Consider the following 461373-nt stretch of genomic DNA (forward strand, 5'->3'; position numbering starts at 1 on the left):
GCAGATGATAGAAAGATAATCTCATTACCGGAAGAGCTATTTCTCTATCCAATTCTGGAAAATGTGCATTAACTCCTATATGAAACAGTAATATTTCTTTGTGTCATTTATAATTAAGCTAACCATACTCTGCCTATTGATGGGGTTTAGAGGTTTTTCCATATCTCTATTACGTTCTGATAATTTACGCTCGTTGAGGATTTGCTTTTTCTCAAGTTACGCAGCCATTCGCTCGCGACTGTCCCACGATTGAAGAGAGAAGAAAACTCATGGACAGAATAATTCGCGGGACAGAAAATCGTCGCTCGCTCATAGACGGTTGCGGAATGTTACACGGGCTATGCCCTCGTTCCGCTTCTTCGCTCCGCGAACGGTGCGGAACATCGAGAAGTCCGCAATGCGTGCGATCGAATCGTGAGCAAAAAAAGCTCACGTTCGCCCTCACTGCGGACTTCCCGCGCAACAAAATGTGATATTTTTCTACACCTAGCTACCCTCTAAAAGAATAGTTATACTAGTAGAATTGTCTTTTGGTCCCGAGCTATTGTCCATAAAAAGATCTGCCCGTTGATATCGATCTTCCTACCGCATAAAAAACAACAGGAAATATTTCTTCCGGCTTCTTCGATTTTATTAAAAAATTTAATGTCTTTGTTCTCTTGCATTTCCCCTTTTGATGTGTTATATCAACGGCACATAAACGCTATTAGTGCCATTAATATATTTGGGATATTGAAATTTGAATCCAGTTTTTCACAATCCTACTTGCTTTCTTCTCTAATACCTCGTATATTTGTACGATAATATTGAGTAATTAGCAAGTGAATACTTGTAGATTACCTGTAAATCTCAGCAATTTTTACGATATTTACGAGATAATGGCAATAGACGAAAAAGACATACGAGTATTTTTTGAATCTCATCCTGTTTTCACTATAGACGAACTCCGAGAATTTTATTCGCTTTCGGATAACAGTCGAGAAGCTTCCGATATAATCCTCTACAATAAGAGGATGGAACGAATAGGAAGGATAAGGGATGGTTTATACTTTTCCGTTCGACCAGGTCAAAACACTCAGCACACATCGGTCGATCCATATTTAGTTGCATCAAAGCTTGCACCCGACGCAGTGCTTGCCTTTCACACAGCGCTTGACCTTTTGGGTTTTGGCCACAGCATCTTCAACACTTATTACTATTTCTCAAATCGGTTCCGTCCGGCATTTCGGTTCCAGAATGGACATTTCCGTGCTGTCGTAACTCCCGAGAAACTGCAAAAGAAATCACAGGTAAACTTCGGTACAGAAAAAGTTGAACGCCTTGGTATGAAGTTTCTTGTCACAGGGAAAGAGCGAACACTCGTGGAAGCTCTTGAGCGGCCGCAGTGTTGTGGTGGCTTTGAGGAAATGTACCGCTCGTTAGAAAAAATACCATATCTGCAACCGGATGTCATCCTCGGCTATCTTCAACTCCGTGAGCAAAAAAATCTATACGCTCGAGTGGGATTCTTTCTAGAACAACACCGAAACGATTTTCATGTTGAAGAATCATTCCTTGAGAAGTTACGCCGAAATGTTTCTACACAACCTGTGTACTGGGTTACAACTCGTAAGGGAGGTGTTCTTGCGAAAAGGTGGAATTTGATCGTACCCGAAGCGGTTATGCATCGCAAGTGGGAGGAGTTCTGATGTTTTCTAAGGAGTATCTTACAAAGCTTTCTAATAAGTCCGGGTTTCGCCCTGATAGTTTACAAAAACAAATGACGCTTCTTGATCTATTGCGAGAAATAAACAGACATCCGCTTCTCAGTAAACAATTTGCCCTGAAAGGTGGTACCGCCATAAATCTTTTCTGGTTTCAGTTGCCGCGTCTCTCGGTGGATATTGATCTTAATTATGTTGGCAGTCCGGATCGGGAAACGATGCTTAGGGATCGTACCCAATTAGAAAAGGAAGTTAAAAAACTCATTCAATCACGCGGTATCTCAGTTGAGAATGCTCCTGCAGAACATGCTGGTGCCAAATGGCGTCTGCGAGCGCCCAATGCTTTCGGTAGCAATTTTACACTCGAAGTTGATCTCAATTTCATTATGCGAGTTCCAGTGTGGGGTTTGGAGATGATGAAGCCGTATCCCTTAGATGAAGATTATCTGTTCAATTGTAACATTGTATCGTTTGAAGAGTTATTCGCTGGTAAAATCAAGGCATTGTTTGATCGTTCAGCATCAAGGGATTTGTATGATGTGTATAAATTGTCCCAAAGTTCGATAACATACGATGCGGATAAGTTAAGAAAAAATTTGATCCTGTTTGGTGTCACATGTAATGATGATTGGAGAAAGAAAGATTTTCGGACTATTGATGATGTGAATCAGAAAATGATAGATGAGCTACTTAGCCCGCTTCTCAGAGCCACCGAGTTGGTTGATCTTGATAATATAAAGAAAGTCTCGAAAGTATTTCTTTCCACTCTTATGGATTATAATAAGAGCGAACATCTCTTCATGAACCGTTTCTTGGATGAAGGAATATATGAACCCGAACTCCTTTTTACTGATGTTAATCAATCCGAACGATTGAAGAATCATCCTGCTGTCTTGTGGAAATTACAGAATCATCGAAAACATTTGGGTCTTGATAGGAAATAACGAATATCATCTAACTTTTTATGTCTGAACGTCATACACGAAAAACCCTGATTGACCCACTTCTCGAAGAAGCCGGATGGAGTGTTGTGGCTTCGAAGGATGGTTTGGATTATCGTAAATATTCGAACCATGCTCTCGAAGAATTCCCGACTGCCAACGGTCCTGCTGATTATGCTCTCGTTCAAAATGGTGAGATCGTGGGTATAGTGGAAGCAAAGAAAGAGGAACTCAGTCCACAGAATGTTTTAAACCAAGCAAAACGCTATGCACTCGGTGTTGAACAGAGTTCGTTTGATTTCAATGGCTATCGTGTGCCGTTTCTCTATTCCACTAATGGTCGTCAAATATGGTTCGAAGATATTAGAAGAATTGGTAGCCGTTCGAGAGAGATTAAAAATTTTCACACACCTGATGCCTTGCAAGAATTATTGCAGAAGGATGATCAGGGTGCTCGTGTGTGGCTTCAAGGTAATCATATTCCTGATGATTTCTTGAGACCATATCAAATAAAAGCCATCCAAAAAATTGAAGAAGCACTTCTTGTAAACAGACGCCGTATGCTCGTGGCAATGGCAACTGGTACAGGGAAGACACTCACGACAATATCTCTTCTTTATCAACTATTGAAATCTGGATACGCTAAGCGCATCTTATTCCTTGTTGATCGCCGCGCCTTGGCTGCGCAAGCTGTAAGTGCAATGGCAGCATTCGAAGCAGAACCCGGAATCAAGTTCGATAGAGCATATGAAGTGTACAGCCAGCGGTTTCAAAGAGAAGATCTTGACGAAGACGTTAAATTCGATCCAAAAGTTTTGCCGAATCATTATCTCACTGACCCCGATCCCGGCCATGCGTTCATTTATGTTTGTACAGTACAGCGCATGCAAATCAATCTGTTTGGTAAAAGTTCTGTTTTCGGTTCCGGCGATATTGATGTGGATGAAGAAGCTGAAAAACTCCATATCCCGATCCATGCATTCGATTGTATCATTGCCGATGAATGTCATCGGGGATATACATCGGCGGAAGAAAGTAGATGGCGCGAGGTGCTCGATCATTTCGATGCTGTTAAAATCGGGCTTACTGCTACACCGGCTGCTCACACAAAAGCGTATTTCACAGATGTTGTTTATCGCTACGATTATGAGCAAGCTGTGCGGGAGGGATTTCTTGTAGACTATGATTCTGTACGCATCCATTCCGATGTCCGTATAAAAGGAATCTTTCTACAGGAAGGGGAAGAAGTAAAACTAAAGGATCCTCAAACTGGTCAAATGTCGCTTGATATCCTTGAGGATGAGCGAGAATTTGATCCTACTGATATTGAAAAGAAAATTACATCAACCGATTCTAATCGTAAGATTGTGAACGAGTTTGCAAAATACGCTCATGAGCAGGAACAGAAACTTGGAAGATTTCCGAAAACATTAATCTTTGCTCAAAACGATTTACCGCATACTTCACACGCCGACCAGCTTGTTTCAATGCTCCGTGATGAATTTAATCGTGGCGATGATTTTGTCCAGAAGATCACTGGCTCTCCTACTGTTGATAGACCTCTGCAGTTGCTCAGAAAGTTTCGGAACCGCCCAGAGCCGGGGATCGTTGTCACGGTCGATATGCTTTCTACTGGTGTTGATGTTCCGAAGATTGAAAACATTGTCTTTATTCGTCCGGTGAAATCTCGTATACTCTTCGAGCAAATGATGGGGAGAGGAACACGTAAATGCGACGAGATCAACAAATCTAATTTCACTGTGTTCGATACGCTTGGTGTATTGGAATACTTTGCGAAAGCAAGTGCCTTTACAATTGATCCACCAGAGAAACCAACCCGCACTCTCCGTGAGATCATCGATGATATTTATAACAACAAAGACTCAGATTATAATGTCAAAGTTCTTATCAGGCGATTCCAGCGGATTCATAAAAACGTCACCTCCGAGGGTCGCCGGGAACTTGCCAAGTTTATTCCGAATGGTGATATCGGTGCTTTCGCCAAAGATTTGCCGCGCAAGTTAAAGCATGAGTGGACAAATACAATGAACTTTCTGAAAAATAGTGAGTTTATCGAACTGTTGGAGAACTATCCTCGTGCAAAACCTGTCTTCATCATTGATGATGTTACTGAGGATACTGTCACATCTGAAGTATTAATAAGAGGCAAGTACAAACCTGTGGATTATATTCAAGCTTTTACCAAGTTTGTGAAAGAGAATGTTGCCACGTATGAGGCGCTCGGTATCTTGCTTAACCGTCCAAAGGATTTCAAAACGGAGCTGCTATACCAGATACGAAAGACACTTGAAACTCAGCCGGAACAGTTCACCGAGAAAAATCTTCGTAAAGCGTATCAACACGAATTGGCTGATATCATCTCGATCATCAAACACGCCGCGAAAAATGAACCTCTGTTGTCTGCTCAAGAGCGTGTTGACCAAGCAATTACAAAGATTAAACACCGACACCAATTCACGCCTGAGCAGGAGGGCTGGCTAAAACTGATTCGTGACCATCTTGCTCAAAATCTCTTGATTGATGAAAGGGATTTCAAAGTGATTCCCTTCTCTCGACGTGGTTCATGGAAAGTTGCTGATAAGGTATTTGAAGGGAAACTCAAAGAGTTATTGAAAGAAATTAATGAAGCGATGGTAGCATAAGAATCTGCATACATTAACAAAATAAGGACTGTTAAAATGACAGAATTACAATCAGATTATGTTCTAGTTCCACCTGGAAAAGAACCAAGTGAAAGAATTATAACTTTAATTAAAGATTTTAGAACACAGATAGAAATTCTCGAGGTTAAGAACGCACAACAAATCCAATTGTTCCAGGATGGAAAGAACGATGCCTATTATATTGACACGCACATTCTTTCAAGTGTGGTTGGAGATTTTCTAGATTACGCCGCTTCTCTTGATCCAGAAGAACAAGAAGAAATTAAAGCCAATAGAAATCTACAATCAATCCACAAAGCATTCTTGAGGATGCAGGATGATGCTAAAAAAGGTCGTCAGTTCAATGACATAATTGTTGAGTTCCTTCCTACAGGAACCAAAGCTGATAAACCATTGAAGATTTTTGGAGGACAACATAGATCTAAATCTATCGAGGAAGCAGTAAAAAGTGGAATCGAACGTTATCATGGTTTTCGAGTTTATTTTGGATTGACGGTTCACCAGCGAAGTGACATTGCTCAGGTATCTAATACCAACATAAGCGTACCGATCGATCTTTTTGATAGGATGCAAGAAACACTAATTGGACCGGAATTACGAAATTGGTGTCGAAAAATTGGTTTGTTAGGTACTAAAGATGATTTCGCTGAAAGAAAAAATTCAGAAGGTATAATTACTGCAAGGATGGCTAGAACCTTTGTTGTCAACTATATCATTGGGAAAGAAATCAAAGGTGTTTCAATGAACAAACCCTTTGAGAATCTAGTAGGTAATGATGCAAATGAAAAATATATTTCTCTTTCCCAAGATCAAAGACAGCAATATTTTAACGATCCTGATTTACTGGCCGCTGGCAAGCAATTTGCTTTATTACATAAGACTCAAATGGAACGTGTGAAGAGTGACACGGAGCTATCTAAAATTAACGAATTCAAGACAAAGGCACTTACTCCTAGTGTTTTATCTGCCTGGTTTTTTTGTTCGGGTTTACTTCAAAGAGATAAGAAGAAATTGGAAAAATTATATCAACTTCCCTTGAAATCAAAGGGAAAGAATCCACTTGCTGTGAAGGAAATGTCTGAATATAAACATCAATCGGATCCCAAAACCTATCGAGGATTAGGTACTCGAACTGAAAAGAAGGAGAGAGGAAAGTTGATTGAATTATTTTTACTCTATTCTGATAAGCAAGAACCTAAAATAACAACTCCTCTTATCGATGCTGCAGTCACAAACTATTTGTCGTACATACTGATTGAAGAGCGAAAGAAAAAAGCGGCTAAAATAAAATGAAAGCTAAAAAGATGAGTATCGTAAAATTAGTTTTCGACCTTATTGAAGATAGTAATTATTTTCTCAAAGAAGCTGAAAAGTTAGAGAATAATTCTTCGGTCCAGCAACGATTCCTAAGAGCATCCCTCCTGAGTGTTTGGTCTGGATTTGAAGGTTGGATTAATAAGACTTGTTCTGATTTAGCAAAAACGATTACTGATATTACCGTGCATGAAAAAGGTTTCTTAGTCGAAAAAAGGATTGAGATGAAGAACGGTTTATTCGTGTTGACAAACTCTGATAAATATGAAACCATAGAGAATAAGGTCGATTATTTGCTTAGGAATTTTGGAAACCGTAGGCTCGATAAGTCAAATAAACATTGGCAAAACTTTAAATTTGTCAAAGAATTACGTGATTCCATTGTTCATCCTAAGAAAATTAATCCACCGCATTTATCGATTTCAAACGTACGTTTAGCTATAGAAACTATTAAATATTATTTACAGTTGCTCTCGATAAGGATTTACAAAACTAAACTTGAGATATAATAATTATGCCTGACGTCGTCCAAAAACTCTGGGGATTCTGTAATACGCTCCGTCATGATGGAATCGGTTATGGCGATTACATCGAACAGCTTACGTATCTCCTTTTTCTAAAACTCGCTGACGAAAAAGGTGTCGGCGTTCCAAAAAATTATTCATGGCAGCACCTCAAGAGCTTGTCAGGTACAACACTCACCGATCATTACATCGAGATGCTGAGAAAACTCGGTAAAGAGAAGGGTATTCTCGGCGACATCTTCGCCGGTGCGCTATCCAAGTTCCGTGAACCGGTCAACCTCAAGCGACTTATCTCACTTATAGATGAAACAGAGTGGTCGGAGCTTGATGTCGATCTCAAGGCGGATGCATACGAGGGACTTCTACAAAAGTACGCCGCCGAGCAAAAGGGTGCTGGACAATACTTCACACCTCGTGAAGCGATTCGCTCAATCGTTCGCTGCATGAAACCGGATATCCGTGAGAATCCTGAGTTCAATATCCATGATCCCGCTGCAGGTACAGCCGGATTTCTCATCGGTGCATTCGAGTGGATGATGAAACAAACCAATCAAGGTGCATCATTCACACGTGAAGATCGTATGCGCCTTCTCAAGCGAACATTCTCCGGTATGGATATCGTTCTCGAAACTCGCCGCCTTGCCCTGATGAACCTTTACATTCATGAAGTCGAAGCGCAAATTTATTATGGCGATTCGCTGGCAGAAGGTCCGCATACAAGCAAGAGGTACAATTGTGTTCTCACCAATCCTCCATTCGGCACAAAGGGTGGAGGTGAATCACCCAACAGGGACGACTTCACTGTGAAAACATCCAATAAGCAGCTCAACTTCATACAACATGTGATGCAAATCTTGAAAACCGGTGGACGTGCAGCAATGGTTTTACCTGATAACGTCTTGTTTGAAGATCACGCCGGCAAAGAAGTCAGGCAAATCTGGATGAAAGATTGCGATCTTCATACGATTCTCCGTCTTCCCATCGGTACGTTCACGCCATACTCACCGGGAGTGAAAGCCAATGTTGCCTTCTTCCGAAAAGGATTACTAACCGAAGAAGTGTGGATGTACGATTCACGAACGAATACTGAAAAAATCGCCAAACGTAAGCCGCTCACGGCTGTGTACTTCGAGGATTTCGAGAAGTGCTACGGTAACGATCCAAACGGACATCCCAAATCCAAACGTAAAGAGACGGACCGATTCAAACGCTTTACTCGTAAAGAAATTGAAAAACGAGATGACAACCTCGATATCTTCTGGCTTAGAGATGAGAGTCGCGAAGATAACGAGAACCTCCCTGAGCCTGAAGACCTGATTACAACAGCCATTGACGAGCTTCAATCCGCTGTGGATGAACTGAACGATGTTATGTTAATACTCCAGAACGGCAATGGCAAAAAGAAAGTCTAATACCATTCTGAATCCATCGAAGGCGCGTAAAGAATCTGATTTTACACCACCTAACGGTTTACCACCAGGATGGGCCAATGTTGTTCTCGAAGAGGTCTTGCTTTCAATCGAGAATGGGAATCGTCCAAAAGGTGGGGTTCGAGCATACACTAGCGGTGTACCTAGTATTGGAGGTGAACACTTAAATGATGATGGCGGTTTCAAATTTGATAATATTCGCTACGTTCCGGAGGATTTCTACCAGAAACTTAATAGAGGCAAAATTAAACTTCAGGATGTGCTTATCGTAAAAGATGGAGCAACCACAGGTAAAGCATCTTTCATTAACAGTGATTTCCCTTACAAAAGTGCAGCTGTCAATGAACACGTGTTCATCATTCGTGGATGTCCTCAAGTGATCGACCAACGATATCTGTTTAGGTACCTTTTCTCTAAAGCAGGCCAAGAACAAATCGACAGTAACTTTAAAGGTTCAGCTCAAGGAGGTATAAATTCGACTTTCATATTAAATTTCTTCCTTCCTCTTCCACCTCTCCCGGAGCAAGATCGCATTATTGAGAAGCTTGAGAAGCTGTTAGAGCGAGTCGAACGAGCCAAGGCATCCATCGAGAACGTTCCGAAGATTATCAAACAATTCCGTCAGGCAGTTCTTGCTGCTGCCTGCTCAGGTAAGTTAGTCGAGCAGGATTCTTCTGATGAACCAGCATCTGAGCTGCTCAAGCGCATCCGCATCGAGCGAAGAAAGAAATGGGAAGAAGATCTACATGCTCGCCGAAGCTCAAAGAGCGTAGGCGAGATTATCAAAGGCAAAGATCCGAAGAAATACAAGTACGAAGAGCCAGTGGAACCGGATACATCAGAGTTGCCAGAGTTACCGAATGGGTGGGTGTGGGCATTTCTTGATGATGTTTGTCCATCAATCCAAGACGGAACACATTATTCACCAAAAGTTCAATACAAAGAGCCGGGGAAAGATCGATATCTTTATATCACATCGAAGAACATAAAGGATGAAGGGATTGATCTTACGGATGTTACTTATATAGATACCAAAATTCATGCAGATATATTCAAAAGATGTAATCCGGAGAACGGTGATGTCCTGCTCATAAAAGATGGTGCTATAACTGGTCGAGCGACTATCAACAACTTAGATGAAGAATTCAGCTTGCTTTCAAGTGTTGCATTGCTGAAGACAAATCACCAAATACTAACTCCTAAATATTTACGAAATTACTTGGTGAGCCCGTTAGGATTTAAAATTATAACAGGGCAAGTTACAGGGTCTGCAATTACACGTATTGTTCTCCATAAGATAAAGAGTTCGCCAATATCGATACCACCATTAGCTGAACAGAAGCGCATCGTTGCCAAAGTTGAAGAACTCTTCACCCTTGCCGATACTATCGAAGCATCAGTCAAAAAAGCCCAAGCCAACGCTGAGAGAATTAAACAGTCACTCCTTACAAAAGCATTTCGTGGTGAGTTAGTCGAGCAGGATCCGAATGATGAATCGGCAAGTGTGCTGCTTGAAAGGATACAAGAAGAAAAGAAGAAACAGCAGTAAAATAATCACATAAAGAAGCGAAAAGGTTCACATAATGCCATTTGATGATGAAACCATAGAATTAGTGTTCGAAAAAGCAAATGGAAAATGCCACTACTGTGGTAAGCAGCTATCATGGGCAAATTACGGTCGCCGAGACGCGCGAGGTGGCTGGGAAATTGATCACAGTTTTCCTCGTTCTCGCGGAGGAACTGATCATCTTAATAATCTTGTACCATCGTGCTGGACATGTAACCTGGATAAGAGTAATACTTCGAGTAAACAATTCAAACGATATGCTGAACCATTGAAACGAGATCGCAAAAAGAAAAGAATAGAAAAAACGGTAACCGAGATCCTTGGTATAGCTGCTATCGGAGCGCTTCTCATAATAGGAGCTAAGATGCTCTCCAACTGGCTCGACAAGAGCAATCAGTCTGATAACCCTCCGAATCCATAAATAGATTTGTACCTACTCACACCCCTGTTCCGAAGTATTTCGGGAAAGATATTCATTATTTTTCTCTCCCTTTTTTGAATATAGTTGCGCACACTTGTCTTTTTCGGCACGTCTTTGTTCAGTTGACAAAATGTAATATTTTTCGTATATTGTCAACCAGAGAAATGGAGAATTTATGATTGGTATTCGAATTAAACAAGCTCGGTTAGCAGCGGGCTTTTCCTTACGAGAATTGGCAGAAAAGACGGATAATTATATAAGTGCACAAGTTATACATAAGTATGAACTTGGTAAATCTATGCCCGGCTCCGATGTGTTGCTTAAATTAACAAAAGCGTTAGGAGTAAAGATGGAATTTTTCTTTCGTCCTTTAACTCAAAATGTATCACTTAGTTTACCTGCATATCGAAAACGTGCAACGGCTTCGGTTAAACATCTTCAATCCGTTCAATCCCATGCAAAAGATTGGGTCGAAAAATACCTAGAAGTTGAATCACTCTTCTCCGATCATCGGGTTTTAAAAGTATCTTTACCCAAAGAACAAGATCGATTTATATCTAAGTTGGTGGATGTAGAACATTTAACTAAAGAACTGAGAAAACATTGGAAACTTGGGATTGATCCTATCGAACATCTAACTGAAGTTCTTGAAGATAGAGGAGTGAAGGTTGTCATGCTGGAAGGCGAGGATGATTTTGACGGTCTATCTTGCTGGGCAAATGACGAAATCCCCGTAATTGTTGTGAAGAAAAATCAAACTTCCGATAGATTACGTTTCAGTATCGCTCACGAACTTGGCCATCTGCTTATGAAATTATCATCGTCTGTTAATCCGGAGAAAGCTTCAGACCGTTTTGCAGGTTCCTTTCTTGTCCCCGAAGAAGCCGTCCGGCTTGAACTTGGGGAATCGAGAAATAAACTCAGTGTTTTTGAACTAAGGTCGATTAGAAAAAAGTATGGTATGAGCATTCAGGCATGGATATACAGAGCAAAGGATGTAGGTGTCATCACTGAAAATTATGCGACGTCAATTTTTCGATTATTTAAAAAATTAGGTATCCATACCAAGGAACTTGGAGATCAGCTTCCTTCCGAGCAACCAAAACGTTATGAACGTTTAGTCATTCAGGCTGTTGAAGAAGGATTGTTATCCCCAGCCCGTGCAGCTGAGTTGCTTGGCATATCACTTAACGAATTCCGAAAAAATCTTAAGGGTGGCTTTGAAAGATCCGACACTAGTTCTTGACACAAGTATATGTGTCGATCTTTCCAATGGGAAGCTGCTCGAAATTGCATTGCAGCTACACTATACATTTCTTTTACCAGATGTCATCGCTGGTGAGTTAATGGATCCACAGGGAGAAGACTTGCTGAAGATAGGTTATAAGGTAATTAATCTTGCACCCGAACAAATCGGTTACATCGAAATATTAAATCAAAAATACAGTCAGCCTTCGAGAGCCGATTTATTTGCGCTTGCATCAGCAAAATATCTCTCGTGTATTTTGCTGACAGGAGATCAATCACTTCGTAAAGCTGCAGACACAGAATCAGTAGAAGTTCATGGAATATTATGGTTGTTAGACAAACTTGTATTTGGCAAGCTAATCACTGCGGATTTTGCTTCCCATTCACTTAATAATATAATCGAAAGCGGAAGCTGGTTACCCAAAAAAGAAATCGAAACGCGATTGAAGAAATGGAAAAAATAATGCTGTTAAAATTCTCGCTTGAAATTAATCAAGTTAAATTATTATTAATAGATTTTGAGATCAAACATCGTGCGTGACGATTTTTCACAATCAGTGAAGGAATTACTTGCTAAGCGAGTTAATTATCTTTGCTCAAATCCGAAGTGTTTGAGACAAACTTTAGGACCACATTCCGATCAATCAAAATTTGTTAGTGTTGGAGTAGCGGCTCACATTACTGCAGCAGCACCAGGTGGAAAAAGATATGATCGGTCGCTCTCTAAAAAAGAGAGAATGAGTTCGAGGAATGGTATCTGGCTCTGCACAGATTGCGCAAAAATAATTGACACTGATGAGGTTGCATACCCAGTGGATCTCTTGCAAACATGGAAAAGAAGCGCAGAGACTTTAGCATCGAAGGCTTTCCAAAGCGGGTTTTCAATTGCGAGTGAGGGGTCGTCATTGTCGCTATTGTACTCAATTAATGCTGATAACCAAGAATTAGTATCCCAAATTAATACGATTACTGAAAAAGAATTGGAAGATCAACGTCAATCTTGGCGTGAAGGAAAAAGAGAAGACGCTCAACTATGGATATCTTCAGTTAAAACAAACGATACAATATGGTTAGCTCTGCCAGGCGAAACTAAAGGCAAAATTCTGAATTTTGAAGCAGCTATCGGTCTTGATAGTATGAGTGACATCAATCATGTCCAAATATTAATCAACCAAGCAGGACAAATCGCACCTTCTGTAAATCAAGTCCGTCTACGAGCGATGCTTACATACAAAATGTCCGGTCCAATTGATGCAATCAAACTTCTTGACGAACAGACGGACATCGATGGACTTAATCTAAAAGCAGCTTTATATCTTGAAACTGGAGAAATACAAAAGTGCGAAGAAATATTCGTCTGCGATGGTGGATTGGATGCACTTACAAAGCAAAAACCCAACGCAGAGGTGTTCAGAATTCGTGCGCTTCTACATCTTGTAAAACGTGAGATTGATCTATCTCGACTCGCGATTCGAAAAGCATTGGAGCTTCAACCCAAGTGGGAAAGTATCAGAATTACTGCAGCTCTGATAAACTATTTCTGTGTTATTGTTCCTGCCGCACTTCCTGCACGACTCATGCCTTGGCCTGAGCCTGTCGATTGGCGAGCTCTTAAACGTGATAACGATAGCGTTAGATATCTCCGCGAGGCAACAGAGACCTTCAAAGAGCTCATTGAATCTCATAGGAACAATCTCGAAATACGCCAAACATTCGAATCATGGTTTATTGCTTGTCTATTAAATGATGCTATGCGGCAAGACGAAGCGATAGCGTGCTGCCAGAATTTCTTAAAAGATGATCCTGCTCACTATCGAATAGTTGCTTGGGTAACTTCTCGTAACTTGGATATAGACCTTCGACCGTCGATACATACTCTTGAGAATCTTATTAGAAGAAAGAATGCTACAGCCATTCATGTTGTTATTCTCGTTAGTTGCTATTTGATAAAAAAACGTTCGACCAAGGCTATTAAATTGCTTCAACAGCAAAAGAATATCTTTCTCCAACAGAAAGGTAAAGAGCTTTGGCACTTCTGGAACGTTCAATCTTATGTAGTTGGAGAAGATATCAAAGGTGCCGCACGTGCCATAAAGGAGTGCTCGACAGAGATCAATACACAATCGCTGGAAGAGATGATTCTGCATGCCCAATTCATAAAGGATGGAAAGCCGGAACCATTAATCGAATATCTCGAATCAATTCACAGGAAAACTAACGATCCAATATATTTGCTTGAAGCGTGTGAAGTAATGGCTCAGGGGGGCAATTGGAAATATGTATCCGAGCGCGCTGACATACTAATTAAGGAAGTTCAAAGTATTCAAGCGGTGAGGTTAACAGCTATATCGACACTAAATAATGGTGACCCAGGAACTTGTCTGAAGATCATTGATGATCACATCCATATTTTCCCCGACCGTCAACTCCCAAGTGATCTCCGTCGAGTCAGAATCCAAGCGACACGAGCTCTCGGTTTGTTGCCAGATGCCTTAGCCGAAGCTGAAAAACTTGCTCACGATGATTCATCTACAACAAATATTCTCAATTGTGCTCAATTGTATTTCGAAACTGGTGACTTGAAAGGTCTCGCGACTAATGCGAGACTGCTTATTGATCGTACAGATGTCACTTCTGAACAATTATTGAATTTGGTACGGTTAGTTAATTTGGGGGACCATAATTTAGCATGTGCACTATGGCGAAAAGCTATGAATAATGGAATCCCTGATTCTACTGTTTCTCTGGCTTTTGGGCTTGCATTTCAGCTTGGGCTCGAAAAGGAAATTGGTTCACTTCATAAGCGAATGGCTGACCTCAGTCATTCTAGTCGTCATGGTGTTAAAATGTTTTCTCTCGATGATTTAATTTCCCTTATAAAGAATCAGCGAGAGCATACTGAAAAAATAGAAGACGCTTACAATAATGGGATTGCACCAATACACCTTATTGTTGAGCTAGCCAATAAGACACTTGTGGAGCTTTATCATTGGTCTTTGACTAAGCGTGAACAAGCACGCGATCCTCAATATCAATCATATCTCTTAGCGCGTCATGGAGGCAAACTACTAATGAATTGTTTCCCCCAGGAAGCTCCTTCATGGAACCTCCACTTAGACATTACAAGTATTCTACTCGCAGAGCACTTGGGTATATTTGATTTCATTGAAAAATCATTTACTCCAATTATGATTCCAATGGAAACGATACCTGCACTTCTTTATATGCAAGAGCGGATGAAATACCATCAACCTAGTCGATTGGAGGAATTTCGAGCTATCCTTAATATGATTGAGATGCAAAAGATTTTTGTAATTGAGGATCGACTTAAAGAAGAATATGAGAATCATTCTCTTATAGAAGAGATGGGTATGGACTGGGTCTCCCTGCTTGAGAACGCACGGATAAAGAATGGTTATCTCGTCGATTTTCTTCCACTTATAAAAAATGATCGGAGTGGTCCTCCCAGTGCTCTTTCCCGTGAAATGAGTCAATTGATCCTTGATAAACGTGCCGTTATAGAATCACTATACAAATTTGGTCCTTTGACAAGCGACAATTATAAGCATGCACTCGAAGCAAATGGCTATTCGAAAGATAATGAGTGTAACGGTCAAGTGCCCACGCAGGGAAAGAATCTACTTTTCCATTTCAATACAATTGAAGGATTTTCTAGCTCTGGAATGCTTGATGCTCTATGTGAACGATTCACTGTCTACATTGAAAAGAATGAACTAGACCATATTAAAGCAGAGCTAGATTCTAATCAACAAACAACAGAGGTATTCCACTGGTTGGGTGTTTTGATTGACCGACTTCGAAGTGGTGTAGATAAGAATGTCTATTCAATTCTTCCTGCTGTTCAATCAGATAAGAAAAGTGAAGATATCGGTAATGATCTTGAGAGTAAGTGTCTCAGATCCTTATTTCAATACAAGGTTGCACCAGGGGACGTGATATGGTCAGATGATCGTTTCATGAACAGTTATGCCCATCGTGATGGGGCACCAATAGTCGGAGTAAACGAAATATTAAAAGGACTTGTCGCAGCCGGGTCTATCAATGAGGATGTTTACTATGAGAAGATAAGTCGGCTACGTGCTGGAAATGTCCTATTTGTTCCAGTACTAACCGAAGAAATTCTATATCATATACGACACGCACATGTTCATGAGGGAACCCTTGTCGAGACCGATGATCTCATAATACTTCGACGTTACATCTCCTACTGTTTATCAAAAGGTCACCTTCTCCAGCGTCAGCCAATGCAGGAAAATGCACCGAACAGAGACGGTGAGATTGCTTTTATCATAAGTCTAGGTCGTGCCTTAAATGAAGCGCTTGTTGAGATTTGGTGGGACGAAAATGAAGAAGAGAGAATTCTGCTTGCAAGGTCAGAATGGGTTCTGAACAATCTACTTATGAATCACCTCGCCATTTTTGAACAGACGGGCTTACATAAACCTGAGCACGATGACCTCTTCATTACGGCACTTAGTCTTTCAATTCTCTTGACCCACGCCATCCAGTTCAAAATTAAGTCTTCATCGCTAAAAGAAACTCCGCGTCAAAAGTACTTTCGGTGGTTATACCACCGCGTTCTTCGGATGCGATTCGAAGCCGATCCGCACCTTCCAGAAATTGTTGCAAATCAAATCAACAAGACACTGCAATCAATGCCTATCAAAAGCGCTGATCCGCAGACTATCAGTGCAGAATTGTTCATCCTGCAATCCTATTTTCATGATCTCCCCGAACCAATTCGTGAAGCACTTTCGAAGGATCATGACTTCATGGAGAGTATTGGATTGAAATATGGTCCACTTGTAACAGTAGCAGAACATTCATTTGAAGCCCAGACATTTTACAGTGCTGTTTTGGAGGCAATTAATGGGAGAGAAGTAATAGCATCAACGACTCATCCTGAAAAGAGAGATATTACCTTTATGCCAATGTTGGAGGGCAGATCTGATGGTTTTTGCATCATAAACCCTTCTACAAATGAAAGACTTCAGGTTGTAGAGGAGACAATTGGAATACTCCGAGATTCTATAAACGAACAACAGACTTTTCTAAAACAACATCGATCTTGGTTCGATGTTGATGAAGAAACATACACAAAAATCTCTACTGAGATTCTTTCAATTCGAGATGCTCGAGGAAGGATGGATGAGATCCAATCATGGCGTGATAGAAGTATGAGCGTTCATTACCAAACCATCACATCAAAAATAAGAAAGACTTCTCAGATCAATTTACAGCAACTAGATCCACCAACAGCTGAAGGTATTCTTGGGTATCTACGTATTCCTTTGTCCGCAGGACCAGGGGCAGAGTTCAAACGTGCATTAGAGATTGCTGCAACATTGTTGATCGCAGAAGAAGGCCTTTCTGAGGCGATAAAGCGACTTTTTGCTTTGCCTGTTCCATTACCAGATGCTCTTTTAGATGCTGTCACACAACTTTCCCGGGAAAAACGTCGATCTCTAATCAAAAGAATATTGAGAACTTCACCATCACCCGTGTCGAGAATTCATTTAATTCGTATTATCTCGGATTGTCTTACGGATTCACCATCTTATCTATATCTGTTACGTCGAATTGTCAGAGGGTTGCTAAGTGATGAGGGAAAAGAATGCTTTGGAGCGTTTTCAAGTGTTCTGAAATACTTCAATGAAGAATTTACTCATTCAAATAAATTTACGAAAATACCTTATCATATTCGGTTGGCAGCTTGCTGGGCGCACTCGAACCAAATTTTTTCGATATTCGTTTTCGAGGGAACACCGATAAAATGGATAGAAGAAACCTTTTCAATCTCGCGGCAACGGTTGCCTTCTGATGTCTTCAAGCGAGATCCTGAGTATTGGTTCAATATTATCCACCCCCGACGAATCAATAGGCTAGGATTCCTACTTTCAGGTATTGGATATTCGTTCGGACAAAATGCTTTACACATAGTCAATGAGCATATACTAGGTATAATTACTGAGGTAGCCTTTCCTGTTATCAATGGTAAACCATTCCCGTCTCATGAGATTTTGCTTGATCCTTCTCTCTTTAATGATTCGGTGAATTCATTTCTTAGCGGCGATCGCGGTGAGAAACTGGCGCCATTGCTTGGCAACGACTTGGCCGACATGCTCAGCAAAGCATCACTTGAAACCTCGACTCTTGATGTGGTCAAGTCTCTTATCGAGCGACAAACCGATTTCTCACTTTGGGCATTATTACACGCGTTGATCGGTGAGTTGCCTCCCCCGAAGGAGGTCGCGGAACATTTGAAATCCTTGATGCGAAAAAGTGACTTGCTCGAGATCTACCATTCTAATGTCGAAGCTGGACAGTTCGCAGTGCTTATGTTAACCCAACAGTTGATCAATCTTAAGGATGAAGGATTGCGTCAGAGGTTTCGCAGTCAACTGATTGCGTTGACAAAATATCTTGCAGACAATCTTTCTACTACCAAGATATCAAGGCAAGACGAATACCCAAACAAAATACAATATGTTCTTGTTAAGTCTGCATTCAATATTTCGGTTGCAGTAGAGCCACCCAGAGATTCGGTAGAAGGGTTTCAGGCTTTACTGACTGACCTCGTGAAAGCATGGCCAGCAATGATCCCTGCATGCAGTACTCTCGTTAATCGGTTTTGTGAGGAATTACCTATCGTCGAGGCAAAAAAGCTTTATCACTTGCTTGTTCGAATTCGATTGCACTGATGAGAATTTGGTTTTACGGAATCAAACAGAGTTGATTTGAGCTAACTAATTCACTCCTTCGGTTACGTTTCATATTCAAGCCGCGCAGCATTTTATATTATAACATTTGATGTGTACTACCCGGGCAGGATGAAACGTAAAGTCTAAACCGCAAACTAAGAGCACACCCATGCTTCAGGCTTTTATTCCCAATTAATTTTTTCAATATAGTTGTGCACACTTGTCTTTTTCGGCTGACGCCTCAAAAGAACAAGAGAGCACTTTATCATAGTCGTCCCGCATCGAAGCGGGACTAATTAACATGAGCGCAAATCCTGCGGTTTTAAAATTTATTATAATATTTTTAGGTTTTTAAAACGCAGGAATTGCTCACTAACTCTTACTAATCCCCATTTCTATTGACTTAATCCTACCACAACCAAGCCTCCGCAATCATACTGTTATTCAATAAGCCAAAACTAAAATCGGCTTCGCGATTCCATTTCTGAAAGTTTCTCGATAGGGATGGAATCGCTCTTTATTTTGCCTGCATTCACTCGCAACCGTTTATGATTGCGGAAAGTTCTCTTTGGTTACTTTCTCTTCAAAGAGAAAGTAACAACTCCAACTCTTATTTTCTGAGCTCCTACATTCTAACTTAACAAACGCATTGTTGCTAACTTCATCATTTGATCAGGCATCCCGACTCGATTGCCATCTAGACGGGATCTGTTCTTTCCCCAGCATAAACACAAAGTCCCACAACCGGGTGGTGAGCGCCGTGGGAGGGCCGGTCACTCACGTGGGATCCCGGAAGTGGGACAAAACCGCATCCAATCTAACACATTCCTAATTATTTTTCAAATCTCAAAACCTACTATTCAACTCATTTAATTGACCGCTTTAAATTGAAATATATCCCCGATAAAATCCCACTCCCTCGTCAAGGGCAAGTCTCCCGCCACAAGAGAAGTGGCGGGATTTAAATCGTGAACGCTCACAATCATATCGCTCCACTCCTTCATAAACCCTGTCCTGAGCGATCCCGCTCCTTGAGCGGGAGAGCCGAAGGATCAGTCCGTTCTGCTCTATCATTGCTCGCTAAAAAATTTTGGTTCCCTCTCACGTCACCGCAGGATTGTATTCACAAACCTGTGGTGTGTGGGGAAAGAAGAAGTGGCAACATCCACGCCATTCCGTTTTACGGAAGTGTCATGTATGTCGCATATTCACTTCTTCTCTCCCCCAAAATTTTATTTCACGACCCTTGACTTCGGTCGTCCCTTTGAAATGATGATCTCTACAAGCGGTCAATCAGTTTTTGAGAAGTTTTTCGAGAAAACTGCCCTGAGCGAAGGCGAAGGGTCTGACTGCATTTAATCACAAATACAAGAGGTCATTATGTCACATCAACAACTCAACCAAATCTTTTCACAATACATTTCAACTTTGTATAACGCTGCAAAACGAATGATCGACAAACGGCATCCACAGTATGATGATAAAGTTCAAGACCTTGTCATTCTTGCGTACGAGGAATTTATCCGTAAAGTTAATGAAGGGAAAATAATGGAGCTTGCGCTTCTAATTCATTACATGAAACTTCGCAAGAAAGAAGTGCAGATAGAAATGAGAGGGTATTCCCGGACAAATAAAACTGACGTGTTCAATAAGCGGAATTATTATGAAGGGAAGTTAGAGCTTCATTCAATCGACAATTCTATCTTCAATGGTGAAGGAGACACATACGCAGATATTATTCAAGATGAATCCAATCTTGAAGATTATCTTCATTATAAAATAGATCTTGATACCCGTTTATCAAAACTATCAGAAAAGGAGAGAATTATTTTTATGATGAAAGAAGAAGGTTACAACGATGACGAAATCGCTCAAGCAGTGTCGGTTAACATTCAAACAGTCAAAAGTTTTATAGACCGACTTTTATTGGAATTCTCCAATAAACACTCGAATCAATTTACACTTCAACTTTAACTTACCTATAATTCCCACCGAAAAGGATTCCGTCTCAGCCAAATGAGACGGAATTCCACTTCCTATATGTTTTTCCCCTCCGCAATCACACTGTTTTACAATAGCCCTTAACAAAATGAGCTTTGCGATTCCGTCATTCATAGCCATGATCAGGCTAAGGAATCGCTTTTTAATCATGCTGCTATTTCGAAAGCAACCGTTTGTGATTGCGGAAAGTTCTCTTTGGTTACTTTCTCTCCAAAGAGAAAGTAACAATTAATCAATTTCTTTCTTGACGACTGAATGAAAATCCATCCACAATAACTTTGGTATAAGAAGTATGCAATCAACAATAATCCAAAACAATTAAAAGGAGATTTTACAATGAACACACAAAGAGAATTTGTGCAACTCAAAGAGCACTACATCGCAGACGTCACGCTGAAATTTGCCACCGGTCTTAAGAAGGAAGGTCAATTCGGTCCGTATTTACTTTATTCCGTTCAACACGAAGGGAAAGAGAAGTTCTTGAAAGTTACGGATCGGTTGGAGAAGCAGTTCCGTAAGTTCGACGTGAAAGCCGGTCAAGTAGTAAGCTTGTTAAAAGAAACCATCACACCGAAAAATGGTGAGCCGTTTACGGTGATAAATGTACTCGAATGCAAGGATGCACCTCACGAAGTGATGGATTCCCAAAAACCCGAGAAAAAGGAGGAGTTGATTCCACAAAAAGTGGAAAGTGCTCAACCCATCCCACAAACACCAGAAGGTTTTTCCGGTGATACATTAACAATGTATCAATCCTTACATGATGCAGTCGACATCACAAAAACCATTGATGGAGTGGAGTGGAGAAATACCGACATCGAAAAAATCGGTGTTTGTTTGTTTCTCTCACGCACCGGACAGCTTACAGTCGATAAGGTTCTTTCCAATGGTAATGGAAACGGTAAGCGCTTACATCGTTCTGCACCAAAGGCGCATCAGCCTCTGGCTGATAAGAAAGTTGAAGATGTGAAACCAGCTACAGTCCCTGAAAAGGTTCAAGAAATGGTTCCGGTACCAGCTGAGGTAGCCGTTGAAAAAGACGACTTGCCATTCTAGCAGTTCAGAAAATAAATCGAAGGCACGGTTCAAACCGTGCCTATTTTAAAATCACATTTTATATGAAAGGCATCTATCATGACCGAAACATTATACGAAATCACAAAAGACCTGATCATTCTCAATAATCTTGACGAAGTCGATTCGACTAATGGACAGGAGGGAAACGATAAACTCGAACAACTTCAACAAGCTCTCGATAATCTCAATATGAAATTTATTGATAAGGTTTGTAACATCGTGAAATTTGTTAAGAATCTTGAGGCACACCGGGATGCTTTGGCTGCCGAAGCTAAACGGCTTGCTGAACGAAAACGATCATTCGATTCTCGAATTGACTGGCTTAAGAAATATGTTAAAAACGCTATGGAAGTAACTCAATCAAATAAAATCAAATATGCGTTTTTTACAATTTATGTTGCACCAAGCCAACCGAGTGTCGAGGTTAGAAATATCGATGAAGTTGAGGAGGAGTTCCTCAAGGTGAAAAAGGAGGTCGATAAAACAAAAATCATGGAACAGGTGAAATCTACCGGAGTTATTCCCAGTGGAGTAGAAATCGTTCAAGGTACGCACCTTGTGATTCGATAAAAAACGATGATACCGTCTCTCCATTTCCGAGACGGTATCGCTTACTTACACATGGAAAAGAAAATTCAAAAGTTCAGCAAGGAAGGCGACCTTGTCTTAGTCGAGGTATGCGGAGAACTCCATTTCGGAGTTGTTGCGTTTGCTTCCCGACGCTGCATCTGGACAAGCGCACCGTTGGAGCGCGGTACAATTCTCGGTGTGAAAGTCGCCGCTTTACCAGAGAAGCAAAGAATCTACACTTATGAACCTTTCGAAGATTCAGGATTGTAATGCTACGATTCTGCCTGCCGATACGTGCTTGGTTTGAGTTCGCTCTCGTGGGTTCTGCAAGATACAGCCCCGTTCTCGCCACACAAGCCTTTCGCCTTCGACTTCATTCACTTCGTTCATTCCGCTCAGGCTCAACCCTCGTTTGTGCAGCTCTGCTCCTCACTCGTTTGCAAAAGGATGCGCCTTTGAATGTCACACCTTTTGCATAAAACTTCGTTGCGGTGCTCGCTTCCGCACTCGGGCTGACGGGCATTGCGTGGCTGCGCATGCGGGGCTGTGCGCTTATGAGTGTTTTTTCGCTTCGCCTCGCTCAGTTGCGTGGCGGGCGTCAGTCGGTTGCTTCGGCTTGGGCTGGCTGGCGTTGGCGTTTCGCCTGCGTGTTCGCCCTCTTGGTTTCGTTATGTTTTCTTCTTTTGCTTCCGTTGGCTTCTGTGGTTCTCGGTCGCTTCCTGCGTCCGCTCAGTCGCTGGTTTCCTCTGTTGTCGGTGCTGTGTGTTCTGGTTCTTCCGCTTCGCTTGCTGTTGGCTGTTCGGTGGGCGCTGATGCTTTCGTGCTCTCTTCCGTTCCGTGTTCCGTTGTGTCTCGTCTCTCTGTGTTTGCCGCTTTCGGTTTCGGTGGTTTCGGTTCGTGTTCTCTCTCTGCTGTTTCTGCTGTGCTTGCTGCTGCTCGTTGTGGTGCTCGTGTTCGCTGGTGGGCTGGCGGTTTGCCTTCCGTTCCGTTGCGTCAGCGCCTTGCTTTGCGTTCTGTTGCTCTCGTCCGTTTCCTTGCCCGTCGTCCGCCGTCTGTTCTTGTTTGCTTTCTCTCGTCTCCTCGTTCTCGTGGTTCGCTGCTGGCGTGTCGTCTCGCTGTTCGCTCTGGTGTCGCTGTGTTTGTCTTTTGTGTCGGTTTCTCTCCAGTTCGTCTTCCTCGTGTCGGTCGTGGCTCTTGGTTGCCCGTTCAGGTTGCTGGTCTTTCTGCTTTTCGCTGGCAGCAGGCATCATAGGTGTGGTTAAAGAATAGGTGTTCAATTCATTTGTGTATTTGGTATAACATTAACAAGAAAGGATTCAATATGAAAACGAAATCATTTTTCATTTCAACAATACTCGTCATTATCTGTGAGATTATTTTTCAAGGACAAATCATAGCTGATGTCAAGAAGGCAATTCAAAATCTTCAGGAAGGTCTTGATGAGGCAATCCTTACAATAATTCCGGATGAAAGAAAATTTGTTCGATTCGACAAACGTGAAGATGGAATATTAATCTACAAAGTATCGATGCAAAAAGTTGATGAAAAGACCGTTCGAATTCGTGTCACCGGATACAGTGGAATGGATGTCATCTCTATCATAACGTATCGAATCATTGATGGAGAAAGTTATAAAACGATTGAAGAGTACAAACATCAGAAACAAGCCACCGACATTGGTATAACAAAAACAAAGAAAGGAGTCAAACAATGATTGACATTCAACTTACTGAAGATGAAGATCACTCTATTATCCAAGCCCTCGAATCAGAGCGAGACATATTTATCAAGGATTTAAACACAAGTTCCTTAAGCATTGTACGTGAAGTGTCGAACAGAGTAATCGACCATAATAATTCGTTGATCAGAAAGCTCGAAGAACAAGTTGGAGTTAGTATTGGAATTATTTAGAGTTTTCGGCTGTTTACATAATTAACATAAAACTTTTGATAGGAACCGTAGCCATGTTTCAAAGAAAACACAATTTTGATTACTCAAAATCACTTTATATCTTTGCGTTATTCTACATAACGCTGACAATTCCGACATTTGCTCAACATCATTATAATAACTGGATTCATCGGAATGCAACCGACACAACAATTGCCCGTTGCTGGGACGACTCGCTTACCTTTGCTATGTTTCCCCCCGGTTCTATGATGGGAATGATGTTCCCAGATTCAATTTACTGTCGTATCGATCGAATGCATCTTGATAGTTTGGACCATCCGCACGATTCAACATTTATGGGTTGGCATCGGATCGAAATTGGGCGCGATAGCACCCGCTTTGATATGATGGACGATTCCATGATGAGCGTAAACCATATGATGCAGTTTATGACAGGGTTACAGTGTCAGTTGCGTTGGGATAGTCTTTACACCGATTCTCTCCATAGGCGATGGAAGCCGACCGGTGTGCGCGGTTGGAATGGTACACAATGGGTAAATTTATCAGACGTTTCATTTATTGGTACTACTGCCACAGTGAAGACCTCCCAAGTATATGCAGCAATCGCATTTGTGGGGACACCGTCTGAGGTCACAGGAATTTCCCCAACGGTAACAACACCATCGCAATACAAATTGGAGCAAAACTATCCAAATCCATTTAATCCCTCTACCGAGATCCTCTTCAACATCCCGTTGACTGAGAATGTAACGTTGGAAGTTTACAACGTGCTTGGTAAGGTTGTTGCAACACTTTTTGACAATCAACCATTGAGCGCCGGAGAACATTCTGTGCTATTCGATGCAAACAACTTAGCAAGCGGAATTTACTTCTATAGCATGAGAGCCGGTCAATATAAATCGACTCAAAAAATGATTTTATTAAGGTAAGAAAATACTTTAATTGAGAAATTTCTGAGGGATTGATCCGAGGGTCTTTACTGTCATTCCAGCATGTTTTAAGCTGCCTGCCAATGGCACAAAGGCATGCCGAAAGAAGCGTTTGGGAATGAAAACACTAAATTTACTTAATAGCAATCCATAGATTGGATAATTTGAAATAATAAATATTTAAAATTGAGTAATAACAAGCAAAATAAGAAATATTTTAAATAATATGATCTTGGTATTTTGTGTTTCATGAAAATTATTGTATCTTTTTAAGGAACGGATCGTACAAAAGTAGTGTTACAATTAATAACATGGTAAGCTCATTTAAATATCGCTCGGTTGCTATACTCCTTGCTGGAATCTTTTCGGTTTTCAACATAGGGTTGCCGATTGCTTTGCATTATTGCAAGATGATGGAAACAGTATCAAGCAATTCATGCGAGATGTGCACTACACATAAAAAAGAGAGCAAAGATATCCAAATTTCTAAACCGGAATCCTCTTGCTGCAAAACAATACTTGGGGTAGATCGCAATCAAACAGAGTTTCTGCAAACACAAAACGATGTAGTAACTCAAACACAAAATTACTCAACTACTGCGATAATCTACGATTCAAACATTTTTGAATCGACGACTTTTTCAAAATCAATTTTTAACGATACACACTCTCCTCCTCTCACCGAAGATATACCTATATTTATCTCTTCTCTCCTTATTTAATTCTCGTAATAGTTCAATAAAACTACATTATTGACTTTTGTCAATGATGTTGTTACATTTTGCCGTCATTCCGGACTCATTCTGGAATGGCAATATAAGCATTGAATTTATTACGAGGAATTATGAACAAAATATTTTTATTATTGGTTACGGTTCTATTAGCTGCGCAAATTTATAGTCAACCAGTAACTCGGCCAGTGCAATTGGACAGTCTAATCTCTGAAGCGATGAAGAACAATCCTGAAATCCAAGCGGCTCTCGCACAGGTTGATGTAATGCGAGCTAAAGTATCTCAAGCTGGTACTCTTGATGATCCTGAGTTGAAATTCATGCAGGAAGGTATGCCCGATTTCAAATTCAATGAGGCGATGTTCTCGCGTCTTGAGCTGATGCAAATGGTTCCATTTCCGACAAAACTTGGGACACAAAAGGATCTATCTGTTATCCAGAAACGGTTTTCCCAAAGTGACCAGCTTGAAAAAGTGAACGAGGTTTTGGCGAAACTGAAATCTACATACGTAGAGTTATGGTTCATCCAGCAAAACATCGCAATTGCTCAAGAAAACTCCCGACTCATGAAGCAATTTTTATCCATTGCACAGACGAAATACACAGCCGGTCAGGTGCCGCAGCAGGATATACTGAAAGCGCAAATCGAGATATCAATGATCGGTAATGAACAGATTTCATTTCGACAAAAAGAATTAAGTATGAAGGCAATGATGATGTCGCTGCTAAATCGGGATACCAAAGACACTATCTCTATAGCGGTGATACCTTCTGAGGTTTCATTTTCAATGGACCTAGACTCAGTTTTGAGTTTTGCATTGCACAACCGTCCAATGATCATTAAAGACTCGTTGATGATTGATGAGAGCAAAACAATGCTTTCCATGGCGAAGCAGGAATATCTTCCCGATTTCAAATTTGGAATCGAGAGAATGACGGAACCGATGGGTTCATTCACGGGCTGGAGTGTTAGTGCGGGAATCACACTTCCTTTTGCACCCTGGACACTCGGAAAAGCGAGCACTCGTGTAGATGAAGCGAATGCCGCAATAATCAAGTCGAACGCATCTTACACTTCAACTCGAAATATGGTCGCAAGCAACGTCAAAGATTTATATTACAAGGCAAGTGGAGCAAAGAAACAACTCGATATTTTCAACTCGGAAATTCTTCCTCAAGCAAAGCAATCAGTGCAGGCAAGCTTAACAGCATATCAAACAGGAACGACAGATTTTTTGATGTTGATCGATGCATACCGGACACTCGTCAATCTTTCAAAGGAATATTTCATGACACGGATGCAATTCGAGCAAGCAATTGCAGAGTTGGAACGTGAAGCCGGTACCCAGTATTTATCAGATTTAAAGTAAGGAAAGGATTTTAATATGAAAAAGAATATTATCATCAGCGCAATTATCATTGTCATTGTAGGTTTAGCAGGATTATATTTTTATCCGAAACTATTTCCATCTAAACCTGAACGAAAAATTCTCTACTGGACCGATTCTATGATTCCCGGTGATAGAAGCGATCATCCCGGTAAATCGCCAATGGGAATGGATAGAACTCCTGTCTATGCAGACGAGTCACAACCGGAAACAGCGAACCAAAAAACATCTGCTGATGAGAGTTACTACACTTGCCCGATGCATCCATCTGTTAAGAGTGACCATCCGGGGGCATGCCCGGTATGCGGAATGAATTTGGTTAAACGTACCGATCAAGTTGAGCTGACGAAAGAAGAACATCAGTCGCTCGGGCAAGTGACATTATCGCCAACGAAGCAAGTACTTGCAAATGTTTCAACTTCAACTGCAATGAAGATGTCGTTGGAAAAAGAAATCCGCGCTGTGGGTAAAATCGCTTATGCTGAACAGAACTTCAGACAAATAAGCACACGGTTCCCGGGACGGATTGATAAACTTTACCTCACTTACGAGGGGCAACAGGTAAAAAAAGACGATCCTGTTGCTGATGTTTACAGTCCGGAAGCTATATCCGCTCAACAGGAATACTTACTCGCTAAGCAATCTAATTCCTCGGAGCTTCTTCAACAGTCAAAACAGAAACTTCTTCTGTGGGGATTTACTGAATCGCAATTGAATGAACTTGATTACTTAAAGATTGTCAGGAATACATTCACGCTCCACTCTCCTATTAGCGGAACAGTGTTGAAGAAAAATATCCAGCAACAGCAATATGTATCTACCGGTGAAAATCTTTTTGATGTTGCCGATCTTTCCACAGTCTGGATGTATGCAGACATTTACGAGTACGAAATTCAGGGTGTAAAAGTCGGGCAAATAGTTGAAGCCAAGAGTGATGCATATTCCGATAAAACATTTACGGGTAAGATAACATTCATAAGTCCCACTGTTGATCCTTCATCAAGGACAGTGCGTATTCGTGCAGAAATTGCGAATGAATCTGCTGACCTTAGATTAGATATGTTCGTTAATGCTACAGTTAAAGTAAAGCTATCAGAAAGCATTGTCGTTCCAATAACCGCAGTTCTCTCGACTGGAGCAAAGCAAGTTGTATGGGTTCAAAAGGTTGCAGGTGTCTTTGAACCAAGGCTGGTAAAAATCGGTGGACGTTCAAATGAATATGTACAAATTATAGAAGGAATCAACGAAGGTGAAACAATTGTAAGCTCAGGTGGCTACCTAATTGATTCAGAGAGTCAGATGCAAACACCTGCAAGCTCAAAATCAACCGAACATGCTGGTATGAAAATGGATAAAAAATAAAGGAGAGACAACTATGAGTTACTATTTCAGTAAAATAAAAAAAGATATATCATTCGATAAAGTAATTGAAGCTGTAATCGGAAATCTAAAAAATGAGGGTTTCGGCATTCTGACTGAAATTGATGTAAAGGAAACCTTAAAGAAAAAACTTGACGTCAATTTCAGGAAATATAAAATTTTGGGCGCATGCAACCCGCCGTTTGCTTATCGGGCACTGCAAGCTGAGGATAAGATTGGAATAATGCTACCATGCAATGTGATTATTCAAGAAATCTCTAAAGGTACTGTCGAGATCGCAACGGTCGATCCTGTTGCATCGATGCAATCTGTGAACAATCCTCAATTGGCAGACGTTGCAAATGAAATTCAGAACAAGTTGCGCCGAGTCATTGAAAATCTATAAACAGAAAAGGAAATTATATGCAAAACATACATCCGTATTTTGTTCACTTTCCGATTGCGATTCTTTCAGTCGGATTGCTTTGGGACTTGCTTGGTATTTTGTTAAAGAAAGAATCATTCAAGAATGCCGGCTGGTGGGCACAAGTTTTCGGAGTTATCGCGATTGTCATAACGGTCACCACCGGACTAATTGCTGCCAACACCGTTCCACATAATGAAGCTTCTCATGAAATTATGGAAACTCATGAAACTATTGGATTGATAGTCGCAGGCGCTTTTATTCTACTGTTGATCTGGAGAAGTTTCTTGAAGACCTCTTTACCATTGAGAAAGTCATATCAAACCATCTATTTAGCTATTGGGATTCTTGCCGTAGTTACAATGCTTTATGGTGCGCATCTTGGCGGAAAATTAGTGTACGAATTTGGCGTTGGTGGAAGTGCCGTGCAACAGTCGGCACACACCCATCAGCATACTGAAACAAATGAGGAACATGGGCATGAAAGTGATCCTGATTCCTCAGGCGAATCGGAACATCAACATTAACTCATAACTATTAATTATAAGGAACAACACAATGAAACGATCCACATTTTATTTGGCAACTATTATTCTGAGCACCTTTATCGTAGCTGCGAACAGCCACGCTCAATGCTCGATGGGTTCAAGTGGACATCAACATGGCGCAAATAATCCAGAGTCACATTCTGTGCATAAAGTCGTAGCTCAATCAAAAGGTTATGCGTTCATTAACGATGATGGTATGCAGCAAGCTAATATAACAATAAGAGATGGCTATCATCCGAACACTATCATAGTGAAAAGGGGAATCCCTCTTCGTCTTAATTTTGATCTTCAGGAAGAAGGATGCACTGCTACAGTTATTATCAGGGAGTTCGATATTAAGAAATTGTTGACTCCTTTTGAGATCGCATCTGTGGAATTTACACCAGATATTTCCGGGTCGTTCACTTTTGCCTGCCCAATGAACATGATTGAAGGTTCGATCGTGGTAAAGGAATAACAATGATTGGCATAAAAACAATAGTGAAACAGATGTTGATACAAAACAGGACTATCACTATTATAAATCTAATTTTGATATCCTCGTCTTTGCTGTCTTCCGGATGCATGATGTCGGGGATGATGATGGATCATTCTTCTCATGAACAAAATGCTGATCGGGAACAGAATCTTCATGATAATTTTATTAAAGAGATTGTCACCGATGATTATAGAGTTGTTGCTGAGATTCCGACCGCAATAATTGATAGAGAATCATTTGTGTTTCTTCGGATTTATCCGTTGAACGACTCTACTCTTCTACAAGCGGAAGGTATGGTTACGCTTTTAGATGTTCGTAATAATACTGATGTAGTCTCTAGTCAAAAGTTTATTGTTCCGAACAATCAGGAGTATGCATATAAATTCAGCTTGCAACATCCATCCGATTATCGAATAATCTTTGAGATCGAATCAATAAACGAAAATAAACTTATTAAGCCAATCATTGCCGATGCTTTGGTGAAATCTCAACTGTTAAGCGAACATTCAAATGAAAATGGCGGTTTTAAAATATCAACCCCGGTCATCATTGGAAGTGTGATCATGGCTTCGATGATGATAATTATGATAATGGCGAAAACATTTTAGTTACAAGACAATATATTAAATCAAACAATAAATATAAGGAGAATTATCAATGAAAAACATCCAATTTGCAATAGCAATTATCGTGGTGGGCTTGTTAGGCATGCGGTACACCATTGTAGCACGAGAACACGACCACAAACAACATCAAATGAAGACAACTCAATCAAAAGAACAGACAAAGGAAGTTTACACCTGTCCGATGCACCCGGAAGTAACTTCTGATAAAGCAGGTAAATGCCCGAAATGTGGAATGGCGTTGAAAAAAAAGGCAATGTCAAAAGGGGAAACTAAATCTGAGAAAAAAACAGAAATGTATGCGTGTCCAATGCATCCGGATGAAAAGTCTGACAAGACTGGTAATTGTTCTAAATGTGGGATGAAGTTAGAAAAAATTAAAAAATAAAGTATTAAGAAAACATAAACAATTAAAAACAATATTGAAAGGAAGTAGAATGAATATCAAACTAATTATCACAACATTATTAATCGCACTTGGCATTATAGGTTGCTCAAAAGAAGCGACATCACCCACAAGTTCGAACCAAACGCCAATTTTTTCAATAAGCCCAAAGGATGGAGAAGCTAATGTACGCTTAGATGCGACTATCACATTAAACTTTGCACAGCCCGTTGTGCGTGGCATAGTAGAAAATAATTTATATCTCATGAGTGCTCGCGGCATGGATGATTCTCTCCACCCTGCGGGAGATTCAATGGGATATGGAATGATGAATGAAACGATGATGGATTCTATGAAAATGCTCCATATGATGAATCAGCACCGCGCAAAGGGAAAATATCTTTGGAATGGAGATAGTACACGATGCATATTCACACCCGATTCAATGATGATCTCCGGAATGCAATACATGGTACGCATGGGCACCGACATGGTTAAAATGATGGAGAACCGATTAGGCGACATGAATATGATGGGTAACCATGGAAATGGTGTGATGAAAAATGAAATGTATTATCATTTTACAACAATGGACACCTCAAAAGTTGGATCAGGACACAATGGGCACCATTAAAATGAAAGTAGTAAAATATATTTAATGAAAGCTAAGCAGTTGAACGTAAATCCTTTCCCCATCCCCGCTCACCGATTGTGAGAGGGGAGTTCAGAATAATCTGGACAGGGTAAAGAAATATGAATAGTAACAGAGGTCATCATGATAGAAAAAATAATTGAGTACTCGGCACGAAATAAATTTGTTATCATCCTTATTTATTCCATCCTAATCGGATGGGGTATCTGGTCGGTGTATAACACACCAGTTGATGCGATTCCAGATCTTTCAGATAATCAGGTTATTGTGTTCACATCGTGGATGGGACGATCACCAAAAATTATGGAGGATCAAATTACTTATCCTCTGGTGAGCAACCTTCAGGGACTTCCGAAAGTCAAAGCAGTTCGGGCGCAATCAATGTTCGGTATGTCGTTCATCTACATCATCTTCGAAGACAACGTCGATATTTATTGGGCACGAAGCCGCGTGCTTGAGAAACTCAATTATGCCTCCTCTTTCCTTCCGTCCGGTGTCATCCCAACGCTTGGTCCTGATGGAACAGGAGTCGGTCACGTTTACTGGTACACAGTTGAGGGAAAAGATTATGATCTTGCCGAACTTCGTGCAATTCAAGATTGGTATATCCGCTACCAACTTAACTCTGTTCCCGGTGTTGCAGAAGTTGCAAGTGTCGGTGGCTTTGTAAAGCAATATCAGGTTGATCTCGACCCAAACAAGCTTGTAGCTTACGATGTAAACTTTAATTCGATTGTCGATGCAATTAAAAACACTAACCGTGATGTAGGTGGGAAGATTATCGAATCGAATTCTCTTCAGATGTTCGTTCGCGGACAAGGATATGTCAAATCAGTGAAAGAGATTGAAAGAATTCCGATAGGCACCGGCAAAGATGGTGTTCCGATTTATATAAAAAATGTTGGGACAGTCCAGCTTGGTAACGACTTCCGGCTTGGAATGATGGACAAAAACGGACAAGGTGAGGTTGTCGGCGGTATTATCGTAATGCGTTATGGCGAGAATGCAAAAGATGTAATTGAGCGGGTGAAGGAAAAAATCGTCGAGGTTCAAAAAGGATTGCCAAAAGGTGTTGAAATAAAAACAGCATACGACCGCTCCGATTTAATTGAACGATCTATTAACACTTTACGAAGCGCTCTTATTGAAGAAGCGCTTATTGTGAGTCTCGTTGTTATGGTTTTCATCTTCCACTTCAGAAGTGCACTTCGCATTTTAATTGAGTTACCTGTTTCGGTGCTGATGGCATTCATCCTGATGAAACAGTTTGGTATAACATCAAACATCATGAGTCTAGGAGGATTAGCTATTGCGATTGGCGTGCTGGTAGATTCATCGATTGTGCTTGTGGAAAATGCTTATCGCAACATCGCACACGCACAACATGAAGGCGGCGTCATTGATTATACAGAAATCTCTATCCGTTCCGCTCAACAGGTTGGCAGGGCAATATTTTTCTCGCTTGCAATCATCGTTGTTTCATTCCTTCCTGTATTTTTATTGGAAGGACAAGAGGGTAAACTCTTCCACCCTCTCGCATTCACAAAAACATTTGCGCTTGCTGCATCGGCGATTATCTCGATTACACTTGTGCCGATGCTGATGACGATGTTGATGCGCGGAAAATTCAAACCTGAAGAAAAGAATCCTATCTCACGCTTTGTAATGAAGATATATGAACCGATTCTCAAGAGAGCGTTAAAATTTCGTAAGACAACGCTTGCGCTCAACTTGTTAGCTCTTTTAATTACGATCCCGATGATTCTCAGCATCGGTTCTGAATTCATGCCTCCGCTTGATGAAGGAAGTTTGCTCTTTATGCCGGTAACTCTGCCGAATGTTTCAATCACCGAAGCGAAAAGAATTCTTCAGGTTCAGGATAAAATTATTGCTGACTTTCCAGAAGTTGATCAAGTTCTCGGAAAAGTTGGACGTGCTGAAACTTCAACCGATCCCGCTCCAATCAGCATGATTGAGTCAATTATTCTCCTCAAACCAAAATCTCAATGGCGAAAAGGAATGACGAAGGATGATATTATTTCTCAGCTTGATCAGAAATTACAAATCCCCGGAGTTCGAAACGGATGGACACAGCCGATCATCAACCGCATAAACATGCTTTCGACAGGCGTAAGAACCGATTTAGGTGTGAAAGTTTTCGGTGATGATCTTGACACTCTCGAAAGATTGGCTATTGAAGCCGAGAACATTTTAAAAACTGTCCCTGGCGCGGCTGATCTTTACGCAGAGAGAGTTATTGGCGGAGAATTTCTAGACATTAATGTTAAACCCGAGGCAGTTGCACGATATGGCATCAATGTTGGAGATGTTTTAAATGTAATTGAAACTGCAATAGGCGGAGAAAATATTTCAACAACAGTTGAAGGCAGACGCCGCTTCCCAATCCGTGTCCGCTTTGCAAAAGATTATCGCGATAATATCGATGCACTAAAGCGATTGCTTGTACCTGTTCCTCGGATGAGTAGCTCATCAATGGAATCTTCACAACCAATAGGATCTTCGTCAGGTGGTATGGGTTCGATGAATACATCTTCCTTATTTGCGAAGCCAATTGTCAATTCACAATTATCAATTGACAATTCCAAATTTACCTTTATACCGTTAGCACAATTAGCAGATATCAAACAATCTCCCGGTCCACCGATGATCAACAGTGAAAATAGTCTCCTCCGCTCTATTGTGTTTCTTAATGTACGTGGAAGAGATATGGGTGGATTTGTTAACGACGCTAAAGTTGCTCTCGACAAAAATCTAAAACTCCCTCCAGGATATTATGTATCATGGAGCGGTCAATATGAAAATCAAATCAGAGCAAAGAAGCGGTTGGAAATTGTTTTGCCAATTGTATTCTCTATAATTTTTATAATGCTTTATTTTACATTCAAATCAGCCCTCGAAGCATCGATGGTAATGCTCTCAGTTCCGTTTGCACTGATAGGTGGAGTATATCTGATTTATTTTTTAGGATACAACTTCAGTGTTGCTGTTTGGGTTGGATTCATTGCCTTGTATGGTGTAGCTGTAGAGACTGGCGTTGTTATGGTGATTTATCTCCACGAAGCACTTAACAAATATTTGCAAAAAGGAACAATCACAAATGCGGATATCACTCAGGCAACTCTCGAAGGTGCAGTTCTTCGACTCCGCCCAAAACTAATGACTGTCGCAACTAATCTGATTGGCTTATTGCCGATTATGTGGAGCACCGGCACCGGTTCTGATGTTATGAAACCAATTGCTGCACCAATGATTGGCGGGATTATTACTTCGGCAATTCACGTCCTATTTGTAACTCCGGTAATCTTTTCTATGATGAAAGAAGCGGCATTGAAGCGAGGTACATTGAAGATGAGTGAGATGAAACATTAACTAAACACTCTCAACAATTCAACATGATAAAAATCAACCTGAACATGTTAAAGAAACCTCGATTGAGAATTACATCCCCACTTATATAGTGGCGAGATTTGATAGTTGATTTGAATGTTATCAAAAATATTTTTAAATTATAACCAATGATATTAAAATTCTCAAAATATTACCTGCAAACGACAAATCTGGTCGTGGTTTTGTGCCTCACAATTTCCATGTTTTGGTGTGGTGATATTAACTGCTTTAACGATAACAATACTGAACAATGTTCAACTTTGGTTTGTGAGTTTATCGGCAGTCATCAGAATTCACCCTCTAATCCCGATGACAATCATTCCGATAACTGTACCTGCATCTGTCACATACCGGCAATCGCAAGTGTTTTATCCATTGTATCATCTTCATTTCAGCCGGAGAATAACACAGTAGTTATCTCATTCTCCATTCCAACAGCTCCAGTCCAAAACATTTACCACCCTCCAAAAGCGTAACTCTCTAACGCTGCTGCCCGATTATTCCGGGTTTTTATAATTCATAAATTTAAAAAATCTTATAAGCGAGGTTCGCTTTGTTACGTTTATTTATTCAAATGGGACTGTTATTTCTATTAAGCTGGATTACTTCATTCTCCCAGATTGTGGAACAACTCTCCATTCACGATGCAATCTCTATTGCACTAAAAAATAATCCACAATCAATCTCTTCATTAAATCAAATTGATGCTGAGCGAGGACGATTTTGGCGGGGTGTTTCACCGTCGTCTCCTTCCGTCGCGGTCAACTATCAATACATTCCAAAAGGAAACAGTATAAAACAATTCGGAGAACGAACGGTAGAAATAAGTCAATCGTTGGAATTTCCTACAAATATTTTATTTCGTGGTATGCAATTATCTTCCAAAGTTACGATTGCTGAGGCAGAATATTCTTCGACCTCAATTGCAATTACGTCACGAGTCAAGATTGCATATTACGACGTGCTCGCCAAACAGAAAAAAATAGAACTTGCCGAAGAAAATCTTGCTATTGCCGACGACTTCGCTCGCAAAGCGGAAATCCGTTATAACGTCGGTGAAGCCACAAACCTGGAACGATTGACTGCTAATGTGCAACGCACACAGGCACGAAACGGTTTAGATGTGGCTGAGAATGATCTTAAAATTTCCCTCGGTGAATTGTACTACACACTCGGACGTGGAAAGGAAGCTCAACCGAATGAAATCATTCTAACAGATAGTTTAATCTATCAACCGATCAAAGAGACATTGGAGCAATTAACAGAAAGGGCTTTTGCCATTAATCCACAAATTAAGGCAGCATCCGGCAGAGTATCAGTTGCTTCAATGGATCGAACTTTGGCATGGTCGAGTTTTCTGCCAAACCTGAACGCATCTTATTATCGTCAGACTGTAGATGGTAACTCGGATTTCTACGGTGTGTCTTTTGGAATTTCCCTGCCTCTCTGGTTTTTATTCGATCAGCGTGGTCAGATTCAGGAAGCATCGGCAAACTTAAATATTGCTGAATCTGATTTACGATCTCTAAATAATTTCATTAGTGTGAATGTAAAAAACGCATTTTTAGATATGAAAAACGATGAGCGGCAAATCATACTGCATCAGACAAATATTCTTCCTCAGGCAGAAGAAGTGTACCGTACCGCTCTTGCAAGTTATGAAGCAGGCGAAATCACTTACATAGAATTTTTACAAGCCCGACAAACACTAATTTCATCGCGGAACGAATATGTTGAAGAACTGTCTCGCTACAGCACATCGCTGGCGAAGTTAGAATTTGCCGTCGGCGCTTCAATCAATCAATAATATTTTATTATAGTAAGGTATATATCATGAATTCAAGAATTTATTTCCCAATTTTAGTATTAATCATCGGTAGTCTCATGGCGCCCGGTTGCGGCGACAAATCTAAAGATGATAACACAACAGAACAACATGAAACGGAACATGAGGTCGTCACTTTAGCAAAAAAGAGCGCATCCGATATTGGTCTCACTCTTTTTACCGCAAAGATGATTCCATTAACAGGAGTATTAACCGCTCCAGCTAAAGTTTTACCAAATCAGGATCTTGAAGCACAGGTCGGTTCACTGATGCAAGGAAGAGTGCATCAAGTATTTGTGCAAGTCGGCGATTATGTAAAAGCAGGGCAAACTTTATTGACGGTTGAAGGTCTCGACGTCGGCACGATTAAAGCCGGATTCTTAAAAGCAAAGGCAACTCTCGATTATGAAAAAACAAATTATGAAAGACAGAAGAAATTATTCGATGAAAAAATAGGATCGCAAAAAGCTTTATTAGAAAGCCAAGCTGAATATGAAAAGGCGCTCGCGGAATACAAGGCGGAAGATAAAAGAATTCACTCAGTCGGTCTTAGTGATGAAGACGTAACAAATGAAAAGATCGGCGAAGAACATACTTCCGGCACATTGCCTATTAAATCGCACATTGACGGCATTGTTGTTGAAAGAAATGTTGTTATCGGGCAATTTGTCGACGCGACAACAAACGCTTTCAAAGTAATCAACACAAATTCTGTTTGGGTAGATGGACAAATTTATGAAAAGGATTTAGCAAAGATAAGCCAAAAAACAAATGCTGTATTCACTACGACAACTTTTCCGAACGAGAAATTTAACGGACGGATAATATACATTGGTCAAACGGTTGACGAGCAGTCAAGAACAATTACCGTACGCGTGGAGTTCAGCAATCCAAACAATAAACTGAAACCGCAAATGTTCGGTGAATTGAGAATCCCAATCGGTGCGAAGGCAGAAGCAATAATGATCCCGGATGAAGCTGTGGTGAAAGAAACCGGACAGGAATATGTGTTCGTTCAAACGAGCGATACAACCTTTGAGAAAAGAAATGTCATCACCGGAACGATTGCTGATACTAAGATAGAAATCAAGAATGGATTAAAAGAAGGTGAAACAGTCGCATCCAAAGGTGTGTTTTATTTAAAGAGCGAACTGAAAAAAGATGAATTAACAGGAGATGAACACTGATGTTAGAAAAAATAATTTCTTTGACGCTGAACCAGAAAGGAACTATCATTTTTCTTTCTCTTCTTATTGTCGCATTCGGATTGTATTCATATTTAACTTTACCAATTGATGCTTTCCCGGATGTAACAAACATTCAAGTTGAAGTAGTAAGCCATGCGGATGGACTGTCGGCTATCGAGATTGAAAGAAACGTTACGTATCCTATAGAGATGGCGATGCGCGGATTGCCGGATGTTGAACAAATGCGTTCGGTTACAAAGTTCGGACTTTCAATCGTGACTATAATTTTCAAAGACGACGTCGATATTTATTTTGCCCGCCAGTTGGTTTTTGAACGGTTAGCTGAGGCAAGGGAAAATGTTCCCAAAGGCGTTGAAGTCGCTTTGGGACCAATGGCAACGGTAATGGGAGAAATTTATCAGTACACACTCGAGGGTGAGATGCCGAAGGATTCTCTTCAAAAAATATCTTACTTAACAAACTTGAGAACAATTCAAGAGTGGATCATCACACCGCAATTTAAAAACGTTGCCGGAGTAAATGAAATCAATTCTTTCGGCGGTTACTTTAAGCAGTATCAAGTTATAGTATCACCCGAAAAATTACTGAAGTACGCAATAACAGCAGATGAGGTTTATTCCGCTATTGAGAATAACAATCAAAATGTTGGCGGAAATATTCTGGAAAGAAATTCCGATCAATATATCGTCCGCGGTGTTGGATTGATAAAAGATGTAAGCGATATAGAAAACATTGTGCTGAAATCCCACGAAGGAACACCGACTTACATAAGAGATGTTGCACAAGTTCAGATTGGCGAAGCAGTTCGGATGGGCGCAGCAATGATCAACGGTAATAATGAATGTGTCGGTGGTATAGTGATGATGCTTCGCGGTGAGAACAGCCGCGAAGTTGTTAAGCGAGTAGAAGATAAGGTTAGAGAAATAAATGAGAACAATATCCTTCCTGATGGAATTAAAATAGTGCCTTATTATGATAGAAGTGATATAGTTAACGCAAGCGTGAATACGGTAAACAAAGCGTTGATTGAGGGCGCTATTCTTGTGCTGATAGTATTGTATTTATTGCTAAGAAGTTTTAGAGGAAGCTTTGTTGTGTTGATTGCCCTGCCTCTTTCCCTCCTTGTTACATTTATCGTTATGAGGATTGTCGGATTGAGCGCGAACTTAATGTCGCTCGGCGGACTTGCGATCTCCATCGGGATGATCATAGATGCAACGATCATTCAAGTCGAAAATGTGCAGAGGCACCTCAGTGATGGCGGCAATAAACATCCAAAATTATTGACAGTTCTTAGAGCGGTGCTGGAAGTGAGAAAACCGAGTATCTTCGGAGAGCTTATCATTGCTATCACGTTCATTCCGATTCTTTCGTTGGAGGGAATTGAAGGAAAGATGTTCGGACCGCTTGCTGAAACAGTTGCGATAGCGCTTCTCTCATCATTGTTCCTTTCCATTTTTGTCATACCGGTTCTCTGCGCCATCTTTCTGAAACCTCAGCAGGAAAAAGAAAGCATCATCATGAAGTATGCAACAAAATATTATCTTCCGCTTTTAGAATATACCATGAAGAAAAAGATGCTGATCTTAACTATTTCCGGATTATTTTTAATTGCCACATTGTTCCTCTTCACAAGATTGGGAACCGAATTCATACCAATAATGGACGAGGGTGCGTTCGATATGGATGTTGCGTTGCTTCCGGGAGTTTCACTTTCGAAAGCTATGGAAGTAAATCAGCTTGCTGGTCAGAAAATGAAAGAATTTGACGAATTGGATATCGTCGTATCGCGAACCGGTCAAACGGGAGTTGCACTTGATACCCGCGGTGTAGATAAAACCGGTTACGTTGGAATCTTAAAACCAAAGGGCGATTGGAAGCGGGATATTTCCAGAGAAGAACTGACAAATGAGATGCGTGAATCTTTGGAATCGATACCGGGACTCGGTTTCGGATTCAGCCAGCCGATCCAGTGCAGAATTGACGAGTTGGTCGCCGGAACGCGCGCTCAATTGATTCTAAAACTGTTCGGTGAAGATATTGATATACTCAAAAATAAATCGGATGAAATTTCTAAAGTTCTGTCTTCAATCGAAGGAGGAACCGATTTGTTGACTGAAAAGGTTTCGGGACAGCCATACTTAACTGTAAACATTGACCGTTCGAAAATAGCTCGGTATGGATTGAACATAAGCGATGTTCAGAATGTCATAGAAATAGCTGTCGCCGGAAAATCTGCCTCCAAGTTTTATGAAGAGAACAGAAACTTTGATATCACCGTCCGTTTACCGGAAGAAAAAAGAAATTCGATTGAAGCGATAGAAAACATATTAGTTCCTACAAAAACGGGAATGAATATTCCTCTTGCGCAATTAGCCGACGTAAAAATGATCGAGGGACCGGTTCAGATAAGCAGGCAAGATGGAATAAGAAGAATCGGCATCGAGATGAACATCAGCGGAAGGGATATCGGAAGTTTTGTTGCCGAGGCAAAAGAAAAAATAAAAGCTAATGTTCAACTACCGGCAGGTTATTTTTTGACCTGGGGCGGACAGTTTGAAAATCAGCAGAGAGCAATGAACAAGCTCATGATCATCGGACCCGTTGCCGTCGGATTAATACTGCTTCTCTTATTTGTAACATTCAGGTCAGTTCGATTAGCGCTGTTAGTAATCTCGAACTTGCCCTTCGCTCTTATTGGTGGAGTTTTCTCTCTCTACATTTCCGGATTGTATTTATCTGTTCCGGCTTCAGTCGGATTTATTGTTTTGTTCGGCGTGGCTGTGCTAAACGGTGTTGTCTTGGTCTCACACATTTCACAATTGCGTGAAGAAGGAATTATTCTGCAAGACGCAATCAGAAAAGGTAGTCTTGACAGATTGCGGCCTGTGTTAATGACGGCATCAATTGCAATTTTCAGTCTTATGCCGATGCTCTTTGCAAGCGGAGCCGGATCGGAAATTCAAAAACCGCTTGCAACAGTAGTTGTTGGCGGATTGATTACTTCGACTTTGTTGACATTGTTAATCATTCCATCTGTTTACAGTTGGTTTGAGAAGAAACAAGTTGAAGCGGAAATGTAAATGAAGTATACCGAGGTTGTTTAAAAAAAATATTACTGGTAGCCGCAGACTTTTGAGCCGAAGGCTCATCCGCCTTTGGCGGAATGTCTGCGAAAACATGGCATAAACGCAACCTGAAGGTTGCGGCTACCGCCCAAAATCTAATTTTTAGTCAACCCCGTATTTTATAAATTATAAGGAGAATAAAATGAAAGAGATTAAAGCAATAATAAGACCGTTCAAATTGGATGATGTAATCACTGCTCTTCATAGAATTGAAGGGTTACCGGGTGTTACTATTTCTAAGATTAAGGGATTTGGTAAATCAAAAGCGAAAGATTCGAAAGATGCAATCAGAGAAGGACTACACGATTATGTGGAAAAAATAAAAATAGAACTTGTTGTGCATGATGAAATGGTTGATGAGGTTGTAAGCGTGATACAGAAATATTCGCACACAGGAAATACGGGGGATGGAAAAATATTCATCATCAACATAGAAGACGTGATCAAGATCCGAACAAACGAGCGGGGTGAGAAAGCGATTTAGGTAACGAAAGGAGTGATAAAAAAGTACCATGACTATCGTAATTAGTTTGTATCGAATTACAGCATTAGTATTCTTGCTATGGTTCCTAATCCCAACCAATGTGATTGGGCAACAGCGTAATACCGACAGTAAGAAAGTGATGGCGCAGGCTGAGGAATATCTAAATGCCGGAAAGTTCACGTCGGCAGTTTCTCTGCTTGATGAAATCATTGCAACTGATTCACTAAATGCGAAGGCGTTTAATCTTCTCGGTCGTGCATACCTTTCCACAAAGCAATTTCAGGAAGCAGAGCGATTCTTTAAACTTGCGCTCAAAATTGATGAACGGTATGTCGATGCGAATCTTGGCTTAGCTATTGCTCTTCTGTCCGATGGAAAGGCAAACGAGGCGAAAAGGTATGCCCTTCTTGCATTACCCGATGATTCAACGAAAATGGATGCGCTCAATATCCTCGGCGAAATAACAGCAGGAGAAGAAGATATTGATGGTGCACGCCGTTATTACGAACAAATCCTAAAGATAGATAGCACTCATTATGATGCTCTCACAAACCTCGGTGTGCTGTACCAGAAAGCCGGAAGTGAGGTGCAGGCGCTACAGTATTTTCAGAAAGCCGTAAAATTTCATCCGATGAGACCATCTGCTTTTCATAATCTTGGTGTGTTATACAGCGTCATGGGACGGTTACATGAAGCCATAGTAACTTTGAATACTGCTGCCTCCATTGATTCCGCAAATCCAAAGTCTGTTCGCACATTAGGGATAGTTTATTTGCAGCAAGGTCTATTCGGAGAAGCCATAAGAACGTTTCAAAGAGCTCTCGAACGAGACTTTTTCGATATCGAAAGCCGTGTTGGCAATGCGCTCGGATATTGGTTGCAGCAAGAGTACGACAGTGCGTTAAGGGAGATAAACGACCTTGCCTCGCTGGGAATTCGTTTCAACCGGATGGAATTGTTCCTTGCAAATATCTATTTTCAGAAAAAGGATTATGATCGGGCGATCGAGTTTGCCCTTGAGGATCACAAGCAGAATCCATCACAGGCTGAAGGACATTATTTGCTTTTCGTTCTCTATAGGCTGAAGGGTGAAGAGGAAAGAGCCATTGATGAGTTTAAGGAAGCCTCTACAATTATGGAGGAAAATCCTAAGGCTTCATTATTTTTCAGTATAAATAGTTACTTTCCTACTGAAGAGAGAAAGTGAAGCGGCCGATAAAATCATATTATCAGATCTTCGAGAGTGCCCCTGACCGTTGGATTGTTCTTATTGCTGTGGGGGTATTTATTTTTATTATTTACCTTCTGCTAAAGGTATAGCCGATGTTGAATCGTTTGAAATTGATAACTCGAAATGTAAATTGAGCACGTGAACGAACCACGTTGCTATCATAATTAACTGAAACATTAAACACATTCAAAGAAAGTGAGGGTATTTACATGAACACAACACGAAGTTTGGGGACAGTTCTCAGCGTGTTTGCGCTGTTGACCCTTATACTCTCCGGCTGCTACACCCAAATGGAGACCACACGAGACGGGCAGTACTCCGATGAGTATTACTCATCGGAATCTGGCACGACCGCTGTGGATAGTAGTAAGAGCGAAATAGTCATTGATAACTATTACAATGACGGTTATGGCTACGGCTGGTATCCTAGCTATCGTTTTGGTTTATCCTACTACTATCCATACAGTCACTGGCCGTCGTACGGCTTTTTATCGGCATACTATAATCCGTGGTACAATAATCATCATTGGGATTATCCCTACTTTGGGTATTATTCAGGGCACTACTATTATCCATATTATGATGACTACGGTTATGGCTACACGAACACTGACCGCCCCAGCGTGCGTCGTGGTATTCGAGATTATGGCTTAACTCGTGAGCGTGGCGAAAAGAGGCGCTCGGTCAACACGGACAGAAACAACGAGTCGATCTCAGGTAGAAAATCCATGTCTTCACGCAAGATCAAAGTCTCACAGAGAACAATTGACCGACAACACCTTCGCAACGGCTCACATGCTGAGCGAAGTGACAAACCATCCTCATCATATCAGCCGAACCGGCGTATGTCTAGATCTTCTTCGTCTGGCTCGATAAGATCCAATAGCAATGGAGGTCGGCTGGATAGATCGTTCCAAAACCATGGTCGATCTTATGTGCCAACAACTCGACCTTCTCGATCAAGCTTCTCAGCACCACGCAGTAGCAGTGGATTCCGTGGTGGCGGTTTCGGAGGAGGGTCAAGAAGCAGTGGCGGCGGTTCTCGTGGCGTTGGATCAAGAGGAGGTCGTCGATGATCTCGCTGTTACATCAGTCGGTAGTAGTATGGCAATTATGCGTTGTAAAATTAATTGCAGTATAGCTGCGTTACATTATTGGTGTGGGCTTGGCACCCACGTTAGTCAAGACCCTCCCACTTGGCTGGCAAGCTGAGCCCACACTCCATTTATCATTAATGTTGAAGATCCGATGTAAATACGAACGGGGTAAGGAAACAATATGAGTACAACAAATAAAGGATTATCGGTAAAATGGTAAAAAAGAAAATAGAGAAAACGCTCTCTGTACCGGAGAGTCGGACAAGAAAACCGCTACCGTTACTAATCCTTTTGGTAATTGTGGTAGGATTTCTCGGGTACGCTGGCGTGACTCTCGTGAATAGTCTGAAAGCGCCAGACCACGTACATTCAAGAGACGACAATCCGGACCAGGTGAAGCAAGCAAACCAGACCGAGATCATGAGGTTGCAAAAGTTAATTGAGACTGGACCGAACAATGTACCCGCTTTGGCGCAACTCGGAGATTTGTATCTTCAACAGGAAGAATATACTACCGCAGTAAAATGGTTTAATAAAGCTCTTACTGTTGATGAAAACAATGTACGTGTCTTGACTGGCTTGGGTAATGCTTACCGTCTGTCTGGAAAATCGGATGAAGGTATAGCATTACTACGTAAATCAATCGCTATTGACTCTTCTTATGCAGAATCATGGTTGCTCCTTGGCGTTGTGTACCGCTTCGAGAAGAACAAGCCCGACAGCGCACGATGGGCATGGGAGAAATTTCTCAGACTTGAATCAACAGGTGAGAATACAGAACGAGTGAAGAAAGAATTAAAGACAATCATTGCAGAACAACCGAATCGTAAAATTCTTTCTCAATGAGTGGTAGTATTTATTATTTTGTGTAAGCAGTGGAAAAGTGTAAATTAATAAACAGTGAGGAAACACAATGAGTCAAACAAAAAGTCAAATAAAAAGTCAAATAATCGAATGGCGAGTCGCCAACCTTGATTGTGAGAATGAAGCTGCACAAATTCGACGCGGCTTGGAACACCTTCCGGGAATCAAAGAACTTCGCGTGTTTCCCAAATCGGCAAAGGTTATGATTTCCATAGATGAGGCTATACTCAAATCCGACGCCGTAAAGTCAGCCTTAACACAAATGGGTTTTCCGGTTCTCCCGTCAAGGTCTGTTGCCGAAGCGCCCAAGCCGTGGAAAAATCCAAAAGTCATTACCTCGGTACTCTCTGGAGTGATTCTCGGTCTTACATATCTTTTGGAGAATGTTGCCGGACTCGGTCTGCTACCCTCATCCATACTCTACGCCGCGGGAATGCTGATCGGTGGATACTACTTTGGAAGAGAAGCGCTCGAAGAATTGTTCAAAGAGTGGGAGGTTGGCATCGAGTTGTTGATGAGCGTTGCTGCCATTGCTTCATTCGCATTAGGTCAGCCAGCTGAAGCATTGACTCTCGTATTTCTTTATTCAATTTCGGAAGCGCTTGAGAGTTACACTGAAGCAAAGACAAGAAATGCCATCCGTGCGCTTATGGACTTGTCTCCAAAGTTTGCAACAGTGAAACGGAACGGTCAGGAGTTGGAAATCCCTGTGGAAGAGATTGCTCTTGGTGATGTCTTTCTTGTGCGACCCGGACAGTCCATGCCGACCGATGGAAAGGTGATGCGAGGTTCGTCGAGTGTAAATCAAGCGCCTGTCACGGGCGAGTCCGTTCCGGTTGAAAAAGGCATTGGCGACATGGTGTTTGCTGGGACAATCAACGAAGAAGGCGCTCTCGAAGTCGAAGCAACAAAGACGTTTGAGAACAATACACTTGCCCGCATCATTCATCTCGTTGAAGAAGCTCAGGAAGAAAAGGGAAAATCGGAACGATTCATTCGGCGATTCGGAAAATGGTATAGCCCCGCCGTGCTACTTGTTGGAATACTTGTCGGTCTCATTCCTGCCATTTTTGATGGAGCATGGTGGGAGTGGGCTGTGCGCGCAACCGTATTCGTCGTTGCCGCATCTCCTTGCGCTCTCGTGATTTCAATTCCAATCACAATGGTGTCTGCACTCGGCACTGGCGCTCGTAAGGGTGTTCTAATCAAAGGTGGTGTCTATTTGGAAGAACTTGCAAAAGTCAAGGTCGTAGCTCTCGATAAAACAGGAACGCTCACACTCGGTAAGCCGCAAGTGTCGGATGTCGTTTCTCTCAATCAGCGAACGGAAAGCGAAGTACTAAAGCTTGCCGCATCAGTTGAACGCTATTCTCAACACCCTCTTGCAAAAGCGATAGTTGAAGAAACGGAAAAGAGAATGATTGTGTTTCCCAGCGCCGAAGAATTTCAATCGCTCACCAGTCAAGGTGTGGCGGCTTTGGTTGAGGGAAAAAAGATTTTTGTTGGAAGCCCGGTATTCTATACACAAGCCCTTGCACTGGACATCACTGCCTTCAAGAATCGTATTGACACACTGCAACGGGAAGGCAAGACAGTTGTGTTAGTCGGAAACGAAAGAGAGATTTACGGGACAATAGCCATCAGAGATGGCATCAGACCCAATGCGAAGGAAACATTGAACGCATTGCGGAAGCAAGGTATTCAACGGATTGTGATGCTCACTGGTGATAACGCCGCAACTGCATCAGCTATTGCTCATGAGACGGGCGTTGACGAATTCTTTGCTGACTTAAAGCCGGAAGACAAATGCGTCAAGATTAAACTTCTTGAAGAGAAATATGGAAGAGTCATGATGGTGGGTGACGGCGTTAATGATGCACCTGCCTTGGCGCTTGCCACAGTAGGAATTGCAATGGGTGCTGCCGGAACAGACGTAGCAATGGAAACAGCAGATGTAGCACTAATGGGAGATGATCTCTCAAAACTTCCGTATGCTCTGTACCTTGCGCATCGCACGAAGCATGTAGTCCGACAGAATCTTGCTTTATCGATGGTTGTCATTGGTTCATTGGTCGTCGGCTCGCTTTCAGGCGGATTTACGCTGCCGATTGCTGTGATCGGACATGAACTAAGTGAGTTGGCTGTTATTGCGAGCGGACTGCGGTTGCTTAAAGGATAATTTTACTTTATTTTTAGTTATGCGTTAGCATAACAATTTGAACCCTTATGCGTCTTTATATTTGGCATACATAATGAAAAAAACACACCAGGACTTAGATGAAGATAAACTCCTTATATTGTTGGAGGAATCTAAAGAAGGTAATCCTAAAGCCTTGGGTAAAATTTGTGAACATTTTTACCCAAAGATATATCGTTTTCTTTTCTACCGTGTTAATGGTATTGAAAATGCAGAAGATCTAACTGGAGAAGTGTGTGCGAGAGTAATTCAATCTATGAATGAACAAAAAGGATCATTTACATCATGGATTTACACTATTGCTTCTAACATGGTTACAGATCATTATCGTCGTAGATCAGTACGATCAATAGTTGAAATGAAAGAAGATTTAGCCGAAACCGTTGGCTACAATGACAATTCTATGGAAAACTCGTTGACACAGAATGAATTAAAAGATGCAATACTTCAACTAACGGAAGAACAACAAAAAGTGATAACCCTTAAATTCATTGAAGGATATGAGACGGAAGAGATTGCGAATATGCTTAGTAAATCAGCAGGAGCGGTTCGGGCTATCCAATTCAGAGCATTAACAGCGCTGCGAACACTGTTCGGCGCTTATGAGAAGTTGGGAAAGGAGAAGATAGACTGAATGGAAAGAGATATTGAATTGCTTTTGGATAATTGCATCAAGGAATTGAGAAATGGGAAAAGCATTGAGGAGTGCTTGGCTGGATATCCTGATCTTGTCGGCCAATTGAAGCCGTTATTGATGCTGGTTGAAAAGATTCAAGCAGTACCACAACCGGAACCAGCACCTGAAGCAATATCAGCGGCATTGATAACTATAGGTCAGCAATTAGCAAATCGTACTATAGATCAGAAAGCGTCCAATACCTATCGGAAGAAACACAAAATAATTTCTTTTCTAAATATTTTTCAGCGACCTAAATTACTATGGGCGCTCAATGCTACGTTTGTATTACTCATTATTGTTTTCGGAATCACCACAATATCCGCCAATAGCCTCCCCGGCGATATACTGTATCCGATAAAACTCGTTACTGAAAAGGTAAAGTTTCTGCTCACATTCGATTCCGAGAAGAAAGCAGAACTTCGCTTGACCTTCTCCGACAAGCGTCTAGAGGAAATGATAAAAACTTTTCAGCGATCCAATGCTCTTGACACGATGTTACTAAAGGCAATGCTTGATGAAGCAAAATTGGCACTCGAGGAAAATAAACAACCGACTCAAACAGCATCTCTTTTTCTTACTAAGCTCAGTCACACGAATGCACTACAGAAAGATGTGTTAAAAAGAATTCGTTCGCAAGCTGATCCATCAAGCCGCCCCATTGTGGATAAGGCAATAGGTATGTGTGATATGCGTGACCGTTGGATGCGGGGTATGATGGATGATCAGAATGATAACCATTCAATAAATTCCGATTCGGTATATTCAACATCCCCCGGGTCTCAGAGAAAGGAACAGTCAAAGAAGTGCGAATGGGGTCCCGGTTGTGATTGGATGCGATAAAAATGCTACCGATCGGGTAATAGGATAACAATTTTTATTATTGTGCGTCTTATTATGTGAACTCACAATTGTATAACGATAAATAAAAGGATTAAAATAATGTTCACAAAAACCAGATATTTCAAAGCATTAATTGCTATCTTTGGGATAGTAGCAACATTTGCGATAATATCAAGCTTTGCTTCTGCGCAAGGTTGGGGTTGCTGCAGGGGTAATAATGAATCACGGTGGTCGAATGCTAATGTTCCTGAGAAGTATTGGCTCACAACAGATCAAAGATCCCAAATACGGGATATATGGTCTGAATACGAGAGCAAAATATTACCCATAGAGAAAGAATTGAACTCCATGAGGATAGAAGCACAAGGTTATACCTCTCGTTCTGGTGCTGATGTCGGAAAAATCAAGTCTTATAGAACAGAGATTAGAAATCTGGAAGACAAGATTCAAGACCTCCGCTTAGATAACAGAGGTGAAATCAATAAGATTCTGACCAAAGAGCAGAGAGTGTACTTCGGCGATAATTACGATTGGTGGAACATGGATCATGACAGGATGGGCAATATGGGAGATAGTATGGGCACGCATGATGACTGCTCAATGATGTCAGACCGGTGGGGTTGGTAGTTGTATAATCAAACGAGAGGGTGGAAACAAATTGATCTGCCCTCTCATTTTCAAACTAAACATTTTATTAAGGAAAAAGCAATGATGTGGAATTCAGGTTGTTCATGGTGGTGGGGACCCGGATATTTTTTCGGCGGACCGTTCGGTATGATAATTGGCATCGTTTTCTGGGCGTTAGTTGCTTATGCCATATTCCGGTTAATTCTTAACGTAGTGAATCGATCCTTTGTAGCGACCAAGTCCGAAAAACCCTTGAGCAAAGAAGAAACTGCCATGGAAATACTTAAACGAAGATATGCGAAAGGTGAGATAGACGGTGAGGAATTTACACGGAGGAAGAAAGATTTAGCAGAATGACTCTGTCCAAACAGAGCTATTTTTTAATTTGCTTTCATAGAAAGGAAATAGACAATGGAAACGACAAAATACGCATTTAAAACAACGGTGAACCTCTCGTACAATGAGGCAATCCAAAAAGTCACCGAAGAACTAAAGAAAGAAGGGTTTGGCGTTTTAACAGAGATTGACGTGAAGGAAACACTGAAGAAAAAGTTAGATGTCGACTTTCGAAAATACAAAATCTTAGGCGCTTGCAATCCGCCAAACGCCTTCAAAGCCCTGCAGGCTGAGACCGACATCGGACTTATGCTTCCGTGCAACGTTGTTGTATACGAAGGTAATGACGGAAAAACAATCGTCGCTGCCGTTGATCCGGTTGCTTCGATGATGGCAATCGAAAACGCTTCACTCGGTCAGGTTGCCAATGACGTGAGATCAAAGCTTCAACGAGCGATTAAGGCATTAGAGCAGTAAAAAAGGATTAAGCATTAAGAAACTTACCAGAATCTTGACTGTTGATCCCACAACCCTAGCTAGGTGGGACAAAGGCAAGAGCAAACCAATGCCAACATTAAGAAATCAGTTGAATAAACTCATTAATGGCGCAGACTCAGGTATTTTAGAAAATGTTGACCTTGATGTAACAATTCATTTGCAAAGGACAGTCCCTTATCGTATATTATCGATAAACGATTATAAGATTATTATGGCATTTAGCAAGAAGAGCAGTTTTGACAAGCGACAGTCGAGAGTTTCTGGGTATGCAAATGCTCTATCGCATCCGGCGCGCGTCGCGATTCTTGAAACTCTTGCCAAACGCAAGAGTTGTATTTGTGGTGAAATCGTAGAAGTTCTACCCCTCGCACAATCAACTGTTTCCCAACATCTAAAGGAACTACGCGAGATAGGATTGATCAAGGGTGAAATTGAAGGACTGCGCTCGTGTTACTGCATCAATACAGAAAAGTGGCGCGAGATGGTCGATGAAATCCGAAAATTCTTTGATGAAATCAATAGTAGTCTGCCAAATCAAAAATGTTGCTAAAGGCATTGGAGAATAGATTATGAACAAACCGGATAATGTTAAGAAAATGGTCAAAGATAAATATGCTCACATCGCCGAGCAGACGACTGAAGAAAATGCGAAGTCTTGTTGTGGTGTGGGAGGATGTTGCACTGTAGATTACGCTGTCTTTGCCGAGGACTATTCCAAGATGCAGGGCTATGTTGCAGATGCGGACTTAGGCCTTGGATGTGGAATCCCAACGGAATTCGCGCAGATGAAACCTGGTGATATCGTCATCGATTTAGGATCGGGAGCCGGGAATGATGTCTTCGTATCTCGTGCGATCGTGGGAGAGAAAGGAAAGGTTATCGGAGTTGATATGACGGAAGCAATGATAGTCAAGGCCCGAGCAAATTGTGAAAAGCTCGGTTTCAAGAATGTTGAGTTCCGTCTTGGCGAAATTGAAAAACTTCCTATAGCTTCAGGTATCGCCGATGTCGTGATCAGTAATTGCGTGCTCAATCTCGTTCCTAATAAAGAGAAAGCATTTCAAGAAATCTTCCGTGTATTAAAGACGGGGGGCCGGTTTAGCATTTCTGACGTCGTGACTTCTGGGCTCTTACCTGAAAAAATATTAGGGGCAGCGGAGTTGTATGTGGGATGTGTAGCAGGCGCTCTCAAAAAGTCCGATTATCTTGCTACCATTCAAAAGGCAGGATTTGAAAATATCCGTGTCGTAAAGGAGAAGCCGGTTACCATCCCAGATGAGATTCTCTTGCAATATTTGGGCAGGGATGATCTCGACAACAGATATCATGCCTCCAATAACGCAATTCTAAGCATTACTGTCTACGCAGAAAAGCAAGCATGTTGTGCACCCGGTTGTTGCGGCAAAACGGCATCGTAAATAGTTAATGAGGTGACATCAATGGAAAATACAACAAAGAACAACAGCCCACACGGCTGTGATTGTGAACCGGGGTGTTGCGAAACTAAAAAACCTGCGGGTTGGAAAATAATCGCATCTGTGGTCATCATTCTTGCCGCAACCATCATTGTTATTATCAAACTTTCTGATCATGGAAAAGCAAGAAACAGCGGTGGTATGATTCATACAGAAGATACTTCTTCTTGCAGTACAGGAACCGTTGACACCAATAAATGTGACACCACTAAATCAAAATGTTGTCCCTGATGGAAGAATGGATTAGAAATATCGCCAATGCAGATATCACTTCTGCGTCAATGCTTCCCGCCGCATTCCTGCTGGGGATGTTGGGAGCATTTAGTTCCTGCTGTAATTTTGCAGTGATAGGAGCAATTGCAGGATATTCTGGAAAACTTGGAAATGAGCAAAAGAAGAAAACGATTATGTTTAGCAGCATTTCGTTCTTGATCGGAACAGTCATATCTCTAGGGTTAATCGGAGCCCTTTCTGGTTATATAAGCCATTATCTCATTCAATCAATAGGAAATTACTGGAAAATAGCAGCGGGAATATTATCAATTCTATTCGGCCTTGCAACATTAAATTGGTTTCAATTTAAATTACCATCCGTCAAAACAGAAACTACTCAAATAAGAGAAGGAATATTGCCTGCATTAATTTTCGGTCTTGCCATTGGTGGCTTATCTACTGCTTGTAACACTGGTTGCAATCCTCTGTTCCCGATTGTAATTGGCGCTTCTTTTTTAAAAGGTGGCGCATTCTGGGGCGCATTAATGCTGGTATTATTTGCATTGGGATATGGTCTGCCTTTGACTGCAGCGATGATCGGTATTGGATGGGGTTCCGGGAAAATTTCATTGTTCATCGATAAATTCAATATTGTGCTGCAGTACGCTTCAGGTTTTCTCCTTATCACAATAGGGTTCTATTTAATAGTCACTTTGTAGCGATTGTGTCGGATGGATAATTATATCTCTGGAAGTATTCATACGCATGCAGGCGATGTTTTGAGGGTCACCGAAACATTAAGTTTGACCGATCATATCGGTGCAGTGAAGGTGCGTTGGGGAATTAACAGAAATAATTATCGAGTGAATCCCGGTATATACATAATTGGATCTCCCGATGATAAATCTGATGTATTCATTTCTGCGAATTATAAGTTAAGCTTCGATACATTACGGAAGAATCTCACCGGACTGAACGCTTGGATATTAGTATTAGATACTGAGGGCATTAATGTATGGTGTGCAGCGGGTAAGGGAACTTTCGGGACGAAAGAACTTGTACGTCGGATCGGACTGACAAACATCGAAAAAATCATTTCACATAAATACTTGATTGCCCCTCAACTTGGGGCATCGGGAATTTCAGCCCACAGAGTCGAGGAACAGACAGGGTTCAAGATCAGATTTGGTCCGGTCAGATGCTCTGATATAAAAAAATATATTTCGGCGGGCTATAAGGCAACACCGGAAATGCGAAAAGTGAATTTTCGGTTTACTGACCGTCTGAAATTAATTCCTGTAGAATTGGTTTTTGGGAGATATTACCTTCTCACAGTCCTTGCAATATTCTTTATCCTAGCGGATCTTAACAAGGGTGGGTATTCAGTAGATCTTGCTTGGACCACGGGTGGCCGCGCTGTCGTGAATATTCTCGTTGCCTATTTTTCGGGAACAACTTTAACACCAATGTTTTTGTCAATGATTCCAGGAAGAAGTTTCGCATTCAAAGGTTTTTTAACCGGCATGCTGGTATCAATTATGTTGAGTATTCTTGGCTGTACGGGATCTTCATTAATAGAAAGAATAAGCTGGATTTTAATTGTCACAGCAATATCTTCATTCCTGTCGATGAATTTTACGGGCGCTTCTACGTTTACATCTTTGTCAGGAGTAAAAAAAGAAATGAAAATTGCCATGCCACTGCAGATCATAAGTGCGGGCTTGGGATGTATCATGTGGATGTTATCTCTGTTCTATATGCCATGAGCAAACTCGTCTATTTAAAAAATGTAGTCACATTAAAGCTCGACTCCGAGAGATGCAATGGATGTAGAATGTGCATTGAAGTATGTCCCCACGATGTTTTTGGGATTGCGAATAAGAGAGCATTTATTAAGAACAAAGATTATTGCATGGAATGCGGAGCGTGTGCAAACAATTGTTGTGAAGGGGCAATTTATGTCAAATCGGGTGTTGGTTGCGCGACGGGTATTCTTAATGGATTTCTCCGAGGTGGAGAACCAACATGTGATTGCTCCTCCGATGCTTCATGTTGTTGAATTTGGTTGATGAAGTTGTAAACGTGATGGGAAAATATTTGTTAGTAATGTGGAAGATGTGATAAAGAGTAGAACAAACGAACGCGGACAGAGTGCAATTTGAAATATAAACCTCCGCATACTTTGATTTATTCTTCCAATAGTTTACATAGAAGATCGTTATGAAGATACAACATACATTTAACGATGAACACAACCACGATTTCCATGAATCGAAGCGACACATAGAGAAGAGAACATTAATTGTCGTTTTATTAACTATCGCGACTATGGCGACAGAGATTACGGCGGGAATGATGTTTCACTCGATGGCTCTCCTCGCCGATGGTTGGCATATGGGCACACACGCAACGGCATTAGGAATTTCACTACTGGCATACGTGCTGGCACGACGCCATTCTTTGGATAAACGTTACGCCTTTGGAACGTGGAAGATAGAAATCCTTGGCGCATATACAAGCGCGCTCATTCTCGGGATCGTTGGGCTCTCGTTAGTTGTCGCATCTGTCGACCGCTTAATGAATCCTCAAGCTATCGATTACACTTTAGCAATTATTGTTGCTGTTGCCGGTTTGCTGGTTAATATCTTCAGTGCGTTCATTATGAGTACAGGTAGTACACATAAACATTCCTCTCACTCTGAAGCTTCACATTCTTCTCACACTCATCACGACTTAAATCTTCGGTCAGCGTATCTCCACGTCCTTGCCGATGCCGCAACATCGGTGCTTGCAATTGCCGCTCTTATTGGAGGGCAAATGTTTGGATGGATTTGGCTCGATCCTATGGCAGGATTAGTCGGCGCAGCCATGATTGCCCGATGGACTGTTTCTCTCTTGCGTGACAGCTCAGCAATTCTGTTGGACAGAGAAATGGATTCGCCGTTGGTGGAACGAATAAGAACTGCTATTGAAGTTGATGGCAGCAGCAAGGTGAATGATCTTCATCTGTGGCGGGTCAGCGACGCGCGCTACGCATGCATTGTGTCGGTATGTTCAACTGTGCCGCATTCAGTCGAACGCTACCGGAAAACATTAAGTGGTTTTAAAGAGATTACACACCTAACTATAGAAACACATTGGCACGAAGAATATGCCAAATGAATTTTTTGTGTTTGAAGTGATAATATAACAATTTCAACACCACAAGTCTTTTTCCCCTGAACCTAAATCTGCTGTGTTTGCTCACAGAGTCTTGAAGAACAATCCGGACTATAGCTCACTGGCAACATTTGTCATGTTTTTCTGAATTCAAGTAATTTATTTTGATCTGTACAATATCCACACTGCAAATCAAACAATGGCATTCTAGGTTCTGGATTTGACTTTTCCTTTTTCATCTATTATATTCTAGCTGTGTGAACCGCCTCCCGAGCAATAGCTTCGACTTTTATATAGCCGAAACTATATAATTAACAAATCCGCGTAATTTCTGATTACACATAAAGAGCCAATTAACGAAGAACTGTATTCATTGTTATTCAATGACTATGTTAGTATATTTTATTTATTGCAAATAACTATTTAATTCAAAGAGTCCAATAGACCTTCGAGTCACAGAGACCTAACCGCGCTTTTCGGATCGCATTTCCGATGAGCGGGTTCAGGTCTTTTTATTTTCTATTTATATTAGAAAGGTACTCGATGGATCCATTGAAAGATTATAAACGTACTCGCCTTCCATTTAACAAGCTGCTGAATATATCTCCCGATACAAAAGAGGTACTGCTAAATAACTATGGCAATGTGCGAGCGATACTCGACGATGGTATTGTTATCATCCAAACAAAAAAGCTAAAAGGTCAGCAAAGAGAACTTATTCAAATCGATACAAATGTTCAACCACCTACACTCAAGTTTATAATTGAGGATTGAAGAAAGAATATTAATCTCTGTGTGATCGATTGAATAATTGAAGCACGAGTAGATGTAGATAAGGATAAATATCAATTTCTAATATTTATACAATCAAAGCAACTCGATTTCATTGACGGTGATCGAGACTCTGGGAAAAAATACTCAAGCCCGCAGTAATATCAATTTAATTGGTGCAGTAAGAAGAAGAGAACTAAGGAAAACCTCTATCTTCGCGGGTAGGAGTTGTGCTCGAAGAATTCATCGGAGGCAGTCACGCAATCTGTAAATTGCGAAAATCGCTTCCTACATTTTCAAATGACGTAACACCTTTAGTGATTATAGGTGAGGCGGGAGTAGGCAAACATCTGTTTGCATCGCATATCCATGCTTATTCCCCGAGATCCAACTTAGAACAAATTTCACTCAACTTTTCTCTTCTTTCCGATCGTGATCAACGAATAGCACTTTTCGGTTGCGGACCTCCCGAACTCTCATCAACACGAAAAAGTGTTCTTGAACACCCCACCACGGTAATACTCAAACATATAGATAAAGCTAATCATTTTATTCAGAATCAACTTGCTACCTCAATGGCAGCTAACCTTGTTACTCGTCCAGGATTGAATGAATCATTCCGAATTACTGCTCGTCTTATATTCACCTTCCAAAAACCAATTCCAATCTTATTAAAGAAAAATCAAATCTCATTACAGTTAGCAGAGATTATCCAACCTTTCAAATCCATTTCTATCCCGCCTCTTCAAGAACGTCAAGAAGATATCATATTGCTCGCAAAGTACTATCACCTAAAATATCGTTATCAATATCCCCGATCCACAATTCGCTGTTTAACTTCAGATAATAAGATTGATCCCGATCTTTTACATTTGATAACCACTCATCGCTGGAAGGAAAATGTTCGTGATCTCACTGCATACCTTCGCTCAATTATTGTCTTCCCTTATGATGAAGAGCTTAACCATCCTGAGAAACTTGAGGTTATGAAAATGTTGACAATGATCGATGCTGGAAATGAATTTTCATTACCGGAGTTTCTTTCTAAGATCGAGCGAGGTTTTGTCGAAAGAGCCATCAATAAATATCAAGGGAAAATGACAAAAGTTGCCCAAAAGTTAGGGTTAACCGAAGGAGCAATTCGAAAGAAACACAAGCCAAACAGATCAATTTGATTAGCTGATATGGATTGACTTTTCATAGAAACCATCATGTTTTCGAGGAATTACCTTTATGAACGGTTTCTACATTTTTTTGAATAACAATGATTTTCGTTTGTTTTACGGGAAGAATTTTTGAAATAATCGTACAAAAATCCTGCTTGTCTCACCGTCATTCTCTTTGTTAATTACTACCGAAAAATTAAGTGCTGCTGTATAACTAACTTTTTTAAAAGTGCTGTTATAGCATAACACGAATTTATAAAACTGCTGTTATGGTCATTTTAGTAGCTATATAGAAAAAATATTTTGGAGAAATGTCAGTGATAAATGAATCAAATCAATCGTTGGATGATCAAATCAAACTCCCCCTGCTTGCTGAATTCATAGAGAAGCTAAGGTTAAAGAAACATACTCAGGGGACATTGCAGGCGTACCAATCTGACTTAATTAAATTTTCACATTACCTTTCCGGAATAGATATCGGTTCAAGCGAAGAAAGTGCTTTGAATGTCACTCCCCAGCATATCGAATCGTACATCCAAAAATTTATTCAAACTGGCTCTAAATTCTCAACGATACGAAGGACTTTAATAGTTATCAAAACGTACTTCGATTACCTACTCGGAAAAAAGGTCGTTATCTCGAATCCGGCTGCTTCCATCAAGTTTTTTCCTGTGTATAACGATATCCTTGATGAAGAAAAAATTCTTTCTATGCTTCAGTATCTCATCGCTCACCAGCAAACCGATAACCAATCCCTTTTGATTCGCTACAAACGAGATGAGCTCATCCTGATGTTCATGCTGCTCTATGGTGTCAGGCAATACCATATTCCGATATTGAGATTGTCTTCAATTCAGCAGAACGGTCAGTCGGTAATCATCAATGTCAATGACAATTTTAGTTTCAAGCTGAGCGGTGCCATGCTTCTCCAGCTTCATGACTATCTTTCATCTCGGAATACAAATGCTGATAGAATATTCCACGATCCGTTAAGCGGGAAACCGATATCAATTTCTTGCAATAGAATTCTATTGCAGGAACTAAACTACGCTTTGCATCTTGATTGCACTCCGCTGGTACTTCATCATACACACCTCTATCTGAAAAATAGACATGGTTTGATGAATGAACTTCTACAAAAAATCAGTTATCTGCATTCGCAAGCCACGGATCATTCAAAATATTTGATTCAAGGGGTATCGACTTATGCGTAATGCGTTTCCGATATCCCTATTTTTCATTCTGAGCTTTGTGCAATGCAATATGCCAAATGTTACAGACGATCCGGCTCTTGTGAGTAATCTCCGTTTTTCACCAAGCGCGTTCGACTCATTCAGAAGAAATACAGAGCTGAAATACACTCTAAAAAATCCATCTGAAGTTAGCATTTATATCATGAAGAAAGACTCTTTGCAAAATGACGTACTTGTCAAAACTCTTGTTGAGAATGCCGTCGAAACGAAAGGCACTCATTCAACTACCTGGCTTGGTGAAACTAATCAACGATACTTTGCTCCGGTCGGTATCTATTTCGGCGTCCTCAAAATCGGTTCACGCCGCTTTGAAACATCAGTCCAAGTCTTTCACTTTTAAATAATCATGAACAAAAGAAGCATAACTAATAAAAATCAATAATTAACAATTAATCATTAACTATTCACAATTCACAACTCATAATTCATCCTTTATCCTTCATAATTATAAAGAGGTTCTTATGTGCACACACTATTTTTCCCGAAGCATGAATCGCCGACTTGCCTCTGCAACAAGTCCGGTTCTCCTTCTAATTTTCCTCGTGCTCGGTGCAATTCTCTGGATTGCCGGTTGCAACAAAGATACACCGATCGCAGTTACGACAAAACCACCATTGGAAGTCCAATCTGGAACAACCGGCGAAGAATTTCTCATCAGTGTTCTCGATGAAATCGATAACATTACTGAGTACGTTCTGCGAAACGGAAATACATCTCAGCAAAAGATGACACTGAATGAGCTAAGTTCGGCTCTGCCAACCAAACAACGTAAAATGGTGGTATCATCCACGACAATCGACACCACTTATATTTATGGTGAAGTCACTAAGGATGGATATTGTGCCGTAGTCACTGAAAAGCACGCCTATCCCAAGGGCATACTCCTTATCACAGTCCGTAAAACCTATGGTAAACCACCAATTGCGATTGTTTCGGAAACGAAAAAGTTCATTTCCGAACAGGATTTTCTAAATGATACGACTCAACAGTCAACAATCTCCGAAGTTTACGGTCTCTCAATCGATACGATCGTCACTCATGTCCAGAGAAATGGTGTAGTGGAGACATACACTTTCCGTTTACCCGTTATTACAAGCATTCTTAATCCGCAAGACGGAACCGTCCGGGTTACAAAACGTTACGGAGGTTCAGGCGCGGTTTATTCTGAAGTGAGAGACGGTTACAATAACCTGATTCAGGTACGGATCACTAGTTGCGGTCCGGAAGGGGAAGTCATCACATATACAGAATATCCCGATGCATCATGGCGGAATGTCAAAGTGTTCGGACAATCTGACGGCTCAATCCTCCGGGAAATTACCTCCGGTCCATAATAGGAGTAGAGTGTGATTCCCCGGAGGGGATTCCCTCGGAACGTAATCGCACCATCTCCCGGCTCGAATATCTCCCCCTTCTCTTCAAGGCTTGTCCTGAGCTAAGTCGAAGGGGGGAGATTACAGAGGGGGTCAAAAAAACTATGATAAAAAGACATACATACAATCTCTCTTCTCCGACAAGGCTTGTCCTGAGCGATCCCGCTAGAAGAGCGGGAGAGTCGAAGGAGGGAGATTATAACTTGTCCCGCACGAATGTGCGGGAGTAGGGGTCATAAAACGTGAAACAAAAAATAATATCAATTCTATTTCTTTTACTTGAATTATCTAGTGCTGGTTATGCTCAATCATCAGCCATAATAAGCGCGGTTGATTCTCTTGATATGAAATTACTTGAAATCGAAATCTCCAAAGCGGACCTTCAAGTTCGCCAAACAAATTTCTGGCATCGGATTGTTCCACAAATACATGTCTCAGCAAGTCTCGGCATGAAGGATATAATCTTTGTTAATCCAACGAACTTTGTTCCCTATATCCTGCCCAAAGATGCATACCGGTTATCAATTAGTATTTCCATTAATGAAATTCTCGACTTCGATAAGCACACAAACGTTGAGCTCGAATTGGAACAACTTCATACGCGTTATAATCGGTTAAAGAAACAACAAAGCAATGAACGATCTATTTTAATTCTACAATCAATTGAACTTGATTCACTCTGTGCGATGGCAAAAGATGAGCTGAAGCTGAAGGAAGATATTCTCAAGTTCAAGACCTTATGCTTTCAACAGGGGAAAATTGAATTCGATGAATTTCTCAAATCGCAGTTGGATCTTTTGAGCGTTAGAAAATCACTAATCGGGATCAATAAACAAAGAAAAGAACTCTCTTGGATACTATATGGAGGAAATATCAAATGAAATATTGTTTACCGTTTGTCTTATTCATTCTTTTTAATTCAAACATCATTGGTGGAACCGTCCCCCGGCATTGTCCCATCCACCACACATCGGGAAGGGGGAGTGATTCGCTAAACAATGAATCAGTCACTCTTACCCTCCCGACTCCTTTATACCGGAATGATCAAATCTCACTCACTCTTGAATGCGATACTTATATCGAGCTTCGTCTTTATAATATTCTTGGTCAACTTGTTACGGTATTCGCAGATGGAAATTATTCGACTGGAATATATCATTTCTATCTAAGTGATGGAGATTATTCTTCTGGTGTCTATTTTCTTGCTTTAAAGACCATGGATGCAAGAGATATAAAGAAAATCATTTATCTCAGGTAATATTCGAAATGATAAACGGTGCCGAAGAAATAATCGGTGGTGTTCCGGGGCAACATCTTGATCCGATGCTTCTTGCGCAATCTCAAACCAAAGAGTCTATCGGTTTCATTATGATTTCATATTCTCTGGATCAGGATTCCGTGCAGAATCGAAAATTCTATGATCTTCTTTTTCTTAAAGGACCAACAATTTACGAGTGTGCGCGTCTCAATCAGGATCTACGATTCAAGCTAAACATCGATACTGCACTTCAAACATTTAAAGAGAAACGTGAAGGAAATAATACTCAAGTCTATTTGTATCGTGCACCGGAAGAAATAATTCACCGCTTTCGCTCAACATTTTATTACGAACCCTGTCTGAAGGTGCATATCGAAGCGCTAACAAAAAAACAGATTATCGGCTTGTTAAAAACTAGTCGCTGTCAGCAAGGAATCATTGAATGTAACGAGTTCACACGGCCTAAACCCGATATTCATCTCGTAGAAATACATTCATCGGATGAGTTATTAAATTTTCAGCCAACACTCAAACATGGCAGATTGTTGCTATATGATATTGAGAAGAATAAGGAAATTATTCGAGAGCGATATAGCACCTCTCATGTAGTCCCGAATGTTATTGATGTAACGCCGAATGCCATTCGGCGTGTCGAAAATCTAACGCCTATTTCTCTCACCAAACCGGTTCAGCAAATTCATCATCCTGCTGTTCAAATCCAAATGATTAATCAGGCAAGTTCACAAGAGTGCGAATTGCCATCGGATGATCAGCATACAATTGAAGCGGATGAATTCACAAAGTTCATTCAACAGATTCTCAATTCTCCTATGTCCAAAGACGAAAAGAACGAGGATAAGAAAGCAATTCCAAAAGACTATTTCATTAGTTTAGATAAAACGGAAAATAAAGTTCGACCTGTACAATCCAACGAAGCAACTATTCCCAAACCTTCTTTACCAAATAAAAAACAGGCCAGAAAAAAGATCAAAGTTCCAACACTCAATAAACATAATCAATCATCACCATTTATATCTCATCCTTCATCCACCGGTGATTCATCATCCGTCACCCTTCACCCTGCATCTTTTCAATCATCTGAATATGTTCACTTATTCGAGGTATTGTTTCGCTCATTCCGACAGCAGGTCTTTGAATGTTTTGGCTCCAAATGTGAAGAGGTTATTTCACAAGCAGAACATAAAGTAAGATTCCTTGTACCTGAATTTGATTGTCATGCTTTAAAAGATGAAACGGTTCTGACCCTCTTGGACTTGATTGAGGAGATTATTAAGCAATCATCATTATTCAAGCGCTCAAAACTTCGTCAAGCTGCTGTAACGTTGGTTTCTGATCTCTACAATAAACAGTATGAACTTCTCGAGAAGCATAATGGCATCGATGCGATAGAACAAACTTATTATCGACTCAGGAAGTGATATGAAATGGTTCCATCACGAATGCGCTGCTCGACACGATCCCAAGCTTCAGGTTCTCGGTTCAACCTACGGAGCGGAAGGGATCGGTATCTATTGGGGATTACTTGAAGATATCGGTCAGCATTCGGATACATTTCATCTCAAACTCACCGGAATTTCTCCCGAAATCGATCAAAAGTTTTCCAACACCGCATCTGGTTCCCAATTTCTATTGAGGAATCCTCAGAGCATACCTCGTCTCCCTCTCAAGATTCTTTCAAAAAACTTATTCACATCACCCAAAAAGTTAAAGAATGTTATTGAACTTTGTGTTGAGGTCGGATTGTTCGATTCCGATAAGTGGCTGAATTATAATCTATTGTATAGTCCCTCGTTCGAACAACGTGCGGATGATTATACAAGGCGTGTACAGAGACAAGCAAACAATATCCGAACAGAGCTTGGACAAACTACAGCTGAAGTTCGAAGCATACCTGTCCTGAGCAGAGTCGAAGGATCCGAAGATTCTCAGAATAATATCCGAACTAAGTCTGACAAAGTTCTCCCAGAAACAGATACAGAACAGAAAAAGAATATATGCAATACATCTGCTGTGAATAATTTATCAACAGATGAGTCATTCTTAATCGAATTATCGGATGAACTCTTCGATCAGTATTGTTTGAAATTTCATTCAGCGCTTCAATTGTGGAATCGTCAGCATGGAAGTACCATCGATTGGAATCCTAAATTGAAGGAGCTAAAAAAACTTTTTTCCGGTGGTGAGTATCAACATAAACTCGATATGTGTTTTCATGCCTACAAGATACTCGGAAATAAAATCAATTATCCGGAACTCGTGATGCGGGCACTGCATCTTTTCTTGGAGAAGTATGAAAAATCAAAGATTGATAATCCATTTGGTTGGTTATGGACATGTTTACACGGCAATGGCAACGGAAAAACACCATGGGTTCAACTTATGACAGCTGAGGAAGAACAAAGTTTAACTATCTCCCCATTATCAAGGGGGAGATTAATGCCTGTCCCGAACGAACGTGCGGGAAGGGGGTCATAATCGAAGTATGGTATTAAATTCTTAGGAGTTTATATGATGTGTAGAAACAGATCAAATAAAGTCGAATTAACTTGTACTGAGCGAACGGAGTGAGTCAAAGTATGTTTTCAAATAATTTTGCAACAGAAATAGCAGCCGACATTATTGAAAAACTTAAAGATGATTGCGAAAAAATTCAGATTGTCGGTTCACTTAGGAGAGGAAAGCTCTCGGTAAATGACCTTGATATAATTGCCATTCCCAAGTTCAGAGAAATAAAAGATGATACTCTCTTTGGTGAACCGGTGAAAGAAAATCTTCTCGATCGCAAACTTTCAGAGCTTTGCCTCGATGCGTACCTTATCCTTGAAGCAAATGGGAGTAAGATAAAACGATTCTTCCGTCCAATTCAAAAAGTGAATGTACCGATTGATCTCTACATCGCAACAGAAACAACATGGTGGAATTTGCTTTTGATTCGAACCGGAAGCCGTGAACACAATATTAAACTCGCTTCTCGGGCTCTCGAGCTCCACATGCAACTCAAGGCAGATGGAAGCGGATTACTGACACCCGGTGGGAACATCATTAAAATCCACAGCGAAGAAGAAATCTTTCAACATTTAAAATTACCATTTCGATTACCAGAAGAAAGGGAGTAGAACAATGACACTCAAAGAATTACAACCTTGTACTCACATAAAGCGTAGCGACCGCATTATTGAATTTGAGAAGCGTATGAAGCGGTACAATGCCTTGTGTCCGCTTTGTGCAAAACCAATGGTGTGGGAAAACTGGACAAAACTCCACGAACCGCTCCGTGCAAAGTGTAACGATTGTGGTCTTACTTTGCCAAGCACAGAAATCAGTCTAGAAATCAAAACAGGAAAGGAGATCAACCATGAATCGTCAATACATCATTCGACAAATTCTTTATAACTGGACTCGCACACTTCAAATTGAAGAACAGAGTGGAGAATCATTTATTACTTCAGAAGATATTGATCGGTTGAACGATGAATTAATATCAATCGTAGAACCTCCTCGCATAAGCTTACTTGTGAATAGCGTTCTGGAACGCATTCGTAATCTTAAAGCTCGAATAACTGGAATAAAAATCTCTGCTAATTTATTTCATCCGTTATGATTGCTCCAACACATATAACGTTCGCAGAATTCATCTATCTTCTTATTCTTACGACAACCGGGATTTCGTTAAGTGCCATTAATTTTGTTACGATCGTTTTTGCCTCGATATTAGCAGATGTCGATACCGCTGCGAGTACCGTTGGCAAAGTTATACCTTTTCTCTCCACGAGAATCGAGAGGAGATTTGGTCATCGTACACTCACTCATTCTGCTTTATTTGTCGTGGCTCTCTCCATTGTAACTCTACCGCTCTTCGCTCTAAGCTCTGATCTCTACATTTGTTTTATCATCGGTTATGCTTCCCATCCTTTGCTCGACACCATGACTGTTACCGGTGTGAAATTATTCTATCCGCTATCTCCGGTGAAGTGCGTATTTCCATTTGAAGTCAATAACCCGCACCGCTACCGTGTGCAAACTGGTGGCAAGATTGATAAAATGCTTGCAATTCTCTTTTTCATTGGCTGTATCCCAACGTTTCTTATAGCTTATCAGGGTTATGAGAGGTTTATCAGAACAACACAAAGAAATATCGAAGCAGCTGTCCGGGATTACAATCAGTTTTCAAAAGATCATCTCGTCTTTGCAAATGTAACTGGTTATACGATGCTAACCAAAGAACCATTGAACGGCCGATTCGAAGTTGTCGGTGCACTGAATCCTCGTACACTTATTTTCAAGGGCACTGATGGATTGCTGCATACGCTGGGGAAAGATTTTCAGGCTGATTATGTCGCAGAGGAAATCGTTTGCGAGAAAGGTACACTTGCTTATTCTAAAGTGAACAATATAGATTTGAGTAATCAACTGCTCTCCCAAATAACATCCTACATCGATACCTCGATTGAAAATTATTTTTTCGGTGATCTCTCCACATCGGATAAGATATCACTCCCGGAAAACATCAAACTCTTCAGCCCTGTTTCCGGTAGCAGTGCTACAATCAAGTTCAACTATGCAACATTCAATGATATCCGTGAATATAATCTCGAATACGTATTCATAACAAAAGGGATCATTACTGTAAAATCGATTATTCGAAAGGGACCAGAAACATATCAGAGTAGTGAAACGCCATCGCATCACGAAAATTATGCCCAGTTTTCTTTGACAATTAATGCTAAGGAGACAATCACATTCCTCAAAGAAAAAGGTGATACAGTCAGAGAGAAAGAAGTAATTGCCAGAAGAGATCTTGCTCAGTTTTTCGAGGAACAAATAAATCTAAATGACGATAAGATTCAAATATTAGTGAACCAGGAATCTGCCTCGCTAATGGATATTAATCAAAAGATATCGGCTGCCGAACAATCGGTCAGAATAGATTCTATTGACCATGGTAATAATCTTGATCTCACTAAAAGCAGTTTTGTTACTAAAGCAGTTCTCGATATTAGCAGATTAAAACTTCAAAAAGATAAACGCATCCTATCTGAACTGATTTCCTCACGAAGCACCATAGTAGAAAAGACATCTCACGAGATTCGTAAGTTACGATTATCGAATCAACAACTGAGAGCAAAGCAAAAGGCAGCCGAGATGCAGGTGGATATCCGATCAACCGCAACCGGAATTCTTGTGGATGTTCGCCAGCATCAACAAAACAATAAACTTCAAATCACATTTATAATTAAGCGAATCCCATGACCTATATTTGCTCAAAATGTGATCGCTCGTTCCCGACATTTCATCTTTCGTGTCCTGATTGCGGCACTTGGAATTCTCTCAAACAGAATGCAAAGCATTTTTCACACGAGGATGCGCATCCGATAGCATTACCTAACATCGATTCTTTTGTTGTGCCCCGGAATAAAACAAGAATTGAACAACTTGATATGTTGCTTGGCGATGGTTTCGTTCCCGGAAGCTGTGTGCTTCTCATTGGCCCACCGGGTGCTGGAAAATCCACTTTAGTTATGCAAATACTCAAAAAGATGAATGTCCCGTCTCTCTATGTTACCGGTGAAGAATCGGTTCAGCAATTAAAGCTCAGGGCAGACCGATTAAGGATTAACTCGAAGTGCGTTTTCCTCCTTTTTGAAACGAATGTTAACAATATCGTTTTACATGTCAATGAAACATCAGCAAAGGTATTGGTTATCGATTCCATTCAAACGATGTATACCGATGTGTCTGATGCTCTACCGGGAAGTTCGACTCAGATTCGTAAGTGTGCTTATATCCTTCGTCGACTTGCGCAACAGCAGAATATAGTTCTCATGATTGTCGGGCAAGTAACAAAGGATAAAAAGGTTGCCGGTCCGAAACTTCTTGAACATGCAGTCGATGTTGTACTATATATAGAAGTGGAGGAAGACAAACATCATCACCGCATTTTGTTCACTACAAAAAATCGGTTTGGCTCGACCGTTCCTCGTTGCCTCCTTTATATGCGAAAAACCGGTTTAGTTTTTTCACGAAGTGATGCCCTCGGCACACAAGATTGAAATATGAACGATCAACAAACAATGGATCTCCGTCAGGATACAACATTCTTTGGAAGGACTGAAGAACTGTATCAGCTCGTAAGAAGTCTTCAACGAGGTCGTCATGCGCTAATTGTCGGCGATAAAGGAATCGGCAAAACCCGACTCATGACGGAAGCAAAATGGATCCTTTCGGGTCGGACGAAAAGGATCGACTTCTCTGCTAACATTATAACCCAGATCAGAGGCCAGCTTGGAGTTCGTATTAATCCAAACCAATACAAGATTCTTTTCATAGAGCATTCCAGCCCGCTCGGTGATTGCATGAAAGAAATGACAGAAAAACTATTTTATAACGGTGATCTTCATATCGATCTTGATGAGGAGCGAGCAGATTGGCAAACAATGAAAAAACACCTTTCTGGTTTTGGTAGTATCAAGCTTCAGTCGATCATCTTCGAAGGTATTTCTCAGTCCGATAAATCATACCTCATTTTCTTCGATGAGCTTGATAGAATATCTCCGAGTCAACAGAAATTCATAGAGACCTTACTCAACATTGCTGTCATTTGTACTGCAGTCGTACAGATGAAAGAGAATTTCCTTTTCAAACGAATCTGGGCATCATTCTCGCGAATCAACTTAGAACCGTTGCCAGAACAAGTAAGCATCCAGCTTATCAATTACTTTCTTCAGAATTATCCTTTACATATTATCGATTCAGAGCTATATCGGCGAGAAATATTGAAAGCTTCTAATGGAAATCCATTCCACATTAAAAATATGCTCTGGCATGGATCAAGGGAAAAGTATGTTGATGCTGAAGAAATTCGAAAACTCAGACAAGTAGATGAAGGACACTATTTCAATATGGGACCGATCTATATCTTTGGAATTGCCATGTTTACCTTATTCAAAATCTTTTCCATCGGTACCGATAATCAGGAATTCTATATTTACTTCTCCGCACTCGGTTTCTTCGCATACTTGGTCTTTCGGGTATTCAGAGCTTTCTTCCTCTTCCGCCCACAGAAATACTAATAGAATTGACTCAAATGGATAGAAGAAAAAAATACGAAGAGGACGTCAAAATCGAGATCATTGAAGAAGAAGAAATGACAGCTAAGGAAGTTGATTTAGCATTAGAACATATGGCCGAAAGGTTGATTGATGATTGGCTGAAGAAGAATAATGTTGGCACTATAACTAAAAGAGAGCAAACAATTTGATTTTTATCGAAATATTATGGAGTTTAATAGAAATGATTGTTTATAAAGCAACAGCTTTAAGGTGATTAAATGAATCTTGCTGTAGGTTATGTTCGCTGTTCTACTGACATGCAAGATGATTCTGTTCCACAACAGAAACGTGCGATTCAGGATTGGGCGGACAAAAACGATTACAAAATAGTTGATTGGTATATTGATGAGGGGAAAAGCGGTACCTCATTTGAGAAACGTCCCGGTTTCATGAAACTTGTACGTGATGTCGAATCATATCCTTTATTTAATTCTGTACTTGTCTATGATGAAAGCAGATGGGGTCGACCGAATAATCCAAGAGAGAATACATATTGGAAGGTTCATTTTGAACGGTATAATGTTCGGGTTAAAGTGATTAATAGTCAATCACGAAATGAAAATGATATCGGCAGCTTTGTAGTTGAAGTAGTTGAAAGTGCCGAGGCAAGTGAATATTCAAAGAAACTTTCACGCGCTACGCTCCGAGGTGCATTTGCAAATACTGAAAGAGGATTTAGTAGTGGTGGTTTTGCTCCATACGGTTACAAGCGTGTAGCTATCGACAAATATACAGGTCATCAGAGAGTATTAGGAGCTATCAGAGATGAAAATGGTAAAGAACGAACCGAGCCATCTAACAAAAAGCAAGAAAAAGTAATCTGGGAATTGGGCGATCCCTTTGAAGTCGAAACCGTGAAGCGGATCTTCGATCTCCGATTAAAGGGTTACGGTTATGTTGCAATTGCAGATATACTCAATGAAGATAGAATTCCTTGTGCAAAGAAAGGTCGCTGGCGTAACAAAGATATGAAATGGAGCGGTGGCACAATACGCTATATTCTGACTAATCGAACTTACGCTGGTGTGAGAATTTATAACCGCCATCCACTAAGTCATCAAAGAATGCCTGTCAAGGCAAAATGGGAAAATGATATAAAAGATTTCGTTATTAAGGAGAACGCTCATCCAGCTATTATATCGAAGGAGATTTTTGAGAAAGCGAATTTGATAGGTGTCGGTAAATGGGCAAAGGGTGCAAAAAACATTGTAAAAAGCGAATATCTTTTAAGTGGACTCATCAAGTGCGGTAAATGCGGTTTCAATTTTCAGGGCTGGACTCATTCATCACATGCTGGTAAAACGAGGATTGGTTATTACGTTGATGGTGGATATGCAAACAAAGGCAAATCGGTGTGCTCGCAGTTCTTGATTAGAAGGGATAAACTTGAAAGTTTTGTTATCAATCATATCAAAAAGTACTTTCTTACACCAAACATTTTCGATAGACTTCATCAAGTTATTGAACGCAAAATCGCTCGTTTGGGATTGAACAAGCAGTCAAGGTTAGAACAGCTCAAAACTCAACGAATAGATCTCGATGGTCGAATTGACAATCTTGTGAGAGTCATAGAAACTGGTGTTGATATTGAGAATCTTGTTAAGCGAATTAAGGTTTTGGAAGAAGAGCGTAAATGTATTGATGAAGAAATAACGAAATGCTCAGAAGCTAATATTAATCGCGGAGATATTCAGGATCTTGCAAGTCAGATTGCAGAAGGTTTGAAGGACTTAGAGATTGATCTTGAAAGCGATAATATATTTGAGAAGAAGCAACTCATCCGGCGGTTCGTACGACAAATAATTGTCGACAGGGTAAACATGAAAGCTGTCTGCTACATAAAGAAAATTCCGACAGTAACCCACAAATTAGCGGATTTATTTGCACCGTCGGAATCTTCGGTCATTATTGTAGCGGGGGCAGGACTTGAACCTGCAGCCTTTGGGTTATGAGCCCAACGAGCTACCAATTGCTCCACCCCGCGATCATTTGCACATCAATATACAAAAATATGGCTGGTAAAGCAAACAATTGATAAAACTACTTCAGCCAACCGTGTTTGCGATACCAATCTACTGTGTCGGTAATTCCTTCTTCAATCGATAACAATTCTCTGAATCCTAATTCACGTTTCGCTTTTTCAACACTGAATATCCACGCATCTTGAACCATATCTTTAGCTTTTTCAAAATTAATAAGCGCAGGTTTGCTGCTGAATAAAGATGTAAATTCAGCAATGGTTGCAATAACATAAATAAATGATTTTGGAATTCGAAGACGAAGAACTTTCTTGTTCATAATTCGGGATGTTAACAGACCAAGTTCTTTCCAGTTATAATATCTCTCACTCGAAATGAAATATGTTTGTCCCGCTGATTGGTAATGCTCGCCGGCGAGGATTATACCATTTACCAAATCTTTAACATGTATCAGACTTACATAAGTATCTTTGAAACCAACCATCGGTTGCAAACCTTTGTTGATCGTGTTAAAAAATTCAAAAACGTCTTTGTCGCGCGGACCGTAGACTGCAGGCGGTCGCACAATCGTTATCGGTATTTTATCCATAAGTCGAAGGCATTCTTTTTCCGCTTCCATCTTACTAATACCATAAGTGGTAATCGGATGAAGCGGGGCATCTTCTTTAATTGGATTTCCATCGATGCTCGGTCCCGTTGCCGTTCCGCTGCTGATCTGAATAAAACGTTTCAAATTTTTATTCGATGTTAAAACTGCTTGCAGTAAATTCCGTGTGGAGATATGATTTCCGTTGAAGTAACCTTCTTTGGTTTTCGATTTTGTGACTCCTGCCGAGTGATATATCTGATCAACACCTGCAACCGCCTTTTTCAATGAATCGATATCTGAGTAATCTCCTTCAACATATTCAATTGGCAGATGATTAATCGATTCATGATTCGAGTTTTTTCGAATCAGGCATCGAATGGTGTGTCCTCGTCGCTGCAGTTCCTCGGTCAGGTGGCTTCCAATGAAACCTGTTGCACCGGTTATTAAAATTTTCATAAAAATAGCATAATGAATGAAATTGAAGATAAATTGCTTTTTAAACGGCAATCAAGTATATTAAAAAAAATTTAGGATAGCAATTTCATTATTCATACCGATTTTATTCAATTCTTTAATATTTTATGAGTCAATCCATTGAAAATCAAATAACCGAAACAAAAGTAACAGTCGATCTATTCCAGAAATGTTTGGATTTCACACGCGCAGATGAGGTGAAAGCCGCTGGTTTTTATCCTTACTTCAGAGCTATAGAAGAAAACGAGGGTCCCGTAGTTCAGATTGAAGGACGAAAAATAATTATGGCCGGCTCGAATAATTATCTGGGCTTAACCGCTCACCCGAAAGTGAAAGAAGCAGCCATAAGGGCTGTCCAGCATTATGGAACCGGATGTTCAGGGTCCAGATATCTTACCGGAACGCTCGATCTTCATTATCAGCTCGAAGCCCGGCTTGCTAAATTCATGAACAAGGAAGCATGCTTGCTGTTCAGTACCGGGTATCAGACGGGGCAGGGAATTATTCCAACGCTTGTTCAAAGGGGTGAGTATGTCATAACCGATAAAGATAATCACGCGAGCATCGTAGCAGGATATATGATGGCAAAAGGATTGTTCGCTGAATTTGTCCGGTACAAACATAACGACATGCAGGATTTAGAGCGTGTAATTTCGCGGCTACCTTTAGAAGCCGGGAAACTGATTGTAACCGATGGTGTATTCAGCACCACCGGAGATATTGCCGATCTTCCCGCGTTGATCGCGGTCGCAAAGAAATTTAATGCGCGTGTTTTAGTAGACGATGCACACTCGATCGGTGTGATAGGAAAGGGCGGACGCGGCACTGCGAGCCATTTTGGATTGGAAAATGAAGTGGATCTTACTTTCGGTACATTCAGCAAGACTTTCGCGTCGCTCGGCGGATTTGTTGTCGGTGATGAAAGAATAATAAATTATCTTAAGCATCATTCGCCCGCACTTATTTTCAGCGCGAGTCCAACTCCCGCCTCAGTCGCATCAGCACTTGCTGCCTTAGAAATTGTTGAACAAGAACCGGAACGAATTATTAATCTTATTAAAAACGCGGATAAGATGCGTAAAGGTTTCAAAGCGTTGGGATTCAAAATCATCGAAGGTCAATCGGCGGTTGTACCCGTTATAGTTGGTGATGATATTCTCGCATTTCGTTTTTGGCGCGAACTGTTTGATAACGGAGTGTTTGTGAATGCTTTCATCAGTCCAGGTGTGCCACCCGGTTTGCAAATGATGCGTACAAGTTACATGGCTACTCACGAAGATCATCATCTCGAAAAGATTTTAGAGGTATTCAAAACGGCCGGTAAAAAACTTGGTATCATTTAATCGGTGAAATAAACTATGGCATCCGTAGAAGTTAAACCGGTATCGACTTCCAAAGATCTAAATCATTTTATCAAGTTTCCATGGAAGATTTACAAGGATGATCCATATTGGGTGGCGCCCCTTCTTATGGATAGGAGGAAACTTGTCGACCGTAAAAATAATCCATTCTACAAACACGCAGATGTTGAATTCTTCCTCGCATATAAAAACAATGAGATTGTTGGAAGAATCGCTGCCATAATCAATCATAATCATAATAAAGAACATAAAGATAAGATAGGTTTCTTCGGTTTCTTTGAAAGCATTAATGACCAACAGGTGGCAGACGTGCTCATTCGAACATCGAAAGAATGGCTCAAAGCACGCGGTATGACCGGGATGCGGGGACCTGCTAATCCATCCGTCAACGATGAGTATGGTATGCTAATAGATGGCTTCGATAAACAACCGGTCATATTGATGCCGTATAACCCGCCTTACTATAATTCATTGATTGAAAAAGCAGGCGTTCCGAAAATCAAAGATCTTTACGCGTATCATGTTTCTAAAGAACGGTCGCTCAACGAACGGCTAACCAACATTGCGAGCAGGGTTGCACAGCGAGAAGGATTGAAGTTCAGATCCATCGACATGAAAAATTTCGATAAAGAAGTTGATGCCATTAAACAGCTATATAATAGAGCGTGGCAATATAACTGGGGAGCAGTGCAGATGACGAACGAAGAGTTCGATTATCTCGCGAAAGATCTTAAACAAATTATTGTACCGGAGCTTGTTATCATTGCTGAATTCAACGGTGAACCGATTGGATTTTCTTTGTCGATACCCGATTTGAATATCGCTCTTAAGCATAACAAAAATGGTTATCTGTTGCCGGGAATATTCCGGCTCTTCTGGCATAAAAAGAAAATCAACTGGGTGAGAGTTCTTGTGCTTGGAGTTGTGCCTGAACGATTGAAAACCGGCGCAGCCAGCGTTTTGTTCTACGAAACCGCTAAGCGTTGCACCGAAAATGGTTATCCCGATGGAGAAGCGGGCTGGGTGCTTGAAGATAATACAATGATGAACCGCGCCGCGGAATTTTTAAATGCGGAGCGGTCAAAAACATACCGACTATATGAAACATCTCTCTAACTAAAAGTGAAGTTATGCCTGTAAAACCCGTTGAAAAAATCTGGATGAATGGAAAACTCGTAAACTGGAACGATGCTACGATTCATGTTTTATCTCATGTGATTCATTACGGCTCAAGCTGGTTCGAAGGCATCAGGTGTTACAACACGAAAAAAGGTTCGGCAATTTTCCGTCTCGATAAACATCTTGAAAGATTATTCGATTCGGCAAAAATGTACTATACCGAAATTCGTTATTCCATTAAAGATTTAGAAAAAGGATGTATTGATACAGTTCATGCCAACAAAATGAAGGCGTGTTATATTCGTCCGGTTGTTTATAGAGGTTATGGCGATGTCGGTGTCTATCCGCTGAATAATCCGGTTGATGTGGCGATTGCAGTTTGGGAATGGGCTACATATTTGGGAGCAGACGCGCTTGAAAACGGCATTGATGTTTGCGTTTCATCGTGGAAACGCCCCGCGCCGAACACTCTTCCCACAATGGCGAAGACTGGTTCCAATTATGCAAATTCACAATTAATAAAAGTTGAAGCGTTAAAAATGGGATTCGTGGAAGGAATCGCGCTTGATGCGAACGGTTATGTGAGTGAAGGCAGCGGTGAAAATATTTTCATTGTAAAAGATAATGTTGTTTATACTCCCCCTTTGTCATCCGGAATTTTACCCGGCATCACGCGGTCAAGCGTGATTACAATGCTTGGTGAAAATGGGTTTGATATAAGAGAAGTTCAGGTGCCAAGAGAGCTTTTATCAATTGCCGATGAAATATTCTTCACAGGCACTGCGGCAGAAATAACACCCGTGCGTTCTGTTAATCATATTAAGATCGGAACCGGAAAACCGGGACCGATTACGATGAAAATGCAGGAATTGTTTTTCGATATTATCCAGAACGGAAACGATAAACACGGCTGGTTGAAATTTATATAAGGAGAATTCAAATTGTTAAAAGACAATCATAACCCCTGAATCATTCGATTGGTTTAGGGTTTTTTATTTGTTGAATTTGTAACAGGAGAAATTTTATGAAACTCAAAAACAAATCGAAGAAAGAAAAACCGGTTCAGAAAAAACAGTTCATCACAAGCGGCACATTGAGTATCCGTAAAATTCTTGTGCCGATAGATTTTTCAGAGCATTCTAAAAACGCTCTCCAATATGCAATCTCTTTCGCAAAGCAATACAACGCTGGTTTGGTGCTTGTATATGTTGTAGAGCCGACGATTTATCCGGCAGATTTCAGCTTCGGACAGGTTGCCGTGCCGAGCATGGAAAAAGAGCTGCGCGAACGCGGCGAGATTGAGTTGAAACAACTTGCCGAAAAGATGGTAGCCGGAATACTTCCCGCGAAAACATTCGTGCGTACGGGCAAACCATTCCTTGAAATAATAAATGCAGCGACTGAAGAAGAAGTGGATATGATCATCATTGCCACGCACGGACATACCGGTGTTGAGCATATCTTATTCGGCGGAACTGCAGAGAAAGTTGTCCGCAAAGCGCCATGCCCGGTGCTGGTTGTAAGACCGGTGGAATGATTTGCGTTGAAAAATAAAAAGGTTGGGATTGTAAGACCATTTTTCATTACAGCACTGATATCAAAGAAGATTTTAAAAAATAAATGTAAATTATGCATTGGAGTTGGAAGTGTTTGGTAATAATGTTTGTTCTGACAATAGTACTTATTACTATAATAATGGGGATAAGGTTTTCATGTAATAAAATGCTTGAGAATAGTTACCATGAAATTGGGAGATTATCGTCACCTGATTCTTTACATGATGTTATTATTTTTAAAGATACAACAAGTACAGAGCCGCGATTAGTGAGATTGTACATCTCAAAAACAGGAAGTTCATTTAAAAATTTTGATGCAGTGACACTTTTAGCAGATCATCTATATGGATTATCAATAATTTGGAGGAATCCAAAACTATTAGAAATTCATTATAGAAAAGCACGGATATTCAAATTTTATAACATATGGGGAAGCGATTTACTATTAAATAATGGACATCCCATGCTTAATACAATTGAGATCAAATTGATAAAAGATGGGGATGAAAAGTTAGATGTTTTACGGGACTAATGCAGGCATAAAAAGAAGTAGTAAGCTTTAGCGCTACTCTCAATATTTTATCTTCCTGAACAAAAACCGCGCGTTCAAGTATTCTTGCAAATTACACAGATGAATTCTATTGTGGATGGTAAAATGATTTTGGTGATGTAAAGTTAGGAAGGTTCACTCCAGCTCGACCACTTATCGAGGTTGTCTAAAAAGGTTCTCTCGATACTCCATAATGAAACTATGAACTCGAGAACCAACATGTTTAGCCGGTTTTCGAGTGTTCTTCGACGACAAGTCGAAGAATGTAACGAGAAAACAAACTTATTGGTCAGCCACAAAAACATTGGAACCACAGATTAAACATGGCGATACTTTTCCCCTTGTGAAGGGGGAAATACAAAAGGGGTCAAAATAACAGCCGCATTTTTTCCTCTTGATAAGGGAGTAACTCGCAAGCGAATTAAAAAGCGGCAAGCTTAAGCGCCGCATTCAGAATATCATCTTCCTGAACAAGTACTGCCCGTTCAAGAATTCTTGAAAACGGTACCGGTGAATTTTTAGAGGCAACCCGCATAACCGGCGCGTCTAAATATTGAAATGCTTGTTCCGATACTATCGATACGATCTCGCCACCGAAGCCGCCGAACAATTGATGTTCATGCACCACAAGCAGCCGTCCCGTCTTCTTTACTGATCGCAATATCGAATCAACATCGAGGGGATTTATGGAACGGAGATCAATAACTTCAGCATCAATTTTATGTTCGGTCTCTAACTTCCTTGCAACTCGCAGCGAAAAATGAAGCGGAGTTCCCCACGATACAATTGTTAAATCATTGCCGGTTTTTCTAATACGGGCTTTACCGAAAGGTGTCAGATGATTTTCGCTTGGTCGCTGAGTTTTTGTGAAGAACTGGTTGTACAGAAATTTGTTTTCGATGTAAATTGTTACACCACGACTGCGCATTGCGGATCTCATCAAACCAACGGCATCATCTGCGAACGATGGCATAACAATTCTTAAACCCGGAATAGTCGCGAATGTTCCATCAAGACTTTGCGAGTGATATAATCCGCCGCCGATATAACCGCCGGATGCAAGCCGTATAACTATGTTTGGAGTAAATTTTCCGTTTGTTCTGTAATAATCGTGTGCGCATTCTATTAATTGCTCCATCGCGGGCCAGAAGTAGTCGGCAAATTGTGCTCCTTCAATCACCACGCAAATATCATCGCGGTAACGACAAAATCCGTTTGCGGTTCCGACAATAAAATCTTCTGCAATCGGTGCATTGAATATTCTTTCGTTGCCGAATTCCTGAAGCATCCCTTTGGTTACATTGAAAACGCCACCTTTATCTTTCGATGCAACATCCTGTCCCCATAAAAACGTATTCTTATTTCGTCTGAATTCTTCTTTCAGTGTTTCGTTGATCGCTTCTCTTAAAGTAATCGATGGAACGTTGGGGTTAGGATGAATAGAATCGGGATCTTCCGTTATGTTTTCTATAGAAGATGGAATTACAAAGCTTGTCGCTGTTTCCGGATCGGTATCTGGTTCATTCTCAACTTTTGTTCCGGCATCTTCCACTTTTTTTAAATTTTCATTTTCAATCGATGACAATTCTTCGTCAGAAAATAATTTTTTAACGATCAAATATTTACGGAATCTCTTCACCGGGTCAAATCGCTGCGCGTTTGCGATTTCTTCTGGTGATCTGTATAGTTCCTGCTTGTCGGAATTGCTGTGAGAATTCATTCTAACACAATCGGCGTGAAGAATTGCGGGACCTTTCCCGTTCTTTACATATTCAATCGCCTCCTGTGTGCCTTTCCATGAATCGAAAACATTTGTTCCGTCAATATTTACTATCTTAACGTTTTTAAATCCGACAAAATTTTCTGAAACGATTATGTTAGCGGCTTGATCTTTATTAGGGACTGAAATTCCATATTTATTATTTTGAATGACAAATATAACCGGCAGCATCTCTCTCGCGGCTCCGCTTATGGCTTCGTAAACATAACCTTCCGACACCGAAGAATCACCAAAGCTTGCAAATGTAATTTCATCTCCTTTGTATCTCTTTATTGCCCGTGCGACACCAACTGCATGAAGTGCGTGGTTGCCTGTTGCAGATGAAACATTTTGAATTCTGATTTCGGGCTTTGCAAAATGATTGCTCATATGTCTTCCGCCGCTCGCAACATCACTCGGTTTCGATAATCCGTTTTCAATTATTTCCTCAATGGATAAGCCCGCGGCGAGTGATGTCATGAGATCGCGGTAATATGGAAACAGAAAATCTTTTCCCTGCCGAAACGATAAGCCAAGTGCGAGTTGAATTCCTTCGTGTCCCGCGCATGAGGAATGGTACGACCAACCTTTAGCCATCCGAACATAGGTTGCAGCTTTTAAATCTAATGCCCGGCCGAGATGAATCAACGCGTACCATTGTTTAAGTTTGTTTTTCTGAATCTTTATTTGAACATCTTTCAAAGGTTCAAGTTCAATATTTTTTATTTCTGTGTTTAAAGTAGTATTCACAATTATATTCAAATTTGATAATACATAACAATTTTATAGCTCCAAGATATAACAATTTTTTGTTAAGACAAATTTCATTATATTCTTGCCATGAATCAGAAAACAATAAATATCTTATTTATCGGCGATATAATCGGAAAACCGGGTTTAGAAATCACCGAAACACTTCTCAAAAATTATATTCAAAAATACAACGCCGATATATGTATTGCAAACGGTGAAAATCTTGTTGAAGGAAAAGGAATTGATGAAAAATCTGCCGAAAAGGTTTTCTCACTTGGAGTTAATGTCATAACCGGCGGTAACCATCTTTGGGATAATTGGAATGCACGGAAACTTCTCTCAGGCAACCGTAATGTTCTCCGTCCCTTAAACTATCCTTCCGAAAATCCTGGAAACGGTTTCGTAATTTACGATCTTGGTGAAAAGGGGAAAGTGGGTGTTCTCAACTTACAGGGACGTGTTTATATGCAGCCGATAGATTGTCCTTTTAAAAAAGGAGATTGGGCGGTTGAAAAAATCAGGGAGCAAACAAAAGTGATTTTTGTTGATTTCCACGCGGAAGCCACAGCGGAGAAAATGGCACTCGGCTGGTATTTAGACGGGCGGGTGAGCGCGGTAATTGGAACGCATACCCATGTGCAGACATCTGATGCCAGAATATTACCGCAGGGCACAGCATATATAACTGATACAGGTATGACAGGTCCTTACGATTCGATAATAGGAATGAAAAAAGAAATTGGATTGAAGCGGTTTATCCTTCAAACAACTTTTAAATACGAAGTTGCTGCTTTTGATGTGAGATTATGCGGCGTGTTTGTACAGGTAGATGCGGAGACAGGCAAAGCGATAAAGATGGAAAGATTCTGCTTTCCGGAATTTTGAATCGATATGAGATATTCGATGTGCGATATGAGTTCTGATACTGCAATCAGTAATTTTCGGAGATTTGGATTGTGTCGGCAGTGATTATTGACGGTAAGAAAATTGCGGAGGATATCAGGCATGAAATTAAACTCGAAACTGAAAAACTTAAAATCGAGAAAGGAATCATTCCGGGTTTAGCTTTTATTTTAGTCGGGGAAAATCCTTCATCTCAATCATATGTTAAGATGAAAGGGAAGGGATGTGATGAGATGGGATTTTACTCCATCACCGAAAAATTACCCACCGATGTTTCCGAAGAAAATGTTCTACAGCTTATCAACCAATTTAATCACGACCCGAAAATTCATGGAATATTAGTTCAGCTTCCGCTGCCGAAGCATATCAGCGAAGAAAAAATAGTTGCCGCTATCGATTATAGAAAAGATGTCGATGGCTTTCATCCTTTAAATTTAGGCCGCTTGATGATCGGACTGCCGTGTTTTAAACCATGTACACCGGCGGGCATTCAGGAATTGCTCATCAGGAGCGGAACCGATCCGGCAGGAAAGCATGTGGTTGTGGTTGGACGAAGCAATATTGTAGGCAAGCCTGTTGCAAATATTTTCCTTCAAAAACAAATAGGTGCAAATGCTGTTGTAACAATCACCCACACAGGTGCAAAAGACATTTCTTTATTTACAAAGCAGGCAGATATCTTGATTGCGGCAATCGGGAAAGCCGAATCAATAACCGGAGATATGGTGAAACGGGGAGCGGTTATTATTGATGTTGGAATAAATCGAATTGAAGATAATTCAGTTAAATCCGGTTACCGCATTGTGGGCGATGTTCATTTTGAATCAGCAGCAAAAGTTGCCGGTGCAATTACACCTGTTCCGGGAGGAGTAGGACCAATGACGATAGCGATGGTCTTAAGAAACACACTCTTTTCTGCTCAGAATAAAATCTATAAATTGTAACAAGATATTATTGCTTGTTTTTTGAATTACCTTTTTCATCAGCGTGATGTTTCACTATTTTTGCCTGTGCAATAAATATCACTTCTTCGGCAATGTTTGTAGCAAGATCGGCAATTCGTTCTAAATTCCTGCTTACACGGATCAAATGCATTCCCGCTTCTATTGATCGTTGATTGTTCTTCATACGTTCAATCACGCGGGTGAAAATATCTTTGTTGAAATTATCTATTGTGTCATCCATCTCCAAAACAACCATTCCTAATTTTGTGTCGGAATGAATAAAACTATCTAAAGCGTTGTGGAGCATTTGTTCCGCAATCTCTGCCATCTTCGGTAGATAGATGTACGAATCCTTTTCACACTTTGCCAACGAAAAAACCGATTCCGCAATATTCACGGCATGATCGCCTATGCGTTCAAGATCGTTATTGATTTTCAATGCCGAAAGAATCATCCGAAGATCGACTGCAACCGGTTGTTGAAGTGCCAGAATGTCTACTATAGAATTATCAATCTCGATTTCGAGAGAATTAATTCTTTCCTCACCGTCGATTACCCGTTGTGCAATGTTTGTATCGTCGTTAAGAAGCGCCTGCAGTGAATCGTGCACCGCTTTCTCTGCCAGACTGCCCATCTTGATTAAATTGATTTTAAGACCGTCGAGTTCTTGTTCAAAATGTCGTTGCATAATCTCTTTCAATAAAAAGTATTGCTAGTTATTCCCAAAGTCGGAAAATCTTCTTTCAATTATTTCCATCCATTTAGGAAAATTCTTCATGGTAAAATATGTTAAGGCAAGTGCCGATATCGTGATGATAACATTTATAATGAGCATAACTTTTGTTCCTTGTTTTTATCCGAATCTGCCTGTGATATAATCTTCGGTCTGTTTTTGTTTTGGTGTCGTGAAAATCTTTTTCGTCTCGTCATATTCAATTAAACTGCCTATGTAAAAGAAAGCGGTGTAATCGCTCACGCGTGCGGCTTGCTGCATGTTGTGTGTAACAATGACGATTGTATAGTTCTCTTTCAACTCGTAAATAAGTTCTTCAATTTTTGCAGTAGCAATCGGATCCAGTGCGCTCGCAGGTTCATCCATCAAAAGAACGTCAGGATTAACTGCTAATGCACGTGCGATGCAAAGCCGTTGCTGCTGACCGCCGGAAAGCGCAAGTCCGCTTTTTTTCAGATCGTCTTTGACTTCATTCCATAGCGCCGAACGTTGTAAACTCTGTTCTACAATTTCATCGAGAACTTTTTTATCGTGCAATCCATTAATTCGGGGACCATACGCTACGTTATCGTAAATAGATTTTGGGAATGGATTAGATTTTTGGAAAATCATTCCAACCTTTTTCCTTAACTCAACAACATCAATGCCGTTATGGTATATATCGGTTCCGTCAATTAAAACCGAACCATCTATTTTTGCGTTATCAATAAGGTCGTTCATCCGGTTAAGAGAGCGGAGGAAAGTGGATTTACCGCAACCCGATGGACCGATCAACGCGGTAACACGGTTTACCGAAATATCGAGCGAGATATTCTTTAGCGCGTGTTTTTCTCCGTAATGGAGATTGAGATTCTTTGTTATAATTTTTGTTTCAGTCGTCATACTTATATCGCTTTTGCCCGCAATCTGTATCGTAAAAATACAGTCGAAAAATTTAAAAGAAACGTTAACGCAAGCAAAACAAGAGCCGTTGCGTATTGGATACCAATTGTCGCTTCAACATCTGTGGATTGAGTCGACATCACATAAAGGTGGTAGCCGAGCTGCATGAATTGATCTGATAGCGACGACGGAAGATGAGGCAGAAAATATGCAACTCCGGTAAATAGAATCGGTGCTACCTCGCCCGCGCCACGACCCACTGCCAATATTGCACCTGTTAGAATTCCGGTGTATGCGTTAGGTAGAACTACTTTTATAATCGTTTGAAATTTTGTAGCGCCAAGCGCGAGACTTCCTTCCCGTAAATCTCTCGGAACTGCCCGCAGCGATTCTTCAACAGAAACAATCACAACTGGAAGTGTTAAGAGTGCCATGGTAAGACTTGCCCAGAGAATATTCGGCTGACCCCAATGCAACTGCGCGTCTCCTGAAATAAATTTGTCGATACCACCACCCACGAATTGTACAAAGAATCCAAGTCCGAAAAGTCCGAAAACAATTGCAGGAACTCCCGCGAGAGTGTTCACCGCAAAGCGTATCAGCTTTGTGAAGATTGAATTACGGTTTGCATATTCACTGAGATATATTGCGGTGATCGTCCCGATTGGAACTGCCGCTACCGACATAATGAGAACAAGCAACACAGTACCGATAATGGCGGGGAATATTCCGCCCGCCGTCATACCTTCAGCAGGTGCGCCGGTAAGAAATTCCCAGGATATCTTTCCCCACCCGCCTCTGATGATTTCAAACAACATGAAACCAATAACTGAAACGATCAGCAGGGTTGCCGCGGCAGTTGAAAAGACAAACATCCATCCGATAATTTTCTTTTTCATGCGGTTCCCTGAAATTTCTTCTGGAGTTTATTTCGGACATAAAACTCGGCGACTGCATTCAATATAAATGTAAAGACGAAGAGGATAGAACCGATGAAAAATAAAACGTTGTAATGTGTATCGCCGAAGACAACCTCCGCCATCTCTGCGCCGATAGTTGCCGACATTGTGCGAATTGGTTCAAAGAAATCGATCGACATCAAAGCGGCATTGCCAGTTGCCATCAGAACGATCATAGTCTCGCCGAATGCGCGTCCAACACCAAGTAGAAGCGCAGCGAACACGCCCGGAGTTGCCGCAGGTAAAACGACGAAAAGCGCTGTTTGCCACTTGGTTGCACCCAGCGCCAGACTCGCTTCGGTCATAAATTTTGGAACAGCCGAAAGAGCATCCTCCGTCACACTGTAAATAATCGGTATGGCGGCAAGAGAGAGAGCAATACCTCCGACGAACGCGTTAAGTCGGTACTGGTATCCGAAAAGATTTTGGAATAAACTTGCCAACGTAACAAGCGCGAAAAATCCGATTACAACGGATGGGAAGCCGGAGAGAAATTCAATCGCCGGTTTAAGGAATTCCCTTAGTTTTCTCGGAGCGAAGAACGATGTGTACAAAGCGGCAAGTATCGCTATCGGTGCGCCTATAAGAACTGCAATAAATGTTACTTTAAAACTTCCGACAATTAACGGAAGCAATCCATATTTTGGATTTTCTGAAACGGGCTGCCACTCATTGCCGAGCAAATTCTTGGCAGTCGCATCACCTTCGGAGCCGGATGATTCCACCGATTTATTTTTCTGCTCGGTAACAGTCTCGCTTGCGGCAGATGATTCTTCGCCGTAGGTTTCCTGAACTAATTCAGTGTTAGTGGTAGATGTTTGTTTGGTGGGTGAAAATATCGGCGCCGCTTCACGGAAGACAAATATAAAAATCAAAACTATGACTGCAAATGAAATGAACGATACGCCTTTGATTATTTTCTCAGCAATAAATTCACCGAAACGAAAACGTTTTTTCAGATTTATATTTCCGCCGACAATTTTGGATGCGGTATAATGATGGGCGGATGATCGTGTGTTTCGATCAGTTGAGATACCGTTCGTTTGTGTTCTGTTTAGAAGCAATTTGTTTTTTTACGACATGATGTTATGATGTATACTATTATCCTGCATAACAATCTATATAATAAAGATTACCGGCAGGTTATTGCAATGTTAAGAAATTGTTAAGAAATGAGGGGTTTATTGGGAAATTGAAGAGGTAGTCGCGGGACTGAAATCTGTGGCTACCGCTTAATCCTTTTATTTCACCGGAAAATATCCAACCTTTGTTACAATCTCTTGTCCTTCTTTGCTCAATATCCAATCGATGTATTCTTTCATAACGCCGGTTGGTCTGCTGCGTGTGTACATGTAAAGGTAGCGGGAGATAGGATAATCACCCGACTTCACATTTTCTTCTGTAGGTGGATACGCAGTTGAGTTGGCGTCTTTTTTGACTTTGAGAATGTTAATTCCTTTTGCGTATGCCTCACCACCGTATCCAATACCGTATTTGTCTTTCGAAACTGCATTCACCACCGCGGCTGTACCGGGAAGCGTTTGGACCGATGGAGCAAAATCTTCGCTATCCAAAACGTTGTCTTTGAAATAAACATAAGTGCCGGAACTGTTTTCCCGTCCGTACACAATTATTTTTGCATCAGGTCCGCCAACTTGTTTCCAGTTTGTTATATTACCTGTGTAAATATCTTTAAGTTGTTGAAGAGTTAATTCAGTCACTGGATTATTTTCTCGCACATAAATAGCAAGACCATCTTTTGCCACTTTTATTTCAACACCGAGGGTATTGAACCGCTGCTTTAGTTTCTCTTTTTCAGATTTTTTCATCGGTCGCGAGGCATTGCAAATATCCGTTGTGCCGTTGATGAGCGCCGAGATACCGACACCCGATCCACCGCCCGTTACCTGCACGGTAACATCGGGATGTTTCGACATATACAACTCAGCCCACCTCTGAGCAATAATCACCATCGTATCGGATCCCTTTACTGTGATCGTTTCATTTTTTTGCGAGAAACCAAATGCAATTATACCTGTCAATAAGATTAATATGTTTTTTATCATTTTATATGTCTCCTATAAGTTTATTAAATATCAAATTCTAATATCGAAACTCTAAACAAATCCGAATTATCAAATTCTAAGCATTCGTTGTTCTTTGAAGAATTAGGATTTAGAATTTGTTTAGGATTTCGAATTTCGTGTTTCGGATTTTTTCTGCTCATTGTTCTCTCTATAAACAAATCAATTCTTAAAATTTGTACTGCATTCTTAAAGTTAAAACATTATCTTTCAAATCGTTTTTGAACGGTGCCAATGTGCTTGTTGCAAGCGGATTAACTTTCTCGTTCTTCACCCAATCGTAGTAAAGAACAAATTTCACATTCGAATCCCAATGATATATCCAGCCCAAACCGAGTGTGCTGAATTTGATATCACCTGCATTCAAGTTACTGCCAACTGCGCCTATATCGTTCGCGGTGACGTCCTTATTCGGAATGTAAACATCATATTTCGCAATAAACTGGTTTTTCAATCCGATGTTTTGGACATAATTAATATACCACCCGTTGAAATTTCTCAGATAAAGATCGGTAACTTTCTTTCCGTCAATTATCGATTTTACATCTGACAAACCTGCCGCATCCGGATTGTAGAAAGAACTTGATTTATCTGTGCCGGGCTGTGTTCCCCAAAGATATTCGCCGTGTAGTGTAGCACCGCCGATTACAGGCACATCGTAGTAAAGCTGTAAATCGAATCCGTAATAATTTCTGTCGAAGCCATCACCCAGATTCGTTATAGTGGAGTCAACTTTATACTTTTTGTTCGAACTTGAATTATCAATCTCATTTATTTTTTTTGAATTTGCAGTGACCGCTCCTGCATAAACCGAGAAACCGCCGTCGATAGCAAGTCCTTCTTCATCGAACGGAAGCTGAAAGCCCGCCCTTCCGATAAAATCTTTGTGGCGGTCGGTTTCATTCGCATTATTTAAAACACCGTTAAAAACTCCGGCTTTGAGGTTGAAATAACTCAGAGGTCCGTTCTCAGGTGCAAGCTCGATTTTTGCGCCAAGCTCTCGCTCGCCGGGAAACAAAGTTTGAAACAATCGCGATCGCTCCGGAGTTTCGCGATTACTTGAAGAGTATGAAATCTCAAATCCAAACGGACGGTCGAACACACCTGCGGTAAAAGTTGCCACCTTTAACCATGGTTCTTTAATGGAAGCATACGCATCCTTAATTCCCACTCCACTTTGTGTAACATCCAACTGAATAACGTATTGTGTGAGATCGTTATCGTAATTGATTTTGAATCTTCCACGTCTGACTTGAAAACGTGATTTTACATTCTGAGGAAAATTACCACCTGCATAAGAGCCAATACTTGCCGATTCGGCAACTTGATATTGTGCCTGTATATAGCCGCTGATTTTAATTTTCTTCAGCACGTCTAAAGCTGATTTCATCTCAAGAACTGTTTCATTTATTCCATCGACTGCACCCTTTACTTCTGCAACTTCGTCTTTGGTCGCAACCGAAGAGCTATCCTGCGATTTAGCTTTTAGGTAAACTGCAATAAGAAGTGAAATGATAAAGATTATTCGTTTCATTAAATCTCCGATAATTTGTAATAGATGTTGATTAGCATCGATACAAATATAGAGAATGGATATTACGCGGAGGTTACGACGAGGTTATGAAATTGTTAAGAGTTTTGAGGAAAAATGTTGAAAATCTCTATCAAGAATCAAGTTTTAAGAACAAAGCTAAACGTGCTGCCTTTTCCTACCTCGCTTTGCACTTCAACTTTACTCCCGTGAGCTTCAATGATATGTTTCACGATTGCAAGTCCAAGTCCGGTGCCGCCTGCCTCGCGGGAACGTTCTTTATCAACGCGATAAAACCGTTCGAATATGCGGGGAAGATTTTCTTTTGGAATTCCGACACCCGAATCTTCAACAATTATTCGGACAGCAGAAGCGAGGTTTTCGTACCTGACTTTTACCCATCCACCTGTAACATTATATTTCAGTGCGTTATCTATCAAATTAATCAGTGCCTGTCTTAATCTTTCCTTGTCGCCATAAACTTCTGTAGGATGAGATGGTAAATCAAGATTGATTGGAATCTGAGGATGGTGCAAAGAAGAATTAAATTCTGCGACGATCGATTTTAAGAAATCGTTTATCTCAAAATATCGGAAACTCATTTTCATTTCACCCGATTCTATTCTGGATATTTCGATTAGATCTGCAAGAAGTGTATTGAGCCGAAGGGTGTTCTGGAGTGCCCGATCAATAAAATCGCGGTTGACTGTCTTATCGTCGATTGCTCCGTTGAGCAGCGTTTCCAGCATCCCCTGGATTGCAAATATAGGAGTTCGTAATTCGTGGGAAACATTTCCCAGAAATTCGTTTCTAACACGCTCTAATTTTTTTAATTGAGCTATATCTTGCTTCAGTTTTTCAACCATCCCGTTTATTGTCTCGGCAAGTTTACTGAATTCTTTTGTGGAGGAGTGTGGTAAACTTATTTCATAATTTCCGTTTTTAATCTGTTCCGAATAGAATGCCATCTGCTCGATTGGTCGGGAAGTTTGTCGTGAGATAATGAATGCTATTCCTCCCACAAATAACAGAATCACTAGACCAACGAGAATAATTTTACCGTGAATGTCGCTCATTACTTCTTGAACACTGGTCAATGGCATACCCAGTCGGATATACATAACTTCAACATATCCGGTTTGAGCGGGGAATGGTGCCACTAATTTCCTTGCCAAGTATAACATATCCGTGTTCAGGGTCGAACTGTGCCGTGTGCTCACACCTACCGATTTATCGTTCGCCTCTTTGATTTCAGGCCGGTCTGAATGATTCTCCACAGCCGCTAACTGATTTTGACTGAGCTCTGATTCAAAAACAACCAATCCTTTTTCAGTAATCAACGTCAATCTAAGATGTGCTGATAATGCGAATTGTTGAAGAGTAGAATAAGCCGATTCATCGGTTGTAATAGAACTTCTGATGAAATATTCAATTTCTTCCGATTGAATTTTCATTTCAGTAACCAAACGCTCCCGGAAATAATTATCCAGGGAGAATGAGGAGAATACCCCCATTGAAATAATGATTGCAGTCGATAAAATCAGAAGAAGTAAAATAAGTTTTATTCTAATAGTCATAATCAATCACGTAAACGGTAACCGACGCCCTTGATTGTTTCGATAATATCTGCATGAGCATCCAATTTTTCACGGATCTTCCTTATGTGAACGTCGACCGTGCGTTCTACAACACGCACATCATCTCCCCAAATCACGGAAAGCAGGGTTTCACGTCTCACTACCTGATTCGGGTGAGACGCAAGATAACGCAATACTTCAAATTCTTTTTTAGGGAAAAATATTTCAACGCCGTTAATTTTTATAGTGTGTTCTAATGGAGATATTTCTACCGCTCCGATTTTAATTGTTGTAAGCTTCGATTCTTTTTCCTCATATTTTCTGAAAACATTTCTGATGCGGGCAAGCAGTTTTGGAATACTTATCGGTTTTACAATGTAATCATCTGCTCCAAGCTCCAATCCGAGAACTTCATCGGCTTCGGCACCTTTAGCAGTAAGAAATATTATCGGAATCTTCGATGTCTGGCTTTTTTTCTTCAACTGCCTGGCAATTTCCCAGCCGTCTAATCCCGGCATCATCACATCAAGAATGATCAAATCGGTTTTTTGATTTGCTTTTGCAATCGCTTCGTTTCCATTGCGGGCAACCATAATATCGAATCCGTCTTTTTGAAGATTATACTTCAATAGCTCAAGTATATCTTTTTCATCATCTACTATTAAAATTGTTTTTGGCATAAATGCGCAAATCTACTGATTGAAAAGAGTCGCCAGTTAGGCGCTCGTTATTTTATTAGATTGAATTGCTCGAGCAAGCAATTCCGGTTCATCTGTACCTATGCGAAACTTTTTACCGTTTTTCAATGTCAGTTCCACAGCTTGTAAGCCCGACACATTCCATAACATATATTTCCCGGGTATCCACCGAATTCCCCATCCGGCGAGCCAGGAATTAGTCACAGATCGAACCTCAGTTATATCCGATAGCTTGATCTCTTTTCTGATAAGTCCGGGTCCGAAATAACATGTAACATTTCCATGGTTGATTTCTACGGTGAGTGACGCGAAGAGGAATACCATAATCAGGAGTAAGATCGCGACTCCCGCTTCGATGGGGTGAATCAATCCACCGATCAGGGAATGAACCAGAATTGCCAGGATGACAATTCCAACGGCTACGATTATTACAGCGCCAAATTGTGTATGACGGTATTCCATAGTTTGTCCTTTTCAGTATGCACCCTTGCGTACAAGTTAGTAAATGTCCTGTTTAAGTTCAAATATCTATGTTAAAAATCGTATAAGCACCATCTCCCAAATCAGATTCGTCACAACCTTCTTGCAAATAACATCCTTTTTATATACTTTTACACAAATAAAAATTGTTATGAAATCGTGCGAAAAGAACAATAAATCCGATGGGTGAGTTGAGAAAATATGTAATCGGCATCGACGGCGGCGGGACTAAAACCAACGCATTGCTTGTAAATTTTGACGGGACTGTTGTTTCGGAAGCATCGACCGGCTCAACTCAATTGCAAACCATAGGAATTAAAGAATCATCTCAAATTCTATTTGATCTGATCTTCCAGTGTTGTCAACAAGCCGCTTGCACAGCCGATTCTGTTCACAATGTTGTAATGGGAATCGCGGGTGCAGGCAGAGCATCCGACAGATCCAATTTGGTTTCTTCGCTTCAATCCATTGCCGTAAAGAAAAAATTTCCTCTCAACAACATCACAGTTGAGACAGATGCCCGGATAGCACTTGAGGCCGCATTTGCCGGAGGTCCCGGTATAATAATAATCGCAGGGACGGGATCAATCGCGCTTTATCGTACGGAAGATGGAAAACTATTACGCACGGGCGGTTGGGGAAAAATTCTGGGTGACGAAGGAAGCGGATTCTCGGTTGGCAGAGGCGCGTTGAATGCGGTTATGCGTCAGCACGATAATCGGGGAGACAAAACTGAGCTAACTAAAAAAGCCCTGGATCATTTTCAGGTTTCTACAATTGACGATCTTATTCAGAAAATATATCACGGTTCTGCGGATGTCGCATCGTTCGCGCCGCGAGTTTGTGAAGCGGCATCCGCTTTCGATCATGTTGCACGCTCTGTTCTGGTAAAGAATGCCAACGAGTTGATGGATCATGTCAGAGTTCTTATAATGCAATCACGTCCGAAGAAAAAAATTCCTGTCGCACTTATGGGTGGAATGCTTGAAACAGATACACCATATTCAAAAATGGTAAGAGAAAAAATCATAAGTTCTCTTCCGAATGTTGTCGTCCAAAAACCGAAATTTCCTGCCGCTTTCGGAGCTGCAATAATGGGATTGAACGCGTTCAAGTAATATTTTTTCACTCTGAGATTACCGGGAATTATTCGAGATTTATCGGTAAGGTATTTTTGCTTTCCACTTCTTTTTTGATTAAAATTGGGTGTCAATTTATCATAATTGCAGATGAAAATTTCCCCTAATTTATTCCCGATCTTTATTTTTTTCTTTTTATTATTGATTCTTATCCAGGGATGCGCTCCTGTATCAAGTGTCAAACCGATGAGTGAGAATGAATGGATCGGATCGACTTTGAATCGTTTAACGTTAAGAGAAAAAATTTCTCAGATGATCATGTCTCGTGCTTATGGTTACTATTACAGCGACCGGAGTGACGAGTTCAAACGTATCGAACGATTGGTGAAGGAGCAAAAAGTGGGGGGATTGATTTTTTTTCAGGGCGATGTTTATGAAACTGCTACTCTTATCAACCGATTTCAGGAAATGTCGCATGTGCCGTTGTTGATCGGTGCGGATTTCGAATGGGGGAGCGCGATGCGTATTCGGAGAGGAACAAGATTCCCCGAAGCAATGGCGATTGGAGTGACTCAGGATGGGGCTCTGGCTTTTAAAGTAGGTGAAGCAATAGGCAAAGAATCACGAGCGCTCGGTGTGCACCAGGTTTTTGCGCCGGTTGCCGATGTAAATAATAATCCGAACAATCCTGTAATTAACACCCGCTCGTTCGGTGAAAATCAATATCTCGTTGCCGATATGGCGTCTGCATTTGCAAAAGGACTGGAATCGGGCGGAGTTATAGCTACAGCGAAACATTTCCCCGGGCACGGCGATACGCAAACCGATTCGCATCTCGATCTTCCCTTTATCGATAAGACCGAAACAAGGTTAGACAGCATAGAATTATTTCCATTCCGTCAATTGATCAATCAAGGAATATCGTCTATAATGGTTGCGCATCTCGAAGTTCCTTCTCTTGAATCGAAAAAAATTCCGGCAACATTATCTTCATCAATTATCACAGGACATTTAAAAAAGGAATTGGGATTTCAGGGACTTGTAGTAACAGATGCGCTTGATATGGGCGCTATAGTGAATAGATTCACACCCGATTCCGCCGCTGTTAAAGCCGTCGAAGCAGGTGTGGATATCCTTCTTGTTCTTCCCGATGAAGAAAAAGCGATAGATGCGATTGAAAACGCTGTTAAGAAAGGAACGATTTCCGAAGCGCGTATAAATGAATCCGCACGAAAGATTTTAAAATACAAATGGTCGATGGGATTATCCGTGAACCGTTTGGTTGATTTGAAAAAAATTCCCGAAATTATTGCCACCCCCGATCATCTCGCGCTATCGAGCCAGGTTGCGAGAAATTCGATAACTGTTTTAAAGAACGATTCAATTCTTCCGCTCGAGCGTTTTGGTGAAAAACGTATACTCGAAGTTGTACTTTCCGATGCAGATAATTACCGGACAGAGATTCATCGCAGTTCAACTACTTCACCGAACGAAGCAGTCGGTGATTATTTCACAGCGCAACTAAAGAAGCGATATTCAAATTTACAAACTGTCAAAATTAATCCGTCGGGTGACTCACTAGATTATAATTCAGTCTTCAAAAAAGCAAATGATGCCGATTTGATTATTTGTCCGGTATTTTCCAAGGCGCGTTCCGGTTCCGGTTCGTTTGGATTTTCTCCGGATCTGATTGGCGTTGTCGATTCACTCAATAAGCTTGGTAAGCCGTTGGTGCTGATCGCGTTAGGAAGTCCGTATGTTGTCGGTGCATTCCCGAATGCAGACGCTATTATTTGTACATATTCTGATTGCGAAGTTTCAACAGAAGCAGTTAACGAAGCGTTATTCGGAGAAATCCCGACGAAAGGGAAATTACCCGTGACAATTCCCGATTTGTTTTCATACGGAAGCGGAATTAATTTATCCCAATCTATATTGAGGAAAGATATTCCGGAGAATGTTGGAATGATTCGTGATAGTCTTGCCCGGCTCGATTCGATCATGACTGATGCGATTCAAAATCATGCTTTCCCTGGCGGGCAGCTTCTGGTGGCGAAAGACGGCGCGGTGGTTTATAATAAATCGTTCGGGTCATTCGAGTTTAATTCTAAAAGCGCTAAGGTGAGTGCCTCCACTGTCTACGATATCGCATCGGTAACTAAAGTTATTGCAACCACATCGGCAATCATGAGATTGTATGATGAAGAAAAGATTCGACTTGATGATTTGGTGATGAAATATATCCCTGAATTCGGAAATAATGGTAAAGAAAAAATAACAATCAGAAATTTACTTCTGCACAACGGTGGACTGCCCGCTTTTAAAAGATTGTTCCTGACATGTAAATCGCCTGAGGAAGTTTTGGATTCCGTTTATCAGACAGAAACGATTTATCCAACTGGTGATTCAACCATTTACAGCGATTTCGATTTCATACTGCTTGGAAAGATTGTTGAAAAGATTTCCGGTGTAACGCTGGATAAATATGTCGATTCAGTTTTCTTCAAACCTTTAGGTATGACATCAACAATATACAACCCCCCATCATCCATTTGGAGAAAGATCACACCGACTGAATACGATTCTGTTTACAGAAAACGATTGATCCAGGGTGAGGTTCACGATGAAAATGCGTTCGCGCTGGGCGGTATATCCGGTCACTCAGGATTGTTCTCAACTGCAACCGACCTATCAATATTTTTGCAGATGATAATGAACGGTGGAAATTACGGTGGCAAGCAACTCTTAAAACCTGAGACAATAAAACTTTTTACAGCACGGCACGGTAAACAAAGCACACGCGCGCTTGGCTGGGATACCAAAACAATGAACGGTTATAGTTCGGCAGGTACTTTATTTGGAGAGAAATCTTTCGGGCATACCGGTTTTACCGGAACATCTGTTTGGGTTGAGCCGGAGAAAAATATTTTTGTTATATTACTGACCAATCGTGTTTATCCGACGCGAAATAATCCCAAAATCATGCAAATTCGACCGAAAGTGCATGATACTGTTATGAAATCAATTTATTAACAAAATTCTTATTTATCTGCATCTTAAATCTTGAAACGTTTTACTTAGGAGTAACTTATGTCAATCCCAAAATTTAAAAATGAACCATATATCGATTGGTCGAAACCGGCTAACCGGAAAAAACAAGAACAAGCAATAGCAAAACTTGAATCGCAGTTCGGTAAAGAATATCCGAACATAATCGGTGGTGAGAAAGTGTTTACAACTACAAAACTTAATTCTCTCAATCCATCCGATCCGAATCAGATTGTAGGTGTGTTCCAGAAAGGAACTGCGGATGACGCGCTCAAGGCGCTCGATATCGCACTCAAGAAATTTGAAGAGTGGCGATGGGTTCCGCCAGTGAAACGTGCACAATATCTTTTTAAAGCGGCGAAGGTAATGCGCAAGCGTAGATTTGAAATTAATGCCGCGATGATTCTTGAAGTCGGCAAAACCTGGCCCGAAGCGGATGGCGATACCGCCGAGGCGATTGACTTCCTCGAATTCTACGCCCGGGAAATGTTACGCTATGCAAATGCAAAAACAGCAGTTCAACTCCCCGGTGAGAAGGACGAACTTCAGTATATCCCGCTCGGTGTCGGTTTGGTTGTGCCACCATGGAATTTTCCGATGGCTATTCTCGCGGGTATGACGACTGCCGCAGTTGTTTCGGGAAATACGGTTGTGCTAAAACCATCAAGTGATTCTCCGCTTATCGGTTATAAATTTATGGAAGTGATGGAGGAAACCGGAATACCTGCCGGTGTTATTAATTTTGTCGCCGGTCCCGGAGGTGCTGTCGGTGATACTTTAGTGAAACATCCTAAAGTTCGCTTTGTTTCATTCACCGGATCAAAGGAAGTCGGAATTCATATTTATCAGGAAGCAGCGAAGGTTCAACCCGGACAAATCTGGCTGAAGCGTGTTGTCGCAGAGATGGGCGGCAAGGACGCAATTATAATTGACAGCGAGGCGAATCTTGAAGAAGCCGCCGCAGGTGTTATAGTTGCGGCGTACGGATTCCAGGGACAAAAATGTTCCGCATGTTCACGTGCCATCGTTGATGAGAAAGTTTATGATAAATTTGTACAAATGTTGAAGCCGAAAGCTGAGTCAATCACAGTCGGTCCATCAAAAATCTTGAGCAACTTTATGGGTCCCGTCATTAATAAAGGATCATTGGAAAAAATGTTGGAATATATCCAGATTGCTCAGAAAGAAGGGGGACGTTTAATAGCAGGTGGCGATCGTGCATCCGGCGAGGGGTATTTCCTCCGCCCAACAATAATAGCAGATGTTGAACCGACCGCGACTATAGCGCAGGAAGAAATTTTCGGACCTGTGCTTGCAGTTATTAAAGCGAAGAATTTCGATCACGCGCTCGAGATTGCGAATAATACCGAGTTCGGTTTAACCGGCGCGGTTTATTCGAAAAATAAAAAGAAAATTGAGCGTGCAAAAAAGGAATTCCATTGCGGTAATCTGTATCTCAATCGCAAATGCACGGGCGCAATGGTTGGCGCACATCCTTTTGGCGGATTCAATATGAGTGGAACAGATTCAAAAGCAGGCGGACAAGATTATTTGGGGTTGTTCACACAAGCAAAATCGATTGCGACAAAAATTAAATAAACTCTTCATGATTCACGATTCAAAGTTACGCAACTTGAATCGTGAATCATACGACTTGAATCCAATATAGTATAACGGAGAAAAAATGAAAATACACGAATATCAAGGAAAAGAAATTTTAAAGAAATTTGGTGTGGTTGTTCCACAAGGTGGAGTTGCTTTCTCTGTGGAGGAGGCGGTGAAAGTCGCTCAAAGTATCGGCGGAAATGTGTGGGTAGTAAAAGCGCAAATCCATGCTGGCGGCCGTGGCAAAGGCGGTGGTGTGAAAATTGCAAAAAGTTTGGATGAGGTACAACAACTTGCTTCACAAATTCTTGGTATGAGATTGATTACTCATCAGACAGGACCGGAAGGGAAAATTGTAAAACGACTTCTCATCGAGCAAGGAATTTCGATTGCGAAAGAGTTGTATGTTGGAATCACTCTCGATCGCGCGAAATCTCAAAATGTAGTTATGGCATCGACGGAAGGTGGAGTTGAAATTGAAAAAGTTGCAGCGGAAATGCCCGAAAAAATATTGAAGGAGACGATCAATCCTTCTATCGGTTTCAAAGATTTTCAAGCGCGTAAGCTGTCATTCGGATTGGGATTATCGGGTGACGCGCTAAAAAATGCAGTTAAATTCCTGATGTCACTTTATCGTGCTTATGAAGAAACAGATGCGTCGTTAGCGGAAATAAATCCGTTAGTCATTACTACCGATGGAAACGTGTTAGCGTTAGATGCGAAAATGAACTTTGATGATAACGCACTTTTTCGCCATCCCGATATTCTCGCGATGCGCGACCTTGACGAAGAGGAACCGTTAGAAATCGAAGCATCGAAATATAATCTTAATTACATCAAGCTTGACGGTAATGTGGGATGCATGGTTAACGGTGCCGGGCTTGCCATGGCAACTATGGATATTATCAAGCTCGCAGGCGGTGAACCGGCAAATTTCCTGGATGTCGGAGGTGGCGCCAATGTTGAAACAGTTTCGAACGGTTTTAAAATTATTCTTTCGGATAAAAATGTCAAAGCAGTTCTAATAAACATATTCGGTGGAATTGTACGCTGTGACCGCGTGGCAAATGGTGTCATTGAGGCGGCGAAGCAGGTGAATATTACTTTACCTGTTGTTGTTCGTCTTGACGGAACGAACGCCGAAGAAGCAAGAGAAATACTTGCAAATTCAGGATTGAACTTTGCCGTGGCTACGAGTTTCGAGGATGCGGCACGAAAAGTTACACAAGCAATTCAAAATTAAAAAGGAAAAATTAAAAATGAAAAAGATTAATAAAGCATCGCTTAAGAATAATCCATACGCCAAACAATTGACACTTTATGTGGTCGATAAAACACCGCTGCAGGTATTCGAGGCGACCCCGAAAGAGATATCAAAAACTATTCGCGGCTTAACAAAAAGTCAATTGCAAAAATCTATTAAGAAAGGCAAATGGTCGATAGCGCAGATTGTAGCTCATCTGACTGACGGTGAAATAGTTCTGAGTTATCGCTTCAGAAAAGTTATTTCCGAACCGGGATCAAAAATAGATTTCTACAACCAAAATAAATGGTCGAAGAATCTTCATTATGAAAAAGCGGATTGCATGAAAAAACTTGCATTGTTTACTGCTATTCGAAAAGAAAACGTAGAACTATTGAAATCTCTCTCTTCGAAAGAATGGAAACGTTTCGGGATGCATTCGGAACGCGGTAAAGAAACAATCGAGAAAATGCTTTTGCTTTATGCCGGTCACGATATGAATCACTTGAAACAGATTGAAAACATCAAGCAATTATTGACTTCAAAATAAAAACAGTTGAGCGCGAAGAGGAAATAATGCGAAAAAAAATAATTGCCGGCAATTGGAAGATGAACAAAGACATCCATGAAACCGCATCCTTGATTGCAGAATTACGGGAACGGATGAAAGATTACAAGAATGAAGTTGATGTTGTAATCTGTCCGCCTTACACATCTTTGGTCGTGGCGAAATCATTGATCAAAGATTCTCCGATCAAGCTTGGTGCTCAAAACATGTCGCAATATGATGATGGGGCTTACACGGGTGAGACATCGGCGAAAATGCTGACCGTTATCGGTTGTCAATATGTTATACTCGGTCATTCTGAAAGAAGACAATATTTTAAGGAAACCGATGAGATCGTGAATGCCAAAATCAAAAAAGCGCTTGGTGCCGGGCTAACTCCCATTGTCTGCATAGGAGAGACGCTCGAAGAACGAGAAACCGGTATAACCGATAAAATTATTACAACTCAAGTTCAAGGTGTGTTAAAAGAGTTGGCGTCATCCGAAGTGGAGAAAATAATAATTGCTTATGAACCTGTGTGGGCAATCGGCACAGGTAAAAACGCAACACCTGAACAGGCTAATCAGGTTCATAAACTAATCCGAAAACAGATCGGACAAATCTATTCATGGACTGTAGCGGAGAAACTCATTATCCAATATGGTGGAAGTATGAATGCACAAAACGCGTCTGCACTTTTAGCGCAATCCGACATAGATGGCGGATTAATTGGGGGAGCAAGCTTAAAAGCCGATGCGTTTATGGCGATCATTCAGGCTGGTGTTGAATCTTCCCTATAGCATATTGCTTGGTTCAATCCTAATCCGATAAATATTCTTTAAATTCCATCTTTATTAATGAATTTGATTGCTTTCGCCTTCATTTTTTATTATATTTCAATGAATTTTCATTAAAGAACGGCGTTTTTTTATCTTTTTCGTACTTTCTGAAGGTAGATTCCTTTAGAATGTAACTTGTTCATTCACAGACGGGCGAGAAACCCATAACTAAAATATCTAAAGCACATACGAATGGTTGGAGCGTTTTCATATTGGAGCTCCTTTTTGTTGTTCTTCCACTTGTCGGATATTCCCAAATCACACCGGCATATTCCAACATCCCTTTTTATATCAACGGTAAACCCACAACTACGGGTGCAGACGCTGCATTATTCCCTGATACCCCTTCCAGATTTAAAATCGACTTAGCAGGAACGTGGGAGTATAGCATCGATAAAAAAACCTGGAGCAAAATTGAAGTCCCCAGTTGTTATGATTATTCCGGTAAGATGATTTTTCAACGATCCTTTGACATTAAGTCGGAGTATCTGGATAAGTATACCTTCCTTCTGGTAGCATATGGCATAAATTATCAGAGCGAAGTTACTATCAACGGGAATTTTATTGGAAGACACATTGGCGGCGCGAATTCTTTTATATTTCCAATCCCGAATAATACTCTTCAGGTAGGAGCCAATAACTCGATAAACATTTCCGTTAACAGCGAGCTTACTCCGCGCACAACTCTCCCATTGAAGCAACATGTTGGCGGATGGAAAACTTATGGCGGTATATTCCGCGATATATATATACTCGCTGTTCCAAAACTTTTCATCGAAGATGCATCCATAACCTCAGCACTTTCTCCCGATTTTAAAACCGCAAAATTGAACCTGAAAATTGATATAGCGGATCGATGGTCGGGGTTGAAATCGGAAACAGGGAACATGCTTGCTTGTCAGGTCGAAGTTTTTGATAAGCTTACGACTGAATTGGTTGGGCGGAGCGGATTGTTGCAGATTATGCCGAAGATAAACAAAACAATTTTTTCTTCCGCCGAAGTTCAAGTGACATCCCCGAAGTTATGGTCGCCCGAAACCCCCGATCTCTACACTGTTAAATGTCAGCTTGTTAGTGTAATCGGAAAAGAAATTTCCGTCATTGATGAATTTATTTTCGATCACGGATTCAGAGAAATAAAATGGAAAGATGGCAAGTTAAGCATCAACGATAAGATGGTACCGTTTAAAGGTATTTTGTGGCGCGAAGATCACGAATCATTCGGAGCGTCGATATCATACGACATGCTGGAACGCGATGTAGCTTCGATGAAGACGCTCGGAACAAATCTTGTCAGGTTTTTATATCCTCCGCATCCTTATATTCTTAACCTGTGTGATAGATACGGAATATTCGTGTTGGAGGAAATTCCCGTTGATAATGTTCCCGCAGAAATACTATCGAAAGATTACTTCCAGGAGATAGCCACGAATTATGCGAAAGAAATGGTATCGCGCGACCGTCGGCATGTATCGATACTCGGATGGGGTATCGGTAATGAGTTCGAGGCGGCAAATAATTCAGTTTGTGAATTTGTGAACGGACTGAGAAACGTTATCAAATCACTCGATAAGCGCAGCGTTTATTTTGCATCTAAATCTCTGCAAAATCCATGCTTTGAATATGTTGATCTGATCGCCCTCAACAATTTTGGAGAAGATCCGAAATCTTTTAAACAGTCTTTAATTTCATGCGTCGCGCGATATCCCGAAAAACCAATTATTGTTGCTAGGTACGGCATCGATGTTGAACACGGCAACCATAACGGCTACAGCGATCCTTATTCCATGGAAGCACATGCGCGCTACGCAATGTTATTCTTCAACATGATGAAAGATGTAAAGATTGCCGGGTCTATTTTTTGGTCTTATAACGATTGGCGTACCGACCGCCCATCATTAGTAACGCGAGCCACCGATCCGTTTGTTGTCTCGATGGGACTGGTTGATTTAAGCCGCGAGAAGCGAACTGCGTTCGATGTTATACGCGCGCTTTTCAACGACGAGAAAGTTCAGGCGCTACCCGTTGGCAATTATTCTTCGAACACACCGATCATTTATGTCATCTCCGGCTTTTTGATGCTGATTCTTTTCGCTTTTATGTATAATGCGAATCGTCGGTTTCGCGACAGCGTTAATAGATCTCTCTTCAGAACATACAATTTTTTTGCCGACGTGCGCGATCAACGTATCATCAGTAATTTCCATTCAATTATTTTAGCTGTTGTCATTGCCATTACATTGGCAACAGTTTCATCAAGTATTATCACTCATTATCGTTCAAATTTATTATTTGATAATATAATGAGTCAGTTTCTTCCCGATTTCATAAAAGAATGGCTTATACGATTAGTATGGAATCCTGCAAAATTTATATTATTGTTTTCGGGCATCATTCTGGTAAAATTATTACTTATTGCTCTGGTAATTAAATTGTTTTCGATGATTGTAAAAACACGCGTAATGTTCTATCATGCTTTTTCGGTATCGATCTGGTCTTCTCTTCCTTATATCATTTTAATTCCGATAGGGATGATTCTTTTTCGACTTATGGAAACTGAATTTTATATTCTCCCCGTCTTCATCATTCTCGGAGTTATAACATTATGGGTTTTCGTTAGATTGTTGAAAGGAATTTCAATTATTTACGATATCTATCCGGGAAGAGTATACGCTGTCGGAATAATGATATTGATTTTAATCGGTGTTATTTTTTACGGTTATCTTGATTACACGCAATCGACTTCGCTATATCTAAAATATTTTTTGGAGGCGACGAAGTAATAATGTATTTATCGAAGATTGAAGTTATCGGGTTCAAATCGTTCGCACAAAGAATCAATGTTAATTTTGATACCGGAGTGACGGCGATAGTCGGACCTAACGGTTGCGGGAAAACGAACATTGTTGATGCTATCCGCTGGGCGCTTGGCGAACAAAAGTACAGCACGCTGCGAAGCGATAAAATGGAAGATGTAATTTTTAACGGAACTAAAACAAGGAAACCGCTGGGTCTTGCGGAAGTATCTCTGACAATCGAGAATACAAAGGGGATTCTTCCTACCGATTATTCCGAGGTTACAATCACACGACGCGTTTTCAGATCGGGTGAGAGCGAATATCTGTTGAACAAAGTTCCGTGCCGTTTGAAAGATATCGTAGACCTTTTCATGGATACCGGAATGGGAAGTGATGCGTATTCTGTCATCGAACTGAAAATGGTTGAAACAATTCTCTCCGATAAAACAGACGAACGACGAAAATTGTTCGAAGAAGCCGCCGGTGTAACGAAATATAAAGTGCGCCGTAAGGCAGCTCTGCGCCGTCTGGATGACGTGCAGCAAGATCTCGCTCGTGTCAATGACATCGTAAAAGAAGTTCAAAAAACGGTGAACTCGCTTGAGCGTCAGGCAAAAAAAGCCGAGCAGTTCAACGAAGTTACGGGAAGATTAAAAGCGCTTGAAGTCGATTTGCTGGAGCGGGAGTATTCTCATCTGCACGGCAAGCTTAATCCGCTTGAATCGAAATTCAAAATCGCCACAGCCGATAAAACCGAAATAGATACAGCTTTGCGTGCGGAAGAAAATCGTGTTGAATTGATGCAGCAAGAATTGAACGAGTGTGAAAAAGAACTTGCATCGGCACAAAAATCATCTGCATCGAAGTTTGATGAAATTCACCGAATCGAGGAACGTGCTCTCGTTGCAAAAGAACGGCGCAGCTCGCTTGAAGTGAATATCGAAAGATATCAAAACGAAAAAGTCGATCTGATTCAGCAGCAGGAAACACTTTCAATAGAACATTCCGCGTATCAACAGCGAAAAACAGAGCAAAGCCGTCACCATTCCGAAGTGGAAAATATTTTCGATCATGAAAAGCAACTATACGCCGAGATCACAAGAGAATATGATGAGGTGCAATCGAAAGTAACTTCACTGAAAGATAAAATTTTAAAAGCAGCTCATGAAAATGTTGAGAAGCGTGGTGAGATGGAGCGTATCAAAACGCGCATCGATAATTTAAAGGGGAGAATAGATAGAGCTGCCGAAGAAAGTGCATTATACGATTCAGATATCCTGCGGGTTGAAGAACAGATAAAAGAATTATCAGCCAAGGATCGCGATTTACGGAAACAATTTGCAGAGGCAGAGGTGCATCTGTTCACACATCAGCAAACGAAAGAGCAGCACCGCCGCGATATCGACCTGATCAGAAAGAATGGGAACGATATTTCATATGAAATTGAAAGAAAAAAATCGAAGATTGAATTTCTCCTCCGCATGCTCGAAGGTTATGAAGGATCATCAGAGGGAACACGATTTCTTTTAACGGATGAGGTTTGGAAGAAGAAAAATTTTGCAACTGTCGGAGATTTGATTCAAGTCGATGAAAAATACCGGGAGCCAATTGAGGCGGCGCTCGGAGATTTTGCTCAGGCAGTTGTGGTAGATACCATTCAGGATGGTTATTCCGCAATTAATGAATTAAGACGCTTAAGTAAAGGCAAGGCGAGTTTCATCAGTTTGGATTCGTTGCCTATCAAGAGGAAGCGCGGAAGGATAGCGCTGCCGAATTCATGCGTCAGTGCTGTTGAAGTTGTAAAATGCGAATCTAAATATAAACCTTTGATTGAATTTTTACTGGATGATGTTATCATATTAACGGAAGAATCGAATCAATCGGAATTATTAAATCGGGTAACCGGTAAAAGATTTATTACGCTCGAAGGTTCTTTGCAATCCAGTTCCGGTTTTCTGCGCGGTGGCAGTAAGAAACCGGGTGAAGGCGGATTCATCAACAAGAAATCCCAAATCTCTGATCTTGAGAGAGAAATCTCGATTCTTCAGTCCGAACTTAAAGAGATTGAAGATCAGCACAATCAAAAGCTGCAGGAATTAAATCTCATAAATCTGGATGATGACCGTAAGGTTGTAAAGTCGGTAGAAAAAGAGATGACTTCAATCGAGATGCGGATTGCGCAGTTGGAATTCGAGAAGAAGCGCGCCAACGACGGTCTTGAACGAAATCGTCTTGAAATTAACACCGTGCAGGATGAAATCATCACGATGGAAGATCAATACCAGAAATTAGGTGATGAACTCACGCTGCTCGAAGACCGTAAATCTCAAAATGATACAGAACTTGAAAGTGCCGAACGATTGCTTGAACAAACAGAATCGGCATGGACAGCTAAAGCCAAGCATGTTAACGAGCTCGAAATCAAAGTGGTAACATTACAGGGCGAGATAAAAAATCTCTCCCGCGACATTGAAAGAGCCGAAGAACGACGAAAAGATATCGAATTGACTCTGGAACGTCGCGATTCTGAAATTAAACACGCGCAAACTGAAATATCCCGCTTGGAAAATGAAAGCAATGAGATCGATAAACAAATAGCTATTTTGCAAAATGAGTACAGTCTTCTTCTTGATCAGAAAAATGATATTGAACAAAAATACGTGGCATTGCGGACAGATATTCATAAAATCGAATTAAAAATAAAAGACGAGCGGAGGTTGCACGATGATTCTGTGGCTGCCGCCCACGATCTTGAAATGAAGCTGGCGGAAATACGCTCAAGTATTGAACATGTAAAATTGCGTGCTCAGGAAGAATTCGAATTGGAGCTTGAGATAAAAAGTTATCCCGATGACGAATGGGTTAATTTTGCTCACCTCCGTGAAGAGGTGAAAATATTGAAAGATCGCATCAAAATTCTTGGCGCCATCAATTTTGCTGCTTTTGATGAGTTTAACAGCGAGAGTGAGCGCCTCAATTTTCTCACTCAGCAACGCGACGATCTGTTGGAAGCCGAGAAAACACTCCTCAGCACCATCGAGGAAATAAACAATACCGCGCAGAGAAAATTTCTTGAAACATTCGGTGCTATTCGTACTAACTTTATTGCAACATTCAAGGAATTGTTCATGGAGGGTGATGAGTGCGATCTGAAGTTAGAAGAGGGTGTAGATCCGCTTGAAGCGAGTATCGAAATAATCGCAAAACCGCGTGGTAAAAGACCGACTTCGATAGATTTACTATCCGGCGGAGAAAAAACGTTGACTGCAATTGCACTTCTCTTTGCAATATATCTGGTCAAGCCGAGTCCGTTCTGCATTTTAGACGAAGTTGACGCGCCGTTAGACGATTCAAACATCGATCGGTACACGCGGATTTTGAAAAAATTTTCCGGCAACACACAATTTATTGTAGTAACACATAACAAGAGAACAATGGAATCGGCGCAAGCCCTTTACGGCGTTACGATGGAAGAGGAGGGCGTGTCGAAAATAGTTACGGTAAGGTTCAACGAAGAAGCGCGCGTTCGTTCTGCCACTGTCACAAATTGATTGAAGAGCGGAACCATCTCACACAAATTTATTATTATTGCACCTCGATGATAAAAATCTTTATCGATTTTGACGGAACTATAACAACCCGGGATGTGGGTGATGCTATGTTCATTTCATTCGGTGGAGATATTTGCAGAGAGTATATCCGGAAATATCGGGCTGGAGATTTAACTGCCGAGGAATGCTTCAATCTTGAATGCCGGTCTTGTAACGGAATATCAAAAACCGATCTGGATCTTTTTCTTGATAGTCAAAGTATCGATTCCACGTTCATAGATTTTCACCGGTATTGTAAAGAGCAGGAGATTCCGCATTTTATTCTGAGTGACGGAATGGATTATTATATTAAAAGAATTTTAGAGAATAACGGAATCGCTGATATTCCTTTTTTTACCAATCATCTGGAGGTCATTTCTCTTGGTTATGAAAGAGGGATTTTACTCGAACCTTCATTTCCTTTTCTTGATGAAAATTGCGATCGTTGTGCATGCTGTAAAAGAAATCATATGCTTGCACAAACGGCGGATGACGATATTATAGTCTATATCGGAGAAGGTTTCTCGGACCGGTGCCCTGTTCGTTATGCCGATATTGTTTTTGCTAAGGACGAACTTTTAACATACTGTCAGCAAGAAAATATTTCATACTTCGAATACCGCACATTTTCAGATGTTAAAGCACGCCTCCAGATGTTGGTGTCAAAAAAGCAATCGAAGAAAAATTATGGGTTACACAAGCGCCGTCAGGCGCAACTTGCAACCCGCGATGTTTATTTAGGTGGATAATGGATATACGACAAACTCTTTTTAAATACAGAAGCTACACACCTATTCCTTTTTTATTAGTGTTGCTTTTGTTGGCTCAGCCGACAATCATCAGTTTTGTTGCCGGATTTTGCTTTGTTCTGGTTGGCGAGTTTTTTCGTTTATGGGGTGTCTCCTTCGCCGGGAGTGAAACAAGAACAACCGGACCTGTTGGGGCTTCATCATTAATAACGAGCGGTCCATTCAGCTATGTTCGAAATCCGCTCTATCTCGGTAACCTGCTGATGTATACAGGTTTCGGGGTGATGGCAAATTTACCGGCTCTAGCTTTAGCAGGATTTCTTTATTTCTTTTTGCAGTATACGCTTATCGTCAGCTTAGAAGAGGAACAGTTAACCAAGAAATTTCTTGATGAGTATGTTCGGTATTTTGAATCCGTTCCACGTTTTATTCCGGTATGTAAAAAATATGAAGGAGCAAAAGATCCTCAACCTAAAATCGATTGGGGAAAAGGATTGAGATCGGAGCGAAGAACTCTTCAAGCAACGATATTGGTAATCATTTTAATCGTGATTATCTGGATTGTCAGGGGGCAACAATAGTGCGGGTAATGATGATAGCCGGTGAGGCATCGGGTGATTTGCATGGAGCCGGAGTTGTGAAAGAGATTATGAAACGAGAACCCGACAGTGTAATCTTCGGTATCGGCGGAGATAAAATGCGAGCGGCCGGAATGGAACTCGTTTATCATTTAAAAGAAATTTCGGTGATGGGATTCTTGGAAGTTCTTCAACATCTTCCTCTTTTACGATCGGTTGAACATACGATGCGCGTCTTGCTGAAATTAAAAAAACCGGATGTAGTTGTGTTGATCGATTATCCCGGCTTCAATCTCCGCTTCGCTAAAATCGCGCGTGAAGCGGGGATGAAAATAGTTTATTATATCAGCCCTCAAGTGTGGGCTTGGCATCCGGGCAGAGTTAAAAAAATGAAATCGATAATTGATAAGATGCTGGTTGTATTTCCATTCGAACCAGAAATTTATCAACGGGAAGGTATCGACGCGGAGTTCGTCGGGCATCCGCTGCTCGAAGCATTTACCGAACCGCAGGGGCATTCGGAGTTTTGCAAGAGAAATAACTTTGATCCGGAAAAACCTATACTCGGATTGTTCCCAGGCAGTCGCAGGCAGGAATTAGAACGCATCTTCCCGGCAATGCTTGGCGCAGCGCGGATTTTAAACAGAATGCACGGTATACAGATTGCAGTTGGAGTTTCTTCCATACTCGATTATGAATATGTTAAATCGTTTGTTCGGGATGAAAACGAAGTTCACCTGATTCAACACGCTACATACGATTTGATGAAAAATTCGGATCTTGCTATCGTTACTTCGGGTACCGCGACGCTCGAAACGGCATTTTATCAAACACCGATGATAGTTGTATATAAAACTTCCTGGCTCACATACTTAATAGGCAGGATATTTGTTCAGATCAAAAATATAAGTCTGGCAAACATAGTGGCGGGAGAACAAATTGTTCCCGAAATATTGCAATCGAAAGTTAATCCGGAAAATCTTGCATTTCACGCATCTAAATTATTAACGAATCCTGACGAACGAAAAAAAATGTCGGAGAAGATGTCGGTAATTAAGGAACGGCTAGGCACTAAAGGGGCATCGGCTCGGGTTGCAAATAGAATATTATCGATGAAACAAGTATGACAGATCATTCGAATAAGATTATGCTTTTACCATTATCCTGGGTGTATGGATGGATAATGAGTTTACGCAACATATTGTTCGATTTTAAAATATTTCGGACTCGATATTTTAGCATACCAATCATCTCTGTGGGTAATATCACTGCGGGCGGAACAGGGAAAACACCGTTTGTTGAATACCTCGTCCGTTATTATCTGGAATTTGGTGTCAAGGTATGTGTAATAAGCCGCGGGTACAAGCGATCAACGATCGGGATGCGTGTTGTTTCGGACGGGAATAAAATATTTGGCGACGCTCATTCAAACGGTGATGAACCGCAGCAGATTTCAGAAAAATTCATCGGTGTCATCGTGATTGTGGATGAAAAACGTGTTCGCGCTGTTGAGTATGCAATAAAAAGATTTCAACCGAGCATAATCATTTTAGATGATGCGTTTCAACATCGTTCGCTCGGGAGAAATATCGATATAGTGATGATTGACGGGAAAATTAATCTCCGGAAAACAAAAATGATACCGGCAGGTAACAGACGTGAATCACTCGGTGGTTTAAGACGTGCGGATTTATTGGTGTTCTCAAATGTTTCGGCAACTTCGCAAAATGTGTTAAATAGTCTCAAGCCGTATTCATCTGCGTCATCAGTTGGTATAAAATATAATATAAAAACAATTAGATCCTTATCTACAAATCAAACAATATCAGTTAACGATTTGGTTGGAGCCTCTTGTATTGTTTTTTGTGGAATCGGAGCCCCTGCCGCGTTTCGTCAAACGCTGGCAGAGTTGAAAGTGAATGTTGTTGAGTTCATGGTTTATCCCGATCATCACTATTACACAATCGACGAAATTCAGAATATCAAAAGGTATTTCGATATTAGAAAAGCAAAATATATTATTACGACTGAAAAAGATGCAATGCGTTTACGTAATCAGGGTGAACAATTCCCGCTCCAATCTTGTTACTTTATTGAAGTGGAAGTCTCTTTTATAGCAGGGGAAACATTGCTTCATTTTGCTTTGAAAGAGAAAATTGACAAACTTTTTTTATGAAAATAGCAATCACGGACACGATAACATCGGAAGATAAATTCAGATTGTATGCAGATTGGATAGATTCTGCTAATACCGAATCGCGGTGGATTAAACTTTCGTATTTGCTTGATAATCTGGAGGAGATAGAAAAATCGGATGGGTTACTGATAACAGGAGGCGGTGATGTTAATCCTGCTCTTTACGGTGGCGTAGACAACCATCCTACTGTAAAAGGTATTGATGAACGAAGAGATGCATTCGAACGAAATCTTCTCGATTGCGCGATGAAAAAAGATATTCCTATACTAGCGATATGCCGTGGTATGCAGTTGGTAAATGTTCATTTTGGAGGAACGTTATTGATCGATATTGAAGAAGCCGGATATCAATTGCATCGTAGCGATACAAAAATTGAAAAATATCATCCGGTTAAAATTATTGATGAGTCGAAGCTTAAGGAGATCCTCGGTACTGAAAGTGGTGAAATAAACTCGGTTCATCATCAGGCAGTTAATAGACCGGCAACCGATTTTGATATCACCGCCATGGCTGATGACGGAATCATTGAAGCCATGGAACATAAAAATAGATCACATTTTTTTCATCTTCTTCAATGGCATCCTGAGCGGATGAATGGAGAATCAATTTTTTCAAAAAATATATTAAAAGAATTTTTAACAGAAGCATTTTATTATTCAACATCTAAAAAGTAAAGGTTACAAAAATGGCAAATAAATATGTTTATTTTTTTGGCGGCGGAAAAGCCGACGGAAATGAAAGTATGAAAGAACTACTCGGCGGAAAGGGAGCCAATCTTGCAGAGATGGCAGGGCATAAAAATTTGAAACTTCCCGTTCCACCCGGATTTACAATTACAACGGAAGTTTGCGGACATTATTATAAGAATAAAAAACAATACCCGAAAGGTTTGAAAGAAGACGTTGAAAAAAGTTTGAAGCGTGTGGAAAAATTGATGTCGAAAAAATTCGGCGATGTGGAAAACCCTCTTCTTGTTTCGGTCAGATCGGGAGCGCGCAAATCGATGCCCGGCATGATGGAGACCGTTCTGAATGTCGGATTAACCGAAAAAACGATTCCCGGATTGATTAAAAAGACAGGCGGGAATGCGAGATTTGTTTACGACGCGTATCGCCGGCTGATCATGATGTATTCTGATGTAGTGATGGAGAAAGCCGCGGGCATAGAACCGAAGGATGATGAAAGCGGAATCCGCAAGCAGTTGGAAAAAATAATGTCGAAGATGAAATCGGAAAAAGGATATAAAACCGATACCGATATGGAAGTTGAAGATCTGATTTCGTTATGTGCCGATTTTAAAACACGCGTCAAAGAAGTTTTAGGAAAACCGTTCCCCGACGATCCTTACGAACAGCTTTGGGGTGGAATAGGTGCTGTATTCTCTTCATGGAACGGAAAGCGTGCTATCAGTTATCGCCGGATCGAAGGAATACCGGATGAGTGGGGTACGGCGGTAAATGTTCAATCGATGGTCTTTGGAAATATGGGCGAGGATTCCGCAACGGGTGTTGCCTTCACACGAAATCCCGGAAACGGCGCGCCGCAATTTTACGGTGAATATTTAATCAACGCGCAGGGTGAAGATGTTGTTTCCGGAATTCGAACTCCGGCTCCGATAAATGAATCTTCAAAATCGGAACACAACAAAAATCTTGTATCGCTTGAAAAAGCAATGCCGAAATTATACAAAGAGTTATTCCAGTATCAAAAGAGACTGGAAAAGCATTACAAAGATATGCAAGATCTCGAATTCACGATTGAAAAAGATCGACTCTTCATGCTTCAATGCCGTGTTGGGAAAAGAAACGGTCCGGCCGCGGTTCAAATAGCCATGGACATGCTGAAGGAGAAATTGATCACCAAGGAGACGGCAGTTTTGCGTGTTACTCCCGCGCAGTTGGATGAATTGCTTCATCCGATTATCGATCCGAAAGTTGAAGCGGGTCAAAAAATTCTAGCCAAAGGTTTACCCGCCGGACCCGGTGGTGCAACCGGACAAATTGTATTCCTCGCTCAAGATGCAGTTGCGTGGGCTAAGCTTGGTAAGAAAGTGATACTCGTTCGCGAAGAAACAAATCCCGAAGATGTCGAAGGCATGCGTGCCGCTCAGGCAATTTTAACGGCGCGCGGTGGCATGACTTCACACGCGGCGCTTGTCGCACGTGGATGGGGAAAATGTTGTATTGTTGGATGTGGTAGCCTTCATATCGATTCGATGAAAAAAGAAATGATTGCCGACGGGAAAAGTTATAAAGAAGGCGATTGGATTACGCTGAACGGCACAAAAGGAAATGTATATGAAGGTCAGCTTTCAATGATTGATGCTTCGGAAGAAAATAAAGTATTCAACGATTTTCTCAAGATGTGCGATTCAATACGGCGTCTTGGAATAAGAACGAATGCCGATACACCTGAAGATGCGAGAAAAGGCAGACAGTTCGGAGCGCAGGGTATAGGTCTGTTCCGTACAGAGCATATGTTCTACGGTAAAGGATCGGAAGAACCGTTATTCCGTCTTCGCAAGATGATCATGTCGAAAACAGAAGAAGAACGGCGTAAAGCGTTGGACGAATTATTCCCTTACGTGAAAAAAGATATTAAAGGAACATTAGAAGCGATGGATCCGTATCCGGTAGTTGTCCGTCTTCTTGATCCGCCGCTACACGAATTTGTTCCCCGCGATGAAGAAAAACTTCGCCAGTTAGCGAACGATTTAAATATTTCTATGCAAGAATTATCGAAACGTGCTGAAAATCTTCATGAAACAAATCCGATGATGGGTCATCGCGGTGTCCGGCTTGGTATTACCTATCCCGAAGTCAGTGAGATGCAGATAAGGGCGATCTTTGAGGGTACCGCTGAATTGCTGAAAGAAGGAAAGAAGCCGTATCCTGAAATAATGATTCCTGTTCTCGGTGATGTGAAAGAATTGATTCATCAATTCGAGATCGCCAAAAAAGTTTATGAAGATGTTTTGGCAAAATACAATCTCAAAAAGATCAAACATATGTTCGGAACGATGATCGAAATACCGAGAGCCGCGCTTGTATCGAATAAGATAGCGCAGGTAGCGGAATTTTTCTCATTCGGAACAAACGATCTTACGCAAATGGGATTCGGTTTTTCACGCGATGATTTCGGCGGTTTCTTGCCGGATTATCTGAAGAAGGGAATTCTACCCGAAGATCCATTCCAGAGTATAGATCAGGAAGGAATCGGAGAGTTGATAAAAATTAGCATAGAGCGCGGGCGCGGCGCAAATAAAAATCTTGAAATCGGGATTTGCGGCGAACATGGCGGCGATCCACGATCAGTGGAATTCTGCCATCGGGTTGGAATGGATTACGTAAGTTGTTCTCCGTTCCGTGTTCCTATTGCCCGACTTGCCGCGGCTCAATCGGTTTTGAAATTCGATAAATCAGGAAAGAGGAAATAGAACAATGAAATTAATCAACAACATCAATCATCAATACAGAGGGACGAGTTATGAAACTCTCTGATTTTAAATATCCGTTACCACGTAATCTCATCGCGAAACACCCGGCCAAACCGCGTGATTCATCACGCCTTATGGTTTTAAACCGTGAAGATGATTCTATAATTGAACGGAAGTTCAGTGATATAGTGGATTACTTCAAGAAGGGCGATTGTTTGATAGTGAATCAGACGAAGGTATTCCCGGCACGGCTTTTCGGTAAAAAGGAAAAAACAAATGCCAAGATCGAAGTGTTTCTTCTTCGTGAATTAAATCATGAAGACGCTATATGGGATGTCATCGTCGATCCTGCGCGAAAAGTCCGGATCGGGAATAAAATATATTTCGATGACGGAAAAATCTGGTGCGAGGTAATCGATAATACCACATCACGCGGCAGAACGGTCAGGTTTAATTACAAGAACGATTTGTACAAAGTAATTGAACGCATCGGTGTGACTCCGTTGCCGTACTATATCAAACGCGATGCAGTTGAAGACGATAAAGAATCGTACCAAACGGTTTACGCGAAAAATATCGGTTCGGTTGCGGCGCCAACTGCAGGTTTGCATTTCACAAAACGTTTAATCGCAGCACTCGAGAAGAAAGGTGTGAAGATCGCGCCTGTTACACTTCATCTGGGATTGGGTTCGTTCAGGCCTGTTGAAGTGGAAGATCTCTCGAAGCATAAAATGGATTCTGAGTTTTATGAGATAACTCAACCGACGGTCGATATCGTGAATAAAACTATAGATAGCCGCGGTACCGTGTTCGTTGTCGGTACAAGCGTTGCGCGGGCAGTTGAATCGAGCGTAATGACAACCGGACACCTGAAGGCATTCCGGGGGTGGACAGATAAATTTATCTTTCCGCCTTACGATTTTAAAATCGTAGATAAGTTGATTACCAATTTTCATATGCCGGAATCTACTTTACTGATGCTTGCGTCGGCTTTCGGCGGAAGAGATTTAGTGATGAAAGGTTATAAGAAAGCCATTAAAGAAAAATGGCGTTTCTTCAGTTATGGCGACGGGATGTTGATTCTCTAAGCTGTATTATGTTTGAAGGAAAGAAAATCGGCGTTGTAATCGCTGCTGCCGGACAAGGCATAAGAATGGGCGGCAGCCTGAGCAAACAATTTCTCATACTTGGCGGAAAACCGATTGTAGCTCATACAATCGGAAATTTCCAACAATCAACAGAAGTTGACTTTATTGTTCTGGCTGCTCACCATGATTACGAATCGGAATTGCGTTCGTTGGTGACTGGATATAATTTTTCAAAAGTGATGCAAGTTGTTCAGGGGGGCAAAGAACGGCAAGATTCTGTGTGGAACGGATTGCTCGCTTTACAAGAATATAATCCTGATATTGTTTTGATACACGATGCAGTTCGTCCGTTTATCAATAATCGGCTAATACGTGAATCGATTGAAGCGGCGCTCGTTTTTAAAGCTGCCATTGTAGCAGTCAAACCGAAAGACACGGTGAAGATGTCTGCCCAAAATGGATTTATAAATCAAACACCCGATAGAGATAATTTATGGCTGGCACAAACACCGCAGGCGTTCCATTACTCTTTGATAATAGAAGCGTTCAAAAAAGCGATTGATGATGGTTTCTATGGGACGGATGATGCCGCTCTTGTAGAACGTCTGGGTAAACATGTTAAGATTGTCGAAGGAACATACGACAATATCAAAATAACCACACCGGATGATTTATCCCTATCCGAGATTATTTATAAAAAGAGATAAATAGAGCACATGGGGTATTGAATCTTTTACAATTTTATACTATCTTATTAATAGTAAATTACATTAAAACATTGAAATAATATGGATTCTTTAGCGATTGTCGTAATTCTGAGCTATATAGTCGGCTCAATTCCAACTGCCATTATCGTTACAAAGCTTGCGAAAGGGATAGATATCCGCAAGTATGGAAGCGGAAATGCCGGCGGTACAAATGTAATCCGCGTGCTCGGTTGGAAAATTGGAGCCGGCGTGATCGCATTCGATATCTTCAAAGGATACGTTGCAACCATGCTCGTCACCAAGTTGATGTTCGGACCTGTACCTTTCACAAACATCACACCGTTCGATGATATTACTGTTATTAGAATTATTGCCGGATGCGCGGCGATACTCGGACATATATGGACTCTCTTCGGTAGTTTCAAAGGTGGAAAAGGAATAGCGACTGCAGGCGGTGTTCTACTGGGCTTAGCTACGATAGAATTTCTCGTTGCGATGGCTATTTTTACAATCGTATTTGCATTGTTCCGTTACGTTTCCCTCGGTTCGATCTTGAGCGCGTTGTCTTTTCCTGTAACTATGTTCTTCAGGCATAATATTTTTAACGCTTATCTTGAAGGATATAACACGCTAATCTTCTTCAGTATCGGAATCGCCATGCTGATCGTCTATACGCACCGTGAAAATATCAAAAGACTCAGAGACGGAACTGAAAATCGTCTGGCGCGAATTCATTTATTCCATAAAAAATAATTTAAACAGGTTATGCGCATCTCTGTCCTCGGAGCGGGAAGTTGGGGAACAACACTCGCAATCTTGCTTCATTATAATGCGCATCATGTAACTCTCTGGACGTACGATCCGAGCCACTCCCGCAGGATGAACGAGATGCGGGAGAATAAAGATTTCCTCCCCGGTTTCAATATCCCAACCGATATAAAGATTACGGACGATCTTTTTGCCGCTATTCACGATTGCGAAATTATCGTAACGGCAGTGCCCACACAGTTTTTACGTTCCGCAATTAAACCTCTCGCATCCCGGCAATTCACAAACACTGTTTTCGTAAATGTTGCCAAGGGTATCGAGAACCAAACTCTTCTCACCGTCTCCGAAATTTTAACAGACGTCCTTCCTTCTTTGAAGCTGGAAAATATTGCCACTCTTTCCGGTCCAAGCTTTGCAGAGGAAGTCAGCAGGCAAATTCCAACGGCTGTTGTTGCCGCATCGGTAAATCTAAATTTAGCCAAGCAGGTACAGCAGGCATTTATGACGCCGTATTTCCGCGTTTATTCAAGCGACGATATACGCGGTGTTGAATTAGCGGGTTCGCTAAAAAATGTTATCGCGGTTGGTGCTGGTATCGCCGACGGAGCGGGATTCGGAGATAACACCAAAGCTGCCATCATGACTCGCGCGACTGCAGAAATTGCGCGGCTCGGTAAAGTGATGGGTGCGCGGCAAGAAACTTTTGCCGGACTTTCAGGCATCGGCGATTTGATTGTTACCTGCATGAGCAAACACAGCCGCAACCGGCATGTCGGTGAAGAAATCGGGAGAGGAAGAAAATTAAGCGACGTTTTGGGAGAAATGAAAATGGTAGCAGAGGGCGTTCCCACAACGCGCTCCGTTCACGATCTCGCGATTAAACACAACGTGGAGCTTCCGATCTGCAACGAAGTGTATGAAGTCCTTTTCGAATATAAAGACCCCATCATTGCAACATCCGATTTGATGACACGCGACGCAAAGGGTGAGCATTAATTAAAATCAATACTTATTAAACCTCCGGTATCTCAAGTGCGACTCACGTCAAACATTGAGTCATACCTGAACGTGAGTCGCACATTTAGAAAATACATAGGGTTTTTCTTTGTAGATTTGATTTCCAATGAATAAAATCTTACATTTTTAACATGGAAGAGCAATATTACAGAAAAGAAAAACCAAAGTTTAAATCGTGGCTCACCAAGACACTCAGGAAAAAAAGTGTTCTTATCGGGTTATTGATTGGTTTGCCGTTGTTATCGTTCATGCTGTTCAGTAATAAAGGAGTTTTACAACGAATCAGCTTGGAATCGGAAAAGAAAGCCGCGCAGGAGAAAGTCAATCTCATCAAGATCGAACAGCAAAAGTTACTGAAGGAATCGAAAGCGCTCGATAACGATCCGAAAGCGATCGAGCGTGTGGCACGCGAGAAATACGGAATGATTAAGCCGGACGAAACGGTTTATAAAGTCAAACGGAAGCAGGAATAAACACGCGAAACGCGGTTCAATAAAAAAACAGATTTCACAGTTTATCGATCATATGATCATATACCGCGATGGAATTATTTGAAAAAACTCCCCCGATAAAAAACTCCGGATCTCAAAATGCTTTCGCTCCGCTTGCCGAGCGGATGAGACCTTCTTCGCTTCACGAATTTGTTGGACAAAGCCATCTTGTTGGAGACGATAAACCGCTTCGGTTGTTGATCGAACGGGATGAAACACCATCGATGATTTTCTGGGGTCCGCCCGGTTGCGGTAAAACAACACTTGCCAGAATTATTGCCGCTCAAACCAAAGCCGAGTTTCATCAATTGAATGCGGTATCTTCGGGCGTTCAGGATGTGCGAAAAGTTATTGAGCGGGCGACAATAAACAAAAACCGTTTGAATAAAAAAACAATTTTGTTCATCGATGAAATACACCGGTTCAATAAAGCACAGCAAGACGCGTTACTGCACAGTGTTGAAGACGGAGTGCTGGTTTTAATCGGTGCCACAACCGAGAATCCTTCTTTCGAAGTCATATCTCCGCTTTTATCGCGCTGTCTTGTTTATCTTCTTAATCCGTTAAGCGCAGAAGATCTCAATTCATTGATCGATTCTGCTCTTAAATCGGATGATAAGTTGAAAACATTAAAAATTGAAATAGGAAAAGATGAGAGATCGCAATTAATGCTTCTTGGCGGCGGAGACGCGCGGATTGTATTGAACGGTTTAGAAACTTCGATCAGGTTGGTGAAACCGGAGCCGGATGGCAGACGTATATTAACAACACGGCATATAGAAGAGGCGTTTCAGCGGCGGAATTTAAAATACGATAAGAAGGGTGAAGAGCATTACAATATTATTTCCGCGTTCATCAAGAGCATGCGCGGATGCGATCCGGATGGCGCCGTATACTGGTTGGCAAGGATGCTTGAAAGCGGAGAAGATCCAAAATTTATTGCCCGGCGTATGATAGTGCTCGCCTCCGAAGATATCGGTAATGCCGATCCGCACGCATTGCCGCTTGCGACAAGTTGTTTTACGGCAGTGGATTATATCGGAATGCCCGAAGCGAGAATAATTTTGTCTCAAACCGCGATTTATCTCGCAAGCGCTATCAAGAGCAACGCGTCGTATCAGGCGATAGAGTCTGCGCTTGAAGATGTGAGAAAAGGTGTCCATGGAGATGTGCCGCTTCATTTAAGAAACGCCCCGACTGAATTGATGAAGAATCTCAATTACGGGAAGAATTACAAGTACGGTCATTCGTTCGAGAATCATTTTACCGAACAACAATATCTACCCGATGAATTGAAAGATAAAAAATATTACATTCCATCGGATGAAGGGGAAGAGAAGCAGATAAAAAAACGGCTTAACGAATTATGGAGTAAAAAACAACGATGAGTGTACCGAAAAAATTTTCGATAGGCGTTGATCTGGGAGCCACAACCGTTAAAGCAGGGATTGTTGCGCTGAATGGAACGATCCCCGATCAGATTTCTGCCGACGCGAAGGCAAAAGACGGACCACGAGCAGTTATACAACAAATTTCTTTCGTGATTCAGGAATTGCTTGGGAAACGAAAAATATCCGAGTGTATCGGAATCGGAATAGGCGCGCCGGGTATAATTTCTGCTATCGATGGGACGGTGAATCATCCCCCGAACTTCAGCGACTGGATACAGGTTGATGTTGCAAAAGAGATCAGAAAAAAATTCAAGATTCCTGTCGCTATAGAAAACGACGCGAATTGTGCGGCGATAGCCGAAGCGCGATACGGAGCCGGTATTGAGTTTAAAGATTTTTTATTCGTTATCTGGGGAACAGGTGTGGGCGGTGGAATTATCATTAACCGGAAAATTTACCGCGGACCAAAAGGCGGAGCGGGGGAAATAGGTCACGTTTCCATCGATTATAACGGACGGTTGTGTAATTGCGGCAATCGAGGTTGCATAGAAAGTTATATCGGGCAGAAATATCTTTCTCAACGAACGAAAGAAATAATACACGGATCCGAGAAGAGCAACAATATTAACCATCTCGAAAAATTAATCGGCGGAGATTTTAGCAAACTTGAACCTGCCATAATATCACAGGCGGCAGAAATGGGCGATCAGATTGCCATAGATGTTATGGAAGAAGCAGGCGAGCTGCTCGGGTGCGCATTGGCATCGGTAATGAATGTGCTCGATCTCGATGTTGCTGTGATCGGCGGCGGGATATCGGCGGCACCGGCGTTCGTTTACGAAGCTATTATTAAGAGTGTTCGCGCAAGGGTGTTAAAACCGCACAAAGGAAATGTCCGAGTGATTCGCGCGAAATTAGAAAACACAGCCGGCATTGTTGGCGCGGCAAGTTTGGTGATGTAACAAAAATGCGATTTATCTTTCTTTTGATATTTTTTCTTTCTTTTGTCTTCCCTTTGCGCGGAGAAAATTTTGCATGGCTCGATTCCGTGATAGTTAAGTCCGACTCGGTTAAAGCCGATACAACAACCACACGTGACACAACATCGACATCCGGCATCGATACTGTCGTGATATATTCGGCAGTTGATTCCATAGTTTATACACCCGATTCGAAGACGATGACATTATATTCGAAGTCGGATATCAAATATAAAGATATGGATTTAGCTGCGGAGATTATCGACATTGATTGGGACACGTCGACGTTAACAGCGAACGGAGTTGTTGACAGCGCCGATACGAGCGGAAGGATGCTGGGCGGCGCTCCTGTTATGAAAGACCGCGGCGAAGCTTATGAGGGTAAAGAGATCGGTTATAATTTTAAAACCAAACGCGGAAGAATTGTTGTCGCTGATACCAAAATGGCCGAGGGATTTTATCACGGTGAGAAAATAAAGAAATTAGGGAAAGATGTTCTATTCGTCGAAGACGGCAGATACACTACATGCGATAGGAAAGATCCCGATTATTATTTTTATTCTCAAAAAATGAAAGTTACGATGCAGGATAAAGTTATAGCCGAACCGATATACATGTATATTGAAGACGTTCCGGTGTTCTGGTTTCCTGTGGCGGTTTTTCCGAATAAAGGCGGACGCAGGTCGGGCATTATTCCGCCGGCAATCGCAGAAGACGCGACGCACGGACGGTTATTAAGAGGCCTCGGATATTATTGGGCGATGAACGATTATATGGACTTAAGCGCCACATCCGATCTTTACTCAAAAGGCAGTTGGGCTTTATTCTCAAATTTTTCTTACAACCTCCGATATCAATTTTCAGGCGGACTTTCGGGTGAATACCGTAAGATGTTAGAAGGTGAATCGAGCGATCCGAATCGTAAAAAAGTTACATCATATAATTTTCGCATCACTCACCACCAGGAGATTGATCCAACATCCCGATTTGATGTCAATTTTACATTCGCCAGCAATAATTCGTATCGTAACACTATCGATTTGAATCAGGCGCTCAACCAGGAAATAACTTCGAACGCAACAATATCAAAATCGTGGGAAGGAACACCGAACAGCATCAGCATCAATGCCTCGCGCAGGCAAAATCTTTTAAACGGTAACATCAATGAGACTCTTCCATCGATGAGTTTCAATCACAGTCAAAGTTATCCGTTCAGATCATCGAAGAAAAAATCCGCGTCAGCCGATCTTTCCTGGTACGAGATGATTGGAGTAAATTACCACTCGAATTTTTCCAACTTTCGATCAAAAACAAAACAAAGTGTGAAAGGTATTCTGCAATCTGTTGGCGGCATTGACACGTTAACGAGTGTTGATAGTTACCGACTCGATCACAATTACCGATTGTCTCAGGGTGCGAGTGTCAGCATTGCACCGAAGTTAGGTTACTTCACAATTTCACCGTCGTTCAATTACAGTGATGAACGATCTTTGATTAAAAATAGAATCCCGGATAGTTCTCAAGGTACTCTCATTAATCGCACAGAAGAGCAATGGCTCAGGCGTGGAGTGTTATCGACAGGTGTTTCTATAAACACAAAGCTGTACGGAATAATACAACCGCAGATGCTGGGTGTGGAGGCATTTCGGCATACGATGACTCCCAGTTTGAGTATCAGCTACTCCAAAGAAATAGTGGGAGATAAAAATCAGCCGAAGCAGATGACTGCAAATTTTGGTCTGGGAAATAATTTTGAAATGAAAACAATTCCGGAATCGGAAGGTAAGGAAGCTGAAAAAATTCAGTTGTTGAATTTAAGCACCGGTATCTCATACAATTTTTCTGCCGATTCTTTGAACTTTTCTCCATTCAGTTTGAATTACAGAACGAGTATCGGAACACTCTTAGACGTTGGCGGTTCAGCCGGTTTCGATTTATATAAGTTAGAACAGGTGCGTCCGGGTGTTTATAACAAGGTGAATAAATACCTCATCGCGGAAGAAGGGCGGCTTGCGAGGATGACAAATTTCTCGATCAGTTTATCCACATCTCTTTCGGGCGAGCGATTAAAGGGAAGCTCCGAGCAAACAGATACAACTCCGCCTGTCGTATCCACTGCAGCGTACCGAGGTCTGAAACGAGATTTGGAAGATCCGGATTTCAGTATTCCGTGGAATCTTTCTTTATCGTGGGATTATTCGGAAAACAAAATTCCTCCGGGGCATTCGCGTTCATCTAACCTGCGCGGCAATCTTGATTTCAATCTAACGAAGAACTGGAAATTTTCGGTGAGCGGCGGTTACGATATTGTGAACAAAGAGATCGTAGTCCCGCAAATTAATGTAAGCAGAGATCTGCATTGCTGGAGTTTGAATTTTAGCTGGGTACCTATCGGAATGTACAGGTATTATTCGTTCGAACTGAGATTAAAGGCGCCTCAACTGGAAGATATCAAGATAACGAAATCAGGAAGCGCCAGCGGAATATATTAATCGCTGTGTCAGTTATTAATGTTTACCTGTAAAATATCGAAATACTAAATTCGAATTTCTAAACATGCACGAATTTTCAAATGAAAATTCGGTCGCCTCAGCCGGGTAATGATTGGAAAATAATTAAGCCGATGCTTTTCGCTCTTTGAATTGGTAGATCGGTTCTTTCTTTTTAAGAACAGTATCTTTCGTGATCCTGCATTTCGATAAATTCTGGCGTGATGGAAGGTGAAACATAATATCGAGCATCATATCTTCCATGATAGATCTCAACGCACGCGCGCCCGTAGAGCGTTCAATTGCCCTGCCCACAACAGCTTTCAACGCGTCATCCTCAAACTCTAACTCCACTCCTTCAAGTCGGAATAATTTTTGATATTGCTTCACCAAAGCATTCTTTGGAACGGTTAAAATATTGAGAAGCGCCTTTTCGTCTAACGAATGAAGCGAAGCTACAACGTGCAGCCGCCCGATAAATTCAGGGATTAAACCGAATTTCAACAAATCATCCGGCTCAACCATCGGGAGGTAATCATCGCTGGAATGGTCTTTTTTACCTTTAATGACCGCGCCAAATCCGATGGGGTTGGTGCTGACGCGCCTGGCAATAATTTTTTCAATCCCTTCGAAAGCCCCGCCGCAGATGAACAGAATATTTTTTGTGTTCACCGAAATTAATGCCTGCTCAGGATGTTTTCTCCCGCCTTTTGGGGGAACACCCGCCACCGTTCCTTCTAAAATTTTCAATAATGCCTGCTGCACACCTTCGCCCGACACATCACGCGTGATGGAAGTGCTTTCACTTTTTCGCGCAATTTTATCTATCTCGTCGATGTACACAATTCCACGTTCAACACGGTCAACATCGTAATCGGCTTTTTGCAGAAGATGAACGAGAACAGTCTCCACGTCATCGCCGACGTATCCCGCTTCAGTCAGAGTCGTGGCATCGGCAATCGCGAACGGAACATCGAGGATACGTGCCAGAGTTTGCGCTAATAATGTTTTACCGGTTCCTGTTGGTCCTAATAACAGTATGTTGCTCTTTTCTATTTCGACATCGTCGATGTGATTTTGATTCTTCGCGTCGATACGTTTGTAATGATTGTAGACGGCGACGGCGAGAGTTTTCTTCGCGACTTCCTGACCGATTACATAATTATCTAACGACTTTTTAATTTCACTCGGCGTGAGCAATCCTTTTTGATTCGCTTTTTTAGATGTGGCAGCCAAATTTTTGCGCAGAATGTCTACTGAACTTGAAACGCACGAATCGCAAATGTACGCTTCAGGTCCCGCTATTAAGCTAATAACCTGATCGGCGTTTCTGCCGCAAAATGAACAATGAATCTGACCTTCCGGCTTCTGTCGTTGTGCCATTATCTTACCTGTCTTTTTTCTCGACTTTTGGTTTTTTGATAAGCATGTTATCTACAAGTCCGTATGTCTTGGCTTCTTCCGAAGACAAATAATAATCGCGGTCGGTGTCTTTTTCAACCTGCTCAATCGGCTTGCCGGAATGATGCGCCAGGATTTCATTGATCCTTTTTTTCATGCGAAGAATTTCTTCTGCCTGTATGCTTATGTCGGTAGCAGTTCCCTGAACGCCACCCCACGGCTGATGAATCATGATGCGTGAGTTCGGAAGGGTTTGACGTTTCCCTTTCGTCCCGCCCGCCAGCAGTACAGCCGCCATGCTCGCCGCCATACCGATGCAGATAGTGGATATATCGGGACGGATATATTGCATGGTATCGTAAATTGCCAATCCTGCTGAAACAGAACCACCCGGACTGTTTATGTAAATATTTATATCTTTATCCGGATCTTCTGATTCTAAAAAGAGAAGTTGCGCGATAATTAAACTCGCTATCATATCGTCTATCGGTGTGCCGATAAAAACGATTCGTTCTTTCAGCAAGCGGGAATATATATCGTACGCCCGTTCGCCCCTGCCGGTTGATTCAACAACTATCGGCACCAACTGATTCATTATTTTTTGACTCATTTATTTTCCCTTTAAATTAATTTCTTGAAAAATTTAATCAACGATCTTATCTGTTACGACTGCCGAATTTCTAAGTGTCGTCATCAATTTATCGGTAAGGATTCGCTCCTGAACCGAATTCGATGTTTTGTAGAATTCAATTAATCGCGCTTTGTCGATCCCGACCTTTCCAGCTTCTTTCTCCGCTTGCTGAGTTAAATCGGTATCTTCAACCTTTAGTTGTTCTTTCTCAATAATTTGTTCGCGGATTAAAAACCATTTCGCTTGAAAGAGGGCGTAGTCCCGGTTCTCGTCGCGGTATTTCTTTTCATCGAACGATTGCGGCAATGTTTTGTTGGGATATTGATATTTTAACTCTTCCACAAACGAATCGAGAATGCTTTTCACCAGCGATTCGGGAACATCGAATGTATGCTTTTTGACGAGTTCGTTTATCAGATCATCCGCGAATTTACGGTCGGAATTTTCTATCCAGTAATTTTCAATATCTTTTTTGATTTGTGCAGTGAAATCCTGAACGGTGGTAACTTTATCTTTGGTTAATTTTTTCACCAACTCGTCGGTTAAATCGGCAGGAACGATCTGATCTATTTTCTTTACGGTGATCTCAAGATTCTCTGTATGCTTATGACCATCGTGCTCACGCTCGATTTTCACTTTCTTCGTTTCTCCAACCGAACAGCCGATAAGCGCGTCGTGAATTTCGGGATATAACGATTCGCTCGCAAGGTAAATTTTTGTATCGGTTGTATTCTTGCCGCTGACCGGTGCTCCGTTTTCATCGAACGGTTGAATATCAGTAATCAGGATATGTTCCGAGTCGGTTGCTTTTTGAGCTTCGATAGTTGTGTGGTTTGCCTTTCGGATGCGCGTTACTTCTTCATCGATTTCTTTTTGCGAAACGGTGTGCTTGATTTTTTCGATCGGAATTCCTTTATAATCGTGCAGTTCAAAGACAGGTTTAATTTCGTATTTTACTTTGAACGATAGATTCTCGCCCGGTTTATAATCAACATCGATGAGTGCCGGCTCGCCAATAGGGTGTATACCGCGGTCTTTGATCACTTGCCGGTATATATCGCTCGCTATCGTATCGAGTTCGCTGTATTCTATCGATATCCCGTGCATGCTTTTTATCAAATGCAGAGGTGCCTTACCTTTTCGAAATCCTTTTATCTCAATCTTCGGTTGGTATCGTTTGTATGCTTCTTCAATGTGGGGTGCAAGTTCGGATTTATCGGCGATGATATGAATTTCTTTTTCAACGCTTGTTTTATCCGTGATATTTATTTCCATTCTTCCTAAAAAATCCTTTCGTGTCACCGGTCGTTATCGGTCTGTTTAGAATTCCGTGTGAATCCTTTGTGGGTAAGGGGGGACTTGAACCCCCACCCTTATTCAGGACTAGATCCTAAGTCTAGCGCGTATGCCAATTCCGCCACTTACCCGAATTCAGGCGATCGATATTACAACCGATTGTATAGGTTAAAAAATAAATTTGAAAGCTTTGATAGAGTGACTTATCAAAGCTCTAAAATTCTTTAAATTTATAAAAATTTCAATTATAACAGTATCAATATACTGCTTTTTCAGGGGAACTACAACCGTCGAGATAACTGGTTGTGAACGATAGGAGGGACGATTTACTCCTTAATAACACGCTCCATGCAGGCGAGAAGAGTTTTAAATTCGTACGGTTTTGTGAGGAAATCGTTCGCGCCTAAATCTAGAGTGTCGCGAGCGATTTTCAATTCGTTCACTCCCGTTAGCATTATTACTTTGTCGGCGAGGTTTTGTTCGCGGATTAAGCGTAGCACTTCAAGTCCGTCTTTACCCGGCATTTTTATGTCGAGAATGATCAGTGTGTAGCGCATATCTTTCATTTTCTCGAGAGCTTCGTCACCGTCGCAAGCTTCATCAACATAGAAGCCGCGTTCTTCTAATTCGGCGCGGACAAGAGTTCTGAGTGTATCTTCATCGTCAACGATCAATATTTTTTGAGGATCCGGCATTTATTCACCTTTTAAATTTTGATAAATATACAATTACGATATCGTAAAAGCAAACAGGGAGGCGGGCAGATCACATTGTTTGCTCGAAAGGAAGAAAAATGGTATATTTTTTCAGTCTGATAAATTATCCCTTTAAAAAACGGGGCCCGTAGCTCAACTGGATAGAGCAACAGCCTTCTAAGCTGTAGGTTACGCGTTCGATTCGCGTCGGGCCTACTCAAGAATCCACAAACGCGGTATCATAGCTGCGTTTTTTTATTGTTTTAAAACGGATTCTATGGATTTCCTTACGGACTCCTCCTAAAAAGGTTCTCTCGTTACACTGGATAAAGCTTATTGACTCGAGAACCATCTTTAATATCCTTTGGCTGAGGCAGTTATTGCAGAGGGCCGAATGGAGGTTGACTAACAAATAAGAAAAGGAGTCATTCCGAACTTGTTTCGGAATCTGAATATCGCAAAACGGTTTGCTCTTGTATAGATGCTGAAATAAATTCAGCATGACCCTGAATTTTTTGGTCAATCCCCAAACGAGAAAACCATCTTAAGTGACAACCACACACACTCTTTCTTGTTTAAACAACTTTCCCTTTTGTACAAATTGTAACAAAAATTGTTTTTCTTAGCCAGTTTTGTACAGAAAAGAAAACCCCAACCGGAATAGCTGGGGCTCATATTTCATACAAGAACTTTACTAACGCATTAATATCATTTTCTTGGTTTGGATAAAATCTCCCGCTGATAATTTATAAAAATATACACCGCTTGGAACGTTATTAGCACTCCATGTTACAGTATATTCACCTTGTTGTTTTTTGTCTTGAACAAGCGTTGCTACTTCTCTGCCAAGCACATCATAGACTTTAAGTGTGATGAAACTTTCTTTTGGTACTGAGAATGATATTTTTGTTTGTGGGTTGAAGGGGTTGGGATAATTTTGAAACAATTGAAAATTATATAGTTGACTAACTATGTTGGGGGCATAGACTAATGTTCCGAATTCCTTCCCATTTATTTTTGCATAAATAAGTGTAGACCGATATGGCCAACCACCACCATAATTTTCCTGAGAAATTATACCGAATCCGAATGCAAAACCACAAACACCATCCGTGGGTCCAGCATATAGAACACAGGTTGGAATACCAAGTATCGTATCAAATTTGGATGAATTTGAATGTGATAGGTCATATATGATTGATTCATGTCCTGGGTCTACCCAAGCGCAAACATATCCACTTGATGTATCTATCCGCTGATAATAGACAGATGGGTATATGTTACTTGTGAATGCATAATATCTGATTCCGTTTGACATAATAGAATCATGCAATATTTCCCACTTCTCGTAATACATATGAGAAGGTGGATTGCTAATCCCATTTCTCCAATCAAATTGCCACACATTTCCAACTTGGAGAGGATAGAAAGATGTCAACGAATTTTTTAATTGAGAAATGGCTTTCGAAGAAAGGAGAGTCAATGTACAAAATAAAATGTAGGCTGAAATATATAGTTTCATTGAAATCTCTTGATCCTTTATAGCGCAACTGTCTAACTACTAATTATCTTGCGCAGTTGTATATCTATGTAATCGCAATAATGTAATTGAATGTTTTGTAAAAGTCAACCAACATTCGCCCCGACTGATGACATTCTTATTTCATCAAAACCATTTTTTAGTTTGGATAAATTTTCGAACTATCGATGGGCAAGATTCTCGATATTGTAACGCAAGGTTTCCAAATCGTATGGTTTTGTCATGAACTCGTCGGCGCCGCCATCGTGCGACATGATCTTATGTTTTAAATCGGCGTATGCCGTGAGCATGATTGTTTTTGTGGCAGGATATTCTTTTTTTATGAACGATAACACGCCGAAGCCGTCAACCTTCGGCATTCTGATATCAAGTACAGCAATATCGTATTTACCTTTTTGCAATAATGAAATAGCATCGGCGCCGTTTTCAACAAAGTCGACTGAAAATCCAAATGTACGAAGCTCCTTCGTTAGAATGCCGCCAAGTGTAGAATCATCGTCTGCTAATAGAACGTTAATTACCGACATAAATCCCCGCTTTATTTATTAATATCAATGTTTAAAACGTCTTATCCGCTTTATAATGAGGTTATTGTAAGAAATTACTGAATCAAAGTCAACATTATTCCGGTAAATGGGTCCATCCTGCCACTAAAAATAAAAAACCCTCAACATTTTCGTTGAGGGTACACCTAATCCACAATATGAAATACTTAACTCCCATATATATCTCTAACGGCATCAGATAATAAAAGTTTCATGCGGTAATTCCTCTAGAAAATTAGAATATCATCTCATCAAAATAATTTTCTTAATTTCTACAAACTCAGTTGCAAAACTGCCGATTAAACACTGATCCTACAGAAAAAATCCATATTCCAAAATTTATTCTTGATTATCTTACGGTTTTTGAGTATCTTTATAAGCGCCAAACCATGGTGTCCATAGTTCAGTTGGTTAGAACGCCAGGTTGTGGCCCTGGAGGTCGTGGGTTCAAATCCCACTGGACACCCAAAAATATTTCCAATTTTCAATTGTAAATCGACAATTGTCAATTGACAATTATTCCGCCCCCATCGTCTAGAGGCCTAGGACACGAGCTTTTCAAGCTTGTAACACCGGTTCGAATCCGGTTGGGGGCACTTAAAGTGCACAGCAATTATAAACCATTCGGATGAGAGCTATTATTCCCGTTGCCGGTTTCGGTACCCGGTTGCGGCCACATACATATACGCTTCCTAAAGTCCTGCTGAATGTTGCAGGCAAGCCGATCATAGGCCATATCCTCGATAAAATTGTAGAAGATGGTTTTGATGAAGCCACCATAATCGTTGGAAACATGGGAGAAAAAATCCGCGACTTCGCCACATCAAACTACAAAATCAACTTCGATTTTGTTGAACAATCGGAACCGAAAGGATTGGCTCACGCAATTTCATTAGCGAGGAAAACTTTTACAACCGAACCGATATTAATAATTTTGGGCGACACGATTTTTGATGTTAATTTAAAACCGATATTAAAAGAGCCACTCTCTTCTTTGGGTGTTAAAAAAGTTCAAGACCCTCGCAGGTTCGGTGTTGTTGAGATGAAAAATGGATTGGTTGCGAAGCTGATTGAAAAACCGGAGAACCCAACCAGCAATCTGGCTTTGGTGGGATTGTACTGGATACGTAATCCGTTCTTGCTCGATCAATGTATTGAAGAGTTGTTCAAAAATAATAAGAAGACAAAAGGCGAGTATCAATTGACCGACGCGCTGCAATCGATGGTTGAAAAAGGTGAAAAAGTAAAAACGTTCAACGTAGAGGGATGGTACGATTGCGGCAAACCCGAAACATTGCTTGCCACTAACCGGCATTTGTTGGATAAACTTCCTCACCGCAAAAATCGCGACGGCGTTGTAATAAATCCACCAGTATTCATTGCCGAAGATGCGAAAATCAGCCGGTCAATCATCGGACCTTATGCTACAATCGCATCGGGTGCAACTATTGAAGATTCCATCATTCGAAATTCAATTGTGAGTGATGATTCGCAGGTGCATTGCGCCCTTCTTGAAGATTCACTTGTCGGTGATAACTCGATAGTTCGGGGGAATTTTCAAAAAATCAATATAGGCGATTCATCAGAAATCGAATTTCATTAACCTTAGGAAAATCTATGTCATATCTTTTTACTTCTGAGTCCGTATCCGAAGGACATCCTGATAAAGTCTGCGATCAGATTTCGGATGGAGTGTTAGATTCATTACTTCATCAGGATCCTCTGTCGCGTGTTGCGTGCGAATGTTTTGTAACCACCGGTTTGGTTCTTGTTGGCGGTGAGGTTACCACCAAGGGATATGTTGATGTTCAGAAAATTGTCCGCGATGTTGTTAAAGATATCGGTTACACCGAAGCAGGGGTAGGATTCGATGCCGATTCTTGCGCTGTGCTTTCCACTTTGCATTCTCAATCTCCCGATATCGCTCAGGGTGTTGATACAGGCGGAGCGGGTGATCAGGGTATGATGTTCGGATATGCGTGCAGTGAAACCCCAGAATTAATGCCGATGCCGATAATGTTCTCGCACAAACTTGTTAAGAGGTTGGCAGATATACGGAAAAAAGAAAATGGTTTGATGCCGTATATCCGCCCCGATTCAAAATCGCAAGTGACAATCGAATATGAAGGTAAGAAACCGATTAGAGTTCATACGGTAGTAGTATCAACCCAACACGCGCCCAATGTTACACAAAAGAAGATCAAGAGCGATATCATAGAAAATGTCGTAAAAAAAGTCATCCCCAAAAATCTATTAGATAAAAACACGAAATATTTTGTCAACCCAACAGGCATGTTTGAAATCGGCGGACCTCACGGCGACAGCGGATTAACGGGAAGAAAAATTGTCGTTGATACATACGGCGGACGCGCGCCTCATGGCGGCGGAGCGTTTTCGGGAAAAGATCCGACAAAAGTTGATCGAAGTGCCGCTTATGCCGCACGGCATCTTGCCAAGAATATCGTCGCATCAGGTTTGGCAAGCGAATGCCAAATTCAGGTTGCCTACGCAATCGGAGTGAAACATCCTGTTTCAATTCATGTGCAAACATACGGAACAGGCATTATCCCGGATTACGAACTTGAGCAATTCATTAAAAAGAATATTGTTGAAGGCGGACCTATTGATATGACACCGCGTGGAATAATAAAACGTTTGAATCTTCGCCGGCCTATCTACAGGAAATCTGCAGCGTATGGACACTTTGGACGAACCGAGAAAGAATTCTCATGGGAGAAGTTGGACCTAGTTAAACTGTTCAATAAGCTTTAAGAGCCGGAATTTGATTTAAGATTCACGTATCACGATACAAGGTTCATGGTATGAGATCTAATTTAATGTCAACCATGAATTAACAAAAATTCATAACTCATAACTCATAATTTATAACTAATCACTATCACTCAACCATTCACAAAGCTATGGATCACAAAAAAGGAAAATACAAAGTTAAAGATATTAAGCTCGCGGCGGAAGGCAAACAATTAATCGCCTGGGCAGAATCGAGAATGCCGGTTTTAATGGCATTACGCGAAAAATATAAAAGAACAAAACCGTTAAAAGGATACCGCATTGCCGGTTGCCTGCATGTAACAAAAGAAACCGCAGTGCTTGTAAAGACATTTGTTGAAGCCGGAGCCGAAGTTTGCTGGAGCGGCTGCAATCCTCTTTCTACTAACGATGCGGTGGCATCTGCCCTTGCGGCTGATGGAGTTTCGATCTTCGCGTGGCATGGTATGTCTGTAAAAGAATTTTACTGGTGCATAGAAGAAACTTTAAAGATTCATCCCAATCTTACTCTTGATGATGGTGCCGATTTGATATTCACCATCCATAATAAACATCCCGAGTTTGCAGAAAAATATGTTATAGGCGGAACTGAAGAGACTACAACCGGAGTTCACCGGCTGCGTGCAATGGCGGCAGACGGCGCATTGAAATATCCGGTTATCGCTGTGAACGATGCCGAAACGAAATGGGATTTCGATAACGTTTACGGTACAGGTCAATCTACATTGGATGGAATTCTCCGCGCGACAAGTATCTTGTTAGCCGGAAAGAATGTTGTTGTTGCAGGTTACGGACATTGCGGTAAAGGTGTGGCAATGAGGGCTAAAGGACTTGGCGCCAACGTGATTGTTACCGAAGTGAAACCGACAGCCGCACTCAAAGCGACGCTTGAAGGTATGCGCGTGATGAAGATGGATGATGCCGCAAAAATCGGTGATGTATTCATTACAGCAACAGGCGTTAAGGATGTTATAGTGGATCGCCATTTCAAAATGATGAAAGAAGGCGCTATCGTTTGCAACACAGGCCATTATGATTGCGAAATTAATCTTAATCATCTCGGTAAACTTGCAAAAGGAATAAAAGAGATGCGTGCTAATAACGAGCAATATTCTTTGAAGAATGGAAACCGGATTTATGTTCTTGCCAAAGGCAGATTGGTGAATCTTGCCGCGGCAGAAGGGCATCCGTCGGAAGTTATGGATATGTCGTTTGCGAATCAGTTCATGTCTCAGCTAAAACTTGCCGAGCTTCATAAAAAAGGTAAGCGATTAGACAACAAAGTACACGATATTTCCGTCGAACAAGATCAGGAAATTGCAACCGTTAAATTAGCCACGATGGGAATGAAGATCGATAAACTTACTCCCGAGCAGAAAAAGTATATGGACGACTATAGTTCCGGAACATAATTCTGTGAGTGGTTAGTTGTAAGTGGTAAATAAAAAAGGTGACCGTGTGGTCATCTTTTTTGTTATATTAACACTATTTAGGATGATTCAATCAGGTTTTCCGATCAGTTATATTGACCTCAGGCTGCCATCTTCGTTCATTGCACTTAGGGCAATTCAAGTATTTCGAGTTTGGAGTATGCGGGCTAAAGAAATCAATAAGGGCTGAGATTTTAAATTCATTACCGCAATCAACACAGCGATAAACAGTATTTCGTGCGTGTTGCCGAACAATAAAAAACAACATACCTCCAACACCAATAATTAACCAGGCGATAAAACCAACGGGCCAGAGAATTAGCGCCATTAAATATGCACTTATCGCTAATGTCGTAGTGACCAACAATATTCGGATGACAATATTTTTCCATCCAGCATTAGTATGTTCAGTATCTGAGTCCATATGAATCCTCTCATTTCAAAAAAATATCAGCTTGAGTATATTGTAAATTAACTATGAAATTTTATTCAGTGCCTGATCGAGATCGTCGCGGAGATCTTCGTAATCCTCACAGCCAACAGCAATGCGAACCAGTTCATCCGAAATCCCCGATTTTATTTTTTCTTCTTTTGATACTGTAGCATGCGTCATCGATGCCGGATGCTCGATTAATGATTCAACACCGCCCAATGAAACTGCAAGCGTAAATATTTCAACATTATTCATTACAATCTTGCCGCCTTCTAAACCGTTTTTTACACCGATGGCAATCATCGCACCGAAACCATCCATCTGCTTCTTTGCAATCTCATACTGCGGGTGTTCAGGTAAACCGGGGTAGGTTACCCATAAAACTTTCGGATGTTTCTTCAAATATTGCGCAAGTTTCAAAGCGTTATCCTGGCTTTTCTCTACTCTCAATCCCAACGTCCGTATGCCGCGCAATACGAGCCATGCTTGATGGGGATCCATAGTTCCACCGAAGGAGGTAAACGTAGGGCGAATCATCTTGTAATAATTTTCATCTTTCACCACGATCATTCCTCCAACCACATCGCTGTGACCATTCAGGAATTTTGTCAAGCTGTGAACGATGATATCCGCACCGAATTCAAACGGACGTTGAAGATATGGGCTTGCGAAAGTATTATCAACAACAAGCGGGAGCTTATGTTGATGTGCTATTTCGGCAGCACCTTTGATATCCGTGATTGTGATTGTCGGGTTTGCGGGTGTTTCAATGAAAATCATTTTCGTGTTCGGCTTGATTGCCTTTTTGATATTATCAAGATTCGAGGTGTCGACGAATGAAGATTCAACTCCGTACTTAGCGTAAATAGTTTCAAGCACGACTCGCGACGGACCGTAAACAGTTTCGGAACTGACTACATGCGCACCTTGATGAAGCAGGGCAGTGTACACCGTAGTTATTGCTGCCATACCTGTTGCTGTTGCAAAACCTTTATATCCTCCCTCAAGTTCGGTTACATTTTCTTCAAGTGCACTGATGGTTGGATTCCCTAATCGCGTATAGATGTATCCTTGCTTTGTGCCGGCAAAGCGGGCGGCACCATCATCTGCGCTGGGGAATGCGAAAGTGGAGCTTTGAAAAATCGGCATCGAAACTTCGCCTATTTCGGAAAGATGAGAATTTCCGGCGTGTATTGCTTTTGTTGATTTGCCGATTTGTTTATTTAATTTCATGAGTTGAATCCTTTTTAATAATTTCTTTTTAAATTGCTGATGCGATGCAAAATCTTGAAAAATGATCGATCTGGCAAGGGAAATGGTTCAATAAATTTTTCACAACGCATATAAAGGTAAGAAGAATTCCTGAATAATTCTAACCGGTTGTTGATGGATCAGTTTTGACTGACGGTTTTTACTTCAGCTTGCCGCTTTCTCGCTGTTCCAATTAATCCAATGACGCCAAGTCCGATGAACGCCGCAGGTGCGAGAATGGGAGGTGAAGCCTCGTCTGATTTTTCTTCTTCTTCGACTAATTCGCTTTTCTCTTCGTCACTTTCAAACCTTTCTCTATTATGAAAGAAGATCCCTCCGAATCCGACCAGTATTGTAAGCATTAAGTAAATATGAAGCCAACGGATTATACCATCTTTCCAACCTTGAACAGCAAGGAGAGCAATTATGAATCCGATAAGGCTGATTATAATCGGTATAAAAGCCGGTCGTTCATTTGGCAGAACATCCTGATGTTCGAGAAGAGTATCGATAAATAAAAATAAAAACCCTCCGGCAACCAGTAACACTAATAATCGATTTATTGAAAAAGATTTAAATAACATAATAACCTCTCAAATAAATTTGAATATGAGAATGATTTTATTCAAATGGCTACATAAAATAAGAAAAGTCGGTTACAAATAAAAACCCCGTCTGTTTCGCAAACGGGGTTTTCAATGTTACAACTTTAGATGTATAGTGGGATTAAAATCCACTTACATTTAACCTTCCGCCGGTTACACACTTACCCGACAATGAAGCAGTTGGTACAACGCTGGCAAGAACTGCCGCTTTAATTTGGGCAACAGTTGAGCCTGGATGATATGCTGCATAAAGAGCCACACCGCCAGTGACATGTGGACACGCCATTGATGTCCCACTATACGATGCATAACTGGCAGCACCTGATTTGCTTGGTATGGTAGAATAGATAGCAGAACCCGGTGCACCCAAATCAACAGTGGTTAAACCGTAATTCGAGAAACTTGATAACGTTCCGGTTGATGTTATCGAAGCTACAGCTATGACATTCGCATTAGGATAGCATGATGGATAACTTGCTGTAACATCTGTGTTGAGAGTTGAATTACCTGCTGCTGCTACGAATACAATATTTGCCTGATTCGAGCGTTCGATTGCATCTTGCAATGCAAGAGAATAAGCACCACCGCCCCATGAATTGTTTGTAGCGACGATGTTCAAACCATGACGTGATTTAAGGTCGGTGAAATAATCAAGCGCTAAAATGGCATTTGTTGTTGAGCCACCTTGTTTACCAAGGAACTTGCCTGATATTATTTGAATATTCCAGCAAACACCGACAACACCAAGAGCGTTGCCGCCTTTTGCGCCGATTGTACCGGCGACATGCGTACCATGATCGTCAGCCGGACCGTCGTAAATTGTGTTGTTGTTTCCATCGAAATCCCAACCATGAATGTCGTCGATATATCCGTTACCGTCATTGTCAATACCATCGACTAAGTCATAAGGATTGGTCCAAATCTGTCCGGCAAGATCTGGATGAGTGAACATAATTCCCTCATCGATTTCTCCTACAAATACCGTTGATAATCCGGTATGTCCTGCTGCCCATGCTTCGCCTGCCTGAGAACCGTATTGGTTTGCGGGTGTTGTAGCATCGCCATACATGCCCCACAACGATCCATTTGTATAATATGTATCGTTTGAAGTTGCATTATGGTAATAATAATAATTCGGTTCCGCGTACAGAACATCCGGTGAGTTCTTCAAAGCGTTTACAGCATCACGAACCGACATTGGTGTGTTAATAACGTTTATGCCTTCATTGTCCCCGGCTTTTTTCATCGCGGCGGTGACAATCTTTTGATTTAATTTACCGTTGACCGAACCGACTGCGGCATTCCGCTTTACATCGGTGACACCGGTTTTGAATTTAACAATCACTTCGCCGGGAACGAATTCAAGTCGGATTCCGTCGTAACCGACTTTTTCTAACGGTGTGATTTGTTGGGTTCCAATAGATTGGGTGGGGGCTTCGGTTTTTGAACAGCCTGCTATCACCACAATAACCAGGAACGAGAGTAATCCGAGCAAAATTATTTTCCCGGACCATGTACGTGTATCGTTCATAAAAAACTCCTTATGAATTAGGTGTGGGTTATTAATGATATGCGGGCAAAAATATTATAATCAATTCTTCAGACGATGTCAAGTGTTTTTTTTTGGAAATGTGTTCTGAATTCTTCATTTTTCTGATAATATGTCTTAGGCGGTTCGCGATTTAAGGTTTTTCCCAGGTATAAGGTGGTTATAGTCAAATTTTGTGTAATCGGGCAAACAAAATCCTACTCAAGTATGAACTCAATCCCATTTTATAAATATCTCTCTATACTGTCCAAATTTGCAGTACAGGAATTATTTTCAGTTTCTAAATCTATTACTTTGCTTTGTTTGCCGCCGGTTCAATCCGGTATGAGTGGGATATATTCACACTCGCTTTGAGCATTGCGGACACGGAACAATATTTGGTTGTGGACATTTCGATGGCTCGTTCAATATCTTTCGGATCGATTCCATCACCGTAGAAAACGTATTCGACATGAATATCGGTGAACACTTTTGGATGTTCTTCGCTTTCATTACCGGTGATGTTCATTTCAAATGAAATAACCGGAGCTTTTCTTTTTCTGAGTATAGCGGCAACATCGCTTCCGGTGCATCCGCCAAGTGCGATAAGTAAAAGTTCTTTTGGACGAGTGCCGGAGTTGCTCCCGCCGAAATCTTCAGGTCCATCCATTGTAACCCAATGGTTAGAATCTGCTTTTGCAACGAAAGTTATACCCTGTACTTGCTTAACTATTGCTTTTTTTTGTGCCATGAGATAATTCCAAGAATGTTGTTACTATTTTCATTGTTTTTTAAGAGTAGATATTTTCGCAGGTTTGTAGAGCGGGCAGAAACTGACGAAACTGGTTAGAAGGAAAACGATTCCCAATATCAATAAAATAATACCCAGTATTCCGGTTACTGTATCGGTGAAATAAAGAATACCGAATAAAAGAGCCAGTATGATGCGGATAATTTTATCGGTCGAACCCATATTCTTTTCCATAATAATAATCCTTTTATGATTAAATGTTTATGCTTTATTTGATGTTGTCGATATGTTTTTGATTCATCTATTGTGGAATTAGTGCTGTTTCATCAAATTTTTAACTTTGCGAGAATTTTTCGACTGGATCCGCTTGGTACTTTAGCCGGCGGATATGCCCGGTATAATAAAATCGTTCTCTTCAAGCTATCTAAATATGCTGTGCATTTCGGACATTCATCCAGATGCTTTTTAATAATCCGGCATTTAGGTGAATCGATATTCTGATCTAATTTATCGCAGATGTAAGTGAAAACATCGCCGCATTTTGTGTCTATTTTTTTCTTCATACTGTCATATACTGGTTAAGTTGTTCACGAAGGAAAACACGGGCTCTGCGCAAACGTGATTTGACTGCGGGAACCGTGATCTTCAAAATTCTTGCGGTTTCCTCTGCCGATCTTCCTTCGATATCGCGCAATACAAATACGATGCGGTAATCACCGGGAAGTTTCTGAATAGCGTTATCGAGCAGGTCTTTCAACTCGTTGTTCATGAGTTTATCTAACGGTGTACTTTTCCACTCCTGAATCATATCGCCGCGATTATGATCTTCACCATCGTGAGCGGCAGGAGCCGCATCGATGGAGATTGATGCTTCATCTAACTTAGTCCGGCGGTTCTTCATCAAGCAATTATTTGCCACGATGCTATAAAGCCAAGTGGTGAATTTAGAACGGTGATCGAATTGATTCAACTTCCGATACACATTAACGAAAGTATCTTGGAGTGTTTCGGATGCTTTATCTTTGTTACGGCAAACTTTAAATGCGAAACTGTAGACCAGATCTTCATAAGTGCGAACAATCTCTGCGAATGCCTGATGATTTCCTTTTTTGGCATTACGTAAAAGCCGAGGATCGGGTTCAGGATGAGTGGGTGTATTGAATTTCATGTAAAATGTTTTATTTTCAATTTTTCTAAATATAATAATTTTTTTAATTTTCTTTCTCATCGCTGAAATCATACCTACGATCCATTCTCAACAATGACATCCGGATACTGAATATTGAACCAATTATATGATTTATTCTCTTAAAATCAATTTGCTTCTGGCATAAAAATTGACGATTTTATCAGAGAATTCAACAAATCAGGGAATACCTGATTTCATGTTAGAGAGTAAAATTACAGATAATTTGAGGAAATATATGTCGTCATATGTACAAAATTTAATGGCAGAAGTAAAAGCTAAAAATCCCGGTGAAAAAGAATTTCATCAGGCAGTTGAAGAAGTGTTTGAATCACTCGAACTTGTACTGCAAAAACATCCGGAGTATCGTTCCGGAAAAATTCTAGAAAGAATGGTTGAGCCGGAGCGAATTATTATCTTCCGTGTACCCTGGATGGATGATCGCGGTGAGTTCCACATCAATCGCGGTTTTAGAGTTCAGATGAATAGTGCTATTGGTCCGTACAAAGGTGGATTGCGATTCCATCCATCTGTCACTTTAAGCATTTTAAAATTTCTTGCTTTTGAACAGGTTTTCAAAAACAGTCTGACTTCGTTACCGATAGGCGGAGGCAAAGGTGGATCTGATTTTGATCCGAAAGGAAAAAGCGATACCGAAGTAATGCGTTTTTGCCAGAGCTTCATGACTGAATTGTACCGGCATATCGGTCCGGACACAGACGTTCCTGCCGGAGATATCGGAGTGGGCGGACGTGAAATCGGATTTTTATTTGGTCAGTATAAACGGTTGTCTCGAGAATTCAGCGGAGTGTTAACGGGAAAAGGATTGAATTGGGGCGGTTCACTGATACGTCCGGAAGCGACCGGTTTTGGCGCAGTATATTTTGCAGAAGAAATGCTGAAAACCAGAAAATTATCTTTTGAGGGAAAAACGGTAGCGGTTTCGGGTTTCGGAAACGTAGCATGGGGAGCGGCTCTTAAGGTAACTGAACTTGGCGGTAAAGTTGTGACAATTTCTGGTCCCGATGGATTTGTTCACGATAAAGATGGAATCAAAGGAGAGAAAATAGATTTCATGCTCGAGATGCGTTCGAGCGCACGTGATGAAGTTAAAATGTACGCCGATAAATTTAAGGTACCGTTCCAGGCAGGCAAACGGCCGTGGAGTGTTAAAGCCGACGTAGCGTTGCCATGCGCGACTCAAAATGAATTGGACGAAAACGACGCTAAAGAATTGGTCAAAAACGGGTGCGTCTGTGTTTGTGAAGGTGCGAATATGCCAACCACAATTCCGGGCGTTAAAATATTTCAGGAAGCGAAAATACTTTATGCGCCGGGAAAAGCATCAAACGCAGGTGGTGTTGCAACTTCCGGTTTGGAGATGAGTCAGAACAGTATGCGTTTACCGTGGCCCAAAGAAGAGGTTGACCGGCGGTTACATGAAATTATGAAGAATATTCATTCAACTTGCGTTGAAACTGCCGCTAAGTATGGTACGCCGGGGAATTACGTCAACGGTGCGAATATCGGTGGATTCCTGAAAGTTGCAAATGCAATGTTAGACCAGGGATTAGTATAAGAATAAAGCAATTACGAAGAAATTATCGTCTATGATATAGTAAAAGAAGACGAATGCTTCACGATCATTGAATCGGAGTGGTTTTTTACACTCCGATTTTTTTATTATATATGTAATAATATTTTAATTAATTATGGCAGATCAAACTATCCGATCATCAAAACGTACCGAATATCCATGGGAAACTGCCGGTTATAACACGCGCTTCCAGGGTTTTCAAAAACTGATGCGATTCAACGTCAGGGATATTCTTTTAGTTTCCAGTCTATACGACTCATATATCATCGAAGAAGATGGACGATTGTATGAACTGATTCGAAAAGAATACGAAGGACTTAATTTGAGCCACTCACCCGAGATTACGCATGTTTCCAGCGGAGAAGAAGCACTCGAGTTGGCCACAGGCGGAAGGCGGTTCGATTTAATAATCACCACACTTCACATCGAAGATTTCCATGCTGTACGGTTTGCGAGGAGGGTAAAAGAATCAGGTTTGAATATTCCTGTCGTACTTCTTACATACGATAACCGCGAACTATCTGAGTTAATGCTGAGGCAGGATACATCGGTATTCGACAGGATTTTTATTTGGCAGGGAGATTCCCGCATTCTTGTCGCGATCATTAAATATATAGAGGATCGGATGAATGTTGAGCATGACACTCAAACCGCCGGCGTTCAATCGATCATTCTTATCGAAGATAATGTCAAATATTATTCTGCTTTTCTGCCAATCATCTATACTGAAATTCTCATTCAATCTCAGCGGTTAATCGCAGAAGGCATCAATCCATCCGATCGGTATCTTCGAATGAGGGCGAGGCCAAAAATTCTTCTTTGTACGACATACGAAGAAGCATGGGAATATTTTCAGAAGTATGAGGAAAACATTCTTGGGGTAATATCTGACATCGATTTTTACCATAATGGCAGTGATGATCCGCAAGCCGGGATAGAGTTTGCAAGAAATGTGAAGTTGCGCCGTGCCGATATACCAATTTTGCTGCAATCGAACGCGCCCGATAAAGAGCTCGAAGTTCACACGATCGGTGTTTCTTTTTTACTCAAAGATTCACCAACATTACTGAACGATCTGCGGTTGTTCATGAATCGCTACTTCAGTTTTGGAGATTTCATTTTCCGTATGCCCGATGGAACAGAGGTCAGCCGGGCAACTGATTTGAAATCACTTGAAGAACAATTGAATTTTGTTCCTGATGAGAGTATCCGATACCACGCTGAAAGAAATCATTTTTCAAACTGGCTCAAAGCGAGAACCGAGTTCTGGCTTGCATATAAACACCGGCCGCGTAAAGTTTCAGATTTTCCATCAATCGCCGACATGCGGCAGGATCTGATTATATCCTTCCAAACGCATCGCCGATTGCGGCAACTGGGACAAATAACCGATTTCGATAAAACTACTTTCGATCCGTCCAGCAGTTTTGCCCGGATCGGCAGCGGATCTCTTGGTGGAAAAGCCCGTGGATTGGGATTTGTGAATACTCTGTTAAATAATTTTGATATACGTGATCGATTCAAGGATATTCAAATTACGGTTCCTCCCGCGGTTATTCTTGGAACCGATGTATTTGATCAGTTCCTTGACGAAAACAATTTACGTGAATTTGCATTACGCTGCACCGACGATACAGAAATCACTCAACGATTTTTAGAGACAAAAAAATTTCCTCGGAAAATAAGTCGACAGCTTAACGATTTTTTGGAGATTGTTCGAGAACCGCTTGCCGTAAGATCATCATCTCTTCTGGAAGATTCCCAGTTCCATCCGTTTGCGGGTGTTTATAAAACTTATATGATACCGAATAATCATAATAATCCGGTTACCAGGCGTACGGAGTTGATAAACAGCATAAAGCGAGTATACGCTTCCACTTTTTATCAAACCGCAAAAGATTATATCAAGGTAACATCGTATCGGCTTGAAGAAGAGAAGATGGCGGTTATTATTCAGAAGATGGTTGGGGTTCCGCATGATTCAAAATTTTATCCGGATTTCTCCGGAGTAGCAAAATCGTATAATTTTTACCCGGTTGCGCCTCAAAAATCGCAAGATGGAATTGTATCTGTCGCACTCGGATTGGGAAAGATGATTGTTGATGGCGGAATCACCGTCCGTTTTTGCCCGAAGTATCCGGATAATCTGTTACAATTTTATTCCGTCCAGGAAACACTTCGAAATAGTCAAACAGAATATTTTGCTTTGGACCTTGATTCAAAATTAAGCGAATCCGCTGATCCAAGTCATACACTGTTAAAGAAATATGAATTGAATGAAGCTGAGCGTGATGGAACTCTACGTTATGTCGGTTCAACCTATTCATCAGAAAATGATACGATTCATGATGGATTATCGCGCGACGGAAAACGGGTAGTAACATTCGCGCCTGTCCTTCGAAATAAAATATTTCCACTTCCGGAAATAATCGAGCTTTTACTTGAGTTGGGTAATTGGGGAATGGGTGCGCCTGTCGAATTGGAGTTTGCGGTGAATATGTCGGAGTCACTCTCAAAACCGAAAGAGTTTGGGTTGTTGCAAATTCGTCCACTCGTTCTGAATCGTGAAGCGGAGGAATTGGAAATCGATGAGATCGATCGTAACAAATTGATTTGTCATAGTCATCAAGTGTTAGGTCATGGCATCATTAAAGATATCTATGATATTGTTATGGTTGATATCAATCGATTTGATCGGAGTAAAACAAATGAAGTGGCGGCGGAGATAGGGCAATTCAATCAAAAACTTATCTTTGAACAGCGACCTTATCTTTTAATAGGTTTGGGACGTTGGGGAAGTTTAGATCCCTGGCTTGGTATTAGTGTGAAATGGGAACAAATAGCCGGCGCGCGCGCCATCATTGAAGCCGGATTTAAAGATATCGACGTTACACCATCGCAGGGTTCACACTTTTTTCAGAATATAACTTCGTTTATGGTTGGTTATTTTACAATCACTTCCAGAATAGAAGAAGGATTCGTTGATTGGGATTGGTTGTTGGGACAGAATGTAGCGGAAGAAAAAATGTTCACCAGACATATCCGTTTAAAAAATCCCCTTGTTGTTAAAATGGATGGGCAAAAGAACGAGGGAATTATTTTGAAACCTGAATAATAAAAAACCTGACAATTCTAAGTTAACTGTCAGGTTCCGAAAAATTTACCGACTGATATTACTTCAGTATTGCTTCCACTTCTTCCTTGTCAACATCCATCACGTACTTAATTCCGCTGATAGCGGTTGCTTCATGAGTGAGCGAAGCGATATCGTCGCGTGTGATATGATCAAGTGAAAACTTCCTGTTACCTGCCATTAGCTGGCGTAATCCCTGACCGAGACGCTCGTAATATGTGTAAAGTCCGAGTGCGCCGGTGGGAATTTTTTCGAATTCATCATTGCCCAATTCGTGTCGCAGGTGAGCTGCCGTGACGAAGACCTCGTCTTTCGTGCTGCCGAACCGCTCGACATAAACAGGTAATTGACCTTCTTCCATCGCGCGACCGATTGTTTTTCCCACCATAGCTGCAGCAATAGGTGCACGTGCCATGCCAACGAGTTTTACAAACGGAGCGCCAAGTGCAAGTCCTTTAAATATTTGATCTTCGAATGTAAATCCGCCCGCAACCGCAAGTGCCGGAATGTGTTGTTTGTTGTCTGCCAGTTTCTTGGTATAGGAATATAAAAGCGAATGTAATTCAACAGGTGGTACACCCCATTCGTTCATCATACGCCATGGGCTCATACCTGTTCCGCCTCCGGCACCGTCTACCGTAAGAAGATCGAGTTTATACTTCGAAGCAAACTTGGCTGCACGTGCCAAGTCGGCCGGGCGATATGCACCGGTTTTTAAGAAAATATATTTTGCCCCGGCTTTGCGGAGTTCGTTAATTCGCTGCGCAAAAGATTCTTCGGTGACCATACCAACACGTGAATGTCGCTCGAATTCTTTGAATGCGCCGCGCTCAAACGCTTTTATTATCATTTCATCCATAGGATTCGGAAGAACAACATAACCTCGCTGGTAAAGAGTTTGGGCTTTTTTAAGATTACGAATTTTCACTTCACCACCGATGTCTTTGGCACCCTGGCCCCATTTCAATTCAACAATTTCAACACCTAATTTTTCGATTGCATATTCTTGAACACCGAGGCGTGTATCCTCGACGTTTGCTTGAACGATGATTGCACCGTAACCATTGCGCATGTGGTCTTTATAGAGTGATACACGACGCTTCAAATCTACAGTGTCATGAACTTTTCCATTTTTTATTATTGCGTCCATGTCCATGCCAACTACATTCTCTCCGATGGTCAATCCGGTTCCTGAGAGAGCGGAACCGATTGCCAAGCCCTCCCAATTATTTTTTGCAATATCGGTAGAGCCAATACCGGGAATTATCCATGGGTAGTGGAACTTAATTCCTTTGTCATGGCCGAAACGAACTTCTAAATTAACATTCGGAAAGATTGCCACATCACTATCGGCTTTAATACCGTGCGCACCAACCGCAGTACCCATGATGTTAAAGTGAGAATAGTCGACAGGATAAAATTTTTCTCCCGCCGTTGTGATCACGCCGAACGGCTGAGGATAAATTACTTCATGACCCCGATAAGCAGATTTGCCGATTTCGCACATGCCTATGCAGCCATCTACGCATGTTACGCACATACCGGAGGCAGGCACGATTGAACCGTCTGTTCTGTTCTTAGTTAGAGTTGCTGCTGTTGCGTTTATTTTTGAGAGCGACATTTTTGTGTATCTCCTTTCGTTAATCTTTTTTTATTTCACATGCCACACAGGGTTCCATGTAGCACATCATGTCATTAAACTTTTCTTTTTCTATGCAGGGTGGACTAAGGTTAGCGCAACCGCCGCAGATTGCAAGCTCGGGTTGCGTATAAGTACATCTTAACTGACAAGCCGGACAAACGTATATACAACCGCCGCACAGACGGCATTTTTCTGATTTAATATCGAACGGTGTACCTATACTTCGATTTCCACCTCTGCCACGAAAACCAATCGCATTGCCGATCATTTGTTCTTTGCACATTCGAACGCATAATCCGCAAAGAATGCATTCTTCATGTTCCTGTCGGAACCGTTGTTGGCGCACCTCATGAGCCGATGCTATATCTTGAATTATTTTTGATTGTGGACAAGAAGCCAGCAACAACTCGATCACCATTTTCCGTGCGCGAATTACTCTATTGGAGGATGTTCTGATTTTCATTCCTTCCTCGACCGGGTAAGTGCACGACGAAACAAGTTTCGACTTAAGTCCTTCACCGATTTCCACCACGCACAGCCGGCATGCACCGTAGGGTGTCAAACCGTCCATGTGACACAAGGTTGGAATTGGGAAACCAAGGAATTCTGCAGCTTCGAGTATTGTTGTGCCTTCTTCTACGGAGACAGGCAGGCCGTTTATTTTTATATTAATCATGCTGATTGTTCCTTCAATACCTGAGATTTCGGTTCTTCATGTTTCTTCTGTGTGAATTCAAGATCACATCGGAGGCATCTGCCCGCTTCGCTTTTTGCCTCTTCAATAGAAAGTGCCATCTCCACTTCGGTGAATTCGTGTTTCCTTCTCTCGATTGAAATTCGCGGTAGATCTGTCCGTTTTGTGGATTGCGAACTGCCGTTCGTTTTGAACGGTTCGATGTAATGATGAGGTAATTTCAATTCAGAGGGATGTTGTAATTCCTCATTTTTCAAATAGCGGTCGATCATTACAGCGACTTTTTTACCTGCGGCGATTGCATCGATCACGGTATTGGGACCTGTTATTACGTCACCGCCCGCAAAAACACCCGATCGATTTGTGCAGAGAGTTTCAGAATTTACTATTATCGTATTCTTGCGATCATCGACATCAAGCCGATTTGCACCGGCCACAGTTACACAGTCAGTATCGGAGCCCTCGCTTATTGCCACTATTAAAGTGTCGAGCGGAATGACATGTTGAGTACCGGGAATTGCAACAGGGCGTCGACGTCCGGTCGCATCAAGATCACCCAACTCATTATTAATACATTCAATGCCGGAAAGTTTACCGCCTTCCGATAGAATACCTGTCGGTGATACCAGCGTTTCTATATGGATACCTTCCTGAAGAGCAGCTTCAATTTCTTCTTCGAATGCAGGCATTTCTTCTTGTGTCCGCCGATAGAAGATAGTAACACTTTTCACATCCGGTTGCCGGATAGCAATCCGTGCCGCATCAAGAGCAGAGTTACCACCGCCAACAATACCAACGCGACCTTTTGCCAATTTTTCACCGCGCAGGTTAAAAGCTTTCAGGAATTGAATTGATGGATATACTCCTGGCATATCTTCTCCGCGCAGTTGTAAGCGCAAGCTCTTATGGGCGCCAATGGCTACAAAGATTGCCTGGAATCCATCATCGAACAAACTATCCAATGTTATATCGCGGCCCAAGGTAGTATTACATTTGATTGTAATGTTCTCGTCCAGCAACGCATCTATTTCTTTCTTAATGACCTCATGAGGTAAACGATAAGATGGAATTGCACTGAAAAGCATTCCGCCCGGTTGTGTTTCTGTTTCGAATACCGTTACCTTGTAACCTCTCAATGAAAGATAATGTGCAGCAGTCAATCCCGCAGGACCCGATCCGACTATAGCTACTAGTGGATGGCTGTTTGTAGTTTTTGCGAGACGCAACGGTTTATAAACCGAGGGCTCAATGCGATCGGTAATGAAACGTTTTAATGCCCGGATGGCGATTGGATCACCGCCGTGGATTCCTGCCTTGCATCGATCTTCGCACGGATGATTACAAACGCGTGAACAAACGGACGGAAGAGGATTGGCTTCTCTGATAACTCGATATGCTTCCTCAAATTCGCCACGCTGGATATGCGCTATGTAACGCCATGCCTCTGTTCCGATCGGACAAGCAGATGCACAAGGTGCACCTACGATTCCCTTACAAACGAAGGCATCGCATCGTTTGTTGTAGATATGTCTTCTGTATTCATCGATGAAGTACCGCAATGTGCTTAGAATCGGATTCGGTGCCGATTGACCAAGTCCGCACATCGAAGTATCTTTAACTGTTTCGGCTAATTCTGAGAGTAGTTTCAAATGACTTTCAGTACCTCGTCCTTCTGAAATATCTTCGAGTATTTCGTACATGCGCTGAGTTCCTTTGCGGCATGTAAAACACTTTCCGCAAGATTCATCTTTTAGAAAATTCATGAAGTACTTTGCCACATCGACCATGCAAGTATCATCGTCCATAACTATCATGCCGCCGGAACCCATGATGGAACCTGCAGCTGTTAAACTATCGTAATCAATCGGGAGGTCAAACATCTTCGCAGGAATACAGCCACCTGATGGACCGCCGGTTTGGACAGCTTTTATCTTTGCTTTTTTAACAGGGCCACCGCCAATTTCATTGACGATTGTATTGATTGTAATTCCCATCGGAATTTCAACTAAGCCGGTATTTTTTACTTTTCCGACAAGACTGAAAATTTTTGTTCCCGAATTTTTCGCTGTACCTATCTTTGAAAATTCTGAACCGCCGACATTAAATATTATTGGAATATTCGCCCATGTTTCAACATTGTTGATAGCGGTTGGTTTTCCTTCAATTCCTTTTTGTACCGGATATGGCGGACGTTGTCGCGGTTCTCCCATCTTTCCTTCGATCGAACGGATGAGAGCAGTTTCCTCACCGCAAACAAACGCGCCTGCGCCTTTTACTACATTAAGATCAAATGAGAAATTAGTTCCTAAAATATTTTTCCCTAAAAGACCAAATTCACGAGCTTGGCGTAAAGCGATTAAGAGATGTTTGATTGCGAGCGGATATTCAGCACGGACATATACAATACCTTCGGTTGCTCCTGTTGCAAGAGCTCCGATAATCATTCCTTCTATGATGCTGTGTGGATTGCCTTCAAGAACGCTTCGGTCCATGTATGCCCCCGGATCACCTTCGTCAGCATTACAGACGAGAAATTTCCCCCTTCCGTTTTTTTGTTTTGCAAGCATTTCCCACTTCATACCGGTTGGAAATCCGGCGCCGCCGCGGCCACGCAAACCAGACGTTTTAACTTGATCTACGACCCATGAAGCATCATTTTTTTCAATAACTTTTATCAACGATGAGTAACCGTCATTCACGATGTAATCTGTAATTCTTATCGGATCAACTTTCTCGTTCCTTGATAAGATACTGCGGTTTTGTTTCTTAAAGAATGGTATATCGTTTTGTTTTTCAAATTTTTGGCCCGTGGCAATATCGGTGTAGAATAAATCGGGTAATAATGCACCTTTTGCTACCGCCTCAACAATTCGTATCATGTCATCCATCTTCAACTTAGGGTAGAAAGTACCTCTTGGTTCAACAAGGACGGATGGTTCCATTTCACAGTAACCATGGCATCCGGTAATACGCAGATGGATTTTGGTTGTTAATTTTCTTGCGATGATTTCGCGTTTGGCAATTCGGATTAGATCATTGGCTCCGCTCGCCTGGCCGCAAGTTCCGGCAGAGATAATAATTGTCGGTGCATTTGATTCTTTCTGAGTTACTAATTTCTTTTGAAATTCTTTTAAAGCATTAATCGAGTTGAATCGTTCAGGTGCCATATTTTTACTCTCTGAAATTAGTTCATTGGAGTGTTGGAGTGGTTAAATCGAGCATGTGACTTTTACATCCGCGTCTTGAACAAATCTGTATTATGCCGCCATCTCGAACCACCAGAGGTATCATAGCTGCGTTGCACATCGTGCAATTTGATGTGCCAACTAATTCTGTATGACAGTGAGGACAGAAGAAATGAACAATTGTATCCATCGGTATTTCATTCCCTGTTTCTATCGTATAACTTCCATATAACGACGATAATCTAACCCAACCATGTTCTTGTCCGTAAGAAATCGTGATTTTTATGGAGGGGTGATTATCGATTAAATTTTCATGATCCATGAGAGGATGATTACAGCGCGAGCAATTTACCTCGAGAGGGAAAATTCTTTTATCTTCTTTGATATCAACTTTATCTAAACCGGATTTAGTGTGCTGGATAATTTCTTTTACCTTGCCGGTTGTTACGTGAGAAAAATAATGTCCGTCAACAACTACAACAGGGGCAATAGCACATGCGCCTAAGCAGCGAACTGTTTCTAACGTGAATTCTTTATCTGTTGTTGTTTCGCCGTCACTTTTTATTTTGAGTTTCTGTTCAAACTCATCTGCGATGGCTTGTCCGCCTCGAACGTGGCAGGCTGTTCCGAGGCATACCGAGGCAAGATGTTTACCTCTTTCTTTTAACCGGAATGCTCGATAGAATGTGGCAACACTGTAAATATCAACAATATCGTGGGCGGTTATCTCTGCTACTATGCGAAGTACATCTTCAGGTAAATAACCGTATTTTGATTGGATCTCTTCGAGGATGGAGATGAGTCCACCTCGGTGATGTTTGTACTTCTCTACGATGGGTAAAACACTTTCACGATTCATCAGTCACCTTCTTAGATAGTTTTTCGTTAAGCGATTTATGCTACAACAACCGATTATTATCTTTCTTCAAAGTATTGACCTCCTTCATTCAAATCATGCTTGATATGTAAAATATCAGAATAATTTTTAATTAGCAATCTTTATTCCAACGTATTAATAGTTTGAAGTTAATAATAATTGTGAATATTTAAAAAGTTTGTATATTAATTTTTGGTTAAGCTCTTCACGATAGGGAATGACTATCAACTCTGAAAATTATCTCATAAAAAATTATCATTCATGAGATATCAGATTATTTGTGAAAAGAGATATTGTTACTTATAATCCTTTAAAACAATCAATATCTGGCATACAAATTGACACTTTTAATTCGGTCGATATCCAATAATAATTCTATATCATTCAATCATTTTCAGTGTTGGTTCTATGAATTTTGGTGTACTTAAAGAAGACACAGCACGCGAAAGACGTATCGCATTAACGCCTGCGGGAGTCCAGTCACTAGTCAGTGGCGGGCATCAGGTCTATATTGAAAAAGATTCCGGAGTCGCTTCCCACTTTACCAATGAACAGTACGAAACAACCGGAGCAAAAATTGTTTACACTCGCGATGAGATATTCGGCCGATCCGAAGTTGTATTGAAAGTATCTCCACCCACCGTTGAAGAATGCGAGCGATTGGAAGATGGAAAAACATTGATTTCAGCTCTTCATCTCGTAGTTGGAAAAAAAGAAAAACTTGAATTACTTTTGAAAAAAAATGTGTGCGCTATCGGTTATGAGTTGATAGAAGATCAGAACGGGGAATTGCCGATACTTCAGGTGATGAGTGAAATCGCAGGTCAAATGGCAACACAGGTCGCTGCGCGTTATCTTGAAAGCAGCGCGAATGGACGCGGTATAGTGATGGGTGGAATTACAGGAGTTCCACCGGCAACAGTTTTAATAATCGGCGGCGGAACTGTGGGGCATGCGGCTGCTCGAATCGCTTTTAGTCTTGGAGCCGAAGTTATATTACTGGATAAAGATTTAAGGCGCATCCGCACGCTGGCAAACGAATTTAAATTTCGTATAGTAACAGCCATCGCTAACGAATACAATATCCGTAAGGCATTGCATTTCGCTGATGTTGTGATTGGCGCGGTACTAATTAAAGCAGAACGCGCGCCTCATGTAGTAACTGAAGACATGATAAAACTGATGAAACCCGGTTCGATTGTAATAGACGTTTCAATCGACCAGGGTGGATGTATTGAAACCAGCCGCCCAACTACGCTTGAGAATCCGACATACGTTCTGCATAATGTAATTCATTATTGTGTCCCAAACATGCCGGCGAATGTTTCGCGTACCGCAACCTATGGTTTGACTAACGCTCTGCTTCCTTATCTCTTAAATATCTCGCAATTGGGAATCTCAGGTGCATTGGCAGAAGATACCGGACTTGCAAAAGGAGTTTGCACATACAAGGGCAAATGTACCAACGAGCCGCTCGCTCGCAGGTTCGAGTTGAAGCATTATAATGTTCAATCACTGTTGTGATTTGTTTGACTGTCATAATCAAACGATAAATATTTAAAGAATATGAATTGGGTATATCAATATAAAGAAAAGCTTACAACACCCGAGCAAGCGGTTACCACCGTTAAGAGCAACGACCATATTTTTATAAGCGGGAATGCAGCAACACCTTTTCAACTGGTAGAAGCACTTGCCGCACGCAAAGATGAACTGAGGAATGTGGAAGTAAACCATGTTCTCCTGATAGGTGATGATCCGTTCACGAAGCCGGGGATGGAAAAACATTTCAGACATAATTCTTTATTTGTCGGTCCGGCAGATCGCCTTGCTATTAACGATGGTCGCTCCGATTATGTGCCGGTTTTTCTTTTTGAGATACCTGCTCTTTTCACTAAGAAAGTTATTCCTCTTGATGTTGCAATAATCCAGGTCTCGCCTCCGGACGAGCACGGATTTATGAGTTTTGGCGTCGAATGTCTAACATCCAAAGCTGCCGCCGAAAGTGCAAAAATTGTTATAGCTCAAGTGAATGAAAATATGCCCCGCACATTGGGAGATTCATTTATCCATATTTCGCGTATCCATAAGATTGTTGAGTTATCGAGAGAATTACCTGAGCTCCCGAGAAAACCACCTTCCGCGGTTGAACTTCAGATCGGAAAGCACATAGCCTCTCTTGTTGAAGACGGTGGAACACTTCAACTTGGGATTGGCGGAATTCCCGATGCCGTTCTGCAATCATTGATGGATAAAAAAGATTTAGGCATTCATACCGAAATGGTTTCGGATGGAATTGTAAAACTCATTGAATCCGGAATCATCACCAACAGTAAAAAAACACTCCATCCCGGTAAAATAATCGCCACCTTTATTTTTGGCTCGAAACAATTATACTCGTTCGTTGATAACAATCCGCTATTCGAAGTTCATCCGTGCGATTACACAAATGATCCGTTCATCGTGGCTAAGAACGAAAAAATGGTGGCTATCAATTCAGCCATCGAAGTCGATATCACAGGTCAAGTTTGTTCCGATTCAATCGGTACTAAAATTTACAGTGGATTCGGCGGTCAGCTCGATTTTATTCGCGGAGCGGCTTATTCGAAGGGCGGAAAACCAATTATCGCACTTCCATCGACAACAAAAAAAGATACGGTTTCAAGAATAGTACCCAAATTAAAATCAGGAGCGGGAGTTGTTACCACCCGTGCCGATGTTCATTATGTAGTGACCGAATACGGTATAGCAGAACTTCATGGTCGAAATATCCGCCAGCGTGCCAAAGCGTTGATCGATATTGCCCACCCGAAATTCCGCGAAGAACTTGAACGGTATGCTGTTGAACATAAATATACTCGACCGGTTTTATAAAATATATCGATAAGTTATTCAACCGGATAAAATATAAAGTGAGACTATCATAAGAAAGGAATTTTACTATGTTAAAAAAACAAGATGCACTTGATTATCATTCCCAGGGACGAAAGGGAAAGATCGAAGTTGTTTCTACTAAACCGTGCGCTACTCAGCGTGACCTCTCCCTGGCATATTCGCCGGGAGTTGCAGAACCATGTCTTGAAATTGAAAAAAATCCTGAAGATGCTTATCTCTACACCACCAAAGGAAACCTTGTTGCAGTTGTCAGTAACGGAACAGCTGTGCTAGGATTAGGAGATATAGGTGCCCTTGCAGGCAAACCTGTGATGGAAGGTAAAGGTGTGTTATTCAAAACATTCGCAGATGTAGATGTTTTTGATATCGAGCTTGACTCTCACGATCCGAAAGAAATAATCAAAGCTGTAAAACTTCTTGAACCGACATTCGGTGGAATTAATTTGGAAGATATTAAAGCACCCGAATGTTTCGAGATTGAAGAAGAATTAAAAAAGATAATGAATATTCCTGTGTTCCACGACGATCAGCACGGTACCGCGATCATCAGCGGAGCTGCGTTGCTGAACGCGCTTGAAATAGTCGGTAAAAAGATTTCAGATATTCGCGTTGTGTTCAGCGGCGCTGGCGCTTCCGGTATTGCATGTGCGAAATTTTATGAAACCCTTGGTGTAAAACGAAGTAATATCCGGCTTGTTGACACTAAAGGTGTTGTGTTCAAGGGACGTACAGAAGGAATGAATAAATACAAAGAATATTTTGCGGTCGATACTAAGGATAGAACGCTTGCCGATGCGATGAAAGGTGCTGATGTTTTTTGTGGGGTTTCCGTAAAAGATTTAGTCACCAAAGATATGGTTCGTTCGATGACCGATAACCCGATTGTGTTTGCTATGGCAAATCCGGATCCCGAAATAACATATCCTGATGCCATTGCCGCAAGGAAAGATATTATTATGGGAACAGGCAGGTCGGATTATCCGAATCAAGTTAATAATGTTCTCGGATTCCCGTTTATATTCCGGGGCGCATTAGATGTCAGAGCAACGCAGATTAACGACGAGATGAAAGTAGCCGCAGCAATGGCGTTAGCCAAGCTTGCGAAAGAAGATGTACCGGATACGGTAATTCGTGCTTATGGCGGTAAGAAGATTGAATTTGGCAGAGAATACATTATTCCAAAACCGCTTGATCCTCGAGTTCTATTGTGGGAAGCTCCTGCGGTTGCGAAGGCAGCAATGGAAACAGGTGTTGCCCGTATTCAAATAAAAGATATGGAAGAATACAAAGATCAACTCGAAGCGCGTCTTGGAAAATCGCGTGAAATTATGAGAGTGTTCATCCATCAAGCCCGTAAATCACCGAAGAAAATTGTTTACCCGGAAGGAGAAGAAACAAAAATTCTTCGTGCCGCACAGATGGTGATCGAGGATGGAATCGCACACCCGATTTTACTGGGCGATCCCAAAATAATCGAGCAAAAAGCTAAAGATATGTCGATAGATATGAGTGGAATCGAAGTTATAAATCCGCTTAACTCAAAGAAGTATAAAGATTATACAGTCAAATTTTATGAATATCGGAAAAGACGGGGGATAACACACTTCGATGCAGAACGGCTAATGAAAATAGAAAATTACTACGGCATGATGATGGTGCGCGAGGGTGATGCGGATGGATTAATATCCGGATTGACACAGCACTATCCCGACACTGTCCGACCTGCACTTCAAATAATTGGTCACAAGGAAGGAACAGATGTAGTGGCCGGTCTGTATATGTTGATCTTTAAAAATCAAATCATCTTCATTGCAGATGCTACGGTAAATATCGAACCGGACGCTAAACAGCTTGCGCAGATCGCAATGCTGACTGCCGAGAAAGTAAGACAATACGATGTTGAACCGCGAATAGCAATGTTGGCATTCAGCAATTTCGGCAGCACTCGGCATCCGCTCGCAGATAAAATGCGCGAAGCGGCAGATATTGTGAAAGCCAAAATGCCAAGTTTGATTATTGATGGTGAAATGCAAGCAGATACCGCGGTATCACCTGAAATAATCAATGAAATTTATCCGTTCAGCAGTTTGAAGGGCGGAGCCAATGTGCTCATTTGTCCGGGACTTACATCAGCGAATATTGCGTATAAACTGTTAGCCCGTCTTGGAGGTGCAACCGCCGTAGGACCGATTCTTATGGGAATTAAAAAACCGGTTTACCTTTTAATCCCAGGTAATGATGTATCCGATATCGTAAATATCACTGCGATGGCGGTTAAAGATGCACAATTAACAGATTAAAGAAACAGATAAGATTAATCATCAATCAGAGGAAATTCATGGCAGTTCGAGGAACAGTCAAAGTCGATATCGAGACTTGTAAAGGGTGTGAGCTTTGCGTAGAAGCATGCCCGCAAGATACTCTCGCGATGTCGAAAGATATAAATAATAAAGGATACCACTTCGCAGTAACCATTCAAGATAATTGTACGGGGTGCGTTAATTGTGCGTTGGTTTGTCCGGATGCAGTTATTACTGTCTATCGTTCTTCTTCAAAGAAAAAAGATAAAGAACCGGTAGCTGTAATCTCCAATGTGAAAAGCAATATAAAATTTACAATCGATAACCCCAATGTCCCCGGTGGAGTAGGAAGGATTGATGTATGAGTGAGATACGTTTAATGAAAGGAAACGAAGCAGTAGCAGAAGCAGCCATTCGTGCCGGATGCGATGCCTATTTCGGTTATCCGATAACCCCTCAATCCGAAATCATCGAGTATCTATCAGACCAAGGACGTAAACGCGGTATGATTGTGATGCAGGTGGAAAGTGAAGTAGCGGCGATAAATATGATATATGGCGCTGCAGGCGCCGGTGCTCGCGCAATGACAACTTCGTCGAGTCCCGGGATGAGTCTCATGCAGGAAGGGATATCGTATATCGCTTGTGCGGAATTACCATGCTTGCTAATGAACGTAAATCGTGGTGGTCCCGGTTTGGGAACCATACAACCGTCGCAAGGAGATTATTTTCAATCGGTGAAGGGTGGAGGTCATGGCGATTATCATCTGATAGTTCTCGCGCCCGCAAGCGTTCAAGAGATGGCCGATTTTGTTTATCTTGGCTTTGATCTCGCCGATAAGTATCGAAATCCGGTACTCATCCTAACCGACGGGGCGCTTGGTCAAATGATGGAAAAAGTTATTTTTCCGGAGTACGATCCCAAAGCTCACAAACCTCCGAAACCATGGGCAACAGTTGGAAAGAGCAGTAACCGATCTCCGAACGTAATAACATCGCTTCATCTCCACTCTGACGAAATGGAGAACATCAATATTCGGCTTCAGGAAAAATATCGCAAGATAGAAGCGAATGAAGTTAGATATGAATTGATGAACACCGAAGATGCCGATGTTATCATGGTAGCGTATGGTTTAACCGCCCGGATTTGCCAGCGAGTTATTGAACTTGCAAAACAAACCGGAATAAAAATCGGATTGATGCGTCCGATCTCGCTCTATCCTTACCCGTTCGATATTATTGCGAAACTTTCGGAGCAGGTAGGCGGATTTTTCGTGGTTGAAATGAATGCCGGTCAGATGATTGAGGATGTTCGCTTGGGTGTGAATGGAAAAGTGCCTGTCGGATTTTATGGCAGGATGGGAGGTGTAATACCTACCGCCGAAGAAATTCTGCATAGTTTACAACTGTTTATGAAAAGTATTGCGATGAAGGAGAAAGTATAATATGTCCGACATTCAAGTTCCAACAAACGGCATGGAAGTAGTTTGGGAAAAACCGAAATCCTTAAGCGAAACGAGAATGCATTACTGCCCCGGCTGCGGGCATGGTGTGGTTCATAAAGTTTTAATGGAAACGATTGATGATCTTGGAATCCAGGATAAAACTATCGGAGTTGCACCTGTTGGTTGCTCTGTTATCTCTTACAATTATATGAACATCGATATGCAAGAAGCGGCTCACGGGCGGGCAACGGCGGTCGCTACCGGTATAAAGCGGGTTCTCCCCGATAGACTTGTTTTCACGTACCAAGGTGACGGAGATCTTGCAGCAATCGGAACAGCAGAAACTATCCATGCGTGTAATCGTGGTGAAAATTTCTTGATCATTTTCATTAACAACGCCATATACGGAATGACTGGAGGACAAATGGCTCCTACTTCACTCCTCGGCATGGTTACAAGCACCACACCCGAAGGCAGGCAGGTTGAAACTCAGGGATTCCCGATAAAGATTACCGAGATGGTTGCAACATTGCCGGGTACTTATTATATCACCCGTCAATCTGTTCATAATCCAACCGCCGTAAGACATCTTAAAAAAGCGGTTGAAAAAGCTTTTAAATATCAACAGGATAAAAAAGGAACCTGCTTAATCGAAGTCGTTTCAAATTGTCCATCGGGTTGGAAGATGAATCCGCTGGAAGCGAATCAGTGGCTTGAAAAAAATATGTTTCCTATGTTTCCTCCGGGTGACATAAAAGTGGAAGGAAAACTTATCGAGAAGAAACAAATAACTATGCCCGAGCAGAAGGAGACTAAAATATGACACATGAAATTTTATTTGCCGGATTTGGCGGACAAGGTATTCTATCAATGGGGATGACGCTTGCTTATGCGGGTATTATCGAAGGGAAAGAAGTTTCATGGATGCCTTCGTACGGTCCCGAGATGCGCGGTGGTACGGCAAACTGTATCGTGATTGTATCCGATAAACGAATAAGTTCTCCGATCGTTGGTAAATTCGATGCGTTGATTGCGATGAACCAGCCATCGCTCGATAAGTTCGAGAAATCTGTGAAGCCGAACGGAATCATCATGTATGATAGCGGGAATATAATTGTTCCTCCCACGCGGACAGATATAACGATCGCGGCAGTTCCTGTAGAAGCTGAAGCATTGAAACTCAACAATCTTAAAGTTAGAAATATGATTATGGTTGGTGCCTTTTTAAGTGTTTGTCAGGTTGTTGAAACCGGAACAGTTGTAAAAGCGTTATCTAAAGTTCTGCCCGAACGATACCACCACATGCTAAAAATAAATCAAGAAGCGCTCGAACGGGGAGAAAAAATTGTAGTAGAAGCAGCCACACCATTAGCTTAATGGAGGTCGAAATTATGAAAAAAGAAATTGAATGTGCTCACTCTTGTAAAGGATTTTGCAACGCGTTGGAAATTGCAACTCTTCACGAGAAAGAAGCTATTCTTCAATATGACTCGCTGCGGGATGAGTGTAACTATCCTGATGTAAAGGTGATATTGAACGAATTGATTATACAACGCCAAAAAACTATCCGCTTACTTGAAGAAGCGAAAGTCTTGTTAAAATCGAAGTTCGAAGTTCTGGATCAAATACAGGATGGATTTAAAAGTTAATCACCCGGATTGAATGGGTTATCCATCCTTTTTATCCGACTCTTGAACGATTTTTAAAAATGCATTAGTCAGAATGCAAATGAAATTATAATCAAAGGGATTGAAATGCAGATGCACTCAAATACTTCACAGTTGCGAAACGATTTCCGTCCCAGGATGATCGTTTGGCAGCTGACAGGTAATGGCGCCCTGGATAATTTGCACGACAAATTACTTACTCAGCATGAATGTCTCTGTATTATCGATAGCATCGCACGGTTATCTAAACCAATCATCGTTTTGAACGGTGATTCTCTAATCGATCGGCCTGATTTACATGAAATAATCGAGTACGGAAGCGCACTGGACTTAAAGATGATTGCCGAAGTCCATCCCGAAGAAATTACGGAAGAGCTACTCGATAAATATAAATCGTTAGGACCAAAAACATTCCGACTTATCCTGAATAATCATATTGTTGAAGATTTCGAAACAAGATTTCAGTTAACGCCCGCTTTCCAATCGCTTGAACGCGCTGTGGATTTATTGCGTGCTAAAGAATTCGAAATTCACTTTAGCATTCTGGTTACAAAACCAAATCTCAGGAATCTCGCCTTCAATTTAGATTACGCTTTCAGGAAAAATGGTCATGGTTTATACTGTCACCTTCGTTTCGATAGAAGCGTTCAAGAAGTAACAATGCTCGATGACGAGATTAAATCTCTCGATGAATTCATCACCAAGATATCAGATTTAAAATTCATTCTTCCCAATAACATGTATCTCTCACCCCAATGCGTCAGGTACTCGCCGTTTCCGGAAGAAGAGCAAAACGATTTTGATTTTTCCGATAGTAGACATCCGCGTTGGATCCATCACTGTCTCGCAGGAAAAACTTATGCTTTTATAAACGAGCTGGGAAAAGTTTTTGTTTGCAGCGGTATGTGCCAGGAGTGCGGTGATCTGAGAGAAGAAAATTATAATTTCAAATCGATCTGGATGAATTCAGAAGTTATGCAGCTGTTGCGAGAACACTTCCGCTCGTGTGTTCAAACACGTCTCCTCTTGAAAAAGACCAGGGGAATTCCGGTTCAACAATTAGATATCATTCAATAATATGCAAATGAATTATGAAAAAAAATAAACAAAAACATTCGGTAGAAACCACACTCATTCACGGAATGAATATCAGCAAAAAATGGGATTTCAGCCATCATGTTGTTCCTCCCATATCATCATCGTGCACATTCCGCCTGGAATCGGCTAAACGCGGCGCGCTCGGTTTCGCGGAGTTCGCTCATCATACGGATGATGCGGCTATTTCATCAAGCGCCCCTATTTATATATACGACCGGCTTGGTGAACCGAACAAAGAAGTGCTGGAGGAAAATTTAGCCGCCGCCGAGAATGGTGAGGCCGCGGTTACATTCTCTACCGGAATGGCGGCAGTTGCTGCCGCGCTTGGATGTGTAACAGGTACGGGTGATGAAATTATCGCTCATAATATTCTATACGGATGCACATACTCTCTGCTCACAAATTGGTATCCTCGCTACAGGATTTCGACAAAATTCATCGATATGAAAAATCCTGTCAATGTTCGGCGCACAATTACACCGAAAACACGGGTAATTTATTTTGAAACTCCCGTAAATCCCACACTTGAATTGATTGATATTCAAGCGATCGTCAATGAAGTGAAACAGCAAAATAAAAAGAGGCCCAAGGGAAGAAAAATATACGTTATCGTCGATAACACTTTCGCAAGTCCGTATTGCCAGAGACCTCTCGAGTTCGGAGTTGATTTTGTAATTGCATCTCTGACTAAAAATATTTGTGGTTTCGGAACCGATATGGGCGGGGTTGTTGTGGGTCCCAAGTGGAGCTACGATATTTTGCTGCTATATCGAAAAGATTTTGGAGGTGCCCTTGCCGCGAAAAGCGCGTGGCCACTTCTTGTGTATGGTTTACCAAGTTTAGCAGCGCGAATGCGCCATCAAATGGAAAGCGCGCTGGCAATATCTACTTTCTTGGAGAGCGATCCGCGTGTTGCGTTCGTGAATTTTCCCGGATTAAAATCGTTCGCCCAATCCGACTTAGCAAAGAAACAAATGCGAGATTATGACGATAAGTTCGCACCCGGCAGTATTCTTTATTTCGTTCTTAAGGGAAAAAGTCCGAAGCAGCGTCATAATAAAGGAGAAAAATTTATTAACTTCGTTGCAAAAAATGCTTATTCAATTACTCTTGCAGTAAGCTTGGGTCATATCAGAACGCTGATTGAACATCCGAGTTCTATGACTCACTCAGCTATTCCTTTGGATGAACAGGTGAGAAGCGGGCTCGAGCCGGGTGGTATACGGCTTTCCATCGGATTAGAAAAACCGAGTGATATAATCAAAGATCTTGCGAATGCTTTAGACAGAGTTTGATCCCGATGATTTCCAAAAAATTGATCGATGGTTTTCTTGAAGATGGAATATTTGCGATAGTGGGAATATCGCGTTCAGGAAAAAAGTTCGGTAATGTTATTCTGAAAGAATTAAGTGGAAAAGGATATACGCTTCATCCGGTTCATCCGAGTGCGGGAACAATCGATGGTTTTAAATGCCATAACAATATTTCGGCAATACCGGAAAATGTGAAATCGTTGATCATCGCAGTCAAACCCGACCAATCGAAAAATATTATACGCGAAGCGGCACAATCAGGCATTAAGAAAGTATGGTTTCAGCAAGGATCATCGTCTACGGAAGTTCTTGAGATGTGTTCAGAGTATGGCATCGAAGCCATCCACGGTGAATGTATCTTGATGTTTGTGTCTCAGCAAAAATTTCCGCACAACTTTCATAAATTTATCTGGAAATTGTTAGGGAAATATCCTCAATAAAAAGAAATCTCTTTTTGCATATCAAGAAGTTCTTACCGACTGCGAACAGATTTAAACCAAATAATATTTGTTATAGTATATCGTTTTTCAATTATTCATTTTTAAAATCTTATTAATATCTAAATTATCGTGAATTTATCATACGATAAAAAAGATCATACTTGGAAAACTAAAAATGGTTATTAAATTGTTATACTGATAAGGATAAAATCATCCTTATTGAGATATTCTGATTTTACGTTAAAATCGGAGAAAATGAAAGAATTTTGAAGATTATGGTTCATAGTAAAGATGTTCACAAATTGATATCAGTTAATAGCGGTCAATGGATTAAAATAGTGTTTGTTCCGCACGGAGTGATGCGAGCGCAGTTTGTTCGCTTGGGAATTCATGAAGGCGAACGGGTAAAATGTTTGGAACGGTTACCCGGTGGTACGGTAGTTTTGCAAAAAAATCGTCAACATATTGCAATTGGAAATCAGTTGGCAAAGCAAATTCTTGTGACGGTTAGCGGAGAAAAAGGAGCTCATCGTGACTGAATTTCCATCCGAGAAGAAAATCGAACATCTTGAAAAACATCCTCACGCGCAACCAACACTTCTTGAAAAGAATAATCAAAAATCTAAAATTGTTCTGGTTGGGAATCCGAACGTAGGCAAATCGCTTATCTTCAATGAATTAAGCGGCATGAATGTTGAAGTTTCTAATTACCCCGGTACAACAGTGGAAATCACGAAAGGGATTTACCGTAATTATGAAGTATACGACACTCCCGGTGTTTACGGCGTCTCCTCTTTCAATGACGAAGAAAAAGTTGCAAGAGATGTAATACTACAAGCCGATTTGATAATCAATGTTGTTGATGGCGTTCATTTGGAGCGGGATTTGTTTCTAACCCAACAATTGATTGATATGGGAAAAAAAATCGTCGTGTTGGTTAATTTTATGGATGAGGTGAACAGGCATCAGATAGAAATTGATTTTGATCGCTTCTCGCATTTTCTCGGAGTTGATATTATACCAATAATCGCGGTAGATAAAACTGGTTTCGAACGATTAGATGAAGCAATCCAAAATACAAGAGAGGGAATACAAAGAGAAGAAACGCATTCGATTTTGCACTCGATGCTTAATATGGTAGGTTCACAGGCAGAGGCACTCCTTATATTGGAAGGTGATGAGTTTGTGGCAAAAAAACATGGCGTTCAGCTGGGGAATAAACGTGATGAAATATATATTGATCGGCGTAATCGAGTTAATTACGTAATAAGCCAAATCATTCATGATGTTTCTGAGAAAAAAAGGTTTCCTGAATTATTCGGCCGATGGGCTATCAGACCGAGTACCGGAATACCAATTTTCATCGTCGCAATATATCTTGCATACCTTTTTGTCGGAAAATTCGTTGCTCAAGATGTTGTTAATTTCACAGAAAAGCAGATCGGTCAAGCACACTGGGAACCGTGGATACGCGGGTTAATAACCGACATCACTCCCTCAACCTCTTGGTGGAATGCTATTCTTGTCGGTGAATTCGGTATTATAACAATGACAACGACATATCTATTCTTCCTTCTCCTGCCACTGGTAATTGCCTTTTATATCGCGTTGGCATTGATGGAAGATAGTGGATACCTTCCACGTCTTGCGACAATGGTCGATTCAACTTTAAATAAAATCGGATTGAACGGGAGGGCTGTTATTCCCCTCATCCTCGGATTTGGATGTGTTACTTCTGCAACCCTTACAACAAGATTGCTTGGATCGGAGAGAGAAAAAACAATCGCAACTGCCCTGTTGCAATTTGTTATACCGTGCTCTGCGCAGATAGCGGTTATTGCCGCGCTGCTTGCCGGCGCCGGTATTTATCCTATGGTCGTTTATATAATTACAATTCTTGGTGTTCTTATCGCTATCGGAACAATTTTAAACCGCTTTCTCGCGGGTGAGTCGGTGCCATTGTTATTAGATTTGCCTCCGATGCGCTTGCCGAAAATAAATAATGTTGTTCGAAAAACAGTTTTTCGCTCATACAACTTTATGAAGGAAGCAGCCGGGTGGTTTTTTGCAGGAGCATTAGCTGTTGGAATCGCGCAAAATACCGGAGCCCTTACATTCATTACCCGATTGCTCAAACCGTTAACAACTTATTGGCTGCAACTTCCGGAAGCGGCATCAACAGCGTTTGTTATGGGTGTGGTTCGAAGAGATTTTGGGGCAGCCGGCCTTTATCATCTTTCATTAACACCGATGCAGATTACTGTTGCGCTGATAACCATTACATTATTCGTTCCTTGCATAGCATCACTGATGGTGATGATGAAAGAACGCGGATTTAAAGAAGGATTTATAATCTGGATCGGTACCTGGATAGTTGCATTCGGTATCGGTGGTGTAGTTTCTCATCTTGTTCAATGAGATTGATTGTGTCGGTCGAATTAAATAAGAAAACATTTGAGGAGCAACGAAAATCCGAAATTCGGCTTTGTTCGAAATGCAATTTCTCTGTTGATAATCCTTTCATCGAAAGATGTCCGCGCTGTTATTCCCTTCTATCCAAAGCGTCTGTAGACTGCGAGGGTTGTGTCCATAAAGTTTTGTGTCCTACCGGAAAATATCGTAAATTCAATCCTCAAGAGTCCGATCTTTAAGTCGATTTTCTTTAATTTCAGACTGAATTAACGGAATTTTTATTCCACAAAAAATTTAGAGGATTTGTATATGAAGAGGATAAAAGTAATCATTATGGGAGCTGCCGGCAGAGATTTTCATGATTTTAATACTGTTTATCGTGATAATGAATTGTACGATGTTGTAGCATTCACTGCAACTCAAATTCCTAACATCGACGGTAGAAAATACCCTGCTGAGTTAGCCGGTAAGTTGTACCCCAACGGAGTTCCAATCTACCCCGAATCAGATCTGGTTTCCCTAATCAAAAAAAATAATGTAGATGAAGTAGTTTTCGCATATTCTGATGTGTCCCATAATTATGTTATGGCAAAAGCGTCTGTGGTTATGGCGGCCGGTGCGCATTTCAAACTTTTAGGTGCTCATCCGACGATGATAAAGAGTAAAGTTCCGGTGATTGCTATTGTTGCCGTTCGAACCGGTTCCGGTAAAAGTCAAACCTCGCGCAAAGTATGCAAGCTTCTTCGCGATATGGGAAAAAGAGTTGTTGCGATCCGTCATCCGATGCCCTATGGCGATTTAGTGAAGCAAAAAGTTCAACGCTATCAAACACTCGATGATCTTGTAAAGTTTGAATGCACTGTTGAAGAAATGGAAGAGTACGAACCGCACATTGTGAATGGTACCATCATATATGCCGGTGTTGATTATGAAGCTATACTTCGGCAAGCAGAGCAAGAAGCAGATGTAATTGTTTGGGATGGCGGGAACAACGATATGTCGTTCTACCAACCGGATATGACGATTACGGTTGCCGATCCTCATAGGCCCGGACATGAATTGACTTATTACCCAGGAGCCGCGAATATTAATTTAGCTGATGTTATCGTTATCAATAAAGTTGAATCTGCCACTCGCGAGAATATCGATTCCGTACGAAGAAATATCAGATCGGTAAATTCAAAAGCTGTGGTGATTGAGGCGGCATCGCCGATATCTGTTGATGACGAAAATCTTATCCGTGGTAAAAGAGTGCTTGTAGTTGAAGATGGTCCAACACTCACACATGGCGAAATGGCTTACGGTGCGGGTGTTATTGCCGCGCAAAAATTCGGTGCTAAAGAAGTCGTCGACCCGCGTCCATGGGTTGTGAATTCAATTGCCGAAACATTCACGAAATATCCGAAGATAGGAATATTACTTCCGGCTATGGGCTACGGCGGAAAACAAATTAAGGATCTCGAAACAACAATCAACAAAGTGGATTGCGATACCGTAATAATCGGCACTCCGATTGATCTTCGCCGGATTATTAAGATAAATAAACCAAGCGTTCGCGTACGGTACGAGTTGGATGAAATTGCTAAACCCGATTTGAACGATTTGTTGTCGAATTTTTTTAAGAATTACAAAGGATAATCAAGCATGAAAAAAGATTTCTTAACGATCGCAGAATGGTCTTCAGATGAATTATTTGCCCTCATCGATTTATCGAAGGAAATTAAAAAGCATCCCGAAAATTATCGACACAGTTTGGAAGGAAAATCTATTGCGACAATTTTCGAGAAACAGTCACTCCGGACTCACGTAACTTTTGATGTTGGAATTTACCAGTTAGGCGCGCATGCAATTTATTTGACGCAAGGCGATATAAGCCTCGGTAAACGTGAATCAATTTATGATACCGGAAAAAACCTGGAGCGTTGGGTCGACGGTGTTGTTGTGAGAACCTACGCTCATAAAACATGCACAGATCTAGCCGAAGCAATGAAAATTCCGGTAATAAATGCGCTGACAGATTTTGAACATCCATGTCAGGCACTGGGCGATTTTTTGACTGTTCACGAAAAAAAATGGAGCTTCACCGGAAAAAAATTCGTTTTTATCGGTGATGGAAATAATGTCTGCCATTCTCTGATGATATTTGCCGCTAAAGTTGGAATGAATTTCGTCGCGAATACACCCAAGGGATATGAGCCCGACAAAAATGTTGTAAAATTATCTGCCGCAGCGGCTAAGAAAATGGGTTCCACTATCGAAGTAATAAACGATCCGAAAGAAGCCGTCAAAAACGCGGATGTGCTCTACACCGATGTTTGGACGAGCATGGGGCAGGAAGCGGAAAAAGAAAAAAGGTTGGAAATATTCAAGAGCTATCAGGTAAATAAAAAATTAATGGCGGTTGCTAAGTCTGACGCCATTTTTATGCATTGTTTACCGGCGCATCGTGGAGAAGAAGTGACCGATGATGTGATCGATTCGAAAAATTCCGTTGTATTCGATGAGGCGGAAAATCGGTTGCATACTCAAAAAGCAGTTATGCTAACATTGCTTAAGGGGGCGTAGTCTGAAAAATTCGGTTCTAATTGCGATCGGAGGAAATTCACTAATTCGTGCCGGTCAAAAAGGTACAATTCCGGAACAATTTGCCAACGCCCGCATAACCGCTCAAAGTATATCAGATTTGGCAAAACTCGGATATCGTTTAGTTATTACTCATGGAAACGGTCCGCAAGTAGGTGCCCAGCTTCTCCGATCTGAAGCCGGTTCTCATCAGACATATACAATGCCGCTCGATGTTTGTGTCGCGATGACACAGGGTGAAATTGGATATATTCTTCAAACTTCTTTGCAGTCGATTCTGAAATCGATGAATCTGCAGACATCGGTTGCGGGACTTGTTACGCAAGTTGTTGTCGATAAAAACGATCCCGCATTTCTCAAGCCAACAAAACCTATCGGTCCGTTTTACTCGCGCGAAGTTGCTCAGCAAAAAAAAGAAGAGCTCGGTTGGAACATCATAGAAGATGCTGCGCGAGGTTATCGGCGCGTTGTTCCTTCTCCTAAGCCACTCGATATTGTTGAACTCGATATCATCAAAGAGTGCCTTGAGCGAGGAATAATTGTAATCGCTTCCGGCGGCGGTGGGATACCCGTAAGTTTTGAAAATGGTTCGATTGTTGGCGTTGAAGCTGTAATCGATAAAGACCGTGCATCAGCTCTTCTTGCAAACCGGTTAGGGATTGAACGATTTATTATTTCAACAGAAGTAGAGCAAGTATATATCAATTTTAAAAAGTCGAATCAAAAACCTTTAAGTACGGTTACTCTAGATGAAATAAAAAAATACCTGGAGGAAGGACATTTCCTTGAGGGAAGCATGAAACCGAAGATAGAAGCCGCGATAAATTTTCTTGATGGAGGTGGAATGGAAGTAATAATCACAGATCCGGCACACATAATTGAATCCTTTGAAGGAAAAACAGGTACACGAATAAAAGGAAGGAGATTGCAATGAAATTAGGACATGTTATAGAATCTCAGCAATTTACGCTACCGATGCTGGTGGAACTTTTCGAAGTTGCGGACCAGATGGAAAGAATTGTCGCACGTGGAGGTACACAAGATTATCAAAGCAAAATAATGGCTTCCTTGTTTTATGAGCATTCAACCCGGACGCGATTTTCTTTTGAATCTGCGATGTACCGCCTCGGCGGAAAAGTTTTATCAACTGAACGGGCGAATACGTTTTCTTCTGTTGCCGCAGGCGAGACTCTGGAAGATACAATTCGCGTTGTGAGCAATTATGCAGATGTGATTGTTTTAAGGCATAACGAAATCGGTGGTTGCGCGCGTGCCGCCGCAATATCTGCTGTTCCTATTGTTAATGCAGGAGACGGAAAAGGAGGACAACATCCCACTCAGGCTCTTCTCGATTTGTATACAATTTATAAAGGCGTGAAAACACTCGAAGGCGTAAAAGTAGCCTTGGTCGGTAATCTGACAGATGGTAGGACGGTAAGATCGCTCGCTTACCTGCTGGGGAAATTTGAAAGAGTGAAATTGTATTTCGTTGCACCGGACTCATTTCAAATCAAACAAGATATACTGGATTATTTGACGAAACACAATGTTTGGTACGCTCTTGAGAATAATCTAAAGAAAATATTGCCGGAGGTTGATGTTGTATACAGCACGCGTATCGAACCGGAATTATTAACCCAACGTGGTGAACGATTGGAGACAATCTCACAATATTTTATTGACGACACATTACTGAAATTACTTCCGTCCCACGCGTTAGTAATGCACCCGCTTCCGCGGTTGCATGAAATATCGCCGACGGTCGATACCGATCCGAGGGCTGTTTATTTCAAACAAACTAAAAACGGAGTGCTTATTAGAATGGCTCTCTTAGCTTCGGTGCTTGGTTATTAAATTATTGAACTGGGAGTAAAAAAATATCACTTGTTAAGTTTTGCGCGCGGTTCCTTGACTATCAAGATCATTATCAGAATTCCGATGATTGAACATCCCATTGCTAAACCGAACAACCAGTTATATCCGAATGCTTCGCTAATCCAGCCACCCAACAATCCTGAGACATAAAAAGGAGAGAGTATCATATTCATCAACGCGATGTAGGTTGAACGTCTCTCTGCAGGCGCATATTCCATCGCGATGTTATGCCGTATCATTAATTCCGATCCCAAATTCATTCCCATGAATAGAAAAACACCGTAAAAGATTTCTATAGAACTTGATAGAGTGCCGAGTAACGAAGCGATGAGCATTGCGCTTGCACCTGATATCAGAGCGACTTTGTTTCCGAAATGATCGGCTATGAATCCGTTAATCAGCGCACCGAGACCTTGACCAACAACCATTACAAGCGTGAATCTTCCAACAGCACTATCATCAGTGGCAAAATGTCGGAGTCCGTATACTGTAAAAAATCCCGCAGGCATAACAGCGAGCGTGAGCGGGATTGAAGCGTAAAGAAAATTCCGGAATTCATGGTTGTTCTTTAAGACAGATTTGAGCGATGCGAAATATTCGGACAACGATTCTCCGCTGATTGTATTGCTTGGCGTTTCTTCCACCAAAGCGAATTGAAGTAAAATAGATATAAGCTGTAGAACGAACGTGATCGAAAAAGCAATTGCGTAACCGTATGGGAAGTTAAATTCTATTAAAAGTTTTGAAAGCAATAGAGAGCCGAACAGCGCACCGATACCGGCAATAGCGGTTCGTATACCGGTTAACCTTCCCCTCAAATGAGGTTCAGTCAGTTTTGCAAACATATCGAACCAGAATGGCGTAGCGATTCCCATTAAAATTTGGTGTGCGGTAAAAAGTGATAGTATGAGTAATATCGTAATATGTTGATTATCAGCACCAAAAATGAAAAGTACACACATTATCAACAAAACATTAATACGCTGAAAAAGTCCCCAACGAATCGCCCACTTTTTTTTCCATTGCTGTCTTTGCGCGTAGCGGGCAGCAAAGATTTGGGGAACGTAAAGTCCGACCCAAGTAATGACGATTAAAGCTCCGACATACAAATTGTTTCCACCAAGACGTGTGATCAACGCCGGCAGAACTGTATGGGGTGCAACAAACGAAGCGCCTGCCATGAATAATGCACCTTCAGCAAGGTTAATTGAGAAATTCCTTCGGTCCGAATTATTTTTAAACCTATTAATCATTTTATTAGTAAAATATAACGTCTAAATATAAACAACATAATTTCACAAAGCTAATCGATTATAAAAATTGACTTTAGGAGTAAGAACTGGTATATTAATCATAAGTCGTCTCCTAACCTATTATTTTTTAAAGTGAAGAAAAAAAACATACTGTTTCTTGAAGATGAAGACGAATTGTTGCTGACGTTGGGAGCGCTTCTTCGAGATCAGAAATATAATGTTCTTGAAACTAAGAGTGCGGAAGATGCGCTCAAAATTTTAAAAGAATATACTCCGGATCTCATCATCGCAGATATCAAGCTTCCCGGGATTGACGGGTTTGATTTTTTCCATGCTGTTCATCAGAATCCTAGCTATAAGAAAATTCCATTCATATATCTCACCGCGTTTAATAATCTGAAAGCTGCGATTCGGGCAAAAGAAGAGGGAGCTGCGGATTATATCACAAAACCTTTCGATTTAGAATACTTAATGGTTAGGATACGCGAGTTAATCCCGCCATAGGGCGAGCATTATAAAAAACGGCGATCGCTATAAAGTAGTGATCACCGTCATTGTTTTATGCTGAAACTTGAACTATTTTGTATTTAAAAAGATGGCATAATCGAATATTATGATTAATGAAGATAAAGGTCTTGTAAAGATTTTAAAATGGGCAGGTATTGTTGCGTTGATCACAGTGCCTGTTATTGTTTTTCTCAAGAACAAAAAGAGTAAACAGGCATCAGATAATTCAGAAGACGAATCGAGTATCTATTCAACCGATTAAAAATTGGTTGGATTTTTTTGATCTTCCATTTCTTTCCAGTTACTGCTGGTGTGCTTTGTACACTTTCCAGGTAAATATTTTTTATTGAAAATTTCAGTTTCCTTTTCAGGACAAAACTCTGTTGCAATTTTCTTTGTTTCAGCGCATATCGAGTCAGTTTCAATCCCATCCGGTTGAATGAAATATGCCACAGGTAAATTAATGTTAGGATCGTCGTAAACATATTTCATGAATCGTCCCCAAATTGGTGCGGCGGCTCGCCCCCCTTGTCCATCTTCGTTTGTGAAGTGCACGGATTTATTATCAAATCCCACCCAAACACCGGCTGTAATTTTCGGAGTGAATCCAACAAACCATGCGTCGGCATATTCCTGAGTTGTACCCGTTTTACCCGCGGCGGGCCCAACGAAATAATTTCTGACGCGTACTCCTGTTCCACCGTTCACATTACCTTCCAACATGCTCGTCATTAAGTAGGCGGTTTCTTTGCTTAAAACATCACGCTTAGTCGGTTGATTTTCTTCTATTATATTTCCGTTTTTATCTTCTATTCGAACTATAGCTAGAGGTTCAACATAAACACCTTCGTTCGGATAAACGCCATACGCGGAGATCAGCTCGAGCGGTTGAACTTCACCCGTTCCGATTGCCAACGATTCATAAGGAGGCAGATCGGATTTTATTCCCATTCGATGGGCGTATTGAATGACAGTTGAAATAGGAGCAAGTTCCATTATTACGCGAATTGCAACCAGGTTTATGGATTGTTTGGTAGCTTCACGAATAGTGAACTTTCCGCCGAATGTGTGGTCAAAATTTTCCGGAGCCCATCTTGTTCCGTCAGCCATCATCAGTGTCACCGGTTGATTCATTATCTCATACGATGGCGGATATCCGTTATCGATCGCCACGGTGTAAACGAACGGTTTGAATGCAGACCCCGGTTGCCGAAGTATTTGTGTTACGTGATTCAATCCATACTTGAACGATTTAAATTCCGAGCCGCCAACCATGGCAAGGATTCCTCCGCTCGAGTGATCAATTGCTGTAAATCCTACTTCTATTCTTGCTGCAAGTTTTTTTACAGACTCGAGAAACGCTTGATTCTTTTTTAGCGCACGAGCAATGCTGTCTCGCTGCTTATCCGTTAAGGCATCGCGGTATTCTTCGGATGTACGGATCGCGAGCGATATAACCTGCCGTAATTCATCTCTGTGATATTTCCAATTCCAACGCTTGTTGAATTCAGATTGATATTCTCCAAGATGCTCATCGACCGCACGGTTAGCGTATCTCTGCATTCTGCTATCCAGTGTCGTATATACAGAAAGTCCATCGCGGTAAATGTCGAATCCGTATTTTTCCGCTTTCTGAATTAATTGTTGGCGCACCATTTCTATGAAATGCGGAGCAATACCGGCGCGCAGATGCTCGTCGAGAGGGATGAATGTAATCTTTTCATTTTTTGCAATTTCAAATTCCGGCAGTTTCAAATATTCATATTTTACCATCTGACTCAATACCGTATTACGGCGATTTATGGCTCTTTCGAAATGACGGAATGGATCATAAGCGCCGGGTCCTTTCAATAAACCGATTAAGAGAGCCCCTTCAGAGACAGTTAAGTCTTTTGGATTTTTCCCGAAATAGATCTGCGCCGCTGAAGAAATACCGTATGCGCTTCTTCCAAAAAAAGCGACACTCAAATACATTTCCAGTATTTCATTTTTTGTGTAGTTACGTTCAATTTGCACAGCGGTTATAAACTCACGGATTTTTCTCGACATCTTTCCGAACACAGATTCATTCGATCCTTTTAACTCGTATAGATTTCTGGCTAACTGCTGTGTAATCGTGCTGGCACCTTCGCGTAGTCGGAGCGTAAAAACATTTTTCACCATCGCGCGCGCAAAACGGGGTAAGTCAACACCCCAATGCTCATAAAAATTTTTATCCTCGGTGGCTATCAGTGCCTGAATCAAATGTGGCGGAAGCTGATCGAGGGTGATTGATGTGCGGTTTTTAATGTAATACTGATCGAGTACTTCTCCGTCAACCGAGTACACTTTTGTGGCATATTCGGGTTTCGGATTTTCAAGTTGCTCAAGAGATGGTAATCCCGAAAAAAGGTAAACACCGTATGCTGCAATAAGTATCGTTATTCCAAGAACAAGTAAAATTATATTCCGGCGGCGATCTTTGAAAATATTTTTGATTTTTTTCATTCTTTGTTTTGCTTCCATTCTTGGAGTGAGATCTTTCCGTTATCTATCACGGCATATCTGCCCCCATCTATCCAATCTCCAAGATTGATATAAATTCCGCCAACAAGATTGTTCACGCTCGGTATGTGCCGATGACCCATGATGACATAATCGTTACCCTCCTTAATTTTTTGCTGGGCGAATTCAGTCATACCATCTCCTTCACCATAATGTTTTCGGGAAGTGTATTGCCGGCTCGTTTTTGAAGACGAGCGGGCGAGTTTTAAACCGATATCCGGATGAAGCCACGAGAATAACCAGATTGAAAAAGGGTGGCGTACGATTTTTTTTAAAATCGAGTAACCGACATCGTTTTTTGCATGTCCGTCTCCATGATGCAAATAAATTTTTTTGGATTGATGTTCAAACTGAAATGGTTCAAGGTAAACTTTCATTCCGATCACTTCAGAAAAATAATCCCGTACCCAACAGTCGTGGTTGCCGACTAAAAAATGCACGGTAATTCCACTATGAACGAATTCATCCAATTTCGATAATGTTCGGTGAAAACCTTTAGGAATAACGTTTCTATATTCAATCCATGCATCGAACAGATCTCCGATTATGAAGAGTTGTTCGGCGTCTTTTTTTATCGAATCTAAAAAACCGATAAACCGGTTTTCTTTTTCTCGTTCTTCGGATTTTGATCCTAATCCTAAATGAATATCGGATACGAAATATATCTTCGGCATTCTTATTTTACTTTTATTGAAAACTCGAAAGGTTGCTTGAATCTGCTGCACCATCCATCGGAACCCGAACAATAAAAATATGTCAGAGCTCCTTTAATAACGATGTTCCCTGGCGGAGTGTCTTTTGCGATACTGAATTTTTGCACAAGTTCTTGCTTTGTATCTAAATAATCTTGCTTCGGTTTACGAGGTATTCTCAATTTTTCAACCTTGTTTAAATATAACGTACTGTCGAATTTGAGGGATATCGGTGGATCGAAATTTATATGAATACCTTCCTTCGGTTTGAATCGGATCAGCAGGTCGCAGGTAGAGCCGGGTTTAACCTCTTTTTGTTTCAAGCTAATTTTAACATCCACAAATTCATTTATTTTTTTTTGGTCGGCACAAAATGTAACGGATGTTGAGCCGAAAAGCAGCAGCATTGAAATTAAATGTATAATTCTCATCTTATTATTTTGAATACTGAAATCTGTTTTTATAAGGTAAAGAAAAAAATGAATTTCTAAAAATGAACATAAAACAATCTTTATCAGGATGATCGAACAGGTTCCTCAACACGCTGTAAAACAATAAATCCGACTATAAAGAATAATCCTATCGAAGCGGCCGCTATTCGTTCCGAGGTTGCATCTGCTATCAGACCATAAATAAGCGGTCCGATAACCGCGCTTGCTTTGCCGCAAAGACCATCGTAAAAGCCGAAAAATTCCGCTTCCCTGTCGCGCGGAGTTAAAAGCGCCATCAAACTTCTGCTCGCTGATTGCGCCGAGCCGATGGCGATCCCTGCCGCGAGCGCGACGATATAGAAGAAGGAGACTGACTGAACGAAATATGCGGCGAACGAAATCCCTACCCACATAATAAGCGTAACGGAGATTGTTTTTTTCGGGCCAATTATATCGGTGATGAATCCGAATATTAGCGATCCGATGATCGCGCTGGTTTGCACAATCGCGAAAAATATGATGATGTCTTTATCCGACATGGCTAAAATATTTTCAGCAAAAATAGCGGCGAATGCAATTACTGTAAGTATTCCGTCGTTATACAGGAAGAATGCGATCAAAAACCGTGCAATGTTCGGATATTCTTTTTTTATGAAAATCGCCTTGAAAGTATTTTTCGCTTTATTGAAACCATCTCTCATTACCGAGCCGTTAAAAGATTTTATAGTGCGGGCTTCGTGCACAGATAGAAACAAGGGGAGTGAGAAAAGGAAAAAAAAAGAGGCGGAGATCACGAACGAAAGTCGCACGAAATAATCATACCGGGGCGAAGAAGATTCGGGCAGAATTATTGCAACAATTAAAAGTATTACCAGTGCGCCGAGATATCCCATGGCGAATCCATACCCCGAAACTCTGCCGTAAGATGTTTTTTGAGTGATGCCCGGAAGAAAAGAATCGTAAAATACAAGACCGCCTTCAAAACCAACGTTCGCCATGATAAACAATATTATTCCGAGAAATATCATTCCGGGCTGAACGAAGAACAATAATGCGGTGCAAATAATGGATACGAATGTGAACGCGAGAAGGAAACGCTTCCGATTATGTCCTGAGTCTGCGGCGGCACCGAGAGGAGGAGATAAAATTGCAGCGACTATCATCGATAAACTTACTGCTAGTCCCCAAAGCCATCTCTGTCCGCCGCTGATTGTTTTAGTGAAGTAACGGGAATAAATAACCGTTACGATAATGACAGAAAAGGCGGTATTGGCGAAATCAAAGAGAGTCCATGAAAAAATTTTAGCTCGACTTGTCATTAAAATAATTCGAGTGATTACTTTCCGGTTGGAGGATGCTTTCGAGCCTGCGATGTTTCTGTTGGCAGTGAATCTTCTATTAATCCTCTGCCGGTCTTGTTTAACATTTTTGAGTTTTTAAAATCATCGAGAAGTGCATCTAGTATGCCGTTCACAAATTTACCGCTCTGATCGGTGCTGAAATTTTTTGCAATTTCAATCGATTCGTTTATTGTAACCTTCGGCGGGATTTCTGGGAAGTAAAGCATCTCACAAACTCCCATGCGCAAGAGAATTTTGTCGATGTATGCGATGCGGTCATATTCCCAGTGGGCAACTTTGTTTTTTATTATTTTTTCGATTTCATCTTCGTGGTGGATGACCTCGTTGATAAGTTTTTTGGCGAATTCGAAATCGTCGTACGAGCTTTTTAACTCGCCCAGCACGTTGGATATTACATCGGTAATAGGTTCTTTTGACATTTCATAGGCATATAATGCCTGAAGCACCTTTTCCCGCACTAATCTTCGTTTGAATGTTGGCATATGTGTAGTAATGTATGCAAAATTCTTAAGCTTATCAAGAATTGAGCATAATATGCCTATCCATCCAAAAGATTTACATACTAAAAAATTAGATTTAAAATCTTATTTTGCAAGTACCATCCGCCTCGTTTCAATCTCACCTGAAGCCTTGAGTTGATAAAAATAAATACCGCTTGGCTGACCTGCTGCATCCCATTCAATTCGATGTTCCCCGGCAGAGACATTTTCATCTATCAAAGTTATAATTTCGGTTCCGAGCATGTTGTATATTTTTATCGATATATGATCGGCGTGGTTTAGTTGAAAATATATTTCTGTCCGAGGGTTGAAAGGATTTGGGAAATTTTGCATTAATGTGAATTCTCGCGGTGTCGATAACTCCGAACCTTTTATATCGGTAGTTTGATTTACGGTGATGATTCCTTTCATTCCCAAGGATGCGTGCACTGTGCAAACATAATAATATGTCCCGGTTGTGAGTGGCACAACCGACCCGCCGCCGAATCCAAGAGCAAAGCCGCCGTTCGATGTTGTACCGTTCGCATTCCATGTTGTTTGATTGACCTCAACGGCATTATGAAGAGATGAAAGCGCGAAGATAACGGTATCACCAAGGTTGATTGTAACGGAGTTAGGCGAAAATGTGGTTCCAACATTGGTGATAGTGTGAGTGACCGAATAACCCAATCCTGCAAAGGAAAGTAATAATATCATTACTACTGTTAGTTTCTTCATGATTAGTTCTCCAAAAAATGACTTATAAAAAAATCAAATTTAACTGTCCATGTAAATTAAACAAAGCGGAATATTGAAAAGTGCCTTAGATCGATTTTGGATGAAGATAACATTGTTTGTTGAAAAGGATAATTCAGGGAAATTAGTAGTCGTAACTTGACATTAAAATAGTTTATAAAAGTCAACCACATAACTCTCTCTTTTGCACGCCCCGAAATAAAGAGTTATATTTACATAGAATTTTTTTATGAATCTAATCTCATGGAGAATAATTTGTCGGAAAATAAAAATGATGTAAAGTTTGACCCAAACAAACCTTTGCAAGTTGGGGGACAAGCGGTTATTGAAGGTGTGATGATGCGTGCCCCCGGAAAGATTGCTACCGCCATCAGACGATCGAATGGCGATATTATTGTGCGCAAACGCGATCATCAATCGCTGGGTGAAAAGTATAAATTCTTCAAGCTTCCGGTGTTACGGGGTGCCGCCGGTTTGATTGAGATGATGTTTGTTGGCATCGAGACCTTGAATTTCTCTGCTGAAATAGCAATGCACGATCTTGATCTGAAAGAACGGAATAACGGCAAGGAAATAAAAAAGAAGAAATCTGCAGGAAATTTGCAATTAACTTTGACAGTAATTTTTGCGCTTGTACTCGGCATTGCAATCTTTTTTATTACACCACTCATCGTGGCGACCCAATTATTCAGCGTGGAGCAAAACGCAGTTGGATTCAATATAATTGCCGGGGTAATTCGGCTCACCATTTTAGTGGTTTACTTGCTTGCCATTTCAATGATGAAAGATGTAAAGCGATTGTTCGAGTATCATGGTGGCGAACATAAGGCGGTTATGAGTTTTGAATCGAACAAACTTCTTACCCTCGAATCGGCAACAGCTTCAACCCGTTTTCATCCCCGTTGCGGGACGAGTTTTATTCTTATCGTCGCTCTTGTTTCGGTGTTGCTATTTGCCGTATTTGATTCGATGATGATTCTTTGGCTTGGCAAACTGACACTGCCGATACGGTTGATAACTCATCTGCCTTTGATCCCACTTGTTGGAGGAATCGCCTATGAATTTATTCGGTGGTCATCGAAAAAAACAGAAACCACGCTGGGTAAAATTCTTGTCGCTCCCGGACTTTGGTTACAGCGTGTAACCACGAAAGAGCCGGATCAAAGCCAAATCGAAGTTGCGCTGGTAGCGTTGCAGTGTGCATTAGGTTTCGAAGAATCGAAACCTGTAAGATATGTTCAAACTGTTTCTGAATTGGTTGAAGAGTGAAGAATTTATTGATTGTCGATAAAACACGGCCAGAATTTTATTCCTAATATATCGGACGGATGATGAATTGATTTATGTTTGAAAAGCTTGAAAACTTAATAGAACGATATAACGAAATTACTAATTTGCTCTCTGATCCCGCGGTGATATCTAATCAGGAAAGATATCGCGAATTGAGTAAGGAACACAGCGAAAAAACCGAAATCGTTAAGAAATATCTCGAATATAAAAAAATCAAATCCGATGTTGAGAATCTCAAACATCTCGTTGAATCTGAGTCGGATAGCGAGATGAAGGATCTGGCGTCGGTTGAGCTTATCGAATCGCAGTTAAAGCAAACAGGATTGGAGGAGGAATTAAAAATTATTCTCATTCCCAAAGATCCCAACGATGATAAAGATTGTATCGTGGAGGTGCGTGCCGGGACGGGAGGCGACGAAGCGGCTTTGTTTGCGGCAGACCTTTATAGGATGTATACACGTTTCGCGGAACGCGCCGGATGGAAAACGGAATTAATAGATTGGAACGATACCGGCTTAGGTGGATTTAAAGAAGTTGTCTTCTCCCTTAAAGGAGTTGGTGCGTATGGTACGCTGAAGTATGAATGCGGAGTTCACCGTGTTCAGCGTGTGCCCGAAACTGAAGCGCAGGGGCGTGTTCACACTTCCGCAGCAACCGTTGCAGTTTTACCTGAAGTTGAAGATGTAGAAATCGAAATCAATCCCGCAGATTTACAATTCGATACATACCGTGCAGGTGGTAAAGGCGGGCAAAATGTTAACAAGGTGGAAACTGCAGTTCGTATCACGCATAGACCGTCCGGAATTGTGGTTGCATGTCAACAGGAGAGGTCACAGTTTCAGAACAGAGAACGTGCAATGAAAATGCTTCGGGCGAAATTGTTTGAAGCGAAAATCCAAGAGCAGAATGCAAGAATAACTGCTAAGCGGCGTTCGATGGTCAAGAGCGGAGATAGGAGCGATAAAATAAGGACATATAATTTTCCGCAAAATCGTTTGACAGATCACCGCATCGGATTGACTCTCTACAATTTGAATGAAATTATCGACGGAAAACTAAACGATGTTATTGAACAATTAAAGATTGCCGATAGGGCAGAAAAATTACAGGAAGGATCAGAATAAATAAATCTCCATGCTTATTCGTATGGACTAATTTGGATGGAGCTAAAGCCTATTTTCTATTAATCCGTTGTGCTTCAAAAAATTCTTTTAATATCCCTCCGCATTTCGCCTCCATTATTCCTCCTATCGTATGAACACGATGATTAAGGCGTGTATCGTTCGTGATTGTGTATAGCGATGAGCACGCACCGGCTTTAGGATCGTAAGCGCCAAAAATAAGAAGAGAAATTCTAGCAAGCACAATTGCACCTGCACACATCGGACATGGTTCAAGGGTTACATAAAGAGTGCATTTCTCCAATCTGCGGTTCCCAAGATGGGAGGAAGCGGCAGTAATAGCAATCATCTCGGCATGTGCCGTGGGATCTTGCAGCATTTCGATCTGGTTTGACCCTTTACCGATAACAGCTCCTTCGTAAACAATCACCGCCCCAACCGGCACTTCTTTTCTTTTCATTGAAATTTCGGCTTCTTTAAAAGCGATTTCCATCCAATATTCATGATTTTGTTTCATCGATTTTATGCAACTTCCTTTTTTTTGAATTAGTATACGAAAATGCACCGAATGCGCCAAAAATGCATCGAATTAAATATATGATATCCGCGATCACATTGTTTTTTTCGATAATTTTCGATATTTTAGTAAAGAAGATCTAGAGAAAATAGAAAATTAACTGATGAAGAACCGTCTCCCAACAGTTCTCGCCATCGCATTGGTGTATTTTATCCAACCGGTAATTTACAGCCAAACGGTACCTTCCGGTACAATGGCGATTAACTATGATACGTTGCGTATTGCATCGTATAATCTTTTAAATTATCCGAACGATAATACGACCCGTGATCCATTCATGCGCCGCGTTATTCACTCGATGAAACCGGATGTTTTGGTTGTACAAGAGATGACAAGCCAAACCGGTGTAACTGCATTTCTGAATAATGTTCTTAATTATTACCAGGCAGGATTATACTCAACTATCACATTCCATGATGGGTATGATACTGACAATCATATCTATTTTAAAACTGGTAAAGCTACAGTTCTCAGTGCGGCATACATTCCAACTGCATTGCGCGATATTGCCGAGTATGTTGTGCGGTTTACTTCATCAAATGATACGGTTAGATTTTATTCTCTTCATCTTAAAGCAAGTACTGGATTTGAAGCAGACCGGCTTGCTGAAGCAACGATCTTGCGTAATCATCTTAATAATTTGTCCACCGGAACAAAGTTCATGGTGATGGGAGATTACAATATTTATACAAGCACCGAGCCAGCATTTTTAAAATTAATTAACAGCGAAACCGATAACGATGGACGATGCAAAGATCCTATCAATGCGGTTGGAAACTGGAATAATAATTCTGCATTCAAAGCGATTCATACACAATCACCGAGAGTCCGTGCCTTTGGCGGCGGTTCTACCGGCGGAATGGATGATAGGTTCGATATCATCTTAACATCTTACTCGGCGTTAGATAATAATACGTTAGTTTCAAGTTATAATGCTTACGGCAATGACGGCAATCATTTTAATGATAGTATTAATCGTTTACCGAATTCCGCAGTGCCGGATAGTGTTGCGAATGGTTTGCATTACGGTTCAGATCATATACCCGTAACATGTAACTTTAAATTCGAAAAAAATGTAACAGCATTCCAATTGCTTTCGCCAGCTAACACTGCGAGCGGTCAGCCAATATCCGGGACGCTTCGTTGGCAATCATCAACGAATACGGACCGTTACGATATTTATCTCGATCAGAACAATCCACCCACAACAATCGTTAGTGCTAATCAGATAGATACTACATACCCTTACACTAATTTAGTCCAGGGACATTCATATTATTGGAAGGTAGTAGCGAAGAACGGATCTAAGACGATCACATCTACTGCCGCGCCGTGGAGTTTTACCACGTTATCGATGAATCCACCTGCCGTTTTCGAATTAATTTCACCAACCGATAATTCGGTCGATCAAAGCTTGAGCGGACTATTATCATGGCAGACTTCCACTAACGCCGAGAGTTATGATGTTTATCTCGATACAATCAATCCTCCCGCATTGCTCATTGATTCTAACTTGCTAATCACTTCATTTCAATATTTAAATTTACGCGGCAATACAAGTTATTATTGGAAAGTTGTCGCGAAAAATTCAGCAGGTACAATTGTTTCTCAAAATGCACCATGGAAATTTACAACGGCAACTCCGCCCATGCAGCCTACCGATCTGAATGCGAATGCCATTTCAACGACACAAATTGATCTTACATGGATAGATAATTCATCCGATGAAAACGGATATCGTGTTTATCGTTCAAGTTCCATTGGTGGATCTTATGTTTCGGTAAGCGGTGATTTATCTTCCAATACGATTACTTACAATGATACCGGATTATCGGTCAACACTCAATATTTTTATCGTGTGGTGGCATTTAACGATATCGGTGAGAGTGATATAACCTCAGCGGCAAAAGTCACATTTGCTGATGTCCCAACCATGCCTGACATTAAAAATTTTATGCCACATTCATTGAGGTTGACTCTGAATTCAAATTTAAACCCTGCAGTAACAGAATATCTGGTCAGATTTATTTCCGGTAATGATACTGCATATCTACAAAACAACGGAATGCTCACAAGTGTGTTGACTTGGAATACGCGGCAGATGTTGGGTGATTCAAATGGAATAGATGTTGCCGGCTTGGATTCTTGTTCGGTTTACGGAATAGATGTTAAAGCAAGAAATCTTGATACTGTTGAGACAGATTTCAGTGCCAGCATTAGCAAGCAGTTGCCCTGTTATCTAATATCAGGATCAATGAATCCCGGATGGAATCTATTATCGATACCGTTAATTGTAGAAGACGCCTCAAAACAAACCCTTTTTCCATCAAGCATATCGAACGCGTATAGTTATAACGGAACATATCTTCTCGCGGAGACATTGAAGAACGGGATCGGATACTGGCTGAAATTCGGATCACTATCAGCCATTGAGCTTGCCGGCAGTCCAATTTATGAGGATACGATTGATTTATCGGAAGGATGGAATATTATTGGATCCATCACTAATCCGATCCCGATTAGCTCAATTACAACCGATCCTCCCGGAATAACACTCTCCCAATTTTTTGAGTATCAAGGGACTTATCAAATAAGCACAATGTTAGAACCGTTTAAAGCATACTGGGTAAAAGCGACAGCGGGATCTAAACTAGTAATTCCTCAAATATTTCTGAATCGTTCTTCAATAGTTGAGCCTAGAAGTTTTGATCAATTAGAAAACCATATCGTTTTTTCTTTTACAGATCGAACCAATCTGAATCAAAAATTATATTTAATTCCATCATCAACAAATCTTAAATATCCGGCTGAGCTTCCTCCTATGCCGCCCATTGACGCGTTCGATGTTCGGTTTAAATCGAACCGGTTCGCCGAAGAGTATTCTACTTCCGATGCTAGACAAGAATTTAGTTTCTCTTTAAATTCTTCATCGTATCCTGTCCGCATGCAATGGAAAATTATTGACAGTGATTATAATATATCATTTGTTGATAATAATAATAGTCGTTCACTTAATGGTGAAGGATTTTTGACGATAGATAAATCTGGAACATACAAATTCGAGATCACTAAAAATATTATTGTGCAAGAACCAGAACAATTTTCACTTCAGCAGAATTATCCAAATCCGTTCAATCCCGAAACAAACATCTCATATGAATTACCGGAAAGAAGTATTGTAAAACTGACGTTGTTCGATAACCTGGGGAATGAAATTGCGATTTTGGATGAAGGTTTAAGAGAGAGAGGCAGTCATCGAGTGCGTTGGGAACCGAAATGTGCCGCCGGTGTTTATTATTACCGAATGATTGCAACGGCATTAGATAATCCTAAGCATACTTATCAATCGGTTCACAAGATGACTTTATTGAAGTGACCAGACCGAATATAGTCTCCTGAAATTAAAATCATCAATTTCTTGTTACTATTAATACTTGAAAGATGATATTATTTATTGCCGAATGTAATTCTTTCAAAATTTGTAAGGATTTCAATTTCAGGGACTGATAAATATTTTAATTAATTCCAAGCATTAGATTTGGAACAGAAATTGCCCATTTACCATGAGATAAGAGAGATAATGTTAAGATATAAGGACAGACAAGTGAGACAAAGTTATAATTCGGGGTGGAGATACAAAAGCATAATTCTGAGTTTAATGATTTTAAGCATTCAGACCTTTATGAATGCTCAATCAACTTACAATATATATTTTGGAGATAATCATTCTCATTCATGGTATTCGGATGGGAATCAGGATCAAAATAAAACCACTTATACAAATCCGGTTGCCCGTTCAATAACCTGGGCGCGAACTAACAGATCAAGTTTGGATTTCATGGGAATAAGCGATCATAACCATAATGAAAGCTTGAATATGACATTGGCTTACTGGCGCTCAGGAGTTCGCGAAGCCGATTCTGTAAATATCGATGGTAATTTCGTTGGGTTGTATGGACAGGAATGGGGCACCATAGGCGGTGGTGGACATGTATTAATTTATGGGACCGACAAATTATTCGGCTGGAATCCGGGTGTCTATGATGTTTACGTTGCGAAAAGTGATTACGCTAGATTATGGGATTCTGTAAAAAAATATAACGGATATTGCTATCTGGCTCACCCGAATACGTCTGATTTTGGATCAATAGCAACAACAGCTTACAATCCGAAAGTCGATAGTGTTGTACGAGGTGTGGCAATGAAAAGTGGAAATGCCTTTTCAACAAATACCAGCGAAACTGATCCTGATGCCGGTGATAATACGACTTATTTCAATACGCTGTTAGCTAAAGGTTATCATGTTGCTCCGATAGCAAATCAGGATAATCACAATACAACTTTTGGTAAATCAAACCAGCAGAGGACCGTTGTTCTTGCAGCTTCGTTAACCAAGGCGAATGTAGACGATGCATTTAGGCAAAGAAGAGTGTACGCGTCGGAAGATCATAATCTTCAAGTCAGGTTTGAAGTCAACGCTCATCAGATGGGAGAAATATTTTCGATGAGCGGATCGATTCCTTTTCGGATAAAAGTAACAGATCCGGATATTGAATCGATAAGTAAAATAGAATTACGTTACGGAGTCCCCGGTTCAGGTACGGCACCAACAGTTTTATCGAGTGTTTTGAATAGAGATTCTCTTGTCCTTTCGCAATCACAAGCTGCCGGAACAACTCATTACTATTATGTCTATGTGCAAGAAGCTGACGGGAATGAAGCTTGGTCGGCACCAATGTGGATAACAATAACTACCGGACCGGTTCCGGGTTCATTCAATTTATTGTCTCCTTCAAATTCAAGCGTCAACCAACCTTTGAGCGGAACTTTATCGTGGCAGACGGCATCAGGCGCGACATCATACGATGTTTACCTTGCAACAACAAATCCACCGGCGACAAAAGTTGGAGCCGATCTTGTAACAACTTCTTATAATTATTCGGGATTAGTGAACGGTACAACATATTATTGGAAAGTAGTTGCAAAAAACAGCAACGGCTCTACAGATGCAACAGCATCACCATGGAATTTCTCAACAGTGTTAGCTCCGCCTTCAGCTTTTAATTTACTAACACCCTCAAACGGTTCGGTCAATATTCCTACATCCGGAACAGTTACATGGCAATCATCGGTTAATGCGACAGGTTACGATGTTTATATTGGAACTACGAACCCGCCGACAACAAAAGTCAGTTCAAATCAACCCGGTACAAATTATTCTTACAGCGGATTGAGCAACAGCACCGTCTACTATTGGAAAGTTGTATCTAGGAACAGCGTTGATACGGTAATTGCAACAGGTTCTCCCTGGAATTTTACAACAATTATTTCTCCGCCGGGTACTTTCTCGCTCGTATCGCCGCCTGATAGTTCAATTAATTTGCCGATAACCGGCACACTTTCGTGGCAAGCATCCGCGAATGCTTCATCCTACGATGTATATTTAGGAACAACTAATCCGCCAACAGTTAAAGTTAGTGCAGATCAAATTGGCACATCATACAACTATAATGGTTTATCAAATAACACGACATATTTTTGGAAAGTGGTTGCGAAAAATGTTGCCGGAACATTGGACGCTGTTGGTTCTCCCCGAAGGTTTAAAACTATAGTGGCACTGCCCGGTAGTTTCGCACATCTTTCACCCTCGAACTTAGCAATTAACCAGAACATTACCGGAACACTAAGCTGGCAGGCATCATCGAATGCTTCAGCATACGATGTATATCTTGACACAATAAATCCACCGGTACAAAAAGTGAGTGCAGACCAGGCGACAACTTCGTTAAATTATTCCGGTTTAATGAATAATAAAAATTATTATTGGAAGATAGTTTCAAAAAATATAGCTGGCACAACAGATGCCTCAGCATCGCCATGGAGTTTCACCACGATAATAGATACACCTTCAACATTTTTGCTTTTAGCTCCTGCAAATTTAACCATTAATCAATCAATTGATGGCATGTTATCATGGCAAGTTTCTACGAATGCTGCAACTTACGATGTATATCTTGATATAAATAATCCCCCATTGATAAAAGTCAGTTCCGACCAAGCAACAACTTCTTTTAATTATTCAGGATTAACGAACAACACGGTTTATTTCTGGAAAGTTATTGCAAAAAATATTGGGGGAGAAATGATTGCATCGGGTTCTCCATGGACATTTACGACGATTGTTGCAACTCCGAACGAATTTAATCTTGTCGCACCGGTCAATGATGCTCTGAACGTTTCAATCGATGGTGTACTATCGTGGCATCGAGCAACAAACGCCCAGTCATATGATGTTTATCTGGACACACTCAATCCGCCGATAAATGTTGTCAGCTCGAATCAGGTAGATACAACATTCAGTTATACTAATTTATCTAACAACACTGTTTATTATTGGAAGATAGTTGCTAAAAATGTCAATGGAACGACCGAAGGTTTATTTACACCTTGGAAGTTCACAACAATCATATCGCAACCATCGGCATTTCAGCTGATTGCGCCTGACGATCATGCCGGCGACCAATTACTTTCGGGAATTCTATCGTGGGAACTGTCATCGAATGCCGAACTGTACGATATTTATCTCGATACATTAAATCCACCAATAATTAGAATCGATTCGAATATTCTGGGGACAACATATTTATATTCAAATCTTCAGGGTGGAAAGCAATATTATTGGAGTGTTGTCGCGAAGAATATTGCGGGGACTAGGAACGCTTCAAACAATTCACGCTCATTCGTGACTATCGCTGTTCCTCATGCGCCATCTGCACTCTTTTTGAGCTCGGTATTAGATTCTCATGTTGAAATATTCTGGCACGATAATGCCACTAACGAAAGCGGTTATCGTGTTTATCGTTCTGCCAGCGCAAGCGGACCGTTTGAACAGGTAGATTTAGACTTACCTGCGAACAGCATAAGTTTTTATGATTCCGGAGTTTTACCGAACCATCCGTATTATTATCATATCGTTCCGTTCAATTTAATCGGCGAAGGATCGATGGCATCAATAGCTGCAACTACATTAGCCAGAAAACCGGATAGTCCGAACATTTCGAGTGTATCATTCAGTTCAATTAAAATAATTCTCGATCCGACTTCAAATCCGCCCAACACGGAGTTTGCAGTTAAAGTGAAAGTTGGAGTGAATGAAAATTATTTACAACATGACGGTTCACTTGGCTCGATAATTCAGTGGAACGATTTTGCAGCATGGCACGATACAACCGGTGTTCTCCTCGATTCGCTCTCATCCTGCGAATCGTATACGGTGAGCGTCAAGGCAAGAAATATTGAAAATGTTGAAACAAACTGGAGCGACACAATCACCGGAACAATCTCGTGCTATGGGATTGACAAGGAATTAAATGCCGGATGGAATCTAATTTCTGTGCCAATTATTTCTTCTGATCCGAGGAGATCGGTTTTATTCCCAAACAGTACTTCTTTCGCATTTTCATTTAACGGTGGATATGTTCAATGCGATACTCTTTTAAATGGATACGGATATTGGTTGAAGTTTGAGATTCCGTCGACCTTCAGGTTCAGTGGTACACCTGTAGACAAAGAAACGATAAATGTTTTGCAAGGATGGAATTTAATCGGTGGTGGTTCTGTTGATATTCCGACCGTCTCATTGCGTACAGAACCTGAAAATTTATTGAGCAACAATGTATACGGATTTGACGGCTCATACAGGCAAGTTGATACACTCAAACCCGGAAGCGGATATTGGGTAAAAGCGAATGGAGCGGGGAAATTATTTTTTAACTCATCTCAGGCTGTGATGAAATCAGCACCTGTGATGGAGAAATTCGAATCCCGTAATAAAATTGAAATTCGGTTCGACGATAATCATGGTAATCAGGAGTGCTTGTCAATTGTCGATGGATCGATATCGGAAGATCAATTTGAAACAACCGCATTGCCGCCAATTCCACCAAGCGGTGCATTCGATGTTCGATTTAAATCGCATAGTTCTCTTGAAACCTTTGAGAACTCAACCGAGAAACAATTTTCTCTCTTAGTCCAGTTATCTTATTATCCTGTCATGATATCAACCACGACCGACGTTTCGGGCATCGATTTATTCCTTTTCGATGGAAGACAAGAGAAGAGATTATTCTCTGGGAATAGTTTAACAATCGATGAACCAGTAAGCTCATTATCGCTTATCATCAGGAGCAAAATAATTTCGGAACAAACTAAATATTTTGAATTGTCTCAAAATTATCCGAATCCGTTTAATCCATCAACAAAGATTCAATATAAATTGCCGAGTCTTTCAAAGGTAAAAATTAATGTACACGATCTTCAGGGAAGGGAGGTCGCTACCCTTTGTGATGCGGTCAAGGAATCGGGGATTTATGATATTGATTGGCGTCCGGAATTATCATCAGGAATTTATTATTGTCGGATCACAGCTGTTGATTTAAGAGATCCTAATAATAGTTTCCAAAAAACCATAAAGCTTGCCTTCATGAAATAATCGAAAGTGTGAATGGAAATCAAACTGCCGATTTCGGGAAGGGAATCGGCAGTTTCATTTTAAAGGAGATAAAATAGATCTGAATTCTTTGATGAAATAGTCGGCATGTTTTTCCTCTATGATCAACGGTGGAAGAAGCCGAATCACATTGGAATTCGTACAGTTGATCAAAATTCCCTGCTCCCGCATTTCCGTTACGATCGAGGTGCAATCACGATCGAGTTCGATGCCAATCATGCAACCAGCGCCGCGAAGATTTTTTATAATCGCAGGGTATTCTTTTTGTAATTCATGCAGATGATGAAATAAATATTTGCCAATCCGCTCAGCGTTCTGCACGATTCTTTTATCGATGATTTTATTTAGAACGGCAATACCTGCCGCGCAAGCAACGGGGTTTCCGCCGAATGTTGATCCATGCGTACCGGGTGAGAAAATATTGGCAACAGAATCATTACCGAGAATCGCTCCCAATGGCAAACCACCGCCGACGGCTTTCGCAATGACAACGATATCCGGAGTGATATTGAAATGTTCGAAGAAAAAGAATTTGCCAGTTCTTCCCATGCCGGATTGAATTTCATCGGCAACTATCAGGAATTTATATTTCTTTTGAAGTCGGTTTAAGACTTCAATAAATTTTTCGGATGCTGAAATTATACCCGATTCACCTTGAAGGAATTCTAGAAATACAGCCGCGGTACGCTCGTTAATGTTTTTTTCGATTTCAACCGGATCGTTGAATGGAATAATAGTACAGCCCGGTAAAAAAGGTCCGAATCCGTCTCGGTATTTGATTCTGTCCATCAAAGAGAGTGCGCCGAGTGTACGTCCATGAAAAGAGTTTGAAAAAGAAATGATTTCGGATTTACCTGAAATTGTTCCCCATTTCCGTGAAATCTTTATTGCACCTTCAATTGCTTCGGTACCGCTGTTAGTAAAAAATATTTTTTTATATCCGGTATGTGTTGCTAACAGTTTGGCAAATTTTTGCTGCGGTTCTTGGATAAAATAATTTGAGAGGTGAATATATTTTTCAATTTGATTTATTATTGCCTGTCGAACATCGGGATCGTTGTAACCGAGAGAGTTGACGGCAAGTCCTCCGAAAAAATCTAAATACTTATTATCATTCTCATCGAATAAATAAACACCTTTACCGCGTTTAATATGAATTGGAAAGCGGTTGTATGTATCGAAGAAATAATTGACTTCGTTTTTATCCATAAAAAATACACTGGATTACGAAATAAAAAACCTGATCGTAAAGATCAGGCGGTTAACTACTGAGTGCGCCCAGTTATGGTACACTTATTTATACGTTAAAATAGAAGGTCGTCTGGATTTTGTAGAAATAACTTTCCCGGAATTATGCTCTGCAAATCGCTTTGCAAGGTTTGAAGTCATCCCAACATATCTTTTATTATCTGACAGACTTCGAAGAACATAAACAGTAACCGATGAATCAGACAGAATCTTCATACTTAGTGCGCCCAGAGGGAGTCGAACCCCCAACCCTCAGATCCGAAGTCTGATGCTCTATCCAGTTGAGCTATGGGCGCGTTATTTTGGGCACTTTTTCTTACTTAAATCAATAATTATTGACAGACTGTCTACTACTTTATAGACATTTTAGTCATCAATCAATGTGGAAAGAACTGTAAACTATTGTTATTGATTATTAATTAACAGACGTAAGATACAAAATTATAGACTGAATTTCAATAAAACTATCAGGTAAATATTTGACTTCATTGATATTATTTAAGACGAAACCTAACATATTAATATTTCCGCATCGCTTCATGTCCTGCAACAGAAACATTTCTACCTTCATCATAAATCCGGTCACACAATTTCAAACAGTTAAAGTTGACCTACCCCCAGAGCCAAAAGTAGTGGGGGTGGGTATTCTATCTATTGGTCGTCATAAAATTTTACAGATTTTAAATGTTTGAAGTAGTACTTTTTGCTTTAAAATCCTTATAATTATATTGTACGTTGAAGTATATTGAAAACATTTACATAAAAGGATGTAGCATGAGTTATATTTGCCTTTATGATGATTTGATAGAAGAGGGAGAAAAACTATATGGATTATGGAAATTCAGATTAATAACTGATCCCGTTGAAACGAGAGATTGGAAGATACAAAACAAAAAGGATGTGAGCCCAAATAGTAATAAGAATAAAATCGATGATGTTGTTGTGAAAGAGCTATATAATACAAAAGGTAAAATAGTTGCATTACGTTCTCTTAATAAAATACAACACTTATTGTTGAAACAAGAATTAGGAGATTTGGAAGATAGTTATATAGATGAGGATGAATACAGAATACGAAAAAGTTTAATAAAACAATTGCAACAACTATTTAAAATATTGGGAGACAAAAATAAGAGTTCATTGGATGGGAGGGAAAATGAAAAGACAATCGAACAACAGAAACGAACGCCGGATGTCGAGACCTATAATGATAAAGATCGGACGATAGAGATTCAAAACGAAAAGATTAAGGTATTCATGAAGAAGGTACGTAATAAGAACAAGCCTCCTTTGGAGGAGTTAAGGAGCTTGGCGGATAATTGCAGATTTAAAAATGGAAAGATCAACTATTCAGAAATGGGGAAACAACTTGGGTATTCTAATCACACTGTGAGGAAGTGGTGCGATAGTGATAATATAAAATAATTGGAATTCGTTTCCATTTACAGACTTCCATATTTTTGGAATTGGAAGTGGCATCCAATTAGTCTATGTGTGAGCTCATAGCGGTCTCAGGAAGAGACGTGAATGAGCTTTTTTATTTTATAGAAAGATAATTGGATGCAACCTATTTATTCAAGCTACGAATTACAAGAATATGTAGCCCTTGAAATAGCCCGCTTATATTCGATAGAATATAGTGAGCCATTCTTTGTAGTAGTAGGCTCTTATAGCAATTTCGATATTGTATCGTCGAGTAAGAAGATTACTATTGAATTGAAATGTGAAACTTCACCCCTTCGGACTGGAAATGTCTGCATTGAGTTTTGGAATACTAGTTTAGATAAACCATCGGGTATTCTGGGTACAAAGGCAACGATTTGGGTGCATATCGTGCTAGAGAAAGAGGGTCTGATAGCGTATGAATATGATATTCACACTTTACGCAAGGTTGTCATTGAGCAAGGCGTTATAAGAAGTAACGGAAGGAATTCTCTTTGTAAAATAATTTCTCTTGAAGTTTTTAGAAAATTTGCTAAGCGATCTTTTCAATTTCAATCTCGCTTCAAAAATGATATTGAAAACCAAGGGAGGGTAGAATTAAATGTTTGAATCTCTTCCTCAATATGATCTCGAAAGTAGATTAATTGTTTCGCTAATACAAGGCGGTGATGCAGCCATTAAAAATATTCCAATTAATTTTAGGGCAACAGTTTTCATCTGCAATTCATTCCAGGAAATATTTAGAATTATTGAACTGTTACAAAAAGATCATCTTCAAGTAAACTTTAAGGAGATTGCAAAAAAAGGTAATCAGAAACTCTCGGATGAAATCGAGGATATTATGAAGCAAATACCAACTGATTTAAATTTTGCAGATGATGAAATAAATCAAGTTGGACGTGAACTAATAAGGCGAGCAGAAAATTCATCTGCTTCAACCATTGATAGTAAGATAGAAATAGTTCCAAATTCCGATATAGTTATCATGAGGGGTTCTAAACTATTGTCAATGAATATTAAAAAAGCGGATGATTTGATTGAAGGTATTCTACGTTCGAAATCACTCAATTTTATCGCTGGTGAAGAAAATAGTGGTAAATCAATGTTAGCAATGAATTTAGCAATTGATGTTTCTATTGGAGCTCCTACATTTTTATCTTGGGATTTAAAAATTCATGGTAAGGTTATTTACATTAACAATGAGATGTATATAGAAGATTTCGCTAGTAGGTTCAAGGTAATGAATAGTCAACTTCAAAGAGGTGGTAATGTTGATAACTTTATCTTCTTGAATGTCTCAACATCGCTTTTTGATGTTTGGGAGGAACTAATACAAATTTGTGAAAAAGAAAAGCCATGTCTCATAATTTTAGATTGTTTATATTTCGCACATAATCAAGATGAGAATGACAGTAGCAAGATGAAAGCCTTAATTCGAAAGCTTCAGTCGCTCAGAGATCGATATAATTTATGTGTTCTAATTTTACATCATACTAAAAAAGGTGCGCGAAATGATAGGTTACATAATGATCTTATGCGAGGGGCAGGTGTTTTTGGAGCAGCAGCCGATACCGTTATCATGATGAAGCGTTCCCAGACTGAAGAAGGGAAGCGTATACTCAAACCAACCAAGCTTAGACATTCATCCGATGTTAATAGGGAAGCGAGGCTTCTTTCGCTCAACTCAGAAACATTGTGGTTCAGAGATGAAGGCGTTGCGAATGAAGCTGACCACCTACAAAACTCCAATCAGATAACAGCAGCCGAGACTATTGATTTTACTGAAATATTTGAAGGCAAGGATGAACTCAAGTTGAAAGAAATTGTAGCCATCTGTGAACCTGATGGTTTTGATAAAAGAACAATTCAAAGATTGTTAGATGCTGCCGTTAGAAATGGTAAACTGTACAAACTCCGGCATGGCGTTTATTCATTGAATAAACCGTCCGATGTGGACAATCCAATAAAACCCTAGTGAATGCATGTCATTGTCGATTTGAAATGATGTATGGACGAATAATAATGACATGGACATTGTTTTGTTATGGAATTCATCGAATGTCCATTTTTATTTCTGAAATGGGTGGAAGGATTTATTATCCGAATAATATAAATATAATAGACTATTATATGGACTGTATATCATTTAATAATATGTATCAATAAGGATGGTTTCTCTGTTATTGATACAAAAACCAAAAGCAGACGAATATTATTTCCATAGTGACTTCCTCCAGAGGAGTTGTTAGTTGGGGATAGTGATGAAACGTAAACATCTTTAACTAGATTGATCAAGGCGAGTTTCTTCATCGACCGACTAAGGAGTAATGTGAACCCAAAAGTATAATTATAATTCAATTTGATACATGATCTGAAGGATGGTCAAATTTTAGCTTTCATTATTAAAAAATGATGATTATAGCTTGAATATGGTAAGTGACCGAAATCACCCATATGTGGAGAGCGACTGATTTTTTTGACAAAGAAGCAAGAATTCTGTATTTTAAGTTCATTAGGGACAGTAGACATTTAAGCGAATTAATTAGAATAAGACGAGAAAGTATACCTTAATCTCAAGGAATAAATATATATGGGATATTATTCTGAATACCTTTTGAAAAATCTAACCTTTCAACAGCTGAATGATGAAAGGAAGAAACAACTTAAGGAAATCTCAAAAGAACGTGGTGGTCGAGATATAATTGTAATAGCAGCAGATTTAAATAAACCGAATGCACCAACATCGATAAACTATAGTGATTTATTACCAGTAACAGATCAACTCTCGAATTTGAAAGGATCTTTAATTGATGTTGTTCTTGAAACACCTGGAGGATATGGAGAAGTTGCTGAAGACATTGTAAAATTATTACATGAGAAATATAACGATGTCGCCATTATCATTCCTGGATATGCGAAAAGTGCAGGAACGATCATAGCAATGGCTGGTGATGAAATATTGATGGATGGGATGTCATCGCTCGGACCTATTGATGCACAAATAACTTGGCAAGGGAAGGTTTTTTCGGCAGAGGCTCTGCTAGAGGGTATCAAGAAGATTAAAGAAGAAGTGACAGAAACTGGTTCTTTAAACAAAGCATACATACCTATTCTACAAGGGATTTCACCTGGGGAACTTCAAAATGCACAAAACGCTCTTGATTTTGCAAAGGTCTTAGTCGGAGACTGGTTATATAAGTACAAATTCAAAAAATGGGCTAAACACTCGTCAACTGGTCAACCGGTGACAGATGCAGAAAAACGGAATAGGGCTAATGAAATTGCTTCTCATTTATGCAAACATTCAAATTGGTTAACGCACGGAAGATCTATCAAGATAGCTGATTTGAAGAGTATGAAACTTGAAATTATAGATTACTCATGCCAACCCAAATTAGCAGAAGCTATTAGAAGATATTATGCCCTTTTACAGATGACGTTTGTTACTAATATTTATAAAGTTTTTGAAACTCCAGATTCTCAAATTTTTAGGTTTACACAGCAGAATATACCCCCCCAGAACTTGGGTGGATTTCCAAGTATCCCAAAGGGGCCTGTAGAAAGCATGGATATTGATATTAATTGTGGAAACTGCAAAACCGATAATCACCTTCAAATCAATTTTAAAAATAATCTTGCTTTAAGACCAGGAAGAATCATTTTCCCTAGAGACAATCAACTGAAATGTAAAAATTGTGGGAAAGAATCAGATTTAGGTGATTTGAGGAGAAATGTTGAAGCACAAACTAAACAAAAAATAATCGATTGAGGAAAGTTAACATGGAACAATTAGCATCTAATGTAATTTTCGAATATTTCTATACTCAGGATCACGAATATGATAAAACTATACGAGACTGCAATGAAATCATTGACGAAATAGATGAGATTGCTGAACTCAGAAAAGTTATTCTGGAAACCACAGAACACGAGGAAGTGACTTATACTTCAACCTAATAGGATTTATTTGGAAGAGAGTGAATTACCGGTTCGGGTTTAGAGGGTTGATAGCTCGAAACTGGAGAATAAAAAATACTAAGAAATTTGTTACCCTCGTTCCACGCTGGGAGTGTAGGAGTTAAACAGTATTCTTTCTAAATATGCTATTTCTGTCAGATTTTATCCTAACTATTATAGATTACAACTCAATCATCATTTGAGATTGGTTAATTACATCATATTTTTGAGGAGCTTCGGATTTCCAAATTTTATTCAAGTTCTGTGTATACTTATAGTTCGTTCGATATTTAGCAATATTGTCGCTTTTTCTGATGGAAGATATACGCTTTTTTATGAGTGAAACATTTTTTGGGTCGATCTCAACTCCTATTGAATGGCGTCCTAATTGTTTTGACACCACAAGGGTAGTCCCAGTTCCTGCGAATGGATCAAAAACAACATCATCCACTTTTGTTGACGACAGAATAATTCGAAGAAGTAACTGAATAGGGGACTGCTGTTTATGCAGCCTCTGATTGCCTGGGGAACGTAATGGCTCGTCACCAGCAAAATATCCCGAGGTAAGTTCTCTAATATCATCCCATACGTCAGTTATGAACATACCATTGGGTCGTTTGTATTTTTCTGTAACGAGTAAAATTGGATCAATTCTTAGTTTGTTAAAATGTTTTGGTTTTTTGCCCTTCGTTGCGAAAGCTATAATTTGATAATGTTTGCCAAACCGATTATTACACGGGACGGCTGAGGTTTTCTTTTTCCAAATAATTAAATTTTGGAATGTCCAGCCTGTAGAGTTCAGCGTATCTAAAACATACTGTGTATTTTTTTCTCTTTGCATAAAATAAATCGCGCCCCCCTCAGAGGTTTTATTGTAAATCTGTTCACAAACTTGTCGCATCCAATTCCAATAATCTACGCTTGGCATATCATCATCATGGCTATCGTAGTCTTTACCTTGATTGAAGGGGGGATCTAAAAATGAAAGATCTAACTTCAATTCAATTTGTGAATTTAAATATTGGATGCAATCACCAGCTATAATCTCACAGTCAACCATAAATCTTATTCCAATACACGTGCGATATTTAATTTGTAGTGATTTTCTTCCATCACGATAAGCTCCATTTGGAGAAGTCCACTTAACAGAGCCTCTAAATCGAGATCAGTTGTAACAAGAGTGATTTTATTCCTAAGGTCATTGAATTCTTCTTTGCGTTCGGATAGCAAAAATAGTATTAATGCAGACAAAAAGCAATCCTTATTTACCAATGTGCGATTTGAATTTTGCATAAGTCTGGCTGCAATCTGACAAATCCTATTTATCGTTTTCTTTAATTCAATTTCTCTTATTAGGACATATTTCGCAAACAGTTTTTTTACTTCTCCACTGGAACGCATGTTGAAAACTTTAGAGAATGTTTGTCCAATGATGTGCTCGATTTTCTCAGCCAGTTTATCTCGCACATCAGAACAGGTACTGAACGTCCGCAAATAATTGTTTTTCGCATCTCTTCTAACTGCGATGTCTCTGCATACGGTAATTGTTTCGGTGTTTGCTCTCCAATATCCGGTTGGTTTTTTGAAACCTAAATTCATCTTATTAAGATTTACAGAACTCACGACAACCAATTGATCAGTTATAATGACCTTTGCGTGCAAATCTTCAGCACTTGATCTTATTTCAATTCCGCTTGCTAAAAGATTTCTCATAGTGTTCTGCACACGTTCAGCAAAATCCATACTTGAGGGGCTTGTAAGAATTTTGATATCAATGTGTTCAAATCTGATACGACTTAAGAATGCAGGAATGTCAGGATCAGTAAAGCTCTCAGCAGATATGTAAACGTATTCCTCTGCTTCTGAAATTATTTTCTCGAAAAAATCTCGAGCTCTACATTCGAAGGGTGCGAGATAGAGCTTGTCTTCAATTTGAATTTCTGATGGGCAAAGGTCTTCTGGGTAACCAAGTATCCAATTATTAGCTAGCTCCTGATTCTGGATTGTACGAGGAAGTTCAAATATTCTATCAACATTTTCGGGACCTACCTCAATTATCCTTCTTCTAATCGTTCCCTCATATCCTTCTATTGAAGTAACAAATAATTCCTTCAGCTCTTCGAATTTATTATTAAATTGTGTTATAACCTCTTGGTCGTTAAATATCAAACAAGCATCAACTTCAGGATTTTCAGTTAGATTTGCCGATAAAGCTATTGCACGATTATTTGTGACAATGAATTTTCCGTGAAAAGAATACCAAACATTGACTGCGGTGGTTGTTCTCTCTGGGTCACCGACGTTCCATCTGCAGAAACTAACCTGACCACCGTGAGCGATAAAGTTTTCAAATAATGCTGTCACTTGTTGACGAATATCCCTGTTAATACTGTCATAGGGGAGAGTAATAATTTCCACCGATAGACCATGATCTAACTTATCGTTTAAAAGGTTAAAAAGTGCTGTGTTGTGTAACTGAAATACAGCAATTCGAATATACTCAGTTGCACCGCTAAGTTCTTGGATTACTCTATCGAGTACATCAACACCAATCTTGAATTCTTTCATATTTTCTCTAATTAATATTTGTTCGTATGTTAACATACAATTTCTAAAGTTTTTATACAACTTATTTGATCAGAAAATTAAAACCCCAACCATTTCTGATTGGGGTTTATTTTCTCCACTACCACTCGGGAAACTGATTGCGTGGCTCTCATGGAGTAGTTAAGTTCTGATCTCCCATATATTCACCGTCTGAAACGCCTACGAATTGCCAACAGAAACAAAGACAGTAAAATTGCACTTATTATAGACTGAACTATTGATACAGTTCTACTTAAGAGCGTAACTTCAAGGGGATCAAATTTTTGAAAAGTACTAGCGTGTAGACTTAGTACTAAAGCCTTAGCATAATCATTTATAGGTATTGAAAAATTTGAATTTAAAGATATTTTATATTGAATAAACTCTTTTTGATTATTCAATGATCCTTCGACAGGAATTGTAAATCCAGTGAGAAGATATATACAGGGAAACAGAAGAAGAAATAGAAGCATCCATCCAAATGTTCTAATATATCTTTCACCGTAAAAACTCGTTAATTTATATAATGCTATCAAGCTAAAAATATTTTGTCTTAACCATCGGCAGATTGCATTACTTTTTCGAGCGATTTGGCGTCTTTGCATCTCCATTGCACCGATGAAAAAATCACCAGCGATATGGTATGCTTTCATATCTTCGTAACTGCTCTGTAATCCTCTGTTCAATTGCTCTATATTTATGAGAGTAATTTTATTATTGCCTTTGAACTTTTCCTCGTCATACACCATATGTTTTCGAGTACCCTTAATGAGCCATTGATGTCCAAAAAAACGAATTCTCTGAATGTTAGTTCCCATGAAAAGAAAGCGCTTCAAATCAACATTTTTAAAGATTACATATTTAGCCTCTTCTAAAAACACATTCCTAAAATTAAATTCTCCTTTGGGATGAATGTTTCTGAGATTAAATTCCCCCATTATCTTAATTTCACTAAAATCTGCATTTCCGAAAAATTCAGTACATTCAAATTTGGTATCACCGCTAAAAGATATCCCTTTTATGTCTACTTTGTTTTTGAATATAGTATAGGAGAAATTTGTTTTATGGAGAAATTTTGCTTCAGAGAACTTAACATCTTTATAAAATATTGTTCCAGCGAAATCAACATAGTTAGTAAATTCAGAATTCAATAAAGATATTTCGCCATAGAATAATGCATTTCTAAATCTAATTGGAGAATTGCTCTTTATTTCTTCGAATTTAGTTTGACCCCAAAAGGAAGCATTATTTAGCTCAAAATCATTTTTTTCAATCTTCATGTTCTTAAATTGTACACCATGATGGAATTCTGCTCGATGGAAATAGGTTGTATTTTCAAAAGATGAGTATCTAAACTCAACAACACCAAAAAATTTTGAAGACATGAAGAATGTAAACCCATAAAAGTGTGCACTTTCGAATGATGTATCTCCCTGAAATTTTGCATGATTAAATGATGCCTTTTTATGGAAATATGTCCCATAAAATTTTGCATCACCACAAAATTGTGAGTAATCAAAATTGATGTCATGATGAATAGATATGTCTGATAATGTAAAATTAGGAGGGAATATAAAATATTTAAAATCTATAATCTCCGTTTTGATATTATCGTTTAATAACTTTAATTCTTCAAACAGTTTTTCATTAAATAAAGCGATAGGTTTTTCCATGCAATGGAATATGCATTTTTGTTCTTCGTTATTCCAAATCTCGCGATTACAAAAGAATGCACCCGCATCACTAGCTTTTACTTGACATGTTGGCATAATCATTTTAATTATTTATTAATGGAATAGAAGAAGGTAGTACAAAGTATGAATAAAATCAAGTATATACATTAATGCAGCGGCAGAACAAATTGGATTAAAGCATATTATGTTTTTACTTAACATTTCCCCACTCGTGCTTACATGATTTACATCGCCATTTCGGACTATTCGGAGATATAATGCAGCCTCCTAACATATCCCCATCCCCGATAATCTTTTGAGCAAATTCAGAGGGAATTAAACCATAGAAAATTTCTGCCACTTTCTTAGAGTGACATTTAGGACAATCAGATTTTCGTGCCTCATTTTTAACTTTCTCTAAAAATATTTTCCATACTAATCCCATTGCAGCGGTACTGGTTGGGAAATATGTATCAGGGGTTATAATGTCTTCAGGTTGTGTATCTAGCATTTCATTGATAATATCAGAATAATCTGATTTTACGACCTCTTCAATATCCCTAACGTATTTAGTATAATTTTTGGTGAATTCAATAGCATCCATAATATCTCCATTTATAATTTGGTCTAAGGTACGGTTCTAATTAGTCAATCTCAAGTCATGGGTTTAATTCAAGTTGTATTTTATTTATACTTGAATGAAGTTCACTTGATGCCAGGTGAGAATAGATTTCAGTGACTTTCACGCTAGAATGTCCTAATAGTTTCTGGACTTCATAAATGTTCACACCACCTTGGACTAGCCAAGTTGCGAAAGTATGTCTTAAGGAGTGGAAGTGTAGCCTCTCATCTAATTTCAGCAATCTGATATATTTTTTAAACTTATGCGAAACATAATTGGGATGGAAGCGCTTCCCCTGATTATCAAAGACATATTTACTTATCGGTTTATTTGAAATTTTCTGTAGTAACAATTTAGCAATAAGACTGTTCATCGGAACTGCTCTGCTATTACCTGATTTGGTCGCAAAATTATCACTATTAGTAACAGTTACCAATTGTTTCTCGAAGTTAACATTTTCCCAAGTAAGATTAAGAATTTCTCCTAAACGCATTCCTGTAAGGGATGCAAATAAAAACAATTCCTTAAAAACCTGCTCTTTGACTACATGTAACAGTTTTTGGAAATCATCTTTTGAAAGATGGATTAGCAGCTTACTTGGTATTTTGAGCTGTGTGGATTTGACAAAAGGATTATCATTAATCAATTGCCACTTGAGTGCAACATTAAAGGCGGCTTTAAGAGAACGAAAATCAATATTCACTGTGGTAGGTGAACATTTTTCAAGTCTGATTTTCTTAAATATTTCAACGTCTCGGACTGTATAAGAAGTTAACAATCTATTTTCGCAGATTGAACTGAAAGCCCTGAATGCCGGTAAATAAATCCTTTTTAAGGTGCTCTGTCGGATTGTATGCGCTTGCAAATCACAGTAGGTTTTAACGAATTGGTCAAATGTTTGTGATGAATTAGCTGCAACAATTTTATCCTTAAAATCATTTAAAGCCTTTAAGGCTAGATTTTTATTTTTGGTTTGGGCTGAAGTCCATCGTTTCCGACCTTCAACTATATGTCCTATATACCAGAAACCATTTGAACGTTTATACAGATAGAATTTTTGTGACGAAATCATAGACACTCCTTTTTGTCTACAATCCTGTCTACTATGATATGATAACTATTGAAATATGTAGGTAAGTCTTAAATTTGAACAGATCCGAAGTCTGATGCTCTATCCAGTTGAGCTATGGGCGCGGGAAATTGTTTTAATTGTAGATCAAAGATACAAAAATTTTGAGTTTATCTCAAATAAAAAAGCTCATTATGAGAAAGCAGAGATAAATATTATTTCTGTAATAATTATTGCATGAACCAGATTTTAAGATGGAATCTCCCTAATATATGTAATAATGAATCGATGTGTGTCTGGTTACCCCCTAGAAATCACGACTCTCCCACGTGGTTTCACTCCGATAGGCACACATCTTTTTATATAAACCTTTCTCTGTTTTACTTTTACTTCCGGGTATAATTAAGCAAATTAATGATTTATCGGGTTATGAATTGAGTTTGAATCCTTGCCACTTAGGAAAATATTTTGTATGTTCACAATTATTAAAATCGGGATATTCAATAGATTAATATTCAACATAATCTTGAGGAGTAATATGAGATTGTACCTTTGCATTGTCATTCTGACTTTTTCCTTCAATCCGGATCAACTTATTGCTGGAACTGATTTGGTGTCAGTATACGATTCTCTTCGCACAAGCAAACTTGAGGAAAATAAAGCCGCCCCAATATCAGATGTCCTAATTATGCGCGGAGGCCAGGAAATTTACTTTGCAAACGGTACATTTCGGCTACTTACACCTGTGCATGGGAAAGTGTTTGGTGCAGTTTTCACGGGACAAGGGACATTCACAATTTTACCTCCATCTTCCACGGAAAGATCTGAATTTGAACGTCAGTTTGAATGGAGGTTAACCGATGGCAAATATTTTTTTAAATTCGATCGGGCAGTTCTGTGGTTCCAGGATACTTTGCTGGGCGAAATGGGTCTTAGAAATATTTCCGGGCAAAAAGAAATTGAAAGAATAGAAAACGAAACGCTTGATCGCAGCTTCAAATATATCTCGGATAAATACAATGAAAATGTACTTCACCATATAATTACTGAATTACTGGAAGAAAATCCTAAGCCCTATTTATTCACACATTTTAGTTCATCTGACAAAAAAGAAATCTTCTTTAGCTATGACCTGAGAAGATTTGAAGAGGTTAACATTTTTAAACCGCCCCTAGAAGCCTTAACGGGATCACTCTTTGCACTTCAACTTGTTAATTCCTTTCATACTTTTGGCGAATACCAAAATTTCAAGGAGTATGAACTTGCTCAAGAGGATAAACGTGAATTTGATTTGATCAAGAATGATGTTGAATTATCGATAGAAAAAGGAGGTCAAACAAGTGCGCGGGCAATATTAAATTTCCATTCTATGGAGAAAAACCGGAAAACAATGAGTTTAATTCTCGATAGTAAATTGATTATCGATTCAGTTCTTGATTCAGATGGTCAAAAGCTTAGTGTTCACCAGCTTGATGAGAATATCTTCAGATTAATTGGTTTGCCGGAACAAGATTCGACTGATTATACAATAAACATTTACTATCATGGAGACTTATTACAACCATTTCGGGGGTTTGGTAGATTCTCTAAATTAACGGGAAGCTTCTACATGTTGTCTACAAGCACCCTTTGGTACCCGAATCAATTGTTATCCGATGAAACGCTATTTGATGTTACATACAGGTATCCAAAGAATATGTGCCTGGTAGGAGCAGGAAGAAAAGAATCTGAATCGGAAGAAAGAGATTTAAGGATTACACGCTATACTATAACGGTACCTACTCTCATTAACTCATTCAGCCTTGGTTTTTATGAGGAAACAAAATTTCAATTAAGCGATAAAGAACCAATGATATCAGTATTTGATGTCGGTGGGGGTGAACCGCAAAGAGTGGCTGAGGATGTGTCAAACGCTATAAGATTGTTCTCTCATCTATTTGGCGGTTGTCCCTATCCCGATCTTAGAGTGACAGCAGGACCATCAGTTCATGGCCAGGCATTTCAAGATTTTATACATTTACCGTGGTTTGAAGAATACGTGGGGAAACAGTCCGCAGTTATTGAAATTACCCGAGCGCATGAGGTGGCGCACGCATGGTGGGGCCATGGGGTGAAGTCAAAAAGCTACCATGACTATTGGCTATCTGAAGCATTGGCCCATTATTCAGCTCTTATGTACGCACCCTTTGTGTTGAAAAATGATAAAGCTTTATTTGATAAACTTGGAGAATGGAGGGAAAATATTGCCAACCTCAGAGAATATGCGCTTGGTTCAGGACCGAAACTTGGCTCAATCTGGTTAGGATATAGGGCGGCATCCATAAAGACACCGAATGATTACACAATTTCCACATACATGAAGGGTGCTTTAGCAATTCACATGCTAAGGATGATGCTGGTCGATCTATCTTCAATGAATGAAGATGTATTTAAATCAATGCTAAAAGATTTCTATCAATCGAATATCGGCAAGGAGCTTACGACTAATGATTTTAGAAAATTTGTAGAAAAATACTTCAAAGCAGATATGCAATGGTTTTTTGATCAATGGGTCTATGGGACAGAAATTCCGACATTGAAATGCACGAAAACAATTAATAAATCGCCAAACGGAAAATATGTGCTGACAATATCGGTTGAGCAGAAGGACGTTACAAATCCATTTATTGTTTATCTCCCATTTGAGTTAAAATATGACAATGGTCAGACAGCCCGAGCAAGATTATTTATTAACAAAATGATGAATAATTTTACATATGAACTCGATCTTGAACCGGACGAGGTGACATTCAATATAATGGAATCTGTACTTTGTTCACTTGAAGAATAAGATGTTCATAAATTTGAGCAAACTACAATCGAAGCCTCCACGAGGATCTCTGATGCGGTTAAGAAGTTTGCTGATGCGTAACCTATATAAGTTGGATATCGAATGATTATAAAACAAAAAATTTTAAGTTTATCTCGAATGAAATAATTATATGTCGGCAAGATCTACATACCGATTATTGCTAACATAATACTTTAATACGGTATCTTGCTTGGTACAACTATGTTCTTATTAATGTATTAATTATTCGATTTGTGTCTGGTTACCTTTAGAAATCACGCCCCTCCCACGTGGTTTCACCCCCAAGCGCACATCCTTATAATCTATTCCTGCCCAAACTCTGATTATAGTTTATTTCCTTGCCACTTAGATAGAAATTTTGTATGTTTCGAGTCAGAATCATAACTCCGGGATGTAGAGTTTTTCCCTAATATTGAAATTGAATATGTTGCGATAATTATTTATCGAGGAACAAAAAGCAATAAACAAAATTAGATCAACAAATATCGGGAAATCATATGCTAGTATCATTACGACAACTTATAAAAGAAACCAATCGACAATTCAAAAGCTCGGACCCTAATAAAAGAGTGAGTAAATCTTCTTCTATTACAGATCTATCTATCTCACCCGAAGATAAATCATTACTAAAATCTGCTACGGCTGGTAATGTTGTGAGGAGTGATCTAAACCTAGCGAAAAGAAAAGAAATGATATTTGCCAAAGGTTTTGAACCCGGGGATTTTGCTTATGACAGAGCCATTGGGAAGAATGATTCCTTGTACAGTAATTTTGCCGAGTTGATTGCGTTTACAAAAAGAAAAGTGGGTCGGATTGTAATTAAAGAAGATAATAAAAAAAGTGGCTACGCAACCGGCTTTATGGTCTCTAATCGTTTGATGTTGACCAACTGGCACGTTTTTAAAAATAAGGAGATGGCAGACGAAAGTGAACTCCATTTTTTTTATGAATATGATGCGCAGGGGCATCCGTTAACACCTGTTATATTCAGATTTGATACGTCTCACTTTTTTAACAACGAAGAATTAGATTATTGTTTTGTAGCAGTACAACCCTCAGACGTTACGAAAAAATATTCGTTGGATAGTGTAGGTTATTTATATCTTGATAAAACCTTGGGTAAAATCGGGGATGTGAATGTTGAGCGACTTAATATTATACATCACCCGCAAGGCGACTATAAGCAAATATCAATTAGAGAAAATACTTTTACTGGGATTAATGCGATAAAAATATTTTATATAACTGATACAGCACGAGGAAGCAGTGGCAGCCCAGTATTCAACGACCAATGGCAGGTTGTTGGTTTGCATCATAAGAGTATCGCAAAGATGACCGATGATGAGAAAGATTATTTAGATAAGGATGATAATATTATACCGGTTATAGATGGAAAGATAGATGAATCCAGGATAGTGTGGAAACAAAATGAGGGAATTAGAATAAGCGTGATATTAAATCACTTGCTGCAGATGAACCCAAATAACGAAATAATATCTACCCTGGCAATTCCTCCACCATTAGAAAATTTACACTTTGCGATAAATGATGTTGACACTATTCCTGAAAATAAAGGAGATAATATTATGGATAACAATTCAAATAATAATATCAATATCAATGTACCAACAAGTGCATTAAGTACCGATCACTCAATTGAAATAAGTTTATCGAGCAAGAATGTTTATTCCGGTACCAACTTGAAAACTTCAACAACACAAACCGGAAAGACGAATGAATTATTGCTTGAAGTTGCGAAAGCAGAAAAAGAGCAAGATGCGGATTTCAGTAAATGCAAAGGTTATCTTCCAAAGTTTTTAGGGGTAGAAATAAGGTTACCGCGTCCTAAAAAAATCGTGGAAAAACAAATTGCCCGTTTGAAAGATAATGGAATAGAACTAAAATATTATAAACATAGTGTAATATTTAACGCTGTATCTAAAATGCCGTTTATCAGCGGTGTAAATGTTGAGGGTGACGCTACTAAAAGGTTGGATGACAGTAAGCGGAGCGATTATTGGTTGAGAGATAAGCGAATTGATTTAGAATGTCAACTGACCGATAAATTTTATTCGGGTTCAAATTTCGATAAGGGGCATATGGCTCGATTCGAAGATGCGAACTGGGGCAACACAGAAGCAGATGCACTTAGGAATGGCATCTATACTTGCTTTTATACCAACGCATGTCCGCAGGTGGTAGATCTTAACCGTGCAGGGGGATTATGGGGTAAATTAGAAAAAGCGGTTTTAGAAAAAGGGATAAAAAAAGAACGAAGGAAGCAAGCAAAAATGAGTGTCTTTAACGGACCTATTTTTAATGAAGATAAAGATCGGATATTTAAAGGTGTTATAATACCGATGGAATATTATAAAATAATATTATGGTTGAACGATGATAATAAACTAAAAGCTACCGCCTTTAAATTATCGCAGGAAACGTTAGTGGATGATATTAAATTTGATGAGAGTATGCGTATTGAGGAAGAAGCGTTGGATATTGATAAAGATGTAGTGTTTAAAAATTATCAATGTAGTATTAAAAGTCTGGCATCACTGACTAATATAGATTTCAAACAATTAGAGCAATATGATACTTTTAAATCTAATAATGGCGGTGAAGAAATATTTATTGATAATGAAGAAACGATGTTGCTGTAACGAAAAATTAATCATAAGAAACACAAACAGTAATCTACAAAGGAAATATTATGGAAGAAACAAAACAAAATGTTGAACCGGTAATCGGTGAATTTAAAGGTAAACCGACAATTAGAATCCCGATCGTTGACAATCCGTCACCCGATACAGCGTGGCATTGGTTTACGTTCGGCAAAAGCAAAGCGAAAGCGGTTGTTAAATTTTATGATGCTATAAAAAAGTTTGCAGAAGAATAACAAACAGGAGAATAAAGATGAGTAAAGGTCAGGACAGTCAGAAAACTACTAAGAAAGAACCGGCAAAGACCATGAAAGAAAAGAAAGCCGCGAAGAGAATCAAGAAAGAAGAAAAAAGAATTCACGGGCTGCAATTGCCTGCATGAATATATTTTTCCTTAGCAATTGACAATAAAAAACCTCAATCATTTCTGATTGAGGTTTATAATTATGTCATATTTTTAGTCTTACGGTCTATCAGGTGGAAGAGGTAACTCAGATGATCCCTTACTTTTACTCTGACTGCCACTTACAATCAGAGCTATTACGCCGGCTGCTACAGCGGTCCCACCAATTACATAATATAACCACGTGCTTTTAGGTGTTATGTTTGTTACACGCACTTCGAAATAATATCCCTCACCCTGAAAACCCTGCGGGTAATCGCGCCTGAAATACCACCTTATGGATCTTCCGGTACCGGCAAAAAAACCATCACCGATATCTCCTTCGGTTGTTACAGGTGTCGCGCTGAACGATGGATCGTTCTCGCGCTTCATTATGATTTGCACATTGTATTTTTCTTCGGGGTTTCCGATAAGATCGTAGGTAACGATGATCGCTTCGTTTTTAATCGACCATTGCACGTTTGTTCCCTGAGGTTCGGCAGCCGTTTTTGACTGCGCGAATGATTCGAACTTCAAAAGCAATACTATTAATATCGGCAGCAACCCGAGGACTAACGGCTTTTTAAATTTTTCTAATCGTTGAAATATCATAAAGTTCCTACTTTATCATTATCATTTTCTTTGTTTGAAGAATTGTTGCACCCTCGAGCAAGCGGTAGAAATAAACGCCAGACGATGTTATCGATCCCGAGGCATCGGTTCCATCCCATACGAATGTGTGAATGCCTGCCGTGTACGCCCCTTCTGCAATTGTTTTCACAAGCTGTCCAAGAGAGTTATAAATATTCAATTTTACGTTCGCGTCGCGCGGAAGTTTTACGCTGAGCGATGTGGAACTGTTAAACGGATTCGGGAAGTTCTGAACCAACTCAAATTCCTTCGGCAAAACTTTATCGATTTCGCTTTCGATATATTCTTCAGTGCCTATTACAATTTTAAACTGCATCTTTTCAATCACACTGAGGAACGAATATGTAGGTTGCTTCCTGAGATCGAACGGTGTGCTGTTCCATAGATTGATCAAAATAACTCGATAATCTCCCGGGATGTTATCTATTCCGTCGAATCCGATTTTACCAAGAGATTTCCGTGGGTTAGCAACTTCGAAATCCCATGTTTGTCCCTGACCGATTTCCGGTCTGAAATCAGAACTGAACCTTTGGAACGTTTCATCCCATACGGGCCGCGGGAAATATAGGAATCCCTGATCTAAAAAGAGAGGAGGTTTTCTTCCATCCAACATATCCATACCTTGTTTGGCAATCGGCGCGATGCCTAAATAATTTTCCGTATCATGGTTGAGATCGGATTCGTAATTCAACTTTACACTCCAGAGTGTTGGAATGATTTTCGGTGTCACATTGATTCTGCCGAACGGGTATGGAAATTTCAGCGATGTGAGGTTTGAACTATTAAAGAAGTAATAACCTTTAAATGGTTCCAATGCGAGTTTTTCGATGTATGAGCCGGTGTACGAATATAACTTTGTTGAAGCGGGCAGACTGTTTGCATCAATCACAGATTGCCACGCAATATTCTTGTCGAAAGGATTTCCGATTATATTCCATCCGCTGTGAATCTGAATATTATAAGAAGCATCGGAGTTGAGTGTTGGTGTTAACATATCGAATTGCGGCAGATAAAATTCACCTTTCTTCAGCAGCCAGTATCCTTCTCCCGTTTTTAAGTAAGAATTCAGAGATAATTCGATGAGATAATTTTCAGCATTTCCGTTATCGGAGAACATTCTCCAATCGATTCTGGGGACACCGAACGGATAAATCCCGACTCTCAGTGTATCAACAATACCCGGCACACTGAATAACCGGTATTGGATTGAAGAAAGCGGTTCGGGTGCGAATGGAATGGTGGTAGAAAGACGAACTGTGGCGGGCAATCTACCGGAAACTATTGAGAAGATATTGCTTTCTCCAACAATAGCGTTGTTCAGGAACGATTCCACTCTCAACCGGCAACTATCGATCGATGTTGTTGCAAGCGTATCGGGCAATGTGACTGACGTTAATCCATTGTTAATTAAATTTTCCTTTATCAGTCGGAATGATTTTCCGCTGTCGATAGACAATTTGATATTTATATTACCTGTCAACGTGGGACTGCTGGTCCATGAAATCGGATATGTAAATGTGGTTGCCCATGTAACGGGTGGAGTTACTACGGCAATCGTAGCACCAACAGTTGTGAATCTTCTCGGAAGTGTAAAGCGGCTCTCATCGATTCCCGATTTTACACTGACACGCCAGAAGTAAAGACGAGCATTGGCAAGTGAAGATATTTGAACTGATGTATCGATGATACCGCGCTGATTCAAAATGAATTTTGTCGTATCAGTAAAAGTTGAATCGGTAGAGATTTGAAGATTATAAGAATTAGCTCCTCCATAAATCATCCAACTCAGATTTGGTGACGTAGAAATATCTATCGCGCCATCTGCAATTCCAGTGAGAATGGGAGGCGGGATATAATGACTGAACAACGCCTCTTGAGTAATCGGTTCATTCATTATCACTCCCGATGGATTTAATTTCCCGGTATATGATCCATTGCCTGTCCCGAGCCATTCATAGAAAACATAATCCGTATCTGCCACGGCAGATATTTGAACCGTATCTCCTCCCTTGTGCCAATCGCTCGGTGGATTAACTGTCCCGCCAGCTTCAGTCATCATCGTCAAGTAGTACTGGGTTGAAAATGTTGCCGTGTAAATTGTATCGGTGGATGGAGTAACATAATGGGAGGAATCACCGAAGTCGTTCCAACTCTGGAATAGATAGCGTATTCCTGCAATATCCGATTGTGGAGATGGTGCGGAAAGGCGGTGACTGGTACCTCGCAGCCATGATATTACTTTTGGTGTCGTGTATGTTGAATCATCGACCATGATTCTTCTTCCTGAAGGGAGAGTTGTGAGAGAAATTTGTACTGCTCTGCCGAAATTAGCTGTTACATTCACGGAACCTGTAATAATTATTTTTGCCGGATTATCAGTGCTTGAAATAGCCCCACTCCAATTTGTGAAAACATAACCTGCGGCCGGGGTTGCGAACAAGGTAACAGTATCTCCGATGAAATAATATTTTTTACCGGATGGATTTGTTGTGCCGGAATTTACAGGTAAAATATTCATCGTTAAAGCATATTGCGGCGAGAAGAATGCCGTAAAAATAGTGTCTGTAGTTGGGAAGACAGTGTGTGCTTGAGTGCCGCTATCGCTCCAGCTTACCCATGCCCATTGCTTATCGGGTAGAGCGTCGGGTTGAGGAGATGGCGCGCCGAGTGTCAGTTGCGATCCCGGATCAACAAAGCGAGTTTGAGTTGCAGTGTATGTTGTTCCATTGTATATGAAAGACCTTCCGGTTGGATTTGTTCCAATAGTGATTTGAACAGGTCTCCGGGTGAAGTTTGCTGTTTCCGTTATTGGGGAATTCATAGTAACTGCAGAGGGATTGATTGCACCGCTGTAAGATCCGCTGCCTAACCCGGCCCAGGTTGTGAAATTGTAACCGGTGATCGGGATTGCGGTTATCTGCACGCTTTGTGAACGATTGAACCATCCGCTTGCGGGGGTAACAGTGCCGCCAGCGTTCGCATTCATTGTTAAGTAATATTGAGTAATAAATGTCGCCGTGAATGTTGTATCAGACAGCGGTATGACAGTGTGATTTTTAGCTCCACTGTCGCTCCAAGTATTCCATGTGTAGCGAATTCCTGTGGCACCCTGCTGTGTATCTACCACGGTAATCGTGTGCGAACTACCCGTTGCCCAATTAAAAAGATGTGGACTCTGGTAAAGTGTGTCATCAACAATTATCGTAAGTGCCGCAGGTGATGTTGCGATATTGACGTTCGCAAGATACCGTTTGAATGAGGCCGTCTCTGAAATTGGCGAAAGCATAGAGATGTTCACAGGATTCAGTGTGTCGGAATATGAACCGATTCCTACTCCTGTCCATCTGTCAAATTGATATCCGAGAGAAGGAAGAGCACGGATCGATATCAACCTGCCGCTATCCTGCCAACTGGTAGCCGGAATTACAGAACCGCCTGTTAGGGCACTCATAGTTAAATAATATTGTGGTCTGTAAAATGCGGTAAAAGTAGAATCTCGGGTTATTACAACCTGATGTCTTTTTGTTCCTCCGTCGCTCCAGTTCACATACAATGAACGTGTATCAATTTTCGTGTTTTGAGTATCGGTTGCGGCTATACTGTGGATTGAACCATAAGGCCACGAAAACACCTGTGGTGATGTGTATGGAAGATTATCAATGACTACGGACAAACTATCAGGTACAGTCAGTATGGTCACAGAGATCATGTTGATCGCGAAGATAGCGCGAATGGTATGATTCGACGACAACTGAGTAAATGTATAAGTTGTATCATTACCCACATATAAACTATCTACTAAAACGCTATCGACATGATAGTTGGCGCCCGGGCGGATTGAATATCTCTGCGTACTTCCATAAGGTAATGTTATCGTTCCTGATGGAGAGATCGTACCATTAGTACCGGCGGTTGAAACGATAGTATAGTTATTGATTGCGAACGTCGCGGATATGGTATGGTTCGCTTTGATATTTCTAAAAGTATAAGAAGGAATAGCTCCAACATTTACCGCATCTACCAAAACGGATGTAGTATGATAGCCAGTATCAGGTAGAATGGATACAACTAGACTATCATCATAACTGACAATTGTCGGTCCGAGCGGATTCAACGTGCCGTTCAAACCGCTTGTTGCAGATATAACAAATTTATTTATAGAAAATGTTACACTGATAGTGTGAGTACTGATAATATTTGTGAAAGTATAAAAGCCCGGTGTTCCGTAATATACTCCGTCAATGAACACACTGTCAATATGATAACCAGTATCAGGGAGGAATGTAAAAGTACGACTTGAACCGTAACTCACATTCACATCACCGGATGGTGAGATGGCACCATACAGACCGGCCGTTGCCGTTATGATTAATTGATTCGGTGCGAACTTCGCTGATATCGTGTGGTTTGATGTTATATTATTGAAAGTGTAACTTGTTAATGAATCAACTAGAATTCCATCTACAAATACACTGTCGACATAATATCCGGTATCAGGGATTATGGTAAATGAGAGCGTTGATCCGTAATCAACTGCAATCGGTCCGGATGGATTTATTGAACCATGTGGTCCCGCTGAAGCGGTTATAGTATATCCGTTGATTGTAAAGCTTGCAACTATGGTGTGTGGAGCTGTGACATTCAAAAATGTGTAGGATGTTCGTACACCAACAGAACTGCCGTCTACTACAACATCGGAAATATTATACAATGTATCAGGTGTTATGGTGAATGATTGACTCGAACCGTACACCACCTTCACGTCACCGGAAGGTGAAATTGTTCCATGAAGCCCAGCAGTAGAAGTAATAATCATTGTATCGAGTGCGAACGCGGCAGACTGAGTCATCGGGCTACCAATTGTAATCAATGTTGAATCGAGATTGCCACTATAAGAGCCTGTACCCGTTCCCGTCCATCCTTTAAAAATATAACCTTTATTTGGAATCGCTTTTATTAAAACTGCCGCACCGCTATCCTGGTAACCGATTAAAGGTGAGACGGTTCCGCCGGTGCCTGCTGTCATTGTCAATAAAAATTGGGTGATAAAATTGGCAGTGAATGTTGTATCGGTCAATGGGAAAACAGTATGTGTTGCGGTTCCGCCATCGCTCCAATTGTTCCAAACGTATTGAATTCCGGGACCGCCCGGTTGTGTTGTTGCCGCGATTCTTATTGTATGATTTGTGCCAGGTTGTTCTGTGAATGTTTGTTTAACTAAATATGTTGTGCCATCATAAACAAACGATCTGCCCTGCGGGTTTGTTTGAACGGTAACTGAAACCGGATTCCGTGTAAAACTGGCAGTCTCCGTAATAGGTTGGTTCATCGTTACAGATGCCGGATTTGTCCGTCCGCTGTAACCACCTGCTGTTCCGCTCCAAATATTGAAGCTGTAATTTGGATCTGGATATGCCGTAATTGTAACTATTTGTCCGTGGTTAAACCATCCGCTTTGTGGAGTAACAGTACCACCGTCATTTGCAACCATAGTAAGGTAACGTTGAGTAATAAAGTTAACGGTATACGTTGTATTTACCAACGGCGAAATTATACTTGTTAGTGTTGTGCCATTCGTCCACGAATTCCAGAGGTAACGTGTTCCGGTTGTTCCGGGTTGAATTGAGTCGGTTGATATGATATGGCTTTCTCCGGCAATCCAATTAAATATTTGGGTTGTTGAATATGAAATTCCATCTACCGTGAAGCTCATTCCTATCGGATTGGATTGCACCGTAACGGTAATGTTATTTGGCGTGAATGAAGCATCGATGGTGTGGTCGGCAGTGACATTTGTGAAAGTGTATCTGTTCGTACTATCGATTGAAACAGGGACTCCATCAACGGTAACAAAATTTATATGATATCCCAGATCGGGAGTAATCAAGAACGAACTATTTGATCCGTAATTTGCCGCAACAGATCCGCTCGGTGATATAGAACCGTGCGAACCTGCAGTCGCGGTTATTGTGTAAGTATTGATGCCAAATGACACGGAGATGGAATGGTTGCTCCGCACATTTATGAATGAGTATGATGTTGGTACACCTGCCGAAATTCCATCCACTAATAAATCAAGAATGTGATAACCGATATCGGGTGTAATCGTAAAAGATTGGTCTGATCCGAAAAGAACTTTAACGTTTCCGATGGGTGATATTAAACCGTGAGCACCAGCCGTTGCTGTAATTGTCAGAGTGTCAATGGCAAACGAGGCACTGATCGAATGATTTGTCACAACATTTGTAAAGGTATAATTTGTTTGCGCGCCAATAGGACTGCCGTCAATTAAAACATTTACAACGTGATAACCGGTATCGGGTGTAATAGTGAAGAGTTGATTCGTTGCGTAACCGACTAGTACATTCCCCGATGGAGTGATCGTTCCATTCGCACCGGCAGAAGCAGTGATTGTCAGCGAATCGGGCACAAACGTAACAGAAATCGTATGGTTCGCGGTAACATTTGTGAATGTATAAGATGTTGACGATGGATTTTGTACCCCATCGACAGAAAAATTTAATACATGATAACCTACTGAAGGAATGAACGTAAACGTTTGATTACTTCCATAAAGCACAGGAACTGTTCCAGAGGGACTAATCGTACCGTTTGCTCCGGCAGATGCTGTAATAGTAAGTGTATCGATAGCGAACGTTGCGTTTATCGTGTGGTTATCTGTAACATTCGTGAATGTATAGGATGAAACCTTACCGACTGTTGATCCATCTACTAAAACATCAAAAATATGGTACCCGATTTCGGGTGTAATATAAAAAATTTGATTTGCTCCGTAATTTAGATTCACTGTTCCCGATGGTGAGATAGAGCCATGTGAACCGGCTGTTGCTGTTATTGTATATTGACTAAGCGTGAACGGATTGCTGGTGACTGCAGAATATGATTGATGCGTTGCCTCTAATGTTTTAACTCCCGGCATATCGATACTGAGATCATTAAAAATTACATTTCCCGACGAATTTGTTGTGCGTTGCTTGGTACCATTTAAAGTCCCTGTCCCGGTTTTTTTAGAGATAGTTATCGTATCACCTAATATTGAAATAGGGTTACCGGCATTATCTGAAATTTGTATTCTAACACTAGGTGATATAATTGCACCGGCAGCACCGTCTGTTGGTTGTTGAAGATAGACTAATCTCGATGCCATTCCCGCAAGAACCGTTAAAGTTCCTGAGTTAACGGAAGTCAAGCCGATTTTTTCTACATGGATTTGAGCAGTACCGGTTAGTCGCGCCGTAAACGTGGCACAATTGCACGCACTCGAAAATACGAGATCCGATTGCTTTATGCTATCAACGATAAACTGCAATGACCATACGGCTGATGAATCGTTCGCGACAAAATTATCATAGAGATCACGATTAACTGCATAAGCAGTTAATGTATTCTGGGAAACAATTGATTGGGCAGTAATTATACTTCCATTTCCATCGGGTGCGCTTTCTACGATTATTTTTGTCGCCGTTGCGGGATTAACATTGAATGAATTGCTTTGTACGGGAGTGAATAATGTCCTTGTTGCGGTGAGTTGTTTTGCTCCGGCCTTCTGCATGCTGAGGTCACTGAATGTAGCTGTACCGCTTGCATCTGTTATCTTCGATGTTGTCCCGAGTAAAGGTCCGATCCCTGACGTTAGTGTAAGCGTGATCGTTTCGCCTGCTGTTGGAACGGTATTATCGTAACTGTCACGGAGTTGAACCGTGATTGCGGGACTGATTGTTGCTCCGGCAACCACATTGGATGGTGGTTGCTGTAAGAAAGCAATTGCAACAGGTGTGTCGGCTGAAATTGAAAAAGCATCGCTGACTGCCGGTATCAACGATCCGCTCTGTGCAGAAAGATTTTTTGTTCCTGATTTGTTGATCGATAAATCACTAAACCTTGCCAAACCGCTGTTATTCGTTAATTGAGTCAAAGTACCGCTGAGAGTTCCGGTACCGTTACTTAAACTTAGTGTGATCGCAACATTTTCGATTGAGACATCATTTCCGAGATTATCTTTAAGTTGAACTGTCACTGCGGGGGATATTATCGATCCTGCCACTGTTGCCGAAGGTTGTCGCGTGAAGGAGAGATGGTGGACACTGCCTGCCACAACAGTAAGTGTTCCGGATGAAACCGGTGTCAGTATTCCCGAGGTAGCTTTAATATTCGCACTTCCCGCGCCGTGTCCCGTAAATGTTGCTGCTCGGTTTCCATCGAAAGGAACGAGATCGGTCCCAATGACACTTCCTGTGACATTGTCGAGTGACCAAGATCCAATAGAATTTGAAATAAAATTGTTGTAAACATCTCTGGTGATAGCATATACGCTTAACGAACTCCCTGATATAATTGTCTGTGCCGGAATAATTACACCGCTTCCATCTGCCATAGTCTCAACAGATATCTTATTTGCCGCTGCAGGTGATATTATAAAAGGTGAACTTATTGCTCCGGTAATACCAAAGCTTGTTGCAGTGATACTCTTTGTGCCAATCAATCGAATATTCAAATCACTGAACGTCGCTACTCCGTTCGCGTCTGTTGTGCGGGTTTTAGTTCCTCGGAGTGTGTCTGTCCCGCTTGAAACCTCCAGCGATATCGAAATGCCGGATGCGGTGACATCATTCTCATACGGATCTTTCAGTTGAACCGTGACAGCTGGAGAAATTGTTCCTCCGGCTATCGTATTTGTTGGTTGTTGAACGAATACCAGATGATCAGATGATCCGTGAGTGATAGAGAATGTACTGCTTGTGGCATCGGTTAAACTCCCGCTGGACGCATTAATATTTTTTGATCCAATAAGATCTATCCAAAGATCGTTGAATGATGCAACTCCGTTTGCATCAGTTGTCCGTGATTTTGTGCCGCTGAGAATCCCGCTGCCGCTTGATAGCGATATGGTAACAACAATTCCGGACTCTGCTACGTTGTTATCGTAGGCATCTTTTAATTGGACAGTGATACTCGGTGAGATAAAAGAGCCTGCAGTTGTTGATGTCGGTTGCTGTACAAATACAAGATGATTAGCTGATGTTGAAGTAACGGAAATCGTACCGCTCGGTGTGCTATCTTTTCCGGAAGACGATGCTTGTATTTTTGTCGATCCGCTCAGATGCCCTGTAAATGTAGAACTTTTTTGGTTTGATGCCGGGACAAGATCTGAGGTTGAAACTCCACCGGTAATATTTTTTAAAGACCAACTAGAAGGAATATTCTGTACAAAATTATCATATAAATCACGCTCGATAGAATATGCTGTAATAGAATTTCCAGCGGTTAAATCCTGTGCCGGAACAATTGTCCCACTTCCATCCGCGGCTGTTTCAACACTAACTTTTATACCTGTATTGGCAGAAACATTGATACTGTCGGAATTTACCGGCGTGAGAGATCCCGACGCAAAATGTAATGCAATCGTTTCTGCGATATTATATGAGAGATTGGAGAATGCGACGATTCCTCCCGATGCTGTTACAGATGATGTTCCCTGAAGTACTCCGATTCCGCCTTGCGCGGTTGCGACAACTATACTGCTATTATCGGAGGTGACAATATTCCCATAGGTATCTTCAATATGGATTACTGGTTGACCGGGAAAAATTATCCCGGCAGTTGCATTGCTGGACGGTTGGGTTTGAATTGTTAGCCGGTTAGCTATTGCGGAAGTTACAGTAAATGTGTTGCTTGTTCCGGATTCACTACCACTGGTTTTTATTGCTGTAAGGGATATGGTATTTGAAGCATTTGTGATAGTTACTGAATGTGAAGACAATATTCCATTCACGAAAGGTACCGTTGTCCCCCCGCCTGATGAAATTGTTCCGTTCGAAGTAATATCAACAGTGCCGTTGAAATCTGTTACGGTATTGTTGTAAGAATCTCTTGCGGTAATTTTAATTGCAAAAGGTGTCCCCGCTATTTGTTGTCCAATTGTACCGCCACTTTGTTTTTCTATGAGGAAATTATTGAGAATGCCATGACTAATTGTAATAGAGAAATTTTTTGTAACAGTCGCAGATATATTGTCTGTCACCCTGACGGTGAAATTCGAAGTTTGACTAGTTGTTGGTGTACCACTTATTATACCTGATGAAGAAAATGATAAACCTGTAGGCAAAGATCCGCTACTGATAATCCAGTTATAAGGAGGTGTACCATTGAATGCATTAAGTGTATCTGTGTAAAGTGCACCCGGTATCCCATTCGGTCTTGGTGACGTACTGGAAATACCTAAGGGTGATAATGATCCGTTATTTAATTGACTTAGGTGTCCGGTTGAATCTGTTATGTTTACGTTGAGATCAGAAATCTCGTATGCATTTACCTTGGTGATGGGAAGCGCGCTGGAATTCTTCCAAATGATGTTGGCTTTCTGGTCAGAAAAAGCAACGCTACTGGTGATCCGAAATCTTCCTATTCTTAATCCGGGAGGGGTTGATATAATTGTTCCGTTACCGACACCGGGTGGGGTTCGTGGCGCAATCTGTAATTCATTTCCAACGATTGAAAGTGAAGTGGGCTGTTGAGATGAATTTAATTGAGACGATCCGGTATTGATCGTAAATGTTAAAGTGCCTGAGCTTATCGCGGTATTAAACCTCATTATTGGTGAGATTGTTGCTAATTCTAACTCAGTTATACCTGTACGCTCCATAAAAACATCAAATTCATAAGTTGTATCGTTAACCAGCGTATCATTCTTTAAAATCAAATTATAAGTTGGTGTCTGTGCCAACGAAAAACTCGCGGTCAATAGTGTCAGCAGTAAAATAAATTTCGTTTTCATAATTTTTATACCTCGATAATAATATCCGAAGGTTCCGTTTTCTTATTTAGCTTGGTACCTGTGAACTTTTAAACATATTGTTATCCGGACTCATGAAATCGTCCGAATCTATAAAACCATCTAAACTGTGATCGGCATCTCGGTAACCACTCTTGAACATGTTGTTGTCCGGACCCATGAAATCATCACTGTCTATAAATCCATCGTGTGAAGAATCACCGCTGTACATTCCGTATTTCCCGCCACTTAATGCTGCAGCCGAGCCACCGTAAAATTGTGAAATATTCGTTGTAAAATCATATAGTGCGCTCGATGCCGTTAAATTTACTGGGAATGAGGACATTATCGATAGATGGTTTCGATGATGCAAGATAATATAATAATTTCCGATTAAAACTGTTGGGAATGCAAGAAGTGAAATTCCGTCCGATTCCACTATTGTTCCATCCGATTTTACGAATCCTGCTCGTATAGCTACCCGTGTGGAAGATTGAGGTCCGGTTCTCAACTCAACAAGAATCCAATCAACTACACCGCTCGGAATTGACGATGAAAATTCTGGTCCATTGTAGTTCCATGGTGAACGATTATATGGTTGGGTGTTGGGAAGAATTGTGTTAAGCAGCGTCGTCATGGCGCCCGAATTGTACGCTCCTTGCAAAAAGATCTTCGAGTTGACAACCGGGATATCTGCTTCGAAAGTCACACGAATATTATGGTCGGTGTTAATATTATCAAAAATATAAATTGCAAGCGAACCAACAAACAGTCCGTCTACGAAAACACTATCAATGTGATATCCAAAATCAGCGATCATAGAATATGATTGAGAACTCCCATAATTAAAAACTAACGAGCCGGCCGGAGAAATAGTTCCGTTCGCATCTGCTACTGCATTGATTGTATATGAGTTGATTGAGAAAAATGCCTCTATTGAATGATTATCTGTTATGTTGATAAATGTATAACTGGAGATTGAATCTGTTCGGATACCATCTACTGTGATACTGTCTGTGTGATAACCTGTATCTGGTGTTATAAAAAATGTTTGAACGGAACCGTACAGCAGTTGGATAACACCGTTCGGTGTAATTGTTCCATGGTTTGCCGCGCTTGCATTGATAATGAGTGGATTAAGCTGAAATGTATCTCCGATTGCGGTTGTCAACGAATCGGCTGATGCAAACAAAACCTTTTTACCGAATGAATTAATCTGTAAATCAGCGAATATTGTTTGTCCGGTTGAATCGCTGGTTTTGGTTGAGGTTCCTATGAGTGTTCCTTGAGTTGGTGGAATAGTCAAAGTTATCTCTCTCCCCGATGAATATACATAGTTCCCGAACGTGTCTGTAATCCTAACAATTGGAGAAGGAGACAGAATTGTTCCAGCAATACCATTAGTTGGTTGTTGTAAAAAGATAAGATTGGATGCCGCTCCAGAGACAACTGTAATGTTTCCGGAAGGTATACCTGCAACATCATTGGCTGTAGCATGAATTTTTCCACTGCCGGTTAGATGTCCTGTGAATATTGCAGCGGAACTGTCACCATTTATCACAAGATCACTCGTTTGAACATCACCCGATAATGTTTCCACAGTCCAGGTTGCACCACGTATATTTGCGACGAAATTATTGAGCGTATCTCGAGTAATGGAATAAAGTGTAATATTTTCACCTGCAGTTATTGATTGCGATGGGATTATGATCCCGGTTCCATCGATAGCCGACTCGACTTGTAATACTACCGGCGTTCCTGCCTGAACAATAAATGTATTGCTCGTACCTACAGCAGTTCCGGATGTTTGTGTAACAGTGAATTCGAATAATCCGATATTCGAAAATTTTACTTCATGGGATGCCAGTACGCCCGCTATGAATGGATCTGTAATTCCGTTTCCATCAAGTAAATTTCCGGTACTGGAAACATCAACTGTCCCCATAAATGAATCAACAATTCCATTCACACTGTCTCTTGCAACAATTTCTATAAAGAAAGATACGCCGGCTGTTTGTTTCGGAATTTCGCTTTCGCCGACGAGTGCAATAGAAAAATGGTGAACCTGAGCAATTATTAAACTTGTTGACAGAATTATCAGTATTATTATTTTGAAAGTTATTTCCATGAAATCAGATTTAATGCATCATGTTTAATTAAATAAAATTATATTTTAACATCTTCAAGAATTGCCCTAATCCGTTTCAACCATCCTTTTACATCGAAAGGTTTTTGGATGTAATCGATAGCACCATACTTCATCGCTATTACAGACGATTCGACTGATGGATAACCGGTTATCACTATAACTTTTGCTTTATCATCTATTCGACGTATTTCTCGTAAAACTTCTAAACCGCTCATGCTTGCCAATCCGAGATCGAGAAGTACTAGATCAATTTTATGTTTTTGAAATATTGTTATGCCTTGAGGCCCGTCTGCGGTTGCAAATAATTTATAACCTGCATCCATTAAGATTGAGCGTTGCAACGCTAGTTGAACCTCATCGTCTTCTATCATTAATATTGTGTGCATATGTATCTTTCAATGCTTAGGTAAATAATTGCTTAATGAATGGATTGAAAGGAACGATAAAAATTTTATTCCCTTTCGGTGCGTATCCATTCTGAAGTTGAATTTTTTATAAAACGTTTCGAATATAAAACTAACTTCCACACAGCATATCTTGGAATATGCAACAGTGTAATGTAAAGATCTTTATCTGCTCGTGCTGAAATTAATCCTACAAAAACATGCACCATACCAAGAAATGCAACGATTATCCAGATCATAAAAAAAGTAAAGGCATCTTGTGCATCAAATATCAACAGCATTAAGTGGATAAAGCAAATCAATAAGACACCGCCAAATAAATTTACAAAAGGTGGAGTAATTAAATCGAGAAACAGGTCACAATATCTAAAAGATAATGATTTTACAGCTTTTTTTAGGAGGGGGAATGAATATCGTTTAATTATCGGGAATCGCCCTTTTTCCCATCTGGTTCGCTGTGTTTCAGCATTTTTTGGCAGTAATGGCATCAAAGCATAAATTGTGGTTTCTGGAGCGAAATCGACGCTTATTCCGTTTAATAACAAGATTATTCCATACTCCAAATCTTCTGTGAGAGAATAGGTATTCCAGGGAACTGTTCTTAGAGTGTCAGATTTTAAGCACATTCCGTTACCCCGAATCCCTGCAGTACCATTGAACAATTTACGCCCCAGCGGTCGGGTAAAGTTATACAAAGTAAATCCTAACCTTGTAATCTCGGAGCTCCATGCGCCGGGTTGAGGAGCTACCATATCGCTTACCTGCACTGCTTGTGCCCCGTTCTCCAAATAATAATTAATTACTTGAAGATAATTCGATGAGACAACAGTATCTGCATCTACAATTGCTATTGCGTCAAATGTATAAGGCGGATTCAGTATTATATCGAAACACCATCTAAGTGCATACCCTTTTCCGCGTTTTAAATCGTCGCTGCGCTTAAATACAGTTACACCTAAACTAGAAGCGATTTCAAATGTATGGTCTGTGCAATTATCGGCAACGACAATAATATTGAATAAGTCGGGTGGGTAATCAATTTTTAACAAACTTTCTATAGTTGGTCTTATAGAATTTTCTTCGTTATGTGCCGGTATAACAATGGCAAATCGTCTGGAAATTTTCGTTGTAAAATTTTTATTCTTTTTTGTAAAGAGCGACAATAAGCTTAATACGGCAAGATAAAACATAAAACCACCGAATATCGAAATCAAAATTATGTTTATTATTAATAATGCCATATATCATTCTAGGAATGAACGGATGCGTCGTGAATAAAAGTAGGAATATCTTTGGATATATCTGAATAAATTGTATATGCGAAGTGTATGATGGAGGTGATATAATATTTTAGAAAATATGTAATCATTGAAAATGAATATTTCATCGAATTGCTGATAATGATTTGTCCAATTTCTCTTCGAGTAAAGATCTCCCCAAAGTAAGTCGATACTGCTTTTATTTTCTTCAAAATATTTTTTGAAAGAATGAAGTTTTAATATGTTGCCAGGGCTGTATTTACGATATTCATCGTCGAAGCTGCTTTTTAAACCTGTAATTTTATTATTATGATCGATTGCGAAATCATAAGCAATTGCTTTGCCGTCTAAAAAAAGAAACCACAACCGAAGCCAGCCATTAACCGATGCTTGCTCGGCTATTTGTTTATAAAAATTTTTAAAAACCTTTTCATTTATCCGAACACCTCGAGACCATTTCCAGCTTCTCCGTTCGATAGATAAAATATCGTCATACCATTTGTCGAATTCCGGTGATGACGTCATCTCCTTTATCTCTATTTCCCCGAGCTTCATCAGCTTTCGTTCCGCACTGACGATGTTATTATAAAGATTATTCATTAGCCCTTTGTTGTACTGATCCCATGAATTTACTATGTAAATGGTAGCTCCTGAAAAAACATTTCGTTGGTGATATCTATAAAATGTTTTCCCGGCGATATTGGCCACGGAGCTGATCGTTATGCTATCGTGCGGTATTGGATTTAGGCGCGCGTAACTCCATTCACGGTTCCGGAACTTTAAATATTCAATAATTGCATCAACAACGATCGGGGAGTTTGCCGATGTTGAGATAATATCCAACATACCCGAGCAATTAGTCGGGGAGTATGCATGGCTCATCATTGAGATAAACTCGATCGAGTTCCAACCAAAACCGAAAATATTATGCCGTATTTTCATTAATGGTGCGATTCCAATAAGCTCATCGTTCTTAACCACCATGAGAACAAAAAGTTTAAGTTTATCATTTTTATGGCATTGCCACCAAGTAATCAACCATTCGTATGAGATGAACAGAGATGGAGTTGCTGAATGTAGAACTAAATTATTCCAATCATCCCGCCAGTTTTTTAAATCGTCAATGTTATCGATGAGTTTTATATTCGGCGTTTCTCGGCGGACGGTTGTATTTTGAGTCTCTTCTACCATTATTGAAAATAATAATTATCTATTGTAATATTTTCCTGAAGATGATTTTAAATGGTCTGATTAATAATTTGTCGAGAATAATTTCGTAGATAGTTCTGCGAAGCCATTGGAGAATATTTAATAATATTATTTTGATACTCGTTTTTCCCTTTTTCCAGATTTCAAATTTTGCAAATGATGTTGCTGCGCCACCCAATCGGATTTTGTATTGTTCATCCCCACCTTGAAAATCAAAATACTTATATCCCTCCGAGATAGCATCCTTAATAGCAAAACTGAGGAGTACTTTGCCCGGACTTTGATTTCCGAGCGGATGATGTCGGTCCATGCCACTGAGATAAAAGCAGCATGTGTCGTTCATAAAATATATTTGAACTGCAGCAAATCGTTTTTCGTCTTTCTTGAAAAAATATAACCGCGCGTTCGTTTCAAGTTGATGTTGCGTTGTAAGAGTTCTGTGGAATTCTTTAAAGCGGGAAGACGAGTAATAGCCGGCAATTCCTTTCTCTTCCCAAACTACCGTATGCAATTTCACGAAGTCACTGAAGTCTTGATCGGTGATATTTTCACCTTTAAGAACTTCGAGTTCCACTTTATCTTTGTTGAGAGCACGCATCCGCCGTTGAAGGAGATGATTCTCGTTTGGTGAAATAGATTCAAGATATTTATCCCACGAATTGGGCAGTGGCATCATAATCCTGGTAATACAATCAGGAGCGTATTTCGTTTTTATACCAACATTTTTCATTTTGCCAATTAAACTTAACATCGAATTTGATTTCGGAGAAAATCGAAACATCGAAATTAATTCGCATTCATTAGCTCGCAGTTGATTAATGCAGAATTCCTTAAATGCTTCAATAATTTTTGAATCGAAATTTGGATTAATCAGAGGCGCATACTCGCCATATGTTTCGTAAATTCCAATAAACCGCATTCTTTTAAGTTTTGTGACACCTAAACTTAAATATTCAAGATGAAACGGAATCAGACCAACGAGTTTATTGTCCTCCCAAAAAGTTACGATCCGGAGCTCATAGTTCGGTTGATAATATATTTTCCACCATTCGTAATTCCATCTATAAGATTGGAAAATAGTGCCGTTCGCTTCGCTGTGAAGAGTTGTCCACTTTTGTTGCAATTCTTGAAAATCTTTGACGGTATTGATTAACTTTATTATCACTTTATATCCTCGAGGATTCTCTTACTAGCAGGATGGCAGTAGATGATGGCATTCCACCATCGTTGTCGGATATTTTTAACAACCACATCCATATCGAGCGTTCTGATGTTTGAGACTAATTTATTGATTTTTTCGATATCTGCAAGATTATCGATTGCTCTGTTCAGTATTATGATTCCTTTCGGTGTCAGTAAATTTTTGAATTTCCGGATTAACTTTAATTGATCGATGAAGTTGATTTGGTTTTCATTATTATAAACATCATCTATAATTATGTCGAATATCCTGTTTTCATTACCGAACAGTTCGAATATTTTACTCGCCGATATGTTCCTGATTTCTATGTTCGAGATATTATCCACAAAAAAATACTTTTTTGCAATCTCGATGATGATAGGGTCTCGTTCAATAACCGTAATAGATTTTGGTTTAAGTCTTTTTTGAATTAATGCTAAAGAAGAACCGCCCCCCAACCCTAACAAGAGAATGTCGGGTTCAGGTGTAAGAGAATATGGAATTCGAGACATTCTTCCCCAGTATTCTCTGTTCAACTCACCGAAATTTATTCCGGTGGTGATATATGAATGTGTTGCGCCGTCGATAGTAAGAGAACGTTCGGCACCAAGATCAGATACCCGAATATTTCCTGAAATGGGGGATTGAGTTTCCAAAAGAATAACAGGTTTAAAAAAACGAGTGCGAAGACGATGAATAATTCGATTAATCCGCAATCTGGAAAAATATTTTACAAAATTTGTCATTGATTCATCTCGTTAATATTTTTCCGTTTTTCAACCGGAGAATGACGACCGATGAAATTCAATCCAAGTCGTGTAAGATTACACATAATCATGAATATATATTTAGTTCGATCGGTTATGGACCTCGGTTTAGTGAGCAAGAACCTTCGGTATTCATAATACTCTTTTTTAACACGATTGCGGCATTTTCCGCCGAGTTCATAAAGGAGGTAGAGCCAAAATCCGGGTGATCTGCTAATTCTATTCGGTTTAATGCGTAATAGATAATTTTTTCGAAACGTGGCTTCCCATTCCGAAAATTTGTACGGTTCGTCGCCCCGCATATAATCGAACACTTCCATATTTTCTTTAATGCCGTCTGCCATAACGATACTTCTCAAAAATAGTCCCGGGCTGAAACGCATAACGTCTTCCGTACCATATGCGTTGCTTTGATACATGTACATTCGTTTCTTAAAATAAAATCCATAACTCGTCGCGACCGGTTCGTTATTTATCCGGAGGATATAAATCCGGAGCCATCCATTATGTGCGAATTTTTTTGAGAATTCGAGGTGGAATTCCTTATGCATTGAACTGTCGAATGCACTCGGATGTCCGAGACTTTTCCATCGTTTGCCATGGATGTCGGAAAATTCATCTATCGCTTTTTGTAAATTATCCGTTTCACGGGTGTAAAGATCAATCGATGTGTGATAATTACTCTGAAGTTTTTTGACTTTACGTTTAAAGTTATGTCTACTAGTTGATCCCATATTCTCGATGAGCAAGTCCGGAGAATTTGGAAGAGATACTTGCGGACAGATGTTCCCCTGGTATTTGATTAATTTCAATCTATATTTTTCAGTGAACCGGGGAAAATGTTGAACTGTTTGTGTTTCTTCGTTTACATCTTCTATGTCGAAAAGATTCCATGCGGAACCGGAAGATGCAAGATAGTTAGCGAATCGTTCGAAGAGATAATCTTCATGGCCCGGCAGGATGATGAAATTTACATAATCGCTCAAACCTCTTCCTAAAAATTGCAATCGCTTTGCGACCGGAATGCCGGCTATCTTTACCGTTTCTAAAAATAAGGGAGCAATTCCTTCAATCTTATCGTCGCAATAAAATACCAATATGTGAAGTTTGAAATTTGGTTTGACAAAATATTTCCACCAAGTGCGAAGCCATTCATAACTTTGATAAATTGTTACATCCGATTCGTTGAAAAGTTTTGTCCAATCATTTTCAAGGGCGTCGAAGTCAGTGGTGCTGCCGACTATTCGCATCTGTCTCTTTATATGTATTGAATCCGGTTTCTGAGATTGAACCGGCGATTGGGTCGGATGCTCAATTTTTGAAATCATTGATTTAAGTTACTGCCCCTTTCTGTTTAGTTGATCCATACGGGTTAACTCTGAATTTTTTAAAAAGATTTTGAACTTTCTGAGCAATCTATCTCGATATTCCTGAAAAATTCGTCTTACAGTAAAAAAGTGCATTTTAACCAGTACAAGAAACAGGAATCGCGAAAACCAGTCTTTGTTGAAAATTACAATTTCGATGTATGGTTTCGTTATAGGGAGCCAATGCTGTTTGGCAGTTGTCATTCCCCATAACATATTTATGGAATTATATTTTTGTTCGAAGGCATATTCAATTTCTTTCGCAAGCAGTATATTGCCGGGACTATATAAATGATATTTTGAGTCGTAACTGCCTTTTAAACTTACGACTGAATTATTGAATAAAATATTATAATCATACGCGATATATTTGCCTGCTACACTCAGTAGCCATAATTGAATCGTTACATCACCAACACAATTACCGGGAAGCCGGTAAAAGAAGTCACGGAACGCGGTTGAATTAATGCTGATCCCGACATCCCACTTCCAACTCCTTTTTTCAATATCCAAAAGTGTTGCCATGTGATATTGGAGATCACTTTTCGTTGTGTACAATTGAATGTCTATTTTACCAACTGCATTTAATTTTTTTTGTGCGGCATTTAGTTGTTTCCTGAAATTTCTTGAAAGAGATTTGAAATAGTCGGGCCATGAATCGCTAATCCTGAGAATTACGTTATCAAAGACAACTTTCGCGTCATTAATGAAACCTAATGCGCGAGAGGCAATTTTTACATGCTCGATGTTTGGCGAATCACCTGAAATCGGATTGAGGTGAATGAAATGCCAATGAAAATTATCTTTTAAAAATTGAATTATCGCTTTAAATAAATCATCATTGCTGTTCGGAGTAATAAAATCGAACGCCGCTGTAATGCTCGAAGGTGAATCAGCGTAACGCGACATTGAGAGAAATCTTATTTCCCGGATATTTAGAAATAGAAATCTATCTTTCACCAGCATGAACGGTGCAATGCCTATAATATTACCTTCCTTTTTGATAACTAAGACAATTAATTCTTTATCATCATCTTTCATGCAATGCCACCACGTTGTCAACCATTCGTAAGTTAAACAAGGTGAATCTGTCCCTACCTGTTTAACAAGTCTATCCCAATCAGTACGAATTGCTGTAAGCTGCTCAAGAGATTTTAGCGCTTCTATTTGATAAATGTTCGACATTTAAAGTTCTATTGAAATGATTCGCTTATGATAATTGTGACGATAATAATGTTTTCATTTATCTGTTCGACTTAATTGAAAAATTTTTTCGCATCTATGTTTAATGAATTTCATTGTTTTGCTGAGAAAGGGAAGCGGGTCGTTCCAACGGAAATAAAAAAAATGTTGGTAATGTGCTATACTGGTTATCCATTTCATCCAACCCAGCTTACCGTTTTTATGCATTTCTCTGAATGCTAAGAAATCGCTTGCAAGCCTGATTATCCGAACACCTCGTTTGTAATCGATTTCCGGCAATGGTTTGCCGAGGAGGTGATTATAAACGAGGAGAGGCCAATCCAATCCTGATAATGGAAGTAACTCCGTTGTACCGGTGAAACGTGGATTACATTCGATAAATTTAAATGAACCATCGCGTGCATCTTTGATAAATTCCACAGTTCCGATTCCCTTCAAACCTACACTTTTAATAAACCGTAATCCGAGATCTGCAACTACCTGATTCCAGTTGGAAATATTGTATGTCCCAAGCCCGAATAAATTAGGATACTGACGAAACCGGAGTTTAGTAAAATGAAATAGCGGTTCCCCGTTTCTATCGATGTAAGTATAATAACTGTGGTATGCATCTGTAGCAGTGGGAATCAATTCAGTCACCATCATTTTTAAATTAAATTTGTCGGCTTCTCTGAACTTATCAAATAATTCTTTTTCCGAGTTAATGACAAATAATTTTAATGATGGAAAATGATTTGCAAAAATATGAGACTCGCGCGGTTTTAAAGCGCACGGATATTTTATTACATTCGTCAATGTTCGAAGATCATCAATTGAATTAACAGGCCAAGTTCCCGGTATATCTAATTTGTGCTTACAAACCAGATCGTAAGTTTTTAACTTATCTAATAAAACAAGAGTGAGATTGTCGTCGCCTTCAATTATATTATAAAACTTTTCAAGCTGTTTCCGGTGATGCGCTATTAAAGTTAAACCTTCGTCGCAACAAGGGATCAATATGGGGCGATCATGAATCTTATGTCCGTCATTGATTAGCCAATAGTACCAGCCATTAATATTATTATTATCCGCCGGAAGATGTACGCCTGTGCAATAACGGGAGGAATATGCATCACTTTGAGGGTCATCGAGAACGAATGTTCGGGCATTTACACGTGCCAGAGACCGCCCAATGGAAAGCGCGATGATGCCGCCGCCAAGCAGAATCACCGGTGTAACATCGGTTTTCGATTTATATCGTGATAATTCCTTCATGGTCTCATTTTGAGATTCTGCTGAATAAATATTTACATCTTGTATAGAGTGAATGCATGATGTTCTGTATTTGTAAATGCTTCATTCATGTTTAGAATAAATTTTATCATTAGAGCGAACTGTATTCAATGATATATCTACTGTGCCGCCATTTAAAAGTATGCGGATTGCTCTAATAAAACTGAACTGCATAAATAGATCAGTTGAAATCGGTTCAATTGGTTCTTGATCGATGCTATCAAGCGAATGCGATCTTGTTATAATCCTTAATATCTCGTGATGATTTAAGTTGAGAGATGCCAGCTCATTTGCAGAATTCGAATAAGGAACCGAGAGCGCAATATCTTCTGGCTGAATGTCCGTTAGTTTATCAATTGCGCGTGAATTTAAATAATTCAATGATTTATTACGATATTTTTCAGTCAGAAGAGGAGAGTCATGAACATTTTCCATGAATAGGATTGGACAAGTAACTATATCCGGTATGAAGGGAAATCTTGCCAAATCTTCATTGGTCGTGATTATAATCCATGGTTTTATAATTCCAATAATATTCCGTATTTGAGCAGGAGAATATGTCTGGTTAATCGGTATTGCTACGCCCCCGCTGCGAATCGTGGCAAAGATTGCAGTGACCTCAGCAGTCAGGTTTTTCATCAACAACATAACTTTACCGCTCTTGTGTAATCCTTCTAAGATTAAAATATCGGAAAGGATGTCGATGTTATTAACAAGGTCAGAATATGTCACCGTTGTGTCATCTGATATCAATGCGGTTTTTTCACCGCATCGTGCTGATATTTCGGCTAACTTCTTATGTGCCAAAGACATTTTATTATTAACCATTATGTTTGCGTTTATTTTTTTCGGATATCACAATCTCCGCGATTTGTTTTACACTGTCAACAAATTGCTCGAGCGTGTGATATTTTTCTAAATATTCTCTTGCAGCTTTTCCCATCCGTTCTGCTCGTTCCGGATCGTTCCAGAGAGATAAAATTGCTTCGCGGAGCGCATTCGGATTTTGCGTGGGCACGAATATCCCCGTGATACCATCTTGAACCACATCAACCTGCCCCTCTGTTCGAGAACATATAACGGCTTTTCCCATTGCCATAGATTCAAGGATGCATGTCAATCCGTTATCTGTGTCGGTTGGAAGAACCGGAACAACAACAAACCGGGATTTAGAATACAATTCTCTAAGTTCCAAATAATTTTTTTTGCCTATAGTTACATTGATCGGAATATCATTTATATCGTACAGCGCTTTCACTGTATCATACAATTTACCGCGTGTTATTCCCGTTGCTATGTGGCACGGGATGTCGATCCCACGCAACGCTTCGATGAGAGTCGGGTAATCTCTCATTTCCGAACCCGCCGCACAAATCATTGTCGTTTCTATATTCATCGGACGATAAAAACGCTGATCGGCAAACTTTCGGATGAATGCGATTTTGGATTCAAGTATATTTAATTTTTTTATGGCGAATTCTTTTTGAACAGTTGACCACATCAAAATTCGATCGATATGAGATTGAGAAAATTTCAATAATTTTGATTTTTTAGGATTAGAAATCCAGCTGCTCAAAGTAATGTGCGGAACCGATCTGCCTGTTAATTTCAATAGAATACCGAACGGATAACCTAACCGTTCAGCCCATGTAACGACTATATCGTATCTATGACAAATAAAAAATGCTTCGAGAATCTGAGAGAGGAGAGTGGGTAGAAACTTATATATCAAACGCCTCCACGCCGGCGCCTTTGAGAGGAATTTTTCGTCGAGCATGTCTGAATTCATCGCCGTGCTGTAATATGAGGAACGCGGGTGACGGTCCGCTTCCTCCTCGCGTATGAGTTTCTCGCGATCCGGTCTGTTAAGTCCTGTGGATACTAATGTTAATACTTTCATGTCGAAATAATGTATTTGTTGAAAAATTTAATTAATCGGTTTCAGGATGAAAAATAGTTTTTAATTTTTTCACCAGCATCGGTGCTCTGAATTTCAAATAAGTAAAGATGAAAAGTGGAAATTTTTTACTCTGATGTTGAATCTTCACTAATTCAATTTCTTTGTGTAGAAGGAATCTGATAAAGGAGATGAATTTTAACAGATTCAGAAAAGGAGATTGCAGAGCGTTCTCGGAATCCGGCAATTTGATTCTCAGATTATAATTATGTGTTAATGTGCTCGTAAATTCGAATTTATACGCTTCGTCACCGCGGAGAAGATCGATGGTCGCGATATTTTCGCGGATTCCGTCGTCCACCATCTCGATCAATAATGCAAGTCCGGGTCTCCGTTTCGCCGCGGGGGTAGATTCATCGAATCCTGTCAGGTAATCATAGAGTCGATTGTTGAATCGGAATGCGAGTCGTCCCGCTACACAATGCTCACCATCATCTGCTGTTTTGAACCAGAGCCAGTTGTTCCGGTAAAATTTTAAAATTACCTCGTCAAAAAAGTTTTTATAATTTTTATTCGCGAAGAATCCCGGATATCCTATCTTATTCCACCGGTTTTGATGTAATTTGATTAGAGATGAGATTGATATATCGTATTCTTCATGAGACAAAGCACTGCGAACCGAAAAAATCGTACCTTCTCTGCCTGCCTTCCAAGATTGAGAAAGTCGTCTCTTAATGCTCGGATTTTTTTCATTTAGAAATTTTTCGACGGATGGCGGAGTTGTTACATAGGGACAAACATCCGCGTGCGAAATTTTATTGCTTAATCCTTTCCGTTGCAGTTCGGGAAGCAGGTGTTTGTACGTATTACTGTCTTCTCTGATATTCAACAAAGATATTTCGTCATAAATTTGAGAATTTTCTGTGAGATAATTTGATAATGCTTCCGAAAATATTTTTTCATATTGAGGTTTTATCAGGACATCGAGATAATCGCTAGGACCGTCATCCAAAAAAATACCGAACGACTTATTGAATGCGTTCCCGCCACCTAACAGACACAGGCGGCGATAAAATATCTTTCCGAATAATGAATCTGCCTGGACGTAGAATGGCGCTATACCAACAATTTCGTTGCCATGATAAAAAATCAAAATATACAAAAAATCGTTTTTCGGATTGTTATAATTTTTCCACCATGAATAGAGCCACGAATGAGTTTGATAAATATGAGCATTTGAATTTTCCGCAAATTTATTCCATTCTAATTCGAAATCGGAAAAATCAGTCCATTTGTCGATTAATACAACCTTTAAATTAGATGGAGATATTTCACTGTGATTATTTGTCATTTAGAGTCAATTTTTAATGAACTTATTATCGATCAAGAATACCGGAATAAGGGTTATTATTTTTCGATTGCGGAATTATTTTTGTTTTTATTTTTCGCTTTACCCAATCGATATATTGATATGGTGTTAACATTCTAAATGCGAACTTACTCATGGACATGCCGCCTGACATTAGCATTCGTCTGATTTCAAAGAGATCCTGTCCGAATGCCGGTGGTCCCGTGTATGTTCCGCATCCGAAATCATAACCGGCATCGGATACCATCTTTTTAACAGATTCGTTCGTTAAGCCGTAAGGATATGCAAATGTTTTTACCGGTGCATTCAGTAATATTTCTAACTTCATCCGAGATTGGGAAATCTCTTCCCAAGCATTCACATGGGAAATAACCGGTAATTGCGGATGCGATAAAGAATGAGATCCTATTTCGAAACCGGATGCTTGTAATTCGATTATTTGCCGGTCGTTCAGTAATTGTAACGGAGGGATGCCGAGCGGTGTATCCCAGACACTTGTTTTAATTTTTCTATCTCCCATAATAAATAGCACACCCTTCATGCCAAATTCACGCATTACCGGAAGTACATTTGTGTAAATTTCTTCATATCCATCATCGAATGTTATGATGATCGGTTTCTGGGGAAGGTTTAATTCACCGTTCAGGAAGAGACGGTAATCTTCAAAAGTGATCGTTGTAAAACCCCAACGGTCGAGAAATCTCATCTGACTGCGAAATAAATCTAACAGTAAACTGATATCTTTAAATTTTCGACTGAAATAATAATTTTCAGTTATCAGATGATACATTAGTACCTTGATTTTGTGTGGATTACCCTGACCCGGCATTTTTACCTCTAGATCGTTATCGCTTGCCATAATTACATCCCTTCAAGGTGCCATTTCCAGCAGTTGTGAAAAAAGTTATCATTATTTTAACTTGCATTGTCTTGTTTATTTAATTCGAGCAAAAGGCGGGCAGGTACGCCGCCAACCAGAGTATGTGGAGCCACATCTTTTGTTACGATTGCGCCAGCCGCGATGATTGCGCCGGTTCCAATGCGTACTCCTTTTAGAATAATTGAACGGCACCCTATCCAAACTCCGTCTTCTATTATAACAGGTTTATCTTCCATGGCTATGCCGGGGATTGCGTGTTGATCCGTATCCATTATTATGACATCCCACGAGATTTTACAGTCCTTACCGATATCGACTTGTTTATGAGAAACAATCAGAGAATTTCGGTTTATATATGTTCCATTTCCAATTTTAACAATAGCATTTTTACCGATCTCAATTCGAATCCCGGAGTAGAACTGACAATTTTCCGAATATATTTCTCCACCGTCGTTATATATTTTCGGGGATGGATGCCCGCCACTTACAACTAAGATTCCGGATTTTGAAAATTTACGTGAAAACCATAATCCGCGGAGATGTCCGATCAAAGAATGCTTTTTCAGACGCCGCTTGTATCTTTTTATAAAATCGTTTATTTTCATTGCCGATCCGTTATGGTTGATGAGTGAAATCGGATTTATTTTTATTTTTACTGACAAGCGTATGTAATGTGCGTTCTAAATTATCGCCTATCACAGACCACTCATAATGAGATTTCATCAGTTCAAATCCTTTTTCGGTCAAAGTGTGCTGTAAAGATTTGTTGTTCAGTAGCGCGATAACAGAGTCTGCGAACGCATGTGGTTCATTGCCGATTAAGACCGATTCATTATCAACAACATCAATCCCCTCGCAACCTATACTTGTTGTAACTATTGGTATTCGCATTGCCATCGCTTCTAAAACTTTTAAGCGTGTGCCGCTTCCCATCCGGAGCGGAACAATGTATGCGCTTGAACGGTTGATGAAAGGTCGAACGTCGTCCACAAAACCGGTGATAATTACATTGTGAGATGCACGGCTTAACAAATTTTTAGGAGGACGGTTGCCGACTATGTACAGTTTAATGTCGGGTATTGCTTTTTGAATTAACGGAAAAGTTGTATCAAGAAAATGAAGCATTCCGTCGTAATTGGGAACGTATGACATAGCTCCTGTGAAAACTAACGAATGTGGTTCGCGTGTTTCATTTGTCGGTGTAAAGTATTCAGCATCCACTCCGTTCGGAATGACATACTTCTGAATCTCCGGTACTTCCTGATCTAATATTGTTTTATCATTTTCAGATGTAACAAGGAGAGCGTTCTGCCGGCGAATTGCGATCATCTCTTCGTGATAGAATTTTTTATATTCACTTTTATAATAGAATTGTCTCAGCGGTGAATGGGCGTTGAGCCACATGCGTCTGAAAATTTCGTACTCAACATTGTGTGCGTCCATAATCTTAACCGCATTTGTTTTCATTTCATATGATGCGGTGTGAGAAAATTCTGTAAGGGCGATATCATAATTATCATTATGGCATAATTCATCTAACTTATGTTGCATGAGGGAGTGCCGCGCCATCATATAAAAAAAACTATGTTTGCTGAGGACTGAATATAGCTGCCCTATTCTCTTATATCTTCTTGTCCATGGTTTCTCGATAACATGAATATCTTTTACACGATCTCCGAAATGTGATTCCAATTCTTTTTTATTTTGTTCATTCCCAAATGTTAGAACAGTGACTTCATGATTCCGGGCGAGTAACCGCAATATATGATAAACTCGTAATGCCCCGCCAAAATTTGGAGGTACAGGGGAATATGGCATTAAGTGCAAAATTTTCATTATTGTTTACCTTTTGATGGTAGGAAAACTTGTTTTATGTTTTTTAGTGAGATGTAATTCTTAAAGAATTCTAACTCATCCGGTTCAAGTGTTTTCAACAGAAGAAGAGATGCTATATATATTATTGAAGCTAGAATTCCCTGTAAAATCCAAGGGAGTAAAATAAGTTGCATTAACTTGATACTGATCGCCATTATAATTCCACTGGAGACAGCTTTTAGAGTAATGCTGATTTTGCTGTTTTCAAATGTATTTTTTGGAATGAGAAGTAAAGCACAAACCATAACAAAAAATTCGGTGATGATTGTAGCAATTGCCGAACCGATACCACCATTGTGGTAAACATTTTGAGTGTAAGGAATGATCAGATAATTTAATGCGACATTGATGATGACAGCAAACAAAGCAACGATTGACCATTGCCGTTGTTTATCCGATGCGAGAATGGCGGTGCCAAGTATCATATCGATGTAAACAAGAAGAATCCCTATTGAAAATATTTGCAGGATTAAGACCGAAGGAGCATATCCTTCCAGTCCGTAAAATAATTGAGTAATATTTTTTGCAAAATAATATAATCCGATCGTTACCGGTATTCCCGCGATTACGATAAAATCTATGCTCTTGATTGTTGTTACGGCAAGTGTATCTTTGCTTTTCCAGAGTCGGGAGAGGACCGGAAATACCGCTATGCTGAATATGCTTGGGATGAACATTAGTACATCAAAAAAACGATAAGCGGCGCCATACCAACCGACTACTGATGCCGGAGTTAAGAAAGAAAGCATTATCGCGTCTACGCGATAATAAATAATTCCGAAAATTGACCAAAGAAAATATGGAATTCCTTTCTTAATTAATTTCACAGACTCATTATATTGATAAGCCGGCAGAGGGGTGATCAATTTTCGTGCATATTTTGCGTGGATGAAAAAGTTTATAAATGTGCCGAGAGTATAAACAATTCCTATCACAAAGACACCCGCGCCCGATAACAATAAACTCACCGTAAAAAATGTAATGAATATTTGCTCTGATATTGAACCAAGAGACGGATATCTCATCTGCTCTGTCCCCTGAAAATAACTCCATAATACTTTTCTCATCCCCTCCCAGAGCATGTTGAGTATAAATAGTAGGAGCAGCATATTGACGATTTGCGGGTAACCTGCGATCATTATGAATATAACAAGCACAACCACAGAAATTATCCAAAAAATAAATCGGATGCCCATGCCATTCACCACAATTGAGGCAGCAAGATCGGGAGATCTTGATATTTCTTTTGCTATTGAATATCTGCCGCCAAAATCGATGAACACAATAAATATTCCGATTATTGAATTGGCTAAATACAGATATCCGTAATTTGCGCTTCCGAGATAACGTGGAAGGAAGAGCATCAGCACGAAACTCATAGTCCATGTTATTGCCTGTGAGCCCATAAGAACAGCGGCGTTTTTCGTAACCGATTTGGCAACTTCTATGCTCATATTCCGGTTTCTTTTTGGATATGGTTTTTCGGGAAAATATATTTAATAAAAATATTTAACATCATTTATTCAGAATTAATTATGATTATGTCTAAAAATTCTTGTGTAAAGAACAAGTGCCGCAAAATGAGGCAATGCGAGCATCCGTTTCCATCTCCAAGGTTCGCGAATTAAGCGATACAGCCATTCCATTCCTACTTTCTGCATCAGTAAAGGTGCGCGGGGCGAGACGCCTGCTATAAAATCGAATGTGCCGCCGATACCTATCGCGATTGGAACTTGCAATTTTTTCTGGTTGCGCGCTATCCAAATATCCTGGTTAGGAGCGCCGTATGCCACGAGAAGAATATGCGGTTTGGCGTCAGTTATTTTTGAACAGATATCATCTTCGTCTTCAATTCTGGGTGAACCAGAGAAAGTGCCAACAATCTTTATCCCCGGATATTTGGTTCGTAGAATATTAGCGGCTTGTTCTGCAACTCCATCTGCCGCGCCGAGAAAAAATATTCTCCAATCGTTGTCACGAGCCAGCTCGGAAATTCGCTCAACTGTATCAACACCGGTAACTCGCTCCGGTATTTGTTTCCCTAACAATTTAGAAGCCAAAACTATCCCTATGCCATCGGGAAGAGAAAGTTTCGCCTCGTTCAGAATATTCCGGAACAAAATATTCTTTTGAGCTTTCATCACAAATTCCGGATTTACTGTAACTATTTGATGATAGCCGCCATCCGAAATTGCCGACTTCACGAAGTTCAGTGTATCTTTCATTGTTACACGATCGACCCGTACATCTAATATCTTTACCGAAGTAAAATTATGATTCATCATTTAACAGCCGGTGTATTTAAAATTTTTGTGGAATCTTCTGTTATATCTAACCTTACTAAGGTAGATAACAAACCCATAATCATCCCGAGGTAAACCATATTTCTGTAAAAAGTTAATTGCAAATCAACAAACGAGACAACGATTTGTCCGACGATCGCGATTATAGCAACGGCACAAAGGGCTTTCAAGTATGGATCCTTTAAACGCATGAAAGTGTATGTCGCACTCAGAACGTACGAATTTATGAAAAGCCAGAATAAGAAAAATCCAATGACACCCATCTTCACCATCAGCCAATAAATCTCGTTGTGTGGTATATATTCTCGGAGAGGAAAAGGAATCTTGGGCAACGCTACAGGTTGATCATATTTATTACCGAAACCGATACCAATAATAGGAGATCTCCTGACTGTTTGAGCAAGATTATAATTTTCAAAATCTCGGTAAAGGTTTGAATAGTATCTGTCGCCTGCAGCTTCCTCGTCGGAGGAGAACGAAGATTTAACAAGTTGAGCCGGTAGAGCGATACTGCTTTCGCTGTTCCAAAAGATCGCCAAATAAAATATGCCGACTACAGCAACGGGAAACATCCTCTTGAATAGTTTTACCCGTTGAATTTTTGGTAAAAGAATTATAAATGTGATCAGGGCAAATCCAAACGCGGCATATGTTGCACGTCGCTGAGATAAAATGAAAATTCCCAACAGAGGTAATAACAACCAATATAGGATTTTCTTTTGATTATCATCACTCTTGAATAAAATCATACCGAACAATAGGATAAAAAGGGAGACGAAGAACAAAGGATCTTCGTGATTCGTAAGTTCAGTTCTGGATCCGAAACTAAATCCCAATCTCAGGGCGCGAATAACGCCTTGCATTGCTTTAAAAGTGAGCGCGCCGATGACAACCCAGATCAGCAGCCGCAGTTGTTCCCGCGATTGGATAATTTGCGGGATAAAAAAATAAATAACTCCCATGTAGAACAATGCCCTTAATTCCCATAGGGCAGGTAAAAAATCTCCACCTCTTGCTAAACCATAAACCGCAGAAATAATAAGCCAGCCGAAAAAAAGAAGAGCTGTAAACCAAACCGGCACACGATTCAATTGCACATTCTTGCCGAGAACGATCATTATTATCCAAACCGTTCCAATCAGTAACAATTGGAGTTCAAGCGGATTCAGAACGGCAGCATCGATTCTCGAAAAAAGCGGAAGCGCTTTTAAATTTCCAAAATACTCTGTTCCGATTATAGTTATCCCGTAACCTCGCGGCGGAAATTGGTCAAATAACAACACCATGCCAATGAATAATATGAATCCCCAATCAACTCGGTATAATGTAATCATCACCGCCAAAACGAGAAATATCACGGCCACAGTCGCGAATACGCTTCCACCGCTGCTCAAAAATATGATCGATAGAATTAATGAAAGAATGATAATGAGAATGGTGCTTCTGTGTGTGTTAAATTTCGCAGCTAACCAAGCGAATTTAAATTTCTGAATAATTTTATTTTCCGGTTCGATTTGCATATTCCTACCTTAAAAATGTAGCGTCCGGTATTTGAAGCGAATACATCACATAAACAACAACCGCCACTTGAAGCATGGCGATTATTACGATTAAGATATGTTGTCTCCAATGATGTTGACGGATATGTTTTCCGATTATTACAACTATCATCAGGAGACCTAGTGTTCCGATAACTGCTATCATCTGTAAAACTGGTTAGTGATGTTCTTGAGGGAGATCGAATCTGTTCAACACGAAACCGAGCACTTGTCGTTCATTGATGCGCTGAAATATTGCATCCACTTCTTCCTTCTTAGTTTTTCCCGAGTGAACTACTACAACCAATCCGTGCAGTTGATTAGCAAAAAGTGTTGGCACGCAGACAGAGTTGATTGCCGGCATATCTACGATTATAAGTTCATAGTGCTGTTCAAGCGAATAGATTAAATCTCTGAATGCGGCGAGCTGATCAAGCCCCAGCATCGCCCGCGATGAAACGGGAGATGTGTCTTCGTGTATGGAATTATTTGCAAATAGATTTTCATGAGGGATAATTGTGCTGCCAGCCGTCAGCACATCTAAATTTTCTATCATTGTTCGTGACACATTGATCTCGGAAGATATCAAACCCTCTGTCAATCCCGGAGCTAAAGGAACTCCAAAAATCCTGTGGAGGTTCGGATTAGCCACATTGAGATCGACCAAAATAGTTTTTTTCTGGGACCCCATGGCGAACGAAACTGCCATGTTGCAACTGATCAAAGTTTTTCCTTCACCCAGTTTTGCGCTTGTTATGCCGAGAGTTAAATTAACGTTTTGATTATCGCGCGAGAGTAGAAAATAATTAAATGAATTGTAATATTTGTATTTTATTACAGATTCATCTATGAATTTCCCTGTTTCGGGATTGGTCACAACCGTTTTTATGAGACGAATTATTTTTTCATTTTTTTCATGACTCTCTGATTCGCCAATGTTTGGGTTAGCACCAGTGTGAGTCTGTTTTGATCCTGGATCTATCATTTATTATCTATTATTTATTAATATTTTTAGTCAATCAGCCGGAACGAAGTGTGTATTATCACTTTCGTTCCTCTTTGATGCCTTCGCCTATGAAAGCTATAATCGGCTTTTGATATACTTCAATATCTTTTGGAGCTCTAATCGTTGTATCGAGTAATTCTGCAAGTATAACCGAAAGAAATCCAAAAAAGATACTAACGCCCAATCCACCGAATACAATCATCGGACGATTGGGTTTTGTCGGGGTTATCGGTACTATTGGCGGATCTATTATAACAAATTGATTTGCACTCTTTAGACTCAGATCGCGAGAAGTACGGGCTTGCTCAAGCTTGACTTTCATCTCATCATACAATTTCCTGTAAATTGTGTAATCCGACTCCTTATCTCCACCCATTTGCTCGCTAATCGACGATTCCCTGATACCATCAATAATTTGTGTCTTGCGCGTTTCAAGTTCTGTTCGTGATGAATTGATCCTCTTGATTTCAGAATCAATTGAAGTTTTCATCCTTTCCAAGAGTTCCGGCAACTGTGATTCGATTTTTTGCACTTCGGGATATTGAGGAGTGTAACGCCTGAGGTAATCATCGTATTTTGACAACAGGGTGCGGAGTTCCAGCGCGAAAGGTATATCAAGACCCTGCAATTCATAAAGCGAATTTCGGCTTTCCTCAGTTTTCAAATTTAAAGATGAAGTACGAAGGGTATTGAATGCCTGGTGATTTGTTCTTAATTTGACGTCGAAATCTGCTATTTGTTTTTCAATGGTTTCCAATTGGCCATACAAAGTGCGACTCTCTGTCGGTAAAGAGCTAATTCGCCGGCCGATTATAGAAACAACTTGCCGCTGACTCAATTCAAACTTTTCTTTTATTTCAGCAAGTTTATTTTCGAAAAATTGAACTGACTGTTCCCCTCGCTGATTTTCAACTCCCATTAAAGTTTCAATGAAAAGCTTCGATAGAAGTTCAACAGCACGCTTCGCTCTTTGTGGATCGTCGTCCGTAAATGTAATTCTGAACGAGTCGGAACCGCGCTTCTCAGTTTCAATTAAGTTCGTAAGTGCATTTACAAGTTTTTGTCTTTTTTCTTCAGTCTGGGCTTTCTCTCCATACCCGAGGCTATCTATCAATTTCAGAAGCATAGTTCTGCTGTAGAGGATTTCATTGAATGTTCTAAGGCGGTCTTCAGACGCCATCGCTCTTGAAATTTCGTAGCCAAGCAAGAGGTTGGGGATTTCATCCCGTTGAACAAGTATTGTTGATGAAGATTCGAACTTTTGCGGAAGAAGCAGAGCACCGACTATGCTGATACTTGTGATGATAATTATTGGGATATAGAAAAATTTTCTCCTTCTTCGAAAGAGAGAAAATATTTCGTGTAATGTAAATTGTGCAGAACGCAATTTGATTTCCTTTAAGTGATGAAAATAATTTCAGGTAGCGCGTTTATTAAAGGCAACTAACATGCCATTAATGATCGTTTATAATTAAGTAAATTCGTGAAAATATTTGTTGTGGCAGATCACTTTTCTCAAACAATTCTCATAATTTTATTGTTCCAACCATGAAGTGGGAACTATTTACACGCTAAATTTAAAAATGCTCAATGCCAGCAAAACTCGAGTTATTCTTGTGTGTAAATTATTTACTTTTATCCATTATTCAATCATTTGGTCTACGAAAAATAAAAGAATCTTAACCGGATGAGCTCTAATTTCAAATCGGTGACCGATATCAACATTTATCAGATCTATAATTCGCACATTGTGGTGCCTTTAGGGATCAATTTTCGATATCATAATTGAATCCTATGGCATAGGATTTGCCAATTAGAATAGGCATCTACCAACTCCTCCTGTTAATTGATTTCTGAAACATCTCGTAAGGAGGAAAAATTTTCAACTAATTTATAAAGATTTATGATAAAACGAATAATATTATTTGGCATATCTGGTTTGTTTGTGATGATTATAGGGTGTTCACCTTCAGAAGAAATAGCGAAAGATAATCTGACACAAATTATCCGATCGGGTAGCCGTTCGATGCAAGTTGAAGCGCAATCGAGCGGTTATGTTATTAGGCAATCCGATCAGGTGCAAATTGCAGTTTGGGGATATCCTGAATTTAATTGTCAAGGACCCGTTAAAGAAAATGGTGCGGTCACTGTTCCTCTTTTAGGAGAGGTTGTCGCAGCGGGATTGACAAAAGAACAATTCACGGAACAATTGAAACAAAAACTTTCGGTATACATCCAGGGAGAAATTCAATTATCTGCAACGATCACAAGCGCGATTCCCCAAAAGATTGCCGTTCTTGGTGCAATAACAAATCAGAATAATTATCCTATTACAACGGATGTGACATTAATCGAAGTTCTTTCTGCCGCAGGCGGTACAACCATCGATTCTGATTTGAGGCATATCAGGATCATTCGCAATGGTATGAGCGATCAACCGATCGATGTTGATCTAACAGCTTATATAGAGAACGGAAATATTGAAGCTATTCCGATGGTTCGCCCAGGTGATACAGTATTTATACCCAAAAAATCGAACGTCATAAGGGAATTATCCGATTTTATGCGTGACGCCATATTTATTTTCGGTTTCTTCCGAATATTTAATTAACCGAGTGCCGAAATGAACAGTTCAAAAAGGATAATTTCATTCATATTCATCCAGTCAATGATTGGATGTTTATTCATTAACAGTCTGGATGCTCAAACGTTGTATTTTAATTCCAGACATGCACTTATCGGGGCTCGTGCAGCTTCGTTAGCTGATGCACTTGTTGCCGAAGCATACGATGCGAATACGATGTATTCGAATCCGGCGGCGCTTGTTCACTTAACAAAATCATCATTGGTTCTCAACCATAATCAAGAAAGATATTTCGATGGTATGACGGAAAATGTTGGCTTACCGGTGCGTACCGGTTTTTCAGAAGCAATGGTTTTTGGTTTGAGCGTAAGTCATATCGGATATTTAAAAAAGGTTACAACCACCAATATCCATCCATTCCAAATCGGTTATGATTTTGCATACGCGAAAGAAATAATGCCGACATTCAGCGTCGGTGCCAGGATCGGTGTCGATTATGGACAGGCAGGAAATACAAATTTGCTGGGTGCTTCAGCATCTCTGGGTATCTGCTATTCTCCTTCACCCGAAATAACATATGGTGCTGCGTACAACGGCATTGGAACAGGAATTCATTATAATATCAGCGGTGGAACAACTGCTATTAGGTCAGAGAAATTACCCCAAAGTTTGCAAGCGGGTGTTGCCATGCGGTACCCTGCAATTCCAAATCAGAATATCGTTACCGTGGCAATCTCCAACGAAAAAATTTTCGGGCAAACAGGTATTCAATACTCCGGTGGTGTCGAGATATATCCGATACAGTTTCTTGCTATTCGTGGCGGTTATACAGTGAAGAATCTGGATAAGTCTGCCAGAGTTGGCTTAGGTATACGTTCAGGTTATGGTAATTTTGATATTTCTATTTCACCAAGCCGTTCAACGGACCGGTCGATATTCATCACCGGTTCATTCATTCTTTGGAAAACAGAACAACGCTATTAGTGAAAGAAATCTATATGATTAGTTTGGTTACGCAAGAAGTTCTATCTGCCGATAGTCCGTCGGTTGAAGAATTATTAAAAAAGATTGAACCGATAATTTTAGGCGGCCTGGGCTTGATTATTGTTGGCGAAGAGGGGACGGAAAGAGAATACATTGCTTCACGAATACATCAGATAAGTGGTCGTGAACAACGTCTTTTCAGAAGATTCGATTGTAATTACAATTATCAATCTTTGTTAGAAAAAATAATATTTGGTTCGGAAGATTTAGCGCTGACCGGAGTTGAGATCAATCGCGGTACTCTTGAGAATGTTCATAAAGGTTCAATATATTTTGAAAATATTGAAAAATTATCGCCTCGAATGATATCTCGCTTAGTGAGAGAAGTTGAGAATCAACATTTTCGTCGGGTTGGCGGTGTTGAAGATATCCCATTAAACGTTCGGTTTTTTGCAGGAATGGATTCAAAGATCGTTAATAAATTGAATCCTGAGACCAACGAATTAATACATCGATTATTTCCTATTATCGTTAATTTTCCTCCTTTCAGAGAAAGAAAGAATGATATACTTTATTATTTAAGAAAATCGATCGAAAAGTATTCTTCTTCTCGTGTGATGAGCGATACGATTACTTCGGAGGAATTTCGCCAATTTGTACTAACTTATTCATGGCCGGGGAATCTTAAAGAATTTGATAATGTTATGAAAAATACTATATCAACTGCCGGATGGAAGAGTATCCGGATGGAGCATCTGCCTCCATATCTATATCAGCAATATTTGAGTAATAAACAGGTTTTTGCTATAAATTTTAACGAAGGATTAAATTGAATTTTAATGGGTAACTCGGATAAAAATATTTGTGCTTTGAACATTTTTTTTGTAAACTGTTAGGTAAGAAAGGGCTTTGGTGGGATTGTCATGTTATTACCTTTGATATTAATTTTTGTTATTCCTCTGATTTTATCGCTAGTTGTAACTCCGTATGTTATCGGATTCGCCGAGCATATCGGTGCGATGGATATGCCGAATGATCGGAAGGTACATAAATATCCGATACCGCGTCTGGGTGGAATAGCTATCTATATCAGTTTTTTTGCCGGGTTAATCTTTTCGTTGTATCTTCAACCATCAGTTCATCCGTTTGGCACCATCACTCCCAATACCGGAATAATGTTGGTAGTTTCTTTATCGATTGTTTTAATCCTGGGAATTTGGGATGATCTAAAACAATTAACGCCGGGCAAAAAATTTATTGGCCAGGTACTTGCTGCGTCGATTGTTTATTTTGCAGGGTTCCGTATCTCAACAATTACCTCTCCTATGGATTTCGCGTTATTAGATCTCGGCTTACTTGATTTCCCCGCTACAATTCTCTGGATCGTAGGAGTTACCAACGCTTTCAATCTGATAGACGGTTTAGATGGGCTCGCATCGGGAGTTGCTCTCATCGTTGCCATCACTATTTTCCTGATATCATTTATGAAGAATGATATCGGCTCTGCCATGTTGGCGCTATTACTTGCCGGTGCCGTGCTCGGATTTTTACGCTACAATTTTAACCGCGCCCGGATTTTTCTGGGGGATTCAGGATCTCTCTTCATCGGGTTTACACTTGCGATTTTATCGATGACAAGTTCCACTAAAGGATCAACCGCATTTTCAATTATCGTTCCGTTTCTCACACTTGGTCTACCGATCATGGATACTATGCTTGCCATGACGAGACGTTTCCTTCGCTCAATGTTCCCTGAACAAAAAGAATACAAGCCGTTCATACGAAAGATGTTAACATTATTCGATCCTGATAAAGGTCATATTCATCATCAATTGATTAACCTCGGCTTATCCCATCGTAAAGTTGTGTTACTTCTTTATGTGGTTTCTGTCGTATTCGGTATCGGAGCGTTCGCGGTAACTGTTACAAACACCTTGAGCGCTATACCAATTCTGATAGCGATCAGCGTTGCAACTATAGTTGGTGTTAGTCAATTGAAGTATAAAGAGATGGCTGTCTTACGTAACGGCTATCTGCTTCCGATATATAAAATGCAATTGATGAATAATACATTTTTCCTCGGTTTCCTCGATATCGCATTTATTATTATTTCTTTCGTATCTGCAACCGCGTTGGCATCAATAGGTCCATCTGGTCTGGCATATAATCAGAGTGTTTTTAAAACGATTATGCTAGTTTCGGGAATTCAATTGGTTATTTTTTATTTCAGCGGATTGTATAAAGGAACATTCCACCAGTGGGGGTTTGGCGATATATTGAAGATTATAAAAGTCGTTTCAATAGCAGTTGCGGCTACGTGGGGTACTTTTGCGCTCTTTCCAAAGATGGGTTTTCATTTTAGTATCACAATTTTAATTATCGATTTTTATCTTTTGATAACACTCGTTATGGGAACGAGGATATCGTATCAAATCCTGAATTATTTCTCGAAGCGCGGTGAACGCGGGAAGAAAAATGTCCTGATATACGGCGCCGATATTAAGGGCGGTCTCATGCTTCAGGAAATGGTGGATGACACCAGTTTGCAGATTTCACCTGTAGGATTTTTAGATGATGATCCGAGACTCGAAGGTAAAAGATTAAACGGTTATCCGATTTTCGGTGGCCATTGGAAATTAGAGCGCTTAATCAATACCAAAGGAATATCGGAAGTAATACTGAGTAACGACTCGATCAAGCCGACAATAATGAAGCGCTTAATTGAAATTGCCAGAAATCATAACATCGTTATTCGGAAATTTAAAGTTCGCTTCGAAGAAGTGTCAAGAATAGAACAAAAAACACAGGTTTTCGAAAATCGTCCTTCCGTTTCTGAGCGGAATAAAAAGCAGTCTGTTTAATTTTCGCTAACTAAAAATTAGTTGTATTTCGATGTTTAGCAATTCAATGCTATCCATCGAGATATATTTATTCATACCTCATTGCAAATATGCAATCTGCTTTACAAAAGATTGCTTAAAAGTATCTTCTTATCTAATTTCTACGAACCTTCCCAATTCAATTGGAAATTTATCTGAATTTTCCTCAATATTTTTTTCCACCCTATAGAATCCGATTCTGCGTGTATCTCCCTCATAAGCTGTAATTCTTAAGTTATCTAAAAATTTATCGGATAAATAAACAAGGAAACGTCTTTCAAAGATTCTCTATTTCGACAAATTGTTGAATAAAAGAGAAGCCAATTACCACATCTAAATCACAATATATCGTCCGCTGTGACATTTGTCAAAGTTTCATTGAAATCACATCGCTCATTCAGTACCTTTTAATTGAATGAAATAAGAAATGAAGAAAATGATGAATGGTATGTTAAATAAAATGATGAAAGTTGGCAAGATTCGAATGAAACATGTTTTAATGATGGTTTTTATTTTTGTTTTTTCATTATACTCGAACGCATTTGGAGGTGCGAAATCAGATTCAAATCCAATAAATATGAAAGTTAATTCCAATCCCACGATATGGATCTCCGGATATATCGCTTCTTGGACACTTCACATGGGCTCAGGTACAGATGGGAATTATGGCAATATGCCATATCAGGCAGTTGACCTTGATGCGATGACGCACGTAATAATGTTCGCTGCAGCCATCCAGTCGGATGGTACTTTAGCATATAATAATATTGTTACATCACGACGTAAACCATTCAACGATTATGTCCATTCGAAAGGGAAACCTGTTATATTATCTGCCGGTGGAGCTGGGAATACATCGTTTTCTACCGCCATCAGTGCAACATATAGATCAAATCTCGTTCACAATTTTATGGAGGCAATTCGTACTTATGAATATGATGGAATTGATATAGATATCGAGCCGGTAAATGCTTCTGATACAGCGAATATATCTCTATTTATAAAAGAATTATACGACTCATTGCAAACACATCACTCATATCACGATGTTTCAAAGAAACCATATTTAACATGCGCTGTCTACAATTTTGCAAGTTTGTGGGGAAGATTAAATCAATACTTCGATCAAATTAATTTGATGAGTTACGATTATTTCGGGACTTGGTTTGGTAAAAGTTGGCATAATAACGCGCCGTCCGCTCCATCAACCGATACAGATATTTATGGCGTGGTAATGACCACGGTTCAATCGAAAATGCAAAAATTTCTTGACGCGGGAATTCCCAAAAATAAATTCGGTGTAGGAATTGATTTCAACGGCTGGGTGTGGAAAGGCGGCTTACTTTCGGATGGATCCGGTAACGGAGTAACTGCGCCGCGACAAAGATGGTCAACTGCTCCAACGGTTGTGGGTGGTAAAGAAACACAATATTACGTTTTACGGAAAAAGTATATTGATACAGCCACAGTAAGTTATCATTATGATAATATCTGCAAAGTTCCATACATCGGAATCGACAGTGTTGGAAATTCATCCGATATTTATGTGACATATCAAGATACATCGACGATTCGCGAGATAATGAATCTTACAAAAGAAAATGGTATCGGTGGTTTAATACTTTGGGAAGTCGGTGGTGGTTATCTTGGTACAACTGATTTTCCTGTTGCTCAATATCCCAATTTAATACGTGACCCATTATTACGTGCCGTCAAGGAATCTTTTTTGGGTGGATTGCCGATTGTCGTTGTACCTCCCCAAGCTCCAATATTATCAGCACCAGCAAATAACAGCAACAACGTATCTATTAATCCATTGATGCAATGGAACTTTGCAGCCGGAGCGACGAACTATCGTTTACAGATTTCAAGTGATGTTTCGTTCACAAATTTGATTTTAGATGATTCAACTCTGTCTGCAACATCAAAACAGATTTCGAATCTGAACTATCTATCTTCTTACTATTGGAGAGCTAATGTTCGTAATACGGCAGGTACAAGTCAATGGTCTGAGACTTGGTCGTTCGTTACCGATTCTGAAAAAATAGTAATTCCACCGCCGCCGCCACCTGTGGACCCGGTTGAGGAATTAGTATACAATGATTCGTTAAATTCACCATGGAACAACGCATCGTGGAGTTCAACTATAACACTTAAGAGTACTGAAAACAAATATCAGGGATTATATTCGATAAAATCAATTCAAAACGCTTGGGGGGCATTGAGGTTTATAAGCGGTACCTGGGAATCGCCGAAGCCGATAACAACTTTGCCTGATCAGAGATTCAAGTTCAATTTCTATAATACAACCTCAGGTCTCACAATTAAAGTCTATTTTGCGAACATAGCAGGTGGAACTTTTCCACAATTCGTGTTCAAATCATTACCGGTGAATCAATGGGTGAGCGTAGATTTACCAGCCGATTCAATGAATCCGGGTGGATTAGATGTTCATTACATAGTCGTTCAAAATAACACTTCGATTGTTTCAACTTATTTTGTCGATGAAATCTCAATTGCGATCTCAGGAGCCCAGTCCCTTTCTTCAGTGCCGTTGATTGCTCCTGTAAATGAATCTATTCTATCTACAAATTCAATCGTTGTCAAATGGGATTCGGTTGTGGGTGCTTCACTCTATCATTTACAAGTATCGAAAGACACTACTTTCTCTTCAACCATATTTGAAGATTCACTTTGTTCGAATGTATCAAAAGAAATAACCGGACTCGATTGGAATGCGAAATATTATTGGAGGGTGCACGCTTCAAATCAAATAGTCGCAGGTGAATTTTCCAATGTGTGGAGTTTTACAACACCGGTGTCGAGCGTAAAATTAGTATTGTCGAAAACAAATATAAATTTTGGAAAAATAGTGATAGGTAAAGCTAAAGTCGATTCGGTTAGAATAAGTAATTCCGGCACCGATACACTCACGATAATAAGCTCTCAACTTTCATCCACATTCGCGGTAAATCCTTCGGTTATTCGTGTAAGCCCGGGTGTATCTAATACTGTGTTAGTTACTTTTAATTCGACTAAAAAAGGAACATACCAGGAGAATATTTTTCTTGAGTACGGCGTTCCAAAGAAATATGATACGATCAAAGTAAGCGGACAATCGGTTTTGCCACCGCGTAGCTTGCGCAATCCTCCGGGGTTAGCTTTTGTTGGTGTGGTTCCGGGATCACCGGTTGTTGAAAGCTTTTATATACAGAACGACGGTGAAGTTGACCTCGTCATAGATAACATCCATTCAACGATGGGATCGGTCTCGGTTTATCCGTTAACATTAACTGTAGCTCCGAACGACAGCCAGCAAATTACAGTAACTGCCTCAGTTTCCAATCCGTCAAATGAAACGGGGATGATTATTTTCACCGATAATAGCGTTAAGTCTCCGGATACGATGCAAGTTACCATCAATACAACAACCGGCGTAGAAGAAGAATTAACTCCGGCAGAGTATTCATTGAACCAGAATTATCCCAACCCGTTTAATCCTTCCACCACTATCAATTATACTTTGCCTGCCGAAAGCAGAGTGAAGCTGACTCTTTATAATCTTTTAGGTCAGGTGGTGGATGTTTTGGTCAATGAGGTTCAACCATCAGGCGTGTACAATGTTGTTTGGAATGCTAATAATGCGATAACGAACTCTCTTGCTTCTGAAATTTACTTTTATAAAATTGAAGCGGTAAAAATAAATAATCCAACCGACATGTTCACCTTCTCACGTAAAATGATTTTGATCAAGTGATTTAGCCGTAATAAATTTCCTATCATAATCAATAAATGCCTGAGCCACAAAACTCAGGCATTATTTTTACGGACTTTCGTAATAAAGTTTGATAATAACACACGAGGAAAAACTTCCGCTTGGAACCTGAATTGTATTAATTTCTGTTAAGGGATTATAAAGTATTGGAATTCTGCTTTAATTTGATTAGTTTTATTGAAATGCTTTTCTCGTCTACTGATAATTTTGAATAAATGAAAAATAAAATCAACAAATATACAATCTATTTCATGGGGATAATTGAATGAAATATATCAATTTCGTTTTCCTCTTACTGATCTGTATATCCGCGAACGGCTACTCTTCCGGTAACAGCAATCAGAATAGGTTATCAGCAATTCGCTCACCGAATCAGGTAACATCCTCATTATGGGTAACCGCATATTTACCATCGTGGGAATTGAATATGGGTGCGGGAACCACTGGCAATTACGGAAATCTACCTGTAACAAATATAGACTGGTCGGCATTTACCCACGTCATAATGTTCGCCTGCGGTCCAACTTCGAACGGAACTCTATCTTTTGGGAATTTACTTCCCTCCCGACGTAAACCATTCAACGATATTGCACATGCAAACGGAACACCTGTATTGCTCGCTGTCGGTGGAGCCGGAGGAGAAGTCTGGGGTGATGCATGCAATCCCGGAACGATAGATATTTTTCTAAAAAATGTTCTTAACGAATTAGACATAAATCAGTACGATGGTATTGATTTAGACATTGAACCTTTCAGAAATACCGGCACCGTGAACGATACAACCAGGGTTGGTCCGTTCATTCGCAGATTATACGACTCATTACAAGTAAGAAGACAATACGCAGACCCAGCAAAAAAACCGATTCTCACTACCGCAATACTTTCAGGGTGGGCGGGTGAATGGTGGGCAAAACACGAATGGATGTTCGATCAAATTAATATCATGACATATGATATGGCACAATCTATGGGATGGGGAGTTGATAGAACCTGGCATAATAACGCGGTCTTCTCTCCACCGCCGCCGACCGGAACAAATTTATATTACACTTCAATTCAATCGCGATGGATTGATCAGTTGTATAAAAGAGGTGGAAAGAATAAGAGTAAATATGGAGTTGGAATTGATTTTAATGGATCGTTATACAAAGGCGGTGTAACAATCGCGAATCCGAATGAAGGAGTATCTGAGCCGATGCAAAGATGGCAAACCGCTCCGGCATTCTCCTGGGATTATGATTTTGATCTTATGTATAAAACATATCTTGATACTGCAACATCCGCAGTGAAAAGATACGATGCGGTCCATGAAGCAGCATATTTAAAAATTGTAGTCCCACCCCAATATGCAAGCGATCCAACTCAACCATGGTTGGATGAAACATATTTATCTTATACCGATTCCAGACAGATAAATCGGATTGTTCAATTTGCGCACGATTCGAGTGCGGGCGGTATAATTATATGGAATATCGGAGAAGGGTATCTGCCAAGTCAATATCTTGAACGTGACCGGATGCTTCAAGCAGTAAAAAATGCCGTATTTAAGATAGCACCTCCACCGCCTAAATTTCAACCACGTATCAGAGGAGAAATATTTTTCGATAGAGAATCCAACGGTGTGAAGAACAGCTCTGATCCTTTAATGCCCGGATGGAAAGTTAGTTTGTCTGGTCCGGCAGGAGTGCAAACTGTTTTAACCGATTCATCCGGGAAATACGAATTCGATTCTTTGCAAATGGGAGAATATACAATCACTCTTGAAGTAAAGAATTTGTGGAGCCCGACTTTTCCGCTTCCTGCCGGTCAAATCACATATACCACTCAATTGCTTAATGATACATCTGTTTCGGTTTGTGATTTCGGTTTATATTCATCAAATGTAAGAAGTGTCCAGTACGGTTCAGGTTGGAGTGCAGTATCACTACCGCTTAATGTTCCTGATCTACGAACAGGGAGTGTATTTCCTCTTGCATCAAGTACTGCTTTTTCGTATTTGAGTTCGTATATCCCCGAAGATTTGTTACAGTTCGGAACCGGTTATCTGGTAAAATTTCGTTCAAAACACACACTCTGGACAGCAGGGTATAATATCGATGATATCGTGATTCCTGTGAACGAAGGTTGGAACATTATTGGTTCCATTTCAACCCCTATTCCGTTGAGTTCTGTAGGAACCTCTCCGGGTGGAATACTAACTTCTCCGATATATTCATTTGATAATGCTGGTTATGATTTTACCGATTCGATTATCCCGGGAAAAGGATACTGGATCAGAGCATCTCAACCGGGCGAAATTCATTTATCTAAGTCCGCGAATCAATCTTTCAGTAAATTCAATGATATCAAATCATTCACCGATGTGATGCACTCGATCACGTTTGAATCGGCATCGTTAGAATCGAGAAAAGTATATTTTTCAAATAATGCTCTTGAAAATAATATCGAGGATAAAACATATTACGAACTTCCATCGATAGAAGGTATGGGAGATTTTTTCGATGTTCGTTTTTCTGTTGAAGGAAGTTTGAACGGAGGATTAGTCGGTTTTTTTAGTGATGGGGCTACCGCGGAAGAGAAATTACAGATCAGTCTCACGGCAGTTCGGTATCCCCTTATTTTGAGATATAAAATCGAAAATGATACGAGATACAGATATGAAATTGAAACACAAGACAAAACGGTATACCCGGTGGAAGACTATACTGAAATTCAGATCAACAAACCGATAAAGCAACCTGCTCTGTCGTCTGAATTGATATGGTTGAAACGCAAACAAATTAGTTCAACCGATCAACAGCCAAAAACTTTCTCGCTGAATCAGAATTATCCGAATCCGTTCAACAACGGAACAGTTATAAAATTCGATCTTCCAAACGATGGTAATGTAACATTGGACGTCTATAATATATTAGGTGAAAAAGTTGCGGTTCTCGCGAGCGGTTATTTCGCCTCAGGGGATCATGCAAGAAAATTCGAGGGCGATAATCTTCCAAGTGGTTTATATCTGTACAAAATATCGTACCGAGATAAGTCTAATTCTTACTACACCGAAACGAAGCGGATGCTTCTGCTAAAATAAAAGATCGATTCATCTAACGATGATCGATTTTTACCATACCTTTAATTTATTCCAACTGATAACTCGATAACTTGTTGTGTAAAGTTTTACGGCTGATGCCAAGAATTTTTGCCGCTTTAGCTTTATTGTTACCTGTGGAAACGAGAGTTTGAAGAAACAGTATCCGTTCCGCTTCATGCGCCGTGCAACCGATCGGTATACTGATGCTTGTCTGAAGTGTCGGCTGTAGAAGTAATCTTTGCGGTAAATAATGAGTGTTAATAATCTGGTGGTTGCAAATTACAATTGCTCGCTCTACTATATTCCTGAGCTCGCGTATATTACCGGGCCAATGGTAAAGCATCATCAGTTCAATAGCGTCTTCAGAAAAACGTTGAGTCGGTTTATCGTATTTAGCTGCAAATATTTTTAAAAAATAATCGACGAGCAAAGGAACATCTTCTTTTCGTTCTCTAAGAGGAGGGATGTATATTTCAATGACACTTAAACGGTAATATAAATCTTCACGAAGTTCTTTTGATTTTATAGCTTCGCTGATATTTTTATTTGTTGCGGCAACCATTCTAACATCAACATTAATTTCTTCTTTACCGCCCAGCCGTCTGAATTTTTGAGTTTCTATTACACGTAACAGCTTCGCCTGTGTTTCAAGACTCATCTCGGCGATTTCATCTAAAAGGAGTGTACCTCCGTTCGCCATTTCAAAACAACCTGCTTTTTTTTGTAAAGCACCTGTGAAAGCGCCTTTCTCGTGTCCGAATAACTCGTTCTCAATAACATCTTTTGGAAGCGTCGCGCAATTAAGAGCATGAAATTGTTTCTCAGCTCGCTTGCTGTGCCGGTGAATAAGGTTGGCAACAACCTCTTTACCGGTGCCGCTTTCTCCGCTGATGAGCACTGTCGTTTCAGATTTTGCCACAAGCCGGATTGCCGATCGAATTTCTGAAATTGCAGCGCTTTTTCCGATCAAATTAATATTATTATCCGACAGGATTATTTGCTGTTCCTCTGAACCATCAGCGAAAAGAAAAGATTCTTTAGATGATGTCAGTTTTACCACCGATTCAATTAACCTGGGATCGGTTAAATCTCCGATTATATAATCTGTTGCTCCTGCTTTCATCAATCGGACGGCATCTGATATTGAGCCGTTTATTGTACTTACTAATATTTTAATATTTAATTTTTGTTTTAAGATGAAATCAGAAATCGATAACGCCGCCTCAAAGTTTTGATTGTATCGAATAATACAGGATGAGTAACTGCAAGAATTTAGTTGAGATAAAGCTTCGTTATAGGATGAAGTGGAATGAACAAGTATATCTGTGCTGTTCAATTTAGCCTGCAGTTCGGCGCAAGATTCATTTTCAAGCGTTATCAATAAAATCGGTTCCATAGTCGTATAAATCTCCAGTCAAGAATCATTTAGTCGATCAAATAAGCAATAACTCTGTACAATGTAAATAAGTTCGTGTTTAAAATGAAATGGCAAGTTTTTGAAGAATTACTCTTCAACCCTTTATAAAAACATCCATGCATCAATCTATTTCCCGACCGTTAATATTACCCGCTGAATATTCAAGACGCAGTACGAAAATCGAGATAATTTTATTTAGCCGAGAGCGCGGTAAAATTCAGAAATTGTTGTAATCCCGGCTTTAACTTTATGAATACCGTCTTGAAAAACACTTTCAAAACCGGACGTGCGTGCAGATTCTTTGATTTTTAAAATTGAAGCATGTTGATAGATCAAATCGCGCATTTGGTCGTTAAGTACGAGGACTTCTTGAATGGCTGATCGTCCATAGTATCCGGAGTTATCGCATTTTTCGCATCCTTTACCATGATAGAATTTAGCTCCGGCTGCATGCATGTTGACAAATGATAAATCGTTCGCGCTGGTCGGTTGATATTCTTCTTTACATGCTGGGCAAATTTTACGAATAAGTTGTTGATACACCGCGCCTATTAAAGTGGATGCGAGCCAATATGGCGGTACGCCGATACTTATTAACCGGAAGATTGCACCGATTGCACTATCGGATAATATCGTACTTAATACGAGATTACCGGTAAGTGCCGCTTCTGCAGCTACGATGCCTGTTTCTGCCTCACGAATTTCGCCGAGCATAATGATATTGGGATTCTGCCGCAGAATGGCGCGAAGAGCATCGACGTATGTGAAAGTCTTATCGGATGAAGTGCTTACCTGAGAAGCGAAGTCTAGTTTATACTCTACCGGATTTTCGACCGTAAAAATATTTTTTTCAACACTTTGGATATCGTTTACCGCTGCATATGTTGTCGTTGTTTTCCCTGAACCGGTAGGTCCGGTAACGATGAACAAACCGTTAGGGCGACGAAGCAAATTGCGGACCTTGATAAGATTTTCGTCTCTGAATCCGAGTTCATCCAAGCTTGTAACGCGGGCATTCTTTGCGAGGATCCTTAGAGCGATTCGCTCCCCAAACATAACCGGTATCGTACTTATTCGAATATCGAATTGGTTGAGACCAACATTGAGTGAGAATCGGCCGTCTTGAGGTTTTTTCTTTTCAAACGCGTTTAACGCGCCTTTTGTTTTCAGAACATTTGCCAGATTATCGGAAATCTCACGTGGTAAAGAGACTAATCTTTTTAGAACACCTTCAAAACCGTAACGGATTCTAAGTTCTGTATCAGTTGGTTCAAAATGAATATCGGTTGCTTCACTTTTTACCGCGCGAAGAAGAATTTCATCAACCATAACTTCGGCTGTCGGGACCTTCCCGGTTCGGAAAAGATCTCGAATTTTATCTTTAGCAAAGGAACTTATATCGAATTGTTCTAAGTTTACTTTGCTCGGTATGTTTTTGAAATCATCAATCATGTTAGCCCGATCAATTTTCTTGGAGAACTCGTTCTACTGTAGATAATATATCTTCAATTTTGTATGGCTTGCCGATAAAATCTTTCGCTCCGAATTCTTTCGCTTCCATGGCATGTTTTAAGTCGGCATACCCGGTGAGCATGATAGCTTTAATATTGGGTGCGTGTTCCTGTAAATATTTTAAAACCTGTATCCCGTTGACGTTCGGCATTTGAATATCAAGGAGAACGAGATGGTAACCTCCGAACTTAAGCGCATTAATGGCTTCTTCACCATCACAAGCTTCAGACACTTCATAACCGGCTCCGGCAAGCACATGGTTTAATAACATTCGTAAATCGGGTTCATCATCTACAATTAGAAGTCGTTTTTTCTCTATCACTGTTTATAAGCTCCTATTTATTAACGCATTTTTAAGTAATGGCAAGGTAAAGAAAACGATTGTTAAAATCAAGAAGTGATGTGTTATGGATCGAAATTGTTTTGAATATTTAATAATAATGGGGATTTCATTTTATCGAATTTATTGCCTTGGTAAGAATTCGTTCAGAAATACTAAAATTCGTATTTGAGGGGAATTTAAATAACCGTCTTACTTTTACAGTATAGAATCTTTTTTAGTTTTATAGTTTGGGAAATGGTGGATCGATCGCTGTTAAAGACGCTTATAAACCATTTCTCTCGGACTGACTGATTTGGTGCGCCAGAAGGGAGTCGAACCCCTAACCCTCAGCTCCGTAGGCTGATGCTCTATCCAGTTGAGCTACTGGCGCGTTGTTTTGAAGAAAGTTAATCAGATTTTATATGAATATTCTGCAAAGACCTAATAATAGTAAGGAAAAGTTCTGACTTTTCAAAAAAAGTGATATTTCCTTGCGATCTGTTTTCAATTTTGGGTTCGATGGTCGATATTAGACGTGATTATTGTACGATTTTCGGCTCATTGTGAGGTTTCGCACACTATAGATTGATTCTTTATGGTAGATTTAATACGTTCTTATGTGTAATTTTGTCTATTTAGTAATATGAATGAGGGTAAAGACATGCATGACGCGCAACAGGTGTTGATGCATTTAAATTTCGGCAGGGTGGATGGTGAAACGGACAACCGTTTTGAGCAATGCTTTATTGGGACTGAAATGCTTCGGCAGGTACTCCTTCCGCAACATTCGTTAGTCGTTGGCAATAAAGGATCGGGTAAAAGCGCGATGTGCAGGTTACTTGTTGATGATTTACAAAAAGTGAAACCCTTGCTCCCTAAACAATATGCCGAGATATTTTGTATCCCGGCTTACGGTATTCAAAGCGAAGAAAACCTTCCCAATGTTGAATTGAGGGAATTGACCCCCGAAACAATAGACGAATTCAGATATTTTTGGTTGTTGTACCTCGGATTGAAGGTGTCATCTTATTTGTTGAATAATGAAAAGATGAAAGTTCTAATCGAAAATCATCCCAAAGCAGAAGTTAAGAAAGCACATGCGACCCTAAAGCATTTATTAGTGGATGTCGGTTTGATCGAACAAAAAAGTGTCACATCAAAAATATCGCATGCAATTCATAAGTACAAACAATCGCGTGACAAAAAGAACGCATTTGCTCGTCAAGAAAAATATGTTGGTGAGGGTTTCAAACAAAAAACCGGTGTAAGTATTATTGCAATGTTGGAAGCAATCGATTTGATGCTTCGCGAAACCAATTGTACGGCATGGATAATGCTCGATAAGCTCGATCTGCTTTATGTAGATGACATCAAGAAACTAAGAGCTTCTATTACTGGATTGGTTCAACTGCTCGTTCAATACGGAAATCAATTTAAAAATATTCAATTCAAGATATTTCTCCGTAACGATATTTACAGACAATTGCACATCGTAAATAAATCACATTTGGTTACTTATACAACCGAAATGAAATGGCGGGGACCATTGTTATTAAAACTATTGGTTTCCAGAGCCGTTGTTGATCCGCATGTCAGAGAGTATTGCGAAGGGATGTTGGGTGAGTCGGTAGATGTTACGAACGTCATTGTCGGTTCAGATGAATACGTTCTCAAATTGTTTAATGTTATCTTTGAATCGAATGTAGGAGCAAAACAAACCGCCCGCGCAGAAGCGGAACCCACACATCAATGGGTAATGAAACGACTTATAGATGGTATGGGAAACAGCTTTCCGCGTGAATTAATTCATCTGGGAAACAGAGCGGTTGAGCGTCAACGGGAATTGAACCGGATTGCGGGGCGGCATACCTCTACACGTTTAATTGGTGCCACTGCCCTTAAAGATGCATTCAGCATGATTTCTCAGTACCGTTGCGATACTTATCTCTACTCGGAATTTCCGCATTTAAGCAAACACTTTGATGTCTTCCGTGGGAGCGAAAGCGCTGTGTTTCATCGCGAGGAATTGTATATGTTATTTGAACCGCTATCTCCTCACAGCGATGAAGCTCTACGTCAGGTTTACGACGTCGGTTTACTGCAACCGTTAGGCACGAATGTGGACTCTTGCAGAAAATTTAAGATACCACCTCTGTACAGAACAGGACTTGGAATAACGGAACGCCGACGGCGGTTGTCCCTACCTAAGATTAAAAAAATCATCGAAACTGCCACGGCTTAGTTGCTTCATTAATTAGCGCACTTTCTCTTGTCTATCATGGAAGGGTGATATTGTTTATCTCTTGACTTTCAAATATTGGGTTGGTAATTTTAATTTAGAGTTATAAGAATATCGGTGAATATTTATTTTACTTTTTTCATCCTTCAAACACGTATTAATTTTTTCATTTAATGAGGTTTTAAATGAAATATAAAACCCCGGCCAATCCGACCGGGGTTTTCTCTAATCCACCAATTAACTAATCCTGTCTCAATGTAGGTTTTAGTCCGGCATTCCGCAACAGCCGTGTGATATATTTCACAAGCGACCATTTATGTATAAATATCAATCCATTCTCGATTTCCCTCTCTTTGCTTATCTTTTGGAAAAGTTTTCAAAAATGGTTATTATTTAATGAGTTTGAACATATCTTAATCAGAATCTTTTAAAAATCATTAAAATATGGATGAGGAAAACATAAATAATTCGAACCAACAAAAAACAGAAGAACAACCGGTAAATTTCCAGAATCAACTGCCCGAACTAACCGAGACCGATATGCTCAGTTCGAAAATAGTTGAGTTGGAGAACAATGTGAATCAATACAAAGAGCAGGTGTTAAGGAAAGCAGCCGAGTTTGAGAATTACAAAAAACGGATTGAGAATGAAACGGGGAATATAATTCGATACGCGAATGAAGAATTAATTGAAAAATTTTTACCGGTGATCGACGATTTTGACAGATCGTTAGTCGCATTGAAGAATACAAATTCGGATAGTCTTATCAAAGGTATTGAGTTGATATATAACAAGTTCATAAGAATACTCGAACTTCAAGGAGTCAAGCCGATGAATGTGGTGGGACAACCTTTCGATCCGGAATTCCACAACGCGCTTCTCCAAATGCCCTCTTCAGATTTTCCACAAAATACAATTTTACAAGAAGTTGAAAAAGGATATTTATTACACGATAAGGTATTGAGACATGCAAAAGTGGTAGTTTCTTCCGGTACGAATAACCCCGAAGGATCACCTAATAACAATTTATCTGAAATGGACTAAAGAATATAAATGGCAAAACGAGATTATTACGATATACTTGAACTTTCACGATCGGCATCGCAGGATGAAATTAAGAAAGCATACAGAAAGGCGGCTATGAAGTGGCATCCTGATAGGAATCCGGGAAATAAAGAAGCTGAAGAAAAATTTAAAGAATCGGCAGAGGCATACGAAGTACTGAGTGATGAAAATAAGCGGAGACGATACGATCAATTCGGGCATGAAGGAATGCGTGCCGGCTCTGATTTCCATACGTATACAAATTTCAATGATGTCTTTCAACATTTCAGCGATATATTTGGCGGAGGTATTGGTGGCAGTATTTTTGAAGATGTATTCACCGGTGGTAGATCATCATCACGTGGAAGAACACAGGTTGGTGTACCCGGCTCCGATTTAAAAATTCGATTGAAACTTTCGATGGAAGAGATCGCTACGGGTGTTGAAAAAAAGTTGAAAGTTAAACGATGGAAGAACTGCGATATCTGCTCAGGAAGCGGAGCTAAATCCGGGTCATCCAAGACGAATTGTCCTGTTTGTAATGGCAACGGTGAAGTGCGGCAAGTTTCCCGCTCGGTGTTCGGTCAATTTATCAGCGTAACCACATGCAGCAATTGTGGTGGCGAAGGACGAATCATTAAAGATCGCTGTACGAATTGCCATGGAGAGGGAAGAGTGCAGGGTGAAACGACGATCAAGGTAAATGTTCCGGCGGGTGTGTCTGACGGGAATTATATTCCACTGCAAGGGCAAGGTAATGCGGGCCAGCGCGGCGGCGAACCTGGTGATCTGATCGTCGTCATCGAAGAAGAATTACATCCGATTTTTACACGCAACGGTGACGATATCCTTCTTGATTTGCTTGTGAGTTTTCCACAAGTGGTATTGGGTGCAGAGATTGAAATCCCGACAATCAGCGGTAAGGCAAAATTAAAAATTGAACCCGGTACTCAATCCGGGAAAATACTCCGATTGCGCGGGAAAGGAATTCCTAATCTGCGTGGCGATTATCGGGGCGATCAATTAGTCAGAGTTAATGTCCATGTTCCTGCTCATTTATCGAAGGAAGATAAGGAGTTGGTGAAGCAACTGTCAAAAAGCGATAGCATGCAGCCGCATGAAGGAGATAAATCGGCAAATTCAGACAAATCATTTTTTGAAAAAATGAAAGATATTTTATCCTGATCGATGAGTATTATTTCCAAATTTAATCAAACACTCGGCTTCACTAAGAATGAAACCCGGATTATCTTATTTTTGGTTTTAATATTTTTAGCCGGAATCGGTATCAAACTCTTTAAATCTTCTTATACATCGAAACCGAGTTATGATTTTTCATCTATTGATTCTGAGTTCTACACGCGTTCTGCTACCGGTGATAGCGTTTCATCAGAATTAAGTGCAATTGAAAATCAAAAAGATAAATCTACCGGAGGTGATCGTTCGATTTCCAAAGGAAAATATTCAACATCGGTCGACATAAATTCAGCATCGATTGCTGAACTGATGGCTTTGCCGGGAATTGGTGAAGGTATAGCCAAGAATATTATCGCATATAGAAAGAGCAATGGAAATTTCAAATCTGTTTCCGATTTGAAAAAAGTCGGTGGTATTGGAGATAAGAAGTTCGAAAAATTATTACCGTTAGTTACGGTTGGAAAGTGACAGATGGGAAAAGAAATTATAGCCGGAATAAGTTATTCAGGCAACAAAGCGCAAATAGCAGTATGTGAAGTGAGGCCGAAAGAAACTAAGCTGATCTATTTGAATGAGTTTTCGGTTTCTGCCGGCAACGATTATTGGTACTTAAATAAAATAACTTCACCGGATATCCGACTCTTGAAAAAAGTTTCGAAAGTATCGGTTGCTTTCGATATCAATTCGGTTTTGTTACACAGTTTTCCGCTCGATACAAGTTTAAATCAGTCCGAGCAGAACGGGCATGTTCACTGGGAGTTATCGAATTTCATTAAGGGGTATCAACCGAAGGAATATATATACGATCTGCACACATTGCGTATATCGGCGCGCGAGCAGGTTGCCGATGTCTTGGTCGTGGCAATTCAGCGCTCAAAACTTTTCGGCATTCAGTGGGTACTCGAATCAAAGAAGATCGAGCTTCATATAGCCGACACCGCGTTTTTCGGAGCGGAACAATCGTTATATGCCGCTTTTCCGGAAGTGAAATCGAAAACTGTTTGTCTGGCATTAATCGATACGAATGACGTGAGTTTAGGAATTATAATTAACGGCAGAGTCGTAAAGTTCGGGCACAATCAAACAACAACCCCTGAAAATATCATCGAATTATTTCAATCGATCAAGGAAGATGAAATTGTATCGGAGATATATCTTTGCGGATCAAACGCTTCGCAGGATACCGGAATCGCGTTAAGGAACAAGTTAGGTGTTCACGTGAATATGCTCAATCCTTTTAGAAGTAACATCACAACATCATCATATAAAGAATTCAAACAATTCGCCGGCAGGGAACACTGCTTTGCGGCCGGAATTGGTGTTGCGTTGAGGAAGAGATGAAATGAGAATTATTACAGGGAAATATAAAGGGAGAGTGCTTGAGACATTGCCGGATAAATCTGTAAGACCTGCGACAGATAGAGTGAAGACAACGATTTTCGATATGCTTCAGAACAGATTGGGATTGAAAGGTATTCTTGTGCTCGATATGTTCGCAGGAAGTGGAAGTTTGGGATTCGAAGCATTGAGCCGGGGGGCGGGAAAAGTTGTTTTCGTCGACGAAATGGAAGAGATCCTGGATGTGATGGAAAAAAACGCGGAAACACTCAACTGCATTCCCGATACTGAAATCATACGGAGCGATGCTATGAGTTACATAGAAAAATCGAACAGATCATTCGATCTCATATTCGCGGATCCGCCTTACGCGTATGAACGATTAAGCGAGATTCCGCGAATCATCTTTGAAAAGAAAATTTTAAATACAGACGGTTATTTGATAATCGAGCATTCCAAGCGGACAGCATTCGAGCCGTCGCCGCTATATTCGCTTGCGGTGCAAAAGGAATTCGGCAACACGAGAGTGAGTTTCTTTGTTCATCATAAATTGAATGGAGATGAGGCATGAAGACAGCGATATATCCGGGAACATTCGATCCTATAACCTTCGGTCATCTCGATGTCATTGAACGGGCAAGCGGAATGTTCGATAAAGTGATTGTAATGGTTGCCCGCAACAATTCAAAAACTCCTCTGTTCGGAGTTGAAGAACGGATGAAGATGATTAAAGAGGCGGTGAAGAAAATTAAAAATGTTACTGTTGAAAGTTACGACGGATTGCTCGTAGACTTTGCACGGAAGAAAAAAGCGAAGGCAATTGTCCGCGGATTACGCGCTATTTCGGATTTTGAGTATGAATTCCAGATGGCTTTGATGAACCGTAAACTTGCTAACGAGGTTACAACTGTCTTCCTTATGCCACACGAGAAATATACTTATCTGAATTCAAGCATCGTACGTGAGATCGCAAGAATGGGGGGAGATGTATCGGGATTTGTGCCGGTGAGTGTGAAGAAAGCACTGTTGAAGAAAATTAAATAATAACCAACCATTTTACATTCTTCGTCATGCTGAGTGATCATGAGCGGAGCCGAATGACGAACCATACACTGAGCAATTCTGTGTCTATCCCTAGACGGACTTTTTTCCGTCCTTGTTTGGACGGGACTCGGGAAAACGAGACAACTAATTTCAGCATTTATCTTTATTACCGTTTTCACCTGTCGATAGTTGAATATTCTCCCTCAACGTCTTAAAGAAACGCAGCGCCTCATCTGTGTCGCGGTTCTTCACAATATGCCATAAGAAATTCAACCGATTATTTATTTTTTCCAACTGAGCAAGTGAATTGGGATTGAAAATAATTTCTGCTAACAAGAAATCATCCTCAGATAGCAATCCTCTTGCAACCTCAAGATGCCGCTTGAAGGTTGTTCCCGGTACGGTATCCGTACTCACGCATGAAGAAAAAACCATCGATGAAACGAATGGAAGTGTAAGCGAGTATGCCATCATCACGTCATGTTCGCTGAATGAGTATTCGAATATATTAACACCGAGCTGCTGAAAGAGTTTATGGAAAAATTCTTTTCCTTCGTTATTCGATTCACGAATGATGACCGCGTTTTCATGCCGCAGTTCGGTAAGCGTTGCGAATGTCGGGCCGAACATTGGATGCAGCGATACGAAGCGATAACCTGCCTCACGGTAAAAAGCCGGTAAATCTGTTTTCACGGAAGCAACATCGCAGAGCATACAATCTTTAGGAAGGTACTGAAGAATTGTCCGGAAGCTATCTATTGTGTTCTGCAAACTCACACTGTTTATAAGTATTTGTGGCTCTACTTCTTTAATTTGGTTGGGGGCGTTCAAGATATTAACTCCAACCACCTTTTTGCATTTGCTTATATCAGGATCATAAACTGTGACTTCATGCTCTTCGGTGAGTTCGTTTGCTAACCACGATCCCATTTTCCCGAATCCTAAAATACAAATTTTCATATTTTTGCTCCTTTGTAAAATCCCAAGTTTTTGAAATCGGCTGTTAATCGTTCCACTTTCTTTATAGTTTCGAGCACTTTTGAGTCTTCCGGGTTTACTTGAAAGTCGATAAGAAACCCGAAGGCACCCGGATTTTTTCTTATAGGTCTCGATTCAATACGGGTGAGATTTATTTGATTGTCGGCAAAAACTTTCAGTATATCAAACAGCGCACCCACGTGATGACGAGTCGAGAACGATATGGTACATTTATCCGAATCACCGTCAATTTCTTCGAGAGAGAGCAGAACGAAGCGAGTAGAATTTTCGTGATTGTCTTCAATATTTTCTTTCACGATTTCAAGTCCGTGAATATCGGCAGCCAAACTGCTCGCGATAACACCGGCGGAACGCTGTCCTTCGTTTCTCAGCCACCGTGCAGCACCTGCCGTATCGAAAAATGGCCGCGCTTCGAGTTTGTTGCGATAGAGAAATGAACGGCATTGTGCCAATGCCTGTGGATGAGAATAAACTGCGCGAATTTCCTGATGGTCAACACCCGGCAGCGCTAACAGATTATGATGAATTGGAATGATGATCTCGCCTGTAATCTTCAGATCGCTTTCAATCAGCAAGTCGTTGACTTCATTCACGGAACCTTCAATAGAATTTTCAATTGGCACTAAACCGCAATCTAGTTCTTTATTCACAACGCCCGAGAATACGTCGTTGAATTCGAAACATGGTATGGCAACCATATCATGCGAGAGTTTATGGATCGCAATCTCGCTCCACGCCCCGTGTTCACCCTGGAACCCCACTAACTTCATATTTTTTGTCTGAAGCTCACGACTTTCTGTCATTATCGCTTTGAACATGTCGATGATAAACTTATGGTCGAGGACGGCAAACTCCTGGGAAGTTACATTGTGTAGAATTTTTTGTTCTCTTTCGGGGTCGATGACTGATTCTTTATGTTTGCCAGCTTGAAGCGCATATTCCATTCGTTGGTGCAGCAAATTAACTATCTGCGTATCGAGATGGTCAATCTTGTTTCTTATATCTTTTGAATTCATGATTTATCCTTTCGAAATATTTTTTGTGCTTGATAACGATAAATTTTCTATTCTGAATTTCGCGAGCGCGCGCACCTTTTTGACTAACTCCGAAAATTGTTTTGGAGTCAGTGCTTGTTCTTTATCGCTGAGTGCTTCACTTGGATTACGGTGGACTTAGATAATCATACCATCAGCACCTGCGGCAATTGATGCGAGACTCATTGGCTCTATTAAACTGACTTTACCGGTACCGTGTGTAGGGTCAGTGATACAGGGAGGTGGGTGAGTTCTTTCACTGCCGGCACGGCGCTGATATCGAGTGTGTTGCGTGTATAAGTTTCAAACGAACGAATTCCGCGCTCGCAAAGAACGACATTTGTATTTCCTTCACTCATAATATACTCGGCACAATTTAACCACTCTTCTAAAGTTGAGTACATACTGCGCTTCAGCAAAATTGGTTTGTTTGTTTTCCCGACTTCTTTGAGGAGTGAAAAATTCTGCATGTTGCGCGCACCGATTTGAATCATGTCGGCAAACTCGGCGACCCATGAAACGTCTCTCGTATCCAGAACTTCCGTCGCAAAAGGTAAACCTGTTACTTCTCTTGCTTTAGCAAGAATCTTCAAACCTTGTAAACCTAAACCTTGAAAAGCGTACGGTGAAGTTCGCGGTTTAAACGCCCCACCACGCAACATATCGGCACCGGCTTCTTTTACAGCAGCGGCTGTCTCAAGCATTTGCGCTTCGCTCTCAACGCTGCAAGGTCCGGCAATGATGATGAGACCTGCACCAAATCCGACATTTCTAACCGATACGATAGAGCGCTGACGTTGATTCAATGCTGCAAGTTTTAGATTAGTCATAAATTATCCTCTTTAGTTACTAAAACAATATTCGTTTTCAATAATAAAGGATAAAAAAGAGACAGGTCAATGAGCACGTTCTGTTTCCCTCCACAATTTTCATTCAAATGAAAAAGGTGGAAGTGCGACTGTCTGCATTTCCACCTTTGGTGAATCTCGTTCTAAACGAGTTACCTTAGCGAAAGCGCACAATCACGCGCCCGCGTAAAGTAATAAAAGTAATATCGTTTAAACATTGACATAATTAACTTATTTATTATAAACAATCTGCTGCAAAATGTCAAGCCATTTCACTTTTTATCATTTCTGATCTAACTTTTAAGTTCGCGGCTATCTTACAAATGAAACTTTAAGTTTCTACAAGTTGTTTTCATATAAAACAACTATCAAACAAAAGGAGAATAAATGATCAAGAAAATTGGAATTATCGGATCCGGTACTGTGGGTCAAACATTGGCTAACGGATTCATCAAGCATCAATATGAAGTCATGCTGGGAACAAATACCCAGAGCAAATACGAAGAACTGAAGAACAAAATCAACAACAAAGCACGCGTTGGCTCGTTTGCCGAAACTGCTGCGTTCGGTGATATGCTTATAATTGCGACTAAAGGGAGTGCCGCAGAAGTTGTGATTAAATCAATATGGATTGGTGCCATTAAAGGAAAAACTATTATCGATACTACCAATCCCATCTCCGACACCCCGCCGGTAAATGGTGTTATACAGTATTACACCTCACCCAATGAATCTCTGATGGAACGTTTACAAAAGCTTGCGCCGGGAGCAAAGTTTGTGAAGGCGTTTAGTTCTATCGGCAGTGCGTTGATGGTGAATCCCAATTTTGGTGGCATGAAACCAACTATGTTTTTTTGCGGAAACGATGAAGGAGCAAAAGCTGAAGTGAAAACAATACTCACGCAATTTGGTTTTGAGCCGGAAGACATGGGCAAGGCAGAAGCGGCACGCGCCATAGAACCGCTTGCAATGCTTTGGTGCATTCCGGGATTTTTAAATAATCAGTGGATGCATGCGTTTAAGTTACTTAAGAAATAAATGGCTTAGCGGGCGGGCAAGCGGCTTGTTCGATAAAGTGATTGTAATGGTTGCCTGCTACAGTTCAAAAACTCCACTGTTCGGCGTTGAAGATGAAATTTAGGTAAAGTTTTATTATTTTTGCTCCTGCACTAAAAGCAAGTCTATTGACGTTTAGTGCCACTAAACGCTAACGGAGTGGCGTTTGGTACATCAAGGAATTCATGACCAACCTTGCGAAGGTTTCTGTAGATAAACAAAATCAACCTTCGCAGTGTAGCCTAAAACCGGATACCATGAACGTGCGGGGTAAGTTGACAATGATAAAAATACTTCATAGATTAATAGTAGAATTTCAGTAAATCTTATCTAAAAACCTTAAAATGCTTGAAAAAGAATTCAAATATTACAAAGATCATCAAAACGAGCTAATTGAAAAATACGACGGTAAATTTATCGTTATCCGATGTGAACGTGTAGTTGGCGCTTATGATACCGAGTTAGAGGCTTATAATACAGCTAAAAAGGAATTTGAAATTGGATCGTTTCTAATTCAACGATGTTCACCCGGTAAAAATAGCTATACCCAGAGATTTCATTCAAGGGTTACTTTTAGAAACCAACCCGTTATTCGATAATGAAGTTTCAACAAAGACCTGTATTTGGCTTTACTACCAGATATGATAACATAACCAATGTATTAACTAATCAAATATCTGTTAGTGAAGCATTTGATCCGAATATTGGTGAACCGGAACCACCTAAGAAACAGTTCATCTGCATCTGGGATACAGGAGCCACTCATACAGTTATTAGTACAAATGTTATCAACACTTTAAATCTTAAACCTTCCGGTCGAACTATTGTCCAGACCGTTGGAGAAGGTGGAAAAGCTAACGAATATGAAGTGAATACATATTTTGTTAATATCTATCTTCCAAATAATGTAATGATCATTGGGGTAGTAGTAGCTGAGGGTGGAATTGGTGGGGGTGATCTTTTGATAGGGATGGACATAATCAGTATGGGCGATTTTGTCATAACAAATCATGAGGGACAGACATGTTTAAGTTTTCGGACTCCCTCAGTAGAGACGATCGATTTTGTTAAAGAGATTGATGAGTATAATTTGAGATATGGACATCTCAATTTATCTGCAGATGAAAAGCGAAAATTACGGAATCGTCAAAAAAAGGACAGAAGAAAAGATCGTTAGAATTCTTCGCTGAAAAAACACAGATTTGATTGGATCTGGTTATTAAAAAACCTGATAGGTTCAATACCTATCAGGTTTTATTTTTTTGGTGAAGCTGGTCTACACCTTCGGTCCTGCTTTTATCACTTCTATCGGACAGCCGGTTTCGTACTTTTTGAAGTTTTCGATGAACCGGCTCGCGAGCTGTTTGTATTTCGTCGCGTGCGCCTCTTTACTGTTCCATGATGAAGCAGGATTGAGAACGCTTTGCGGGATATCTCCGCAGGTTTCAGGTACTTCAAAACCAAAGATCGGATCTTTTTTGAATTTAACCTTAAGCAATTCGCCGCTAAGCGCCGCGTTCAATAATTGCCGTGTGTACTTAATGCTTATGCGCTTTCCAACTCCATAAGGACCGCCAACCCAACCGGTGTTCACTAACCAGCAGTGAGCGCCGTACTTCAACATTTTTCGTTTAAGCAAGTCGGCATAAACTGCCGGATGATGAACCATGAACGGCGCACCAAAGCACGCGCTGAATGTCAGTTCCGGCTCTTTACCAAGTCCCATCTCGGTGCCGGCAACTTTCGTAGTGTAACCTGATATGAACTGGTACATCGCCTGTTCGGGTGAGAGTTTCGCAATCGGTGGAAGAACACCAAGTCCGTCGCAAGTGAGAAGAATGATATTTTTGGGATGCCCGCCGACTTTCTCCGGTACCGCGTTATCGATGTACTCTAACGGATACGATGCGCGTGTATTCTCAGTAAGTGTGGGATCGTCAAGGTCTATCTTGCGTGTAACCGGATCGTAAACAACATTCTCCAAAATTGTTCCGAACTTTTTCGTGCAAGCATAGATTTCCGGCTCGGCAGTCGGCGAAAGTTGAATCACCTTGGCGTAACATCCGCCTTCAAAGTTGAATATACCATCGTCACTCCAGCCATGTTCGTCATCGCCGATTAGTCCGCGGTTCGGATCGGCTGAAAGCGTAGTTTTTCCGGTGCCAGATAATCCAAAGAACAAAGCTGTATCTTTTTCTTTGCCGATATTCGCGGAACAATGCATTGGCATTACACCTTCCAGAGGAAGAAGGAAATTCATAACCGTAAAAATAGATTTTTTTATTTCACCGGCGTATGCTGTGTTTCCTATGATGCCTATCTTCTGTTCAAAGTTTAGTAGAATAAATGTCTCAGTTGCTGTTCCATCGATCTGAGGGAGTCCTTTGAACGACGGAATAGACATGATTGTGAAATCGGGAACATGTCGTTTGTATTCCTCGGCAGTTTTTGGCAGGATGAACATATTTCGCACGAACGCGCTGTGCCATGCCTTCTCTGTTATGATGCGGATAGGCAGCCTGTATTCTTCGTCGGCTCCGGCGTAACAATCTTGCACGAACAAATCTCTTCCTTGCAAGAAACCCTGTAAACGACTGAGGACTTCGTTGAACTTATCCTGATTGAATGGTCGGTTGTACTCGCCCCACCAGACTTTATCTTGTGTCGATGGTTCTTTAACAACGAACTTATCGTTTGCAGAACGACCGGTGTGTTTGCCTGTGTTCGCAATGATTGGACCGAGTTTAGAAATTCGAGCTTCACCTCTGAATGTGATTTCTTCGTACAGTGCTTCTGTCGGCAGATTCCAATAAACTGTATTTAAATTTGTTAAGCTATGATTATCAAGACCGTAGTCGCTCTTAAGGGCTTTAGCTTGATCCTGTGCCGGTGTTTTTATATTTAAGATGTTATTCATAACCAATCCCTCACTAATTTCCGTTCGCCGATAAAGATTTCATTTGGTGAGTTGGGATCGAGCGCCCATTTTATTCTTTCAATTCCTTGTTTAATCTCTTTGATAGTACCGCAGTAACTCAACCGCAGGTGACCTTCCATGCCGAATTCTTTCCCCGGAACCGTAACAACGAGTGCTTTCTTCAATAAGAATTTTGAAAGCTCGAGCGAGTTATTATTGTACGCCCGAAAGTCGGGTAAGCAATAAAATGTTCCGTCAGGTTTATTAATCTTCACGCCGTTGAATGATTGCAGCTCCTGTATCATAACATTGCGGTTATTTTCTATCATCAATCGTAAACCGTCAACAATGCTTTGCAATCCCATCAATGCACCTTCAGCGGCTGCTTGAAGAATGATAGAAGTTGTCGTAGTGATTTGTCCCTGAACGTTTATCATAATTTCGGTCAATGCTTTCGGTGCAATCGTCCAGCCGATCCGGAAACCGGTCATACCATACAGCTTAGATATTCCATTTACGATAATTAGCTTGGAATTTTCTAAATCTATTTTTGTATGTTTGTAGGCAGAAACTGTTTTTCTTCCATCAAAAATTAATTTGTGGTAGATATCGTCCATGATGCAGTAAATTCCTTTACGCTCACAGAATTCTATTATCTCAGCGATGAATTGCTCGCTGTATATCATGCCTGAAGGATTATTCGGACTGTTAATGATAATTGCTTTCGTGTACGAGCTTACTTTTTGCTCAATGTCTTTCATTCGCGGATGGAAACTTCCATCTTCCGGTGTAACGATGACAGGGACACCGTAACACATACGCACCATTTCAGGATAACTGACCCAGTATGGCGCAAGAATGATTACTTCTTCCTGAGGATTAAGAAGCGTGAAGAGTAGGTTGTAGACAGATTGTTTCGCACCTGCCGAGACTATAATATTTTCGGGTGCAACCATCTTGTCATAATTCTCCTCAGTGTAACGGATGATTGCTTTTTTGAGAGATGGCGTGCCGTCGGTCGGCGTATATTTTACATCGCCTGTATTAAGTTTAGCTGCCGAACTTAGAATGGCATTAATCGGAGCTTTATTTTTCGGTTCACCCGCTCCGAGGTGAATAACTGCTTCGCCCTTTTCCTTCAGCAGACGAGCTTCTTCGGTTAACCGCAGAGTAGGCGATTCAGGGATAGAACGTGCAAGCTGACTCACATTCATTTATGAAAAAACCTCACTTTCAAATAATATTAAGGGATTTAGAACGGTGTGATCTAATGATGATTTCAGATCTGTATAGTCATAATCATTATATTCATGGAATAATTGTACGAAAAATTTCGGTGGAAATCAAAGAACAAATGAAACTGTAAAGCAGGTAGAATACGGGGTTTTTAAATCGAACCGATACGAAAGTTAGAGTTCTAAATTGTTGGCAGTGGGTGTAATTACAAAACAAAATCTCCGGTTCATGATGTTGTAAAATCTATCAAGAGTCGGAGATTTATTTACTAAGCTAAAAATTATGCTTTGTTGAAATCGTCCTCTTCTTCATCTACATCAGACATTTCTTCGGCAAGATTTTCATCCGGAGGTATTTCGCGAATTACAGGAGGAATGTTTTGGTTGACGATTATCCTCTGACGAACCGCTTCGTACATTAAAAGCGCGCCAGCAACCGAAGCGTTCAGCGATTGTATTTTTCCGAATAACGGAATCCTCACGACGAAATCGCATTTCTCCTTCACAAGTTGTCTAACACCTTTTCCCTCGTTGCCTATCACCAACGCAACTGGTCCGCTAAAATCGATGTCCGTGTAAAGTTTTTCGGCATCGGAATCTGTACCGACTACCCAAATTCCTTTTTCCTTAAGTTCATCGATTGTATTTACGATATTTGTAACTTTAGCGGCAAGCAGATGTTCGCTGGCTCCGGCAGACGTTTTAGATACCGTTTGATTGATTGTTGCAGCGTGATGTTTGGGTATAACAACCCCGTGAACACCCGCGCATTCAGCGGTGCGAATTAACGCGCCGAGGTTTTGAGGATCTTCTATTTCATCTAAAATTAAAACGAATGGCTTTTCATTTCGTTGTTCTGCTACTTGCAATATATCTTCTATTTCAACATAAGTTTTCGTTCCAACAATCGCTACAACTCCCTGAGTTGTTGTGTCACTTACGAGATCGCGGAATTTCATTTTCCCAACTTCGACAAAAGGTATGCGATTTTTCTTGGCAAGTTGTTTAATTTTTTCTATCGACGATCCTTTTACGCCGGCAAGTATCACTATCTTTTCAATTATTCTTCCGGCGCGCAATGCTTCCATAACGGGCTGTCTTCCGGCAACTATGTCGGCAGTCGGTTTTCTGTCGTGGACTACTCTTAATGGTGATGGACGCTCTTGATGATTATGATGTTCTTTATGGTCTTGGCGATACGGACGTGGTTGACGATCTGGTCTTGATTGATGATCTGGTCGCCCTTGATAGACCGCACGTGATTGATGGTCGGCTCGTGATTGCCTGTCGGGACGCCCTTGCCGATCCGGCCGCCCGGGGCGGTTTTTGTGACGGAAAGGTTTTGGGGGATTGTGTCCCGAATGAGATGGTTGCTGTTTTTCGTAATCCATAATGCTCTTTATATTTTTAGTTTGATATTTTCAATGTAGTAGATTTGTTTTTCTTAAGAATCGAAATGCCAAAAATACCTGTGATAATTAAGATGAAAGAAATTAATTGCGCTTCTGAAAGTCCGAATAATAAGCGTGGATTCAACCGCAGGAATTCGATGAAAAATCTTTCCATTCCGTAGAAGATCAAATAGATCATGAATAAAATTCCAGCGTTGAATTTCTTCAACCGGAGCTTCCATAATATTAAGAACAACAAAAGCGAGAAAATAAATTCATAAACCGGTGTCGGGTGAACTTTAATGTTATCGGGTACCAATCCTCCCACGCCGTATTGCTGAACAATCTCAGGAAAATCGCGAAAAGCGATCGATGGTGGGTATGTTCCGCCTGAATATTCTGCTCCCCACGGAAGCGATGTGGGGAATCCGTAATCGCCGTCGCCGGAAAGATGGCAACCTATTCTCGCAATTCCATAACCGATCATCAATGCCGGAGCGGCGGCATCGCAAATTGTTAGAAAAGGAATTTTCTTTCTTTTGGTATAAATCCAAATAGCCGCGGTGGCGAGAAAAAATCCACCGTACCAGGTAAGTCCACCAGGTGAAAATGCTTCGCGTAAAGGATTCTGAATGAAATGATTCCAATCTTCAATTAAAAATAATATTTTCGATCCGGCAACTCCGAAGATTACGGCGATAAGCGTTATATTGCTTCCTAAGTTCGGATCGTAGCCAAATCGTTTAAGTTCTTTTGTAAGCAGATAACTTGCCGCAATGAAACCGACTGCCATCATCAATCCGAAGCTATGGACTGTGAACGGACCTATTTTAAAAAGTTCTGGATACATTTTTGAATTTCGAAATATTAAGTTAGTAAGTTTATTAACAACGAATTAATGAATGACCGCAGATGGGCTTTTAAGCGTTGTTACCATTCTTTTGAATCAGTTACTATTTCAGAAAATTTTTTTCTGGGGGTTTTGACAAGCATAACTTGCTTGTCAGATATATCTACGAAAAATTTATTTTCATCTTTTCCATGCTTAGAAATTATTATTTGATACTCACCTTTCAGATTTTCAAATTCGATTTCTTTAACCGCCGGTCCGGTTCCCGGAAGGTTCATTTGAGGAGCTTTCAAACCGTTTATCGTAAATCGAATGATGTCTTCTTTAAGTATGGTGTCGATACTTATTTCATATCGGAAATTGTTAAACTCATTTATTGTCCTCATGGCGAATAAAGTTACGTGCTTTTGTTCGCGTTCTTTGAAGAGCGGCATGATCAGTAATCGATACTCGATAGGAAATTTCGGTTTGACACGCTTTCCTTGTTTCATTATTCTTCTTTTCGATTCTGAAAATGAGTGATCAAATCAGGTATCGAGATTTTTGATTGTTCTCCGGTCGCCATGTTTTTAACGTGGACAATTTGCTCTTTTATTTCTGCACTACCGGCGACGATTACGAATTTTGCTTGCTGCCGGTCGGCTTCGCGCATCTGTGCTTTCAAACTGCGGTTAAGCAAATCAATTTCCGCTGAAATACCAATCTTGCGCAGTTTCATCGCGGTTTCTATTGCCCAACTTCGTCCGTTATCGTCTGCGGCGGCGATGAATATATCGGGATATAAATTTATACCGAAGTCAGAATTCTGTTTTTCCATCGCCATAATTAATCTTTCAATTCCGGCGGCAAAGCCGACAGATGGAGTATGCTTCCCGCCGATTTCTTTAACAAGCAAATCGTATCTGCCGCCGCCTGCCAAAGCGTCTTGCGAGCCAAGGTCAGAGCTTACAATTTCGTATGCCGTCTTTGTATAGTAATCTAATCCGCGGACAATTCTTCCGTCAATGCTGATCGGCACTTCAAGAAGCTTCAATATCCGCTGCAACTCTTCGAAGTGATCAGAACATTCGGTACAGAGGAAATCTTTGATTAGAGGAGCGGTTTTAGTGAGTTCAATATCACTTTCATTTTTTGAATCAAGTATACGAAGAGGATTTTGTCCGAATCGTTTTTGACTCTCCTCAGAAAGTTTTTCTAAAATGTTCTGAAGAAAAGATTGGAGCTTTTGTTTATAAGCAGGCCGGCATTGTTCGCAACCTACTGAATTAATCCGGACGTCAAAATTATTTACCCCAAGCTTCCGATAAATTTCAGCCGAAAGAGATATCACCTCGGCATCGCTCGCAGGACTTTGTGAACCGATCGCCTCAGCTCCAAATTGATGAAACTGCCGCATACGACCTGCTTGTGGTCTTTCCTGGCGAAACATCGGAGAGATGTAGTATACTTTTGTCATCGGCTGTTGTTCACCGAGATTATGCTGAACATACGCTCTCATCACGGCTGCTGTCATTTCGGGTTTCAGAGTCAGCATTGTTCCGCCGCGATCCTGAAACGTGTACATTTCTTTCCCGACTATGTCTGTCAGTTCACCAATTCCCCTGGCGAAGAGAGAAGTTTCCTCGAAAATCGGTGTTCTTATCTCGCGGTAGTTATATGCGTGCATAACCGATCTGATGGTTTGTTCAACGAACTGCCATCGATAAATTTCGTCAGGAAGTGTATCCTTTGTGCCTTTAATAGACTTGAATTTCAAATATGACTCCAATTATATCCGAAACGGATGTAACCGTCGGGAAAGAAAGATGCGGAATTACCTTAAGATATTACATCTCTGAGTAATTAGCTTCCTCTTGTTTGAACGTGGAAATAATTTCTTGCGCTGAGGTTGTTTCTAAAAGTTTGTTGCGGAATTCTTCTTTATTCATCAAACGGGATATGCGGCTCAATAATTTGATGTGAGGGCCTACGAGATTATCCTTACCAACAAGCATGAATACCAGTCGTACCGGTTTTTCATCTAAAGATTGATATGGTATCGGTTCGGCAGTAACGGCAAATGCCGCAACAATATCGGCAACCGCATCGGTTTTGCCGTGAGGTATGGCAAAACCATTGCCAACACCTGTCGACATAATTTTTTCTCTGACGAAAATAGCATCTCTCACCTTCTCTTTATCGAGAACTTTCGGTGATAGACTGATAACTTCAATCAGACCGTTGATGATGTCGTCCTTCGTGTTACCTGGTAGGTTCTTTACAACCAGTTTTTCTTCGAGGATATCGCTAATTTTCATGTTTAGAATTCACTCCATGAAAGGCAGTTTCCGTGACCTGTGAGAGTCGCAAATATCTTCGCCTGTATGATTAACGCAAGAAAAGGTTTATTTAAGTCAGTATTAATGTACGTAAAATAAATTTTTTTAGCAACAGATATTATTTTCATCAGATAATCGAACTAATCTATCGTTCGGAACTATTTTTTATTCATCAAGCTTGCCGCGAAACCGGCGCCGAATCCATTATCGATATTTACGACTGTAATACCGCTGGCGCAAGAATTCAACATCGCCAGAAGAGCCGCAATTCCTTTGAAGCTTGCTCCATATCCTATAGAGGTCGGTACGGCGATAACCGGAACATCGACGAGTCCGCCAACTACGCTCGGCAGAGCTCCTTCCATTCCTGCAACAACAATAATTACCGATGCTTTCAATATTTTATCCGTATGCGAAAGCAAGCGATGTATTCCGGCAACACCCACATCGTACAATTTTTCAACTTTATTTCCGAACATCGAAGCGGTGATTGCCGCTTCCTCGGCAACAGGTATATCGGATGTGCCGGCAGTGATAACTAATATTGATTTTTTACCGTCATTTGTTTTAGGTTCATTCGCGGTTATGACCTTTGCATATTGGTGGTAATGTGCAGCGCGAATTTTTTTCTTAACTGCCTTGAAATGAACGGCGTTTGCCCTTGTGGCAAGGAGCGGCTGTTTTCGATTATGTATGCGTGATGCAATCTCGGCAACTTGCTCGGCTGTTTTACCTTCGCACAAAATTACTTCCGGAAATCCCTGTCGCAATTGACGGTGATGATCTATTGTAGTGTGACCGAGAGATTCAAAACGCAGAGAAGCGAGGTGTTCAACAAGTTTCTCTTCCGATAAAGAACCTTGCTTAAATTGTCTAAGAATTTTTTTTAATTCATCCTTCGTCATTTAGATTTGTAGATGTTCAAACAGCCCAATTATATTGTTGGAAAATATACCTTTTTTTAGATGCAGATGCAAACCAAAGCTTTGTAAGTTCTCCGCTTTTTTGTTATTTTATTTAAACATTAACAGGTATATTGGTCTCAGATTGGCGTACGTACTTTCTTTAATTATAGGATTTTTGATCGGGTCGATCCCATCTGCTTATATTATAGTTAAACGTGAGTTAAAAATAGATATAACGGCTGTTGGCAGTGGCAACGTAGGTGCAAGGAATGCTTACGACATATCCGGCTCGAAAAAAATTGGTCTGGTAGTTCTATTTCTAGATCTTTTTAAAGGAATACTTGCCACTTTTTGCGGAGCGTATCTGATCGATAATCAATTTATGAGTGCGGTAATTGCCGGGATTGGTTCAGTGTTAGGGCATAATTATTCTCCATGGCTTAAGTTTAAAGGAGGGCGTGGACTTGCTACAGCTGCAGGAGTGATGTTATTACTCTGCTGGTATTTTGTGTTGACTTGGTTGATAATTTATTTTGTCTTGAATTCATTTTTAAAAAACATTCATGTATCAACCGTTATCGCAACCGTTCTCTGTTTCATGTTATTGTTCGTGATACCTGATTTTATCTTGACATCAATCATTTTTCCAACTATAATCAGGTCGGAAATTTTATTTTTAGGAGCAATAATAACTATCCTAATAATTTCTAAACATATCGTTCCTTTAAAAGAATATTTTTCGAAAGAGAGTAATAATTAATAATGAATCATCTTCAGTTGCCGGTCTCAGAATTGCCCGAAATGGCGCGCCAGTTACGGCGCGATGTAATTAAAATGTTGTTGATTTCGAAATCAGGACACTCCGGCGGACCATTGGGATCTGCAGATATATTTTCATCGCTGTATTTTAATATTTTGAATATCGATCCGAAAAATCCATCCTGGAATGACAGAGATTATTTCTTTTTATCCGCGGGTCATTATTGTCCGATATGGTATGCCGCCCTTGCCCGTGCCGGATATTTCCAACTTAGTGAACTTACAACGCTCCGGAAAATCAACGGCCATCTTCAGGGACATCCAGCACCCGCCAGCACACACGGGGTCGCTGGCGTTGAGCTCGCATCCGGTTCTTTAGGGCAGGGATTATCAGTCGCGGTCGGTTGTGCGTTGGGTTTGCGCCTGAATAAATCTTCGAGACGAGTATACGCTTTCCTTGGTGACGGTGAATTAGACGAAGGACAAATATGGGAATCTGCAATGACCGCCGCTCATCATAAAGTCGATAATCTTATTGCTATTGTGGATAGGAATAATTGCCAGATCGATGGTACCACGGATACCGTACTGAATCTGAATCCGTTAACCGATAAATGGAGAGCATTTAATTGGAATGTTGCGGAGTGCGACGGTAATAATATTGAAGATTTTCTCAAAACAATGAAACAAGTTCAGTCGTTCAAAGGTAAACCGAGTGTAATCATCGCTCATACAAAGATGGGTAAAAGTGTATCATTCATGGAAGATGACTACAGGTGGCATGGTGTTCCGCCCAGCGATGAGCAAGGTAAAAAAGCGTTATCGGAAATAGCTCCGACGAAGCATGGTGATTTTATCGAGTTTGAATGGGAAAAGTAATTTGTTGGATTGATGTGAGAGTTGATTAATCGAGTAATGTGCAAGCGAAATGCTGGATCAATTAAATAATGCTTGTAGGTTTTTGCACTATCGCAAATAAGAGCACAACAATTATTTTTTCAATTTTAAATTTTTACTTTTAATTTAATATCTATGAACAAATATCAAATAAAAGAAAATAAAGCAACGCGGCTTGGTTTTGGCGAGGCGCTTGTTGAATTAGGTCAAGAAAATAGTAATGTCGTCGCCTTAGGTGCCGATGTTACCGGTTCTGTGCGAACCGATTTATTTATGAAGGCTTTCCCGGATCGTTTCTTCAGTGTCGGAATTGCTGAACAGGATATGATTGGAACGGCGGCCGGCTTAGCTGTTGCGGGGAAGATTCCGTTCGTTTCTGCTTACGGCGAGTTTGCCGCTGGCAGACCGTTCGATCAGATACGCCAATCGCTTGCGTACAGTATATTGCCGGTAAAAATATGCGCATCGCATTGCGGCATCACCGTCGGGCCCGATGGTGCTACGCACCAGTCATTGGAAGATATTGCGATCATGCGTGTGCTGCCGAATATGATTGTTGCTTCTCCGTGCGACTATTATGAAGCGAAGAAGATGGTCAAAGCATCTATACAATTGAAAAATCCGTTCTACATGCGTTTCTTCAGAGATAATTCACCCGTATTCACAAATCCGGATGTACCGTTTCAGTTCGGCAAAGCTGACATTTTGATTGATGGAAAAGACGTAACTATTATCGCATGCGGATTGCAGATTTGGGAATCAATTTTAGCAGAAGAAATTTTATCGAGAGATGGTATCAGCGTTCGTGTAATCAATATGCATACGATAAAACCAATCGATATCGAAGCGATTGTGAAAGCCGCCGAAGAAACAGGCGCCATTGTAACTGCCGAGGATCATCAAAAGCATGGTGGACTTGGCGGGGCGGTTGCAGAAATTCTTACTCAACATTATCCGGCGCCACAGGAATTTGTCGCCATCAACGATACTTTCGGTGAATCTGGTAACGGTATTGAGCTGATGAAAAAGTATGGGATAGATAAAGATGCCATTGTGAAAGCTGTAAGAAAAGTTTTAAGCAGGAAAAAATAATTTCGAAGGTATTAATCATGAAAAAAATTATTATTGTCCTTGTCGTTTTACTGTTACCACTATTCATCGGATTCGGGATTGGTTATGGTATCGGACACGGTTCAGTTGGTAACCCGAGTAGTGACGACGAAATATTTAACGCAAATGTAACCACCGCCGGTTACGAAAAATCCGAAAATACAAATCAATCCGGTGATCAAATATCTGATCATAGACAAAATGCGATAACAAGATCTGTTGCAGTGGCGAGTCCCGCTGTTGTTGGTATCAACGTTACTGAAGTCCGTGAATACACCTATCAAAATCCGTGGTCGAGGATGTTCGGCGATGATCCTTTCTTCCGGCAGTATTTCGGAAATCGGACTTATAAACAAGAGGTTAAAGGACTAGGTTCGGGATTTCTTATTTCACCCGATGGATATATCCTGACGAACGATCATGTTGCGGGTAATGCTTCAAAGATTACTGTGACGATGACGAACAAGGAGAAGTACGAAGCGCATCTTGTCGGAACAGATCTAGTCTCTGATATTTCATTATTAAAGATTGACGGGAAAGATTTTCCATATATTAAACTCGGGAATTCAGACGATGTAATTATCGGTGAGTGGGTTATAGCGATGGGTAATCCGTTCGGTCTTTTTGAGATCGCGGATAAACCGACCGTGACAGTTGGCGTTGTTAGTCAGATAGGTATGAATCTTAATGCGGAAGGTGGACGTATTTATCGCGGGATGATTCAAACCGATGCCGCGATTAATCAGGGTAATAGTGGAGGTCCGCTTTTAAATTCCGACGGGGAAGCGATCGGTGTTAACGCAGTTATATACACGCCGAATCAAGGAAATATCGGCTTGGGATTCGCTATTCCAATCAATCGGGTAAAAAGCATAGTTGCCGAGTTAAAACGGAGCGGAAAAGTGCAACGCAACTTCTGGACAGGTTTGGAAATTCAAACGGTTGACGCACGCGTTGCGCGCTATTTTGATCTTGCGAAAGCGGAAGGCGTGATAGTTACCGATGTTAAGCGAAGAAGTCCTGCTGAAGATGGCGGTTTCAAACCCGGGGATATTATTATTGAGGTGAACAGTGAAAAAATAATGAAGGATGATGACATAATCGGTATTGTACAAAATTCTAAAGAAGGTGATCTTCTTAAGGTTAAAGTCATTCGCGATAAAAAAACAATTAATCTAAGTTTAAAACTTGAAAAGAGTCCTTCATGATTACCCGTTATACAAAACCTGAAATGGGAAAAATCTGGTCTGAAGAAAATAAATTCCAGACCTGGCTCGATGTGGAAATTCTTGCATGCGAAGCGCAGGCAGAACTCGGTGTTATTCCAAGAGATGCTGTGAAAGTCATTCGCGAGAAGGCAAAATTTAATGTCAAAAGAATAGATGAAATCGAAGCTGAAGTGAAGCATGATGTTATTGCTTTTCTCACAAATGTCGGAGAGTTTGTTGGACCTGAATCGCGTTTCATCCATCTCGGTATGACATCATCCGATATTCTCGATACCGGACTTTCCCTGCAAATGAAACAATCGACAGATTTATTATTGAAGGACATGAATCAACTCGAAGCGATACTCGCAAAGCGGGCAAAAGAATTTAAATATACGCTAACAATTGGTCGAACGCACGGTGTACATGCCGAACCAACAACATTCGGGTTGAAACTTGCCCTTTGGTTCGATGAAACGCGGAGAAATATCAGGCGGCTCGAACAAGCAAAAGAAACAATCTCATGCGGACAAATATCTGGCGCGGTAGGCACATACGACCACATCGATTCATCAGTTGAAAAATATGTTTGCGAAAAATTAGGATTGAAACCAGCACCAATCTCGACACAGATTTTGCAGCGGGATCTTCATGCGGAGTTTATGGTTACATTAGCAATAATCGGGAGTTCGCTGGAAAAATTTGCAACCGAGATTCGTCATCTCCAAAAAACCGAAGTGTTGGAAGCCGAAGAATATTTTTCCAAAGGGCAGAAGGGCTCTTCAGCTATGCCGCATAAACGCAACCCTATTACATGCGAGCGGATTGCGGGATTAGCAAGAGTTCTTCGCGGTAACGCGCAGGCGGCAATGGAAAATATTTCGCTCTGGCACGAACGGGATATTACTCACTCATCGGTTGAAAGAATCATCATTCCGGATAGTTGCATCCTGCTCGATTATATGCTCGGACTTTTCGCAGATATAGTTGATAAGCTGATTGTTTATCCCGAGAATATGAAGAAGAATTTGGACCTTACTCACGGACTTATTTTCTCACAGGAAATTCTTCTCGCGCTGACAAAAAAAGGAATGAAGCGTGAGGATGCTTATGGATTGGTCCAAAAATATGCTATGGAGGTCTGGAAGCTGAAGAAGAATTTTCAAGAAGTATTAAAATCAGACTCAAATATTATGAAATACTTAAGCGAGAATGAACTGAATGAGCTCTTTGATTTGAAGAAAACTATTCGTAATGTTGATTACATATTTAAACAAGTTGGATTGTAATCATTGGGAGAATTTTACGAAACACACATTTATGCTTGAATGCTGGAAATACCTATAGTGTTTGGTCTGTTGAAAACACCGAGTGAATTATAACAAAATAATAGTCGAATCCTATTAATTGGAAAATAAAAGTAATAGAAATTGTTAACGGAATTTATTAATTGGAGATAAGAATGAAAAAATATCAAAATTTTATTAACGGTAAATGGTGCGATGCAAAATCGGGAAAAACATTCGAAGACCGTAATCCTGCTAATTGGAGCGAAGTCGTTGGTGTATTCCCTAAATCCGGTAAGGAAGATGTTGAAGAAGCTGTAATGGCGGCTCGTAAAGCATTCGAAAAATGGCGGCTCGTTCCTGCACCTAAACGCGGCGACATTCTGAAAACAGTCGGCGATATTATGACAGCTCGCAAAGAGGAAATCGCCAAACTAATGACACGCGAGATGGGAAAGGTTTTGACCGAAACAAGAGGTGATGTACAAGAAGGAATCGATACGGCTTACTATGCCGCTTCGGAAGGGCGAAGATTATTCGGTCATACTGTACCATCGGAGCTGCCGAATAAATTTAATATGGCTATGCGCGTACCGATTGGTGTTGCAGGTATCGTAACGCCGTGGAATTTCCCTATGGCAATTCCGACGTGGAAAATTTTCCCCGCGCTGCTTTGCGGAAACACGGTTGTGTTCAAGCCGGCATCCGATACGCCCGCGACTGCAACTGCGCTGGTTGAAATTTTAGCTGAAGCCGGTATACCCGATGGTGTTGTTAATATCGTTCACGGCGGCGGAGGAGAGGTTGGTAATTCGATTGTGGGTCATACGGAGGTGGATTTAGTAAGCTTCACCGGATCAACCGAAATTGGAATAAAAATTTCTGAAATGGGAAGTAAAACTCTCAAACGCGTTTCACTTGAGCTTGGCGGGAAAAATGCGCAGATCGTGATGGATGATGCCGATTTGAACCTCGCGCTTGATGGCGTGCTATGGGGTGCGTTCGGTACAACTGGTCAGCGATGTACTGCTACAAGCCGGTTGATATTGCACGAGAAAGTTTTCGATAAATTCATGTCGATGCTTGTTGACCGTACAAAGAAACTACGGCTTGGTGATGGACTTCTTCCCACAACCGATGTTGGACCTTGCGTAAACGAAGGTCAACGCCAAACCGATCATAGTTACGTGGAAATCGGATTGAAGGAAGGTGCTAAGCTCGCATGCGGTGGTGATATCGGTAGGGGCGGTGATCTTGATAAGGGTTGGTTCTATCAACCAACAATCTTCACTGAAGTAACTCCCAACATGAGAATTGCGAAGGAAGAGATTTTTGGTCCGGTGCTTTCCGTTATCAGAATAAAATCGCTTGAAGAAGCGATCAATGTCCTGAATAATACGATTTACGGATTATCATCCTCCATCTATACAAAAAATGTGAACGATGCATTCACGGCGATCCGCGATATTAAAGCAGGCATTACATACATCAACGCACCGACGATCGGAGCCGAGGCACACATGCCTTTCGGCGGGGTGAAGCAGACAGGTAATGGTCACCGAGAAGGCGGCTGGACTGTATATGATTTCTTCAGCGAATGGAAAACTGTGTACATAGATTACAGCGGCGGATTACAGAGAGCGCAGATAGATACATAATAACTATCGCTATTCTTAACATTGTATAGCGAAAGAAAGAAGGTATAATCTTTATTCCACTTTTTCAGTAACCCTCACCAATTGTAGGTGAGGGTTTTTTCTTTCTGGATATCGGTGGCTTTATCAACATTTATTGTTTTGACTCTCATCCAAAGCTTTTGTATTATTACATGAATTGGAAGTAACCGTTGCCGATTTGTAACGTTGCATAAGTTAAATTCACATATACTGATAAACAAGCCAACTTTTCTTTGTCTACGCTCAAGTTATATTGCTGTATAGTTGTACTGACATTTTTCTTCTACCATTACCTCATAGCACAACAAGATTCTTTCAGTAATTCTTGGCGCTGGGCGCATTTCACTACCGAGTATGGTCTTCCATCCGATAATGTTATTGACGTTATTGAAACTCCTGATAATACGTTGTGGGCAATTTGTGATGCCGGCATCGCGTGGTATGATAGTTTCCAATGGCACCCAGTTTCTCTTCCCGGTCAATTACTCCTGGAAAGTAAATCTACGCCATGCGATTACCGTAAGGATAGCATCCTTGTTGGCCTGACAACCGGAGAATGGTATGCTGTTGGGAAAAACGGCATGTCGAAACTCCCGGTTCCCACTCATTCCAAAGTCACGTATGTTGCCGGAGATACAATTTTATTCGTCGAGAATGGTCTCCCATCCTTTGTTCGGCGTACTGATCCTCGCCACTTATTGAATATTCGACGTGGTTCGGATAAAAATATTCATGAGATCCAACGAACGAAAGGAAATCGAGTTTGGATTACAACGAGTGAAGGTACTTTTCGGTGGGAGAATAATGATTGGCGATTGATGTTTCGCTTCGGTGGTTTACCCTCGGCATTGTCGTTTCATCTTGATGAAAATCCGGCTGGTGCGGTATTCGCTTCGTGTGAATTGCCATTAACAATGAGCGGCATGTGGCGATACATACCCGGGTCGAAAGTTCCGCATCGAATACCGGGGAGCGTGATGGATCTTCGTGCTATTGCAATAAGTCCGACACAAATGCTTATCGCTGCATATTATTCCGGCGATGTACGGATCCGTATCGGTAGATCATGGGATAGCTCACCTATCTTACAGGAAAAATGCAAAGGACTTCACAAAATGTTTTTTCGTAAAAATGGTGGTCTGATAATCACAACGTCCAATGGGATTCATTATTATCAACCATCATCATCACGGTGGCACTTTTTTCCAGGGAGTGAGCCGGAACGTGGAGCTGTGAATGAAATTTTATTAACACGTACCGGTGATACTTGGATAGGTACAGCGAACGGAATAGTTGTTCGCAATAAGAACGGGGAAATAAAAAATATAACCCGTATATATAACACACCGCTGATTGCCGTTACCGGGCTTGCTGAAGATATGAACGGTTGCATCTGGGTTTCAAGCGGTGGTTCATTCGATGGTGCTTACCGATGGGATGGTTCAATATGGAAGTATTTTACGATATCGGAGAATAAACATGGCGCCAGGTTCCATAAAATTCGGACAGATCGGAGGGGCCGACTGTGGTTCCTCGGTTTGTCAAAATTTGTTGAAGATCCTGCAGTGAGTGAACCGGGAACATTTATATACGATGGTGTTTCCAGTTCAAGATGGAACCATGACAGTGTATTTTCGAATAGAAAAGTCTATGCCTTTGACGAAGATATGCAGGGAGGACTTTGGTTCGGGAGCAGCGGAGGAATTAGCAGGTGGAGGAATGGTCAATGGCGGCATTGGGCAAAAGCTCAGGGGTTGCAACATTCGCGTGTTTTCACTCTGGCAGTCGATCGGTCAAATAATGTCTGGTTCGGGCATCAGACTCTTGGATATGGACTTGGATGTATTGACTCTTCGGGAGCTGTTAAGTACTTCACGACATCTGATGGTCTTGTTAACGATTATGTCTGGGAGGTCCGCGTTGACGCACGGGGTGTGCTTTGGATTGCCACACGCGGCGGATTGGGAAGCTATGACAATGGTATTTGGTCAAGGTTCGATGAGTCGAGTGGATTGCCGAGTAATTTACTTTGGCCCATCCTTCCATTAGAAGATGAAGTATATGTTGGCACGCATGGAAAGGGTGTGGTAGTATTGAATCGGAAAGAAAGTTTTATCCCCGGTCCAAGGATCGTTATTGAAAAACCGAACATCGATAAGCAAGATGTCCATCTGGATTGGAAAGTATATTCTTATTGGGGGGTAGGGTCTCCCGGCGAGATATTAACTCAGTATCGTATTGATCACGGTCCCTGGTCTGAGTGGAGTAAACTAAGAAATTTTGATTTGAGGAATGTTGAACCGGGAGAGCACACATTAGAGGTGCAAGCGCGTGGAGTTTTCAGGACCTCTCCGAAGGATGTTCAATCTGCAATGTTTACAGTGTTACCACCACTTTATTTACGACCCGCTGTGTTAATTCCGGCAAGTGTTCTGCTGACAGGCCTAGCAGTCCTTAGTTTTATTTTGATCATTCGAAAGAGGCACTACAACACCGAGATTCGACATCGTGAAGCAAAATTTCGTGCCGTCACACAGATGACGCATTCTGCAATTATTATTTTCAACAAAGATTTGTCGATCATTTATTCTAATAAAAGTACCGAACGGTTGACGGGATATTCGCACGAAGAACTTCAGTCGATGAAGATTACCGACATCCTAGTCCCTGACCAACATTCTGTGTTTTTCTCAATGGAGAGAGATTTATCTGCGAACAAGGATGTCCCGCAGCGTGCAGAATTTGAAATAATAAAAAAAGATGGAGTGAAGTTGTGGATAGATCTCACATGGGGGGATGTTATGTTTCAGGGAATACCTGCTATAATCGGAACGGCATTTGATATAACGGAGCGGAAATTTGGAGAACTTCGTATCAGGGCACTTGCGTCGGAATTAAGTGCCACCGAGCAACGATCCCGGAAAAGAATGGCGGCATTTCTTCATGATAAAATCGGTCACGCGCTTGCTCTTAGCAAAATGAAAGTTGAATCACTCATTGAAGGAAGCGAAAATACTTTAATGCGCCAATCTGCAGAAGAAGCTCACGCTTTACTTCGCGATGCTATTCAAACAACCCGTTCATTCACGTTCGAACTCAGTCCGCCGATTCTCTATGATCTTGGACTTGTTCCTGCAATCGATTGGCTGTTGGAAGAATTGCAGAAAAGGGAAAAGATTCAAACATCGCTGAGCAAACCGGTAGCGAAAATTTTAATAGCTGATGAAGTTCGGAATGTGCTGTTCGAAGGGACCCGGGAAGTGCTCATCAATGCTATCAAGCACAGCCGCGCGAATAACATTGATGTCGGTATTAACGCAACTAATTCGATGGTTACGGTCTCTGTCGGCGATAATGGAGTAGGATTCGATGTCTCGGGATTGGATCAGACGCAAACCGTGCAAAAAAGTTTTGGATTGTTCAATCTCCGTGAGCGACTGCACGATATTGGAGGCAGATTGGAAATTGATTCACAACACAAACTAGGAACAACTATAAGAATGATTGCCCCGGTGCTACAGTTACCTAACGAAAAGGAAACCTTATGAATAAATTTTCGCGTAATGTTCGCGTCATGATAGCCGACGATCACGGGATTGTTCGTGATGGTGTCCGCAGTGTATTGACCGCGGAATTAAAAATGGAGGTTGTTGGTGAAGCGGTGGACGGTCTGCATGCTGTCCAACTAGCGCGTGAACTTCAACCCGATCTGATTATTATGGATATTAATATGCCGGGTATGAACGGTATTGAGGCAACCCGTACCATCTGCCATGAAATGCCGGATGTGAAAATTGTCGTGCTTTCCATGCATTCCGACAAACGTTATGTTATGGAGATGCTCAGTCTTGGCGTTTCAGCATATCTGCTCAAAGATTGTGCACGGAAAGAATTAACTGTTGCTATCGATAAAGTTCTCCATCAAAAGACGTATATCAGTCCAGACATAGGTATCAACGTCATTAGGGATTGCCTTGAGCAGTTAGGGATGAAGGAACCGACAGCGTTTTCGCCACTTTCACCGAGGGAACGACAGGTGCTCAAGCTCGTCGCCGACGGTAGGCAAAATAAAGAGATTGCAGATTACCTAAATATGAGTGTTAAAACCGTGGAGGGACATCGCCAAAACATAATGCAGAAGTTGAATCTGCATACGGTTGCAGAGTTGACGAAATACGCAATTCGCGAGGGAATAACAAGTTCGGATAAATGAGAAGTCCTGTTTTCCTGTTCCACATTCAATGGAAAGGAGTTTCAATCCTGACCTTTATTGGTCAGTGGTAGAATTACCTCCAACAGCTTGATTCCAATCTATCGTTGAGTCCACACCGTACTTCCCCTATCCAAAAACAGGGTGAAGACCCTATTGATATCGTTACCTTCCAATTGTAACTTATAAGCGACTTATTCAACTCATGTGAACAACAATATATCATCACGGCTTTTTTATCCGAATCCCTTCCAGCCAACAGGGATCGAGTTCACGTTGGAGGAAGCCGCTGTTGTGACGGTGAAAATTATTGACGGTTCAGGAAAAGAAATAGAAATGTTGATTGACCATCAATCATATTCTCCCGGAGAACATGTGGTACAGTATAACTCGGCGAAATATAAAATCGGAGAGCACTGGTATCAGATAACCGTCGAAATCGGTGAGAGAAATTTTATTGAGGCAAAACTAATTCAATAGTTTAACATTCATCGTTACAAAGGAGCAATTATGAAAAAAATAATCTTTCTATTCATCTTAATCCAACTGATGCCAAGTTCAGTTTTGGCTCAATCTCAAGGGTACGGCAACGATTGGGTAATTTTTGATGACACGTACGGTGATATTGGCCTTGCGCGACCATGGTATATTGATGTTGGAGATGGGGACAACGCTGCGTATCCCAGGGGGAATGTCATCGGCGCCGGTGGTCTGCAGGTTAATACATGCACCGGTAACTTGTTTCTAACCCGATCGGATTTGTATATCCCGTCGAGAGGCATCGATCTTAACATCAAATTTTCCTATAACAGCGGTGAGACCAAATACAATTATGGTTATGGTGCCGGATGGACGCACACATTCAATATCTTATATGAAAGATTCGGCTCGGATATATGTGTAAAGCGATGGGACGGTAATAGAGACACATTTAAATTTTCGTCGGGGTATTACACCCCTCCCCTCGGATGTTATGATTCACTGACACAGTATTCTTCCGGGAAATTCCGGCTTCGCATGAAATACGGTGGAGAGATATTCTTCGACGATTCGACACACGGTAAAGTCACCAGAATCCGTGACCGGAATGGAAATACGATAAGCATTACCTACTCAGGAGGCTACCCTCGAGTTATAACCGATGCCAACGGTCGCCGCCTTTCATTTAGCTGGTCCGGTGGTAAGATGACACAACTTCGCGACTCAATTTCATCCCCTCAACGTACCATATCTTATCAGTATAATGCGGATGGTGACCTTATTCTTGTTACTGATCCAATGGGAAATTCCATCAAGTATGGTTACGATTACGCGAAACGACTTACACTTATGACCGATCCGATGTCTACACACTTCTATATAACGTATGATGATAGTGGAGCAGTTACAAGAATACAATCTTTGCTCTCGGATGAGATTTTCAGCTATAACAGTACATCACATATAACAACCTGCACCAAGGATGGCACTATTCAAACGTACACGTACGACGGTATGAACCGCCTTACCGAAATTGCAGGTGCTTGCTGCGGATACCTCAGCCAGTTTGTGTACGATTCATTTAATAATATAACCTCGTTAACTGATGCAAACGGATATATCACAATATATACTTATGACAGCCGCGGCAACCGGCTCACAGAAACTGATCCGCTCACACATACGACCACGTTCACATACGAACCGGTGTTCAACCAAGTAACAGGGGTGACAGATAAGAATGGGAATATTACTACCTACACCTATGATTCGAAAGGAAACTGTACGGGTATAAACAAACCGCTTGGCATCACCCTCAGCTACACGTATGATAGTTATGGGAACATGGCAACATCCGTTGATGGACGCGGTCTTACAACAACGTTCACATATGATGGTAACAATCGCTTGACCACAGTGACACATCCCATCGGAACAGAAAGCTTTATGTATGACAACAGTGGGAATATACTTTCCTACACCGATGCAAACGGAAATGCAACTAACTATACGTACGATTATCTGAACCGGCGTTTAACAGAACAGAATGCTCTCGGTGAGCAAACATCGTTTTCGTATGATGCGAATGGTAACGTTTTGACTCTAACATCTGCCAACGGCAATCAATACGATTATACATACGACGGGCTCAATAGAAAATTGACCGAGACGGACGGTCTCGGCACGGTGCAATCCTACAGCTACGATGCCGCGGGTAATCTTGCTTCCTCGAGAGATGGCAACGGCATCACAACAACTTTCACATATGACGGCAATAATCGGCTTACCGCGAAAACCAGAAGCGGAGTTACCGAATCGTATACCTACGATGCAGGTGGGCGCATGCTTACATCAACCGAAGGTAATGGAAATACTACGGATTATACTTATGATGGCATGAATCGTAAACTCACTTCTTCAATAGGTGGGATCACAGTATCATACACGTACGATGCGGGTGGGCGTATACTTACATCGATTGACGGGAAAGGGAATAGTACAAATTTCACATACGATGGGCTCAACCGCAAGATAACAGAGACGTATCCTGATGGTCGTACAATTAATTACACGTACGATGGCAATGATAATATTATTAATCGAACAAATCCCGATGGTAAGACGACAAACTATACATACGATGGATTGAACCGTTTGACACTACGAGATTTCCCCGGAGCGAATGATGATCACTACACTTACGATGCCGGTGGAAGGATGTTGACAGCAACTAACAATAATGCAGATGGTGGATGGACGTATGACATGATTAACCGCAAACTGACCGAAACAGTAAACGGACATACTACACATTACTCCTACAACACTGCCACCCGAAATCGAACAATTACATATCCAGGCGGTACAGTTGTTCAGGAAACTCGCAACTTGCGTGAGAGAATCGTTTCCGTCTCGCGTGATGGCATCAATGTGGGTTTCGCATACGATCCGGGTAACCGGCTTTCCAGGATAACACATCAAGAAGGTGGCGAGTTGCGGACTGATTACAATTACAACAACCGCGATTTAGTTACTGCCATCACTCGGAGTTACTTCGGTGTATTAATGGACAGTGTCGGTTATGAGTACGATAATGCCGACAACCTCAAAGTTTTTCGCAACGCCATTCGATCCGAGGTGTATGGCTATAACGAACTCAACTGGCTTACTTCGTTCAAGCGGGGCAGTTTAGTTGGGAACGATATTCCCTCTCCAACGGACAGTAGCTTGTATAGTTATGACAATGCAGGTAACTGGACTTCTGTTGACCATCACGGGACGACAACATATACTAGTAACAATCTTAATCAATACACTACAATCGCACCAGGCGGGACGCTGACTTATGGACCAAAAGGGAATCTCGGAACTGGTATTAATTTTACCGGATCGTACGATCAGGAAAACCGTCTAACAACGGGAACCGATTCAACAGAAGAAATATGGGGAAACTATATATATGATGCTCTGGGACGTAGAGTAAAAAAAGAAACAATTGCCGGCATCATCAATTACTATTATGATGGTTACAGGATAATCGAAGAGAGAAACGGAGCTGATATAGTCACTGCAACTTACACCTTTGGCGATGAAGGAATTGACGATCTTCTTTCGCTCACCCACGATGGAACAACGTATTACTACGTGAAAAACACTCTCGGTTCGGTTGTTGCGATGATGAACTCTGTTGGTGCTGCTGTAGAGCGGTACGAGTATGATGCATGGGGACAGACGACAATCTGGGACGGCAACTATTCAGTACAAAGAGATAGTTCACACATCGGTAACCGCTTCATGTTTACCAGTAGAGAGTACGATGCCGAGATCGGGATGTACAACTACCGTGCGCGGGAGTATGATCCTGAGCTTGGAAGATTTTTGCAGAGAGATCCGATTGTATCTGATGAGAATGTCGGACTTTACAGCTATGTAAATAATAATCCAATATCGGGATTTGATCCTTTAGGATTGGCCAATTCAGGCCCTTATGGCCAAAGCCTTTCTAACTTAGATGATAATGGAATAGTGGCAGTAAAGTATCCATATCATCGATATCTACCACAACAAAATTCACATCGTAAAGAGCATTGCCCAGGTGGACATTGCTTTGTACCAGGTAAATGTCATGCATGCTGTGGCCACGGGCAACATGCTGATTGTTCGAATGGCAATTGCGAGTGTCATGAAAATGAAAAGAAAATAGACTGGGGAAAGATCATTCTAGAGACTGAAAAAATAATTGTTGATATTTTAAAAATATATTTATAATGAAAGGGTAGATATGAAAAATAATTGTAAATCACGAGTAGAAAAATTTAGTTTGTATGTTTTTGTTCTGATTGCATTACAATTAATAATATCTATTAATACAAATGCACAAGGGTGCGGTACAAGCTACACCACAGGAGGTGCTCAAGGTGGCGGCTACGCTAGTGGTGGTAATGCACAGTATGTACCAACTGCATCAACAGATACCATGTATCCAAGCGGAAGATGGAATATGGTCTCTGTTGCGCGTGTTGTTGAGGATTTTACACCCAACGTTCTATTCCCATCGGCAATCTCGAAACCGTTTTGGTTCAAAGGGGGTTATACGATAAAATCAATACTTAAAAATGGGGAAGGGTACTGGTTAAAATTTCCACCATCGCAGGAGATACCGATCAGTGGATACGATCTAACAACAATTGCGATACCGGTTGATGAGGGCTGGAACATGATAGGTACTATCTCTGTCCCATTACCAACGTCTTCAATTATCAGCGATCCACCTGGTATGATAACCAGTCAATTCTTTGGTTATGATTCCGGAGGCGGATACCATCATTATGACACACTCTTACCAAACAAAGGCATGTGGATCAAAGTAAGTAATCCCGGGACATTGATTCTTTCAACGAGTAATACACCAGAAATGCTCACAAAAAATGCAATCAAGGTTGTGCCAACCAACGAACTACCTCCACCCCCACCGGATGGAAGTGTCATAAATGAGGTTGGGATACCAAATGAATATGCTCTTGGTCAAGCATATCCAAATCCGTTTAATCCTTCAACTTGTATCAAGTATGAATTACCAAGTGATAGTAAAATCAGTCTAAAGATTTATGATCTTCTCGGACAAGTTATCGCTATTCTCAAAGAAGGTATAGAACAATCAGGTTATAAATCTGTCGAGTGGAATGCAAGTAGCGTAAGCTCGGGAATATATTTCTATAAACTTGAGGCAACGTCTATAACGGACCCGGGCAAATCATTTATGCAAGTGAAGAAAATGATACTTCTAAAGTAGATCGTAATAAAATATAGATGTTGGTTGGGCCAAGCAGCGCTCTCTATTATGGAGTGCTGCTTTTATTTCAAATATAATCTAAGAATGCTCGATAAAACTCCAGCGCAACAGGAGAGTGATGTGGTTTGTACCATAGTGAAGATTTGAGCTTTCAAAAAATATTCTTATATTTCACTATGAAATTCTTCCGTCAAATAGAAAAAGTTTGGTTTAATGTTCAGAATCCGCATATTTTCGGAAGACCCTACATTATTTCCTTCTACGAACACCAGGAATTCTTCTAAGTCGAGTTTTTTTTTCTCCATTTAAATCATAACACGATTCTAAGAAATCGTTTTATGATACTTATAACTCATAACTAATAACTTATAACTCTGACAAGGTGTTTTATGAAATTAAATATTCAACCTAAGGACGTGGAATCCGTAATCGGCAAGCATATGCTTGTTGATGTTCTTGATTTTATTATCGATCTCAAAAAAAGCGAAGGTGTTTACATCTGGGATTCCAGATCGAACCGCCGCTTGCTCGATTTCTTTACGTTCGTTGCCTCGATGCCGGTCGGTTTGAATCATCCGAAAATGATGACGCCGGAATTCAAAGAAAAAATGGCGTATGTTTCAATCAACAAACCAACCAACTCCGATGTCTATTGCGTTGAGATGGCGGAATTTGTTGAAACTTTTTCGCGTGTTGCTATGCCCGATTATTTGCCGTATGTTTTCTTTGTAGAAGGTGGTGCTCTTGGTGTAGAGAATGCACTCAAATCAGCATTCGATTGGAAGATGCGTAAAAATCTTGCAAAAGGAATTTACAAAGGATTGCAGGATGAATCGAAGATGAAAGTGATCCACTTCCGTCAAGCGTTCCATGGAAGAACCGGCTACACAATGTCTTTAACGAACACCGATCCAACTAAGATCGATTACTACCCGAAATTCCAGTGGCCCCGCATAGATAATCCGGTGGCAAAATTTCCGCTGAATGATGAAAACCTGAAAGCGGTTCAGCAAGCGGAACAAAATTCTATCAACCAAATTAAAGATGCGATCAATCAATATAAAAATGATATTGCTTCGATCATCATTGAACCGATACAGGGAGAAGGCGGAGATAATCATTTCAGGAAAGAATTCTTCGAAGCACTTCGCCAAATTGCAGATGAAAATGAAATCATGTTGATACTCGATGAAGTGCAAACCGGAATCGGACTTTCGGGTAAAATGTGGGCGCACCAGCATTTTATTAAACCGGACATGATTTCTTTCGGAAAGAAGACGCAAGTATGCGGATTTATGTCGAGCAAACGGATTGATGAAGTGAAAGATAATGTTTTCAAAGTTCCAAGCCGGTTGAATTCTACATGGGGCGGCAGTTTAACCGATATGGTTCGTTCACAGAAATATCTCGAAATTATCGAAGAAGATAAACTTGTTGATAACGCACGTGTAGTTGGAGAGCATTTAATCGGTCGATTAAATGAATTGCAAACTGAATTTCCCAAACTTGTTGGTAATGTTCGAGGTAAAGGACTCTTTTCTGCATTCGATCTTCCTTCAACCGCTCAACGTAATGAATTAAGGAAGAAAGCATCGGATAAAGGTTTGGTGATCCTGGGAAGCGGCTCTTTAGCAATGCGTTTCCGTCCGCCGCTCACAATCCAGAAAAATCAGATTGATGAGGGAGTGAATATTTTACGAAGTTCTTTGAAGGAAATGAAAGCGTAATACGGCAAACCTTCCGAGATTCTTGTGGATTAGATGGAACAATCTTCGGAAGGTTCGCAAAAGAAAAAGCCCCGGCTTGATATCAAGTTTGGGGCTTTTTAATTATAACCGCCTACTTTTCTAATATCACACCGACTTAGTGGGGTTAAAGCGGTCGATTGGTGATGCGATTCTGTATTCTAATCTTTGTGTAAAACAGAATGTATTACCTCTAAAAGTTTCTGTGCATTGTAGGGCTTTGTTAGGAAAGCATCAAGACCCAACTCAATACTCGTCGCTTGTGTACCATCGGGATTAAATCCGCTTGAAGCAATAATCTTTACATCGGGTTTTATCTTCCTAAGGACTTTAATTGTACTCGGTCCATCCATAATCGGCATTACCATATCGGTCAACACCAACGCGATTTCCTCTTTTCTTGAAGCGAAAAGCGCGATAGCTTCCGTACCATCCGATCCTGTAATTATGTGATAACCATTTGCCTCAAGAGTATGTTTAGTGATTTGCTGAATTGAACTTTCATCATCTACCACCAGGATTAACTCTCCATTGCCAAGGAACATTTCTTTAACATCGTTTGATTTCGGTTTGGTTTCACTGGTCTCTTTTGCGGCTGGTAAGTAGATTCTGAATGTTGTTCCTTTACCAACCTCGCTATACACATTTACAAAACCACCGTGACTTTTAACTATGGCGTGGACAGTTGAAAGTCCGAGTCCTGTGCCCTTACCAATTTCCTTGGTAGTAAAAAATGGTTCAAAAATACGTTCTAAAACGGCAGGTGGCATTCCGCTTCCATTATCTTCAACGCTTAACAATACATAGCGGCCCGGTTTTGCATTGATGCTCATACGGGTGTATTGTTCGTCGATGAATTTATTTTCAGCTTTGATGAATATAGATCCGCCATTTGGCATTGCATCTCGTGCATTAACGCACAAATTCAAAAGTACCTGATGCAGATTTGTCGGGTCACCAATAATAGTCCAGATGTTTTTTGGAACTTCCTCTTTTATTGTTATAGATTTTGGAAAAGTTCCCTTGATGATGCTGCTTATTTCGCTGATAATATGTCTAAACTGAATGAGTACACTCTCACCCTGAACTCCTCGTGCAAAACCAAGGATCTGCTTGACGATTGCACTACCACGCTGTGCACTGGTTTCTATTGCCTCAAGCATTCTTAGACTTCTTTCATCAGGAATTGATTTTTTAAGGAAATCGATGGAAAGCAAGATGGGAGCCAAGACATTATTCAGATCGTGCGCAACCCCGCCGGCTAAAGTACCGACACTTTCTATTCGCTGTGCCCGTAAGAGTTGCAGTTCGAGCAATTTCTTCTCCGTGATATCTTCTTTCACAGCGAGATAATGTGTTATTTGACCGGTTGAGTCCTTTATCGGAGAGATTGATGCGGATTCCCAATAAAACTCACCGTTCTTTTTTCGGTTGTGGAATTCTCCCTTCCATTCTTTGCCTGAGGTGATTGTATCCCATAATTGTTTATAATCTTCAGACGGTTTTTCATCGGACTTTAATATCCTTGGATTCTTACCGATCACTTCAGCGGATGTATAACCTGTGAGCTGTGTAAATTTGGTATTAACATATTGTATCTTTCCTTCTAAATCCGTAATAATAACAGAAGCAGGACTTTGTTCGATTGCTTGTTTAAGTTTGTTCAGTTCGCTTTCCGCTTTTATACGATCTGTTATATCTTCAACTGTTCCTTCGTAGAAAAGAATGTTGCCGGAAGGATCTCTCACTGCTTTGGCACTTTCGCGTACATAAATTTGAGTTTCATCTTTTTTTATCCATATAGATTCAAGCCCAATCACCAATCCTTCTTTTTCCATTCGTTCCTTAAATGTTGAACGGCTATATTCAGGGTGGAAACCATTCTTCTCTAAATTGTGCTGCTGCATTTCTTCACCTGAACTAAATCCAAGCATCTTGGAAAGTGCAGGATTTACCATAAGTATTCTGCCGTCGGGTAATGTCCGGTATAGACCAAGCACAGAGTTTTCAAAAACAGTTCTGTAACTTTCTTCGCTAATCCTTAATGATTCTTCTGCCTGTTTACGCTGAGTAACATCGTCTGCAATTACTATCCTTGCTGGCCGTCCATTCCATTCAATGCTATGTGATGTTATTTCTACATCGATGATTGTGCCGTCTTTTTTCTTATGCTGCCAGCTATCGCTCGTTTGAAATGGTGTATCAATTGATGCGACATTTTGCAACAGTTTAGGTACATCCTTCGCAGGGCGGATGTCTTTGAGCGTCATGGATAAAAATTCTTCTTGAGAATAACCATAATGTCTTATAGCTGCTTCATTGACAGCAACAAAAGACAGAGATACTCGATCGTATACCCACATCGGTTGAGGATTATTAAAGAAGAGGTCACGGTATTGCTGTTCGGAAATTTTTAATTCTTCTTCGGTTTTTTTCTGGGCAGTGGTATCACGCCCGATGCTCATAACCACTTGTTTGCCATCCAATTCGATAGTCCGTGCACTCACCTCATTATGTATTACGGTTTTATCGTTACGATAGTGGGCAGATTCAACACGGATGCTCCCTTTTTCTCGTAATTCTCTTAATCGTGGTGGAAAGATCTTACGATACTTTTCAGTCATTAAATCTTGCAAGTTCATTTTCATTATTTCGTCACGTGTATAACCGCGAAGCTTACAAGCTGCTTCATTTACATAGATTAGATTACCATCGAAATCATGTAGGATTATCGAGTCGTTCGCCGCATCCAACAGGTTTGCCCTGAGTGTTAATTCTTGTTCCGCCCGCTTTTGTTCTGTAATATCGGATACGAAACCTTCTAAAAAAGATAGATCCCCATCCTCCATGAATACACCACGACCTTGTTCCCAAACCCACTTCTCATTGCCCTGAGCAGTGATGATTCGATAAATAATTTGATAAGAGTCCTTCTTTTCTACTGCATCTTGTACTTTCTGCCATACCATCTGACGATCTTCAGAGTGAATTAGATCCCCATACGATATTTTATTATTGTTGATAAGATCCTCAGGATAATACCCTGTCAACTTGATGCTGCCTTCACTAACGAATTCCATGGTCCAGTTCTGATCATTCTTACAGCGATAAGCCAAACCCGGTAAATTGCTCATTGATATTGCAAGCTGGCGCTCTCTGTCATGTAAAGCTTCTTCATTTCGTTTACGTTCAGTAATATCTTGTGCGGTTCCGGTCACTTGAAGCGGATTGCCGTTTGCGTCAAATATCGCTGCGCCGTTTCCCCTTAGATATCGAATATTACCGTTCGGGAGAATTATTCGAAAGTCTAGTTCTCCGGTTTTTTCCCCTCTCATCGTTCGATCGATCCATTGATGCATCAAAACTCTGTCTTCGGCGTGAATCAAATAGATGAATGATTCGATTGAAAGATGAAATTTTTCTCGATCCACTCCATATATATCATACATTGTATCCGACCAGCGAAGAGTTCCATTTGCGACAGTGAAACTCCAGCTTCCAAGGCGAGCGATTCTTTGACTTTCAGCCAGGAGTTTTTCGCTCTCACGCAAAGCTTTATCCGATTTTTTTCGATCGGTGATATCCCGTAATATCCCGTCTATAAATAATGGCTTACCTTCAGTATTCGGTATCAAGACTGCACTAACAGAAACGTGAACTTGCGAGTTATCTTTTCGCTTTAACACAAGCTCTAGGTCGTGAACCGATTTTTCTTTCATCAGTGTTTCTACCAGAATTTCGCGGTAATCCGGATTTTCATAAAATAATCGCACATCTTTTTCAATTACTTCTTCAACTGTATAACCGTAATTTTTTACTGAAGGGCTGATGAACTTAATTATACCCCGCATATCTGTTCGATAAAATACATCTTCAGTGTTTTCAAAAAATGTCCTGTATCTTTCTTCACTGATTCTCAGCAGTGTTTCTACTCGTTTTCGCTCGATGGCATATCGGATTGACCGAGTAATCATGTAACAATCTGTTTTACCCTTGACTAAATAATCTTCGGCACCTGCTTGTAATGCTTGGACTGAAATTCCGTTGTCATTGATTTCGGTTAGTGCAATAATTGGCCGGTATGGAGCAGCATTGATAGCAAGTTTGACAGTCTCTATACCTTCCGTATCGGGAAGTGAAAGATCGAGTAAAATAATATCAAAATTATGCCGGTTGGTTAATTTATGTGCGTCACTCCAGCGATCTGTGTGAGTAATATTATACGTTTCATGTTCACCTTCTCTTAAACATTCCTGCAGCAACTCTGCCTCTGCCGGATTATCTTCAACTAGTAATATGTTTATTATTTGCTTATTCATAATTATAATTCCTCTCCGAAAATCTAATCTTTATCCATTCGTAACTATTGCTAAATAAAAATTTCCATTTTAAATTGATTTATGTACATTATTAGCATTATGAAATCGGTTGATCCACTGAGATTATTGCTTAATTTAAAAATGAAAGAACATCAACTAATTTTTCAACCTCAGTAGATTTATCAAAAAAATAATCCGCGCCAGCCTTGATAGATTCTTCTTTAAATTGAGGATACGGATAATTGGTTAGCATGATAACTACAATGTGCGGGTGGTCTTTTTTAATTTTCGATAGCACATCTATACCACTGCCATCAGGCAATTTAATATCGAGAATAACAACATCAGGCGTCGTTTGCGGAATTAATTGTCTTGCTTCTACTACATTCTGCGCTTGCCCTACAATCTCAATTCCCTGAATTTCACTGAAAGCAATCATCAACCTTGCGCGAACTATATGGGAATCATCGACAATAAATACTTTCATGGCTCATTTCTCTCTAGAAAATTTTACCTATTCATTTTCTATTTATAACGTACAACAGGTTTCTTTTGGGAAAAATAGGGTGAAGTATTGTTTATCTGTAAGGAAAGGATGATCTGATTGTAGGATTTATCCTACAAAAAATGAATTGGGGTAGATTGTTCGTTTTAAGCTAATGTATTCTAGGAAGGTCGAAGTTTGTGTCAGGACGAAAGTCCTGGCACCACCCTACTACCTGGATGTGAAGTCAGGTCTTCCGACCTGACTTCGTACTCAAGTTAGTTTATGCTCTATAACATAGTGTATGATATCTGCGTTAGATTTCATTTTCATCTTTTCAAGGATACGCGCTCTGTAAGTGCTGATTGTTTTTGCACTTAATGATAATTCGTTTGCTATGCTTCCTGTAGGTTTTCCTGACGCAAGCATTATCATTATCTGGTATTCACGGTTCGATAATCGTTCGTGGGAAGGTTTTTCGGTCCAGTCATCCAATTCGGAAGCTAATCTTTCTGCTAACTTCTCAGTGATATATTTTCTACCCGAAATTAGTTGATGTATCGCTTTGACTAGCTGTTCGGGAACGTCGGACTTTGAGAGAAAGCATGATGCACCTGAGCGGATTGCGCGGATGGCAAATTCATCTTCAGCATGCATACTGTAAACAAGGACCGGAAGTTTTGGATTGATTTGTTTGATCTCTTGTAATAAATCTAAGCCGCTTCGGCCGGGAAGCGAGATATCAAGTATTACAACATCCCATTCTTTTTGCCGGATAAGATCGAGTGCCTCTCCTGAATTTCCGGCTTCCCCAAATGTCGGATTTAGAATTTCTTCCTTAAGTATATCTTTTATTCCTTCCCTCACAACAGCATGGTCATCGATAATAAGAATGTTTCTCATGAAATATTTTATCCTTTAATTCATTTCTTTATTTATCGGTACTTTCACAACTATTTTTGTACCTTCTCCTTGGATGTTATGTATATCCAAATCGCCTCTTATAATTGTTGCACGTTCATGCATTCCTAATATACCTAACGATTTAGTATTATGCACTTCTTCCTTGGTGATGCCTTTTCCGTTATCCTGTACGATCATAATGAAATTCTTTTCGTCTCTGCTCAGATTGATCGAGACAGATGTAGCATTTGCATGCCGTATTATATTGGTTAGAATCTCTTGGAACATTCTAAAGAGGTTGATCGATTGTTCTTCGCTAAACGAAATATCTGCTACATTCTCAGAGAAATTGCATTGAGTTCCGGTTCTGGTTTGGAACTCTTTAATTTGCCATCTGATCGCCGGCAGCAATCCAAGTTCGAGAACTCCTGGCCTTAATTCGGTCGATATTTTCCTGACGGTCTGAATTGTGGAATCAAGAAGATTCAATATGGATTCGATTTTATTATGTGAGGGTTTTTGTTCCATCGGGATTTGTTTCTCTAACCATTTGATATCAATTTTCATTGCGGTCAGAGTTTGTCCCAATTCATCATGGATTTCGCGGGCAATGCGAGTGCTTTCCTCTTCACGAATCGATTGCAGTCTGATTGCCAGTTGGCGCATTTGTTCACGAGAGTTTGATAATTCATCTCTTTGTATCTCGATTGCTTGGTACATTCTTGCATTTAAAAATCCGGAAGATACTTGACCTGCTAAGGTTTCTAAGAAACCTGCTTGACTTCCGAAATCTCTCTCTTTTCTTGCTGCCAAGCCAATTACACCGAAAATTTCCTTGCCATTTTGTAAAGGCAGAGCTGCGAACGATCTCAAACCAGCTTTCTTGCACTCTTCCCAAGTACACCGCTCATCAGTGAAAATATCACTGGAATAAATAGATTTTCTCTGGCTAACCGCCAACCCACAAATACATTCACCCACGCGATGTTCTGGAAAATCTTTAAACTGGTCTTTATAATTTTTAGGTTCTATGCGATGCAAAATTAATTTTTCATTCTCCCTAAAGAATAAGAAAACGATATCCGACTGTGTCGCTTTGAACGTTTCTTCAACAACATAGTTGATGACATCATCAAGGATGAGGGATTGATTAACACGTTGGCTCAAAGAATTGAGAGCGGCCAACTCATTCGCGCGTCGATTGATTTCTTCCATTGTGCGTTTGCGCTCTGAAATATCGCGTACTATCGCCCACATGGAGGAAGGATTGCCGACTTCATCTCTCATCAAGAATGTTCTGAGTTCCACAGGAAGTATAGTGTTGTCTTTTCTGCGATACTCTTTTTCGTAAACTCCGGAATATCCTCTTGGCATAATCTCTTCCTCGATTATCTTTGTCTCGAACTCATGCCATTTTTGGGGTGTTAGCTCGATATATGTCAAATTTCTGATTTCTTCATCCGTATATCCAAGCATCTCAATATAGGATTTGTTGAACTCCTTTATCCGTCCCTGCATGTCCACCTCCACAAACGCGTCTGTCATGCTCTCGTACAATTTGCGATATTTATTTTCGCTCTCTCGTAGCGCTTCTTCCGCCCGCTTACGATCCGTAATGTCAAGAATAAAAGCAACGTATGCCTCTTTTAACATGTATTGAGTTAAGTGCAGGTGCACTTCTACATCATAAACGCTCCCATTTTTTCTTTTATGTTTTGTTTCGAATATTAGCTTTGGTATTTCTTTTCTTGCCAAAGGAGAAATCTTGGTCCGGAAAGATGATTCGTTAAATTCCGGTTTTAGATCCAGCGGCGTTAGATGAATAATTTCTTCAGAAGTATAACCAAGATTCTTAAGAGCACCTAAATTAACAAACTTAAATTTTAGCGTTTTCGAATCAAATATATATAATTCATTAAGACTTGTCTGAAGCATATTTGATAAGGATAATTTCTCTTCTACTGCTTGTTTCCGTTCGGTGATGTTTTCAACAACGCTGAGAATTCGTGGAATTGTGCCATCTTGTGCGTACAAAGGTACAGTGCGATAAAGTTGGTTTTGGTTATTGATAAAGAGCTCGAACAACCGCTCCTCTCCCGCAAATGTTTTCAAATAGTGTTCTAGAACCACTGGGGTTTGGTCACCGTATACCTGATCGAGGGTCATGCCAACGAATTGCTCCGGATCCAGATTCAGTTTCTTGAATTCCTGCCCTGAGGTAAATCCAACAGTCAGGTCCTTTTCGATGATGGAGAGATAGGAATTCGGGTAGTTCTCTGCGATTGTGCGCAGAAGCGCCTCGTTCTCTCGTAGACTCTTTTCTGCCCGTCGGCGTTCGGTGATGTCTATGCTCAGCGCCGATACACCTGTGATTTTTTCATTTAAAATAATTGGATTAAGAAATACTTGATAATAATGAAGCTCATTATGTAAATGAGCAGAGAACTCAAATATGTCTTGTTCACCGGAGAGGGCAGAGTCATAATGTTCTTTCCAGTATGCCCGTAATTCAGGTGTTAAAATATCGAGTGAGTTCATCCCTTTCTGTATTTTAATGTTGAATCTAATAAAATAAGCTTCAGCAAAGAAATTATTGAATTTGATATAGTTATAATTTTTATCTATAGACCAGATTGATTCATTTCTGTTGTTAATTAATGAACTCAAATTAGCTTCTGATTCATTTACTGCTATTTCCGCCTGCTTGCGTTCAGTTATATCGCGGATAACACCGAGAATATATTGTCCATCATGAAGTTCAATTATCTCGCCTGAGAGCAAAGTATCCCGGATTTCGCCAGACTTGATACGGAAACCCACTTCCAAATCTCGTACTCTGCCATTTTTCTGGAGAAGGTCGGTGTAGCGTTTGCGTTCGTCGGGATTTGCCCAGAATTGCAATTCGTCTGTTCTCTTTCCTATTATCTCCTCGGGTTTATAGCCGGTTGCATCCTGCAATCTATCGTTTACATCGACGAGCCGACCATCAGCTAAGGAAGTCAACACGATGATATCCGGGCTAGATCTAAATACTTTAGTAAATTTCTCCTCGGATATTCGCAGTGCCTCTTCTACCTGTTTGCGCTCGGTGATGTCTTCTGCGAGTACTAACCGTGCCTTCCTGCCATTGAAAATAATCTCATGAGAGTGAATCGAAACCTGAATCACCATGCCACTCTTTTTTCGATGTCGCCACTCACCAGAGTGTGTGAGACCGGGAGTAATGTGCCGAAGCAGATTTTCAAATTCCACTATGTCCTCCGGCGGTCGGATATCGCGTAGTGTCATTGACAAAAATTCAGCTTCTGAGTAACCGTAGTGCATCTGGGCAGCTTGATTCACCATTAGGAATTGAAGAGTATCAAAATCGTATACCCACATTGGTAATGGACTATTTTTAAATATCAGACGATACCGCTCCTCGCTTCTCTGTAATGCGTTCTCAAAGTGCTTGCGCTCCGTGATGTTGCGTAATATGACAAGAGTGTAGGTCTCTTCATTAAGGTCATAACTTGACACATGAACATCCATATCGAATTCAGATCCATCTTTTCTGAGACCTCGCGTTTCATAAGTGGAGGGGACAAGTTCACCTTTCGACCGGAGTTGAACCAAATCCAGAATTTTCTTGCGTTCGCTTGGAGCAATAAGATCTATAATTGGTTTTCGAGCCAATTCCTTACTATCCCCATATCCAAAAAGTGTGAGGTATGCTGAATTGACAAATTCATGTATACCCAGTTTCGAAACTCCAATTGCGTCAACTGATTTTTCAAATACGTTTCGGAATTTGATTTCGCTTTTGAGTAACTCATTTTCAGCATGGATACGTTCTTTAATTTCATTTTGTGAATTTTCATACAGTCGGGAATTTTCTACGGCTAACGCTGTCAGATTTGCCAGGGTGAGACAACTTTCAATCTCTGACTGCTTAAACAATTTTGGTTTTTCAATCGATGCTACAATGAGTACACCAATCACATTGGTTTTGGCTACTAACGGCAGATAAAGTATTGAACGTAAATTACGTTGTTCGCAGATTGCTCTTTCTGCAGGAGTTAGATCGGTAATTGTTGAGTCTTGTATAATAACAGGTTGACTGGTTGTAATAGCTTTTTGTATGTGGGGGTGATCTACAAGCATAGCACCCCGGAATTCTACAGGAAATCCGGGAGGGAGTTCAGGTGAAGTTGCTCCGAGATGCAACATTTCTCCCTTCAGGAGATAGATCGCGGCGCTTTTTAACTCCATCAACTCAATTATACTGTCGGTTGATGTCTGCAATATAGTTTCAAGGTTTAATGTGCCGGCAATACTCTGGCTGGATTTTAGAAGTGCTCTTAACTCTTTTGAATGCTTAATTATTTCTTCTTCAGCACTCTTGCGCTCAGTGATGTTTCGCACCATTGCTATCATGAGTTCTGGTTGAGCAGGAGCCAAGGAACTGAGACGAATTTCGACCGGAAATATCGTTCCATCCTTCCGCCTATGAGTCCCGATAATCGTCTGCACTTCTCCGGGCTTTAGCTTTCGGTGAATCTCTGTGACCTCACCATATGGAAGGATTGCTTCGATATCTATTGTGGAAAGTTTCAGAAGTTCATCCATACTGTAACCAAGATCATGGCACGCGCGTGTGTTACATTTAAGGATTTGACCTGTAGCCTTATCAATCACGTAAATCGCGTCACCAGCGTTATCTATATACAACTTTAACTGTTGCTCACCTTGACGAATACTCTCTTCCTCTCGCTTCTGCTCTGTGATGTCTCGAGCTATTCCCAGAACCGCGACAATTTTACCATCAATGATTAGAGGAGATGGTGTAAATTTTCCAATTTTATACTCACCCGATTTAATTTTGATTCGCAGTTCATACGGTTCTACTTTCTTCCCCGACATCACTTTCTGAAAAATTTCGATTGCTTTCGGTAAATCTTCCTGATGAACGAGATTTGCGAACGGTTTATCAATCCATTCTTCAACTGTCCACCCTGTAAGAGTTTCAAATGCAGGATTGATCGATGATAATTTCCCATCGGGAGATATTGTATAGATCGCGTCGCGGACGTTTTCAAAGATTGAACGATAACGTATTTCACTTTCCCGCTGCGCCGCATCAGCACGCCTGCGGTCTTCAAGAACTCTGATAAGTGCAAGACGGGAACGATCGGTTTCTTCTAATGTGCGGACGCGCTCTTTTATTTCGTCACGTTCTGTATGGATATTTCTCAATTCAATATTTTTTCGCCTGAGCTCAAGCTGTGTCATCACATGTTTGCTCAAAACGCGTAACGCGCGCTGGTGTGCTTCTTTCATCTGGCGGGGGACACGATCGATTACACAAAGCGTTCCAAGAGCATAACCATCGGATGAAATGAGCGGTGCGCCCGCATAGAAACGAATTTTAGGATCACCTGTCACCAAAGGATTATCGGCAAAACGGTCATCATTTACTGCATCGGGAACAATGAATAAATCGGTATGATGAATCGCATGTCCACAGAAAGAAATATCGCGGGAGGTTTCTTCAACCGTCATACCAATCTTTGATTTAAACCACTGGCGGTTTTCGTCTATGAGTGAGATAAGTGCAATAGGGGATTCACAGATTTCAGCAGCTAGTTCTGTTAAATCGTCGAACGATTTTTCGGGAAGTGTATCGAGCACGCCGTAATGTTTGAGGATTTCTATCCGCGCAACATCATTTTCCGGAATTGTTGGTTTTTGCATAATCACTACTCCAATCTATCCTGATTATGATAGAATTAACCCTTTATGATACAAAGATGTTTGAACAAAACCAACCCGATCGAGATTGAGAGTGAATTACGTTGAAATTTCTCGAAATCGCTAGAAATTTTTAATAATGTCATCCTGATTCAGATGATTATCCCGCTAAAACACAATATGTATCGGTAGCAGATTTTGAATAAAATTTCTTTGAAAAGATATTCCGTATTTATTATGAGTATCCTTGAATCTATGGAGAGGTAATATATAATTTGAATACCTCCAACCCGAAATAAAAAACGGCTCACTTGAGTGTGAGCCGTTCTGTTTATGAAATTACATCATTTATTGAAGTGTTATATTTACTTCAAAATTAATTTGCCATTCTCTCTTACTTTAACCCAGTATCCATAATAAGGATTCAATGTTAACGAGTTAACGTAGCCGTTTTCATATCTGAAGTATGGAGAAAGTACATTGTCGGGTGGAATCTGTTCAATCGCCGAAACCTCAATGGGAAAAGAAAGAGCACCGATTATATTCCATCCTTGCCGGACATCTATCGTATCGGTGGTACGCGATTCACCGGGCAGTAAAATAGATGCAGCCGATTCAAACTTTATCCAGTATGCAGAATTTTGCGGTACAGTATCAAGCGGAAAATATGATCCGTTAAAAATAAATACCAACGAATTTGATAAAGGATAAAGATTTAATATCGTATGGTCAACAAGTTTACGCGGAAGAGATAGAAGTTGCCAACCGCTTGCTACTGTAATTCCGGTGTCGAGAGAATATAGGTTCCCGAAAATTAATCCGCTTGTATCAAGACCGGAGGTCATGATGATCTGGTAATTGTCAACACCATATGCCGATTTAGGTACAGTTTGATACCAGTCGGTTTTCATACTTTCTGATATGAAAAATGTACCGGGACCAATATCTGTAAAAGTGAATTGACCCAATGAATTGGTTGTTACGGGTGTTCCTGTTGGAAGGCATTTTACATCCCAATTCGCTAATCCGTTTTCTCCGATATCTTGAATGCGATTGTTGTTAGAGTCAGTAAATACAATACCGCTTATTGAGCCAAGTTTAAAATTCCCAAAATTGATTCCTGATGTATCGATACCGTGAAGAAGATTGATTGAATACGATCCGCTTGGAAAAGTTTGAATCCATCCGGATGATATTTCCGCGGTTACAATATAATTGCCGATTGCGAGACTGTCGAATAAATAATTCCCTTCAAGATCCGCGGTCACTGAATCGGTTATTGTACCTGTCAAAAATATCTTTCTTCCCGAAATTGCCGGGTCATCAATATCTCTGATGCCGTTTCCATTCATATCCTCATACAGGATGCCGCTGATTCTGCCAATAGGCAACGCGCCGAAATATTTTATTGCGCTATCGGCGTTAAGAATTCCCCAGCCCATCAAGTTATTCGGTGTTGCGGCGTTGCTCGCGGTTTGCCTCATGGCATCTCTGACTTCCATCGCTGTTAATGTTGGATTTGCAGATAAAATCAATGCCGCAACGCCGGCGGAGAGAGGACACGAGAATGATGTTCCGTTTGATGTTCCGTACCCTGTGGTATTAGTTGAGCTTGCTACTTTGACGCTCGAACCCATAGCCATGATGTCCGGTTTAATTTGGCCATCGGATGTTGGTCCCACAGAACTGAAAGATGTTCGAACACCTGCGGATGTAACGGCGCCCGCGGCAATTACGCTGTCACCATCAGAGGGTGCACCAAGAGTGTTATGCACGCCATCGCCTGCACCGGCATTTCCGGCTGAGTTTACAACTACAATCCCTAAAAAAGCTGCATGGTCAGAGGCTCTTGTTATCAATGTAGTATTACCATCCATATCAGCCCAGGTCCAGCTTGTGTACGGTGCATCGTATGTTGTGTATCCAAGTGATGTGCTTGTAACATCTACGCCGATGCTGTCTGCCCATTGAATTGCCGCCGCCCAATTATCTTCTTCAATCGGCGTTTCGCTCGAATCGTTTTCTGTCCGAGCTAAAATATAATCTGCTTTGAATGCCGGACCTATAAGCTGACCCGGTTTGTAACCGCCGATTGTAGAAAGCGTGTTAACACCGTGTGCCCCGAATCCTGTGCTGGGATTATTGGGTATTACACTTTCTTTGTGATCGACAAAATCGTGCTGAGCTATTATATTCATCGAAGAAAATGATTCGTGAGTCAAAAGGCGAAATCCGTTATCTAATACACAAACAACAACGCCCTGTCCGTAGATGCCGAGGTTGTGCACTTGCGGGACTTTTATTTGATTCACTTGTGTGTACGATGTTCCGTAATCCAAACCGGTTGTTCCGCTTGGCGTTGGCAATTCATCGGAATATTTTATGGGCTGCTCTTTTTCATCACCTGCGCGTTTTCTCCATCTTCCCACAAGCTCGATCTCTTTTACAAAAGGTAGATTGCGCAGAGCATCAATTTGCTGTTTTGTGGCGAGCGCACTTATGGCGTTGAACCATTTCAATTCGTGCCTGACTTGAACAACATTATTTGCCACTGTTTGTAGATACGAATTATCGATAGGCAAATCTTGAGTATCGATGACATTCAAGTTTTTTCTGACTTTCATTCTTCTATTGATAGATCTATCCGATATAACAGAAGAAGCGCTTATTTCCCTAAGATTTTTTTGGTTTCCCTTATCTTTTAGATAAATCAAGACAATTGTCTGATCCTGACTTCCCATTTCTAAATATTTTTTAGAAAGGAGCTTGCCGAATTGGGCGGGTTGTTCCGAGAATGCAAATGATATTGCAAATAAAAGAGGTAATATAATTTTCGTTAATTTCATTTAAAACCTTGATTTGCGGATATTTGGGTTCATTAATTACAAATGTAAACTACCAAAGTTTAAGTGGAAAGTCAAGGGGATGGGAAAGAGTACAAAAAAATAAACCTCCGATTTTTATCTTATTAAGTTAAGGAACAAATAGGAAGTTTGATTTGGTGCAAATTGTATTCTCAATTCTTTTTCACTATTTTCAAATGTAATTAAAGAGATATATTTATGAAGCAAATTAAAGAAACACTTATAGATTTTATTTGCAAAGAAACTGAAAAAGCCGGTTTCAGGAAAGCAGTTATAGGTTTATCGGGTGGGGTAGATTCGGCTCTCGTTACCTTTCTTGCAGCCGAAGCATTGGGAAAAGCGAACGTGCTTGCAGTGATGATGCCTTACAAAACCAGCAGTTCCGAAAGTTTGACCGATGCGAAATTAATTGTTGAAATGCTTGGCATTCGTTCAGAAATTGTGGAGATAACCCCAATGGTCGATGCTTACCTGATGAAACACGGTGATATAAGTCCGTTGCGCAAGGGTAATATTATGGCACGCCAGAGGATGATAGCTTTATACGATATATCTGCCCGCGAGAATGCTATTGTAATTGGAACGAGCAACAAAACTGAAATACTGCTTGGCTATGGAACACTTTTCGGTGATACCGCCTGCGGCATCAATCCGATTGGTGAACTTTACAAAACCGATGTCTGGCGTTTGGCAGACGAAGTCGGTGTACCGAAAAAGATTATAGAAAAACATCCGACCGCTGATTTGTGGGAAGGACAAACTGATGAGCAGGAGCTTGGTTTTGAGTACCGGCAGGTTGATAAACTGCTCCGAGCAATGGTTGACGAAAATAAGAACGATCAAGAATTACTGGCACTTGGTTTTGAAAAAGAGTTCATTGCCAAAGTTCAGAAATTGATTTTGAAGAATGAATTTAAACGTCGAACTCCGTTAATCGCTCGACTAACAAAATGACCGCTATACCGGGAACACTTTATATCGTTTCAACTCCGATTGGAAATCTTGAGGATATAAGCGCAAGGGGGGTGAGCATTTTATCGTCGGTTGATTTAATAGCCGCTGAAGATACGCGTAAAACAAAAATACTTCTTAATCATTTCAACATCTCAAAACCGCTCATAAGTTATTATAACTTCAACGAGACAAAAAGAGTACCTGAACTTATCTCAAAACTTATCGGGGGTTTATCCATCGCGCTTGTTTCTGATGCTGGAACTCCCGGTATCTCAGATCCTTCTTATAGAATAATCAACGCGGCGATTGAACAAAATATTCCTATCGTGGCGATTCCCGGGGCAACGGCATTCTTGCCCGCGCTTATTGTCAGCGGTTTTAATATCGATAGATTTTTATTCGAAGGATTCCTGCCTGTAAAGAAAGGGCGTAAAACATTTTTGGAAAAGCTATCAACTGAACCTCACACAATAGTATTCTATGAGTCGCCTCACCGGTTACTACGGACATTAAACGATCTGAAGCAATATTTCGGTAACAGAGATATATCTATTTCCAGGGAGACCACAAAAAAATTTGAAGAAACATTTCGCGGAAAAATTTCGGAATCGATCACTCATTTTTCAAAATCTAAGGTACGGGGAGAGCTTGTTCTGGTGGTGGAAGGCACTCCAAAAGGGAAAAAACCGCTCAGATAATAGCGCGATATCCGTGAACTGAAAATTTGATTTTATCATCTAATTTTATATATTTATACGCGCTTAACGGAGTGCGATTCTTCTTCTTGTTTCTACATATCTAACTATTTTGAAACCTTATAATATATTCATTTACAATAATTTAAAGGAGTAATATCTATGAAGATGAAACCTCTAGGTGATCGAATTGTTATCAAACCGGCAATAGCCGAGGAGAAAACAAAAGGAGGAATTATATTACCCGATACCGCGAAAGAAAAACCGGTGATCGGTGAAGTTGTTGCTGTTGGTCCCGGCAGAAAGTCGGATGACGGTAATGTTATCGCAATGGAAGTTAAAGTCGGCGATAAAGTGTTGTACGGAAAATATTCAGGCACAGAGGTAACTATCGAAGGTCAGGAATTCCTGATCATGCGCGAGAGTGACCTTTTTGCGATCGTGTAATTAAATTTTTTAATAACGAAAAGAAATAATATAGGAGTATAATATTTATGGGTGCAAAAATAATCACGTATGATTCAGAAGCACGCGCCGCGTTGAAACGCGGAGTTGATAAGCTTGCTGATGCCGTAAAAGCAACTCTTGGTCCGAAAGGACGCAATGTTGTTATAGATAAAAAATTCGGCGCGCCAACAGTCACAAAAGACGGCGTTACCGTTGCGAAGGAAATCGAACTCGAAGATCCAATCGAAAACATGGGCGCTCAAATGGTTCGTGAAGTTGCCAGCAAAACATCGGATGTTGCAGGCGACGGAACAACAACAGCAACCGTTCTTGCTCAGGCAATCGTTCGCGAAGGAATGAAAAACGTAACCGCAGGCGCTAATCCGATGGATTTGAAACGCGGTATCGATCTCGCAGTTACAACAATTGTAACCGAGCTTAAGAAGATAAGTAAAACCGTTGGCGACGATAAAAAGAAAATTGCGCAGGTTGGTGCTATCTCTGCCAACAACGATGCCACCATCGGTGATCTGATTGCAAACGCGATGGAGAAAGTCGGTAAAGACGGCGTTATCACAGTTGAAGAAGCAAAAGGAACGGAAACTAACGTAGAGTGGGTAGAAGGTATGCAGTTCGATCGCGGTTACCTATCTCCTTATTTCGTTACCGATGCAGATTCAATGGAAACAAATCTTGAAGATCCATACATCCTTATTTACGATAAAAAGATAAGTGTAATGAAAGATCTGCTTCCAATTTTGGAAAAAATTGCTCAGGCAGGTCGTCAGATTCTTATCATTGCCGAAGAAGTTGAAGGTGAAGCCCTTGCAACACTTGTTGTTAATAAACTTCGTGGAACTTTAAGAGTTGCATCTGTTAAAGCCCCCGGCTTCGGTGATCGCCGTAAAGCTATGCTTGAAGATATCGCGGTTCTAACAGGCGGCACAGTGATCTCGGATGAAAAGGGTTACAAGTTAGAGAACGCACAGATTTCTTACTTAGGTACGGCAAAGAAAGTAACAATCGATAAAGACAACACAACTATCGTTGAAGGTGCTGGTAAAAAAGAAGATATCAAAAAGCGCATCAACGAGATCAAAGCTCAAGTTGAGAAGACTACTTCCGACTATGATAAAGAAAAATTGCAGGAACGACTCGCAAAACTTTCGGGTGGTGTTGCCGTGTTAAAAGTAGGCGCTGCAACCGAAGTTGAAATGAAAGAGAAGAAAGCCCGCGTTGAAGATGCACTTCATGCAACACGCGCCGCAGTTGAAGAAGGTATCGTCCCCGGCGGCGGAGTCGCATATCTTCGTGTTCAATCGAAGCTCGATTCAGTAAAATCGGATAACGAAGATCAGAAGATTGGTATCGAGATTATTCGCAAATCTCTTGAAGAGCCGATCCGGATGATCGTAGCTAATGCAGGTCTGGAAGGCGCAGTCATTCTGAATAAAGTAAAAGAAGGCAAAGACGATTTCGGTTTCAACGCGCAAACAGAGAAGTACGAAAACCTGATCGTGGCTGGTGTAATCGACCCGACGAAGGTTACACGTATCGCTCTCGAAAATGCCGCAAGCGTCGCCGGATTATTATTGACGACCGAAGCGACAATAGTCGAAAAACCCGAGAAAGAAAAACCGATGCCACCAATGCCACATGGCGGCGGCATGGGTGATATGTACTAATCCGTACAACTTCTTATTTAAGAAGCAGTTAGCAATGGACCCCGAATTGGTTTATCAGTTCGGGGTTTTTTATTTGACTTCCGCGATTTTTTTTCTTACATTTTCCCAAAGTTAGTTTACCATCAGCGGAGGACGACATTCTCCCGAGGCGTAGAGATTCACCGAAAATTTCTCGTTTGCCGTCCTGTGATCATCGGTGTTTCAATTCACTGATTGTGTCACTTTATCATGGAGGTTCCAATGGAATCGCTTTTTTCAAAAACCGTAAAGGCGGGTAAAACCACCTATTTTATAGATGTTCGCGAGGCAAAAAATAAAAACAAATATATCTCAATCGCCGAAAGTACTTTAGCCAAGGAAGGTGAAGAGAAAAAATTTACCCGCAAGAACATCATGATCTTCGATAACCAATTAGATAAATTCAGGGAGGCATTTAACGAAGCGATAAAAATTGCACAACCGAAATAAACCCGGTCTGAATTAGTTACGGTGAGGGAACAGGGTGTCAACCTCGGCTGTCGCGGTGGATTAGTGGTAGCGGAGCGCCCTTCCCTCACTCGATATTGATTATCAAAAATATTGGAGGGGATATGCAACTTACAATCACAACGTTTAATGTAGAAAATCTTTTTAATCGATATGCTTTTTTAGATTCACCCTGGGATGACCGGAATTACGATAAATTTATCCAGGCAATCGGTGTTGTCTCGATAGCGAGCCGAGCCGGTGATCTTGTACCATATCAAATCTCGGAGATTCAGCGGAATAATACTGCACAGGCAATTCTTGATTCCAAACCTGATATTCTGGCTGTTCAGGAAATCGAGAATATCTATACTCTCCGCGTCTTCAACGAAACTTATCTCGATAACTATTTCGATCGGATGATTTGCATAGATGGTAACGACCCTCGTGGTATCGATGTAGGATTATTGTTAAGAAAAGATTTAAATGCCGAAATCCAAAATATTCGAACACACATCGATGAACCTGAAAACGGAAAAAGTATACACCGCACATCTTTTTTGAACAGCGGTTACTGGGTAACAGGGGCGATATTTTCCCGTGACTGTCTTGAAGTCGACATAAAATTGAACGGAAAGATAATCACTTTATTGATTAATCATTTCAAAGCACAGGATAAGACTATATCCTCCGTCGCCCGCCGCACCAAACAATCTGAACGCGTTGCGGAGCTTGTTACCCAATGTGCGAAGAGCGGTAAACTACCGATAGTGCTCGGAGATCTAAACGCCATACCTATCGATAAATCATTGGTCTCGTTGCTGAAACATACATTGCTTAAAGATCCTTTCCCACACGAAACTTGGACTCATTATTATGTTCCGAAAAAAAATGTGAGCCGTCTCGATTATATTTTAATTCATAAAACGATAAAGTCGGTCTCGACTCATATCGTACGGAACGGATTAACAGCAAAATGTAAAAAATATGACGGGCCGCGTTATCCAACTATTGGACAAGAGCATACCGAAGCCAGCGATCATTGCCCGGTTTCAATTCAAATTGAAGTTTAATATCCAGTAATAAAGAGGAGATATAATATGCCTGAATCAATTGATAGTCTAATTGTCCGATGGCGTGCCCTTATGTGATTGGCCGTGAATCTCTTCATGAAAACAATAATGATCCATAACCAACAAAATTAAGAACTAAGGAGAAATTATGGCATTTCAATTCTTATATACTATGCGCGACTTTCTAAACAGCACTGAAGGAAAATTCATAAAATACTGGACTTCTTTGTTGCTGATTTTAGTGGCCTTTTATCTATATCTTCACTTTAATGTTTCCGGAAGTATAGATAAAAGACTGACAAAGGACGAGATCACAACCGTAACATTGATCTTGACCGACACATCGTCGCAAAATGCGGTTAACTGTTCGCAACTCGATTCCACGCGAAAGGTAAAAGCTATCGAATTCATACTCAACCAGTTGAGCCCTATAGATGATAGCGCCGTTGTGAAACTTAACCGGCAAACCGCACCTCTGAACATTCCTACGATGATCGCCATGCTGCCGACAATTAGCGTTTCCTCGGGTTATTTTTTCTGGCTAAACACCGATTGGAAATATTTTGAAGTTATTTTCTGGACGATCTTCGGAGTGATTGCAAACTTATTGTATAAATCATCCGGCACAATCGGGGAAGGAAAATTCGATCGGACAAAAGAGTTGACACTTTATACAGCGAAGATATATTACGCTCCGCTCATCAGTTTGATCATAGTATTCAGCTACTCCGTGCTGTCGTCATCGAACGAGGTTTATTTCGACAACACGTCGCTGGAGCTGTTGGTATTCTCATTTATTCTGGGATTCTTTTCATCGCGGGCGGTTGAGCTGCTTAATAAGCTCAAGGATGTTCTGCTTCCGGGCGGGAAAGGAGAAGAAGAGCCCGTAACGGCATCGCTAACAGGCAAGGTCGAGCCACCGGCAGGCACACCTGCAATGAATCTGGAAGATACCGAGATAACACTTACGCCGCTGCACGGAAATGAACCTGAGTTGACTACCAAAGCAGACGATGAAGGAAAGTATTCATTTTCGAATTTCAAACCTGGAGAGTACAAGCTCGAGGCAAAACTATTGGACGAGGGTACCGGCACGTTTACAGCATTGGTGGAGAAAATTGCGATAACGAAGATCGGTTCCACTTCTGCTAACCCCATGATTCTAAAAAAACAACAATAGGCAAAGGGGGGCAATATGAATTTAGAAGATGCAAAACAAATTGTTCAGCGTGTTGTGAATGTGTTTGAAACCGGAACTCCAACCGGCAAATATGACGCGTTGGTTATTTACAAAGATGGTAAAAATGGAAGCCGACAGATTACATTTGGCAGGAGCCAGACAACGGAACAAGGGAACCTCAAGACCTTACTCTACTTATATATACAGCAAAACGGGAAATATGCTGCTGATCTCCAGCCGTATCTTGAGAAGGTCGGAAAGATCTCGCTGGTCGATGACCCGGCCTTTAAGAACCTCTTAATCAAAGCGGCTGCTGATGATACGGTGATGCGGGCAACGCAGGATTCTTTTTTCGACAAGTTGTATTACAATCCCGCGATTGAATTTTGCACCATGAATGGACTTGCCCTGCCGTTAAGTTTACTTGTGGTGTACGACAGCTATATCCATTCCGGCGGTGTGCCACGGTTTCTCCGAAAACGTTTTGGTGAATTCCCCCCGGCCTCCGGCGGTGATGAAAAACGGTGGACAACATCGTACGTCGACGTAAGGCACCAATGGTTGAAGTACCATTCCAATCCATTGCTTCAAAAGACTATTTATCGGACACAATGTTTCAAAGACCAGATCGCCATAGATAATTGGGACTTGGATAAGCTGCCTATAATGGCAAATGGTGTGGCGGTGTAATGTAAAATGTATAATAATCAAATATTTTTAAAGGAGTACCTATGCCTGTACCAATTCTGAAAAAGATAAAAATTTCTGCTGATGGAGGGATTGTTACAGCAGAATTAAAATTTGAAACGTTATTGCTTTGCACCTACCGTATTGATCTAACCGAAGCGGAACGGAATGGGAGTGTAGGTGATTTTCCTGAACATGGAGATAATAGCAATCCCGAGGATGATTTGTATAAGTTACCAACTCCCAATTCAAAGAATGACAAGCGAAAGCTTTGGGTTGCCACATCTATCATAGATCAAGTTGGAATCGGCGGCGGATATAAAATCGATCTTATAGTTAAACAGGGTGATATTATTCTGGATGAATTAACTACCGGTAAAAAAATCATAAAGAATGAAGATTGCCGGCAGGAATTTTTTATTGTGGAGTTTTTGGTTTAAGAAGGATTTAATTATGACAAAATATTTTATTCGTTCGTTATATTTATCAGTTATTTTCCTATCAATCAATAACGCTATCATCGCTCAGTCTGATGCAGAAGAAAGTTTTAACCGTCTCAACGATAAGCAAGGTGTGCAAAATGGGCTAGTAGATTATGCCGTGCCAGATCTTCCCGCATTAAAAATATTCGGAAAAGAAACCGAATTCATCACACGTCCCGGAACAGTAAGAGATATCAGCATAGGACTTGGGAATTTATTTCAGAGCGTCGGAGCGTTGGAAATTTCGCCTGCGCTTTTATTATTCAAGGTATCACTTTCATCGTATCAACAATCTCCATTTTTGTACAGAACCAGAATATCTGTTTCTGTTAACTCACCAGCTAACGGCATGCGTGAGGTGGGTTGGGGTTTGCGGTTTACGATTATAGACGATGCCGATCTTCGAACCGATAAAATTCTACAATCAACTCTCATCTCAGTTGGACGCGAACTTGATTCTTTGTCGCTTGAATGGATAAAATCCCTACCGATAGAAGTCTTATCCGATTCAGCGAGTTTCAACGAGGAATATGATAAATTCTTATCGCCATCATACAGTAATAAAATCAAAGAAGCAAGGGAAGAGGCGAAGAAAAGAAACTGGAATAAACCGATACTTGAGTTTGCAGTTGCCGGCAGCGCAGTAAGTCCTGATTCAACATTAAAAAGATTTTCACAATCGGCTTATGCATTTTGGCTGACCGGAGGTTTTCTATTTTTAGAAGAAGACGGACAAATTGTTTTCGGGTTGAACGGTTTGGCACGCAGAAGCGAATCAAATAAGATAGACGATATGCGTGGTTCATTCGCTCTACGAGGTTATTACGGCAGTAACAGCATCAAGGGATTTATTGAATGTGACTGGAAGGCAGTAAAGAAAGATCTCCCGTATTTTTGCCTAAATGCTGGTGGCGAGTTGAATCTTCTTAACGGTGTATGGGTAGATTGCGCTCTCGGGATCATTAAACAAAGTAACGAAGAAGCGAAATTCACAAGTTCATTAAACATCAAAATAGCAACACCGGAATTATGATGTTGCAATAATTGGAAAATTATTCGAAAGGAGTGAATTATGAAAACGAAACTCATTATCATGGCTCTTTTATTAACCTCGAATATTGTATTTGCTCAACAAGATTCAGTCTATTCAACTGTTTCTAATGATACAGTTACAATTTGGAACACTGATATAGAAGCGAACTGTGCTGTAGAGTTCGGATATTCAATGATTATGCTTGATAGTAATATTATTGTCTTAACCGAAATTGATACCTCCGGACGATTTGCACGCTGTATTTGCATGTTCGAACTTCAGCATCAATTAATCGGTGTTGGTTCCGGTCATTATGATGTTGAAGTGTATCGTGCATTTCTCCAGAAATACGGTTACCCTAAAGATACCACAATATTCATTGGCACAACTTCCTTCGATGTTGGAAATATTTTTATGCCGCCAGTGATGTCAAATTTTATTCAAAGCCCATGCGGTGGTTTTGTCGGTGTGAATGCAGGCGTGACGGATGAATCTCGAAGATTCGGGTTATCCCAGAATTATCCGAATCCTTTTAATCCGTTAACCGTAATTCGTTATCAATTGCCGATTTCGGGCTGGGTAACGATGAAGGTGTATGATGTAATTGGCCGCGATGTAGTAACCCTCGTTAATGAATTTAAGAAGATCGGAAGTTATGAAGTTAAGTATGATGGTACGAAATTACCGGCAGGAGTATATTTTTATAGATTGATTTCGGGTAATTACAGCAAAACAAAAAAATTAGTTCTGTTGAAGTGATGCCACTCGCCAATAAGACAGTAGATGATAGCGCTACGATGAAGCGACTGAAATTCTCGGTAAAACACTCGCAATAGAACCAGATCATCCGAAAGCAAAGCGGACAATCGATGCTGCACGAAAAGCAAAGAAAATGAGTTGAAAATTTTCAACATCATGAATAATAAAAATAAAATTGAGGAATTTTTTATGGAAAAGTCCAATTCAATTGCGATACTTGTAATACACGGTATTGGTGAACAAGATCCGTTTGAAACGCTTGAAAACTTTACGGGGAAATTCTGGGATGAATTGAAAAGTTATTACCCGCAAATGGCTCAGCGTGGAATAAACAAAGTGAAAGCGCGTGATAAATGGACACAAAATTACATATCACTTAACACGGGAGTTGAATACCCATCTACGGTTGACATCTACGAATATTTCTGGGCATACAAACCGCAGGGGAAAGTTAAGTTTAATGAAGTGGTTGAGTGGTTAGTAAAGACTTCATTGGGTGCCGGGAAGTTTTATAAACAATATTTTAATGAGCATCCCGAAAAACGCAAAAAATATAAAGAAGCCGCGCCGGATATGTTTAAGGGAGATGATTTTGTTAAGTACGGATATCTGCAATATATCGGGTGGGCTATAAGAATTCTGAGTTGGCTTGTCTCGTTTATGCCTACGAATTTAAAATGGTTGATATCTCCGCCGTTGAAATGGTTTGAGCAGAAAGCTATCGATTATCTGGGCGATGTAGTTGTCTATACTACCACCGATATGAAGTCGCCTTACTTTGCAACACGGTCAGAAATACTTTACGGCGCAGTTGAGGAGATAAAGACGTTGATGCTTGACGAAAGATACAATAAAATTGTAGTAGTCGGTCATTCGCTCGGCAGTGTCATAGCTTATGACGCGTTGAACCGTATCAATCATGCTTTGAATCTGGGTACAATTAAGCCAAAACCCATAGGGACAATCACAGGGCTTGTAACATTCGGGTCGCCGCTAGATAAGGTAGCATTTTTCTTCAGCGAAATAACTCATGAAGAGGAGGAGCTTCGCCGTCAAATTTTGGCACATTATCACAGCTTCAGGATTTTGCCGATAGATAAAAGTAAAATGAGGCATCAACTTGAAGAATCTTTTAAGCCAATGCTCAAAGATGTTCAATGGATAAATTACTGGCATCCAAATGATAAAGTAAGCGGGCCACTGGATTTTTATCTCGTTGACGATAATATCGAAGTGGAAGAAAAAGATTGGACTGTTAGCCACGCACACAACAATTATTGGAAATATGGAAAGATGTACAAAGATATCGTTGAGAGGTTTTTCATTTGATCTGATTAAGCCTCCGACTTCAGGCTAAGAGTTGCTCGATTAGATATTATACAGCGCATGAAATACCAGAGTCCTTATTTCAAATTAATTCGATATTTCGTAAAGAGAGATCAATCCGATTGCATTAAAGAGGCAAGATAATAATACTAAATATTTGTAAGCAGCATATTGTAAATTATTTGTGATAAAATTAATCAATTGTGAAAATGAAGAAAGAAATTCTATTTTCGGTTAGTATCATAATATCATGCCAGTCCAAAAAGTATGGATATATTTTCATCGTAATTTTGACCCACTTTATCAAAACAGAATTCTAAATAGATTTGAAAATGCAGGTCTTGAAACGATTCTCTACAAGGGAGAACTACATTCGTTTCCCGGTATAATTATGTTCGATAGTATTGATCCAATTCTCAATGGGATTCTACTTCATAATACTGAAGTTAGTATGGGAAGGATATTAGCGATAGCAATCGATAAAAGTATGCTGACAAATAACATCTCCTGGCAATTACTGAATGCCGGAGCGTCTGATGTATTGACGTGGCAAGATTCTGATGATTTTGTTCAAAATATTTTGAAGCGGATAAAACGCTGGGAAACAATCGATGGTATAGTTCAATCACCATTGGTGCAAAATAATTTGATCGGAGAATCTGTTAAATGGAAATGCTTGCTTCAACAAATTGTTGAAATCGCGTATTACACCGATGCATCTGTTTTAATAACGGGAGAAACCGGAACGGGCAAAGAGCTTGTTGCGCGTTTAATTCATTCATTGGATCAACGTGAGAAAAAAGGTGATTTGGTAATTGTTGATTGTACAACGATTGTTCCTGAGCTATCAGGTAGTGAGTTTTTTGGACATGAGCGAGGTGCATATACGGGCGCGATACAAAGTCGCGATGGTGCTTTTGCCCTTGCTAACAATGGGACATTGTTCTTAGATGAAGTTGGGGAGCTACCTCTCCATCTGCAAGCTGAGTTGATGAGAGTTATTCAGGAAGGAACATATAAGCGTGTTGGAAGTAATGTATGGCAGAATACTAAATTCCGCTTAATATGTGCAACAAACAAAAACCTGACAAGAGAACTAAAGGATGGGCATTTCCGGCATGATTTCTATTATCGCATTGCAGGTTACAATTGCAATCTACTACCGTTGAGAGAACGAACCGAAGATATCCTTTCACTGGTAAAATTTTTTCTTAATCAACAAAACAATAATAGTGAACCGTTTGAAGTGGATGAATGTTTGAGAGCATATTTAATCATGCGGGATTATCCGGGTAATATTCGGGACTTAAAACAACTTGTTTCCCGGATTATGTATCGTCATGTAGGCAAGGGTCCAATCACAATAGGTGATATTCCTGAAGATGAACGCCCACACTTTGAAGAAAAAAGGTCTCAATGGTGCGATCAGACATTCGAATCATGCATACGAAAAGCTTTATTATGTGGAGTAAAATTGAAAGAGATAGGTAAGATTGCAGAAAATATTGCCATTGGAATAACAGAGAAAGAAACAAACGGTAATCTACGCCATGCTGCTGAAAAGTTGGGAGTCACAAATCGAACGTTACAGCTACGAAGGGCAAATTCGAAAGAGAATCATTTTCACAAGAATTGATATTTGAAAGATGGATTACTTGCAACAACTTCAGTATGTTTAATCAATCTCAGAATATTACGACAAAGGATTAATTCATTTTCGTAGTGTGATAAATTTAAAGCGTAGATTTTTGACAATTCGACTCCCGGATGAAGCCATGGACCATCTGTTCCGAAGATAATCTTCACCGCACCCGCCCGATGAACAGCTTCTTCGAGAATATCAAACCGACGAACACCAGAGGTATCAGTATAAATATTTGTATATGATACTAGGTATTTAATTAATCCTGTCTGTGCTTTCCAGTCATCACCAAAACTGCCAAGATGTGGTATGATAAAAGAAACATCGGGATATTCCTGAGCGAGAAATTCAACCTGAGATATTTCTCCCATAAGATCATAGAGTATCGGTAGTGAAAATCTCCGTGCAGCTTCACACACTTCACGTGTGATTGAAGCATCGTGCCTATGAACTTTAATGCCACAAAAACCAAATTGCTCAACTGTTTCTTTTACCATATCATGAATTCGTCCCCGATCTCGCTGAGCATGTACAAATACAAAACCATAAAAGCGATTTGGATTTATCGTAACAATGCGGGCAACTTCTCGATTTGAGATTGGGTAATTTGGTGAGAGCGTTGAGAAAAGAATAGTTTTGGTAATACCTACTTCGCCAGCACGGATTAAATATCTTTCAAGTGGTGCTATTGAACCTTCTATCCCTGTTAATCCGTAGTTTTGACCTGTATGGCAATGGGAATCGATTATTGACACAAAGACAATATATTCATTGAACTTCGTGAGAAATATATTCGCTCCATGAAGGAGGTAGACTTAAAGGATGCCCTCTCCGGTTATCAATTTGATCTTTGTACATTTTCCAATAATACAAAACCTCGTATGTATTCTGGCGTGCATCTTCCCACCCATAATGTTCCCTTATTCTTCCATCTGGTGTTCTAAATGCTCTAGAGTCGGGGTCCAACAAATAAGGATCGTCATGTCCCCTACCGATCGCCCCCTCCCCATGGGCACCCCTATCTTGAGCGACATGTAATGCTCTTCCCAGGAAAATAATTGCTTGATTGAAGTTTCCATTACTGTAATTTTGAATTGCATTACCTAAATATTCATCTTGTTTTTGTTTGTTTAATCTTCTGGCGTGTTCAACAGTCGTCGTATAATTTGCACCTTCTCCGTGGTCGGGCCCCTCCCCACGCCTTATACCGGTTAAATATAAGGATGTTTGAGCGCTTGGCAATCCTATCGGAAATGGCCATCCTGGTATATGAAATAATCTTCCTTGATAATCAGTGTAAGTTGATTCCCTTTCCAACCTCGCGATAAAATTGTTATCTGTGATCCCTACTCTTCTGGTACCCTCACGAGTTAGACTTGTATGGTACTGTGATGACCAAAAGCTGATCATATTTTCTCCATGGTGTTCAATGACATGCGTTATTTCGTGGGTCAACACGCAGAATTGATTATTTAAGTCTTGTGAGTAAATTGCGCGTTGAATAAAGATATCATTTGCCGATGCGAAAGCAATCGTTTTTAGTTCTCGTAGGATTCTATCAGCTTTCTCATCAACGTGTAATCGTACATGCTTTAAACTCTGATGAAACGAATTTTCCATTTTATCCAGAATTCCTGCGTCGAGTTGTTTCCCTAAAGATCTTTCCGAATCGATTATATTTGTTAACGATATACCCACTGTTTCTTTTAATGGTAAAATCGCATCTTCAATATTAGTATCATGATTTTGAATATTTAATAATGTTATGTGTTTATTTAACATATATGATACCTTTTATTAAAATTGTTTGTTTGATATTGAATAATATATGGTTGATCCTTTTTAAATTGTTTCATTATTATTGAATCACAATTTAGTTATCTTCTCTGCATCTGTGCTGCCAACCGGTTACGCAAATGGATAGATGGTTGAATCACATGTTGTGGTCCTCTATCTTTCGATGTAAGATCAACACCGGTAACGGCACGATATGCATGGGTGTACCGCTGGATTTCCGACCTCCAGTATCGAGCCCAATTTGCTGCTTGAGGTGGGAAGTTAACAATACTCCATGCACCATATCTGATTGAAAGCAACAATTGTTCTCCAAATGTTGCAAGATCTGAAAATTCTCTCGCTGATACATCTACCCACCCTTGTAATGTTTTCATTGTATCAACACAATCCATCCATTCTTCAGGATAAGGTACCATGATCCGCCCGCGGAGGAATTCACGAATTTCAGGACGAGAAAGGATCCATTGCTCGATTAACATCTCTTGGCGAGCTGTGGATGGTAAATCACCGAATTGATTATGGGCTCCTTCGGAAAGCAAGAAATGAACTTCTCTAAGACCATTCAGGACCGGGAAACCATCGGCAATTACTGTTGTATCATCGTCTTGCTTGAAGAATATCGAGCAAAGATACATCAGATGATTGAAAGCTTCGAGGAATTTTGATCGTCGGTCAGCACTTTGCAGATACTGCGGTGCCTGACCATCCAATTTTAATCCGTAGTGATGCTCGTATTCATATATTCTCCGCTTCACGTTTAAACGATGTTGTTCGTCCTGTATATATCCCCAAAGGATATTATTTAGCGGTCGTAATGGGTCAATTTCTAGAGATGCTAATGGATCTCTCCCTCTGCCATCATGAATGTTCTGGAACCGGCGGCTAATAGCATTCAGGGTGTTTACCAACATGCCTTCTTCATGCCAGTAAGACCAAATTAATTCGATTAAACATGGATCGGTTAATTTTGATTTAAGGATACCATAGCAATCACCAGAGGGTAGCATGTCACCAGTTTTTAAAGGTAATTCTTTTAGTCTGTTGCGTATAATATGAAAGTAAATTGGTAATACCCCTTCACCCTCTAAAATTTTTAGATAATCGTCTCTCATGTGTTGAATATCTTGAATTGAAACATCTCTTCCTATACGGATGGATTCTTCGTGTGGATCTATTGAGTTTGGGATCATTGTACCACATTCTTGCATGATAAATAGTTCTGTAGCGACTTTAAGTAAATTGTAAGCATCAACGCTCGGGAAAGGTAAACGAATGTTGAAATCTTTTCCTTTTCGCTCCTTCTTTTTATATATTTTATCTTCAAGAGGTTTACAGCACATAATATCATCAATATATTTTTTGTATTGGTTAAATTTTAGAGTCCGATTACGTATTATTACCCAGAGAGCTTGATCATCTGTTTTAGATGTGTGTGTTCTATTTAAAGTGACTGATAGATTATCACCAGATTGTAGAGGCATAGGTAATATTTCTATGGTTGCTCTATCTTCAGCTAATATGTTGGCATCTTTAACTAGCATAGCCTTAACAAGATATACACCCTCTTTGGTATCTTTTGTATTCCACTCTGCGGTATTACCATGGGTTTCAAAATTTCTCAGATTTTTGGTGTCCCATTTGAAACCAAATCCCTTTTTTATTAATACATCTAAATTCTCTGAAGGTATCGCTTCAAAAGATACAACACCACCTATATTTATTGAAGCTGGCGAAGGAACGAGAACGATAGATGGATTATTAAGGAGTAAAAATTCATGTATTATGGGTGCGTCCTTATTATCTTTTTTTTGGATTGTAAATCTATATTCTCCACTTCTTAGATTAGTAAAAGTGAAATAAAACTTATCGTCCGTTGCCTGATTGTATGTCACCCAAATATTAGGTATTTGTTCATCTTCAGTTATATTTTCGAGAGTCCATTCGAGATTATTTTCAACTTCTTTTGGGGATAAGAACAGTATTAAATGACTCAGTGATAAATATAAATTTTTTGCATCTTCGAATTTCATAATTGTTCTCCTATTAATAATTTTGAATATATAATTTTCTTATTATAGTTATCAGATGTTGGAACAGCACTATTAGCTGCCCAATAAGTTAGCATATTTGATAGTATTTTACTTTCAATCTCTGCCGTCAATTTGCCACTTGTTCGTGCCTGCCCAATTACAGCAAAAGCTAATGTTGGTGATACCTCTCGCATCCGATGTGGCATTGATTTCCATGAGTAAAAATAGTACATCAGTTTTTCCGGTCTACGTTGTTCTACCTCCATAATACTTCGTAAAGAGTGACCCATCAGCGTTTTAGGACAATGATTGAGGAGTATTTTTACTAAATCCGGTATTTGGGCTTGTATAGTTTTTATTATTTTTATTTTATCTTGCTCTAAACCAGAAAATGGATACATAGCAGACCATAGGGCTGCAAGTTGAGTCCATTGCGGGTGAGGATACATCGCCTGCCCGATTGCACAACTAATCATTACTCGTAGAAATGGCATTGGATGTGGATCTTCAGTGTCTAAACGGAATACAAAAACACGCGGTAAACTAACAACACCTATTAAACCCATAGATGCTGTTATGCCAACTTTTGCTACACTCCAAAAGTCAGCCAGAATTTCGGAAATCCATCGCTCGAAAAGCATCCACGCGAATTTTTCCGGACCTGCTCGGAGTTGTCTTTCTTGCAGCTCTGGTTTAATGGAATTAACCAGATCCAAGAGTGCAGAAGCTTGATGTCCTACCTCGTGTACGAGTGACGATGCGATTCCATAACCTACTAAACGTTCGCGAGGTACGCGGATTATTGCAACAGGGTTTTCCGAACCACCTGGTAACCTTGTTTTAACTCTTCGTATTGCAGCACCTATACCGCGATCTACGTAGCAGACTACTGGTGGTGGTTTGAAGAAATTTCCGGGAAGCTGTAGTGCATCCGTTGCGAGGTTGTCCAAGCCCGCAATCCAAACACCTGTTCCGTGTTCACTTCGTTGGGAAATTACATCGGCAAAAATATCGAAATGCGTTAGCACATTGTTAAAAGATAATTTCAACGTGCAGAATCGTCTTTGTGCTTCTTCTGCCGGAGCATTCCTTCCTTCTGGACTTTGCAGCCATTGGATAAATTTATCAACCGAGGATCTAAGCTTCGTATGTACTATTATCATGTGATTTTCGATTGCATTCTGAGCAGCATGTGAAATAGCGGCTGAAGGTACCATTGGCATGGTTAAAGAAAAGGGTCTGAGTTGTGCCAGTCGCATAAGGAGTGCACGTGCTTCACTATCTAAGAAATATTTTGCCATGCAATGAACCGACATTGCTATCAAGCTCCCTGCACTATAATTTGGTTGCCTTGACGAATCCAAGTTCCCCCATTTTGTTGCCCGCCCATCGGAGGTGCGAAACCAGTATCACCACTGGGGTAATCCATGGGGGGAGGTGTTCCCAACGGGGGCATGGGTGGAACAGCAACTGGGGGTGGAGGTGCATATTGTGAGGGATTCATTTGTGCGGCAACATTTAGTAAACCGGGAGCGAATTGTGATAATGTTTGGTTAATGGCGGATCTTGCAGCGTTGATGGGATTAACTCTTGGTGGCGCTTGAAGGGCTCTTTTCGCTGCGATACCTAATACTCGTGTTACTCTTTTGCCAACTTCAAAATCTCTATCCTCTCCGCTCATACCCGACAGTTCTAGTCCTAGTGCCTGACCAGCCATATTCGATAATTGTCCACCAACCATCGATCCTACAGGACCACCAAAGAATCCGCCAATTGCCCGACCGGCAAGCGGTAATGCAGCTCTTGCTATAGGTTTTAAGAATGATCCAATTGCCCGACCGATCGGTGAACGTACTACACGCCCCAATGTCCGGCCAACCCGACGAATGAATCTACCGAGAAATCGGTCAAGTTCTCCTTCGTTAGTAATTTCTAAAAATTCTGTGGCAAGTTCCATTATCTCTTCCTCGCTTAGCGGGGATTCGTAAGTGGTGGCTTCCTGGTATGCTGTTTCATATTGTCCTCCTCCTGTTTCACCGAATGTTTCTTGAAACTCGAAGTATTCCGGTTGTAGCTCACCTGGTTGGGAGCTGTATTCTCCTGATCCGCGATTGATATTATACATTTAGTGTCTCCTTAAAAATTTAAAATGAGCAAATTGATAAAACGGATTTGTATCCTCAGTTTACAAGAATTATGCCATCGATTAGATCGCTTAGATTTGAGGGATGCAGCGAAAAAATATTCGTATTTAAATAAATCATTGTTTCAATGTGGGAAAAAGATTTCGCGTAATAAAATGTTCCTATAGGAACACTCAAATAAAAAATTTATTAAACCAAAGTTGAAAGATATTCAAGGTAAAAAATGTGCAAAGATTGATAAAGTATGCTAGTGGGCTTTTAGATTCTTGGAGGAAATATTGAAGAATAAGATAAAGATAGGTTATTAAATAAGGACCATCATAAATATTAGGAGTATAGTCAGATTTACAAAAAAATGATAGGGAAAGATAGAAAATGATGATATTTTCAAACAAAAAAGCCCTCGCTTTTGGCAAGGGCTTTTTAAGTTTATGAATTCTTATTTGTTACTTTGTTCGCATGAATTCAATACGACGATTCTTCTGCTTTCCTTCATCGGTCGTATTCGGTGCGATAGGTTTATCGGGACCAAAACCTGTTGTTGTGATTCTGTCGCTGCCGATTCCCTTATTCACTAACCATGTCTTTACAGCGTCTGCACGGCGTTTTGATAACTTCATGTTGGAATCATGTTTGCCGACATTATCTGTATGCCCCTGAATGTCTACATAGATTTCAGGATGCCTGTCGAGTGTGTTAAACGCCTGCATCAAAATTTCTTCTGAAACAGGTGTAATCTCCGCACTGCCGGTTTTGAACACGATGCCATCAAGCACTATCGGTACGTTGACTTCGGTTTTTAATTCCTGTTGAATTTTAGGAACATCGTCACTCGGGTCAACCGGGTTGGTGCCATTTGTAATCTCTTTACCATCATCTACTGTCCCGCCGTCTGTATCTTGCTTCAATGGATCTGTTTGATATTTATTTATTTCATCTCCATCTTTCAATCCATCACCGTCGGTGTCCGGATTCAGCGGATCGGTTTTATATTTAAGAACTTCATCGCCGTCCATCAATCCATCGTTGTCTGTATTCGGATTCACCGGACTTGTTTTGAACTTCAAAACTTCGTCTCCGTCTTTTAATCCATCACCATCTGTATCCAAACTAAGAGGATCGGTTTTGTAATTATTTACCTCATCACCGTCGTTTAAACCATCTCCATCGGCGTCGATCTTAAGTGGATTTGTTTTATATTTTTTTATTTCATCTCCATCCTTTAAACCGTCGTTATCCGTATCGGCTTTAAGGGGATTTGTTTGATATGTTCTTACTTCCATACCATCCATTAAACCATCACCGTCGGTATCAGCGTTGTCCGGATCGGTTCCTAATTCTTCTTCCTCGTTATTTGTTAAACCATCTTTATCGTTATCGCGCGATCCGCCGCCCATAGCAAATAGGAAACCTATACCGCCTGAATAATATGCGTCGTTGGGTTCGCCATGGCGGTAATAGTTTAAGTTATCTGTTAAAGAATAATTCGCGCCACCGCTTATGTCGAGAATTAATTTTTCGGAAAGCGGAATTTCAAAACCCAAGCCCGCAGGGATAATCCCGGTCCAGCCATCTTTCTCAACCGATTTCGGCGAAACAGATTTTGGAAGTGAAGTAACTCTGTACTTTATTCCGCCGGCTCCAGCATATAGATACGGATTCCATGAATCGCTTTCAGCTAAGTTCAATATGAATCTCATATCGATCGGTATAATTTCGGAACGATAATAGGCGCGCTGAAAATCGAGACCCGCATAAGATCCATACCCTGCGCCAAGTTCCATCTGGAACCCGCCGCCTAATTCGAATCGTCCGAGCCATCGTACTAAATATGATCCCTTTAAGCCCTGACTCTCCCAAAATTCAGTTTCGGGAAGGACTCCATTAAATTGTAATCCTGTTTTAAAACCGTAATCATGAATCTGAGCTGTGGCTGTGAATGAAGGAAGTAACAGCAGTATTGTTAATGCCACTAATCCCAAAAAAGCTAAAAATCTCATAAAAACTCCAAAAATGTGGATATAAAGTGAATGTAAGTATTGATACTGTGGATTGAAATATTATAACGCTGATCGGTCTTAAAAGGTTCATCTGAAATAATTTTTAGATTGTGATTTTCATAAATAGTATCTCATTATCGGTCGGGCCTCAGACCACCTTTTCGCGATTCTAAAACCTGCTTTTTTAAATGAAGATAAAAATCCGGTCCATGCGAACGCTGCCGGCATGTTATCTGAGTAGGGAAGGATAGGATATGCTTCTAAAATTTTCACTTTCTTTTTTTTACAGATGCCGATCACACCTTTCAGCAACTCAACGGAATATCCTTTGCACCGGAATTCTTTCGCAAGGAAGAAGCAAGTTATAGACCAAACCGGCTCGTTATCTATTCGCTTCAGTACACGCGAGTCTTCAAGTTTGATATATTTTTCTCGTGGGGCAACAGCGCACCAGCCGATAGGCTTGCCATTCAGATAAGATATGACACCGATTTGTTCATTCTTGTCGACCAATTTTTTTATCGCCCGCTTGTTGCCATCTCCTTTTTTCTTTTCGAAATCAGCACGGCTTAACCGCCACGACATGCACCAGCAACCGCCGCAAGCGCCACGGTCACCAAAGAGTGTTTCAAAATCTTTCCACGTATTTATGGTTAATGATTTAAAAGTTAATTTTGTTTTCGAAGAACCCAACATCTTTTTATTGAATAGTTTTAAAAGAAAAAATGTATGGTGATGTCATTGTATCTGCTGATATCGATTTAAGCGGCGTTGAGAGAGTTATGGTGTATGTGGTGTTGGATAACAATATTCCCGATGGTTTGAAATAGAAATAATTTGAAGGATAGTAATATGAAAATTGGAATGTACCGGCTGTGCTTGGTGTAATTGTGAACGAGTTTTTTACCGAGGATGTGTCGATGTTTATTGTAAAATAACAACTGATCCATTCGGTCGGATAAACATTCTGCTGCCCATCAAATGGGTATGTGCTCGATACTCTGAAAGGGGTCGTTCTGAATCGAAGCAGGAAGGGAGAACGGAGGTTATTGCCGTCCGAGTCTCTCAAACCTGTTGAAATAGTAACTTGATAAACAGTATTCGATTTGAGTACAGAGTCAGGTCTGAATGATAATTCGTATCTCGACCAGACTGATTGATACCATTTTCCTTTTAACGGTGGGGAAAATGTAATATTATCCAGGATAGTATTTGTATCGATGCAGGAATTAAAAAAGATATAGATAGATTGGCTTTGGTAAACATTCGTGTCGTTCTGAGCCGGAGAGGAATTGATGATCCTGAATTCCGGTTCAGGTATTATCTCTTTCCTATAATCGGATTCTAATTTTAAATTTGTAACGTCAGTCACTTCTTTTTTAACAACGATGATGTACGGTTTTGCAACCTTAAACATTCCATTGATAGGGAATTCAAAGGTCTGCCCGTCACCGGAAAATCCTGCCGATGCATATAATTGAGCAAAACCTTCTTCGCTCGGTAATAAAGAAACATTGGGAAGAACAGTATATCCGACCATAATTTTATTGAAGCGAATCATCAGTCTTCCGGGATAATATCCAATCGGCAGGGTATCGGTTTTTGACGATTGTTTATCCCATTCCCTGTAGTAATGCCGTGGAGAATCTAACCATGCCCACACAATTCGGGGAGCGACAGCCGGATCAGCCGGATCTTCGTAACCCGGGGAGGAAGCATCGGTACAACCCCAAAAGCATAAAAGTGGCAGGAGAGAGACAAATAGAATTATGATAGTTTTCATAATTGCCGACCTTTCTATTTATGTATAAAGTCGATCAAAATTTTAGCATCAGAAGAATTTAAAGAATGAATGCTTAATAATCAAATCTAAAATTTCTATTATTTTTCTTTTTGTTCGATTTCGGATATCTTTTCGGTTATTTCACTCCACGAAGAGTATACCGCCTCCAATTTTGTTTGCAATTCTTTGTACTCGTGATTGACTTTCTTTGCCTGATCGCTATTTTTATAGAAATCGGGATTTCCCATAGATGCTTCAATTTCAAGTTTTCTGGATTCCATGGACGAAATATCTTTTTCTAATTTTTCAATTTGCTGTTTGTAGGGTGATAGAATCTTGTAAAGCTTATTCCGCCGTTCAGCTTCTAGGCGTTTACGTTCTTTCTCCGAAAGAGAATTGTCCTTTGATGCGATATGAGATTCGGGATGTGAGATTTGAGGTCCCTTGGAAGTGGCATCGCGTTCTTCTTTTTTCTTTGATAAGTAGGTAGAGACATTACCGAGGTATGTTCGGATTCCAACCGGACTAAATTCAATAACTTTGTTGATTATCGGGTCGAGAAATGCGCGGTCATGCGAGACAATCACGTATGTTCCGTCATATTCCCGCAGCGCATCCTGTAAAACTTTTTTCGAGCGCATATCGAGATGGTTCGTAGGTTCATCCATGATTAAAAAATTAGCCGGCTGCAATAACATTTTCGCAAGAGCAAGCCGACTTTTTTCACCGCCCGATAACACCGAAACTTTTTTAAAAACATCATCACCATGAAAAAGAAAAGAACCGAGAATCGTTCTCAACTTCGTGCGAATTTCTCCAACCGCTACATCATCAACTATCTGTATCACTTCTCTGGAAAGATCGAGCTCTTCGGCCTGATGCTGTCCGAAGTACGAAAGTATCACGTTGTGTCCCAGCTTTCGTTCTCCGGCTTGGAACGGTTCTGAACCGGAGAGAATTCTGACAAATGTGGATTTCCCCGATCCGTTAACACCGACAACGGCGATTTTATCTCCGCGTTCAATTGTAAAGTTCAAACCTTCAAAAACTTTTAACTCTCCATAGCTTTTGCAGATGTTCTTCAAACTTATAACCACCACACCGCTTTGCTGCGGCGCAGGAAAATGAAAGCGGATTTCTTCTTCATCGTTTTCAATTTCAATCCGTTCGATCTTGTCGAGTTGTTTAACCCGGCTTTGTACCTGACGGGCTTTTGTCGCTTTATAACGGAATCTCTCAATGAATCTTTCTGTCTGGGCTAACTGTCGCTGCTGATTTTTGAAAGCGTTAACTTGTTGTTCTTTTCTGATTATCTTTTCTGTTTCGTAAAAAGAATAATTTCCCGAGTAAATCTCAAACTTACCCATGCTTAGAGCTAAGGTTTTTGTGGTGAGAGAATCGAGAAATGCCCTGTCGTGCGAAACAAGTATAATTGCTCCATTGTAATTGCGTAAATATTCTTCAAGCCATTGGAGCGAATCGATATCGAGGTGATTGGTCGGTTCATCGAGCAGAAGAAGCGATGGCTCTTGCAGAAGGAGCTTCGCCAGCGCGATCCGCATTTGCCACCCGCCGCTGAATTCTTCGGTTTGTCTTTCAAAATCTGTAACTACAAAACCGAGTCCCATTAATACACGCTCGATTTTTGATTTCATCCGAAATGCATCGAGGTCTTCCAACTTATGCTGAAGTTCGCCGTAGATTTCAAGCGTATCGGCATATTCTTCGGTTGCAGGATCGATGATGCTCATCTTCTGATGTGCTTCTTCGATTTCTTCCTGGATGAGCATTATATCTTCAAAAGCAGTCTCAACTTCTTTGTAGAGCGATTTACCCGAAGCAATCACGCCATCTTGCGGAAGATATCCAACCGTTACGTATCGCGCTTTACTGATGATTCCGTCATCCGATTGATTGATACCCGCGATGATTTTGAGAAGAGTTGATTTGCCCGTACCGTTAGAGCCGACCAAACCGATCCGATCGTGAGCCCCGATGGTGAGTGATACATCATCGAACAATGTTCGTCCACCGAATTGGATTGATATGTGGTCTAATGAAAGCAAGGATTAGTATTAAGTAGCTGAGTATTATGTAGTTGAAAAAAAAATCTGAAGCACGAAATCCTAAACCCTGAACAATTTCTAAACATGAATGTTCTAATTCTGGAAACCGTTCGCTTGACAAGCATTTAGAATTTATGGCTTTGAATTTATTTAGGATTTATCAGCCGAAGGCTGATGCGCCTCTGGCGCAGATATTAGTATTTAGTGATTAGAATGAATATACGAAAATGTGGGGTGAGATTGAAAACGGGTGGAGAACTATTTTATAAACGTTCCGTTGTAATACTTCTCAAACGCTATCTTCCATTTTACTTGCGAGTTAAATGCGGTTGGTCTGTGGCATAAATATTTTGGACTCATCCCCCAACCCCTTCTCTATATGTAGAGAAGGGGAGAAGTTCGGCCCAAGAAAAACGTCCCTCTCTAAAGGTAGAGAGGGACTACAGGGTGAGTCCAGGATAAGTTATTATTTACAAATGTAATTTATCTATTCTCTATTTTATAAACGTTCCGTTATTATACTCTTCAAACGCAATCTTCAATTCGGCTTGAGTGTTCATTACAATCGGTCCGTACCAGGCAATCGGCTCGCCTATAGGTTTGCCGGAGATCAATAAGAACCGGGCGGGGCTATCTTTCGTTGATACATTTATTTGTTCTCCATCTTTGAACAAGACGAGATTTTGATGGTTAACCATTTTCATCTCATCCGAGAAATAAGCCTCACCTTCAATCAAATAGGCAAAGACTTTATGTCCCGGTTTTGTATGATACGTGAATTGTGTTTTAGCCGGCACGGTTATATCAAGATATTCCGGATCTATCACAATATCCTGAACAGGTCCTTTAGTGCCGGATACTTCTCCGCAGATTATTTTTATCTTGACGTTATTCGATAGAACAACTTCGGGAATTTGGTCATTCTTAACATCACGGTAACGTGGTTTCATCATCTTATCTGTTTTTGGGAGATTCGCCCACAGTTGAAATCCCATATTCCAACCATCTTTATCACCCATGGGCATCTCCTGATGTATAATTCCGCTTCCCGCCGTCATCCATTGAACATCACCGGAACCGATGATTCCTTTGTTCCCCATGCTGTCACCATGTTCAACTTTTCCCTTGAGAATGTATGTGATCGTTTCTATACCGCGGTGTGGATGCCACGGAAATCCTTTTAAGTAATTTTGCGGAATATTTGAACCGAAGTGATCGAATAATAAAAAAGGATCGAATAACGGAACCTCGTTGAAACCAAAACCGCGTTTCAAATGAACCCCGGCGCCTTCAATAGTCGGGGTCGCTGAAAATATTTTTATTACTGATCGGTTCTTGCTCATATGGTTGAATAAATCAGTGACTCGGATTCAGACGATAAAAATCCATGTGCTTTAGTTGGAATTTTTCTATATGAAAGCCGGCGGCGGTTGCGTTCTTCTCGATCTCTTCCGATTTGAGGCGATGTTCAATCGGTGGTCCCTGTTCTTCATCGAGATAGGGCCACTCAAGAACGACCACTCTTTTCCTGGCAACGCGCTTCGCTTCGGTGAGTGCTTTAAAAATGTTGTCTGTTTCGTGTAAGACGTGGATCAATATAACTATATCAAAAGAATCATCCGGATAAGGAATATCTTCGGCAACTCCTTTTTGGAATTGAGCTTCCGGCACGATTGATTTTGCTATCTCAAGCAATTCAATGTTCGGATCGATGCCGGTGACCTGAATTTTATGTTTTGTAAATGCTTCGGCGAATATCCCCGTTCCTGTTCCGACATCTAAAAGATTTTTTACTTTCAATCCTTCAATACTAAGTTCAACAACTAGCTCAACCTCCAGCAGAGCCATTCTCTCTGGGCGGCGCAAACGATCTGCGTCACCGCTGAAGCGGCGCTCATGTAAGTGCTTTGTCATCTTGGTTTGAGAGAAAGAGTAATAGTATCATTTCAGTAAAATTAATTTTTTGGTCTCTACAGAATTGCCTGACTGCAATCGGTAATAATAGAAACCGCTTGAGAATCTGCCTGAGGAAGATGCGTCCCAATTCACGGTATACGAACCGGCTTGTTTAACTTCATTCACGAGAGTAGCAACTTCCCGACCCAGCAGATCAAATATCTTCAGAGTCACTAATCCCTGATCTGAAATCCGAAATCCGAAATTGGTCGACGGATTGAACGGATTCGGATAATTCTGATCAAGAGCGAATGATGTGGGAATTTGTTCACTCGGTGGAGGTGGTGGAGTTTCGTTTCCGGCGATAATTGAAACCGGCGTCGCCGTTCCGCTTGAATTAAAGAATAACTGTCCATCTTGATTAGATTTGACCCAATAACCCAAACCGGGTCTTAATGTATCGGCTATAAAGTACGATGAATTGTATCCGAAGAACTGACTCACAAAAATTCCCGGACTCGCGCTGATATCAGAAACAGATATCGGATTTGTCGGCGAGCCGATCAAATTCCATCCCTCAACAACATCAATAGTATCGGTAATAATATCAAATCCGTTTAAATTGAAATTTTGGTTTGATGGAAATTTAATCCAATACCCAACGCCATTTTCTAATGTATCACTACGTAAATAACCTCCGGTGTACGCGTATGCAGATGAGATGGCGGTTGGGAATAATTCTGATTTCAGCGTGGCGGTGGTTAGTTTCGGAAGAGATATTATATTCCAACCGGATTTTACCGACATTGTGTATGATGTGGGAATTGTTAGAGCTGATGTAATTATATCCCCAGTCGAATAATAAGTATTGAAGTTTAACAATCTGCCTACCGTAGGAGCGATATCAACTTGGGTGTGTCGAACCGAGTCGATTTTATTGATCGGTGTATCGGGTCCTAACATGAGCAATGAGATATGCCTGCAACCCTCGCATCCGTCGCCGTGAGAACTGAAATTAGTCGTATGTCTGCCGTGATCGTTGGTGATGATCAATGTTGTTTTATCTTTATAAATTGGATCGGATTGGATAAAACTCCAAAGCTCATTAACACAGCTATCTGCACGCTGAAGTTTCTCGATGTAATTCGACCAAGGACCGTCGTGGGCTGCGCGGTCGGTGCCTGCAAGATTAGTGATGATTAAGTGCGGATGTGAATTTGTGATTACATCCTTTACATTTTCTAATGTATAAACATCATTGTATTGATAAGCAGTTGTATCGATTGTTGCCCCATAAGAAGAACCGTACTCAGCGTGATCGCTTGCCGAGAGGATATCAAGTTTAGTTTTGCCCAGCACAACAAAAGTTTGAGAAGCCGGCGCGCTTTTTTCTTTTCTGAAATATTCGAAGACAGTCGGTTTGTGCGGCAGTTCTCCCCCGTCGTTCAAGATCGATTGCCAGGTACCTGTGAGAATGGTGGAGTGTCCTGAATTGGTTTGCGTGACACCATCATTATAGAATGAGGTGAAGATTGTTCCCAGCGGACGAAGATCGTTCCAAATATGCTGGATATATTGATGAGTTGGGTCGCCAAATGTTTCTGAGTATCTTGGACCATCAATCACGGCGATCACCACATTTTCCGTTTGCTGGCTGTATAAATTCCCTCCCAAAATAATCATCAAAATCAATATTAAAAAAGAACTATTTCTCATCTGCGCCTGATTCAATCGTACTGATATCTAAAAGGTTTATTCTAATAAAAGGTATGAAAAAGGAAAGAGAGTTACAAGAGATGCTTGTATTGCCTCTGTTTATCTTTATTTCTTCACTTTAACCAAGATTGAAGCTCGATTACATTTCCTTCCGGATCGGTTACGTAACACCATGTTACTTTTGATTGAGGTGATGGTTGAAGAGTAACAATTTCACCGACAATTTTATCTTCGTGTTTCTTGCTTTTATTTATTTACGATGCAACACGAAGAATTATCCTACTCTTTCCATTTACCATCGTTCTTTATACTTTCTCGAACGCGGAACTCTGCAATTTTGCGGATGAGCGACAGAGGCAGAGGTTTCTCCATCGGAAATTGTATCGATCCTTTGCCTGACTTGTATTTCGATAGATTCTTTTCAAATGCTTTCACTGCCGACGGTGTAGGGAAGAAACCGATATGATTTTTGAATGCGGCAAACATAACCAATATTCTCTGATAGGAGAATGCAGGCATACCCCATTTTATGCTTTCTGTTGCGCCTGGGGCAGCTTTACGGATGCACGAACGCATTTCGCGTAGCTTTGCTCTCGCTTCTTTCGGAGCGGCGTTAATATATTCGGTTATGGTTTTGGGTTTTGATTTTATTGGAGTCATATTTTGTTCTCAATGAAAAGTTAGCTGATAGATTTTTAACAATCCTTTGCGATTAGATTTGAGTGGGCGTATTATGGTTTGAGTGGCATTTGTAATTCCCACAGCTTGATTCGCTGGTTTGGTAGTTTTTTATTGATCAAGCCGAATATATTTAAGAAACAACTCATCAGTGGTCTTATATTGGCTTTTTAGCCATTTATAATGTTCACTCATTTGTTTTGCAAATGCTTCTCTCTCTGGTCCAATAGGTAAACTTTTATTCTTCAATTCTTCCTGAACGGATTGAAGTTTAATAGCACGATTATAAATAGAGTCAAGATGAGCTTTCATCTCACCTTTAAATAAAAATTTTGCCTCTTTGGTGTCTCGTAAAAATTCTAAAACTTCATCCCATGTAGAATCACCTTTTTGTGAAATCCCTGAAAGGAATTTCATAATGGCTTCATATATTTTGAGGCGTCGATCGTAAAGGTCTAATCGAACGCGGTATTCTTGGATTTTGAATTGTCTATAAGCTATCCAGAGCGCTATAAGTGCAATAATTGGGGTTAGAAATCCTGATAGTTGATTCATAGTTTTAGTATGTGGAAACTTATTAATAAATATTCTAACTATTCATTATTCCGCCAAAGGCGGATAAATCCGCCACAAAGATTGGCGGGTGAAACTGCACGGTTATTTATTAAGTTTAATCCTCCGTGGTTCTTCGTATCCCTTCGTGTATCTTCGTGTAAATATTTTCACGGAGCCACACGAAGATCAATCATCGATTTAAATCGTTTAAAATTTCATTAAACGTATTAAATATATTATCCAAAATCAAATCGCTCTTTGTAATGGGAAAGGTGTGGATAGGAACCAGTTAAAAGTGGTTGACCAAAAAAGTAAGAATAGGAGTCATTCCGAACTTGGTTCGGAATCTGAACATAGCAAAACTACTTGCTTTGCATAGATGCTGAAATAAATTCAGCATGACCCTAGACTTTATGGATAACCTCCACAGGGATGTCTAAGAATCGCCAAAAGAACACACCCCTAATTCCCCCTTCATTAGGAATTAAGCTAAATTAAGAGGGGACTTTTTCACGGGTGTCACGAACCCCCGCCTGCTGCGGGCAGGAATTCGTGATACTACAGTGATAAAATTGTTAGTGTCATGGTGTGGACCATAACACCGAGGTAACACACCCCTAAATCCACTCTCGTCAGGAATAAAGCTTAATTAAGAGGGGACTTTTTCACGGGTGTCGCGAATCAATTCGTGACACAACCACGATGTCACTATTTGTGTCATGGTGTGGACCATGACACCCCTGCACAGGCGACTTTTTTATCGCATAAGCTTTTTATACTTAATCCTGCGTGGTCTGTCGGCTTCAATCCCTAATTGTTTTCTGCGGTGCTCTTCGAATTCGGAATAATTTCCATCAAACCAAATTGCTTCGCTGTCTCCTTCAAATGCAAGTATGTGTGTCGCAACGCGGTCTAAGAACCATCTATCGTGAGAGATGATAACGGCGCAGCCGGCAAAGTTTTCCAACGCTTCCTCGAGCGCGCGGAGCGTGTTCACGTCGAGATCGTTTGTCGGTTCGTCGAGCAAAAGAACATTCGCGCCTGTTCTTAAAATTTTTGCAAGATGCACGCGATTGCGCTCGCCGCCCGAAAGAACTCCGACCGGTTTCTGCTGATCTGTTCCGCTAAAATTAAATCGAGCTACATAGGCGCGCGAGTTTACTTCGCGGTTTCCCAACTTGATTAAATCTTCGCCGCCCGAAATTTCCTGCCAAATCGTTTTGTTGGGATCGAGTGGCCTGTTTTGATCGACGTATGCGAGCTTCACAGTTTCGCCGATTGTAATTGTACCGCTCTCAGGTTTTTCAACTCCGGTGATCATACGAAAAAGTGTTGTCTTACCGGCACCGTTCGGTCCTATAATGCCGATTATTCCACCTGCGGGTAAATTGAAATTGAGATTTTCATACAAAATAATATCGCCATATGCTTTGGCAACATTTTCTGCGCGGATGACCACATCGCCAAGCCGCGGTCCGGGAGGAATGAATATTTCAAGTTCCTCGCTTCGCTTTTCGTTATCTTCTTCAAGCATTTTTTCGTAAGCGGTTATGCGTGCTTTGCTTTTCGCGTGTCGGCCCTTTGGATTTAATCGAACCCATTCTAATTCGCGCTGTAAAACTTTTTGGCGCTTTGATTCCTGTTTTTCTTCGAGCCTCAGACGTGCCTGTTTTTGTTCAAGCCATGATGAATAATTTCCCTCGAACGGAATTCCTTCTCCGCGGTCAAGTTCTAAAATCCATCCTGCAACGTTATCAAGGAAGTAACGGTCGTGTGTTACCGCGATTACAGTCCCTTTATATTGGGAAAGAAAATGTTCAAGCCACGCTACAGATTCGGCATCTAAATGGTTTGTCGGTTCATCAAGTAATAAAACATCCGGCTCTTGCAAAAGTAAACGGCACAATGCAACCCGCCGCCGCTCACCGCCTGAAATTACCGATACAGATGTTTCGGATGGCGGACACCGTAACGCATCCATTGCCTGTTCCAATTTACTGTCAATATCCCACGCGCCGAGATGATCGATTCTTTCCTGAAGCTTAGCTTGTTTATCGAGCAGCACATCATAGTCAGCATCAGGTTCCGAAAATTTTGCGCTGATAGCTTCGTACTCTTTAACAAGATTAACCGTTGCTTGTGCGCCTTCCTCGACAATCTGTTTTACTGTTTTGGTTGGGTCTAATTCCGGTTCCTGCGAAAGATAACCGAACGTAATATCTTTCTGCGAAGTAATCTGACCGATATAGTCCTGATCGATACCGGCGATGATGCGAAGAAGAGTGCTTTTACCGGCGCCATTCAACCCGAGCACTCCAATTTTTGCACCGTAAAAAAACGAAAGATAAATATCTTTTAAAACCTGCTTGTTGGGCTTGTGAACTTTGCCAACACCGATCATTGAGAAGATGATTTTATTGTCTGCCATATTTTAATAAGATGATTTTTATTATTAATTGATGAATCAATAAACTCGAAGCACTGAATCCAAAATTCTAATAAATATCGAAATTCCAATGCTCAAATTCCCAAGATGTTTTGGATTTAGATGTTAGAATTTGACCCAAGGGAGTACCTTTGGTATTTAGAATTTAGGTTTTAGGATTTAGAAGTTAAGACAAATATACGAAAATGGTAGGGAAGAAGAAAAGCTAAGAGCCGAGAGCAGAGAGCAAGGAGTTATCAGTGCGTCGGAAAATGACACGGAAAATATTTTTTATTTTTTCCTTATGCATTTTTAATTGTTCTGCGCACCTTCTTTGATCCAGGTTTTAAGTCCTTTTATTTGATTAGCATTAAGCGGTGGTCTGTCTAACGGCATTCGGGGTACGCCGGGGTCTCGGCCTTCGATTGCCCAGATAAGCCGGCTTTCTTCCGGAAAGCGGGGAGAGATTATTCCAATTTTTTCGCGGGCATCGAGCCAAGTTTCTAAACTAACCCCCGCAGCGGGATTATCGCCCGCGTGACATCCGCCGGGAATCGCACACGCGTTGAGAAAGAGCGGTTCAACATGTGCGTGGTAACTCACATTTGAATCGGGGAAAACTATTTTACTTAATTCATCTCCAGTAATTTCATCTTTGCAATTCCATGATTGCCAGATCATAAATACATTGAATGAGATGAATAGTAATATTTTCAAAAATTCTTTCATATCAATTGTGCTTTCTTAAAATCTCTGCCGATTTGACCGTACATGTGGAATCTTATTATCTGAACAAAAAATGTGGTAAAGAAAATTCCTATTATGAAGAAAAGAATTCCGACTACAGCTAAAAGATCAAAAACCATAGTCAATACAGATACAACCAAAATATCTTCCCATCTGATTTTGAACAATTTTATTACCTGTCCGATGTTCAATGCATCGCGCATACTTTCTTTATTCGAAAAAAGAATTGTTATAGAGGGCTGAAGTAAATAAATAAAAATTGAATATGGAACAACTGTTAAAATAATAAACATTCCGAAAAGTCCGCTCTCGAAAAAATTTCCGGTGTGTGCATTCCAAATAGACATGATGATAAATAAAGCGAATGTAGGAATCAGTATAATTAATAATGGCAGATAATATATGATCATGACGGTAATATATTTTAAGCCCGTTAAAAATTTTATTCCGGGGTCTTTCCATTCAGGGAGCGGAATGGGATCATTATTGGAAACTTTTTGTAGCAGTTCTATATAATATCCATAAAGTACAGGGATAGGTAAAATAAATATAGAAAGGAGTGAAAATAGACATCCGATCAGGTATTTCATCACCCAATCGGGGTCTTTGAACGAAAATCTAAACGAATCGCTGATATCTACCATTTTTAAACAATTAAGATAAAATTCTTGTTTATTGAATTTAATCAATAAATATCTATCCGGCAAAACGTGATAGAACCGGGAGATGTTTATCTAAATGAAAAAATCGAGTCCGGCTCAAAAATCCTAGAATAAATTTCTTGACTTTTATTTTTGTAACTCCTATCTTTCTGTCAATATCTCACCTCTTCATTATTTCAGAGAGATATGTCTTATTAAGGAAAATCACAATCCATAATGGGTGCTTTGTTCTTTCGCGAAAACAAAATTTCATCAAAATAATATTATAGGAGATTCGCCATGAAACGATTTGCTATCATTATACTTGCAATTTTTTCTACGATTGCACTTTATGCTCAGACAAATGTTTCCGGTGTTGTATCGGGAACATGGAATTTAGCCGGAAGTCCATACACTGTTGTTGGTACAGTTACAATTAATAATGCGACGACTTTAACCATAGATTCAGGCGTTGTTGTCCGGTTCACAGGAGGACAATTGATGTATGTATGGGGAACAGTGAATGCCTCATATGTTACATTTACTTCTTCGAAAGACACAACGAGCGGCAATCCACAGAAAGGTGATTGGGGATATATCCAGGTTGGGACAGGAGCGACTGTTGGAAGTTTGAATATGAACAATTGCGTTATAAAATATGGAGGTACAGCATCACCTCAATATGCTGCAACAATTTATATCGAAAATGGAACGGCATCTCTCACTTCATGCGATATGAATAACTCAAAAAATTATGGAATCATCCTTTACACTAATGCGGTGGTTACATTAACCAATACAAATATTTCCAACTGTGGATGGCCCATTTCTTATAATGGTCCCGGTTCATTAGTTTTCAACGGGACAAATAATCTGGCGGGTAATAGCAATAACGGTATATATCTATATTTTAATAATAATTCGAATGCGCTCGTACTCGATACGATTGCTGTTCCGTATGTTTTTTATTCTCACCATACAGTAAATACCGGCGGCTCGCTACAAATAGCATCTACAAACATTCTGAAGTTTGTTGATGGTGCCTTTTTATATGTCGATGGAATTCTTAGTGCAATTGCCGGTCCCGGACAATCGATCTATTTTACAACTTATAGGAACGACAATCTTGGCGGTGATACGAATGGTGATGGGACTGCGTCTATTCCGAGTTCAAGTAATTGGTATGGCATTTATTTCAGAGATGCAAGTATTGACGCGTCTTGTGTTCTTCGGCGATGCAATATTACGTACGCGGGATATGGAAACTACGGTGGAATCAGTATGACAAATGCCAGCCCGACGATTGACTTATGTTCGATGGCAAACAATTATTATGGTGCGATGATGGATGGTGTCTCGAATCCTATCTTCACTAACAATACAATCGGTTCAAGTCAGATGACTCCGATAGCCATGTCGTTCTCCTGCAATCCGAATTTTGACAACAACACTTTTTCCTTCTCGGATAATACGTACGATGCAATCGGATTACTCGGCGGAACTCTGCCTGCGGACGCTGTGGTTCCGATTCGCTCGGTTACAGCGGTACCGAATGTAACTTATGTTCTTTTAGGAGATGTGATCGTACCGGCCGGTAGAACATTAACTATCCATAAAGGAGTTGTTTTGAAAGGAATTAATTATTGGAATCGGCTCGACATACAGGGGAAGATGATTGCGAACGGCACCGCCGACAGCATGATAACAATTACATCAATAAAAGATGATAATTTTGGCGGTGATACGAATAAAGACGGTACAACGACTTCACCCGACAGATACAATTGGGGTGGAATTTTATTTGAAACATCGAGCGATTCAACATCGGTGCTAAATTATTGCCGGATAAAATATGGAACGGTTCCTTCTTATGGTCAGGCGCAAATTGTGACTGTTGGTGCGCATCCTACAATTTCAAATTGTGAGATTAAAGATGTTGTCTACGGTTTAATCGCGTATCAAACATCGAGAGTTAAGATATCGAATACCACTATTATAAATTCACAATATACACCTATTGCGATGTCGGTTTCTGCAGATCCTGTTATGACCAATCTAACCTTCACTAACGTGGGCTGGAATGCAATCGGGCTCATAAGTGAAGTTGTCGGATTCAACGGAACAATAAAAAAACGGAATGTAGCCGGTTATACAAACATTACTTATGTATTACTTGGTGATTTAACAATCAACTCTGGGACAAATGTGAGCGTTGAGCCGGGAATTGTTATTAAGATGAATGATAACGTTGGTATCTGGGTAAACGGTGGTTTCCGTGCTAAAGGAACTATTGCTGAAGGAGAAATTATTTTCACAGGTATAAGAGATGATAATGTAGGAAATCCGTTTGATACAAACGGAGACGGGCAGGCAAGTGCGCCGGGTAGAGGGAATTGGTATACGATCCGTTTCCAATCGACAAGTGATGATGGTTATTGTTTGCTGGATAGTTGTCAGGTAAAATTCAGCGGCGGTAATTGGTGGGGTGCTGTTACCTACACAGACGCGAGCAGTATATTAAGAAATTCGACAATAATCAATTCTGCTTTTTATGGAATACGATGCGAAGGTGCATCTATCCCCACTGTTACAAATTTAAGCATCAGCAGTTGCGGATACGATCCTATTGCGATGTCTTTAATGTCGGATCCGGTTTTTACAAATATTTCATTTGCGGGTAATGGAAGTCAGGGAATAAGATTGTTAGAAGGCACATTATCTTCAAACGCGTATTTAAGAAAACGTGATGTTGCCGGCATAAGCAATATCGCCTACATCATTCAGGGACTAACTATTAGTGCGAATGCTGTTCTTACAATAGAACCGGGTGTTGTAATTAAGAATGTTCCAGACGGATGGAGCGGCATTTGGATAAATGGAGCACTTGTTGCAGAAGGGACAGAAACACAGAAAATTGTAATCACATCTCTCAGGGATGATTCGAAAGGTGGAGATACGAACAATGACGGCAATGTGAGTGCACCCAATCGTTGGGACTGGAAGGGTATGGTATTTTATAGTTCAGGACTTGATTCTCTAAACTCTCTTAAGAATTGTGAGATTCGTTATGGTGGTAGCGGATATGGCAGTATTTGGGAATGGGGCGAAGTACGTTTCTGGGGAAAAGGTATGGTAGATAGTTGTGCAATCGAACAAACCGCTTCAACAGGCATCGGTGCCTACGGAAGCGCGCAGCCGGTTGTATCTAATACACTCTTGAATAACGTATCGAATGATATTGTATCATTGAGTATGTTCGCAAATCCGACTTTTACCAATATCATTGCCTCGAACATAGGATATCGGACGATCGGAGTTATGCCCGAAACTTATTCGGTTACTGCGACAATCCCGAAGCGTAATCTTGCCGGTTTTACCAATATTACTTATCGTATTTTAGAATGGATTTCTGTTAATTCAGGAACTACTATTACAATTCCTGAAGGTGTTGTTTTTAAAGGAGGATATATTAGTGTAAACGGAGGATTAATATCGAATGGTACTCCATCGGCGCCAGTTGTTTTTACATCAGTTGCCGATGACCAATATGGAAATCCTAAAGATACAGAAACGAATGGTTTCCAATGGCCCTCTATCTGGGGTGGATATGCCAGAATTTATTTTTATGACATAAGTGTAGATGCTGAGTGCTCATTGCGGAACACCATACTTCGATATACGGAGACTGGTGTTTATATGAATCAAGCATCGCCTACAATAACGAATTGCAGGTTCGATAGAGATTACCGTGGTTTGCATATGAATGGATTATCGGAGCCCATTGTTGATAGCTGTGTGTTTCATAATCTTGACAACGCTCCAATTCTCACTTCAATTTTATCGTTTCCAAGTTCGGCTGTTGGGAACGTAATTTCTGGAACAACGTGGCGCGGGATTAGAATTCAGGACGAGACATTATCGCAGGATTTCACATTGGTTAAACGTCCGTTTGCCGGCTATACAAATATTCCGTATATCTTCGGCAGCTTCACTGTCGGTACAAGCGCAATATTAACCGTTGAACCGGGTGTAGTAATTAAATTTGAACCTTACGGAGTGATCTATGTTCGTAAAGGACTCATCGCCGAGGGTGGTTCAACAACCGATAGCACTATCGTGTTCACTTCGATTCGTGATGATTTCTATGGCGGTGATACGAATGCTGATTCAAATTGGACAGTTCCTGGATACGAAAACTGGTCTAGCATTCAATTCCTGAATGAAGCATTGGATCCCGAGTGCAGGATGAAACATTGCGTGGTCAGATATGGCGGTTATTACTGGAATGGCGCAGCAGGTGTTTATATAAACAGCGCCAGCCCAACAATAACTAATTGTTCATTCAGTATGAATAGAAATGGAATATATGTCTCCGGCGCTTCAAGCCCGGTAATCAATGATTGCGATATTTATCAATGTCCCGGGTATTATCTGCCGTATCCGCAAGGTTTCGGTGTGTATAATGCAGACAAAACCTTTAAAATTGACGCACGAAATAATTGGTGGGGCGATGATACAGGACCGTATCATGCAACATTAAATCCAGGAGGATTGGGAAGCGTTGTTTCGGACAGTGTTGAATTTGAGCCGTACACAAATCATGGTTCACTCCGTCCCAAGATGGGAGATGTTAGTTTGAATGGCAGCATACAAGCATTCGATGCGTCGATGATACTGAAGTTCCGTGCGGATTCTATCGGAAACCCACTAACGGTAACACAAAAAGGAGTGGCGGACGTCAGCGGCACCGGTGGTGTAACCGCGTACGATGCTTCTCTTATACTTCAATATGTGGTTGGACTTATCACCACATTCCCGGCGGAAGACAGTGGAAAAGTTTCGATTCCGAAACAACAACAAGTGTTTGCATCCTCCATCGAGATGGGAAATATTCAGGGTGAATTCGGAACAACTGTAGATGTACCAATCCGATTCAATAATGCTCAGCATCTTGCAAGTGCCGAGGTTGTGCTGAAGTACGATCCGGAAGTGTTCACGGTTAAAGATGCCAGTGTCACATCCGCGTTAGCTGATATGAATATCGCTACAAAATTTTCCAATGGCGAAGCACGGATCATTCTCGCTTCGGCAAAATATTTGGAAGTTAACGGCGATGCGATTATGCTGACTTTGGAAATCGGAAAGAATATAAGAGGCACAGTGAATTCATCAGTTGGTTTCGCAAGTGTTCTTCTGAATGAAGATGATTTCACTTCGCTTGCTTCATCGGGCAAATCATCAATCGTTGGCAAACCGATCAGTTATTCGCTCGAACAAAATTATCCGAATCCATTTAATCCGTCTACAAAAATTCATTATGAAATTCCTGACGACGGAGCAAATGTATCAATAAGTATTTATAATTCGCTTGGTGAGTTAATAAAAACACTCGCAATCGGTGTTCAAGACGCCGGCAGATACGATGCTGTATGGAACGGAACCAATGATGCTGGTGAAAGAGTTGGAAGCGGAATCTATTTCTACAGGTTAGTTGCATTCGGCACCAAAGAATTCACGAGCGTAAAGAAAATGCTCCTTGTGAAATGAGGATCAGGTGAAAATACACTTGCATACTCATAGAACTTTTGAAAGGAGTAAATTATGAAACGCATTATATGTTTTCTTGCAATTCTCTCCGCCGTGGTTTTTGTGACTGCGGCGGCAGAGCCGATCCGGCTCTCGATGAAAGATACCACGGTCGTCAGAGGTACATCATTCCTCTATCCGATTTCAGTCGATAGCGCTTTGACAGGATTAAATGTTACTTCGTATGAAGTTGACTTTAATTATGATGGCGGCGCATTCCAAATCGACAGCATTATTGTTGCGGGATCGTTAACCCAGAGTTGGGGATTACCGACTTATCATGATTACAAAACGCATCTAACAATCGCGGGTGCCGGAACTCAATCGCTGACAGGGACCGGAGTATTGCTTTATCTAAAGCTGACTGCAATTTCTTCTTCCGGCGCGTGGGGGTCCAGCTTCATCTTCTCCAGGGCGATGTTGAACGAAGGAAGTCCTTTAACAGAAACTAGAAGCGGAACAATTTGGATCTCAAATCCGCCTTATATCTCTGTCTATCCCGAGAATGCAACTTTAAGCGTTGCAGACCAACAACAATTCTATGCTTCATACGCAACAGCACCAATAACATGGACAACGACAGATCTGTCTGTTGCTACTATAGATGCGAATGGATTGCTGACAGGTGTTCATGCTGGATTTGTAAAAGTAGTTGCAAAGGATAATAATAATATCATCGATACATCGGGAGTTGTAGAAGTCCGGGCGTTTAAAATGATCATTCGCGATACTTCTATCTTGCAGGGGTATAATCTCAAGATTCCGATATATGTTACTGATTTAGGTCAGGTCGATGTCACATCGGGTCAATTCGTTATCACGTACAATCCGGACCTGATATCTTATCTTGAAACAGATCAGGCAGGTACATTATTGGAGGGATATACCACACCTTCAGTAAGACAAGTCTCAAACCGGTTAGAAATTTCATTTGCAGGATCAAACAGATTAAATGGAATTGGAACCCAAGTTTTGATCTATCTTAACTTCAAGGTTTCGATTCTTACCTATGGCTGGACCGGATTAAATATTTCGAATTTGCTGTTTAACGAAAATATTCTGGGAACGGTTAGAGACGGAAATCTATACGTCAACAATCGTACAGTTTTGGGAATAACTCCACAAACCGCCAATCTTCTCGTCGGTGATTCATTGCTATTTTCTGTGACAAGCGGTTCGCCCGTTTATCCATTACAGTGGCATGTTGCCGATCCGGCTAAAGGCACAATATCGAACACAGGTTTATTCCACGCAAATCAAAGTGGAAGTGTTGTTATTGACGTTGCCGATTCGGTGGGGAAGATAGGATTCTCACAAAACATCAACATATTCGATGTGAAATTATCGATACCCGATACGAACATGCTGTCGCGCGATTCTGTCATACTCCCGATCTACATAACGGAATATACACCCGGTATTACAGCCGCGCAGATGATTGTCAAATTCGATTCAACATTTTTTGAAAATCCGAGCGTAATAACGGCAGGGACACTCAGCGAGGGAAGCGAGGTTTATGGCGCTGCCAGACCTGAGACGCTATCAATAGCAACAGCAACACTTTCACCGATAACCGGTCCCGGAGTTTTGTGGAAAGTTAAATTTTACACACGGTATGGAGCGCCGAAATTATCAACATCAACATTGAGATTGGTTGGAGTTGTTTTCAATCAAGGTGTGCCGATACCTTTAATCGATAACAGCGACGTCTACATAAGGTGGGAGAAAGATGTAAGAGTAAATGAGATTCTGGAACCGGCGGGGATAATCAGCCGTGATACAGTAGTTACACCGATGGTACAGATTGCGAACGTTCGGAATGTTGAACAAACGGCTCTTTACCGATTTAGAATCGGATCTCTTTATGAAGACACGCTTACGGCAACGTTAGCACCGTGGGAAACGCGAACGATTACATTCGCGAAATCATGGACTGCTTCTCCATCAGGAACTCATGTGATTCGCTGCGATGCTTTTCTTGTTGGTGATCAGGATACTTCCAACAATACAGTAATCCGAAATCTCGCTGTGGTTCGCACGAGTGCAGATCCTATTATCCTCAGCATGACACCGAATTATGCGGGTAATAATGGCATACTGAGGGCTTATATACATGGGCATAATTTCCGATCAGGCGCGACTGTGAAATTAACCAAAGATGGATCACCCGATTATTTTGTCCATCATAATTACACAAAAGTCATCGATTCACAAAAGTTGATGGTGGTTTTTGATTTTCAGGATAATACTCTTGGTACCTGGAACGTAACCGTCATGAATCCCGATAGCGGAACTACGACTTTTTATGATGGATTCACGTTAGAAGCACCTCATAAAAGATTGTGGACAGACATTGTCGGTCCCGATCGTGTTCGTATAGGGAGAGAGCAAACATTTTCAGTTATCGTCGGGAATGTTGGAAATATAGATGCAGTAGGTGCTTTGCTCTTTATTCGCGGTCTTCCGAAGAACGTAATATTTACACCCGATTTCAGTTTTGCCCCCACACCTGAACCGGATGGAATCGATTGGAATAGTTCGTTAGGATGGATTGAATCTGAAACGGAAAGAATCATCCCGATTATGTTTCCGCTTTTACATGCGAATGAAACACGGCAAATCAATTTCAGGATAAAAATTCCGTGGGGTACACCACCATTCCATATTACCGCAGGAATAAATTCCTTGGACGGACATTTGTACACTGCCTCAAGCTTATCCGCTCAGATGGGTCAAAGTTTGATTGGTATTCAGGAAATAAATTGGGCTTGTGTTACTGCGGTGGGCGCGTTGATTGGAAATGTTGCCGGTGCGTTTATTCCGAACGATTGTATAAGTTTGGGTATCAATACATTTACTACCATCGCATCGTTAATTGCAGCAGATCAGGCAGACGGTTATTCGTATGTTCAAATGATGGCATCTACAGTAAAGGATGCTCTCTTCTGCGCGGGTTATGTTATGGGCGGACCGATTGCAACCGCGATCAAAGTAGCATCGATCATTACTGATTTAATTGCAAGCGGTGTTGATATCGGACAGAAATGTTGGCCCGACCCGACCAGCGATAAACCCGTTCAACCGGTCGCCGCGATGGATCCAAATCATAAATCGGGTCCGGGTGGTTACGATACCACGTATCACTGGACAACAACCGACCAACCGTTCACATATCTTGTTGAATTTGAGAACATAGCATCGGCAAGCGCCGAGGCGGAATCTATTTTTGTACGCGATACGCTTGATACAAATTTTGATTTAAATACCTTGCAGCTTCTAAGCTCAAGTCATCCGCAATTTTTAACTACGACTGTCGATTCAATTTCAAGATCGATCACATGGACGTTTGGTGGAATCATGCTTCCTCCAAATGTTAATCCTCCCGAAGGGCAGGGTTGGGCAATCTTCAGTATTATGCCAAAGCCCAATTTAGCGTCCGGAACACAGATTAAAAATTCTGCAAGCATTGTCTTCGATTATAATCCACCCATTGTAACGAATCTTTATATCAATACGGTCGATTCTGCTAAACCTGAAAGTCATGTGCTGCTGCTTCCCGACACAACTCATACCGGTGAATTTGTTGTCAGTTGGAGTGGTCAAGATGATTCGCTCGGTTCCGGTATTCGCGGATACGATATATATGTAAAGTATGATTCAGGTTCTTATACTAAATGGTTAACCGAGACCAAAGATACCTCGGCAGTCTTCTTAGGTGATAACGAAAGAATTCATTCGTTCTACAGTGTCGCAATTGATAATGCCGGACTGCGTGAGGATGAACCTTTATCTCCGGATGCAGTAACCTGGGTCGATGGTATAGCATCACCTGTCTATTTAAAACTTACATCTGGGTCTGCCACAAGTAATCCGCGACCGACGTTCACGTGGACTCCGACTGCAGGGAAATTGGGTCATTATGTTTTCGAATATGCTTCCGATAGTTTGTTCACATTAAATGTTCACTCCATCGGTTCAATTCCTGAGACAACATATACCATGACCGATTCACTTATCGACGGAATATATTGGTGGAGAGTTGAGGGAGTGAGCAGATCCGGAAGCCATAGCGGTTTCCGTACACCAATTAAGTTCACGATAGACACACAACCACCTGATATGCCTTTGTTGCTGTCGATTCTTGATGGTGCAATAATTAAAGTTGCCAATCCTTCGTTCAGTTGGACAAGTGTAACCGAACCGGGAGTGAAATATTTCTGGGAATGTGCGTTCGATACATTGTTCGATTCTGTTAGAGCGGCATATTATTCAAGCGATACTATGATGACGGTACCTGTGAGCATGTCGCTTAACAGGGGAACATATTACTGGCATGTTCGCGCTGTTGATCCTGCAATGAACAAAAGTTCTTATCAAACAAAACCATTCATGTTCTACATCGACTCTACATTTGTTGGTGTGAAGGAGGATGAACCAGTACCTGAAAAATTCAGTCTTCAACAGAATTATCCGAATCCATTCAATCCTATAACCAAGATTGAATATGGACTTCCGGCAGAAAGCCACATACGGCTCAAAATCTACGACATTTTGGGAAGGGAAGTAATTACGTTGGTAGACGATATTCAATCGGCAGGATATAGAACTATTGAATGGAAATCGAATAATAGCTCGGGCATGAATGTCGCAAGCGGAATTTACTTCTACAGGATCGATGCAACCAGCATCTCAAATCCGAAAGATACTTTTACAGGTGTTAAAAAGTTGATGTTGCTAAGATAGTATTAATTCTATTATAACTTATTCTGCTAATTTAGAACTCCGGTTTTTCTCACGAGGAAATCGGAGTTCTAAATTAGTTATTTTTGTTGGGATGACGGGGTGTGTGTTCACTTTAAATGATTTTCGATGAAAATATAAATTTCTCGTTGACATTAAATTTATAATTGCCTAACTTCCATGAGAGAAATGATAGTATTCCCCTTCGAAGATGTTGTCGATCATACAAATTAATAAGTAAAGTTTTTATTGAACAAATTTGTTAGTGCTGATATTTTAACTAATGTGAGGTATACGATGTACAAAGATCTCAGCCAATGGGATATTCAAATGGATAGAATATTTGAATATCTTCTGATTTTCTATAAAATATTTCGTGTGCAAATGTTATCCCAAGGACGAATTAATCGATTTTACTACCCTACCATAATCGTATTATTATCTTGGCTTTCCTTTCTCACATTAAGTTGTAATTCTAATCCTCAAATTGTAAGTCCACCATTGCCACCCCAACCACCTACACAGATAAACACGTGGGATTTTGTTGGGCTTTCAGGGATAGATGACATTTCGTCGATTGTTGTTGTGCCACAAAAGCCTTGGATAATATTTGTTGGTATCGGGAGCGATTTTAGTGGTGGTACGGTGGGTAAAATAATAAAATCCACCGACTGGGGAGGTACATGGAAAAAAGTAACAGATAGCATCTCAGTCGGTAAAATAATATTAGATCCCCAAAACGAGAATATACTTTATGCCAGTCTTGGACCATTAAATGATTGTATCCCTGGGGTAATTAAATCTACCGATATGGGAGATTCGTGGTTTAGAATAGATAAAATGATGGACCTAGACTGGGAAATGGGGGCCGGCATAACGATTGACCCCACAAACAGCAATGTTTTATATACAAGCATTTCCGGTTATTTCGGAGGCGGGCTGCTAAAATCTGTAGATGCCGGTAATACATGGTTTATGCTACCGCCTAAGTGGGAAGGGAGTTTTCCACCGCTCGCAGATGGGGTAACGGCATTCGCAATCGATCCAAAAAATTCGAATGAACTTTATTTAGGAATGAACTGGACCGGTTATTTAATGAAATCATATAATGGGGGAGATACCTTCAACGTTATCCGTGATTCTGCCTTGGGCCTACCTGTATGCTTGCTTGTCAACCCATATCGTACCAATGTTGTATACCTTGGATGCGTGGAGGGCGGCTTTCAACGTAGCACGGATCATGGAATCTCATGGCACTGGATGGGATTTATCAATGCTTATAAATTTATAATGTATAAGGATTCGATGCTCTTCCTCTGTGATAATGGGGGAGTACATATATCAACTAATGATGGAGTTAACTGGAGACGTATCGGCATCGGTACTGCTATTGATCAGGTATTGGCACTTGGCATTGATAAAAGGAATAAATTCCTTTATGCCGCGAATAATAGCCTGTCATCATCTGCCGGACTATACCGATATAAGATTAACAATTAGGGTTTTTTATTTGCTTAGAATGGATGGATAATTATTTATTTATCAACGCCAACGCTATTTTTTCAGCAGTGATAGGCATCGATTTGATTCTGATTCCAAGAGCATCATCAACAGCGTTTGCAATCATCGGTGCGCAGGGTATCATAGTGTGTTCACCAACTCCCCGTGCACCGGATGGTCCATCGGGTTGAGGTACTTCTATGATAATCGGAACTATCTCATCTGGAATATCCATCGATGTTGGAATTTTATAATCAGTGAAGTTTGCGTTTACAAGTTTACCTTTCTCATTGAATCGCATATCCTCATAAAGGACAGTAGCAATTCCTTGCAGTAAGCCACCCGTGATTTGTCCGTTGATTAAATCGGGGTTGAGCGCTTTGCCAACATCAACTGCAAGAACCACTTTAGGAATTTTCACTTTGCCTGTTTGTTTATCAACTTCAATTTTAACTGCGCTTGCGCCAACTGTGTAATGAACGTTTGGATGACCGCCCTGACTTGTTTCAGGGTCGCTCAATGCAGAGGTAAACTCCGGCATGAACATTCCACGTCCTAAGATCGGTCCGCCACGGTACGAGCCGTCCGGTTTCTGAATTCCTGCAATAATAAAATCACGAAGTTTCAAAGAGAAATTTTTATCTGTTTTTGATTTTACAGATTCATCTTCAAGGTAAAGTGATTTTCGATCTTTGCCGAGTGCCCGCTCAACAATGTCAAAAATTTGTTCACGCGCATCTATAGCTGCGCTTTCGACTGCTCGTCCGCATCCCCAGGTAACATGCGAGCCGACTGTTTGCCATTCATATGGATTGCGATCAGTGTCGGGTGTTTCAACCCGTATCTTTTCCGGCGGCACAGTTAGAACTTCAGCCGCGATTTGTGCCATGACCGTCAATAAACCCTGACCTATTTCCATCCCCGATATGAGAATGTTGATGCTTCCGTCTTCATTGAATTTCAAAAACGCAGAGGAGGAAGCGTTGGGTGGCATCGCGGGCGCTTTCCAGAATAATGCAATTCCTTTACCAATTGCTTTGTTCGGATCGCTCGATGTTTCTTTATTGCCCCATTCGATTTCTTTTTCAACTTTGTCGATTGCTTCAAGTAAACCGTTCGCGTTCATCTTGCCACCGTAGTTGAGAATGTCACCTTCGCGGATTGCATTCTTACGACGAAGTTGTATCGGATCGATCTTCATTTTCTTTGCAATTTCATTTAGATGAGATTCAAGCCCGAATAAAAATTCGGAATACCCGAATCCGCGGTATGGTCCACCAGGTGGAAGATTGGTATAGATGCAAACAGAATCGATGTTGACATTTGGAATATTGTATGGACCTGAAGCAGAAAGTCCGGCAGCGTTGACAACATTTGCGCCGTACTCGACATAGGCGCCTGCGTCCCAATTTAAAATATTATCCATTGCGATGATGGTGCCGTCTTTTTTCAATCCAACTTTTATTCTCGCGGTTAATCCCTGCCGCTGATATGTGTTGTAAAATTCTTGTGCACGTGACCAGAGGACTTTCACTGGTCTGCCTTTAACAGCAGTAGCTAATGCGGCGCCAAGAATTTCCATCGAGACGCCGGCTTTTCCACCGAATCCGCCGCCAATAAACGGCGTTATAACCCGAATATCTTTATGCGATAATCCAAGTGGTGCAAGCGCTTCTGCAAAAAGATTCCGTTGCGTGTATGGAGATTGCGAAGCCGTCCAAACCGTCAGTCGGTCTGAATTATCGTACAAACCAACCGCGCCGTGGAGTTCAATTGCACAGTGGGCATAACGTGGAACCGTATATGTATCTTCAAAAATAAAATCTGCTTCTTTGAAAGCTTTCCCGACATCACCTTTTCTGACTTTTCTAAGATGTGCAATATTCGTGTCGCTTTTGGGGAAGAACCACGGGACGTGTTTATAATGTCGTAGTTCAGGGTGGATGAGGTTTGTATCTTTAGCAAGTGCCTGCTCGACGTTGAGAATTGCCGGAAGTTCAGTGTAATCCACTTTCACTAACTTTGCCGCTTTCAATGCACTTGCTGCATCTCTCGCTATCACCGCACCGATCTGTTCTCCGACAAATCTTACTCTATCTTGAGCAAAGATGAATCGATCATGCATGTAAAGTCCGAACCGGAACGGGAAATCTTTCCCTGTAACAATCTTTACAACTCCGGGAATATTCTCAGCTTCACTCGTGTCAATTTTGTTGATGAGGGCATGTGCGAACTTGCTTTCGACAATCGCCGCGTAGAGAAGATCGGGACCAAAATCGAGATCGTCGATGAATTCAGCCGCGCCTGTAACTTTCGCTTTGCCATCTATTCTGACTGTTGATTTACCTATATATTTATTTTCTGTCATAAACCTTTAATCCTATAATATCTCTTTGTCATGCTGAACGAAAGTGAAGCATCTTTTGTTGTCAGATTCCTCACTCCGTTCGGAATGACATAACCCTTATTTAGTGATCGCTTCGATTGCTTCGATGATGGGAGTGTAACCCGTGCACCTGCATAAATTGCCGGATAGGGCTTCCTGAATTTCTTCTTTGTTCGGTTTTTGATTCTCTGCGAGAAGTTCTGTCGCGGACAGAATCATCCCCGGCGCGCAGAAGCCGCACTGAAACGAATTATGCTCGATGAACGATTTCTGAAGCGACGTCAATCCGCTATCCATAAGTCCTTCAAGAGTAACCACTTCCTGCCCGTCGACTTCGATACCAAGCACGAGACAACTGCGAACGGTTTTGCCATTGATCATAACCGTGCACGTGCCGCAATCTCCATTATCGCATCCGCACTTCGGACTTTTTACACCGATCTTATCCCGAAGTACTTCAAGAAGAACTTCGTTGGGATTGACCTCGAGTGCAATTGTTTCGCTGTTTAAATTAAATTTGATTTCTTGTCTCATCGTCATTTCCTTATATCACACTCGTTCCATATTTCGGACTTTTACCGGTCAACCTGCTGATCGTGGCATTCAATCCTCGCTCGAACATCACTTTTGCCATGTGCATTCGATACTCTTTTGTCGCACGCACATCGGTAATCGGTTTGATCTCTTCCTCGATTAACTGATTTGCTTTTTCGATTAAGGTAGGAGTAATTGCTTGTCCGTTTAAAAGTTTCTCAACTTTTCTTGCTCGCACCGGGACAGGTGCCACCGCACCGAATGAAATCCTGAATGTTCCATCAGCCATTGCGAGTATAAGCAAATTCACCTGCGCGAGATCTTCGCCTGTATATCTGCCAAGCTTTACCCAGCATCCGGCATGTTTCACTTTTGGAAACAGTAACGAAATGCCGGAGACAAGTTCGCCTTTTTGCAGAGAAGTCTTACGCGGAGCAATGAACCATTCGGCAGCGGGAATATTGCGCGTGCCTTTTTGTCCCACCACTTGCACGGTTGCATCGTATGCCATGAGTAATGGACCGCTATCCATGCAAGGAACTGCTGAGCAAATATTGCCGACAACAGTTGCTCTGTTCCGAATTCCGACTGATGCAACTGTTTTGGATATCTCAAAGATTACCGGATATTTTTCTTTAATGATTTTCGATTCGATCAAATCTGAAAACGTAACACCTGCCCCGATGAAAAGTGAATCATTTTCAAATTTGATCTGATTAAGTTCGTCAAGCCCTTTGATATCAACTACCACTTCGGGTTGAACAACATTTTCTTTTATGAGATCAATGAGATCGGTGCCGCCTGCAAGTATCGCCGTGTTCTTTGATTTTGCAAGAACCGTTAACGCCTCGCCTATGTTTTTTGGTTTTAGATAATCGAATTTATGAATTATGGGCACTTTAAATTCTCCAAAAAAATTATTTTCCATTCGGTGGTAAAAATGCAACAATACGGCACATTGCCGATTCTAACTCGATGCCTCTCAATGGGAAGCATCCTATCCAACAGCGTTTGTTGCCGAGCTTATTGATATCGCCGCCGAGGTTTTCGGCATGCACCAATTTCTTTGGGAACAGTTTCAAGTGCATAACCTGATAATATTCATCTTGCGGGAACATTTCGTCCCACGAATTCACGTCGTACTTTCGCTTCAGTTTCGCTTCGGCTTCTGTAAATCGAGCGGGATGCCATTGACGAATGATGGTGTTCATCGGATGATCTGCACTTCCGCAATCGACACCGATCCATTTTATTTTCATTTCAAGCGCCCATTTGTGGAAACCGGGTCCTGGTCCTGGGTGTTTTACAAAATATCGAATCTCATCAGAACCTTTCTGATCCCAAGCGTAACGGTTGTAACCGGTATTGATTAGGAGTATGTCGCCTTTTTTTATTTCAACTTTCTTCATCAGCATTTCGGGAGTGTATAAATCGTAATCGCCGACCTCTTTCGATATATCAACTACAACACCCTGACCAATCCACTCTTTCATCGGAACATTCCCGATTGACCGACCTGAAGCATGGAAATGAATCTCGCCATCCATGTGTGTGCCGACATGATTACTCGTGTGAATAATTTGTCCGTTCGCTCCTTGCCCCATATGTGCGCCTGCGATTCGCTTGAAGTATTGAATACCAAACGGCATATAACTGGGCCACGGCGGCGTGTGAATGCTGAGCCGTTGTGTGAGATCGTAAACTTTCAGTCCATCCATGAAATTAAGAAATTCTTGTGTCTTCATTTTATTACTCCTTATGAGAATTAATTTTATTGGCTAATCCGATTACTGCTTTTACAAACGGTTCCGCGGGTGCGCTCAAAACTCCAGCGCCGATTTGCCCGACGCCTGCATTTTTATGGGCGACGCCTGTATCAATAAACGGAAGAATATTCTTTTCCACAACTTTTATAACATCAATCCCAGTAGGCGTGCCGCGGAAATTGAGATAGGGGATTTTGTAAATGTTATTTTCCGTTTCGGTGATCTCGTACATTTTAAGCGTGTAATTGATCGCATCTTTCGTTGAGCCACCAACAAACTGTACAATTGCTGGTGATGCAGCGATTGCAAATCCACCCAAACCATTTGTTTCGGTAATAGAGCTATCGCCAATATCGGGATTTGCATCCTCTTTTGTGAAGCCCGTGAAGAAAAGTGCATCCGGAATTGGTGATGTACCTGTAAACCATTGATCTCCTGTTCCTGAAACCTGGACACCGAACTCTGTTCCATTTCTCGCCATTGCGACGGCAATACTTGAATGTTCAATGTTGCGAGCAGCGTCAAGCGAAATTTTCGATGCGCCCATCGAAAGATTGAGGAAGAAATGATCGTTTCGGTTGATGAACTCGAGAACGTTCGCAACAATTTCTTTGTCGTCTGTCGTTTGGATAACGGCAGGCGCAAGTGTTCGGTACAAAAGTGATGTCGCGGCTCTGTTCCTGTTATGAACTTCATCGCCCATCTGAAGCGCCTGCGCGATGATGTTTTTCAAATCGATCTTGCCGATTTTTTCGATCGCTTTTTTGAGTGAAGGATAAAGATTATTCTCCATCCAATTCAATCGCTCGATTACATCGGGAGAGAAAGCACCGTAGCGGAGAACCTTGCCTAAACCTTCGTTCATTGTGCAGAATGCTTTGTTGCCGTATTCTTCGTTTTGTAAGATGAACACCGGCATCGACGGAGAAACAATTCCCGCCATCGGTCCGACAGTTGAGTGCTCGTGGCAGGGTGAAAATTCTATTTGACCCGATGCGGTAACCTGCTCGGCTTTTTCCTGAGAGTCGGCGAGACCTTCGTAGATTAGTGCGCCAATCACCGCACCTCTCATTGGACCACACATTTTGTCCCACATAACCGGTGGACCGGCATGGAGGAGGAGATTTTCCTTCATACCGGGAATAACGTCAAGGGCTTTTCCCATGCCGATGATGAACGGTTTGCTGTTGAGGATTTTTTGAACCGCCTGGTTGTTCGCTGCTTCAATTTTATCCGTATTGGTTTTGATGATCGATATCGATTTGTCATCGGTGAAGAGCGGCGGTCGCCAATCGACGTGTACCGATTTCACATTTTGTCTGTCGAGCGTTTCTTTGAACGACTTGAGTCCGATGTTGACGACTTTGAGTTCGGATTGGAAAAGATTCGTCATATTAATTTCCCTTCCTGCTAACGATGTTGATTGCCAACCTGCTTGCTGCCGCGTTTGATTCCATTACTTTCACATCTTCCGCTTCGAGCGCAGTGACAACTGCGGTTCGGTTTTGCGGATCTTTGTCGGTGCCGGTTGCAGAGCAAACTATCGGCAGATATCGCTTTTGCTGTGTGGTAATTTTCTTCACTTCTTTGATCACCGGAATAATCTCTGCCAGCGGATTCATGTTCGAACCGTAACCGAGAACAATATCGAGCAGAATGACTGCCGTTTCAGGATCGCCCGCTTCAGCGAGAATCCGTTTGTTCCTTGTCGAGTAGTCGATCATCGGGTGCGGTTTGCCGACGGTGAATTCATCGTCGCCTAAATCCAAAATCGTATGCTTATCGCTTTTCCACGAATCTTTTAATTTCTTGCTGCTGCCGAAAGGAATATTGGAATACACTTCGCTCAAAACATTTTGACAAAGCAACTGCGCCTCGTCGCAGAATGTTCCGCCGCTGTAAAGTGCGCGGAGATATTTCTGAGCAGGAGAGAGTTTTGTCGATTCTTCCTTTGCCATTTTGATGATTTCAGCTTCGCGTTTTTTCAACACATCAGTAACGGCGGAAGCATTTTCTTTTTTCGAGTAACCGACCGAAAGAGAAGCTGCTTCTTCAAGTGTAAGCGCTTGATGAATATTACTTCCTTTGAAAAGTTCCTGAGTTGCACCGAGGAATATACCGACGATCGGTTTTTTAATTCCATGTGCGACTGAAATGATTTTTTCCACAACTTCCGTTGCGGGCGGTTTTGAAACGAGGAGAATTACATTCGTTGCCGGATCGTTGGCAAGTGCTTTCATTCCTTCGATGAACATGATGCCGCCGATTTCCTTTTTCACGTCGCGTCCACCTGTACCGATTGCCTGAGAAATACCACAACCCGCATTCGAGATTAAACAGCTTACTTCCTGCAATCCCGTTCCAGACGCGGCAACAATTCCGATGTTTCCACGGTTGACAACGTTCGCGAACGCAAGTGGTACGCCGTTGATGATTGCCGTTCCACAATCAGGTCCCATCACGAATAGATTTTTATCGCGGGCATATTTTTTCAATTCGATCTCTTTTTCCAGAGAAACGTTATCCGAAAAAAGCATCACGTGAAGTCCACGTTGCAATGACTGCATTGCCACGTCGCCCGCATATCTTCCGGCAACAGAGATCATCGCCAGATTCGCATCCGGTAAAACATTCAACGCTCCGTCGATGCTTTGCGGTGCAAAATTTTCACCGTCATCCGATTTTTTTGTCGCTTTGAAAATCTCATCGATCATGGAAAGAACATTTTTTGAATCAACACCCTCTTTAAGCTTGAGTGCAACGATGAGATCCATCTCTCCAGCCGGTTGAATGTCAGGTGTCATTAAGCCGGAAGAGGTGAGTATAGATTTGTTTTCTTTCGTCCCCATCACGGTGGCAGAATCAATTACTCCATCAAGCTCTGAAATTTGTTTCGCGATCAGCATGATGGAAATCGAGTCATAGTATTCGCCCTTTTTAATTATTCCAATTATGTTCATTGTATAAACCTTTTAATACCGATAAGAAAACCGACTGCCTGATCTGCCCCTGATGTTGCTCCTATTGTAAATAACATTCTCGTGTTTTGAATAATCTCATCTTCATTGCCATTTAGAAGGGAGTCGATCAATCGTTTAAACTTTTCTAGCAAAAAACCTTTTGCTGAGCATCTCAAAAATGCTGTTGTAAAATGATTTCCGCTTTCAACCGTTTCATATATCTGTTCGATGACATTTGAATTATCAGACGAATTAATCATGCTTCGTAGATTCAGTGCAATCAGAACTCCCGAAATAAAATCGTCGCCGCTTGGTGTGAGTCCGGGACCTAAACCCTTGAGCATTTTGATTCCGCTGAGAAAATCATCCGATAGAAATAATCGGACGGCATTCTCACACTGCTTGATGTATTCAATCTCGAACGATGATGTGAATTCCTTTTTTCTATTTTCATCAAGAAGGAACGCTAAACTTTTCGTGGGAGAGAATTCAATTAGAGTTGATTCAAAGAATCTTAAATTGCGACCCAACTTTTTTTCGTTGAAGTCAGATACATACAATTTAGAGTCGTATATTTTCAACTCGTCAAAACGAAACTTCTTTCCATTCAGATAAAAACTATCATTACCAACCTCCAAAGACGATACTGAATCGACCATAACTCCTTGCACAACAATGTTTAGCGGCCCCGATCCGACTTCTTTATTGACAACGAAAACAAAAGAATCATCGTAACAAAAATTTACCGCCGAAGTAAATTTCGAATGTAAAAAATATTTACCCCGGCGGATTTGATTACCGTGACTGACGATTTCTATCATGCCTGATAGAAAACCATTCCTAAGTGCTTGTTGTATGCCTCCTTGCGGACTACTTCTACTTTCCCCTCAACTTTCATTCCAATCTTTGGATTCTTGATGTTCAATTGTCCCATCATCCGGTGACCGCCATCTAACTCTACAACACCGAGCGCTAAAGTAACAACTTCATAATCTGATGGGGGATTGTAAAGAATAGTGAATGTTAGCAGCTTGCCTTTTTTCGGTAAAGGAACGATATCGAATTCGTTGTGATCGTTCTCCCCGCATTTTTTGCAGATTGTTTTGTAAGGATAATGAATCTCACCGCAGCGCTTGCATTTGTATGCATAAATGTTCAGTTCCATTTTCATTTCTCCTTAATAAAAGTAAGACAGACAACATTATTACCGAAGCCGCCGAAGTTACATGTGAATCCGATCTTTGCATTTTTCACTTGCCGCTTTTTAGCTTCGCCGCGCAATTGAAGAACAATCTCATGCGCCTGACCGACGCCTGTGGCACCAACTGGATGTCCTTTTGCTTTAAGTCCGCCGGACGGGTTGATAGGAATCTTTCCGCCGATTTTAGTTTCACCTTTTTCAAGCGCAATATGTCCTTCACCTTTTTTGAAGAAACCGACTTCTTCGCTTTCTGCAATTTCAAGAATAGTGAAAGCATCGTGCAGTTCCGCGACATCAACATCTTGCGGTTTTACTTTTGCCATCTCGAAAGATTGCCGTGCGGCTTCACGAACCGCTAATAAATCGGTTGGATCTTTTCGCTCATGAACAGCATGTGTATCAGTTGCTTGTCCGATGCCTGCAAGTCGAACCAAAGGTTTATTAATTTTTTTCATAACCTCTGCGCTGGCAAGAATCAAACAGGCGCCGCCGTCTGAGACGGGACACATATCATAGAATCTCAACGGATCAGCGACATACGGATTATTCGTGGATGCCTCTGGTGAATCGAGAATACCTTCGAGTGTAATTTCTTCATGCAGATGCGCATAGAAATTATCCATCGCGTTGTGATGATTTTTCACCGCGACCATTGCAAGATGCCGCGATGTAACACCATACTTATCCATGTACAATCGTGCGAACATTCCGGCAAGAGAGGGAAGAGTCACGCCGTAAATATATTCGGCAAGCGGGTGGGTGAGAGTTGCAACAAAATCTGTTGCTTCAAGTTGATTGACTTCTCTCATACGCTCGGCGCCAATCACCATTACAACATCGTGCATACCGGACGCAACAGCCATAAATCCTTCTTTGATTGCCGAGGCACCGGAGGCAGGACCGTTTTCAATTGTAACTGCACCAGCGGGTGTAAGACTCAAATGATCAACAACCGCGCTTGCCAAACCGGTTTGTGCATTTACTCTACCGCCTCCCATATTAGCAACGTAAAGCTGATCGATCTTTTTTAAACCGCTATCGCGGAGTGCCATTAAACCGGGGTAGGCGGCAATTTCAACGAGCGGATATTCAAGCCGTGTGAAACTTGTTATTCCAATACCGGCAACATAAACATCTCTCATATTATTTCCCTCCTAACTTATTTCTCATATCGATAAGAGAAGTGCCTGTGTTATCAAGCATGGAACGTGTAGCCGCTAATAAATCTTCAGGAGCTTTTGGAGGATCGGTTGGCGGAAGAATTGCCGCGTGTGCCTTCGCAAGTAATTTCTCCGGAACAGGACGACGGCCAACCACTAATGTGTTTCGCGCTCTATCAAATAATTCTTTCGTCAACGACCATGATGGACATCCACCAAGTTCATGGGGGATATGAAAACGTTTTTCAAGCTTGTATTCAATCATCCATCTTCTAAAACCAATGGGTGATTCCGCAACGATTAAAACTTCTTTCTGTTTCAGGATATCGATGTGATATTCCATTTTAGCAGCAAATGCGTGAGCACCAACTCGCAATCCACGTCGCATTGATAAAGTATGAAACGACATACCGATATCCGGATTGACTATTCTACCGTTTACAACGGCAACAATTTCACCATCGACTTGCGCGGCGAGAACATATTCATCTTGCACTCTGTATGTGTAGTAAGCAAGTAATTCGGCATATACTCTTGCAGCAACTATGTGATAATAATCCCTCTCGACGTGCATTAGTTTTTCAACATGGGGAAGGATATCTGGAATCTCATCGCGGTTGACTTGCCGTACCACCATTTCCTGACCATTTGATAGGGTCATATATTTTGCGGGAAATTCTGGCAATGCCATATCAACCGGGCGTAAGATTTTTTCCAAATCTATTGACATAAGAACCTCTTTGTTAATGATATTATTTCTTTATTAGGATATTCTTTTTAAAGTGAACAGACTAGTTGATGATAATCATTTGTCGAATCCGATCACCATCAAATCAAGGATGAAGGTGATAAGCCAATCAAAGTTAATTAATATTAACATTTTTTTGTGGCTTATCCAAAGATTTTGTGAAGCTTGACATTCATACAATCCTTTGGTAAATTCAATGAATTCAAAATCAATCCAATCCCTAAGAAGCCAGCATAAAGAGGTTAAGATGAAAAAAACGCTAATACTTTTAATAATGTTAATTGGAATAATATCAAATCTATCTTCAGCTGATTTATATAAAAAGGTAAAAGTATTTATTCCTGATGAATTATTATTTAAGAAATTTTTGTCGACGGGAATCGATATGGAGGGGGCGGTTGGTAAGATTGGCGGATGGGTAGAGATAACTTTATCAAATCAAGAATTGGACAATGTTAATCGTCTCGGTTTTCAAACTCAGATATTAGTTGAAGACATGACTAAATATTTTTCACGACGTTTGATTAGAGGACCATATAACGCACTTGGATTCGGAGACGGTAGTATGGGGGGGAATTACACTTTTGATGAGGTTGTGCATTTACTCGATTCCATGAGAGTGCTGTTCCCGAATTTAATAACAGAAAAATTTAGTATTGGTAATACATTTCAAGGCCGGAACATGTGGGCTGTTCGAATTTCAAAAAATGCGGATGTCGCCTCAACAAAACCGGAAGTATTATACACAGCACTGACACATGCGCGGGAACCGCAGGGGATGATGAATCTTATTTATTTCATGTGGCACCTCTTAAATAATTATGGCACTGATCCTGAAGTGACTTACTTGTTGGATAATCGACAAATGTATTTTGTTCCGGTAATCAACGCGGATGGTTATGAAGCGAATAGGAGAATTTCACCGACCGGCGGGGGGATGAGAAGAAAAAATATGAAGAATGTAGTTGCCGATAACGATTCGTATGGTGTCGATTTAAATCGTAATTATGGATACAAATGGGGATTGGATGATGCAGGATCAAGTCCGTATCCTGCTGCTGAAACTTATCGTGGAACATCAGCATTTAGCGAACCGGAAATTTTTAATCTTGCTCTGTTTTGTATGGAGCACAATTTCAAGGCTGCGTTCAATTATCACTCTTATGGTAATTTATTGCTTTATCCCTGGGATCATACTTCGCTTTATGAATCGCCGGATTCTGTCCAGTTTGCAGAGTACGGTCAGGATATGGTAAAGTATAACTATTATTTTTCAGGTCCGAGCGGTAAAAGTTTGTATATGGTAAATGGCGGTGCTACCGATTGGATGTATGGCGATCAGGAATCAAAAAATAAAATATTTTCATTTCTTCCGGAAGTTGGAAACAACGGAGATGGTTTCTGGCCCTCATCTGATAGAATTCTTCCAATTGCTCAAGAGAATCTGTATCCGAATTTATATTTAGCAAATGTCGCAGGAAGTTTTCCGAAGATACAGGGATTTACAATAACAGATAGTATTGACGATGGCAATCTAGAAAAGGGAGAACCTTTTCTTCTTAATCTTTCTGTCAGGAATAAAGGATTGGATTCAACACAAAACTTATTCCTTGAAATATCTGCGTCATCTCCGATTATCAAAATGGGAAGCGATATATATTCACTCGGCCGGATTTCTCCGACAACAATTTATCATGTGTCGCTGCCTTGTACGGTTAGTGCTTATGCACCGAATGGTCCTCAATTTTTATATGTAAAAATTAAGGAAGATCCTGATCGTTATCTGTATGATACAATTAAATTATCTATAGGTAAATACAATCTGACGCTTTCTGATAGTGCTGAAAACGGAGCCGGAAATTGGACGACAGGTTCCGGATGGGGATTATCCACCGCTGCCCACTCGCCATCAAATTCATTCGCCGATAGTCCAAGCGATTACTATACCGATTTAGTCGATAACAGTCTCACTCTTGCATCATCAATCGATATAAGTATTGCTCAAAAAGTAATTTTAAAGTTTTGGTGCATGTGGGATATCGAATCAGATTGGGATTTTGCAACTGTGGAAATATCATCAGATGGTGGAACAAATTGGTCAACCGTATCAGGCAAATATATGAGACCAGCAAGCGGAATCGGCGTTCAAACTGCTGGAACATTCGGTTATGATGGAATCAAAAACGATTGGGTAGAAGAAGATCTGGATCTTTCTTCTTTTGCATCATCGAATTTTAAAATTCGATTCCGAATCCGCAGTGATGAATATACAACAAGAGACGGATTTTATGTCGATGATATCAGATTATTAACGATTGATAAAGATACAACAACCAGAACCTTTTCAATTTCTCTCGCTGACAAATGGAATCTTATTTCTCTGCCAATCGATACACCATTAGTTCATAAAAATGTATATTTTCCTGAGGCGATAACTGCCGCCTTCGAGTATGTAGGTGGTAGTTATGCTCCGCTAGATTCAATTCGGCCGGGGAAAGGATATTGGCTGAAATTCAATTCACCACAAACAATTAATTTGAGTGGGAAACCATACCTCTCCGGTTCATTCGACGTGCAAGCAGGATGGAATCTTATCGGATCAATTTCGGAATCCATTCCGGTCAATTCGATCACCAGTACTCCATCCGGTATAGTAACCGGTAATTTCTTTAGATATAATTCGAATTACTTAATCACAGATACTGTTTCCCCTGGATATGGTCATTGGGTGAAAGTTAATCAATCAGGAATCCTTCATCTTTCTGCAAATTTAAGCCGAGCCGTTGGTTCTTCAATAAAGATCCATCCATCATCTGAGTTGCCACCTCCGGCACCCTCCGATGAATATCATAACAAACAATTACCAACACAATTTAAACTAGCTGAACCTTATCCAAATCCGTTCAATCCAACCACTCAGATAAGATATAGTATTCCCAAATCGTGCACGATCACTTTGAAAATTTATGATTCATTTGGAAGAATGATCACCGCACTTGCTGGAGGTAGAAGAGATCCGGGTGATTATGTTGAACAATGGAATGCAGTCGGATTAGCAAGCGGGCTTTACTTTTGTCGTTTAGAGGTCATAGGAATTGAGGGACAGGTTGCTCTGTTCAAACAGGTGCGAAAACTCTTATTACTTCGATGATGAATTTGGTTCATTCAGCCAAACTTTGTATATTAGTTCAACAATTAATCGATAAATCGAATTTATTATTGGGGCTGTAGCTCAGTTGGGAGAGCGCCTGAATGGCATTCAGGAGGTCGCCGGTTCGATCCCGACCAGCTCCACCAATCTAAATTTACATCGTACCATTGTTGCTTCCTAAACAATCCGCAGATGTATTATTCCGCAATTTGAATTTATACTTAAATCTAATTATCAATTATTACAAAATTTATTGATCGTTAATTTATGTCGAACCGTCTAGATGAATTTCAATCCTTCCGAAAGAAAATGAACGACCGAATTCTAAACGCAGATAACCGGGCGATAAAAAGATTTTTCAGTGTCGATACTTTAACATACGAACCGGGGAAACTGGATGTTAAAACAAAAGAAATGCTCGGGTTGGTCGCTTCGATGGTGTTACGATGCGACGATTGTGTGTCGTATCATATAATGCAATGCAAGGAAGCCGGAGTCTCTGATGAAGAGATGTTCGAAATATTCAGCGTCGCTCTCACGGTTGGAGGATCGATTGTTATACCCCATCTCCGACGCGCGGTTGCTTTCCTTGATGAGTATAATGAGGAAAAAAAATAATAAGAAACTAAATAGACAGAATGAACTTCCTCGGTTTGAATATTCTCGTTATTGGATCTGTAATAATACTCGTATTACTTTATCTGATATTCATGATAAACAGGAGACGGCGCACTAAATTTCTTCATGGTGACGATAAAGAAACTGAATAGCATCAAATCTCCCCCAAATAATAATATTTACACCAACCCTCAGCCGAAACCGAGGGTTTTTTATTTCCTTGAAACTCAAGTATAGAGATGTTATATTGAATTCAAATCATATTTGAAATCGAAGGAGAAGTACTAACATGATCGTTATGAAATTTGGCGGAACATCGACACAAGATGCACCGGCAATAGCGAATGTTGTTGAAATTGTCAAGTCGCATCTGCATCAAAAACCCATCGTTGTCGTATCGGCAATTGCTCAAGCCACCAATATGCTCGAGAAGATTGGGAAATTTGCCTCGGAGAAGAACGATCGTGAAGCGCGAGAATCGCTTACCCAGTTATTCAGTCGGCATTATACTATAATCGATCAGTTGATCCGGCATATAACAAGGAACCGGAACCTTCGTTCTGTCCTCGATGCCACGCGTGAAGAAATTGAAACTATAATCAAAGGTGTAACTATTCTCCATGAGTTAACTCCGCGCACACTTGATACATTATACAGCTACGGCGAGTTATTATCATCGCGTATTGTTTCTGTCGCACTGCAGGACCATGGCATTCAATCGGAGTGGGTTGACACAAAGGATTTCATGTTTACCGATGAAAATTTTACGCGGGCAACTCCCTACTTCGATATCGTTGAAGAAAAATTGAAATCAAATCTTTTACACTTTGTTGAAAAAGGGATAGTGCCGGTTACGCAAGGTTTCATAGGCATAACATTGTCCGGCCGTCGGACAACAATGGGACGCGAAAGCTCTGACTATTCCGCGGCAGTAATTGGAGCCGCACTAGATGTTGACGATATACAGATTTGGACGGATGTGGATGGAGTGTTAACTGCCGACCCGGCTGTTGTTCCCGACGCGAAAAAAGTTAAAGTATTATCTTTCAAAGAAGCTTACGAGTTATCATATTTTGGCGCCAAGGTTCTTCACTCTAATACAATGCTTCCGGCAATAGAAAAAAGTATTCCAATTCATATTTATAATTCGCGTCGCCCAAAATCTGCCGGGACACTTGTAACAGCCGCAATTCCTTCAGCCGACGGAATTTTGAAATCGATCGCTTATAAAAGAAATATCACCGTTATTTCAATCACACCGTTCAAGAGAATCGGTCAGTATATTTTTTGGGAACATATACAGAATGTTTTTACAAAACATGGAATCATCATCTTAACGAGTGTGACAGCAGAATATGGATATTCATTTGCAGCAGAAGAGAAGCAGATCACTCAGGCATTGCTGCAAGATTTAAATGAGATCGGTGTTGTTTCGGTCAGCGAGAAAAAATGCATCATTTCGGTACTCGGTTCCAATATTTCACGAAATGCAGGTGTTATTAACAGAATATTTAGTTCGATTTCCGATTTCAATCTCAGTATGATTTCGTTCGGTGCGTCTCAATCCAGTATAAATATTGTACTGGAAGATGATGACACGCTGGATGCCGTGCGCGGAATTCATTCTGAATTATTCGATGAATTGTTTACAGACGATATCTTTGAAGTCTTAGAGCATGCAAGCAAGAAATGAGTACTGTCGGTCTTTCTCAGATTAATTATCGAAATAAAATCAGAAAGATTGCCTCGGTCCTGAATACATTTCTCGGTGTTCCCGTTCAACCTGCTAAACGCGCTAAACCTTTAGTTATGCTTATAGCGACAATCCTTTCTCAAAACACTAACGATAAAAATAGTCATCGTGCTTACGTTGCACTAAAGAAAAAATTTCCCACCTGGAGAGATTTGGCGAATGCTCCAACGCGTTCGATCATTTCTGCAATCAAAACGGGAGGGATGGCGAATCAAAAAAGTAAACGAATTAAACAAATTTTACATAATATTTATAATCGATTCGGTGACTACTCTCTTGATTCTTTAAAATCTAAATCGAATGAAGAAATCATGGAAATACTGCTCTCGTTCGATGGCGTTGGGGTAAAGACGGCGGCTTGCGTTCTTCTATTCTCTATGCGAAAAGATGTATTCCCCGTTGACACACATGTACACCGGATTCTCGGTCGGTTAGGTGTAACCTCAGGATGCAAAACTCCGGAGGATACATTTAATGCCGCGGGAAAATTTATACCGAAGGGAATGGCATATTCTTTACATACAAATCTTATTCGCTTTGGACGAAAAATATGCAAAGCAACCACTCCACACTGCGATCTATGTCCTCTGTATCAGGAATGTGTTTTCGAGAAGAAGAAAGAATATAAAAACAAATTTCACAGCGGGAAATCGAAACAAAACATCGATTTCATGCTTTTAGATAATGTATAATTATTTAGATCGCCGGTTGAAAATGTTACTTGCCGATCATCCGGCTGACTAAATCATCTCTATCCACTATCGAATCTTCACCGAACCAGATGGTCCAAAGTATGCGGGCGAAAATCGGATCGGTGATTGGAAGCTTACTCTCACCGTTGAGTATCGGAATTATGGTTCCGCCGGGAAGCCACTGTAAAATAAACTGCTGATTCTCTTTCACATCTTTGGTGAAGTATCCCGTAAATTGATTTATTGACGGTTGGATTTTTTGCAACTCTTCTTTGGATGAATGCGACTTGAAGCCGTCAAGATATGCTTCTTTAATTTTTGCCGCTTCAACATCACGCGAAAAATCCATCGTGATTTGTTTCGCTTTGCCATCCTGTAGAATCGCCATGAATGCTGCCTCTTCGTCTTTTACCGATGGCGGGTCCTGCATGTAGTGCGCAATACCGTAAACTTTAAATATGATTTTTTTCCTCACAGCTAATCCGGTAAGTTGAAGTGTGATTTCTTTATCGGCATTTTTAATTTTAATTTCTGATGGAAATAATTTGCCGGTCGAAGATTCCTTGACTGTTTGCTGGGTGTAGATGCAGACAGGAATAAGCAGAAATACAAGAAGAAGGAGAATAAATTTATACATGGTATTCCTTAAAAGATGTGAAAATTAAATTCTATAAGAATATAAAGAGTATAGTTGCAAGAATCAAATTATAATTCAATTTCAGCGGGATCATCATTCTCGACCAGAATTTTCCATTCCGCCTCATCCGCGTTAAAATCAGAGATTTTCTCGATAGGCAGTTTCAAATATTTTCCTTCGGCAGTTACCGCAACTTCACCCGTGGCAAGTTTTAATTCTCCGGTTCCCTCAAAAAACCGACTGGAATCGTTTGTTATACGCGCAACAATTTTTAGCGGCGAATTCAAAGGAATTGGCTTTAAATATTTGGTTTTAAGTTCGAGAGTTACACCCCATACTTCTTCTTCATATAGAATTCTGATGGCTCTGCCTATTGTTTCATCCAAAATTGCGGAAGCTATGCCGCCGTGCAGCCGACCGGGATAACTTTGATGTTCTTCTTTCGGTTGGAAAATCGCGATTAAGCTTTTATCATCAGTTTCATAAAAACGGGCGTCGAGACCGAATTGATTTTTAACTCCGCATATAAAACAGAGTTTCGAATTATGCTGTTTGCGAATTACTTTTGATTTCATAGAATCTCAAAAATTAATAAAACGTGATGATTGTTGCTAATGTGATTCGAAAATATACAAACCTACCCCTACATAATCAATTGGTTATTACAGTTGCAACCGAATTATATTTTAACTATTTTAACCGATAACGATCGATTTATGAGATAAACATCAAACTAATATTTTCCCATTCTTTGTTATAGGATTCAATATGAAATATATATTTTATATTCTATCAATTCTAGTCTTGTACGTTCCTCTTGTTCACTCACAATCTTCTTCTCCTAACTATCATTCTCAAACCGATTTATCCCTAACTTCTCCGGGCGCATTAAAATTTGGTCTTTACGGCTACGATAATCCGGCGCTTTTGTCATATCTGCATCAACCTGATATTTTATTTATGTGGAACGATGAAGGTAAAAAATGGAACAACTTCAATCGTTGGGGACTATTTACCGGCGTTCCGAATGCAGGTTTCGGACTGATTCATCATCGCATCAATGTTAATGAAATAACTAATTACAAATTATCCCTCGCGGCGGGAGATAAAAACGCGAGCTTCGGTCTTGCTTACGGATGGTCGACCGGTGATAAGAATTATTTTAATCGGTCAAATTTAGTAACGATAGGAACACTATTTCGACCAATCCGTCATGCCTCGCTGGGAATTGTTGGAACTTTACCGACAACAGGTGACCATAGAAGTATTTATCTTGATCTTGCCATCCGTCCGTTAGGAAATGAATTGGCAACCATATTCGGCGATTTTGCCATCGAAAAATATCAAAGCTTTAATGCCGGTGCCACGTGGAGTGTTGGAACAGCGATTGAACCACTTTCCGGAATCAGATTAACTGGAAGATATTTCGATTCCAAATCTTTCACCATCGGTTTTCAATTCAGTCTCGGCAATATCGGATTGTTAACACAATCATCTTATGACAGAGATAAAAAATATTCATCTCAAACTTATGGTATAAGAATTGGCGCCTTCGATCGGACTGTATTTGGAACAAAGATAATCTCCGAAAAAAAATATGTTGAATTCAATCTGAATGGACCGGTAAGATATCAACGGTATAAATGGTTTGATAAATCGAATACCCTTTCGGGTTTACTCTCTTCCATCAAAGCTGCAAAAGATGATCCGGCGATCAATGGGATCGCGATCAACACATCCGGGATTTCGGCTGATCGTGAGATGCTGTGGGAAATACGTGAGCAACTGAAAGAATTTAAATCGGTTGGTAAACATGTGGTGATATTTATTGACCGACCCAACATTGATATTTATCATTTCGCATCTGTTGCCAATAAAATTATTCTTGATCCGGCCGGAACAATTATGCTGGAAGGCTATCTTATGGGTAGAACCTATCTTAAAGGTACTTTGGAAAAATTAGGTATCGGATATGATGAATGGAGATTTTTCAAATATAAATCGGCGGTTGAAAATCTTGCGCGGGATAAAATGTCGGAAGCCGATCGTGAACAACGGCAGAAAATTGTTGATGATTATTATCGATTGGCTAAATCGGATATTTGTGAGAGCAGGAAGATGCAACCGGATAAATTCGATGAACTTGTAAACGATGTAACGATGTTTTTACCGGATGAAGCGATAAAGGAGGGCCTAACCGACACAATAGCTCGTTGGGAAGCAGTTCCGGAAATGATTAAGAAACTTGAAGGAGAAGAAGGATCGGTTGTGGGTGCGGGGTCATTGAAAAAATTTCAGTTACCTCAGGATAATTATTGGGGAGAAAGACCGAAGATAGCAATTGTATATGCCCTCGGCGCATGCGCAATGGATGAAGGAATAAACGCACGGTCATTATCAAAAGTAGTGGAAGCTGTCGCAAACGATACAAGAGTTAAGGGAGTTGTTCTCAGGGTAGATTCTCCGGGTGGAGATGCGATGGCTTCGGATTATGTAGCTGAAGCGATAAGAAAATGTAAAGAAAAAAAGCCTGTAATCGTTTCTCAGGGATTCGTCGCGGCATCGGGTGGCTACTGGCTTTCGATGTATGCTGATACAATTGTAGCCGCTCCGAATACGATAACAGGTTCAATCGGTGTAATTGGAGGATGGGCGTACAATAAAGGAATTAAAGATACACTTGGTATGACGACTGATCATGTTAAAGCTGGTAAACATGCCGATTTGGGTTTTGGATTTACACTTCCTTTTCTCGGAATTGGAATTCCGGATCGTAATTTAACTCCGGAAGAATTTGGCAAGATGGAAAATATGATTAGATCTTTTTATAAAGAATTTGTAACCAAGGTTGCATCAGGTAGGAAGAAAAAATTTGAAGATATTGAATCGATTGCTCAAGGAAGAGTTTGGTCGGGTTATGACGGAAAAGAAAACGGCTTGGTTGATGTTCTGGGTGGACTTCAAAAAGCTGTTCAGATCGCAAAAGAAAGGGCGAATATTTGTCCGGAGCAGGAAGTTGATATAATCGAATTACCTGAAAAAGGATTGTTCGACCTCAGTCAGTTCATGCCGAAGTTGTTGCCGTTCAACGTTCAAGATGATCCGGTGCTTCAGCATCTAAAATTTAGATTGGAACATAATGGTCAGCCGATGCCGATTATGCCGATCGATGAGATAGAATTAAATTATAATAAATATTAAAGGAATTTTTCTATGAAGATAGTAAAATGGTTGTCTTTTGTTTTGATCGGTATTCTTATTTACTCTGTGCAATTTAATGCACAGAGTGCAACCGAAGAAAAGTCGACTGAAAAATTAATCAACAGTAAATTTGAATCGCTCGATCACCGTCTTGATCAGATAGAAAAAGCTATCGATGATATTCAATGGAACGGTAAGGTGGGTGATGTCGCAGATATCGATAAGGTTTTTATAGTTGGTCCACCACCTGCTCATGTTAAAAATCCTACAGCCATGGGTGTAAAAAATCCGTTAAAATTTTGGACGTACATTTTTTTTCCTAAAAACCTGGATCGTAAAAAAGAGTATCCCCTTATTATTTTACCTCACGGCGGTGTTCACGCGAATTTCACCACATATCATACTCATATCATCCGTGAATTGATGGCTCAGGGTTATGTTGTTGCCGCGCCGGAATATCGAGGAAGCACCGGCTATGGCAGCGGATTTTATAAACAAATCGATTATGGCGGATTAGAGGTGGATGATAATAATGCCTGCCGCGATTATATGGTGGATACTTATCGCTTCATCGATAAAGATAGAGTGGGAATCATGGGGTGGAGCCACGGCGGCTTGATTGCTCTTATGGATATTTTTCAGAATCCTGATGATTATAAAGTCGCGTTCACGGGTGTTCCCGTTAGTGATCTCGTTGCACGGATGGGATATTATGATGATGAGTACCGCGAACAATTTTCAGCCGAATACCATATTGGAAAAACAGCGAATGAAAATGTCGAAGAATATCGAAAGCGTTCTCCCGTTAATTATGCCGAGAAATTAAAAACTCCGTTACTTATCCATACAAATACGAATGATGATGATGTGAATGTTTTAGAAGTCGAACATCTCATCAGGGCTTTGAAAGCCGCCGGTAAAAAATTTGATTACGAAATTTTTAAAGATGCACCCGGTGGACATAGCTTCGACCGCATCGATACGAAGCTTGCCAAACAGATACGCGTTAAAATTTATAAGTTCATAGGTGAATATCTCAAACCTCCAGATCAGATTGAATCGGTTGAGGAGTTGGAAAAAGCAGGATATAAGTAAAGATCGGTTGGAATGCAACAAAAAGCTCAGGTTAACATCCTGAGCTTTTTAATTTATTCAATTCTTCTTTCGTGTACCGAATAAATTTATTCTTCTTATCAACGATAATGATTCTCGGTTTGATCGGTTTTTTCGACATCTGGAATGTCATTATGATAATCTCATCTCCCTTTTTTATAAGATGAGCCGCCGCGCCGTTCATGCAAATTTTACCGGAATTCTTCTTCCCTTTAATAACGTAAGTCTCAAGTCGATTACCGTTATTATTGTCTACTACAAGAACTTTTTCAAACTCCGAAATATCTGCTTTCTCCATGAGTGCCGGATCAATAGTTATTGAGCCGACATATTTCAAATTTGCCGATGTAACGGTAGCATTATGTATTTTTGATTTTAGAAATATTCGCATATTTTGAAGAAAAAAAGATTAATCGTTCACTTCACGATTTTAATATACTAAGAATGAAATTGAAGAGCAATTAACCACCTTGGATGAAAACAACGGAATCATTATATTGAATCGCTATGAAACAATATTTTCGTATTTTATCGTACCTTAAAGAATTCTGGAAACCGTTAACCCTTGCAACGGTAAGCAATATTCTTTTCGTAATATTCAGCACGCTTTCAGTCGGTTCGGTCATGCCGTTTATCGACATTCTTTTCAGTTCACCATCACCAAACCGTCAATCGGAAATCGCGTTTAATCTTTTTAAACTTCGTGAATACATCTCATATCAACTCAATCAACTCGTATTGAGTTACGATCGGCTTGATTTGTTGCTGGGACTTTGTATCGCCATAGTTATCACATTTATGCTGAAGAATTTGTTTTTCTACCTGCAAGGATATTTTATGGCGACTGTTGATCAGGGAATTACACGGCGGCTGCGCGATAAACTTTACGCTCATCTCCACCAGCTCTCGATGAGTTTCTTCAATAATGAAAGAAAAGGAAATCTGATCTCTACCATCGTGAACGATGTACGGGTTGTGCAGGAATCGCTCTCGGTTGGCGTAAACGGCGCGTTCCGCGACCCACCTCAAATAATTATGTTCGTTCTAGTCTTATTCTTTTTCGATTGGTCTCTAACTCTTTTTATTTGTGTGCTGTTACCGGTAACAGGATTTCTAATTACACGACTGGGAGATATGTTGAAACGTGAGAGTAAAGCAGCTCAGGAAAGAATGGCAGATGTCATTTCGGTTCTTTCTGAAACATTATCGAATGTCCGTGTAGTGAAAGCGTTCAGGATGGAGGAATTCGAGATAAATAAATTCAAAAACCATACACAGAAATATTTCCAAACGATGCGCGGTATACAACGGCGCAAAAACCTTGCGAGTCCTCTAACGGAATTTCTCGGTGCCATAACAATTGCCATAATCCTTTGGTTCATAGGTAAAAACGTCGTTCAAGGTACAACCCCGATGACACCGGGTGCATTGCTGCTATTCGTAGGGATAATCGTACAAATGTTGCCGTCTCTTAAATCGTTCGGGCTTGTATTCAACAGTGTCCAGGAAGGCAGCGCGGCGGCAAACAGGGTGCTAACAGTGCTCGATATCAAGCCGAATATTTATGACAAGAAAGATGCTGCAACTTTGTCTGGGTTTAAAAATAAAATCGAATTTAAAAATGTTTCGTTCCAATATGAAACCGGTGACATTGTTCTGAAGAGAATAAATTGTGAAATAAATGCGGGGGAAACTGTTGCGATTGTTGGTCCGAGCGGGGCGGGTAAATCAACACTTGTCGATTTAATCCCAAGATTTTATGATGTCAGCGATGGAAGTGTAACAATTGATGGAATGGATGTGCGAAGCATTACTATGGATTCACTCCGTTCGCTTATGGGCATTGTTACGCAGGAAACAATTCTTTTTAATGATACCGTTCGGAATAATATTGCGTATGGTCATCAGGAAGTTGAGTTTGATAAAATTGTTGCCGCAGCCAAAGTAGCAAATGCTCACGATTTTATATCATCACTTCCCGAGGGTTACGATACTGTTATTGGTGATCGAGGCGTAAAAATATCCGGTGGCGAACGTCAGCGTATATCGCTTGCAAGGGCAATTTTAAAAAATCCACCCATACTTATTCTAGACGAAGCAACTTCGGCTCTCGATACGGAAAATGAAATTCTCGTTCAGCAGGCGATTGAACGGTTGATGGAAGGTCGAACGTCTATTGTCATCGCTCACAGACTATCTACGGTCCAGCGTGCCGATAAAATAATAGTTCTTGAGGATGGTAAAATTGTTGAAATTGGGAAACATTCAGAACTACTCGCTCAATCCGATAGCTTATACAAAAAATTGCACGAGCTTCAATTTCAAATTTAAATGATCTTATTCAGATGAAAGTCAGCGGTTTCACCTTTGTTCGGGATGCCGAAAAATATGGCTACCCGGCAGTCGAATCCATACTATCTATGCTTCCGATTTGCGACGAGGTTGTTGTTGTGGTCGGATATTCTTCCGATAATACTCTCCAAATCATACACGAAATTGATTCGGATAAAATTCGAATTGTCGAAACCATTTGGGATGAATCACTTCGCATCGGTGGTAAAATCCTTGCTCAACAAACCGATATCGCTTTGAGTCACTGCAACTATGATTGGTGCTTCTATCTTCAGGCAGATGAAGTATTGCACGAAAAATTTTATCAACCGTTACGCTCATCGATGGAAGAGAACCTCAACAACCATCGTGTTGAAGGATTGCTTTTTGATTACGTTCATTTTTATGGAAGTTATTGGACTATAGGAACGGGAAGGCAGTGGTATCGAAAAGAAATTAGAGTTGTGCGTAATAAAATCGGCGTTCGATCGTTCAGAGATGCGCAAGGTTTCCGTCTGAACGGGAATAAACTTCATGTTAAACATTCCGGAGCGCAGATTTTTCATTATGGATGGGCTAAACCGCAAGATCAAATGACTGCCAAACAAAAAAACCTCGATAGGTTTTGGCACCGTGACGAAGAAATAGAAGAAAAATATGCGAGTGCCGAATTTCAGATATTCGGAAATCTTGAAGAGATTGCGCTCTTTAAAGATACACACCCTGCAGTTATGCGATCGCGGGTTGGCGATTGCGATTCAAATATTATCAAAATTGTTGAAAACAGGAAGAAACGTAAAACATTTTTCAAATGGCTCGAAGAGGATATTCTCCACACGAGAATCGGTGAGTATAAAAATTATAAATTGGTATGAGTTATCGGAGAGAAAATACCGATGCTGTTTTAATCCTGTTGTATTTCGGATTGAAGTAGTGCGCAATCCAGTCTCCCAAGCTCGGAGATATTTCTTTTTCTAATGTCAACCGTTTGCCGAATGCTTTTTCAAATGTAATTCTGTCTTGCTCGATTGAATCCCCGTAAAAGACGATATAATTAATTGTCGCTTTTGAAACAGTGACTTCCTGAAATTCTTCATTGAAATTCTTTCGCTCAAAAAACCAGAATAACGGTAGAGTTGGGTTGCCAAGATAATAAGAGGGGACGAGAAACTCATAATCGTATTGAACGATTATAATTCCGGTTGCATTATGTTGTGATTGGATAAATACGAACGGTTCGATCCGGTCTTTCTTCCCGTAATGAAATAAAGTCAATGTGAGCAGTATTGAATTCAGTATCCAGAAATAAATCCATAATCCCCGATAAAATTTTAGTAAATTCTTTTTCATGAACCATTCTTTTATTTTTGACATACCGGCTACACCTAGAATGATCAAAACCGGAATGATAGGAAGGAGAAAGCGTTCTTGCTTGTTTGCGATAATACTATGCGCGATAAAGAATGATAACGTTGAAATACCGAGCAATGAAAATGTTCTTCCTCCTCTGAATGTCGAATAAAGAAAAAGAATTGAAAATGGTGGGATGAAGATTGCAGTCAGAGTTAGCAAATAACGCCATGGTGGACCGGCCGGATAACCTGATGTATGAAATAAATCGTTCGGATTACTGAATATCCAACCGAAATTTCTATAATACGAGTAACCAAATTCTCCATTGATAAAAATATTTATGACTGCCTGAGCAGAAGCGATGAGCAGGACTCCAATTAAAAACGCGGAAAAATATCGTCTCCTGCTTTTCTGAAACAATAAACCGAGTGTAAAAATCCCGACAAACGAAATCATCGGGAAACGAAGTATCATCGCTGTTCCCATCAAGATTCCGGCAACGGTTATTGAGATGGGATTAAATGAATTTTGTTCTTCTTGTTTCCGGATAATCCATATCGACACGAGAACAGGTATTTGGCACAGTGCTTCTTCAAATTGGTGAACTGCCATGATTGGGATGATGAATAAGGATGTTGCCATCAAACCACCGATAGATGCCTGGATTTTATCGGTTTTAGATTCTAAAATTTTATAGACGAAATATATCACGAGCAGAGAAAGGATACCTTGAACAAGTCGGATGGTCAACATCTCAATATCAGGTGAACTGTTACCAAGTGCTCTCCCTAACATCATCATTATTGCTCCAAAATAAGGATATAAAGGAGAATCTTTGTAATCATGAGGTAATGGGAACCCCCGCGAAATCATGTCAGCATCGACGACAAAGTTAAAATGATCGTCGAGCGTGAGGAATCCTTTACTGAAAAATGCAGCGATAAGTCTTATCAATAATCCGAACAATAATAAAAATGTAAGCGGATTTCGATTAAATCTATCTATCAAATTTTCCTTCAATGCGGATTTCCTTGTGAACAGAAAACATCTGTTGAATATTGCTAATTAAACACAGAACGAATATATTGAAATAATTTTTGAAATTAAAATGGCTATTCATCCATAATCATGCTGAAACAGAAACCTGCTAAAACTGGCAAAACCTCTAAACTATCGCAGGGGTTTTATTTTTTTCGATTGATCAAACAATTGACAATCATCCTTTTTCTTTTTTTCGCCGCCCGTTTATTATTTTACATATTCAACCGTCAATCATTTTCTGATTGCGCCACACTCGACCTTTTTATTGGATTTTTGTACGGTATCCGATTTGATATTTCTGCAATTCTCTACTTTAATATTTTATTTATTTTGATACTTCTCGTACCGCATCCATACAGGGAGAAAAAAGGTTATCGTATTATATCATCTTTTATTTTTTATTTTTTTAATGGGATCGCGTTATTGTTGACAGTCATTGATTTCGAATATTTTAAATTCGCAAAGAAAAGAATGACTTTTGATCTGATTTCGATGAAGAGTGATTTGAACTCATTGGTTCCGGAATATCTAAAAGATTATTGGTACCTCGCATTAATTCTGGTTAGCTTCCTCGTCATTAGCTGGTACATTTCAAAGAAGATGATATCTAAAACATCTCCGCCAAAAATAAATTATTTCATTCAATCGATCATATTAATATTTACTATCGGTCTTTTCTTAATAGGTGTGCGTGGAGGGTTTCAATTAAAACCGTTGAAAGTGTTAGATGCATCTTTATATGGAACTCCTAAAACCGTTCCGTTGATTTTAAATTCCCCTTTTACTTTTATTCAGTCGTATGGAAGGAAACGTCTAACCGAAATAAGATATATGTCGAATGAAATTGCTGAAAAACGATTTCCGATTTATCATCGGGTGAATAGTGAATACCAGATGAAAAAAATGAATGTCGTTATTATCATTGTGGAGAGCTTATCGCGTGAATTTATGTCATGTTACGGTGCTGAGAAAAGTTACACGCCATTTCTTGATTCTCTGGCAACACATTCGCTTGTCTGTAAAAATTCATTTGCCAATGGTACTCGGTCTATGGAAGCTATTCCCGCTGTAATTGCCAGCATTCCACATTTGATGACCGATTCATATATTTATTCCGCATATCAAGGAAATCGGATTAACAGCATTGGGAGTTTGCTTGATGAAAAAGAATATGAAACCGCCTTTTTCCATGGTGGAACTAACGGTACAATGGGCTTCGATAGTTTTGTAAAAATGGGTGGTATAAAAAAATATTTCGGTCGAAGCGAATATGGCGATGAAAAAGATTTCGACGGTTTGTGGGGAATATATGATGAAGAATTTCTTCAGTTCACTGCGCAAACTTTGGAAAAAATGAAAAAACCGTTTTGCTCAACAATCTTCACTCTTTCATCTCACGAACCGATAAGTATACCACAAAAGTATAAGGATAAGTTTGAAAGGGGAAAACTCCCTATCGAGAGAGGTATAGAATATGTCGATTTTGCGATTGGAAAATTTTTTCATTCTGTGTCTAAGATGGAGTGGTATCAAAATACATTATTCGTTATCACCGGTGATCATACACCGGGCAGAACCCAACACCAGTGGTTTCAATCTTCTATCGGAATGTTCGAAGTCCCGATCATGTTTTTTGCGCCGAATAATAAACTGAAAGGGATGAACAACAAATTGACATCCCATGTGGATATAATGCCATCTATTCTCGATTACCTTTCATACGGCGGTGACTATGTTTCATTCGGCAGAAGTATTTTTGATTCCTCTTATGACGGTTCGAACTTGAATCTTGTAAGCGAGAGTTATCAATTGTTGAAAAATGATTATGCGCTTTTGTCGGATGGTGAAAAAGTAATCAGTTTTGAAAAATATTCCAATGAGAAAAAAATATCTCAAAACCATCTTGGCTCAGATCCGGCGGTGGAAAAGAAAATGCTTGAAAATCTAAGAGCTAGTTTGCAAATTTACCGGAATGCGATGATTCATGATAGATTAACTACCAATTCTTACCATAATTACACTAGCCCCTGATCCGTTATGAATATTATTTTGCTCTCTAATTATTCAATCGGTTGTGTGCCTTTTTATGTAAAACGCGCCCTTGAAAAAATAGGGCATAATGTTTTTCCTTTCAGCCCTGATTATAACCTGGATGGATGGACGAAATGTGCGGAGGATGTGGATGTAACCGAGATAGTAAAAAATATTTCAATACCGATCGATCTCATTCTCTGTGTGGAAGCGAGTACGGGAACAAAATTTTTTCCGAAAGGATTGGATTCTGTTCCGGCGCCAACAGCTTGGTGGGGAATAGATAACCATTTGAATTATCGATGGCACAAGGAATATGCAAACTTATTCGATATTGGATTTTTTGCGCAAAAAGAGTACCTTCACAAGGCGCAGAAATATGGATTAAAAAATTCATTTTGGCTTCCTCCCGGATGTGATGAAGAATTTCATCGCGACAGAAATTATGAAAGAATTTATGATGTGAGTTTTGTTGGAAACCTGACTCCTAACCGTAAAACATTTTTCAATTCGCTTGGTGTACCCGTTAATCTCGTTTCCGGGGTATATTTAGATAAAATGGGTGAAGTGTACAGCAAATCTAAAATAGTACTGAATATCAGCGCCCGCGAAGATTTGAATATGCGTGTATTCGAAGTTATGTGTTCGGGTGCATTACTAGTTACACAAAGGATAGATGCGGGTATCAACGAGTTGTTTGAAGAAGGCAGGCATTTTGTTTTTCATGACATAAAAAATGCGGGTAAAATTGTTAGGTATTACCTGGATCATCCTGAAGAACGCGTGCGAATCGCTGATGCAGGAAAAGAAATAGCTGTCAGCGAGAATACGTATGCTAAGCGGGTGGAGACAATACTCGCGAAAGTCAAAGAGTTTAGCGGATATACCGAATCGAGAAGACAAAAATTTAATTCATATAAAATATATATCCAGGAAAGTTTAGTCTATAAACACCGATCGTTCAAATTACTGAATGAATCGAGGCGATCGTTTAACGAAGCGATGAATAGGAATAAATTTCTAACAATATTTTACCTATTGCGATTTTCATTTTACAGATTGATTGAACGAATTGATAAAATGTTCAAGAAAAATTTTTAAATGACTCTATGATATTCGGAATAGATTATCAAGCGGCTGTCCCCACGGAACGATCAGGGATCGGAACTTATATCTTCAATCTTGTTGATGCTTTGTCTTCCATCGATGGAAGAAATGAATATAATCTTCTTGTCCCTTCGATGGATAAATCATTAAAAGCGGTAAGTGAGAATTTCAAATATATTAGTAAGAAAAATCCATTTCGATTCATAAAACGATTCGATTCATTCCACGGTCCCGATTTCAAACTGATCAGTGTGAGAGCGGGTAGGAAGATTGTAACTATTCATGATTTAGCAAGCAGGGTGGAGGGTGATTTTATGTCAGAGGATTTTCTCGCTTTGACCCGGAATAAAATTGAAAAATCCACTGACAAGGCAGATGTTATCGTAACGGTAAGCAAAACTATCAAACATCAGCTTGAAGAATATTATCCCAGAATAAGAGGAAAGATTCGAGTTGTATATCACGGTATCGGAGATGAAATTCAGCGAACAAACCAAAAAGACCTAGAATTCGAGAAGCTCGGGAAATATGGGATAACTACTCCTTATTTCCTTTTTGTCGGCAATCTTGAAACACGAAAAAATATTATAACTTTATTAAAAGCATTTCAAAGTTTTATTCAAAAAGAAAAGACCAACCATCAACTAGTATTAGTAGGTAAGCCGGGCTGGGGTTACGAACGAATAATGAAGCATGTGAATGAATCTGCATGTCGAGACCGAATTCGTTTTGTGGGATGGATATGCAGTGCCGATATTTCCACTCTTTATTCGAATGCAGATTTGTTCGTCTATCCATCTTGGTACGAGGGTTTCGGATTCCCCTTACTTGAAGCAATGAAATGCGGTGTTCCCGTTATCGCATCCGATATCCCAACTCATCGTGAGATTGCAGGTAATGCAGCGATTTTTGTTCCACCATCCGATGCAGAAAGTTTTGCGCAAAAATTTTCTTTGCTTCTATCCGATGGACAATTAAGAACCGGGCTTGTTCAATCCGGGAAATCCCGATCCGAATTATTCACATGGAAGAAAGCAGCACAGGCGATGCTCGATATTTATGAAGGTTAAATGATGAATGTAAATTCGTTCAGAGTTTTAGTCGATAAATGGATTTGGTGGGGAATAGTTACATTTGTTGCGGTACTGATATTTTCGATCGCCATTGTTCAAATAGTGGTCGGTGTTCTCACCATCCTTTGGATCGTGAAGATTGTTATAACCCGGAATTACAAATTTGTGCGGACTCCACTGGATTATCCGTTCATCGCATTTGTTGTTTTACGCATCGTTTCGGTTTTCTTTTCTGTAGATTTTTCCGCGAGTATTCCAACTCTGTATAAAGAAATCCCTTTTTATATAATCTATTTCATCGTCACTAATAATCTAGCGATCGACGATAAAAATCAAATTAAAAAATTGATATGGATAATGATATTTGCCGGGTGTGTCGCAAGTATCTATGGGTGTACTAAAGTGATTTTCGGTTATGAAGAACGTGCCAGTTCGAGCACTTCGGGATATAGCACGCTCGGAATGTTTTTAGCAGTTTTGATTTCGTTTACCTTATGGCTCGGTAAGAGTAAACTATTTTTCACCTCACGTTTGTTGTGGAGTTTGAGCTTGGTAATCATGGGAAGCGGTTTGCTCTTGACTCTGAATCGAACTCATTGGGGAGTTTTGGCTGTTATCCTTATTATTGTTGGATTATTGAGGGAAAGAATTGCGTTGTTTGTTACTGCCATCGTAAGCGGGCTGATAATAGTTTTCATCCCTTCTATTTCAAACAGATTCTACCAGATGATTCATTTTCTTGAATATACTTCAGGGCGGAATGTTATTTGGCAGGGGGCGTTGATGAAATTTACAGAACGCCCTATTTTTGGCTTTGGACCAAGGACATTCGAACAAATATTTCCGCTTCGGGAGCAATTGGAAGATAAATTGATAGCGAGCTGGCATAACGATTTTCTTCAAGTTTACATGGAGAGTGGTCTATTTGCTCTGATTGCATTTCTCTGGATTATCATAGCAATATATTATTATGGATTGAAGATTGTTCGACTAAAGGAATTCGATCTTTTCTACAAGGAAATAACAATTGCCATCTTGCTGGGTATGTCGGCGTTTTTCCTTACCGGATTAGTGGGCGGTTTCATAATCGATCCGATTACTTCGTTGCTATTCAGATTCCTACTTGCGATACTAGCACTCATCAGTTGCACAGTTACTAAAAAAATTAAGATAGATGGAAAGAAAACTTAAGATATTGCACATCTGTTCGTCACTTGCATGGGGTGGTGCTGAAATAGCAGCAGTGAAATTAGCTCATTCATTCAAAGATCGCGGGCATGATATATATTTTGCCGCTCATCCGAGAGGCAGGATATTTGCTGAATTACAAACACTCGGTATTTATCCAATTCCGGTGCGATTGCTCCGGAATTTTGATCCATATTCTTCGCTGAAACTCAGATTAATAATTAATAAACATGCTATTGATCTTCTTCATGTTCATATGTCGCGTGATCTGGTCCACGCATATCTTGCGACATCAATGATGAATAATCGGCCGCGCATAATTCTTCAAAAACAAGTTTCTTCAAAGGTCTCAAAAAAAGATTTATTTCATCGGTTGATTTATTCGCATGTTGATAAGATATTTGTTCTGTCTAATTTTTTACGCGAGAATATTTTAAATACTTGTCCGGTGTATGAAAATATAGTGACTGTCATACCGGGTGGAATAAATACAACTTTATACCGTCTGGATCGTGATGATGCAAAAAATCTTCGTGCCGAATTCGGGATTCCGGCAAATGCTTTGGTCATTGGTTCCGTCGGTCGAATTGATCGGGCTAAGGGATTTACTGAATTAGTGAATGCCCTGGCATGCCTTCCGGATTCGTTTAAAGAGACTCGGTTGGTTATTGTTGGTGAAGCAACTTTTGGTGAGGAGAATTACAATAACGAGCTTCATGAACTCGTTAATTTTCTTGGATTAAAGGAGCGCATTATCTTTGCAGGTTATCGGTCGGATATCCATAATTTGTTTTCTGTGTTCGATATATTCGCGTTGCCTTCGTACGAGGAGGCATTCGGGTATGTTTATATTGAAGCTATGGCAGCGGGTTTGCCAGTTATCGCTGCTGACGCGGGTGGTGCTTCTGACATTATTACCGATGGTGAAACAGGATTTCTCGTTACACCAAAAAATGTCGACTCATTGAAAGATGGATTGATAAAACTATTGAGCGACCATCAGCTCAGGCAACGTTTTGGAGTGAACGGAAAAAAGAAGGTGTATGATAAATTTTTAGAATCCGATATATTGCAGAAATACGAAAATGAATATTATTCACTTCTCAAGTGAGTTTTACTTCTTGCCTGATTCTTGTTGAGAATAAGTTTTATAAAACGCTTCCCAGTTTTCTTTCTTATAATAATCTTCACCGAAAAATTTTATAATCGGTAAAAATTTATCAGCAGGAACAAATGAAGCTAATTTATCGATCGGTTTACCATTAGAATCGAGAAAAAACATTGTTGGATAACCGGTTACGCCCATTGCTCCGGTAAACTGAGTTTCAGACATCTCTTTGCCATCCAATTTTAATTTCTCTGATCCTTCACCATTAACCTTAACCAATACATAATATTTTTTAAGGTAAGCCGCTACTTTATCATTTTCGTAAACTTCTATATCGAGTTTTTTACACCATTTACACCAATCTGTATAAACATCAAGTAAGATTTTTTTATTACTCTTTTGGGCTTCGGCTATGCCGTCGTTGTATTTATACCATTTTAATTCAACTTTATTTCCGGAAAAACTATAAGTTGATATGATGAATATGAAGACGATGATTGAGATTATTTTATTCATGATGTTTTTTTTCTATTATTGAAATTGAATTTCTAATGAAAATATATGTCCTGAACCGAAACTGTCTTTGTAAGGAACATAGGCGTAATCAAATTGAAATAATGAAGACCGTATTCCAACGCCTGCAGAAAAACTTTTTGTTTCATAACCTGTTTGATATCCGAAACGTAATGCTATCATGTTTTTATAATCCGTCTCGGCGCCGAAGTGAAGATGAGTCTTACTTTCTTTTGGAAACGAGACGATATCGCCATTCACTCGAACATCGATAGGAATCGAAGTGAAGGGATGATTATACGAAGTTCCTGCCCTGATTATCAACGGTAGTTTTGTTGACTCATTGAATAATTTATTCATCGATCCCAGGTTGCTGATCGATAATCCAAATTGAGTATTCCATGGCGATTTATATAATGCACCCAAATCAATGGCGTATCCTGATGCGTCATCGACGTAAATCTTTTCGTATAAAAATTTACCTGTAACTCCGACGCTGATCAAAGAAGTTATTTCATATGCCGAAGATAAACCTATTGAAGCATTCTGTGCATCGAACATTCCAAACGGATCGCCAGCAATTTGCCGTAATGGAATATTATTCACGCTGGTTTTATTTACACTCAAACCGAAAGAAAAATCATTCCATCCTGTTATGGAGGCAAGATACTCAGTTTTTCTGTCCTGCACTCCTTCATTGTGCATGAAGAGGAGGTGCGCGGTTGCATCGGTCGCAATTGTTGCGGGATTGTAATAAGTTCCGACCGGGCCACCATTCACAGCAACGAACGCCTCACCCATTGCCAGAGTGCGTGCGCCGGCACCGAACTTTAGGAATGTTAATCCTGTATTTCCCGTTTGTGATATACTTGTTGAAGTCATTAATCCATAAGATGCAGCGATAATGAATAAGATTCTTTTCATAAAAATTATATTTTGGCAGATAGTGTTATAAAATGAATTGCGTGTGGTGCAAATGAATCATAAATAAATGCGTACGATAATGCGGGTTCAAATCCGGCTACCGGTTTTCTGACAGTAAAACCGAACGAAGGTTTAGCGCCGGTTCGATCGGTTCCGAATTCGATTCTGTCAACGCCACCACGGATTTGAAAATATTCGATCATTGAGTATTCGGCTCCAAACCGAAGAATATTAGTGCTTTGATTAGAGTTTTCGAAGTCAACCGCAACCGTAATTTCAGGATCTTCAAGACAATAAGCGAAACCGATTCTTCTTAATGTTGGAAATTTATCGGTAGTTGGTTTACCAAGCGGTTCGGGGTAGATAGGTTTAGTGTCCCAAATATATTTAGAACCTATATCTTGTAACGCAACACCCAAGTATAACCGATCAATCAGGTGAAAGTGAGCACCGATGTCGAATCCGACGGTTGTGGAAGTTACTTCTTCAAATAATTTGTTGTGATAAAGTTTTACCGCTACACCAAGTGATACTCCCTCGCTGACCTGATTAGAAAAAGCGAGTGCGAATTGATAATCGTATGTTGAATAATCTTCAGTGTGTACACCGTTGCTGTTCCTTCCGTCGATGTTGCTCACTCCCGCTTTGATGATTGAAGCAGAAATGCCGGCGGTCGGAGGAATCGATTGGGTGTAACTTAAAGAGGTAAGTGATCTGTCGAGCGATAAAAATCCGAACGAAGCATTTGCCGAGCGAGTTTTTGAAAACGCAGAGAGTGCCGGATTATAATATGCAAATATCTCATCTGAATTGACGGCAGTAAGCGCGTTGCCCATTGCCATACCGCGTGCCCCGAATCCCATTCTTGCAAAAGCCCCTGCTTTGCCGGCGTTCTGAGAAAAACTTTGTTGAGAATAAATGATCAATAAAAATAAAATTATACGTTTCATATTATTGCAGCACCAAAATTTTTCCATACGTGGATTCATTATCATCGATTTTTACCAGATAGAAATATACTCCGTTCGCAACAACAGTGCCTTTATCATCTCTACCATCCCAAAGTTCATCTAATTCCAGATTGTCGGGCCGGGTTGCGTTGTTTAGTAATGTTCTCACGCGGTTCATACCGAAATCAAAAATTTCTATTGTTACACTTCGACTTCCTGTGGAATTAGGGTCTCCAGATTTTTTTCCGTAGTGGATGCGGACATATGCATCCGCTGCGGGGAGTGCGGTTGATGGAGCAAATGGATTCGGGTATGCGTATGTTTCAGATGAATTACCCACAGATGCGAATGTTCTATAGATAGTCCAACTTTTACCGAATGGATTTTCACTATTGTCGATTGTTCTGGCAAATCCTTCGTTCGTTCCAACATAAACAGAGTCACCGATTACATCGACTGAATAAACTTTTGCTGAATAAATATATTGATGCGATAAATGATCAGCCAAATCTGATATTCTTATGAAATTCTCACCGCCATCGTTAGTTCGATAAATTCCATCTTCGGTTGCAATGTATGCGATTGAATCTTTGAATGCGAAACCGTAAGCGCGAATTCCATGCAGCCGGTTAGTCCATGTTTCTCCGAAATCGTCAGAATAACTCACACCGAATTCTTCACGATTGTCTTGTGCTCGCCAATTGGTAGTCCACAAACGTTTGATGCCCGAGAAGCGTTGTTCTTTTATCGAGATCACCCAATTCCCAAGTATCGGTAATGCCTGATTTTGATGATTCATTTTTGTCCAACTTATACCGCCGTCAGTAGATCGGTTCACACCGTCGGCGGTTCCGCACCAAATAGTATCGGGACTCACCGCATATACTGAAAACGCAAGCAAATTATTATTTAACCGCGGATCGTATTTAATAAAAATTCTTTTTTTTCTTTCCGGGTCATTCGGTGCAAATGAGTAAAGGGTGTCTGTAGGAGAGATGATATTCATATTGTCGAGAGGTAACAATATTCGTTGCCATGTTTGACCGTTATCGGTAGATTTTCTTAAACTGCTCGCCCAGCTTGCAATCCAAATGCTACCTGAAGTTATCGAAATATCGAAAGTTACATTTTGTTCCGGTACGATTACAGGAAGAATCCGAATTGAGTCGTTTATGCATGGATAACCGGGCGGGCAATAGGAAATTATGCTATCTCCGTTTTGATCTATCACTTGTTCAAAATGTTGCCATGTATTTCCCGCGTCGAAAGAAGCAGCATACCCACCGCCGGTTTGAACACCATTTCCGTTTACATCTTTCTCGTATCCCATTGCAGCCCAAATAGTATCTCCGTAGGTTGAGATTGCAAAAATGCCTGAATAAGCAAATGCGGGATCGGTTTTAAACGATAACCAGCTTCTACCTCCATCTAAACTCTTGGCGAGTCCATTACCTGTGCCTATGTAGATCGCCGAATTGTTTACAACAGTATGTGAGACGCTGTTGCTGGGTGGGAAGGTTGTAGCTTCAATTTCATTGAGAGAATAATTTTTCAAGAATATTGATTGTCCGTTTGAAATTTGAAGAACTAAAACGACAAGTATTGAAATTAAATAAATATATTTCATGGTATAGTTTGAAAAAGGAGTACTCAAGGTAAAATTGTAATAGTATGTAATAACGAATCTGAAACAGCGCCCGATTTATCGACAGCTCTAAATAAAAATATTTGATCGCCGAGCCGAGCTGTAGAATCTATACTCAGAATCCGCGAGAAAATTCCATCTAATGCAATATTGTCTCCATCACGACTTTTATCACCATCGTCATAAAGATAGATTGGGCTGGTTTCAGTGGGGTAAATTCTTTTGATATAAACAGACTCTAGATCGTTATATCCATCTGAATCATTCACGGTAGTATTAAAAAATAACAATTCAATACCAGTGGCAGGGCGGGTTAATGTATCCGGCGCTGTATAATTTATTAACTGTGGTTTACTATTATTTCGTGTTATATATAAAAATTTTTCAATGGTGTTACTTGATGAAGAATTATCTGATTTCAAAGAGAATGTTAGTCTGAATGCACCTGCATCTCCTCTGTTGATTGTCATCGATACAGAGGATGAAAAATAAATTGAATCTACTCCGACAGAATCGATATCAAACGATATTGTAGAAAATGGTGAGGGGGAAGATGGTTTAAAGATTTGTAAAATGCCGGAGACAGGTTGATGCATTAACTCTTTTGATCCGCTGCCATGGAAATTGATTTTTATTTTGTATTTATTATTTCCGAGATTATCGACACTATTTGTGGTATCGTTATCCAGATCGATAATATTTTGGGTGAATATTACGTTTGATAAATAGGGAGCTTTAGAAACCGGATCAATGATGCTGGTTTTTTCATATTGGCACGAAATCAGCGACAATGATAATAATATTGGGAAGAATTGTTTCATTCTAATTTTTTCTAAGATAAATTTCGAGTACTCCTCACTTAGAAGCAAAAACAGGTGAGAAACACTCCGTATGTTATTATTGAAATTATTATGGATTAAAAAAATAATAACAAGGAGTCAGTTGGTGTCTTTCAATTACTTAAACTAAAATAAGCTAATAAATAAGATAAAGAAAGTCAAGAATTATTCTTTATGGAATATCGATGAATGGAATTGGCGAGAAGGATAAAATAAATATGACTAGTGAGAAAAGCCCTAATAATTTCCTCCTGGTTGATAAATGTTCAACAATCGCTGTTTGTGGGTGGTCTAATTTTACGATAAAATACAACATTATCCCCCAAACGAGCCATCCGATTGACGCCGGATAAATTTGAGAGATGATCGCATGGATAACGCTTATTAATCCAGCTAAAATTAGACTGAAAAAGAAAATTCGGGCTACAATTCGATGTATTTTATTTCCAAACATAGCATAAACAATATGCCCACCATCCAATTGACCTACTGGCATAAGATTAAGTCCTGTTACAAACAACCCGAACCAACCGACACATAAATACGGATAATGATAAATCTCATTCATCGGGGGAAAAAACACGGATTTTGGTATAATTTTTTCAAATATCGTGAATAATAAAGAATCACCGAAATATAATCCGTTGGAAGGAATAATATTCAGCGCCTGATACTCAGGGTGGATAGTAAAGATATAATCTTTTTGCGGGAGGGTGAAAAATCCCAAAACCAGAAAAATGATGCTCACACAAAATCCGGCGATGGGACCCGCAATGCCAATATCAAATAAGGCAGATGTTGTACGAGGGGTTGATTTCATTCTTATCAAAGCTCCCATAGTCCCGAACGGATTTATCAAAAACGGTGGTGCAGGGATGAAATAAGGCAGTGTTGTTTCGACATTATGAAATTTTGCAGCGAAATAATGCCCGAATTCGTGGCTGAGTAGAAAAATAAGAATAAAAGATGAATATTGAATCCCGGATGAAAAATTTGACAGTTCTAAAGGATCTTGATTTAACCATTGTACGCCGGCTAAAGTTGTAGTCAAAAATGTAGCTAAAAATAAAATACCGTAGAGAATTAGGTGATAAATTTTCGTTTTTTTATTAATCATCGGGATCTGTTCAGGGGGGCAAAAAAAAGCCCTGAATTACAGAATTCAGGGCTTAAATAATTAGATTCTTTGTTACGGTTTTGGTGAATCCGGAAGTAGTGGGATGGTACTCTTCGGTTTTGGTGAATCTGGTAACAATGGAATTGTACTCTTCGGTTTCGGTGAATCCGGAAGTAGTGGGATAGTACTTTTCGGTTTCGGTGAATCCGGAAGTAATGGAATCGTTGAAGCGAATGAAATAAGGATATTCGCTACTAAAACCATCAATATTGTAATAAATATTGCTCTAAATTTTTTAAACATGATACATCTCCTTATAATTGTGTCGTAAATTAATTTATTCTAGCCTAAATGGGGGTATCGAAGGAAAATTTACTTATCAAATATAGAATGAATGAGGTTTCCTATCAATAAAAATCTTGAAATTTCGCTAAAAATTATTACGAATATTCGTTTGTGAGATATATCACCTTTTTATTTATATATAAAATTATTTGCGAATGCCCTTGACATATCAACGGCTTTTGTATATATTCTAGTATTAAAATATCAACGAATATTAGCGAGAATAATGCGTCAAAGTTTCAAAATTATATTGATTTGGGGAATGATCCTTTTTATTTATTTTGTATCACTCTCTCTTTTTTCTACATCAACGTCCCCGTTCTCCGCTCATATTAATCAATTAGTTCAATCGTTACTTTTTATCATATCTATTTTTATTCTTCTAAAAGAACCAAATCGTAGAAATCGATTTATATTTTTAAATTTTGCAATATTCTTTAGCTTGTCATTATTTTCTTTGGGATATGATTTCATTCATAGAGATTTATTTATTCAAAAATATTCTCGGCATATATATTTACAATATGTATCAATTGCGTATATTACTCTGAATTCTTTCGCAGTGGTATATTTAGTTATTGATTTACTCTTCCGAGAATTTAAAGTGTTTCAAAAATATTTATGCACCACGTTTATCATCGGCGCAGCTACCCTACTCGTATTTTATCCTTATTTCAGCAATCCAAAATATTTATATGAAACGAATGATATTAAACAGTATAAAACACTCGATGATTTTGTTCAAACTCATCGTTCAGATATAGGATCGAGCGGGCTTGATATAGCATTGCAGGTGACATTAAAATCATGGTCTGATGGTCATGAAGTTGCTGAGTTATTACCTGAGGAGAATTTAAAAAGAATTCAGAGTTTAATACCTTATCTCGAAAAGGATAATTGGAGAATACTACTGTGGGCTCCACTTTACAGACAAATTATTTATATCGAAGTATTAATCATCGGTTTCATACTTCTTTTTTTTGGATACCAATATAAAAAAGATCCACCTCAAGGTGCATATATAGATAAAATTATGTTTCTTGTTTTGCTATTAAGTTCCATGGACATTATTCATAATTGGGGTTTTATTAAAAGTGTTGAGTGGGGATCTATGACCGAATTGTTTACAATCGGTCAGTATATAACGGTATTTGCAGAGCTCATGATGGTTCTGTTTTTTGCCTTGCGACTCAAGTTTATTAGTTCAGTTCAAGGTGAATTTTATGAAACCGAAATTGCAACACATCCTGAGAAAGTTAGCAGATGGAGAGATTGGGTAGATAATTTGGTACTTGCTCAATTTTTTAACTATAAGATTTTTAATGGTAGATTATTTCAGAATCCTTCTGGAAAATAGGTCAATTGCGAATGTATTATTGAGAGGTTAAAATGGAAAAAGAAATTAAAACAAAAAATACTGAAGAGCAGAAAACAACCGGTATGGAATATCCAATTATTGGCAAAAGTCGATCCATAGAACAACTTATCAAGCAAATCAATTCGCTCGCAAAAACTCGTCGTGATGTTTTGGTAATCGGGGAAGCTGGTATTGGAAAAGGGGCGGTTGCAAAAAATATTCATTCAACCGGCAGCCAAGAAGGCGAACACAAACCGTTCATGTCAATTAACCTCTCAGTGCTCGATGATAAAGAATTAGAAGCTGTGCTGTTCGGTTATGAGCGTGGTGGTGATGGATTGCCATACTCTACTAAACGTGGTCTATTCGAGTTGGCTAATGGTGGTACCGTTCTTATCGAGGAAATCGAGGAAGCCAGCTTTCGGAATCAGATGAAAATTCTCTCATTCATGAATGAAAGGGCAACACGCCGCATCGGCAGTGTGAAAGCAGAACCGATAGATATCAGATTGATTGTAACCGTAAAGGAGGATCCAAGAATTCTTGTTGAAAAAAGAAAATTGATGGATGATTTAGTCATTAAGATGAACGATTTCGACAGGATTGTGATTCCACCGCTCAGGGAAAGACCTGAAGATATTCCTCTTCTTATCAAACATTTTGCGAATGAATTGTGTCATGAACTTGGAATTGGTGAACTGGTAATAGATATAAATGCGATTGATGTTTTAGTTAGGCAAACATGGCGCGAGAACATACGTGAACTGAAAGCCGTCGTCGATAAATCGGTTCTCTTTTCAAACAGCGGTCGTTTTATGCTTCCACCCGAGCTCGTGGATGAAAAGACCGAAGTTGTAAAAATGATTAACAACATTGCAAATGGGCAAGATTTTATTCTCGATCGTTCTCTTGATGCGATAGAAAAAGGTATTATTGAAAGGGCGTTACAAAAATTCGCATTTAATCAATCGCGCGCCGCCTCTTTTTTGGGTATGACAGAACAAACTCTCCGCTATAAGCTTAAACGTCTTAATATAGCGAGTGCAAGAACACGCGTTTAATATCTAACAAATATTTTAGTACATTGCCCTTCCATTCCGAAGGGCATTTTTATTTTATGTAAGAGATCTTTTTTTCCAGACCACGTTTCGACTAAAAAATGCGATAAATGGAATAACTAAAACATATATCAAGAAATACAGTAAAAATGGGAATACAAATTTAAAATATTTCCTTACTCTGAATCGTCCTAATATTTTTTCAAGAAAAATCATTTCTCCAATACTTGTTATTACAAATGCAACCGCTGTAATTTTAGGATCCAGGAAAAATAATGATATCAGTATAAGAAACTTAGCCATCCACCCAACAAACATTATCAAATATCCTCTCAAAATCATATCGGTGCCACCAACACCCCACCGTTTTTTTTGACGATATAATTGTTCCCAGCTTTTACAGGCACTGCTCTGTACTAAACAATTTGGTTCAAGAGGGAATTTAATTTTGTACTCCGTTCGTTGTAAGATCGATTGAACCAGGGCATAATCTTCTGTTACACTGAATGGAATATCCTTGTAACCGCCAACCTCTTTGTATGCTTGCATTCTTATGGCAAGATTATTTCCAATCGCAGTTAATGGAATCTTTAAACCCGATGTTGCAGATGCAAGCCCGAAAAGAAATAACCAATCGAGTGCCTGGATCCCCTCGAATGAACGATTTGCGTTTAACAACGTGAATCCACCCACGATACCTGTATCATCACCGAAATATTTTACAGTTTCCTTTACCCAGTTTTTTGGTACGCGACAATCGGCATCTGTGAATAATACTATTTCACCTATCGCTGTTTCCATACCCTGGGCAATCGCATTTGCCTTTCCGCGTAGATTCCCGGTGCCAGTCGTGGTTGTGACCATTCTAAGATTTCTTCCGGTATGAGCAAATGATTGAACTATTTCCGGTGTTTTATCAGTCGATGAATCGTTGACGATAATAATTTCAAATTTATTTTCGGGATAATCGATTTTAAGAAGGGATGTTATGCAATCACCTATGAATTCCTCTTCATCGCGGGCGGCAACCATTATAGTTACATAGGGTTCATACCCGAGTTGTTGTGAAAGATGATCCGATTTCCAAATCCCTATTCGTAGGATTATTAGTTCGATCAGATATATTCCGATTGCGGTAAAAAGTATAATCAACAGCATTAAAAATGATTTTATGAATTCGATGGTTAATGTAAAAAAACATTTCCATCAAAACAATTTTAAGTTGGAATTACACTCGGATTCCATTATATTTATCGTTATGAAAACGCCTCTCGTAATAGGTATTGCCGGTGGAACAGGATCGGGTAAAACCACTGTAACAAAAAAAATCCTGAATTCACTTGATCCAGCTAATGTCGCTGTGCTTCGTCATGATTATTATTACAAAGATCTATCTTCTTTTGGTTCTCTATCACCACAAATGATAAATTTTGATCATCCCGATGCGCTTGAAACCTCACTCCTAATCGAACATCTTCGGGAATTACGATCAGGTAAACCTATCAGACAACCTAACTACGATTATACAACTTACAAACGATTAGATGCTATCTCTGTTATTGAACCAACTGGTGTAATCATCGTTGAAGGAATTCTGATATTCCTTGAGAAAGCATTACGCAAATTAATGGATATTAAAATCTTTGTAGATACCGATGCCGATGAGAGACTTCTACGTCGATTAAAGCGTGATTTATTAGAGCGTGGTCGGTCGATTGAGTCGGTAATGGAACAATATATCTCCACCGTTAAACCGATGCATCTTGAATTCGTTGAACCGTCAAAGAGATGGGCGGATATTATCATACCCGAGGGTGGCGAAAACGAAGTTGCGATAGATATGGTTGTAGTCAAGATTCGAGAGATGTTAGCCCGGAATCCAAAATAATATTTCCCCCTAATTTTGCATGCCGCCTTGTTAATATGGTATTTGATTCCCACCTCTTAATTTGGTATATTTTTTCAAATTTATATTAATTTCTCCCAATCTAATGACAAAAAATTTATCCGGCATCGGTTCACAGATATCTGCATTGCGCACCAATTATAATAAAACGATTCTACCGAACGGGCTTCGAATTGTAACTGAAGAAATTCCTTATGTTCGGTCTGTTTCGGTTGGGGTTTGGATTGATGTTGGATCGCGCGATGAAATTGAATCGACTAACGGAATTACTCATTTCATTGAGCATATGGTATTCAAAGGAACGAAACGATTCAACAATCAGCAGATTGCGCGAAGTTTGGAATCTGTCGGCGGATATTTGAACGCTTTCACAACCAAAGAACATACTTGCTTCTATGCACGGATTTTAGATGAACATGTAGAGCGAGCGTTAGATGTAATTTCAGATTTAATTCAACATCCAACACTCAACATCAAAGAGATTGAAAAAGAAAAATTGGTTGTTTTGGAAGAACTTAAAAACATCGAAGATGATCCCGACGATTTGATTCACGATGTTCTTGACAAAAATGTCTATAGGAAACATTCTCTAGGTTATCCTGTCATTGGAATTGCTGAAAATATTAAGAGTTTTACCCGGGTGCAAATGTTGGAACACATTCAAAACCACTTTACTCCCGACAAAATGGTTATTGCTGCTGCAGGCAATCTGGATCATAAAGCATTTACAGATCTGGTAGCAAAATACTTTATACTCAATTCTAAAAAGAAATTTAGTTCGAATCGTGATCAACATCCGGGGAAGAGTTTCTTAAATACAGAAACGATTGAGAGGCCAATTAATCAAGCGTACGTTTGTATCGGCACCCGCAGTTATAGTATCCACAGCAATATGCGGTATCCGTTGTTGTTGATGAATACAATTTTAGGTGAAGGGATGAGCTCGCGCTTGTTTCAGAACATCAGGGAAAAATATGGTTTTGCTTATTCAATCTTTTCATTTGTCAACCTGTTAAGCGATACGGGTATATTCGGTGTTTATGTAGGTACAGATAACCATAACATCGAACGGTCTCTTGATTTAATATATCGGGAATTGGATAAATTGAAGGATAAGGAAATTAGTAAAGCCGAAATATCGCGAACGAAAGCTCAGATGAAAGGCAGTTTAATGCTTGGGCTTGAAAATATGTCGAACCGAATGATGCGGCTTGGCAGCGGTGAGTTATACTTTAACCAGTATATTTCTCTTGATGAGGTAATTAAAAATATAGATGCGATAAATGCGGACAATGTGCTTGATATCGCGAATAAGTTATTGCACAAAGAAAAATTCTCCACGGTAATATTCAAACCAAAAAAAGAAAATTAATTTCGATTATACTAAAGTGAATTGATACCGCTCAATGATTTCTTAAAACCGATTCTTGTTGCGTCTTTATGATTTTAAGAAGATGAGTGAAAGGAATTTTATGATATATAAATCGTCACTAAATCCTAATCTATTAATCGCTGAGTACGCGGTGAGAGGACCGATAGTAATCAAGGCACAGCAACTTGAAGAGCAGGGAAAGAAAATAATATACTGCAATATCGGGAATCCTCAGGCACTAAAGCAAAGACCTTTGACCTATATCCGGCAGATGTTAAGCTTGGTTGAATACCCTGAACTGATGAACCAATCTGAAATAGTAAGAAGCTACCCGCGTGATATTGTCGCGCGGGCGAAAGAATTTTTAAAAAAACATCCGCATGGAACCGGCGCATACACGCAAAGCGCAGGTATACCTTTCATCAAACAGGCTGTTGCAGACTTTATCAGTAAGCGCGATGGCATTTCTACGAATAAAGATTACATAATTCTAACAGATGGCGCAAGTAAAGGTGTTCAGGCGGCGTTGATGGCGCTTCTGAAAGCACCTCAAGACGGATTTATGATTCCGATTCCTCAATACCCTCTTTACAGCGCAAGCATTTCTTTGTATGGCGGAAAACAAATCGGTTATTATATTGATGAGACGGGACGCTGGCAATTAAATAAAAATATCCTGGAAACGAGCATCGCAAAAGCAAAAGCCGATGGAATCAATCCTGTAGCTATTGCAGTTATTAATCCCGGGAATCCGACCGGCGCGATTCTCTCATTGGAAAATATCAAAATGATAATCGAGTTCGCGAAAAAATATTCACTCTCGATTCTCGCCGACGAGGTTTATCAGGAGAATGTATATGATAAGGAAGTGAAATTCCATTCACTTGCCAAAGTGATGCACCTGATGGGTGAGAAGGATGTTTCTCTATTCAGTTTTCACTCTGTCTCCAAAGGATTTCTTGGAGAATGCGGACACCGTGGAGGTTATACCGAATTCAGAAACATCCCTGCCGATGTCATGGCTGAATTAGTAAAACTCCAATCTATCAGTCTTTGCGCGAATGCGGTTGGGCAAATTGCAACCTACCTCATGGTTGCGCCACCTCAGCCGGGTGATGATAGTTATGATTTGTATGTCAAAGAGAGAGATTATATTTTAAATGAATTAAAAACAAAGGCAGAAATCTTAGGAAGAGATGTCAATAAAATTCCCGGTATGTCGCTTGAAACTCCACAAGGTGCCATGTACGCTTTTGTGAAGTTTGAACTTCCTCATGATCGGAAAATAGTTCTTGATAAAATGAGTGAAGAAGAAAGAATAGCTTATGAGGCGAAGCGGGATTCCGATTATTGCATGGCGTTGCTTGAAGAGACAGGAATTTGTGTTGTTCCCGGGTCCGGATTCGGCCAGATCACAGGTACTCTCCATTTCAGAACAACATTTTTACCACCCAAAGATGAAATCCAAGAATTTGTGGAAAAGTTGAAGAATTTTCATATAATATATACTAATCGTTTGGCTGATTCTTATAAATAAATTTTCTAGTAATTCGAAAGATATAAAGAATATAATATTTCATGGTAAAAATTACGATAGACGAAAAATTATTCGAGGTTGAAAACAATCTTACCATAATCCAGGCGGCACGGCAACATGGCATTCACATTCCGCATTTTTGCTGGCACCCGAAGTTGAGTGTCTCAGGCAATTGCAGGGTTTGTTTGGTGGAAGTTGAAAAAATGCCAAAGCTCGTTATTGCGTGTTCAACTCAGGTAGCAGATGGAATGATTGTTCGCACAAACTCTGATCGGGTGCAGAAAGCACGGAACGCGGTTCTCGAATTCATACTGATAAATCATCCTCTCGATTGTCCGATCTGTGACGAAGCGGGTGAATGCAAACTCCAGGATTACGCATATAAATATAGCGTCGGTGAAAGTCGTTTCGAATTCGATAAGGTGAGAAAACCGAAGCGTGTTGAACTTGGACCAAATGTTATGCTCGACACCGAACGGTGCATAATGTGTTCACGTTGCATACGTTTCTGCGATGAGATTGCTAATAAACCGCAGTTGGTATTTACACAGCGCGGAGATCATGTTGAGTTAACTACATTCCCCGGCCAAAAACTTGATAACGATTACTCAATGAATGTAATCGATCTGTGTCCGGTGGGCGCCCTGACGAGTAAAGATTTCAGATTTAAAGCGCGTGTTTGGGATATGTCTGCGACAGATACAATTTGCGTGGGATGTTCACGAGGATGTAATACAAAAATGTGGGTAAGGAATAATGAAGTGCTACGGCTTACACCGCGTTTTAATTCGTCTGTGAATCAATACTGGATGTGCGATCACGGCAGATTGAATAGTTTTAAAAATGTAAATGCCTCGAACAGGATTAAAGCGCCAATGTTTAGAAAAGATGGGATACTGATTGATGTCGGATGGGATGAAGCGATGGCGCGCGCTGCATCGGAACTCAAGTCGTTCAAGAAGAATGAAATTGCCGCGCTCGGTTCTGCATATTCAACGAACGAAGATAATTTCCTACTTGCGAAGTTGATGAATTACATCGGTGTCCATCGGATTGACTTTATCCCACACGTAGAAGATGGAAAGCAGGACTCATTTTTAATCAACGCAGATAAAACTCCTAATTCTACGGGTGCCCGGTTTGTAGGAATTAAACCTGAATCAAATGAATTTTCTTATCGTGCTATCATAGATGATATCCGCAACGGTAAAGTAAAAGCCCTGTATGCTCTTGATGATGATATCGCCGCTCTTCCCGAAATAGCGGAAGTGCTGCCTAAGTTAGAATTTCTTATAGTTCATGCATCGAATGAAAACGAAACTATCAAGTATGCCGATGTTGTATTTGCAAGTTCCACTTACGCCGAGAAGCATGGGACATTCACTAATTTTGAAGGGAGAGTACAGAGAAACAAACCCGCAGTTTCAACGCTTGAACACGATCGTGTGTTGGATGGGATGCCGTTAAGCCGGTTAGATAAGTTCGGCGCTCACAATGATCGGTGGACTAAAGGTATCAAGCGCGATACACGCGCCACTTGGCGGATCATCAACAGTATCGCGGCAATCTTGGGCGCGAAATGGAAATACAATAAATGTGAAGATGTTTTTGCTGAAATAGCTTCTACAAATTCTTCGTTCAACGGATTAACATACGAAAAAATCGGTGTTTCGGGAGCGTTGTTACAAAAATCTCAAGAGCAAGTAACGGTGAGATCATAATATGGAATTACTTATTTCAATTGTTAAAATTGTAGTTGTGATGGGTGTAATGCTGGGTATTGTTGCGTACATTGTTTTATTAGAGCGACGTCTATCCGCGGCAATACAAAACCGTATCGGTCCCAATCGGGTTGGATGGCAGGGACTTTTACAACCGATTGCCGATGTTATCAAGCTTGTTTTCAAGGAAGATATTGTTCCATATAAAGCCAATCGTTTTATACACGATCTTGCTCCGATTATTTCGCTGGCTGTTGCGCTTACAACATTCGCCGTTGTGCCTTTCGGCGATAAAATAAATTTGTTTGGCTACGATATCAAGTTACAGATCGCGGATGTAAACGTCGGTATACTGTATATTCTCGCGCTCACATCACTCGGAGTTTATGGACTTACACTCAGCGGATGGTCATCTAACAGTAAATATGCATTACTCGGAGGTGTTCGTTCATCAGCTCAGATGATCAGTTATGAACTCTCGATGGGATTGGCAGTTCTAGGTGTTGTTATGATCGCCGGAAGTCTTAAACTGGATGCGATAGTGGAAGCACAGGCAGGATGGAAGTGGAATATATTTCTGCAACCGATTGGGTTCATCACATTTGTAACTACCGCGTTTGCCGAAACGAACCGACTACCTTTTGATTTGCCCGAAGCGGAACCGGAATTAGTCGCTGGATATCATACGGAATATAGCGGTTTAAAATTCGGAGCGTACTACCTTTCCGAATATGCGAACATGTTCGTTTCAAGCGCGATCATCACAACTTTGTATCTCGGCGGATGGCAGATGCCGTTTGTGCATTCATTCGGTTTCTCCGACTTCTGGATTAGTATCATTCAGGTACTTGGTTTTCTTGCAAAGGTAATTATCATCGTATCGTTCTTCATTATAATCCGATGGACGATTCCGCGCTTCCGCTACGATCAACTTATGAATTTAGGTTGGAAGTTCATGCTGCCGATTTCTATATTGAATTTACTTCTGACCGGTGCTGCAGTGTTATGGGGGATTTTATGAAACAAAAACCTATAGTACATCGCAAAGACCTTCACTGGTGGGAACAGTTTTATATTCCTCAGATCATAAACGGGATGAGGATTACTCTGTCTCAGGTGTTCCGTCCGAAGTTTACACGGCAATATCCGGAAGAAAAATGGAATCCGCCTTCTTCATTCCGCGGACGTCCCGTTCTTGTTGAACAAAACGGTGTTGAGCGATGCGTTGCTTGCGGACTATGCTCACGCGTTTGTCCGGCGCTCGCAATCGATGTTCAGGCATCCGAGACTGAACTTTTAAAAGAACGCTATCCTGTTAGATTTGAAATAAATATGCTTCGCTGTATCTTCTGCGGATTCTGTGAAGAAGTCTGTCCCGAAGAAGCAATTGTAATGAGCAAAGAGTTTGAGCTTGTATTCCGTCATCAGGAAGATGCAATATTTGGTAAAGAAAAGCTCTTGCTACCGGCAGACAAACTTAAAGATCGATTGGAGTTCTTAAGAAAAAATAGATAACAAATTTTATTCGTGTGAAAGCTTGGAAGGAGCATGATCATTATGAATAGAATATTTACATTTGTATTTAGCTTTCTCTTTTATTTACAGGGTTGTTTTTATATTGGACAAGATAGATACGAAGATATAATCCAAGAACAATCTACCGATTGGTCAATAAGAGATGAACAGATTGTCATAATTTCTTCAATTGCTGATAATTTGTTAGATCATAACAGTCCCAATATTAAAGTATTTGCTACTCCGTATTATCCCTCTGTTGTACTTGCTCTCGAGGGTGTTGAACAAAGAATTAAGCATTTGCAGGATGATGAGTATCGCCGGAATGCCGATCGACTTTTAAAAGAGGCAGTCGGTTTATATATGGATTGGGAAAATTATAAATTTATGGATGCGAGGGGTAATTATGTCAGCGATATTACACAAATCGATTCGATGCAATTCCTAATAACATTTGAAAACCGTAGCTGGCCCTGTAATATTCCGGTTATGACTTCAATTAAATCTTTTGGAGGTGCGTTTGCTTACAGCACCGCTCCCATAGCCGGATTAGCAGATTGGCCCTGTTATATGCCTTACATAAAAGATTTAAATGATAGAATATTTTTGGTCAATGATGAGAATATGTTTATCAAACCACAATTTATTTGGGGTATCAGGAACAACATATTATCTCAGCCCGAAACTGTATTTGCCATGTTTCATTTTCGTAGAGGGGATCATCACTTTTTGAGCGGATCCAAAAAGATGTACCTCGTTATAAAAGGTTTTGAAAACGATATTAAACTTTCCTTTTCGCTTTCGATGATGAGGTAATTAACCAACCAAATATCGGGTATCTTCTAGTATTATGTGCGACTCACTTCCATTGAAGAACAAAACTTGTAAGTGAGTCGCACTTGAGATACCGGAGTTTTGCGTTCGGTTACTTGCTTAATATATCGGAATATCTTACTTTACTAACCAGATTTAAAAATCCCTCAAATAATTAATTAATATTGGAGTAAAAATGAGATTTAAGAATTTTTATCTATTGATTCTGATTCTGGCTTTGGTTCAATTCGGACAAAGTCAAATCAGTGTGAAGTATGAAAAATTTACTCTCCCGAACGGATTAACTGTTATCCTTCATGAAGACCACACAATACCGGTAGCAACTGCGAATATCTGGTATCATGTCGGATCTGGGAATGAAAAGCCCGGACGAACAGGATTTGCACATCTTTTCGAGCACCTTATGTTTATGGGATCGAAGAATGTTCCTGTTGGGAAATTCGATGAATGGCTTGAAGCCGCAGGCGGTGATAACAACGGCTCAACAACTACAGATAGAACTAACTATTGGGAAAACTTCCCGAACAGCGCGCTGGATCTTGCGCTTTTCCTTGAATCGGATCGGATGGGATATTTGGTTGATGCAATGTCACCTGAAAAAGTCGACGCCCAGCGTGATGTTGTAAAAAATGAACGAAGGCAATCGTACGAAAATCGTCCTTACGGAATGGCATCGATCATGATAAGTGAGAATCTTTTCTCCGCGGATCATCCGTATCACTGGCCCACGATAGGTTCGCAGGAAGATTTATCTGCGGCAAGTTTTCAGGATGTTGTAGATTTCTTTAAAAAATATTATGTCCCCAATAATGCAAGCTTGGTAATTGCAGGAGATATCGATCCTGTAAAAACAAAAGAGCAGGTAACTAAATGGTTCAGCGATGTCCCGATGGGAAAACCGGTTGTGCCTTTTGGCGTGCCGGTAGCATTTCTTCCTGAACCGAAGCGGTTAGTGTTGGAAGATAAAGTTCAACTGCCGAGATTATATCTAAACTGGATAACGCCGAAACATTTCGCGCCGGGCGATGCAGAACTTGATATTCTTGCTCAGGTTCTCGCCGGAGGAAAAAATTCCCGCATCTACAAACGTCTTGTGTACGACATGCAAATTGCTCAGGATGTAACGGCTTATCAGGATGCGAGCTTTTTGAATTCAACATTCTCCATAATTGTTACTGCTAGAAGCGGTATAAGTTTATCTCAAATCGAAAAAATTATCTGGGAAGAAATTAATAAAGTGAAAAACGAAGCCCCTGCACTCCGTGAGGTGCAACGTGCTGTGAACCAGTATGAAGCAAGTTTTCTTATGCGGATGGAACGTGTTGGCGGTTTCGGCGGCAAAGCAGATTTACTTAATGCTTACTTTGTGGAAACAGGCAACCCCGATTATTTCAACGAAGATATGTCGAGATATAAAGCGCTCACACCGGGCGATGTAAGCTCAGTCTGTTCTACATTCTTGCGGAATGACGGATATGTTTTATTAAGCGTAGTGCCGCAGGGTAAAAAGGAATTAGCCGCTGATGAGAAAGGAGCGAAGTAAAAATGAAAAAGTCAAAAGGAAAAAATAAAAAACTAACTTTGAATATTATTACCGGATTAGTGTTAGTTATGTTATTCGGGAGTTTTGTTTTCGCACAAATCCCGGATCGAAGCAAACCACCAGAATTAGGTCCGCCACCTTCATTAAAACTTCCGCCTATTCAGCATCTGAAACTTTCAAACGGTATTCCTGTTATGCTGATGGAAAAACGTCAGGTTCCGCTTGTACAAATTGAGCTGCTTGTGAAGGCAGGGTCGGTGAGCGATCCAAAAGGCAAAATCGGACTTGCGAGTTTAACTACCGCAATGATGGAAGAGGGCGCGGGCAGTCGTAATTCGCTTGAACTTGCTGATGCAATAGATTTCCTTGGCGCCAGCATTAATGCATTTTCAAGCTGGCACACGGCAGGTGTATCGATGTTTGCACCGTTGTCGAAATTGGATGAAGCGTTGCCGTTGTTCGGAGATGTCGCATTAAAACCGACATTCCCGGCTGAAGAGTTGGAGCGAAACAGGAAAGAACGTCTCACCACATTAATGCAGTGGCATGATGAGCCAAGGGCTATCGCATCTGTGCAGTTCGGCAGGACGATTTTCGGCGGAGATCATCCGTACGGTCGCGGTAATATGGGAAATGAGAAATCTATCCGTTCTTTTAAAGTTGATGATCTCAAGAAATTTCATCAAACATATTTCCGTTCCAATAATGCTCAGTTGATTGTCACGGGAGATGTAACTGCCTCCGATATAATTCCGAAACTTGAAGCGATATTCGGAAAGTGGGAAAGCGGTAATATTGAGAAACTTGATTTCCCCAAAGCCGAACAGGTAAGCGAACGGAAAATATATTTAATCGATAAACCGGGCGCGCCGCAATCAGAAATCCGTATCGGCAGAATTGGTGCTGAACGGATGACTGAAGATTTTTACGCGTTGCGGGTTATGAACACGATTCTTGGCGGTTCGTTCACCTCGCGTCTCAATAATAATTTACGTGAACAGCATGGTTACACTTATGGTGCAAGCTCGAATTTCGATTTCCGTATGTTCCCCGGACCATTTCTTGCAGGTTCCGCGGTTCACACGCAAAAAACCGACAGCGCTGTTATTGAATTCTTCAAAGAATTAAACCGGATTGCCGAGTTGATTCCCGATGAAGAATTGAATCGCGCGAAGAATTACATTGCATTGCGATATCCCGAAAATTTCCAAACAGTTGGGCAGATCGCAAACCAGCTTGCCGAAATTATCAGTTACGGTTTGACGGATGATTACTTCAATAACTACACAAAGAATATTCTATCAGTTACAAAAGAAGACGTTCAGCGTGTGGCGAAAAAGTATATTGACCCCACTAAGGTTGCGATCATATTAGTAGGTGATAGAAAGACAATCGAAAAACCTCTCGAGGCATTGAAGTTAGGAAAGATTGTAAACCTCACTATTCAGGATGTGTTGGGAAAACCACCAAAGGTTGAATAAATAAATTCTTATTGGTTAATGAAAGTGCAGTCCAAAAACGGACTGCACTTTTTATTTATTCTAGAGTCCTTTCTGAGGAAAGGACTCTACTCGGTCAAGAAGGTGTAGAGTTCGTTCCTTAGAACGAACTTATAGCTTAACAATTCGAAATTTCAAACAGTCGCTTTGTTACACATTGCTACTATCCAGCAGAATGTTATGCTACCGTAACATCTTTGCAAAGATAAACATCCTGAATTGCGTTGAGTATCTTCACACCTTCGTTCATCGGTCGCTGGAATGCTTTACGACCCGAAATTAATCCCATACCGCCCGCACGTTTATTGATGACCGCTGTGCGGACTGCATCTGCTAAATCGGATGCGCCTTTTGATTCACCACCTGAGTTTATCAATCCCATTCTGCCCATATAGCAATTCGCAACCTGATATCTGCACAAATCAATCGGGTGATCGGTTGTAAGGTCAGAGTAAACTTTGGGATGTGTTTTTCCGAACTTTAAAGCATTGTAACCGCCGTTGTTCTCTGGTAATTTTTGTTTGATAATATCGGCTTCGATTGTTACACCGAGATGGTTACCTTGTCCGGTAAGATCAGCGGAAACATGGTAATCTTTTTCTGGAGTTTTGAATGCAGGATTACGCAAATAACACCAGAGTATTGTTGCCATACCAAGTTCATGTGCCTGCTGGAATGCGAGACCAACTTCCTGAATTTGCCGCTTCGCTTCGGGTGAGCCGAAATAAATTGTGGCGCCAACCGAAACCGCACCCATATCGAATGCCTGCTTAACTCTGCCGAAAATTATCTGGTCGTGTGTATTTGGGTACGAAATAAATTCGTTATGATTGAGCTTAAGGATAAATGGAATTTTGTGCGCGTACTTTCTAGCGACTGCACCAAGTACACCAAGCGTTGATGCGACTGCATTGCAACCGCCCTCAATGGCGAGCTTTATGATATTTTCTGGATCGAAATAAATCGGATTCGGGGCGAATGATGCACCGGCAGAATGTTCAATTCCCTGATCAACGGGAAGGATAGACACATATCCGGTATGAGCAAGACGTCCCTGATGTATCATCCAATTTAAACTTTTTAGAACCGGTGTTGGTCTGTCTGAAAGCGCGAACACTCTGTCAACAGCATCGGCTCCGGGAAGGATGAGTGTCTCTTTTGGAATTCCTTTGCATTTATACTCAAGTAAATTCTTTGCATCGCTTCCTAGTAATTGTTCAATCTCATGTAAGTTCATAATCGCTCCGTTTAATAAAAATAGTGATACAAATTTAAATAAAATTCAAACCAATATAATAAAAATGATGGAAAAGAGAAAAAAAGAAACTGGTTAGTTATGAGTTATTTGTCCAATACAAATATCGCACATCTCTCATCTCTCATCTCAAATCGCACATCTAAACTTGAACATCCAATATCCGATATCATCCTTCATCCCCCTGTTACTCTTTGTTTCTCCATTCTCTTTTTGCTATATTTTACCACCATGAAGCATATTTCCTGCATTATTTTCGATCTCGACGGTACTTTAACCCAAACAAACGAGTTGATTTTTGCCACGTTCAACCATGTTACTCAAAAATATATTGGCAAAACCTACATGCCGGATGAGATCACAAAGATGTTCGGTCCCCCTGAAGAGATAGCGATTGAACGACTCATCGGCAAAGAACGGATTGATGAGGCGATGCATGATTTTTATTCGTTCTATGAAAAACATCATCCTCAAATGGTGAATGCGTACGATGGAATTCGTGAGACGCTTGACTATTTAAAATCTAAACATTTACGATTGGCGATCTTTACCGGAAAAGGGAAACGTAGTACACTTCTATCGCTTGATATGCTGGGAATAAAAAAATATTTTGATACGATCATAACCGGCAGCGATGTCGATAATCACAAACCTTCCGCAGAAGGAATAACAAAAGTGATGAAAGAATTCGGTCTTGCACCGCATCAGGTACTGATGGTCGGTGACGCGGTGGCTGATGTGAAAGCGGCGCATGAAGCAGGTGTGAAAATGGCAGCGGTCCTTTGGGATTCATACGGAAAAGATAAAGTTATGCAGATGGATGTGGATTTTATCTTCCACAATGTTCCTGAATTTTTTGGATGGTTGAAAAAATCATTAACCAATCATGCCGACACAAATGTATAACCGCCTGAATCGTATAGCAATTATTTTTGTGATAGCCGGAATAATTGCTGTTTTCTTTTTTAATGTGAAAGCCCATTTCACTTATACAGTTGACGACACATATATCTATCTCCAATATGCGAAAAATATGATAGCAGGGAATGGAATATGTTTTAACACTGATCAACCCACTTACGGTATCACCAGTCCGCTATGGCTTTTTATTATTACGATAGGTGGTTGGTTCGGATCAGATCTTTATCAAACTGCCAAGTGGATGGATATTGTCTTTGCATGCAGTTCGCTGATTGTTTTTTATCTATTATCTTTGCAAATAATAAAAGATAAAGCGATAGTGATTACATCTGTTATTGCTTTCTCTGTGAATGCCTGGTTTATGAGGTGGACAGGTAGCGGGATGGAAGCATCGTTAGCCGTATTATTAATCTTGTTGGCGGTGCTGTATTTTATTCGTATGAAATATTTCTTGTCGATTTTCTTCACAGCTCTTTTAACGCTCGTCAGGCCCGAAGGGGCTTTATTCACATTAATTATTTTTGTTGATATCCTCTTTTTAAAATCGGTAGAAATTAAAAAATGGATGTTGATTAAATTGGCGGGTATATTTCTCGGTGTCGTTATTCCGTGGGTAATCTATGCACGTTCGGTTTTTGGGACATTCATACCGAATACGATGCTCGGTAAAGTTGGCTTCAATTTTTCGCTCTCTAAAAGTTACGCAACATTTCTTGATGTCGCGCAAACTCTCGCAGTTACCGATGGAATTGTCATAGTTATCATCGCGGCATTTATCATGAAAGAATTGTTCGGGAAATCTAACGGAGAAAGGTATTCTATCGTTCATAAGTTTGTTTCCATATTTAAAAATAATTTTCTTTTGTTCGGCTGGAGTTTCACAATTTCATTGTTTTATATTTTATCCGATACAAATGTCGTGTCACGTTATCTTTTACTGATGATCCCGCTTCTTATTATTTATGGATTTTATTTTTTGTCTGAGTACCTGAAAGCAAAGTACATCGAGCGATATGTTTATTTGGGGATATTCATCCTGACAGCACTTGTGATGATGCAAAATCAAATATTTTATCATCGGGTTGTTCGTCCCGGAATCGAATCATTTTCAGCGGGTATGGAAAATTGCCTTATCCCGATCGGTAAGTGGCTGAAACAAAACACTGATTTAAGCTCGACAATTCTGGTTGGAGATGTTGGTGCAATCGGTTATTATTCCGATAGAAAGATTTACGATGTAGCCGGTTTGGTGTCTCCGGAATTTCTTCCTTTATTGAAAAAAGGATTAACTCCGTACGAAATTATAGAGAAAAATCAATATCAATCGTTGTGCAAGCCTGATTATATCGTTCACCGGTCGCCGCGACCCGAAATATTAAATAATGACAGATCGCTGATTGCAGTTGTGACAAAACCATTTTTTAAAATGGGATTGAACAACGATCAAATTATTTATTACACGATTTACAAAGTCAATAATCCGTAAAATCAAAAATTATTCTGAATAATAAATGAAACTTCCCATAGGAGTTATAGGCGTGGGTCATCTTGGCTCTCTGCATGCAAAGATGCTTGCGAACATACAAAACGCTGACCTGGTTGGTGTGCATGATTCGGACCACACTCGTGCCGAAAAGATAGCAGTTGATTATCATACAAAAACATTCACAAGCATCGATGATTTGCTGAACGACGTGAAGGCGGTTTGTATCGCAACGCCAACCACCGCGCATTTTGAAATTGCCCGGAAAGCAATCGCTAAACGTATTCATCTGTTTATCGAAAAACCGATAACCCATACAACAGAAGAAGCGGAAACTTTAGTGAAAGCTGCGATTGAAAACAATGTCAAGATTCAGGTCGGGCATATCGAGCGATTCAATCCTGCACTCCTTGCACTGGAAACCTATAAACTTAATCCGATGTTCATAGAATCACACCGGCTGGCGCAATTCAATCCGCGCGGTACTGATGTCGCGGTGGTTCTGGATTTAATGATTCACGATATCGATATAATACTGAGCCTGGTTCAATCACCGGTAGTTAAAATAGAGGCGAACGGTGTGGCAGTTGTCTCAAATCAGATTGATATTGCCAATGCGCGCCTACAATTCGAGAACGGATGTGTGGCGAATGTGACCGCAAGCCGTATTTCACAAAAGAAAATGAGGAAGATGAGATTGTTTCAGCGCGATGCTTATATTTCAATTGATTTTTCGGATGGAACCGCGGAAGTTTTTCGACTTGTTGATGAAAACGAGAAGGTCGAAAATATTGCGATGATGCTGGGACAAATAAATGCCGGCACAAAGAATAGGAATATCGTTTTTGAAAAACCCGAAATTAAAGAAGTGAATGCTTTAATGCATGAACTTCAATTGTTTGTTGACGCTGTCCAAAACGACGTTCAACCGGTTGTAACCGGCAAAGATGGATTACAAGCATTGAAGGTTGCTCACGATATAATAACAAAAATCAATCAGCAATCAATTTCTTTTTAATGATGAAAGAATCTTCAAAATATATTGAGATTGAAAATGAGATGTTGAAGCAGATCGGATCAATAGCCGATGAGCTTCAGATAGAAGCGTATGCTGTGGGTGGTTTTGTCAGAGATAAAATATTAGGCAAAGAAGTAAAAGATATAGACATTGTCGTGATTGGGGATGGAATTGCTTTCGCAAAAGAGGTGGCTAAAAAAATCAATCAAAAAAATGTTGTAACGTATGAAAATTTTGGCACAGCCATGCTTCCGTTGGAGGGTGGAAAGATTGAATTCGTTGGGGCGCGTGAAGAAAGTTACGCGAGAGATTCAAGGAAACCGATTGTAACAAAGGCATCTCTGCTGACCGATCTTTCACGCCGAGATTTTACGGTGAACACGTTAGCCGCATCTATTAATAGTGATGCATTCGGTGAACTGAGCGATCCTTTCGATGGTATTGTCGATTTAAAAAATAAAATTCTTCGGACACCGTTGGTACCGGAAAAAACATTCGATGATGATCCGCTGAGAATGATGCGGGCGATAAGATTCGCCTCCCAACTGAACTTCAGCATCGAGCCGAACGCGTACAAGGCAATCCGCGAAATGGCTCCAAGAATATCAATTGTATCTATGGAGCGGGTTTCGGATGAATTTTTTAAAATAATGGCATCACCAAAACCGTCTATCGGATTAAAATTATTTCAGGAAACCGGATTAGCAAAATATATTTTTCCTGAACTAGTAGATATGGTTGGCATCGATCAGAGGAAAGATTATCATCATAAAGATGTTTTTCTCCATACCATGAAAGTTGTCGATAGTCTCAGTCAATTTACAGAAAAAGTATGGCTCAGATTTGTAGGATTGGTTCACGATATCGCTAAGCCAAGGACGAAAGCATTCAAGGATGGAATCGGGTGGACTTTCCACGGGCATGAAGAAATTGGCGCGCGGATGATGAAACCGCTCTTTAGAAGAATGAGATTACCTCTGGATAAATTGTCTTATGTTGAAAAGTTAGTGCGATTGCATTTGCGTCCGATGGTTTTAGTGAGTGAAGAAGTCACTGATTCCGCTATCAGACGCGTTATGTTTGAAGCCGGACAGGATATCGATGATCTGATGTTGCTGTGCCGTGCCGATATTACTTCTCAAAATCCGCAACGAGTTTCAAAGTATTTGCAAAATTACGATCACGTGCTCGCGAAAATGAAAGAGGTTGAAGAGAAAGACCAGATTCGAAACTGGCAGCCGCCGGTTAAGGGTGACGAAATTATGCAAGTTTGCGGAATTAAACCCGGACCGATTGTAGGTGTCTTAAAAACAAAGATTGAAGATGCCATCATTGAAGGTGAAATTCCAAACGAACATAGTTCTGCATTGGCTTATCTATTAAAAATAAAAGATGAAATTATAAAGAATTATTCATAATTTTGGATAGTTTTTCAATAAACATGTAACTTTTAAATAATCAAATCGTTAAAGAGGGGTAGTTTAAATTGAGCCCCGTTTTAAGCTCAAATCTATTAAATCAAGGAGTCACGAGATGAAATTCGTCTATTCAGCAATTATTACACTCATATTTTCAACGGTTATTTTTGCGCAAGAGCCCGTAACACTATCGCTCGATAAAACAGTAGAACTTGCATTCATGAATAACGCATCAATTATTCAAGCACGAAATGATGTTGATGCAGCAAGTAGTGGAATGCTGGCAGCATATGGAAGTTATCTTCCATCGATCTCTCTTTCAGGGGGATGGAATAGATCCCAGAACGATCAGGCTGCAGGCGAACGTTCTTATCAAGGGCTAGTCCAAACTTTTCCAGCTACATTTTCAGTTCGAAATAGTTTTTCCACAGGTATCAACGCGAGATATACGATATTTGACGGGCTAAAGCGTGAATCGAATTTTACGCGCGCTTCCGCATCAGCCAAATCGTCCGAATATATATCGAATAGAATGAAACAAACGATCCGCTTTCAGGTCGGATCGGCTTATCTGAATGTGCTCAGACTAGATCAATTGGTTAAGGTCTCTGAGGAAAATTTAAAGAAAGATAATCGGCAATTAGAGCGAATCACAGAGTCGAACCGTATTGGCGCTCTTTCATTGGCAGATGTATATCGTCAACAATCTCAAGTTGCTGCAGATGAATTAAGTGTCATTAACGCTCAAAACAATTATGATAAAGCGAAAGCAGATCTTGTCGCATTGATTGGATTAGATATGACGAAGAAATACGAATTTATTGATCCGGGTATGTCTACCAATATTGATCAGGCTGAACTTAACGATGTGCAAACAAAAATTTCAAATATCGATGAGTACACGAAACGGGCTATCTCATCACGTCCGGATTATTTAGCTATGAGCGAAAATCTTAGTTCATCGGAAGCAGGCGTGACATCAGCATGGGGTGGATATTTACCGAGTGTTTCTGCGTCAGCATCATACGATATTGGAGCTACTGAATTTTCTAAAATGAAAGATAATAAAACAATCAGTTGGGGAATTGGTTTGAATTGGAATATTTTTGACGGATTCCTTACCAATCAATCTATTCAAACAGCTACCGTGAACAAAAAAAATACTGAGGTACAATTGAAACAAGCAGAGCGCGAGATTATTGTGGAGATTCAAAAAGTTCTTCTTGATCTCGAAGCTGCCAAGAAACAAGTGGAGGTAAGTCAGAAAGGTGTAAAATCTGCATCTGAAGACAGTAGAATTGCAGAGGAGCGATATAATCTCGGAGCTGGTACGCTTCTGGATCTATTGACGGCAAACGCCGGTCTTGTTAATGCGCAGGCGAACAACATCAACGCGGTTTATTTTTACATCACCGCGAAACGTAATTTAGAATATGTATTAGGTGAAAGAAAAGAATAAAAGATAAATTTTAATTTCTGAGCAAACTGCTCACATCAGAAGGATTTAATATATGGCAAATAATAAAAAATCAAAAAAGAAAATAATTATCTTCTCGATCATAGGTGTTTTACTGATCGTTGTAACACTCCTTATTGTTCTGGGCACTAAGCGAGAGCAAGTCTTTACAGTACAGACAGAAAAGGTTGCCAAGCGTACTATAACACAGACTGTAACCGCGACCGGAAAGATTTATCCTGAAGTGCAAGTAATTATCACACCGGAAGTAAGCGGTGAAATTATAACTCTACCGATGAAAGAGGGTACGAAAGTAAACAGAGGGGATCTGTTATTAAAAATAAAGCCCGATATTTATCTTGCAATGAGAGACCAAGCATTATCAGGAGTCGCTTCTGCCAAAGCGCGGTTGCAGCAAGTTGAAGCAGAGTACAAACGCTCACAGGAATTATCCGCCAAAGGATTGATATCTGCATCGGAGCTTGAACAATCTAAAATGTCGTTCGAGGTTGCCAAGGCACAATTCGAACAAGCCGACGCGCAATTGAAACAATCGAATGAAAGTTTATCTAAGACCTCAATATATTCGCCGATGGTCGGCACAATATCCGATTTGAAAGTTGAGCTCGGTGAACGCGTTCTTGGAACGAGTCAATTCCAGGGGACGACGGTGATGACTGTTGCCGATCTCTCGAGAATGGAAGCTCGGGTTGATGTTGGCGAGAACGACATCATACTAATTTCGATTGGTGATACGGCACGGATTGAAGTGGATGCGATTCAGAATAAAAAGTTAGTAGGTATTGTATATGAAATTGGAAATTCAGCGAAAACCAAAGGACTTGGTACACAGGAAGAAGTAACAAATTTTGAAGTAAAGATAAGAATCTTGGATAAAGATGTAATTCTGCGCCCCGGAATGTCGATGACTGCGACTGTGGAAACTGAGACTAAGAAAAACGTACTCACCGTTCCTATTCAAAGCGTAACTACACGTACCATGGATAAGAGTAAAGAGAAGAAGCCGGCAGAAGAGGGTGAAGATATGGCGGCTGCCGATTCGCGAATTAAGCAGAAGACAGAAAAAGTTAAAGAAATCGTCTTCATAGCCGATAATAATGTCGCGAAAGCTGTTGAAGTGAAGCGTGGAATTTCTGATGATTCATATACCGAAATTGTATCCGGATTGGAAGAGAATAAAGAAGTGGTGTCGGGAAGTTACAAAGCTATAAATCGAGAGCTTGAAGAAGGCGTAAAGATAAAAATCGATAACGTCAAAAAGAAATCCTCTAAAGATGGTGAAACAAAATAAAGAAGAAAAAGGGAACATGAATGAATAACTCTGTTGTAATAAATCTTAAAGAGATAAAAAAAAGCTATGACATGGGCGGGGCTGAAGAAGTGCAAGCCCTTCGCGGTGTATCGGTTGAAATACATAAAAATGAATACGTCGCGATTATGGGACCTTCAGGTTCCGGAAAATCAACATTGATGAATATAATCGGATGTTTAGACACACCATCATCCGGACTGTATGAATTTAACGGTGTGAATGTAAGTGAGATGAATGATAACCAGCTTGCCAAAGTTCGGAATAAAGAAATCGGTTTCGTATTTCAAACATTCAATCTTCTCGCCCGTTCTGATGCGCTTCATAATGTTGAACTCCCGCTGATTTACGCCGGTGTTACCTCGGGAGAGCGGAAACGATTGGCTCGTGAAGCGTTAAATCATGTTGGATTGGGAGACCGGGTTCATCATAAACCGAACGAATTATCGGGTGGACAACGCCAGCGTGTTGCAGTGGCTCGAGCATTGGTTAATAAACCCTCGATTTTACTGGCAGATGAACCAACAGGTAACCTTGATTCAAAAACAGGTGACGAAATAATGATATTGTTCGAGGAACTTCATCGCCAGGGTAATACAATAATCCTCGTAACCCATGAAGAGTATATCGCGGAACATGCTCATCGAATAATCAGGGTTCGAGACGGCATGGTGGAACTCGATGAAAAAGTAGCCAGACGTAAAACTCCTACAACGGTATAACAATGCATTTTCTTTTTGAAGTAAAAGAAGGATTGATAATCGCATTCAGGGCGATCAGAGCGAACAAAATGCGCTCTGTTCTTACAACGCTCGGTATTATCATCGGCATAGTATCGGTAACAATGATGGCAACCGCTATCGAGGGTGTGGATAGGGCATTTGAAAAAAGTGCATCGGCATTCGGTTCAAAGGTTCTCTACATTCAAAAATTTCCGTGGGTTCAACACGACGACTGGTGGAAATATAGAAACCGCCGCGATATGAAACTCGAATACAGCGAGGCAATCGATCAACAAGCCACGCTCGTTGATGCTGTTGCGCCCTCCGTTGTTACATTGAAAGATTCACGATTCGGATCGCGTACCATGCTGAGCTCATTCATTACAGGTACAACTCATCAGTATCAAGATGCATCAGGAACAACGATTCAGGATGGAAGATTTTTTTCTCAGGAAGAGTCTGATGGTGGCAGACCGGTTTGCATCATTGGCGCTAACGTTGCCGAAACGCTTTTCCCATCCATCGACCCGATTGATCAGGTAGTTAAAGTAGGTGGTTTCCCGTACAAAGTTTTAGCGGTACTCGAGAAACAAGGGGGTCTTTTCGGTACATTCACTGCCGATAACAGAATATTTGTTCCGATAAATTCTTTCATGAATCAATTCGGTTCGCGACGCGATGTTTTAATCAGCGCGCGTGTAGCCGCCGGCGTTGATATTGAGGAAGCAAAAGAGGAGCTGCGCGGAATAATGCGTAAAGTGCGTCACCTTACACCCGGACAGGAAGATGATTTTAATATCAATGAACAAGAAATGCTCACGCAGGTTTTCGGCGCGATAACAGCAGTCATAGCAGGTATAGGGTTCTTTATTACAGGTCTATCGCTTTTTGTCGGCGGCATAGGCATCATGAATATAATGTACGTTTCGGTTACGGAACGCACGAAAGAAATTGGAATCCGCAAAGCTATCGGCGCGCGCAGACGAACTATATTAATGCAATTTCTCGTTGAAGCTGCTGTTATTTGTTTGATTGGCGGCTTGATCGGTTTAGCGATCGCGTATCCACTAAGTTTGATTGCCGATCAGATTCTTCCAACTGCCATGCCGGTTTCAGTAGTTGCTATTGCACTGTTGGTATCTCTCCTTGTCGGTGTTATATCAGGGTTCCTGCCTGCCTATAAAGCATCTAAATTAGATCCTGTAGATGCATTGCGATACGAGTGATTAATGACTGCCGCTCTGGAAACATTTTTACACGAGGTCAGAGAGAGTTTGTCGATGGCGCTCATCGCTATCCGAACGAATAAACTTCGGTCGATCTTAACTCTCCTCGGAATTGCGGTCGGTGTCTTTTCAATTATCGGTGTAATGACGGCGATGGGAGTTCTCATTACCAGCATTCAAGATGGGATGACATTTCTTGGCGCGAATACGTTTCAAGTGCAAAGAACGTCACCCATGATGGGTGGTGATATCAAAGAGCAGATTAAGATGATGAACCGAAGACTTATATCCTATGAGCAAGCTCTCAAGGTGAAAGAATCTGCTTCACTCGCAAAAGCTGTTGGAATATTTTGCTATCTCCAATCGCCAAAGGTTGTGGTTGCAGAAGATGGCAAAAAAACCAATCCGAGTGTTAGCGTCTCAGGACGGGAGATTGAAAGCTTTTTGGCGAATAACTGGACTATAGATAATGGTCGGCTATTCAGTCAGAGTGAATTGAATTCAGGTAGTTATGTGGCGATTCTAGGTCCCGATGTAGTAAAAAAACTTTATCCCAAGAGTGACCCGATAGGCCAGAATATCAGGGTCGATGGACACAAATATCAGGTAATTGGAACGGTGCAGTCCAGAGGATCGGTTCTTGGAGGTGGAGAAGAGTCGTATGTTCTTATTCCCCTTAATACATTTTTTAGCATCTACGGGAAGAATCAGGAATTTTCTTTTAAAGTTCAAGCCGACGCGTTAGCAATCGATGATTGTATGGAACAAGTAAGAGGCATACTTCGAACCGCCCGCCACGTTCCTCCCGGTGCAGAGGATGATTTCGCAATCGTTTCAAATGATTCGTTGATTACTCAATTCGGTGAGTTTACAAAATATCTTCGGTTTGGAATAATAATCGTTAGCAGCATCGCTCTCTTTGCCGCAGGTGTGGGTATCATGAATATCATGCTCGTTTCTGTTACAGAACGAACGCGTGAAATTGGAATTCGAAAAGCCGTAGGCGCTAAGAGAAATAATATCATGATTCAATTTATACTCGAAGCAATTTTGATAAGCGAGATTGGAGGGATCATTGGAATAATTCTTGGAATCTTAGTTGGTAATATACTTGCAGTAACAATGGGTACGACCGCCGTGATACCGATCGATTGGGTATTAATAGGATTTCTTACTTGCAGCGTGGTTGGAATTGTTTTTGGGGTTTATCCCGCGTGGAAAGCTGCAAATCTTGATCCGATAGAATCACTGCGGTATGAGTGATCAAATGAAAACGGATTATCATTTTTAATTTTGAATTTTGCATTGAATATATGAGTCAGGCAGTAGAAACTATAATACACGAAATTAGAGAAAGTTTGATAATGGCGCTTGTTGCTCTAAAAACAAACAAGCTTCGGTCAACACTTACTCTTCTAGGAATTGCGGTCGGAGTGTTCTCGATAATCGGAGTTATGACAGGTATGGCAGTGCTGATCAACAGTATCGAGAACGGTATGAGTCAGCTTGGCGCGAATACATTTCAGGTACAGCGGATGCCTAATTTCCAATCAGGTAATCCGGCTGAACGTGCCAAACTTCGGAATCGAAAATTCATTAAATACGAACAGGCGCTGAAAGTAAAAGAGAATTCAACATTTGCTGCGGCTGTTGGTATAGAAGCATGGACATTCGGTAAAACCGCCGTGGGACCTGATGGAAAAAAATCGAATCCCGATATCCAGATCGCGGGCGAAGACATAGAAGGATTTATTACTAACAACTGGACAATCGGTGAAGGAAGGTTATTCACTCAGGATGAATTTAACTCCGGTAGAAATGTTGCAGTCCTTGGAAAACAAATTATCGATAAAATTTTTCCGAGAACCGATCCCGTCGGACAAACAATACGCGTTGATGGTCATGAATATTATGTCATCGGCACTATCGAACCTAAAGGTGGAATGCTCGGTGGAAATCAGGATAATTTTATTGTTATTCCTCTTAATTATTTCTTTAATATTTACGGTAAAGAACGCGATGTTCATCTAATGGTGCAATCATATTCAAGGGAAACATTTGATGATTGTATCGAGCAGACGAGAGGAATACTGCGCACCGCACGGCAGGTGAACCCCGGAGATGAAGATGATTTTTATATCTTCTCCAACGACTCGATGATCGAACAATTCAATGATTTCACCAAATATCTTCGACTTGGAATAATGCTTGTCAGCGCGATTGCACTCCTTGCGGCGGGTGTTGGTATCATGAATATAATGCTTGTTTCCGTTACCGAGCGAACACGCGAAATCGGAATTCGTAAAGCGATAGGCGCGAAAAAAACAAATATACTTTCGCAATTCATTCTCGAAGCTATAGTCATAAGCGAGTTGGGCGGAATGTTAGGAATTATGCTCGGCATTATTGTTGGAAATCTAGTCGCCATAACATTGGAAGTCCCGGCAGTGATACCGTGGGATTGGGTGGGGATCGGTTTCGGGAGTTGTTCTCTGATCGGAATTACATTCGGTGTCTATCCTGCTTGGAAGGCATCAAACCTAGACCCGATCGAATCGTTAAGGTATGAATAGGTGAAATTTCGAATCTCGAAATCCGAAATTCTGGACAGTAAAACCATTATTTATTTGAACTGAGATTACTTTTTCAGTGAATCATTGTGACTTAAAACTTCAACTCTCTTAAGAGCTTCATCCAGATTGCCGCAAACATTATCTTCACCCAACCTATCTATGATTCCAGCTTGTACCATAGCAAAAAGCGGTTGCTTGTGTACTCCGGAAATAATAAAATTTGTCTTTTGATTTTTTAATTGGATGCAAAGCTCTTCCAATGCGTGAAGCCCTGTAGCATCTATGGCAAGCAGGTTGCTTGTCTCAAGTATCAGCGCTTTCGGTTTTTTCTCTAATGAGCGCATAGATTCGGTGAATTGATCAACCGCTCCGAAGAATAACGTACCGTAAACTTCAAATACTTCAACATCGTGCGGTATTTTGCGAACAGTTTGTAGAGATTCTTCTTCTTCTCGTTCTTCTTTCAGATCTCTCGTTATCGCATTCACCTGACTTACTTCCGACATCCTTTTCATGAAAAGTAATGCTGCCAATACAATTCCAACTTCTATAGCGACTGTCAAATCGATGATCACTGTTAATGCAAAGGTTACAAGCATCACTGCGATATCTCCTCGCGGACTTCGGAGTATTTTAATGAATGACCGCCATTCACTCATATTATACGAAACCACAATCAGTATAGCCGCTAATGTTGGCATCGGTATCATTGCCGCCCAACTGCCGAAGCAAAGCATTATCAAAAATAAGGTAATCGCGTGAACAATTCCTGCTATCGGTGTGCGCCCGCCATTTTTAATGTTTGTGGCAGTGCGAGCAATTGCACCGGTTGCCGGAAGTCCGCCGAACAATGGCGATACAATATTTGCCGCTCCCTGAGCAATTAATTCCATATTGGAACGGTGGCGTGAGCGAATCATTCCATCGGCAACTACTGCCGAAAGCAAACTCTCGATTGCTCCCAAAAGTGCAATCGTGATAGCTGGAGATACTAAGTCGGTAATTGTTTGCCATGATACCTGCGGAATTCTGGGTGCAGGTATTGTGTTCGGTACACCGCCGAATCTGCTTCCTATTGTTTCAACAGGAATCTGTGCCAACTGCACAACTGTTGTTGCGACAATTATTGCAATCAGTGTCCCGGGAATTCTTCGTGTTACCCTCGACCAAAGAAGAATAATTAAAAGGGAACCAATGCCAACAAGTAAAGTATTTAAATCGAATGTATTAAACTTTTGCCCGTACGCAATCCATTTATCTATAAAATCGACAGGGAGGTTCTCAATCTTTATGCCGAAAAAATCTTTTACCTGCGACGAAAATATAATTAAAGCGATACCGCTTGTAAAACCGACTGTGAGTGGATAGGGGATGAACTTAAGAAGTGTTCCTAATTTTGCGAGTCCCATTATGATTAAAAATACGCCAGCCATAATTGTGGCGATTACAAGTCCGTCGTATCCATATTTTTGTATGATGCCATAAACTATAACAATAAATGCTCCGGTTGGACCCGCAATTTGCACACGGCTTCCACCGAAGGCTGAAACAATAAATCCAGCAATAACCGCTGTGTACAGCCCTTGTTCCGGTTTTGCACCCGAGGCGATGGCGAACGCGATAGCAAGTGGTAAAGCTACAATGCCGACAATAATTCCCGCCACCAGATCGGAGTAAAATTGATTTTTCGTGTAACCATCACGAAGAATTTTAAATAACTTTGGTTCTATCCGTTTATGCAAGTCGATTTTTCCTTTTCAGGCAGATTATGTTTTCAAACTCAGCCGGAAAATATATTTATTGTGAAAGATTATTTTAATACAATGTAGTTATTCAAAATCAAATCTACAAGAGGAAGGATGCTGGCCGTATAATACTAATGAAGTGTGTCGCGAATGTCTGGAGGATAACTGAATGATTCGTGTTTATCGTATGAATCTATAATTTCATTTATCTTTATTCACCTTTTTTAAAGCTTTACCAAAATATTTCGTTGTACATTCCGGACAGATACCGTGCGTAAAAGTAGCATCAGAGTGTTCGATTATATATTTTTCTAATTGATTCCAATATCCCTTATCGTCGCGTATTTTCTCGCATGAAGCGCAAATAGGTATTAAACCGCTCAACGTTTTAATATTTGCCAGAGCAATCTGTAGCTCGGAAACTAGGTTTGTAAAAAGGATTCAAGAATTTTAATGTAAATATATCCGCAATAATGTCAAGTCATTTTAGAGTTTATTAATAAGATTTGGTTCAGTGTGAAAAAAAATTGAAACCTTGCAGAGATATTTCAGATATAAATTCTGAACGAATCTCATGATTGGTATTCCTTCCCGGATTCGATTTGAAATTAACACGAATAAAAAAGCCCCGAAGAATCGGGGCTTCAATTAATTTATGTATTTCTGGTTATGCTTTCATCCGCATTCCTTTTTCTTCATAGCTGAAGATCCAGCCGGCAAGTTTTCCGGGATCTATCTCTTCAAAATTGTCCCAGTACTTCTTGGTGTTAAGGAAACGTGAGCTTGAATCTGTTTCAGGTATATCTTTCACACGCTTTAGAATATCTTCAAAGCGCGTTTTCCACAGCTTCATGCTTTCAACGCGTAAATCCACCCAACCATCGTGCGCCCAGAGATTTACACTCTTCGAGGTGATTGCGAGTTCGTTTTCACCGGTGAACGGCGGTATTTTTATCTGGTTTCCGCGCAATAATGATTTTCCGTCGGGCATCAATATCGGTATGCCGATGGAAATAATCTGAGATCGAAGGGTGGCGTTGGTTTCGATGATCTTCTTAATTTTATTTGAAAGATCTGCCGGTTTAGTTTTTAGAATCGTTCCGACATTTTTACAAGCAAGTTTTAAAAGATACCCTTCATATAATAATTTTGACAAACGGGGTGGACCTAGCATTTCGAACGCAACACTATCTACATTATGTTTCTTTTCCAATTCTTTAATTTGTTTCTTCGCGTTGTGGAAAAGATAACCTGCACGATATGTAGGACCAAGTGTTGCGTTATCAAGCGCGTTAATTATATCGTGCCCTGTGTTTCCGCCTTTGATTTCATAAATCGTATCTTCAGCAATCTCTTCGGGTGTAACAAATTCCATTTGTCCCGGAGTTGTAATAGCTTCAAACTCGCCGCGTGAAAATAATCCGTTCTCTCCTGTATCGATGAAAACAGATTTTAAAGTTTTGCCTGTTGGGGTTGCGGCATTCTTCATTGCAATCTGAAGCTTGTCGCTCAATTTTATGGCGCGTGCCGGCACACAATCAACCAACTCAATCGGCTTGCCGCGTTTTTTTATCTCACCATATCCAACGCGTTTCCATGCGATTGCCGCTGTTGGTTTTATCTCTTTCGTGATCGGGGCATCGGGAGTTCTACCCATAAGGAAGAGCAGAAGAGTATGCGCACCCGCGACAGATGATTTGCTGAGGAGCACGCTTGACGGACGTTCTTCGCTATGTGTATACGGGATATTCAATCCCATACCACCTGTTCCGCTTGTCCCGATTTTTAAGTAGATGATTGTTCCGAAATCATGCATGGAGCGATAGAGCAACTGCACGTGTCGTATTAGCTGTGGAATATAAAGTGTGGCAAGCAAGCGTTCGGTCGTTTCTATCAGATCGGCGGTTGTATTTTTTGCCTTTGCAGATTTCAATTGTTGAATGACTTTACGCGCCCCTGTAAAAATATCCTGATAAGCAATTGCGGTTGCAGAATTGATGCAATCAATAATGATATCCGGTTTAGATGATCGTAAAAGTGTGTTTATTGTCGATCTTTTTAAAACATCCTCAGTCAACTCGCTCAGAATGTCATCGATCAGTTGAATCCGTGTCTTCGGATCGTTGATGATATCCTCGCGGTTAGTATCTTTCAGTGAATGTCTCACGAAAATATTCCCCCACCAAGGGAGAAAATATTTTTTTGGAAGTTTCGAAAATTCTTTCTGAAGTGTGGTAACCGCTTCCTCGGCTTCGTGTTGCAGGAGTGAAGTAACTATAATCCGTTTGGGATTATGCTCGACTAACTTTCTGCAAATCGCCATTCCCACAAGACCTGCACCGCCAAGCACCAGTACGGTTTTATTTTTTATATCCATTTTTAATTCTCTTTAAATAATAGGTTCAGAAATTATCACACTTTCTCTACAACAACGGCAGTGCCGTACGCAAGAACTTCGGTAACACCCGCGGCAACTTCGTTTGCATCGTAGCGCATGCCGATGATGGCATTCGCGCCCATCTGATCGGCATGAAGCATCATTATTTCGTATGCTTCCTGACGGGCTTTCTCGCATAATTCCTGATACAATGATATATTGCCGCCGAATAATATTTGAATACCGGCGCCGATGTTACCGATCAAAGATCTTGATCGGACTGTTATACCGCGCACCAATCCTAACTGCTTTACAAAACGGTAGCCGTCTAACTGGAACGCTGTTGTAATAAGTGCATGATCCATATGTTTAGCTCCTTATTTAATTTTTAGAGACTTCACCATATTTTCAAAAGTTGGGAAGTAAATATCTTTCTGCGCGGCAAAGTAATTTATTGTTATTCGTAACACTTTGTCATTCTTTACTGTGAAATATACGCGGCTTCCTATATCTTTGCGAGGAGAGTAATCTGCCCAAAATGCAGTTTGGCCGTCGATTTGAATTTGGCCTGAATTTTTTGCGTTATATGTTCCTTTATTTTGATCCCAAACTTTTTCCACAGTTAACTTTTGTGCGCCAAAGACATCGATGTGTATGCTGCAATCCAACCTATCAGCGCGCATCTCCATCGCAAAATCGTGCTTTGCTGCTTTCTTTACTGCGTTGAATTCAAGATTATCCGGATAAAGCATTGTGAAGAAGTCCGATTTGTAGGTTTCCATATTCCCCGAAGGAGTCCATTGATCCGATTTTTTAGCTACAATAACGGGTAATTCAAATGAACTTATCATCGTAGAAAAAACTTCAGCATGTGCTTCGTATTGATCTCCATAACCCAGGCACATCAGTTTGTACATCGCCGTATCGCCCGCAACATATATATCGTAACCGGATATCTGTTTTTTCGAAGTAACAGGAATTCCATACGCAATTTTTATAACTTCTTTACCTGCAACATTTATTTTTTCATCGGGGGAAACCTGAATGTTCTGCCATGTTTGTTTCAATTCGTCTCTGCCAAGTTGAATCAGATCCTCTGCATCTGATCCTGCATATTTAATAACCTGAACAGTTACTTGTGCTCCTTCTTCGCCTGTTCGCGGATCAAGGAATTTATTAACAACCTCTTGCGTTTTTGCAAAAATTGCCTTTCCGGCTTCACCGAAATTTTTCCATTCTTTCGGATATTTTATCTTGAAACCGAAAGCAGGGTCTTTATATTCGTTTAATTCTCCAACTTTCACAGGTTCGGCTTTCTTGCCGCAACCGGTGAAAAGTAAAAGAAATGCTATTGTGACGAGCAGAAATGATTTCATAATTTTAACTCCATCTATATTAATGGTGATTTATGATATAATTATCGCGGTAAAATAATCCCCTAATGTCGGGGTGAAATTGTGAAAAGAAAGATATAAAAAGTTTCAATGAAACTCAAATATTCCCGATTAAAATCTGAACGATACCGAAAACGAAAGTTTGTTAATCCACACTTCATTTCATATATTTTCAATAAGATGAGCACAAAAGCAATCCAATCTAAACCAATAGGCGTATTTGATTCGGGAATCGGCGGCCTCACAGTGGTGCGTTCTCTGATGCGCCATTTACCTCACGAGAATATTGTTTACTTCGGAGATACGGCTCGCGTACCGTACGGACCAAAATCTCCGCAGGTTGTAAAAGAATACACAGCCCAGGATACCGATTTTTTGATGAAACACAACGTTAAGATGATCGTTGTAGCATGCAACACTGTTTCATCTGTGGCGTTGGAAGTTGTGCAGAAACATGCTCGTATTCCGGTAGTCGGAGTCATAGTTCCTGGTGCAAGAGCGGCTGTCGAGAAGTCGAGTAATAAACGTGTCGGTATTATTGGAACCGTCGGCACTATAGCAAGCAACGCATACACTATCGCGATTCGTCAGGCAGATCCATCAGTGACTGTTGTGGGGCAGGCGTGTCCGTTGTTTGTCCCGCTTGCCGAAGAAGGTTGGATCGATCATCCAGCAACAGAAATTATCGCGAAGGAATATCTTTTCCCACTTCGCTTGCAAAAAATTGATACGCTTGTTCTTGGCTGTACTCATTATCCGATATTGGAAAAAGTGATAGGCAAAGTATTCGACTATAAAATAACATTGATCGATTCCGGTGAAGCTACCGCGTTCGATGTTGAAAAAATATTAGATGAAAATAAATTGCGCAACCCAAGCACATTGAAAGCTAACCTGCAATTTTTTGTAAGCGACATACCGCATAAGTTCACAGAAATTGGGGAAAGGTTTTTAGGACAAAAGTTAGGCCGGGTACGCCGTGCCGAAGGTTTTTTCTGATATTTCTATATTGTAAACATGGCAGTTAAAGAAATATTACTCCTCGGTAATCCGATTCTCAGAAATAAATCTTCCCGCGTCGAAGATCTAAAAATTTCTGATGCTCATCAAACGGTAAACGATTTACGCGATACATTGAATAATTTCCGGAAGCAAAATGGTTTTGGGAGAGGAATTTCCGCTCCTCAGATTGGAATCACCTCAAGAATTATTTTTATAGATGTTGGAAAACCGATAGCATTAATTAATCCTGAGATCATAGAATCATCAACCGAGATGATGATATTGTGGGACGATTGTTTCTCTTTCCCGGATATCATGGTAAAAGTAAAACGTTCCAAAGAAATAAAAGTACACTACATCGATCCCGATCAGTCCGAACAAATAATATCCGCAAATGGATCGTTGTCGGAATTGCTGCAACATGAAATCGATCATCTCGACGGCATTCTCGCTATCGATCGTGCAATAGATTCAAAACATATCATCTTGAAATCAGAGTATAAAAAATATCATTTAATTCGTAACGAATCACCGCATCCGCTATAAGATAAGGATCATTCGATGACTAAAGATAAAATTTTAAAAATATTCACTGAAACAAAAGCATTACTTGAAGGACATTTTCAATTGACATCCGGTTTGCACAGCCGTCAGTATTTTCAATGCGCGAGAGCGCTTCAATATCCCCGCAACATGGAAATTCTCTGCAGCATGATTGCCGAAAGGTTTAAAGATTCAAATATTCACGCTGTAATCTCACCGGCGATCGGCGGAATAGTTGTGGGTCAAGAAGTGGGAAGACAACTTGGAGTGCGGACGATGTTTGCTGAAAGAAAAGACGGGGTTTTGCAACTGCGCCGCGGCTTTGAAATTCAAAAAAATGAAAATGTGCTCGTGTGTGAAGACGTTACAACCACAGGTGGATCGGCGCAGGAAGTAATAGATATTGTTGAAAGTTATGGCGGGAAAGTAATCGGTGTTGGCACGATTGTAGACCGGAGCGGTGGTAAGGTTACGTTCCCAAATTTTTTCGCAACACTTGCAGTAGATGTTGTTAACTATCAACCGCTGGAATGCCCTTTATGCGCCGGCGGGATCCCGATTGATAAACCCGGAAGCAGAGGCAATAAATAAATTGGAAATACATTTATGATTGAACAACTATTAATCCAAAAATTGATTGCGGCACTCACGGTACTGTTAATCTCGCTGGTGGTAGGTCAGTTGGTTAAGTGGATACTCGCAACGGTTTTTAAAAGAATTTTCTCTGCTACAAAAACAACACTGGACGATCGGATGCTTTCGGTTATTCGTCCAAAAATTACCACAATCAGTGCGATAATCGGTCTCTATATCGGATTAAAAATAATCAGAGGTGGACTTGACGCTGGAAATATTACATACAATCATATTATCGATTATCTTGAAGTCGGTCTATATCTGTTTCTTGTTTTTGTCCTCGCTCGTTTAATCAGCCGGATAATTGAAACGACATTTGAGTGGTATACAGACGAAGTATCCCAAAAAACGCAGAGTAACATAACGGCAACCGTAGCACCGATGATGAAGAAGATCGTTGATCTTGTTCTCTTCCTCATCGCGGTAATGATTATTCTGGATCATTTCGGCGTGAATATCGGAAGTTTACTTGTCTCTCTCGGTGTCGGTTCACTCGCCGTCGCTTTAGCTGCTCAGGAAACGGTTGCTAACATGATTGCAGGTTTTGTGATTCTCATAGATCAGCCGTTTAGGGTGGGAGACAGAATTAAACTTCCATCTGGTGAAGAAGGGGATGTAACGCAAATCGGATTAAGAAGCACACACATTTTAAATTATGACAACAATCTTGTCGTAGTTCCGAACAGTGAATTGGTTAAAAATCGATTGGTCAATTTTGCTATGCCCGAAAATTCGATACGGGTGCTCATTGAAGTAAAGGTTGCCTACGGAACTAACGTGGAGGAGGCGCGGGCTATTCTTTTGAAATTAGCAAGTGAGAATAATAATTTAATTTCCGATCCTGCCCCATCTGTGTTTTTCATGGAGTTCGCGGATTCGGGTATTCTTCTCCGTTTATCGGCGAGGACATCTCACTTCGATAAAAAATTTGAGATTGAAACATCGTTACGTGAACAAATTTATAAAGAATTCACGAAAGCGGAAATTGAAATTCCCTTGCCCAAGCGAGTGATTTATACACAGGAATTAGATGAAATACAAGCTGATAAAAAGAAATAAGGTTTACGAGGGAAGAGTATTCACGACAATTGTTGATGAAGTTGAATACTTAAACGGTGATCCCACCATCCGCGAAGTTGCGGAACATCCGGGCGGATCGGTGATATTGGCGGCATTTCCCGACAACAGGATTCTTTTAATAAATCAGCATCGCTATCCTTTAGATAAATTTATATGGGAACTGCCGGCAGGCAAATTGAACCGCGATGAAGATCCGCTTAACTGCGCAAAGAGAGAATTGGAAGAAGAAACCGGCTACTTGGCCGACGGCTGGGAAAAATTGACATCAATTTACACAACTCCAGGATTTTGCAGCGAACTTCTTCATATTTATCTCGCTACAAACTTGAAGGATGCGCCTGGCGGACGTAAACTCGAAGCCGGTGAAGAAACAATGACGATGAAAATAGTTCCATTGCAAGAGGCAATTGCCATGATTGAACGGTTAGAAATTGTGGATGGTAAAACGATTTGCGGTATCATGATCGGTGAACGAATCTTAAATTCAAAATAACTCATAACTTATAACTCAAAATGAATCCAATCGAAATAATTCGAAAGAAACGAAGCGGAGAAAAACTTAACAGGGAAGAAATTGAAAATCTTATTAACGGATATCTTAACGGCAGAATAACAGATTACCAGATGTCGGCTTTTTTGATGGCTGTTTATTTTCAGAAGATGGATTTCGAGGAAACTGCTGTCCTAACTGAAGTGATGCTGCGTTCCGGCGTGGTAGTCGATTTAGCGAAAGTGCCTGGGATAAAAGTTGATAAACATTCTACGGGTGGAGTTGGAGATAAAGTATCACTGATACTTGCACCGATGGTTGCGGCTTGCGGTGTACCTGTACCGATGATCTCGGGCAGAGGATTGGGACATACCGGAGGAACGCTCGATAAGCTTGAATCGATTCCCGGTTTCCGAACAAATCTGTCACTGGATGAATACAAAAAAGTTATTGCCGATATCGGGTTAGTGATGATCGGTCAGACGAACGAAATTGCCCCGGCAGATAAAAAAATGTACGCGCTACGCGATGTTACTGCCACGGTAGAAAGCATTCCGCTGATTTCAGGAAGCATAATGAGCAAGAAACTTGCGGAAGGAATCGATGCACTTGTCCTCGATATTAAAACCGGGCGGGGTGCGTTCATGCAATCTGAAAATGACGCGATTGAACTTGCGAAAACACTTATCGCGGTTGGAAATAAATTCGGGAAAAAAACTATCGGCTTTCTCACAGATATGAGTCAACCGCTAGGTTACACTGTTGGAAATTGGTTAGAAGTTGTGGAGTGCATCGAATGTATGCAGTGTAAAAATATCCCCGACCTCATGGAAGTAACTTATGTACTGAGTGGGGCTATGGTGATGTTAGGCGGTAAAGCCGGAAGCATCGAAGAGGGAATATCCAAATGTAAAAATGCTCTTCAATCAGGGAAAGCATTGGATAAATTTAAAGAATTGGTTCACCGGCAGGATGGTGATGTTTCATTTATAACTGATCATGAAAAATATCCAAAAAGCAAATATACGATTGAAGTGAAGAGTGCTTCTAACGGTTATATCAATAATATCGATGCACTTGAAGTCGGTTTCATCGGTATCATGCTCGGAGCGGGTAGGATGAAAGTGGATGATGTTATAGATCCAAAAGCCGGAATCGTTTTAAAGAAGAAGGCAGGCGATAGTGTAACAGCGGGTGATACGCTGGCAATCATTCAAACCGATAAGAAGGAAATCGTTGAATCTGCCGCTCATCGTCTGGAAAGAGCAATAAGCGTTACCAAAGATTCCCGCAAATCATCTCCGCTTATTCGTGCGATGATAGATGAAAATGGTATGCACCCATGGCGAAATTTTATTTGAATTTCACTTTTATTTTAGTACTTTCAACTTAATTAATTCATTATTAAGGATTGAATTCTATCCTTAATTTTTTCAATAACACTCATATGGAGGGTGTATGCCGTTACCGGAAAAAAATAATCAAATAATCACGCTTGACGAAGCGACCAAGTATACAAGCGCATATAGAAAACAATCATCACCAAACGCGACAAAAGGTGGATTGTTCTGGAAGGAATTTGTTCAAAAACTTCTCGACCAACCCGGTTGTGCCGCGATGAGATATTATCATGGATTTAATACCGACGGGAAACCTGTTATTGTTTTAGTTGGTGTTAACGATAAAGGGGATGATATAACAGAAGGTGTATTATTGGAAATTAGTCCGTTGTGTCCGCCTATCTGCAGCTCACCGAATACATTGAATAGTTAGACAGATTGTAAATGATCTGGTATTCTATTTTTATTGGCACACTCCCAACCTGTATCCCTTTATTTTTCGGATTCAGATATTACAAAAAGATATCCGGAGAAATGAAGATTCTTGTCTGGTATTTGGTGTCATCATTTGTTTTCGAGATGATGGTGAGCATTGTAATAATATTAGGCATCTCCCACAATACATCTTGGATATCACACGTTTTCCCTCCGCTTGAATATCTGCTTTTTGCTGTTATATTTTCCAAATGGCAGAAAAATATTTATTTAAAGAAAGCTTATATATGGAGTATATTCTTAATAGCAGCTTTTTCAATAGTGAATCTTCTGTTCTTTCAATCAGTCGCTCAGGGGAACACTTATGGTATGTCGATACAAAAATTATTACTCATTAGCATGTCGGCGGCCGTATTGTTGGAATTGAATAAGGAAGGTATATATCCTTTAACAAGAGAATATCGATTTTGGGTAGCAGCAGCCGTTTTATTCTACAACCTCACAACTCTCATGATGTTCTCTCTTGCTAATCTGATTCTCTCATTAGGGGAGCAATTCTCAATACCTATATTCATGACACATATGGCACTAAGTATCATTACCTATTTAATTTACACCAAAGGATTTTTATGCCGACCCCAGGGTCAGAAATCTGGTTAGCGTTAGTAGTAGGTACTACGGCTATTGTGATATTAGGCGGTATCTTATTGGGCAGTATAATGTTCAGCCAGAAGCGGTTTATTAACTCGCAACGAGAGAAGGTGAGGATATTGGAAGAGAGTGAGCGTCAACTCAAAGAATCGTATGATAAGGTTCGTCAGTTTGCGGTGCATCTCCAATCTGTGCGTGAAGAAGAACGGACCCGGATTGCGCGCGAAATTCATGATGAATTGGGTCAATTGCTTACAGTGATGAAAATGGATATTGCGCTGTTAAGTAAAAAAATCAAATCACAAAATGAAAATAGATTTGCATGTGAAGCTATAAAATCGTTGCAAACAATGTCAGGATTGGCAGACTCAACTATTCAATCTGTACGACGAATCGCCACTCAATTGCGGCCTGAAATTTTAGACGAGCTCGGTCTCCGTGAAGCAATCGAATGGGAAACGGGATTATTTCAAGAGAGAACAAAAATATTAACAAATTTCAGCTCTTCTAAAGAATTCATCTCGCTTGATCCCGAACGCGCAACGGCTCTATTTAGAATTTTCCAGGAAACTCTGACAAATATTGCCCGCCATTCTCAGGCGACACAAATTGATGTAACAATTGATTTATTTGATAGTGAACTAATACTATTAGTGTCAGATAACGGAAAGGGGATAACCCAAGTAGAAGCCACCGGCTCAAGATCTCTTGGTTTGCTCGGTATGCGCGAACGTGCTCAAGTATTTGGCGGCTCTGTAGATATCACCGGTATTCCAGGTAAGGGAACCATGGTAAAAGTTCGTGTTCCATTAAAACCGGTCAGTGCATCAACATGAAGAATAGTAGGAACGATCAATGATTAATTTACTTATTGCCGATGATCACCCGCTTATTCGCGAAGGATTAAAAAAAACACTTCAAGATGAAATCGGGATTCATGTGGTTTGCGAAGCTTCAAACGGGCAGGAAATACTTGACCGGGTTCAGCAGTACGATGTGCATGTTGTGGTAATGGATTTTTCAATGCCCGGTTTGAACGGAATCGATGTGATAAAAGAATTGAAGAAACAAAAACCTAAGCTACCAATTTTAGTTTTGAGTATGCACCCCGAAGAACGGTATGGAATTCGGTTAATCAGAGCTGGTGCAGCCGGATATCTGACTAAAGAAAGCGCTCCTGAAAATTTGGTGAATGCGATCAGGAAAGTCGCGGGTGGTGGAAGATATATTACACCAAAACTTGCCGAACAATTAGCAATACAAGTTGAGTCATCTGGTCAAAAATTACCGCACGAACTCCTGTCAGATCGTGAATTTCAGGTCTTTCACCTGATTGCCGCAGGTTCAACAATCTCGGAAATTGCAGAAAAATTATTTTTGAGTGTGAATACGGTCAGCACTTATCGCTCCCGCATCATGGAAAAATTAAATCTTCGAACGAATGCGGATCTAATTTCGTATGCTAGAAGTCATTTCCTTATTGAGTGAAAGAAGATAAATGCATACTTTGTCATGGGCTTGTAGTATAATCCGTGACAAATGAAACTGTAGATCCACCACAAAGAAATCTTACCACTTCCCACAATTATTAAATTCCTTTATCATTAATTTGTACAAGTAATTAAATTATTTAATAAGTTTTAATTATTTAGTGGCGAGGATTTATGCAGTTATTGATAGCAGAGAAATCAGAATTAGTGCAAGAAAGAATCGCAAGAATAGTTTCAAGTTGCGATAAAGTTCCGAATATTGAATACGCGATGTCGATCGATGATACGATTGATGCAATAAGTAATAATAAAATTGATGTTATCATTCTTTCATTGAAAATAATCAAGGAACGCGGTTTTAAGATAATATCTCAGTTAAAACAATACGTACCGATGATCATCATAATGATTTCTAATTCTATTCCAATATATAAATTAATGCTTATTGATGCAGGTGCGAATCTGGTACTGGATGATTCGGAGGAATTCGAAGAAATCCCACAGGTGCTCACCCGATTGCAATCGGTACCGAAATGAATTTAAAAATGGAAGGGCAAGCAAGCGGAACCAACACCGGGTGGCAAGCCGATGGGGGCTGAAGTTACGTAATAAGGGACGGGAGGTCCCTTATTGCGTTATAATCCTACTCCTTCACTAATCTTATCACATCCAACATTTGATTATGAATAGCGGCATTGCTCGCTAAAAGTTGTTTTCCATATAGATTGAATTTTGTACCGGAAAAATCACTTACCATTCCACCCGATTCATGTAGTATAAGGACACCAGCAGCCATATCCCATGGCTGAAGAGCCACTTCCCAAAATCCATCGAATCTACCGGCTGCAAGATAAGCCAGATCGAGCGCTGCGGAACCTAAGCGTCTTACTGCTTGCGCTTTCATAAGGAAATTTATAAAGTGCTCAACCGCATAGTCGGGATTTTCGATTATGTTGTACGGAAATCCGGTTACAAGAATGCTTCTGCTGATATGATCCACTTGAGAAACATGAATTCGTTTTCCATTCAAAAAAGCTCCTCTTCCTTTTTCGGATGTAAATAATTCATCGGTGTTCGGATCATATATAACACCGGCAATCATTTCCCCCGCGTATTCAACCCCGATGGATACACAGAAGATCGGTAAACCATGCGTGAAGTTTGTTGTCCCGTCTAACGGATCTATTATCCACCTGTATTCCGACGGCTTTCCTTTATCATTCCCGCTCTCTTCTGCTAGAATATCATGTGAAGGATAATGCGACGATATAATTTCTATAATAAGAGCTTCCGATTTTTTATCTATCTCCGTAACAAGATTTCTGTCTTGACCGTATTTTTGTTGAACTGATTTAAATTTTCCGATATTTTGTTTTAAATATTTACCCGCGCTCGTCGCGGCTTCAATCGCTACCTGAAGCATATTATTCTACCTTTTTATCCGTGGTTATTTTAAATTCATTACCGGCTTGACTTTTATTTGACTCTTGTTCATCAAAGAACGAAACCTATCGTGATTATTTTTGTTCACTCTGAATTCGATCGTAATTTTATTTCCGACATAAGTCGTTTTTTCTATCTCAGCAATTTCATGAAGTTTCGCAATTACTCGGTAATTATGATGTTCAAGCGTCAACTTGTATTCTTCGAAATTATCGTGAAGCAATTCGATGATAGCATTCTTCAAACCCGATATGTTTATACCGCGCTGTGCCGATATAAATATTGCGGGTGAATATTCTCTCGCATAATCATTGATAATTGTCCGATCGGGTAACCTATCGATTTTATTGAACACATAAATCATCGGACGATCTGTTATCCCCAAATTGGACAGCGTTTCGTTTACAACCTCAATTTGATCTTTACACTGTGGATGCGATGTATCAATTACATGCAACAAAATATCGGCTTCGATTGTCTCTGCCAAAGTGCTTTTAAAAGAGGCGATAAGATGTGCGGGTAATTTCCTTATGAACCCGACTGTATCTGAGATAAGCACCGAAATTTTCGGTGTCAACTCAACTTTTCGCACAGTCGTATCAAGTGTTGCAAACAGCCGGTCCTCCACGAGAACATCAGCCCCCGATAACAATTTCAATATAGTGGATTTGCCCGCGTTTGTGTATCCTACTAATGCTAACCGCGTATGTTCTTCGCGCCCTTTTCTCTGTACATCTCTTTCATTGGAAATCTCAACCAACTTTTGCTTTAAATGGCTTATGCGTGTTCGAATAGCACGCCGGTCCGTTTCGATTTGGGTCTCACCCGGACCTTTTGTACCAACTCCGCCATATTGTTTCGAAAGGTGAGTCCATTGCCGGGTAAGACGTGGCAACATATATTGAAGTTGTGCCAATTCGACTTGTGTCATTGCCTCTTTCGTCTTCGCTCTTTTCGCGAATATGTCGAGTATGATTCCGCTCCGGTCGAGTATCTTGCATTTGATTATCTTCTCTAGATTTCTTACCTGCACCGGTGATAAATCATCATCGAATATCACCGAATCGATTTTATTATCTTCAACGTAGCGGCCGATTTCCAAAACTTTCCCCGATCCGATGTATGTCGCGGAATCTATTCTTTCTCTCTCTTGTGTAATTTTCTCGACTATGCTAATCCCGGCAGTGTCGGCAAGAAGAATCAGTTCATCGAGATGTTCTGCAACCATATCTCTCCTTAGAATTTTTGGAATAATCCCGACGACAATACCTTTCTCTTCACGTTTGGTTTCAACTAATTTTTTTAAACTCATATATTCTGTCCACTTTGTGCAATAGATTTACGATTGTCACGGGCGATAATCATCTCTGCGATTGCCAGCAGAAGTGCTATAATTATAAAATATTTCCATAACTCAGAACCAAAGCGCGCTTCGAGAATTTGTTTGTACCTCTCACCGTGCTCACCTACATTAGTAAGTATTAACGGTTCAACGCCGAATTGTGAAAAATATTTTTGCAGGTTATCCTCTGTTATCGTTCTGGTATCCGATTCTGAACTGTTTATATTCACGGGAAATGAATGCAAGCAAGATCGGTCTGAAAAAATCTGATAATTACCAGGGATATCTACTTTCCTTATCACGAATTTAGTCTCATACGGTCTGTTCTTACTCTCTGCTGTCGCTGATGACGGTTTCAGTGGTTCTTGAACACCATCGGGAAGTAAGAGTCGATAACTCATTTTGCGTTCGGAGATGGAAGAATCTTGGGAAATATTTTTTATCGCGACACTCGGCTGATCACCTGTTATGAAGTTGAATATCCGCTGGCTTGAGGAGGATGCATATAAAGTTGTACGATGCAGAAGAGGGGCGAATATTCCTTTTATTGGAAAATCCGACCAATCTAATGACGGAGAAACTGAGAATAAAAATATTTTACCGCGTCCGGTGGAATATTGTGTGAGAAACGGAGAATTATCCGATAGCGTAATAATGGTTCTCGCTGCTGCATTCGGTTTAAAGGTCACCGTTTTATAAATCGATGGTGATTCAATCTGTTGATCCTTGATAGTCTTCTCATTCTTCTCGAACATTCCGATAAACAACGGATGATCGTAATCGATTTTGTTGAATGTAAGATTCACGGGAGTAGTTTTTGATCCAATAATATTTCCGATGGGGGAAATATTGAAGAGGTTTGAGATAGTGTTATTGAATCGTGCAATTTCAATTTTATCGTCAGGAAATATTATCAGTCCACCGCCATCGGTAACGAAATTTTTTAGAATGAGTAGCTGTTGTTCGGAAAATGTTTGAAGATTTGTGCAAATTATCGACTGGGTTCGGGATATTTCAGCCGATGTTAGTTTATTGTTCGACAAGAATTTCGCCGATATCGAGCGGTTTGCATTGCCCAACAGTGATGAAGCAAGCGCAAGTCGCGGAAGCCGGATCTCATTTTCGGAGTTTGCAATAAATGTCACGTCTAATATTTCTGGAATGTAAAAAGAAAAATACCTGATGTTGTCTTGAGAGATTGCATCATTCTCGATCTGGATATATCCGTTGTTAAAACCATTTTTCTTCGGGAGAACCGAAAACTCTGCTTTAGTTGTTCCATAACCATTGAGTGAAAGATTCTTTTGAGCGACTCGTTTACCATCGAGGTAAACACTAGCCAGAAGATTGGGTATTGCATGCTCATTAAAATTTTTAATCGAAGCCCGGATAATGATTGGTTTCGCAATCTCGAATATAGTGCTTGCAATTTCTATGCTATCGACGCAACAGTTGATCTGATCGGTCTGGCCTATAGGCATTAAAATTAATCTGGCGTTCATATCACCGAGCGAAAGATGCTTTTTCGTAATCGATTGAGTGTAGAGTGTGCTTTGATTATCCGAAATAATATAAATTTCTTTGTTTGCGTTATTGGATTGTGATAAAAATTTTGCCGATAATCGGATTGCATCATCAATAGGGCGTGTAATGTTTGATATTTTTGTTTCATCAATATATTTTCGAAGACGATTTATATCGTGCGTTGCCGATTCAATTGTCGCTTCCGGAAGTTCCGATAATCGGAGGAAATAAACTTCATCACCTTCCTTAATGATATTCGTTATACTCAATGCCGATTGTTTTGCTTGTGATAATAATTCTCCATTCGCGTCTCTTCGGGCCATACTGAATGAATCATCCAATATAATGATGATTGTTGATTGGGCATTTGTTCCGATTATCCCCCAAAAATAATTCCGCATCGCAGGTCTGGCAAATGCGAGTACAATAAAAATTATAATCAGAGTGCGGATAATCAGCAAGAGAATTTGTTTCAGTTTAAGACGTCTGATTTTTGTTTGTTGGAGTTCTTTTAAAAATGATAAAGTACTGAATTCAATTATTCTGAGTTTGCGAAGGTTAAGAAAGTGAAGAATAATGGGGACTGCGGCGGCAACCAATCCGAAAAGAAACAGGGGATTTAAAAAAGTCATTCTTGTAAAAAATATTCTCTTAAATATAATTTTTGAGATGTATACCAATAAGTGGAGAAAACATGAAAAAAGCAAGATTGCAAATTAACCATATTATCACTATATTTATGCACATTAATCGGGATGTAGCGCAGCCCGGCTAGCGCGCCTGCCTTGGGCATGGGGACAAAGAGATTGATTTCCATTTAATTCCGAACAATTCCCCTGAATATTCTTTTGTCACCTAACACTTCACCTAACACTTCACCTAACACTTCACCTAACACTTCTTCGATATTCCTGCAATCGAAAGGAGTAAACATGTCGTGCATTTTCCGAGAAAAAAAGAGCGGAATATATTACATCGTTTCTTCTAGTAATGGCAAAAGAATCTGGAAGTCCACCAAAACACGAGATAGAAAGAAAGCTCAGCAATTGTTTTCCAGTCACACTCCAATAAAAATAGAAACGAACCAACCCCAATTATTGTCACAATGCATAAAAGAGTATGTTTCTTTCGTAGAGACGACGTATGCCAGCAAAACATTAGAGATCTATAAAACCGCTCTAGATCATTTAATCACAAACACAGGAGATATTAGAGTCGATTCTATTACTTCCAGAAATATTGACCTTTATAAGGTTGTTCGCATGAAAGATGTCTCCCCGACCACTGTGAATATTGAACTCAGAGCTTTACGCACATTCTTCAATGTTCTAAAACGATGGGAGATTGTTGACAAAAATCCTTGTCAAGGTATAAAGCAAATAAGGATACCGGAACAGACCCCTTTATTTTTCAATGAAGAGCAACAAATGGATCTGATCAAGGCGATCTCAGAACGATGGCTTCAAGAGATCGTAATCTTTGCACTAATGACTGGGGCAAGGCGAGGTGAAATAATAAACCTCCAATGGAGTGATATAAACTTTGAGACTAAAACAATCACAATACAAAGTAGCTTGAGTTATCAGGTGAAGACGGGAAAGCTGAGGACTATACCAATGAATGAGACCGTCTACACTCTCCTCAAGGATAAGCCAGTAAAGGAAGGATTAGTATTCAAGGGGAAAAAAGGCAAGAAAGCTAATGATAATTTCGTAAGCGAGAAATTTCGGGAATTTGTCAGGAAGAATGGTTTTGACAAGCGACTTCATTTTCATTCGCTTCGACATTCTTTTGCGAGCGTGTTAGTAAAGAAAGGAGTATCATTGTTTCAAGTCCAAAGATTACTAGGTCACTCCTCCTCGAAAATCACGGAGGTCTATGCGCACTTACAAAGCTCTGATATGCATCAAGTTGTTGATGTCTTGAAATTATGAGACTCTAAGTAGCTCGAATACGCAATGTTTTGAACTACCTCGATTTGAGTTCGATTCTACACGTCCAGGTTTTAATGAAGTATTTGCAATAAGTTTTGCGATTTTTCTTAATCTTTGCTTTTTAAATCAAGTTGCTAATACTTTGATTTTGCTAGCTCGTATTATCAATCAAATTATTTACCAAATTTCTGAATAACTTCATTCAAATCTAATAATAAATGGGTAGTCATAAATTTTTTCTATTCCATTATCAAGTTTATCAAATATTCTCATTATAAATGGCCCATTTGTTCGGAAGATAGTACTCGATAAATTTATTTTCAGAAAAACCATTTCATTTGGTTTTTGTCCTGATGGGATAATGACATCGCTTAGCAAAGTCGTTTTCCCCGAATCTCCATCCAGCCGGTATGAATAGTTATTCGATGATGCTGAATCATAAGGAATCGAAATTATAAAATCTATAGCAGTGTCTTTGGCCGATATGGTATATTCGGCATACTGATCTTCATCTCCTCTATTCACTGATAAATATGATATTCTGATTTCACCAGTTCCTGTGGATGTTTTCATTAGGGAAGGTAAATAAAGAATACCAACTGTAATTATAATCAACGAAGCACTCACATATACCAACCTCATTGGCTTTTGCCAGAGAGATTTGAACAATTCACCAGAATGTTCAAAGAATTCGGTCGCACTATTTTCTAAAATCGAAATCATTTTTCTCACGAAACCATCTTTTGGATAATACTTTTTTAGGATTATTGCTTCATCCCTGCAAATATCACAAGTGGCTAAATGGTTTTCAATTCTTTTCCACTGATTACTATCTTCACTTAATTCACCATTAATATATAAGGCGATTTCATCTGTTGATGCGTGCTCTTTGTGCTTATTGTGAAGGATTGCAGCCGATTTCACTTTTCTCCAAAATGAAATTTCTTTCTTTAATTCTTCATTTAACCTGAGTTCTGCTTCAAACTCTTCTTTTTCTTCTTTACTTAATGTTCCTGCCAAATAGAAAGGAATAAGTTCAAATATCTCTTCTGTCTTCATGTCTTCTCATATTTTTGTTCTCGATTTTCATAGATCTAGTATATAGTCGCCAAATATTTTAAATGGTTACATCAAAAACTTCTTTAATTCTTTCTTTTATCTTACTTCTTTTTCGTGAAATAGTGGTTTTGACGTTAGGAATGCTCATTCCCATTTTTATAGCGATTTCTTCTCTCGGTAATTTGTCGATGAGGGCATAATTAAGTAATTCCTGATCTTGTTGACTGAATTCGCGCATAACCTGCTCGATCATTAATACGTTTTCGCGCAACTCAAGCTCTTCGTGCGGATTCAAGGATTCTTTGTCTTGAAATATTGCAGATGATCTATTTTGAGAATCATCATCATTCTCGCTATGCTCATCGTAATAAACGTCATTATAATGTTTCAAATATGAAATTTCTGATTTCCGCACGTCAAGCATTTTTTTAAGTGTTACGCCCCACACAAATGTTTCTAAACTCGATTCACCCCGGAATGTTTTTGAAATACATAAGGTCTTCCATAGTGCTTCCGATACAAGCGGTTCGACTATTTTTTTTATTGATTCAGTCGCGAGAAGGTTGACTTGCTTCAATTTATACGAATAAAAATTGAAACCTTCTTGAATCCATCCCACAACTTTTTTGTATGTTGTTGATGGTCCCTTTCGATCCAGGTATGCACAGAATTCGTTTATCAGTTCTATATCTCGCATAGTGATATTTAGCAATTGTCATTGTTTATTTCGACCACTAATATTATAAAATTGAGACATATTGTCAAATTACTTAATTCGCCTTCATTTAGTCGAAAATCTCCAATTGAAATGTTGATTTTTCACTTCTTTCACTGTATATTCTCTATATGATTTTGGCAATTTGAGAAAACATATTTAGCATGTAGATCTCATCATTATCATAATCTAGAATTAACCATGAACTATACTTATGACAAAATAATTAAGCCGTTCTACCATTTTGGATTGTTATGTTTCATAACAATCCTCCTGCAAAGTTGCAAGAATGATACTACTCTAAAATTAAGGTACGAAGCAATCCGACTTGATTCATTAGCACAAATTGAAGATTCATTAAGCAATTACCTTTCTGCAAAAAACTATTACAATTCTGCTTTGTCTATATATTTGAAAGTTGGCGATAGAACAAATAGCGCTGATATTTATTCAAATTTAGGATTTGTATATGCAAACTTAAATCAATTTGATTCTTCGAGAATATTTCACCACAAATCTCTCGAAACGCAAAAAATTCTTCATGACACATTATCAATGGCAGCATCCTATAACAATCTTGGCTACATTTATCAACAAATGAATCAATATGCTTTATCAAATTCTTATCTTGATTCATCACTTTACTTATTGAATATCCTTCATGACGATTCTAATTTTGTTAATCCTCTGACTACTAAAGGTTTAAATTTCTCTTTTCTAGGGCAATACGATAAAGCGTTGGAGATTCATTCAAACGCTTTGTATCTCTGGGGAAAATATAAAGACTCCTCAATATTAGCAGGAGTTTTAATGAATATAGGTTATGATTATTATAATCTGAAAGATTACAGCAATGCCTTGAATTCACTTGCGAGAGCATTGAATATCTCACGCATATTGGAATATGATGCATATATCGGATACGCGCAAGGATTGATTTCTCTGGTCCTGAATGCTCAGCAAAAATATTCAGATGCGGCAAAATATGCTGATTCAGCTCTTTCTATTTCTTTACGTCTCGGGCAGAAGCAAGATGAGGGTGCCGCATATTATAAACTTGGAATGATATTTTTGAATTCCGGGTATCCTGAAAAAGCAATCGACAATCTTAATAAAGCAGCGTTTATTTTTCGTAAGCTCGGAACACCGGAACGGGAAGGCATGGTCTATTATCAAATGATGCGTGCCTTCATCAAATCTCGCAAACCTTCAACGGCAATCATATATGGAAAGAGTGCTGTCAATATTCTCCAATTAATTAGAGCCAGCATTAAATCTCTTGATAAAGACCTGCAGCATGATTATCTCAGATCGAAAGAAAATGTCTACCGGGAACTTGCTGAGTTGTTGATAAAACAAAGTCGTTATCCCGAAGCGCAGCAAATAATGAATATGCTAAAAGAGGAAGAGTATTTTGAGTATATTCGCGGTGAAGCTCAGGATACTATATCACTTAACTTGCAAGCAGTTTTTTCTCAATTGGAAAATAATCAATCAGAGAATATTAATAATATATTAGATAGTCTAGCTTCCTATAGCTTGGAGTTTTATCAGCTTCGTACCAAATCTTTGCTAAATGATGAACAAAATAAAAGATATTATCTTTTGCTTGACAGGATTAGACGCTCAAATGAGAAATACAATATGTTTCTCGATGAATTGGAAGATAAATTATCCTCTTCTCCTGAGCAAATGCCCAAAATAAAAGATCTCAGAGAAACCGAAAACCTGGTTGAAGTCCTCAGAAAATTAGGACCCCGCACCGTTGCAATCTATACGATAATGGAAGAGTCAAAACTCAATTTAATTCTAATGACAGGTGAAGTAAATAAATGGAAAGGAGTCTCTGTCAGTTCAAACCTCCTTAATAAAGATATAGATTTATTTATATCTCAACTCCGCGATCCCAAACAAGATCCGGTTCCAATGGCGAAAAAGATGTACGATCTGATTATCAGACCATTTGAAGCAGATCTCAAACGGATGAATGCAGACGAAATTCTCTGGTCACTTGATGGTAAATTACGTTATGTTCCTATCTCCGCTCTCCATAATGGAAAAAATTTTATGGTTGATCTATATCGGAATATCATTATCATCCCAAGAAATATTGGGTGGCTTCTCGATAAAGAGCATAAACAATGGGAAATACTTGGATTTGGAGTCTCGAAACCCCACGGTGAATTCCGCTCGCTACCATCTGTGTATGATGAACTTGCCGGGATAGTAAAGGGCAAACATAATTCGACCGGAAACGGATTTATCCCCGGATATGTGAAACTTGATGAGAAATTCACGCTTAATACAATGCTGAGCGACCTAAGAAATCCTGCACCGATAGTCCATGTTGCAAGTCATTTCAAACTTGCACCCGGTGATTTCACAAATTCATTTTTATTGCTCGGAGACGGTTCAATTCTGACGATGCAAGAATTTAAGAATCTACCCAAAGTATTCTCAGGTGTCGATCTCTTCACTCTCTCTGCGTGCAATACTGCCATGGGAACTTCTGCAAACGGTGGGGAGGTTGAAAACTTTGCCACACTCGCGCAACGTCAGGGAGCAAAAGTTATCTTGGCTACTTTATGGCCCGTGCAGGATAATAGCACAGCCGAATTGATGAAACATTTTTATCGATTCAAATATGAAAATAATAAACTATCTATAGCAGAAGCTTTACAAAATGCTCAGCTATTCTTACTTAATGGCAATATTGCAAAATCAGAAAATCAATCCCAAAGCTCAGCAAATTCACTCCATCAGAAATACTCCCATCCATACTATTGGGCTCCGTTTATACTTATCGGGAATAGTCAATAGTTAATACGGCTACTTAGATTCTTTATTAGTGAAATAGTCTCGCTATTACTCTGAATTTCAGGGCTTGGTTGATAAAATCCTCCATCCACTTAAGCTTACATCTTCCTTGTTGTAACCTTTTATTGAAAGAAGCAACTATTGATTGTAATTCATAAATATTCAAAATTATAAGGAATAAAGTATGAAAGCAATCTTAAAATCTTCTTGTTCAAAAAGATTGAATCTCAATCACCCAGTGTGGATGTTTTGGATTTGCCTCTCGATAGTTATTAGCTCGGTGTTGCTTACTTCATGTGAAAAAGGTGTTGATTCTGGGGAATCTGCATGCGAGAAAGATAATACCGGATGCATTGAGGTTAGGAATATTTCCTCATTATATAAATTTGATGTTTGGCTGGATGGATCAAAAATATTTACCGTTAAACCCGGGCAGTCATCAAATAAGAGCACTGGTGTTGGTTCTCATGTCGTGTCGATTAAGTATTTCAATACAACGCGGGATGCATATAGCCCTTCGTATGTGAATGTATCTCAATGTCAGACCTGGTATCTAACATGCACACCTGTACAGTGAGATCATAGTAATGAATATACATATTAAACAAAATTTTAAATTAAACTCATTTTATTAATTCGAAAGGAATTTATAATGTCTAAAATATCTGTTATATCGATTGTTGTGTTCTCTGCTATAGTACTTGCAGGATGTTCTCATAAGTGGAAAGCCGAAATTTCGTCGAACACAAGTTGGCACGGTCAATTTGGAACAGGTTCAAAGAACAGTGGCAGTTCGAGGACGGTTGATGGATCCGGAAACCAAACAATTAATGTTAGTGACGATGTAAAAGCCTGGTGTTTTGTCCAAAAACAAACATCAGGAGGATACCTAAAGGTGCGATTGAAAGATGAAGGTGGTGGGTTGTTCGGAATAGCCGCAGGTGAAACAAGGGAAGCCGAAACAAATAGCCCATACGGTTCAGTTACGCTTGAATCGGATGCCGGTACCGGCAATTAAGAAAAATTGTTCAATAAATACCGAATGCCTGAGACAAATAATCCCAGGCATTTCTATTTGTCAAGCAGCATGTCGTATCCTATGTAACCTTTTATTCTCCGAGGCGACCATTAAAGGAACATAATTCAATTATTTTATCTTCTTACACTTCTTGAATATGCTTTGGAGAAATATGCAGGAAGTAAATCTAAAAATCTCCAAGAAGGATACCATTATGTTAAAACATTTGTCTTTTAAGATAGTTGATGCTAAACGCACTTTCGCATTAATTTTTCAATTCACAATTATCATCGCTATAGCAGTTATTGCGCTGAGTGGATGCAAAAAAAACAATCCATCAGAACCGACCGTCGGTTCAAAACAATCTCCCCCTGTTGCTGCTTTTGTTGCAAATCTGACATCGACGTATACTGGAGGAGCTATTAGATTCGAGGATCGCTCTACTGGTGAACCGACAGCTTGGGAGTGGTCATTCGGAGATGGTTCAACCTCGAATGAACAAAACCCGATACATGTATATTCAAAAACTGGTGCTTATACGGTTTCTTTGAATGTAAGTAACACTGGTGGGAGCAATGTGGTGACAAAGTTAAATTACATCAATATAGTTCAAATGTATGTTCAAGTTCGTCACGCATCAGCTTTGACAGGCAGTGTCTCAGTGTCTGTCAAAGGAGTAACTTACGAAATACAAAAAAACGGATATTGCCAAATTCCAGTGTCAAGTGGAGTAGATCTTACTATCTGGGAATGTATTTGGGTAAGCAACGCTTGGTCGTGTCGATGGGATGGTCCATACCATGTTTTTCCAAGTAGGAGGTATAGGGTTATTGATGCATCATCTGTTCGTTGGGATTTAACACTTGCATCGGACTAATGCCTACCTAAATTATCGACTCTTAAAATACTATTTAGAAGCCCTCTGCTACGAGGGCTTTTTTGTTTCTGTAACCTTTTCCTACACCAAAAGACTATTAAATGAAACTAATAATTCATCTAATTCTAAAATTCAAATACCACGGATGAGCAGCGATGACAATTCTGTTGGTAGCATCAATTCATCGCAGAGGATAATTATATGTATAGATTTAAATCATTTAAAATGAAATGTATACAAAGCAAAATGTTCAGCATTTTGGTGTTGGTAATTTTGTTTAATGCAATTTTTTTAACCGATGGATTTTGTCAAACAACTAATCAAATTCCTTGCACGGGGGAATACCGTTGGCTTAATGTTTATCCGGATGGACCGGTTAGCTGGGGAGAGGACCAATTAGAAGTACAAGGTATAACTCACGATGATGCAAACTGGTATATTACCGCTACGGATCGTTCGGGGATGATTGATCAAGATATTGATAATTGCTATTTATGGAAAATTCCTGTGACTGAGGATCTAAACGAAAATGTTTTTACAAATCCCAATGTTACATCAGTAAATTTATATCAACTTTCTCCTTTGTGGAATGGCAATGATCCGTTGAGTGGTTATATCCATTGGGGAGATTTGGATCATTATCAATATGATGGTGTCGATTATCTGACTGTTCCAGTTACGAGTCCCAGTAAACCATCTCCGGCAATTATTATATTTCGTGCATCTAGTTTGACAATAGCTGGTATAGTGGTTCTTCCTGGTGAACCAGGTAAATCCCAGAAGGATATTGGTTGGTGTGCAGTCAATCCTAATTCGGGTGATCTTTATACTTCCAATGACAGCACGAGTATTGTGTTTCGTTATCAAATATCGTGGGGAAGGCTCAGGTCAACAGGATACCAGGCAACCCTACCTGTTTATTGGAAAGCAACATATCAATTAACTGATGGTATTTCAAATTCAGATTCTCTACTTGATATGCATAATATGCAGGGTGGAGAATTCACACCAAGCGGTGACTTTCTCTATCTCAGTAATGGACGTGGAAGTTGCAAGGGTCAGGGGGCATCTGATGCCGGTCATCCTAATGATGGAATTAACATTTTTGACACAGGTAATTGGGATACTAAAAGTTTTCGAAGGATCAAACATTCCGTCAATCGTTGCTATGAATCGCCTGGTGTATCCGATTGTGGTCATCCATGGACCGATTGTTTTGATCTAACATACGATTTTGGTTGTGGGGCATTCGAGTCTCATTCGGATCAGCCACAAGGTCTCACGATATGGGATATCGATAAAAAAGGAGCACCCAATATGTTTGGACAGCTACATGTCCTTGTTGCCAGTATAGGTCTTGGTGGTAATATGGCACAGTTACATCATTACAATTTTCCACTTTGCTTATCCAATACTATTGCTCCTTCAATATCACGTCAGCCTAGTGATGTGTCTGCCATCAAAGGAACGCCTGCAACTTTCAGTATTTCTGCCTCGGGAAGTCGAATCCGATTCCAATGGCAAAAAGACGGTGTCAGTATATTTGGTGCAAATGAACCAACATATACTATAAAGTCTGTATGGGATTCAGACAATGGTACTACCTTCCGCTGTATTGTCTCAAACTGTACGGGAAGTGTTGTGAGTAATAGTGCCGTGTGCACTGTTCTCTTCCCGCCATCAATAACACTTCAACCCAAACGTGCGATTACAGTCCCTGCTGGTCAACCGGTCACATTCTATATCTCAGCATCCGGTGATCCGATACTGACATATCAATGGCAAAAAAATTGTGTAGATATTCCAGATGCAACCAGTCCGAGTTTCACCACACCGATGTCAGCAGTCTCCGATAGCGGCACTCGATACAGATGTATAGTAAAGAATCCGTATGGCACTGCGATTAGTAGCGAGTGTATACTGCGCGTAATTCCTCGAATCCCATCGACGAATCTAATTTTCAATTCAGGTTTTGAATCTGGAATTACTGATTGGTTTACTGCCGGCGATGTTCTTTTTGCATCCGCTGGGTATGAACAGGATAGCTCACTCTGCATTCCATTTAAACCGAATCAAACCAGATCATTATATCAGGAAAGTTTCGGTCTTGATCCATCGACTCAATACCGATTACGAGTAGCCGGGAAATCGTCGACAAATATTGACACGGTTCGAATTAAGATAATAAAAGATTCATCCCCATGGACGCTGTATTGTGATTCAATCACTATCGCAGTAACTCCAGAATGGCAATGTATTGATACGGTTCTTATGTCTAAGAATTTTAGTGGCATGATTGACAATAGCCGACTGATGATCGACTTTGGCGGTAATTCTCATGATCACTCGAAAATCGGTGATAGTCTATACTTCGATAATATCGAATTCACCCGCGTTGTTGATGGAACACCTTCCATCACTGTGCAACCGCAGGATCAATATATCATCGATGGATCATGGGCAACATTTTCCATCACTGCTACCTCTGCAACTCCGATGACCTATCAATGGTTGAAAAATGGATTCCCGATTGAGGGTGGTAACGGTTCGAGTGTGACACTCCCTCGTGCAGTTTTCGCCGATAGCGGTGCTCGCATTCGGTGCATCGTACGGAATGCAAGGGGTAGCACTTCAAGTAAAACGGTTATGATGCATGTGATTTCAGCGAATCTAATTCAAAATTCTGATTTCCAATTCGGTAAAATGCATTGGTTCCTCAGTGATACAGTCAATGGTGCATTTGATATTCACAATTTCGATCAAAATTTTGCCGCTGCTGTGAACGTTGTCCAAACAGGTAAGGATGTGCGATTATTCCAAAATAGATTCGGTTTGGGACCGGTTACGAAATTTCGGGTACGATTTCACGCAATGGCAGCTCATGAACGGGATACAGTTCAATTCTTTGTATCTTCTGAAAGTTCACCGAATGTTAAATATTCCGTTCCTTTCACCGTTATTCCGTTACGGAATGTTTGGCAACAATTTGATACAATCCTTACGACTACGAATCTTTTGAAAACTGTGGGCGATGCATGTATTAACTTTGCGTTCAAATTCGCATCTCACAGCACTGTGTATCTGGACGATGTCCGATGGGAGGTAATTGATAAGAGAATTCCATTTGTAACGCTACAACCGACAGATCAAAAGATATTTGAAGGGATGTCTGTTGCATTCGCTGCGAATGTTGTTGGGGTTCCGCCTATATCATATCAGTGGCTGAGAAATGACACCCCGATCACTGGTGAAACATCACCAAACCTCACTATGAACGCGCTCGATATTTCGGAGTCAGGAGCAAAATATCGCTGCATTTTGTCCAATCAGTACGGAAAAACCTCCACACGGTCTACTGCTTTAACAATAGTTGGAAACTTAGTGATTAATTCCGGATTTGAACAGGGGAAGATCGGGTGGAACAGCAGCGATTCGACGAAACTACTATTTTCCATGAGAGGTCCGGGATATCTGGGAAAATATGCAGTACAAATTGATGTCAACGATCCTTCAACCAAACCGACTTTTTATCAAAGTGGGATCCAGATCGAAAGCTATATGGCATACAACATCAGTTACTATGCGAGATCAGAAAAGGAATATGATACACTCGTGACATTCATTACAAGTGATACATCCTCACATGCAACATTCGTAGCTCCGATAAGATTCTACCTCGGAAAAGAATGGCGTAAGTATGATACAATCATCGTAACGAAGGATTGTTCTAATATGGTGACTGGTGCTATGCTTAATTTCTTAATACCGGGAAGCTCACATCGCAGAATTTATCTCGATGAGGTAACATTGAAACGTATAACAGGCGGAACTGCTCCGATCATTACGCGCAATCCTGTTGACCGAACAGTCACCGCAGGTGATCCTGCTACGTTCTCTATTCAGGTGATCGGTGAGGCACCACTCACGTATCACTGGCAGAAGAATGGCGTGGATATTCCGGGTGCAACTTCTCCAAGATATTCAATCCAATCCGCATCACGGAGCGATAGCGGCTCTATGTACAGGTGCTTGATTGTTAACGACTATGGAATGGTAGCAAGTGAACAGGCAAAACTCGCTGTTATTACTTCAGGAAGGATGAATGGCATTCAGGTTGTTGCGATTCAAGCCGGATGGAACATGGTCTCGGTTCCATTAACGGTTCCTGATTCCAGAAAATCAGAAATCTTCCCGATGGCAATGGGAGATGCGTATGGTTTTAATCAAATGTACGAAGTGTGTGATACGCTTCTGGCAGGGCGGGGATACTGGATTAAGTTCCCAACAACTCAGTCAATTACCATCTCGGGTTCTGTCCGCACATCCGATACTATATCAGTATCGAATGGGTGGAATCTAATCGGCTGCCCAAGCGATCCGGTTCGTGTCGAATCGATTCAATCGGAACCGGTTGGTCTTCTCACATCACAATTTTATAATTACAATGGGGAATATGTTGCTGCATCGACATTAGAACCCGGCAAAGGATATTGGGTCAAAATGATACAGCCGGGGAAACTGATTCTCAATAGTGCTTCACTCGATTCCAAAGCAATGATCAAAATATCGTCATCAGGTGAGGTTCCTCCACCTTCACCGGATGGATCGTTAGAACAGGACAACAAAGATGCTGGAATACCAAGTAAGTACGAGCTATCCCAGAATTATCCTAATCCTTTCAATCCGGTGACGACCATTAAGTATCAGTTACCGCAGGATGTTTTTGTCAGTCTGAAAGTATACAACATCCTTGGTGAGGAGGTTACAACTCTGGTATCCGGTGAGCAAACGGCAGGATACAAGTCGGTAGAGTTTGATGGCAGTATGCTTTCAACCGGAACATATATATACATGTTGAAAGCAGGAAATTATACCAACATTAAAAAATTGCTACTCCTAAAATAAACTGAAATAATTATACTTCGAAGCCCGGTCAAAGAGGGGATGATCGGGCTTTTTTGTTATGACTCTCAATATGTTAAAACGTATGTAACCTTTTTAATATCCATCCGACTATCCAATAACCTTAAGTAATTAGTTATTCGTGGATTAGTGAAAGCCCTCTTATTGAGGGCTTTTTTGTTCTCTAATACCTCCATAGAGTACGATTCTATACTGTAACCTTTTCCTTCTGTATGAGACTATACTGTAACAATAATTAACCCATACTCTCAAAGAAAGGTGACTCCGATGCAAGTTCAAGATCAAATCTTCGAAAATAATTCAATCAGCGAAGAACGCGAATACGAATGCTCCGATTGCGGAACATCAGTGCTTGAAAATGATAATGTATGCCCGCAATGTGGAGCAAGTTTAGAAGAGACAATATCTTTAGATGGAATTAACCATGATGAACGAAATAATAATCTTCAGCCTGAAGCAACTACAATTGATGGCTATGAAATCGGGGTTGGATTTCTGTGGCTCATTGGTGGAATCATCGTTACCGTGGTTACCTACAATATTGCCGCACCCGGCGGAAGCTATATTATTGCACTGGGTCCAATATTACACGGTGCTTTAAAGGTAATTAAGGGCTTATTCAGCTGATCTGAACACAACCGCACTACCTGTAACCTTTTCCTCAAACCATAGACTATCTACTTAGAAAACATTATTTAATCAACCGAAAAAGAACCAATATGCAAAAGACATACTACGAATTCCGACAACTCGAATCAACCAACGAATTAAAACAGTTCCTTTTGCTACGCTACAGTATTTATCGCGAGAGCCGATTGGCAATGTTTTCTCCCGAAAACGATTTAGGCATTGACCTTGATTGCTACGATGTTAATTCCGTTCACTTCGGTCTCTTTGAGCATTCCGACGGTATCTCGCGACCTGTTGGCTACATACGCATGATTACAGATCAACGCGGACCTTTTGCCAATGAGATAATAAGTATCGCAAGCGAATCACAGGAATTGTACAGGAAAGTAACAGATACACCAGCCGAGCCATTCCCGATCATTTCATACTGCCCTGATGGTCAGGTTATAAAAGAATTTTGTGAAAAGGTTCAATCGAGCGGAAAAAAAGTTGTTGAGGCAAGCCGATTTTCGTTAGATAAATCCATCAGGGGACATAAAATGGCAGATCATTTTCTCACGGCAATATCCGCCTCGTTTATTGTCCACGATGTCGAGTTTTCGTTAATGACTTGCCATCTGCTTCATAAAAGTTTCTATTCTGGTTTTGGATTCCGGCAGGTTGAAGGCACTGTAGATTACTACACAGAACTTTATAACTATCGCTTTTTTTGCCTTACTGGTTCAGCGGAATACTTACCGGATGCGGTGAAGGATAGAGTGCTTCAAATGGCAGAAGCATACGATACAACGGGTCGGATATGTTACTACCCCAATAATCCCGAACAGTTTTACGCGCCGCTCGATAGTTTTATTGAGAGCCGCCCGATATTCATGGCTGCATAGTTAGCCGTGTAACCTTTCTTCAGCCCGGTCGACAATTATATAGAAATTAACTAAAGAAACTATAAGGAATCATAAAATGCAAAACAAATACTACATCTTCCGAGAACCTAATAACTTCGACGAACTGAAGGCATTACTTCTTCTACGTTACCGCGTATTCCGCGAAAGCCGATTGGAAAAATTTGTTTCAGAGAATGAGGCTGGTATTGATCTTGATTGCTACGATCTTTACTCACACCACTTTGGATTGTACGAGCATGACGGCGACCGTTCCCGACCTGTTGGTTATATCCGTATGGTGACAGATCAGCCGGGAACATTTCGTGATGAGTTGTTTGATCATGCCAAATCGATTCCTTCTATCTATGAGAAAGTAAATCGAATACCGAAGGAACCATTTCCAGTAATGAACTATTGCCCGTATCGTAACGACATTCGAGAATACTATGCTAACATGAAGCTACAAGGGGAAAAACTTGTAGAAGCAGGAAGATTGTCATTAGACAATTCTGTTCGAGGGTTGAAAATTGCAACGAACTTTATCGCATTAATATTTGCATCATTCCTTGTTCATAATGTTGACAAGACTATCTTGGCATGTCGTCCAAATCATAAAAATATTTACAATTTATTTGGAGCGATCGTTTTTGACAGCACGATTGAATTTCAATGTGATGAAGCTGATAGCAGTGCACTTCTTCTTCTTGCAGCAATGAATTTGCCGGATTCGGTGAAAGAAAAAGTTTACAAGATGGCGGAAGTTTACAAAAAGTTCGGTCGTATATGTTACAATCCGTCCGAGCCGGAGAATTATTTACCTCCGCTCGGTGCATACATGAAGAGCAAGCCGGTGTTTGCACCAGCCGTAGAGTCCGTTCCCCTGAACGGACCAAAAACCCAAACCGTAGCCGCGTAACCTTTTATGTATCAAGTCGACTATTCTATGTAATCAATAATCAAACAATTTTAATTATAAAGGAACTCACAATGTCAAAACTCTTAAAAACCCTCGCCGTCCTGATCTTTTTATATGTTATTCCGCTACTTGGAAACATACCACTTCTATATAATCTTCGTATTGTTCTCCTAATGTTTACCGGTATTCTCATGTTCATATCCCAGCCCGAGTTAAAAATAAGCGAAGCAAAGGAAAAGAAAAATACCGACCGCAATTCCGTTTTTGTTATACTCCTTGCAGGCGGTTTAAGTCAGATACTTGCAATCATCGAGTGGGCATACTTCAAACCAGCACCGGCAATAATTGCAAATAATTTTCTGGTCGTTGCGGGTGTGGTTATGGTTGTTGGCGGGATGGCATTCCGGATCTGGGCTATTGAAACACTCAAAATGTTTTTCACATCAACAGTTCAAATAGTAAAAGGGCATAAGGTTATTCAACACGGTCCGTATAAAGTAGTTCGTCATCCAAGTTATCTCGGCTCAATGGTTGCAATCATCGGTAGCGCGTTAGTTCTTGAAGCTCCCATTTCCGCCGTCTTCGCTCTCTGCTCAATGATCTATGCTTATACGGTACGCGTCCGGGTCGAAGAAATTACTCTCGTTGCTGAATTGGGCGATGCCTACCGCGAATTTCAGAAGATAAGAAAATACAAAGTTATCCCGTTTGTCTGGTAAGAAAGAAGAAATGAGTATTAAAATGAAAAAGAAAAAAATGTTCCAAATGATAGTTCTATCGATAGCAATTGTTATGGTGACCGCCATATCCGCTGCGACAATCATTATCGCAGATATTGTATATCAGCCGGTGAGAGTGAATACAAACGTGTTGCCGTTTTGCAGGTGACGTAAACATTATTAAAATATTGGTGGTCGCAAAAAGGATTCTATTAGGTTACCACCTAAAAAGTAAGAAAATTGATATAAAATGTGCAGAATATTGTCAAAAATTCTCAATTAATACATATTAACCATTGACTTTATTTCAGTTTATATGGATATTTAATAAGCCATCAGGCATGTGAAACCAATCCGAATAGTTTGACCCTAATAATGATATTGAACATTGAATACTGAATTTCTATGATAAGTTGCTTATGAAAAATTTTATTACTGCTTTTTTGGTTGCCATTATATTTTTTCTAACCCCGAAGCTTGACGCTCAATCTAACGTTGCAAGCCAAGCAAGTTCAACTCCGCTTGAAACCGTACTTAATCCAGATGGTACATTGAATACATCCTCAGGTTTCCAGGTTAGTGTAGATCCAACCGGTTGGCGAATGATTACAGCTTCCGATGGCAAACCGCAATTTGTGCGTGAAGGATTGTCTGCACTAAGTGACCCTGCAGATATATTGTGGGACGATCGATTCGGTTTATCTTCAATTTCTGGTCCTGTCTATGCGATGGCGGTGAACGCCGCCGGTGAAATGTTTGTCGGCGGATCTTTTTTGACTGCCGGTGGAATAACAGTAAACAACATAGCAAAATGGAACGGGACAAATTGGTCGGCGTTAGGTACTGGTGTCTATTCTCTTGGTACGGTTTACGCAATTGCTGTGAATGGAAGTGATGTTTATGTTGGCGGTAGTTTTTCTACAGCAGGTGGTATTACTGTAAATAATATTGCAAAGTGGGATGGCAATAACTGGTCAGCTCTAGGCAGCGGCCTCAGTGATCAAGTAACTACGCTCACAGTAAGTAATACAAGTGTTTATGCAAATAATGGAGGGAAAAATACGAATTTTATAATAGAATGGAATGGCATTTCGTGGACTCAATTAGGAAATACATTCAATGATGAAATTTATACTATAAAAATTATTGGTACTGATATCTATGTCGGTGGGAAATTCACTCAAAATAATTCGGTTACAATTAATCATATTGCTAGGTGGAATGGCAGTGCATGGACAAGCCTGGCGACAGGGGTAAATGGAAATGTACATTCAATTGCTCTGAGTGGTGGGGATATATACGCTGGTGGCACATTCATATCGGCAAGCGGTGTCAGTGCAAACCGTATTGCGAAATGGGATGGCATAAATTGGTCTGCTCTTGGTAATGGTCTAAATAATCAGGTATCATCAATAATAGTTGATGGAAGTAATGTTATTGCCGGCGGAACGTTTACTTTTTCTGGTAGTAACATCATGAACCATGTTGCAAAATGGAACGGCACTTCATGGTCTGCCTATGGCAATGGGTTAGATAATAGTGTCTCTGCTTTGGTGATCAATAATCGTACTCTCTTTGCTGGAGGCTCATTTACAAATTATCTAAGTCATTGGTCCGGGAGTAAATGGTTGAATAGTTTAGCTTCCGACCTAAGCAGCCCAGTCTATGCGGTGGCATGTGATGGTGATAAGGTCTATGCGGGAGGTATATTTGTCACTGCCGGCGGTGATACTGTAAATGGAATTGCAAAATGGGATGGTTCCCAGTGGCAATCACTAGGAACTGGTGTAGACGTTTTTCATGGTAAAGCAATTAATACTATCGCAGTCAGTGGCTCGGATGTTTATGTCGGTGGTTTGTTTTCGGTGATTAGCGGTGTCTCTGCTAATAATATCGCAAAATGGAATGGATTAACTTGGTCAGCGCTAGGAACTGGTACTAATAGTGACGTAAATGCCATCGTTGTAAATGGCACTGATATTTACGTTGGTGGTCGGTTTAGTAACCAGGGAAGCCGCATAGCAAAGTGGAACGGTAGTGCATGGTCAGCATTGGGTGCAGGAGTAAGTGGTGATGTTTATGCAATTGCTCTTAATGATAGTGGTATCTATGTCGGAGGAGGTTTCAATCAGGCAGGTGGAAATCCCGCGAATAGAGTCGCTAAATGGAATGGAAGTGTATGGTCTCCTCTTGGCGTTGGAGTCGGAGGTACGGTCACTTCTCTAGCATCTAATGGAACTGATTTATATGTCGGCGGTGCTTTCACAAATGCCGGGGGTTCTTCTGCAAACCATATCGCAAAATGGAATGGCACAAGTTGGTCAACATTGGGTAATGGTTCGAACGATAATGTCATGTCTCTTACAGTAAGGAACGGTAACGTGTATGCAGGCGGAAGGTTCGTAATTTCTGTTGGTGATACTGCAAAAGGTATTTCGAAATGGGATGGATCAAACTGGTCGCGTTTGGGTAGCGGTGTTAATGGAACAGTAAATTCAATATCAACAAGCGGGAATAATATTTACCTAGGTGGTGCGTTTACACAAGCCGGAACAAAAGCATCGATGTACTTTGCCCGCTGGAATGAGCAACCCTCAACCGTTGTCATCCGAAAATTTGAAGATATTGATGGTAATTTTTCAACAAATACGGACAGAATTCCAAAGCAATGGGGACTCAAATTATACAGAAGTTATGTAAGCCCCTCAACATTGATTGGGAGTGCGTCCTCAGATTCAATTCTCATAGCAGATAGTCTAACAAGTGCAACCTACATCGCAGTTGAATGTGATAGCAATGGATGGGGGCATTTAGGAAAGATTATAGACGGCACTCCAATCTCAACTACTTCATCTCAAGATACATTCACGCTTGATCTCGGAACAACACACACAATTGATTTTATAAATTATCATAAAAGAATTGAAGTCAGAAAGTATGTTGATGATGACGGCGATTTTAACACAACGAATGACAGGAATCTAAAGAGTTGGAATATCAAATTATACAGAACCGTAATAAGTCCGGATTCCCTCGTGCAGGAATCATCTGGAAGTTCTTTGATATTCTACGATCCGCCTGTCGGTCAATACATCGCAGTCGAAAGTGATAGCGCCGGATGGGTGCATATTGGCAAAATTATTAATGATAGCAATGTCAAAGATTCTGTAAAATCAGATACATTAAGTTACACTGGTGATCAGGTATTCCGAATATCGTTCGTCAATTTCAATCCCAATACTCTTACGGTGAGAAAACATTCAGATAGAGATGGGCTGGTTCAGACAACCACTGATCGAACCTTGAAAAAATGGAATCTTACAGTTTATAAATCTTCAATCAGTCCTGCGAACATTGTACAATCGATTACATCGGCCGAAAGTTTGAAAATCAATAACCTTGGGAATGGAACATACATTATAGTAGAAGCCGATACAAATGGTTGGTACTCGCTTGGCAAAATAAAAAATGGACAAATGTTCGCCGGATCATTTAATAAAGATACGATAGTTTTCACTGGTGGCCAATTGATGGTTGTGGATTTTGTAAATACTCGACCAACACTTAAGATCCGGTCATTTAAAGATGGGGATGCCAACATTATGACTAAGAATGACTGGATTCCATTTCCTTGGACTATGACACTTTATAGGTTGCCTGAAGGTGATGTGGTATCACCTTCGATTTCAACACCCGAAAGTTTAGTGTTTTACAATCTTCCAGCACATAATTATCGCGCATATTCAAATGATAGCGATGCAATAGGATGGAGAATGATTGGACATATTAAAGATGATTCGTTAACTCCAAATACGGATAAAGATGTTTATATGACATTTTCAGGAACCGAATCGCATTTTATTGATTATATCCATGCTGCCCCAAGTCAAATCAGTATTCGGTGCATGCGAAACGATGAAGATACATTATACCAAAGTAATAATCGTACACCGAAAAAATGGTCTCTAAAATTGTATCGAGATTCAATATCAAGTCAGACTCTAATAAAAAGTGTCGATTCAACGCTCCTTTTAGTTGCAAACATAGGGGCCGGTACCTACTTTGCAGAAGAAGCGGATAGTACGCATTGGAGGCATCTAGGCACTATCATGCAAAAGGTCTCTAATGGTGCAGTAATATTTGAGAAAATGAATGGGGGAGCCCATAACTATGATTCCATAGTCCTCGGTCCAAATGAGACCTGGAACCTTGCATTTATAAACTTTGATTCCTCCCGCACAAAATATTGGGCTCCTAAAAATGACTGTGTTTGGAGCAATGGAAATAACTGGGAACCCGCCGGTGTGCCAACCTCTGAAGATCATATTATTGTCCCCGCAGGAGTTAAATGTCAACTGAATATTGATACATCTGTACATATTACCTCCATCACTGTAGCTTCAGGCGATACAGTTTATTTACTACCCAACAATAAATTTAATACCAGCTCCTACATCGAAGTGAATGGTTCTTGGGTTGTGCAGCCGACCGATACATCGTTAATTAAAGTTGGTGGGAATTGGTCTGTTAACAATTTTATTTCCGGACGCTCAACTGTTGTCTTCAACGGTTTAGATTCTCAAAATGTAAATGGTAATAGCGTGTCGTTTTATAAGATGAAGGTGGATTCTTTCGCTCATTTAAGAACTGAAAGCGGCTTTAAGGTAACTAATCAACTCTTACTAAATTCTAATATTTTTGCCGCAGGGGATACTATCGAAATACTTGATACAAGCTCTACAGCAATTAGCGGATCTGGAAAAATAATTGATGGCACACTCCAGCGTGCGGTCAGATATGGCTCAATAGCAAATTACAGGTTTGAAAGCGATAGCACCTATGTTAAATTTTCCGGCGATGGCACATATCCTGAGGGTGTTAAAATGACTACTTTTCCAAACGTTAATCCAATAGATTTCTCGCTCGGTTGGATAGAGATGAGTAGCAGAGTCGATACTCTCAATAACATTATTAAAATCGATGCCGTCCGCCCCAAATCGAAATGGGCAATTGGGATTCCCAAAATGCTTTCGAAATCAAAACATCTTATGTCGAATAGTACATTCGTTCGCCGTGTTTACGATCTTAACGAATTCGGACAGGGTGATGCCCTGGCGACATTATCATTTCGATATGATCAATCCGAAATTCCAACCGGTTCCGCCGAGAATACATTCGTACTTTATAAAGCCGTAGGAGATTATTATTCATCCAATATCAATTCCGGCTGGAATCTCGTATCACTTCCTGTTATTGTAGCAGATAATAGGGTAACATCATTATTTCCCTCTGCGATAAGTGAAGCATTTAAATATAATCCGTCGCTTGGCTATCGAGCAGTTGATAGCTTAGATATAGGTGTCGGTTATTGGCTAAAATTCCCAACGGATGATTATGTTGATTTGTTTGGGTTAGATGTAACTAAAGATACTATTCCGGTTGTAGAAGGTTGGAATATGATTGGTGGTTTGACCTCTCCTTTTGCTGTGGCGAATTTAATAACTCAGCCCGTAGACTTGATTTCAGGTAGTATATTCGGTTTTAATCATTCGTATGAAATTGTCGATACATTAAAACCGATGAAGGGATACTGGGTTAAATGCAAGCAAACTGGTGAAATAATTATAGATACTAGCAACCATATCCGAGTATTTAGGAAATCGGTCCTTCAAGAAAATATAAATGATTGTTCAAAGCTTATCATCACGGATGCAATCGGCAATGAGCAAACACTTTACATCAATCCATCTGCCAAAGATATAATTTCTGCTGAATACGAATTGCCACCGGTGCCGCCGACTGGAATTTTCGATGTCCGATTCGCTTCAGGAAAATTTTTGGAAACTATTTCAACGGATCAGGAATGCGGATTTTCTCTAATGTTACAAGCTTCATACTCTCCGGTTAAGATCCACTGGTCAACAGGTTCAATACATTTGAATCCGAAGCTTCGGACTGACGATAAAGAAATACTTCTCGAGTCAGGGAAAGACATATTTTTACAATCATCCGGTCAAAAAATATATTTGGTGTTTTCGAGAACGAATATTATGCCGCAAACATATTCATTGGAACAAAATATACCAAACCCATTCAACCCCACGACAACAATAAAATATCAGTTGCCGGCAGAAAGTCATGTTACACTTAAGATCTTTAATACTCTTGGTCAGGTTGTTGCAACATTAGTCGATGGGATTGAGTCTGCAGGATATAAATCGGCTGAGTGGGATGCTGTGAAAATGGCGAGTGGTGTCTATTTTTATCAGATTGAAGCTGTTAGTGTCGGGAATCATTCTCAAACTTTTTCGACAGCTAAGAAATTACTTTTATTGAAATAATCAATTTAGAAAAGGAATATTTATGCATTTCTTATCCAAACTATTTTTATTTCTAATATGCATTACACCATTTTGTTTTACCCAAGAAATCCGATTTGAAAATTATTCAAAAGCGCAAGAAATATCAACTGTCCCAGAGGATAGTCTATGGGATGATAGATTTTATTTGGCTGGAATAACGGGTCCAGTTTATGCGATTGTGGCAAACGGATCTGATATTTATGTTGGTGGATCATTCACTTATGCTGGGAAGGTTCGCGTAAATAATATAGCAAAATGGGATGGTAACAATTGGTCAGCACTTGGAACCGGAATGGATTATGAAGTTCGTACTATTGCTGTTTTGGGATCTGAAATTTACGCTGGTGGTAATTTTACAACAGCAGGAGGGGTGATTGCAAATCATATTGCTAAATGGAACGGAACAAATTGGTCGTCACTTGGATTAGGGGCAAATGATATTGTGTGGTCTCTCGCAAAAATTGGAAACGATCTATACGCAGGTGGAAGTTTTGATTCCGCTGGTGGATTAAAAGTTAATCATATTGCCAAATGGAATGGGGGGGCATGGTCATCACTTGGAGTGGGTATTAACGCTGGTTATAATGCTTCAGTATATGCCCTCGCTGTCATTGGAACAGATCTGTATGCAGGTGGAAGTTTTGATTCCGCTGGTAATGTAAATGCTTACCATATAGCCAAGTGGGATGGGATTAAATGGGATTCTCTGGGCCATGGACTTGGTCCACATAGTTGGGGAGTTAAGTCTCTTGCTGTAATGGGACCTGATCTTTTTGTAGGCGGAAATTTTTACAAAAACGGTGGAGCTCCAGCTTCATGCATTGCCAAATGGAATGGGACGAACTGGGAGGAGCTAGGCACTGGAATTAATAATTTTGTAAATGCTTTGGCTGTAGTAGGCATGAATCTCTATGCTGGAGGTACATTTACTAATGCAGGAGGGATAATATCAAGATACATAGCTAAATGGGATGGATCTAATTGGTCGTCAATTGGTTATGGTGTCGGCGCTCTTGTAAATGCTCTCGCAGTATCGGGAGAGGATCTTTATGTCGGTGGTGAGTTTGGTTATGTCGGCGGTGAGTTTTGGACGACAGAGGCGGTGCAGGCTAGATATATTGCGAAGTGGAGTAATTCGAGTTGGTCGGTTGTACATGAGAATATAGGTACTTACGCAGGTATTGATAAGAATGGAGGCTATAACTCGTATGTATATACCATGACATCAAAAGGGAATGAACTATACGTTGGTGGTAGTTTCGATCTTGCAGGCGGAGTGAAAGTGAAAAATATTGCACAATGGGACGGAACAAACTGGTTTCCCTTAGGAACAGGTGTTAATGGCGATGTAAGGGCATTAGCAGTAATTGGAACAGATCTTTATGTCGGAGGTAATTTCGATAGTGCTGGTGGTCAAAAAGCAAAGGGAATTGCTAAATGGAATGGCTCTGGTTGGTCACCGCTCGGTGGTGGTGTTAATGGATTTGTTACAGCTTTAGTTTCAAACGGTGCTGAACTTTATGTTGCGGGAACATTCGATTCCGCAGGACATGAGAGTGCTCGAAATATTGCAAGGTGGGATGGAACAAATTGGTTTCCGATTGCAGAAGGTATACATCTCACCGGTTCTTATGGCATTCGCAGTCTAGCCGTTGTTGGTACGAATTTGTTTGCTGGAGGATCATTCGATACTGCGGGGGTTCTCCCGGCACAAAATATAGCGCGGTGGGATGGAATATCCTGGTCAGCATTAGGCACAGGAATAATTGGTGAATTTGTATCCTCGCTTGCTGTAATGGGAACAGATCTTTACGTTGGGGGAGATTTTTCAGATGCCGGTGGAGTAAATACGATATCTCTAGCTAAGTGGAATGGTCAAGATTGGTCTGCCATTGATGGAATCGAATATGAATACTCTGGATATGATTATTTAAGTGCGTTAACTGTGGTAGGGACAGATTTATATGTCGGTGGATTATTTAGACTTATCGGAAGTGCAAACTATGATCGATTGGCAAAATGGGATGGAACGAATTGGTCGGGGCTTGGTTCTGGAGTGGGTGGAGCAGTATGGGCGCTCAACAATTTTAATAATACCCTTTTTGTTGGTGGTCATTTTGATTTTGCAGGTGGTAAACCTTCTGCGAATATCGCTTGTTGGCGAGGAGTAGGTATCACCTCTATCAATGAGAGCTTTTCTATACTTCCTGAGCAATTTACACTTTCACAAAATTATCCTAACCCCTTTAATCCGACAACCACGATTAAATATCAATTACCAAGCGAAAGCCAAGTGACGCTTAAAATATATAATACACTTGGTCAGGTCGTTGTAACATTAGTAGATGAAATAGAACCTGGAGGATATAAATCGGTTGAGTGGAATGCTGATATGTTGGCAAGTGGTGTTTATTTTTGTAGGTTTGAAGCTGCTGGTGTTGGGAAACAAACTCAGTATTTTTCTTTTATTAAGAAAATGTTACTGTTGAAATAAGAATACTGGCACAATTAATCACCATCATATTAGCAGACTGCTTCATTCAACAAATCGACAATAGGGTTTTCATTAATGGGTGGATTTTCAATAGCATTATCGGATAGAGTTTATATGGATACAGATCTTGAATATACAATCGCAAACATGAAAGGAGAAAGCGGGGTTGGCGGTAATGATTTAAAAGTTGGAGGATTATTCATCGGAGCAGGCCTACATTTTGGATTGTGATAAAAACATTGTACAGATATTGTAAATCTAAGCCCTCGATATTTGAGGACTTTGTTTTTTCAATCTGGATGTTCGTGTTTCTTACCGAATGATTAAACGGATTGATGATTGTTTGGAGATAAATGGTAGAATGATTATATTTTATCTGAACATGAGTCACCTAACAGTTCACCTAACACTTTTTGGAATACAGGAAGATGTGAGTAGAAGAAAAAGGTGTAAAACAATAAGATTTCCCAATCGGGATGTAGCGCAGCCCGGCTAGCGCGCCTGCCTTGGGCGCAGGAGGTCCCGGGTTCAAATCCCGGCATCCCGACTAATATTTTTTTTATTTATTTTTTTTAAAGTAAAAAGATATTATTCTGCATATCTATCAATTCCAGATACAAATCACTTAACTTCTCAAGCTCTCATTCTCCATTTTCTCTTGTAATCTCAATAATTTGACAAAAAATAAAGGAAATGGTGATAGATATCGAATTTCGAATCAATCATCTAGCATTGAAAACCGATCAGTTTATCTTGATCAACCTATCCATTGTCATGTTCGATCATCTATAATTGTGATTTGAAGCGTGATATAGGAATTTGCTTCTTGCTTTTTTTGTTTGTTTTCGTTAATTTGCCTTTCACTAAAACAAAAGATAATCCAAAATTTATCTCTAAATTATAAAGGTTTCACTATGGCAGAAAAAAGTCGCATCTTAGTTGTCGATGATGAAGAAGCTCTCCGTACCGTATTAAGCAGCGAACTTGTGAATGCGGGTTATGAGGTTGATACAGCATCGGATGGTGATGATGCGATATCGGTAGTTCAAAATAAGAGATTCAATCTTGTACTGCTCGATATCAAGATGCCCAAAGTTGACGGCTTCGAGGTTTTAAAGTTCATCAAAAAGAATTTGCCCACTACGAAAGTTATAATGCTCACCGGCTTTGCCGATCTGAAGAACGCTATCGAATCTAAAAAGCATGGAGCCGAAGATTTTGTTAGTAAACCGTACGATCTTGTTGACCTACTGACAACGATCGAACGGGTGTTAACAGAATAATCTTTAAATCTGCAAATGGCTCAGCGGTACAAAATTCTTATCGTTGATGATGAAGTAGCTCTGATA

The 461373-nt window shown here is 40.4% G+C and carries 371 protein-coding genes, 9 tRNA genes and 2 pseudogenes (1 of these 382 cut by a window edge); 243 read left to right on the top strand and 139 right to left on the bottom strand.

The window, feature by feature from the left end; all coding sequences use genetic code 11:
- The first annotated feature begins 269 nt into the window (after positions 1–269).
- The 69 genes and pseudogenes from HZB59_09835 (at position 270) to HZB59_10175 (ending at position 69802) form a co-directional block, all read left to right on the top strand.
- On the top strand, positions 270–473 hold the full coding sequence (locus HZB59_09835; GenBank protein MBI5021727.1) for a hypothetical protein: 204 nt from the start codon (positions 270–272) through the stop codon (positions 471–473).
- 348 nt (positions 474–821) lie between these two features.
- Positions 822–1688, top strand: a complete 867-nt coding sequence (locus HZB59_09840; GenBank protein ID MBI5021728.1) for a hypothetical protein — start codon at positions 822–824, stop codon at positions 1686–1688.
- Positions 1688–2647, top strand: a complete 960-nt coding sequence (locus tag HZB59_09845) for a nucleotidyl transferase AbiEii/AbiGii toxin family protein (GenBank protein ID MBI5021729.1) — start codon at positions 1688–1690, stop codon at positions 2645–2647. Before HZB59_09840 ends, HZB59_09845 begins: the two co-directional genes overlap by 1 nt.
- Positions 2648–2667: 20 nt before the next feature.
- Positions 2668–5307 (top strand): DEAD/DEAH box helicase family protein, encoded by a 2640-nt coding sequence (locus tag HZB59_09850; GenBank protein MBI5021730.1) that lies wholly within the window; start codon positions 2668–2670, stop codon positions 5305–5307.
- A gap of 36 nt (positions 5308–5343) precedes the next feature.
- Positions 5344–6621, top strand: coding sequence for a hypothetical protein (locus tag HZB59_09855; GenBank protein MBI5021731.1), 1278 nt, complete (start codon positions 5344–5346; stop codon positions 6619–6621).
- Positions 6618–7151 carry a hypothetical protein gene (locus HZB59_09860; protein MBI5021732.1) on the top strand — a complete coding sequence of 178 codons (534 nt, stop codon included), beginning with the start codon at positions 6618–6620 and terminating at the stop codon, positions 7149–7151. The genes HZB59_09855 and HZB59_09860 overlap by 4 nt, the downstream gene beginning before the upstream one ends.
- The gene (locus HZB59_09865) at positions 7151–8578 is read left to right on the top strand and encodes an SAM-dependent DNA methyltransferase (GenBank protein ID MBI5021733.1); all 1428 of its coding nucleotides are present in this window, start codon (positions 7151–7153) and stop codon (positions 8576–8578) included. The genes HZB59_09860 and HZB59_09865 overlap by 1 nt, the downstream gene beginning before the upstream one ends.
- Entirely contained in the window at positions 8559–10145 is a 1587-nt protein-coding gene (locus tag HZB59_09870; GenBank protein ID MBI5021734.1) for a restriction endonuclease subunit S, read from the top strand. Before HZB59_09865 ends, HZB59_09870 begins: the two co-directional genes overlap by 20 nt.
- 34 nt (positions 10146–10179) lie before the next feature.
- Positions 10180–10584, top strand: coding sequence for an HNH endonuclease (locus HZB59_09875; GenBank protein MBI5021735.1), 405 nt, complete (start codon positions 10180–10182; stop codon positions 10582–10584).
- A 175-nt stretch (positions 10585–10759) separates the two neighbouring features.
- A complete protein-coding gene (locus tag HZB59_09880) occupies positions 10760–11830 on the top strand; it encodes a helix-turn-helix domain-containing protein (GenBank protein MBI5021736.1) in 1071 nt (356 codons plus the stop codon).
- Complete coding sequence (locus HZB59_09885; GenBank protein ID MBI5021737.1) at positions 11805–12296, top strand: DUF3368 domain-containing protein; 492 nt, start codon at positions 11805–11807, stop codon at positions 12294–12296. Before HZB59_09880 ends, HZB59_09885 begins: the two co-directional genes overlap by 26 nt.
- Before the next feature lie 54 nt (positions 12297–12350).
- On the top strand, positions 12351–18554 hold the full coding sequence (locus HZB59_09890; GenBank protein MBI5021738.1) for a hypothetical protein: 6204 nt from the start codon (positions 12351–12353) through the stop codon (positions 18552–18554).
- 968 nt (positions 18555–19522) lie between these two features.
- Entirely contained in the window at positions 19523–19804 is a 282-nt protein-coding gene (locus HZB59_09895) for a hypothetical protein (protein ID MBI5021739.1), read from the top strand.
- Positions 19805–19934: 130 nt separating this feature from the next.
- Positions 19935–20528 carry a hypothetical protein gene (locus tag HZB59_09900; GenBank protein MBI5021740.1) on the top strand — a complete coding sequence of 198 codons (594 nt, stop codon included), beginning with the start codon at positions 19935–19937 and terminating at the stop codon, positions 20526–20528.
- A 363-nt stretch (positions 20529–20891) separates the two neighbouring features.
- Positions 20892–21611 carry a hypothetical protein gene (locus HZB59_09905; GenBank protein ID MBI5021741.1) on the top strand — a complete coding sequence of 240 codons (720 nt, stop codon included), beginning with the start codon at positions 20892–20894 and terminating at the stop codon, positions 21609–21611.
- 78 nt (positions 21612–21689) lie between these two features.
- On the top strand, positions 21690–22202 hold the full coding sequence (locus tag HZB59_09910) for a siphovirus Gp157 family protein (GenBank protein MBI5021742.1): 513 nt from the start codon (positions 21690–21692) through the stop codon (positions 22200–22202).
- 6 nt (positions 22203–22208) lie between these two features.
- Positions 22209–22472 (top strand): hypothetical protein, encoded by a 264-nt coding sequence (locus HZB59_09915; GenBank protein ID MBI5021743.1) that lies wholly within the window; start codon positions 22209–22211, stop codon positions 22470–22472.
- A gap of 284 nt (positions 22473–22756) precedes the next feature.
- The gene (locus tag HZB59_09920) at positions 22757–23464 is read left to right on the top strand and encodes a hypothetical protein (protein MBI5021744.1); all 708 of its coding nucleotides are present in this window, start codon (positions 22757–22759) and stop codon (positions 23462–23464) included.
- Positions 23465–23523: 59 nt separating this feature from the next.
- The gene (locus HZB59_09925) at positions 23524–23916 is read left to right on the top strand and encodes a hypothetical protein (GenBank protein ID MBI5021745.1); all 393 of its coding nucleotides are present in this window, start codon (positions 23524–23526) and stop codon (positions 23914–23916) included.
- Positions 23913–24113 (top strand): hypothetical protein, encoded by a 201-nt coding sequence (locus HZB59_09930; GenBank protein MBI5021746.1) that lies wholly within the window; start codon positions 23913–23915, stop codon positions 24111–24113. Before HZB59_09925 ends, HZB59_09930 begins: the two co-directional genes overlap by 4 nt.
- 53 nt (positions 24114–24166) lie before the next feature.
- On the top strand, positions 24167–25042 hold the full coding sequence (locus HZB59_09935) for a T9SS type A sorting domain-containing protein (GenBank protein MBI5021747.1): 876 nt from the start codon (positions 24167–24169) through the stop codon (positions 25040–25042).
- 311 nt (positions 25043–25353) lie between these two features.
- Positions 25354–25764, top strand: a complete 411-nt coding sequence (locus tag HZB59_09940; protein MBI5021748.1) for a hypothetical protein — start codon at positions 25354–25356, stop codon at positions 25762–25764.
- A gap of 122 nt (positions 25765–25886) precedes the next feature.
- Positions 25887–27143 (top strand): TolC family protein, encoded by a 1257-nt coding sequence (locus HZB59_09945; protein MBI5021749.1) that lies wholly within the window; start codon positions 25887–25889, stop codon positions 27141–27143.
- Positions 27144–27158: 15 nt separating this feature from the next.
- Positions 27159–28523, top strand: coding sequence for an efflux RND transporter periplasmic adaptor subunit (locus HZB59_09950; protein MBI5021750.1), 1365 nt, complete (start codon positions 27159–27161; stop codon positions 28521–28523).
- A gap of 13 nt (positions 28524–28536) precedes the next feature.
- Positions 28537–28926: a DUF302 domain-containing protein gene (locus HZB59_09955; GenBank protein ID MBI5021751.1), complete on the top strand. Its 390-nt coding sequence runs from the start codon at positions 28537–28539 to the stop codon at positions 28924–28926.
- Between the two features lie 17 nt (positions 28927–28943).
- Positions 28944–29471: a DUF2231 domain-containing protein gene (locus HZB59_09960; GenBank protein ID MBI5021752.1), complete on the top strand. Its 528-nt coding sequence runs from the start codon at positions 28944–28946 to the stop codon at positions 29469–29471.
- A 31-nt stretch (positions 29472–29502) separates the two neighbouring features.
- Entirely contained in the window at positions 29503–29949 is a 447-nt protein-coding gene (locus HZB59_09965) for a cupredoxin domain-containing protein (GenBank protein MBI5021753.1), read from the top strand.
- A gap of 2 nt (positions 29950–29951) precedes the next feature.
- A complete protein-coding gene (locus HZB59_09970; GenBank protein ID MBI5021754.1) occupies positions 29952–30578 on the top strand; it encodes a hypothetical protein in 627 nt (208 codons plus the stop codon).
- Between the two features lie 49 nt (positions 30579–30627).
- Positions 30628–30981, top strand: coding sequence for a hypothetical protein (locus tag HZB59_09975; protein MBI5021755.1), 354 nt, complete (start codon positions 30628–30630; stop codon positions 30979–30981).
- A gap of 49 nt (positions 30982–31030) precedes the next feature.
- Entirely contained in the window at positions 31031–31612 is a 582-nt protein-coding gene (locus HZB59_09980; protein MBI5021756.1) for a hypothetical protein, read from the top strand.
- 141 nt (positions 31613–31753) lie between these two features.
- Positions 31754–35020: an efflux RND transporter permease subunit gene (locus HZB59_09985; protein MBI5021757.1), complete on the top strand. Its 3267-nt coding sequence runs from the start codon at positions 31754–31756 to the stop codon at positions 35018–35020.
- 146 nt (positions 35021–35166) lie between these two features.
- Positions 35167–35514 carry a hypothetical protein gene (locus tag HZB59_09990; protein ID MBI5021758.1) on the top strand — a complete coding sequence of 116 codons (348 nt, stop codon included), beginning with the start codon at positions 35167–35169 and terminating at the stop codon, positions 35512–35514.
- Positions 35515–35591: 77 nt separating this feature from the next.
- Entirely contained in the window at positions 35592–36845 is a 1254-nt protein-coding gene (locus tag HZB59_09995) for a TolC family protein (GenBank protein MBI5021759.1), read from the top strand.
- A gap of 26 nt (positions 36846–36871) precedes the next feature.
- Entirely contained in the window at positions 36872–38050 is a 1179-nt protein-coding gene (locus HZB59_10000; GenBank protein MBI5021760.1) for an efflux RND transporter periplasmic adaptor subunit, read from the top strand.
- Positions 38050–41154 (top strand): efflux RND transporter permease subunit, encoded by a 3105-nt coding sequence (locus HZB59_10005; protein ID MBI5021761.1) that lies wholly within the window; start codon positions 38050–38052, stop codon positions 41152–41154. The genes HZB59_10000 and HZB59_10005 overlap by 1 nt, the downstream gene beginning before the upstream one ends.
- A gap of 187 nt (positions 41155–41341) precedes the next feature.
- Positions 41342–41683: a P-II family nitrogen regulator gene (locus HZB59_10010; GenBank protein MBI5021762.1), complete on the top strand. Its 342-nt coding sequence runs from the start codon at positions 41342–41344 to the stop codon at positions 41681–41683.
- A gap of 28 nt (positions 41684–41711) precedes the next feature.
- Entirely contained in the window at positions 41712–42890 is a 1179-nt protein-coding gene (locus HZB59_10015; GenBank protein ID MBI5021763.1) for a tetratricopeptide repeat protein, read from the top strand.
- 647 nt (positions 42891–43537) lie between these two features.
- Positions 43538–43990: a hypothetical protein gene (locus HZB59_10020; GenBank protein MBI5021764.1), complete on the top strand. Its 453-nt coding sequence runs from the start codon at positions 43538–43540 to the stop codon at positions 43988–43990.
- Between the two features lie 234 nt (positions 43991–44224).
- Positions 44225–44857: a tetratricopeptide repeat protein gene (locus HZB59_10025; GenBank protein MBI5021765.1), complete on the top strand. Its 633-nt coding sequence runs from the start codon at positions 44225–44227 to the stop codon at positions 44855–44857.
- Positions 44858–44924: 67 nt separating this feature from the next.
- Positions 44925–47054, top strand: a complete 2130-nt coding sequence (cadA, locus tag HZB59_10030; protein ID MBI5021766.1) for a cadmium-translocating P-type ATPase — start codon at positions 44925–44927, stop codon at positions 47052–47054.
- A gap of 73 nt (positions 47055–47127) precedes the next feature.
- Positions 47128–47706 (top strand): sigma-70 family RNA polymerase sigma factor, encoded by a 579-nt coding sequence (locus HZB59_10035; GenBank protein ID MBI5021767.1) that lies wholly within the window; start codon positions 47128–47130, stop codon positions 47704–47706.
- Complete coding sequence (locus HZB59_10040) at positions 47707–48591, top strand: hypothetical protein (protein MBI5021768.1); 885 nt, start codon at positions 47707–47709, stop codon at positions 48589–48591.
- Between the two features lie 99 nt (positions 48592–48690).
- The gene (locus tag HZB59_10045) at positions 48691–49218 is read left to right on the top strand and encodes a hypothetical protein (protein MBI5021769.1); all 528 of its coding nucleotides are present in this window, start codon (positions 48691–48693) and stop codon (positions 49216–49218) included.
- 81 nt (positions 49219–49299) lie between these two features.
- Positions 49300–49575, top strand: coding sequence for an SHOCT domain-containing protein (locus tag HZB59_10050; protein ID MBI5021770.1), 276 nt, complete (start codon positions 49300–49302; stop codon positions 49573–49575).
- Between the two features lie 54 nt (positions 49576–49629).
- Complete coding sequence (locus tag HZB59_10055; protein MBI5021771.1) at positions 49630–50031, top strand: DUF302 domain-containing protein; 402 nt, start codon at positions 49630–49632, stop codon at positions 50029–50031.
- A 232-nt stretch (positions 50032–50263) separates the two neighbouring features.
- Positions 50264–50602 carry a winged helix-turn-helix transcriptional regulator gene (locus HZB59_10060; protein ID MBI5021772.1) on the top strand — a complete coding sequence of 113 codons (339 nt, stop codon included), beginning with the start codon at positions 50264–50266 and terminating at the stop codon, positions 50600–50602.
- Positions 50603–50621: 19 nt separating this feature from the next.
- Positions 50622–51470, top strand: a complete 849-nt coding sequence (arsM, locus tag HZB59_10065; protein ID MBI5021773.1) for an arsenite methyltransferase — start codon at positions 50622–50624, stop codon at positions 51468–51470.
- Between the two features lie 21 nt (positions 51471–51491).
- The gene (locus HZB59_10070; protein MBI5021774.1) at positions 51492–51758 is read left to right on the top strand and encodes a hypothetical protein; all 267 of its coding nucleotides are present in this window, start codon (positions 51492–51494) and stop codon (positions 51756–51758) included.
- Positions 51758–52459, top strand: coding sequence for a sulfite exporter TauE/SafE family protein (locus HZB59_10075; GenBank protein MBI5021775.1), 702 nt, complete (start codon positions 51758–51760; stop codon positions 52457–52459). The genes HZB59_10070 and HZB59_10075 overlap by 1 nt, the downstream gene beginning before the upstream one ends.
- A gap of 12 nt (positions 52460–52471) precedes the next feature.
- The gene (locus HZB59_10080) at positions 52472–53506 is read left to right on the top strand and encodes an acetyl-CoA synthase subunit gamma (GenBank protein ID MBI5021776.1); all 1035 of its coding nucleotides are present in this window, start codon (positions 52472–52474) and stop codon (positions 53504–53506) included.
- Positions 53503–53799: a 4Fe-4S binding protein gene (locus tag HZB59_10085; protein ID MBI5021777.1), complete on the top strand. Its 297-nt coding sequence runs from the start codon at positions 53503–53505 to the stop codon at positions 53797–53799. Before HZB59_10080 ends, HZB59_10085 begins: the two co-directional genes overlap by 4 nt.
- Before the next feature lie 161 nt (positions 53800–53960).
- Positions 53961–54902 (top strand): CDF family Co(II)/Ni(II) efflux transporter DmeF, encoded by a 942-nt coding sequence (dmeF, locus tag HZB59_10090; protein ID MBI5021778.1) that lies wholly within the window; start codon positions 53961–53963, stop codon positions 54900–54902.
- Between the two features lie 540 nt (positions 54903–55442).
- Positions 55443–55673: a hypothetical protein gene (locus HZB59_10095; protein MBI5021779.1), complete on the top strand. Its 231-nt coding sequence runs from the start codon at positions 55443–55445 to the stop codon at positions 55671–55673.
- 227 nt (positions 55674–55900) lie between these two features.
- Positions 55901–56845, top strand: coding sequence for a sigma 54-interacting transcriptional regulator (locus HZB59_10100; GenBank protein MBI5021780.1), 945 nt, complete (start codon positions 55901–55903; stop codon positions 56843–56845).
- A gap of 302 nt (positions 56846–57147) precedes the next feature.
- Complete coding sequence (locus HZB59_10105) at positions 57148–58050, top strand: site-specific integrase (GenBank protein ID MBI5021781.1); 903 nt, start codon at positions 57148–57150, stop codon at positions 58048–58050.
- Positions 58051–58099: 49 nt separating this feature from the next.
- On the top strand, positions 58100–58429 hold the full coding sequence (locus tag HZB59_10110) for a hypothetical protein (GenBank protein MBI5021782.1): 330 nt from the start codon (positions 58100–58102) through the stop codon (positions 58427–58429).
- Between the two features lie 121 nt (positions 58430–58550).
- Positions 58551–59423, top strand: a complete 873-nt coding sequence (locus HZB59_10115) for a hypothetical protein (protein MBI5021783.1) — start codon at positions 58551–58553, stop codon at positions 59421–59423.
- Between the two features lie 281 nt (positions 59424–59704).
- Entirely contained in the window at positions 59705–60343 is a 639-nt protein-coding gene (locus HZB59_10120; GenBank protein MBI5021784.1) for a hypothetical protein, read from the top strand.
- The gene (locus tag HZB59_10125; GenBank protein ID MBI5021785.1) at positions 60340–60720 is read left to right on the top strand and encodes a T9SS type A sorting domain-containing protein; all 381 of its coding nucleotides are present in this window, start codon (positions 60340–60342) and stop codon (positions 60718–60720) included. Before HZB59_10120 ends, HZB59_10125 begins: the two co-directional genes overlap by 4 nt.
- Before the next feature lie 8 nt (positions 60721–60728).
- Entirely contained in the window at positions 60729–62159 is a 1431-nt protein-coding gene (locus tag HZB59_10130) for a hypothetical protein (protein ID MBI5021786.1), read from the top strand.
- A 1-nt stretch (position 62160) separates the two neighbouring features.
- Positions 62161–63216 carry a DUF4373 domain-containing protein gene (locus HZB59_10135; GenBank protein ID MBI5021787.1) on the top strand — a complete coding sequence of 352 codons (1056 nt, stop codon included), beginning with the start codon at positions 62161–62163 and terminating at the stop codon, positions 63214–63216.
- Between the two features lie 101 nt (positions 63217–63317).
- Complete coding sequence (locus tag HZB59_10140; protein MBI5021788.1) at positions 63318–63857, top strand: hypothetical protein; 540 nt, start codon at positions 63318–63320, stop codon at positions 63855–63857.
- A gap of 239 nt (positions 63858–64096) precedes the next feature.
- Entirely contained in the window at positions 64097–64342 is a 246-nt protein-coding gene (locus HZB59_10145) for a hypothetical protein (protein ID MBI5021789.1), read from the top strand.
- Positions 64339–65991, top strand: coding sequence for a metal-dependent hydrolase (locus tag HZB59_10150; protein ID MBI5021790.1), 1653 nt, complete (start codon positions 64339–64341; stop codon positions 65989–65991). The genes HZB59_10145 and HZB59_10150 overlap by 4 nt, the downstream gene beginning before the upstream one ends.
- Complete coding sequence (locus tag HZB59_10155) at positions 65988–66791, top strand: AAA family ATPase (protein MBI5021791.1); 804 nt, start codon at positions 65988–65990, stop codon at positions 66789–66791. Before HZB59_10150 ends, HZB59_10155 begins: the two co-directional genes overlap by 4 nt.
- Positions 66792–66794: 3 nt before the next feature.
- On the top strand, positions 66795–67811 hold the full coding sequence (locus HZB59_10160) for an ATP-binding protein (protein MBI5021792.1): 1017 nt from the start codon (positions 66795–66797) through the stop codon (positions 67809–67811).
- A 14-nt stretch (positions 67812–67825) separates the two neighbouring features.
- A complete protein-coding gene (locus tag HZB59_10165; GenBank protein MBI5021793.1) occupies positions 67826–67999 on the top strand; it encodes a hypothetical protein in 174 nt (57 codons plus the stop codon).
- A gap of 69 nt (positions 68000–68068) precedes the next feature.
- A pseudogene (locus HZB59_10170) lies at positions 68069–68503 on the top strand (recombinase family protein).
- Positions 68504–68914: 411 nt separating this feature from the next.
- Positions 68915–69802: a recombinase zinc beta ribbon domain-containing protein gene (locus HZB59_10175; GenBank protein MBI5021794.1), complete on the top strand. Its 888-nt coding sequence runs from the start codon at positions 68915–68917 to the stop codon at positions 69800–69802.
- Here the strand turns inward: HZB59_10175 and HZB59_10180 are convergent.
- Both HZB59_10180 and HZB59_10185 read right to left on the bottom strand, forming a co-directional pair.
- Positions 69762–69834: transfer RNA gene (locus HZB59_10180), tRNA-Met, on the bottom strand. The genes HZB59_10175 and HZB59_10180 overlap by 41 nt on opposite strands.
- Positions 69835–69890: 56 nt before the next feature.
- Positions 69891–70874, bottom strand: coding sequence for an NAD-dependent epimerase/dehydratase family protein (locus tag HZB59_10185; GenBank protein ID MBI5021795.1), 984 nt, complete (start codon positions 70872–70874; stop codon positions 69891–69893).
- A gap of 125 nt (positions 70875–70999) precedes the next feature.
- Here HZB59_10185 and HZB59_10190 point away from each other — a divergent pair, with 125 nt between their 5' ends.
- The 5 genes from HZB59_10190 (at position 71000) to HZB59_10210 (ending at position 75460) form a co-directional block, all read left to right on the top strand.
- A complete protein-coding gene (locus HZB59_10190; GenBank protein MBI5021796.1) occupies positions 71000–72235 on the top strand; it encodes a pyridoxal phosphate-dependent aminotransferase family protein in 1236 nt (411 codons plus the stop codon).
- Positions 72236–72250: 15 nt separating this feature from the next.
- A complete protein-coding gene (locus HZB59_10195; GenBank protein MBI5021797.1) occupies positions 72251–73369 on the top strand; it encodes a hypothetical protein in 1119 nt (372 codons plus the stop codon).
- 14 nt (positions 73370–73383) lie between these two features.
- Positions 73384–74301, top strand: coding sequence for a branched-chain amino acid transaminase (locus tag HZB59_10200; GenBank protein MBI5021798.1), 918 nt, complete (start codon positions 73384–73386; stop codon positions 74299–74301).
- 95 nt (positions 74302–74396) lie between these two features.
- Positions 74397–74909 (top strand): universal stress protein, encoded by a 513-nt coding sequence (locus tag HZB59_10205; GenBank protein ID MBI5021799.1) that lies wholly within the window; start codon positions 74397–74399, stop codon positions 74907–74909.
- A gap of 185 nt (positions 74910–75094) precedes the next feature.
- Positions 75095–75460 (top strand): hypothetical protein, encoded by a 366-nt coding sequence (locus HZB59_10210; GenBank protein MBI5021800.1) that lies wholly within the window; start codon positions 75095–75097, stop codon positions 75458–75460.
- Positions 75461–75899: 439 nt separating this feature from the next.
- On the opposite strand, the gene HZB59_10215 is transcribed toward HZB59_10210, so the two are convergent.
- Positions 75900–77834, bottom strand: coding sequence for a 2-oxoisovalerate dehydrogenase (locus HZB59_10215; GenBank protein MBI5021801.1), 1935 nt, complete (start codon positions 77832–77834; stop codon positions 75900–75902).
- A gap of 243 nt (positions 77835–78077) precedes the next feature.
- On the opposite strand from HZB59_10215, the gene HZB59_10220 reads away from it, so the two are divergent.
- Positions 78078–78875 (top strand): TIGR00282 family metallophosphoesterase, encoded by a 798-nt coding sequence (locus tag HZB59_10220; GenBank protein ID MBI5021802.1) that lies wholly within the window; start codon positions 78078–78080, stop codon positions 78873–78875.
- A 71-nt stretch (positions 78876–78946) separates the two neighbouring features.
- Positions 78947–79837, top strand: coding sequence for a bifunctional 5,10-methylene-tetrahydrofolate dehydrogenase/5,10-methylene-tetrahydrofolate cyclohydrolase (locus HZB59_10225; protein ID MBI5021803.1), 891 nt, complete (start codon positions 78947–78949; stop codon positions 79835–79837).
- A 7-nt stretch (positions 79838–79844) separates the two neighbouring features.
- Here HZB59_10225 and phoU read toward each other — a convergent pair whose 3' ends face one another.
- From phoU to HZB59_10270, 9 genes are all read right to left on the bottom strand, one after another.
- Positions 79845–80525, bottom strand: a complete 681-nt coding sequence (phoU, locus tag HZB59_10230) for a phosphate signaling complex protein PhoU (protein ID MBI5021804.1) — start codon at positions 80523–80525, stop codon at positions 79845–79847.
- A gap of 165 nt (positions 80526–80690) precedes the next feature.
- Positions 80691–81452 carry a phosphate ABC transporter ATP-binding protein gene (locus tag HZB59_10235; protein MBI5021805.1) on the bottom strand — a complete coding sequence of 254 codons (762 nt, stop codon included), beginning with the start codon at positions 81450–81452 and terminating at the stop codon, positions 80691–80693.
- A gap of 2 nt (positions 81453–81454) precedes the next feature.
- Complete coding sequence (gene pstA, locus HZB59_10240; GenBank protein MBI5021806.1) at positions 81455–82351, bottom strand: phosphate ABC transporter permease PstA; 897 nt, start codon at positions 82349–82351, stop codon at positions 81455–81457.
- Positions 82348–83391 (bottom strand): phosphate ABC transporter permease subunit PstC, encoded by a 1044-nt coding sequence (pstC, locus tag HZB59_10245; protein MBI5021807.1) that lies wholly within the window; start codon positions 83389–83391, stop codon positions 82348–82350. Before pstC ends, pstA begins: the two co-directional genes overlap by 4 nt.
- A gap of 261 nt (positions 83392–83652) precedes the next feature.
- Positions 83653–84477: a phosphate ABC transporter substrate-binding protein gene (locus tag HZB59_10250; protein MBI5021808.1), complete on the bottom strand. Its 825-nt coding sequence runs from the start codon at positions 84475–84477 to the stop codon at positions 83653–83655.
- Positions 84478–84664: 187 nt separating this feature from the next.
- Complete coding sequence (locus HZB59_10255; GenBank protein ID MBI5021809.1) at positions 84665–86029, bottom strand: hypothetical protein; 1365 nt, start codon at positions 86027–86029, stop codon at positions 84665–84667.
- Between the two features lie 137 nt (positions 86030–86166).
- Positions 86167–87603 carry an ATP-binding protein gene (locus tag HZB59_10260; GenBank protein MBI5021810.1) on the bottom strand — a complete coding sequence of 479 codons (1437 nt, stop codon included), beginning with the start codon at positions 87601–87603 and terminating at the stop codon, positions 86167–86169.
- A gap of 2 nt (positions 87604–87605) precedes the next feature.
- A complete protein-coding gene (locus HZB59_10265; GenBank protein MBI5021811.1) occupies positions 87606–88283 on the bottom strand; it encodes a response regulator transcription factor in 678 nt (225 codons plus the stop codon).
- 36 nt (positions 88284–88319) lie between these two features.
- Entirely contained in the window at positions 88320–88763 is a 444-nt protein-coding gene (locus HZB59_10270) for a hypothetical protein (protein MBI5021812.1), read from the bottom strand.
- A gap of 200 nt (positions 88764–88963) precedes the next feature.
- Here HZB59_10270 and HZB59_10275 point away from each other — a divergent pair, with 200 nt between their 5' ends.
- The 22 genes from HZB59_10275 to HZB59_10380 all read left to right on the top strand — a co-directional run bounded on the left by HZB59_10275 (position 88964) and on the right by HZB59_10380 (position 119424).
- The gene (locus HZB59_10275; GenBank protein ID MBI5021813.1) at positions 88964–89899 is read left to right on the top strand and encodes a hypothetical protein; all 936 of its coding nucleotides are present in this window, start codon (positions 88964–88966) and stop codon (positions 89897–89899) included.
- A gap of 111 nt (positions 89900–90010) precedes the next feature.
- Positions 90011–92893, top strand: a complete 2883-nt coding sequence (locus HZB59_10280; protein MBI5021814.1) for a serine hydrolase — start codon at positions 90011–90013, stop codon at positions 92891–92893.
- Between the two features lie 57 nt (positions 92894–92950).
- The gene (gene pruA, locus HZB59_10285) at positions 92951–94507 is read left to right on the top strand and encodes an L-glutamate gamma-semialdehyde dehydrogenase (GenBank protein MBI5021815.1); all 1557 of its coding nucleotides are present in this window, start codon (positions 92951–92953) and stop codon (positions 94505–94507) included.
- A gap of 85 nt (positions 94508–94592) precedes the next feature.
- Positions 94593–95756, top strand: coding sequence for an ADP-forming succinate--CoA ligase subunit beta (sucC, locus tag HZB59_10290; GenBank protein ID MBI5021816.1), 1164 nt, complete (start codon positions 94593–94595; stop codon positions 95754–95756).
- 16 nt (positions 95757–95772) lie between these two features.
- Complete coding sequence (locus HZB59_10295; protein ID MBI5021817.1) at positions 95773–96306, top strand: DinB family protein; 534 nt, start codon at positions 95773–95775, stop codon at positions 96304–96306.
- Positions 96307–96332: 26 nt separating this feature from the next.
- On the top strand, positions 96333–97103 hold the full coding sequence (locus tag HZB59_10300; protein ID MBI5021818.1) for a triose-phosphate isomerase: 771 nt from the start codon (positions 96333–96335) through the stop codon (positions 97101–97103).
- Positions 97104–97354: 251 nt separating this feature from the next.
- Positions 97355–99925, top strand: coding sequence for a YIP1 family protein (locus HZB59_10305; GenBank protein ID MBI5021819.1), 2571 nt, complete (start codon positions 97355–97357; stop codon positions 99923–99925).
- 2 nt (positions 99926–99927) lie between these two features.
- A complete protein-coding gene (gene smc / locus HZB59_10310) occupies positions 99928–103491 on the top strand; it encodes a chromosome segregation protein SMC (protein MBI5021820.1) in 3564 nt (1187 codons plus the stop codon).
- Between the two features lie 47 nt (positions 103492–103538).
- Complete coding sequence (locus HZB59_10315) at positions 103539–104279, top strand: MtnX-like HAD-IB family phosphatase (protein MBI5021821.1); 741 nt, start codon at positions 103539–103541, stop codon at positions 104277–104279.
- Positions 104279–104860: an isoprenylcysteine carboxylmethyltransferase family protein gene (locus HZB59_10320; protein MBI5021822.1), complete on the top strand. Its 582-nt coding sequence runs from the start codon at positions 104279–104281 to the stop codon at positions 104858–104860. Before HZB59_10315 ends, HZB59_10320 begins: the two co-directional genes overlap by 1 nt.
- Positions 104860–105984, top strand: a complete 1125-nt coding sequence (lpxB, locus tag HZB59_10325) for a lipid-A-disaccharide synthase (protein ID MBI5021823.1) — start codon at positions 104860–104862, stop codon at positions 105982–105984. The genes HZB59_10320 and lpxB overlap by 1 nt, the downstream gene beginning before the upstream one ends.
- A 20-nt stretch (positions 105985–106004) precedes the next feature.
- Positions 106005–107033 (top strand): tetraacyldisaccharide 4'-kinase, encoded by a 1029-nt coding sequence (gene lpxK, locus HZB59_10330; GenBank protein MBI5021824.1) that lies wholly within the window; start codon positions 106005–106007, stop codon positions 107031–107033.
- Positions 107030–107728 (top strand): gamma-glutamyl-gamma-aminobutyrate hydrolase family protein, encoded by a 699-nt coding sequence (locus HZB59_10335; protein MBI5021825.1) that lies wholly within the window; start codon positions 107030–107032, stop codon positions 107726–107728. Before lpxK ends, HZB59_10335 begins: the two co-directional genes overlap by 4 nt.
- Positions 107729–107739: 11 nt before the next feature.
- Positions 107740–110490, top strand: a complete 2751-nt coding sequence (locus tag HZB59_10340; protein ID MBI5021826.1) for a pyruvate, phosphate dikinase — start codon at positions 107740–107742, stop codon at positions 110488–110490.
- Positions 110491–110540: 50 nt separating this feature from the next.
- A complete protein-coding gene (queA, locus tag HZB59_10345) occupies positions 110541–111578 on the top strand; it encodes a tRNA preQ1(34) S-adenosylmethionine ribosyltransferase-isomerase QueA (GenBank protein ID MBI5021827.1) in 1038 nt (345 codons plus the stop codon).
- A gap of 8 nt (positions 111579–111586) precedes the next feature.
- Positions 111587–112285 carry a 2-C-methyl-D-erythritol 4-phosphate cytidylyltransferase gene (gene ispD, locus HZB59_10350; protein ID MBI5021828.1) on the top strand — a complete coding sequence of 233 codons (699 nt, stop codon included), beginning with the start codon at positions 111587–111589 and terminating at the stop codon, positions 112283–112285.
- 81 nt (positions 112286–112366) lie between these two features.
- The gene (plsY, locus tag HZB59_10355) at positions 112367–113038 is read left to right on the top strand and encodes a glycerol-3-phosphate 1-O-acyltransferase PlsY (protein MBI5021829.1); all 672 of its coding nucleotides are present in this window, start codon (positions 112367–112369) and stop codon (positions 113036–113038) included.
- A gap of 12 nt (positions 113039–113050) precedes the next feature.
- Positions 113051–114049, top strand: coding sequence for an NAD(P)-dependent glycerol-3-phosphate dehydrogenase (locus tag HZB59_10360; protein ID MBI5021830.1), 999 nt, complete (start codon positions 113051–113053; stop codon positions 114047–114049).
- Positions 114050–114201: 152 nt separating this feature from the next.
- A complete protein-coding gene (locus HZB59_10365; protein ID MBI5021831.1) occupies positions 114202–114543 on the top strand; it encodes a septum formation initiator family protein in 342 nt (113 codons plus the stop codon).
- Positions 114544–114611: 68 nt separating this feature from the next.
- A complete protein-coding gene (locus tag HZB59_10370) occupies positions 114612–115949 on the top strand; it encodes a replication-associated recombination protein A (protein ID MBI5021832.1) in 1338 nt (445 codons plus the stop codon).
- A complete protein-coding gene (locus tag HZB59_10375; protein ID MBI5021833.1) occupies positions 115946–116914 on the top strand; it encodes an ROK family protein in 969 nt (322 codons plus the stop codon). The genes HZB59_10370 and HZB59_10375 overlap by 4 nt, the downstream gene beginning before the upstream one ends.
- Before the next feature lie 5 nt (positions 116915–116919).
- Positions 116920–119424, top strand: coding sequence for an LPS-assembly protein LptD (locus tag HZB59_10380; protein ID MBI5021834.1), 2505 nt, complete (start codon positions 116920–116922; stop codon positions 119422–119424).
- 123 nt (positions 119425–119547) lie between these two features.
- Here HZB59_10380 and clpX read toward each other — a convergent pair whose 3' ends face one another.
- From clpX to HZB59_10405, 5 genes are all read right to left on the bottom strand, one after another.
- Positions 119548–120804: an ATP-dependent Clp protease ATP-binding subunit ClpX gene (gene clpX, locus HZB59_10385; GenBank protein ID MBI5021835.1), complete on the bottom strand. Its 1257-nt coding sequence runs from the start codon at positions 120802–120804 to the stop codon at positions 119548–119550.
- Between the two features lie 4 nt (positions 120805–120808).
- A complete protein-coding gene (gene clpP, locus HZB59_10390; protein ID MBI5021836.1) occupies positions 120809–121417 on the bottom strand; it encodes an ATP-dependent Clp endopeptidase proteolytic subunit ClpP in 609 nt (202 codons plus the stop codon).
- A gap of 48 nt (positions 121418–121465) precedes the next feature.
- On the bottom strand, positions 121466–122728 hold the full coding sequence (gene tig, locus HZB59_10395; protein MBI5021837.1) for a trigger factor: 1263 nt from the start codon (positions 122726–122728) through the stop codon (positions 121466–121468).
- 69 nt (positions 122729–122797) lie between these two features.
- Positions 122798–122880, bottom strand: a tRNA-Leu gene (locus HZB59_10400).
- A 195-nt stretch (positions 122881–123075) separates the two neighbouring features.
- The gene (locus tag HZB59_10405; protein MBI5021838.1) at positions 123076–123444 is read right to left on the bottom strand and encodes a response regulator; all 369 of its coding nucleotides are present in this window, start codon (positions 123442–123444) and stop codon (positions 123076–123078) included.
- Positions 123445–123586: 142 nt separating this feature from the next.
- Between HZB59_10405 and HZB59_10410 the strand changes: the two genes are divergently transcribed.
- Positions 123587–123660: transfer RNA gene (locus tag HZB59_10410), tRNA-Arg, on the top strand.
- Positions 123661–124138: 478 nt separating this feature from the next.
- On the opposite strand, the gene HZB59_10415 is transcribed toward HZB59_10410, so the two are convergent.
- Complete coding sequence (locus HZB59_10415) at positions 124139–124966, bottom strand: T9SS type A sorting domain-containing protein (GenBank protein ID MBI5021839.1); 828 nt, start codon at positions 124964–124966, stop codon at positions 124139–124141.
- Positions 124967–125145: 179 nt separating this feature from the next.
- Positions 125146–125511, bottom strand: a complete 366-nt coding sequence (locus HZB59_10420; protein MBI5021840.1) for a response regulator — start codon at positions 125509–125511, stop codon at positions 125146–125148.
- Between the two features lie 410 nt (positions 125512–125921).
- On the opposite strand from HZB59_10420, the gene HZB59_10425 reads away from it, so the two are divergent.
- The 5 genes from HZB59_10425 to HZB59_10445 all read left to right on the top strand — a co-directional run bounded on the left by HZB59_10425 (position 125922) and on the right by HZB59_10445 (position 129731).
- Positions 125922–125995: transfer RNA gene (locus tag HZB59_10425), tRNA-His, on the top strand.
- Between the two features lie 57 nt (positions 125996–126052).
- A tRNA-Glu gene (locus tag HZB59_10430) sits at positions 126053–126125 on the top strand.
- A 32-nt stretch (positions 126126–126157) separates the two neighbouring features.
- The gene (locus HZB59_10435) at positions 126158–127132 is read left to right on the top strand and encodes an NTP transferase domain-containing protein (GenBank protein ID MBI5021841.1); all 975 of its coding nucleotides are present in this window, start codon (positions 126158–126160) and stop codon (positions 127130–127132) included.
- A 14-nt stretch (positions 127133–127146) separates the two neighbouring features.
- Positions 127147–128301 (top strand): methionine adenosyltransferase, encoded by a 1155-nt coding sequence (locus HZB59_10440; protein ID MBI5021842.1) that lies wholly within the window; start codon positions 127147–127149, stop codon positions 128299–128301.
- Positions 128302–128450: 149 nt separating this feature from the next.
- On the top strand, positions 128451–129731 hold the full coding sequence (locus HZB59_10445) for an adenosylhomocysteinase (protein ID MBI5021843.1): 1281 nt from the start codon (positions 128451–128453) through the stop codon (positions 129729–129731).
- A gap of 91 nt (positions 129732–129822) precedes the next feature.
- On the opposite strand, the gene HZB59_10450 is transcribed toward HZB59_10445, so the two are convergent.
- The 8 genes from HZB59_10450 to HZB59_10485 form a co-directional block, all read right to left on the bottom strand.
- On the bottom strand, positions 129823–130173 hold the full coding sequence (locus HZB59_10450; protein ID MBI5021844.1) for a hypothetical protein: 351 nt from the start codon (positions 130171–130173) through the stop codon (positions 129823–129825).
- A 51-nt stretch (positions 130174–130224) separates the two neighbouring features.
- The gene (locus HZB59_10455) at positions 130225–131415 is read right to left on the bottom strand and encodes an aminotransferase class I/II-fold pyridoxal phosphate-dependent enzyme (protein ID MBI5021845.1); all 1191 of its coding nucleotides are present in this window, start codon (positions 131413–131415) and stop codon (positions 130225–130227) included.
- Between the two features lie 158 nt (positions 131416–131573).
- Positions 131574–132017 (bottom strand): hypothetical protein, encoded by a 444-nt coding sequence (locus tag HZB59_10460; protein MBI5021846.1) that lies wholly within the window; start codon positions 132015–132017, stop codon positions 131574–131576.
- Between the two features lie 142 nt (positions 132018–132159).
- Complete coding sequence (locus HZB59_10465; protein MBI5021847.1) at positions 132160–133569, bottom strand: S8 family serine peptidase; 1410 nt, start codon at positions 133567–133569, stop codon at positions 132160–132162.
- 307 nt (positions 133570–133876) lie between these two features.
- Positions 133877–134317 (bottom strand): OsmC family protein, encoded by a 441-nt coding sequence (locus tag HZB59_10470; protein ID MBI5021848.1) that lies wholly within the window; start codon positions 134315–134317, stop codon positions 133877–133879.
- Between the two features lie 30 nt (positions 134318–134347).
- Positions 134348–134551 carry a DUF2892 domain-containing protein gene (locus HZB59_10475; GenBank protein ID MBI5021849.1) on the bottom strand — a complete coding sequence of 68 codons (204 nt, stop codon included), beginning with the start codon at positions 134549–134551 and terminating at the stop codon, positions 134348–134350.
- Between the two features lie 92 nt (positions 134552–134643).
- Positions 134644–134880 carry a hypothetical protein gene (locus HZB59_10480; GenBank protein MBI5021850.1) on the bottom strand — a complete coding sequence of 79 codons (237 nt, stop codon included), beginning with the start codon at positions 134878–134880 and terminating at the stop codon, positions 134644–134646.
- Complete coding sequence (locus HZB59_10485) at positions 134877–135485, bottom strand: sigma-70 family RNA polymerase sigma factor (GenBank protein MBI5021851.1); 609 nt, start codon at positions 135483–135485, stop codon at positions 134877–134879. Before HZB59_10485 ends, HZB59_10480 begins: the two co-directional genes overlap by 4 nt.
- 256 nt (positions 135486–135741) lie before the next feature.
- On the opposite strand from HZB59_10485, the gene gdhA reads away from it, so the two are divergent.
- Entirely contained in the window at positions 135742–137082 is a 1341-nt protein-coding gene (gdhA, locus tag HZB59_10490; protein ID MBI5021852.1) for an NADP-specific glutamate dehydrogenase, read from the top strand.
- A 226-nt stretch (positions 137083–137308) separates the two neighbouring features.
- The gene (locus HZB59_10495) at positions 137309–140215 is read left to right on the top strand and encodes a histidine kinase (protein MBI5021853.1); all 2907 of its coding nucleotides are present in this window, start codon (positions 137309–137311) and stop codon (positions 140213–140215) included.
- A gap of 58 nt (positions 140216–140273) precedes the next feature.
- On the opposite strand, the gene HZB59_10500 is transcribed toward HZB59_10495, so the two are convergent.
- The 4 genes from HZB59_10500 to HZB59_10515 are packed head-to-tail and all read right to left on the bottom strand — an operon-like array spanning position 140274 to position 146613.
- Positions 140274–141854 carry an FMN-binding glutamate synthase family protein gene (locus HZB59_10500; protein ID MBI5021854.1) on the bottom strand — a complete coding sequence of 527 codons (1581 nt, stop codon included), beginning with the start codon at positions 141852–141854 and terminating at the stop codon, positions 140274–140276.
- A 19-nt stretch (positions 141855–141873) separates the two neighbouring features.
- On the bottom strand, positions 141874–142551 hold the full coding sequence (locus tag HZB59_10505; protein MBI5021855.1) for a (2Fe-2S)-binding protein: 678 nt from the start codon (positions 142549–142551) through the stop codon (positions 141874–141876).
- On the bottom strand, positions 142548–145736 hold the full coding sequence (locus tag HZB59_10510; protein MBI5021856.1) for an FAD-dependent oxidoreductase: 3189 nt from the start codon (positions 145734–145736) through the stop codon (positions 142548–142550). The genes HZB59_10505 and HZB59_10510 overlap by 4 nt, the downstream gene beginning before the upstream one ends.
- 22 nt (positions 145737–145758) lie before the next feature.
- Positions 145759–146613, bottom strand: coding sequence for an NAD(P)H-dependent oxidoreductase subunit E (locus tag HZB59_10515; GenBank protein MBI5021857.1), 855 nt, complete (start codon positions 146611–146613; stop codon positions 145759–145761).
- Between the two features lie 426 nt (positions 146614–147039).
- Between HZB59_10515 and ald the strand changes: the two genes are divergently transcribed.
- From ald to pyrB, 17 genes are all read left to right on the top strand, one after another.
- A complete protein-coding gene (ald, locus tag HZB59_10520) occupies positions 147040–148155 on the top strand; it encodes an alanine dehydrogenase (GenBank protein MBI5021858.1) in 1116 nt (371 codons plus the stop codon).
- 42 nt (positions 148156–148197) lie between these two features.
- Positions 148198–149505 carry an acetyl-CoA hydrolase/transferase family protein gene (locus HZB59_10525; GenBank protein MBI5021859.1) on the top strand — a complete coding sequence of 436 codons (1308 nt, stop codon included), beginning with the start codon at positions 148198–148200 and terminating at the stop codon, positions 149503–149505.
- A 68-nt stretch (positions 149506–149573) separates the two neighbouring features.
- Positions 149574–151826: an NADP-dependent malic enzyme gene (locus tag HZB59_10530; protein MBI5021860.1), complete on the top strand. Its 2253-nt coding sequence runs from the start codon at positions 149574–149576 to the stop codon at positions 151824–151826.
- A gap of 38 nt (positions 151827–151864) precedes the next feature.
- Positions 151865–152191 (top strand): 4Fe-4S dicluster domain-containing protein, encoded by a 327-nt coding sequence (locus tag HZB59_10535; GenBank protein ID MBI5021861.1) that lies wholly within the window; start codon positions 151865–151867, stop codon positions 152189–152191.
- Positions 152188–153270, top strand: coding sequence for a 3-methyl-2-oxobutanoate dehydrogenase subunit VorB (locus tag HZB59_10540; GenBank protein ID MBI5021862.1), 1083 nt, complete (start codon positions 152188–152190; stop codon positions 153268–153270). The genes HZB59_10535 and HZB59_10540 overlap by 4 nt, the downstream gene beginning before the upstream one ends.
- A 1-nt stretch (position 153271) precedes the next feature.
- Positions 153272–154093 (top strand): 2-oxoglutarate oxidoreductase, encoded by an 822-nt coding sequence (locus HZB59_10545; protein ID MBI5021863.1) that lies wholly within the window; start codon positions 153272–153274, stop codon positions 154091–154093.
- A complete protein-coding gene (locus HZB59_10550; GenBank protein MBI5021864.1) occupies positions 154090–154647 on the top strand; it encodes a 2-oxoacid:acceptor oxidoreductase family protein in 558 nt (185 codons plus the stop codon). The genes HZB59_10545 and HZB59_10550 overlap by 4 nt, the downstream gene beginning before the upstream one ends.
- Positions 154648–154661: 14 nt before the next feature.
- Positions 154662–154919 (top strand): hypothetical protein, encoded by a 258-nt coding sequence (locus HZB59_10555; GenBank protein ID MBI5021865.1) that lies wholly within the window; start codon positions 154662–154664, stop codon positions 154917–154919.
- A 105-nt stretch (positions 154920–155024) separates the two neighbouring features.
- Positions 155025–156014, top strand: a complete 990-nt coding sequence (locus HZB59_10560; GenBank protein MBI5021866.1) for a hypothetical protein — start codon at positions 155025–155027, stop codon at positions 156012–156014.
- A gap of 14 nt (positions 156015–156028) precedes the next feature.
- Positions 156029–157330 (top strand): PLP-dependent transferase, encoded by a 1302-nt coding sequence (locus tag HZB59_10565; protein MBI5021867.1) that lies wholly within the window; start codon positions 156029–156031, stop codon positions 157328–157330.
- 5 nt (positions 157331–157335) lie between these two features.
- Positions 157336–157788 carry a CoA-binding protein gene (locus HZB59_10570; protein MBI5021868.1) on the top strand — a complete coding sequence of 151 codons (453 nt, stop codon included), beginning with the start codon at positions 157336–157338 and terminating at the stop codon, positions 157786–157788.
- 275 nt (positions 157789–158063) lie between these two features.
- Complete coding sequence (locus HZB59_10575) at positions 158064–158327, top strand: ferrous iron transport protein A (protein MBI5021869.1); 264 nt, start codon at positions 158064–158066, stop codon at positions 158325–158327.
- A 19-nt stretch (positions 158328–158346) separates the two neighbouring features.
- Positions 158347–160206 carry a ferrous iron transport protein B gene (gene feoB, locus HZB59_10580; protein ID MBI5021870.1) on the top strand — a complete coding sequence of 620 codons (1860 nt, stop codon included), beginning with the start codon at positions 158347–158349 and terminating at the stop codon, positions 160204–160206.
- A 303-nt stretch (positions 160207–160509) separates the two neighbouring features.
- A complete protein-coding gene (locus HZB59_10585) occupies positions 160510–161838 on the top strand; it encodes a GTPase (protein ID MBI5021871.1) in 1329 nt (442 codons plus the stop codon).
- Between the two features lie 6 nt (positions 161839–161844).
- Positions 161845–162765: an ornithine carbamoyltransferase gene (gene argF, locus HZB59_10590; protein ID MBI5021872.1), complete on the top strand. Its 921-nt coding sequence runs from the start codon at positions 161845–161847 to the stop codon at positions 162763–162765.
- Between the two features lies 1 nt (position 162766).
- Positions 162767–163717, top strand: coding sequence for a carbamate kinase (arcC, locus tag HZB59_10595; GenBank protein ID MBI5021873.1), 951 nt, complete (start codon positions 162767–162769; stop codon positions 163715–163717).
- Positions 163714–164637 (top strand): aspartate carbamoyltransferase, encoded by a 924-nt coding sequence (gene pyrB / locus HZB59_10600; protein MBI5021874.1) that lies wholly within the window; start codon positions 163714–163716, stop codon positions 164635–164637. Before arcC ends, pyrB begins: the two co-directional genes overlap by 4 nt.
- 26 nt (positions 164638–164663) lie before the next feature.
- Here the strand turns inward: pyrB and HZB59_10605 are convergent, their stop codons facing one another.
- Positions 164664–165911, bottom strand: a complete 1248-nt coding sequence (locus HZB59_10605; GenBank protein ID MBI5021875.1) for an MFS transporter — start codon at positions 165909–165911, stop codon at positions 164664–164666.
- A 132-nt stretch (positions 165912–166043) separates the two neighbouring features.
- Here HZB59_10605 and HZB59_10610 point away from each other — a divergent pair, with 132 nt between their 5' ends.
- The gene (locus HZB59_10610; GenBank protein MBI5021876.1) at positions 166044–166415 is read left to right on the top strand and encodes a response regulator; all 372 of its coding nucleotides are present in this window, start codon (positions 166044–166046) and stop codon (positions 166413–166415) included.
- Positions 166416–166524: 109 nt separating this feature from the next.
- On the top strand, positions 166525–166680 hold the full coding sequence (locus HZB59_10615) for a hypothetical protein (protein ID MBI5021877.1): 156 nt from the start codon (positions 166525–166527) through the stop codon (positions 166678–166680).
- Here HZB59_10615 and HZB59_10620 read toward each other — a convergent pair.
- The 6 genes from HZB59_10620 to HZB59_10645 form a co-directional block, all read right to left on the bottom strand.
- The gene (locus HZB59_10620) at positions 166677–168905 is read right to left on the bottom strand and encodes a PBP1A family penicillin-binding protein (GenBank protein MBI5021878.1); all 2229 of its coding nucleotides are present in this window, start codon (positions 168903–168905) and stop codon (positions 166677–166679) included. The two genes, HZB59_10615 and HZB59_10620, sit on opposite strands and share 4 nt — an antisense overlap.
- A complete protein-coding gene (locus tag HZB59_10625) occupies positions 168902–169636 on the bottom strand; it encodes a UDP-2,3-diacylglucosamine diphosphatase (GenBank protein MBI5021879.1) in 735 nt (244 codons plus the stop codon). Before HZB59_10625 ends, HZB59_10620 begins: the two co-directional genes overlap by 4 nt.
- Before the next feature lie 2 nt (positions 169637–169638).
- Positions 169639–170085: a hypothetical protein gene (locus HZB59_10630; protein MBI5021880.1), complete on the bottom strand. Its 447-nt coding sequence runs from the start codon at positions 170083–170085 to the stop codon at positions 169639–169641.
- A gap of 83 nt (positions 170086–170168) precedes the next feature.
- Complete coding sequence (locus tag HZB59_10635) at positions 170169–171404, bottom strand: MFS transporter (protein ID MBI5021881.1); 1236 nt, start codon at positions 171402–171404, stop codon at positions 170169–170171.
- Between the two features lie 17 nt (positions 171405–171421).
- The gene (nusB, locus tag HZB59_10640) at positions 171422–171928 is read right to left on the bottom strand and encodes a transcription antitermination factor NusB (protein ID MBI5021882.1); all 507 of its coding nucleotides are present in this window, start codon (positions 171926–171928) and stop codon (positions 171422–171424) included.
- A gap of 102 nt (positions 171929–172030) precedes the next feature.
- Positions 172031–172663 (bottom strand): T9SS type A sorting domain-containing protein, encoded by a 633-nt coding sequence (locus tag HZB59_10645; GenBank protein MBI5021883.1) that lies wholly within the window; start codon positions 172661–172663, stop codon positions 172031–172033.
- 273 nt (positions 172664–172936) lie between these two features.
- Here HZB59_10645 and HZB59_10650 point away from each other — a divergent pair, with 273 nt between their 5' ends.
- Both HZB59_10650 and prfA read left to right on the top strand, forming a co-directional pair.
- Positions 172937–173950 carry a DUF1385 domain-containing protein gene (locus HZB59_10650; GenBank protein ID MBI5021884.1) on the top strand — a complete coding sequence of 338 codons (1014 nt, stop codon included), beginning with the start codon at positions 172937–172939 and terminating at the stop codon, positions 173948–173950.
- Between the two features lie 74 nt (positions 173951–174024).
- Positions 174025–175095, top strand: coding sequence for a peptide chain release factor 1 (gene prfA, locus HZB59_10655; protein ID MBI5021885.1), 1071 nt, complete (start codon positions 174025–174027; stop codon positions 175093–175095).
- A 49-nt stretch (positions 175096–175144) separates the two neighbouring features.
- On the opposite strand, the gene HZB59_10660 is transcribed toward prfA, so the two are convergent.
- Positions 175145–175609: a nucleoside deaminase gene (locus HZB59_10660; GenBank protein ID MBI5021886.1), complete on the bottom strand. Its 465-nt coding sequence runs from the start codon at positions 175607–175609 to the stop codon at positions 175145–175147.
- Positions 175610–175772: 163 nt separating this feature from the next.
- Between HZB59_10660 and HZB59_10665 the strand changes: the two genes are divergently transcribed.
- Together HZB59_10665 and HZB59_10670 are read left to right on the top strand one after the other, a co-directional pair.
- Entirely contained in the window at positions 175773–179045 is a 3273-nt protein-coding gene (locus HZB59_10665) for a fibronectin type III domain-containing protein (GenBank protein ID MBI5021887.1), read from the top strand.
- Positions 179046–179351: 306 nt separating this feature from the next.
- Positions 179352–184160, top strand: a complete 4809-nt coding sequence (locus tag HZB59_10670) for a CehA/McbA family metallohydrolase (GenBank protein ID MBI5021888.1) — start codon at positions 179352–179354, stop codon at positions 184158–184160.
- A 54-nt stretch (positions 184161–184214) separates the two neighbouring features.
- Here HZB59_10670 and HZB59_10675 read toward each other — a convergent pair whose 3' ends face one another.
- The 3 genes from HZB59_10675 to HZB59_10685 all read right to left on the bottom strand — a co-directional run bounded on the left by HZB59_10675 (position 184215) and on the right by HZB59_10685 (position 185722).
- Positions 184215–185387, bottom strand: coding sequence for an aspartate aminotransferase family protein (locus HZB59_10675; GenBank protein ID MBI5021889.1), 1173 nt, complete (start codon positions 185385–185387; stop codon positions 184215–184217).
- A gap of 84 nt (positions 185388–185471) precedes the next feature.
- Positions 185472–185642, bottom strand: a complete 171-nt coding sequence (locus tag HZB59_10680; GenBank protein MBI5021890.1) for a GIY-YIG nuclease family protein — start codon at positions 185640–185642, stop codon at positions 185472–185474.
- A 6-nt stretch (positions 185643–185648) separates the two neighbouring features.
- A tRNA-Arg gene (locus HZB59_10685) sits at positions 185649–185722 on the bottom strand.
- Positions 185723–186200: 478 nt separating this feature from the next.
- On the opposite strand from HZB59_10685, the gene HZB59_10690 reads away from it, so the two are divergent.
- The 5 genes from HZB59_10690 (at position 186201) to HZB59_10710 (ending at position 190826) form a co-directional block, all read left to right on the top strand.
- Entirely contained in the window at positions 186201–186851 is a 651-nt protein-coding gene (locus HZB59_10690) for a hypothetical protein (GenBank protein ID MBI5021891.1), read from the top strand.
- Positions 186852–186986: 135 nt separating this feature from the next.
- A complete protein-coding gene (locus tag HZB59_10695; GenBank protein ID MBI5021892.1) occupies positions 186987–187478 on the top strand; it encodes a hypothetical protein in 492 nt (163 codons plus the stop codon).
- Positions 187471–188844: an AAA family ATPase gene (locus HZB59_10700; protein MBI5021893.1), complete on the top strand. Its 1374-nt coding sequence runs from the start codon at positions 187471–187473 to the stop codon at positions 188842–188844. Before HZB59_10695 ends, HZB59_10700 begins: the two co-directional genes overlap by 8 nt.
- A gap of 615 nt (positions 188845–189459) precedes the next feature.
- On the top strand, positions 189460–190638 hold the full coding sequence (locus HZB59_10705) for a Clp protease ClpP (GenBank protein MBI5021894.1): 1179 nt from the start codon (positions 189460–189462) through the stop codon (positions 190636–190638).
- An 11-nt stretch (positions 190639–190649) separates the two neighbouring features.
- On the top strand, positions 190650–190826 hold the full coding sequence (locus HZB59_10710; GenBank protein MBI5021895.1) for a hypothetical protein: 177 nt from the start codon (positions 190650–190652) through the stop codon (positions 190824–190826).
- Positions 190827–191007: 181 nt separating this feature from the next.
- Here the strand turns inward: HZB59_10710 and HZB59_10715 are convergent, their stop codons facing one another.
- From HZB59_10715 to HZB59_10735, 5 genes are all read right to left on the bottom strand, one after another.
- Entirely contained in the window at positions 191008–191886 is an 879-nt protein-coding gene (locus tag HZB59_10715) for a site-specific DNA-methyltransferase (protein ID MBI5021896.1), read from the bottom strand.
- A 5-nt stretch (positions 191887–191891) separates the two neighbouring features.
- On the bottom strand, positions 191892–193394 hold the full coding sequence (locus HZB59_10720) for a phosphatidylserine/phosphatidylglycerophosphate/cardiolipin synthase family protein (protein MBI5021897.1): 1503 nt from the start codon (positions 193392–193394) through the stop codon (positions 191892–191894).
- Positions 193395–193576: 182 nt separating this feature from the next.
- A complete protein-coding gene (locus tag HZB59_10725; protein ID MBI5021898.1) occupies positions 193577–195187 on the bottom strand; it encodes a pentapeptide repeat-containing protein in 1611 nt (536 codons plus the stop codon).
- Positions 195188–195296: 109 nt separating this feature from the next.
- Positions 195297–195530 (bottom strand): hypothetical protein, encoded by a 234-nt coding sequence (locus tag HZB59_10730; protein ID MBI5021899.1) that lies wholly within the window; start codon positions 195528–195530, stop codon positions 195297–195299.
- A 214-nt stretch (positions 195531–195744) separates the two neighbouring features.
- Complete coding sequence (locus HZB59_10735; protein MBI5021900.1) at positions 195745–196779, bottom strand: site-specific integrase; 1035 nt, start codon at positions 196777–196779, stop codon at positions 195745–195747.
- Between the two features lie 922 nt (positions 196780–197701).
- Here HZB59_10735 and HZB59_10740 point away from each other — a divergent pair.
- The 3 genes from HZB59_10740 (at position 197702) to HZB59_10750 (ending at position 202523) form a co-directional block, all read left to right on the top strand.
- Positions 197702–199606, top strand: a complete 1905-nt coding sequence (locus HZB59_10740; GenBank protein MBI5021901.1) for a hypothetical protein — start codon at positions 197702–197704, stop codon at positions 199604–199606.
- 518 nt (positions 199607–200124) lie between these two features.
- The gene (locus HZB59_10745) at positions 200125–202287 is read left to right on the top strand and encodes a DNA/RNA non-specific endonuclease (GenBank protein MBI5021902.1); all 2163 of its coding nucleotides are present in this window, start codon (positions 200125–200127) and stop codon (positions 202285–202287) included.
- Between the two features lie 50 nt (positions 202288–202337).
- Positions 202338–202523: a hypothetical protein gene (locus HZB59_10750; GenBank protein ID MBI5021903.1), complete on the top strand. Its 186-nt coding sequence runs from the start codon at positions 202338–202340 to the stop codon at positions 202521–202523.
- Positions 202524–202750: 227 nt separating this feature from the next.
- On the opposite strand, the gene HZB59_10755 is transcribed toward HZB59_10750, so the two are convergent.
- The 23 genes from HZB59_10755 to HZB59_10865 form a co-directional block, all read right to left on the bottom strand.
- Positions 202751–203281, bottom strand: coding sequence for a hypothetical protein (locus HZB59_10755; protein MBI5021904.1), 531 nt, complete (start codon positions 203279–203281; stop codon positions 202751–202753).
- A gap of 7 nt (positions 203282–203288) precedes the next feature.
- A complete protein-coding gene (locus HZB59_10760; protein MBI5021905.1) occupies positions 203289–214115 on the bottom strand; it encodes a T9SS type A sorting domain-containing protein in 10827 nt (3608 codons plus the stop codon).
- Between the two features lie 46 nt (positions 214116–214161).
- Positions 214162–216240, bottom strand: a complete 2079-nt coding sequence (locus tag HZB59_10765) for a hypothetical protein (GenBank protein ID MBI5021906.1) — start codon at positions 216238–216240, stop codon at positions 214162–214164.
- A gap of 38 nt (positions 216241–216278) precedes the next feature.
- On the bottom strand, positions 216279–216647 hold the full coding sequence (locus tag HZB59_10770; GenBank protein MBI5021907.1) for a response regulator: 369 nt from the start codon (positions 216645–216647) through the stop codon (positions 216279–216281).
- A 65-nt stretch (positions 216648–216712) separates the two neighbouring features.
- Complete coding sequence (locus HZB59_10775) at positions 216713–217906, bottom strand: glycosyltransferase family 2 protein (GenBank protein MBI5021908.1); 1194 nt, start codon at positions 217904–217906, stop codon at positions 216713–216715.
- Between the two features lie 3 nt (positions 217907–217909).
- Positions 217910–219115 carry a GNAT family N-acetyltransferase gene (locus tag HZB59_10780; GenBank protein MBI5021909.1) on the bottom strand — a complete coding sequence of 402 codons (1206 nt, stop codon included), beginning with the start codon at positions 219113–219115 and terminating at the stop codon, positions 217910–217912.
- A gap of 19 nt (positions 219116–219134) precedes the next feature.
- Complete coding sequence (locus HZB59_10785) at positions 219135–220298, bottom strand: GNAT family N-acetyltransferase (GenBank protein ID MBI5021910.1); 1164 nt, start codon at positions 220296–220298, stop codon at positions 219135–219137.
- A complete protein-coding gene (locus HZB59_10790; protein ID MBI5021911.1) occupies positions 220295–221059 on the bottom strand; it encodes a class I SAM-dependent methyltransferase in 765 nt (254 codons plus the stop codon). The genes HZB59_10785 and HZB59_10790 overlap by 4 nt, the downstream gene beginning before the upstream one ends.
- Positions 221056–222408, bottom strand: coding sequence for a GNAT family N-acetyltransferase (locus HZB59_10795; GenBank protein ID MBI5021912.1), 1353 nt, complete (start codon positions 222406–222408; stop codon positions 221056–221058). Before HZB59_10795 ends, HZB59_10790 begins: the two co-directional genes overlap by 4 nt.
- 9 nt (positions 222409–222417) lie before the next feature.
- A complete protein-coding gene (locus tag HZB59_10800) occupies positions 222418–223632 on the bottom strand; it encodes a GNAT family N-acetyltransferase (GenBank protein MBI5021913.1) in 1215 nt (404 codons plus the stop codon).
- A gap of 54 nt (positions 223633–223686) precedes the next feature.
- Entirely contained in the window at positions 223687–224904 is a 1218-nt protein-coding gene (locus HZB59_10805) for a hypothetical protein (GenBank protein ID MBI5021914.1), read from the bottom strand.
- A gap of 81 nt (positions 224905–224985) precedes the next feature.
- Entirely contained in the window at positions 224986–225735 is a 750-nt protein-coding gene (locus HZB59_10810) for an AMP-binding protein (GenBank protein MBI5021915.1), read from the bottom strand.
- 7 nt (positions 225736–225742) lie between these two features.
- Positions 225743–226822 carry a glycosyltransferase family 4 protein gene (locus HZB59_10815; GenBank protein ID MBI5021916.1) on the bottom strand — a complete coding sequence of 360 codons (1080 nt, stop codon included), beginning with the start codon at positions 226820–226822 and terminating at the stop codon, positions 225743–225745.
- Positions 226823–226853: 31 nt separating this feature from the next.
- Complete coding sequence (locus tag HZB59_10820) at positions 226854–228170, bottom strand: GNAT family N-acetyltransferase (GenBank protein ID MBI5021917.1); 1317 nt, start codon at positions 228168–228170, stop codon at positions 226854–226856.
- Between the two features lie 25 nt (positions 228171–228195).
- Complete coding sequence (locus HZB59_10825; GenBank protein MBI5021918.1) at positions 228196–229047, bottom strand: polysaccharide deacetylase family protein; 852 nt, start codon at positions 229045–229047, stop codon at positions 228196–228198.
- Positions 229048–229103: 56 nt separating this feature from the next.
- On the bottom strand, positions 229104–229673 hold the full coding sequence (locus HZB59_10830; protein ID MBI5021919.1) for an acyltransferase: 570 nt from the start codon (positions 229671–229673) through the stop codon (positions 229104–229106).
- A 10-nt stretch (positions 229674–229683) separates the two neighbouring features.
- Positions 229684–230904 carry a glycosyltransferase gene (locus tag HZB59_10835; GenBank protein ID MBI5021920.1) on the bottom strand — a complete coding sequence of 407 codons (1221 nt, stop codon included), beginning with the start codon at positions 230902–230904 and terminating at the stop codon, positions 229684–229686.
- Positions 230904–232397 (bottom strand): flippase, encoded by a 1494-nt coding sequence (locus HZB59_10840; protein ID MBI5021921.1) that lies wholly within the window; start codon positions 232395–232397, stop codon positions 230904–230906. The genes HZB59_10835 and HZB59_10840 overlap by 1 nt, the downstream gene beginning before the upstream one ends.
- Before the next feature lie 75 nt (positions 232398–232472).
- Positions 232473–233225, bottom strand: coding sequence for a WecB/TagA/CpsF family glycosyltransferase (locus HZB59_10845; protein MBI5021922.1), 753 nt, complete (start codon positions 233223–233225; stop codon positions 232473–232475).
- Positions 233225–234766, bottom strand: coding sequence for an O-antigen ligase family protein (locus HZB59_10850; protein ID MBI5021923.1), 1542 nt, complete (start codon positions 234764–234766; stop codon positions 233225–233227). Before HZB59_10850 ends, HZB59_10845 begins: the two co-directional genes overlap by 1 nt.
- 4 nt (positions 234767–234770) lie before the next feature.
- The gene (locus tag HZB59_10855; protein ID MBI5021924.1) at positions 234771–234950 is read right to left on the bottom strand and encodes a hypothetical protein; all 180 of its coding nucleotides are present in this window, start codon (positions 234948–234950) and stop codon (positions 234771–234773) included.
- Between the two features lie 12 nt (positions 234951–234962).
- Positions 234963–235769, bottom strand: a complete 807-nt coding sequence (locus HZB59_10860; protein ID MBI5021925.1) for a CpsD/CapB family tyrosine-protein kinase — start codon at positions 235767–235769, stop codon at positions 234963–234965.
- A gap of 58 nt (positions 235770–235827) precedes the next feature.
- Complete coding sequence (locus tag HZB59_10865; GenBank protein MBI5021926.1) at positions 235828–237177, bottom strand: hypothetical protein; 1350 nt, start codon at positions 237175–237177, stop codon at positions 235828–235830.
- A 516-nt stretch (positions 237178–237693) separates the two neighbouring features.
- Here HZB59_10865 and HZB59_10870 point away from each other — a divergent pair.
- The 6 genes from HZB59_10870 (at position 237694) to HZB59_10895 (ending at position 249094) form a co-directional block, all read left to right on the top strand.
- Positions 237694–238401, top strand: coding sequence for a polysaccharide biosynthesis/export family protein (locus HZB59_10870; protein MBI5021927.1), 708 nt, complete (start codon positions 237694–237696; stop codon positions 238399–238401).
- 12 nt (positions 238402–238413) lie between these two features.
- Positions 238414–239358 carry a hypothetical protein gene (locus HZB59_10875; GenBank protein MBI5021928.1) on the top strand — a complete coding sequence of 315 codons (945 nt, stop codon included), beginning with the start codon at positions 238414–238416 and terminating at the stop codon, positions 239356–239358.
- Between the two features lie 14 nt (positions 239359–239372).
- On the top strand, positions 239373–240191 hold the full coding sequence (locus HZB59_10880; GenBank protein ID MBI5021929.1) for a sigma 54-interacting transcriptional regulator: 819 nt from the start codon (positions 239373–239375) through the stop codon (positions 240189–240191).
- A 90-nt stretch (positions 240192–240281) separates the two neighbouring features.
- A complete protein-coding gene (locus HZB59_10885) occupies positions 240282–242219 on the top strand; it encodes a hypothetical protein (GenBank protein ID MBI5021930.1) in 1938 nt (645 codons plus the stop codon).
- 445 nt (positions 242220–242664) lie between these two features.
- A complete protein-coding gene (locus HZB59_10890; GenBank protein MBI5021931.1) occupies positions 242665–245994 on the top strand; it encodes a choice-of-anchor D domain-containing protein in 3330 nt (1109 codons plus the stop codon).
- Between the two features lie 283 nt (positions 245995–246277).
- The gene (locus tag HZB59_10895) at positions 246278–249094 is read left to right on the top strand and encodes a T9SS type A sorting domain-containing protein (protein MBI5021932.1); all 2817 of its coding nucleotides are present in this window, start codon (positions 246278–246280) and stop codon (positions 249092–249094) included.
- Positions 249095–249140: 46 nt separating this feature from the next.
- On the opposite strand, the gene HZB59_10900 is transcribed toward HZB59_10895, so the two are convergent.
- The 4 genes from HZB59_10900 to HZB59_10915 form a co-directional block, all read right to left on the bottom strand.
- A complete protein-coding gene (locus HZB59_10900) occupies positions 249141–250490 on the bottom strand; it encodes a sigma-54-dependent Fis family transcriptional regulator (GenBank protein MBI5021933.1) in 1350 nt (449 codons plus the stop codon).
- A gap of 216 nt (positions 250491–250706) precedes the next feature.
- A complete protein-coding gene (locus HZB59_10905) occupies positions 250707–251963 on the bottom strand; it encodes a type II/IV secretion system protein (protein ID MBI5021934.1) in 1257 nt (418 codons plus the stop codon).
- Between the two features lie 10 nt (positions 251964–251973).
- Positions 251974–252345, bottom strand: coding sequence for a response regulator (locus HZB59_10910; GenBank protein ID MBI5021935.1), 372 nt, complete (start codon positions 252343–252345; stop codon positions 251974–251976).
- Positions 252346–252659: 314 nt separating this feature from the next.
- A tRNA-Arg gene (locus HZB59_10915) sits at positions 252660–252736 on the bottom strand.
- 252 nt (positions 252737–252988) lie between these two features.
- On the opposite strand from HZB59_10915, the gene HZB59_10920 reads away from it, so the two are divergent.
- The 7 genes from HZB59_10920 to coaD all read left to right on the top strand — a co-directional run bounded on the left by HZB59_10920 (position 252989) and on the right by coaD (position 259207).
- Complete coding sequence (locus HZB59_10920; GenBank protein MBI5021936.1) at positions 252989–254587, top strand: hypothetical protein; 1599 nt, start codon at positions 252989–252991, stop codon at positions 254585–254587.
- A gap of 441 nt (positions 254588–255028) precedes the next feature.
- Positions 255029–255628 carry a nucleotide exchange factor GrpE gene (gene grpE / locus HZB59_10925; protein ID MBI5021937.1) on the top strand — a complete coding sequence of 200 codons (600 nt, stop codon included), beginning with the start codon at positions 255029–255031 and terminating at the stop codon, positions 255626–255628.
- 9 nt (positions 255629–255637) lie between these two features.
- The gene (gene dnaJ / locus HZB59_10930) at positions 255638–256813 is read left to right on the top strand and encodes a molecular chaperone DnaJ (GenBank protein ID MBI5021938.1); all 1176 of its coding nucleotides are present in this window, start codon (positions 255638–255640) and stop codon (positions 256811–256813) included.
- A 3-nt stretch (positions 256814–256816) separates the two neighbouring features.
- Positions 256817–257293, top strand: a complete 477-nt coding sequence (locus tag HZB59_10935) for a helix-hairpin-helix domain-containing protein (GenBank protein ID MBI5021939.1) — start codon at positions 256817–256819, stop codon at positions 257291–257293.
- 3 nt (positions 257294–257296) lie between these two features.
- Positions 257297–258166, top strand: a complete 870-nt coding sequence (locus tag HZB59_10940) for a hypothetical protein (GenBank protein MBI5021940.1) — start codon at positions 257297–257299, stop codon at positions 258164–258166.
- A gap of 1 nt (position 258167) precedes the next feature.
- Positions 258168–258734: a 16S rRNA (guanine(966)-N(2))-methyltransferase RsmD gene (rsmD, locus tag HZB59_10945; GenBank protein ID MBI5021941.1), complete on the top strand. Its 567-nt coding sequence runs from the start codon at positions 258168–258170 to the stop codon at positions 258732–258734.
- A complete protein-coding gene (gene coaD, locus HZB59_10950; GenBank protein ID MBI5021942.1) occupies positions 258731–259207 on the top strand; it encodes a pantetheine-phosphate adenylyltransferase in 477 nt (158 codons plus the stop codon). Before rsmD ends, coaD begins: the two co-directional genes overlap by 4 nt.
- Before the next feature lie 150 nt (positions 259208–259357).
- Here the strand turns inward: coaD and HZB59_10955 are convergent, their stop codons facing one another.
- The 3 genes and pseudogenes from HZB59_10955 to aroF all read right to left on the bottom strand — a co-directional run bounded on the left by HZB59_10955 (position 259358) and on the right by aroF (position 262070).
- The gene (locus HZB59_10955) at positions 259358–260167 is read right to left on the bottom strand and encodes a prephenate dehydrogenase (protein MBI5021943.1); all 810 of its coding nucleotides are present in this window, start codon (positions 260165–260167) and stop codon (positions 259358–259360) included.
- Entirely contained in the window at positions 260164–261222 is a 1059-nt protein-coding gene (pheA, locus tag HZB59_10960) for a prephenate dehydratase (protein MBI5021944.1), read from the bottom strand. Before pheA ends, HZB59_10955 begins: the two co-directional genes overlap by 4 nt.
- A 3-nt stretch (positions 261223–261225) precedes the next feature.
- Positions 261226–262070: pseudogene (gene aroF, locus HZB59_10965) on the bottom strand (3-deoxy-7-phosphoheptulonate synthase).
- Between the two features lie 405 nt (positions 262071–262475).
- Between aroF and HZB59_10970 the strand changes: the two are divergent.
- The 3 genes from HZB59_10970 (at position 262476) to HZB59_10980 (ending at position 264321) form a co-directional block, all read left to right on the top strand.
- Positions 262476–263126, top strand: a complete 651-nt coding sequence (locus tag HZB59_10970) for an NAD(P)-binding domain-containing protein (protein ID MBI5021945.1) — start codon at positions 262476–262478, stop codon at positions 263124–263126.
- A gap of 362 nt (positions 263127–263488) precedes the next feature.
- Positions 263489–263743, top strand: a complete 255-nt coding sequence (locus HZB59_10975) for a hypothetical protein (protein MBI5021946.1) — start codon at positions 263489–263491, stop codon at positions 263741–263743.
- Positions 263743–264321, top strand: a complete 579-nt coding sequence (locus tag HZB59_10980) for a retroviral-like aspartic protease family protein (GenBank protein ID MBI5021947.1) — start codon at positions 263743–263745, stop codon at positions 264319–264321. Before HZB59_10975 ends, HZB59_10980 begins: the two co-directional genes overlap by 1 nt.
- A gap of 99 nt (positions 264322–264420) precedes the next feature.
- Here the strand turns inward: HZB59_10980 and pckA are convergent, their stop codons facing one another.
- The 8 genes from pckA to larB all read right to left on the bottom strand — a co-directional run bounded on the left by pckA (position 264421) and on the right by larB (position 272760).
- Positions 264421–266061, bottom strand: coding sequence for a phosphoenolpyruvate carboxykinase (ATP) (gene pckA, locus HZB59_10985; protein MBI5021948.1), 1641 nt, complete (start codon positions 266059–266061; stop codon positions 264421–264423).
- Positions 266058–267275, bottom strand: a complete 1218-nt coding sequence (locus tag HZB59_10990; protein ID MBI5021949.1) for a pyridoxal phosphate-dependent aminotransferase — start codon at positions 267273–267275, stop codon at positions 266058–266060. Before HZB59_10990 ends, pckA begins: the two co-directional genes overlap by 4 nt.
- A gap of 302 nt (positions 267276–267577) precedes the next feature.
- Positions 267578–268687 (bottom strand): 23S rRNA (guanosine(2251)-2'-O)-methyltransferase RlmB, encoded by a 1110-nt coding sequence (gene rlmB / locus HZB59_10995; protein MBI5021950.1) that lies wholly within the window; start codon positions 268685–268687, stop codon positions 267578–267580.
- Between the two features lie 16 nt (positions 268688–268703).
- Positions 268704–269537 (bottom strand): prolipoprotein diacylglyceryl transferase, encoded by an 834-nt coding sequence (locus HZB59_11000; GenBank protein MBI5021951.1) that lies wholly within the window; start codon positions 269535–269537, stop codon positions 268704–268706.
- 80 nt (positions 269538–269617) lie between these two features.
- Positions 269618–270028, bottom strand: a complete 411-nt coding sequence (locus HZB59_11005) for a hypothetical protein (protein MBI5021952.1) — start codon at positions 270026–270028, stop codon at positions 269618–269620.
- On the bottom strand, positions 270028–271293 hold the full coding sequence (locus HZB59_11010; GenBank protein ID MBI5021953.1) for a histidine--tRNA ligase: 1266 nt from the start codon (positions 271291–271293) through the stop codon (positions 270028–270030). The genes HZB59_11005 and HZB59_11010 overlap by 1 nt, the downstream gene beginning before the upstream one ends.
- A gap of 70 nt (positions 271294–271363) precedes the next feature.
- On the bottom strand, positions 271364–271834 hold the full coding sequence (locus tag HZB59_11015; GenBank protein ID MBI5021954.1) for a PTS sugar transporter subunit IIA: 471 nt from the start codon (positions 271832–271834) through the stop codon (positions 271364–271366).
- Positions 271835–272013: 179 nt separating this feature from the next.
- Positions 272014–272760: a nickel pincer cofactor biosynthesis protein LarB gene (gene larB / locus HZB59_11020; protein ID MBI5021955.1), complete on the bottom strand. Its 747-nt coding sequence runs from the start codon at positions 272758–272760 to the stop codon at positions 272014–272016.
- Between the two features lie 142 nt (positions 272761–272902).
- On the opposite strand from larB, the gene HZB59_11025 reads away from it, so the two are divergent.
- The 12 genes from HZB59_11025 to HZB59_11080 all read left to right on the top strand — a co-directional run bounded on the left by HZB59_11025 (position 272903) and on the right by HZB59_11080 (position 290905).
- Positions 272903–273520: a glycerol-3-phosphate acyltransferase gene (locus HZB59_11025; GenBank protein MBI5021956.1), complete on the top strand. Its 618-nt coding sequence runs from the start codon at positions 272903–272905 to the stop codon at positions 273518–273520.
- A gap of 2 nt (positions 273521–273522) precedes the next feature.
- Positions 273523–274398, top strand: a complete 876-nt coding sequence (locus HZB59_11030; protein MBI5021957.1) for a transketolase — start codon at positions 273523–273525, stop codon at positions 274396–274398.
- A 153-nt stretch (positions 274399–274551) separates the two neighbouring features.
- Complete coding sequence (locus HZB59_11035; GenBank protein MBI5021958.1) at positions 274552–275508, top strand: transketolase family protein; 957 nt, start codon at positions 274552–274554, stop codon at positions 275506–275508.
- A 17-nt stretch (positions 275509–275525) separates the two neighbouring features.
- Entirely contained in the window at positions 275526–276734 is a 1209-nt protein-coding gene (locus HZB59_11040) for a trypsin-like peptidase domain-containing protein (protein ID MBI5021959.1), read from the top strand.
- Entirely contained in the window at positions 276731–278023 is a 1293-nt protein-coding gene (locus HZB59_11045) for an adenylosuccinate lyase (GenBank protein ID MBI5021960.1), read from the top strand. The genes HZB59_11040 and HZB59_11045 overlap by 4 nt, the downstream gene beginning before the upstream one ends.
- Positions 278024–278196: 173 nt before the next feature.
- On the top strand, positions 278197–279678 hold the full coding sequence (locus HZB59_11050) for an aldehyde dehydrogenase family protein (GenBank protein ID MBI5021961.1): 1482 nt from the start codon (positions 278197–278199) through the stop codon (positions 279676–279678).
- A gap of 251 nt (positions 279679–279929) precedes the next feature.
- Positions 279930–283244, top strand: a complete 3315-nt coding sequence (locus HZB59_11055) for a PAS domain S-box protein (protein ID MBI5021962.1) — start codon at positions 279930–279932, stop codon at positions 283242–283244.
- On the top strand, positions 283241–283909 hold the full coding sequence (locus HZB59_11060) for a response regulator transcription factor (GenBank protein ID MBI5021963.1): 669 nt from the start codon (positions 283241–283243) through the stop codon (positions 283907–283909). Before HZB59_11055 ends, HZB59_11060 begins: the two co-directional genes overlap by 4 nt.
- 204 nt (positions 283910–284113) lie before the next feature.
- On the top strand, positions 284114–284386 hold the full coding sequence (locus HZB59_11065; GenBank protein ID MBI5021964.1) for a hypothetical protein: 273 nt from the start codon (positions 284114–284116) through the stop codon (positions 284384–284386).
- A 30-nt stretch (positions 284387–284416) separates the two neighbouring features.
- Entirely contained in the window at positions 284417–288154 is a 3738-nt protein-coding gene (locus HZB59_11070; protein MBI5021965.1) for an RHS repeat protein, read from the top strand.
- A gap of 13 nt (positions 288155–288167) precedes the next feature.
- Positions 288168–289178, top strand: a complete 1011-nt coding sequence (locus tag HZB59_11075) for a T9SS type A sorting domain-containing protein (GenBank protein ID MBI5021966.1) — start codon at positions 288168–288170, stop codon at positions 289176–289178.
- A gap of 389 nt (positions 289179–289567) precedes the next feature.
- On the top strand, positions 289568–290905 hold the full coding sequence (locus HZB59_11080) for an L-lysine 6-transaminase (protein ID MBI5021967.1): 1338 nt from the start codon (positions 289568–289570) through the stop codon (positions 290903–290905).
- 179 nt (positions 290906–291084) lie between these two features.
- Here HZB59_11080 and HZB59_11085 read toward each other — a convergent pair whose 3' ends face one another.
- The 5 genes from HZB59_11085 to HZB59_11105 form a co-directional block, all read right to left on the bottom strand.
- On the bottom strand, positions 291085–295242 hold the full coding sequence (locus HZB59_11085; protein MBI5021968.1) for a PAS domain S-box protein: 4158 nt from the start codon (positions 295240–295242) through the stop codon (positions 291085–291087).
- A gap of 130 nt (positions 295243–295372) precedes the next feature.
- The gene (locus HZB59_11090; GenBank protein MBI5021969.1) at positions 295373–295729 is read right to left on the bottom strand and encodes a response regulator transcription factor; all 357 of its coding nucleotides are present in this window, start codon (positions 295727–295729) and stop codon (positions 295373–295375) included.
- A gap of 270 nt (positions 295730–295999) precedes the next feature.
- The gene (locus HZB59_11095; protein ID MBI5021970.1) at positions 296000–296629 is read right to left on the bottom strand and encodes a response regulator transcription factor; all 630 of its coding nucleotides are present in this window, start codon (positions 296627–296629) and stop codon (positions 296000–296002) included.
- Between the two features lie 15 nt (positions 296630–296644).
- The gene (locus HZB59_11100) at positions 296645–302362 is read right to left on the bottom strand and encodes a PAS domain S-box protein (protein MBI5021971.1); all 5718 of its coding nucleotides are present in this window, start codon (positions 302360–302362) and stop codon (positions 296645–296647) included.
- 362 nt (positions 302363–302724) lie between these two features.
- Positions 302725–305205 (bottom strand): S8 family serine peptidase, encoded by a 2481-nt coding sequence (locus HZB59_11105; GenBank protein MBI5021972.1) that lies wholly within the window; start codon positions 305203–305205, stop codon positions 302725–302727.
- A gap of 216 nt (positions 305206–305421) precedes the next feature.
- Between HZB59_11105 and HZB59_11110 the strand changes: the two genes are divergently transcribed.
- The 13 genes from HZB59_11110 to HZB59_11170 all read left to right on the top strand — a co-directional run bounded on the left by HZB59_11110 (position 305422) and on the right by HZB59_11170 (position 317645).
- Positions 305422–306177, top strand: coding sequence for an NAD+ synthase (locus tag HZB59_11110; GenBank protein MBI5021973.1), 756 nt, complete (start codon positions 305422–305424; stop codon positions 306175–306177).
- On the top strand, positions 306174–306875 hold the full coding sequence (rsmI, locus tag HZB59_11115; GenBank protein ID MBI5021974.1) for a 16S rRNA (cytidine(1402)-2'-O)-methyltransferase: 702 nt from the start codon (positions 306174–306176) through the stop codon (positions 306873–306875). The genes HZB59_11110 and rsmI overlap by 4 nt, the downstream gene beginning before the upstream one ends.
- Before the next feature lie 159 nt (positions 306876–307034).
- Positions 307035–307319, top strand: a complete 285-nt coding sequence (gene groES, locus HZB59_11120) for a co-chaperone GroES (protein MBI5021975.1) — start codon at positions 307035–307037, stop codon at positions 307317–307319.
- Positions 307320–307366: 47 nt separating this feature from the next.
- Positions 307367–309004 (top strand): chaperonin GroEL, encoded by a 1638-nt coding sequence (gene groL, locus HZB59_11125; GenBank protein ID MBI5021976.1) that lies wholly within the window; start codon positions 307367–307369, stop codon positions 309002–309004.
- Positions 309005–309244: 240 nt separating this feature from the next.
- Positions 309245–309472 carry a DUF3276 family protein gene (locus tag HZB59_11130; protein ID MBI5021977.1) on the top strand — a complete coding sequence of 76 codons (228 nt, stop codon included), beginning with the start codon at positions 309245–309247 and terminating at the stop codon, positions 309470–309472.
- A 122-nt stretch (positions 309473–309594) separates the two neighbouring features.
- Entirely contained in the window at positions 309595–310542 is a 948-nt protein-coding gene (locus HZB59_11135; protein MBI5021978.1) for an endonuclease/exonuclease/phosphatase family protein, read from the top strand.
- A gap of 148 nt (positions 310543–310690) precedes the next feature.
- Positions 310691–311722, top strand: a complete 1032-nt coding sequence (locus HZB59_11140) for a carboxypeptidase regulatory-like domain-containing protein (GenBank protein MBI5021979.1) — start codon at positions 310691–310693, stop codon at positions 311720–311722.
- 15 nt (positions 311723–311737) lie between these two features.
- The gene (locus HZB59_11145) at positions 311738–312412 is read left to right on the top strand and encodes a chitosanase (GenBank protein ID MBI5021980.1); all 675 of its coding nucleotides are present in this window, start codon (positions 311738–311740) and stop codon (positions 312410–312412) included.
- 41 nt (positions 312413–312453) lie between these two features.
- The gene (locus tag HZB59_11150; GenBank protein ID MBI5021981.1) at positions 312454–312849 is read left to right on the top strand and encodes a hypothetical protein; all 396 of its coding nucleotides are present in this window, start codon (positions 312454–312456) and stop codon (positions 312847–312849) included.
- 13 nt (positions 312850–312862) lie between these two features.
- Positions 312863–313924 carry a hypothetical protein gene (locus HZB59_11155; GenBank protein MBI5021982.1) on the top strand — a complete coding sequence of 354 codons (1062 nt, stop codon included), beginning with the start codon at positions 312863–312865 and terminating at the stop codon, positions 313922–313924.
- Between the two features lie 192 nt (positions 313925–314116).
- Entirely contained in the window at positions 314117–314683 is a 567-nt protein-coding gene (locus HZB59_11160; GenBank protein ID MBI5021983.1) for a T9SS type A sorting domain-containing protein, read from the top strand.
- Between the two features lie 189 nt (positions 314684–314872).
- Positions 314873–316012: a hypothetical protein gene (locus tag HZB59_11165; GenBank protein MBI5021984.1), complete on the top strand. Its 1140-nt coding sequence runs from the start codon at positions 314873–314875 to the stop codon at positions 316010–316012.
- Between the two features lie 247 nt (positions 316013–316259).
- On the top strand, positions 316260–317645 hold the full coding sequence (locus HZB59_11170) for a sigma-54-dependent Fis family transcriptional regulator (protein ID MBI5021985.1): 1386 nt from the start codon (positions 316260–316262) through the stop codon (positions 317643–317645).
- Here the strand turns inward: HZB59_11170 and HZB59_11175 are convergent.
- The 17 genes from HZB59_11175 to HZB59_11255 form a co-directional block, all read right to left on the bottom strand.
- The gene (locus tag HZB59_11175; protein ID MBI5021986.1) at positions 317633–318400 is read right to left on the bottom strand and encodes an amidohydrolase family protein; all 768 of its coding nucleotides are present in this window, start codon (positions 318398–318400) and stop codon (positions 317633–317635) included. The genes HZB59_11170 and HZB59_11175 overlap by 13 nt on opposite strands.
- Before the next feature lie 19 nt (positions 318401–318419).
- On the bottom strand, positions 318420–319433 hold the full coding sequence (locus tag HZB59_11180) for a DUF4157 domain-containing protein (protein MBI5021987.1): 1014 nt from the start codon (positions 319431–319433) through the stop codon (positions 318420–318422).
- A 95-nt stretch (positions 319434–319528) separates the two neighbouring features.
- A complete protein-coding gene (locus HZB59_11185) occupies positions 319529–321478 on the bottom strand; it encodes a hypothetical protein (protein ID MBI5021988.1) in 1950 nt (649 codons plus the stop codon).
- Positions 321475–322779, bottom strand: coding sequence for a hypothetical protein (locus HZB59_11190; protein ID MBI5021989.1), 1305 nt, complete (start codon positions 322777–322779; stop codon positions 321475–321477). Before HZB59_11190 ends, HZB59_11185 begins: the two co-directional genes overlap by 4 nt.
- Before the next feature lie 20 nt (positions 322780–322799).
- A complete protein-coding gene (locus HZB59_11195; protein ID MBI5021990.1) occupies positions 322800–323603 on the bottom strand; it encodes a hypothetical protein in 804 nt (267 codons plus the stop codon).
- Between the two features lie 465 nt (positions 323604–324068).
- Positions 324069–325622 carry an OmpA family protein gene (locus HZB59_11200; GenBank protein ID MBI5021991.1) on the bottom strand — a complete coding sequence of 518 codons (1554 nt, stop codon included), beginning with the start codon at positions 325620–325622 and terminating at the stop codon, positions 324069–324071.
- Between the two features lie 117 nt (positions 325623–325739).
- Positions 325740–326318 (bottom strand): GNAT family N-acetyltransferase, encoded by a 579-nt coding sequence (locus HZB59_11205; protein ID MBI5021992.1) that lies wholly within the window; start codon positions 326316–326318, stop codon positions 325740–325742.
- A gap of 4 nt (positions 326319–326322) precedes the next feature.
- Positions 326323–327405 (bottom strand): Ig-like domain-containing protein, encoded by a 1083-nt coding sequence (locus HZB59_11210; GenBank protein ID MBI5021993.1) that lies wholly within the window; start codon positions 327403–327405, stop codon positions 326323–326325.
- A 98-nt stretch (positions 327406–327503) separates the two neighbouring features.
- Positions 327504–329471, bottom strand: coding sequence for an ATP-binding cassette domain-containing protein (locus HZB59_11215; protein ID MBI5021994.1), 1968 nt, complete (start codon positions 329469–329471; stop codon positions 327504–327506).
- Positions 329472–329965: 494 nt separating this feature from the next.
- Positions 329966–330814 (bottom strand): pirin family protein, encoded by an 849-nt coding sequence (locus HZB59_11220; protein ID MBI5021995.1) that lies wholly within the window; start codon positions 330812–330814, stop codon positions 329966–329968.
- A gap of 13 nt (positions 330815–330827) precedes the next feature.
- Positions 330828–331385, bottom strand: a complete 558-nt coding sequence (locus HZB59_11225; protein MBI5021996.1) for a class I SAM-dependent methyltransferase — start codon at positions 331383–331385, stop codon at positions 330828–330830.
- Between the two features lie 27 nt (positions 331386–331412).
- Entirely contained in the window at positions 331413–333053 is a 1641-nt protein-coding gene (locus HZB59_11230; protein ID MBI5021997.1) for a T9SS type A sorting domain-containing protein, read from the bottom strand.
- A 309-nt stretch (positions 333054–333362) separates the two neighbouring features.
- Positions 333363–333734: a DUF1801 domain-containing protein gene (locus tag HZB59_11235; protein ID MBI5021998.1), complete on the bottom strand. Its 372-nt coding sequence runs from the start codon at positions 333732–333734 to the stop codon at positions 333363–333365.
- 138 nt (positions 333735–333872) lie between these two features.
- A complete protein-coding gene (locus HZB59_11240; protein MBI5021999.1) occupies positions 333873–334316 on the bottom strand; it encodes a hypothetical protein in 444 nt (147 codons plus the stop codon).
- Positions 334317–335073: 757 nt separating this feature from the next.
- Positions 335074–336744 carry an energy-dependent translational throttle protein EttA gene (gene ettA / locus HZB59_11245; protein ID MBI5022000.1) on the bottom strand — a complete coding sequence of 557 codons (1671 nt, stop codon included), beginning with the start codon at positions 336742–336744 and terminating at the stop codon, positions 335074–335076.
- A 309-nt stretch (positions 336745–337053) separates the two neighbouring features.
- Complete coding sequence (locus HZB59_11250) at positions 337054–337470, bottom strand: hypothetical protein (protein MBI5022001.1); 417 nt, start codon at positions 337468–337470, stop codon at positions 337054–337056.
- The gene (locus tag HZB59_11255; protein ID MBI5022002.1) at positions 337467–338132 is read right to left on the bottom strand and encodes a DUF4013 domain-containing protein; all 666 of its coding nucleotides are present in this window, start codon (positions 338130–338132) and stop codon (positions 337467–337469) included. The genes HZB59_11250 and HZB59_11255 overlap by 4 nt, the downstream gene beginning before the upstream one ends.
- A 297-nt stretch (positions 338133–338429) precedes the next feature.
- On the opposite strand from HZB59_11255, the gene HZB59_11260 reads away from it, so the two are divergent.
- The 3 genes from HZB59_11260 (at position 338430) to HZB59_11270 (ending at position 349955) form a co-directional block, all read left to right on the top strand.
- Positions 338430–343676, top strand: coding sequence for a right-handed parallel beta-helix repeat-containing protein (locus HZB59_11260; GenBank protein MBI5022003.1), 5247 nt, complete (start codon positions 338430–338432; stop codon positions 343674–343676).
- Positions 343677–343730: 54 nt separating this feature from the next.
- Entirely contained in the window at positions 343731–348458 is a 4728-nt protein-coding gene (locus HZB59_11265) for an Ig-like domain-containing protein (GenBank protein ID MBI5022004.1), read from the top strand.
- A gap of 294 nt (positions 348459–348752) precedes the next feature.
- The gene (locus HZB59_11270; GenBank protein MBI5022005.1) at positions 348753–349955 is read left to right on the top strand and encodes a hypothetical protein; all 1203 of its coding nucleotides are present in this window, start codon (positions 348753–348755) and stop codon (positions 349953–349955) included.
- A gap of 31 nt (positions 349956–349986) precedes the next feature.
- Here the strand turns inward: HZB59_11270 and HZB59_11275 are convergent, their stop codons facing one another.
- The 10 genes from HZB59_11275 to HZB59_11320 form a co-directional block, all read right to left on the bottom strand.
- Positions 349987–352323: a xanthine dehydrogenase family protein molybdopterin-binding subunit gene (locus HZB59_11275; protein ID MBI5022006.1), complete on the bottom strand. Its 2337-nt coding sequence runs from the start codon at positions 352321–352323 to the stop codon at positions 349987–349989.
- Positions 352324–352419: 96 nt separating this feature from the next.
- A complete protein-coding gene (locus tag HZB59_11280) occupies positions 352420–352875 on the bottom strand; it encodes a (2Fe-2S)-binding protein (protein ID MBI5022007.1) in 456 nt (151 codons plus the stop codon).
- 10 nt (positions 352876–352885) lie between these two features.
- Positions 352886–353773, bottom strand: a complete 888-nt coding sequence (locus HZB59_11285) for a xanthine dehydrogenase family protein subunit M (GenBank protein MBI5022008.1) — start codon at positions 353771–353773, stop codon at positions 352886–352888.
- 19 nt (positions 353774–353792) lie between these two features.
- Positions 353793–354620: a cyclase family protein gene (locus HZB59_11290; GenBank protein MBI5022009.1), complete on the bottom strand. Its 828-nt coding sequence runs from the start codon at positions 354618–354620 to the stop codon at positions 353793–353795.
- A gap of 4 nt (positions 354621–354624) precedes the next feature.
- Entirely contained in the window at positions 354625–356034 is a 1410-nt protein-coding gene (locus HZB59_11295) for a DUF1116 domain-containing protein (protein ID MBI5022010.1), read from the bottom strand.
- A 1-nt stretch (position 356035) separates the two neighbouring features.
- Positions 356036–357601: an acyl-CoA synthetase FdrA gene (fdrA, locus tag HZB59_11300; GenBank protein MBI5022011.1), complete on the bottom strand. Its 1566-nt coding sequence runs from the start codon at positions 357599–357601 to the stop codon at positions 356036–356038.
- Positions 357598–358422: a DUF2877 domain-containing protein gene (locus HZB59_11305; GenBank protein MBI5022012.1), complete on the bottom strand. Its 825-nt coding sequence runs from the start codon at positions 358420–358422 to the stop codon at positions 357598–357600. The genes fdrA and HZB59_11305 overlap by 4 nt, the downstream gene beginning before the upstream one ends.
- On the bottom strand, positions 358419–358766 hold the full coding sequence (locus HZB59_11310) for an OB-fold domain-containing protein (protein ID MBI5022013.1): 348 nt from the start codon (positions 358764–358766) through the stop codon (positions 358419–358421). Before HZB59_11310 ends, HZB59_11305 begins: the two co-directional genes overlap by 4 nt.
- A 2-nt stretch (positions 358767–358768) precedes the next feature.
- Positions 358769–359944 (bottom strand): acetyl-CoA acetyltransferase, encoded by a 1176-nt coding sequence (locus HZB59_11315; GenBank protein ID MBI5022014.1) that lies wholly within the window; start codon positions 359942–359944, stop codon positions 358769–358771.
- Position 359945: 1 nt separating this feature from the next.
- Positions 359946–360692, bottom strand: coding sequence for a hypothetical protein (locus HZB59_11320; protein MBI5022015.1), 747 nt, complete (start codon positions 360690–360692; stop codon positions 359946–359948).
- 265 nt (positions 360693–360957) lie between these two features.
- On the opposite strand from HZB59_11320, the gene HZB59_11325 reads away from it, so the two are divergent.
- The 5 genes from HZB59_11325 to HZB59_11345 all read left to right on the top strand — a co-directional run bounded on the left by HZB59_11325 (position 360958) and on the right by HZB59_11345 (position 366924).
- Entirely contained in the window at positions 360958–363861 is a 2904-nt protein-coding gene (locus HZB59_11325; GenBank protein MBI5022016.1) for an immune inhibitor A, read from the top strand.
- 70 nt (positions 363862–363931) lie between these two features.
- A tRNA-Ala gene (locus HZB59_11330) sits at positions 363932–364007 on the top strand.
- Positions 364008–364128: 121 nt separating this feature from the next.
- The gene (locus tag HZB59_11335) at positions 364129–364479 is read left to right on the top strand and encodes a carboxymuconolactone decarboxylase family protein (GenBank protein ID MBI5022017.1); all 351 of its coding nucleotides are present in this window, start codon (positions 364129–364131) and stop codon (positions 364477–364479) included.
- A 289-nt stretch (positions 364480–364768) separates the two neighbouring features.
- Positions 364769–366172 (top strand): aspartate kinase, encoded by a 1404-nt coding sequence (locus HZB59_11340; GenBank protein MBI5022018.1) that lies wholly within the window; start codon positions 364769–364771, stop codon positions 366170–366172.
- Positions 366169–366924: an endonuclease III gene (locus tag HZB59_11345; GenBank protein ID MBI5022019.1), complete on the top strand. Its 756-nt coding sequence runs from the start codon at positions 366169–366171 to the stop codon at positions 366922–366924. Before HZB59_11340 ends, HZB59_11345 begins: the two co-directional genes overlap by 4 nt.
- Positions 366925–366949: 25 nt before the next feature.
- On the opposite strand, the gene HZB59_11350 is transcribed toward HZB59_11345, so the two are convergent.
- Together HZB59_11350 and HZB59_11355 are read right to left on the bottom strand one after the other, a co-directional pair.
- Positions 366950–367561, bottom strand: coding sequence for a chalcone isomerase family protein (locus HZB59_11350; GenBank protein ID MBI5022020.1), 612 nt, complete (start codon positions 367559–367561; stop codon positions 366950–366952).
- A 68-nt stretch (positions 367562–367629) separates the two neighbouring features.
- Complete coding sequence (locus HZB59_11355; GenBank protein ID MBI5022021.1) at positions 367630–368136, bottom strand: PaaI family thioesterase; 507 nt, start codon at positions 368134–368136, stop codon at positions 367630–367632.
- A gap of 193 nt (positions 368137–368329) precedes the next feature.
- Between HZB59_11355 and sppA the strand changes: the two genes are divergently transcribed.
- On the top strand, positions 368330–370762 hold the full coding sequence (gene sppA, locus HZB59_11360) for a signal peptide peptidase SppA (protein MBI5022022.1): 2433 nt from the start codon (positions 368330–368332) through the stop codon (positions 370760–370762).
- Positions 370763–370774: 12 nt separating this feature from the next.
- Complete coding sequence (locus HZB59_11365; protein MBI5022023.1) at positions 370775–371857, top strand: S9 family peptidase; 1083 nt, start codon at positions 370775–370777, stop codon at positions 371855–371857.
- A 31-nt stretch (positions 371858–371888) separates the two neighbouring features.
- Here the strand turns inward: HZB59_11365 and HZB59_11370 are convergent, their stop codons facing one another.
- A complete protein-coding gene (locus HZB59_11370) occupies positions 371889–372266 on the bottom strand; it encodes an aspartate 1-decarboxylase (GenBank protein MBI5022024.1) in 378 nt (125 codons plus the stop codon).
- 116 nt (positions 372267–372382) lie between these two features.
- On the opposite strand from HZB59_11370, the gene HZB59_11375 reads away from it, so the two are divergent.
- A complete protein-coding gene (locus HZB59_11375) occupies positions 372383–374206 on the top strand; it encodes an ABC transporter ATP-binding protein (GenBank protein ID MBI5022025.1) in 1824 nt (607 codons plus the stop codon).
- Positions 374207–374220: 14 nt separating this feature from the next.
- Positions 374221–375081, top strand: a complete 861-nt coding sequence (locus HZB59_11380) for a glycosyltransferase family 2 protein (GenBank protein ID MBI5022026.1) — start codon at positions 374221–374223, stop codon at positions 375079–375081.
- 1 nt (position 375082) lies between these two features.
- On the opposite strand, the gene HZB59_11385 is transcribed toward HZB59_11380, so the two are convergent.
- The gene (locus tag HZB59_11385; protein ID MBI5022027.1) at positions 375083–376579 is read right to left on the bottom strand and encodes a glycosyltransferase family 39 protein; all 1497 of its coding nucleotides are present in this window, start codon (positions 376577–376579) and stop codon (positions 375083–375085) included.
- 108 nt (positions 376580–376687) lie between these two features.
- Between HZB59_11385 and HZB59_11390 the strand changes: the two genes are divergently transcribed.
- The 5 genes from HZB59_11390 to HZB59_11410 are packed head-to-tail and all read left to right on the top strand — an operon-like array spanning position 376688 to position 383110.
- The gene (locus tag HZB59_11390; GenBank protein MBI5022028.1) at positions 376688–378631 is read left to right on the top strand and encodes a sulfatase-like hydrolase/transferase; all 1944 of its coding nucleotides are present in this window, start codon (positions 376688–376690) and stop codon (positions 378629–378631) included.
- A gap of 6 nt (positions 378632–378637) precedes the next feature.
- Positions 378638–379732 (top strand): glycosyltransferase family 1 protein, encoded by a 1095-nt coding sequence (locus tag HZB59_11395; protein ID MBI5022029.1) that lies wholly within the window; start codon positions 378638–378640, stop codon positions 379730–379732.
- Positions 379733–379740: 8 nt separating this feature from the next.
- Positions 379741–380808 carry a glycosyltransferase family 4 protein gene (locus HZB59_11400; protein ID MBI5022030.1) on the top strand — a complete coding sequence of 356 codons (1068 nt, stop codon included), beginning with the start codon at positions 379741–379743 and terminating at the stop codon, positions 380806–380808.
- Positions 380809–382002 (top strand): O-antigen ligase family protein, encoded by a 1194-nt coding sequence (locus HZB59_11405; protein MBI5022031.1) that lies wholly within the window; start codon positions 380809–380811, stop codon positions 382000–382002.
- Positions 381986–383110 carry a glycosyltransferase family 4 protein gene (locus HZB59_11410; protein MBI5022032.1) on the top strand — a complete coding sequence of 375 codons (1125 nt, stop codon included), beginning with the start codon at positions 381986–381988 and terminating at the stop codon, positions 383108–383110. Before HZB59_11405 ends, HZB59_11410 begins: the two co-directional genes overlap by 17 nt.
- 3 nt (positions 383111–383113) lie before the next feature.
- Here the strand turns inward: HZB59_11410 and HZB59_11415 are convergent, their stop codons facing one another.
- The 7 genes from HZB59_11415 to HZB59_11445 form a co-directional block, all read right to left on the bottom strand.
- A complete protein-coding gene (locus tag HZB59_11415) occupies positions 383114–383623 on the bottom strand; it encodes a DUF255 domain-containing protein (protein MBI5022033.1) in 510 nt (169 codons plus the stop codon).
- Positions 383624–383638: 15 nt separating this feature from the next.
- Positions 383639–384544, bottom strand: a complete 906-nt coding sequence (locus HZB59_11420) for a PorV/PorQ family protein (protein MBI5022034.1) — start codon at positions 384542–384544, stop codon at positions 383639–383641.
- A gap of 5 nt (positions 384545–384549) precedes the next feature.
- Entirely contained in the window at positions 384550–385494 is a 945-nt protein-coding gene (locus HZB59_11425; protein ID MBI5022035.1) for a PorV/PorQ family protein, read from the bottom strand.
- Position 385495: 1 nt separating this feature from the next.
- Positions 385496–387121, bottom strand: coding sequence for a hypothetical protein (locus HZB59_11430; GenBank protein MBI5022036.1), 1626 nt, complete (start codon positions 387119–387121; stop codon positions 385496–385498).
- Between the two features lie 23 nt (positions 387122–387144).
- Positions 387145–387960, bottom strand: a complete 816-nt coding sequence (locus tag HZB59_11435; protein MBI5022037.1) for a hypothetical protein — start codon at positions 387958–387960, stop codon at positions 387145–387147.
- 190 nt (positions 387961–388150) lie between these two features.
- Entirely contained in the window at positions 388151–389095 is a 945-nt protein-coding gene (locus HZB59_11440) for a site-2 protease family protein (GenBank protein ID MBI5022038.1), read from the bottom strand.
- 72 nt (positions 389096–389167) lie between these two features.
- Positions 389168–389398 carry a hypothetical protein gene (locus HZB59_11445; GenBank protein ID MBI5022039.1) on the bottom strand — a complete coding sequence of 77 codons (231 nt, stop codon included), beginning with the start codon at positions 389396–389398 and terminating at the stop codon, positions 389168–389170.
- Between the two features lie 604 nt (positions 389399–390002).
- Here HZB59_11445 and HZB59_11450 point away from each other — a divergent pair.
- Both HZB59_11450 and HZB59_11455 read left to right on the top strand, forming a co-directional pair.
- A complete protein-coding gene (locus HZB59_11450) occupies positions 390003–390797 on the top strand; it encodes a hypothetical protein (protein MBI5022040.1) in 795 nt (264 codons plus the stop codon).
- Between the two features lie 32 nt (positions 390798–390829).
- Positions 390830–391858 carry a sigma-54-dependent Fis family transcriptional regulator gene (locus HZB59_11455; protein ID MBI5022041.1) on the top strand — a complete coding sequence of 343 codons (1029 nt, stop codon included), beginning with the start codon at positions 390830–390832 and terminating at the stop codon, positions 391856–391858.
- Positions 391859–391912: 54 nt separating this feature from the next.
- Here HZB59_11455 and HZB59_11460 read toward each other — a convergent pair whose 3' ends face one another.
- Positions 391913–393013: a glycosyltransferase gene (locus HZB59_11460; GenBank protein MBI5022042.1), complete on the bottom strand. Its 1101-nt coding sequence runs from the start codon at positions 393011–393013 to the stop codon at positions 391913–391915.
- Positions 393014–393113: 100 nt separating this feature from the next.
- On the opposite strand from HZB59_11460, the gene udk reads away from it, so the two are divergent.
- From udk to HZB59_11505, 9 genes are all read left to right on the top strand, one after another.
- Complete coding sequence (udk, locus tag HZB59_11465; GenBank protein ID MBI5022043.1) at positions 393114–393743, top strand: uridine kinase; 630 nt, start codon at positions 393114–393116, stop codon at positions 393741–393743.
- A 103-nt stretch (positions 393744–393846) separates the two neighbouring features.
- Positions 393847–395133 carry an insulinase family protein gene (locus HZB59_11470; protein ID MBI5022044.1) on the top strand — a complete coding sequence of 429 codons (1287 nt, stop codon included), beginning with the start codon at positions 393847–393849 and terminating at the stop codon, positions 395131–395133.
- A 100-nt stretch (positions 395134–395233) separates the two neighbouring features.
- Positions 395234–396670: an aminotransferase class I/II-fold pyridoxal phosphate-dependent enzyme gene (locus HZB59_11475; GenBank protein MBI5022045.1), complete on the top strand. Its 1437-nt coding sequence runs from the start codon at positions 395234–395236 to the stop codon at positions 396668–396670.
- A 41-nt stretch (positions 396671–396711) separates the two neighbouring features.
- Entirely contained in the window at positions 396712–398391 is a 1680-nt protein-coding gene (locus HZB59_11480) for a molybdopterin-dependent oxidoreductase (GenBank protein MBI5022046.1), read from the top strand.
- A gap of 1 nt (position 398392) precedes the next feature.
- Positions 398393–399412, top strand: coding sequence for an NADH-quinone oxidoreductase subunit NuoH (gene nuoH / locus HZB59_11485; GenBank protein ID MBI5022047.1), 1020 nt, complete (start codon positions 398393–398395; stop codon positions 399410–399412).
- On the top strand, positions 399409–399906 hold the full coding sequence (nuoI, locus tag HZB59_11490; protein ID MBI5022048.1) for an NADH-quinone oxidoreductase subunit NuoI: 498 nt from the start codon (positions 399409–399411) through the stop codon (positions 399904–399906). The genes nuoH and nuoI overlap by 4 nt, the downstream gene beginning before the upstream one ends.
- Before the next feature lie 42 nt (positions 399907–399948).
- Positions 399949–400722 (top strand): hypothetical protein, encoded by a 774-nt coding sequence (locus tag HZB59_11495; protein ID MBI5022049.1) that lies wholly within the window; start codon positions 399949–399951, stop codon positions 400720–400722.
- A 193-nt stretch (positions 400723–400915) separates the two neighbouring features.
- Positions 400916–402283 carry an insulinase family protein gene (locus tag HZB59_11500; protein ID MBI5022050.1) on the top strand — a complete coding sequence of 456 codons (1368 nt, stop codon included), beginning with the start codon at positions 400916–400918 and terminating at the stop codon, positions 402281–402283.
- 2 nt (positions 402284–402285) lie between these two features.
- Positions 402286–403764 (top strand): insulinase family protein, encoded by a 1479-nt coding sequence (locus HZB59_11505; GenBank protein ID MBI5022051.1) that lies wholly within the window; start codon positions 402286–402288, stop codon positions 403762–403764.
- Positions 403765–403960: 196 nt separating this feature from the next.
- On the opposite strand, the gene HZB59_11510 is transcribed toward HZB59_11505, so the two are convergent.
- The gene (locus HZB59_11510; GenBank protein ID MBI5022052.1) at positions 403961–405019 is read right to left on the bottom strand and encodes a class I fructose-bisphosphate aldolase; all 1059 of its coding nucleotides are present in this window, start codon (positions 405017–405019) and stop codon (positions 403961–403963) included.
- A 99-nt stretch (positions 405020–405118) separates the two neighbouring features.
- On the opposite strand from HZB59_11510, the gene HZB59_11515 reads away from it, so the two are divergent.
- From HZB59_11515 to HZB59_11560, 10 genes are all read left to right on the top strand, one after another.
- Positions 405119–405943 (top strand): HAD family hydrolase, encoded by an 825-nt coding sequence (locus HZB59_11515; protein MBI5022053.1) that lies wholly within the window; start codon positions 405119–405121, stop codon positions 405941–405943.
- Complete coding sequence (locus tag HZB59_11520) at positions 405924–407444, top strand: hypothetical protein (GenBank protein MBI5022054.1); 1521 nt, start codon at positions 405924–405926, stop codon at positions 407442–407444. The genes HZB59_11515 and HZB59_11520 overlap by 20 nt, the downstream gene beginning before the upstream one ends.
- A 25-nt stretch (positions 407445–407469) precedes the next feature.
- A complete protein-coding gene (locus HZB59_11525) occupies positions 407470–408459 on the top strand; it encodes a Gfo/Idh/MocA family oxidoreductase (protein ID MBI5022055.1) in 990 nt (329 codons plus the stop codon).
- 2 nt (positions 408460–408461) lie between these two features.
- Positions 408462–409877 carry an HD domain-containing protein gene (locus HZB59_11530; protein ID MBI5022056.1) on the top strand — a complete coding sequence of 472 codons (1416 nt, stop codon included), beginning with the start codon at positions 408462–408464 and terminating at the stop codon, positions 409875–409877.
- Positions 409878–409992: 115 nt separating this feature from the next.
- Positions 409993–411336: a TolC family protein gene (locus HZB59_11535; GenBank protein MBI5022057.1), complete on the top strand. Its 1344-nt coding sequence runs from the start codon at positions 409993–409995 to the stop codon at positions 411334–411336.
- 52 nt (positions 411337–411388) lie between these two features.
- Positions 411389–412645 carry an efflux RND transporter periplasmic adaptor subunit gene (locus HZB59_11540; protein MBI5022058.1) on the top strand — a complete coding sequence of 419 codons (1257 nt, stop codon included), beginning with the start codon at positions 411389–411391 and terminating at the stop codon, positions 412643–412645.
- Between the two features lie 20 nt (positions 412646–412665).
- Positions 412666–413385: an ABC transporter ATP-binding protein gene (locus tag HZB59_11545; GenBank protein ID MBI5022059.1), complete on the top strand. Its 720-nt coding sequence runs from the start codon at positions 412666–412668 to the stop codon at positions 413383–413385.
- Between the two features lie 2 nt (positions 413386–413387).
- Positions 413388–414611 carry an ABC transporter permease gene (locus tag HZB59_11550; GenBank protein MBI5022060.1) on the top strand — a complete coding sequence of 408 codons (1224 nt, stop codon included), beginning with the start codon at positions 413388–413390 and terminating at the stop codon, positions 414609–414611.
- A gap of 3 nt (positions 414612–414614) precedes the next feature.
- A complete protein-coding gene (locus tag HZB59_11555) occupies positions 414615–415874 on the top strand; it encodes an ABC transporter permease (GenBank protein ID MBI5022061.1) in 1260 nt (419 codons plus the stop codon).
- 50 nt (positions 415875–415924) lie between these two features.
- Positions 415925–417184: an ABC transporter permease gene (locus HZB59_11560; GenBank protein MBI5022062.1), complete on the top strand. Its 1260-nt coding sequence runs from the start codon at positions 415925–415927 to the stop codon at positions 417182–417184.
- A gap of 65 nt (positions 417185–417249) precedes the next feature.
- Here the strand turns inward: HZB59_11560 and sulP are convergent, their stop codons facing one another.
- From sulP to HZB59_11580, 4 genes are all read right to left on the bottom strand, one after another.
- The gene (gene sulP / locus HZB59_11565; GenBank protein ID MBI5022063.1) at positions 417250–418914 is read right to left on the bottom strand and encodes a sulfate permease; all 1665 of its coding nucleotides are present in this window, start codon (positions 418912–418914) and stop codon (positions 417250–417252) included.
- A 682-nt stretch (positions 418915–419596) separates the two neighbouring features.
- Positions 419597–421306 carry a short-chain dehydrogenase gene (locus HZB59_11570; protein ID MBI5022064.1) on the bottom strand — a complete coding sequence of 570 codons (1710 nt, stop codon included), beginning with the start codon at positions 421304–421306 and terminating at the stop codon, positions 419597–419599.
- Between the two features lie 35 nt (positions 421307–421341).
- The gene (locus HZB59_11575; GenBank protein ID MBI5022065.1) at positions 421342–421671 is read right to left on the bottom strand and encodes a YbjQ family protein; all 330 of its coding nucleotides are present in this window, start codon (positions 421669–421671) and stop codon (positions 421342–421344) included.
- A gap of 12 nt (positions 421672–421683) precedes the next feature.
- Positions 421684–422682 carry a hypothetical protein gene (locus HZB59_11580; protein MBI5022066.1) on the bottom strand — a complete coding sequence of 333 codons (999 nt, stop codon included), beginning with the start codon at positions 422680–422682 and terminating at the stop codon, positions 421684–421686.
- 198 nt (positions 422683–422880) lie between these two features.
- Between HZB59_11580 and HZB59_11585 the strand changes: the two genes are divergently transcribed.
- The 11 genes from HZB59_11585 to HZB59_11635 all read left to right on the top strand — a co-directional run bounded on the left by HZB59_11585 (position 422881) and on the right by HZB59_11635 (position 430904).
- Entirely contained in the window at positions 422881–423699 is an 819-nt protein-coding gene (locus HZB59_11585; GenBank protein ID MBI5022067.1) for a glutamate racemase, read from the top strand.
- Between the two features lie 18 nt (positions 423700–423717).
- Positions 423718–424248, top strand: coding sequence for a peptide deformylase (gene def, locus HZB59_11590; GenBank protein MBI5022068.1), 531 nt, complete (start codon positions 423718–423720; stop codon positions 424246–424248).
- Positions 424249–424263: 15 nt separating this feature from the next.
- On the top strand, positions 424264–424836 hold the full coding sequence (locus tag HZB59_11595) for an orotate phosphoribosyltransferase (protein MBI5022069.1): 573 nt from the start codon (positions 424264–424266) through the stop codon (positions 424834–424836).
- A 15-nt stretch (positions 424837–424851) separates the two neighbouring features.
- On the top strand, positions 424852–425940 hold the full coding sequence (locus HZB59_11600; GenBank protein ID MBI5022070.1) for a mechanosensitive ion channel family protein: 1089 nt from the start codon (positions 424852–424854) through the stop codon (positions 425938–425940).
- Positions 425912–426454, top strand: a complete 543-nt coding sequence (locus HZB59_11605) for an NUDIX hydrolase (GenBank protein MBI5022071.1) — start codon at positions 425912–425914, stop codon at positions 426452–426454. The genes HZB59_11600 and HZB59_11605 overlap by 29 nt, the downstream gene beginning before the upstream one ends.
- 20 nt (positions 426455–426474) lie before the next feature.
- A complete protein-coding gene (locus tag HZB59_11610; protein ID MBI5022072.1) occupies positions 426475–427812 on the top strand; it encodes a thymidine phosphorylase in 1338 nt (445 codons plus the stop codon).
- A gap of 97 nt (positions 427813–427909) precedes the next feature.
- Positions 427910–428224, top strand: coding sequence for a hypothetical protein (locus HZB59_11615; GenBank protein MBI5022073.1), 315 nt, complete (start codon positions 427910–427912; stop codon positions 428222–428224).
- Between the two features lie 101 nt (positions 428225–428325).
- Complete coding sequence (locus HZB59_11620) at positions 428326–428886, top strand: hypothetical protein (GenBank protein ID MBI5022074.1); 561 nt, start codon at positions 428326–428328, stop codon at positions 428884–428886.
- Entirely contained in the window at positions 428856–429713 is an 858-nt protein-coding gene (locus tag HZB59_11625) for a sensor histidine kinase (GenBank protein MBI5022075.1), read from the top strand. Before HZB59_11620 ends, HZB59_11625 begins: the two co-directional genes overlap by 31 nt.
- A gap of 19 nt (positions 429714–429732) precedes the next feature.
- On the top strand, positions 429733–430365 hold the full coding sequence (locus HZB59_11630; GenBank protein ID MBI5022076.1) for a response regulator transcription factor: 633 nt from the start codon (positions 429733–429735) through the stop codon (positions 430363–430365).
- Positions 430366–430541: 176 nt separating this feature from the next.
- Positions 430542–430904, top strand: a complete 363-nt coding sequence (locus HZB59_11635) for a response regulator transcription factor (protein ID MBI5022077.1) — start codon at positions 430542–430544, stop codon at positions 430902–430904.
- Between the two features lie 106 nt (positions 430905–431010).
- On the opposite strand, the gene HZB59_11640 is transcribed toward HZB59_11635, so the two are convergent.
- Genes HZB59_11640 through HZB59_11650 form a run of 3 tightly spaced genes read right to left on the bottom strand, consistent with a single transcriptional unit; the run spans position 431011 to position 435308 of the window.
- Positions 431011–431790 (bottom strand): inositol monophosphatase, encoded by a 780-nt coding sequence (locus HZB59_11640; GenBank protein ID MBI5022078.1) that lies wholly within the window; start codon positions 431788–431790, stop codon positions 431011–431013.
- 24 nt (positions 431791–431814) lie between these two features.
- Complete coding sequence (gene hflX, locus HZB59_11645) at positions 431815–433122, bottom strand: GTPase HflX (GenBank protein MBI5022079.1); 1308 nt, start codon at positions 433120–433122, stop codon at positions 431815–431817.
- On the bottom strand, positions 433119–435308 hold the full coding sequence (locus HZB59_11650; GenBank protein MBI5022080.1) for a BatA domain-containing protein: 2190 nt from the start codon (positions 435306–435308) through the stop codon (positions 433119–433121). The genes hflX and HZB59_11650 overlap by 4 nt, the downstream gene beginning before the upstream one ends.
- Positions 435309–435608: 300 nt before the next feature.
- On the opposite strand from HZB59_11650, the gene HZB59_11655 reads away from it, so the two are divergent.
- Complete coding sequence (locus HZB59_11655; protein ID MBI5022081.1) at positions 435609–436610, top strand: site-specific integrase; 1002 nt, start codon at positions 435609–435611, stop codon at positions 436608–436610.
- Positions 436611–436808: 198 nt separating this feature from the next.
- Here the strand turns inward: HZB59_11655 and HZB59_11660 are convergent, their stop codons facing one another.
- Both HZB59_11660 and HZB59_11665 read right to left on the bottom strand, forming a co-directional pair.
- Entirely contained in the window at positions 436809–437669 is an 861-nt protein-coding gene (locus tag HZB59_11660) for a zf-HC2 domain-containing protein (GenBank protein ID MBI5022082.1), read from the bottom strand.
- Positions 437670–437727: 58 nt separating this feature from the next.
- Complete coding sequence (locus HZB59_11665; GenBank protein MBI5022083.1) at positions 437728–438366, bottom strand: sigma-70 family RNA polymerase sigma factor; 639 nt, start codon at positions 438364–438366, stop codon at positions 437728–437730.
- Between the two features lie 219 nt (positions 438367–438585).
- On the opposite strand from HZB59_11665, the gene HZB59_11670 reads away from it, so the two are divergent.
- From HZB59_11670 to HZB59_11740, 15 genes are all read left to right on the top strand, one after another.
- Complete coding sequence (locus tag HZB59_11670) at positions 438586–441204, top strand: CHAT domain-containing protein (protein MBI5022084.1); 2619 nt, start codon at positions 438586–438588, stop codon at positions 441202–441204.
- A 181-nt stretch (positions 441205–441385) separates the two neighbouring features.
- Positions 441386–441778 carry a hypothetical protein gene (locus HZB59_11675; GenBank protein MBI5022085.1) on the top strand — a complete coding sequence of 131 codons (393 nt, stop codon included), beginning with the start codon at positions 441386–441388 and terminating at the stop codon, positions 441776–441778.
- A 75-nt stretch (positions 441779–441853) separates the two neighbouring features.
- Positions 441854–442219: a hypothetical protein gene (locus tag HZB59_11680; GenBank protein ID MBI5022086.1), complete on the top strand. Its 366-nt coding sequence runs from the start codon at positions 441854–441856 to the stop codon at positions 442217–442219.
- A 214-nt stretch (positions 442220–442433) separates the two neighbouring features.
- Positions 442434–443096 carry a PKD domain-containing protein gene (locus HZB59_11685; GenBank protein ID MBI5022087.1) on the top strand — a complete coding sequence of 221 codons (663 nt, stop codon included), beginning with the start codon at positions 442434–442436 and terminating at the stop codon, positions 443094–443096.
- A 225-nt stretch (positions 443097–443321) separates the two neighbouring features.
- Positions 443322–448001: a T9SS type A sorting domain-containing protein gene (locus tag HZB59_11690; GenBank protein MBI5022088.1), complete on the top strand. Its 4680-nt coding sequence runs from the start codon at positions 443322–443324 to the stop codon at positions 447999–448001.
- 285 nt (positions 448002–448286) lie between these two features.
- Positions 448287–448646: a zinc ribbon domain-containing protein gene (locus HZB59_11695; protein ID MBI5022089.1), complete on the top strand. Its 360-nt coding sequence runs from the start codon at positions 448287–448289 to the stop codon at positions 448644–448646.
- A 92-nt stretch (positions 448647–448738) separates the two neighbouring features.
- Complete coding sequence (locus HZB59_11700) at positions 448739–449533, top strand: GNAT family N-acetyltransferase (GenBank protein MBI5022090.1); 795 nt, start codon at positions 448739–448741, stop codon at positions 449531–449533.
- Between the two features lie 76 nt (positions 449534–449609).
- Entirely contained in the window at positions 449610–450449 is an 840-nt protein-coding gene (locus HZB59_11705) for a GNAT family N-acetyltransferase (protein MBI5022091.1), read from the top strand.
- Between the two features lie 71 nt (positions 450450–450520).
- Entirely contained in the window at positions 450521–451168 is a 648-nt protein-coding gene (locus HZB59_11710) for an isoprenylcysteine carboxylmethyltransferase family protein (GenBank protein ID MBI5022092.1), read from the top strand.
- Positions 451169–451190: 22 nt separating this feature from the next.
- Positions 451191–451337 carry a hypothetical protein gene (locus tag HZB59_11715; GenBank protein MBI5022093.1) on the top strand — a complete coding sequence of 49 codons (147 nt, stop codon included), beginning with the start codon at positions 451191–451193 and terminating at the stop codon, positions 451335–451337.
- 250 nt (positions 451338–451587) lie between these two features.
- A complete protein-coding gene (locus tag HZB59_11720) occupies positions 451588–457509 on the top strand; it encodes a T9SS type A sorting domain-containing protein (protein MBI5022094.1) in 5922 nt (1973 codons plus the stop codon).
- A gap of 22 nt (positions 457510–457531) precedes the next feature.
- A complete protein-coding gene (locus HZB59_11725; GenBank protein ID MBI5022095.1) occupies positions 457532–460024 on the top strand; it encodes a T9SS type A sorting domain-containing protein in 2493 nt (830 codons plus the stop codon).
- 472 nt (positions 460025–460496) lie between these two features.
- A tRNA-Pro gene (locus HZB59_11730) sits at positions 460497–460571 on the top strand.
- A gap of 367 nt (positions 460572–460938) precedes the next feature.
- Positions 460939–461307 (top strand): response regulator, encoded by a 369-nt coding sequence (locus tag HZB59_11735; protein MBI5022096.1) that lies wholly within the window; start codon positions 460939–460941, stop codon positions 461305–461307.
- A gap of 15 nt (positions 461308–461322) precedes the next feature.
- A protein-coding gene (locus tag HZB59_11740) for a sigma-54-dependent Fis family transcriptional regulator (protein ID MBI5022097.1) crosses the window boundary here: on the top strand, positions 461323–461373 show its 5' end (the start). 1290 nt of this gene lie beyond the right edge of the window; the window shows 51 of its 1341 coding nt (coding positions 1–51); the start codon lies at positions 461323–461325; the stop codon falls past the right edge of the window.

It is taken from the genome of Ignavibacteriales bacterium, assembly GCA_016214905.1.
Lineage (GTDB): Bacteria > Bacteroidota > Ignavibacteria > UBA10030 > SZUA-254 > PNNN01.

Bases quoted from the DNA above. Each gene is read 5' to 3' on its own strand.
- HZB59_11220 (MBI5021995.1), bottom strand. From the start codon at position 330,814: ATGAGCAAGAACCGATCAGTAATAAAAATATTTTCAGCGACCCCGACT.
- HZB59_11185 (MBI5021988.1), bottom strand. From the start codon at position 321,478: ATGAAATTCGAAGATGCAAAAAATTTATATTTATCACTGAGTCATTTA.
- HZB59_10860 (MBI5021925.1), bottom strand. From the start codon at position 235,769: ATGATAGATCCAGGATCAAAACAGACTCACACTGGTGCTAACCCAAAC.
- rsmI (MBI5021974.1), top strand. From the start codon at position 306,174: ATGACCGCTATACCGGGAACACTTTATATCGTTTCAACTCCGATTGGA.
- pyrB (MBI5021874.1), top strand. From the start codon at position 163,714: ATGAAATTAGGACATGTTATAGAATCTCAGCAATTTACGCTACCGATG.
- HZB59_10845 (MBI5021922.1), bottom strand. From the start codon at position 233,225: ATGAATCATAATTTTACTTCGGTAAAGATATTAGATGTACGGGTCGAT.
- HZB59_11640 (MBI5022078.1), bottom strand. From the start codon at position 431,790: ATGCTTCAGGTAGCGATTGAAGCCGCGACGAGCGCGGGTAAATATTTA.
- queA (MBI5021827.1), top strand. From the start codon at position 110,541: ATGAAACTCTCTGATTTTAAATATCCGTTACCACGTAATCTCATCGCG.
- HZB59_11550 (MBI5022060.1), top strand. From the start codon at position 413,388: ATGCATTTTCTTTTTGAAGTAAAAGAAGGATTGATAATCGCATTCAGG.
- HZB59_10840 (MBI5021921.1), bottom strand. From the start codon at position 232,397: ATGAGCATAGAAGTTGCCAAATCGGTTACGAAAAACGCCGCTGTTCTT.
- HZB59_10540 (MBI5021862.1), top strand. From the start codon at position 152,188: ATGAGTGAGATACGTTTAATGAAAGGAAACGAAGCAGTAGCAGAAGCA.
- HZB59_09960 (MBI5021752.1), top strand. From the start codon at position 28,944: ATGCAAAACATACATCCGTATTTTGTTCACTTTCCGATTGCGATTCTT.
- HZB59_10750 (MBI5021903.1), top strand. From the start codon at position 202,338: ATGGAAGAAACAAAACAAAATGTTGAACCGGTAATCGGTGAATTTAAA.
- HZB59_11480 (MBI5022046.1), top strand. From the start codon at position 396,712: ATGGTAAAAATTACGATAGACGAAAAATTATTCGAGGTTGAAAACAAT.
- HZB59_10525 (MBI5021859.1), top strand. From the start codon at position 148,198: ATGAATTGGGTATATCAATATAAAGAAAAGCTTACAACACCCGAGCAA.
- HZB59_11470 (MBI5022044.1), top strand. From the start codon at position 393,847: ATGACAAAAAATTTATCCGGCATCGGTTCACAGATATCTGCATTGCGC.
- nuoH (MBI5022047.1), top strand. From the start codon at position 398,393: ATGGAATTACTTATTTCAATTGTTAAAATTGTAGTTGTGATGGGTGTA.
- HZB59_10940 (MBI5021940.1), top strand. From the start codon at position 257,297: ATGGGAAAAGAAATTATAGCCGGAATAAGTTATTCAGGCAACAAAGCG.
- HZB59_10805 (MBI5021914.1), bottom strand. From the start codon at position 224,904: ATGAAGGAATTATCACGATATAAATCGAAAACCGATGTTACACCGGTG.
- HZB59_10185 (MBI5021795.1), bottom strand. From the start codon at position 70,874: ATGAAAATTTTAATAACCGGTGCAACAGGTTTCATTGGAAGCCACCTG.
- HZB59_11190 (MBI5021989.1), bottom strand. From the start codon at position 322,779: ATGGCAAAATATTTCTTAGATAGTGAAGCACGTGCACTCCTTATGCGA.
- nusB (MBI5021882.1), bottom strand. From the start codon at position 171,928: ATGCCAACATTCAAACGAAGATTAGTGCGGGAAAAGGTGCTTCAGGCA.
- HZB59_11045 (MBI5021960.1), top strand. From the start codon at position 276,731: ATGATTACCCGTTATACAAAACCTGAAATGGGAAAAATCTGGTCTGAA.
- argF (MBI5021872.1), top strand. From the start codon at position 161,845: ATGAAAAAAGATTTCTTAACGATCGCAGAATGGTCTTCAGATGAATTA.
- HZB59_11315 (MBI5022014.1), bottom strand. From the start codon at position 359,944: ATGAGAGATGTTTATGTTGCCGGTATTGGAATAACAAGTTTCACACGG.
- HZB59_11500 (MBI5022050.1), top strand. From the start codon at position 400,916: ATGAGATTTAAGAATTTTTATCTATTGATTCTGATTCTGGCTTTGGTT.
- HZB59_10165 (MBI5021793.1), top strand. From the start codon at position 67,826: ATGGATAGAAGAAAAAAATACGAAGAGGACGTCAAAATCGAGATCATT.
- HZB59_09875 (MBI5021735.1), top strand. From the start codon at position 10,180: ATGCCATTTGATGATGAAACCATAGAATTAGTGTTCGAAAAAGCAAAT.
- HZB59_09845 (MBI5021729.1), top strand. From the start codon at position 1,688: ATGTTTTCTAAGGAGTATCTTACAAAGCTTTCTAATAAGTCCGGGTTT.
- HZB59_10825 (MBI5021918.1), bottom strand. From the start codon at position 229,047: ATGGCAAGCGATAACGATCTAGAGGTAAAAATGCCGGGTCAGGGTAAT.
- HZB59_10660 (MBI5021886.1), bottom strand. From the start codon at position 175,609: ATGAAACAAAATCATGAATATTGGATGGAAATCGCTTTTAAAGAAGCC.
- pstA (MBI5021806.1), bottom strand. From the start codon at position 82,351: ATGAAAAAGAAAATTATCGGATGGATGTTTGTCTTTTCAACTGCCGCG.
- HZB59_10550 (MBI5021864.1), top strand. From the start codon at position 154,090: ATGACACATGAAATTTTATTTGCCGGATTTGGCGGACAAGGTATTCTA.
- HZB59_10885 (MBI5021930.1), top strand. From the start codon at position 240,282: ATGTTATTACCTTTGATATTAATTTTTGTTATTCCTCTGATTTTATCG.
- HZB59_10875 (MBI5021928.1), top strand. From the start codon at position 238,414: ATGAACAGTTCAAAAAGGATAATTTCATTCATATTCATCCAGTCAATG.
- HZB59_09940 (MBI5021748.1), top strand. From the start codon at position 25,354: ATGGTAAGCTCATTTAAATATCGCTCGGTTGCTATACTCCTTGCTGGA.
- HZB59_10735 (MBI5021900.1), bottom strand. From the start codon at position 196,779: ATGATTTCGTCACAAAAATTCTATCTGTATAAACGTTCAAATGGTTTC.
- HZB59_10140 (MBI5021788.1), top strand. From the start codon at position 63,318: ATGTTTTCAAATAATTTTGCAACAGAAATAGCAGCCGACATTATTGAA.
- HZB59_10000 (MBI5021760.1), top strand. From the start codon at position 36,872: ATGAATTCAAGAATTTATTTCCCAATTTTAGTATTAATCATCGGTAGT.
- HZB59_11430 (MBI5022036.1), bottom strand. From the start codon at position 387,121: ATGAAATATATTTATTTAATTTCAATACTTGTCGTTTTAGTTCTTCAA.
- fdrA (MBI5022011.1), bottom strand. From the start codon at position 357,601: ATGAACATAATTGGAATAATTAAAAAGGGCGAATACTATGACTCGATT.
- HZB59_10545 (MBI5021863.1), top strand. From the start codon at position 153,272: ATGTCCGACATTCAAGTTCCAACAAACGGCATGGAAGTAGTTTGGGAA.
- HZB59_10255 (MBI5021809.1), bottom strand. From the start codon at position 86,029: ATGAAACGAATAATCTTTATCATTTCACTTCTTATTGCAGTTTACCTA.
- HZB59_10740 (MBI5021901.1), top strand. From the start codon at position 197,702: ATGGGTCTTAGAAATATTTCCGGGCAAAAAGAAATTGAAAGAATAGAA.
- HZB59_11440 (MBI5022038.1), bottom strand. From the start codon at position 389,095: ATGATTAATAAAAAAACGAAAATTTATCACCTAATTCTCTACGGTATT.
- HZB59_10070 (MBI5021774.1), top strand. From the start codon at position 51,492: ATGGAAAATACAACAAAGAACAACAGCCCACACGGCTGTGATTGTGAA.
- HZB59_10085 (MBI5021777.1), top strand. From the start codon at position 53,503: ATGAGCAAACTCGTCTATTTAAAAAATGTAGTCACATTAAAGCTCGAC.
- HZB59_09975 (MBI5021755.1), top strand. From the start codon at position 30,628: ATGAAAAACATCCAATTTGCAATAGCAATTATCGTGGTGGGCTTGTTA.
- HZB59_10670 (MBI5021888.1), top strand. From the start codon at position 179,352: ATGAATGCTCAATCAACTTACAATATATATTTTGGAGATAATCATTCT.
- HZB59_10645 (MBI5021883.1), bottom strand. From the start codon at position 172,663: ATGAAGAAACTAACAGTAGTAATGATATTATTACTTTCCTTTGCAGGA.
- HZB59_10025 (MBI5021765.1), top strand. From the start codon at position 44,225: ATGGTAAAAAAGAAAATAGAGAAAACGCTCTCTGTACCGGAGAGTCGG.
- HZB59_10315 (MBI5021821.1), top strand. From the start codon at position 103,539: ATGATAAAAATCTTTATCGATTTTGACGGAACTATAACAACCCGGGAT.
- HZB59_11225 (MBI5021996.1), bottom strand. From the start codon at position 331,385: ATGACAAAGCACTTACATGAGCGCCGCTTCAGCGGTGACGCAGATCGT.
- HZB59_10420 (MBI5021840.1), bottom strand. From the start codon at position 125,511: ATGTCGGTAATTAACGTTCTATTAGCAGACGATGATTCTACACTTGGC.
- HZB59_10505 (MBI5021855.1), bottom strand. From the start codon at position 142,551: ATGATTAATATAAAAATAAACGGCCTGCCTGTCTCCGTAGAAGAAGGC.
- HZB59_11060 (MBI5021963.1), top strand. From the start codon at position 283,241: ATGAATAAATTTTCGCGTAATGTTCGCGTCATGATAGCCGACGATCAC.
- HZB59_10475 (MBI5021849.1), bottom strand. From the start codon at position 134,551: ATGGAAAAGAATATGGGTTCGACCGATAAAATTATCCGCATCATACTG.
- HZB59_11675 (MBI5022085.1), top strand. From the start codon at position 441,386: ATGAAAGCAATCTTAAAATCTTCTTGTTCAAAAAGATTGAATCTCAAT.
- groL (MBI5021976.1), top strand. From the start codon at position 307,367: ATGGGTGCAAAAATAATCACGTATGATTCAGAAGCACGCGCCGCGTTG.
- HZB59_10220 (MBI5021802.1), top strand. From the start codon at position 78,078: ATGAATCAGAAAACAATAAATATCTTATTTATCGGCGATATAATCGGA.
- HZB59_11320 (MBI5022015.1), bottom strand. From the start codon at position 360,692: ATGTCAATAGATTTGGAAAAAATCTTACGCCCGGTTGATATGGCATTG.
- HZB59_10560 (MBI5021866.1), top strand. From the start codon at position 155,025: ATGCAGATGCACTCAAATACTTCACAGTTGCGAAACGATTTCCGTCCC.
- HZB59_10905 (MBI5021934.1), bottom strand. From the start codon at position 251,963: ATGATTGATGATTTCAAAAACATACCGAGCAAAGTAAACTTAGAACAA.
- HZB59_10955 (MBI5021943.1), bottom strand. From the start codon at position 260,167: ATGAAAATTTGTATTTTAGGATTCGGGAAAATGGGATCGTGGTTAGCA.
- HZB59_10415 (MBI5021839.1), bottom strand. From the start codon at position 124,966: ATGAAACTATATATTTCAGCCTACATTTTATTTTGTACATTGACTCTC.
- ispD (MBI5021828.1), top strand. From the start codon at position 111,587: ATGTTTGAAGGAAAGAAAATCGGCGTTGTAATCGCTGCTGCCGGACAA.
- clpP (MBI5021836.1), bottom strand. From the start codon at position 121,417: ATGAATCAGTTGGTGCCGATAGTTGTTGAATCAACCGGCAGGGGCGAA.
- HZB59_09985 (MBI5021757.1), top strand. From the start codon at position 31,754: ATGATAGAAAAAATAATTGAGTACTCGGCACGAAATAAATTTGTTATC.
- HZB59_10615 (MBI5021877.1), top strand. From the start codon at position 166,525: ATGATTAATGAAGATAAAGGTCTTGTAAAGATTTTAAAATGGGCAGGT.
- HZB59_10990 (MBI5021949.1), bottom strand. From the start codon at position 267,275: ATGAATGTGAGTCAGCTTGCACGTTCTATCCCTGAATCGCCTACTCTG.
- HZB59_09945 (MBI5021749.1), top strand. From the start codon at position 25,887: ATGAACAAAATATTTTTATTATTGGTTACGGTTCTATTAGCTGCGCAA.
- HZB59_10630 (MBI5021880.1), bottom strand. From the start codon at position 170,085: ATGAGAATTATACATTTAATTTCAATGCTGCTGCTTTTCGGCTCAACA.
- HZB59_09965 (MBI5021753.1), top strand. From the start codon at position 29,503: ATGAAACGATCCACATTTTATTTGGCAACTATTATTCTGAGCACCTTT.
- HZB59_10060 (MBI5021772.1), top strand. From the start codon at position 50,264: ATGGCATTTAGCAAGAAGAGCAGTTTTGACAAGCGACAGTCGAGAGTT.
- HZB59_09900 (MBI5021740.1), top strand. From the start codon at position 19,935: ATGTCACATCAACAACTCAACCAAATCTTTTCACAATACATTTCAACT.
- HZB59_10620 (MBI5021878.1), bottom strand. From the start codon at position 168,905: ATGAAAAAAATCAAAAATATTTTCAAAGATCGCCGCCGGAATATAATT.
- HZB59_10105 (MBI5021781.1), top strand. From the start codon at position 57,148: ATGTCAGTGATAAATGAATCAAATCAATCGTTGGATGATCAAATCAAA.
- HZB59_11460 (MBI5022042.1), bottom strand. From the start codon at position 393,013: ATGCTGTTGATTATACTTTTTACCGCAATCGGAATATATCTGATCGAA.
- HZB59_11355 (MBI5022021.1), bottom strand. From the start codon at position 368,136: ATGAAATCAAAAGTAATTCGCAAACAGCATAATTCGAAACTCTGTTTT.
- HZB59_10110 (MBI5021782.1), top strand. From the start codon at position 58,100: ATGCCAAATGTTACAGACGATCCGGCTCTTGTGAGTAATCTCCGTTTT.
- HZB59_11510 (MBI5022052.1), bottom strand. From the start codon at position 405,019: ATGAACTTACATGAGATTGAACAATTACTAGGAAGCGATGCAAAGAAT.
- HZB59_10335 (MBI5021825.1), top strand. From the start codon at position 107,030: ATGAAAATAGCAATCACGGACACGATAACATCGGAAGATAAATTCAGA.
- HZB59_11110 (MBI5021973.1), top strand. From the start codon at position 305,422: ATGAAGCAAATTAAAGAAACACTTATAGATTTTATTTGCAAAGAAACT.
- HZB59_09925 (MBI5021745.1), top strand. From the start codon at position 23,524: ATGAAAACGAAATCATTTTTCATTTCAACAATACTCGTCATTATCTGT.
- udk (MBI5022043.1), top strand. From the start codon at position 393,114: ATGAAAACGCCTCTCGTAATAGGTATTGCCGGTGGAACAGGATCGGGT.
- HZB59_10275 (MBI5021813.1), top strand. From the start codon at position 88,964: ATGGGTGAGTTGAGAAAATATGTAATCGGCATCGACGGCGGCGGGACT.
- HZB59_11610 (MBI5022072.1), top strand. From the start codon at position 426,475: ATGAATCCAATCGAAATAATTCGAAAGAAACGAAGCGGAGAAAAACTT.
- HZB59_11095 (MBI5021970.1), bottom strand. From the start codon at position 296,629: ATGAGAAACATTCTTATTATCGATGACCATGCTGTTGTGAGGGAAGGA.
- HZB59_10515 (MBI5021857.1), bottom strand. From the start codon at position 146,613: ATGAATCGTGAAAGTGTTTTACCCATCGTAGAGAAGTACAAACATCAC.
- HZB59_11535 (MBI5022057.1), top strand. From the start codon at position 409,993: ATGAAATTCGTCTATTCAGCAATTATTACACTCATATTTTCAACGGTT.
- HZB59_11540 (MBI5022058.1), top strand. From the start codon at position 411,389: ATGGCAAATAATAAAAAATCAAAAAAGAAAATAATTATCTTCTCGATC.
- sppA (MBI5022022.1), top strand. From the start codon at position 368,330: ATGAAATATATATTTTATATTCTATCAATTCTAGTCTTGTACGTTCCT.
- HZB59_10510 (MBI5021856.1), bottom strand. From the start codon at position 145,736: ATGGCACCTGAACGATTCAACTCGATTAATGCTTTAAAAGAATTTCAA.
- HZB59_10485 (MBI5021851.1), bottom strand. From the start codon at position 135,485: ATGAAATTCAATACACCCACTCATCCTGAACCCGATCCTCGGCTTTTA.
- HZB59_11040 (MBI5021959.1), top strand. From the start codon at position 275,526: ATGAAAAAAATTATTATTGTCCTTGTCGTTTTACTGTTACCACTATTC.
- larB (MBI5021955.1), bottom strand. From the start codon at position 272,760: ATGACGAAGGATGAATTAAAAAAAATTCTTAGACAATTTAAGCAAGGT.
- HZB59_11445 (MBI5022039.1), bottom strand. From the start codon at position 389,398: ATGTTTAAAAAATTTAGAGCAATATTTATTACAATATTGATGGTTTTA.
- HZB59_10835 (MBI5021920.1), bottom strand. From the start codon at position 230,904: ATGAAAATTTTGCACTTAATGCCATATTCCCCTGTACCTCCAAATTTT.
- HZB59_10570 (MBI5021868.1), top strand. From the start codon at position 157,336: ATGATTTCCAAAAAATTGATCGATGGTTTTCTTGAAGATGGAATATTT.
- HZB59_11350 (MBI5022020.1), bottom strand. From the start codon at position 367,561: ATGTATAAATTTATTCTCCTTCTTCTTGTATTTCTGCTTATTCCTGTC.
- HZB59_11130 (MBI5021977.1), top strand. From the start codon at position 309,245: ATGGAATCGCTTTTTTCAAAAACCGTAAAGGCGGGTAAAACCACCTAT.
- HZB59_10445 (MBI5021843.1), top strand. From the start codon at position 128,451: ATGGATCACAAAAAAGGAAAATACAAAGTTAAAGATATTAAGCTCGCG.
- cadA (MBI5021766.1), top strand. From the start codon at position 44,925: ATGAGTCAAACAAAAAGTCAAATAAAAAGTCAAATAATCGAATGGCGA.
- HZB59_10760 (MBI5021905.1), bottom strand. From the start codon at position 214,115: ATGAAAACGAAATTTATTTTACTGCTGACACTATTGACCGCGAGTTTT.
- HZB59_11305 (MBI5022012.1), bottom strand. From the start codon at position 358,422: ATGATAGAAATCGTCAGTCACGGTAATCAAATCCGCCGGGGTAAATAT.
- HZB59_11170 (MBI5021985.1), top strand. From the start codon at position 316,260: ATGCCAGTCCAAAAAGTATGGATATATTTTCATCGTAATTTTGACCCA.
- HZB59_11085 (MBI5021968.1), bottom strand. From the start codon at position 295,242: ATGAATAAGCAAATAATAAACATATTACTAGTTGAAGATAATCCGGCA.
- HZB59_10535 (MBI5021861.1), top strand. From the start codon at position 151,865: ATGGCAGTTCGAGGAACAGTCAAAGTCGATATCGAGACTTGTAAAGGG.
- HZB59_11615 (MBI5022073.1), top strand. From the start codon at position 427,910: ATGCCGTTACCGGAAAAAAATAATCAAATAATCACGCTTGACGAAGCG.
- HZB59_10215 (MBI5021801.1), bottom strand. From the start codon at position 77,834: ATGGCTAAAGGTTGGTCGTACCATTCCTCATGCGCGGGACACGAAGGA.
- def (MBI5022068.1), top strand. From the start codon at position 423,718: ATGGCAGTTAAAGAAATATTACTCCTCGGTAATCCGATTCTCAGAAAT.
- HZB59_09915 (MBI5021743.1), top strand. From the start codon at position 22,209: ATGATACCGTCTCTCCATTTCCGAGACGGTATCGCTTACTTACACATG.
- HZB59_10555 (MBI5021865.1), top strand. From the start codon at position 154,662: ATGAAAAAAGAAATTGAATGTGCTCACTCTTGTAAAGGATTTTGCAAC.
- HZB59_10500 (MBI5021854.1), bottom strand. From the start codon at position 141,854: ATGTCGCTCTCAAAAATAAACGCAACAGCAGCAACTCTAACTAAGAAC.
- HZB59_11580 (MBI5022066.1), bottom strand. From the start codon at position 422,682: ATGAAATCATTTCTGCTCGTCACAATAGCATTTCTTTTACTTTTCACC.
- HZB59_10260 (MBI5021810.1), bottom strand. From the start codon at position 87,603: ATGACTATTAGAATAAAACTTATTTTACTTCTTCTGATTTTATCGACT.
- HZB59_10705 (MBI5021894.1), top strand. From the start codon at position 189,460: ATGGGATATTATTCTGAATACCTTTTGAAAAATCTAACCTTTCAACAG.
- HZB59_11425 (MBI5022035.1), bottom strand. From the start codon at position 385,494: ATGAAACGTATAATTTTATTTTTATTGATCATTTATTCTCAACAAAGT.
- HZB59_09930 (MBI5021746.1), top strand. From the start codon at position 23,913: ATGATTGACATTCAACTTACTGAAGATGAAGATCACTCTATTATCCAA.
- HZB59_10680 (MBI5021890.1), bottom strand. From the start codon at position 185,642: ATGAAGATTCTGTCTGATTCATCGGTTACTGTTTATGTTCTTCGAAGT.
- HZB59_11685 (MBI5022087.1), top strand. From the start codon at position 442,434: ATGTTAAAACATTTGTCTTTTAAGATAGTTGATGCTAAACGCACTTTC.
- HZB59_11165 (MBI5021984.1), top strand. From the start codon at position 314,873: ATGGAAAAGTCCAATTCAATTGCGATACTTGTAATACACGGTATTGGT.
- HZB59_11150 (MBI5021981.1), top strand. From the start codon at position 312,454: ATGCCTGTACCAATTCTGAAAAAGATAAAAATTTCTGCTGATGGAGGG.
- HZB59_11005 (MBI5021952.1), bottom strand. From the start codon at position 270,028: ATGAAACAAGGAAAGCGTGTCAAACCGAAATTTCCTATCGAGTATCGA.
- HZB59_10265 (MBI5021811.1), bottom strand. From the start codon at position 88,283: ATGCCAAAAACAATTTTAATAGTAGATGATGAAAAAGATATACTTGAG.
- HZB59_10200 (MBI5021798.1), top strand. From the start codon at position 73,384: ATGCCTGTAAAACCCGTTGAAAAAATCTGGATGAATGGAAAACTCGTA.
- HZB59_10730 (MBI5021899.1), bottom strand. From the start codon at position 195,530: ATGGGATTAGTATGGAAAATATTTTTAGAGAAAGTTAAAAATGAGGCA.
- HZB59_09980 (MBI5021756.1), top strand. From the start codon at position 31,031: ATGAATATCAAACTAATTATCACAACATTATTAATCGCACTTGGCATT.
- HZB59_10690 (MBI5021891.1), top strand. From the start codon at position 186,201: ATGAGTTATATTTGCCTTTATGATGATTTGATAGAAGAGGGAGAAAAA.
- HZB59_10635 (MBI5021881.1), bottom strand. From the start codon at position 171,404: ATGACAAGTCGAGCTAAAATTTTTTCATGGACTCTCTTTGATTTCGCC.
- HZB59_11070 (MBI5021965.1), top strand. From the start codon at position 284,417: ATGAAAAAAATAATCTTTCTATTCATCTTAATCCAACTGATGCCAAGT.
- HZB59_10160 (MBI5021792.1), top strand. From the start codon at position 66,795: ATGAACGATCAACAAACAATGGATCTCCGTCAGGATACAACATTCTTT.
- HZB59_10250 (MBI5021808.1), bottom strand. From the start codon at position 84,477: ATGATAAAAAACATATTAATCTTATTGACAGGTATAATTGCATTTGGT.
- HZB59_11475 (MBI5022045.1), top strand. From the start codon at position 395,234: ATGATATATAAATCGTCACTAAATCCTAATCTATTAATCGCTGAGTAC.
- HZB59_10270 (MBI5021812.1), bottom strand. From the start codon at position 88,763: ATGGAATACCGTCATACACAATTTGGCGCTGTAATAATCGTAGCCGTT.
- HZB59_10055 (MBI5021771.1), top strand. From the start codon at position 49,630: ATGGAAACGACAAAATACGCATTTAAAACAACGGTGAACCTCTCGTAC.
- HZB59_10980 (MBI5021947.1), top strand. From the start codon at position 263,743: ATGAAGTTTCAACAAAGACCTGTATTTGGCTTTACTACCAGATATGAT.
- HZB59_10770 (MBI5021907.1), bottom strand. From the start codon at position 216,647: ATGCACACAATATTAATGATAGAAGACGATGAGGTTCAACTAGCGTTG.
- HZB59_10210 (MBI5021800.1), top strand. From the start codon at position 75,095: ATGCTTGAGAATAGTTACCATGAAATTGGGAGATTATCGTCACCTGAT.
- HZB59_11015 (MBI5021954.1), bottom strand. From the start codon at position 271,834: ATGAAAATTAGCGATATCCTCGAAGAAAAACTGGTTGTAAAGAACCTA.
- HZB59_11275 (MBI5022006.1), bottom strand. From the start codon at position 352,323: ATGACAGAAAATAAATATATAGGTAAATCAACAGTCAGAATAGATGGC.
- HZB59_10870 (MBI5021927.1), top strand. From the start codon at position 237,694: ATGATAAAACGAATAATATTATTTGGCATATCTGGTTTGTTTGTGATG.
- HZB59_11335 (MBI5022017.1), top strand. From the start codon at position 364,129: ATGTCGAACCGTCTAGATGAATTTCAATCCTTCCGAAAGAAAATGAAC.
- HZB59_11665 (MBI5022083.1), bottom strand. From the start codon at position 438,366: ATGCGAGATATAGAACTGATAAACGAATTCTGTGCATACCTGGATCGA.
- HZB59_11265 (MBI5022004.1), top strand. From the start codon at position 343,731: ATGAAACGCATTATATGTTTTCTTGCAATTCTCTCCGCCGTGGTTTTT.
- HZB59_10970 (MBI5021945.1), top strand. From the start codon at position 262,476: ATGATCAAGAAAATTGGAATTATCGGATCCGGTACTGTGGGTCAAACA.
- HZB59_11700 (MBI5022090.1), top strand. From the start codon at position 448,739: ATGCAAAAGACATACTACGAATTCCGACAACTCGAATCAACCAACGAA.
- HZB59_11410 (MBI5022032.1), top strand. From the start codon at position 381,986: ATGGAAAGAAAACTTAAGATATTGCACATCTGTTCGTCACTTGCATGG.
- HZB59_09970 (MBI5021754.1), top strand. From the start codon at position 29,952: ATGATTGGCATAAAAACAATAGTGAAACAGATGTTGATACAAAACAGG.
- rlmB (MBI5021950.1), bottom strand. From the start codon at position 268,687: ATGGATTACGAAAAACAGCAACCATCTCATTCGGGACACAATCCCCCA.
- HZB59_10440 (MBI5021842.1), top strand. From the start codon at position 127,147: ATGTCATATCTTTTTACTTCTGAGTCCGTATCCGAAGGACATCCTGAT.
- HZB59_10050 (MBI5021770.1), top strand. From the start codon at position 49,300: ATGATGTGGAATTCAGGTTGTTCATGGTGGTGGGGACCCGGATATTTT.
- HZB59_11595 (MBI5022069.1), top strand. From the start codon at position 424,264: ATGACTAAAGATAAAATTTTAAAAATATTCACTGAAACAAAAGCATTA.
- HZB59_10890 (MBI5021931.1), top strand. From the start codon at position 242,665: ATGAAGAAAATGATGAATGGTATGTTAAATAAAATGATGAAAGTTGGC.
- HZB59_10380 (MBI5021834.1), top strand. From the start codon at position 116,920: ATGCGATTTATCTTTCTTTTGATATTTTTTCTTTCTTTTGTCTTCCCT.
- HZB59_11735 (MBI5022096.1), top strand. From the start codon at position 460,939: ATGGCAGAAAAAAGTCGCATCTTAGTTGTCGATGATGAAGAAGCTCTC.
- pruA (MBI5021815.1), top strand. From the start codon at position 92,951: ATGTCAATCCCAAAATTTAAAAATGAACCATATATCGATTGGTCGAAA.
- HZB59_09860 (MBI5021732.1), top strand. From the start codon at position 6,618: ATGAAAGCTAAAAAGATGAGTATCGTAAAATTAGTTTTCGACCTTATT.
- HZB59_10775 (MBI5021908.1), bottom strand. From the start codon at position 217,906: ATGGCATTATTAATAATAAACATAATTTTGATTTCGATATTCGGTGGT.
- dnaJ (MBI5021938.1), top strand. From the start codon at position 255,638: ATGGCAAAACGAGATTATTACGATATACTTGAACTTTCACGATCGGCA.
- HZB59_11155 (MBI5021982.1), top strand. From the start codon at position 312,863: ATGACAAAATATTTTATTCGTTCGTTATATTTATCAGTTATTTTCCTA.
- HZB59_10125 (MBI5021785.1), top strand. From the start codon at position 60,340: ATGAAATATTGTTTACCGTTTGTCTTATTCATTCTTTTTAATTCAAAC.
- HZB59_09990 (MBI5021758.1), top strand. From the start codon at position 35,167: ATGATATTAAAATTCTCAAAATATTACCTGCAAACGACAAATCTGGTC.
- HZB59_10920 (MBI5021936.1), top strand. From the start codon at position 252,989: ATGAATGAGGGTAAAGACATGCATGACGCGCAACAGGTGTTGATGCAT.
- HZB59_11695 (MBI5022089.1), top strand. From the start codon at position 448,287: ATGCAAGTTCAAGATCAAATCTTCGAAAATAATTCAATCAGCGAAGAA.
- HZB59_10675 (MBI5021889.1), bottom strand. From the start codon at position 185,387: ATGGATAAAAACGAAGTCAATTATTTCTTCGATACATACAACCGCTTT.
- HZB59_10370 (MBI5021832.1), top strand. From the start codon at position 114,612: ATGGAATTATTTGAAAAAACTCCCCCGATAAAAAACTCCGGATCTCAA.
- HZB59_11545 (MBI5022059.1), top strand. From the start codon at position 412,666: ATGAATAACTCTGTTGTAATAAATCTTAAAGAGATAAAAAAAAGCTAT.
- HZB59_10295 (MBI5021817.1), top strand. From the start codon at position 95,773: ATGAAAAAGATTAATAAAGCATCGCTTAAGAATAATCCATACGCCAAA.
- HZB59_11250 (MBI5022001.1), bottom strand. From the start codon at position 337,470: ATGAAAGAATTTTTGAAAATATTACTATTCATCTCATTCAATGTATTT.
- HZB59_10585 (MBI5021871.1), top strand. From the start codon at position 160,510: ATGAAGAGGATAAAAGTAATCATTATGGGAGCTGCCGGCAGAGATTTT.
- HZB59_10435 (MBI5021841.1), top strand. From the start codon at position 126,158: ATGAGAGCTATTATTCCCGTTGCCGGTTTCGGTACCCGGTTGCGGCCA.
- HZB59_11600 (MBI5022070.1), top strand. From the start codon at position 424,852: ATGATTGAACAACTATTAATCCAAAAATTGATTGCGGCACTCACGGTA.
- gdhA (MBI5021852.1), top strand. From the start codon at position 135,742: ATGTCGTCATATGTACAAAATTTAATGGCAGAAGTAAAAGCTAAAAAT.
- HZB59_11415 (MBI5022033.1), bottom strand. From the start codon at position 383,623: ATGAATAAAATAATCTCAATCATCGTCTTCATATTCATCATATCAACT.
- HZB59_11520 (MBI5022054.1), top strand. From the start codon at position 405,924: ATGCCGACACAAATGTATAACCGCCTGAATCGTATAGCAATTATTTTT.
- HZB59_11710 (MBI5022092.1), top strand. From the start codon at position 450,521: ATGTCAAAACTCTTAAAAACCCTCGCCGTCCTGATCTTTTTATATGTT.
- HZB59_11080 (MBI5021967.1), top strand. From the start codon at position 289,568: ATGAAATTAAATATTCAACCTAAGGACGTGGAATCCGTAATCGGCAAG.
- arsM (MBI5021773.1), top strand. From the start codon at position 50,622: ATGAACAAACCGGATAATGTTAAGAAAATGGTCAAAGATAAATATGCT.
- HZB59_10010 (MBI5021762.1), top strand. From the start codon at position 41,342: ATGAAAGAGATTAAAGCAATAATAAGACCGTTCAAATTGGATGATGTA.
- HZB59_11495 (MBI5022049.1), top strand. From the start codon at position 399,949: ATGAATAGAATATTTACATTTGTATTTAGCTTTCTCTTTTATTTACAG.
- HZB59_11370 (MBI5022024.1), bottom strand. From the start codon at position 372,266: ATGCGAATATTTCTAAAATCAAAAATACATAATGCTACCGTTACATCG.
- hflX (MBI5022079.1), bottom strand. From the start codon at position 433,122: ATGAGTTTAAAAAAATTAGTTGAAACCAAACGTGAAGAGAAAGGTATT.
- HZB59_11570 (MBI5022064.1), bottom strand. From the start codon at position 421,306: ATGGATATAAAAAATAAAACCGTACTGGTGCTTGGCGGTGCAGGTCTT.
- HZB59_10765 (MBI5021906.1), bottom strand. From the start codon at position 216,240: ATGGAAATAACTTTCAAAATAATAATACTGATAATTCTGTCAACAAGT.
- HZB59_10080 (MBI5021776.1), top strand. From the start codon at position 52,472: ATGGATAATTATATCTCTGGAAGTATTCATACGCATGCAGGCGATGTT.
- HZB59_10040 (MBI5021768.1), top strand. From the start codon at position 47,707: ATGGAAAGAGATATTGAATTGCTTTTGGATAATTGCATCAAGGAATTG.
- HZB59_10005 (MBI5021761.1), top strand. From the start codon at position 38,050: ATGTTAGAAAAAATAATTTCTTTGACGCTGAACCAGAAAGGAACTATC.
- HZB59_10045 (MBI5021769.1), top strand. From the start codon at position 48,691: ATGTTCACAAAAACCAGATATTTCAAAGCATTAATTGCTATCTTTGGG.
- HZB59_11105 (MBI5021972.1), bottom strand. From the start codon at position 305,205: ATGAAATTAACGAAAATTATATTACCTCTTTTATTTGCAATATCATTT.
- HZB59_11160 (MBI5021983.1), top strand. From the start codon at position 314,117: ATGATTATGCTTGATAGTAATATTATTGTCTTAACCGAAATTGATACC.
- HZB59_10115 (MBI5021783.1), top strand. From the start codon at position 58,551: ATGTGCACACACTATTTTTCCCGAAGCATGAATCGCCGACTTGCCTCT.
- HZB59_09850 (MBI5021730.1), top strand. From the start codon at position 2,668: ATGTCTGAACGTCATACACGAAAAACCCTGATTGACCCACTTCTCGAA.
- HZB59_10855 (MBI5021924.1), bottom strand. From the start codon at position 234,950: ATGATAGCAGTTATCGGAACACTAGGTCTCCTGATGATAGTTGTAATA.
- HZB59_10075 (MBI5021775.1), top strand. From the start codon at position 51,758: ATGGAAGAATGGATTAGAAATATCGCCAATGCAGATATCACTTCTGCG.
- grpE (MBI5021937.1), top strand. From the start codon at position 255,029: ATGGATGAGGAAAACATAAATAATTCGAACCAACAAAAAACAGAAGAA.
- HZB59_11625 (MBI5022075.1), top strand. From the start codon at position 428,856: ATGCCGACCCCAGGGTCAGAAATCTGGTTAGCGTTAGTAGTAGGTACT.
- pheA (MBI5021944.1), bottom strand. From the start codon at position 261,222: ATGAATTCAAAAGATATAAGAAACAAGATTGACCATCTCGATACGCAG.
- HZB59_10465 (MBI5021847.1), bottom strand. From the start codon at position 133,569: ATGAACGATACACGTACATGGTCCGGGAAAATAATTTTGCTCGGATTA.
- sucC (MBI5021816.1), top strand. From the start codon at position 94,593: ATGAAAATACACGAATATCAAGGAAAAGAAATTTTAAAGAAATTTGGT.
- HZB59_11280 (MBI5022007.1), bottom strand. From the start codon at position 352,875: ATGAGACAAGAAATCAAATTTAATTTAAACAGCGAAACAATTGCACTC.
- HZB59_11395 (MBI5022029.1), top strand. From the start codon at position 378,638: ATGAATATTATTTTGCTCTCTAATTATTCAATCGGTTGTGTGCCTTTT.
- HZB59_11605 (MBI5022071.1), top strand. From the start codon at position 425,912: ATGAAATACAAGCTGATAAAAAGAAATAAGGTTTACGAGGGAAGAGTA.
- HZB59_11195 (MBI5021990.1), bottom strand. From the start codon at position 323,603: ATGTATAATATCAATCGCGGATCAGGAGAATACAGCTCCCAACCAGGT.
- HZB59_10300 (MBI5021818.1), top strand. From the start codon at position 96,333: ATGCGAAAAAAAATAATTGCCGGCAATTGGAAGATGAACAAAGACATC.
- HZB59_11555 (MBI5022061.1), top strand. From the start codon at position 414,615: ATGACTGCCGCTCTGGAAACATTTTTACACGAGGTCAGAGAGAGTTTG.
- HZB59_11455 (MBI5022041.1), top strand. From the start codon at position 390,830: ATGGAAAAAGAAATTAAAACAAAAAATACTGAAGAGCAGAAAACAACC.
- HZB59_10450 (MBI5021844.1), bottom strand. From the start codon at position 130,173: ATGGACTCAGATACTGAACATACTAATGCTGGATGGAAAAATATTGTC.
- HZB59_11630 (MBI5022076.1), top strand. From the start codon at position 429,733: ATGATTAATTTACTTATTGCCGATGATCACCCGCTTATTCGCGAAGGA.
- HZB59_11575 (MBI5022065.1), bottom strand. From the start codon at position 421,671: ATGGATCATGCACTTATTACAACAGCGTTCCAGTTAGACGGCTACCGT.
- HZB59_10795 (MBI5021912.1), bottom strand. From the start codon at position 222,408: ATGATTTCAAAAATTGAGCATCCGACCCAATCGCCGGTTCAATCTCAG.
- HZB59_11585 (MBI5022067.1), top strand. From the start codon at position 422,881: ATGAGCACAAAAGCAATCCAATCTAAACCAATAGGCGTATTTGATTCG.
- HZB59_10700 (MBI5021893.1), top strand. From the start codon at position 187,471: ATGTTTGAATCTCTTCCTCAATATGATCTCGAAAGTAGATTAATTGTT.
- phoU (MBI5021804.1), bottom strand. From the start codon at position 80,525: ATGCAACGACATTTTGAACAAGAACTCGACGGTCTTAAAATCAATTTA.
- HZB59_11380 (MBI5022026.1), top strand. From the start codon at position 374,221: ATGAAAGTCAGCGGTTTCACCTTTGTTCGGGATGCCGAAAAATATGGC.
- HZB59_09920 (MBI5021744.1), top strand. From the start codon at position 22,757: ATGAGTGTTTTTTCGCTTCGCCTCGCTCAGTTGCGTGGCGGGCGTCAG.
- HZB59_09955 (MBI5021751.1), top strand. From the start codon at position 28,537: ATGAGTTACTATTTCAGTAAAATAAAAAAAGATATATCATTCGATAAA.
- HZB59_10130 (MBI5021786.1), top strand. From the start codon at position 60,729: ATGATAAACGGTGCCGAAGAAATAATCGGTGGTGTTCCGGGGCAACAT.
- HZB59_09950 (MBI5021750.1), top strand. From the start codon at position 27,159: ATGAAAAAGAATATTATCATCAGCGCAATTATCATTGTCATTGTAGGT.
- groES (MBI5021975.1), top strand. From the start codon at position 307,035: ATGAAGATGAAACCTCTAGGTGATCGAATTGTTATCAAACCGGCAATA.
- HZB59_11720 (MBI5022094.1), top strand. From the start codon at position 451,588: ATGAAAAATTTTATTACTGCTTTTTTGGTTGCCATTATATTTTTTCTA.
- HZB59_11325 (MBI5022016.1), top strand. From the start codon at position 360,958: ATGAAAAAAACGCTAATACTTTTAATAATGTTAATTGGAATAATATCA.
- plsY (MBI5021829.1), top strand. From the start codon at position 112,367: ATGGATTCTTTAGCGATTGTCGTAATTCTGAGCTATATAGTCGGCTCA.
- HZB59_11145 (MBI5021980.1), top strand. From the start codon at position 311,738: ATGAATTTAGAAGATGCAAAACAAATTGTTCAGCGTGTTGTGAATGTG.
- HZB59_10235 (MBI5021805.1), bottom strand. From the start codon at position 81,452: ATGACGACTGAAACAAAAATTATAACAAAGAATCTCAATCTCCATTAC.
- HZB59_11680 (MBI5022086.1), top strand. From the start codon at position 441,854: ATGTCTAAAATATCTGTTATATCGATTGTTGTGTTCTCTGCTATAGTA.
- HZB59_10360 (MBI5021830.1), top strand. From the start codon at position 113,051: ATGCGCATCTCTGTCCTCGGAGCGGGAAGTTGGGGAACAACACTCGCA.
- HZB59_10480 (MBI5021850.1), bottom strand. From the start codon at position 134,880: ATGAAGAAAAAAATAGACACAAAATGCGGCGATGTTTTCACTTACATC.
- HZB59_10605 (MBI5021875.1), bottom strand. From the start codon at position 165,911: ATGATTAATAGGTTTAAAAATAATTCGGACCGAAGGAATTTCTCAATT.
- HZB59_11140 (MBI5021979.1), top strand. From the start codon at position 310,691: ATGGCATTTCAATTCTTATATACTATGCGCGACTTTCTAAACAGCACT.
- HZB59_11295 (MBI5022010.1), bottom strand. From the start codon at position 356,034: ATGACGAATCTTTTCCAATCCGAACTCAAAGTCGTCAACATCGGACTC.
- HZB59_11135 (MBI5021978.1), top strand. From the start codon at position 309,595: ATGCAACTTACAATCACAACGTTTAATGTAGAAAATCTTTTTAATCGA.
- HZB59_10565 (MBI5021867.1), top strand. From the start codon at position 156,029: ATGAAAAAAAATAAACAAAAACATTCGGTAGAAACCACACTCATTCAC.
- HZB59_10755 (MBI5021904.1), bottom strand. From the start codon at position 203,281: ATGATATTTCAACGATTAGAAAAATTTAAAAAGCCGTTAGTCCTCGGG.
- HZB59_10820 (MBI5021917.1), bottom strand. From the start codon at position 228,170: ATGACAAATAATCACAGTGAAATATCTCCATCTAATTTAAAGGTTGTA.
- HZB59_11505 (MBI5022051.1), top strand. From the start codon at position 402,286: ATGAAAAAGTCAAAAGGAAAAAATAAAAAACTAACTTTGAATATTATT.
- HZB59_10850 (MBI5021923.1), bottom strand. From the start codon at position 234,766: ATGCAAATCGAACCGGAAAATAAAATTATTCAGAAATTTAAATTCGCT.
- ald (MBI5021858.1), top strand. From the start codon at position 147,040: ATGAATTTTGGTGTACTTAAAGAAGACACAGCACGCGAAAGACGTATC.
- HZB59_10195 (MBI5021797.1), top strand. From the start codon at position 72,251: ATGGCATCCGTAGAAGTTAAACCGGTATCGACTTCCAAAGATCTAAAT.
- HZB59_09855 (MBI5021731.1), top strand. From the start codon at position 5,344: ATGACAGAATTACAATCAGATTATGTTCTAGTTCCACCTGGAAAAGAA.
- HZB59_10455 (MBI5021845.1), bottom strand. From the start codon at position 131,415: ATGAAATTAAATAAACAAATCGGCAAATCAACAAAAGCAATACACGCC.
- HZB59_11290 (MBI5022009.1), bottom strand. From the start codon at position 354,620: ATGAAGACACAAGAATTTCTTAATTTCATGGATGGACTGAAAGTTTAC.
- HZB59_10900 (MBI5021933.1), bottom strand. From the start codon at position 250,490: ATGGAACCGATTTTATTGATAACGCTTGAAAATGAATCTTGCGCCGAA.
- HZB59_11725 (MBI5022095.1), top strand. From the start codon at position 457,532: ATGCATTTCTTATCCAAACTATTTTTATTTCTAATATGCATTACACCA.
- HZB59_10150 (MBI5021790.1), top strand. From the start codon at position 64,339: ATGATTGCTCCAACACATATAACGTTCGCAGAATTCATCTATCTTCTT.
- HZB59_10340 (MBI5021826.1), top strand. From the start codon at position 107,740: ATGGCAAATAAATATGTTTATTTTTTTGGCGGCGGAAAAGCCGACGGA.
- HZB59_11655 (MBI5022081.1), top strand. From the start codon at position 435,609: ATGTCGTGCATTTTCCGAGAAAAAAAGAGCGGAATATATTACATCGTT.
- HZB59_11530 (MBI5022056.1), top strand. From the start codon at position 408,462: ATGAAAGAATCTTCAAAATATATTGAGATTGAAAATGAGATGTTGAAG.
- HZB59_11050 (MBI5021961.1), top strand. From the start codon at position 278,197: ATGAAAAAATATCAAAATTTTATTAACGGTAAATGGTGCGATGCAAAA.
- HZB59_11405 (MBI5022031.1), top strand. From the start codon at position 380,809: ATGATGAATGTAAATTCGTTCAGAGTTTTAGTCGATAAATGGATTTGG.
- HZB59_11210 (MBI5021993.1), bottom strand. From the start codon at position 327,405: ATGAAAACTATCATAATTCTATTTGTCTCTCTCCTGCCACTTTTATGC.
- HZB59_11375 (MBI5022025.1), top strand. From the start codon at position 372,383: ATGAAACAATATTTTCGTATTTTATCGTACCTTAAAGAATTCTGGAAA.
- HZB59_11345 (MBI5022019.1), top strand. From the start codon at position 366,169: ATGAGTACTGTCGGTCTTTCTCAGATTAATTATCGAAATAAAATCAGA.
- HZB59_11000 (MBI5021951.1), bottom strand. From the start codon at position 269,537: ATGTATCCAGAACTTTTTAAAATAGGTCCGTTCACAGTCCATAGCTTC.
- smc (MBI5021820.1), top strand. From the start codon at position 99,928: ATGTATTTATCGAAGATTGAAGTTATCGGGTTCAAATCGTTCGCACAA.
- HZB59_10205 (MBI5021799.1), top strand. From the start codon at position 74,397: ATGAAACTCAAAAACAAATCGAAGAAAGAAAAACCGGTTCAGAAAAAA.
- HZB59_10015 (MBI5021763.1), top strand. From the start codon at position 41,712: ATGACTATCGTAATTAGTTTGTATCGAATTACAGCATTAGTATTCTTG.
- HZB59_10145 (MBI5021789.1), top strand. From the start codon at position 64,097: ATGAATCGTCAATACATCATTCGACAAATTCTTTATAACTGGACTCGC.
- HZB59_10815 (MBI5021916.1), bottom strand. From the start codon at position 226,822: ATGAAAGTATTAACATTAGTATCCACAGGACTTAACAGACCGGATCGC.
- HZB59_11035 (MBI5021958.1), top strand. From the start codon at position 274,552: ATGAACAAATATCAAATAAAAGAAAATAAAGCAACGCGGCTTGGTTTT.
- HZB59_10715 (MBI5021896.1), bottom strand. From the start codon at position 191,886: ATGGTTGACTGTGAGATTATAGCTGGTGATTGCATCCAATATTTAAAT.
- HZB59_10135 (MBI5021787.1), top strand. From the start codon at position 62,161: ATGAAATGGTTCCATCACGAATGCGCTGCTCGACACGATCCCAAGCTT.
- HZB59_11670 (MBI5022084.1), top strand. From the start codon at position 438,586: ATGAACTATACTTATGACAAAATAATTAAGCCGTTCTACCATTTTGGA.
- HZB59_11560 (MBI5022062.1), top strand. From the start codon at position 415,925: ATGAGTCAGGCAGTAGAAACTATAATACACGAAATTAGAGAAAGTTTG.
- HZB59_10470 (MBI5021848.1), bottom strand. From the start codon at position 134,317: ATGGCACAAAAAAAAGCAATAGTTAAGCAAGTACAGGGTATAACTTTC.
- HZB59_10895 (MBI5021932.1), top strand. From the start codon at position 246,278: ATGAAATATATCAATTTCGTTTTCCTCTTACTGATCTGTATATCCGCG.
- HZB59_11030 (MBI5021957.1), top strand. From the start codon at position 273,523: ATGAATCATCTTCAGTTGCCGGTCTCAGAATTGCCCGAAATGGCGCGC.
- tig (MBI5021837.1), bottom strand. From the start codon at position 122,728: ATGGAAATAAATATCACGGATAAAACAAGCGTTGAAAAAGAAATTCAT.
- HZB59_10155 (MBI5021791.1), top strand. From the start codon at position 65,988: ATGACCTATATTTGCTCAAAATGTGATCGCTCGTTCCCGACATTTCAT.
- rsmD (MBI5021941.1), top strand. From the start codon at position 258,168: ATGAGAATTATTACAGGGAAATATAAAGGGAGAGTGCTTGAGACATTG.
- HZB59_11690 (MBI5022088.1), top strand. From the start codon at position 443,322: ATGAAATGTATACAAAGCAAAATGTTCAGCATTTTGGTGTTGGTAATT.
- ettA (MBI5022000.1), bottom strand. From the start codon at position 336,744: ATGGCAGACAATAAAATCATCTTCTCAATGATCGGTGTTGGCAAAGTT.
- HZB59_10375 (MBI5021833.1), top strand. From the start codon at position 115,946: ATGAGTGTACCGAAAAAATTTTCGATAGGCGTTGATCTGGGAGCCACA.
- HZB59_11620 (MBI5022074.1), top strand. From the start codon at position 428,326: ATGAAGATTCTTGTCTGGTATTTGGTGTCATCATTTGTTTTCGAGATG.
- lpxK (MBI5021824.1), top strand. From the start codon at position 106,005: ATGCTTTTACCATTATCCTGGGTGTATGGATGGATAATGAGTTTACGC.
- HZB59_10175 (MBI5021794.1), top strand. From the start codon at position 68,915: ATGCCTGTCAAGGCAAAATGGGAAAATGATATAAAAGATTTCGTTATT.
- HZB59_11420 (MBI5022034.1), bottom strand. From the start codon at position 384,544: ATGAAAAGAATCTTATTCATTATCGCTGCATCTTATGGATTAATGACT.
- HZB59_10780 (MBI5021909.1), bottom strand. From the start codon at position 219,115: ATGGTAGAAGAGACTCAAAATACAACCGTCCGCCGAGAAACGCCGAAT.
- nuoI (MBI5022048.1), top strand. From the start codon at position 399,409: ATGAAACAAAAACCTATAGTACATCGCAAAGACCTTCACTGGTGGGAA.
- HZB59_10665 (MBI5021887.1), top strand. From the start codon at position 175,773: ATGAAGAACCGTCTCCCAACAGTTCTCGCCATCGCATTGGTGTATTTT.
- HZB59_10575 (MBI5021869.1), top strand. From the start codon at position 158,064: ATGGTTCATAGTAAAGATGTTCACAAATTGATATCAGTTAATAGCGGT.
- HZB59_11660 (MBI5022082.1), bottom strand. From the start codon at position 437,669: ATGAAGACAGAAGAGATATTTGAACTTATTCCTTTCTATTTGGCAGGA.
- HZB59_11635 (MBI5022077.1), top strand. From the start codon at position 430,542: ATGCAGTTATTGATAGCAGAGAAATCAGAATTAGTGCAAGAAAGAATC.
- HZB59_10975 (MBI5021946.1), top strand. From the start codon at position 263,489: ATGCTTGAAAAAGAATTCAAATATTACAAAGATCATCAAAACGAGCTA.
- HZB59_11240 (MBI5021999.1), bottom strand. From the start codon at position 334,316: ATGAATCAACTATCAGGATTTCTAACCCCAATTATTGCACTTATAGCG.
- HZB59_10745 (MBI5021902.1), top strand. From the start codon at position 200,125: ATGCTAGTATCATTACGACAACTTATAAAAGAAACCAATCGACAATTC.
- HZB59_10830 (MBI5021919.1), bottom strand. From the start codon at position 229,673: ATGAAAATAAACGATTTTATAAAAAGATACAAGCGGCGTCTGAAAAAG.
- HZB59_10720 (MBI5021897.1), bottom strand. From the start codon at position 193,394: ATGAAAGAATTCAAGATTGGTGTTGATGTACTCGATAGAGTAATCCAA.
- HZB59_11515 (MBI5022053.1), top strand. From the start codon at position 405,119: ATGAGTTATTTGTCCAATACAAATATCGCACATCTCTCATCTCTCATC.
- HZB59_11270 (MBI5022005.1), top strand. From the start codon at position 348,753: ATGTACAAAGATCTCAGCCAATGGGATATTCAAATGGATAGAATATTT.
- HZB59_10320 (MBI5021822.1), top strand. From the start codon at position 104,279: ATGGATATACGACAAACTCTTTTTAAATACAGAAGCTACACACCTATT.
- HZB59_10880 (MBI5021929.1), top strand. From the start codon at position 239,373: ATGATTAGTTTGGTTACGCAAGAAGTTCTATCTGCCGATAGTCCGTCG.
- HZB59_10725 (MBI5021898.1), bottom strand. From the start codon at position 195,187: ATGATTATGCCAACATGTCAAGTAAAAGCTAGTGATGCGGGTGCATTC.
- HZB59_11715 (MBI5022093.1), top strand. From the start codon at position 451,191: ATGAAAAAGAAAAAAATGTTCCAAATGATAGTTCTATCGATAGCAATT.
- coaD (MBI5021942.1), top strand. From the start codon at position 258,731: ATGAAGACAGCGATATATCCGGGAACATTCGATCCTATAACCTTCGGT.
- HZB59_10280 (MBI5021814.1), top strand. From the start codon at position 90,011: ATGAAAATTTCCCCTAATTTATTCCCGATCTTTATTTTTTTCTTTTTA.
- dmeF (MBI5021778.1), top strand. From the start codon at position 53,961: ATGAAGATACAACATACATTTAACGATGAACACAACCACGATTTCCAT.
- HZB59_11340 (MBI5022018.1), top strand. From the start codon at position 364,769: ATGATCGTTATGAAATTTGGCGGAACATCGACACAAGATGCACCGGCA.
- HZB59_10530 (MBI5021860.1), top strand. From the start codon at position 149,574: ATGTTAAAAAAACAAGATGCACTTGATTATCATTCCCAGGGACGAAAG.
- HZB59_11205 (MBI5021992.1), bottom strand. From the start codon at position 326,318: ATGTTGGGTTCTTCGAAAACAAAATTAACTTTTAAATCATTAACCATA.
- HZB59_11090 (MBI5021969.1), bottom strand. From the start codon at position 295,729: ATGAAAGTATTTATTGTCGATGATTCCCATATAGTTCGCGCAAGGTTG.
- HZB59_10625 (MBI5021879.1), bottom strand. From the start codon at position 169,636: ATGCCGAAGATATATTTCGTATCCGATATTCATTTAGGATTAGGATCA.
- HZB59_11400 (MBI5022030.1), top strand. From the start codon at position 379,741: ATGATATTCGGAATAGATTATCAAGCGGCTGTCCCCACGGAACGATCA.
- HZB59_11705 (MBI5022091.1), top strand. From the start codon at position 449,610: ATGCAAAACAAATACTACATCTTCCGAGAACCTAATAACTTCGACGAA.
- HZB59_10810 (MBI5021915.1), bottom strand. From the start codon at position 225,735: ATGTCTTTGGCACATAAGAAGTTAGCCGAAATATCAGCACGATGCGGT.
- HZB59_10365 (MBI5021831.1), top strand. From the start codon at position 114,202: ATGGAAGAGCAATATTACAGAAAAGAAAAACCAAAGTTTAAATCGTGG.
- HZB59_10695 (MBI5021892.1), top strand. From the start codon at position 186,987: ATGCAACCTATTTATTCAAGCTACGAATTACAAGAATATGTAGCCCTT.
- HZB59_11435 (MBI5022037.1), bottom strand. From the start codon at position 387,960: ATGAAACAATTCTTCCCAATATTATTATCATTGTCGCTGATTTCGTGC.
- HZB59_11650 (MBI5022080.1), bottom strand. From the start codon at position 435,308: ATGACTTTTTTAAATCCCCTGTTTCTTTTCGGATTGGTTGCCGCCGCA.
- pckA (MBI5021948.1), bottom strand. From the start codon at position 266,061: ATGAATAACATCTTAAATATAAAAACACCGGCACAGGATCAAGCTAAA.
- HZB59_09880 (MBI5021736.1), top strand. From the start codon at position 10,760: ATGATTGGTATTCGAATTAAACAAGCTCGGTTAGCAGCGGGCTTTTCC.
- HZB59_11180 (MBI5021987.1), bottom strand. From the start codon at position 319,433: ATGTTAAATAAACACATAACATTATTAAATATTCAAAATCATGATACT.
- HZB59_11260 (MBI5022003.1), top strand. From the start codon at position 338,430: ATGAAACGATTTGCTATCATTATACTTGCAATTTTTTCTACGATTGCA.
- HZB59_10935 (MBI5021939.1), top strand. From the start codon at position 256,817: ATGAGTATTATTTCCAAATTTAATCAAACACTCGGCTTCACTAAGAAT.
- HZB59_09905 (MBI5021741.1), top strand. From the start codon at position 20,892: ATGAACACACAAAGAGAATTTGTGCAACTCAAAGAGCACTACATCGCA.
- HZB59_09870 (MBI5021734.1), top strand. From the start codon at position 8,559: ATGGCAAAAAGAAAGTCTAATACCATTCTGAATCCATCGAAGGCGCGT.
- HZB59_10405 (MBI5021838.1), bottom strand. From the start codon at position 123,444: ATGCCGGATCCTCAAAAAATATTGATCGTTGACGATGAAGATACACTC.
- HZB59_11255 (MBI5022002.1), bottom strand. From the start codon at position 338,132: ATGGTAGATATCAGCGATTCGTTTAGATTTTCGTTCAAAGACCCCGAT.
- HZB59_11310 (MBI5022013.1), bottom strand. From the start codon at position 358,766: ATGGAACTGAACATTTATGCATACAAATGCAAGCGCTGCGGTGAGATT.
- HZB59_10710 (MBI5021895.1), top strand. From the start codon at position 190,650: ATGGAACAATTAGCATCTAATGTAATTTTCGAATATTTCTATACTCAG.
- HZB59_11100 (MBI5021971.1), bottom strand. From the start codon at position 302,362: ATGCAAAAACCAACAATTCCGGAAAATGATGTTGCGCGGATAGAAATC.
- HZB59_10800 (MBI5021913.1), bottom strand. From the start codon at position 223,632: ATGTCGAACATTTATCAAATAGAAGCGCTAAAATCTCTTGAGCAGCTT.
- HZB59_10190 (MBI5021796.1), top strand. From the start codon at position 71,000: ATGAGTCAATCCATTGAAAATCAAATAACCGAAACAAAAGTAACAGTC.
- HZB59_09935 (MBI5021747.1), top strand. From the start codon at position 24,167: ATGTTTCAAAGAAAACACAATTTTGATTACTCAAAATCACTTTATATC.
- prfA (MBI5021885.1), top strand. From the start codon at position 174,025: ATGTTTGAAAAGCTTGAAAACTTAATAGAACGATATAACGAAATTACT.
- HZB59_11525 (MBI5022055.1), top strand. From the start codon at position 407,470: ATGAAACTTCCCATAGGAGTTATAGGCGTGGGTCATCTTGGCTCTCTG.
- HZB59_11200 (MBI5021991.1), bottom strand. From the start codon at position 325,622: ATGAGATTTTTAGCTTTTTTGGGATTAGTGGCATTAACAATACTGCTG.
- HZB59_10460 (MBI5021846.1), bottom strand. From the start codon at position 132,017: ATGTTATTTAAATCTTTTTCAATAAATCGATTATTAGTGTTACTGGTT.
- HZB59_11365 (MBI5022023.1), top strand. From the start codon at position 370,775: ATGAAGATAGTAAAATGGTTGTCTTTTGTTTTGATCGGTATTCTTATT.
- HZB59_11075 (MBI5021966.1), top strand. From the start codon at position 288,168: ATGAAAAATAATTGTAAATCACGAGTAGAAAAATTTAGTTTGTATGTT.
- HZB59_10495 (MBI5021853.1), top strand. From the start codon at position 137,309: ATGCGATTCAACGTCAGGGATATTCTTTTAGTTTCCAGTCTATACGAC.
- HZB59_11390 (MBI5022028.1), top strand. From the start codon at position 376,688: ATGCTGAAACAGAAACCTGCTAAAACTGGCAAAACCTCTAAACTATCG.
- HZB59_09910 (MBI5021742.1), top strand. From the start codon at position 21,690: ATGACCGAAACATTATACGAAATCACAAAAGACCTGATCATTCTCAAT.
- HZB59_10790 (MBI5021911.1), bottom strand. From the start codon at position 221,059: ATGACAAATTTTGTAAAATATTTTTCCAGATTGCGGATTAATCGAATT.
- HZB59_09835 (MBI5021727.1), top strand. From the start codon at position 270: ATGGACAGAATAATTCGCGGGACAGAAAATCGTCGCTCGCTCATAGAC.
- clpX (MBI5021835.1), bottom strand. From the start codon at position 120,804: ATGGCACAACGACAGAAGCCGGAAGGTCAGATTCATTGTTCATTTTGC.
- HZB59_10035 (MBI5021767.1), top strand. From the start codon at position 47,128: ATGAAAAAAACACACCAGGACTTAGATGAAGATAAACTCCTTATATTG.
- HZB59_10095 (MBI5021779.1), top strand. From the start codon at position 55,443: ATGGATCCATTGAAAGATTATAAACGTACTCGCCTTCCATTTAACAAG.